We start from the raw sequence: 450,728 nt of genomic DNA on the forward strand, positions 1-450,728 counted from the left end.
ACCCAGCTTCTGGTGGGGTTTCGCACTGGTCTTCGGCGGCCAGCTGCTGGTCGCGCTGGTGTTCGCGATGCTGGTGTCACGCTGGCCGCTGGAGGGATCCATCTACCAGTGGTCGCGGCGGCTGCTCGGCACCACCTACGGCTGGCTGGCCGGTTGGGTGTACATGTGGACGCTGGTGATCGCGATGGCCACGGTCGCGCTCGGCGCGGCCGGCTTCGTGGCCAACATCGCCGGTGTGCAGGCCCCCTCGGGTGGGCTGCGGGCCGTGATCGCACTGGTGATCCTGATCGGCGGGACGGCGATCAACCTGATCGGCCGGGGCGCGCTCAAGGTGTTCATGACCGCCAGCATCGTGGCCGAGGTGATCGGCTCGATCGGGCTGGGCACCTGGCTGCTGCTGTTCCATCGGCAGAACTCGATCTCGGTGCTGTTCGACGGCGGCGGCCAGGACATCGGCACCTGGGCCTATCTGAGCGGACCGTTCCTCATCGCGGTGGCGTTCATCGGGTTCTCCTTCGTCGGCTTCGAGAGCGCGGGCGCCATCGCCGAGGAGGTGCACGAACCGCGGCGCTACCTGCCCAAGGCGGTGCTGTTCTCGCTGACGTTCATCGCGCTGGTGGTGGCCTATTCCAGCCTGGCAATCATTCTGGCCATCCCGGACCTGGATGCCGTGGTGGCCGGGTCGGTGGCCGACCCGGTGTACGAAACCCTCACCACCGCACTGGGACAGGGCATCGCCAAACCGGTCGAGGTGTTGTTCGTCATCGGGTTCATCGCCAGCTTCCTGGCGTTGCAGACCTCGGCGTCACGGGTGATCTGGGCGTACGCCCGCGACGGCGCGCTGCCCGGGGCCACCGCCCTGGCCCGGTTGCGCGGCAGTGCCCGTATCCCGGTGCTGGCCATCGGTGTGACCACCGTCGTCGGCGGCGCGCTGTTCGGTTTGAGCATCGTCGCCGGCGACATCTACGCCCTGATGGTCAACTTCACCACCGGCGGGTTCTATCTGGCATTCCTGTTCCCGCTCATCGGCTTCGTGGTGGTGCTGGCGCGCAGGCGGTGGCGCGATGGCGCGTTCTCGCTGGGCCGGGCCACCGTGCCGGTGGCCGTGCTCGCCGCGGTGTGGGCCGTGCTGCAGATGCTCAACATCTCCTGGCCGCGCCCGGTATACGACCAGCGGTACCTGGACTGGTCGGTGTGGATCGGTGTGGCGGTGGTGCTGGCCGTCGGCATCGCGATCCTGGTCGGGGTACGGGGCCGCATCGTGGGTGCCGAGGTGGTCGAGGAACTCGAGACCGCCGGTGTCTGACCGGCAGGCGTCTGAGCCACCGGTGGCGGTGGTCACCGGCGGCGCCAGCGGGATCGGCGCGGCCGTCGTCTCCGCATTGCGGGGGCGGGGCTACCGGGTCGCGGCGCTGGACTTGCAGCCCCGCGCCGATGCCGATCATGTTGTCGCGGTGGATGTTTCGGACGGTCCCGCGGTCGGCGGCGCCGTCGCCGAGATCCGCCGCACGCTCGGCCCGATCACCGCGCTGGTGACCTCGGCCGGCCATTACGAGATGGCTCCCGTCGCCGAGATCGACACCCGGGCGTGGCGGCGGATGCTGCGGGTGCATCTCGGCGGACTGTTCCACGCCACCCGGGCCTGCCTGCCCGACATGCTGGAGCGCGGATCCGGCGCGGTGGTGGCGGTATCCAGTGAACTCGCCGTCGGCGGCGGCGAACACGACGCGCACTACGCCGCGGCCAAGGGCGCGATCCTCGGCCTGGTGCGCAGCCTGGCCGCGGAGGTGGCCGACCGCGGCGTCCGGGTCAACGCCGTCGCGCCCGGACCCACCGACACCCCCTTGCTGGCGCCCGACTCGCCTTGGCGCGCATCGGAATACCTCGCGACACTGCCACTGCGCCGGCTCACCGCCCCGGCCGAGGTGGCGCGCTGCGTCGAATACCTGGTGTGCGACGCCACCTTCAGCACCGGGGATGTGGTGAACGTGAACTCGGGGGCGGTGATATGAGCGGGTTGACCGGGCGCGTCGCCCTGGTGACCGGCGCCGCGCAGGGCATGGGTGCCGCCCATGCCCGCCGGCTGGCCGCAGCCGGAGCGACGGTGGCCGTCAACGACATCCGGCCCAGCAGCGGGCTGGACGCACTGGCCGCCGAGATCGGTGGGCTGGCCGCACCGGGCGACGTCGCCGACCCCGACACCTGCGGCCAGATCGCCGATACCGTCGCCGCGGCGACCGGGCGCCTGGACATCCTGGTGGCCAACCACGCGTACATGACCATGGCCCCGCTGCTGGAGCACGACGAACGGGACTGGTGGCGCGTCGTGGACACCAACCTCGGCGGCACCTTCCACCTGGTGCAGGCCGTGCTGCCGCACATGCGACAGCTGGGGGCGGGCCGCATCGTGGTGATCAGCAGCGAATGGGGTGTCACCGGCTGGCCGCAGGCCACCGCATACGCCGCGTCGAAGTCCGGGCTGATCGCGCTGGTGAAGACGCTGGGCCGGGAACTGGCCCCGGAGCGGATCATCGTCAACGCGGTGGCCCCGGGGGTGATCGACACCCCGCAGCTGCGTGTCGACGCCGACGCGGCCGGGGTCGACCTGGCGACCGTGCAGGCGCAGTACGCGCGATCGATCCCGTTGGGCCGCATCGGCAGCGCCGCCGAGATCGCCGCTGCGGTGCAATTGTTGACCGATTTCGACATGGAAGCGGTTGTCGGACAGGTGATCTCCTGTAACGGGGGAGCCACGAGGGGCAGGGTATGACACAGCATTACGTGCGGTCGCAGAACGGGAAGGTCGGGCAGGTGGACGCGCAGGCGGTGCCGCGCTATGCGGGGCTGGCCACCTTCGCGCGGTTACCGCAACGCCACGAGGTGCCCGACCACGACATCGCCGTCGTGGGGGTGCCGTTCGACAGCGGCGTCACCTACCGTCCGGGCGCCCGGTTCGGGCCCGCCGCGATCCGGCAGGCCTCCCGGCTGCTCAAGCCCTACCACCCGGCGCTGGACATCAGCCCGTTCGCGCGGGCGCAGGTGGTCGACGCCGGCGACATCTCGGCCAACCCGTTCGACATCACCGAGGCGGTCGACCAGATCCGCGCCGGGGTCACCGACCTGCTGGCGCGTCCCGGGCAACGCGTGGTGCTGCTCGGCGGTGATCACACCATCGCGCTGCCCGCGCTGCAGGCCGTGCACGCCGTGCACGGCCCGGTGGCGCTGGTGCACTTCGATGCGCACCTGGACACCTGGGACACGTATTTCGGTGCGCCGTGCACGCACGGCACGCCGTTCCGGCGGGCCGCCGAACAGGGCCTGCTGGTCAAGGACCGCTCGGCGCACGTCGGCATCCGCGGGTCGCTGTACGACCGGGCCGACCTGCTGGACGACGAATCGCTCGGTTTCACCGTGGTGCACTGCCGCGACGTGGACCGGATCGGCATCGACGGTGTCATCGAGCGCATCCTGACCCGGGTCGGTGAGCACCCGGTCTATGTGTCGATCGATATCGACGTGCTGGACCCGGCTTTCGCGCCGGGCACCGGGACACCCGAGATCGGCGGGATGACCAGCCGCGAACTGGTCGCCGTGCTGCGGGCCATGCGGGGGCTGCAGATCGTCGCCGCCGACGTCGTCGAGGTCGCGCCCGCCTACGACAACGGCGAGGTGACCGCCGTGGCCGGCGCGAATCTGGCCTACGAGTTGGTTAGTTTGATGGCCGATGACTTCTCCTGACGTGTCCTGGGGCGAGCGAAGCGACGGGAAATTTGCCTGGCCCGCGGGCAAATTGGCGGCGGCGTCCTTCACCTTCGACGTGGACGCCGAGTCGGCGGTGTTGTGGGGCAACGACGCCGTCGCCGCGCGGATGAGCGTGATATCGCATCAGGCGTACGGGCCGCTGGTGGGGGTGCCGCGCATCCTCGATCTGCTGGAGCGCCACCAGATCCCGGCTACCTTCTTCGCGCCGGGCCACACCGCACACCGGTATCCGGAGGCGGTACGCAGCATCGTCGCCGCCGGGCACGAGATCGCCCACCACGGTTACCTGCACGAGCAGCCGACGGCGCTGACCCTGGAGGAGGAGATCGAGGCCCTGGACCGCGGGCTGGCGGCGCTGGCCGAGGTGGCCGGGGTGCGCCCGGCGGGGTACCGAGCGCCGATGTGGGATCTGTCCTGGCGCACACCGGGCCTGTTGGCCGAGCGCGGCTTCCTCTATGACTCCAGCCTGATGGACGCCGATCATCCCTACGAGCTCGCGGTGGGGGACGCCTCGCTGGTGGAGATCCCCATCCAGTGGGCGCTCGACGACTGGGAGCAGTACTGCTACCTGCCCGACATCTCGGGCAGCGGGCTGATCGAAAGCCCGCGCAAGGCAAGGGAATTGTGGCAGCTGGAGTTCGACGCGCTGCGCGACGCCGGGGCCTGCTGGGTGCTGACCAATCACCCGTTCCTGTCCGGGCGGCCGTCACGTGCGGTGGAGCTCGGTGACCTGATGCGCTACGTCGTGGAGCACACCGACGTATGGACGACCAACCTGGGCGCCATCGCCGAGCACGTCCGCTCGCTGGGGCTGACGCCGCGCAGCATCACCCGGCCGTGAACATTCCCCGGTCGCTTCGCTCCTACCCGCCGTGAAGGACCTGACTTCAGATGCCCCGTTTCATGATGGCGTCCAGCAGGCTGGGGGCCACACCGTCGAGCAGCTTGGCGGTCACGGCCATCCGGGGTGCGATGCGTACCGGGCGGGTGCGCGCGGCCGTCACCATCCAGTCGGCGGCTTCGTCGGCCGAGAGCCCCGGCATATCGACGAAGGCCTTGGTGGGCTCGATCATCGGCGTCTTCACCAGCGGATAGAACAGCGTGGTGGTGTGCACGCCCTTGGCCGACCACTCCGTCTCGGCGACCCGGCTGATCGCCGTGAGCGCGGCCTTGGACGCCTGGTACGCGCCGAAGAACGGTGACGATTCGTTCATCACGCCCCACGTCGACACGTTGATCACGTGGCCGTCGCCGCGGGCGATCATGCCCGGCACCAGCGCCCGCATCAGCCGCAGTGGCGAGTAGTAGTTCAGCGCCATGGTGCGCTCCAGGTCGTGCCAGCGGTCCAGCGATTCGATCAGCGGCCGCCGGATGGACCGGCCCGCGTTGTTGACCAGAATGTCGATCCCGCCGTGGCTTTCGAGCACCTGGGCGGCGACGGTGTCGACGGCGTCCAGGTCGGACAGGTCGGCGGCCACCGCCTCGGCGATGCCGCCGTCGGCGCGGATACCGTCGGTGAGGGCCTGCAGCAGCTCGGCGCGGCGGGCCACCACGATGACGCTGGCCCCACACGCGGCGAGTTTGCGCGCGGACGCCTCACCGATCCCGGACGACGCCCCGGTGATCAGGATGCGCTTGCCGCGCAGTTCGATCTCCGGGCCGCGATGCAGGTGTTCGGTCAGCGGCGGGCGCATGCTGGTCAGCAGCACGGCCTCGGACAGCCGGCGCAGGGGGTTCTTGGCCACCCAGCCAATCTAGAAGTAGCGCGGGAACCGGCTCCAATCCGGGTCGCGCTTTTCCAGGAAGGCGTCACGGCCCTCCACGGCCTCATCGGTCATGTACGCCAAACGCGTTGCCTCACCGGCGAACACCTGCTGGCCCACCAGGCCGTCGTCGATCAGGTTGAAACCGAACTTCAGCATCCGGATGGCCTGCGGCGACTTGCCGTTGATCTCGGCGGCCCACTGCAGCCCGGTCTTCTCCAGGTCCGCGTGGTCGACCACCTCGTTCACCGCGCCCATCTGATACATGGTCTGCGCGTCGTAGGCACGGCCCAGGAAGAAGATCTCGCGGGCGAACTTCTGGCCGGTCTGGCGCGCCAGGTAGGCGCTGCCGAACCCGCCGTCGAAGCTGCCGACATCGGCGTCGGTCTGCTTGAACCGGGCATGCTCACGGCTGGCCAGCGTCAGATCACAGGTCACGTGCAGGCTGTGCCCGCCGCCGGCCGCCCAGCCGTTGACCAGGCAGATGACCACCTTCGGCATGAACCGGATGAGCCGCTGCACCTCCAGGATGTGCAGTCGGCCGGCCCGCGCCGGGTCCACCGTCTCGGCCGTCTCGCCGGCGGCGTACTGGTATCCCGTGCGCCCCCGGATGCGCTGATCGCCGCCCGAACAGAAGGCCCAGCCACCATCCTTGGCCGACGGGCCGTTGCCGGTCAGCAGGATCACCCCGACGTCGGGGGACATCCGGGCGTGGTCGAGCACCCGGTACAACTCGTCCACGGTGTGCGGACGGAACGCGTTGCGCACCTCGGGCCGGTCGAACGCCACCCGGACCGTCGGCCGCGCGACACCGTCGACGACGTGCCGGTGGTAGGTGATGTCGGTCAATTCGAAGCCGGGCACAGGCTGCCACAGCGCGGGGTCGAACGGGTTGTCGCTCATGCTGCGACTGTATTGCGCAGCACGCTCAGGTTTGGCACAGGGTGCGCTCGGGTATCAACCTGCCGCACAGTGGCGCCGACGCGCGCCCGGTACAGGAGGGTGACGATGAAGTTCTCTGCGGGTTTGGTGACGATGGTCGCGGCGGCCGGACTGCTCGTGGGATGCTCCGCCCCTTCGATCACCGGCGGCGACACCTCGTGCAAGAGCTTCCTGGAAGCCGATGAGAAGACCCAGACCGACGCGGTCGCCAAGATGTTGAAGGACGAAAAGGGCACGGACGCAGCCCAACTGGAGATCACCGGGACCCGGCTGTCGGTCCAGACGTTCTGCCAGACGGCCGGCAAGCAGGACAGCAAGATCAAAGAGGCCCCGCACCTGTAGGGATCAGACCGGGTCGAACCGGAACACCGGGATCCGGCCGGCCAGGGCCTCGAACTCGTCGGGGTTCGGGCCGGTGACCAGTCCGGCGTTGCGGATGAAGCTCACCCCGGTGGGCACCAGCACGGGAAACTGCCGCAGGAGCGGCCGGGCCTGGTCGGCGGGCATCTCCACCATGCGCACCCTGGTCGCGGTGCGGCCCTGGTGCAGGGTGGCCTCGCCCGCGGCGCGGACATTGGCCACCCAGTCCGCGCCGGGCAGGCCGCCGACCACGTAGCGGTGCCCGTCCACGGTCATGGGAGTGACCGGGGTCGAGCGCAGCTTCCCGGATCTGCGCCCGACCACGGTGAGCACCAGCGGGCCCTTCTCGCCGCCGACGCCGAGCTTGTTCAGCCCGATCATCACCTTGTTGACGTACTTGAGCCACCAGGGCGGCCGCACCCGTTCCTGTGCCATGGCGCCAGCTTAGAGTTCGATCCCGTGCTCCCGCAGCGCCCGCACCAGCCCGTCGGGCCGCTCGACCGTGGGCAGCGGGTCGACCAGGGCGAAGGCGCAGCCGATGGCGCGGGCCCCGCCGTCGGCCTCCTCGCTGTCGCCGACCATCAACGCCTGGGCGGGGTCGACGCCCAGGCGCTGCAGCGCGATGCGGAAGATCGCGGGATCCGGTTTGATGGCGCCCACCTCGAAGCTCAGCACGTATTCGTCGGCGGCCGCACCGGCGGTGGCGAAGGCCGGCCGCAGGTCGAAGGCGATGTTGGACACCACCGCCGTCTTGATGCCGGCCGCACGCAATCCGTTCAGCGTGGCCGCGGTGTCGGGATACGGCGTCCACGACGCGGGGTCGACCAGCTTGGGGTACAGCGCCGCGGCATCCTCACCGGTGAGCCCGGATTCACGCAGTACGTGCAGGTAGGCCTCCCGGTGCAGATGCGGTTCCAGGTCCCGGCGAGACCAGTTGTGCTGCTGTTCGGGCGACATCGGCACCGCACTGCCGGTGGGGGCGGTCACCCGGCGCATCAGCTCGGCCTGCACATGGCCGTCCACGGCCTGCTCGTCCACCGTGATGCCGGCGAACCAGCTGTCGTCTTCCTCGAGTCGGAACAGGGTGCCGGAGTAGTCGAAGAGCACCGCGCGCAGATCAGTCACGGGTTCCATCTTGCTAGAACTGGTCGGGAACGCCCGGCGCCACCACCCAACCGAACGCCGTCGCCGTCCGGGCGACCGCTCCCGGGGTGAGCTCACCGACCAGGCCGGCCGAGGTCAGCGCCGCCATGCTGACCCCACCCAGGTACACGGCACCCAACTCTCGTGCGGAGATGGCGATATCCGCTGGGGCGGTGGTCCTTTCGCATTCGGCACCGTCGGGGCCGCCGCGCAGCCGGTACCGTCCGGTGTTCCACGCACAGAACTCGTCGGTGACCTCCAGCACCACGTCCAGCTCCGTCGCGTAGCGGCGCAGGACCAGGGCGGCCGGTACGTCGACCAAGCGGGTGAAAATCCCGTCGATGACCTGGCACCGCAACGCGCGCGGATCGGCGACCAGGTGTCGCAGCGGCTCGTCGACGGTGGCGCCGTCGTATTTCATGGTGCGCACCAGATCCATGTCCAGCAGGAACCGCCAGATCCGGGCGTAGGCGCGCGGGTTGGTGGCCCGGACCTCCTGGATGTGCAGCTCGGCGTCGGGGCCGGTTGCCCCCCACTGCGACTTGGGCCGGTAGACCGCGAAGGCGCTGGGTGTGCCGTCGGGCTCGTGGTGCAGGGCGAACCGGATGCGGCCGGACTCTTTGCGGCGCTCCTCGCCGTCGTGGATCCAGTGTTCCCACCAGGGGCGCGGCCGGTCCATCCGGCCGGGCAGGCCGGCGACCGCGGCGTCGTAGATGGCGGGTGCGGTGGCCAGCAGCGTCTCGGCGTCGGTCTCGGTCACCGCGCCGTCGCCGAGCTCCACCCCGGGGCGGAAGGCCAGCTCCCGCACCTGGCCGGACAGCTCGACGTTGAAGCTGGACAGGCCGTAGCCGAACCGGCCGTAGATCGATGCCTCGGAAGCGAACAGCATGGCTACCGCCTCGGTGCCCCGGGACCGGATCCGCTCCAGCTGGTGACGCATCATCGCGGTGAGCAGGCCGCGGCGCCGATGCCCGGCCGCCACCGACACCAGGGTGACGGCGGCCACCGGCACCGACGCGCCGCCGGGCAGGATGACGTTCTTGGCGAAGTCGCCGGCCGTCGCGACCCAGCGCTTACCGTCGTGAAAGCCGAAGATGCGCTCGTAATCGGTTAATTTGCGTACCGATTCGATCTCGTCCTGCTGGGGTTCCTCCAAGAACGCCGAGTACACCGCGCTCTGGAAGGTCTGGAAGTCGTCATCGTCGGTTACGGTGCGCAGGGTCAGGTCGGACACGTCCACATGCGTACCGCACGGCACCGGTGTCAGTCACGTGAATATCGGGCGGCCTTGTGCAGCAACACATCGCGCTCGCGCTCGTTGCCGGCCAGCGCCGCCGCTGTGCGAAAGGCTTCGGCGGCCTCGGCATCGCGGCCCAGCCGGGCCAGCAGTTCACCGCGCACGCTGGGCAGCAGATACGACTCGGCCAGGCCGGTGATGCCGTCGACGAGGCGCAGGCCGGCGGCGGCCCCGTCGGCCATCGCCACCGCGACCGCGCGGTTCAGCTCGACCACCGGTGACGGTGAAATCTGCAGCAGCGCATCGTAGATCGACACGATGCGGGGCCAGTCGGTGTCGGCGCCGGTCGGGGCGACGGCATGGCATTCGGCCAGCGCGGCCTGTAACCCGTACGGGCCCCAGCCGCGGCCGGCACGCGCGGTCTCGGCGCGCCGCAGTGCCTGGACGCCGCGCTGGATGCCGGCGCGGTCCCAGCGGGTGCGGTCCTGATCCTCCAGCAGGATGGCATTGCCGTCGGCATCGGTGCGGGCGGCGAACCGCGAGGACTGGAACTCCATCAACGCCAGCAGCCCGTGCACCTCTGGCTCGCCGGGCACCAGTGCCGCCAGGACGCGCGCCAGTCGCACTGCCTCGCTGCATAATTCGTCACGGATCCAGCGGCTGCCGAAGGATGCCGAATAGCCCTCGTTGTAGATCAGGTAGATGACGCCGAGCACCGCCGCCAGGCGGGACCCGAATTCGCCGCGCTCTGGCACCTCGAACGCCAGCCCGGCCAGGCTCTTCTTGGCGCGGGTGATGCGCGCTGCCACCGTCGCTTTCGGGATCAGGAAGGCCGCCGCGATCTCCTCGGTGGTCAGCCCGCCGACCACGCGCAGCGTCAGCGCGATCTGCGCTTCCCGGGACAGCACCGGGTGGGCGGCGGCGAAGATGAGCCGCAGCACGTCGTCGTCGATGCGATCGGGATCCCAGTCGTCGTCGACGTGGTCGGCCAGGTCGCGGGCCAGCACCGCGTACTTGGCGTCCAGGTTGTCCTGGCGGCGCCAATGGTCGACGGCCTTGCGTTTGGCCACCGTCGTCAGCCAGGCACCGGCGTTGCGCGGCACCCCGGTCTGGGGCCACTGGGTCAGCGCGTCGACCATCGCGTCGGCCGCCAGGTCCTCGGCCAGCCCGATGTCACCGACCCAGCGGGTCAGCGTCGCGACGACCTTGGCGGCCTCCATCCGCCAGACCGCATCGACGGTCTCGCGGATGTCGGCGGGCATACCGCCTATTCTGCCGAGGTCAGCCCACCGAACGGGCCGCGCCGGCCCAGAACTGCGCCCGCACCGCCTTCTTGTCCGGCTTGCCCAGCGCCGTCACCGGTACCGCGTCGACGACGACGACCTGCTTGGGCGCCTGCACCGAACCCTTGCGGTTCTTGACCGCGGCCTGGATCTCGGCGGTGATGGTCGCGACGGCCGCCTCCGAGCCGTCGGTACCGGGGCGCAGCACGACCACCGCCGTCACCGCCTCGCCCCATTTCTCGTCGGGGGTGCCGATCACGCACACCTGCGCGATGGCGGGGTGCTCGGCGATGACGTCTTCCACCTCGCGGGGGAACACGTTGAAACCGCCGGTGACGATCATGTCCTTGGTGCGGTCGACGATGTAGTAGAAGCCGTCCTCGTCCTCGCGGGCCAGGTCACCGGTGTGCATCCAGCCGTCCTTGAAGGTCTCCGCGGTGGCCTCGGGCAGATTCCAGTAGCCGCCGGACAGCAGCGGCCCGGACACGCAGATCTCGCCGACCTCGCCCTGGGGCACCGGCTTTCCGTCCTCGCCCAGCAGCGCCACCCTGGCGAACAGGGTGGGCCTGCCGCACGATGTCAGCCGCTTGTCGTCGTGGTCGCCCTTGGCCAGATAGGTGATCACCATCGGGGCCTCGGACTGGCCGTAGTACTGCGCGAAGATCGGGCCGAACCGGTTGATGGCCTCCTTGAGCCGCACGGGATTCATCGCCGAGGCGCCGTAGTACACGGTCTCCAGCGAGGACAGGTCCCTGGTGTGCGAATCCGGGTGATCCATCAGCGCGTAGATCATCGACGGCACCAGCATCGTGGCGGTGATCTTCTGCTCCTCGATCACCCGCAGCACCTCGGCCGGGTCGAACTTGGTCAACACCACCAGTTCGCCGCCCTTGATGATGGTCGGCACGAAGAACGCCGCGCCGGCATGCGACAGCGGGGTGCACATCAGGAACTTCGGATGCTCGGGCCACTCCCACTCGGCGAGCTGGATGGTGGTCATCGTGGTGATGGACTGCACGGTGCCGATGACGCCCTTGGGCTTGCCGGTGGTACCGCCGGTGTAGGTGAGCCCGCCGATGTGGTCCGGGGCCAGGTCGGCGGCGACCAGCGGTTGCGGCTGGTACTTGGCGGCCTCGGCGGCCAGGTCCTTCGCGACACCGTTGAGCGCCTCGGGGACGGGGCCGATGGTGAGCACCTGCGTCAGCGTGGGCACCTTCTCCAGCAGGCCCAGGGCCCGCTCCACGAAGGCGGGCGTGGGGTCGATGACCAGCGTGCTGACCTCGGCGTCGGTCAGCACGTAGGCGTGGTCGTCCAGCGAGCCTAGAGGGTGTAGTGCGGTGCGGCGGTACCCCTGCGTCTGCCCGGCACCGATGATCATCAGCACCTCGGGACGGTTGAGTGACAGCAGTCCGACCGCGGCACCGGTGCCCGCCCCCAGGGCCTCGAACGCCTGAATGTACTGGCTGATGCGTTCGGCCAGCTGACCGCCGGTCAGCGTGGTGTCGCCGAGGAACAGCACGGGCTTGTTTCTGTTGCGCTTGAGGGCGCCGACGGTGAGGTGTCCGGAATGGATCGGGTGGCGCAGCAATTCGTCACTCATACCGACACACTAGAACGTGTTCCAGAAATGAAGCCAGGGGATGCCCCGAATTCCCCGGCGGCGCGCGGCACCGCCGGGGAATTCGGGATCAGGACCTCAGCGCCCGGCGGCCGCGCGGGCGGCTGCGGCGGCCTTCTCCGCGAGGTCGGCCCGCCACTGGATCTCCTTCTGGATCCACTCGTTGTCCTGTGGGAACTCGTCGGACTCGCTGACCCGGCGCACCTCCAGCTTCACGCCAGGCCCGAGCGGGCACTTGCGCGCCCATTGCTTGGCCTCTTCCTTCGACGACACGTCCAGGATCCAGAAGCCGTTGAACAGTTCCTTGGTCTCGGCGTACGGGCCGTCGGTCACCACCGGCGGGTCGGCGTCGAAATCGACGACGAAGCCCTCCTCGGGCGGGGTCAGTCCCTCACCGGCCAGCATGACGCCGGCCTTGATCAGTTCCTCGTTGTAGCGGCCCATCGCGGCGATGATCTCGTCGAAGTCGACGTTCTCGGCGACGAACTCCTCGGCCGCCGGGGTGGACCGCATGATCAACATGTAGCGCGACATCGTGTTCTCTCCTCGGGTTCGGGGCTCTTGCCATCTTTTCGGGTGGCCCTCGCTAGTACGTCGAGCGACACCCCCGCCAAATCGACACGCACGCGGAAAAAACTTTGAACAATCGTCTCCATGCCCGCCGACCTGGTCATCAAGGGACACATCCGCACCGTCGACGACGCCCGGCCCACCGCGCGCTCGCTGGCGGTGGCCGACGGCCGAATCGTCGCCATCGGGATGGAGCCGGACGACACCGACGCCTGGGTGGGCCCCGACACCACCGTGCTCGATATCGGCGACGGGTGCGTGCTGCCCGGGTTCGTCGAGGCGCACGGCCACCCGTTGATGGAGGCCGTCGCGCTGTCGGACCGGATGGTCGACATCCGGCCGGTCACGCTGCGCTCGGCGGACGACGTCGTCGCGGCCGTCCACGCGGAGGTCGCCCGCCGCGGCGCCGACGGCGCGTACCTGAACGGCTGGGATCCGCTGCTGCAGCGCGGCCTGCCCGAGCCCACGCTGGCGTGGCTGGACGGCATCGCCGACACGCCGCTGGTGATCATCCACAACTCCGGGCACAAGGCGTTCTTCAACACCGCGGCGGCCCGCGTCGCCGGTCTGGACCGCGACACCCCCGATCCGTCGGGCGCCAGGTACGGCCGCAACGCCGACGGCGAGTTGGACGGCACGGCCGAGGAATCGGCCGCGGTGTTCCCCCTGTTGGGTGGGGCCATCAAGGTCAGCGACTACCCGGCGATGCTGATGGCCGAGTGCGCCCGGCTGAACCGGGCGGGGCTGACCACGTGCTCGGAGATGGCGTTCGACCCGATGTTCCGTCCGATGCTGGCGGCGCTGCACGACCGGTTGACGGTGCGGCTGCGCACGTATGAGATGTCGACCGCCGACCTGCACACCGACGCACAGCCCGGCGACGGCGACGACCTGGTCCGTCAGGTGGGCATCAAGATCTGGGTTGACGGTTCGCCGTGGATCGGCAATGTCGACCTGACCTTCCCGTACCTGGACACCGAGGACACCCGCATCATCGGTGTGGTCCCGGGCTCGTGTGGACACGCCAACTACACCCGCGAGCAACTCACCGAGATCGTCGGCACCTTCTATCCCAAGGGTTGGCAGATGTCCTGCCATGTGCACGGCGACCACGGGGTGGACACCATCCTGGACGTGTACGAGCAAGCGCTGCAGGCCAATCCGCGCGCCGACCATCGGCTGCGACTGGAGCACGTCGGGGCCATCACCCCGGCGCAACTACAGCGGGCGCATCAGCTGGGCGTCACCTGCAGCCTGTTCGTCGACCAGTTGCACTACTGGGGTGACGTGATCGTCGACGGCTTGTTCGGACCGGAACGCGGTGAGCGGTGGATGCCGTGCGGCTCGGCGGTGGCCACCGGCATGCGGATCTCGCTGCACAACGATCCGCCCGTCACGCCAGAGGAACCGCTGCGCAATATCGGCGTGGCCGCCACCCGCACGGCGCCCAGCGGCCGGGTGCTGGCACCCGGGGAGCGGCTGACGGTGCAGCAGGGCCTCCGAGCGCAGACCATCGACGCCGCCTATCAGCTGTTCGCCGACGACGTGATCGGTTCGCTTGAGGTGGGCAAGTACGCCGATCTCGTTGTGCTGGCCGCCGATCCGTTGCAGACCGCACCCGAGGACATCGCCGGAATCGAGGTGCGGGCGACGTTCCTGGCCGGCCGGCAGGTTTACCCGCAACCGCCCACCGGCACCGTGTGACAGAGTTGAGCCGTGAAATACGGGCAGGGCTGGGAGCCGAAGGCGGTGGACTGGTCCTCGACCCGGGGCCGCATCCTGCTCGAGGCCTCGGTGCTGTTCGCCCAGCGCGGCTACTTCGGCACGTCGACGCGGGATATCGCCGATGCCGTCGCCATTCGGCAGCCCTCGCTGTTCCATCATTTCCAGGCCAAGCACGAAATCTTCCGCGCCCTGGTCGAACTCGACCTCGGGCCGACCATCGAGCGCATGCAGCGCCGACTCGACGAGACCACGTCGTGGGCGGAGAAGCTGCACCTCGGGATCGCCTACGACGTGCTGGAAAGTCTGGCCCAGCCGTTCGATGCGCGCGGGCTGTACCACGATGCCGTGCTGGCGCTCGACGCGTTCGAAGCCGAGCGCGAGGGGATCGCGGTGTTCCACGACCAGGTCGAGCGGCTGGTCGACGGTGGCCGGGCCGCCGGCGAGTTCGTGGCCTTCGAGCCGGGTTTCGTGCTGCGCGTGATCAACGGCACGCTGTTCGAGACGCTGCGTGAGCAGGGCGGCCCGTCCGGTTCGATGCACGGTGAGCGCCCCTTGCAGGCAGCCGATTTCGTGCTGCGGGCGCTGCTGGTGGACCAGTCCCGGTTGCCCGCTGTGCGGGAGGTGACGCGCGGTCGGTTGCCCGCGCCGGCGTCCGTCGACGCCCACTGACACCCGTCTCCTTCGGTGACGACTGCGTTAACTGTGTAAAAAACTCTGCCCAACGCTTCCCTATCGACCGATAGCGGCCTATCGTTCGATAGGCACCCAGGTGTGAGCTGAGCCACGCCGGATCGGTACGACCTTTGGAGGAACGTTGAAGAAAGTTCTGCTCACAGGGCTGGCAGGGGCCGCGCTGTTGGTCACGTTGCCGGCCATGGCCGCCTGCTCGTCGTCGGACTCGTCCTCGCCACAGCCCAGCGGCCCGGCCAAGGTGGCCCCGCCGGCCATCCTGCAGGCCGGCACGCTGAAGATCTGCGCCCCGAACGACGGCACCCCGCCCAACGTCTACCACGACGAGACCGGCGCCCTGGCGGGCAGCGAAGTGGACCTGGGTAAGGCGCTCGCGGCCGAGTTGGGGCTCAAGCCGCAATTCGTCGAGTCGGCGTTCTCGGCCGTCATCCCGACCCTGCAGGCCAAGCAGTGCGACGTCATCATGGCGCAGCTCTACATCAAGCCCGAACGTGAGGCGGTGGTCGACTTCGTGCCGTATGTGTACTCCGGCACCGGAATTGCGGTGTCCAAGGACAAGCCGGCGGCGGTCACCGGGATGGACGACAGCCTGTGCGGCAAGAAGGTCATCGTGGCCGTGGCGACCACTGCCGAATCGCTGGCCACCGAGCAGTCCGAGAAGTGCACGGCCGCAGGCAAACCCGCCGTCGACATCAACCGCAACAGTCACGCCGACGTGGCGCTGCAGCAGGTGCAGAACGGGCAGGTCGACGCCTACCTCGACACCGCTGAGACGCTGGGCTACTACGCCACCAAGACCGGCGCCAAGATCCAGATGGCGGGCAAACCGTTCGGCACCATCAAGATCGGCGCGGCAACACTCAAGGGCAACAAGGAACTACACGACGCCATCGCAACGGCGCTGGCCGCTCTGGAAACGGGCGGCACCTACGACAAGATCATGACCCAGTGGGGCCAGACCGACCTGAGCATCCAGAAGTAGCCGGTGATGAATTTCGATTGGCAGTTCTTCTGGAAGGCGCTGTTCACCCCGAGCGGGCCGTTCCTGGACGGGTTGGTGCTGACCATCGTCGTGTCCGTGGTGGCGATGGTGCTGGCCACCCTGCTCGGGCTGGTCCTGGCCTTGATGCGGCGCTCGCAGTTCGCCGCGGTGCGCTGGTGTGCCGGCGTGTACATCTGGGTCATCCGCGGGACGCCGCTGCTGGTGCAGCTGGTCATCATCTACACCGGCCTGGCGGCGGTCGGGCTGTACCAATTCCACGATGTCTCGCTGGCCGGGCTGTCGGTGAAGGCCGCCGTGCAGGCCGCCATCATCGGACTGATGATCAACGAGAGCGCCTACATCGCCGAGATCGTACGGGCCGGACTGGATTCCGTGCCCAAGGGACAGTTCGAGGCGGCGGCGTCGCTGGGCATGACCCCGATGAAACTGATGCGGTGGATCATCGTGCCGCAGTCGCTGCGGGTCATGGTCCCGCCGCTGGGCAACTCGTTCAACGGCATGATGAAGACCACCTCGGTGCTGTCGGTGATCGGCGTCAGCGAGATGTTCCTGGTCACCCAGTCCATCAGCTCGGCGACGTTTCACACCTTCGAGATCTTCATCGTCGCCGCCATCTATTACCTTGCACTGACCACGATCTGGACCTTCGTCCAGGCCGCCATCGAGAACCGACTGGCCCGACAGCTGGGTATCCAGGCGCGGGTCCCGATCACCCAGCGGTTGCTGGGCGCCCGGCGGGCCACGCCGAACCCGGCCCTGCAGCCGCAGGCATGACCGTTCCGTCAGGAGAACCAGTGAACGACAACGAAAGTGCTCCGATCGTCTCGGTCCGGGACGCGCGCTGCACACTGGGCGGCCGCCGGGTGCTCGACGACGTCAACCTCGACATCGACAGGGGCCAGGTGGTGGTGCTCATCGGACCATCCGGGGCAGGAAAGACGACCCTGCTGCGATCGCTGAACCACCTCGAGGAATTGGACAGCGGCGAGATCCGCATCGCCGGGCAGTCCATCGCGCACGGTGCGGGCGGCCGCAAGATCGGCAAGACCGAGCTGGCCCGCAGGCGGCGCGAAATCGGGTTCGTCTTCCAGCATTTCAACCTGTTCCCGCACATGACGGCGCTGGAGAACGTGTGGAACGCGCCGGTCCGGGTGCTCGGCCGGCCGAAGGACAAGGCCTGTGCCGACGCGCGGGCACTGCTGCAGCGAGTCGGCCTGGGGGACAAGGCGGACTCACGCCCCAGCCAGCTCTCGGGTGGGCAGCAGCAGCGCGTGGCGATCGCCCGCGCCCTGGCCATGCGTCCCAAGGTGATGCTGTTCGACGAACCCACCAGCGCACTGGACGTCGAGATGGTGGGTGAGGTGCTCGCGGTGATGCGTGAACTCGCCCGCGACGCGATGACGATGGTGGTGGTGACCCACGAGATGCGGTTCGCGCGGGAGGTCGCCGACCGGATCATCGTCATGGACGCGGGCCGGATCATCGAGGACGCGCCACCGCAGGAGCTGTTCGCCAGCCCGAAAAGCGAACGCACCAAAGCGTTCCTGTCCACCATTCACTGACCGCCGGATACCGGCACATCCTCACGAGGGAGTTGTTCAGCAGTGCCCACGACCAACGGTGCGTCGCCGTTCACCGGCGCCGTCGCCACCCCGCACATCCTGGCGACCGAGGCGGCGACGGCCGCCTACCGCGACGGCGGCAACGCGATCGACGCCGCGATCGCCGCGGCCGCCGTGCTCACCGTCGTCTACCCGCACAATGTCGCGCTCGGCGGAGACCTGATCGCGTTGGTCCGTACCCCGGACGGGGCGGTGCGCTGCGTCAACGCCTCGGGCTGGTCCGGGACCGGTGCCGATGCCGCCCGGATGCGCGCCACCCACGACGGTGCCCTTCCGGTGCGCGGTGCCGAGCCGGTGACCGTGCCCGGGGGCGTCCGCGGCTGGGAGGCCCTGCGGGACTTCGGCGCTCGGCTGTCCTGGGATCGGCTGCTGCAGCCGGCCGAGCGCGCGGCGCAGGCCGGGGTTCCGGTGGCCGAATCACTGGACCGGCACCTGCGCGATCCCGAAAATACCGACCTGTTCGGCATGGCGGATTTCGACAAGGTGTTCCGTCCCGCGGGGCGTCCGCTGCGACGCGGGGAGCTGTTGCGGCAGCCCGCCCTGGCGGCAACCCTGCGGGCGCTGGCCGGTGCCGGGCCCGACGAGTTCTACACCGGCGGTCTGGCCGATCGCACGGTGCGGTATCTGCGCTCGCACGGCTCGGTGCTCGACGCTGCCGACTTCGCCGAATTCCGGCCGGAAATCACCGATCCCATCGCGATGGACTTCCATGGTCTGACCGTGCTGACCAGCCCGCCGAACACGCACGGGTTCGTGATGCTGCGGGCCCTGACGGCCATCCGGAATCTGGGCCTGACCGCGCCGCTCGGCGCCGATCTCGGCGTGTTGATGCGAGTGTTCCACCAGGCCAACCGATTACGGTCGACCCGGTTGGCGGATCCGCGACTCGCGCGGGTCGACGTCGCCGCGCTGGTGGACGGAGACCTCGCGGCCGGGGCGCCGCTGGGATCGGCGCTGGGGGCCGCGCGGGCGGTGCCCGGAGGTGACACCGTCGGCGTCGCCGCGGCCGACGAGGACGGCTTCGCCGTTTCCCTGATCCAGAGCGTCTACCACGCCTTCGGCTCGGGCCTGATCGATCCGCAGACCGGCATCCTGTTCCACAACCGTGGCACCAGCTTCTCCCTCGACCCGGAGTCCCCGAATGTCCTTGCGCCCAGGAAGCGCCCGCTGCACACCTTGATGCCGGTGCTGACCACCCGCGACGGTGCGGTGAGTCATGTGCTGGCGACGATGGGCGGGCAGGGCCAACCGCAGATCCTCACGCAGGTGCTGCTGCGCATGATCGCCGGGGCGAACGCCGCGGACGCGGTCGCCGCGCCCCGCGCGGTGGTCGGGCAGCAGGTGGCCGGCTGCACCGACGACACGGTCGTCGTCGAGACCGGCGTCGACCCCGCCGCGACGGCGGCGCTGGCCGCATCCGGTCTCGACGTGGTGGACGTGCCGCGGCACACCGAAGGGCTGGGGCAGGCCAACGTGGTACAGGTCGGCGAGGACGGGCGGTTGATCGCGGCGGCGGATCCCCGCGCGGACGGTTCGGGTGTCGTGGCCCAGTTCCCGCGCCATCACCGGGCGGCCGGCCCGGTGAGCTGAGCACCGAACGGGTTTGCCGGAAAACCGGCTGGTGCGGGACCCGTCGTGGCACGCTGCTGGCATGTCAGAGTTGCCCGCACCCCGGTTTCTCGATGAACGTGTCGCGCATTGGGCGGCCACCAAACCCGATGCCGAGGCGGTGACCTATCTGCAGCGAAGTTGGACCTGGTCGCAATGGGACGACCGGGTCCGGCGGCTGGCCGGAGCGCTGGCGGCGCGCGGCGTCGGGCGCGGTGACGTCGTCGCGTTCCTGGACAAGAACCACCCCGCCTGCGTGGAGGCGACCCTGGCGGCCGCGTCGCTCGGTGCGGCCAACGCCATCATCAATTTCCGGCTGGCCGCCGAGGAATTGGATTACGTGATCAACGATTCCGGCGCCACCCTGCTGTTCGTGGGTGCCGAACTGATGCCGGCCGTCGAGGGCATCCGCGACAAGCTGCCGGCCGTCACCGAGATCGTCGAGGTCAAACCCGACGGGGAGGACGGGTACGAGGCGATGCTGGCCGCGGCCACCCCGGTCGGCAGGTCACCGGAGGCCACCCCCGACGACGTGTGCATCGTGATGTACTCCTCGGGCACCACCGGCCGGCCCAAGGGGGTCGCCCTGACCCAGGCCAATGTCGTCGCCCACACCGTCAACGCCTTCGACGGCTGGACCGCCGAACCCGGTGACAAGAACCTGGTCGCCATGCCGTTGTTCCATGTGGGCGGCACGTCGTACATGCAGTACGGCCTGCAGAACGGGGTGCCCAGCTATATGACCCGCGACGTCGACGGTGCCGCGCTGGCCGGCGGCATCCTCGCCGGGGCCAACCGGACCTTCCTGGTGCCCGCCGTGCTGGCCAAGGTGCTCGACACCGGCCCGGACGCGGTGAAGTTGTTCGGGGCGCTCAAGACCTACGCCTACGGTGCGTCGCCCATGCCGTTGCCGTTGTTGCGGCGGGCGCTGCAGGCTTGGCCGGACACCGAGTTCATCCAGGTGTACGGGCTGACCGAGGTGTGCGGCGTGGTCACCCGGTTGATGCCCGACGATCACCGTAGCGGCAACGAGGAGCGTCTGGTCAGCGCGGGCACCCTGATCCCCGAGGCCGAACTGCGCGTGGTCGACCCGAACACCGGCGAGGATGTGCCTACTGGTGAACAAGGCGAATTGTGGTTCCGCACACCGCAGTTGATGAAGGGTTATCTGAACAAGCCCGAGGCCACCGCCGAGGCCATCACCCCGGACGGCTGGTTCCGCACCGGCGACATCGGCCGGGTCGACACCGACGGTTACGTCTTCGTCGAGGATCGGCTCAAGGACATGATCATCTCCGGTGGTGAGAACATCTACTCGATCGAGGTGGAACGGGTGCTCGCCGAGCACCCGGCGGTGGCCGAGGTCGCGGTGTTCGGCGTTCCCGACGAGAAGTGGGGTGTGGCCGTCAAGGCCGTCGTCGCCTTGGACAAAGAGGCCGTCGGGGAGGCCGGCGAGGTTTCGGCCGACGATCTGATCACCTGGGCGCGGGAACGCCTGGCCGCCTACAAGTGCCCGAAGACGGTGGACTTCCTCGAGGCGCTGCCGCGCAACCCGACTGGCAAGATCATGAAGAAGGACTTGCGCAAACCACACTGGGAGGGTCGCGATCGCGCCACCGTTTGACGCGCCGCTCGACGACCTGCTGGAGCGGCTGCACATCGTCGCCCTGCCGATGCGGGTGCGGTTCCGCGGGATCACCGTGCGCGAGGTGGCGCTGATCGACGGGCCCGCGGGCTGGGGTGAGTTCGGGGCGTTCCTGGAGTACGAGCCGCCCGAGGCCGCGCACTGGCTGTCGGCGGGAATCGAAGCGGCGTACGGGGATTCACCGGTGCCGCGACGGGACCGGGTGCCGATCAACGCGACCGTGCCCGCGGTGCCCGCCGCGCAGGTGCCCGAGGTGCTGGCCCGGTTCCCCGGGGCGCGGACCGCCAAGGTGAAGGTCGCCGAGCCCGGCCAGAGCCTGGCCGACGACGTCGCCCGGGTGGCGGCGGTGCGGGCCCTGGTGCCCGTCGTGCGGGTGGACGCCAACGGGGGCTGGACGCTGGAGCAGGCGGTGCGGGCGGCCGCCGCGCTCGGGCCGCTGGAGTACCTCGAACAGCCCTGTGCCACCGCAGAAGAGCTCGCGCAACTGCGCCGGCTGGTCGACGTACCGGTGGCCGCCGACGAGTCGATCCGCAAGGCCACCGATCCGTTGCGGGTGGTCAGGATGCGGGCCGCCGACATCGCGGTGGTCAAGGTCGCCCCGCTCGGTGGGGTGGGCCGGCTGCTGGACATCGCCGCGGCGGTCGGCATCCCGCTGGTGGTGTCGAGTGCCCTGGATTCCGCGGTCGGGATGTCCCGCGGTCTGCTGGCCGCGGCGTGCCTACCGGAGTTGCCGCACGCCTGCGGGCTGGGCACCGGCGGCTTGTTCGTCGAGGACGTGGCGGAGGTCGCGTTGCCCACCGACGGCTTCCTTCCGGTCGGCCCGGTCGTTCCCGACCCGGCCCGGTTGGCCGGGTTGGCGGTGCCGGCGGATCGGCGGCAGTGGTGGATCGAGCGGGTGCGGGAGTGCTACCGGCTGCTGTGATGGGCCGGGTATCGGTGCCCCAGTTCCGGGTGACACATGGTTGCCGAAAGCGATATCGCATGCGATATCGCTTTCCGGACTCGAGTGCGGCTCAGAACAGGTCGTCCAGCGACGGCGGACGGCCGCACAGCTTCTGCACCACCCACTGGTTCAGCGAGACCCGCTGCTCGGCCGCCTCCACCATCAGCTTGCCGTGCAGCACGGGCGAGGTGCGCACCACGAACCGGCCGTTGTACTTCCCGGCGTCGGGGGACCACTCGGCGCGATACGTGTAGCGCGGCATGGCCGGATCATCACCCGCGGCACCGACACCGATTGCGTACCCGACTACGCTATGCCGCGCCGGCCGGCCGGCCGACGCTGAATGTCATGACTGGAATGCAGGTCGGCCTACTCGACATCACCGTTGCCGGAAAACCGCGGGTGGACACCTTCACCCGCGCCAATTACCTGGGTGCGGTCGCGGCGCGGGCCGACTCGTTCTGGGTTCCGGACCATCTCAACGCGTTGTTCCCGCGCGCCCTGTGGAAACCCGAATACTGCGGTATGGCGCGGCTGAGCCCGTCGGTCGACGCATTCCTGGAGCCATGGACCATGCTCGGAAATCTGGCCGCGCGCAACAGGTTCCGGCTGGGACTCGGGGTGTGTGTCACCGACACCGGGCGGCGCAACCCCGCGGTGACCGCGCAGGGCGCCGTCACCATGAGCCGGCTGACCAGGGGCCGGTTCATCCTGGGTATCGGCACCGGGGAGCGGGAGGGTAACGAACCCTACGGGGTGGACTGGTCCAAACCGGTGGCGCGGTTCGAGGAGGCGCTGGCGACCATCAGGACGCTGTGGAACTCCCACGGCGAACTGGTGAACCGGGATTCCCCGTACTTCCCGCTGCGCAATGCGCTCTTCGATCTGGCGCCCTACCGAGGCACCTGGCCGCCGATCTGGATCGCCGCGCACGGCCCGCGGATGCTGCGCATCGCGGGGCGCTACGCCGACGGCTACTTCCCGGCGTTCCCGCACACGCCCGAGACCTATGCCCAGCGACTCGACGCGGTGCGGTCGTCGGCCTCCGACGCCGGACGCGACCCGGCGGCGATCACCCCCGCGCTGTGCCTCTCGGTGATCACCGGCCGCACCGACGGCGAGGTGGAGGCCGCGCTCGAAGCGGAGGTGATGCGGGCGGCCTGCCTGACCGCACCCGACGAGATGTTCGCCAAGCACGGCCTGCAGCACCCGCTGGGTGTGGGGTTCAGCGGGGCGCAGGACATACTGCCGCAGGAGTGGGACGAACAGACCGCGCTGTCCTACATCAAGGGCGTCACCCCGGAGCTGACGCGCGATCTCGGGTTGGTCGGCACTCCCGCCGAGGTGCTGGACAAGGCCGCCGCGTGGCGTGACGCCGGGGTGCGGCACATGGTGCTGATCAACGGAGCCACGCTGCAGCGCAGCGCGACGAAGGCGCTGGCGGCGACGATCCCGTTCACCAAGGTGATGCGCGGGCTCAAACGGCTCTGACCTCATGTCCTGATCTGTGGGGACCATGTCCTGGACGCCATCGCCGCCGGCGGTCACGATGGGACGGTGACCCGATCGGTGGTGATCCTCGGTTTCGGCGGGGTGCAGGGCCTCGACGTCGTCGGGCCGTTCGACGTGTTCACCGGCGCCAGCATGCAACTCGCGGCCGAGCGGCGCGCGGATGGTTATGACGTGCGGCTGATCTCGGTGGACGGGCGCCCGATCGCGACCATGACCGGGCTGGAGTTCGTCGCCGCGCCTGCGCCGGATCCCCGCGAGCCCATCGACACCGTCGTCATTCCCGGCGGCTTCGGCGTCGAGGAAGCGCGCAGCAACCCCGCCATCATCGAGTGGATCCGTACCGCGGCCGGCAGTGCCCGCCGCGTCGTCACCGTCTGCTCGGGAGCATTCCTGGCCGCCGAGGCCGGACTGCTCGACGGCTGCACGGCCACCACGCATTGGGCGTTCGCGCCGCGGCTGGCCGACGAATACCCCGATGTCACGGTCGACCCGGAGCCCATCTTCGTGCGCAGTTCCGATCAGGTGTGGACGGCCGCCGGCGTCACCGCTGGCATCGATTTGGCCCTGCACCTCGTCGAGGACGACCACGGCACCGAGACCGCCCAGACGGTCGCCCGGTGGCTGGTGCTCTACCTGCGCCGCCCCGGCGGCCAGACCCAGTTCGCGGCGCCGGTGTGGATGCCGCGGGCCAAACGTGCGCCCATCCGCCACGTGCAGGAGGCCATCGAATCCGAACCCGGCGCCGCACACAGTATTTCGTCCCTGGCACAACGGGCCGCGATGAGCCCGCGGCACTTCACCAGGTTGTTCACCGAGGAGGTCGGCGAGGCGCCCGGCGCGTATGTCGAGCGGATCCGGACCGATGCCGCCCGCCGTCAGCTGGAGGAAACCGACGACACCGTCACCGCGATCGCCGCCCGCTGCGGATTCGGCAGCGCCGAGACGCTGCGCCGCAACTTCGTTCGGCGGGTTGGTGTTTCCCCGGATCAATACCGTAAATCGTTCTCGTAGAGGAGAAGTCATGCAGATCGCCATCGTGTTGTACCCCGGATTCACCGCGCTCGATTTCATCGGCCCGTACGAGTCACTGCGCTGGCTGCCCGATGCCGAGGTGCGCTTCGTCTGGCACGAACCCGGACCCATCACCGCCGACTCCGGGGTGCTGGTGGTCGGCGCGACGCATTCCTTCGGCGAGACCCCCTCGCCCGACGTGATCCTCATCCCGGGGGGATTCAGCACCGTGGAGCAGACCCGCGATCAGGCCCTGCTGGACTGGGTGCGCCGGGCCCACCGCACCGCGACGTGGACGGCATCGGTGTGCTCCGGCTCGATCATCCTGGCCGCCGCGGGTGTGCTGGACGGCAAGCGGGCCACCTCGCACTGGGCCGCCCTGCCCGCGCTGCGCACCTTCGGTGTCGAGCCGGTCGGCGACGAGCGGATCGTGCACCAGGGCGACGTGGTGACCTGCGCCGGTGTGTCGGCGGGTATCGACCTCGGGTTGTGGCTGGCGGCCGAGATCGCGGGGGAGGACCGGGCCAAGGCCATCCAGTTGTCCATGGAGTACGACCCGCAGCCCCCGTTCGACTCCGGGCACTTCTCGAAGGCGTCCACCGCGACCAAGGCGTCGGCCACCGCCCTGATGTCGCGCGAGCTGTTGAAACCCACCGCCCTGAAGGCCACCACGTTGCTGCTGTGGGACCAGGCCATCAAGAAGGTGCGCGCCCGCAAGTAGGGTCGGCCGGGTGAACCTGGCTTACGACGACCGCGGTAGCGGTGATCCCGTCCTGTTCATCGCCGGCCGTGGCGGCGCCGGTCGCACCTGGCACCTGCATCAGGTACCCGCGTTCCGGCGCGCCGGCTACCGCGTCATCACCTTCGACAATCGCGGCATCGGTGCCACCGAGAACGCCAGCGGCTTCACCACCGAACAGGTGGTCGCCGACACCGCCAAACTGATCGACGACGTCGTCGGCGGCCCGGTGCGGGTCGTCGGGGTCTCCATGGGCTCCTTCATCGCGCAGGAACTGATGCTGGCCCGCCCGGACCTCGTCACCCAGGCTGTGGTGATGGCCACCCGCGGCAGGCACGACAAGGCCAGGGAGTTCTTCAGCACCGCCGAACGCGAACTGGCCGCGGCCGGCATCGCGCTGCCACCGGCCTACGACGCCAAGATCCGATTGCTGGAGAGCTTCTCGCCCAAGACCCTCAACGACGACCGCGCGGTGATGGACTGGGCCGAGATGTTCACCATGTGGCCCACCAAGCCCACGCCCGGGCTGCGCAGCCAGCTGGACGTCGCCCCGAAGACCAACCGGCTGCCCGCCTACCAGAGCATCACGGCACCGGTGCTGGTCATCGGGTTCACCGATGACGTCGTCATGCCGCCGCACCTGGGCCGGGAGGTGGCCGACGCGATTCCGCGCGGCCGGTACCTGGAGATCGGTGACGCCGGGCACCTCGGTTTCATCGAGCAGCCCGACACGGTCAACACCGCCATCCTGGAGTTCTTCGGGGAAGGCCGCACGGAGTTGCCCATCGAGGCCGCCCCGGTCGGCCGGGCATAGGCTGACGTGGTGAACCCCTCGACGACCCAGGCGCGCGTCGTCGTCGACGAGCTCATTCGCGGCGGCGTGCGTGACGTGGTCTTGTGCCCCGGTTCACGGAACGCGCCGCTGGCCTTCGCCCTGCACGACGCCGACCGCGCCGGGCGGATCCGGTTGCACGTCCGGATCGACGAACGCACCGCCGGATATCTGGCCATCGGCTTGGCGGTCGGCGGCGGGATGGCCCCGGTGTGCATCGCGATGACCTCCGGCACGGCGGTGGCCAACCTCGGGCCCGCGGTGGTGGAGGCCAACTACGCCCGGGTGCCGCTGATCGTGCTGAGCGCCAACCGGCCCTACGAACTGCTGGGCACCGGCGCCAACCAGACCATGGAGCAGCTCGGCTATTTCGGTAGCCAGGTGCGGGCCAACATCAGCCTGGGGCTGGCCGAGCACCGCTCCGAGACCGACCTGGCCGCCCTGAACGCCCAGTGGCGCTCGGCCACCTGCCGGGTGCTGGTCGCCGCCACCGGCGCGCGCACCGCCAACGCCGGCCCCGTGCAGTTCGACATCCCGCTGCGCGAACCGCTGGTCCCCGATGCCGACGACCACCACGACCAGACGCCGGCCGGACGGCCGGACGGCAAACCGTGGACCTACACCCCGCCGGTCAGCTTCGACCAGCCGCTGGACATCGACCTGACCCCGGACACCGTGGTGATCGCCGGGCACGGCGCCGGCGTGCATCCCAACCTGGCCGCGCTGCCCACCGTGGCCGAGCCCACGGCGCCGGCGCCGGCGAACCCGTTACATCCGCTGGCCCTGCCGCTGCTGCACCCCAAGCAGGTCATCATGTTGGGCCGGCCCACCCTGCACCGCCCGGTGTCGGCGCTGCTGGCCGATCCCGCGGTGCCGGTCTTCGCGCTGACCACCGGACCGCGCTGGCCCGACGTGTCCGGCAATTCGCAGGCCACCGGCACCCGCGCGGTCACCACCGGGGCACCCGAGGCGGGCTGGCTGCGCCGCTGCGCCGAAATCCACCGGCGCACCCTGGCCGCGGTGCACAGCCAGCTGAAACAGCACCCACTGACCACCGGCCTGCACGTCGCCGCCGCGGTGGCCGACGCCCTGGCCGACGGTGACCAGCTGGTGCTCGGCGCGTCCAACCCGGTTCGCGACATGGCGCTGGTCGGACTGGCCGCACCGGGCGTGCGGGTGCGGTCCAACCGCGGCGTCGCCGGTATCGACGGCACGGTCTCCACCGCCATCGGGGCCGCGTTGGCGCATGACCGCGGTGGCGAGCCGCCGCGCAAGACCATCGCGCTGATCGGCGATCTGACCTTCGTGCACGACAGCTCCGGGCTGCTGGTCGGGCCCACCGAGCCGCGCCCGAAGAACCTGACCATCGTGGTGTCCAACGACAACGGCGGCGGCATCTTCGAACTGCTCGAACAGGGTGATCCCCGGTTCTCCGACGTGTCCTCGCGGATCTTCGGCACCCCGCACGATGTGGACGTCGGTGCGCTGTGCCGCGCCTACCACGTCGACAGTGCCCAGATCGAGGTCGACGACCTGGCCGGCGCGCTGGCGCAACCGTACGACGGGATGCGGGTGCTGGAGGTGAAGGCCGACCGGTCGTCGCTGCGGGCGCTGCACGCGTCGATCAGGGCGGCGCTCTAGTGCCGACCTGGGCCCGACGGCTGGAAGCCTTGTGGCGCAGCATGATTCCGCACCTGCTTGGCGACGGTACCGAAACCAGGGCGCAGCGGGTGGTGCGCCGCGTCCGGGTCGGTATCGTGCTCGCGGCCGCGCTGGTGACGTTCCAGTCGGTGCTGTTGGTGATCGGCGCCTGGGTCAACGACCGGCAGATCGAACGCAATATGGGGGTGGCCGCCGCCGAGGTGCTCGACGCCGGCCCGCGCCGCTCGACCATCGAATTCGTCACCCCCGACCGCGTCACCTACCGACCCGAACTCGGGGTGCTCTACCCGTCGGAGCTGGAGAACGGCATGCGCATCTACGTCGAGTACGACAAGACCGATCCCGACCTGGTCCGGGTGCAGCACCGCAACGCCGCGCTGGCGATCGTCCCGGCCGGATCCATCGCGGTGCTGGGCTGGCTGATCGCGGGCGCCGCGCTGGTCGCGGTCGAGGTGGTGGCCCGGCGCGTCACGCCGAGTCCAACAACTTCTTGAGCCAGTCGTCGTCGAAGATGTCGACCTTGCGGTCCTTGTTGAGGTCGTAGACGGTCGGTGTCCCGGTGCCGGTGGGGTCGATCTCGTAGAGGAACTCGAAGTTCATGTCCTCCATCGCCTGTGCGTCGACCGCCGCGTCGCCGGCGGCCATCTGCTGGGCCTGCTCGTCGGGCACGCCCGCCTTACGGGCCATCGCGGCCAGTTCGTCGTCGGTGGGGCCTTTCCCGCCGGGATCCTGATTGGCCCACAGCTCCTCGACGAACCGCTGGAAGGCGACGGCCGGGGTGTGCTTGCCGGCGCCGGCCAGGAACAACGCGTTGGCGACCCGTTCGGAATGGTGATTGCCGTCCTGGTCCAGGAAGGTCATCGGCCGATAGGTGACCTGCAGCGCCCCCACGCCGATGTAGTAGCGGATGGCGTCCCCGAAGTCGTGCTGCAGGTCGGCGCAGTGGGTGCACTGCGGCTCGGTGAAGATCTCGATCCGGGCCGGCGCCTCCGGGAATCCCGCAACCACACCGAATCCGTCCTTGCTCACCTCGGTCATCGGTCGCACCGGATCGGGCCGCGCGGCGCCGCTGACCTGCCTGGCGCACCCGACCCCGGTCAGCAGCGTCAACGAAGCCAGCACCACCAACCATCGACGCACAGGGCAACCGTACCGCTGTCGCGCTGTTCGCACGCCATATGCCGGCACGCAACCGCGTGGTCAACCGCCGCTGCGACAGTGGGCTCGTGCGCGTTGCAATCGTTGCCGAATCCTTCCTCCCGAATGTCAACGGCGTCACCAACTCGGTGCTTCGGGTGATCGAGCACCTCCGCCGCACCGGTCACGAGGTCATCGTCATCGCCCCCGACACCCCCCGCGGCCAGGCGCCGGCCGACCGGGTGCACGACGGCGTCCGCATCCATCGGGTGCCGTCGATGATGTTCCCGAAGGTCACCTCGCTGCCGCTGGGCGTGCCCCGCCCGCGAATCGTCAACGTGCTGCGCGGATTCGATCCCGACGTGGTGCACCTGGCCTCGCCCGCGCTGCTGGGCTGGGGTGGGGTGCACGCCGCCCGACACCTGGGTGTGCCGACGGTGGCGGTGTTCCAGACCGATGTCGCCGGGTTCGCCCAGAGCTACGGGGTCGGCATGCTGTCCCGGGCGTCCTGGACGTGGACCCGGCGGCTGCACAGCAAGGCCGACCGTACCCTGGCGCCATCCACCGCGGCAATGGAAGACCTTGCGGCCCATCGTATTCCGCGGCTGCACAAGTGGGGCCGCGGTGTCGACATCACCGGTTTCGTGCCGTCGGCCCGCGACGAGGCGCTGCGGCGCAGGCTCTCACCCGCCGGCTTGCCGATCGTCGGGTTCGTCGGCCGGCTGGCCCCGGAGAAGCACGTGGAACGGCTGGCCGGATTGGCCGCCCGCGACGATCTGCAGGTGGTGATCGTCGGCGACGGTGTCGACCGGTCCAAGCTGGCGAACCTGATGCCCCGCGCGGTGTTCACCGGGGCGCTCTTCGGCGCCGAGCTGGCCACCGCCTACGCCAGCATGGACGTGTTCGTACACCCCGGTGAACACGAAACCTTCTGCCAGGCCGTGCAAGAGGCGATGGCCTCCGGCCTTCCGGTGATCGCGCCGAACGCCGGCGGGCCCCGCGACCTGGTCACCCCGATGCACACCGGCCTGCTGCTGGGCGTCGATGAATTCGAGACCCGGCTGCCCGGCGCCGTCGACCACCTGATAGCCGAGCGGGCCCGCTATTCGGCGGCTGCCCGGCGCAGCGTGCTCGCCCGCACCTGGCCCGCGGTCTGCGACGAACTGTTGGGCCACTACGAGGCGGTCATCGGTCTGCGCCGGCGCGCGGCCGCCTGAGTTCGACCTAGCCCTGGGCCTCGATGGCCACCGGCTGCCATTCTTCCCACGTCCTGAGCCGGCTTTCGTAGTCGGCCTTGGCCAGGGACAGCGGCAGCTCGCCGAAGAACACCCGCAGCGGCGGCTCTTCCGCGTCGACGATCTTGAGCACCGCCGCGGCCGACGCCTTCGGGTCACCGGACTTCGAGGTGCGCGTGGCGCGGGCCCGCTGGGCGGCCTCCCGCGCCTCGTCGTAATCCGGCAGCGGCGTCGCGTGTTTGGCCGACGAGCCGGCCCAGTCGGTGGAGAAGCCGCCCGGTTCGATGAGCGTCACGTGGATGCCCCACGGCGCCACCTCCTGCGCCAGCGACTGGGAGAAGCCCTCCAGCGCCCATTTGGAGGCGTGGTAGATGCCCACCAGCGGGAAGGCCGTGATGCCGCCGATCGAGGACACCTGGATGATGTGCCCGCTGCGCTGCGCCCGTAGGTAGGGCAGCGCGGCCTGGGTCACCCACAGCGCACCGAACACGTTCGTCTCGATCTGGTCGCGGGCTTCGGCCTCCGACAGCTCCTCGATGAAGCCGAACTGCCCGTACCCGGCGTTGTTGACCACCACGTCGAGCCGGCCGAACCGGTCGTGGGCCTGCCCGACCGCCGCGAAGTCGGCCGCCCGGTCGTTGACGTCCAGGCGCAGCGGCAGCAGCGCGTCACCGTATTTGTCCGCCAGGTCGTCCAGCGTGGCGGTGTCGCGGGCCGTCGCGGCCACCTTGTCACCGCGCTCCAGGGCGGCGATCGCCCATTCCCGGCCGAAGCCCCGCGACGCCCCCGTGATGAACCAGACTTTCTCCGTCATATCGTCCCTCTCTTCTTTCCTGCACCTGATCGTTTTCAAGGCCGCCACCGTCGAGGCCATTCCCGCAAGCACGAGACTCACAGGTAGTTTTGGTGCGGTGAACCGCGCGACGCTGGAGAAAGACCCACACGAGGTGGCGTCGATGTTCGACGCCGTGGCTCGCCGCTACGACCTGACCAACACGGTCATGTCGCTGGGGCAGGACCGGTTCTGGCGGCGGCAGACGCGGGCGGCGCTGGGCATCGGGCCGGGGGACACGGTGCTGGACCTGGCGGCCGGCACCGGGGTGTCGACGGTGGAGCTGGCGGCCTCGGGCGCGTGGTGCGTGGCGGCCGATTTCTCGGTCGGCATGCTGGCCGCGGGCAAGGGGCGGGCGGTGCCGAAGGTGGGTGCGGACGCCACCGCGCTGCCGTTCGCCGACGGGGTGTTCGACGCGGTGACCATCAGCTTCGGCTTGCGCAACGTCGTCGACCACGTGGCCGGCCTGCGGGAGATGGCCCGGGTGACCCGCCCCGGCGGACGGCTGGTGGTGTGCGAATTCTCCACCCCGACCAACCGGGCCTTCGCGACGGTGTACAAGGAGTACCTGATGAAGGCGCTGCCGGCGATGGCGTCTGCGGTGTCCAGCAACCCGGATGCCTATGTGTACCTGGCCGAGTCGATCCGGGCGTGGCCCGACCAGGCCGCGCTGGCCGGCCGGATCGCCGAGGCCGGCTGGGGCTCGGTGCGCTGGCGCAACCTGACCGGCGGCATCGTCGCGCTGCATGCGGCGGTGAAACCGCCCGTCGACTGAGGCGGACAGGCGTGAGTGTTCCCGTGCTGGCCGTCGCCGGCCACCTCGGCGCCGGTAAGACGACCCTGCTCAACCATCTGCTGCGCAACGGCTCCGGTGCGCGAATCGGCGCTCTGGTCAACGACTTCGGCGCCGTCAACATCGACGCGATGCTGGTCGCCGGCCAGGTGGACGCGATGGCTTCGCTGGCCAACGGCTGTATCTGCTGTGTCACCGACGACGGCGAGGTGGCCGAGATGCTCGGCAAGCTGGCGGCGGTGAAACCCCGGCTGGACCTGATCGTGGTGGAGGCCAGCGGTGTCGCCGAGCCACCCGCACTGGCCCGGACCATCATGGCGGTGGACGACAACAGGTTTCACTACGCCGGCCTGGTGCTGGTGGTCGACGCCGTCGCGCCCACCGGCTTGGAGCACGGCGCGCGCGTCGCCGACCTGATCGTGCTGAACAAGGTGTCGGTCGCCGAGGACCTCGAGGCGGTGCGCGGGACGGTGCGGGCGCTCAACCCGGTGGCGCCGGTCGTGGCCACCGATTTCGCCAAGGTCGACCCCCGGCTGTTGATCGACCCGGCACCCCGGCCGCCGCGCGCGCAGATGTCCTTCGACGAGCTGCTGCACGACGAGCATCACGACCATGACCATCCGGCCTATCAGAGCATCGAATTCCGGTGTGACACCGCGCTCAATCCGCGGTTGTTCATGAACCTGTTGCGCGACCGGCCCCAAGGGCTGTACCGCGCAAAGGGTTTCGTGGACTTCGGCCCGGCGCACCGGTACCTGCTGCAGTTGGTCGGCGGCTCGGTGCGCTTCGAGCGCACCCGCCGGGCCGGGACCGAGCTGGTGTTTATCGGCACCGAGATCGACGCCGATGCGCTGCGGTCCGCGCTGGACGAGTGCGTCCGGGTGCCCGCCGACGAGCAGGGGATCCTGGGCGTGCTCAAGTTCGTGGTGTAGGTATCCTGGCCGCTCATCGGAAAACTGAGGAGCGGTGTTGTTCAAGGTCAACGAGTATTTCGACGGTGACGTCGCATCGATCGCCTTCGCGACGGCCGACGGGCCCGCGACCGTCGGCGTGATGGCGGTCGGCGAATACGAGTTCGGCACCTCGTCGGTGGAGATCATGCATGTCGTCTCCGGCGCGTTGACCGTCAAGCTGCCCGGCCGCGACGAGTGGGAAACCTTCGCCGCCGGAACACAGTTCACCGTGCCGGCCGACAGCTCGTTCGGGGTTCGCACCGACGTGCAGACCGCCTACCTCTGCGAGTACCGCTGACCATCACGCGAGCGGCCGTGTCTGCACAGTGACACGCCGCAGAACGTGGCGTTTTGGGGCCGCTCAGCTGAACGGCTTGCGCTGATCCAGCCGGCGTGAGGCCCGGCCGGCGGTCCGCCACAACCGGGCGATCCAGTCCTCGTCCTCGTCGGTGACCAGGTTGCCCATCACCCGCACCGCGACGGTCATCAGGAAGTCCGAACGCATCGCCAGCGGGCCCGTCGCAGGCAGGAACCGCGGATAGGTCAGCAGCAGGGCCAGCCGTCGCGCCACCGAGAACCCGCGCGCGTAATGCTCGGTGAGCACGGCGGGCCACGCGGCGGACAGGTCACCGCAGTCCAGCAGTTCGGCGGCCAGCCGCCCGGTCTCCAGCCCGTAGTCGATGCCTTCCCCGTTGAGCGGGTTGACGCATGCGGCCGCGTCGCCGATCAGCATCCAATTGGGTCCGGCCACACCGGATACCGCACCGCCCATCGGCAGCAGCGCGGACAGGCCGGCGCGCGGCTCGGCGGGGAAACCCCATTCCTCCCGCCGCAATCCGGCGTAGTAGGACATCAGCCGCGGCAGCCGGACATCGGCGGGCCGCTTCGCGGTGGCCAGGGCGCCCACCCCGATGTTCACCTCGCCGTTGCCCAGCGGGAAGATCCAGCCGTAGCCGGGCAGCACATCGCCTTCGGGGGAACGCAATTCGAGGTGTGATGTGAGCCACGGTTCGTCGGCGCGCGGGCTGGAGACATAACCGCGGATGGCCACCGCGTAGACGGTGTCCTGATGCCAGCGCCGTCCCAGCACGCGGCCCAGCGTCGAGCGCGCACCGTCGGCGACGATGACGGTGCCGGCCGCGATCTCGGTGCCGTCGGCGAGCACCAGCGCGGTCACCCGCCCTCGCGAGTCACGCTGGGCGTCAACCACCTTGGTGCCCAACAGCATCTTGGCGCCCTCGTCCGCGGCGGCCATGCGGATGCGGTCGTCCAGTTCGGTGCGCGGCACCGCGCTGCTGGTGGACGGGAACGACGGTCCGGGCCAGCGGATCTCGACGTCGGCCCCGAATCCGGACATCCGCAGACCGTGGTGCCGGATCCGGCCGTCCAGCCAGCCCCCCAGCCCGAGTCGTTCCAGCTCGGCGACCGCGCGCGGCGTCAGCCCGTCGCCGCAGGCCTTGTCGCGCGGGAACTGCGCCGAGTCGATGACCAGCACGTCCCGCCCCGCGCGGGCGGCCCATGCGGCCGCCGAGGAACCGGCCGGCCCGGCCCCGACGACAACCACATCTGCTCGCCTCATAACGCCTCACAGTATGTTGGACGAATGAGGACACCGGCGAGCGTGGTGGCGGGGGTGGACTTCGGGGATCCGGAGTTTGCCGCACGGGTGCGCGAGGGGGTAGCCCGCGTCGAGGATCTGATGTCCACCGAGCTGGGCAAAGCCGATGAGCTGATGGCCGAGGCCGTCCAGCACCTGTTCCAGGCCGGCGGTAAGCGCTTCCGGCCGCTGTTCACGGTGCTCTCGGCGTCGCTGGGACCGCAGCCGGACCACCCCGATGTGGCCATCGCGGGTGCGGTGATCGAGCTGGTGCACCTGGCCACCCTGTACCACGACGACGTCATGGACGAGGCCCAGGTCCGCCGCGGCGCGGACAGCGCCAACGCCCGCTGGGGCAACAACATCGCCATCCTGGCCGGTGACTACCTGTTCGCGACGGCGTCGCGGCTGGTGTCGCGGCTGGGCCCGGACGCGGTGCGGGTGATCGCCGACACGTTCGCCCAGCTGGTCACCGGCCAGATGCGGGAGACCCGCGGCGCGGTGACGGGCGCCGACGAGGTGGAGCACTACCTGAAGGTGGTCTACGAGAAGACGGCGTGCCTGATCGCCGCGTCGGGCCGGTTCGGGGCCACCTTCTCCGGCGCCGGCGAGGAGCAGATCGAGCGGCTGGCCCGCCTCGGCGGCATCGTCGGCACGGCCTTCCAGATCTCCGACGACATCATCGACATCGACAGCGATCCCGACGAATCGGGCAAGCTGCCCGGAACCGACCTGCGGGAAGGGGTGCACACCCTGCCGGTGCTGTACGCCCTGCGGGAACCCGGCGCCGACGGCGACCGGCTGCGGGTGCTGCTGGCCGGGCCCGTCGACGACGATGCGGAGGTGGCCGAGGCGCTGGCGCTGCTGCGCCGGTCGGCGGGCATGACGCGGGCCAAGGAGGCGGTCGCCGAGTACGCCCGCCAGGCCCGTGCCGAGCTGGCCCTGTTGCCGGACGGGCCGGGGAGGGCCGCGTTGGCGACGCTGGTGGACTACACGGTCAACCGGCACGGCTGAGCGGGTGCGCAGGAACCTGCGGGGGCTGAGCGGCGTTACATGTTGCGACGACTCTCGTAGGAAGGGAAACCGATGACCTGGCATCCACATGCCAACCGGATGAAGACGTTCGCGCTGCTGGTCGGTATGTCGGCGCTGATCGTGTTCATCGGGTCGCTGTTCCGTAACCCGTCCATCCTGTGGTTGTCGGTGCTGTTCGCGGTCGGCATGAACGCCTACGTCTACTTCAACAGCGACAAGATGGCGTTGCGGGCCATGCACGCGCAGCCCGTCACCGAGATGCAGGCACCGGCGATGTACCGGATCGTGCGCGAACTGGCGACCACCGCGCGCCAGCCCATGCCCCGGCTGTACATCAGCGACACCGATGCGCCCAACGCGTTCGCCACGGGGCGCAACCCGCGCAATGCCGCGGTCTGCTGCACCACCGGAATCCTGCGCATCCTCGACGAGCGTGAACTGCGCGCCGTGCTGGGCCACGAGCTGTCGCACGTGTACAACCGCGACATCCTGATCTCCTGTGTGGCCGGCGCCCTGGCCTCGGTGATCACCGCACTGGCCAATATCGCCATGTTCGCGGGCATGTTCGGCGGGAACCGCGAGGGCGGCGCCAATCCGTTTGCCCTGCTGCTGGTCTCGCTGCTCGGCCCGATCGCCGCGACGGTGGTGAAGCTGGCGGTGTCCCGGTCGCGGGAGTACCAGGCCGACCAGTCCGGCGCCGAGCTGACCGGTGACCCGCTGGCGCTGGCCAGCGCGCTGCGCAAGATCGCCTACGGCGTGCAGGCCGCGCCGCTGCCGCCCGAGCCGCAGCTGGCCGACCAGGCGCACCTGATGATCGCCAACCCGTTCCGGGCGGGGGAGAAGATCGGCAAGCTGTTCTCCACCCACCCGCCGATCGAGGACCGGATCCGCCGCCTGGAGGGGATGGCGGGCCGCCGCCTCTGACGACAGCGAGTTCGGCGCGCTTACCCGCGCTCACCGCGTGTCAGCGCGCCGAAATCGCCGAACGAATGGTCCCGATGACACGTTCGGGGTAGGCGGTGATGTCCAGCCAGGTGAACCGCAGCACTTGCCAGCGGTTCAAGATCAAGTAGTTCTGTCGGCGCCAGTCATTCCGGAATTTCTCGGGGTCGCTGTGGAAGGCCCAGCCGTCGATCTCGATGGCCACGCCGTGGTCGGGAAACGCGATGTCGATCAGGTACGGACCTGCCGGATGATTGGTCAGCCAGCCGGTGATACAGGCCGCGCGCAGCGCCTTGACCACCAGCCGCTCGGCTTCCGACCGTGCGCCGTCTTGGGCGGCGTAGAGCATCCGTCTGGACGACGGCGAGCCATACCGGCCCTTGTTGCGCAGGTGCGCCTGCCAGAGTTCGCGCAGCTGCGAACCCCGTTGTAGGGCGGTGTCCATGACGGCGGCCCCGCCGCCGGGCCGGGCGGCCGCTTCCACGACGGTCAACGGTAACGCCGTCACACAGAGCCCGCGGCAGTACACCAGGTCGGCTGGGGCGAGATCCCGCCGACGCACCCGGCACCCGGCCCGTCGTCTGCCGTGACTATTCCTCGGCACGGTGACCTCGGTGACCTCGGGAGTGAAGCGGGTCAGGCCGTGCCACCAGGCCGCCGCGAGACCGGACGCGGCGGCATGGTTGCCGTATCCCCAGACGGCAGAACGGATTCGGGCCGCGTCAGTGAAGGGGCGGTCGTCGACGAAATAGACGCCGCGTGCACACCGCCGCCAGTGTCCGGATGCGACGAGGCGTTGGACGCTATCCGCGCTGAGTCCGCAGGCCTTGGCCTGGCCGAGGGTGATGACGCCGTCGTGTCTACGGAGCAGATCGTCGAGCACATCGGTTCTGACGCCGCGGGAGCGGCCACGGTTCCCCCGACAGCGAGTTCGGCGCGCTCACCCGCGGTCACCGCGGGTAAGCGCGCCGAAGTCACCAGGTCAGGCCGCGCCGACCAGGGTCTCGACGTAGGTGGGGGTGACCCGCAGTACGCCGGCGCTGGCAATGTCGTAGAACAACCCGATCACCTCGATGCCGGGCCGGCCGGCGACCAGAGGATGCTGCGACAGGGTCTGCACCTGCACCGCGATGTTCACCATCGACAGCTGGTCCACCCGGCCGAAGCCGGCCGCCGCCGCCGACCGGGCGACCGGATGGCCGCCGTCGCCGAACGTCTCGAGCGTCGGGTTGCCGTGCGCCAGCCAGGATTTCAGGTGTGCGTCGTCCGGTGCGCCGTGCAGCAGTGCCTTCATCGCGCCGCAGCTGGAGTGCCCGCACACCACGATCGAGGACACGCCGAGCTGGTCCACCGCGAAGGCGATGGCCGCCTCCACCGAGGCATCCTTCTGCCCGGCCGGGACGATGTTGCCGACGTTGCGGACGGTGAACAGGTCGCCGGGGCCGCTGCTGGTGATGACGTTGGGCACCACCCGGGAGTCCGCGCAGGTGAGGAACAGCGTTTCCGGCTGCTGCTCATCGGCCAGCTCCTTGAGGTGCGGGAGCAGCACCGGCGCGGTCCTGCGGTGGTAGGTGGCCAGGCCGTCCAGCACCGACGGCGCCTGCTTCTCCTGCCAGGAGCTCCACGGCACCACACCCGAGCGCTTGTCGAACGGGGTGAAGGCGCGCTCCGGCGGTCCGTCGATCGCACTGTTCATCTCGACGGCACCGACATCGTGGATGTGCACGCTGCCGCCGGTCGCCTCGTGCTGGTGACGCCACTGCTCGATGGCCTCGTGTGCGGCGTGGTCGATGAAGTCGACGGACAGCTCGACCCTGACGCTCGTACCTTCCGGGATCGAGCCCAGCACGCTGGTCAGTCGTGGCAGCGACAGGAAGGTGCACGAGCCCTCGATGTCGACGCGCCAGTGGTTCTCCGACACCTCTTCGGCGGCGATCTTGGCGCGGACCACCCGCCACACCGTCAGCGCGACGGCCAGCGCCAGCCCGATCAGCACACCCTCCAGCAGGTTCAGGAACACCACGCACAGGATGGTGACCAGATAGACCGCGAGATCGCCTGTGCGACGGGCGGTTTCGATATGTGCGAGCTTGACCAGTTGCACGCCGATGACGATGAGCAGTCCGGCCAGCGCGGCCGACGGGATCAGCTGCGCCAAGCCGGCGAACGGGATGGCGAACACCAGGATCCACACCCCGTGCAGGATGGCCGAGGCCCGAGTCTTGGCGCCGACGGCGACGTTGGTGGAACTGCGCACGATGACACCGGTGACGGGCAGGCCGCCGACGGCGCCCGAGGCGATGTTGGCCGCGCCCTGCCCGATGAGTTCACGGTCGAAGTTGGTACGCGGGCCGGTGTGCATGCGGTCCACCGACACCGCCGACAGCAGGCTCTCCACACTGGCGATCAGGGCCACCGTCAGCACGCCGGTGGCGAAGGCGCCCCAGTTGCCGTCGGGCAGGCTGGGCAGCGCCAAGGCGTCCAGCAGCGAGCCGTCCAGCTTGATCCGGGCCACGTCGAAGGGCAGCAGCACCGACAGCGCCGTCACGCCCACGATGGCGACCAGCGGGCCCGGCACCTTGCGGATACCTGCGGGCACCCAGCGCCAGCCCACCAGGATCGCGATCACCAGCGCACCGAGGAACAGTCCGGGGCCGTGCGCGGCGAAGAGCTGGCCGGGCAGTTCGGACACGTTGGCCCAGGCCGAGCTGTGCGAGCTCCCGCCGAGCAGCACGTGCACCTGCTGCAGCGCGATGGTGACACCGATACCGGCCAGCATCGCGTGCACGACGACGGGGGAAATGGCCAGCGCCGCGCGGGCGATGCGGCTCAGGCCGAACAGCACCTGCAGCACGCCGGCGCACACGGTGATGGCGCAGGTGACTTTCCAGCCGAACTCGGCCACCAGGCCGGCGACGATCACCGTGAGGCCGGCGGCGGGACCGCTCACCTGCAGGGGCGAACCGCCCAGCGCGCCGGCGACGATGCCGCCGACGGCGGCGGCGATCAGACCGGCCAACACCGGTGCACCGGAGGCGACCGCGATACCCAGGGATAGCGGCAAGGCGACCAGGAACACCACCAGTGAGGCGGGTAGGTCATACCGCAGAATTGTTTGTCGCATGTGAAAACTCCATCGCGGGAATGTGGGCACAAACGACGTCTTTGTCGCCGTTGAAACGAAATAGCTTGCCGTGCAGATCTTTACGATGAACTGCAGGCAATTGCTAAGGGCGAGAGTATTTATCGTGCTGACGGACGGTCAAGGAAGATCCGGACTTGCATATCGAACCCAAATCTTCTGCTGTGTGATGTCTTTCATTGTGCTGTGAAAGGTTTTGTACCGCAGATTGTTTCGTCGCGTGTCACTCGACCTGGGGCAAAGTGATGTGAGTCATATCGTTGTAACATCTAAGAACTCGCTATGAAGTCCGTGACAGTACCCTGCACGATCCGCAGAATGGGTGTATGGCCACGATGTCGCTACCTCCTCGTACCCACCAGCCCCGCCAGGCGATCCTGGGCCAGCTGCCCAAGATCCATCGCGCCGACGGGTCGCCCATCCGGGTGCTGCTGGTGGACGACGAGCCGGCGCTGACCAATCTGGTCAAGATGGCTCTGCACTACGAGGGCTGGGTTGTGGACGTGGCGCACAACGGCAAAGACGGGGTGGCCAAATTCGACGAGACCGAACCCGATGTGGTGGTGCTCGACATCATGCTGCCCGATATCGACGGCATGCAGATCTTGCAGCGGGTGCGGGAAGCGCAGGGTTACACCCCGACCCTGTTCCTCACCGCGAGGGATTCGGTGCTCGACCGGGTGTCCGGCCTGACCGCCGGTGCCGACGACTACATGACCAAGCCGTTCAGCCTGGAGGAGCTGGTGGCCCGGCTGCGCGGACTGCTGCGCCGGTCCAGCCACACCACCCCGCCCGCCGACGAGGTGTTGACGGTCGGCGATCTCAAGCTCGACGGTGCCAGCCGCGACGTCACCAGGGACGGCGTCCCGATCGCGCTGACCGGCACGGAGTTCGAACTGCTGCGGTACCTGATGCGCAATCCGGGCCGGGCTATCAGCCGCGCCGAGATTCTGGACCGGGTGTGGAACTACGGCTTCGGCGGCAAGTCCAGCATCGTCGATCTCTACATCTCGTATCTGCGTAAGAAGGTCGACACCGACCGTGCGCCGATGATCCACACGGTGCGCGGCGTGGGTTACATGTTGCGGCCGTCCAGCGATCCGGCGTGATCTGGTGGCCCCGGTCGCTGCGCCGGCAGTTGGTGCTCGGTGTGACGGCCATCGTCACCGTCGTGCTGCTGGCGGTCGGCGTGCTGTCGGTGTACAGCCTGCGCACCTACGTGGGGACCATGGGCGATACCGAGTTGTCGCGCTCACTGGCGGCGTTCAGTCATTCGTTCCACAAGTTCCAGCTCAAGCAGGATGACGACGGGCATGTGATCGACGGCGATGCCCTGTCGGCGTTCGTCGGGCAGGCCCCGGGCAATCTCATCGCGGTCGTGCACGACGGCGAGGTGGTGCAGTCGGCGGTGTTCTCCGACGGGGAACCGCGGCCCGCGCCGCGCGCGGTGGTGGCCGCACTGGACGACGTGGACTGGTCCCGGTCCGGGCCGCGGACGGTGAAGCTGCCCGAGCTGGGCGCCTACCGGATGGCCGCCGAGCAGTCCAGTGACGGCGACTTCCTGGTGTGCGGGGTGTCGCTGGACAGCGCCAACCAGGTGATCGCCCGCAAGACGATGACGCTGGCGGTGATCATCGTCGTCGCGCTGGTGGTGACGGCCTTGGGCACGGTCATGGTGGTCCGGTACGCCTTGCGGCCGCTGCGCCGGGTCGCGTCGACCGCGGCCAAGGTGGCCACGCTGCGGCTGGACGCCGACGATCACCGCATCACCGCACGGGTGCAGGCGCGCTACACCGATCCCGACAGCGAGGTCGGTGTGGTGGGCGAGGCGTTGAACCGGTTGCTGGCCAACGTCGACAGCGCGCTGGCCGAACTGGCTGCCTCCGACCGGCGGACTCGGCAGTTCCTGATGGACGCCAGCCACGAACTGCGGACCCCGCTGGCGGCGATCCAGGGGTACGCCGAGCTGACCCGGCAGGACAGTGCCGAGCTGCCGCCGACCACCGAGTACGCCCTGGCGCGCATCGAGGCGGAGGCCCGCCGGATGACGGGTCTGGTGGGGGATCTGCTGCTGCTGACCCGGCTCGGGGAGGGACAGGACCTGGAATCCGACGACGTCGACCTGGGTGACCTGGTGGTCGACGCCGTGAACGACATCGCGGTGTCGGCTCCGTCGCACCACTGGGTGACGCAACTGCCCGACACGCCGGTGTGGGTCCGCGGTGATCGGGCCCGGCTGCACCAGGTGCTCGGCAACCTGCTGACCAATGCGCGGATGCACACCCCGCCCGGCGTGACGGTGACGATCGGGCTGGGCACCGATGGCGACCATGCCCGGCTGACGGTCACCGACGACGGTCCCGGAATTGACACGGAATTGTTGCCGAACCTGTTCGGCAGATTTGTCCGCGCCGACAAATCCCGGTCCCGGGAGTTGGGTAGCACCGGCCTCGGGCTGGCCATCGTGGCGTCCATCGTGGAAGCTCACAAAGGTTCGGTGAGCGTCGAATCATCGTCTGAGAAAACGACTTTCACCGTCATTCTGCCGCTGGTGTCATCCCCGGTATTGGTATGAATTCGGCCTGAATTGCCATTGTTTGCATTTGATATGCATTTATAGAAATGCGTGCGATCCGGCCATAACCTGGAGTGGTATTCGAAAAATGCACCGAAAGGTTGATCACATGCTCAAATCGCTCGCGCTGCTCCCCGTGGGTCTGGCCGCCGCGGCTCTGGTGCTGGCCGCCCCGGCCGGTGCTGCCCCGGCCGGCCCGTCCACCGCGCAGGAGACCATCGACCAGTTGCAGGCCGAGGGTTACCGCGTCATCACCACCAAGGTCGGCGCCGGCTCGATCGACCAGTGCAGCGTCAGTGGCGTGCGTCCCGGCCGCGATATCACCGAGCTCAAGGCGATGCCGCGCGGCAGCGCCCAGGAAATCGTGCGGTACACCACCGTCTACGTTGATCTGGCCTGCGCGAGGTGACCGCGTTAGGGTGTGGCCATGCTGAGCAAGATGCTGACCGCGCTGGTGGGCGCCGTGAGCGCCGCAGCGGTCGGGATGCCCGGCATCTCCCTTCCGGTTGCGATGGCCGACCCCGCCCCGGCGCCCGCGCCACCACCGCCCCCGAACATCAGCGGTTACCAGTTGGCCAAGCCCTCGCAGTTCATGCTGAACGACGGCTCGATGTACGCCTTCGTCGTCCCGGGCGGGCTCACCTGCATCATGATGCGCACCACCGGTGACTACGGCTGTGGCGGGCAGACCCCCGCCCCGCCGGTCGAGGCCAACGCCGTGACGGGCGGGCAGGTCGGACCGCCCGCCTTCGCGATGACCAACGCGTCGATCTACGGATCGCTCGTCGGGAAGATCAACCCGCTGCTGCCGAACAACAAGATCAGCTACAAGAACATCACGTGCGGCACCGACGGTGTGATGACCACCTGCCAGAACTCGTTCGACCAGTCCGGCTTCGTGCTGAGCCCGTCCGGCAGCTTCATCGTCAACCAGACCAATCCGCTGGTGGATCGTCCCGAGGGTAGCGTCCGCAACCCGTTCTTCAACTGACCGCGCGCTCAAGGCTTTTCAGAAGCCTGAGCCGTGCACCTCGTGGCCGGGTTTCTCCACCATCAGCCCGCGGTAGGCGTCTTCCACCGTGGCGCCGTGGTTGATGACCCCGTCGACCTCGCGTGCAATCGGCATGGTGATCCCGTACTCCTCGGCGAACTCCATGATCACCGAGGCGGCCTTGACCCCCTCGGCCACCTGGTTCATCGCGGCGATGATCTCTTCGACGGTCTTGCCCCGGCCGAGCTGTTCGCCGACATGGCGATTGCGGCTGCGCTGCGACGTGCACGTGACGATCAGGTCGCCCATCCCGGCCAGGCCGGCGAAGGTGTCCCGATGCCCGCCCATGGCGACACCGAGTTTGGACATCTCGGCGACGGCGCGGGCCATCACCATGGCGCGGGTGTTCTCGCCGATCCCCAGCGAATAGCCCATGCCCACCGCGATCGCGTACACGTTCTTCAGCGCGCCGGCCATCTCGACGCCCACCACGTCGTCGGTGGTGTAGGTGCGAAACCGCCTGGTGCGGAACAAGTTCCCGAGGTTGGCCGCCAGATGCTGGTCCGGCATGGCCAGCACCGCGGCCGCGGCATAGCCTTCGGCGACCTCCCTGGCGATATTCGGGCCGGCCAGGATGCCGGCCGGGTGTCCGGGCAGCACCTCGTCGACGATCTGGCTCATCCGCATGTTGGTGCCCTGCTCCAGGCCCTTCACCAGCGACACCACCGGCACCCACGGCCGCAGCTCGCGAGCCAGCTCCACCAGCACGCCCCGGAAGCCGTGCGACGGCACGCCCATGACGATCACGTCGGCGCAGTTGGCCGCCTCGGAGAAGTCGGTGGTGGCCCGCAGGCCCTCGGGCAGCGCCACCTCGTCGCCGAGATACCGCGAGTTGCGGTGGTTGTCGTTGATGTCCTTGGCGGTGTCCTCCGAGCGCACCCACTGCAGGGTCGGGCCGCGCCGCGCGCAGATCGACGCGACGGTGGTGCCCCACGACCCACCACCCAGGACGACGACGTTCGGTTCGCGTTGCGCAGCTGCCATGCGGCCAGGTTAGGTCGGGCGTCCCGGGTTGGGGGCCGATTCGATTGTTGCGCGGAAACCCCCGCGGGCTGTGCGACGATCAGTTCAGTCGGTGGAGGGGTTCGGTGACTTCAGTCTCACAGGTGGCGGCGTCACAGCCGGAGACGCTGCTGACCGCCGCCGCCCGACTCGGCGCCGCGATCACCCGGCTCGACTCCGCCATCGCCGGCCAGCGGCAGGTCATCGCCGCACTGCGTGGATCGTGGACGGGTTCGGCCGCCGATGCCGCGGTCGCCCGCGCCGAGCGCCAGATCGCCGACATGGAGCAGTTGCGTGGCCGGCTGGTCGCCTGCCAGGCGGCGCTGCAGCGGGGCGGCGCCCAATTGTCTTCGGCCAGGGCGGGGTTGCTGTCCATCGTGTCCGGGTTGCGCGCGCTGGGGTGGCGGGTGGCCGACGACGGAACGTGCACGCCGCCCCCTTTCCTACCGCCGGTGTTCGCCGGCCTGGGCAGGGCGTGGACCGCGGTGGTCCAGAAGCTGCTGGATCTGTACGACGAGATCGACCGCGAGACGGCGGATGCCGTGCGGGCTGCGGCCGGCGGGATGGTCGGCCGGCAGCCACCCGAGGCGCCGGCCCCGCCGCAGATTCCCGCGGCCGGCACCAAGCCCGAGGACGTGAAGAAGTGGTGGGACGGGCTGACGGCCGAGCAGCGGCAGAAGTACCTCGCCGAGCATCCCGCCGAGCTGGGCAACCTCAACGGTATCCCGGCCGAGATCCGCGACAAGGTGAACCAGGCGGTGATGAACGACGACCTGAACCGCGTGCGAGAGGTCGCCGGCCGCAACGGGATATCCGAGGACGACGTGCTCAAGGATCCCGCCAGGTACGGGCTCACTGCCGAGGCCGCGACCCGGTTCTACAACGCCCGGCGCACCAGCGAGGGCCTGGCGCATCAGCGTGGCGCCGACCCGGAGAACCCGCGGCCGGTGTTCCTGTGGGGCTATCAGCCGCTGGCCGACAACGGGCAGGGCCGGGCCGCGATCGCGATCGGCAATCCGGACAAGGCCCGCAACACCGCGGTGATCGTGCCGGGAACCGGCAGCAGTGTGCGTGACGGCTGGCTGGCCGACGGCCATGACGATGCCATCAAGCTCTACGAGCAGTCCCGGCTCGCGGATCCGGACGATCCGACGGCCGTCATCATGTGGATGGGGTACGACGCGCCGGACGGTTTCACCGATCCGCGGGTGGCCAATCCCGATCTGGCCCGCTACGGCGGCTCGCTGTTGGCCGCGGACGTCAACGGCCTGTCCGCCACCCACGAGGGCGCCTCCCACGTGACGGTCATCGGGCATTCCTACGGTTCCACCACGGTCGCCGACGCGTTCGCCGGCAGCGGGATGCGCGCCAACGACGCCGTCCTGATCGGCTCTCCCGGAACGGATTTGGCGAAGAGTGCGGCGGACTTCCATCTCGATGGCGGCAAGGTGTACGTCGGTTCGGCGTCCACCGACCCGGTCAGCTGGATCGGCACACCGGGCGCCATCCCTGCCAACGTGCTCAATCAGCAACTCGGCTACCCAGTGGGCTTACAGGCCGGTCTGGGCACCGATCCCGCCGGCGACGAGTTCGGGTCGGTGCGGTTCCGCGCCGAGGTGGCCGGCCATGGCGGCTGGAGCGTGCACGACCACTCGCACTACTACGACATGGGAAGCGAATCGCTGCGGGCCATGACCGATATCGCGAGCGGGAACGCCGACCGGTTGGCGGGCGATGGGCTGCTGGCCGACGCGCGCCGGCAGCCGCACATCACCACCCCCAGCCACGTCGAGCTGCCGTTCGGGATCGACATCCCGTTGCCGCACCTCGATTCCGACATCCCCGGTTCGCCGGCATTCATCGACCCCGAGGCGCAGCGTGCAGGAAGTTCGGTGACCACAGAGCATGAATACAAGTAGAGCCACGGCGACCATCGCCGCCATGTTGATGTTAGGAGGATGTGGGGTGAATGCCGGGCATCCCGACCCCGAGCGGCCGGCCGACCCGCTGACCGCCGACCAGTCCACCCAACAGGTGGTCGACGTCGGCAGGCAGTTGCGCAAAGTCGCCGGGTTGCAAGGAGTCTCGGGCGGTTTCTCGTTCGAGTCGTGTAACGACCAGGGCGAGCCGCCGTACCGCGGCAAGGTGGAGATGAGCTCGGTGCTGCCGGCCGGGGTGACGCCGGACGCCTACGCGCGCCGGGTCGCTGACGCCATGGTGGCTGCCGGCTGGACCGACGGGCCGCCGCCGGGGAAGAACCCGTACGGCACCGTCATCAACAAGGACGGCGTGATGGTGGTGATGGGACGCGCCCATGTGGACGGCCGGGTCGCCTACACCATCTTCGGGGAGTGCCGCGACACCACCGATCATCGCGATGACGGGGCCACCATCGGCCGCCCGATCACTGAGGAACTTCTCAGCGACGGCTGACCCTCGATAGGGCATCGCGACCGTGCGGCGGTCGCTGTTTCGGCATGCCCGGATCGTCATCCGACCGGTGGACAAGTGATGTCGTCCGACCGGCTCACAAAAACGCTCCCGAGGCGTTAGGCTGACCCCAATTCTCTTGCATACGCAACAACACGTCTATCTCGGGGAGAAAGTAGTGAAGAGCACCCTCATCGTCGCCGGCCTGATCGGCGCCGCCTCTGCCGGCGGTTTCGCGTTCGCCGCGCCCGCCTCGGCGGCATGCGCGCCGTCGTTCACGTCGATCCCGTGCACGATCGTCACCAACGTGGCGTCCGCGCCGGTCGACGTCGCCAACGGGCTGGCCACCACCGCGCCGCAGCTGGTCGGCGTCGGCTGCCCGAAGGACGATGACGGCAACGCCACCGCGTGCGGCCTGCCCGCCGTGCCCGGCCAGCTCTTCACGGGTATCGCGACGCTGCCGGTCCAGGCGGTCGCCGGTGCCGCCCAGATCGCCACCGCGCCACAGACCATCGCGGGCAACCTGGCCGCGGCGCCGGGACAGCTTGCCGGTGGCCTGGCGGCCGCGCCGGGGCAGTTCGTCCGCGCCATCACGCACGGCGGGACCGACCCCGAGTCGTAACAGTTCTTTCGCCCCACCCGAAGAGCCCGGAGACACCCGATGTCTCCGGGCTTTTCGCTTTGTACCGCGAGTCGTCTCCCCGTCGATGTATTTGATTTCGCAAAAGGGCGCCGACGAATTTACTTGAATATGCAAAAAGGGGAGAGGGCGTCATTCCCGCAAACTTGCAGCTCCGTCAGGGTCTCAGACATAACGACATGTCAGTGCGCAGATCGGGTGATCTCGCCGGGGTGCACAGCGATCAAAACAAACTCACAGGAAAAGCCTAGAGGCGCTACGCTGTGCGTATTCGAATTGCGCATTGGCGATCCCGTCAACTTCCTCTAGGAGCAGCAGTGAAGAGCATCTTCGTCATCGCCGCATTGATCGGCGCCGCCATTCTCGGCGGATTCACCGTCGCGGCGCCCGCGCAGGCCTCGTGTGCACCGGGATTCACGTCGATCCCGTGCACCATCGTGGACAACGTTGTGCAGGCGCCGCAGCAGATCGCCGACGGCCTGGCGGTGGCGCCCGGGAACCTGGCCGGGCAGGGCTGCGCGCAGCCGAGCAAGCCCACCGGTGCTCCGCAAGACAGCACGTGCGGCCTGGTGGGTGCCCCGCAGCAGCTGCTGGCGGGAACGGGCTGCCCGCCCGCTGAAGACGGCAGCCGGGTTGAACAGTGTGGCTTGCCGGCGGTGCCCGGGCAACTCTTCACGGGGATCGCGACGCTGCCGGTTCAGGCTGCGCTCGGCGCCCAGCAGATTGCGACGGCGCCGCAGACGATCGCCGGTAGCTTGGCCAAGGCTCCCAAGCAGTTCTTCGACGCGATCACGAACGGCGGGACGGATCCCGACCCGAACGACTAGGTGCCCCAACGCAGAGCCCGGAGACGGTCACCGTCTCCGGGCTCTGTGCGTTCGGCTCAGCGGTAGTTGACGAACTGCAGGGCGACGTCCAGGTCGGCGCCCTTGAGCAGGGAGATGACCGCCTGCAGGTCGTCGCGCTTCTTGGAGCTGACGCGGATCTCGTCGCCTTGGATCTGGGCCTTGACGCCCTTGGGGCCTTCGTCGCGGATGATCTTGGTGATCTTCTTGGCCTGCTCGCTGGTGATGCCCTGCTTGAGCGTGCCCGTCACCTTGTAGGTCTTGCCCGACGGTTGCGGCTCGCCCGCCTCGAACGCCTTCATCGAGATGTCGCGGCGGACCAGCTTCTCGATGAACACGTCGATCGCGGCCTTCACCCGCTCCTCGGTGGAGCTGACGATCTCGACGGCTTCCTCGCCTTTCCACGCGATCGTGGTGTCGGTACCGCGGAAGTCGAATCGGGTCGCCAACTCCTTGGCGGCCTGGTTGAGCGCATTGTCGACCTCCTGGCGATCGAACTTGCTGACGATGTCAAAGCTGGAATCCGCCATTGGATCCTCCCTCTCCGTGTTGTCTCGGCGTGGGCCGTTTTCGTCTTCGGTACATCCTCGTTGTAGTCTTCTCCTCGCACCAAACCGGAGTCCGGTCAGTGCGACACCCGGCAGGTTGCCCGAGCGGCCAATGGGAGCGGACTGTAAATCCGTCGGCTAACGCCTACACAGGTTCGAATCCTGTACCTGCCACACCTGGTCAGGCCCCCTCTGCGGAGGGGGCCTGTCTCGTTTCTGCCCGATGTGGCCTCGACTTCGTTCGCCTGCAGGCCAATTCGTCCGCGCGCCATATGCTGCATGTCGGGCACCTGGCCACGATCCTCGCCCACGTACAGGTCGGACGGGCGCAGGTGTCCGGGTCAGCGGCGGTTGAGGTAGCGCAGGGCGGATCGAGCGGCGTTGTGACCGCACATGCCGTGCGCGCCGACCCCGGGCGGGGTGGCCGCCGAGCAGATGTACATGCCGGGGACGCCGGTGCTGTAGGGGTCGACGGCCAGTCGGGGCCGGATGAGGATCTGCCGGGGGTCGTTGCGGCCGGTGGCGATATCCCCGCCGACGTAGTTGGGGTTGTGCTCGGCCAGCGCGACCGGTCCGCGGCGGTGGATGCCGAGCACCTGGCGGCGGAAGCCGGGGGCGAAGCGTTCGATCTGATCGAGGATCGCTTCGGTGGCGTCGCCGGTGTAACCGTGGGGGACATGGGCGTAGGCCCAAATGGGGTTGACCCCCGCGGCGCTGCGGCTGGGATCGGCGAGGTACTGCTGGCAGAGCAGCACGAACGGCCTGGCGGGCATCCGTCCGGCGGCCACGTCACGTTCGGCGGCCACGATCTCGGCGGAGCTGCCCGCGAGGTGGACGGTGCCGGCACGCCGGCACGCCGGGTTGGTCCACGGGATGTCACCGTCGAGGGCGATGTCGAGTTTGAAGGCCGCCGCCCCGTGGCGGTAGCGGCGGTACGCGCGGCGGACCCGTCCGGGCAGGGCATCGGCGGCGATATCGGCCACTGCGCGCGGAGCGAGGTCGAACATGACCACGTCGGCTGTCGGAAGCTGCTTCAGCGAGGTGACGAGCACGCCGGTCGCGGTCTTGGCGCCGAGATCGGCCAGCCGTGCGGTCATCGCTGCGGCGATCGCGGCCGACCCGCCCTCGGCGACCGGCCAGCCGTATCGGTGGCCGGCGGCGGTGATCATCAAGCCCACCGACGAACTGGCCGGTCGGGTCAGGGGGTAGTAGACGTGCGCGGCGACGCCCAGGAACAGCGCGCGGGCGCGTTCGGTGCGCCAGTCTCGCGCCAAGGCCGTCGCGGGCAGCAACGCGTGCGCGCCGAACGCGGCGAGCTTGATCGGATGACGCGGCAGGTGGGCGATGGGCCGGAACACGTCGTCACGAAGGGCGTCGAAGTTGCGGCTCAGCGGACCGAAAACGCGCCGCCAGGCGCGGCCGTCGCGGGCGTCGAACCCGTCGGCGGTCTCCTCGATCGAGGTGTGCAGCGTCGCGGCGCTGCCGTCGTCGAAGGGGTGAGCCATGTCGATCTCGGGGTAGCGCCACCGCAGCCCGTAGTCGGCCAGGGGCTGGCTCTGGATGAACGGGGATGCCACCGTCATGGTGTGGATGGCCGAGCAGTCGTCGTGCCGCAGGCCGGGCAGGGTCAGTTCGCTGGTTCGGGTGCCGCCACCCAAGGTGTCGGCCGCTTCGAGCACGGTGACCTCCACGCCGCGCTCGGCCAGGGTCAGCGCGGCGGCCAGCCCATTGGGGCCCGATCCGACGACGACGGCGGTGCTCATCGAGACGTCGACGCCGACGCTGCGCTGCTGCGGCGAACCGGAAAGGTGTCACCGGCAGCGGCCCAGGGCTGGCGGGCGAGCATGTCGGCGACATCGACGTATCCGCGTTCCAGCTCACCGGTTTTGGCGTCGACGATGCGGTAGGCCTGCCAATGCCGGTGGATGGGTTGGCCTTCCAGGATGATGACGCGGACGTCGCCCTCGGCGAACCGGCATCGACGCTGCAGCGCCTCGATGAGTTGTTCGTTGTGCAGGTGCCCTTCGCCGAAGTTCCAGCCCAGGATCGGTCCGGCCATGTACTCGCCGTCGCGGATGTCGTAGCCGGTGTCGTCGCCGACGGCGCGGGGGATGAGACCGTTGAGGGCGCGGCCATGGGTGTGCATGGCCCGCCAGGCTGTCATCTTGTCGAGCATGACGTCGGCGATATCGGATCCGTAGAGCGTGGCGAGTTGGCGGTTGGCCAGGGCCGAACACTTGGTGACGTTGGCTTCGATGATGTCCTCCACCCCGTGGCGCAGACACCAGGTGCTGGTTGCCCAGTTCCCGGCGTAGTAACGCATGGCGGGCAGGAAGGACACCTTGTCCGGGAACAGGTTTCCCAGCACCGGCACCACCACCAGGGCGGCGATCAGGATGGCCAGCAGCACCGGTGAGCCGAGGTCGGTGACGCGGATGTCACCGTGGGCGCCGTAGAGGTAGAACAGCGAGACGATGAAGAACGCGTTCCACTCCAGAGGCACGCCCATGGGGATCGTCGAGGTGATGTTGATGTGGAAGATCACCATGAACCCGACGGCGGCCCAGAGCCACGGCCCGCTGGACGGGGCGAAGAACACCAGGTAGAGCGGGACCAGGAATTCGGCGGTGGTGCCGCCGACGTGCGCCAGGAGCTTGGGGAGCCACGACGGGCGCAGATCGTCGACCGGGTCCCGCCACATCAGCCGTCTGACCCGCTTGCTGCCCGCCAGCACGGGGTTGTTGCTCATCATCACCGCCACCACGTACGGGAAGTGGTGGTTCAGTTTGGAGGTGGCCGCCCCCCACCACAACGCCAGCAGGATCAGCTTGTAGGCCGCGATCTGGTCGGTGAACGGGAAGAAGAACACGATCAGCGTCAGCCCGTAGTGCTCTCCGCGCGCGGCCAGGAAGATCGTCTTGTCCCGCAAACCGAGCAGCACCAGCGCCGCGAGCGTCGGCACGATCAGCATCGGGTCCAGCAATCCGACATCACCGCCGGCGGTGACCGGTCCGCCCTTCCCCGGTGCCAGCAGCGCCCACACCCCGGAGGCGAGCACCACCACGTACAGGGCGACGTCGAAGACGGTGCGGGTGTCCCCACGGGTCAATGGCACCCTGTCCGGCCACGCCGGAAGCCGCACCGTGCCGGGACGCAGCCAGTACAGGAACCCGCCCAGTGGCGGGAGGAACCGCAGCGTCAGCGGGCCCGACCCGCAGCCCAGCCCCAGGACTTCGAAGAGCAGCGTGAAGACGACCAGCTTCTGGTAGACGATCGGCTGGGTCCACCACGTCGTGATATCGGTCAGTGCGCCCAGCCCGGGGGTGAGCGAGATGACCGCGGCCGCGCCGGCCAGGTAGGCGGCGATCTTGGCGACGTAGAGCACGTACACCCCTGACGGGGTGCCGAAGCCGTTCTCGGTCCAGTGCCGCGTCATGATCTGGATGCGTTGCTGCCGCGGCAGTGTGCGCCAGCCGGCGGGATCGATGTCCGGCGGGAGATTGGGTTTGGTGAAGCTCATGATCGGTGCTTCTTTCCGGGTTCAGACGGAGGCGGGGTTTGCGGTGAACCGCCGTCGCAGTGCGGGTTTGTCGATCTTGCCGACCGGGTTCTTCGGAATCTCGTCGACCAGAATCACTTCGGGCCGTTTGTATTTGGCGAGTGACTGGGCCAGATGGGCGGCAAGTACATCCGCGCTGAGATCCGCTTCGGAACGGCTGGTGACGAACGCGACCGGCACCTGCCCGTACACCGGATCGGGGCGCCCGACGACGGCGGCCTCCCGCACACCGGGGTGGGTGTAGAGCACCGACTCCAGTTCCTTGGGGTAGATGTTCTCGCCGCCGCGGATGATCATGTCCTTGGCGCGGTCGACGAGGGTCAGGTAACCGTCGGCGTCGAGGAACCCGATGTCGCCGGTGCGCAACCAGCCATCGACGATGGTCTCGGCGGTCTCCTGCGGGCGGTTGAGGTAGCCGCGCATCACCGTGGGGCCGGCGACGGCGACCTCGCCGGGCGTTCCCGTCGGCACCGGGCGTCCTCGGCCGTCGAGGATGGCGATCTGCTGGCCGGGCAGTGCCACCCCCACGGTGCCGGGTTTGCGAATGCCGTTGAGGGGGTTGGTCGTCGACGCACAGGTGCCCTCCGACAGGCCGTAGCCCTCGATGATGGGAACGCCGTAACGCTGCTCGAAGGCCTCGATCAACTGCGGCGGCATGGGCGCGGCGCCGCAGGCGGCGAACCGCAGGGAACTGGTGTCGGGGGCCACCTCGGCGGGCAGGGCCACCAGCATGGAGTAGATGGTGGGGACTGCGGAGAAGAACGTCGGCCGGTGGCGCGCCACGAGGTCGAAGAACCGCTGGGGGTCGAACCGGCCCGCGATGGTGGTCTGACCGCCGGCCAGCAGCGGCGCCAGCACGCTGACCACGATCCCGTTGACGTGAAACAGCGGCAGGATCAACAAGCTGTGGGTGTCGGGCCCGCTGTGCATCGCTTCGTTGATCCCTTGGGCCATCGCCATCAGGTTGGCGTGGGTCAGCTCCACGCCCTTGGGGCGGCCCGTGGTGCCGCTGGTGTAGACCAGCAGGGCCACGTCCTCGGCGCGCCGCGGGTCGTCCGGCACGACCGCCGGCGGCCCGGGCGCCGCCAGATCCGCCAGGGTCAGCACGGCGACCCGATCGTGCTGATCCGCAGCGTCGGTCACCAACACGCGAGCCGCCGAATCGGTTAGCTGAAAGGCGACCTCGGTGGGCGTGAGGGAGGGATTGACCGGCGTGACGGCCGCGCCGAGCTTCCAGGCTGCGAAGACGGTGGTGACCAGTTCGATGCGATTGGGCAGCTTTACGGCGACGACGTCACCACGCTGCACTCCGGCGCCGCTCAACCGTGCCGCGGTCACGTCGACCCGCGCCAACACATCGGCGTTGGACAGGGCACCGTTGTGCTCATCGGCCAATGCCGGACCCGTGGGGTTCGTGTTGGCGCGGACATCGAGCAGATCGGCGAAGTGCACGGAGCCCCCTCGAATAGCAGAAACATGCGATGACCTGCATTACGGTAGGTCCTGCGATGTGACGGATGCCATATGCGGATAAGCCGAAGTCGGCTGCGCTGGTTGTGCGCCGCGCACAGGGCGTGCGGAAGCCGGGTCAGGGCTCGACGGTGAGCACCGAGCGGCCCAACCATCGGCACGCCATCAAGGCGATCTGTATCTGCACCACGAAGTCCGGGTCATCGAGGGTGGCACCGCACTTGTCCAGTGCTTGCGCCACCCGGTACTGGATGGTGTTGCGGTGCAGGAAGAGGGCCTCGGCCGTGGCGGCATAGCTGCGGTTGCGGGCCAAGAACTCCCGCAGCGTATCCCGAAGCCACCCGTTGCGTTCGTCGTCGGTGGCCAATTCGCCGAGCACGGCACCGACGAACCGGCGCAGCTCCGCGGGGTGGCCGGCCATCAGCGCCACCGGAGCGACCGCGGCGTAGGGCACCACTCGCCGAGTCGGGTCGCCGGCTGCGCCGGCCTGCGCGACGACGTGAGCGCGTTCGGCCTCCTGCAACGTCCGCCTGAACCCGTCGACTCCCCACCCGGGGGTGCCGAACGCCAGACGCACCGCCATCCCGGCATCGAGCAGCGCCGCGGTCACGGCGTCACCGCAATCCACGCCGTGATCGGTGACGGGCCACCACAGGCGGGCTTCGCGCTCGTCGGTCGGCACCATCAATGCCGGACCGAGCGCCTGCAACCGGTCTCCGATGACCGCGTGCGCGTCGTCGAGCAGCGCGCCGACGTCCCTGGCGGCGACGTGATCGTCGGCCCACATCACCGCCCCCACATGCCACCGGTCGAAGCGGTAGTTCAACGCATCCTCCGCGCGCCCGATGTCGACCGGTCCGCCTTCCAGAACCTGGGTTACCCAGTGCTGCCGCAGACCGCTGCGGCTGCTGACCCACCGGTCGCGTTCCCGTTCGTAGGCCTGACCGACCTGATCGCAGATGCGATCGATCCACAGTGCCGACTGGTGCACGAATACGGCTGCGGCCGAGAGCGATTCGGCCTGCGACGGGTGGGTCGCCAGGACGGCGATGGCTTGGTCGACGAAGCGGTTGTGCCCGATGCGGTAGGCCCGGATCAATGCGGACAGCGGTACGTCGCGCTGCGCCAACGCCCGCGCATACACCAGCGCCGCACTGGGCGCTTCGACGTCCTCTTCCGCCCTGCCGTGTTCGAGGAAGTGGATCGCGGCGACCACGTTCTCGGTGATGCTCGCGGTCAGCAGGTCCACCATCCGCGCATCGTGATCGAGCGAGCGGATCTCGGCTCGGGTGACCAACACCAACGCGTCGATGAAGGCATCGCGCTGCACGCTCATCTGCTGAGCCACCCACGTCACCAAGGCATCAGGTTGCCCATCCACCATCAACACCCCCAAGGTCGCGGCCCCAGTATCGCCCTCGGCAACCCGAGTGACCACCAACTCACCCCCGCGAGTTCATGCGCTGCGCCCGACCCACCGGCGACGCGCGCCATGGCAACGTCGGCCGCCTCGGTCACCACGTTCGCGCCGTTGTGCGGGCCGCACGACGAGACCCGCCGACAATGAGCCGCGCCGCACATGGTGTGCCCGCGTCCGGCGACTTAGGCTGAGCTTTTGCTGGTGACAGGCTTCCCGCACTGCGTGACGACGAGGCAGGGCGCGCCGCACGCTACGAAGGAGACCGCATGCCGACACCTGCCCGATCGTTTCGCCGATCCGACGAGCACTTCATCTCCGGTGGCGTTCGCTGCGCGGCGTGGGTGTACCGGCCCGTCACCACCACCGCTGTGGCACCGCCCGTCATCGTGATGGCCCACGGCCTGGGAAGCGTGCGTGTGCTGCGCCTACCTGCGTATGCCGAGCGTTTCGCCGCGGCGGGCTACGTGGTCGTCGTGTTCGACTACCGATCCTTCGGGGACAGCGACGGCGATCCGCGGCGGGTCGTGGACGTTGCCGCGCAGCTCGCCGACTGGCGCGCCGCATTGGCGTGGGCGCGCACCCTCGACGACGTCGACCCGCGCCGGGTCATCGCCTGGGGCACGTCCTTCGCGGGCGGCCACGTCATCACCCTCGCCGGCACCGGCGAGGAGTTGGCCGCCATCATCGCCCAGGTGCCCCACGTCAGCGGTCCCGCGGCCGTCCGCGCCACCGGACTGCACGCGCTGCGACTCGCCCCCGCTGCCGTGGACGACACGCTGCGCGCCGCGCTGCACAGGCCACCCCGCTACGTCGACCCCGTCGGTGCCCCCGGCACTGTCGCGGTGATGGCCACCCCCGATGCCGATGCCGCGGTGGACCGGCTCTTCCAAGAGTCCGGCATTCGCCGCGGGGAGTTGCCCGAGACGATCGCCGCGCGGATCCTGGCGCGCATCGGCCTGTACTCACCCATCCGCCACGCCTCGAAAGTGACGTGCCCCGCGCTGGTGCAGGTCGCCGCCGACGACGCCATCGCCCCGGCCGGACCGGCCCGCAAGGCGGCTCACCGCATGCGCCGGGCCACCCTGCAGGACTACTCCGGCGGCCACTTCGACCCCTACGTCGACCCGCTGTTCGAATCGGTGGTCACCGCCCAGCTGGACTTCCTTGCCAGCACCGTCCCCGTCGCCGCCCCCACCACCGGCGCCTGACGGCCACTTGCCAAGCACCCCAACGTCATCGAAGTCAGCGGTCGGCATCCACGCGCCACGAGCGCAGGCGGCGCAGCAACGCGTCTTTCTTGTAATGGTGGCCGCTCATGCGGTGCAGGATGTCATCCAGTAGCGCCAGGGCGTCGTCGATGTGCGGGCCCTTGTTCAGCATCACGCATTCGGCGCGTTCACCCATGGCGGCATCACTGATCTCCGCGCGTGAGGGCAATCCGGTGGCGGCCAGCTGCTCCAGGACTTGGGTGGCCCAGATGACGGGCAGATGTGCGGCCTCACACAGCCACAGGATCTCTTCTTGCAGTTCGGCCAGGCGCTCGTAGCCCACCTCGACCGCGAGGTCGCCCCGGGCGATCATCACGCCGAGACGGGGCCGTCGCATCGCGGTGAGCAGAAGCTGCGGCAGATGTTCGAAGGCCCTGCGCGTTTCGATCTTGAGCACGATGCCGATCCGTTCACCGCCCGGGCGATCCAACAACTCGTGCAGCGTGAGCACGTCGGCGGGATCCTGCACGAACGACATCTCGACGAGATCGGCGATCTGTACGACTGTTTCGAGGTCGGCGATGTCCTTGTCGGTCAGCGCCGGCACCGGCAGGGCAGTGTCGGGGACGTTGATCCCTTTGCCGGCCCGCAGTTTCGAACCCGTCGTGGACGCGTGATCGATTCGTACCGTCAACTCGCCGGCCTGCACGTCGACGATCTGCCCGCTGATCCGGCCGTCGTCGAAGTGGATGGCCGCACCGGCGCGGGCGTTGTCGAACACTTCCGGCAAAGTGCAGCCGATCCGCGGCATGCCGACGGTGGTCACCGGTGCCGGCGAACAATCACGGGTGACCTTGAGCACGTCGCCGCGGCGCACAGTCAGGCTCTGTTCGAGCTCGGGCAGGAGACCCACCTGGACGGGGTCGTCGTCGCCGTGCACGGTCAGCTCGGTGCCGGTCAGCAGATAGGTCGTCTTGTCCGTCGTGGCGATCAGTCCGCCTTCGCGGTCGGCGTCGGCGATCAGGGTGAGACGGCGCTTCGCGCCGCGCGCGTCGTGCAGGGTGAGCACGTCGCCCGCTCTTCTGCGGCTGAGCCAGGGCGCGGGTACCGGGATGGTCGGGCCCGGCGGCGCGGCGGGACCGGCCGGTTGCGCAGCGGCCGACAGGCGCGCCCGCGCCGGGGCGAGCACACGGCCGAGGGCGTCGCGCTGCGGCCGGAGTTTCACGCAGCGCGGTCCCGGCTGAAGCGGACCGGTGCGGAGTTTGGGCCCGGCGAGATCCATCGCGATACGACAGTCCCGGTCGAGGTCGCGAGCCGCCTGCCGGACATGACGGGCCATCGCAGACCAGGCGGCGGCATCGTCGTGGGCACAGTTGATCCGCGCGATGTTCATCCCGCCCGCGATCAGCCGGCGCGTCAGGTCCGGGTCGGTGGCCGCCGATGACGGCAGCGTCACCATGATCCGGACCTCACGTCGTTGCGGGGTGGGGCCGAGCAGCTGTACCGACCGGGAGCGCAACAGTTGTCGGCCCTCACCGGCGCTGATAGCGGCGGGAGCGGGTGGTCGCCACGCCTTGCCCAGCATGGCCGCGACGGCGCATCGCACGAGCCTCAACGTGGCCTGCACGTGGGATTCGCTGCGGCCCAGGGAAGACAGACCGAATGCGGCGAGGCGCCGTTGCAGAGATCGCAGGTCGGCTTGCCGCAGCGCCCAATAGTGGACGGTATTGCGCGCGCTCGACCGATAATCCGCGCTCACCTGCGACAGCAGTGCATGCCACTGCGTCTCGGCTGAATCCAGGTGGTCGAGCAGATCGTCGAGGTGCCCGAGCAGTCGCACGAGCTCGCGATCGGTCGATACGTCGTCATGGTTGCGACGGCTGTCGTCGAACACCGCGGACATGATGGGCTCCTTGCCTGAAGTCCTGTCACCGAAGGGAATTCGTCGCGACCGACGATCCGCGACGGTGACTGCGAATCCGGTCAGCCGGCTGTCCCGGCGTGGCGCTCGCGGTGGATGCGGTCGTTGACGATGTGCTCGACGAGGATCGGTACGAACGTCTGGATCCGAGCATCGTCGAACTGCGCGGCGGCCTCCTGGCACCAGCCCAGAATCTCGGCCTCGTTGCGGCCCTCGTGCTCGGCGAGTTTCCTGGCGACCTCGGCGACCGAGCGGGCCGCTGCCGCGTCGGCTCCGCTGGCGCCCCGCCGCGGCACCGCGTCAAGGGCGAGGAAGGCGGCTTCTTGGGCGGTATCGGGTGGTATCACCCGCAGCGTCAGATGATGCCCGTCCTCGCCGATGACGATCAGGTTCTCGGGGTCGTCACCACTGAGCCCGAGGAGGTGGACGGTGCGCCCGTCGGCCGTGAGCTCGGCCGCGGCGTCGGTCCACCGGGTCCGGCCGTAGCCCACCAGCGCGACCGGGCCGAGCCGGCCCTGCACTGCGGCGAGAAGCTCGGGCAGTTCGTCGGCCAAGCGGTAGGACCGGGGCCACCAGGCACCGTCCACGTGCTCGCCGGAAGCCCGGCTGCCGGACATGCTCAGGCGGCTTTCGTGGGGCGTGTCGTAGTCGAGTTGTGCAGGTGCAGCTACGTACTGGTGTTTCGACAAAGTCTCGGCCTTTCGCTGATGAGTCGAAATGCGGGTTGTGCCATGGCTGGGAACGGCAGATCATGACCGGAATACGACTGTGGTGCAGCATGTTGAGCGCAGCACTTCCCAACACGGCGGCGGCGAGACCGGAGCGGTGTCGGGTCCACCCCGACGACTACGGGCGTGTCACCGGGGGCGTGCACGCCGCGCCATGCGCCGACTGGGCACGCCGCATGCGTTGCCACGTTCAATGAAGTGGATCCCATCAAGTGTGCTGCCGCCGGGCTCACATCGTCGGAGCCGACCATGGCCAGCAAGGCGTCCCGTCTGAGCCGGGCCACGGCCGTATCCGCAGCGTCGGTGGTGATCTTTTCGGTTATCTCGACAGTGGGAAACTCCCTGCGCACAACATCCTTGGTGCTCTGCAAGACGTGGCGGGCCGCGTCATTCTGGCTGCTGGCGGCCGCTGCCTGCATCGCGACGACTGCCGCATCGGCAATGAAGTGACCGACTGTTGTGCGTGAGCGCACCAGATGAAGACGTGTGCCGGTCCTGACGGCCACTGCCACGACGATCGCGCGCTGCGTTGTACTTCTGGCCACGCCCGCAACGCTACGAACGGAAGTGTCCGAGCGACAGGGCCGAAAGTCTCTATTGCGCACGGCTTTCAGATTCGACTGTTCGGTTCCCTGAGGTCACGATGCACAACTGCTCAAAGTGCCCGCGGTCGGACAGGTCCATCGGACCGCGGCGGAATCAGCCTGGCATGTGAAGTGGTGACCACCGCTTCCGTCACTTGTGCGGGCTTCGCGTTATCGAACCGATCCATCGATCGAGAAGGCGTCAAAAGCGGCGACTATTTGCTCTGGTGTTGCCTCTGGGTGGTCACGAGCGACGACATCGATCGCATGCCACGTTCCCGGTCCTATCTCGGACGTGCGAGGAGGCCGGCGCCCGGAGGTGACCGCCTCAGCGAGGAGTTCTCGGAAGATCGACTTCGCGGTCGACGCATGCGTGGACACATCTCCGACGATACAAAGCGTTGGTTACGCGCAAACGACGCGCGTGTTCCCATTTGTCGTTCGACGCATCTGGATGCCCGATTTCGACTCGAGGCGCTACGGAAGCAAGTCCGAAGAGACCCCGCGCAAGATCGAGGCAGCGGAGTGCGCGGTAATTTGCAGTGGCAAAAAAGAGCGGCGCTAACGAATTGATGCGCCGGACTTTCCGATAACCGAAATGCCTGAACATATTCCGCGGGCTCACGGGTGGGAATACCCTTTGTAGTTATCGACCGCGTGGTCGTCGAATCCAAGGAGGTTCGTCGTGCAAGTACAACAGCGCTTCCTTCTGGCCGGATTAGTTCCCTTGGTTTTCAATGGCATCGGCGTTTTGGCAGCACCGCCGGCTTCGGCCGACTGCACCAGTGCTGGTTACGCGACGGTTTGCGCACAGGGTGACGTTCGTGGCGGCGGACCGACTCCGCCGTCGGTGGCCTATCCCTCTTATTGTGCGGACACCTGGTATTGCGATGACGATTGGGGCATGGATGTGATCTGGGATCCAGGAATCGATATAGGTGGGCCCGGCCTACCCGGTCGTCCGGGCGGAATCGGCCCTCGACGCTGACCAAAACGGACCAGTGCTGGACACGTTCAATCGGAAAAGGAGCTCAATCATGCGCATTCGTAACCTCGTTGGTGCGACCCTGATGGCCGTGCCGATGGTCATCGGCAGTTCCGCCGTCGCCGCCGCGGATCCGCCGAACTGCACTGCAGCGGATCTGGCGGGAGTGATGTCCGGTGTATCCGCCGGAACCTCGGCTTATCTGTTCACGCATCCGGACGTAAACGCCTTCTTCACCGGTCTGAAAGGCAAGAATCGGGACGACATGCGGACCGCGATCACGGCCTACTTTGATGCAAACCCCCAAGTGAGTGACGAACTCAGGGCCATCAGGCAACCCGCGGCGGATTTCCGGGATCGCTGCAACGCCCCGGTCCCCGACACGCCGATGGGCTGACGGCTGTGCTCACCTGATCAGTTGCTCAACAAGATCGATGATTGTGCCGGTCAGTCGTTCAACGGCTCCTACGTGACCCTCATCAGGGAGGGCGGTCAGTCCGACGTGCTGTTTTCCTATGTCGTTGTCACACAATCCGTCTGACAAGAGTCGAAGCCCCAGGGCAACCACGGCAGAAACCGGTCCCGGCATCTTTACCGAATCTTGAGCCGACGCTGAGCGCGGCCATACCGGCCCAAGACAGGCTGGGGTGAGCGCGGTGACGCCCGGACCGAGCGCGCCGCGATCGACCCGAAAGGAAGCCTCGTGAAAAGAACTGTGCTGGCCGGCGCGGCCGCGGTGGCGGCGGCGGTCACGCTCGCCTCGTGTAGCAACTCCACGCCCGCGGCCGGGCCGTCACCGGCCGCGACATCCACCTCGGCCACATCCACCTCGGCGGCCCCGTCGGCCGCCGCGCACAACCACGCCGACGTGATGTTCGCGCAGATGATGATCCCGCATCACCAGCAGGCGATCGAGATGAGCGACATGATCCTGGGCAAGCAGGGCATCGACCCGAAGGTGACGGATCTGGCCACCCGGATCAAGGCGGCGCAGGGCCCCGAGATCGACCAGATGAAGGGCTGGCTGTCGCAGTGGGGCACCCCGGCCATGGCTCCCTCCTCGTCCATGCCGGGCATGGGGATGCCCGGCATGGATATGCCCGGTATGGGCATGCATGGCGAGGGCATGATGTCGGAGCAGGATATGGCTGCGCTGCAGAACGCCCAGGGCGTCGCCGCGAGCAAGCTGTTCCTGACGCAGATGATTGCGCATCACCAAGGCGCGATCACGATGGCCGAGACCGAGATCCGGACCGGTCAGTTCCCGGATGCGATCGCGTTGGCCAACAACATCAAGACCAGCCAGCAGAAGGAGATCGAGACGATGAGGTCGATCCTGGCGACGTTGTAGTGGCTAGGCGGTCGGACCGGTGATCGGCACCACCAAGGTGAACGTCGCGCCGTGTCCCGGTCCGGCGCTGGTCGCCGTGAGGTCGCCGTGGTGGGCCTCGGCAAAGGCCTTGGAGATGGCCAGCCCGATGCCCGCACCGCCGTGCTGCCGGTCCCGCGCGGCGTCGACGCGGTAGAACCGCTCGAAGATGTGCGGCAGGTGTTCGGCCGGGATGCCGTCGCCGTTGTCGGACACCGTCACCGTGAGGTTGCGCTGGTCGGCGGTGACCCGCACGTGTACCCGGCCACCGGCCGGCGTGTGCCGCAGGGCGTTGTCCAACAGATTCTGCAGCACCTGACCGATCCGCTGCGGATCCCACCGAACCTGCGGCAGTTCGGCGGGCAGCTCACTGGTCAATGCAACGGACTTGGCGGCATAGCCGCCGGCGGCCGCCGCCACCGCATCGCGCACCACCGGAGCCGCGGCGCCGAGCTGCAGGTCGAGCGACGCGCCGCCCTCCTCGGCGCGCGCCAACGCCGCGAAATCCTGGGAGAAGCGCACCAGGCGGTCCGCCTGGCCGCGCAGCATGGACATCGTCTCGGCGTCCATCACCCGCACACCGTCCTCGACGGCCTGCAGATAGACCTCCAAAACCGATACCGGCGTACGGATCTCGTGGGCCAGATCGCTGAACATCCGTTGCCGGGTGAGCTCCACGCTGCCCAGCCGCTGGGCCATCTGGTTGAAAGCGGCGGCCAGACTGTCGAAGTCGGTTCCCAGGCCGGCCGGCGCGACGCGAATATCGTAGTGGCCCGCGGCCAACGCGCTGGCGGCCGCCGACACCTCGGACACCGAACGCTGTAGCCGGCGACTGAAATAGGCGCTCACCACCAGCGCGGCCAGGGCGGCGACCGCCACCGCCACCGCGGTCGACAGTGCGGTGGCATAGCGGTAGGCCTGCTCGGCGTGGAACTGCTCGTCGGAACCGTGGCCGACACCGGCTCGGCGCAGATGCTCACGGAACAGCGGCGGACCGACCACCGCGGCGACGACCAACGTCGTCAGCCCGCCGGCCAGCAACACCAGGGCCTGCGCGCCCAGAAGCCGCGCGCCCAGACCGAATCTCGGTCGCGGCCAGCCGAAAGCGCTGCGCTGCACCGTCGTTGAGGAGGTCATGCGCCCGTACCCATGCGGTATCCGACGCCCCGCACCGTCTGCACGAAGCGGGAATTGGCCGCGTCGTCGCCGAGCTTGCGGCGCAGTTGCCCGATGTGGACATCGACGAGGTGGTCATTGCCCACCCACGAATCACCCCAGACCGTCTGCAGGATCTGTCCGCGGGAGAACACCACACCCGGTCGTGCGGACAGGGTGGCCAGAATGTCGAACTGGGTGCGGGTCAACGAGATCGACACGTCGTTCAGCGTCACCTCGCGGCGGTCGATATCGATGGACAGCGGCCCGAACACCCGCGGGGGAGCGGATTCCGGCGGCGCGGTGCGGCGCAGATCGGCCAGTGCCGACACGGTGCGGGGCCGCCGCAGCATGGCCCGGATGCGCGCCACCAACTCCCGCGGATTGAAGGGTTTGGTGACGTAGTCGTCGGCGCCGACCGAAAGACCCACGATGGTGTCCGTCTCGGAATCACGGGCGGTGAGCATGACCACGTAGGCGTCGGAGAACACCCGCAGTTGCCGGCACACCTCGACACCGTCGATACCCGGCAGGCCCAGGTCGAGCACCACCACGTCGGGATCGACTTCCCGAGCCAGCACCACCGCGTCGGACCCGGTGTGACACACCGTGACCTCAAACTGTTCGCGCTCAAGGTAACTGCCCACCACGTTGGCCAGGCCCACCTCGTCATCGACCACCAGAGCGCGAAATCCCGAACCGGGTCCGGCGGGTGCTGTCGCGTTGTCCATGCACGTATGGTGCCGCCTACCTGCGGCCGATGGGCACACCGGGCCCACTTTGACCGAATCTTCATCAAAGCAATACCGATTTCGCCGGTGAACCCGCTCATCGTGGCAGATGGTGAAGGGGGTGTCGATGAGCGGGGAAGCTGCCCTGACGCGGCGCGGGTTTCTGGCGGCCACCGCACTCGGGGGACTCGCGCTGGCCGGATGCGGTCACCGCGCCCGCACCGGCGGCGGTGCGTCAGGTCTGGCCGATGCGATCGAGGCGGCCGAAGCGGCCCGCCCGCACACGGGGCGCACGGTGGAGGTGAGGCTGACCGCCGGATCGGCGGCCTTGGACCTCGGCGGCACCCGGGCGCAGGCCTATGCCTACAACCAGATGCTGCCGGGGCCGTTGATCCGGGCCGATGTCGGCGACGAACTGGCGGTCACGCTGGTCAACGGTCTACCGCAGGCGTCGTCGGTGCATTGGCACGGATTGGCGTTGCGCAACGACATGGACGGCGCGGCACCGGCCACGCCGGATGTCGCGCCGGGGGCGGAGTTCACCTACCGCTTCACCGCACCACATCCGGGTACCTACTGGGCGCATCCGCACACCGATCTGGATGCCGACCAGGGTTTGTATCTACCGGTGATCATCGACGATCCGCGCGAACCCGGTGCCTACGACGCGGAATGGATCGTGATACTCGACGACTGGACCGCCGGAATCGGCAGCAGCCCGCGACAACTGTTCGACGGGCTGCAGGCGATGGGCATGGGCGGGCACGCGATGGGTGGCATGCCGGGCATGGGATCGGGTCCGGCGGTGCCCGGCGTCGGTGGTGTCGGCACCAGCGATCTGCTGGGGGGTGATGCGGGTGATATCAGCTACCCGACCTATGTCATCAACGGCCGGGTCCCGGCGGCGCCCGCCACGTTCGCGGCGAAACCCGGTCAGCGACTCCGGATCCGATTCATCAACGCGGGCTCCGACACCGCGTTTCGGGTGGCCCTTGCCGAGCACACGATGACCGTGACCCACACCGACGGATTCCCGGTGGTGCCGACCGACGTGGACGCCCTGCTGCTGGGCATGGGGGAACGCTACGACGTGGTGGTCACCGCGGGCGACGGTGTGTTTCCGTTGGTGGCCTCGGCGGAGGGCAAGAACGCGTACGCCCGAGCGGTGCTGTCCACGGCGGCCGGTACCGCACCCGCAGCGGATTACGTGCCTGCCGAGTTACGCGGCCGGGTCGGCACGGTGGCCACGTTCGCCGCCGCACCTGAGGCGGTGCTGTCGGCCGGACGTGCCGACGGGACGCTGACCGCTCGGCTGGCCGGCGACATGATGAGTTACGACTGGACCATCAACGGCCGCCCCTACGGACAGGCGGAGCCGCTGCGGGTTCAGCAGGGCCGCACCGTCGACCTCGTCTTCGTCAACGACACCACGATGTGGCACCCGATGCACCTGCACGGGCACACATTCGAGGTGCTGACCGCCGACGGACGGCCCGGCCCGCGTAAAGACACCCTGATCGTGTTGCCCCGGCAGAGGATCGGCGTACGGCTGGTCACCGACAATCCCGGTACCTGGATGTTGCACTGCCATAACACTTATCACCAAGCGGCCGGGATGATGACCACCCTCGATTACGTCGCCGGGTGACGGGCGCGTGCTGGTCTTCGGCTGCGACGCTCACGTCGGTCCGCCTGCGAGAGCACCCGGCACGGTAAACTCCGTTCCGACAATCGGAGGGTGTGGCCAGTGGGTGTGCGAGGTTTCGGGGATCTGGAAGCCGTCGTGATGGACAGGATCTGGAATCGCGACCCCGACACCGTCACGGTGCGTGACATCTTCGAAGAGCTCGCCGCGGAACGGCAAATCGCGTACACCACCGTGATGTCGACGATGGACAACCTGCATACCAAGGGCTGGCTGGAACGCGAACGCGACGGCCGTGCCTACCGGTACTGGGCGATCATGACGCGTGAAGAACACACCGCCCGACTGATGCGGGAGGCGCTCGACGACGGTGGCCGGTCCGAATTGGTGTTGAGTTACTTCGTCGAACAGATCGGGCCGACGGCGTCGGACAGCCTGCGCGATGCGTTACGCCGGATGAGTCGCCGAAGCAGTAGGGCCAAGAAGCGGTGACCGCGCTGGCCGGGTTGGCCGTTTACAACGGCGCGCTGCTCGTCCTGGGGCCGGCGGTGCTGACCCGGATGACGCGTAGCGGCCACGCTCCCCGCACCGCGGTGGCACTGTGGCTCACCGCGATCGTCAGCGCGGTGGGCACCACGCTGCTGATCGCGACCTTCCTCGTGGTGGACGTGATCGCCCATTGGGGGGAGCCCGGGGCGTTCGTGGCATCGTGTGTGGAACTGCTGTGCGACTTGGCTTCTGGGGCTGCCGGTCCGATACCCCAGTTCGCCGTGCTGGCCGTCGCGCTGGCCGCCGTGGCGACCACCGTCGTGCTGGGCGTGCGATTGGTCCGCACCATCACCAGGCTGCGCGACCACGCCCACGATCATGGCGAGGCGATCCGGATGGTCGGTCAACCGATGCACGGCGGCGACGTGTACGTCGTGAAGTCCGGGGAAAGGGCCGCCTATTGTGTGGCGGGTCGGCCGTCGACCATCGTCGTCACCAGTTCCGCTGTCGCCGCACTCGGTGAACGGGAACTGGGTGCGGTTCTCGCTCACGAACGTGCGCACCTGGCCGGCCACCACCAGAGCATCGTGACCGTCCTGCGTGGGCTGGCCGCCGTCGCCCCGCGGATCAGGCTGCTCACCCGCGGCGCCGGGGAGGTGGCACGGCTGCTGGAAATGTGCGCCGACGACGCTGCGGTGCGCCGCTACGGCGAACACGCGCTGTTGGACGGCCTGCTGGCGCTCGTCGGTGCCGCACCCGCGCACGCGCTCGGTGCTGCCGACGTCGCGGTGCTTCGCCGCGCACAGCGTCTGGCCGAGCCGGCGACCAAGGGGGCCCGCCTGGCGGCACAGATCATGCTGGCCGGCGTCGGCACCGCCATCGCGGTGGGTCCGCCCGCAGTGCTCGGTCTGGCCCTGTCCGGTTTCTCGCCGTGTCTGGGTTGAGCGGCTGTACCTGGCCCCGGTGGGTGACCGGGACATCAGGCTGCAGAGGCCTTTTCACGTCTCGATGACGCGCGTGACGTAGGGGGTCATTCCGCTCGTCCGAACCGGCGACACCTTCACCGGGACGCCGGTCTGCTGCGCTTCCAGCATCTGTCCGGCGCCGAGGTAGATCGCCTCGTGTTGCCCTCCGCCCGGTCCCCAGAACAGCAGGTCGCCGCGCTTGGCCTGCGACGGCGCCACTTTGCGGCCCGCGTCGTACTGATCGCCGGAGTACCGCGGCAACAGGATGCCGACGCCGGCAAAGGCGTAACGGGCCAGACCCGAGCAATCGAACCCCACCGTCCCGGCACCGGAATCGATCCCGCGGCTGGGGCCGGTCAAGCTGCCGCCGCCCCAGGAATAGGGCACCCCGATCTGCGACCCGGCGCGCCGGATGACGTACTCGACCGCCTGCCGGCCGTAGACGCGGTTGCCACGCAACGCCGGCGCCGCGTTCTCCGCCGGGCCCAAGATGCCCAGACTGCCCAGGAACTTGCGCCCGAGATCCATCGTCGTCTGCGCCGCCATGGCGCTGGCTTGTAGCGAGGCGTTGGCGATGGCCAACGGATCTCCCGGGGCCCCGGCGCTGAGCAGGCTGGGCAGGGTGGGATCCCAGGCACCGTTGGGTTGGCTGCGAGCCGGTCCGGCGGGAGCGAGGAGGACCGAAGCCAGCGCGGCACCACCCAGGGCCAACGCGCGCCGCCGACCCACACCGGACGCAGTGGCACGGCCGGTGTGCACTTGCGCAAAAGTCCTCACGTCACGATCCCCTTTTGGTGGTCGCACAGGGCCGCCACACATCGTTGCGGTGCTTGCGGACAGCGATCCCACTCCATCGCACTACGTTTCGAACAAATACGTAGTCACGCCGTACAACAAGAGCCACGCTACACCACATTGGCAACATTGGTAACATGCCCAGCAAATATCACGTGTGTAATTCGTTGTCGGAGTTCGTGACTCGACGTCGATGCACCGCGGGTGACCGTGGCGGCGATTGGCCGGCGGCCCGCAATCCCGGTGCGGATAAACCGGGCCTCTCTATGAAACAGTTCAGTATTTGCCCGTATGCGTGAATGGCATGTCGCCAGAACGCTTCTCGGTGCTGGCAAGACCTACTGTTTGTCGCAGTACTATTTATGACAGTAGAACGACGTCGGAAAGGAGGCCGGTGCACGGTACCCGAGGTCGCCGGTTGTGGTGGATCGGTGCCGCGGTCGCGTCGACCGCGGTACTCGTCGCCGTACTGGTCGGCGTGCTGACCCGCACCGCGCCGTCGGAAGCGCAGGCGGATGCCAAGGCGGCGCGGGACCGGTGCGTGAGCGATGTCCGCGCGAGGTTGCCGGCGTCGTCGAATCCGTCGATCTCGGTGGACAACGCGGTCACGGACCCGCTGGATCCCGACGTCAAGGACCTCTTCCCGCTCATGCTCGACGAGTCGCTCAAAGGTGTCGAACATTCCCGGATCACGGTATGGGCGGTGACGGGCGTGGTGCAGACCGACACCGAAATCGGCACCCCGATCCGAGGGCCCTTCGAATGCCGTGCCTACAACGTCGACGGCACCACTGTCGACACGCTCGTCCTGCTCGACCACGGGCATTGACACGATCGAACGACCACTGCGCGCCAGACTGGCCGCAACCTCGTTCAGCGGTCGAGGATCACGCGGGTACTGGCTTCCGGACTCAGGTCGATGCGGCGCAACAACTGGGCGTTGAGCGCGACCACGACCGTGGACAACGACATCAGGATGGCCCCGACCGACATGGGCAGCACGAATCCGATCGGAGCCAGGACGCCGGCGGCCAGCGGCACCGAGATCAGGTTGTAACCGGCGCCCCACCACAGGTTCTGCTTCATCTTCCGGTAGCTGGCACGGGAGAGCTCGATCACCGACAGCACCGACCGCGGGTCCGAGCTGGCCAGGATGACCCCGGCCGAGGCGATCGCGACATCCGTTCCGGCGCCGATCGCGATGCCGACGTCGGCTTGGGCCAGTGCCGGTGCGTCGTTGACGCCGTCACCCACCATGGCCACCTTCTTGCCCTCGTGCTGCAGACTGGCGACCTTCGCCGCCTTGTCTTCGGGTCGCACACCGGCGAACACCCGGTCGATCTGCAGTTCCGTTCCGACCGCGTGTGCTACCGCCTCGGCGTCCCCGGTGATCATCACGACCTCGACGCCGAGTGTGTGCAGGGCCTCGACGGTTTGGCGGGACTCGGGCCGCACCTCGTCGGCCAGGCGGAGGCCGCCGATGACACCGCCGTCGCGCACGACGTGCAGGATGATCGCTCCCTCGCCACGCCACGCCGCGGCGGCACCGACTTCGTCGGCTCCGACCTCCGCGAGCAGCCGAGGGCCGCCCACCCGCACCTCGTGGCCGTCCACGGTCGCGGTGACGCCGACCGCCGGTGAGGACGTGAAGCCGCTCGGGTGGGGCATTGTCAGGCCGCGTTCCTGCGCGGCGCGCACGATGGCGCGCGCCAGCGGGTGTTCGCTGTCCGATTCGGCGGCGGCCGCCGCCGCGAGCACCGCATCACCGTCGAGGTCGCCGACGGGCTCGACCGCCGTCACGGTGGGCTCGCCCTTGGTCAGCGTGCCGGTCTTGTCGAACAGCACGGTGTCGACCGTGCGCATGCTCTCCAGCGCCAGTCGATCCTTGATCAGCACACCGCCGCGGGCCGCCCGCTCGGTCGCGATCGAGACCACCAGCGGGATCGCCAGACCCAAGGCATGCGGGCACGCGATCACCAACACGGTGATGGCCCGCACGACCGCGGCATCGGGATGGCCACCGAGCGTCCACACCACGGCCGTGACGGCGGCTGTGGCCAGGGCGAACCAGAACAGCCAGCCCGCCGCGCGGTCGGCCAGACGCTGGGCGCGTGACGAGGAGTTCTGCGCCTCGGTCACCAGCCGCTGAATACCGGCAAGGGTGGTGTCGTCGCCGGTCGCCGTTATCCGGACCCGCAAACCGGAATCGGTCGCGACCGTTCCTGCGGTCACGTCGTCACCGGTTTCCTTGGCCACCGGCCGGGATTCCCCGGTCACCATCGACTCGTCCATGTCCGCACGGCCGTCGACGATCACGCCGTCGGCAGGCACGCTGCCGCCGGGGCGGACGATGACGAGGTCACCCACCCGCAGCTCGGAGACGGCCACGGTGACCGTGCTGTCGCCGTCGATCTTCTCGGCCTCGTCGGGCAGCAGGGCGGCCAGGGAGTCCAGCGCGGACGTCGTCTGGGCCAGCGAGCGCATTTCGATCCAATGCCCCAGCAGCATGATCGCGATGAGCAGCGCCAGTTCCCACCAGAACTCCAGTTCATGGTGCAGCAACCCGAGACTGGCTCCCCACGACGCCACGAAAGCGACCGTGATCGCCAGCCCGATGAGCAGCATCATCCCCGGTGTGCGAGAACGAATTTCGCTGATCGCTCCGGTCAGGAAGGGGCGTCCGCCGACGGCATACATGACCGTGCCCAGCACCGGGGCGACCCAGCGGGCGCCGGGGAAGTCCGGTACCTGATATCCGACGAGCATCGCGAACATCGTGGAGAAGGCCACGACGGGGATGGCGATGGCCAGGTTGACCCAGAACAGCTTTCGGAATTGCGCGACGTGATCGCCGCCGTGTCCGGCATGGCCGCCGTGGCCGGCATGAGCGCCGGATGTGGATTGCGGGTGGTGGTCGGTGTCGACGGCGTGGTGGCCATCGTGCGGATGGGCCATGATCACTCCTCCGTCGGCGTGCTCATGGCACCCGCACGGCCGAATAGCCGGCCTCGTCCACCGCCGCCAGGATCTCCGCGTCGTCGATCTCGGCGCGGGCGGACACGCTCAGCTTGCCCGTCTCGGCGCTGATCTCGACACTCTGCACGCCGGCGATCCGGCCGACCTCGGTGCGGACGGATGCTTCGCAATGACCGCATGACATTCCGGTGATGTGGTATTCGCTCGTGACCATGTGAGGCTCCTTTCTCGATACCCCTCGGGGGTACCCACGATCACCATATACCCGGGCGGGGTATCGGTAAAGGTGCCGCTGCATCCGAACGCGTCACAGTCTACGTATCTAGTACGTAGATGGGGCACCGTCCGGGCGGCGGGCGCGGTGGGCGTCGCGTGTGCGGGTTTGCCGGGCGCGGTGGACGTCCGGCCACCCGACTGGGCCCGTGGTCGTGTCGGGGGCGATCGGCCCACCGCCTGGGGTGCTGAGCATGGGGTAGCCGGTGAGGGCGGGGGCGGCATTCGGCGGATTCCAGCAGTCGTCCGGTTGCGTCACAGCGAGAATGCGAGTGGGCGACACCGGCTCGGGCCGGCAGGTGACCTGAAAGCTGGTGACAAGGACCATCTTTGGAGATCATCCGGACCGCACGGCGCGGGCCCGGGGAATCTGGGCGTGCTGCCGGGGGGAGGTCGAAATCTACTCCAGCGTTATTTGCTGAATTGCTCAGCTAAGACGGATGAGAGCGGATATTCCGGCCGTCGGCCGGGCCCACTCGATTCGCCAGAAATCGGCCCGCCGGGGTGCTGAGCAGGAATCTCTGCGGTAGGGCGGATGACCGGTGCGGGAGGCGGCCGGTGGCCGGTCCCGTGTCGCGTGGGGTTTGCATGAGCCGAACTTCCGTTGGGAGTGCGGCGAGATCCGTTGTGGCGCAAGGCATGTCCGGCGTGATGGTCGGGGCGCCGTACGGGGCCATCGGATTTGCTGCCCGGACCGCTGTTCACCGATATTAGCTGCGGGCCCAGTGGGATTGGCTGTCGCCCGCAGGGGGTTGCCCGGATTCGATGGCGGCGCCGGGTAGCGAGGTGGGTTTGCCGACGGCCTTGCGACCCTCGAATTACCGACAATTGTTGCCGCCGAACAGCTTTCGATCGCAAGCATCACTATGCGGCACCATCGCCGATGTCGTAGGGTCGCCGAAAATGGAGGACGGCGGTCCTGCCGGTCATCCGATTCCGTGAGATCCCCGCACAAGGAGGCGCCGTGACGGCACGTCACCGGGTCAGGAAGAACAACCGCGCGATCGGGATTCTGGTTGTCCCCGCGGCGGCCGCACTGCTCGTGACGGCGGCGGTCGATCAGCCGGTGGTCCAGCAGATGCCGTATGCGGTTCATCAACCGCACCGAGCGGTCTCGGCCGACGCTGTCGACCTGGCCGCACTGGCCCTGTTCGCGGTGCCGGGTGCCGGGGTCAACTTCCCGCCGGGGGCGCTGGCCGAGCAGGACGGCGGCGTCTGGCAACGCATCCAAGACGTCACCCTGCTCACCGATCGGACTCGTTATCCGGGCGACGTCACCGCGGCGTCACTGGACTCCGGTGCCAGCTGGCTCACCGAACTGCTCCTGGCTCGAGACCCTTCGACCACGGTCAGCGGGATCGACACCGGCTCATTCGGCGGGCGGGTGGCCGCCGAGGCGCTGAACCGCGTGGCGGCCACCGGTTACGACATGTCGAGCGTTTTTGCGGTGTTCTACGGTGATTCGAACACCCCGGGCACCGGACTCTTCGACCGGTACCGCTCGCAGGACTCGACATTCGGATCCGACATCCCCGGCGGTGCCGTGCCCCTGCCCGACGGAACGTACCTGCGGGTCAACCGCGAATACGATCCGATCGCGTATTTTCCGAGGTACCTGTGGAACCCGGTGAGCTGGCTGCAGATCGCGGCCGGATTCCTGTTCGAACACTCGCGGCTGGACAGCTTCGACTTCGACGATCCGCGCAACGTCACCACCGTCGAGGGCAACGTCGTCACCGTCCGGGTGAACAGCCCGGTGATGCCGCTGCTCATGCCGCTCAAACTGCTCGGCGTGCCGACCAGGATCATCCAGGCGCTGCAGGACATCATGCAGCCGATCGTCGAGAGCACCGGCATGTACGAGAGCGGAAAGGTGGGCTTCCTGCCCACCCCGCAGAAGACGATCCAGTACCTCAGCGCGATCGCCGCCGGGTTCGCGCGGGCGGGCCAGCGCCTGGCCGGGATCGATCCTCCGGACCCTGGGCCGAGCACACCGCCCTACACGACGGCGCCCACGACGACCTCGGAAATCATCGACGCCATGGAGGCCCGGGACCGGGAACTCAATGGGAGCCCGACCCCGACCGCACGGCTTGCCGCCGCGCAAACGAGCGCCCCGCAGCCCGCGGCCGGCACCGTCACCGCCGATTCCGTCACGGCGGATCAGCCGCAGCCGCCTTCGACCGACGACAAGCCGGACGACAAGCCCGTCGATCCCACGGCCACCTCGCCTGCGGCCGCGGCGTCGACGACCGCCGATACCGACACCGACACCGACACCAAGCCGCCGGTGCACCCGCGGAAGACGGCGACGGCGCGCAAACCAGCCGGCGATGCGCCCAAGGAGGTGTCCACCACCGCGCCGGTGGCGTCACCCACCGCGTCCGACACGGCAACCCCGGCGGCCGGCGACGGCGATAAGGCCGGTGCTGACACCGGCGACAGCGGCGCCGGCGATCAGTCGGCGAAATGACAACGGCCGGAAGCCATCCCGCAGGACTGGCTTCCGGCCGTCGGTTCGAAGGGGTTCAGTTGCCGGGCTGGACCTCGGCGGCGGCCTGCACCACGGTCGCGGCCGGGGCGGCGGGCACACCCAGCCGGCCGACCACGAAATCGGCTGCCTGATCGGCCATCCCGTTGAACTTGTACGAGCTGTGCGCGGAGCGGTCCAAGCCACCGGGGTAGCAGACCGGGTCGCCGGTGGCGCACAGCTGGATGGTCTTGCCGGCGTACAGATCACCGACGGTGATCGGGGGAGCGCTGCGGTCGGCCAGGCTCAGGAACCAGTTGTCCGGAGTACCGAACAGGGCCACCGCCGCGACGTGAGAGGCCACCGAGGCCGGCATCGGTCCGGACAACCCGGCGGGCAGCGCCACCCCGGCGGGCACCGTGCTGCTGGTGGTGTAGCCGGCGACGGCCGCACCCTGCGAGTAGCCGCCCAGCACGATCTTGGTCGACGGGCACTGGGCCGCGATCGTCTGGATCCGGTTGGCGGCATCGGCGACACCGTCGACCGCGCGCCCGAAGTCCAGCGATGCCGGGTAGTCCACCCCGTACACGTCGACCGTCTTCCCCGGCAGCCGGGCGTTCAGGGCGTCGACGAAGGCCTGGCCCGTGGCGCCCACGCCCGGCCCTTCGAACGTGCCACGAGCGAACACCACCTCGACGGCGGCGCAGGAGTCGTCGGCGGCGCTCGCGGTGGCGGCGGGGCCGGCGAACAGGCCCACCACGATGGCGGCCAAGGCCAGGGTGGTGAATGCCGTGGATTTCGCGATGCGGGCTGGAAGAGATGTGCTCATGAGGTGGTCCCCGTCCTTGGGTCAGCTTCGCCATCGCTTCTGCGTAGAGGTGGCAACTGCCTGCTATAAGTCGGGATCCCTGAGCTGCGATTCCGCAGTTGTCAAGTGATGTATCTCACCTGCGGAAAGTTCGGTGGGCCGGGATGGACCGCGCTCCCTGCGACGTTTGCTACGGACTCTCCAACACCGTCGTCACCGGCGCCTGTTCGGAATGTCCACTGCCGCCCGAACCACTGTGCGACGACCCGCCGGAGGGCGATTCGGCCGATGGCGCCTTGGTCACGGGCGGTGCCTCGACCACCGGCGGCTGCTCGACCGGCGCGACGGGAGTCACGGGTTGCACCGGAGTGACCGGTTGCACCGGGGTCACCGGGGTGACCGGTTCGACGGGCGACGTCGGCGGCGCGATCGTCGTGGTGGGCGGCACCGTGGTGGTGGCCGTGGTGGCCGTGGTGGTGGTCGGGGGCGCCGACGTGGTCGTCGTCGGAGTCGACGTGGTGGTGGTCGGGGTGGTCGTGGTCGGAGTGGTGGTGATGGTGACCGTCGGCGGTGTCCACGGTGTCAGCGGCGGCAACACGATGACCGGCGGAATGGGAATCGGGACCGCCGGCGCACCGGCGGGCGGGGGTGGTGCCGCCGGGGGAACCTGCACCGGGGTGGGCGCCTGCGGTGCCGGTGTCACCGCCGGCGGGCTGACGCTGCGGGAGCGCGCCGGGGCGGCGGGTGCCGCCGGTGCCGGGGTGAGCACGGCGACCGGCAACGCCACCGGATCGGGCTCGTGCGGGACGGGCGGCAGATACCGGCCGGGCACGGTGTCGGACTGCACGGGTGCAGGTTGGGCGCTGACCACCGCCGCCGGACGGATGTTCACGGCGACCGTGACGGCCAAGGTCGCGAAGCTGGCCACCAGGAACCCCACCGCGCTGCCCATCAGGATCAACCGCGGCGGCGGGGCCGGAATCGCCTCGGTGAAATCGGCGCCCGCCTCGTCTTCCTGCTCGGGCACGAACTCGGCGATGGCGGCCTCGGACATCTCGTCGTACCCGGACCACGGTTCGTCGTCGGAGGCCTGCGAATACGCCAGCTGCGGCGCCAGTTCGGTGTTCGCCGCGTTGACGGGTGCGGCCTGCGTGGCGTCCACGACCGGGGCGGCCTGCGTCGCGTCGAGCACCGGCGCGGCGGCGGTGGCGGCGACCACCGGGGCGAGCTGGGTGGCCGCGCCGGCCGGTGCGGCGCCCGAACCGTCGGCGGTGTGCGCGGCGCCGCGGGCAATCGCGTAACCGGCGTCGGCCGGTACCTGCACGGGCATCGTCGAACGGAGTTCGGCGGCAATGGAATCCAGGTCCAGGCGCTGGCCCGTCAGCATCACCCGGATCTCCGGCGGTGCCTGCTGCAGCACCGTCGCGCATGCGACGGCCGCTCCCGCGACGCCGATCGGCACCGACGCCAGGGTCGACGCCAGCGCCGGGTTGTCGCCGACGACCGTCAGCGACACCGTGTCGTCGTCGGCCAACAGCAGCGACGCGTCGACGCCCTGGCTGCGGGCCAGCGACGCGGCCGCCTCGGCCTCGGTGACCACGTCGACATTGGGCACCCCGGCGTCGACCACGGTCTGACGCAGCGTCTGCGCCTCGGCGGCGTCCGGCAGACACAGTCGCGTCGCGGCCAGCCGGTTACCCGAGGCGGCGATCTCGCGATGGGTGCCGATGATGGTCTCGGCGAGCTCGCCCAGTGCGTCATCGTCCAGATCGAATGCGTACTGATCGAGCACCTGGGTGCCGGGGGAATCGATCATCGCCAGCCGCGCCACCCGACCGGTGACCGCGACCCCGAGGACTACGTCCACGGCTTTACTCCTTGCCTCACGCGTGCTCTGCCACCCCCGACGCTTCGACCGTTCCAAGCTACCGCACAGCACGGGGTGCCGAGCAGAAGTCGATACCCTGCCCACCGCCCGCGTGGAAGGATCGGGCGGGTGAGCGATCGCACCGGTTACATTCCCCGCCGCACCAACCGGGTGCGCGACGGTGCCGCCGTCGCCCTGCTGATCCTGGCGCTGCTGCTGCCGTGGAATCTGCGGTTCGGGCTCGGCATCCCCGGCAGTGGCGGATCGTTGTTCGTCATCCTGGTCATCGCGACGGCGTTGGCCGTCGGTGCCGCCGCGGTGCCGCATGTCCGCCCGCTCACCGATATCCGGCGCGCCACCCGGGTCCGGGTGCTGTTGTGCGCCCCCTACCTGCTCGTGGTCGTGGTCTTCGTCGGCTATCACCTGGCGCAGACCGTGCAGCACGGCGGCACCGGGGCGGTGCCACCCGGCGTCGGGCCGGGCATGCTGCTCGGAGTGGCCGGGGCGCTGATGGCGGCGCAGCCGCCGATCACCTCGATCACCATCGAGGACAACGGTTTTCGGCGCTGGTATGCGATCGCGCGGGTCATCGGCTTCGTCTCGATCGGGCTGGCGACGCTGTCGGTGGCCTTCAACCTGTATTGGCGGCTGCGGTACCTGTTCGTCACCGAAGGCGCCTTCGGCGGGCATGACATCGCCGTCGTCGTCTCCACCCTGCTGTACGGCGTCGAGGCGTTGATCGCGCTGGTCATCGCCTCACGCTGGTTGACCGAGCGGACCGCGGCCGCGCGCCTGGCGACCACGGCGTTGGGCGCGGCGGGCGCGGTCGCGGCGACGCTGACGTGGATCAGCGGTATCGGTCGCGATATCGATGCGTTCCACGGCATCGCCCAGAACACCTCGACCGCGGCCATCGGCTATGAGGGTTACCTCGCCTGGGCCGCGGTGGCCGGAATCGTCGCGCCGACAACCTTGTACGCCGTCTTCCTGATCAAACCGCCGACCATCGGCGCCTACCGTGGTGCCGCACAGAAATGCCTGATGCTCATCGCGTTCTGGGCGTTCGCATCCGCCGCCCTGCGCGTGGTCGACTACCTGATCGCGCTGTCCTTGGACCTGCCCCGGGCGCTGTACGACAGCGTCGCGATGACGGCGTTCAACCTGATCACGGCGGTCATCGCACCGTGGCTGCACCGCAACGTGAGCAGTGCGGTGGTGGCCGCCGCGTTCGGTGGCGTGCTGTTCGTCTTCAGCATCGCCAATGTGGCGATCGGGGTGGCGCTGGCGCCGCGGTATGCCACGCCGGCGCCCGACGCCGTCTACGGCAACAACCTGGCCCAGCAGATCACCAGCACCTTCGACGTGACCGTCGCCGTGCTGAGCCTGATCGTGCTGGCTGTCCTGCTGTTCACCGGCCCGTTGGCGGGGCTGGTGATCCGGCGGCGTACCCGACCGGCGCCGGATCCCGTCGTCGAGCCGCAGCAGGCCACCGTGCCGAGGATCGTGCGGCGTCAGGATGACCGGACGACGGTGCTGGAAGCGCCGGCCACCACTGCGCTGGAAGCGCCGGCTACCACCGCGCTGGAGGCGCCGACCCAGGCGCTGCGCATCCAGCGCAAGCCCACCCGCGGGCAGTGAGTCAGCGCGTGCGGTTGCGCCACCAGATCGGCGTGGACAGGGCTGTGGCGAACGCGCACCACGCCGGGTAGAGCGCCAGCGGGGCCGCCTTGGTGCCGTTGACCTCGACGGCGCGCCGGGTCAGGTCGGCGCTGCTGACGGTCAGCGCGGCGGCGCCCAGGGCGGCGGCACCGAGTTTGCGCCGGCCGAAGAAGATCCACGACCAGCCGGCGTTGAGCACCAGGTTGACGACCAGGGCGACGATGTAGGACGTGCGTTTGGCCGTCTCCCCGCGCGCCTGCAGTTCGTCGAGCGTCGCCGAGGACACCAGCGCGATATCGGTGTACAGGATGGGCCAGACGATCGGGAACACTTGGCGCGGAGGCTGATACGGCGGCTTGCGCAGATTCTCGTACCACGACGACTGCGCCGGCCGGCTGGCCAGACCGCCGACCACGGCGGTGGCGGTGACGGCGGCTGCGGATGCGAGTTTGGTTGCGAGGGCCATGACGACCAACATACGGACGCCTCGTCAGATCATGTCGTTACGCGTCAGCCACCGCATCACCGGCCAGCCGACGAACACCGGCAGCCAGCACGTCAGGACGCGGTACAGCAGCACCGACGGCACCCCGATCGCGGCGGGCACCCCGAAGGCGGCCAGGCCACCGATCAGGGCGGCCTCGACGGCGCCGACACCGCCCGGGGTGGGAGCCGCCGACGCGAGTGTGCCGCCGACCATGGTGACCACCGTGACGGTGACGAACGACGTGTCACCACCGAACGCTTCGACGCTCGCCCACAGTGCCAGGGCGGCGCCGAGCGTGGTCCCGGCCGCGCCCAGCACGATGAGGCCCAGCCGCTTGGGTTCCCGGGACAGCTCGATCAGGTCGCCGGTGACCTCCTTGAGTTTCGGCCGCAGCGACGACGCCAGCCAGCGGCGCAGCTTGGGCACCGCCAGGAACATCCCGATCAGTCCGAGGGCCACACCGGCGGCCAGGTAAAGCACCGTCGCGCTCGGCACGAAGTGCGACAGGTTCGCCGACGCGCCGGCGATGGTGGTGAACAGGATCAGTAGCAACACGTGCACGATCACCTGCACGGTCTGCTGCAGCGCCACCGCCGCGGTGGCGCGCAGCGGGGTGAGCCCGGCCTTCTGCAGGAAGCGGGCCGCCAGCGCGAGGCCGCCGACACCGGCCGGGGTGGTGGTGGCCGCGAACGTGTTGGCCACCTGCATGATCGACAGGTTGCGGAAACTCACCAGCCCGTCGGCGCAGGCCCACAGCGCCGCGGCGGCTCCGACGTAGGTCAGCGCCGACACCATCAACCCGAGCATCGCCCACCACCAGTTGGCCGACCCCAGCTCGGAGAAGAAGGTCGGCACCGTGCTGATGAAGGGGTAGGCGACGTAGACCAGCGCCACCAGCAGCACCAGTTGGATCACCTGGACGCGGGTGAAGCGGGTGATGGTCTCGGGCCGGATCTGGCCGGCGCCGGTCTGCTCCTGCACCTCCTCGCGGGCCGCCTTGATCACGTCCGAGGCGTCCGGCACGTGCTCGCGGATCCGTTTGGGCACCGCCGATTTGGTGAGCCGGCGCGAGGCGGTCAGCACGGTGTCCTGCCCGAAGGCGTCGATCGCGGCCGCGACGGCGGTCGACGCGCCGTACAACGCCGTGGTGGTCACCAGCAGGTGCGCGATATCGGACTGCAGCTGCTGTTCGGTGGCGCCGTATTCGGCATAGGCGAAGCCGCCGAAGCGCACCGCGCCGTCGTCGACGGTGATCTCCTTGGCCCGCAGATCGCCGTGCGAGATGCCGTGTTCGTGCAGTGCGCGCAGGGCCGACCAGACCTCGCCGGCGGTCGCGACATCGGCGGTCAGGGCGGCGCCGCGCGCGGGTTTGCGGGCGTACAGCGTCCAGCCGCGGTCCAGTGCGGCCATCGCCACCGTGGAGGTGTTCGCCAAGCCCAGGTCGCCGATGGCGATGGCCATCAGCGCCCGGTGCTCGACGGCGCGCCGCATCGAGGTCTGCAGCGGAGCGGTCTCGTCGTCGCGCAGCCGGAACTTGATCCACAGTTGGCGCAGGGCGCCACCGCTGCGCTGATTCGGCCCGTACAGCTCGGCCACCGCGGTGGCATCGGAGCTGGTGGCCGCCAGCACCAGCGGGCCCGGGCCGGGCGGGTGGATGACGGCGAGCGTCGTCGCCACGAACCCGCGCCGGTCCAGCGCCCGGATCGCGCCGTCCAACGGCACTTCCAGGGCCGGTGTCCCGACCACCCAGACCACCAGGGCGCCGACGAACCAGCCGACCGCCAGCCCGAGCAGCGAGCGGGCCGGCACCACCGCGCTGACCACCAGGTGAATCGGCACGAACGCCAGCAGCAGCGTCCACCACCACCGCCGCAGCCGCCGTGACAGCCACGGCCCGGACACCGTGAGCACCGCCGCCAGCAGCGCGATCCAGCGCGGGTCGTCGAGGAACTGGGACAGCTGGGTGTCCAGCCGGTCGGACAGGTCGAAATGCCACTGCGGGGCGGCGATGCCGTTGCCGGAGATGGACAGGGAGAGTATGGCCAACGCTCCCGCCGCGGCGTACGCGCCCAGCAGTTTCACCTGCCGGGACAGCACCAGGCTGACCAGGATGACGAACGGCAGCGCCAGGATCGCCACGCCGTAGGCGAGGTAGACCAGGTTGGACTGGGTCGGGGTGAGCACGCCGATGATCTCCGACACCGACCGCTCCAGGGCCACCCAGTCATTGCGGGTGATCAGCGAGCTGGTGATGACGGTGGCCAGGAACAGGGCGGCCAGCACCAGCCGCAGGATGTCGTTGGTGCGCCTGGTCAACGGTTGCAGCAGGCTCCCGGTGACACTGATGTCCCGGCCGTCGACACGCACGTGGACAACGTAACCGCTCGTCACGCCGAGCATGGGTACCGGCGCAGCGTGAGATGCAGCGGATCCCGGCTGACACGTGACGACAATTTTGCCACTGTGATGTAGCTTCGATCGACACTGCGACTCAGCCAAGAACGCGACACAGGGCCGGCGCCGAGAGGGAACACGGTGGACGCGACACCTTTCGGGCACTATCAGCTTCAGGAGCTGATCGGCCGCGGCGGGATGGGCGAGGTCTACCAGGCCTACGACACCCGGACCAAACGGGTGGTCGCGCTCAAGGTGTTGCCACCCAACCTGGCGCTGGACGCCACCTTCCAGGCCCGGTTCCGGCAGGAATCGCAGGCCGCGGCGGGGGTGAACGATCCGCACGTGGTGCCGATCCACGGGTTCGGTGAGATCGACGGGCGGCTCTACCTGGACATGCGGCTGATCGAGGGACGCACCCTCGGCGCCATCCTGGCCGATGCCGACACACCGCTGGAGCCGGAGTTCGCGGTGAAGGTGGTCGAGCAGGTGGCCTCGGCGTTGGATGCCGCGCACAAACAGGACCTGATCCACCGCGACGTCAAGCCGTCCAACATCCTCATCACCAAGCAGGACTTCGCGTATCTGATCGACTTCGGTCTGGCCCGGGTGGCCGGTGAGGTCGGGATGACGACGGCGGGCAGCACGCTGGGCACGCTGGCCTATATGGCGCCCGAACGGTTCGACGGTGGCCAGGCCGACCCGCGGGCCGACATCTACGCGCTGACGTGCGTTCTCTACGAGTGCCTCACCGGGACGCGGCCGTATCCGGCCGACAGCCTGGAGCAGCAGATCGCCGGGCACATGGTCGCCCCGCCGCCGAAACCGTCGGCGGTCGATCCCCGGCTGCAGCCCTTCGACGAGGTGATCGCCAAAGGCATGGCGAAGAAGCCGGGTAAGCGCTACCAGACCGGCGCCGAGTTGGCGGCGGCTGCCCGCCGGGCGGTGCACACCCCGGTGCGGGTGACCGGTTCGGGGCGCCATTCGGTGCCGCGCGGTGGCGGCGCCGGTCGCCGGGTGCCGCAGCGCGCGTTGCTGGCTGCCGGGGTGCTGGTGTTGGTGGGCGCCAGCGCCGTGGCCGCGTGGAAATGGTGGGACCCGGGCAAGGCGGTGGTTGCCGACGGGCCGCCCGGGTCGGTCGCCGCGATCGCCGCCACCGTGCCCGCCGACATCCGCGACACCGGCAAACTGGTGATCGGCGTGAATGTCCCGTACGCGCCCAACGAGTTCAAGAACTCGGCCGGTGAGATCGTCGGCTTCGACGTCGACCTGATGAATGCGGTGGCGCGCACCCTCGGTCTGACACCCGAATACCGCGAGACCGAATTCGACCAGATCATCCCGTCGGTTCAGAGCGGCGCCTTCGACGTCGGGATGTCCTCGGTCACCGACACGCGGGAGCGCCAGAAGCTGGTCGACTTCGTGACCTATTTCGAGGCGGGCACGCTGTGGGCCCAGCGCGCCGGTGCGACGGTCCGCCCGGATTCGGCGTGCGGGTTGCGAATCGGTGTGGCGGCCAGCGTGATCCAGGAGACCGTCGAGATTCCGGCCAAGAGTGACGAATGCGTCGCGGCGGGTCTGGCGCCGATCGAGAAGGTGGTCTACAACCGGCAGGACGACGTGACGGCGGCGCTGATCGCCGGCGATATCGTTGCGATGTCCGCGGATTCGCCGGTGACGGGTTTCGCCATCAAGCTCAGTGGCGGGGCCCTGGTTCCCGCCGGTGATGTGTTCGACGCGGCGCCCTACGGCTGGCCGGTGGCCAAGGGCTCGCCCTTGGCGCAGTCGCTGCTGCAGGCGTTGGCACACCTGATTTCCACCGGCGAGTACAAGACCATCGCCACCATGTGGGGTGTGGAGAAGGGCATGGTCGCCGAACCGGTCCTGAACGGGGCTTCGCGGTAGGGGGAGCGTCAGGCCCTGAGCCGCACCATTCGGGTGGTGGAGCTCTCATCCAGTTCGACGGTGTCCGACCGTGATCGCAGAAAATCGCTGAAAGAGCGGAAACCCAAAGACTTTTCGCTGAAAGACGGATCCATCCGCTTCATCTGTGCTTTCACCGCGGAGTTGTGCAGCCAATCGACGTCGTCCCTCTCCAGGCCGATCTGCAGGGCCCGGGTGAGTAACGCGGTCGCGGCAGCTTGTGGATCCGGGGCCGCTGGTTCCTCCGGCTCGGATTTCTTGGTACGGCGGACGGAGCTCTTCGGCTCGGCGGCCGGCGTCGGCTCGAACGCCGGCACCCCGGGCAGCGCGTCGTAGACCACGAACTCGTCGCAGGCGGCGGCCAATGCGCGGCTCGAGGACCCGGCCACGCCGATGCCGACGACGTAGCGGCCCAGCCGTTTGCAGCGCTGGGCCAGCGGGATGTAATCCGAGTCGCCTGCGACGATCACCACGTGGGTCAGGTCGGGCAGCCGGAACATGTCCTCGACGGCGTCGACGGCCAGCCGGATGTCGGCACCGTTCTTGCCGTAGGCGGCCGCGGGGAACAGCTGGACCAGGTCGACCGCCCGCCCGACCAGCTGCTGGCGGTACCCGGCGTTGACGTCGGCCGACCAGTCGGCATAGGCGCGGGTGAGCACCAGGGTGCCGAACGACGAGGCGAAGTCCAGTACGGCCCCGACGTCGACGGTGGCTCGGGCCAGCGGATCCGGTTGCAGGCCTTTGGCCTTGTCGCGCTGAAATGAATTGCGCCCGTTGACCTGGTCGTATCTGGAGATGACGATGTTGTCGAAGTCGAGGTAGACCGCGACGCGGGTAGCGGTGGCGTCTGTCATGGGTCCAGTGTTGCCCATGGGCCCGTCCGCACCGGCGCCGAGCCCGGCTCGCGCCCCGGGCGGCGAATCATCGATCGCCGGCGCGACATCTTTGCCAGTTAGTCGGCCGACCGGCAAGGTTGCACTGGCCGACAGGCAAGCTAGTGTGCCCGACTGACCTGGGCAAACGCGCGTAAGCGCAGCTCCATCAAACTGTGTCCGCAAGTTGGTGTGATTCAGCACACCGAGTGCGCTACATTGTGACGACAGTCATAGAAAAGGGTGGACATGGGCGGAGTTTTGTTAGCAGGCCTGCTGGTCGTTCTCGGCCTCGGTTCGATCGCCGCTGTCGTCGCAGCCGCCGTTCTCGGCTACGGCACGCTGGCGCTGGCAATCGGCATTCTGTCCAGCGCCGCCTTCGCGGCGCGGACCGTCTGAGCAGTACCGAGACGCTACCGGCGCAGCCGTAGTCCCAGCCCCGTCGCGCGCACGGCGCGGCGGGCGATGGCCGCACGGACCTCGGCGGCCGACCCGACCACTCGCACGGTCGTCTTCGCCCGTGTCACCGCGGTGTAGAACAGCTCCCGCGTCAACAGCCTCGAGTCCTCCGACGGCAACAGCACGGTCACCTCGTCGGCCTGGCTGCCCTGGGATTTGTGGATCGTCATCGCGTGCATGGTCTCCACGTCGGTCAGCCTGCTCGTCGAGAACGACGCGTCACCGAACACCACCCGCAGACCGTCCGGTGACGCGACCGTGATCCCGGTGTCCCCGTTGTACAGCTTCAGTCCGTAGTCGTTGGCGGTCACCAACACCGGCCGGCCGGCATACCAGTTGGACCACATCGGTTCGCCGGTGGCCTCGGTGAGCCAGCGCTGCACGTGCCGGTTCCACTGCGCCACGCCGAAGGGCCCGTGCCGGTGCGCACACAGCAGCCGGTGCTCGTCCAGGGTCGATGTCGCGACGCGGTGATCGCCCAGAATCGCGGCTTCCCGGAGCCGCAGGGCGTGCGGCAACATCACCTCGCGTAGCGACTCGGCGGTCTGTGCCCAGACGATGTGTGGGCCGCCGGCGGCGAGCACGTCCAGCGCGCGGTCGGCGTCACCGTCTCGGATCGCGGCGGCCAGCGCACCGATCGACTCGCCGAATCGATGTGACGTCCGTAGTGCGGCAACGTGTTCGGAGCCCAACCCGGTGACCAGATCGGCCAGCACTGCGCCGGCCTCCACCGAGGCCAGCTGATCGGGATCACCGACCAGCAGAAGCCGGGTGTGCGGGCGGACCGCCTCCAGCAGTCGGGCCATCATGGTCAGCGACACCATCGACGCCTCGTCGACGACGATGACGTCGTGCGGCAGCCGGTTTCCGCGGTGATGACGGAACCGCGACGACGTGTCCGGCCGCGGACCGAGCAGCCGGTGCAAGGTGGTGGCCGACAGTCCGCCCAGCCGGGTGCGGTCGACCTCGTCGAGGCGGCCGACCTCGGCCCGCACGGCCTCCTGCAGCCGGGCGGCGGCCTTGCCGGTGGGGGCGGCCAGGGCGATGCGCGGTGTCGGCCGTCCGGCCAGCGCCGCCTGCTCGGCGAACAGTGCCAGCAGTCGCGCCACGGTGGTCGTCTTGCCGGTGCCGGGCCCTCCGGTCAGCACCGTGAGGCCTTGTGTCAGCGCACGATCCGCCGCCGCGCGTTGTTCGTCGAACCCGTCCGGGAACAACCTCGCCACCTCGGGCACCGGCCCGGCCGGCCGCGCGGCCAGCAAGGCCAGGGCGTCGTCGCAGACCTGCTGTTCCTCGCGCCAGTACCGGTCCAGGTAGAGCAAGTCACCGAGCAGGTGCAGCACCGGCGGGGTGCCGGTCAGCGGGCTGGCCCGCACCGCGTCCAGCCACGCGTCGGCGTCGGCACCGGCCTCGCCCGCCGCGGCCCGCAGATCCACACACACCGATCCGCCGCGCAGGGCCCGCACGGCCGACGCCACCGCCAGCCGCACGGATTCGTCGGTCTCCCCGGCCAGCGCCGTCAGCCGTTGGGCGACATGGATGTCGGCGGGCTCGAAGTCGGTGATCATGCCCCCTCCAACGATGCGGACAGCGCGGTCACCAGGGCGGCGGGGGGACGCCAGCTGAACACCCCCGCCGGGTGGCCGTCGCGCACCGGCGTTGTCGGACCGCACATTCCGCGCACGAACAGGTAGATCACCCCACCGAGATGGGTTTCGGGCCGGTAGTCGGGCAGCCGCCAGGACAGGTAACGATGCAGCACCACGCTGTACAGCAGCGCCTGCAGCGGGTAGTCCGAATGCAGCATCGCCTCGACCATGCGGTCCCTGCCGTAGTCCGCGACGGTCAGCGGCGCATCCCCGGTGCCAAGCCAGTTCGTCTTGTAATCGACCACCAGGAAGCGGCCGTCGACCCGCAGCACCACGTCGATCGAGCCGGACAGGTAGCCGCGCAGCGACTGCCTGCTCAACGCGCCGGTCGACAACCGCTCGGCATAACAGGCCAGGGGATCGTCGGCGGGCAGGTGCCGCTCGAGCAGGGCGCCGATATCGGCCAGCGTCCGGTGTTCACCGGCCAGCGGGAATTCGAAGTCCAACTCGCACAGCCGGTCCGGCAACCCGATCCGGCGCAACGTGGCGCCCGGCGCGAGCGGACCCAGTGGGGTGTCGTGCATCGGCACCAGCGCGGCGGCCACCTCGGCCGGTGCCACCGCGACCGGCCACCGCGCGGCGTGGGCGGCCACCTGGGTGTGGAGTTCGGCGACCAGGTCCGGCGCGAACGGATCCGCGGTCTCCAGCACGGCGTGCACCAATGAGCCGAAGGTGGCGCCGGTGGGCAGATCTGCCATCGGCGAGGGCACGTCGGCGCCCGACGCCGGGGCCGACAGCGCGATATCGGCGACCTCGTCGTCCAATTCCACGAGCTCGGACTCGCTCGAGACGCCCGCGGGCTCGGCCTCCTGGGCCGCGCGCAACAACCCGGAATAGGACGTGCGGCGCCAGCTGGTGTCGATCGCCCGGTCGAAGAGCCGCACCGACAGGTCGGTGGCGGGCACCGGAGCCGCCGGCGCGGTGAACGGCGCGATCACCGACTCTTCCAGGACCGGCCCGCCCGTCTCCTCCCACGCCCGCAACCTGGCCAGCGCGTCGGCGTCGGAGATCTTGCTCGGCGCGCACACCTCGGGAACTTCCGCGGTGCCCGGTGACCGGCCGCGCAGCAGGCGCGACAACCCGCCATTGGGTTCGTAGTACGACGGCGCCCACCATGCCACCACCTGTGATTGGGCCCGGGTGAGTGCCACATACGTCAACCGGCTGTCGTTGGCCGCCGCCTCGGCCTTTCCCGCCCGGATCACCGCGGGCGCGGCGCCACCCAGATAGAGGCAACGGACCGAATCCTCGTGGTAGAGAACGGGATCCGGATCGGGGGTGTACCGGTTGAAGGCGAACGGCAGATACACGATCGGGTACTGCAGGCCTTTGGACACCCACACCGTCATGATCTGAACGGCGGCGGCGTCGCTGTCCAGGCGCCGGTTGCGCTCGGTCGCCCCGGCACTGTCCGAACTCTGGCTGCGCAGCCAGTCCCGCAGTGCCGGTAGCCCGAAACCCGCACCGTGCGCGGTGTCCTGCAGCAGCTGCGTCATGTGCGACAGGTCGGTCATCAACCGCTCGCCGCCTTGGCGGGACAACACCCGGCGGCCCATCCCGGCCAGTTGCGCGGCCTCGAACACCGCGGCCACGCCACGCTCGCGGGCATGGCCCGCCCACGTCCGCAGCGTGGCCGCGATCCGATCGGTCAGTTGGTCCCCGCCCGGCGCGAGGGTTTCCGCGGTCTCGCCGAAGAACGCGGTGGCGGCGGCGGCGCGCACCAGTCCGGTGCGGTGCGGCTGGTCGAAAGCCTCGAGCAGGCACAGCCAATCGGCCGCTGCCTCCGAACCGAGCACATTGGTATCGCCGGTGTAGACGGCCGGGATGCCGGCGGCGGCCAGGGCGTCGAAACACGCCCGCGCATCGCGGTGGGTCTCGACGATCACCGCGATGTGCCGGGCTTGCACCGGATCGCCGTCGAAGGTCGCGCCACTGGTCAGCAGCGCACCGATATCGGCGGCCAGATCCTTGCCGATGTGCGCGCGTAGCCGGTCGATCGGCAGCGTGCGCGTCCCGCTGTTGCCGCGGGTGACGACGCGCAGCCGGAACGGATCGTTGTGCGGCGCGCCGGCCAACCGGTGCCCTTCGTGGTGGGCCTGCACCGGGTGCACGACGATGCCTGGTCCGCCCAATTGCGCCCCGCCGAGCACCACCTGCAGCCGCTGCACCAGTGCGGCGTCACTGCGCCAGTTGGTGCCCAGGGTCTGCTTGTCGCCCGCCGCCTGTGCCGCGCGCAGGTAGGTGTCGATATCGCCGCCGCGGAAGGCGTAGATGGCCTGCTTGGGATCGCCGATCAGCACCAACCTCGACCGCCCGGTGAAGGCCCGCTCGATCACCCGCCACTGCACCGGGTCGGTGTCCTGGAATTCGTCGACCATGACGATCGGCCAGCGCTGCGGCATCCGGACCCGGGCCGCCGATCCCGGGCTGTCCAGTGCGGTCGCCAGCCGGGTCAACAGATCGTCGTAGCCGAGAATGCCCCTGCGCCGCTTGCGGATCTCCAATTCGGCCAGCACATCTCGTGCGAACGCCAGGCACACCGCCGCGTACGAGTCCGGTTCCGGGTCGACCGGCCGCAACTCGGTGGCGGGATTGTTCGCCACCTCCCGCGCCAGTTTGAGCGCGGCGCGGTAACCCAAGACCGGGTCGTCGCGTTGCATGCCGAAATGCGCCAGGTACACATCGTCGACGATCTCGGTCACCAGCTCGTCGAGGTTCTCCACCAGTGTCACGGCGCTGTCGCTGTCACCGGCCACCCCAAGCGATTTCAGCACGACGTGACAGAACTGGTGCGTGGTGGCGATGGTCGCGGCGTCGAACCCGGCCAGCGCGTCGTGCAGGCGCAATCGCCGCTCCGGCCGGTCGGCGGCGACGAGGTGGCGCTCCAGGTCGTTGCACGCCCGCGCCGGATCGTCGATGGCGACCAGCGCGCTGACGATCTGGGCGCGCACCCGTTCGCGTAGTTCCTGGCTGGCCGATCTGCTGAAGGTGATCAGCAGCATCTCGTCGAGCGTGGCCACTCCTTCGGCGACCATCCGGGTCACCAGACCGGCGAGGGCGAACGTCTTGCCGGTTCCCGCGCTGGCCTCCAACACCGTCGTCGACAATGGCGCGGGCAGCGGGCCGAGCAAATCGAAAGTCTTCACCGCGAACCGCTTTCCGCGCGCAACAGCGGCAACCACAGGCGCTGGGCGTACTCGTCGAGTCCGCTCAGGTCGGCGAGCCGGGCGCCGCGTCCCCACACCCGTTCGACGGCCTTGTCCTCGCATTCGTTCTTCCAGCGGTAGCCGGCGGCCTGCTCGGGATCGTCGCCGGCCTCGCGGGCCATCGCCCACGCATATGACGTCTTGACCGGCAGCGGCAGTGGGGTCCGGCGGCCCTCGTCGTACAGCGCGACCAGGTCGCGTAGCACCGGCAACGGGGCGTCCGGTGCCTGCAGCATCTGCACCCGCGGTGTGGTGCCCCGCCTGGGCCGGCCGACGCAGGTGGCCGACCAGGATCGATTCGGCTCCGCCGCGGCCAAGGCGAGCAACGGAATCCAGGAGGTGAGCAGATGTTTGCCGTCCAGTTTGGAGTAGGTCACCGCCGTCAACCGGTTCCCGAACACCGGGGTCACGGTGCCGGTCAACCGCCGGCCCGGCCCCAGTTCGACATCCACGTCGAAGACCGCGGCTTCGGTGGTGCGGTGCCGAAGCGCCTCGGCGGCCAGCTCGGCCGCCTGATCCCGGATCTCGATGGCGCGCCGCCAGCCGAGCCGGCCCGGCGGTAGCGTGCCGCGTCGCCATTCGGCTTGTTGGGCGTCCTGCGGTGTCAAACCGGCCATGATGTCCGCCAACATCCGGTCGCCCACCGTCCACTCCTCGAGCGCGTCGATGGCCACCGGCATCTCGTCGGACACCCCGTCGACGTCCCACGGCAACGTGTAGTCCAGCGCGCGGAAGAAACCCTTGATCGGGTCGTTGAAGAACCGGATCAGTTCGGGCAGTTCGACATCGGCGACCGGCGGCGCGGGCAGCGGGCCGGAGACGAACACCGGCCGCGGTTCGCGATGCCCGGACATCGCCTTCGCCGCGGTCAGCGCCGTCGGGTCGAAGGTGAAGGGCCGGCCGTTCTCGTCCGGCTCGACGTTGCGGATGTCGAAGGGCTGCAACGGGTGTCGGGTCAGCACCGATACCTCGCCGGAGCAGGTGAGGTCCAAGGTGTCCAGCAGTTCGGCGACCGGCACCGCGGGCGGGCGAATCTGGCCGGTGTATTCGTTGGCGCCGGTGTAGGTGATCACCAGCGTCTCGGTGGCGGCGCCGATCGCATCCAGCAGCAGCTGCCGATCCTCCGAGCGGATGTCGCGCTCGCCGGTCATCGGGTCGCGCGCCAGGATGTCGTCGCCGTCGACCGCGCCCAACCGGGGGAACGTCCCGTCGTCGAGCCCCACCAGGCACACCACCCGGTGCGGAACCGACCGCATCGGGACCATGGTGCACACCGTCAGCGTGCCGGTGCGGAAGTTGGAGCGGGTGGGCCGTCCCGCCAACCGCCGGTCCAGCAGCGCGCGAATATCGCTGAGCCGCAACGGCGTGGCGCCATCTGCGGTGTCGAGAATGTCGGTGAACTCCTGTTGCGCTTGAGCCCGTGGCCAGTCCTCGTCGTCGCGGGCCAGCGCATCGATGCCGTCGAGCAGCGCGTGTAACCAGTCGGCCAGGGGCCGGGTGCCGCCGAGTGCGACGACGGTCCGGTGCAGTTGTTCGACGAATTCGGCGAACCGGCCGGCCAATTCGACGCGGTTGCTGCTGACGTCGTCCAGCGGCAAGGTGGTGTCCAGCCAGGTTCGTGAATCATCGGACAGCGCGACGCCCGCGAGCACCCGATCCAGTCCGAAACGCCAGGTGTTGTGCAGGAATTCGACACCGTAGGGGGCGCGGTGCTGCTGGTCGAAACCCCAGCGGATATTGGCCTCGCGGACCCATGCGGTCACCGCGTCCAGGTCGTCATCGGTGAACCCGAACCGCGCACGCACCGGTGCGGTCGCGGCCAGGTTGAGCACCTCACTGGCGGAGGCGCGCCCACCGGCGAGGCTCAGCAGTTGCGCGGCGACTGCGAGCAGCGGATTGGTCTGCACCAGCGCCCGGTCGGCCAGCCGGACCCGTAACCGGTGGGCGGGGTGGGCGCCGTGCACCACTTCGCCCAGCCCGAAACCCGCCGAGATCAGCGACGCGAAGGTCTCGATATCCGGGCACATCACCAGGATGTCGCGTGGTTCCAGGGTGGGGTCGTCGGCGAGCAGGCCCAGCAGGACCTCGCGGAGCACGTCGACCTGGCGGGCCGGGCCGTGGCAGGCGTGCACCTGCACGGACCGGTCGGTGAGCCGGAATGTCCGACCATCGGGGCGCAGCCGGTCGGCGGCGATATCGGACTGCAGCCAGCCCAGCAACGTGTCCGGATGCGTTGGGGCGGGCAGGTATTCGTCCGATGCCGGGATGGGGAGTGCACGCTGTAGCTCCCGCAGGTCCCGGCCGAGGGTGGCCAGCAGGGGATGTCCGACGCCGCGATGACTGGTGTCCTCGCGGCGGGGGATGCGGCCCTCGTGGTCGGTGAGCGAGCGCCACATGCGATCGCTGGGGTGGGGGAGCCACAGGTGCAGGTCGTGATGGGTGGACAGGGCGCCGAGCAGTTCGATCTCGGTGGCGGGCAGTCGGGTGTGCCCGAACAGCGACAGCCGTTGCGGCAGCTGATCCGATGGTCCTTCCCGTAGTCGCGCAAGGGTTTTCGTGTGCCGGACGTGTGGTGGGTCGGTGTCCATCCGGGCCAGCAGGGCCTGCCACAGCGGGGGCTGCCAGGCCAGGTCGGCATCCACGCCCGCCCAGTCGACGAGCAGTTCGGGCCGCTGGCGTGCGTAGGACGCGAACAGCCCGGCCAGCCTGCGCGCCACCGCGTAGCGGCGGCCCTGCCGCAGTTCGCGCTCCTCACCGGTCTCGAAGTGGCCGAGGTGGGCGGCCAGGGTGGCGCACCACGGCTGGTCCAGGTTCTCGTCGATGGTGGCCAGCAGTGGCCACACCAGCGCGTCGGGCGACCATGGATCGCGCTGCGAGGTGCCGACGAGCTCGCCGATCAACGAGCGAGGACTGCGGAACCGCACACCGGCGCACACACCCAGACGGTCCGACAACCGTTGGCTGAGCCAGCGTTCCACGCCCTTGGCGGGCACCAGGACCAGTTCCTGGGCGAACGGGTCGGGCAGTGGCCGGGACAGCAGCGCACCCAAGCCGTCGGCGAGCAGATCCGTGCGCTCGGCGCGGTGCAGGTGCAGGGCCATCGCGAGTCACGATAGTCACTCCCGGGCGGGGACCGGAGCACGTATCTGATTGCCCGCCTCCGAGCGACTTTTCAGCGACAGCTGCTCCCCGCGTCACCGCCTGCCCCGGCGCGCCAGACCTATGTGCTGATTGCCCGCCTCCGAGCGACTTTTCAGCGACAGGGCGAACTTGTCGGAGGCGCGTATGAACATGGCGGCATGTCCACGTATCTACGGGTCAGAGGTGTCGAGTTGCGATACGTGCTGACCTGGCTGCTCGCCCATGAGGGGCCGGCGACGGTGGCCGAGCTGATCGACCGGCTGGTGCGCTACGGGTTCGACGTCGGGGGCCGGCCGTCGAAGACGGTGTCCGACGCGCTGCGCTGGGAGATGGGCCACGGCAGGGTGTGGCCCCGGGGCCGCGGCCGCTACCGTTTCGGGGAGATGCCGAGAGCCACCGAGTACCGGATCGAGAAGCGCGTGCGCGGTCTGCTCGTCCGCGCGGACGCGCTCGCCCGTGAGGCGCCGCCCTGACGCCCGGGCTTGTCGCTGAAAAGTCGCTCGGAGGCGGGCAATCGGCACATAGGTCTGCGGGACCGCCCCGGCCGTCGGCCCGCCGCGCCCTACTTCAACGTGAGCGCGAACTCCTCGGCCAGGCCGTCGATACCGGCGCGGATGGCCTCGATGGCCGATGCGCGGGCCTTGGCCTTGCTGGCGACGTGCGCCTTGAGGTTCAGGGTCGCGGCGTACTCGGCCGCCACCGCCTGCGCCCGGCCCAACACGTCGTCGCGGTCGACGATCTCGTCGAGCCAGCCGGCCGCGATCGCGGCGTCGCCCGAGAAGGTGGCCGCCACGGATACGGCGCGGGAGAACGCGGCACGGGTCAGGCGCATCCGCATGATCTCGACGGCCGAGATCGGCAGCGTCATCCCGATCGCCACCTCGTTGGCCTGGCAGCGGGATTTCTCCGACCCCACCCGGTGGTCCCCGCTGAGCAACAGGAACGAGCCCATGGCGATGGCGGGCCCGGTGGCCGCCATCACGATCGGTGCCGGAAAGCTCAAGGCCCGCACCGACAGTTCGAATCCGGCGGTCAGCATCGCCAGTCCGGCGGCGGGGTCGCCCGAGGCGAACACGCTCAATTCGAAACCGCCGCTGAACACCCGGGAATTGCCGGCCAGCACCACGGCTTTCACGGTGCCCGCCGAGATGTCGGCCTCCGCCTGATCCAGCGCGCCGTTGACCGTCGCCAGCATGGTGGGCGACAGCGCGTTGACCTTGCCGTCGTCCAACGTGATCGTCGCGACGGATTCGTTGACCGAGTAACTCACCGGGGTCGTCATGGAGCGGATGTTACGGAGCGTGGTTGCGAATTCCGATGGCGGGGCTCGAGTGATGTCTGCCGCCGGGCCGCTTGTCATCGATCCACGGGAAGTCGAGCTCGGTGGTCTGGTCGACCTGGCGGGTCCGCCAACGGTCCTGGGTTTCGCGCACCGCGCGGTTCATCCGGTCGATCTCGGCCCGGAACACCTCGGGCCGGGTTTCCTTGGATGCGTAGTGGAAGTAGGTGAGCAGGCTGCGCAGCAGCTCCAGCTTCTGCTTCTCCCGTTTGGCCAGATCGTGGTTGAGCATCAGGTCGAGGCGTTGGGCCGGCGGCAGGCTCTCCCAGTCGAGCGCCACCGCGGACGTGTATTCCTGCGGCTTGCCCTTGTCACCCGAGGGACGGTCGCGGTAGGTCAGGGTGCCGTCGAATCGCGACCGGATCTCGCCGCCGAGTTCTGCCCGGCTGATCGCCGAATCCCAAACGGTTCGCCACTCCTGGCCGGGCGCCAGCTGTTTGAGTTCGCTGGGGAGGCGGAGTTCGCCGATCTCCGGTGGCCCGTCGTCGTAGGCGTCCTCGTAGCGACCCACGGTCAGCGGGGCGGGGAAGTCGAATTCGACATCGTGTGCCGCGGACTTGCCGAAGTTACGCACCACCAGCTCGATGACGTGCCAGTCGGTGGCGCTGGGCTCCATGTACATCACCACGTGGGGGCGCAATTCGTCACGCTTGAGCTGGCGGTTTCGTTTGATCACCCGTGCCACGAAGATGAGGGCGAGGACCGCGAGAAGGAGCCCCGTCCACGCCGCGATGGTCAACCAGGCTGCAGAGCCCAGGCCGGCCAGATCGGTCCATCGATCGCGAAACCACTCCACAGCGCCCTCATCAGTTCGTCCGATTGCGCTCTGGACAGTAGCGCTTAGCCAAGTGTCGCGTAAACAGCGACCTTCGGCATTGCTAGCTGGCGGCCGCGAGGGCCGTGGCGGCGATGGGCTGCCGGGGCCCGTCCTGGACCAATCGTTCGGTCCGGGCCAGCCACTCGGTGTCGGTCCACACCACTTCGGCGGGCAGTCGGCGCCAGTAGGCCGGGTGCGCCCGCACATGCTGTTCGACGCTGGCGTGCACGCCAGCGGCGTTCGGCACCCGCCGCAGCCCGCGGGTACGCGAATCCCGCCGCGCACCGGTCGAATGCGCGACCGGATCGGCGTCGATCCGCAGCCCGGCGCGGGTGGCGCCGTCGAGCACCCAGTCCAGCGTGAGCGCGTCGGTCAGGATCCCGCGGTGTGTGCCGCGGAACCAGACCTCTTCGACACCCTCCACTCGTTGCAGCAGGGGCCCGCCGTCGATGGCGATCGCGTGCCTGCCCTCGATCACCTGCACGGGTCCGGCGGTGCCGCGCGTTCTGGTGGTGTCCCACAAGCCGAGGAAGCGAACCGGCACCGCGATTTCCGCTTGCGCGGTCAACCCGGCAGCGACGGCCGCGATGGAGCGCCAGTCGTCTCCGCTGCGCGGCGTGCGCGGCACGGCGTAGGTGGCCAGCATGTAGTCGATCAATTCACCGTCGAGCACGCCGATCGTGCCGAGTAGCCGGCTCAAGGACTGGGCGCACGCGGCGCCGCGGCCGGCTCCGAACACGAAGATCTCGTCACCCGGTTGCCAGACCCGCACCAGATGCCGGTAGCCCTCGCTGATCGCGATCCTGGCCTCGTCGGATGCCGCCCGACGGCGACGCGGGACGTCGTGACACCAGATGGATTGGGTGTCGTCGAGCAGTGTGGGCAACGCGGTGACATGGGAGGGCGGCTCTTCGCCGAAACACAGCACGATGTTCGTCACAGCAACCCCCGACGGATCCGCCACAAGCGAAACTGACGATCATTCTGCCAACGCGGCCTGCTGGGCAACAGTCCGCAAATCCGCCGAAAACCTCCTGTTGTTCGACGAAATCCGGCTTGGCAAGGCTACCGTGCTACGGAATCAGTCGTCTGTCCGCTGTTTGGCGGACATCTACCTGCCCGGTTCGCGGCGCGGGTGTCGAGGTTGGGGCTAACTCAGCGGCAGAACGGCGCCGGCGCTGGACAGGTCGCCGTGCACCTGCAGCGACTCCGGCACGGTCCCGGGCGGCACATCGAAGGCGATGGAGACGTTCGCTGGCTCACCCGGGTACACCACCGTCGAGGTGCCACCGAGATAGAACGTGGCCTCGGTGTCGGGGGTGAAGGTCTGGCCACCGGCGGTGAGGACCTGCTGATCGGCCACGAAGGCGGCGGGCGTCTGACCGTTGTTGGTCAGTGTCAGATGCACGACGACGAATTCACCCGTGGCCGTCTTGGTCAGCTGGTCGTTGTCCGGGGCGACCACCGTCGGCCCGATGTCGATGCCGTCGCTGGTGAAGGTGACGTCACCGTCGACCGCCTCACCGGCGACCGGCGCGGCGGTCTCGGTCGGAGTTTCGGTCTCCGACGGGCTCGACGTCGACTCGGTGCTGGACGGCTCACTCGACGCGGTATCCGGCAGGCTCAGCTGGCTGGATTCGGGCTTGTGGATGACGAACGCGTACACCAGCACCGCGATCAGGGCGAGGAGTAGCACGCCCACCGCAGCGAGGTAGCCCTTGAGCAGATTGCCATTGCCGGCGGCTCGTTCGGCCGGTTCGGCCGGCGGCGGGGCGTAGGTCGGTACGCCCGGCGGGGCCGGTGGCGGGGTGTAGGTGGGAACGACGGTCGTGGCCGGTTCGGGCCGCGGCACTTCGACGGTCTCCTGCTCAATGGCAGCGGGCGGCTCGGCCGGTTCGGGTGCCGGGTCGGCGGGTGCCGGCTCGGCCGGTTCGGCCTGCGGAACCTGGACAACGGAGGTCGGCTGCTCGCTGGCGGCCTTGTCCCAGGACGGCATCTCCATATCGGTGGGCCACGGCGGCAGCTCCGACGGCCACGACGACGACGGCTCCTCGGCCGGTGGAGGCGGTTCCGGTGCCGGTGCCGGTGGCTGCTGTGCGTGCGCCTGGTGCTCGGTCCACGCCGTGCCGTCCCAATACCGTTGACCACCCGTTCCGTCGGGGTCGGGGTACCAGCCGGCCGGGGTCGGCGGTGTCGTCATCGCAGGGCTTCCTCCCCATCGCGCGCCGCAGGGGCGCTGTGACCCCGCAGAATAGCCCAGCCCGGATGACACCGCGCGGCTTTGCCCGGCCGCGTCGGCCAGGTCAGCCGCCCATCAGCAGGCGCCACTGGTCCAGGTTGCTCGCCCGGTAGACGTAGTTGGAGCGCTTGACCGCCGACAGCGGAGCGCTCGGATCACTGGAGTACCAGTGGCCGGGAAATACCGTCGGATCCCCGGACAACGCCGCGAGCGCCTGCAGGCTGCGGAACATGTCGTCGACGTCGCCGCCGGGAAAATCGGTGCGGCCGCAGCCCTCCAGGAACAGCGTGTCACCGGCGACCAGCCGCCCGTCGAGCAGGAAGCACTGGCTGCCCGGAGTGTGACCGGGGGTGTGCAGCAATTCGATCTCGATATCGCCGACGGCCACCTTGTCCCCGTGTCGGTGTCCGGTCAGTTCGCTCGGCGCGATACCCGTGACCCGCGAAACCCATTCGCTCTCATGGGCATTGACGTGCACCGGCACGCTGACCCGCTCCAGCAGTTCGGCCAGCCCCTTCAACTCGAAGCCCATCATCGACCCGCCGACGTGATCGGGATGGTGATGCGACACCAGCACGCCGGACAGGCGCATCCCGTCGGCCTCGAGTGCGTCCACCAGATCACCGGCCGCGTACGCCGGATCCACCACCACCGCGTCACCCGTCTCGCGGTCACCGATCAGGTAGGCGAAGTTGCGCATCTGCTCGGCGATCATGTCGCCCGCGGCGAAATCGCGGCCGGACAGCAACTGGCGGAAGTACAGGCGGTCTTCAGGCATGGGCACAGCGTAGGGCGCCGCCCCCGGGCGGAGATATCCGCAGGTCTAAAAACCGCATGTCATGAGGTGTTTGACCGCACACCGAAAAATGTCGCATCCCAAATGCCGAATTACTACCGTCTGTCGTATGCAGCTCACCCGGTTCACCGATCTCGGCTTGCGGACCATGATGCTGCTGGCCGCCGCCGACAGCGACGGCCGGCGCATCACCACCCGCACCATCGCCGCGGGCGCCGACGCCTCGGAGAACCACATCGCCAAGGCCGTCGCCCGGCTGGCCGAACTCGGCATGGTCAACGCCCGGCGCGGCCGTGTCGGCGGACTCGAACTGACCGACGCCGGCCGGCACGCCGCGCTGGGCCGGTTGGTGCGCCAGCTGGAGGGCGACGCCGAAGTCATCGACTGCACCGGCGGTGCCCAGCCCTGCCCGCTGATCCCGGCCTGCCGGCTGCGCCGGGTGCTCGCCGAGGCCAAAGAGGCCTTCTACCGCCAGCTCGACGGCTACACCATCGACGACCTGTCGGGCAGCGCCCTGCTTCCCGTCATCGCTTTACCCCTGGAAAGGAAACCCCGATGACCACCACCACCGAAACCCAAGAACTGGTCCCGGCCCACGCCGAGATCGTCACCGCGACGCTGCCGCTGATCGGCGCGCACATCGACGCCATCACGCAGGCCTTCTATCGCCGGTTGTTCGACAACCATCCCGAACTGCTGCGCAACCTGTTCAACCGCGGCAACCAGGCCCAGGGCGCACAACAACGGGCGCTGGCGGCCTCCATCGCGACGTTCGCCACGCATCTGGTCGACCCGAACCTGCCGCACCCCGCGGAGCTGCTGTCCCGGATCGGACACAAGCACGCCTCGCTGGGCATCGTCGCCGAGCAGTACCCGGTGGTCCACGACAACCTGTTCGCCGCGATCGTCGAGGTGCTGGGTGCCGACACCGTCACCGCCGAGGTGGCGCAGGCGTGGGACCGGGTCTTCTGGATCATGGCCGACACCCTGATCGAGCTGGAACGCTCGCTGTATGCCCAGGCCGGGGTGCGTGACGGTGACGTCTACCGGCGAGCCGAGGTGCTGTCGCGGGTCGACGACCCGTCCGGCGTGGTCCAGGTGACGGTGCGACCGGTCGGCGGTGAGGTGCTGTCCTTCACGGCGGGCCAGTACGTGTCGGTCGGGGTGACGCTGCCCGACGGCGCTCGCCAGCTGCGCCAGTACAGCCTGATCAACACCGGTGGCAGCGGTGACCTGACCTTCGCGGTGAAACCGGCGGGCGAGGTGTCGACGTGGATCCGGGACAACCTGCGCGTCGGCGATCTGCTCGACGTGACGGTGCCGTTCGGTGACCTGCCGGCCCCTGCGCCCGGGCTGCCGCTGGTGCTGATCTCGGCCGGTATCGGCATCACCCCGATGATCGGCATCCTCGAAGCCCTGGACCCGGCCACCCGCGTCGTCGTGCTGCACGCCGACCGCAGCGCCCAGACCCATCCGCTGCGGGAACGCCAGCGTGACCTGGTGGCCGCGCTGCCCGACGCGACGCTGGAGCTCTGGTACGAGGACGGCGCGCCGGGCGCCCATCAGGGCTTCCTGTCCCTCGACGGCGTCGAGTTGCCGGACGGGGCCGAGGTGTACCTGTGCGGGGCCGACGGTTTCGTGCGGGCGGTGCGGGATCAGCTGAGCGCCCGCGGCATCACCAAAGTGCACTGCGAGCTGTTCAGCCCCAACGACTGGCTGCTCTGACGGCGTCGGCCACCGAGACTGAAGCCACGGACGAAAACCCGGCGTGCGGCGTCCCTGGCTTCAGTCTCGGCGGGTCTGGCCGGGCGGAACCGGGTCGCAAGGGGTCTTCACGGGCCGGCGGAAGCCGATTACGCTGCCGTTTTGGCGACTGAATCGGCGAGAATGTACCCTCTTTAAGGCCCACGGGCCGCAAGCAGTGCACGCCCCCTTAGCTCAGTCGGCAGAGCGTTTCCATGGTAAGGAAAAGGTCAACGGTTCGATTCCGTTAGGGGGCTCGGTGGACGCCAGGCGGATCGCCGCCTTCGTCTAATCGGGGCGGTGTAGCTCAGCTGGTTAGAGCGCACGACTCATAATCGTGAGGTCGGGAGATCGAGCCTCCCCACCGCTACAGGCAACAACGAGAGGCAACTGACGTGGCGTCGAGTACCGACGTACGGCCGAAGATCACTTTGGCCTGCGAGGTGTGCAAGCACCGCAACTACATCACCAAGAAGAACCGGCGCAACGACCCGGACCGGCTGGAGATCAAGAAGTTCTGCCCGAACTGCGGTCACCACCAGCCGCACAAAGAGTCCCGCTGATCCTTCGCCGTGGCTCTGTCATCGAATATCGTCGGGATGCATTATCGCTATCCCGATGCGTATGAGGTGGGACGCGAGAAGGTGCGCGAGTACGCCCTGGCGGTCAAGAACGACGCGGCGTACTTCCAGGATGAAGCTGTCGCCGCCGAGCTGGGTCACCAGACCCTGCCGGCGCCGCTGACCTTCATCAGCATTTTCGGCTACACGGCGCAGTACGCGTTTTTCCGGCACGCCAACATCGGGATCCACGACGCGCAGATCGTCCAGGTGGACCAGGCCTTCACCTTCGTCCGGCCCATCCGCGCGGGTGACAGGCTGTACTGCGACGTCTACGTGGATTCGGTGCGGCAGGCACACGGCACCGACATCATCGTCACCAAGAACATCGTCACCAACGACAAGGGTGAGGTTGTGCAGGAGGCCTATACGACCCTGGCGGGCCGTGCGGGCGACGGGGAAGAGGGTTTTTCTGATGGCTCTGCGTGAGTTCAGTTCGGTCAGCGTCGGCGACACCCTGCCGGAGAAGGTCATCCCGCTGACCCGGCAGGACCTGGTCAACTACGCCGGCGTCTCCGGGGACCTCAACCCCATCCACTGGGACGACGACATCGCCAAGCAGGTCGGCCTGGACACCGCCATCGCGCACGGCATGCTGACCATGGGCCTCGGCGGCGGCTACGTCACCGACTGGGTGGGCGACCCGGCGGCCGTCACCGAATACAACGTCCGCTTCACCGCGGTGGTGCCCGTGCCGAACGACGGCGTCGGAGCGGAGATCGTCTTCAACGGCCGGGTGAAGTCGGTGGAGCCGGAGAACAAGTCGGTCACCATCGCGCTGTCGGCCACCACCGGCGGCAAGAAGATCTTCGGCCGGGCCATCGCCGTGGCGAAGTTGGCCTGACCCATGGCATTGCGCCCCGATCTGCTCGGGATGGTCTACAAGTACCCCGAGGTCTTCGTCGTCGGCCGTGAACAGGTCAAGCTGTTCGCCAAGTCGGTCAAATCCGAGCATCCCGCCTCGCTGTACGAGGATGCCGCCGCCGAACTCGGCCACGACACCTTGGTTGCCGGGCCGACCTTCGTGTCGATCCTGGCGAATCTGGTGCAGCAGGATTTCTTCCGCAATATCGACGTCGGCATGGAGACCATGCAGATCATCCAGGTGGATCAGCGGTTCGTGTACCACCGGCCGATCAAGGTGGGCGATCGTCTGCACGCGGAACTGGAGATCATGTCGGTCGACGAGCGCTTCGGCGCCGATATCGTCGTCACCCGCAACATCCTTCGGGACGACGATGCCGACGACGCCTTCGTGGTGATGGAGGCGTTCACCACGCTGATGGGTCACGAGGGTGACAACTCGGTGTCGGTGCAGTACGACCGGGAATCCGGACAGGTGCGGCGTACGGCGGTCGCCCGGGATTAGTAACTAACACTTGGGCCGATGTACACTCGGTCCTCGGGGTTTTCCCACATCAGCGCGCTGTCCGTCGGTTCGGAAATCGGCCGGTCGGGGAGCGCGCGAATTGTGTGAGGGCCGCAACGAAGGGGCGTAGCTCAACTGGCAGAGCAGCGGTCTCCAAAACCGCAGGTTGCAGGTTCAAGTCCTGTCGCCCCTGCTCAACTGAATACTCGACGAGTGTGGACACTGGAAGGTGACCACCCGAACCAGATGAAAGGCATGCGGTGAGCGACGAGCGCGACAGTGCCGGCTCCGAGGGCACCGAGGATGCGGGCATCGAGGACGCGGCCGGTCAGACGGCCGTCGTGACCCGTCCGCTGCGCCCGACCGGAAAACGGTCCCGGCGTCCCGCGGCGGCCCCGGTGGAGGACGCGGAGCCGTCCGATGCCGACGACACCGAAGCCTCTGACGACGACGAGCCTGCCGCCAAAGGCGGTAAGCCCGCGAAGGCCGGCAAGACCGCCAAGGTCAAGAAGAGCGACACCAAGCGGGTGAACCCGTTCGCCTTCGTGTGGAACTACCTCAAGCAGGTCGTCGCGGAGCTGCGCAAGGTCATCTGGCCGAACCGCAAGCAGATGGTCAGCTACACCACGGTGGTCCTGGTGTTCCTGGCGTTCATGGTCGCGCTGATCGGTGGGGTCGACCTCGGGCTGGCCAAGCTCGTGTCGATCGTGTTCGGCTGACCGGAAGAATTGAGAGAGGACTGACAACCGTGACTAGCTTCGACGGCGACGAACAGCTCGACGCCGAGACGCCTTCGGGTGATGCCGTCGACGTGCTCGACGAGACCCTGGAGGCAGGCGAGGCGGAAGCCACCGACGCTTCAGAGGCTCCCGAGGCCGCTGATGCCGACGAGCCCTCGGAAGAGGCCGCCGAGGCCCCCGAAGCCCCCGAGGAAGACGTCGATCCGGCGACCGCGCTCAAGAAGGAGCTGCGTCTCAAGCCCGGTGATTGGTATGTCATCCACAGCTACGCCGGCTACGAGAACAAGGTGAAGGCCAACCTCGAGACCCGCGTGCAGAACCTGGACGTCGGCGACTACATCTTCCAGGTCGAGGTGCCCACCGAAGAGGTCACCGAGATCAAGAACGGCCAGCGCAAGCAGGTCAACCGCAAGGTGCTGCCCGGTTACATCCTGGTGCGCATGGACCTCAACGACGAGTCGTGGGGCGCCGTGCGCAACACCCCCGGCGTGACCGGTTTCGTCGGCGCCACCTCGCGCCCGTCGCCGCTGAGCCTGGACGACGTGGTCAAGTTCCTGCTGCCCCAGGGCGCGGCGAAGAAGGCCGCAGGCAAGGCCGCATCCACGGCCGCCGCGGCGGCGTCGTCCGAGGCGACCCTGGAGCGCCCCGAGATCCTGGTCGATTTCGAGGTCGGCGAGTCGGTCACCGTCATGGACGGGCCGTTCGCCACGCTGCCCGCCTCGATCAGCGAGGTCAACGCCGAGCAGCAGAAGCTCAAGGTGCTGGTGTCCATCTTCGGTCGCGAGACGCCTGTGGAACTGACCTTCAACCAGGTCGCCAAGATCTAAAGCTTCGAAGAAGAAAAGAAAAGGAACGAACAACAATGGCCCCGAAGAAAAAGGTCGCCGGGCTCATCAAGCTCCAGATCCAGGCCGGGCAGGCCAACCCCGCCCCGCCGGTCGGTCCCGCGCTTGGTCAGCACGGCGTCAACATCATGGAGTTCTGCAAGGCGTACAACGCCGCGACCGAGTCGCAGCGCGGCAACGTCATCCCCGTGGAGATCACCGTCTACGAGGACCGCAGCTTCACCTTCGCCCTGAAGACCCCGCCCGCCGCCAAGCTGCTGCTCAAGGCCGCCGGTGTGCAGAAGGGTTCCGGCGAGCCGCACAAGACCAAGGTCGCCAAGGTGAGCTGGGATCAGGTGCGGGAGATCGCCGAGACCAAGAAGGAAGATCTCAACGCCAACGACATCGACGCCGCGGCGAAGATCATCGCAGGCACCGCCCGCTCCATGGGTATCACGGTCGAATAGACCAGAAACGCGTGGGAGAGCCCGCTTCGGCTCGCAACCACAACTCTGAACAGGAGACACAATGAGCAAGAACAGCAAGGCATATCGCGAAGCCGCCGAGAAGGTGGATCGCACCAACCTCTACACCCCGCTGCAGGCCGCCCGGCTGGCCAAGGAGACCTCGTCGAAGAAGCAGGACGCGACTGTCGAGGTGGCCATCCGCCTGGGCGTCGATCCCCGCAAGGCCGACCAGATGGTCCGCGGCACCGTGAACCTGCCGCACGGCACCGGTAAGACGGCCCGTGTCGCGGTGTTCGCCGTGGGTGAGAAGGCCGAGCAGGCGCTGGCCGCCGGCGCGGACGTGGTTGGCAGCGACGATCTGATCGAGAAGATCCAGGGTGGTTTCCTGGATTTCGACGCCGCGATCGCCACGCCCGACCAGATGGCCAAGGTTGGCCGCATCGCCCGCGTGCTGGGCCCGCGCGGTCTGATGCCCAACCCCAAGACCGGCACCGTGACCGCTGACGTCGCCAAGGCCGTGGCCGACATCAAGGGCGGCAAGATCAACTTCCGCGTCGACAAGCAGGCCAACCTGCACTTCGTGATCGGCAAGGCGTCGTTCGACGAGGCCAAGCTGGCCGAGAACTACGGCGCCGCCCTCGACGAGGTGCTGCGTGCCAAGCCGTCGTCCTCGAAGGGCCGGTACCTGAAGAAGGTCACCGTGTCGACGACGACCGGCCCGGGCATCCCGGTGGACCCGACGGTCACCCGGAATTTCACGGAGGAATAGAAAGTCGGTCCGAGTGGCCAGTCGTTGTGCGGGTTGATCGAAATCCCGTGCAGTGACTGGCCATTCGGCATTTTCAGGCTCGCCCCAGCACCACCGTGGCCACCAGCGCCCGGTGATCCGACCCCGGCACTCGCACCGCGCGGATACCGGTGACGGTGGCGTCCCGGGTCAGCACATGGTCCACCGCGACGACCCGCGGGACCGGCAGGTCATCGGGGTGGGTGCGCAGGAACCCGGCGCCGGCCTGGCCGGCGCCGTCGGCGTAACCATCACGCAGCAGGGCGCGGAAGACGCGCACATCGGCCGTGGCGTTGAGGTCACACCCCACCACCACCGGACCCTCGGTGCTCACGCGCTTCAGTGCGGGTCCCAGCCGCGCGATATCGGCGCGCCAACTCCCGAACGCCGACCGCGGCGGAGACAGGTGGGTGCAGACCACCGTCGCCGGGGTCGACAGACCGGGCACGCGGATGCGCGCGGTGATGAACCCGCGCTGGAAACGCTCGTCGCTGCCGGTGCCAAGCACCGGATGGCGGCTCCACAGTCCGACGCCGGACGCGCGCTCGCCCGGTCGCAGCATGGCGAACGGGAAGGCCGCCGCGAGCCGAGCCGACAGCGCGTCGGCCAACTCCGGGGTGAGTTCCTGCACGGCCAGCACGTCCGCGTGCCGCTGGGCCAGCTCGGCGACCGCCACCGGATCCGCTTGGCCGTAGCGCAGATTCGCGGTGACGAAGCGCAGGACCGGGCCTGACGGCGCTCGCCGGCGGACGAAGGACGGCAGTTGGGTCGCCAGCGCCGCGGCGGTCACCACCGCTGCGCCGGTGGCGGGCGCACCGCGCCCGGATGCCGCGAAGGCGACGGCCGCCACCGGGGCGCCCAGCATGAGATACGGCGACAGCGCGGCCGTCAGCAGCACGGTGCGATTGACGGCGGGCAGGAAGCGGGCCGCCAGGGCGGCGGTGGCGATCACGAGCAGCGCCACCCCGAGTGCCCCCATCAGCCCCCGCATTCGGCGAGCCGCCGGCGCAGGAACTCCCGTGCCGGTTCGGAAGCGTTGCGGTCCAGGGCGATTCGATACCAGTGCGCCGCCTCGGGCAGCCGCCCAGCACGGCGCAGCAGGTCGGCCCGGATCGAGGCGACCACGCTGGAGCGGGTCAGTCGGGGATCGTCGGCGACCTCGTCGAGCGCGGCCAGGCCGGTATCGAAGCCGGAGCGGAAACCCAGCGCCAGCGCCCGGTTGGCCCGGGCCATCGGGGAATCGGTGATCGCGATGAGCCGATCGTAAGCCGCGCAGATCACCGCCCAGTCGGTCGACTCCCAATCCGGCGCCGTGGCATGCGCGGCCGCGATCACCGCCTGCGGCAGATACGGTCCCGCGGCGCCGGCGGCCAGCCGCAGCCGGTCCAGCCCGCGCGCGATCCGGCCCCGATCCCAGCGGGTGCGGTCCTGCTCCTCAAGGGGCGTGAGCACACCGTCGGCGTCCACCCGGGTGCTGCGCCGCGAATCGTGCAGCAAGGTCAGCGCGGCCAGGGCGTGCGTTTCGCGGACCCCCGGCATCAGCGCGCACAGCTCACCGGCCAGCCGCACCCCCTCGTCGCAGAGGTCGTCGCGGATGGCCGACGGCCCGCCCGTCGACCAGTACCCCTCGGTGAACACCGAGTACACACAGGCCAGCACGTGCGGGGTGCGCTCGCCGAGCAGTTCGGCCGGCGGCACCCGCAGCGGGATGTTGGCGTGCCGGATCTTGGCCTTGGCGCGGGTGATCCGCTGCCCGACGGCCGCCTCGGACTGCATCAGCGCCCGCGCGATCTCGGGCACCGTCAACCCCGAGATCAACCGCAGGGTGAGGGCCAGCTGCGAGGGCCCGTCGAGGGCGGGGTGCGCGCAGGTGAACATCATCCGCAGCTCGTCATCGCGCACCGGGTGCACGGGCCGGTCGTCGGCCGGAATCGGCATCGCCGCGAGTTCCTTTCCGGGGCGCGATGTTTCGCGTCGCAACCGATCCAGCGCCCGATTGCGCGCGACGGCGATCAGCCAGCCGCCGGGGTTGGCCGGCGGGTGGTCGCCCCAGCTGCGCAGTGCCTCGGTGAAGGCCTCCTGGACGGCGTCCTCGGCGATGCCGAGATCGCCGCACCAGCGGGCGAGCGCGGCCACCGCAGGCCCCCATTCACGACGGAAGACGCCGTCCAGGATGGTCATTCGGTACGGGGCGTTACAGACCGGCGATCCCGGCCAGCTGCCGCACCAGCACCGAACCGGCGGGGATCATCGAGGCGACCTTGACCGCCTCGTCCTGATCGGCGGCCCGGATCAAATAGAAGCCGTTGGCCACCTCGGCACCCTCGGCATACGGGCCGTCGGTCAGCAGCACCTGCCCGTCGCGCACCCGCACCGTCGTCGCCGTGGCGGGCGGATGCAGCGGCGCGCCGCCCAGCACGTGGTCACCGATCGACGTGCGGGCTTCCTGATGCAGGGCCACCCTGGCCTCGAACTCGGGGGAGCCGGGGATGTTGACGTCTTCCGGTGCCTCCAGCAGCAGGCCGAGCCACGCCGCCCCGACGGGCTCGGTGGGGGCGCCCCAGTGCACCATCGGCCACACCTCGACGGCGCCGTACTGCGCGGCCGGGATGTCGCGGGCCAGGGCCAGCGCGTCGTCGAGGTTGTCGGCCTCCAGCACGTAGTAGCCGCCGGCCACCTCAGCGCCTTCGGCGAACGGACCGTCGGTCACCACCGGATTGCCCGGCCAGCCGGTGATCAGCTTGCCGTCCTTGGCGGCGCAGAGCGCGTCCCCGGCGCGGATCGCCGACCCGGCCTTGGCGTGGAACGCCTGATAGGCGGCCATCTCGGCGGCGCCTTCGGCGGGGGTCAGTGCGCGCTCCGGGCCCAACAGCAGTGCGAAGTAGTACATGACGCCTCTTTCGGTAGGGGCGGGACCTGGTATCCCACTCTCTACCTGTCCGACGAACGGCGCCCGCCCAATCCGACAGATGGGCCGAAAATCAGCTCGCGAAGTTCGACTTCAACTCGCCGACGATGTCATCCCACAGGGCTTCGGGCAGGTCGTGGGCCATTCCGTCGAACAGCACCAGCCGGGCACCGGGGATGGCCCTGGCGATCGCCCGGCCTCCGGACGGGCGCATCAGCTTGTCAGCCTTGCCGTGGATCACCACCGTCGGCGCGGTGATCTGCCGGTTGTAACGCCGCAGGCTGCCACTGCCCATGATGGCCGCGAATTGTCTGCCCACCCCGGCCGGGTAGTACGAGCGCTCGTAGCTCTCGATGGCGTCGGCGCGGGCCCGCTCCGGTGGCGTGGGGAACCCCGGGCTGCCGATGATGCTCAGCACCCGCACCGAGTTCTCGACGATGGCCTCCCGGGTGGCCTCCTTGGGTTTCTGCAGGATGGCCAGCAGTTGTTTGGGCCCGGGCGGGGGCAGCAGCGCCTGGTTGTTGCTGGAGAAGATGACGCCCAGGCTGCGGGTGCGGTGCGCGTGCCGGGCGGCGAAAACCTGGGCGATCATGCCGCCCATCGACGCGCCGACGATGTGCGCCCGGTCGATGCTCAGGTGATCCAGCAGCGCGGCCGCGTCATCGGCCATGTCCTCCAGGGTGTAACCGGCCGGGCTGCGCAACCCGAGGAAGGACCGGGCCATCCGGGTCGGCAGCGGCGCGCCGCTGCGGGCGTGGGGCAGCTTGGTGGACAGCCCGATATCGCGGTTGTCGAAGCGGATGACACGCAAACCCTGGTCGACCAGTTTCTCGACGAAACCCTTGCGCCACAACAACAGTTGCGCGCCCAGCCCCATGACCAGCAGGACGGCCGGGTCGTCGGGATTGCCGAAATCCTCGTAGACGATCTCGATGTCACCGTGCTTGGCGGTGCCGGTACGGACGGTCATGCGTTGCCCTCTTCTTCGGCTTGTTTGTGCTCCCGGCTGATCTCCACCATGAAATTGGCGAAGTACCCGGTGAACTGCGGGTCACTCATCATCTGCCATCTCGGTGCCAGCAGTTTCATGTAGCGCTCCACGTAGAGGAACTGCTTGCCGATCAGCACCAGCTCGCGCGGCAGCTTCACGTCGTAGGCGTCGGCCAGCGTCGAGAGCTGCCTGCCGATCTCGGCATAACTCATCTCGCCGAGCGAGGACATGGTCAGCGGCGTGGCGAAACGCTCCAGATCCTTGGCCGCCTGGGCCTCCGGCTTGACGGTGCCGACCGCGCCCATCAACACCACGATCTTGCCCGCGGCCGCATGGTCCTTCTTCACCAGCAGCGCATAGACCAGCTCGCGCAGCAGCCACCGGGTGCGCGGGTCGATGCGGCCCATGATCCCGAAGTCGAAGAAGACGATCTTGCCGTCGTCGTCGACGTAGAGGTTGCCGGCATGCAGGTCACCGTGGAACAGGCCGTGCCGCAGGCCGCCCTCGAACACGCTGAACAGCAGGGCCTTCACCAGCGCCTCACCGTCGAACCCCTTCTTGCGGATGGCGGCGACGTCGTCGATGCGGGTGCCCTGGATGCGCTCCATGGTGAGCACGCGCTCGCTGGTCAGATCCCAGTACACCTGCGCCACCCGGATGTTCTCGCCCAGCGGGGAGGCGTGCATGTGCGCCACCCAGGCGTCCATGGATTGCGCTTCCAGGCGGAAGTCCAGTTCCTCGGCCAGATTGTCGGAGAAGTCGGCGACCACGTCCTGGGCCGACAGTCGCCGGCCCAGCTTGGCCAGCTCGACGATCTGCGCCCCGCGTTTGAGGATCTGCAGGTCGGCGGCCACCCGGCGGCGGATGCCGGGCCGCTGGATCTTGACCACCACCTCTTCGCCGGTGTGCAAGGTGGCGTAGTGCACCTGGGCGATGGACGCCGACGCGAACGGGGTCTCGTCGAAGGATTTGAACAGGTTCTGCGGTTCGTCGCCGAGTTCCTCCTTGAAGAGCTTGTGCACGGCGTCGGGGTCGGCGGGCGGCACCCGGTCGAGCAGTCCGCGGAATTCCCGCGACAGCGGCTCGCCGAAGGCGCCCGGGCTGGAGGCGATGATCTGGCCGAACTTGACGTAGGTGGGGCCGAGGTCGGCGAAGGCTTGGGGCACCTGCTTGATGATCTTCTGCTGCAGGCTGCCTTTGCCCAGGATGTTGCCGACGACGCGGGCGCCGGCCCGGGTGACCTGCCAGCCGGTAGCGCCGATCCGGGCGGCTTCGACGGGCAGCGGCACCCGATCGAGCCTGGCGACCTCGCGGTGCTTGGCTTTCGATGGCTGAGTGCTCATGTGTGCAGTGTCTCAAAACCGCCGGTAGCACCAAAACCTGCGGGGTGTCCGGCGGCTACCGGCGCAGTTCGATGAGCTTGCGGTCGCGCCACCGCACCCGCTGGTCCCAGTCCCGCAGATCGAGCAGGGCGCGCCGCTGCGCGGTGACCTCGGCGACCAGTTCGGGGGTCCACGGATCGTGTTGGCCCCGCTCGGCGCCCATCCGTTCGTACGCCGGGCCCATCTTGGCGGCATGCGAGGCGATACCGCCGCGGGTGTTCAGGTCGGCGGTTTCGAACGGCCCCATGAAGCTCCACCGCAGCCCGAGCCCGCTGCGGACCACCTCGTCGATATCGTCGACCGTCGCGACGCCGTCGCGGACCAGGCAGTAGGCCTCGCGCAGCAGCGCACCCTGCAGCCGGTTGAACACGAACCCCTCGACCTCCCTGCGCACCAGCACCGGACGCAGGCCCGCCGACCGGTACACCGCGACGGTGTCGGCCACGATCGCGTCCGCGGTCGCCGGCGAGGGCACCACCTCGACCACCGGCAGCAGGTACGGCGGGTTGCCGGGGTGGCCGACGAGGACGCGCGCCGCGATCTGCGGCGCCAGCCCCTCGGCCAGGGTGCTCGCCACGATCGCCGAACTCGAGCTGACCAGCGGGACATCCGCATCGGTGAGGGCGGCGGCCCGTTGCAGCAGCGTCCGCTTGAGGTCGGCGCGCTCGGGCGCGCACTCCTGGACGAAGCCGGCACCGGCCAGGGCGGCCGGCAGATCCGTGGTGAAGGTGACGCGATCGGTGTCGGTGCCGAGCTGCTCGAGCCGCAGTGCCAGGTCTTCGGCGGCCCTGGGCAGCGCCTCCTCGACCGGGTCGTAGACGGTGACGTCGAAGCCGTTGGTGGCGAACAGGATCGCGAAGGCAACACCGATCGAGCCGGCGCCCAGGATCGTCACCGGCGGCTGACTCACAGCCGCCACCAGCCGCGATCCCCGTCGTAGCCGCGCCGCAGGATCGCCAGCACCGCGTCGACGGTCAGCTCGCGCGGATTGTTGGCCGTCAGGCGGGTGGCCAGCATGGCCTGCTCGGCGACATGGTGGAAATCGCCGGGCGCCAGGCCCAAGGTGCGCAGATCCAGCGGGGCCCCGAGGGTCGCCAGGATGGCTTCGATCCGTTCGATCGCCGACTGCGCCTGCCGCTCTTCGGGATCCGACTCCACCGCCGCGCCGAGGATGCGGCCGATCTCGGCGAACTCCGGAATCCGGGCCGGCAGGTTGTAGCGCATCACGTACGGCAGCAGTGCGCTGATGCCGAAACCGTGCGGGGTGTGGGTGAGCGCCCCGATCGGGGACTGGATGGCGTGCGCCCCCGCGGTGCCCGCGGTGTTGATGGCCATGCCCGCGCAGTAGGCGCCGAACAGGGTGTCGGAGCGGGCCGACAGGTCGGTCGGGTCGGCGGCCACCGCGGGCAGCGACCGGTTCAGCAGGGCCAGCCCGGTCCGCGCGTAGACGTCGGCCAGCACGTTCTTGCCGGCGTACAACGTGGTCGAGAGTTGGTCGGCGTCGGGGTTCTTCGCACGCCCGGTGAACGACTCGATGAGATGGGACAGCGCGTCGGCACCCGACGCGGCGGTCAGCCCGGGCGGGCAGCTCAGCGTCAGTTCGGGGTCGATGATCGCGGCGTGGGCTTCCAGGTAGGGGCTGGCAACCCCGACCTTCATGCCCTGGTCCTCGTCGAAAACGACGGAGATGCAGGTGACTTCGGCCCCGGTGCCGCCGGTGGTGGGCACGGTGACCACCGGGATGCCCGGGCCCGGCACCAGGAACTGGCCGTAATAGTCGCGTACGTCGCCGCCGTGGGTGAGTACCACCGAGGCCACCTTCGCCAGGTCCATGCACGATCCACCGCCGATACCGACGATCGCGGCCACCTCGCACGCGCCGAACCGCTCGGCGATGTCCACCACGTTGCGCCGGGGCAGGTCGGGTTCGGTCCCGTCGTAGACGAGGGCCGAAACACCCTGCTGGGTGAGGTCTTCGGTGATCCGGCCGAACTCTGCGCTGGCGGCCATCCGCGTGTCGGTGACGATCAGGACGCGGTCCCCGAGAGCGCCGAGGACACGCGGCAGCTGGCGGCGCTGCCCGGCGCCGAACAACACCATCGCCGGCTGCCGCAACAGGCCGATCCCGATCTCGTTGACGGTGCGGACGGGCGGGGTGAGGGTGTTCGTCATGACAGGCCTTCCTCCTCGTCGACCGTGAGGGCCAGATACTTCGGTTCGAGGTAGTCGTAGATGGCGTCATGGCCGCCTTCGCGGCCCAGTCCGGACGCCTTGGTACCGCCGAATGCGGCGGCCGGGTCGGCCATGATGCCGCGGTTGATTCCGACCATGCCGAAGTCGAGGCGTTCGGCGACGGCGACGGCCCGGGACAGATCCTTGGTGAACACGTAGGCGGCCAACCCGTAGCGGGTGTCGTTGGCGAACCCCACGGCCTCGGCGGTCGAGGCGACCTCGTAGATGGTCGCCACCGGGGCGAACAGTTCGCGGCTGCACAGCTGCTCCGGGCGGCCGGGCACCCGGAACACGGTGGGGGAGAAGAAGTATCCGGCGCCGGGCAGTGCGCTACCCCCGGTCAGCAGCTCGGCGCCGGCGGCGTGCAGCACGTCGACCAGCTCGAGCACCGAATCCCGTTGCCGCGCCGAGATGATGGGCCCGACGTCGACGCCCGGGTCGAAGCCGTTGCCGACGGTCAACAGTTCGGTCAGTTCGACGAACCGGGTGGTGAACGCCTCTGCGACGGCGCTGTGCACGATGATCCGGTTGGCCGCCACACACGCCTGGCCGGCATTGCGGAACTTGCACACGACCGCCTGCTGGGCGGCCAGCTCGACGTCGGCGTCGTCGAGCACCACGAACGGCCCGTCACCACCGAGTTCCATGGACGCGTTGATGATCCCCGGCGCGGCCTGGGCCAGCAGCGTGGCGCCGACGCCGGTGGATCCGGTGAAGCTGACCTTGCGCAGCCGCTCGTCGGCCATCAACGCCGCCGATACCCCCGCCGAGTCGGTGGTGTGCACCAGGTTGACCACCCCGTCCGGGAAGCCCGCTTCGCGCAGCGTCTCCACGAACAGCGCACAGGTCAGCGGAGTTTCCTTGGCGCTCTTGACGATCACCGGGCAGCCGGCGGCCAGCGCGGCCCCGGCCTTGCGCGCGATCATCAGCATCGGGAAGTTCCACGGCGTGATCAGCAGCGCCGGGCCGACCGGTTGATGGGTGGTGATCACCCGGTACCCGCCGTGCGACGACGGTGCATAGGTGCCGTGCAGGTGGGCGATCTGCTCGGTGTACCAGAGGAAGAACTCGGCGCTCAAGGCGAACTCGGCGCGCGACTCGGTCAACGGTTTACCGCTCTCGGCGGTCATCACCTCGGCGAACGCATCGGCCCGCTCCGTCAGCAGCCGGTGCGCGCGTGCGAACAGGTCGGCACGGTCCCGCGGGGTGACGTGCTGCCAGCGGGACCGGGCGGCGTGCGCGGCGTCCAGGGCCGCGAGCGCATCGGCCGGGGTGCCGTCGGCGACCTCGGCGATGGTGGTCCCGGTGGCCGGATCCAGCACCGCGAAGGTCTTCTCGGCCGGGCGCCACCCGCCGTCGATGAACGCTCCGGTGGGCACACGTCGGCCGTGCACGGTGGATTCGGCGGGGCCGGCAAGGGTGGTGGTCATGGAAGGCACGCTAGGTCCGGGATCCGACCTCGGATCCGAGTGCGTCTTTTTGAGACAGTGCCCCGTTGCGACGCCCGCGGTGGCGCACCATCGCTGCGGTAGGGTGTGATCCAGATCGCTTCCGGGAGTCGATCCCGGCGGCGAATGCAAGGAGTGGACGTGTCGGAGCGACTCGGCGAACCGCGGTTCGAGGAGATCCGCGCGCAGTTCCTGTCCTCCGCCGATCAGGCGGTGCCCGCCGAGGTGTTGGCCTCCTGGCTGCGGTCCACCGACGCTCTGGGCGCGCCGGGCAACGTCCGCGACGTCCCGCGGGTGGACGAAGACCTGCTGGACAACCATCTGCTGGAGATGTTCCAGGCGCCGATGGCGCGCGCCGCCGAGGATCTGGCCGGTTCGGGCATGGGCCTGCTGCTCGCCGACGCCCAGGGCCGGATCGTGCAGCGCTGGTCGCAGGACTCGGTGGCGATGAACCAGCTGGACCGGCTCGGCACGGTGCGCGGTGCCGTGCTGGCCGAGGACGTGGTCGGCACCAACGGCGTGGGCACCGCACTGGCCGCCGGCAAGAGTGTGCTCATCCAGGGCGCCGAACACTTCGCCGACGTCTACCAGAACGCGCTGTGCACGGGGGCGCCGGTGTGGCATCCGATCACCGGCAAGCTGCTGGCCGCGGTCACCATGTCCACCCGGATCGACGAACGCAGCGGCCTGCTGCTGCCGTTGACCAATTCGCTTGCCGCCCAACTCCAGCAGCACGTCCTCGACGTCGCGCAGCCCGGTGCCAGGGCCATGCTGGCGGCGTTCCTGGACGCCTCGAAACGGCACGACGGCCCCGTGGTGGCGTTCGGTCCGGACGGGCTGACGATGCGTAGCAGACGCGCCGGCGAACTGACCCAGTCCGATGTCGATCTGATCGGCCATTTGTGCGCGGGACTGCGGCACGACACCAGGATGACCGCCGAACTGTCGGTCGGCAGCACGGCCGTCGACGTCCGGGTGCTCGACGGTGCGGCCGGCATGGTCGCCGCGCTACGGCCGGCGCCACGCACGTCGGTGGGCCATCCCGGCCCGGCCGCCGACGCCCTGGTCGGGCAGACGAAATCCTGGCTGCATGCCGCACACCAGGTCAGCAGGCATATCGCCGCGGGTGCCCCGCTGCTCATCGCCGGTGAGTCGGGCACCGGGAAAACCTCACTGGCACTTGGCCGTCCGCACCGTCTGGGCGCCGTCGCCGGCGATGTCGCGGTGGTGCACACCGCGCAACGGCAGATCATCGGCGAGCAGGCCTGGCTGCAGGAGCTCGCCGGCCTGCTGGCCACCGCACCGCGCATCATCATCCGCGCCGTCGAGCACCTCGACGCGCGGGCCCTCGATGCGCTCCGCGCCCTGATCGACGACAGCGCCGCGTCGGTGCTGCTGACCGCCACCGCCGACAGTCAGGCCGCCGCCGAGGCGCGCGCCGGCCGGCTCGGCGTGGCGATGGTGTGGGTCCCGCCGCTGCGCGAGCGCACCGCCGATCTGGGGGCGCTGTGGAATGCGTTCGTCGCGCAACGCTCACCGGGCTTGCGGCTGGCCCTGTCCGAGGACGCCCGCCGCGCGCTGGAGGCCGCCGGGTGGCCGGGCAACCTCGTCGAGCTGCGCACCGTGGTCGCCCAGCTGGTGTCCGACGGTGTGCGGGGCGTGGTGCGGCTGGACCGGCTGCCCGATGCCCTGCGCGCCCGCCGCTCGTGGTCGATGATCGAACGCACCGAGATGGAGACCATCCGGCGCGCATTACAGGAGGCCGGCGGCAACCGCTCGAAAGCGGCTGAGCTGTTGGGTGTTTCCCGCGCGACCATCCACCGCAAGCTCAAGACCTATCACCTGGACGGTTAGCCGTCACTGGGCCAGGTAACCCCCGTCGATCACCAGTTCCGACCCGGTGACGAAGCTGGCCTCATCCGAGGCCAGGAAGACCACACCGTTGGCGATCTCCTCGGGCCGGCCGGCGCGGCCCATCGGGGTCTGGGCGACCACGAAGTCGTTGATCTCGGCCTCCTGGGCGTCGGTCAGCGGGGTCTTGACGAAGCCGGGGTGCACCGAATTCACCCGGACGTTGTCCTTGGCATAACTGATCGCCGCGCTCTTGGACATGTTGCGCACCGCGCCTTTCGTGGCGTGGTAGGCGTGCGCCCCGGCGACGGCGGCGTTTCCCCAGATCGAGGACACGTTGATGACCGAACCGCCGCCCTGGTCGATCATGTGCGGGATGACCGCGCGCATGCCCAACCAGGTGCCGGTCTGATTGGTGGCGATCACCCGTTCCCACTCGGCGACGGTGAGCTCGTGCAGTGACTGGTAGGCGATGATGCCGGCGTTGTTGGCCAACACGTCGATACGCCCGAACCGGTCCACCACATCGGCGATCACCGTCGCCCAGTCGTCCTCGCGGGCGACGTCGAGCTGGCGGTAGTGGATGCCCGGCGAGCGCGGGCCGAAGGATTCGTCGGTCTTGGCGCGGCCGGTGGCCACGGTGACGGCGCCCTCCCTGGCGAACGCCTCGGCGATGGCATGGCCGATACCCCGGCAGGAGCCGGTGACCAGGGCGACCTTGTCGTTGAGACGGTTCATGGGGTTCTCCTGTCGATCGGGATGCGCCCAGCCAACCGCCGGCCGGCCGGGAAACGCGTGCGCTGCGTCACGGTGAGACAGCGGTGTGTCAATCTGCGACACCTGCCCGAGCGGCGCCGGCGTGCTCACACACTGACCCAGTGCGGCGGATCACGGCCGCGGTCAACCGAATTGAGGAGGATCCATGACTACGCCGCAACCGACGGATCCGCTGGGCGCCGTCTACGCCGAGTGGACCGAGGAGTTCGCCGCGCACCCCGATATGTCGCTGCGCCTCATGCGGTGGGTCTTCGAGGACTGGCAGCGGGTGACCACCGAACCCGAGGACGTCACCTACAAGTCGACCGAATTAGGGGGTGTCCCCGGCATTCTGGTGCGCCCGCTGACCGCCGATCCGGCCCAGGTGATGGTGTTCCTGCACGGTGGTGGCTTCGCGCTGGGCTCCTCGGCCAGCCATCGCAAGCTGGCCGGGCACATCGCGGCGGCGTGCGGGGCCACCGGTTTCGTCGCGGACTTCCGCCGCGCGCCGGAGCACCCGTACCCAGCGCAACTCGACGACACCACCGCGGTGTTCGACGCGCTGGTGGAGTCCGGGATCGACCCGGCCGATATCGCCTTCGTCGGCGACAGCGCCGGTGCGAACATCGCGATCGCCACGGTGCTGCGGCAGCGCACGCGCGGCGCGGGGACACCGGGTGTGGTGCTGACCATCTCGCCGTGGCTGGACATGGAGAACGGCGGCGAGACCATCGCCACCAACGACGACACCGACTTCCTGATCACCCGGGAAGGGTTGCAGGGCAATATCGATCGCTACCTGTCCGGGGGTGCCAGTGCCCGTGACCCGCTGGTGAACCCGCTCTACGCCGAGTTCGCCGGCTTCCCGCCGCTCTACATCACCGCCGCCGACGTGGAGTCGCTGTACGCCGACGCCGCCCGCCTGCACGCCCTGGCCGCCGGTGCCGTCGTCGACGTCACCTTCGACGTGGCGCCCGGCCAGCAGCACGTCTTCCCCCTGCAGGCCGGGCAGCTGCCCGCCGCCGACCAGGCCATCGCCACCATGGCGGCCTGGTACCGCGGCCGGCGCAGCGCCGGTGCTCACCGTCGTTTCGCCGCACCGGCGTCCGCCTGACCTCGAAAGGACCACCCCATGAACACCTTCGACGCCATCGTCATCGGGGCCGGTTTCTCCGGCCTGGCCATCCTGGCTCACCTCCGTGAAATCGGCTTGGACACTGTCGTTCTCGACGCCCAGGACGGCGTCGGCGGCACCTGGCTGGCCAATCGCTACCCGGGTGTGCGCACCGACAGCGAATACAGCTACTACTCGTTCTCCTTCTCCAAGGAGGTGCGCGACGAGTGGACCTGGACGCAGCGCTATCCGGCGGGAGACGAGGTGCTGGCCTACCTCAACTTCGTCGCCGACCGCCTCGACCTGCGCCGCGATATCCGGCTGGGCACCCGGGTGACCTCCGCCCGCTACGACGAGGCGGCCAACACCTGGACGGTGCAGATCGAGGGCGGGCAACCGCTGGTGGCCAAATACCTCATCAGCGGGATGGGTGTGCTGTCCCAGGCGATCTACCCCGACATCCCAGGCATCGACAGCTTCGCCGGCCAGAAGTACCACACCGCGCACTGGCCGCGCGACGGCGTCGACCTGGCCGGCAAGCGTGTCGGGCTGATCGGTCTTGGCGCGTCCGGGATCCAGATCGTGCCCGAGATCGCACCGCAGGTCGGCGAATTCGTGGTTTTCCAGCGCACCCCGAATTTCGTCGTCGAGACCACCAACGATCCGGTCACGCCCGAGCAGATGCAGTGGTTGCGCGACAACTACGACGACATCTACGCCAAGGCCGCGGCCCATCCGTTCGGGGTGGCGATGGAACCGGCCCGCTACAGCGCGTTGGAGGTGTCCGCCGAACAACGGCGCAGCATCTTCGAGAGCAAGTGGAACGAGGGCGGCTTCCACTTCGCCAACGAGTGCTTCAACGACCTGGCCACCAATCACGAGGCCAGCGAGCTGGCCTCGGAGTTCATCCGGTCCAAGATCCGCGAGATCGTCACAGACCCGGTGACCGCGGAGCTGCTGTGCCCGAAAACCTACTCCTTCAACGGGAAACGCGTCCCGACGGGGCACGGCTACTACGACGCCTTCAACCTCGACCACGTGCGGTTGGTCGATACCGCATCCACCCCGATCACCGAGATCACCCCGGCCGGGGTGCGCGTCGGTGACACCGAGTACCCGCTGGACGTGCTGATCTTCGCGACCGGCTTCGACGCGATGACGGGCACCCTGACCAACATCGACATCATCGGCCGGGAGGGAATCACGTTGCGGGAGCGCTGGGCCCGCGACGGTCTGCGATCGAATCTGGGTATCGGTGTGCACGGCTTCCCGAACTTCTTCATGTCGCTCGGGCCGCAGACGCCGTATTCGAACCTGGTGGTGCCGATCCAGCTGGGGGCGCAGTGGCTGCAGCGCGCGCTGCGCTGGGCGCGGGACAACGACGTCGCGGCGTTCGAGGCCACCCCGGAGTCCGAACAGTGGTGGGCCGAGGAGACCGAACGCACCGGCCGGGCCACGGTGATGTACACCGAGGGCAAGAAGGCCAAGGCGTGGTTCCTGGGCGAGAACGTGCCCGGTAAGCGGGAGGAGTTCCAGGTCTACATGGGTGGCGGTCAGGTGTACCAGCACCATTGCCGCGCGCTGGAGGAGTCGGGCTACGCGTCGCTGCGGCCCGACCGGGTGCCGGCCCCGCTGTAGGCCGGTGACGCCGAGGGGTTGCCCGCCGGGCGCGGCGGGCAACCCCTCGGTCACGCGGCTACACCGCGGCCGGGCGCCAGCGCTTGAGCCAGTCGGTCTCCGGCCACTCCTCGGCGGCGGCGAGCAACTCGTACATGGTGGCCCCGTCCACGCTCTCGCGGATGATGTCGGCATGCCCGGCGTGCCGGGACAGCTCCTCGACCAGGTGCAGCAGCACCCACCGCACCGACCAGTGGTCGATGTCCTGCGGGAACCACGGCACGTCATGGGGCACCGGCACCGGCGTGTCCAGGTCGGCCTCGGTGAACACCCGCAAGGTCTCGGCGTTCTGCGCCGCCAGGTCCGCGAGCAGCCCGGCCAGCGTCTCGTCCTCGCGCATCACGTACTGGTCCTCGTATTCGGCCATCAGTTCCGCCATCGGCCGGGCATCCGGCGGGGGGCTGGCCGGCGCGTGCTCGGCGCGTTCGGTCCATCCCTTCTGGCAGAAGGTGACGTGCTTGATCAGCCCGCCGATGGACAGCGCGCTGACCGTCGGCGTGGCGCGCGCCTGCTCGTCGGTGAGGCCGTGGGACACGCCGAGGAAGGCGTTCTGCTGGAAGGCCAGGAAGTTGATCAGGGTCTGGCGCTCGCCGGCGGCGGGATCGGGCATTCCGGGCATGTCTAGCTCTCCTTCGTGTTGGTGTGGATGTAAAGATCACGGATACAAGCGATTTCGGCTCCGTGGTGGATCATCTCGCGGTTGATGTGCAGGACCAGGGTGGCCATCGAGTGGTCGGCGTACGGGCCCTCGGCAGGTCCGCACGGTTGGGCCAGATCGGCCGCGGTGAGCGCGCGCACCCCCGCGATCCAGCGCGCATACGCGTCGTCGAGCTGGTCCAGCGCGCCGGCCGCCGAGGTGGCATAGGGCCACGACTCGTAGTCCGCGGGCGGCCCGCCGAAATGGGAGTGATTGCGCATGGCCAGCACCCCGACGATGACGTGCGCGAGTCGCCACGCGATGGTGGTGAACGGTTCGGGTTGCGGCGGCGGATACGCGAAATCGACGACCGTCCCGGTTGCCCGGGGGTGCACCGTCCAGCAGCCCCGGACCGGCTCCCAGAAGTACTCGTCGTCGGTCAGGCCGTCCAGGCGTGGGCGCAGCTGATGCGTCCAGTGGAAATCCAGCTGGTCGGCCAGCAGTTCGGTGTCCATGCGAATACCTTGACAGCCTTATAGGACAGTTTCGGTCCTATGAATGAATCAGAATGGTGACATGAGTACCGCGAGGGTCCTGCAGCTGTTGGGCCTGCTGCAAGCACGCCGGGTGTGGACCTCCGACGAACTGGCCGAACGGCTCGAGGTCACCGCCCGCAGCGTGCGCCGCGATATCGAGCGGTTGCGTGACCTCGGCTACCCGGTGCACGCCAGCAAGGGGCGCGGCGGCGGCTATCAACTGGGCGCCGGCGCCGCCCTGCCGCCGCTGCTGCTCGACCCGGACGAGGCCGTCGCGATGGCCGTCTGCCTGCGCCTGGCGGCCGGCGGCAGCGTCGCCGGTGTCGGGGAGTCGGCCCTGCGCGCGCTGTCCAAACTCGACCAGGTGATGCCCTCCCGGCTGCGGTCGCAGGTCGCGGCCGTGCACGACAGCACCGTCACGCTCACCTCGGCCACCGAGGACGCGGTCGACCCGGACGTCCTGATGACCCTGGCCCGCGCGAGTCGCGACCACGAACACGTCAGCTGCGGCTATGTCGACATCCGCGGCAACGCCACCCAGCGCCGCCTGGAGCCCTACCAGCTGGTGACCACCGGCCGGCGCTGGTACCTGCTGGGCTATGACCGGGACCGGGCGGACTGGCGCAGCCTGCGGCTGGACCGGATGTCCGACGTGCGCGCGCTGGGCAGTACCTTCGTGCCGCGCGAGGCGCCCGATGCCGCCGACTACGTGCGCCGCGCGATCAGCTCGTCGCCGTACCGGTACGTCGCGCGGGTGCGCTACCACGCCGCCCAGGACGTTGTCGCCCAGACCTTTTCGGCCACCTCGGTGCAGATCGAGCCCGACGGCCCGGACGCCTGCATCGTGACCACCGGTGCCGACGATCCGGAGCGGATGGCGCTGTACCTGGCCATGCCGGGATGTGAATTCGAGGTACTCGATCCGCCCGAGGTGATCCGCGCCGTGGGCGCCGCCGCCGAACGCCTCCGCAGGGCCGCCGCCCGAACGTAAGGTTCGGATCATGCGCCGCGGACATGAGGAGCACTGCAGCCCGGTCGCGGCCGAGTCCACCGAACTGTTCGTCGGGCCTGCCGACGCGCCGCTGCAGGTCGTGCGTGTCACCTGTCGGGGCGGCGCCGGTTCGGTGATCCGCATCGAGGGCGACGGACTGCGCGGCGAGGGGCCGGCCGCCGACGGCACCTGCGAGATCCCGGTGCACGTGGCCGATTCGGTGCCGGGGCAGCGCCGGCAGGCCCGCGCCGCCGGCCTGCCGTTCACCTTCGTCGTCGCCGAGCCCGGCTGGACCATGCACATGATCAGCCATTTCCACTACGACCCGGTCTGGTGGAACACCCAGGCGGCCTACACCAGCCTGTGGACCGAGGATCCGCCGGGTGCGTGCCGGCAGACCAACGGTTTCGCGTTGGTGACCGCACACCTGGAGATGGCCCGGCGGAATCCCGAGTACAAGTTCGTGCTCGCCGAGGTCGACTATCTCAAGCCGTTCTGGGACACCCATCCCGAGGAACGCGCCGACCTGCGCCGCCTCATCGCCGAAGGCCGGATCGAGATCATGGGCGGCACCTACAACGAACCCAACACCAATCTCACCAGCCCGGAAACCGCGATCCGGAACTTCGTCGCGGGCATGGGGTTTCAGCGCGACGTCCTCGGTGCCGATCCCGCGACCGCCTGGCAGCTGGACGTGTTCGGTCACGATCCGCAGTTTCCGGGGATGGCCGCCGAGGCGGGGCTGACGTCGAGTTCGTGGGCCCGCGGGCCGCACCACCAGTGGGGGCCGATGGCCGAGCACGGTGACCCGGAACGCATGCAGTTCGCCAGCGAATTCGAGTGGACGGCGCCGTCCGGCCGGGGGCTGCTCACCCACTACATGCCCGCGCACTATGCCGCGGGGTGGTGGATGGACTCGGCGGCCACCCTCGCCGAGGCGCAGCGGCAGACCTTCGAGTTGTTCACCCGGTTGAAGGCGGTGGCGTTGACCCGCAACGTGCTGCTGCCCGTCGGCACCGATTACACGCCGCCGAACAAGTGGGTCACCGAGATCCACCGCGACTGGAACGCCCGCTACACCTGGCCGCGGTTCGTGTGCGCGCTGCCCAAGGAGTTCTTCGCCGCGGTGCGCGCCGAGCTCGAACATGCCTCCCAACGTGCCCAGGTGCAGACCCGGGACATGAACCCGATCTACACCGGCAAGGACGTCTCCTACATCGACACCAAGCAGGCCAACCGGGCCGCCGAGAACGCGGTGCTGGAGGCCGAGCGGTTCGCGGTGTTCGCCGGATTGCTCTGCGGGGCCAGCTATCCGCAGGCGGCGTTGGAGAAGGCGTGGGTGCAACTGGCCTACGGGGCGCACCACGACGCGATCACCGGCTCGGAATCCGACCAGGTGTATCTGGATCTGCTCACCGGCTGGCGCGACGCCTGGGAGTTGGGCCGCGCCGCCCGCGACAACGCGCTGGCCCTGCTCAGCACCGCGGTGGGGGCACCGATGGTGGTGTGGAATCCGCTGGCGCACCACCGATCCGATGTGGTGACCGCCCACCTCGAGCAACCGTTTCGCGGCGTGGTGCGCGACCAGCAGGGCGAGGTGGTGCCGTCGGTGGCCGACGGGCACACCGTGAGCTGGTTGGCCGCCGACGTCGGATCCCTCGGCTGGTGTTCCTACCGGCTGGACGACGAGACCTCGGGATCGGCCTGGGAACCGTTGGGCGGCAACCAGATCGGCAACGAACACTACCGGGTCCGGGTCGACCCGCAGCGGGGCGGCGCCGTGTGTTCGGTGCTCGCCGCCGGCCGTGAGCTGATCGCGGCCGGCCGGGTGGGCAACGAACTGGCCGTCTATGACGAGTACTCGGCGCATCCCACGGCCGGGGAAGGGCCTTGGCATCTGTTGCCGAAGGGCCCGGTGGTCTGCTCGTCGGCCCATCCCGCGGACGTGCAGGCCTGCCGAAGCCGGCTCGGCGAGCGGTTGACCGTTCGCGGCCGCATCGGTGACCTGTTGCGCTACACCCAGACCATCACGCTGTGGCGCGGTATCTCCCGCATCGAATGCCGTACCGAGATACACGAATTCACCGGCGCCGACCGGCTGCTGCGGTTGCGCTGGCCCTGCCCGGTGCCCGGGGCCATGCCGGTCAGCGAGGTCGGTGACGCGGTGATCGGGCGCGGCTTCGGCCTGCTGCATCGGCACGGTGAACGGCACGCGGTGGATGCCGCGCAGCACCCGTCCACCCTGGACAACCCCGCCTACGGCTGGTTCGGGCTGTCCTCGATGCTGCGGGTGCGCGTCGGGGCGGGGGTCCGGGCGGTGTCGGTGGCCGAAGTCGTCACGCCGGACGACCAATTCGACACCCGAGACCTGATGGTCGCCCTGGTGCGCGCCGGGGTCACGGCCACCTGCAGCGCGGCAGGCCGGCCACGCTACGGGGACCTGTCGGTGGACTCCAACCTGCCCGACGCCCGGATCGCCGTCGGCGGCCCGGACGAGAACACCTTCACCGCGGCGGTGCTGGCCACCGCGCCCGAGCACCGCCGGGAACTGGAGCGGCAACTGGCGGCCACCGGCACCGCCCGGGTCTGGGTGCCCGCGACGTCCGAACTCGCCCAGGTGTGGGTGCCCGGCGCCGACCTGCGCGGGGTTCGCAGCCTGCCGGTGCTGATCGTCGCCGGCGGACTCGACGCGCTGGTCGCCGATCTCGCCGACGCGGAGGTCTCGGTGCCCCAGGACGCCCCGGCCGGGCTGACACCGTTCGAATCGGTGACGGTGGCCTTGGCCAATCGCGGGGTGCCGGGATTCGCCGTCGATCCCGACGGCACCCTGCACACCTCGCTGATGCGGTCGTGCACCGGCTGGCCGTCGGGCACGTGGATCGACCCACCCCGGCGCACCGCCCCGGACGGGTCCAACTTCCAACTCCAGCACTGGTCGCACACCTTCGACTACGCCGTCATCGCCGGCGAGGGGGACTGGCGCGACGCCGATATCCCGCAGCGCAGCGCCGAGTTCTCGCATCCGCTCATCGCCGTCGCCAACCGGCGCGCCGGCGCCGACGGCCTACCCGCACACGGTGCGCTCCTCGATGTCGATTCGTCCGGCGGCCGGGTCACCCTCGGCGCGCTCAAAGCCGCGGGCAATCCGTTCGCACGCGGATCCGCCGAGCCGGTGGACCCCGCTTCGATCACCCTGCGGTTGGTCGAAACACACGGTCGCAGAGCAGAATTCGTGGTACGGTCCGGCATCTGCAGCGTCTCGCCGCTGACCGCCGCGGACCTGCTGGAACGTCCGGCCGGTGCGACGACGACGGCGCTGCACGGTTATCAGATCGCCACTCTGCGCGGCCGGCTCGACGGAATCCGGATCGCCAACGCCGACCATCAGCAGCTGGCCCCGGACGCCGAGGACGCGCAGCCGCTCTATGCCCGGTACTGGCTGCACAACCGGGGCCCGGCACCCCTGGGTGGCCTGCCGGTGGTGGCGCACCTGCATCCCAGCCACGTGACGGCGACGGATCCGGTTGTGCGGCTTCGGCTCACGGCGGCCAGCGATTGCACCGACACCGCCCTGCACGGCCGGGTCCGGCTGGTGCTCCCGCCGGGCTGGACGGCCGAGCCGGGTCAGTTGTCCTTCGTGCTGCCGCCGGGGGAGCACCTGGACACCGAGGTCGCGGTGACCCGGCCGCCGGACTGTCTGCCCGGGGTGTACCCGATCCGTGCCGAACTGGCCGCCGCCGGTCGCGGGCTGCCCGCGGCATGGCATCAGGTGGTCGAGGACGTGTGCCTGGTGTCGGTCGGTGCGCCGGCCGATGCCGAGGTGCTGCGGTTGCTCGCCGGGCCGGAAGACGTGCGGGTGCGGGCCGGGGAGCGGGCCCGGTTGTCGGTCACGGTCGGCACCGACGCGCATGCCGACCTGGCCGTCGAAGCGCACCTGATCAGTCCGTGGGGCACCTGGGAGTGGCTGGGGCCGGCGGTTACCGGTGCCGAAGTGCCGGCGCGGGCAACGCTGCGGCTGGATTTCGACGTGACGCCGCCGCCCTGGGTGCAGCCGGGCCGGTGGTGGGCGCTGATCCGGCTGGCCTGCGCGGGCCGGCTGGTGTATTCACCGGCGGTCGCGGTGGAGGTGCTGCCGTGACGACGGTGGCCTGGGTGGCCGGCTACCCGATTGCCGAAACCGAGGTCGACGAACGCGAAAAGCGCCTGCGGGCAGGGCAGTTCGGCTCCGCCCTGCCCCGCCAGGGGACCAGCGAGGGCAGGCAACTGCGGCGCTGGCTGACCCAGTTACTGGTCGCCGAGCGGGTGGTGGCGGCCCAGCCCGGCGGTGCCGATCCGCCCGCCTTGCACGAGGTGTTGCCCGACGCCGCCGCCCGGCTGGAGATCGGCAGCATCGCCGCGGCGGTCCTGGAGGGCCCGCATGCCCGCGCGGTGTTCGCCCGCGTCACCGCCGCCGTCGATGTCACCGACGCGGACGTGGCGGCCTATCACGCCCGCAATCCGGGGCGGTTCGGTCCGCGCCGGGCAGCCATCCCGCTGGCCCGGGCGCGGCCGGCGGTCACCGACCATCTGCGCGGCGCCGCGCGGCGCGCCACCTTCCGGCGCTGGCTGGACGGGCAGGTCGCCGACCTGGTGCGGCTGGCACCCGGATACGAGCACCCCGGCGATCCCCGCCAGCCGGACAACACCCACCGGCACTGACCCCCCGGCACTGACAGATAGGGGCATCCGATGACTCTCACCCTGGCCGTCGACGTCGGCGGCACCAAGATCGCCGTCGGCCTCGTCGACGGCGACGGCATCCTGACCCACCGCGACCAGCGGCCCACCCCGGCCGGCGACGCCGACACGGTGTGGGCCACCGCGGCAGACCTGATCCGGCAGGCGCTAGGCCGGGCCGGTGACACCGTGACGGCCACCGGCATCAGCTCGGCCGGACCCGTCGACCTGGCCGAAGGCACCGTCAGTCCGATCAATATCGCTGCCTGGCAAGGGTTTCCGATCGTCGAGCGGACCCGGCGGCTCACCGGCGGTCCGGTGCGGCTCGGTGGTGACGGGCTGTGCATGGCGCTCGGTGAGCAGTGGCGCGGGGCCGGGGCGGGCGCGGCCTTCCTGCTGGGCATGGTGGTCTCGACCGGTATCGGCGGGGGACTGGTGCTCGACGGTGCGCCGTATGACGGACGCACCGGCAACGCCGGCCATGTCGGTCACGTCGTCGTCGAGGCCGACGGGGTGCCGTGCACCTGCGGTGGCCGGGGTTGCGTCGAGACCGTCGCCGCCGGCCCGCATCTGGTGCGCTGGGCCCGCGCCAACGGCTGGGCGGGTCCGCCCGGTGCCGACGCCAGACAACTGGCCGAGGCCGCGGCCTCCGGTGACCCGGTCGCCATCGAGGCGTACCGCCGCGGTGCGGCGGGTGTGGCGATGATGATCGCCGGGGTGGCGGCGACCTGCGACCTGGACCGCGTCGTGATCGGTGGCGGGGTGGCCAAGTCGGGCGCGCTGCTGTTCGATCCGTTGCGCGCGGCGTTGCGCACCTATGCCGGCCTGTCGTTCATCCGGGACCTGCAGGTGGTGCCCGCCGCCCTCGGTGGCGACGCGGGGCTGGTGGGGGCGGCCGCGCTGTCCCGGGCCTGACGCCGTTTTGGCCGATCACGGGGGCATCGGCTACTCTTGTGCGGTTCCACCGAAGACCGTCGGTCACCGATGAGCGCTTGCGAGAAGAGCAAGTAGCTCGGCAATCGGTTGAAGGTCCGGGTTATCCCGGCGGCCCACGCAGGAGGACGAGGTAACAGTATTTTTCTGCGCGCCCCGACCTGTCCTGCGTCGGGGCGTTCGTGATTTCCGGCCTTCGTGATCACCGGTTGGTGGACATCCCAACCATCACGAGGAGGCAAGCATGGCCAAAGCTGACAAGGCCACCGCGGTCGCCGACATCGCCGAGAAGTTCAAGGAGGCGACGGCCACCGTCGTCACCGAGTACCGCGGCCTGACGGTGTCCAACCTTGCCGAGCTGCGCAGGTCGCTGGGCGCCGGCGCGTCGTACACCGTCGCCAAGAACACCTTGGTGAAGCGTGCGGCGTCGGAGGCCGGCATCGAGGGTCTCGACGATCTGTTCGCCGGCCCGACCGCCATCGCGTTCATCAACGGCGAGCCCGTCGACGCCGCGAAGGCGATCAAGAAGTTCGCCAAGGACAACAAGGCGCTCGTCATCAAGGGCGGCTACATGGACGGCAAGGCGCTGTCCGTGTCCGAGGTCGAGCGGATCGCCGACCTGGAGTCGCGCGAGGTGCTGCTGTCGCGCGTCGCCGGCGCCCTCAAGGCGAAGCAGTCCCAGGCCGCGGCGCTGTTCGTGGCGCCCGCGTCCCAGGTCGCCCGCCTGGCCGCAGCTCTGCAAGAGAAGAAGGCCGGCTCGGAAAACACCGACGCCGCCTGAGACCAACCACCAACAAGAGATAGATAAGGAATCACCATGGCAAAGCTGTCCACCGAAGAACTGATCGACGCCTTCAAGGAACTGACCCTGCTCGAGCTCTCTGAGTTCGTGAAGGTGTTCGAGGAGACCTTCGACGTCACCGCCGCCGCCCCGGTCGCCGTTGCGGCTGCCCCCGCCGCCGGTGGCGCTGCCGCCGAGGCCGCCGAGGAGCAGTCCGAGTTCGACGTCATCCTCGAGGGTGCCGGCGACAAGAAGATCGGCGTCATCAAGGTCGTCCGCGAGATCGTTTCCGGCCTGGGCCTGAAGGAAGCCAAGGACCTGGTCGACGGCGCTCCCAAGCCGCTGCTGGAGAAGGTCACCAAGGAGGCCGCCGACGACGCCAAGGCCAAGCTCGAGGCCGCCGGCGCGACGGTCACCGTCAAGTAGTTTCGGTTCGTCGAGGGGCCGGGTCGGAAACGACCCGGCCCTTTGTCGTTGGTGAACGCCGTCGTCGGCGGTGACTTCCGTGTTGCTGAAATCCCACGTGCGCTACAGTGACTCAAGCCACAGGCGGGGGTAGGCAGGTGGCGCGGTGAGCCGTAAGCGGAAGGAAATCGTATGGGCGTCCAAATCGACGTGACCGGGCTGAGCAAATCGTTCGGGTCGTCGAAGATCTGGGAAGACGTCACGATGTCGATTCCCGCCGGCGAGGTCAGTGTGTTGCTGGGCCCGTCCGGTACCGGTAAGTCGGTGTTCCTGAAGTCGCTGATCGGTCTGCTGCGCCCGGAGAAGGGTTCGATCGTCATCGACGGGACCAACATCTTGGAGTGCTCGGCCAAGGAGCTCTACGAGATTCGCACCCTGTTCGGTGTGCTGTTCCAGGACGGTGCGCTGTTCGGGTCGATGAACATCTATGACAACACCGCGTTCCCGCTGCGCGAGCACACCAAGAAGTCCGAGTCCGAGATCCGCAAGATCGTGATGGAGAAGCTCGAACTGGTGGGTATGCCCAACGACGGGCACAAGTTCCCCGGTGAGATCTCCGGTGGTATGCGCAAGCGTGCCGGCCTGGCCCGGGCGCTGGTGCTGGACCCGCAGATCATCCTGTGCGACGAGCCGGACTCGGGTCTGGACCCGGTGCGTACGGCGTACCTGAGCCAGCTGCTCATCGACATCAACGCCCAGATCGACGCGACCGTGCTGATCGTGACGCACAACATCAACATCGCCCGTACGGTGCCGGACAACATCGGCATGCTGTTCCGCAAGCACCTGGTGATGTTCGGGCCGCGTGAGGTGTTGTTGACCTCGGAGGAGCCGGTGGTCAAGCAGTTCCTCAACGGTCGGCGTATCGGTCCGATCGGCATGTCGGAGGAGAAGGACGAGGCCACCGCGGCGGCCGAGCAGGCGATGCTGGAGGCCGGTCAGCACGACGGTGGTGTGGAGGAGATCGAGGGTGTGCCGCCGCAGCTGACCGCGACCCCGGGGATGCCCGAGCGCCAGGGTGTGGCCCGCCGGCAGGCCCGGGTGCGCGAGATCCTGCACACCCTGCCCCAAGCCGCTCAGGCCGCGATCCTCGACGACCTGGAGGGCACGCACAAGTACAAGGTGCACGAGTTCGCCGAGGAGCACACCCACCACGGCGCGCCGGCGGCCGCCGCGAACGAGGACTTCCCGACGGCCTCCATCCCGCGGGCCACCGAGCAGTAAGCCCCGCGATCCCGGTTTCCCGGCGGCGCGCCCAAGATGTGATCTTCATCACGGCTGTCTTGGGCGCGCTCGTGTCGGTGGGGACCACTACTATCCAAAAGTGCACAGCAAACCGCGTGTGAAGTCTTGACGGAAGCGCCTAAACGGGCCAGTCTGTTGGGCAGCATGTGTACACGGATTGCGGACGCCAGCCAGCGCCCCACCGATATCACACGCGGTGGTTGAGGAATGCCGTACTGGCGCGAACGACGTCCATGCGCTATCGTTGGACGTTGCGCTGGCTGCATCCTGCCCACCCCTCATTTGCACCTGACATCGTGTACCTAGCCTGAGCCCTGCTCAGTGATCTGGTCGCGTGCCGTGCGTCCGAGGTTCGGACTGTGAGAACGCCAGCCGAACCGACGCAGATATCGCGGCACTTCGGAACGGCACCGTCCGCTCCCGGAAACGTCGCATGAGGTGCTGGAAGGGTGCATCTTGGCAGTCTCTCGCCAGAGCAAGTCCGCTATTTCTAACTCCGTACCGGGAGCGCCTAACCGAATTTCATTCGCGAAGCTCCGGGAACCACTTGAGGTCCCGGGGCTGCTTGACGTTCAGATCGATTCTTTCGAGTGGTTGGTCGGCTCCGAGCAGTGGCGTGCCAAGGCCGTCGAGCGTGGTGACGTCAACCCGGTGGGTGGCCTCGAAGAGGTCCTCGCCGAGCTGTCCCCGATCGAGGACTTCTCCGGCTCGATGTCGCTGAGCTTCTCCGATCCGCGCTTCGACGAGGTGAAGGCACCCGTCGACGAGTGCAAAGACAAGGACATGACGTACGCGGCCCCGCTGTTCGTCACGGCCGAGTTCATCAACAACAACACCGGCGAGATCAAGAGCCAGACGGTCTTCATGGGTGACTTCCCGATGATGACCGACAAGGGCACCTTCATCATCAACGGCACCGAGCGCGTCGTGGTCAGCCAGCTGGTCCGCTCGCCCGGCGTGTACTTCGACCAGACCATCGACAAGGCCACCGAGAAGGACCTGCACAGCGTCAAGGTCATCCCGGGCCGCGGCGCCTGGCTGGAGTTCGACGTCGACAAGCGCGACACCGTCGGTGTCCGCATCGACCGCAAGCGTCGGCAGCCGGTCACCGTGCTGCTCAAGGCGCTCGGCTGGACCAACGAGCAGATCGTGGAGCGCTTCGGCTTCTCCGAGATCATGATGGGCACGCTGGAGAAGGACAACACCGCCGGCACCGACGAGGCGCTGCTGGACATCTACCGCAAGCTGCGCCCGGGCGAGCCGCCGACCAAGGAGTCCGCGCAGACCCTGCTGGAGAACCTGTTCTTCAAGGAGAAGCGCTACGACCTGGCCCGCGTCGGCCGGTACAAGGTGAACAAGAAGCTGGGCCTGAACGCCGGACAGCCGATCACCAACTCGACGCTGACCCCCGAGGACATCGCGGCCACCATCGAGTACCTGGTGCGCCTGCACGAGGGCCAGACCACGATGACCGCGCCCGACGGCGTCGAGGTCCCCGTCGAGGTCGACGACATCGACCACTTCGGTAACCGTCGTCTGCGCACTGTCGGCGAGCTGATCCAGAACCAGATCCGGGTCGGCCTGTCCCGCATGGAGCGTGTCGTGCGTGAGCGCATGACCACGCAGGACGTCGAGGCGATCACGCCGCAGACCCTGATCAATATCCGCCCCGTCGTGGCGGCGATCAAGGAGTTCTTCGGGACGTCGCAGCTGTCGCAGTTCATGGACCAGAACAACCCGCTGTCGGGCCTGACCCACAAGCGCCGCCTGTCGGCGCTGGGCCCCGGCGGTCTGTCCCGTGAGCGCGCCGGCCTCGAGGTCCGGGACGTGCACTCGTCGCACTACGGCCGCATGTGCCCGATCGAGACCCCGGAAGGCCCGAACATCGGCCTGATCGGTTCGCTGTCGGTGTACGCGCGGGTGAACCCGTTCGGTTTCATCGAGACCCCGTACCGCAAGGTGGTCGACGGTGTCATCACCGACCAGATCGACTACCTGACGGCCGACGAGGAGGACCGCCACGTCGTGGCGCAGGCCAACTCGCCGATCGACGACAACGGCCGGTTCACCGAGGACAAGATCCTCGTCCGTCGTAAGGGTGGCGAGGTCGAGTTCGTCTCCGCTACCGAGGTGGACTACATGGACGTCTCGCCGCGCCAGATGGTGTCGGTCGCGACGGCGATGATCCCGTTCCTCGAGCACGACGACGCCAACCGCGCCCTGATGGGTGCCAACATGCAGCGCCAAGCCGTTCCGCTGGTGCGCAGCGAGGCCCCGCTGGTCGGTACCGGTATGGAGCTGCGCGCCGCGATCGACGCCGGCGATGTCGTGGTTGCCGAGAAGGCCGGCGTGGTGGAAGAGGTCTCGGCCGACTACATCACCGTGATGGCCGACGACGGCACCCGCCGCAGCTACGTGTTGCGCAAGTTCAACCGCTCCAACCACGGCACGTGCGCCAACCAGCGCCCGATCGTGGATCACGGGCAGCGGGTGGAGGTCGGCCAGGTGCTCGCCGACGGCCCCTGCACCGAGAACGGTGAGATGGCCCTGGGCAAGAACCTGCTCGTGGCGATCATGCCGTGGGAGGGCCACAACTACGAGGACGCGATCATCCTCTCCAACCGCCTGGTGGAAGAGGACGTGCTCACCTCGATTCACATCGAAGAGCACGAGATCGACGCGCGCGACACCAAGCTGGGCGCCGAGGAGATCACCCGGGACATCCCGAACGTCTCCGACGAGGTGCTGGCCGATCTCGACGAGCGCGGCATCATCCGCATCGGTGCCGAGGTCCGCGACGGCGACATCCTGGTCGGCAAGGTCACCCCGAAGGGTGAGACCGAGCTGACCCCGGAGGAGCGCCTGCTGCGTGCCATCTTCGGCGAGAAGGCCCGCGAGGTCCGCGACACCTCGCTGAAGGTGCCGCACGGTGAGTCCGGCAAGGTCATCGGCATCCGGGTGTTCTCCCGCGAGGACGACGACGAGCTGCCCGCCGGCGTCAACGAGCTGGTCCGCGTCTACGTGGCCCAGAAGCGCAAGATCTCCGACGGCGACAAGCTCGCCGGACGCCACGGCAACAAGGGCGTCATCGGCAAGATCCTGCCCGTCGAGGACATGCCGTTCCTGCCGGACGGCACCCCGGTGGACATCATCCTGAACACCCACGGTGTGCCGCGTCGTATGAACATCGGCCAGATCCTGGAAACCCACCTCGGGTGGGTGGCCAAGGCCGGCTGGAACATCGAAGGGTCGCCCGAGTGGGCCGGCAACCTCCCCGAGGAGCTGCTGTCCGCGCCGGCCGACAGCATCGTGTCCACCCCGGTGTTCGACGGTGCCCGCGAGGCGGAGCTGCAGGGCCTGCTCGGCTCGACGCTGCCGAACCGCGACGGTGAGGTCATGGTCGACGCCGACGGCAAGGCGCGGCTGTTCGACGGACGCAGTGGCGAACCGTTCCCGTACCCGGTGACGGTCGGCTACATGTACATCCTCAAGCTGCACCACCTGGTGGACGACAAGATCCACGCGCGCTCCACCGGCCCGTACTCGATGATCACCCAGCAGCCGCTCGGTGGTAAGGCGCAGTTCGGTGGCCAGCGCTTCGGTGAGATGGAGTGCTGGGCCATGCAGGCCTACGGTGCGGCGTACACGCTGCAGGAGCTGCTCACCATCAAGTCCGACGACACGGTGGGCCGCGTGAAGGTGTACGAGGCGATCGTCAAGGGCGAGAACATCCCCGAACCCGGTATCCCGGAGTCGTTCAAGGTGCTTCTCAAGGAGCTGCAGTCGCTCTGCCTGAACGTCGAGGTGCTGTCTTCGGACGGCGCGGCAATCGAGATGCGGGACGGCGATGACGAGGATCTGGAGCGTGCTGCTGCCAACCTCGGAATCAACCTGTCGCGCAACGAATCTGCCTCTGTCGAAGACTTGGCCTAATTGTGGCGGAGCCACGGGCGCTAAATGGTCTATCTATCCCGCAAGGGGAAAGGGAGTTTGCGTGCTAGACGTCAACTTCTTCGATGAACTCCGCATCGGTCTGGCGACCGCGGACGACATCCGCAACTGGTCCTACGGCGAGGTCAAGAAGCCGGAGACCATCAACTACCGCACCTTGAAGCCGGAAAAGGACGGCCTGTTCTGCGAGAAGATCTTCGGACCGACTCGCGACTGGGAGTGCTACTGCGGCAAGTACAAGCGCGTCCGCTTCAAGGGCATCATCTGTGAGCGCTGCGGCGTCGAGGTGACCCGCGCCAAGGTGCGCCGTGAGCGGATGGGCCACATCGAGCTGGCCGCGCCCGTCACGCACATCTGGTACTTCAAGGGTGTGCCGAGCCGGCTGGGCTACCTGCTGGATCTCGCCCCGAAGGATCTCGAGAAGATCATCTACTTCGCGGCCTACGTCATCACCGACGTCGACAACGAGATGCGGCACAACGAGCTGTCCACGCTCGAGGCCGAGATGGTCGTCGAGAAGAAGGCCGTCGAGGACCAGCGCGACGCCGACCTGGAGGCCCGGGCCCAGAAGCTCGAAGCCGACCTGGCCGAACTCGAGGCCGAGGGTGCCAAGTCCGACGTGCGCCGCAAGGTGCGCGACGGCGGCGAGCGCGAGATGCGTCAGCTGCGTGACCGGGCCCAGCGCGAGCTGGACCGGCTCGACGAGATCTGGACCACCTTCACCAAGCTGGCTCCCAAGCAGCTGATCGTCGACGAGGTGCTCTACCGCGAGCTGCAGGACCGCTACGGCGAGTACTTCACCGGTGCCATGGGTGCGGAGTCGATCAAGAAGCTGATCGAGAACTTCGACATCGACGCCGAGGCCGAGTCGCTGCGCGAGACCATCAAGAACGGCAAGGGCCAGAAGAAGCTGCGCGCCCTCAAGCGCCTGAAGGTCGTCGCCGCGTTCCAGCAGTCCGGCAACTCGCCCATGGGCATGGTGCTCGACGCCGTTCCGGTGATCCCGCCGGAGCTGCGCCCGATGGTTCAGCTCGACGGTGGCCGGTTCGCCACCTCCGACCTGAACGACCTGTACCGCCGCGTGATCAACCGCAACAACCGGCTCAAGCGACTGATCGACCTCGGTGCCCCCGAGATCATCGTCAACAACGAGAAGCGCATGCTTCAGGAGTCGGTGGACGCGCTGTTCGACAACGGCCGCCGCGGCCGTCCGGTCACCGGACCGGGCAACCGTCCGCTCAAGTCGCTGTCCGATCTGCTCAAGGGCAAGCAGGGCCGGTTCCGGCAGAACCTGCTCGGTAAGCGCGTCGACTACTCGGGCCGTTCGGTCATCGTGGTCGGCCCGCAGCTGAAGCTGCACCAGTGCGGTCTGCCCAAGCTGATGGCGCTGGAACTGTTCAAGCCGTTCGTGATGAAGCGTCTGGTCGACCTGAACCACGCGCAGAACATCAAGAGCGCCAAGCGGATGGTCGAGCGGCAGCGTCCCCAGGTGTGGGATGTCCTCGAAGAGGTCATCGCCGAGCACCCGGTGCTGCTCAACCGTGCACCCACCCTGCACCGCCTCGGTATCCAGGCCTTCGAGCCGCAGCTGGTGGAAGGCAAGGCCATCCAGCTGCACCCGCTGGTCTGTGAGGCGTTCAACGCCGACTTCGACGGTGACCAGATGGCAGTCCACCTGCCGCTGAGCGCCGAGGCGCAGGCCGAGGCCCGCATCCTGATGCTGTCCTCGAACAACATCCTGTCGCCGGCGTCGGGCCGCCCGCTGGCCATGCCGCGTCTGGACATGGTGACCGGGCTGTTCTTCCTGACCACCGAGGTCGAGGGGGACACCGGCGAGTACACGCCGGCCGCCAAGGATCAGCCGGAGACCGGGGTGTACAGCAGCCCGGCCGAGGCCATCATGGCGCTGGACCGTGGCGCGCTGAGCGTGCGGGCCAAGATCAAGGTGCGGCTGACGCAGCAGCGTCCGCCCGCCGCGCTGGAGGCCGAGCTGTTCCCGGAGGGGTGGAAGCCGGGCGACGCCTGGACCGCCGAGACCACGCTGGGTCGGGTGCTGTTCAACGAGCTGCTGCCGAAGGGCTACCCCTTCGTCAACGCGCAGATGTTCAAGAAGGCGCAGGCCTCGATCATCAACGATCTGGCCGAGCGGTACCCGATGATCGTCGTCGCGCAGACGGTGGACAAGCTCAAGGACGCCGGCTTCTACTGGGCCACCCGCTCGGGTGTCACGGTCTCGATGGCCGACGTGCTCGTGCCGCCGCAGAAGCAGGAGATCCTGGAGCGCTACGAGGCCGAGGCCGACTCGATCGAGAAGCAGTACCAGCGCGGCAAGCTCAACCACGACGAGCGCAACGGCGAACTGGTCAAGATCTGGCAGCAGGCCACCGAAGAGGTCGGTAAGGCTCTCGAGTCGTACTACCCCGAGGACAACCCGATCATCACGATCGTGAAGTCCGGCGCCACGGGCAACCTGACCCAGACCCGCACGCTCGCGGGCATGAAGGGTCTGGTCACCAACCCGAAGGGTGAGTACATCCCGCGTCCGATCAAGTCCTCGTTCCGCGAGGGCCTGACCGTGCTGGAGTACTTCATCAACACCCACGGTGCCCGTAAGGGTCTGGCCGACACCGCGCTGCGTACCGCCGACTCGGGTTACCTGACCCGTCGTCTGGTGGACGTGTCGCAGGACGTCATCGTGCGTGAGACCGACTGTGAGACCGAGCGCGGTATCAACGTCACCCTCGCCGAGAAGCAGGAAGACGGCAGCCTGGTCCGCGATCAGCACATCGAGACCTCGGCGTACGCCCGCACGCTGGCCACCGATGCGGTGGACGCGGACGGCAACGTCGTCGTCGCCCGCGGTCACGACCTGGGCGACCCGGCCATCGACGCGCTGCTGGCGGCCGGCATCACCGAGGTGAAGGTCCGCTCCGTGCTGACCTGCACCACCGGCACCGGTGTCTGCGCCATGTGCTACGGCCGCTCGATGGCCACCGGCAAGCTCGTCGACATCGGCGAGGCCGTCGGTATCGTCGCCGCGCAGTCCATCGGTGAGCCCGGTACGCAGCTGACCATGCGTACCTTCCACCAGGGTGGTGTCACCGGTGGCGCCGACATCGTCGGTGGTCTGCCCCGTGTGCAGGAACTGTTCGAGGCCCGCGTGCCGCGCAACAAGGCGCCCATCGCGGATGTCGCCGGACGTGTCCGTCTCGAAGAGACCGACAAGTTCTACAAGATCACCATCGTTCCCGACGACGGCAGCGAAGAGGTTGTCTACGACAAGCTCACCCGCCGCCAGCGGCTGAAGGTGTTCAAGCACGAGGACGGCTCCGAGCGTCTGCTCTCCGACGGTGACCACGTCACCGTGGGCCAGCAGCTGATGGAGGGTGCTGCCGATCCGCACGAGGTGCTGCGTGTGCAGGGCCCGCGCGAGGTGCAGATCCACCTGGTCAAGGAGGTCCAGGAGGTCTACCGGGCCCAGGGTGTGTCGATCCACGACAAGCACATCGAGGTCATCGTCCGGCAGATGCTGCGTCGCGTCACGATCATCGACTCGGGTGCCACGGAGTTCCTGCCCGGCTCGCTCACCGAGCGCGCCGAGTTCGAGACCGAGAACCGTCGCGTCGTGGCCGAGGGCGGCGAGCCCGCGGCCGGACGTCCGGTGCTGATGGGTATCACCAAGGCATCGCTGGCCACCGATTCGTGGCTGTCGGCGGCGTCGTTCCAGGAGACCACCCGCGTGCTGACCGATGCGGCGATCAACTGCCGCAGCGACAAGCTGCAGGGTCTGAAGGAGAACGTGATCATCGGTAAGTTGATCCCGGCCGGTACGGGCATCGCCCGCTACCGCGACATCCAGGTTCAGCCGACCGAAGAGGCCCGCGCTGCGGCGTACACGATCCCGTCCTACGAGGATCAGTACTACAGCCCGGACTTCGGCCAGAGCACCGGCGCTGCCGTGCCGCTGGACGATTACGGATACTCGGACTACCGGTAACCGCGTAAGAAAGAGGGCCCCCGAGACTCAGTCTCGGGGGCCCTCTTCGCGCCGACACTACGGTTTCTGCGGTGAATCGCGCTATTTCGCGCGATGAACCGTAGTCCCGGCGCGGAGGTGCTGCACTCGTGGGCCACCTAGACTGGTCGACGTGCTCATCGGTTCGCATGTCGACAACGCAGATCCCCTGGCCGCCGCGACCGCCGACGGCGCCGACGTGGTGCAGTTCTTCCTCGGCAACCCGCAGAGCTGGAAGAAACCCGCTCCGCGTGACGACGCCGAGATTCTGCGGGCCTCGACCGTGCCGCTCTATGTGCACGCGCCATACCTGATCAACGTCGCCTCGGCCAACAACAAGGTGCGCATCCCGTCGCGCAAGATCCTGCAGGACACCTGCGACGCCGCCGCGGCCATCGGCGCCACCGCCGTGATCGTGCACGGCGGGCACGCCGACGACAAGGATCTGGACGCCGGCTTCGAGCGCTGGGTCAAGGCGCTCGACGCACTGAACACCGAGGTCCCGGTGTACCTGGAGAACACCGCCGGCGGTGACCACGCGATGGCCCGCCACTTCGACACCATCGCCCGGTTGTGGGACCACATCGGAGACAAGGGAATCGGCTTCTGCCTGGACACCTGCCATGCGTGGGCGGCGGGGGAGGCGCTGGTCGACGCGGTGGAGCGGATCCGGTCCATCACCGGCCGCATCGACCTGGTGCACTGCAACGATTCCCGCGACGCCGCCGGCTCGGGTGCCGACCGGCACGCCAACTTCGGCCTGGGCCAGATCGACCCGCAACTGCTGGCCGCGGTGGTCAAGGCCGCCGACGCCCCGGTGATCTGCGAGACCTCCGAAGAGGGCCGCAAGGACGATATCGCCTTCCTGCGCGAGAACGTCTAACCGGCGAGGTAGACCTTCCGCAGCGTCTCGGTGACCGTCCACACCGTCTCGGTGCCGGCGGCCAGGCGCACCACGTCGCCCGGGCCGAGCGTCAACGGTGCTGTGCCGTCGGCGAATTCGACGGTCGCCGCACCGGAGAGCACGACGAACACCTCGTCGGCCTCGACATCGGGCATCACCCCGGGCGTCATCTCCCAGACGCCGATCTCCAGTCCGCCGAATTCGGTCAGCGTGTGCACCCCGGTGCGCGCGGAGCTGTCAGGGACCGGCTCCAGGGTGAGTTCCAGGTCGGCGGCGCGGATGGCGGAATTCGGCTTCACCGGACACATATTACAGATCTTGTGCGACTGTCGAAAAAGTGTAACAGTGGGACCATGCGAGATACCCATGTCGTGACCAATCAGGTCCCGCCGCTGGAGAACTACAACGCCGCCACCTTCCCCGCGCTCGCCGAGGCGCTCATCCGCGAGGGCGGCGAATGGGGCATCGACGAGGTGCACGAGGTCGGTGCGCTCGGCGGCAGCCGGCAGGCCCAGCGCTGGGGCGACCTGGCCGACCGCAACGTGCCGATCCTGCACACCCACGACCGGTACGGCCACCGCATCGACGAGGTCGAATACGACCCGGCCTACCACGAGCTGATGAACGCGGCGATCACCCACGGCCTGCACGCCGCGCCATGGGCCGACGACCGGCCCGGCGCGCACGTGGTCCGAGCGGCCAAGATGTCGGCCTGGACCCCCGAGCCCGGGCACGTCTGCCCGATCTCGATGACCTACGCCGTCGTGCCCGCGCTGCGCTTCAACCCCGAACTCGCGGCGATCTACGAGCCGCTGCTCACCAGCCGCGTCTACGACCCCGAACTCAAGGTGCCGGCCACCAAGGCCGGGATCACGGCCGGCATGTCGATGACCGAGAAGCAGGGCGGCTCCGACGTGCGCGCCGGCACCACCCAAGCCACCCCGAACGGCGACGGCAGCTACACCCTGGTCGGGCACAAGTGGTTCACCTCGGCGCCGATGGGGGACATCTTCCTGGTGCTGGCCCAGGCGGGCGGCAGGGGCGAGCGCAGCGACGGGGGGAACGGAGGCCTGAGCTGCTTCTTCCTGCCCCGCGTGCTGCCCGACGGCACCCGCAACCGCATGTTCATCCAGCGGCTCAAGGACAAGCTCGGCAACCACGCCAACGCCTCCAGCGAGATCGAGTACGACGGTGCCACCGCCTGGCTGGTGGGCGAGGAGGGCCGCGGGGTCAAGACCATCATCGAGATGGTCAACCTGACCCGGCTGGACTGCACACTGGGCAGCGCCACCAGCATGCGCACCGGGCTGACCCGCGCCGTGCATCACGCCCAGCACCGAAAGGCGTTCGGCGCCTACCTGATCGACCAACCGCTGATGCGCAACGTGCTGGCCGACCTGGCGGTCGAGGCCGAGGCGGCGACCATGCTGGCGATGCGGATGGCCGGGGCCACCGACAAGGCCGTGCACGGTGACGAACGCGAATCCCTGCTGCGCCGTATCGGTTTGGCCGCGGGCAAGTACTGGGTGTGCAAACGCGCGACGCCGCACGCGGCCGAGGCCATGGAGTGCTTCGGCGGCAACGGCTACGCCGAGGAGTCCGGCATGCCGCGGCTGTACCGGGAAGCACCCCTGATGGGCATCTGGGAGGGCTCGGGCAACGTCAGTGCACTGGACACGTTGCGCGCCATGGCAACCCGGCCGGAGTGTGTGGAGGTGCTGTTCGACGAACTGGCCCAGGCGTCCGAGCCCCGCCTGGACGCCCACGTCGCCGCCCTCAAGGCGCAGCTGAGCGACTTCGACAACATCGAATACCGGGCCCGCAAGATCGCCGAGGACATCAGCCTGGCGCTGCAGGGTGCGCTGCTGGTCCGCCACGGTCACCCGGCCGTCGCCGAGGCGTTCCTGGCCACCCGGCTGGACCGGCAGTGGGGCGGGGCGTACGGCACGCTGCCCGCCGGGTTGGACCTGGCCCCGATCCTCGAGCGCGCCCTGGTCAAGGGATGAGCGATCCGAAGACGGCGCCCTTGAAAACGGCGCCCTTGAAAACCATGACCTACGAGGTCACCGACCGGGTCGCGCGGATCACCTTCAACCGGCCGGAGAAGGGCAATTCGATCGTCGCCGACACCCCGCTGGAACTCGCGGCGTGTGTCGAGCGGGCCGACCTGGATCCGGCCGTGCACGTGATCCTGGTATCCGGGCGGGGTGAGGGGTTCTGCGCCGGATTCGACCTGTCCGCCTACGCCGACGGCACCTCGTCGGCCGGCGGTGACGGCCGGTACGAGGGCACGGTGCTGGACGGCCGGACCCAGGCCGTCAACCACCTGCCGGACCGGCCCTGGGATCCGATGATCGACTATCAGATGATGAGCCGCTTCGTCCGCGGCTTCGCCAGCCTGATGCGCGCGGACAAGCCGACGGTGGTCAAGATCCACGGCTACTGTGTCGCCGGCGGTACCGATATCGCGCTGCACGCCGACCAGGTGATCGCCGCGGCCGACGCCAAGATCGGCTACCCGCCGATGCGGGTGTGGGGGGTGCCCGCGGCCGGTCTGTGGGCGCACCGGCTCGGGGACCAACGCGCGAAAAGGCTGCTGTTCACCGGCGATTGCATCACCGGGGCGCAGGCCGCCGAATGGGGCCTGGCCGTGGAGGCGCCCGCGCCGGAAGACCTGGACGAGCGGACCGAACGCCTCGTCGAACGCATCGCCGCGATGCCGGTGAACCAACTCATCATGGCCAAGCTGGCCTGCAACACCGCACTGCTGCAGCAGGGCGTGGCGACCAGCCAGATGGTCAGCACGGTGTTCGACGGTATCGCCAGGCACACCCCCGAGGGCCACGCCTTCGTCGCCGACGCGACCGCCCACGGCTTCCGCGAGGCGGTGCGTCACCGCGACGAACCGCTGGGGGACTACGGTCGCCGCACCTCCGGGGTGTGAGATGCTGCGCCTGACGGCCAGGTCCGTGGTGCTCAGCGTGCTGCTCGGCGCGCACCCGGCGTGGGCGACGACGGCCGAATTGATCCGGCTGACATCGGATTTCGACATCAAGGAGGCCACGCTGCGGGTGGCGCTGACCCGGATGGTCGGCGCCGGGGATCTGGTCCGCTCCGACGACGGATACCGGCTGTCGGAACGCCTGCTGGCCAGGCAGCGCCGGCAGGACGACGCCATCGCGCCTCAGCTGCGGACCTGGAACGGGGACTGGCTCACGTGCGTGATCACCGCCGTCGGTGCCGATGCGCGCAGCCGCGCCGAACTGCGAAACACCTTGGCGCACAGCCGGTTCGGCGAGCTCCGCGAAGGGTTGTGGCTACGGCCCGACAACCTGACCCAGCCGGTGCCCGCCGGCGACCGGGTACGGGTGCTGCGCTCCCGCGACGACGACGCGGCCGGGCTCGCGGCCCTGCTGTGGGATCTGCCGGTGTGGGCACGGACCGGTCGGGCACTGCTGGACGACATGGCGGCCGCCCGCGATGTACCCGGCCGATTCGTGACGGCGGCGGGCATCGTCCGGCACCTGGTAACCGACCCGGTGCTGCCCGCGGAATTGCTGCCCGCCGACTGGCCGGGTGACGCACTGCGCGGTGCCTACCAGGAATTCGCTGCCGAGTTGGCGGCGCTACGCGACAAGGTGGAGGCGACATGACAGGTTCGGCGGGCAGGAGCGAAGCGACCGGGGGAGGGGTCCGCACCGAACGCAACGGACCGGTGACCACGGTGATCATCGACCGGCCGCAGGCCCGTAACGCCGTCGACGGCCCGACCGCGGCGCAGCTGTACGCGGCGTTCGACGAATTCGACAAGGACGACTCGGCGGCCGTCGCCGTGCTCTGGGGCGACAACGGAACCTTCTGTGCCGGAGCCGATCTCAAGGCCTTCGGCACTCCGGAGATGAATCAGACCCACCGCACCGGCCCGGGCCCGATGGGTCCCACGCGGATGGTGCTGTCCAAACCGGTGATCGCCGCCGTCGCCGGTTACGCGGTGGCCGGTGGGCTGGAACTGGCGCTGTGGGCCGACCTGCGGATCGCCGAGCAGGACGCGGTGTTCGGGGTGTTCTGCCGGCGCTGGGGTGTCCCGCTGATCGACGGCGGTACCGTGCGCCTACCCCGGCTGATCGGGCAGAGCCGGGCCATGGATCTGATCCTCACCGGGCGGGCGGTCGACGCCACCGAGGCGCTGGCGATCGGGCTGGCCAACCGGGTGGTCCCCACGGGTGACGCGCGCCGGGCCGCCGAGGAACTGGCCGCCGAACTGGCCGCGTCACCGCAGCTGTGCCTGCGTGCCGACCGCCTCTCCGCCCTGCATCAATGGGGTGAATCCGAGCAGGCGGCAATGGATTTCGAATTCGGTAGCCTCCAGCAGGTGGCCGCCGAATCGCTGGCAGGCGCCAAGCGGTTCGCCGACGGGGCCGGTCGGCACGGCGCCCGGGCCGATTAACCCTTGCTGATCTTGTTACCCGACCCCAGATCCTCGACCTTGGGGCTGCCGTCTGTGTAGACGACGGTATTGTTCAGCCCGACCACGCTGATCTCCTTGTCCACATGCTCGAAGGTCAGCTTGTTGTCCGCCCCGCCGATGTTCACGCTGGAGCAGGTCCCCTTCACGGTCAGCGTGTTGTTGGAACCGCCGATATTGAGCGATTTACCTTGAGCGCAGTCGATTTCGGCCGACGTGCCGAACGACCCGTAGTTGATGGTGTTGCCGATCTCCACCTGCGCGCCCGACGTGCCGGCGGTCGCGGTCGGCGCGGGGCCCTCGGAGTTGTCCGCGCCGCAGCCGGCCAGGCCCAGCGTCAGAAGCGCCGCGGCGGCCGAACCGACGATGTGTACGGATCGCATGTTTCCCTCGATTCTGGTCCCGACCCAGCTGACGACACATCCAGCCTAGGTGACCGGCACGTTGATGATGGGCCGTCGCTCGCCCGCGCCGGGGCCGTCGAAATGCCACCACTCACCGGCGTACGGGGCGAATCCGCCCGCCGTCATCGCCGCCCGCAGCACCGCCCGGTTGCGTTGCGCGGCCGCGCTGACCCCGTCGGTGGCGTAGGCGTTGGCCACCGGGGTGAAATCGTCGAAACCCGTGCCCATATCGGTCAATCCGGTGCGGCCGGCCGTCGTCACATCCACCGAGCGGCCCGATTCGTGGCTCTTCGAGTACGGGCCCGGCTTGGCCACCCAGGCCGGGTTGGACACCACGTCGAACATCCGCACCTGAACGTCATGCGGCCGGTAGCAGTCCCAGAACACCAGCACCAGCCCGTCGGCGCGCAGCCGCGCGGCGGCCGTCGCCAGACCGTCGGCCAGCGATTCGTGCACCAGGCACCGCGCACCGGCCGGATACAGCGGCTCGCCGACGAAATTGTCCGCGGTGGCGTAACGCAGGTCGACGACGGCGTCCGGCACGATCGTGCGCACGTCGACGAAGCCGACCGCCCGGGCCGCGTCCGATACCGGCGGCACGGGGACGTCGGGAACCCCTGGGACTCCTGGAACGCTGGTGGACACCGGTTTCACCGCCACCGGGGCCGGCGCGCACGCGGCCGCACAGCACACCAGGAGCAGACCGAGCAGCCGTCGCACAAGGTCAGGCGCGGTTGATGCGGTTGGTCATCCCGAGCTCACGGCCGCGGTCGATCACCGCCGGGTCTCCGGAGTGATAGATCACCGTCTGGTCATAGCCGTAGACGGTGATGTCGTTGACGACGTTGTCGGCGATCACGATGTTCGACGATCCCTGCAGCGCCACGCCCCAGCAGCTGCCCTTGGCGTTGATGGTGTTCCCGGTGCCGGTGACGAACAGCGTCGCGTTGTTGCAGTCCAGCGTCTGCACCACACCCTGGCCGGTGATGTGGGTGTCGCCGTTCTTGGCGCCCGCGGGTGCCGCCGACGCCATGGCCGCCGGAACCACCAGAGCACATGCCACCGCGGACCGCAGGATCGTCTGCACAGACACCTTCGCCACCTCCCTTGCCTGAGAAGAGTACGTTGCCGGGACCACGGTAGAACGTGTTATCACCGGTTACCGGATCGGCCCGATGGGGTCGCCGCGGGCGTGGTCCCTCGGTAGCGTGTGCTCGATGCGTCGGCGTGGCACTGCAGCGGTGGTGGGCGTGATCGTCGCGGCCCTGACGCCGGGATGCAGCCAGACCGTCGGTGGCACTGCGCGGTTGGCCACGCCGGGCGGGCCGGCCGACGACCGCAGCTACGGGTACGCGGACAACCGCTGCGGCCTGTTGCAGGACAGCACGGTGTCCCAGACCCTCGGTGCCGACAAGGTCGTGCGCCCCTACAGCGGGGCGGTGTGCCAGTACGTCCTGGACCGCAAGGGCACCGTGATCGACGTGGTGTTCGCCTGGTTCGACACCGGCACCCTCGATCGGGAGCGCGCACTGGCAGCCGAGCGCGGCGCGCAGATCACCGACACCGTCATCGAACGGCACAACGGCTTCCTGGCCCGGCGCGACGGGGTGGGTGTCGCATGCGCGGCCACCGCCGCCGGCGGCGGCGGAGTGCTGAGCTGGTGGGTGCAATACCGCCACCAGTCCACCGGCGACCCGTGCCCGGACGCGGAGAAGCTGTTGTCGGCGACCCTGAAATCGGATCTCTGACATGAGGGCGGCGCTGATCGTGATGTGCGCGGCGGCCGTGCTGGCCGGCTGCGGCGCGGCGGGGGAGCCGGGCGGGCCCAACACCCCGGCGGCATCGACCGCCGAGCAGTCGGGCTTCCGCGGCACCGACTGCAACGGCATCACCGATGCGGACATCACCGCGGCGGCGGGCAGGGCGATGTTCGGTGCGGCCGTGGTCAGCGATGCCGGCTGCTTCTGGCAGGAGAACACGCTGATCGGCTCGTTCGGGGCCGGGATGGGCATCTCCACCTGGTGGTACCGGGGCAGCGACATGGACACCGAGCGGGGCTTGGAACAGCAGGCCGGACGCACCGTCGTCGAACTGGCCGTGGACGGCAACCGGGGGTTCAAGGCGTTCGACGCGAACGCCTGCAGCATCTACGTCGCCAAGGGCCGCGACGTCATCACGTGGTCCATCCAGACCATGAATCCGGCGATGCTGCCCGATCTGTGCACGATCACCGAGCAGCTTGCCCAGCTCAGCCAGGACCGCGTGAACTAGAGTCCTTCGTTGACCCGACAGCGGGTGCCCACCGGAACACGGCCGATCAAGCGAGGGATAACGCGAATATGGCAGCGCGAGTGACCAAACTCAGTCGCGATGCCATCGTGAACGCGGCACTGGTGTTCCTGGACCGCGAAGGCTGGGATGCGCTGACCATCAACGCCCTGGCCACCCAGCTGGGCACCAAGGGCCCGTCGCTGTACAACCACGTGCAGAGCCTGGACGACCTGCGCCGCACCGTCCGGATGCGGGTGATCGACGACATCATCGGCATGCTCAACGCGGTCGGTCAGGGCCGCACCCGGGACGACGCCGTCGTCACGATGGCCAGCGCCTACCGCAGTTACGCCCACCACCATCCGGGCCGGTACTCCGCGTTCACCCGGATGCCGCTGGGCGGCGACGATCCCGAATACACCGCCGCCACCAGGGCCGCCGCGGGACCCGTGCTGGAGGCGCTGGCCTCCTACGGCATCGACGGCGACAACGCGTTCTACGCCGCCCTGGAATTCTGGTCGGCGTTGCACGGGTTCGTGCTGTTGGAGATGACCGGGGTGATGGACGACGTCGACACCGACGCGGTGTTCACCGATATGGTGCTGAGGCTGGCGGCGGGTATGCAGAAGCGCTGACGTGCCGTTGCAGTCCCGGTCTGACCTGCGATAAGGCCGTTACGCACGGGTTTGGTTGCGCGCGGGCACCCCTGGTATTGTGGATCCCCGTGCCTGGTCGACAGGGCCGCATGCTGCCGGAAAACGGTCGGTATGCCTGTGCGCCGGGCGGATTCGTATGTCTGCAGGCATCGGAATGCTATCGATCGGATGGGTTTCTGGTGCGTGCGACACGCCCGATCGCGGGGTAAGCGGTAGGGCGGAAAGAGCAGTACAGAGACTTACGCACCATCGAGAACAGCAGCAACGAAGCAACACAGAAAGCCGGTACATGCCAACCATCAACCAGCTGGTCCGCAAGGGTCGCCGCGACAAGGTCGCCAAGGTGAAGACCGCGGCGCTCAAGGGCAGCCCGCAGCGCCGTGGCGTGTGCACCCGCGTGTACACCACCACCCCGAAGAAGCCGAACTCGGCGCTTCGTAAGGTCGCGCGTGTTCGCCTGACCAGCGCGGTCGAGGTCACCGCGTACATCCCGGGTGAGGGTCACAACCTGCAGGAGCACTCGATGGTGCTGGTGCGTGGTGGTCGTGTGAAGGACCTCCCCGGTGTGCGCTACAAGATCATCCGCGGCTCGCTGGACACCCAGGGTGTCAAGAACCGCAAGCAGGCACGTAGCCGTTACGGCGCGAAGAAGGAGAAGAGCTGATGCCGCGCAAGGGTCCCGCGCCGAAGCGCCCGTTGGTCAACGATCCGGTCTACGGGTCGCAGCTGGTCACCCAGCTGGTCAACAAAGTCCTGCTGGACGGGAAGAAATCGCTGGCCGAGCGCATTGTTTATGGTGCGCTGGAGCAGGCCCGGGAGAAGACCGGCACGGATCCGGTGGTCACCCTCAAGCGCGCCATGGACAACGTGAAGCCGTCGCTTGAGGTGCGCAGCCGCCGCGTCGGTGGTGCCACCTACCAGGTGCCGGTCGAGGTGCGGGCCGAGCGCTCGACCACGCTGGCCCTGCGCTGGCTGGTCAGCTTCTCCAAGGCTCGCCGTGAGAAGACCATGATCGAGCGCCTCGCCAACGAGATCCTCGACGCCAGCAATGGCCTGGGTGCCGCCGTCAAGCGGCGCGAGGACACCCACAAGATGGCCGAAGCGAACCGGGCCTTCGCGCACTACCGCTGGTGATCGTCTGCGCCGGCTCGGCGCAGAGCCGGCGGGCACACCAATAGCAACCAAGCAAGCGAAAGAGTGGGAATCTAGCCGTGGCACAGGACGTGCTCACCGACCTCACGAAGGTCCGCAATATCGGCATCATGGCGCACATCGACGCCGGCAAGACGACGACGACCGAGCGCATTCTCTTCTACACCGGTATCTCGTACAAGATCGGTGAGGTGCACGACGGTGCCGCCACGATGGACTGGATGGAGCAGGAGCAGGAGCGGGGTATCACCATCACCTCGGCTGCCACCACCTGCTTCTGGAACGACAACCAGATCAACATCATCGACACCCCCGGCCACGTCGACTTCACCGTCGAGGTGGAGCGCTCGCTGCGCGTGCTCGACGGTGCCGTCGCCGTCTTCGACGGCAAGGAAGGCGTCGAGCCGCAGTCCGAGCAGGTGTGGCGGCAGGCCGACAAGTACGACGTCCCGCGCATCTGCTTCGTCAACAAGATGGACAAGCTGGGCGCCGACTTCTACTTCTCGGTGCAGACCATGAAGGACCGCCTCGGCGCCAACGTGATCCCGATCCAGCTGCCGATCGGCGCCGAGAACGACTTCGAGGGCGTCGTCGACCTGGTCGAGATGAAGGCCAAGGTGTGGCGCGGCGAGACCAAGCTCGGTGAGAAGTACGACGTTGTCGAGATCCCGGCCGACCTTCAGGAGAAGGCCGAGGAGTACCGCACCGCGATGATCGAGGCGGTCGCCGAGACCGACGAGGCGCTGCTGGAGAAGTACCTGGGCGGCGAGGAGCTCACCGTCGAGGAGATCAAGGGTGGTCTGCGCAAGCTGACCATCAGCAGCGAGGCCTACCCGGTGCTGTGCGGTTCGGCGTTCAAGAACAAGGGCGTGCAGCCCATGCTCGACGCCGTCATCGACTACCTGCCCAACCCGCTGGACGTGCCGGCCGCCGAGGGACACGTCCCCGGCAAGGAAGACGAGATCATCTCTCGTAAGCCGTCGGCCGACGAGCCGTTCTCGGGCCTGGCGTTCAAGGTCGCCACGCACCCGTTCTTCGGCAAGCTGACCTACGTGCGGGTGTACTCGGGCAAGGTCGACTCCGGCGCTCAGGTCATCAACTCGACCAAGGGCAAGAAGGAGCGCCTGGGCAAGCTGTTCCAGATGCACTCCAACAAGGAGAACCCGGTCGAATCGGCGTCCGCCGGCCACATCTACGCGGTGATCGGCCTCAAGGACACCACCACCGGTGACACCCTGAGCGATCCGAACAACCAGATCGTGCTGGAGTCGATGACCTTCCCGGATCCGGTCATCGAGGTCGCCATCGAGCCCAAGACCAAGAGTGACCAGGAGAAGCTGGGCACCGCGATCCAGAAGCTCGCCGAAGAGGACCCGACCTTCAAGGTGCACCTGGACCAGGAGACCGGCCAGACCGTCATCGGCGGTATGGGCGAGCTGCACCTGGACATCCTGGTCGACCGCATGAAGCGCGAGTTCAAGGTCGAGGCCAACGTCGGCAAGCCGCAGGTGGCCTACAAGGAGACCATCCGCCGCGCCGTGCAGAACGTCGAATACACCCACAAGAAGCAGACGGGTGGTTCGGGCCAGTTCGCGAAGGTCATCATCAACCTCGAGCCTTTCGAGGGCGAGGACGGCGCGACCTACGAGTTCGAGAACAAGGTCACCGGTGGCCGTATCCCGCGTGAGTACATCCCGTCGGTGGACGCCGGTGCGCAGGATGCCATGCAGTACGGCGTGCTGGCCGGTTACCCGCTGGTGAACGTCAAGGTGACGCTGCTCGACGGCGCCTACCACGACGTCGACTCGTCGGAAATGGCCTTCAAGGTGGCAGGTTCGCAGGCGCTGAAGAAGGCGGCCCAGTCCGCCCAGCCGGTGATCCTCGAACCCATCATGGCCGTCGAGGTCACCACGCCCGAGGACTACATGGGCGACGTGATCGGCGACTTGAACTCCCGCCGTGGTCAGATCCAGGCCATGGAGGAGCGCAGCGGTGCGCGTGTCGTCAAGGCGCAGGTGCCGCTGTCGGAGATGTTCGGCTACGTCGGCGACCTCCGGTCGAAGACCCAGGGCCGGGCCAACTACTCCATGGTGTTCGACTCGTACGCCGAGGTTCCGGCGAACGTGTCGAAGGAGATCATCGCGAAGGCGACTGGTCAGTAGACCGGCTGTCTTGGCAGACAACGCAATACCCATCAACACTGCTTAGTACAAGCACCAACAAGTCCAGGAGGACACCACAGTGGCGAAGGCGAAGTTCGAGCGGACGAAGCCGCACGTCAACATCGGGACCATCGGTCACGTTGACCACGGCAAGACCACGCTGACTGCAGCAATCACCAAGGTTCTGCACGACAAGTACCCCGATTTGAACGAGTCGCGCGCATTCGACCAGATCGACAATGCGCCCGAGGAGCGTCAGCGCGGTATCACCATCAACATCTCGCATGTTGAGTACCAGACCGACAAGCGCCACTACGCCCACGTGGACGCCCCCGGTCACGCCGACTACATCAAGAACATGATCACCGGTGCGGCCCAGATGGACGGCGCCATCCTCGTGGTGGCCGCCACCGACGGCCCGATGCCGCAGACCCGCGAGCACGTGCTGCTGGCCCGCCAGGTCGGTGTGCCCTACATCCTGGTCGCCCTGAACAAGTCCGACATGGTCGACGACGAGGAACTCCTCGAGCTCGTCGAGATGGAGGTCCGGGAGCTGCTGTCGGCTCAGGACTTCGACGAGGACGCCCCCGTCGTCCGCGTCTCGGCGCTGAAGGCGCTCGAGGGTGACCCGACCTGGGTCAAGTCCGTCGAGGACCTGATGGACGCCGTCGACGAGTCGATCCCGGACCCGGTCCGCGAGACCGACAAGCCGTTCCTGATGCCCGTCGAGGACGTCTTCACCATCACCGGTCGTGGCACCGTGGTGACCGGTCGCGTCGAGCGTGGCGTGATCAACGTCAACGAAGAGGTCGAGATCGTCGGCATCCGTCCCGGCACCACCAAGACCACGGTCACCGGTGTCGAGATGTTCCGCAAGCTGCTCGACCAGGGCCAGGCCGGTGACAACGTCGGTCTGCTGGTTCGTGGCGTGAAGCGCGAGGACGTCGAGCGCGGCCAGGTCATCGTGAAGCCGGGCACCACCACCCCGCACACCGAGTTCGAGGGCAGCGTCTACATCCTGTCCAAGGACGAGGGTGGCCGCCACACGCCGTTCTTCAACAACTACCGTCCGCAGTTCTACTTCCGTACCACGGACGTGACCGGCGTGGTGACCCTGCCCGAGGGCACCGAGATGGTGATGCCCGGTGACAACACCGACATCTCCGTCAAGCTGATCCAGCCCGTCGCCATGGACGAGGGCCTGCGGTTCGCCATCCGCGAGGGTGGCCGTACCGTCGGCGCCGGCCGGGTTACCAAGATCATCAAGTAGGCACCGCCTACGTGATCATCAAGTGATCTAGCTCTGCTGCGAAAGCGGCGCTCACCTTCGGGTGGGCGCCGCTTTTCGTTTCCCCCGTGCCGCCCAAACGCACGTTTGGGCGGATTTGTGCGAGTGGAATCGGGCCGAACGTCGATCTCGGCGCGGGGCCTCAGAGGTCGTCGATGCTGAGGATGCCGTCCTGGACGGCCCTGGCGATCAATGCGGCCTTGGTCGGCGCCGGCCGGCCGACGGCCGCGTACTTGGCCCGGGCCCGCTGCAGGTGGGTGCGGACCGTCGACGGTTCGATGAACAGGCGCTTGGCGACGAATTCCTTGTTCTCGGTCTGGAACCAGGCGATCAGTACCTCGCGTTCCCGGGTGCTCAGCCCCGGGCGTCCGACCGTCCGGTCGTTGAACAGGGCCTTCGCCATGCGCGGACCGACATAGGGGGTGTTCGAGTGGGCGGCGTAGATCGCGTCGAACAGGTGCTGCTTGTCTTCACCCTTGGCCAGGAAGGTCATGGCGCCGGCGTCCAGACTGCTCAGGATCACCTCGTCGGTGGACATGTGCGAGTAGACGATGACACGGTGCCCCGCCGCGCAGACCTCCCGGAGGCTTTCGAATTCCGGCCGGTACCGCTCGTACTGCAGGTCGAAGAGCACGACCTCGATGGTGCCGTCGGCCTGCGGGTGTTCGGCGAGAAACGACGAGGGGTCGGGGTAGTCGGCGACGAGCTCGATCGGTGGATCGGTATCGGCAAACCATGCTTTGACGCCGGCGTGAATTACGTCATGGTCATCGATCAGTGCCACCGGGATGGCCACCCCGGAATCGCAGACCCCACCCTCTTCGGCTCTATTCATGCAATTCACCTGAGATAGATGACACCACCGATTCGGCACCCCCGCAATTCATCGGATCAGGACTCTACTCGCCGGCAATGCCCGGATGGCCCGAATTAGCAACCCTGGCTAACCATATTGACGTATGGGTCGATAATAGCCCGGTTCAGGCGATGCTGTGCTCGGGGGCCTCGGCGACCTCCGGTGAGCCCGGCAGGTGGTGGTGCACACTGATCCACACCGTGTCGCCGATGGCCGTGACCTCGACGCGCGGATCGGTGTGCTGCGGATGTGCCGAGGCGCCGGCGGCGGTGTCGCAGATGATGCTGGCAATCAGCTCACCGCCTGCCACCGTCAGACCGATCCTGGCGCGTTCCCTGGCCTGGGCAAGCGCGTTGCGCAGCGGCGCCAGGATCTGGTGCCGAGTGTCCTCGTCGAGTTGCGGGAGGTTGTTGTCGGCGTTCATCGTGACGATCACCCCGCGCCGGTCGGCCGCGTCGACGGCGCTGCGCAACTCCGCGACGAGCGGATGGCTGAAGGTGCGCGACTGAAAGATGTAGAGCCGCAACCGGCGCGATTCCAGCCGGGCCCGCTGCCTGGTCTCGGCGTCGACGGCGCCGGTGCTCAAGGTCTGCAGCAACGGGAACACACCGCGGATGAGTTTCGACGTCCGGCGGACATAGTCGTCATGCAGAGCCTCGGCGATGCGGTGCCGGTCGGCCATGGCCCAGCGCTGGCGGAGCTCCTCGGCCGCCGCGACGGTCGCGTTGCGCAGCAGTTCCGGGAAGGCCAGCGCGAACATCTGCACCAGGGCGATGCCGGCGGTGTAGAGGGCCAGGTTGAACGCCATCTCGATGCCGGGCTGCCGCACGAAGGTGAGGATCGCGGTGCCCAGCCAGAAGGCGACCATCGTCGCGGCGGCATACCGGATCCGCCAGCGCAGCAGGAAGGGCAGCACGCACAGTCCGGAGGCGATCAGTGGCCACTGGGCGGGCGTGCCGAGTAACTCGGCGGGCAGTGACAGCGACTGGACCACGATGACCGCGGCCATCACGGTCAGGGCGGGGAAGCTGAGGTTGGGGCCGCGGTCGAGCACCCTTGGCACACCGGCGATGACGACGAGGGCGGCGATCCCGCCGAGCACGAACTGGATCAGCGGCCGCTCGGTGTGGGCGGCGGCGTACGGCACCGCGACCAGCAATTGGACCAGCGCGAAAACCGCGATGCCGAGCCCGAACTGGATGAGCACCCGCTCGGTGAGTTGGTCGATGTCGTCGAGGGTCGCGGTGGTGGTCGCGGAGCACGGAGCCTGGTCCCACGTCAGCGTCACCCTGGTCCCGGTGCCCGGCAACGAGGTGATCGTCGCGCTGCCGTCGATGCGGCGCATCCTGGCGACGATCGATTCGGCGACGCCATGGCCGAGGGTGGTGGCATCCGGGTCGAAGCCGACGCCGTCGTCGACGACGGTGATCATGCCGGGCGCGACGTCGATCTCGATGCGCGACGCGTGGGCGTGCCGTTCGGCGTTGTTGAGCGCTTCGCGGACCGCGGCGAGCACCGTGCGGGCCGTGCGCCCACTGAGGACGAGGCCGGGCCGGCCGGACAACTCGATCTGCGCCGGAAGGTGCGCGACCTCGTGCCGTATCGCCGCGACGATATCGGTGTCGGGCATGGGCTCGGCCCGCGCGGGACCGCCGGTGAGCAGTTCCAGATCCCGGCGGGCTTGGGCGGCAATACGATCCGGTGAGATGTCGGCGCCCTCGCCGACGAGGTAGAGGGTCGACGCGGCGGTGTCGTGCACCAGCGCCAGGTGTTCGAGTTCGTGGTCGCGCACGGCGGCGGCGATCGCGTCCCGCAGTGCCGCGTCGTGGTTTTCGGCGCGGGCCTGGTCCACCTGTCTGGCGATGGCCAGCCCGGTGGCCAGCAGCGCCGCCACGATGGTCCATTCGATGCCGAGCATGTAGAACAGCATCGGAACCTGCGCGGCGCCGTGCCATCCGACCAGCTGAGCGCATCCGAAGGCATACGCGACGGCGATCAGCGCCGATGCCACGAAGCTGATCCGCGGGGGCTGCGCCATGGTGAAGGCGATGACCGCCGCACCGGCGATCACCTGGGGCACCGAGTTGATGTACAGACTCTCGGGCCGTGGGTCGCACCACGGAATCGCCGCCGCGACGATCAGCACGTAGCAGAAGTCGGCCAGCTGGAACGGCAGTGCGCGCGATCGCGTGCACAGACGGAAGGCAGCCCAACCGCCCACCAGTCCGAGCAGGGTTGCCCCGTGCGCACATTCGGGGGTGCCGGGAAGCAGGAGTGCGCTGGAGACGGCCACCAGGGTGACGGTGTTGAGCAGGATGATGGCAAGGTCCTGGCCGCGCTGGATCACCTGCCGCTCAGACACGTGGACATTCCGGATGTCCGGTCCCCGCTCAAGCACATGCAATTCTAGGCACGAAGCGGACGGCGGGGTCCGTCAAGTGGCGGACATCGTCCGTATTGTTTGCCGACGCAAATACATCCGCTGGTGGGAAGTGCCCAAATGATTTCGGCACGCCGCCAAAATGCGCTGGTTGGCGTTAATCTGACCCCGTCCATTTCGAACGGAGCGTGGCACATGGTGTGGCGATACGTGAAAGCGCAGCTGATGGTGCTGCTGTGCGGTGGCCTGGTCGGGCCGATCTTCCTGGTGGTGTATTTCGCCACCGGTCAGAGCTATTTGCTGAAATGGATGTTCTGGGCCGGCTTACTGGTGACCGCGGCCGATGTGCTGATCGCCTTGGCGCTGGCGAACTTTGGAGCCAGATCCGCCGCCCGCACCCAGGCTCTGGAGGCCACCGGTGTGCTCGCGCTGGCGCAGATCACGGGAATGTCGGAAACCGGCACCCGGATCAACGACCAACCGTTGGTGAAACTCAATCTGCACATCTCCGGGCCCGGCATCGCGCCGTTCACCGCCGAGGACCGCGTCATCGCCAGCGTCACCCGGTTGGGCACCCTCACCTCACGCAAGGTCGTGGTGCTGGTGGACCCGGCGACCAATCAGTTCCAGATCGATTGGGAACGAAGCGCCTTGGTCAATGGCCAGGTGCCGGCGACCTTCACCATCGAGGAAGACCACCGCACCTACGATCTGTCCGGACAAGTCGGCCCGCTGATGGAGATCCTGCAGATTCTCAAGGCCAACAACATCGGCATGAACAGCATGATCGACCTGCGCAGCAACCCGTCCGCCCGGGCCCAGGTGCAAGCGGTGGTACGCCGCGCCGGCGCGCAGCAGCAGGCCGCCCCACCGCCTGCCGCGCCCATGGCGCCGCCGGTTGCCCCGGCGCCGGCCGCCTACGTCCCGCCGGCGCCCCCCGCCCCGTCGGCGGCTCAGCGGCTGCAGGAACTGGAGACTCTGCGCGCCACCGGGGCGATTTCGGAGGACGAATACGCCGGCAAGCGCCAGCAGATCATCGCGGAGCTGTAGCGCCCTGACGTATGCGTAGATAACGCTTCCCTCGAGCACCGCGACTGCTAGATTCCGCTTCAGGCTCTGAGGGGGAACGATGAGCGCCCAAGACCGCGCCGTTGCCGACAAGGTCAGTCTGCCGACCCTGACCGCGATGGTCATCGGCTCGATGATCGGTTCCGGGGTATTCCTGCTGCCGCGCCGGTTCGGCGTCGAGACCGGGGTGCTCGGGGCGCTGATCGCCTGGGGCATCGCGGGCGCCGGAATGTTGATGCTGGCGTTCGTCTTCCAACGGTTGGCCACCCGCAAACCCGAGCTGGACGCCGGCATCTACGCCTACGCCAAGGCGGGATTCGGCGACTACGTCGGTTTCAACTCGGCCTTCGGCTTCTGGGCGTCGGCCTGCGCGGGCAACACCTCGTACTGGGTGCTCATCATGACCACCATCGGCGCGTTGTTCCCCGCACTGGGATCCGGCGACACCGTGCTGGCCGTCGTGCTCTCCTCGCTCGGGGTGTGGCTGTTCTGCTTCCTCATCCTGCGCGGGGTGAAGGAGGCCGCGGTCATCAACCGGATCGCGACCGTCGCCAAGGTCGTCCCGATCCTCACGTTCATCGTCATCGCGCTGATCGCCTTCGATGCCGACGTGTTCACCGGCAACTTCTGGGGCGGCGACGGCCACTACTCGCTGGCCTCGCTCTTCGACCAGGCCAAGGGCACGATGCTGATCACCGTATTCGTCTTCCTCGGCATCGAAGGGGCCAGCGTCTATTCGCGGTTCGCCCGCAAACGCGCCGACGTCGGCCGCGCCACCGTCATCGGATTCCTCTCCGTGCTCAGCGTTTTCATGCTCGTCACCCTGGTGTCCTACGGTGTGCTGAGTCAGCCGGACCTGGCCGCGGTGAATCAGCCGTCGATGGCGTCCGTACTGGAATCCATCGTCGGACCGTGGGGTGCGGTCTTCATCAAGGCGGGCGTCATCCTCTCGGTGCTCGGCGCGTATCTGGCCTGGACGCTGATGGCCGCCGAAATCCTCTACATCCCGGCCAAGGCCGCCGACATGCCGAAGTTCTTGGCCCGCACCAATTCCAAGGGCGCACCCATCAGCGCCCTGGTGATGGCGGCCGGTCTGGTGCAACTGCTGCTCATCCTGCTGCTGTTCACCTCCGAGGCGCTGGACTTCATGCTCGATCTCACCGCGGCGCTGTCCCTGATCCCGTACCTGCTGGCCGCCGCCTACGCGCTGAAGCTGACGATCACCCGTGAAACCTACGGCGACCGAAGGTCATTGGTCCCCGACATGATCGTGGCCGCGCTGGCCACCACCTACACCCTGTTCCTGGTGTATGCCGCCGGGTGGGATCACCTGATGCTGTCCTGCCTTCTCTACGCGCCGGCCGCCCTGCTGTATGTGAAGGCGCGCCGGGAGCGTTCGCTGCCGGTGTTCCGTCCTGCCGAGGTGGGCCTGCTGGTGGTCATCGTGGCCGGGGCGGTCGCCGGGGTTTACGGGCTCGTCTCCGGGTCCATCCAGATCTGAAAGGACCAGTCATGACGCGACCTTCCGAGCCGCCTTCGGCCGCTTACGGGGTGCACTCCGAGGTGGGCACCCTGCGCAAGGTGCTGGTGTGCTCGCCGGGCCTGGCGCATGAGCGCCTGACCCCGACCAACTGCGACGACCTGCTCTTCGACGATGTGCTGTGGGTGCAGAACGCCCGCCGCGACCATTTCGACTTCATGGACAAGATGCGCGACCGCGGCGTGGAAGTCGTTGAGCTGCACAACCTGCTGACCGAAACCATGGAGATCGACGAGGCCAGGACCTGGCTGCTGGACCGCAAGATCGTCGCCAACGAGGTCGGGCTGGGCCTGGTGGACGACACCAGGGACTTCCTGGATTCGCTGCAACCGCGCCGGTTGTCGGAGCTGCTCATCGGTGGCATGTCCATCCGCGATCTGCCGGCCGAGGTGCGGACCGGATACCGCACGTTGGCCAGGGAGGACAGTGGTGTCACCGAATACCTGATGCCGCCGCTGCCCAACACCCTCTACACCCGCGACACCACCTGCTGGATCTACGGCGGACTGACGCTCAACCCGTTGTTCTGGCCGGCGCGGCACGACGAGACGCTGCTGATGAAGGCCATCTATCGGTTCCACCCCGACTATGTCGGTTCGACGGTGTGGTGGGGAGATCCCGAGAAGAGCTGGGGGCTGGCCACTCTCGAAGGGGGTGACGTGCTCATCCCCGGTAACGGCGTCGTGCTGATCGGGATGAGCGAGCGCTCGTCTCGGCAGGCCATCACCCAGGTGGCCGCGGCGTTGTTCGCCGCCGGCGCGGCCGAGAAGGTGATCGTCGCCGGCATGCCCAAGCTTCGCTCGGCCATGCACCTGGACACCGTCTTCACCTTCGCCGACCGTGACGTCGTCACGGTCTATCCCGGCATCGTCGACGGCATCGCCCCGTTCACGCTGTTACCGGCCGACCGCCCGGGCGTCGGTGTGGAGGTGATCGAGGAGACCAAACCGTTCATCGAAGTGGTCGCCGCGGCGCTGGGGCTCGCCGAGCTGCGGGTGGTGGAGACCGGTGGTACCCGGTACGACTCGGAGCGACAACAGTGGGACAGCGGTAACAACCTGGTCGCCGTCGAGCCCGGCGTCGTCTTCGCGTACGACCGCAACACCCACACCAACGCGTTGCTGCGCAAGGCCGGGGTCGAGGTGATCACGATCGTCGGCGCCGAGCTGGGACGGGGCCGCGGTGGTGGTCATTGCATGACATGCCCGATCATCCGCGACCCGATCGATTACTAGAACACGTTTCAGTCTGGCTGCTAGCCTGGGCCCGGGTTGACGAAAGGACCGGCAATGGCAGCGGCGAACGGATCGCTCGAAGGACGTGTGGCGTTCGTGACGGGGGCGGCGCGCGGACAGGGCCGGGCCCATGCGATCCGGTTGGCGCGGGAAGGCGCCGACATCATCGCCGCCGATATCTGCGCGCCGGTATCGGACACCATCACCTATCCGGCGGCCAGCCCCGAGGATCTCGCCGAGACGGTGCGCGGTGTCGAAGCGGCCGGGCGCAAGGTGCTGGCCCGCGCCGTCGACGTGCGCGACCTGGCCGCCCAGCAGGAGTTGGTGGCCGACGGCGTGGAACAGTTCGGCCGGCTCGACGTCGTGGTCGCCAACGCGGGCGTGTTGAGCTGGGGCCGGGTGTGGGAACTCACGCCGGAGCAGTGGGACACCGTGGTCGACGTGAACCTCAACGGCACCTGGCGCACCATCAAGGCGGCGGTGCCGGCCATGATCGAAGCCGGCAACGGCGGCTCCATCATCATCGTCAGCTCCTCGGCCGGCCTCAAGGCCACGCCGGGCAACTCGCACTACGCGGCGTCCAAGCACGGGTTGGTCGCGCTCACCAACTCGCTGGCGCTTGAGGTGGGCGAGTTCGGCATTCGGGTCAACTCCATCCACCCGTACTCGATCGACACCCCCATGATCGAGCCCGAGGCCATGGCCGCGATCTTCGCGAAGTTCCCGAGCTTCCTGCACAGCTTCGCCCCGATGCCCTACCACAAGGTGACCGACGGCAAGAACGAGGGACTCGCCGCGTTCATGGAGCCGGAGGAGGTCGCCAACGTGGTGGCCTGGCTGGCCGGTGACGGTTCGGCGACGCTGTCGGGCAGCCAGATCGCCGTCGACCGGGGTGTGCTGAAGTACTAGCGGGTCACCGTCCGGCCAGGACCGCCGCGAATTGTGCCACCGCCCACTCGATTTCCTCGGCGGTGATGACCAGGGGCGGGGCGAACCGCAGTGTGTGGCCGTGGGTGTCCTTGACCAGCACCCCACGCTCGGCCAGCCGCACACTGATCTGCTTGCCGGTGCCCAGTCGCGGATCGATGTCCACGCCGGCCCACAATCCCTTGCCGCGCACCGCCAGTACCCCCGCGCCGCACAACTCCGCCAGCCGGGTGTGCAGCAGTGCGCCCAATTCCGCTGAGCGCGCCTGATATTCGCCCCGTTCGAGCATCGCGACCACCGTCGAGCCGACGGCCGCGGCCAGCGGGTTGCCGCCGAAGGTCGAGCCGTGCTCGCCGGGATGCAACACACCCAGGATCTCCTCGTCGGCCACCACCGCCGACACCGGCACCACGCCGCCGCCCAGCGCCTTGCCCAGCAGATACATGTCGGGCACCACGTCCCAGTGGTCGCAGGCGAAGGTGCGCCCGGTCCGGGCCAGCCCGGACTGGATCTCGTCCGCGATCATCAGCACGTTGCGTTCGGTGCACAGGGCCCGCACCCCGGGCAGGAAATCGTCGGGCGGCACGATGATCCCGGCCTCGCCCTGGATGGGCTCGAGCAGCACGGCGACGGTGTTCTCGTCGATCGCGGCGGCCACCGCGCCGGCGTCGCCGAACGGCACCGACCGGAAGCCGGGGGTGAACGGGCCGAACCCGCTGCGGGCGGTGTCATCGTCGGAGAAGCTGACGATGGTGGTGGTGCGGCCGTGGAAGTTGTTCTGCGCCACCACGATATTGGCCCGACCGGCCGGCACGCCCTTGGCGTCGGTGCCCCACTTGCGGGCCACCTTGATACCGCTTTCCACCGCCTCGGCGCCGGTGTTCATCGGCAGCACCATCTCCTTGCCGCACATCCGGGCCAGTGCCGCGCAGAACGGGCCCAGCCGGTCGGAATGGAACGCCCGGCTGACCAGGGTGACCGTGTCCAGCTGGGCGTGTGCGACGGCGGTGATCTCCGGGTTGCGGTGGCCGAAGTTGACCGCGGAATACGCGGCCAGGCAGTCCAGATAGCGCCGGCCCGCCACGTCGGTGATCCACACACCGTCGGCCGATGCCGCCACCACCGGCAGCGGGGCGTAGTTGCGCGCGACATGGCGCTCGTCGATCGTCATGTGCTCCAGCACCGTCATGAGAACACCTCCAGTGTGCAGCATTTGACGGACCCGCCGCCCTTGAGCAGTTCGGACAGGTCCACCCCGATCGGTTCGAAACCGGCGGCCGACAACTGGTCGGCGAAGCCGGTGGCCGCGGCCGGGTGCACCACGTGGCGCCCGTCGGAAACGGCGTTGAGGCCCAACACGTAGGCGTCGGAGCTGCCGACCAGGATGGCGTCCGGGAAGAGTCGCTCCAGCGTGGCGCGGGCGGCGTCGCTGAACGCCGGCGGATAGTAGGCGATGAGGTCGTCGGTGAGTGCGGTCAGCGCGGTGTCGAGGTGGTAGAAGCGCGGATCGACCAGTTCCAGGCCGACCACCGGCATCCCGGTGATCGTCGCGATCTCGTCGTGCGCCCGCACGTCGGTGCGAAATCCGTAACCGGCCAGGATCTTCGAGCCGATGACCAGCAGATCGCCCTGGCCCTCGTTGACGTGCCGGGTCTGGACCGGGCGGTGCCCCTGGTCGGCCATCCAGGCGGCGTAGGCCGCGGCCTCACCGGCTCGCTGCGGGTAGGCGAACCGGGCGACGATGGCCTGGCCGCCGACGATCAGCCCGCCGTTGGCCGCGTAGACCATATCGGGCAGACCCTGCTGCGGGTCGACCAGATCGACGGTGTGGCCCAGGTCGAGGTAGACACGGCGCAGGTTTTCCCACTGCTCGACGGCCCGTGCGGCGTCCACCGCCGTCGAGGTGTCCATCCACGGATTGATGGCGTACTCGACGGCGAAATGCGTTGGTGCCGTCATGGCGTAGTGGCGGGTGCGGGCGGAGCGGGTCGGGGGCAGGACGGAGTGGCTGGCGACCTCGGAAATCGTCATGGATCAACGGTATGCGGAGGGTATTGTGCAATCAATCGCTATCCGTTGCGTGATAAACGGTGATCTATTGTTACGAATGGCCGAAATCGGCAATCTGTTGCGTGAGGAGCGGTATGGACCGTCTGGACGAGACCGATGAGCGGATCCTGGCCGAGCTGACCGACAATGCCCGCGCCACCTTCGCCGAGATCGGGGAGCGGGTCAATCTGTCGGCGCCGGCGGTGAAGCGGCGGGTGGACCGGCTGCTCGACCACGGGGTGATCCGCGGGTTCACCACCGTCGTCGACCGCAACGCGCTGGGCTGGGGCACCGAGGCCTATGTGCAGGTTTACTGCCACGGCACCATCGCGCCCGCCGAGCTGCGCCGGGCCTGGATCGACATCCCCGAGGTGGTCAGCGCGGCGACGGTGACGGGCACCTCGGACGCCATCCTGCACGTGCTGGCGCGCGATATGCGGCACCTGGAGGAGGCCCTGGAACGCATCAGGGCCAGTGCGGACATCGAACGCAGCGAGAGCATCGTGGTGCTGTCCAACATCATCGAACGTGCCCGGTCCTGAGCAGTACCGATGGGGTAGGCAGGCCGGGGGAGCCTGTCATCGTGTATGAAGACCCACGTGACAAATAATGGTGGAATCGTCATTGTCGGTGGTGGACTGGCCGCGGCCCGCACCGCCGAGCAATTGCGGCGCGCCGAATACAGCGGACCGATCACCATCGTCAGCGACGAGACGCACCTGCCGTACGACCGGCCGCCGCTGTCAAAGGAGGTGCTGCGCAATCCCGAGCACGACGTCGTGCTCAAGCCGCAGGAGTTCTACGACGAGAACGACATCACCCTGCGGCTGGGCTCGGCGGCGACGTCGGTCGACACCACCGCACAGACGGTGACGCTGGCCGACGGCTTGGTGATCGGCTACGACGAGCTGGTGATCGCCACAGGTCTTGTGCCCAAACGGATTCCGTCATTTCCCGACCTGGAGGGCATCAGGGTTCTGCGCTCCATCGACGAGAGCGCGGCGCTGCGTGCCCACGCGGCCACGGCACGGCGGGCGGTGATCGTCGGCGCCGGGTTCATCGGCTGCGAGGTGGCCGCCAGCCTGCATCAGCTCGGGGTGGACGTGGTGATCGTCGAGCCGCAGCCCACCCCACTGGCATCGGTGCTCGGTGAGCAGATCGGCGCGCTGGTGACCCGGCTGCACGAGGCCGAGGGCGTCCGGGTGCGCTGCGGTGTCGGGGTGGCGTCGGTGGTCGGCACCGACACGGTGGAGAAGGTGGTGCTGTCCGACGGCACCGAGCTCGACGCCGACCTGGTGGTCGTCGGCATCGGGTCGCATCCGGTCACCGGGTGGCTGGACGGTAGCGGTATCGAGGTCGACAACGGCGTGGTGTGCGACGGCTCCGGCCGGGCCAGCGCCCCGCACGTGTGGGCCATCGGTGATGTGGCGTCCTGGCGCACCGAAGTGGGACACCAAGTGCGCGTTGAACATTGGAGCAACGTCGCCGAGCAGGCCCGCGCCCTGGTGCCTGCGCTGCTCGGCCAGGAGGCCGCTTCCACGCTGACCACGGTGCCGTACTTCTGGAGCGACCAGTACGACGTGAAGATCCAGTGTCTCGGTGAACCGGCCGCCGGTGACACCGTGCACATCGTGGAGGACGACGGCCGCAAGTTCCTGGCCTACTACGAGCGTGACGGGGTGCTGACCGCGGTGGTCGGCGGCGGGATGCCCGGCAAGGTGATGAAGGCGCGCGGCAAGATCGCCGCCGCGGCGCCGATCACCGACGTTCTCCCGTGATTTGTGGAGCCGCACCCGTAACCATTACGGGTGCGGCTCCACAAATCGCTGTCAGTGCTCGCCGAGGTAGAACCGCGCGCCCTGGTCGTCGGTGCACAGCGCCGACTTCCCGTAGGCCTGTACCGACGGTTCCTGGATGACGGTGCCGCCGGCTTCGCGCACCCGTGTCACGGCCGCATCGATATCGGCGACGGTCCACATCGGCACGGTCCGCGCGACCCGCGCCCCGCCGGCGGCGCCGGCCATCGGATGGGTGTGCAGCACCCCCCACCCGTCCTCGACCCGGCCCGGTTCGAATGCCCAGTTCAGGACCCGGCCGTAGAACGCCTTGAACACAGCCGAATCCGGCACCTCGTAGGTGAGGTAGGACAGTTCGCCCGGTCCGGTGCCGTTGAGCGCGGGCCGCGGAGTGCCTGCGGTGTCGCGGTACACCGCGAACGGGGTGCCCGCCGGGTCGGTGGCGTCGAGCACCGTGCCGAACTCGCGGTCCTGCGGCTGCCCGACCGTGCCGCCGGCGGCCAGGATCGACTGCCTTGCCGCGTCCAGATCGTCGACGGCGTAGCAGCAGAACAGCGTGCTGGGGCCCGGTGTTTCGTGGATGCCCATCGACAAGCCGGTGCCGGCGACGTGGTGGCCTTCGTAGCTCCAGCCCAGCACGTGGGCGTAGAACGCGGCGGCGCGGGCGGCGTCCGGGGTGTTCACCGAGACGTAGCCGACGTCGCCGTGCCGGATGGTCACCGCGGCGCCGGTGCGCGGGCCGGCCAGCATCCAGCGATGCCCGAACGGGTCGACGATCGCGGCGTTACGCGAGCCGTGCTCCTCGTACGGTTCGCGCTGCACCCGTGCGCCCCGGGCGCGGGCCCGCCCCAGCGTGGCGTCGGTGTCGGCCACCTGCAGCAGCAGGCTCACCGAAACCGACTGTGCCGCAGGGGCTCGCAGACCCAGATCGGGATACTCGTCGGCCAGGTAGACCGTCGCGCCGGCCACCGACAGCTCGGCATGCCCGATCCGGCCGTCGGCCATGACCACCGGTGCGCCCACCAGCTCGGCGCCCAGTGCCCCGGCATACCAGTCCAGCGCCGCCCGGGCGTCGGTGACCGCGAGGTAGGGGATCACCAAGCCGGTGCCGGGTGGGGAGGGCTCGGCCAGTTCGGCAAGCAGGGAATCGGTTCCGCTCATCTCAACTCCTTCGGCGCCCGGGGGTAGGGACAGGGCGGCAACCAGGCGGGCGCGCAGCCGGGCCGCGAAGGCGGGGTCGGGTGTGACGGGCAGGTCGTCGCCGTGGAGCGCGGTCAGCGGATCGCGGCTGTTGTTCATGGCGTGCCTCCCTCCGGGTAGTTCGATCTGAAGGCGCGGCGGGCCCGCACCAGCAGGGCTTCGGTGGCGTGCACGGTGCGCCCGATCAGTTCGGCGCACTCGGGTACGGATCGGTCGTCCAGGTAGCGCAGTGCCAGCACGGTGCGGTGCTGCTCGGGCAGCCGGGCCAGAACGGCCTCGGCGACGATGCGGTCCAGCTCGGCGTCCCAGTCGTCCACCGGGTCAACCGGTTCTGGCACGTCACCGACGGGGACGGCGAAGCGGCGCCGATAATGGTCGGCCAGTTTGTGCCGGGCCACCCCGATCAGCCACGGCACGCTCACCGGCGGCGGTGCCGGTTTTCGGGCGGCATCCATCGCCGCCAGGAACGTCTCCGAGGTCAGATCCTCGGCGGTGCCGCGGTCACCGCAACGCCGGACGAAGTACCCGTATACGACGGGCAGTGCCTCGTCGTACAGCGTCAACAACGCCCGGGCGGCGTCAGTTTGGGCGCTCACACCCTCATCGTCGTCGCGGCGGCCCGAACTCCGACGGGGTTGGCCGAACTTTTTTCGATCAGCCCCGCGGGTCGAGCGTGCGCAGGCCGTGGCCCACCACGTCGAACGCGTCGCCCAGCGCGTCGGCCAGCGACACCGATTCGTCGGCCAGCCACTGTTCGTAGGCCGTCAGCGCCACCCCCAGTGCCGTCCAGGCCACCGTCTGCGGTACCAGGTCGGCCGGCTTGCGGCCCAGCCGGCGTGCCACGAACGCCGCGATCACCTCGCGCCACCCGGCGTACATCGTCATCGAATACGCCTGCAGCGCATCGGTCTCCAGGATGACACGCATGCGCTGCCGATGCTGTGGCATCTCTTCGGCGCCGAAGTCGTTGAAGGTCAACAGCGCCGAGCGCAGTGCGGCGTCCAGCGGCACCTCCTCGGGCACGGCGTTGAGCACGTCGCGCAGGTCCTGCAGGTGCGCGTCGAAGTCCGCCCAGGGAATGGCGTTCTTGGAGGAGAAGTAGCGGAACAGGGTGCGCCGCGAGATGCCGGCGGCGGCGGCGACGTCGTCGACGCTGACGTCGTCGAAACCGCGGGTCGCGAACAGTTCCAGGGCCACACCGCTGATGTGGCCCTGGGTGGTGGAAGGGCGGCGTCCCACGCTCATCGATCAGACCCTTCCATTTCGGCACTCGATGCCATATTGTGTGCGGCGTGGGTCACAGTCGTGGGACCCCGCGATCACTCTCACGGTAACGAAAGGGGCAGTCCATGGAACCCAATCAGCACGTTGCGTCCGACACCGATCTGGTCACCGAGTCTCTCGTCGAAGAGGTCTCGATCGACGGGATGTGCGGGGTCTACTGACCATGTCGGCACCGACAGCCCCGGTGGCCGCCTTCGATCCCGGGCGGCCCTGGGCCCTGCACCACCAGGTGGCGGTGCGGCCAGAACCGTTCGGGGCGTTGCTGTATCACTTCGGCACCCGGAAGCTGTCGTTCCTGAAGAACCGGACCATCGTCGAGGTGGTCAGCTCGCTGGCTGACCACCCCGACGTACGGTCCGCCTGCCGCGCCGCCGGAATCGACGACGCCGCCCACGGCCCCTACCTGCACGCGCTGAGCGTGCTCGCACAGTCCCACATGCTGGTCCCGAGGGAGAATCAATGACGAGTGTGGCCCCCGTGCCCCGGCTGGTCGATCAGTTCGAGCGCGGCCTGGACGCCCCGATCTGCCTGACCTGGGAGCTGACCTATGCGTGCAACCTGTCCTGCGTGCACTGCCTGTCGGCGTCCGGCAAGCGCGATCCGCGTGAGCTGAGCACACAGCAGTGCAAGGACATCATCGATGAGCTGGAACGCATGCAGGTGTTCTACGTGAACATCGGCGGCGGTGAGCCGACGGTGCGCTCGGACTTCTGGGAGCTGGTCGACTACGCCACCGAACACCATGTGGGGGTGAAGTTCTCGACCAACGGGGTGCGCATCACCCCGGAGGTGGCCGCCAAACTGGCCGCCAGTGACTACGTCGACGTGCAGATCTCGCTGGACGGCGCGACCGCCGAGATCAACGACGCGGTGCGCGGTCCCGGCTCGTTCGAGATGGCCGTGCGAGCGCTGGAGAATCTGGCCGCCGCCGGCTTCAAGGATGCCAAGATCTCCGTCGTCGTCACCCGGCACAACGTCGACCAGCTCGACGATTTCAAGGCCCTGGCCGACCGTTACGGCGCCACGCTGCGCATCACCCGGCTGCGCCCGTCCGGTCGCGGCGCCGACGTGTGGGACGAATTGCACCCCACCGCCGCGCAGCAGCGTCAGCTCTACGACTGGCTGGTCGCCAAGGGTGAACGCGTGCTCACCGGTGACTCGTTCTTCCACCTGTCCGGGCTGGGGGAGCCGGGCGCACTGGCCGGGCTGAATCTCTGCGGTGCCGGTCGGGTGGTGTGCCTGATCGATCCCGTCGGCGACGTCTATGCCTGCCCGTTCGCCATCCACGAGAAGTTCTTGGCCGGAAATGTGCTCACCAGCAACGGTTTTGCCGACGTCTGGCAGAACTCCGAGCTGTTCCGCGAACTGCGCGAGCCGCAGTCCGCCGGTGCCTGCACCGGGTGCGGGCATTACGACGCCTGCCGCGGCGGCTGCATGGCCGCCAAGTTCTTCACCGGGCTGCCGATGGACGGCCCGGACCCCGAATGCGTGCAGGGTTACGGGGAACCGGCGCTGGCGCGCGAGCGGGACAAGCCCAAGCCCAGCGTCGACCACTCGCGCAGCGGCGGACGCACGCCCCGGGGCCCCATCCCGCTGAAACTGCTCACCGCGCCTCCGAAGTCCGATGTCGGCGCCGGCGCGCCTCGCACGTCCCATGTCGGCGCCGGCGCGCCTCCGAAGAAGTTCTGCAACGAAAGTCCGATCTGATCATGGCCCGCGATACCTGGTTCGAAACCGTCGCCATCGCCCAGCAGCGCGCGAAGAAGCGGCTGCCCCGCTCCGCCTACTCCTCGCTGATCTCGGCCAGCGAGAAGGGTGTTTCGGTCTCCGACAACGTCGAGGCCTTCGCCGAACTCGGCTTCGCTCCGCACGTGATCGGCGCCACCGAGAAGCGCGACATGGCGACAACCGTGTTGGGGCAAGACATCTCATTGCCGGTCATCATCTCGCCGACGGGTGTGCAGGCCGTGCACCCCGACGGTGAGGTGGCGGTCGCGCGGGCGGCGGCCGCGCGTGGCACGGCGATGGGGTTGTCCTCGTTCGCCAGCAAGCCCATCGAGGAAGTCACCGCGGTCAACGACAAGATCTTCTTCCAGATCTATTGGCTGGGCAGCCGCGAGGAGATCGCCGAGCGGGTTCAGCGCGCCAAGGACGCCGGGGCGGTCGGTCTGATCGCCACCACCGACTGGAGCTTCAGCCACGGACGGGATTGGGGCAGCCCCAAGATCCCGGAGCGGATGGATCTCAAGACGATGATCAAGATGTCACCGGAGGTGCTCTCCAAGCCTCGGTGGCTGTGGAGCTTCGGCAAGCACCTGCGTCCGCCTGACCTGCGCGTTCCCAACCAGGGCCGGCGCGGCGAGCCGGGCCCGACCTTCTTCGAGGCCTACGGCCAGTGGATGGGCACCCCGCCGCCCACCTGGGAGGACATCGCCTGGCTGCGTGAGCAGTGGCCCGATGCCCCGTTCCTGCTCAAGGGGATGGTGCGCGTCGACGACGCCAAACGTGCTGTCGACGCCGGGGTTTCGGCCATCACGGTGTCCAACCACGGGGGCAACAATCTGGACGGCACGCCGGCGGCGATCCGTTGCCTGCCTGCGATCGCCGACGCCGTCGGCGATCAGATCGAGGTGCTGCTCGACGGTGGTATCCGGCGCGGCAGCGACGTGGTCAAGGCGGTGGCGCTCGGAGCCAGGGCGGTCATGATCGGCCGGGCGTATCTGTGGGGTCTGGCCGCCGAGGGGCAAACGGGGGTGGAGAACGTTCTCGACATCCTGCACGGCGGGATCGACTCCGCACTGCGCGGGCTCGGCAAGGCTTCCATCCACGATCTGTCAGCCGAGGACATTTTGGTCCCGGAGGGCTTCACCCGCGCGCTCGGGGTTCCTGCCGGCTGATACGGACGTGGCTGACGTGGCGGACGTGACCCGGCGTCGGTCGGCCGTGGCCCGGTATGGAAATCAATTGCTGCGCATGCGCCAACAATCGGCGCACACCAGGTGAATTCGGCCTACCATCGTCCGGTGGCCTTCCCCACCGACCTCGGCACTGTGACGTCGAATCGGTTGCGTGGTTCATCGCCCGCCGGGCCACCGGCGCTGATGGTCCCGCTGGGTTCCACCGAACAGCACGGACCCCATCTGCCGCTGGACACCGACACTCGGATCGCCGTGGCGGTCGCCCGCGCGGCGGCCGGCCGGATCGGGCCGCAGTGGTTGCTGGCCCCGTCGCTGAGCTACGGCGCCAGCGGTGAGCACGAGGGATTCCCGGGGACGGTGTCGATCGGCACCGAGGCGCTGCGGCTGGTGCTCACCGAGTTCGGCCGGTCGGCGTGCGGATGGGCATCCCGGGTGGTGTTCGTCAACGGGCACGGTGGCAACGTCGAGGCGCTGACCGGCGCCGTGCCGCTGCTGCGGTCGGAAGGGCGCGACGTCGCCTGGACGTCGTGTACGGTGCGGGGCGCCGATGCTCATGCTGGACATACCGAAACATCTGTATTGCTACATATTTCACCAGAGAACGTGCGGATCGAGGAACGCGTGCCGGGTAACAGAGCACCGTTGTCGGAGTTGATGCCGGCGATGCGCCGCGGCGGGGTGGCCGCGGTCAGTGAGATCGGGGTCCTGGGGGATCCGACGACGGCCACCGAACGGGACGGCGCGGCGCTGTTCACCGCCATGGTCGACGGATGTGTGCACCGGGTGTCGGCCTGGTCCCCGGACGCGCACGGGATGCTCAGGTGACCGGCCCACGGCTGCCCGACGGATTCGCCGTCCAGGTCGATCGCCGGGTGAAGGTGCTGGGCCAGGGCGCCGCGCTGCTGGGTGGCTCCCCGACCAGGCTGCTGCGGCTGGCGCCCGCGGCGCAGACCATGCTCGACGGCGGCCGCCTCGAGGTGCACGACGCGCTGTCGGCGCAGCTGGCGCGCACCCTGCTGGATGCCACCGTTGCGCATCCGCGTCCGGCCAGCGGGCCGTCGCACCGCGATGTCACAGTGGTTGTGCCAGTGCGGGACAACACCCTTGGTCTGTGCCGGCTGGTGCGCTCACTGCGCGGGATGCGCGTCATCGTGGTCGACGATGGCTCGGCCGTGCCCGTGCGGGAATCCGATTTCGAGGGTATGTACTGCGACGTGTTGGTGCTGCGGCATGAGCGCAGCCGCGGGCCGGCCGCCGCGCGCAACACCGGGCTGGCGGCGTGCACCACCGACTTCGTGGCGTTCCTGGACTCCGACGTGGTGCCCCGGCGCGGGTGGCTGGAATCGCTGCTGGGCCACTTCTGCGACCCGGCGGTGGCCCTCGTCGCGCCGCGCATCGTGAGCCTGCACGAGCCGGACAATCTGGTGGCCCGGTACGAGTCGGTGCGGTCCTCGCTGGACCTGGGCATGCGTGAGGCACCGGTGGTGCCCTACGGGCCGGTGTCCTATGTGCCCAGCGCCGCCATCATCTGCCGGCGCAGCCTGCTGCTCGAGGTGGGTGGCTTCGACGAGACGCTGCGCTCCGGGGAGGACGTGGACCTGTGCTGGCGGTTCGTCGAGGCCGGGCACCGGCTGCGCTACGAGCCCATCGCCCTGGTGGGCCATGATCACCGCACCCAATTGCGGGAGTGGTTCGGGCGCAAGGCCTTCTACGGCCAGTCCGCCGCCCCGCTGTCGGTCCGCCACCCCGGCAAGACGGCGCCGATGGTGGTGCACCGGTGGATGCTGCTGGTCTGGATCCTGCTGGCCTCCGGGTCCACGATGGGTTACTTCGCGGCCGCCGTCATCACCGTGCTGTTCGGTCGCCGCGTCGCGACGGCACTGGGCGCGGTGGAGACCGAGCCCAAAGAGGTCGCCGTGATGGCCGCGCGCGGGCTGTGGGGCTCGGCGCTGCAGACCGCCTCCGCGATCTGCCGGCACTACTGGCCGGTGACGCTCGTGGCGGCCGTCTTCTTCCGGCGGTGCCGGCAGGTGGTGCTGGTCGCCGCGATCGTCGACGGGCTGGCCGACTGGGCCACCCGCAACCACAACGCCGAACAGGATGCGCAGCGCGTCGGCGTGCTGAGCTACCTGCTGCTCAAGCGCCTCGACGACATCGCCTACGGGCTCGGGCTATGGACCGGGGTGGTGCGCGAACGCCACGTCGGCGCGCTCAAACCGCAGCTCCGGTCGTGACACCCGCAGTTGACTGACGTCCTGATCGTCGGCGCCGGCAGCGCCGGTTCGATTCTGGCCGAACGTCTTTCAGCCGATGATCGCTGCCAGGTCACGGTGCTGGAGGCCGGTCCCGGCGCCGACGATCCCGCGGTGTCGGCGCACCTGCACGACGCCGGCCGGCTTCCCATCGGCCCCGGCAGCCCCGTCGTGCGGCGCTACACCACCACGCTGACCGACCGCCCGAACCGGTCCGCCGACGTGCTGCGCGGTGCCGTGGTGGGCGGCTCCGGCGCCGTCAACGGCGGCTACTTCTGCCGGGGCCGCCCCGCCGATTTCGACGGCTGGGGCCTGCCGGGCTGGCGCTGGGACGACGTGCTGCCACACTTCCGGGCGATCGAGACCGACCTCGATCACGACGGTCCGCTGCACGGGACCCGCGGGCCGATCCGGGTCCGCCGGACGGCGCACTTCAGCCCGGGTACGTCGGCGTTCGTCGAGCGGGTGCTCGGCATGGGCTATCCGTGGATCGACGATCTCAACGGTGCGCCTGGCCCGGACGGGGTGGGGGCGGTTCCGCTCAACATCGATCACGGCATCCGGATCGGGCCCGGGGCGGCGTTCCTGGAACCGGCCTTGGGGCGGCCCAATCTCGTTGTGCGGACCGATGTTCCGGTGCTACGAGTGCTGATCGACGGCACCAGGGCCGTCGGTGTCGAAGTGCTCGGCCCGGCGGGTGCGCGCACTCTCACCGCGGATCGAATCGTGTTGTGCGCCGGGGCGATCGGCTCCGCCCAGCTGTTGCTGGTATCGGGGGTCGGGCCGGCCCCGATGCTGGAGTACGCCGGTATCGACGTGCACGCCGACCTCCCGGTCGGGGCGGCCTTCTGTGATCACCCGGAGTGGGTGCTCCCGGTGGACTGGCCGGCCACCGCCGGCCGGCCACCGGTGGAGGCCGCGCTGTCCGTCGACGATGTCGAAATACGGCTTTACACCTCCGGTTTCAGCGAGATGGCGGGAGCCGGCCGGGCGGACGACCCGCATATCGGCATCGCCTTGATGCGGCCGCGCTCCCGCGGCCGGCTGACGGTGCGCTCGCCGGATATCACCGATGCCCCGGTCCTCGAACATCGTTACGACCGCGAGGACGCCGACGTTGCGGCCCTGCACGCGGGTGCCGAGCTCGCCACTGCGCTATCCGGAATGACCGGGCGTCACCCACATTGGTCCACCACGCAGCATCTCAGTGGCACCGCGCCGATGGGACCGGTGCTCGACGAGCGCTGCCGGGTGCACGGCGTGCAGGGACTGTGGGTGGTGGACGGCTCCATCATGCCGAGCCTGCCCAGCCGTGGCCCGCACGCCACCATCGCGATGATCGGACACCGGGCGGCCGAGTTCATCTCCTGAACAGCAACCGGCCGTCACGGCCCGGCGCGCACATTGCGACGAGCACGGCGACGACGGCTGTCACGACGGCCAGGACCGTCAACGAACTTTGCATCGCATAGAGGAACGACATCTTCGCGGCATACGCCAGGTTGCCGCCGGCCGGCCCCAATCGTGTTGCGACGGTGAGTGCTTCGCCGAGGGATCCGGCTGCCGCGGTGCGCACCGGTTCGGGGTAGCGGTCCAGCGCGGGCGCGATCTCGGCGGTGTAGCGGCCGGCCAGCATCGAGCCGGCCAGGGCAATGCCCAGCGCCGCCCCCATCTCCCGAGTGGTGTCGTTGACCGCCGAGGCCACCCCCTGTTTGTCGTCGGGGGCCGAGGTCATGATCGCCGATGTCGTCGGCGCGGTGAACAATCCGACACCGGCACTGATGACCATCAGCGGCCAGGCGAGCTCCGGATAGGAGGCGTCGATGCCCAGCCCGCGCATGCACAGCAGTCCGATCGCCATCAGCATCAGCCCGGTGAAGACCACGAAGCGCAGACCGACCCGCGGGACGTACCAGGCCGACAGCGGGGACAGGATCAGCACCGGCACCGCCAAGGGGGACAGGGCGAGCGCCGTGCCCAGCGGCGAATAGCCGAGCACCAGCTGGACGAACTGCATCTGCAGGAAGAAGAATCCGAACATCGTCATGAACAGCGCCGTGATAGCCGCTGCGCCGGTGGCGAATTCGGGTACCAGGAACAGGCGCACATCCAACAGCGGTGCCCGCCTGCGCAACTCGACGATCCCGAAGACCGACATCAATGCCACGCCCGCGCCGATACCGCCCAGCACGACGGGGTGCCCCCAGCCGCGCGCCGGGGCCTCCATGATGCCGAACACCAGCACCGCCACGGCGGCGCCGATCAGCACCGCGCCGGCGATGTCCAGCGGGGCGGCGTCCGGATCCCTGGACTCCGTGATGGTGAGCGTTAGGGCAAAGGTCAGCGCCGCGCCGGCGGCGAACGCCCAGAACACCGCGTGCCAGGACCAGATCTGCAGCAGCAGGCCGGAACCCAGCATGCCGACGATGGCGCCGCACCCGGCGACGCCGGCCCAGATGGCGATCGCCTTGGTGCGCTGCTCTTTCGGGTAAGCCGTGGTGAGCAGGGACAGGGTGGCGGGCATGATGAACGCGGCACCGGCGCCGGCCACCCCGCGGGCCGCGATCACCAGGGCGGGGTCGGGGGTGAGCGCCGGGACCACCGAGACCGCCGCGAACACGGCCAGTCCGGCCAGCAGTGCACTGCGCCGGCCGAATCGATCGCCGATCGCACCGGCGGGTAGCAGCAGGCAGGCCAACGTCAGGGTGTAGCTGTCCACGATCCAGGTCAGTTGGGTCTGGCTGGCCGACATCGCGACGGCAATGTCGCCGAGCATGGTGTTGAGCGCCACCATCGACGAGATGACCAGCAGCACGCCCAGGCAGGCGATGCACAGCGTCCAGGCCCGGGCACGCGCCGAGAGGACCGGTTGCACGGGGGTGTCGACCACACTCGACTCCTCCCCGGATGCGACCATAATGAGACCAATGGTCTTGCTGCGAGACTAACAGTCTCGTTTCTCTGCCGGGAGGTGTTTCAGCATGGCGGCCGAATCGGATCCCCGGCCGGCCCGGTCCCGGGCGCGGTTGCTCGACGCCGCGACGGCCCTGCTGCGATCGGGTGGCCCGAGCGCGGTGACCGTCGACGCCGTCCTGCGCGGCGCCAACGTCGCCAGGGCCACGCTGTACCGGCACTTCCCCAGCGGAAACGACTTGCTGGCGGCGGCATTTCACGCGTTGATCCCGCCCGCACCGGAACCACCGGCCGACGGGCCGTTGCGGGACCGGTTGACGGCCCTGGTGCAGGCGCAGGCCACGCTGATCGCGGAGGCACCCGTCACGGTGGCCGCCATGTCCTGGCTGGCGCTGGGTGGCGATATGACCACGCTGCCCTGGCTGGGCACCGCGGGGCACTCGAGCAGCCCCGAGGTGCAGACGCTGCGCCAGCGGGTCGCCGAACAGTACGCCGCCCCATTGGAAGCCGTGCTGAGCAGTCCCGACGCGGTGGCGGTGCTCGGTGACGTGGACCGCACCAGGGCCGCGGCGCTACTGCTCGGCCCCGTCGTGCTCGGCAAGCTGAGCACGCTGCCCGATTTCGACTACGCGGAGATCGCGCGGGCGGCGGTCGACGGTTTCCTGGCCACCCACACGATCAGCGCAGCGCGTACCGGATCGGCAGGTGCTTGAGGCCCCCGACGAACACGGTGCGGGAAAGCTCGGGGGTTCCGGCCAATTCGATGGAGTCCAGGCGGGGAATGAGCTCACCGAACAGGCTGGTCATCTCCATCCGGGCCAGCGCGGCGCCCAGACAGAAATGCACGCCGTAACCGAAGGCCAGATGCTTGTTGGGGTCCCGGCCGACGTCGAACCGGAACGGATCGGTGAACACGTCCTCGTCGCGGTTGCCCGACACATAGGCCAGGTAGACCGATTCCCCCTTGGCGATCGGGACGCCGCGCACCGCGGTGTCGGCGGTGGCGGTGCGCATGAACTCCTTGACCGGTGTGGTCCAGCGGATCATCTCCTCGACCGCGGTGCCCAGCAGATCCGGTTGCGCGCGCAGCCGGTCCAACTCGCCGGGATTCTCGATGAGGGCGTGCAGGCCGCCGGAGATGGCGTCCTTGGTGGTGTCATGCCCGGCGCTGGCCACGATCACGTAGTAGGAGGCGGTATCGACGTCGGAGAGCGGCCGGCCGTCGATGGTGCCGTTGGCGATCGCCGATGCCAGGTCCTCGGTCGGCTGGGCCCGGCGCGACGCGGTCAGCGCGGAGAAGTAGGCGAAGAAGTCCAGCAGCACCTCCAGGCCGTCCTCCAGGGACTTGCCGCGCTGGTACTCCTCGTCGTCGCCGCCGAACATCTCCTGGGTGAGCATGTGCATCCGGCCGAAATCGGATTCGGGCAGGCCCAGCAGCGACATGATCACGTACAGCGGGAAATTCACCGCGATCTCGGTGACGAAATCGCATTCGGGGCCGATCTCGCGCATCCGGTCCACATAGCGCTTGGCCAGTTCGTCGACGCGCACCTTGAGATCGCGCATGGCCTTGGGCCGAAACCAGTCGGCCCCGATGGCACGCACCTTGCGGTGGTGCGGATCGTCCATGTGGATCAGCGTGCGCAGCCCCATGCCGGCCTCCAACTGCGCCTTGGCCATGTCGTCGGCGTCGGCGGTGGCCAGCAGCGGGCGCGGCTCGCTGATGAACAGGTCGTTGTCGCGTTCGATGGCCATGATGTCGGCGTGTTTGGTGATCGCCCAGAACGGGCGGTACGGCCGGGCATCGACCCAGGAAACCGGCTGCTCGGCGCGCAGCCTGCGCAGGGCGGCATGCAGCCGCGGTTCGTCGGCGTAGGCACCGGGATCGGCCAGCACGCGGTTGTCCGGGCTGACCGGTCGATCGGTGGTCGGGGTGCTCATCGGCGGCTCCTTGCGGTCGACTTGACGGGTGTCAGGTTTCCGGTTCGCTCCCAGTGTCGACGATGCGCGCCGTCGCGCGGGCGGCTTTGCGCCGATCGGCTGCCGTAGGCTCGCAGATCATGCTGTCCGGTCCGGTCCGGCGCCGTTGGTCAGGCCCCGTCGCTCGCTTGTCGGCCGTCCTCGCCGTCGCTGTGGTGCTGCTGGGCGGCTGTGCGCGCGGCGCCGGCCAGGTCGCCGACACCAGCCGGGTGCCCACCCCGGATCCGCGCCTGGATCACGGCGTCGTGCACCTCGCCGACGGGCAACTGCAGGGCGCGGTTGCCGCGGGTTACGTTCTGTTCCAAGGGATTCCGTATGCCGCTCCACCGGTGGGGGAGCTGCGCTGGCAGCCGCCGGCGCCGGTCCGCCCGTGGGCCGGGGTCCGCGACGCCACGCTGCCGCAGCCCCGGTGCGTGCAGGACACCTCGCGCGACCCCGGCTGGGGCCGTAAGACCGCCGAGGACTGCCTGACGCTGAACGTGTGGGTGCCCTCGGGCGCGGTGGGGCTACCGGTGATGTTCTGGATCCACGGCGGCGCCTTCCTCAACGGCAGCGGTGACCTGTACGGCTCGCGCTGGCTGGCCACCACGGGCCGGGTCGTCGTGGTCACCGTCAACTACCGGCTCGGTGCGCCCGGGTTCCTGGCCCACCCCGGCGTGGGGGACGGCAACTACGGCCTGGCCGACCAGCAGGCCGCGCTGCGGTGGGTGCACGACAACATCGGCGCGTTCGGCGGCGACCCGGCCAAGGTCACCATCGCCGGCGAATCGGCCGGCGCGATGTCGGTGTGTGACCACCTGGTCGCGCCGGGGTCGGCCGGATTGTTCCGGGCCGCGATCATCCAGAGCGGGCCGTGCCAAGCCCAGGCCGACCTGGCCACCGCGCGCCGGGAGAGCCTGCGCTACGCCGCGCGGGTGGGCTGCGCCGACCCGGCCGACGCCGCGCGCTGCCTGCGCGCGCTGCCGGCGGCCAAGCTGGACCAGCCGCCGTGGTTCTACCGGATCGGCAATGACTGGCTGACCGGACCGACGACGGGAACGGCGGTGCTGCCGGGCGATCCGGTCGCGCTGATCCGGGACGGCAAGGCCGCCAGGGTGCCGGTGCTGATCGGCACCAATCACGACGAGTTCACGCTGTTCGTCGCGTTGCAATATCTGCGCACCCGGCACGTGTCGACGCCCGCCGACTACCCGGGGCTGCTCGCCGACACCTTCGGCGCTGACGGGCCCGCCGTCGGCGCGCGCTATCCGCTGGCCCGGTTCGGCGGCAGCGCGTCGCTGGCGTACGCCGCCGCGGTCACCGACGGCGTGTTCTCCTGCGTCGCGCACCGGATGGCCACCGACCTGGCAAGGGCGGCGCCGGTCTTCGGGTACGAGTTCGACGACCCCGCTCCACCCACGCCAGATCCGTTGCGGCAGTTGCCTTTCCCGGTGCGGGCCAGTCACTCCTTGGAACTGCGCTACCTGTTCGAGATCGGCGGCGCCCCGCCGCTGGATGCGGCACAGCAGCGGCTGTCCGACCAGATGCTGTCGTACTGGACGGAGTTCATCACCACCGGTGTCCCGGCCGCGCCCGGCGGGCCGGTCTGGCCGCAGGTCGACGATGGATCCGACCCGTGGTTGCAACTGCGGCCCGACGGCAGCCGGGTGGTCACCGACTTCGCCGCTGCGCATCAGTGCGCGTTCTGGGCCGGGCTGAAAGGCTGACGACATGAACGACTTCGCGCAGGCCTGGGTGGATGCCTGGAACCGCCACGATGTCGAGGCGGTGCTCGCGCATTTCCACGACGACGTGGTGTTCACCTCGCCGGTGGCCGAGCGGGTGGTGCCCGACAGTGGGGGCGTGGTGCGCGGCAAGGCCGCCCTGCGCGACTATTGGACCCGTGCGCTGGCGCAGTTGCCGGACCTGCGTTTCGAGATCGTCGCCGTGTATCGCGGCGTCTCCAGCATCGTCATCAACTACCGCAACCACCGCGGCGGGCTGGTCAACGAGGTGCTGATCTTCGACGGCGACCTGGTGCGCGAGGGGCACGGCACCTACCTGGACTGACCGTCCTGCGGCGTCACCCAGGTGGTGATCTCCGCGCGCACCACCTCGGTGCCCTCGCGATCGGTGATGCGTACGGGCACCACGATCTCGGTGCCCTCGGTGATCGCGGCGAAATCCGGCACGTCGAAGTGGGCGACCGCGCGCAGTGAGGTCGTCGCCTTGGCCAGGTACTGGACGGTCATCGCCTTGGGGATCCAGCGGTGGGTGGTGGGCACGGTGGCCTCCATGGCCATGCCCATGGCCACTTCGGCCGCGTTGCACGACGCGATCGCGTGCACGGTGTGCAGGTGGTTGTACACGAAGAACCACTTGGGAACGGCCACCTCGGCGCGGCCCGGTTCCATCCGGAGCACATGCGGCAGCACCGACGCGAAATACGGCACCCGCAGCATCGCCGCGGCCGAGAAGATCCGGGTGCCCCCGGGTCGTCCGGACAGCTGTTGCCAGGCGCGATAGGTGGGGCTGAAAGCCGGCATGGCACCACCTTACTGTGCAGTAAGATAGGGATATGGCCCGAGGCTGAGGCCAGGGACGATTTTCGGTTCACGAGGGGTCCTGGCTTCAGCCTCGCCGGCAGCGGCGATCGCGGCAGCGCCCGGTCGGGCCGGGATTTGGAGGACGCCCCGATCTGGGGCATACTGTTCGGGTTGCCTTGAGCCGGGTTCTGCCCGCCAGGGCATCCGACCCGCGCTCGTATGGGCGCACCCGGTCCCCACCTCGATCGTGACCTCATTTCAGGCGCGGGCGAGTGTGCGCGAGGGCGACACACCCGAGCGCGGGGGTCGGTGAACCAGAGACAGGTAAACAGCGGCGGCATAGCCAGCGTCACGCACACGTGCGTGGCGCACGAACACAGAGGTTTTTTCGCGCCCAGGCGCGAAAAGCCCGTAGTAGTGAGGTAGGAGAAGCGTGGCGGGACAGAAGATCCGCATCAGGCTCAAGGCCTACGACCATGAGGCGATTGACGCCTCGGCGCGCAAGATCGTCGAGACGGTCACCCGTACGGGCGCCAGCGTGGTCGGCCCGGTGCCGCTGCCGACCGAGAAGAACGTGTATTGCGTCATCCGGTCCCCCCATAAGTACAAGGACTCGCGGGAGCATTTCGAGATGCGCACCCACAAGCGCCTTATCGACATCCTCGACCCGACGCCGAAGACCGTCGACGCCTTGATGCGCATCGACCTGCCGGCCAGCGTCGACGTGAACATCCAATAGGCATCCCAGTAGGAGAATCCAGAGAAATGGCTAGAAAAGGCATTCTGGGCACCAAGCTGGGCATGACGCAGGTGTTCGACGAGAACAACAAAGTCGTCCCGGTGACGGTCGTCAAGGCCGGCCCCAACGTGGTGACCCGTATCCGCACCACCGAGCGCGACGGTTACAGCGCCGTGCAGCTCGCCTACGGCGAGATCAGCCCGCGCAAGGTCAACAAGCCGGTCACCGGTCAGTTCGCCGCCGCGGGCGTCAACCCGCGCCGGCACCTGGCCGAGTTGCGGCTCGATGACGAGGCTGCTGCCGCCGAGTACGAGGTCGGCCAGGAGCTGACCGCCGAGATCTTCGCCGACGGCGCGTACGTCGACGTGACCGGCACCAGCAAGGGCAAGGGCTTCGCCGGCACCATGAAGCGCCACGGCTTCGCCGGCCAGGGCGCCGCGCACGGTGCCCAGGCCGTGCACCGCCGTCCCGGTTCGATCGGTGGCTGCGCCACCCCGGGCCGCGTCTTCAAGGGCACCCGGATGTCGGGCCGGATGGGTAACGACCGCGTGACCACCCAGAACCTGAAGGTGCACAAGGTCGACGCCGAGAACGGCGTGCTGTTGATCAAGGGTGCCGTCCCCGGACGCACCGGTGGACTGGTCGTGGTCCGCACCGCGATCAAACGAGGTGAGAAGTAATGACTTCTTTGAAGATTGACGTCCATACCCCGGACGGCAAGAAGGACGGCTCCGTCGAGTTGCCCGCCGCGCTGTTCGACGTGGAGGCCAACATCGCGCTGCTGCACCAGGTGGTCAACGCCCAGCTGGCGGCCGCCCGTCAGGGCACGCACTCGGCCAAGACCCGCGGTGAGGTGTCCGGTGGTGGCAAGAAGCCGTACCGCCAGAAGGGCACCGGCCGCGCCCGTCAGGGCTCGACCCGCGCACCGCAGTTCACCGGTGGTGGCGCCGTGCACGCGCCCAAGCCGCGTGACTACAGCCAGCGCACGCCCAAGAAGATGATCGCCGCCGCCCTCCGCGGGGCGCTCTCGGACCGGGCCCGCAACGACCGGATCCACGCCGTCACCGAACTGGTGGCCGGCCAGACGCCGTCGACCAAGAGCGCCAAGGGTTTCCTCGGCTCGCTCACCGATCGCAAGCGTGTCCTGGTGGTCATCGGCCGTGCCGACGAGGTCGGCGCCAAGAGCGTGCGCAACCTTCCCGGTGTGCACGTGCTCTCGCCGGACCAGCTCAACACGTACGACGTGCTTCGTGCCGACGACGTCGTGTTCTCGGTGGAGGCGCTGAACGCCTACATCGCCGCGCACACCAAGGACGCGAAGGACCAGAAAGAGGAGGTGTCGGCCTGATGGCAACCGTGACTGACCCCCGCGACATCATCCTGGCCCCGGTCATCTCGGAGAAGTCCTACGGACTGATCGAGGACAACGTGTACACGTTCGTGGTGCACCCGGATTCGAACAAGACGCAGATCAAGATCGCCATCGAGAAGATCTTCTCCGTCAAGGTCGATTCGGTGAACACCGCCAACCGGCAGGGCAAGCGCAAGCGCACCCGCACCGGCTACGGCCAGCGCAAGAGCACCAAGCGCGCGATCGTGACCCTGGCGCCGGGCAGCAAGCCGATCGACCTGTTCGGAGCCCCGGCGTAGTCCGGGAGAGAGATTTTAAAGACATGGGAATTCGCAAGTACAAGCCGACGACCCCGGGTCGTCGCGGTTCGAGCGTCTCCGACTTCGCCGAGATCACTCGTTCCACTCCGGAGAAGTCGCTCATCCGTCCGCTGCACGGGACCGGTGGACGTAACGCCCACGGCCGCATCACCACGCGGCACAAGGGCGGCGGCCACAAGCGCGCCTACCGCGTCATCGACTTCCGTCGCAACGACAAGGACGGCGTCAACGCCAAGGTCGCGCACATCGAGTACGACCCCAACCGCACCGCGAACATCGCGCTGCTGCACTTCCTGGACGGCGAGAAGCGCTACATCATCGCGCCGCAGGGGTTGAAGCAGGGCGACGTCATCGAGTCGGGCCCCAACGCCGACATCAAGCCGGGTAACAACCTGCCGCTGCGCAACATCCCGGCCGGTACCGTCATCCACGCCGTGGAGCTGCGGCCCGGCGGCGGCGCCAAGCTGGCCCGCTCGGCCGGTGTCAGCATCCAGCTGCTCGGTAAGGAAGGCACCTACGCCTCGCTGCGTATGCCGTCCGGTGAGATCCGTCGCGTCGACGTGCGCTGCCGCGCCACCGTCGGCGAGGTGGGCAACGCCGAGCAGGCGAACATCAACTGGGGCAAGGCCGGCCGGATGCGGTGGAAGGGCAAGCGCCCGACCGTCCGTGGTGTCGTGATGAACCCGGTCGACCACCCGCACGGTGGTGGTGAGGGTAAGACCTCCGGTGGTCGTCACCCGGTGAGCCCGTGGGGCAAGCCCGAGGGCCGCACTCGCAAGCCGAACAAGGCCAGCGACAAGCTCATCGTCCGTCGCCGGCGCACCGGCAAGAAGCGCTAGGAGTAAATAGCGATGCCACGCAGCCTGAAGAAGGGCCCGTTCGTCGACGACCATCTGCTCAAGAAGGTCGACGTCCAGAACGAGAAGAACACCAAGCAGGTCATCAAGACCTGGTCGCGCCGGTCCACCATCATCCCGGACTTCATCGGCCACACCTTCGCCGTCCACGACGGCCGCAAGCACGTGCCGGTGTTCGTCACCGAGGCGATGGTCGGGCACAAGCTCGGCGAATTTGCCCCGACCCGCACGTTCAAGGGTCACATCAAGGACGACCGGAAAGCGAAGCGGCGGTAGGCCATGACTACGACGACTGAATACCCGTCCGCGAAAGCGGTGGCGCGTTTCGTGCCGTTCTCGCCGACCAAGGCGCGCCGGGTCATCGACCTGGTCCGCGGCAAGTCCGTGGCCGAGGCGCTCGACATCCTGCGCTGGGCTCCCCAGGACGCCAGCGTGACCGTCGCCAAGGTGATCGCCAGTGCGGCCGCCAACGCGCAGAACAACGACGGCCTGGACCCGGCGACCCTGGTGGTCGCCACCATCCACGCCGACGGTGGCCCGACCGCCAAGCGCATCCGTCCGCGCGCCCAGGGGCGTGCCTTCCGGATCCGCAAGCGCACCAGCCACATCACCGTGATCGTCGAAAGCAGGCCGAGCCGTTCCAAGCAAGGCGCCTCGAACTCGACCGCGCGTACCCGTCGCGCGCAGGGCAGCAAGGCTGCTGCTGCGAAGGCCACCGATTCGAAGGAGGGCTCGGAGTAGTGGGCCAGAAGATCAATCCCCACGGCTTCCGCCTCGGCATCACCACCGAGTGGAAGTCCCGCTGGTACGCCGACAAGCAGTACGCGGATTACGTGAAGGAAGACGTCGCGATCCGCCGCCTGCTGGCCACCGGCCTGGAGCGCGCCGGCATCGCCGACGTGGAGATCGAGCGCACCCGTGACCGGGTTCGCGTGGACATCCACACCGCGCGTCCGGGCATCGTGATCGGCCGCCGCGGCACCGAGGCCGACCGCATCCGCGCCGACCTGGAGAAGCTGACCGGCAAGCAGGTCCAGCTGAACATCCTCGAGGTGAAGAACCCCGAGAGCCAGGCGCAGCTGGTGGCCCAGGGCGTCGCCGAGCAGCTGAGCAACCGCGTGGCCTTCCGCCGGGCGATGCGCAAGGCGATCCAGTCGGCCATGCGTCAGCCCAACGTCAAGGGCATCCGGGTGCAGTGCTCCGGCCGCCTCGGCGGTGCGGAGATGAGCCGCTCGGAGTTCTACCGCGAAGGTCGCGTCCCGCTGCACACGCTGCGCGCGGACATCGACTACGGCCTCTACGAGGCGAAGACCACCTTCGGCCGGATCGGCGTGAAGGTGTGGATCTACAAGGGCGACATCGTCGGTGGCAAGCGTGAGCTGACCGCCGTCGCGCCGGCCGCCGACCGCCCGCGCCGGGATCGTCCGTCGGGCACCCGCCCGCGCCGCAGCGGTGCGTCGGGTACCACGGCGACCAGCACCGACGCCGGCCGCGCCGCCAACGAGGGTGCAGCGGAAGCCCCCGAGGCAACCGCTGAGAGCACGGAGAACTAATCATGTTGATTCCCCGCAAGGTCAAGCACCGCAAGCAGCACCACCCGGAGCAGCGTGGCATTGCCAGCGGCGGCACCTCGGTCAGCTTCGGTGACTACGGCATCCAGGCACTGGAGCACGCCTACATCACCAACCGGCAGATCGAGTCGGCTCGTATCGCCATCAACCGCCACATCAAGCGTGGTGGCAAGGTCTGGATCAACATCTTCCCGGACCGCCCACTGACCAAGAAGCCCGCCGAAACCCGCATGGGTTCGGGTAAGGGTTCGCCGGAATGGTGGGTCGCCAACGTGAAGCCCGGACGCGTGCTGTTCGAGCTGAGCTACCCGGACGAGAAGATCGCCAGGGACGCGCTGACCCGCGCCATCCACAAGCTGCCGATCAAGGCACGCATCGTGACACGAGAGGAGCAGTTCTGATGGCAGTTGGAGTTTCGCCGGGCGAACTGCGTGAGCTGACCGACGAGGAGCTCGTCACTCGTCTGCGCGAGTCGAAGGAAGAGCTGTTCAACCTGCGCTTCCAGATGGCGACCGGGCAGCTGGCCAACAACCGGCGGCTGCGTGTTGTCCGCCAGGAGATCGCACGGGTCTACACCGTGCTGCGTGAACGTGAACTGGGTCTGGCCGCCGGACCCGTCGGTGAGGATTCGTAAAAATGGCAGACGCAACCAAGAAAGAGGCCGGCGCCAAGCACACGCCGGCCACCGAGAAGCCGCGCGGCCGTCGTAAGACCGCCATCGGCTACGTGGTCAGCGACAAGATGGAAAAGACCATCGTGGTCGAGCTGGAGTCCCGCAAGAGCCACGCGCTCTACGGCAAGATCATCCGGACCACCAGCAAGGTCAAGGCGCACGACGAGAACGGTGTTGCCGGTGTCGGCGACCGCGTCTCGCTGATGGAGACCCGGCCGCTGTCGGCCACCAAGCGGTGGCGGCTGGTCGAGGTGCTCGAGCGCGCCAAGTAATCGCGCTGCGCCAGCAGGCATGGATGTCCCCCGGAACCCGAGCGGTTCTGGGGGACATTTGCATTCGGCGGACGACGAGCTGGTCGCGGTGTACGACGCCGCCGGCACCGTGCTCGGCCAGGCCCCGCGAGCACGGGTGTACGCCGAGGGCCTCTGGCATGCCAGCGCCGGCGTGCTGGTCCGGTCGCTCGACGGGCGCCGGCTGTACGTGCACCGGCGGACCGACACCAAGGCCGTGTTCGCCGGGATGCACGACTGCCTGGCCGGGGGAGTCGTGGGGCCGGGTGAGCGACCGCGGCAGGCCGCCGCCCGCGAGCTCGGCGAGGAACTCGGCATCACCGGAGTGCCGCTGACCGAACTGGCGGCCTGCTCCTGGGACGGACAATGGGCAGGCAGACCGATGCGGTGTCACCTGTTCGCCTACCAGGTGCGCTATGACGGGCCCATTCGCCATCAACCCGAGGAGATCGCCGAGGGCTGGTGGTGGACCGATGCGCAGCTGCGTGCCCGGTTGGCCGACCCGGATTGGCCCTTCGTGCCCGATACCCGGAACCTGTTGCCGCAGTTGTTGATCGGTTGAGTTGAACGTTGCTGCGTCCGCGTGACGATGCCAATGGCGGGTCGGCCATGATCGTGTCGATGTGGAAACACGTTGTGGTGAGCCGTATTCCGGCTTCGCGCCGACGTCTCGTGGGCGTGGGTGCGGCCACTCCGATATTCGCCGATCGGTGACCGGTGGCGGATTTGCGGGATGCTCGCCGCCCGGCGGCCGGTGCGAATTCGACGACTTGCCGGTCAAACATCGCCGCACCGCATATCGTCTTGTCCGATGGTGCGGCGAATGTGCGTGATCCTCGGAATGCTGGCCGTTGTCGCGGCCACGCTGATGATGCCTGCTCCTGCGGTCGTTCGAGCCCTTCCGGACCAGCCCTGGCTGGCGGATTCGCCGACACTGGCGCTCACCGACCTGGGCCTGGACCCAGATCTGTTGTTCTACGGGCAGATCGGCACCTCCACCCTGACCATCCCGGTGCCCGCCGGCATGACACCCACGTCGCTCAACATCACCGCCGAACTGCCGGTGTATGTCCGCAGCGCCGACGTCACCGTCAGCCAGGACAACCGGGTGCTGGCCCGGGTGGAGGTGCCCGCGCAGCGCGGGCCGGTCGTCATACCGCTGGGCGGTGTGCAGGTGGTCGACAATGCGATCACCTTGCTGCTGCGCAGCTATCTGCTACCACTCGACGGATACTGCCTCGATCCGACGAATCCGTTGCGGCTCACCGACGTCACCGTGTCCTACGCCGGCGTGGAACGGCCGCCGGCGGTGGTCGCCGACTTCTTGCCTCCGGTATTGCGTAAGCTGGTCATCTACATCGGTGCGCAACCCTCGCATACCGAGGCCGATGCCGCCGTCCAACTCGCCACCGCGATCGTCGCTCGGTACGGCAAGCAGTACCCGGCCGTCGAGGTGGCGCCGCTGCCCGCGGCGGCCGGGCAAACGCCCGGCACGGGTGGTGCGCTGGAGCGGCACATCGTCGTCTCCGAGGGCCCCGACGCGGGTGTGTCACTCTATGGATCGGGTGGCCTGCCCGCCCTGCTCATCACCGGACCCGCCGCCGATCTGATCAACCAGGTTCGGCTCATCGACAGCGGGCTGGCCCGATACGCACTCACCTCCAAAGCCGTGGTGGGACCGATCAGCTCGACCCCGCAGCTGCCCGGCAACCAGACCACCATCCGTAAACTCGGCCAGCCCGGCGTCAACGCGGTGGCGTTGAATCCGCAAGTCGGTATCGCGCTGGACCAGACGCGGTTGGGCCGCTCGGCGCACAACATCCGGGTGCATCTGCAGGGCTCGTACACGCCGTTGCCCGACAGCATCGGCGGGCAGGTCGTCGCGGCCATCGCCGGCGAGACGATCGCTCGGTGGCCGGCCGATGCCAGCGGTGTGATCGACCGTTGGGTGGACGTCCCCGACCGGCTGGTGCAGCGCTACACCACGCTGAACGTGCAGGTGAACATCTCCGGCAACACCGGGCGATGCGGAGAGTTCCAGCCCGTCACGCTGACCATCGACGGTGAGAGCGCCGTCCTGAGCGAGCCCGCGAAACCGCCTGTGCCGCCGGGCTTTCAGTCGATGCCGCAGGCGCTGATGCCCAAGGTTGCGATCGGTGTCAACGACGATGTCTTCGCCGACACCGTGCGAGCGGTGCAGATCATGACCGGATTGCAGCGACTGAGCAGCCTGCCGATCGACACCTCGGTCGTCCCGTTGGACAAGGCCATCGCCTCGCCCAACCCCGCCGTGCTCATCTCCCCGGACCGGTGGGATCATCCCGAGATCCCGTTGCCGGTGACGGCGCCGGACGCGGTGCCGATGACGCTGGGCGCCTTCGACGACGATGGCAAGGCCACCACGCTGACGTTGGAGCCCGGCTTGAAGTTCGCGTCGCTGCAGACGGCGTTCGTCGGAGGACGATCGGTGCTGGTGGCCACGTCCAACGGGGCATCGGGGCAGCTCGACGAACTGCTGCGTTGGCTGGACTCCGACGAGCGCCGCTGGTCGATCATCGACGGCGTGGCCGTGGTCTCGGTGGCCGACCGAGCGCCGATCACCGTGACCGCGCCGGACGTCACGGCGCACGCGGAGCAGCCCACCGCGCCGTCCTCGGTCACGAAGTGGTGGTGGTTCGGCGGCGTGCTGTTGGCGGCGGTCGCGGCGTTGACGTTCTGGGTGCGGATCCGGGAACGGCGCCGCGGCAAGGACGGCTGAGATGACGGCCGCCGGCGGGACGCCCGTACGGCAGCGGTGGTCGTTGCGCAACCGGTCGGTGGAGAACCTGCACCCGGTGACGCGGATGTTCTGGCGGTGGGGATTCATCGCGATCCTCACCGTGGTTGCCTTCCACCGCTCCCTGGCGAGCGCCTGGGCGACCACCGTGGGCGGCGGTTTCGGGGGCTATGTGTGGTTGGTTCCCATCGCGGCGCTCCTGGCCGCCATCGGGATCGCGCGGCGCAACCGGACCGAACTGCCCATCCACGACCGGCAGACCGACATCATCGTCGCGACAATGGGTTTGGTGATGGCGCTGCTCGTGCACGGGGTGCTTCTGCAGCGCTACAGCCTGTACTTCCACCTGCTGCGACTGGACCTGGTCGCGATGTGGCTGTTCATCGTCAGCGCCAGTGTCGCGATGTTCGGATTGCGCCCGGTGATTCGGTTCGGCTGGGCCTGGCTGGTCCTGTTCATGGTGTTCCCGCTGCCGTACTACGTGACAGTGATCCTGTTGGGCGGCAACCGGTTGGCCGCCGGTGTGGGCACCATGGTGATCGCCGCGGCCGCCACGGCCACCGCGGTCGGGCGCAAGGTCAGTCGCGGGATGGTGGGATCCAACCTGGCCTGGCTGGTCGGCCTGGTGATGCTCGGCTTCATGGCGGTGTTCATGCCGAACGCTCATCTGATCACCTACCAGTATGTGCCCGCCTTGACGTCGATATGCCTGGTTGCCTCCTTGATGTTCCTGGCGGATCGGTGGGGCCTGCCGAAACGCGTGTTGGACCGTAAGCTGGAACCGCTTGCCGCGCGCCAGATCTGGTCGGCGGTCCCACTGGTGCTGGTGATCGCGGCACTGCTGTCGGTGGTGCGGCTACCCGAGGTCGGGCTGGCCCCGGCCGTGCGGGTGGAGGCGATGGATTTCGGGGCTCCGCTGAAGGCTCCGCCCGGCTGGCGGATCCTGGAGACCCAGCGGTACGACTGGGTGACCCGGTTCTACGGGCGCGGAGCGGTGCTCGTCCGCCAGAAGATGGTCGCCGAGACCGGGAATCCGGTCTACGACAAGTTCTCCCGGCCGCGGACGATCATGGTGGACAGTGTCACCACGCTCCGGCCGTTCTCACTGAACGTCTATCCGTCCCGGATGCTCTACCGGATCAACGGCATCCGACTGAGCGGGGTGCGCCCGGCCGACCTCGGTTACGGCGTGCCTGCCGACCTGTTCTCGGTGATCGACGACAGGCTACTGGTCACCTGGGACGGCCTGCAGTGGACGTGGACCAACGGCGAGGTCGGGCGGCGGATACTGGCGATCGCCGTCGACAATCACGAGGACTGGGCGCCGTTTCCGCAACCCACCGGTGGCGTGGCCCCGACGCTGAACTCGTTGTTCACCGTGCTGTTCCGCGGAAACTCGGCCGCCGCCAACGAGGATCCGGATATCAAGGACGACGACCTGCTCACCGAATTCGGGCATGCCTTGGTGCGGGCGCAGATGGAGCCGCTGGGGGTGGCACCGTGACGGTCGAACTGCCGTTGCCGACCGATGCCGGGCTGACCGACGAACAGCGCGCATACGCCCTCGACCGCGCGATCAACGCGTTGCGGGACGACCATCCGATGCAGTCGGCGTCCCGGGCGGTCTGGGGCTGGCAGAAACCCACCCTGCTCACCCTGCTGGGTATCACCCTGACCTTCGCCGTGCTGTTCCCGATGCAGACCGCGGTCACCCTGATCGGGCTGTGCACGCTCGGGTACGTGCTGACGATGACGGACCGGGTGCTGATCTTCCGCGAAGGCCTGGCCTCGCGGCCGATCACCATCTCCGATGAGCAGGCGCGTGCCACACCGGATGCGGATCTGCCCAGGTACACCATCCTCGTACCGGCCTACAACGAACCCGAGGTGGTCGGCGACCTGATCGGGGCGATGGCCGCACTGGAGTACCCGCACGACAAGCTGCAGGTGTTGCTGCTGCTGGAGGCCGACGATGACGTCACCATCGCGGCCGCGCGGGCCTGTGGTGAATCGGAGATCATCAGTATCGTCCTGGTTCCGCCGGCCGAGCCACGGACCAAGCCCAAGGCCTGCAACTACGGCCTGCACTTCGCCACCGGCCAGATCGTCACCATCTATGACGCCGAGGATCTGCCCGAGCCGCTGCAGCTGCGCCGTGTGACCGCCGCCTTCGCTGCCCTGCCGGACGACATCGCTTGTGTGCAAGCGAAATTGGAGTATCACAACGGGCATCAGAACATCCTCACCGGTTGGTTCACCGCCGAGTACGGGTTGTGGTTCGGCTACCTGCTGCCCGGGATGATGCGCAGCACGTCCCCGATTCCGCTGGGCGGCACCTCGAACCATCTGCGCCGCGACATCCTGGACCAGATCGGCGCCTGGGACCCGTTCAACGTCACCGAGGACGCCGACCTCGGGCTGCGCATCGACGCGTCGGGGTATCACACCGCCGTGATCGACTCGGCCACCCAGGAAGAGGCCAACTCGGATCCGATCAACTGGATCAGGCAGCGATCGCGTTGGTACAAGGGCTATCTGCAGACGTGGCTGGTGCACATCCGGCAACCGCTGCGGCTGTACCGGATCCTCGGGCCGCGCAGCTTTCTGCGGTTCAATCTGGTGCTGGCGGGCACACCCGTCATCGCGGTGCTCAACCTGGTGTTCTGGCTCATCACCGTGCTGTGGTTCCTGGGCCAACCGGAGGTGGTCGGGGCCGTGTTCCCGCCGCTGGTGTACTTCCCAGCGCTGATCGCGCTGGTGCTGGGGAACGCGGCGACCATCTACATGAACCTCGTCGCGCTGCGCGAAGACGACCGGTCCGACCTGCTGGTCGCCGCGGTCACGGTCCCGGCGTTCTGGCTGATGATGAGCATCGCCGCCGCCAAGGGCGTCTATCAGATCATCCGCAACCCGTCGTACTGGGAGAAGACGTTCCACGGTCTCGCGGCGAAACCGGACGCCGACGCGGACCCGGTCACGTGAGCCGGCGGCGGTTGTCGGATCGCCAGTGCAAGTGGTTGGCCTACCTGGCGGCGCTGGCGGCGTACCTGGCGGTCGGTTACTGGCTGCAGGTGCGTCACGGGTTCATCCTGGGCGACGCGCTGTCCCGGGTACAGGCGTCGGAAAGTGTGCTCTACAGCCGGGATCCGCATCTGGCGGCCATCGGGTTCATCTTCACCCCACTCACCGCGATGGTGGAGATCCCCGCCATGCTGATGGCGCCGCTGTGGCCGGACCTGACCGCGCGGGCCTACGCCGGAAGCATCATGTCGGCGGTCTTCATGGCGGGCGCGGTGGTGCAGATCTTCTCGACCGGCAGCGACCGCGGGCTGCCGCGCGGCTACGTCGTGACCATCGCGGCGCTGTTCGCGCTGAACCCGATGATCGTCTTCTACGGATCCAACGGGATGAGTGAAGCGCCGTTCATCTTCTTCCTGACGTGGGCCGTCCGCCGCCTCATCCTCTGGATGACCGACGACGACGTGCACCATCTGATCGCGGCGGGCGGTATCGCCATGGGACTGGCGTACCTCACGCGGTACGACGCGGTGGGCACCGTCGCCGCGGCCGGTGTGGTGGTCGGCGTGACGACCTTTCTGCGGGCCCGGCGCCCACCCCGCGTCCGGCGCGCCCTACTGGACCTGATGCTGGTCAGCCTCCCCGGCTTCGTCGCCTTCGTCGGCTGGGCGGTCACCAGCTGGCTCATCACCGGGGACGCATTCGCGCAATTCACGTCCCAGTACGGGAATGCCGCCATCCTCAAGCAGTCCGGCGGCGCCGCAGCCACCAGCTTCACCGGCGGCGTCGCCTTCGCGGCGGGGTGTATCACGCTGCTGGCGCCCACCCTGTTACCGATCGCCGCCTGGGCCGGCCTGTCCCGGCGGCGCGGCGCGCACACGGGCGTGCTCGCGGTGCCCGTGCTGATGTACGGAGCGGTGCTGGCCTTTCAGACCTACACCTTCGCCACCGGCGCCACCTTTCCGTTCCTGCGCTTCTACATCGTCGCGATCCCGTTCGTCGCGACGCTGGCGATGCTGGCGGTTCCCGACGGCAAGCTGGTCGAACCCACGCGACGCGGCAAGAACTCGCCGCCGGTCGTGGTGCACCCCAAGCCCGGGCGCCGATTCGGATACGTCGCCGTCGCGGCCCTGGCCGCCGTCGCGGTGCCGGTGGCCGGGTGGGGGATGATGTCGCCGCACTACGCGCCGCAGGAGTATGCGCTGGGCACGGTGTTGCGTCCCGAACCGGATTCGGTGAGCCCGCAGAAGGCGGTCGAGCGACGCATCGTGGCCACCTTCTCCACGGAGCGCGAGATCGCACGCTATCTCGACGATCTCGCACTCCCGGACAGCTCGGTGATCACGGACACGGTGTACGGCTTCGCGGTGGTCGTGGCGTCGCAGCACCCGCGGATGTTCGTGGTGCCGTCGGATCCCGACTTCGTCCGGCTGCTCAACGACCCGTCGGCACACGGCATCAAATACCTGTTGGCGGTTCCGCCGACCGGACGCGGGGTGGCCGATGCGCTCAACCAGCGCTACCCGACGCTGTACGCGACGGGCTCGGATGTGGCGACGTTGGAATTGGAGATTCCCAACGACGGCGACAGTCAACCGGATTGGCGGTTGTACCGGGTCAAGGAACCGGCCAACCCGATGGCCTGACGAATCCGGGTTGGCGCCGGCGTCAATTTTCTCAGGCGTGTCCTACCCGGCGGGTGTAGTCTCCGGGCGACCGTCGAGTGCACGGCGGGTCCGACGATCGCAATGGGGTTGCCATGGCATCTGAGTTCAACGGCAAGATCGCAGTGGATATCCGGGATTCCGAGCCCGATTGGGCGCCCTATGCCGCGCCCACTGCCCCGCCCGGTGCCCCCAACATCCTGTACCTGGTGTGGGACGACACCGGCATCGCGACATGGGACTGCTTCGGGGGGTTGGTGCAGATGCCGGCGATGCGCCGGATCGCCGAAAAGGGCGTGCGGCTGTCCCAGTTCCACACCACGGCGTTGTGCTCGCCCACCCGGGCGTCGTTGCTCACCGGCCGCAACCCCACGACCGTCGGGATGGCCACCATCGAGGAGTTCACCGACGGCTTCCCCAATTGCAACGGCCGTATCCCGGCGGACACCGCGCTGTTGTCCGAGGTGCTGGCCGAACGCGGCTACAACACCTATGCGATCGGCAAATGGCACCTGACCCCGTTGGAGGAGTCCAACCTGGCCGCCACCAAACGGCATTGGCCGCTGGGTCGCGGGTTCGAGCGCTTCTACGGGTTCATGGGCGGCGAGACCGACCAGTGGTATCCCGATCTGGTCTACGACAACCACCCGGTGGCCCCGCCGGCGACGCCCGAAGAGGGCTATCACCTGTCGAAAGACTTGGCCGACAAGACAATCGAGTTCATCCGCGATTCCAAGGTGATCGCCCCGGACAAGCCGTGGTTCTCCTATCTGTGCCCGGGCGCCGGCCATGCCCCGCACCACGTGTTCGCCGAGTGGGCGGACCGCTATGCCGGCACGTTCGACATGGGCTACGAGCGCTACCGCGAACTGGTCCTGGAGAACCAGAAGAAGCTCGGCATCGTGCCGCCCGACACCGAGCTCTCACCCGTCAACCCGTATCTGGATGTGACCGGGCCGGGCGGCGAACCCTGGCCGCTGCAGGACACCGTGCGGCCCTGGGACACGCTCGACGACGAGGAGAAGCGGCTGTTCGCCCGGATGGCCGAGGTGTTCGCCGGGTTCCTGTCCTACACCGATGCCCAGATCGGGCGGATCCTGGACTATCTCGAGGAATCCGACCAGTTGGACAACACCATCATCGTGGTGATCTCCGACAACGGTGCCAGCGGTGAGGGCGGGCCCAACGGTTCGGTCAACGAGAACAAGTTCTTCAACGGCTATATCGACACCGTCGCAGAGAGCATGCGCTTCTACGACCAGCTGGGCGGTCCGGATACCTACAACCACTATCCGATCGGCTGGGCGATGGCCTTCAACACGCCCTACAAGCTGTTCAAGCGGTACGCCTCCCACGAAGGCGGTATCGCAGACACCGCAATCATCGGCTGGCCCAACGGAATCGACGCCCACGGCGAGGTCAGGGACCACTACGTCAACGTCTGCGATATCACCCCAACCGTGTACGACCTGCTCGGTATCGCCCCGCCGGCCGAGGTGGGCGGCATCCCCCAGAAACCGCTCGACGGGGTGAGTTTCAAAGCGGCCCTTGTCGATCCCGGCGCCGACACGGGTAAGCGCACGCAGTTCTACACCATGCTGGGCACCCGCGGTATCTGGCACGACGGCTGGTTCGCCAATACCGTGCACGCCGCCTCACCGGCCGGGTGGAGTCACTTCGACGCCGACCGGTGGGAACTGTTCCACATCGAGGCCGACCGCAGCCAATGCCGTGACCTGGCCGCGCAGCACCCGGACAAACTGGAGGAGCTCAAGGCGCTGTGGTTCGCCGAGGCCGCCAAATACAACGGGCTGCCGCTGGGCGATCTGAACATCTTCGAGACGCTCGGCCGGTGGCGGCCCTACCTGGCGGTCGACCGGACCAATTTCACCTACTACCCGGACACCGCGGAGGTCGGCACCGGGGCCGCCGCGGAACTGCGCGGTCAATCGTTCTCGGTGCTCGCCGAGGTCACCGTCGACACCCCCGACGCCGAGGGCGTGCTGTTCAAACACGGTGCCGGACACGGCGGGCATGTGTTGTTCATCCAGGACGGCAGGCTGCAGTACGTGTACAACTTCATGGGCGAGGACGAACAGCGGGTGTCGGCCGAGGTGCCGGTGCCGCTGGGGGCCCACGTCTTCGGGGTGCGCTATGACCGCACCGGGACCGTCGAGGGCAGCCACACTCCGGTCGGGGACATCACCCTGCACGTGGACGACACCGTGGTGGCCACCGGCACCGGTGTCCGCACCCACCCGGGCAGTTTCGGTCTGTCCGGCAGTGGGATCGCGGTCGGGCGCAACAGCGGCCAGACGGTGTGCGGTGCGTACCGGGCGCCTTTCGCGTTCACCGGTGGGACAATCGCCAAGGTGGTGGTCGACATCTCCGGTGCGCCGTACCGTGATGTGGAAAGGGAGTTGGCCCAGGCATTCGCGAAGGACTGATGACACGTTTTGACACGTTGGCGCGCGCCGCGGTGGTCGCCGGGGCGGCCGCGGTCCTCGTCGTCGCCGCCGGATGTGTCCGCACCAGCACCGGAGCTCCGGTCGCTGCCGAGGGCGCACCGGCGGTCGCGGGCCGGCCCGGCACGTCCACGTCCGGTGACCCGGACTCGTCCACCTATGGCGTGGTGCCCACCAGCCGGGCCCAGCTGCCCGCGCAGGCGGTGACGTGTGAACCGGAACGCAAACCGCAGATCGGCTTCGTGGCGAAGGTGGCCGACGTGGCGGCGCCGGTGGTCACCGTGCCGGTGCCGGACGGCTGGTCGATGCAGGGCGGCAGCGGCGATATCGCGGGCTACCTCACCGGCCCGGAGGGGATGAACGCCACGATCACCATCGCGGCCACCTCGCTGGAGCCGGCGAAGGCGTTCGACGAGTATGCCGACCACATGATGGGCGAGGCGGCGGTCAGCTCGATCAGCGTGCTGCCCGCCGAGCTGTGCGAATACAGCGGGCAGAAGCTGCTCGGTGCGTGGTCGGACACCCCGCAGAACGCAACCGAATTCGTCGACCGGGTGGTGCACGTCTGGACCAATGCGGGCAACTACCTGGTGTCGGTGCACACCACCGCGCCCACCGGGACACCGGGATTCGACGGCGCCGCCGAACTGCTCGCCGGGGACTTCCAGATCCGCATCCCATGACCGTGACCGATCTCGTCGAGCTGCCGGGTGGGACCTTCCGGATGGGCTGTTCCGATTTCTATCCGGAGGAGGCGCCGGTGCGGACGGCCGAGGTGGCCCCGTTCGCGATCGAGCGGCACCCGGTGACGACCGCCCAGTTCGCCGCGTTCGTCGAGGCCACCGGTTACCGGACGGTGGCCGAACGGCCGATGGACCCGGCGCGCTACCCCGGTGTGCCCGCCGCCGACCTGGCGCCCGGCGCCATGGTGTTCCGGCAGACGCCCGGTCCGGTCGATCTGCGCAACTGGCGGCAGTGGTGGGACTGGGCGCCCGGCGCCAGCTGGCGGCATCCGTTCGGTCCCGAGCGTGGGGAGGGCGCCCCCGACCACCCCGTCGTCCAGGTGGCCTACGCCGACGCGCTGGCCTACGCCGTGTGGGCGGCCCGGCGCCTGCCCACCGAGGCGGAATGGGAGTACGCGGCCCGGGCCGGGGCCGAATCCACCTACGCGTGGGGCGAGGACGTCAAACCCGGTGGCACGCTGATGGCCAACACCTGGCAGGGCGCCTTCCCGTACCGCAACGACGGGGCCGCGGGCTGGGTGGGGACATCGCCGGTGGGCACCTTCCCCCCCAACGGATTCGGCCTGGTGGACATGATCGGCAACGTGTGGGAGTGGACGGCCACGGAGTTCACCGGCCGGCTGGCCAACCCGTGTTGCCTGCCGGACGACGATCCCGGGGTCAGCCAGGCGCTCAAGGGTGGATCGCACCTGTGCGCACCGGAGTACTGCCACCGGTACCGGCCGGCCGCCCGCTCGCCGCAGTCACGGGACACCGCAACGACCCACATCGGGTTCCGCTGCGCGGTGTGACCGCGTGCCGCGGCGCTCTCAGAACACGAGGATGGCGAACACCGTGGACAGCACCAGCCCGGTCACCACCGGCACGAAGCACTTGCGGGCCAGGGTGAGCACGGGGACGCGGGCGAATCCGGCGACCGCGACCAGCGACGACCACGCCACCAGCGTGCCGCCGCCGGACCAGATATTGCCCATCTGACCGATCGCGGCCAGCGTCGCCGGGTCCATTCCGGCGGCGGTGCCGAGCGCCGCCGACAACGAGCCGGTGAGGGGCAGGCCGCTGAACCCGGAGCCCTCCAGACCTGCGATCAGGCCTACCACCAGCACGGTGAACGCGACGACAAAGGGGTTGGGCGCGACATGGGCCAGTGCGGCGTTGATCAGATCGAACAACAGCGCGGGCCCTTTGGCACCCTCGGGCATGCCGAGGATGCGGGCGGAGAAGTCACCGTTGCCGATGAAGAAGAACCCGGCGATGGGCAACACCACGCCCATGGCCTTGAACGCGAACACCAGGCCGTCCACGATATGTGTCGACGAGCTCTCCAGGAACGTGCGCTTGTCGTTGGTCAGGCAGGCGGCGAACAGCAGTATCGCCGCGATGCCACCGACGATGCCCGCGGCATCACCGCCCTTCAACGGGGGAACCACGGTGGTGAACTTGCCCAGCAGCAGGTACACGATGAACGTCAGGTAGGCCAGCGGCACCGTCATCGCGAACACCTTGGCGGCCAACGACTTCGGTGGGGTGGCCGGCTCGGCGGCGGTCTGGTCCAGCACCGCCGTCGCGACCGGTGCGGCCGCCGAAACGGTGCCGCCGGCCGGGGTAGCGCCGCGCAGGTCGACGGCCGGGGCGGCGCCGGATCCGCCGGGGCCGGCCTGGTCACCGCCGCTGAGACCGAACCTGTCCGCCTTGTCCTCCCACGCCGCCAGCAGGTCCGGTGAGGGTTCCCGCCACGTCCGGCGTTGGGTGAGATACGTGATGAGCAACGCGCTGAGCCCGACGATCAGCGACAACACCATCGCCTTGTCGGCCACCCGGTCGGCGTCGACGCCCGCCGCGGTGGCAGAGATGCCCGGTGCGACCTTGATGATGAAGTCCGAGGACAGTGCCATTCCCTGACCGGCAATCGCGATCACCATGCCGACCGACAGTGGGCTCAGACCGGCCCGGATGGCCACCGGAATGAGGACCGCTCCGACCAGTGGGACGGCGGGGGTGGGCCAGAAGAACAGCGAGATCACATAGGTGACCGCGGCGAGAACGATGAAACTGCTTGTGCCGGCCCGCATCACCCGTCGGAACGGCGTCACCATCAGCCGATCGGCGCCCATCTCGCGCAGTGCGCCGAGCATCGCGGTCACGAAGGCGATGATCAAGAAGATGTTGAACAGCTCATTGGCCGCCACCAAGCTGGCATTGAAGATCGACGACAGGCCCGTCACGATGCTGCCCGAGAACACCGAGGCGGTCAGCAGCGTGGCCACGACGGATGGCACCAGGATGTTCTTGCGCAACGCCATCGTGGCGAGAATGACGACGATGCCGGCCAGGTAGATCCAGTGGGCTGCGCTGAGATGTATGTCCATCGCGGATCTTTCATTCACAACTGCTCGTGGGCTGTGCAGTCTGATGGGGGAATGCTCGACGCGTTCCCGGCGCCGGTCAACGCACAGAGTGCACACCGGTTGCCGCGTCTGCCTGTGCAACGTGTTCCGACATTGTCATCTTGATGTCGGCGTGTTGCGCCGAAGTAACGACCTGCGCCGGGGCCCGGTGTTGTTGCGGTTCGCCCGCCGGGGCGGCCGGCGGTGGCTGTGCAGCATGTCCCCGCTGCGGTGGTTTTTGTGTGCGCCCTGACCCGTACGGGCGGCACCATCGCGGCACCGTGAATGAGACAGTGGCGGAGCGGGCACCTCCGCACGAACCGACCCGCGCGACAGACCGGCGATGAAAGACCTTCCATGACCGATACCGACAGCCGGCCCGCCGGGTCCGGTGTCGACCCAGCGGGAGGTGGCACGCCGCTGGCGCTGGCGGCGCTGCTCTCCGGCACCCTCGTCGGCACCGTGAGCAACAACGTGGTCAATGTGCCGATGCCGGCCATCCTCGGCCACTTCGACGCGCCGCTGAGCAGCGGTGTCTTCGTGGTCGTGGGATTTTTGCTCACCTTCACCGCCACCATGCCGGTGGTCGGCTGGTTGGGGGATCGTTTCGGCCGCCGTCGTATCTACTGTGCCTCGATGGTCGGCACGGCGGTGTGTGCCATCGGGGCCGCGACCGCACCGTCGCTGGAACTGCTGATCCTGTGGCGCTGCGTGGGCGGTGCGGCGGCCGCCGCACTGGGCCCCGCGGTGATGGGCTTGCTGACCTGGCTGTTCACCGGGGACCGACGGGGCAGGGCGGTCGGCCTGTGGGCATCGGTGAACGGGATCGGGCAGGCCGTCGGACCGACGATGGGTGGATTCGTCGCCGACGCCTGGGGCTGGCGGTGGGTGTTCGTGCCGCTGGTACCGGTGGCACTGGCCGGCCTTGTCGGCACGCTGCGCCATATCCCGCCTTACCCCGGCACCAGGATGAACTTCGATGCCGTCGGGGCGCTGACCTTGACGGTCGGATCCGGGCTGCTGATACTTGCCGCGGCACTCGTTCCGCGGCTGGGTGTCTCGGCCCTGGTGGTTACCGCCGCCGGTGTCGCGCTGGCGGTTCTGGCGGTCTTCGTCCGGCACTCGTTGCGGACACCGGAACCGTTCGTGGACGTGCGGCTGGTGGTCGAGGCCCGCTTCGCGCGCAGCACGTTGGCCGCGTTCGCGTTCATGTTCAACCTGGGCGCCACGTTGCTCGCCGTGCCGCTGTACCTGGCCGGGGTCGGCCGGACCGGGACGTTGGCCGGCGTCGTGCTGCTGGCCATCCCGGCGTCCATGGTGATCCTAGGCCCGTTGGTGGGCCGGTTTCTGGACCGGATCGGGGCCCGGCGGGTGCTGCGGGCCGGGCTGCTGGTGCTGCTGGCCGGTCACGCCACGCTGTCCGCGGCCACCGCCGGCGGCCTCATTGAAATGCACTGGGGGATGGCTGGTTTCGTGTGCATTCTGGCCATGATCGGCGTCGGTACGGCTCTCGTGCAGACCCCGGCGGCCACCGGTGCCACCCGTTCACCGGCCGGGGCCCAGGGAACCGGGCTGGGCTTGTTCAACCTGGTGCGGTTCGGCGGTTCGGCGCTGGGCGCCGCGTGGGTCGCCATCGCCCTGGGAACTCACTCGTCGGCGGGATTTCCGTTGGCATTCGCAGTGGTCGCGGCGGTGGCGGCACTCGGGCTGGTGGGATCGTTCGTAGGACCCGACCCCGGCCGGTAGCGCCGTCAGCGGAAGCTGGCTTCCCGATCGACGGCGGCCTGCACCTCGGTGAGCAGGTCCAGCCGGATGGCCAGCCAGACGGTGAACTGGTTGTCGGGTAACCGGATGTCCAGGCCGATATCGCGCGATACCCGATCGAGTTTGGCCAGCATGGTGTTGCGGTGCACGTTGAGCGCCCGCGCGGTGGCGTTGACGTTGCCGCCGTTGGCGAGGTAGCCGGTGAGGAAGTCACGCAGGTCGGGTGTCGCGCGCAGGGGCCCGAGAATGTCGTGCACGAGGGCTCGGCTCTGCTCGGTTTCGGCGACCTCGGCCAGCACGGTGAAGCTGCGCAGATCCTGGTAGGCCACCGCACCGGTGAGGCCCAGCCGCCGTGCGATGCCGAGTGCGACGCGGGCCTCGCGATAGCTGGCGGACACCGCCTGGGCGCCCGACACCGGCCTGCTGTGACAGACGGCCACGGCCGCACCGCGGCGGTGGCCCAGTTCGTCGGCCATCGCCTCGGCGTAGCGCGTCATCTCGTGGTTCATCGCGGTGTCGGTGTCGGCGCGCAGTGACCGCACGACGACCAGGACATCACCGAGCACGGTGACATATGAGCGGACGGCGGGGTCCGGCGCCACATTGGCGGCATACCGCGCCAGCCGGACCATGCTCGCGGTGGGATTGTCCACCCCCCGTGGAACGGTGCCGGGGGCGACGAAAACACCGAACCGCGAATCGATGTCGATGTCGTGGTACTCGGCACGCGCCCGCATCTCGTGTGCGCTGGAGAAGTGACCGTGTACCAGGGCCTGGATGAAATCCCCGCGGGCCCGTTCCTCGGCCTCGTCCACGCTGTGCTGTCGCAGCATCTCCGAACCGATGATCGCGGTGGCCTGTTCGGTGACGACGAGGTGCCGCGCCAGGTCGTGTGCGCCCGGCTCGGCGTTGCGCACCAGCACCACGACCCAGCCCTCGAACTCCTTTCCGAGCCGAATCGCCGTGGAGATGGCGGTCCAGATGACGCCGTGCGGGTCGGTGACGTGCTCCACGCGGGTGTCGTGATGGGCGGACAGGCGCGCGGCGGCAGGCAGATCGACGGTCAGCTTGGGGATCAGGGCCTCGGCGAGCGCGGTGACCACATCCGCGGCCAGACCGTTGTGCCCGACGACTTTGCCGCGGGCGTCGAGCGCGATCGCGGGGTTGCGGGCCAGATTCGACACCTCGCGGATCAATATCTGCAGACCGGCGCCGCGGTGGAACAAGCTGGCCAGCGAGGCGTGCACGTGCGTTGCGTAGCGCATGACGTGCACCTCCTGGCTCAGTGCCCGTTCGGCCAGCAGCCGGTTCAGTGCGGCGAATCCGACCGGGAAGGCCATCTCGATCACCACGAGCCCGGCCGGCGGTGCCGGCGGGAAATCGGCCGGCGCCACGCCGTCGATCAACAGCGCCCGTGCACCTCTGGCGGCCAGTGCGCCGAGGGTGGCCGCCCCACCCAACAGCGACTCCGGGCGCGCGTACACCGCCACTGCATCGAGGGGATCGGGACGCGCCATGACCTCTGAAAGCGGTAACAGCCAACGTAACTCGCGACCGAGGTGATCCTCGCCTGCAATCACGCGGGCACCCGACAGGAGTGACTCGTCGAGCAACCCGGCGACGGTCATCCGGTCTGCGGAACGCTGCTCTGATCCCATGTTCAACCTGCTCGTTGCGGTGTGCACGCCGGTGGCGGCGGCTCGACACTCCACGATCACACCGGCTTCGGCTCCCACCCTATGTGCAGTTTGACCCGAATGTCGGCCAGAGTGCGGACATTGTGACCAGGGCGGGCGTCGATGCGTCCGAGTAGACATCTCATCAGGTGCACGGCTCGTGGATCAGCGCGGTCCGGCCGGCGCCGACCACATCGGCACAACCGCAAGGAGTCATGCTCGCCATGCATCAGATCTATCGGATCACTCTCGAGGACGCCCTGCCCTTACTGGCGGCCGGCCGGGCCAAGGCCGAGGAGATCGGGGTCAAGCAGACGCTCTGTATCTGTGATGACGGTGGGAATGTGATTGCACTGCACCGTCTTCCGGGGGCCCGTCTGACCGGTGTCGACATCTCCATCGCCAAGGCGTTCACCGCGGCAGGGCATGAGCGCGCCACCCATCTGTTCAACGAGGCGCCGGATGGGCCGGCGTTGCCCGGAAACGAAGCCTTCGGCATCAGTCACATGCTGCCCGGCAAGTTCGCGGTGTTCGTCGGGGGCTTCCCCCTGGTGTTCCGCGATCAAATCGTCGGTGGCGTCGGTATCAGCGGTGGCAACGGCATGCAGGACAAGGCGGTGGGGGCGGCCATCCTCGCCGAGTTCGAGGCACTGACGGCGGCGATCGGGCGGTGACCAGCTGTGCAGCATGGCCCATCGCGGTGACCATTCGGGTGATGTTGTCCCTGTCGCGGCACCGCCGGGCTGGATAACGTCGTCGGTGCGGCCGCGAATCGCGGCGCTGCTTTCATGGCGATGAACATCGTTGACGCGCAGTCACTTTGGCAAAATACACCGAACGAAAGGACCGAAGATCATGACCGAACTGTTGGACCGTACCGAGTTTCGCGCCGAGCTGGAGAACGCGATCAAGGGCCGCGAGGCCAAGAACGCGTCGTTCTCCAAGGCCTGGGCCGAGGGTCGGCTGCAGCGCCACCATTTCGCACGCTGGGCCGAGAACCACTACCACTACGTCGGTCCCTTTGCCGACTACCTGGCCAACATCTACGCCAACACCCCCGACGAGTACACCGGCGCAAAAGATTTCACCCTGCAGAACATGTACGAGGAGGAGCTGGCCGACATCCGGCACACCGATCTGCTGATCAAGTTCGGCGAGGCATGCGGCACCACCAAGGAACGGATCGAAGATCCGAACAACATGAACGCCATCACCCGTGGCCTGCAGTCATGGTGCTACGCGGTGTCGCAACGCGAGCACTTCGTCGTCGCGACCGCAGCGCTGGTGGTCGGGTTGGAATCCCAGGTGCCGAGCATCTACACCAAGCAGATCGTGCCGCTGCGTGAGGTGTACAAGTTCACCGAGGACGAGATCGAGTTCTTCGACCTGCACATCACCTCCGACGTGGTGCACGGCGAGCGCGGCTACCAGATCGTGCTGGACCACGCCGACACCCCGCGGCTGCAGCAGCGCTGCCTGCAGATGGTGCGTTGGGGCGCCGAGATGCGCTTCTCCTACACCAAGGGGCTGTACGACACCTACGTCGCTCCTGAGCTGGAGCCGGCCGGCGTCTGAGTGAATTCGGCGCGCTCGCGTCCGCCCAGCGAACGTGAGCGCGCCGAATCGCGAGAAAGGGGAGCATATGTGGATCGCGGTGGCCACCACCAAGGATCTGGAGCGGCGGCGCAAGCTCCGCGTGGAGGTCGACGGCCTCGCCATTGCGCTGTTCCAGGCCGGGGGCCGAGTCTACGCACTCGCAGATCTCTGTGTGCACCAAGATCGTTCGCTGTTCAAGGGCACCCTGTTGGACGGCAAGGTGATCTGTCCGGGACATCAGTGGCAGTTCGACCTGGAAACCGGCTATGAGGCCGATCAGGACCGCTGCCAGCCCAGTTATCCGGTGCGGGTGCAGGACGGCACCGTCTATGTCGACACGGCATCGGTCGGGCACGCACCGGTGGGCCGCGAGGAAGGCGCGAAGGCATGACATTGCAGAACATCGTCACCGTCGGTGCGGGCCAGGCCGCGGCCGTCACGGCCAGGAACCTGCGCAGGCAGGGCTACGACGGCAGGATCAGCCTCATCGGGGCTGAGCCGCACCCGCCGTATCAGCGACCACCGCTGTCGAAGGAATTCCTCACCGGCGCCGATACCGAGGATTCGCTGTGGATCCTGCCGCCGACCTGGGTTGCCGACCATGACGTCGACATCGTCACCGGGACCACGGTTGTGCGGGTGGACGCGATGTCACGCAAGGTCGAGCTGGCAGACGGCGCGACGCTGGCGGCCGACGCCGTGCTGTTGGCCACCGGGGGCGCACCGCGCACCGTGGCGGTGCCGGGGCCGCGCCCCGAGCTGGTGCACTATCTGCGCACCCTCGACGACGCCCGGCGGCTGGCGCCGGCACTGCGACCCGGAAGCCGGCTGGCCATCGTCGGTGCGGGTTTCGTCGGCCTGGAGATCGCCGCCACCGCGACGGCCGTCGGCGTCGACGTCACGGTGTTGGAGTCGGTACCTGTCCCGTTGGCCCGGGTGCTGGGTCCGGCGATGGCCGCAGCTGTCTGCCGGCTTCATCGCGAGGGTGGGGTGGACCTACGAACCGGGATGCGGATCAACGGTATTCGCACCACCAGCGGCGGGGTGGTCGTCGACGTCGAGGGGTCCGGAGCGGTCGAGGCCGATGCCGTGGTGATCGGGATCGGGATCACGCCCAACACCGCCGTCGCCGAGGCGTCCGGCTTGCACACCGACGACGGCATCGTGGTCGATGCGGCGGGCCGCACCGCCGTCGGCCATATCTTCGCCGCCGGTGACGTCGCGCGGCGGTATTCGCCCCGCGCGGGCCGCCACATTCGCCCCGAGCACTTCGACAATGCCAGCCGGCAGGCGGTGGCCGTGGCCAACACGATGCTCGGCCGCCACACCATCTCCGACGACGCCCCGTGGTTCTGGTCGGATCAGCACGGTCGGAACCTGCAATTCGTGGGGGTCGCCACCGGTGACCCCGTCATTCGGGGCGATGTGGACGCAGGGGAGTTCACCGGCTTCTATCTCGAGGGCACCACCGTCCGCGGCGCGTTCGCCATGGATCGCGGTGCGGACATCACGGCGGCCCGGGAACTGTTGGACCGCGCCATCGACGTCGATGCCCTGCTCGACGAGGACACCGATCTGTGGGATCTGGTCTATGCCGATATCGACGAAGAAGCACAGGTGACCCGATGATCGACGGCCTGAACCTGATCGGCGGCTCATGGGTGCCGGCCCGGTCCGGCGAGACCTTCGTGCGGGCCAATCCCGCCGACCCGGCCGACCTCGTCGGGAGTTTCCCCGCTTCGCGGCCCGAGGATGTCGCCGACGCAGTCGACGGATTGGAGAAGGCGGCGCCGGAGTGGGCGGCGACGGCACCCGAGCACAGGGCGGCGATCCTGGAAGCCGCTGCCGCGCAATTGGAATCGAGGCGCGCAGAGCTGATCGACGAGCTGGTCCGGGAAGAGGGCAAGACCGTCGCCGAGGCCACCACCGAGGTCAGCCGCACACCGGCCAACCTGCGGTTCTACGCCGCGGAGGCGACCCGTTGCGGCGGGGTGACACTGCCGTCGGCAGGAGACACCTTGGTGTACACGGTCCGTGAGCCGGTCGGCATCATCGCCGCGATCACGCCGTGGAACTTCCCGATGAACATCCCCTCGCGCAAACTCGGACCGGCGTTGGCGGTCGGCAACCCGGTGCTGTTCAAGCCTTCCGAGCTCACCCCGCTGATGGGACAGCGCCTCGTCGAGGCGTTGTTGGACGGCGGGTTGCCCCCGACGGCCATCGCACTGGTGCACGGTGACGGCCGGGCCGGGGCGGCGGTGGTCGCCGACGAACGCGTCGCGGCGGTCACGTTCACCGGTTCCACCGAGGTGGGCCGGGCAATCCACGGCCGGATGGGTCCGCACCGGCGCGTGCAGTTGGAGATGGGTGGCAAGAATGCGGTGTTGGTCGCCGACGACGCCGACCTCGACCGCGCGGCGGCGCTGATCGTCAAGGGCGCCTTCGGATTGTCGGGCCAGGCCTGCACCGGCACCAGCAGGGTGGTCGTCACCGACGCCGTCCACGACGCGCTGGTCGAGCGCGTGATCAAGCGCACCAAGGCATTGCGGGTCGGCGCCGGTGGGACCCCGGGAGTCGACATGGGCGCGCTGGCCAGTGCGCAACAACTGGAGAAGTTCATGCACTACGTCGCCGCCGGGGTCGGCGACGGCGCCACACTGCGGTACGGCGGTACCACGGTCGAGGTGGCCGGTCACCCGGGCGGATACTTCGTGACACCGGCGGTGTTCACCGACGCCGAACCCGGGATGCGCATCGTCACCGACGAGGTGTTCGGCCCACTGATCGCCTTCCAGCGCTCGGGTTCCCTTTCCGAGGCGATCGATCTGGTCAATGCAAGCGCATTCGGGCTGTCCGCTGCCATCGTCACCGGCGATCTGGCGACCGCCCGGTCGTTCGCCCGCCGGGTGCGTACCGGGCTGGTCAAGGTCAACCAGCCCACCACCGGCATGGCGATGAACGCCCCGTTCGGTGGTTACAAGGCATCGTCGTCGGCGACGTTCAAGGAACAGGCCGGCGCCTCGATGATGGAGTTCTACCTCGCCGAGAAGACCGTCTACGTGGACGCCTGATGTACGAGACGACTCACGAGACGACGACAGAAACACGGAGTGCAGCAATGGAATTCGTACGGGTGGCCCGGTCGGGCCAGGTTCCCGAGGGGATCGTGCGCCGGTTCTACGCCGGAGAGTACGAGTTCGCAGTGGCCCGGCTGAACGGGCGGGCGTACGCGACGTCGAACTACTGCAGCCACCTGGATTGCCTGCTGTCGTCGGGCAAGCTGCGCGACGACGGAATCGGCTGCTCCTGTCACGGAAGTGCCTTCGACCTGGAGACCGGCGAGCCCATCAGCCCGCCGGCCACCGTGCCGATCAAGACCTACCCGTGCGAGGAACGTGACGGCGAGATCTTCGTCGGCGTGGAGCCGGGAGAGTTGCCGGCCGGGCCCACCCGGCGAGCCCGCCGGGGCGCCTGATGAGCGCGGTCCACCGGCCGCCGACGCTCTCGGCGGGCGCGATGGTGAGCAGCAGCCATCCCGCCGCCAGTCTGGCCGGAGCCCGGGTGCTGGCCGACGGTGGTAATGCCATCGATGCGACGCTGGCCATGGCTGCGACGACCTGGCTGCTGCTGCCCGGGCAATGTGGTATCGGTGGCGATGCCTTCGCCGTCGTTCGGGAACCCGACGGGCGCGTCTGGACGGTCAACGGTTCCGGCTTCGGGCCGGACGGCGGCACGACGGAGTTCTATGCCGCACAAGGCTTCTCGCGCATCCCGTTGGACGGGCCGTTGGCCGTTGCGGTGCCCGGCGCGCCCGCGGCTCTGGCCGCGCTGCACCGCGGCGGGGCCAGCAGGGCACTGCAGGAGCTGTGGGAGCCGGTTGCCCGCATCGCCGAGAACGGCGTGCCCTGCTCGGCACGCACCGCAGGTGACGTCGCCACGGCCGCGGATGCGGTTGCCGCCGATCCGGGACTGTCGGCGGTCTACGCACCCCACGGCCGGCCGGTGCCCGTCGGTCGTCGAGTGGCGCAGCCCGACCTGGCCGCCTCCATTCGCGCCTTGGCACGCGATCCGGCGAGTTTCTACACCGGTGAATTCGCCCGGCGCGCGGTGCACGCGCTGCGGGACGGCGGTGCGCCCTTCAGCGGTGACGAATGGGCCGCGGGCGTCCAGGTGACGGCCGAACCGGCGGTCACGGGTCGCTACGCCGGGGCGACGCTGCACCAGACACCGCTGCCCACCCCCGGGTGGATGGTGTTGCAGCAGGCGGCTCTGTGCGATGGCGTGGTCGGCTTCTCCGGCTGGCTGGCAGCCGACGCCATCGATCGGTTGGCCAGGGCCGCCCGGCTGTCCTTCGCCGATCGTCTCGCACTGTGCGGCAGCGACAACACCGGCGCCGATCACGTCCTGGCCGCGGAGCGCCTCGACGCCCAGCGCCGCGACCTCGGCGAGCGCGCCGAGCAGCGCGGTGCGTTCACGGTGGCCGCCGGCGACACCACATCGACGGTGGCGGTGGACGCCGACGGGCGGGCGGTCAGCTTCATCCATTCCCTGGCCTTCACCTTCGGCGCCAAGTTCACCGTGCCCGGCACCGGTGTGGTGCTGAACAACCGCCTGGGTCGTGGTGCGTATCTGGAGGCCGGCCACCCGAACATGGTGAAACCGCGGCGAAAGCCCCTGCACACCCTGAATGCCTGGATCGTCACGGACGAGGCGGGCGCCCTGCGGCACGTCGGGAACACACCAGGCGGAGACGGGCAGGTGCAGTGGAACATGCAGCTGCTGTCGCATCTGCTCGACCACGGGCTGAACCCGGCCGAGGCCGTGGCGGCACCCCGATTCACGGTGTTCCCGGGTTCGGATGCCGATGTGCTGGGCGCGCCCGACGAATTGCGGGTGGAGTCCGGGGTGCCCGCCGCGGTCCGCGCCGAACTGGCGGATCTGGGACACAGGGTCGTGGTGCAGCCGGAGTGGGGTGCGGGCGGAAGCGCACAGGTGATCTCGGTCGATGACCGGGGTGTGTTGAGTGGGGCCGCCGATCCGCGTCAGGAAGGAGTGGCGATCGGTGTCGACTGAGCGGACCGCGCCGGCCCCGCAGGGTGACTATGTGGCCGCCGTCGAACACGGCGGGGTGATCTACGCGGCGGGGATGACACCACGGCGGGACGGCGTGCTCGTCACCTCCGGCACCGTCGGTGCCACGCTGTCGGCCGACGCGGCTCGCACCGCGGCCGGGCTCGCCGCGCGCAACGCCCTGGCCGCCGTCCGCTCGGTGCTACCCAGCGGTGCCGGCCTGCGTTGCCTGCGGATGACGGTGTACGTCGCATGTACGCCGGATTTCACCGCGCTGAGCGCGGTGGCCGACGGTGCTTCGGCCGTCCTGGCGGCGGAGTTGGGCCCCGGTGCCCTGCCCGCGCGCAGTGCTGTAGGGGTGTCGTCGCTGCCATCGGGCGCCCCGGTCGAGGTGGAACTCACCGCTGCGCGGTGTGACGCTCGCTGAGAATATTTCTCAGCGCGATTCCATACCTGGGTGAACCCGGCGGGCTGCGGCACCCTGACGCCATGGCAGACGAGCAGGTGAAGCCCGGTTGGCCGGCCCGGGTGGGCTCCGACTGGTGGGCAACGATTCTCGGCTTGGTGATCACCGCGCTCGCGGTGGCCGGTGCGCTGCCGAGGATCCCCTGGTGACGGGCGAGCGAAGCGACGGGGGTAACTCGACGGGCGAGCGAAGCGACGGGGGTAACTCATGAGTACGGTCGCCGAACGCGACGGGCTCGACGACGCCTTCGCAGACGCCGAATTCACCAGCAAGCGCCCACTGGACTATGTGCCCGGCATCCTGCTGCTGATCGCCGTCGGGCTGGCCGGCAAGTATGCCGAGATCGGCTGGCTGGCCTTGGGTAAACGGCTGCACTGGCACGTGCCCGATATCGAATTCGTGTTGTGGGCCATCGTGATCGGCCTGATCATCGCGAATACCGTTGGGCTGCATCGGATTTTCCGTCCAGGCGTGCTCACCTACCAGTTCTGGCTGAAGGTCGGCATCGTCGCGCTCGGTTCGCGGTTCGTCCTCGGTGACGTCCTGAAACTCGGCGGTATCAGCCTGGTGCAGATCCTGGTCGACATGGCGGTTGCCGGCACCATCATCATCCTGGCCGCCCGGTGGTTCGGGTTGTCCGGCAAGCTCGGATCGCTGCTGGCGATCGGCACCTCGATCTGCGGGGTGTCGGCGATCATCGCCTCCAAGGGCGCCATCCGGGCCCGTAATTCCGATGTCAGCTATGCCATCGCGGCCATCCTGGCGCTCGGTGCGGTGGCGCTGTTCGTGTTGCCACCGCTGGGGCATGCGATCGGGCTCAGCGATCACGAATTCGGGCTGTGGGCCGGTCTTGCCGTCGACAACACCGCGGAGACCACGGCGACGGGTTACCTGTTCTCCGACGAGGCGGGCAAGATCGCCGTCCTGGTGAAATCGGTGCGCAATGCGCTCATCGGGTTCGTGGTGCTCGGCTTCGCGTTGTACTGGGCCGCCAGGGGTGAGGCCGACGAGCTGGCCCCCGGATTCGGCGCCAAGGCGGCCTTCGTGTGGGCGAAGTTCCCCAAGTTCGTGCTGGGCTTCCTGGCCGTTTCGGCGGTGGCCACCGCCGGACTGCTCAGCAAGGGGCAGCTCACCAACGTGGCCAACGTGTCGAAATGGGCCTTCCTGTTGACGTTCGCCGGGGTCGGCCTGTCCACCGACATCCGCCAGATCGCCAGGACCGGGTGGCGGCCGCTGCTGGTCGCGGTGGTCGGCCTGGTGGTGGTGGCGGTGGTGTCGCTGGGGCTGGTGCTGCTGACCTCCCGCGTTCTCGGCTGGGGAGTAGGCGGGCATTGACGACGGCCCGCCCCGAAACCGGCAGAATGGTCGCTCTCCACTCCCGGAGCGCGACCATTTCGCTGTTTTCGGCCCGAGTGCGCCGGTAAAACCGCAGCAATTTGGTGCTGCCGAGCTCGTCGCCTAGTATCTAGGGGTTGCCTGGGGCAGACCTCGGTTATCTCCGCGTGAGAAAACCCTGCGTGCCCTCGGGTGACAAAGACCGCGTACGTCCAGGTCGGTATCTGGCGTGCACACAAACCCAGGTCAGGAGATCGAGTGATTCAGCAGGAATCGCGGCTGAAGGTCGCCGACAACACGGGTGCCAAGGAGATCTTGTGCATCCGGGTTCTCGGTGGCTCGTCGCGGCGCTATGCCGGCATCGGCGACATCATCGTGGCGACCGTCAAGGACGCCATCCCGGGCGGCAACGTCAAGCGTGGTGACGTCGTCAAGGCCGTCGTGGTGCGCACCGTCAAGGAGCGCCGCCGCGCCGACGGCAGCTACATCAAGTTCGACGAGAACGCCGCCGTCATCATCAAGAACGACAACGACCCGCGCGGCACCCGCATCTTCGGGCCGGTCGGTCGTGAACTGCGCGAGAAGCGCTTCATGAAGATCGTCTCGCTGGCCCCGGAGGTTTTGTAATGAAGGTGCACAAGGGCGACACCGTGCTCGTCATCTCCGGTAAGGACAAGGGCGCCAAGGGCAAGGTCCTGGAGGCCTACCCGACCCGCGAGAAGGTTCTCGTCGAGGGCGTCAACCGGATCAAGAAGCACACCGCGCAGTCGCAGAACGAGCGGGGCGCCTCCTCGGGCGGCATCGTCACGCAGGAGGCACCGATCCACGTGTCCAACGTGATGGTCGTCGACTCCGACGGCAACCCGACCCGCATCGGCTACCGCGTCGACGAGGAGTCCGGCAAGAAGATCCGCGTCTCCAAGCGCAATGGCAAGGACATCTGACATGACCACCGTAGAAAACAAGGTCCAGCCGCGGCTGAAGCAGCGGTACCGCGAAGAGATCCGCGACGCGCTGAACAACGAGTTCAACTACGCCAACGTGATGCAGATCCCGGGCGTGGTGAAGGTCGTCGTGAACATGGGTGTCGGTGACGCCGCCCGCGACGCCAAGCTGATCAACGGTGCGGTCAACGATCTCGCCCTGATCACCGGCCAGAAGCCCGAGATCCGCAAGGCCCGCAAGTCGATCGCGCAGTTCAAGCTGCGTGAGGGCATGCCCATCGGCGCCCGGGTGACGCTGCGCGGCGACCGGATGTGGGAGTTCCTCGACCGCCTGGTGTCGATCGCGCTGCCGCGTATCCGCGACTTCCGCGGCCTGAGCCCCAAGCAGTTCGACGGCAACGGCAACTACACCTTCGGTCTCAACGAGCAGTCGATGTTCCACGAGATCGATGTGGACTCGATCGACCGCCCGCGGGGCATGGACATCACCGTCGTCACCTCGGCGACGACCGACGATGAAGGACGAGTGCTGCTGCGGGCTCTCGGCTTTCCGTTCAAGGAGAACTGAGCATGGCCAAGAAAGCTCTGATCAACAAGTCTCAGAAGAAGCCGAAGTTCGCGGTGCGCGGTTACACCCGTTGCAACAAGTGCGGCCGGCCGCACGCGGTCTTCCGCAAGTTCGGCCTGTGCCGAATCTGCTTGCGCGAGATGGCGCATGCCGGCGAACTGCCCGGCGTGCAGAAGTCCAGCTGGTAACCAGCATTCATTACTGATTAACACGGTAGGCCCGGACTGGGAACCGCCGCGAGGAAGGTGAACCGGCTGTCATGACGATGACCGATCCCATCGCAGACTTCTTGACACGTCTGCGTAACGCCAATTCGGCGTATCACGACGAGGTGACGCTGCCTCACTCGAAGATCAAGGCGAACATCGCCGAGATTCTCAAGGAGCAGGGCTACATCTCTGATTACCGCACCGAGGACGCCCGCGTCGGCAAGTCCCTGGTGGTGCAGCTCAAGTACGGCCCCAGCCGTGAGCGCAGCATCGCCGGCCTGCGCCGGGTGAGCAAGCCCGGCCTGCGGGTCTACGCAAAATCCACCAATCTGCCCCGGGTGCTCGGCGGCCTCGGCGTGGCGATCATCTCCACGTCCTCTGGCCTGCTCACCGACCGCCAGGCAGCTCGACAGGGCGTGGGCGGCGAAGTCCTCGCTTTCGTCTGGTAGGGGGAAACACAACATGTCGCGTATTGGAAAGCAGCCGGTCCCGGTTCCCGCCGGGGTCGATGTGACCATCGAAGGCCAGAAGGTGTCGGTCAAGGGGCCCAAGGGCGCCCTGGCTCTGGACATCGCCGAGCCCATCGAGGTGAGCCGCAACGACGAGGGCGCCATCGTGGTGACTCGCCCCAACGACGAGCGCCGCAACCGCTCGCTGCACGGGCTGTCGCGCACGCTGGTGGCCAACCTGGTCACCGGGGTGACCCAGGGCTACACCACCAAGATGGAGATCTTCGGCGTCGGTTACCGCGTCGCGCTCAAGGGTTCCAACCTGGAGTTCGCGCTCGGTTACAGCCACCCGGTGCTGATCGAGGCGCCGGAAGGCATCACCTTCGCGGTGGAGACGCCCACCAAGTTCTCGGTGTCCGGCATCGACAAGCAGAAGGTCGGCCAGATCTCGGCGGTCATCCGTCGCCTGCGCCGCCCCGACCCGTACAAGGGCAAGGGCGTGCGGTACGAGGGTGAGCAGATCCGCCGCAAGGTCGGAAAGACAGGTAAGTAACCCATGGCTACCACGAAGAGCGAAGCCACCACCCGGAAGCCGGTGGGGCAGAACATCTCCCAGACCCGGCGCACCGCGCGCCTGCGCCGCCACGCCCGGCTGCGCAAGAAGGTCGAAGGCACCGCCACCACGCCGCGGCTGATGGTGAACCGCTCGGCGCGGCACATCCACGTGCAGCTCATCGACGACCTGACCGGCACCACGCTGGCCGCCGCGTCGTCGATCGAAGCCGATGTGCGTGCCGTCGAAGGCGACAAGAAGGCCGTCAGCACCCGCGTCGGTCAGCTGATCGCCGAGCGCGCCAAGGCTGCGGGTATCGAGGCCGTGGTGTTCGACCGCGGTGGGTACACCTACGCCGGTCGCATCGCGGCGCTGGCCGATGCCGCGCGCGAAGGCGGGCTGAAGTTCTGATGACATTCAACGAGAGGACTGCATGATGGCCGAGCAGGCTGGCGCCGGTTCGGCGCAGGACAATCGCGGCGGCCGCGGAGATCGCGGCGGCCGGGGCCGAGACGATCGCGGCGGCCGTGGCCGCGGTGACGACCGCGGCGAGAAGAGCAACTACATCGAGCGCGTCGTCACCATCAACCGCGTCTCCAAGGTGGTCAAGGGTGGTCGGCGCTTCAGCTTCACCGCGCTGGTCATCGTCGGTGACGGCAACGGCATGGTCGGTGTCGGCTACGGCAAGGCCAAGGAAGTTCCGGCCGCCATCGCCAAGGGTGTCGAGGAAGCGCGCAAGGGCTTCTTCCGGGTGCCGCTGATCGGCAGCACCATCACCCATCCGGTGCAGGGTGAAGCCGCGGCCGGTGTCGTGATGCTGCGCCCGGCCAGCCCGGGTACCGGTGTGATCGCCGGTGGCGCCGCGCGTGCCGTGCTGGAATGTGCCGGGGTGCACGACATCCTGGCAAAGTCGCTCGGTAGCGACAACGCGATCAACGTGGTGCACGCCACCGTTGCCGCGCTGAAGCTGCTGCAGCGTCCGGAAGAGGTGGCGGCCCGTCGTGGCCTGCCCATCGAGGATGTCGCGCCGGCCGGAATGCTCAAGGCCCGTCGCGAGAGCGAAGCGCTGGCTGCTGCGGCCGCGCGTGAAGGATCGGCATAACAATGGCTGAACTGAAGATCACCCAGGTGCGGGGCACCATCGGTGCCCGCTGGAAGCAGCGCGAGAGCCTGCGCACGCTGGGTCTGCGCAAGATCCGCCAGTCGGTGGTCCGTGAGGACAACGCCCAGACTCGCGGCCTCATCAAGACCGTGCATCACCTCGTCGTGGTTGAGGAGGTCTAGGAAGATAATGAGCGTCATCAAACTGCATGACCTGAAGCCGGCACCCGGCGAGAAGACCGCCAAGACGCGCGTCGGTCGTGGTGAGGGTTCCAAGGGTAAGACCGCGGGCCGCGGCACCAAGGGCACCAAGGCCCGTAAGAACGTCCCCGCGACGTTCGAGGGTGGCCAGATGCCGATCCACATGCGGCTGCCCAAGCTGAAGGGTTTCCGTAACCGGTTCCGCACCGAGTACGCCGTCGTCAACGTCGGCGACCTCGGCAAGGCATTCCCCGAGGGCGGCACCGTCGGTATCGACGAGCTGGTGGCCAAGGGCCTGGTCCGTAAGAACGTGCTGGTGAAGGTTCTCGGCGACGGCAAGCTGTCCGCCAAGGTCGACGTCACCGCGCACAAGTTCAGCGGTAGCGCCCGCGAGGCGATCACCGCCGCCGGTGGTTCGGCGACCGAGCTGTAGAAAACGAAGTACACCGTGACGGCCCCCGCTTCGGCGGGGGCCGTTCTCGTGTCAGTCCCCGGGCCGTAATTGGCCGCGGCGCAGCAGATCGTTGACGGCGTCCTCCCAGCGGGACAGCTGCGGCGCCGAGGTGAAATGGTCGGGCAGGTGCCGGTCCAGATGCGAGCGCAGGATGATCGCGCCGAGCACCAGCAGCAGCGGATTCAGCGCCGCCCAGGTGCGATCCAGGTCCGGCCGCAGCAACCCGTGCTCGGCCCGGCGCTCCCAGCGGGTGTCGCCCATGGCGACCAGGGCGTCGAAGGTCGCGTTCCCGAACGGGGTGGCCTCGACCAGCGCCCTGGCCAGATAGTCCATCGCCGTGGTGTGCTCGGCGAGCAGCGCGGTGACCTGCTGGCCGAAGGCCTCGGTGGTGGTGGGGCCCGGCCCGGTGGCCAGGCTGGTTCGGATCACCTCGGCGACATGCCGGTCCACCGCCTCGACCAGGCCGGCCTTGGTGCCGAAATGGTGCTGAACCAGGCCGACGGACACCCCGGCCGCGCACGCGACCTCGCGTAACGAGGTGGCGCCCACGCCACGCGCGGCGAAACTGACGAGTGCCGCATCGCGGATCTTCTCGACGTTCGACGCGGCCGGATCACGCTTCTGATCCGGAGCCCGGCGGTTCACCGACCCACCGTATAGCCCGGGATGGCATGGACGCCGGTATCGTGCGACAATACGTACGTATTGGCCTGCCGGGGGACGAGGGGTCGGGCAGGCCAATACCACCCTCTCGGCGCGCGGGGTCGGGTCATCGTTCAGGACAGTCGCGGGATCACTTCGGCCGCAAGGCGTTCCATCTGTTCGCGGTCCTCGGCGACCGTCGCGCCGACCGGATTGAGCAGGACGGTCTGGGCCCCGGCCGCGATCACCTCGCTCAGGCCCCGCACCACATCGTCGACGGTGCCGGCCACCGCGACGCCTTCCAGCTCCGCCGTGCGGCCGTAGATCCGGTGCAGCCCGGCCAGTACCCGGTCCCACGCCAGCGACTTGTCGTCGTCGACGATCAGGTAGACCCGCTTGCCGATGGTGAAACGCGCCGCGTCCTTTGCCTGTTCGTCCAGTTCGCGACGCAGCGTGCGGACCGCCTGGGCGAATGCGGCGGTGGTGGACGAACCGGCGCCCAGGAACGCGTCCCCGTGCCGCACCGCCCTGGCCAGGGCGGCGGGCGCGCTGCCGCCGAACCAGATCGGCGGGTGGGGGCGCTGCACCGGCTTCGGCACGATCTGCAGGTCGTCCACGTCGCGGAAACGTCCGTGGAAGGTCAGTCGCGGCTCGTCCGACCAGGCCGCCTTCATCAATTCCAGGCCTTCGGTGAAGCTGGCGATGAACGACGAACCGTCGACGCCGAAAGCGGGGAACTGGCGGGATCCGCCCCCCGGCGCCACCCCGAGATCCAGGCGGCCGTGGCTGAGCCGGTCCACCGCGGTGACAGCCGACGCCAGTTGCAGCGGGTCGTGCAGGGAGGTCACCAGGACGGCCACCCCGAGCCGCAGCCGCGTCGTACACGCGGCGGCATAGGCGAGTAATTCCAGAGGTGCGATCAGCGGTGCCGGGCCCACCGTCTGCTCGAGGGTCCAGCCGCCGTCGAACCCGAGTTCCTCGGCACGCACCAGATAGTCCTGCACCCCGGTGGTGTCGAAAGCCTCACCCGCGAACTGTGGCAGAGAGATGGAGAACCGCACCTGCACACGGTACGGCGGATCAGGTCCCGATGGGTGCCGGGCGGTGATCGGTAGGCTCGGGTGATGTTCGGTTTTCTCCCCGATTTCCTCCCTGGTCCTGCGGACCTGCGCGCCATCGTCAGGAAGGTGGACACCGCCCGGCACAACGGGGTGCCCGACGGGTGCGTGCTCGAACTCGATCTGCAGGCCGTGCCCCCGGAGACGGTGGGGTTCGACCCGCTGGCGCTCATCTCGGCCGGCGGCAGGCCCATCACGCTGCGGCAGGCCGTGGCCGCGATCCATCGCGCCGCCAAGGACGACCGGGTGGCCGGGCTGATCGCCCGGGTCCAGATCCCGGCGGCCGCACCGGGTCCCGTGCAGGAACTGCGTGCGGCCATCGCCGAGTTCGGTGACGTGAAGCCGACGCTGGCCTGGGCCGAAACCTACCCCGGGACCATGTCCTACTACCTGGCCTCGGCGTTCCGCGAGGTGTGGATGCAGCCGTCGGGCACCGTCGGGCTGGTCGGTTTCGCCACGAATGCGATTTTCCTGCGGGATGCGCTGGACAAGGCCGGCATCGAAGCGCAGTTCGTGGCCCGCGGCGAATACAAGTCGGCGGCAAACCTTTTCACCCAGGACAGCTACACCGACGCGCATCGGGAGGCCGACAGCGCGCTGATCGAGAGCCTGCACGCCCAGGTGCGCGCGGCGGTCGCCGCCTCGCGGCACGTCGATGCGGACGCGGTCGACGCGCTGGCCGACAAGGCACCGCTGCTGCGCGACGACGCGGTCTCGGGCGGTCTGGTCGACCGCATCGGCTTCCGTGACGAGGCCTACGCCCGCATCGCCGAACTCAGCGGCGCCGCTGCGGTTGCCGACGGGCCGGACGCGCCACCGCGACTGTTCCTGTCCCGGTATGCGCGGGCCACCGCCGCCAAACCGGTGCCGAGCGTGCCGGGCCGCAAGCCCAAACCCACCATCGCGGTGGTCACCCTGCACGGGCCCATCGTGAGCGGGCGCGGGGGACCGCAGGTGCTGCCGATCGGCAATTCCAGCGCCGGCGGGGACACCATCGCGGCCGCGTTGCGCGAGGCGGTGGCCGACGACGACGTGTCGGCGATCGTGCTGCGGGTGGACAGCCCCGGCGGCTCGGTCACCGGATCGGAAACCATTTGGCGCGAAGTGGTTCGGGCCAAGGCGGCGGGTAAGCCGGTGGTGGCGTCGATGGGTGCGGTGGCCGCGTCCGGCGGCTACTACGTGTCGATGGCCGCCGACGCGATCGTCGCCAATGCGGGCACCATCACCGGATCCATCGGCGTCGTCACGGGCAAGTTGGTGGCCCGCGAGCTCAAAGACCGCCTCGGAGTGGGCACGGATTCGGTGCGTACCAATGCCAATGCCGACGCGTGGTCGGTCAACGCGCCGTTCACTGCGGAACAGCATGCGCACGTCGAAGCCGAAGCCGACCTGTTCTACACCGATTTCGTGCAGCGCGTCGCCGACGGTCGTGACCTCAGCGTCGAGGCGGTGGATGCGGTGGCCCGCGGCCGGGTGTGGACCGGTGCCGATGCCCTGGATCGCGGGTTGGTCGACGAGCTCGGCGGTCTGCGGACCGCCGTGACCCGGGCCAAGGTGCTCGCCGGGCTGGCGCCCGACGCCGCCGTGCGACTGGTCGGCTATCCGGGGTCGTCGATGCTGGATATGTTGCGGCCCAAGGCGTCCTCGCAGCCGGTGGCGGCATCGCTGCCGCAGGCGGTCGGCGCGTTGCTGGGCCGGTCGATGGTCGGCGCGCTGGAGCAGGCGCACAGTGCCGTCACCGGTGTGACCGCACTGTGGCTGGGCGACTACCGTTTCTGAGTGCCGCTGATGTAGATGATCTCGGCCATCGGGTTGCCCTCGACGTACGCGGACAGCGGCAGCCCGTAACGGGCGAAGAGATCGGCGCGGGGCGTTCCGGTCATCTCCCAGCCGCGCGATCCCAGATAGTCGACGGCGGAATGCCGTTCACCCGGGTAGACCAGTGACGGCATGTCGAGGTCCAGGCCGTGGGCGCGCAGGGCAGCGGTTTCCTCGCGGGCCCGCTCGGCGTCGAAGTCCCGCAGTCCGGGCACGAACTCGGTGGCCATCGTGCTGCCCGGGGCGCTGAGCTCGTCGATGAGGTCGAACAGCCGGTCCTGGGCGTCGGGCGGCAGGTAGATCAGCAAGCCCTCGGCCAGCCACGCCGACGGGGCGGCCGGGTCGAATCCGGCCGACCGCAACGCGGCCGGCCAGTCCTCACGCAGGTCGATGGACACGGTCCGGCGCTGCGCCGTCGGCTCGGCACCCAGACCGGCCAGCGTGCGGGTCTTGAAATCGATCACCTCCGGCTGGTCGATCTCGTAGACCACCGTCCCCGCGGGCCACGCCAGCCGGTAGGCGCGGGAGTCCAGGCCGGAGGCCAGGATGACCACCTGCCGGATACCGGTGCCGGTGGCGGCGATCAGGTAGTCGTCGAAGAACTTTGTCCGGACGGCCATCTCGTCGATATTGGCGCGGGCCCGCTGCGCCGCGTCCGGCGCGATATCGGCCAGATCGAGGTCCCCGTCGACCATCTTGGTGAAGAAGTCGATGCCGACGGCGCGCACCAGCGGCGCGGCGTACGGATCGTCGATCAACCCGTGCGGGTCGGTGCTGGCGATGGCACGGCCGGCGGCCACCAGCGTGGCGGTGGCACCCACGCTGGAGGCCACATCCCAGGAATCGTCGTCGGTGCGGGCCATGATCATCCTTCCGGTCATCGTCCCAAGGTCGCGGACAGGTAGCCCGAGTCTGCACCGAGCGCCCGCCACTCGTCATCGGGTTGCTCGAACCCGTTGGCGGAGAACGCATCCGCCGTCTTCAGTACCGTGGTCTGCCAGCCGTGCCCGCCCAGGTACGTCGCTGCGGAGGCGCGCTCTCCGTGATAGAACAGCTCCGCGAGATTGATCCCGGTACCGAACCGCTTGGACCGTTCGGCCAGTCTTTCGGCCCAGTCCTCGGGTAGCGCGGAGAGGTCCATCTCCTCGGTGGCCAGCCGGCTGCCCGGCGCCGACAACGCGGTGATGTTGTCGAACAGCCGGTCCTGCGCCTCGGGCGGCAGGTAGACCAGTAGTCCCTCGGCGATCCAGGCGGTGGGCGTGCCCGGGTCGAATCCCGCCGCGCGCAATGCGGTAGGCCAGTCGTCACGCAGGTCGATGCCGACGGCGCGGCGGTCGGCGGTGGGCTCGGCACCGAGGCCGGCCAGCGTCTGGGTCTTGAAGGCGATGACGTCGGGTTGGTCGACCTCGAACACCACGGTGCCGGCAGGCCAGCCCAGCCGATAGGCCCTGGTGTCGAGTCCGGATGCCAGGATGACAGCCTGCCGGATGCCCGCCGCGGCCGAGTCGATGAAGAAATCGTCGAAAAACCGGGTGCGCACCGCGATCTGTTCGCGCATGTGCCGGCGGTCCATGACCGGATCGTCGGTCGGGGGGAGTTCGTCGTCGATCAGCTTGACGAAGGATTCCAGCCCGACGGCGCGGACCAGTGGTTCGGCGAGCGTGTCGGTCAGCAGCGGGTCGGGTCCTTGGGAGGCGATGGCACGGCCGGCGGCCACCGCCGTTGCGGTGGCGCCGACGCTGGAGGCCAGATCCCAGGTGTCGCCGTCGGAGCGTTGAGTTGTGTTGGATGCCATGGCGAGTCCTCGGTGAGTGGTTCAGTCACGGATGGCGGTGATGGACACCGACTGGCGCAGCGGGGAGGCGAGGTCGGGGAATTCCCGCCCGTAGTCGGCGAAGAGGTCGCGGCGGCCGCGGCTGCGCACCTGCCAACCGCGGGCGGACAGATAGTCGCTGACATCGTTGCGCTCGCCCGGATAGAACAGCTGGGTGAGGTCGAGGTCGAAACCCTGTGGGCCCCAGCGGTCGAACATCTCCTTGGCCCGCTCGCCGAGCGATTGCCCGAAATCGCCGCCGTGGTGTTCGGTGGCCAGCCTGCTGCCGGTCGCCGACAGCGCGGTGATGTGGTCGAAGAGCCGGTCCTGGGCCTCGGGCGGCAGGTACATCAGCAGCCCCTCGGCACTCCATGCGGACGGGGCGCCGCTGTCGAACCCGGCCTGGCGCAACGCCGCCGGCCAGTCGTCGCGCAGATCGACAGCCACGGTTCTGCGTTCGGCGGACGGGGCGGCGCCCAGTGCCTCCATCGATTGCGTCTTGAACGCGATGACCTCGGGCTGGTCGATCTCGTAGACGACGGTGCCGGCCGGCCAGGACAGCCGGTACGGCCGGGTGTCCAGCCCGGAGGCCAGGATGACCGCCTGGCGTACCCCGTTTTCGGTGGCCTGCTCGAAGAAGTCGTCGAAGAACCGGGTGCGCACCGCCATGGTGTCGGTGATCAGCCGGATGCCGCCGGCCGCCGTGTCGTCCGGAATCTCGATATCGCCGTCGACCAATCGGGTGAAGAAATCCACGCCGACGGCGCGGACCAGGTCCGCGGCGAACGGATCGTCGATGATGGCGTCGGGTTCCGCGGTGGCCAGGGCGCGGGCGGCCGCCACCATCGTCGCGGTCGCGCCCACGCTGGAGGCCAGGTCCCAGCTGTCGGCTTCCGACCGGGCCATCACTTCGCCGCGGTGATGTAGTAGGCCTGCCCGAACTGAGCCTCCTCGTCGAGCACCGGCAGGCCGTAACGGGCCAGCAGCTCGTTGGAGGTTGCCGTCGAGGTTTCCCAGCCCAAGGTGTCCAGGTGCGTGGCCGCGTCGGTGCGGTCACCCAGGTAGACGAGTTCGCCGAAATCCAGGTCGAATCCGTGCTCGGCCCACTGGTCGGTCACCGACTTCATCCGTTCGCGGACCGCGTCGTGGTCCACGTCGGCGATGCCGGGTACCGCCTCGGCGGCGACCCGGCTGCCCGGGGCGCTGTTCTCGGTGATCAGGTCGAGCAGCCGGTCCTGGGCCTCCGACGGCAGATAGCCGAACAGGCCTTCGGCGATCCATGCGGTCGGTGCCGAGGGGTCGAATCCGGCGGCCCGCAACGCCGACACCCAGTCCTCACGCAGGTCCACTGCCACGGTGCGCCGCTCCGCGGTCGGCTCCGCGCCCAGGTCGGCCAGCGTCCGCGTCTTGAATTCGATGACGTCGGGCTGGTCGATCTCGAACACCACGGTGCCGGCCGGCCAGTCCAGCCGGTAGGCACGGGCATCCAGGCCCGCGGCCAGGATGACGGCCTGCCGAATCCCGGAAGCTGTTGCCTGCTCGAAGAATTCGTCGAAGAACCGGGTGCGCGCGGCCATGCCGTCGGCGAATCGCACGATGTTCATCTGCGGGTCGTCGCCCAGGTCCGATTCGGTGAGCTCACCGTCGACGAGCTTGGTGAAGAAGTCGACGCCGACCGCCCGCACCAGCGGTGCGGCGAACCGGTCATCGATCACCGGCTCCGGTGCCGCCGAGGCGATCGCCCGTGCGGCCGCGACCATGGTCGCGGTGGCCCCGACGCTGGACGCCAGATCCCAGGTGTCACCGTCTACGCGTGGCATCACAAGCCCCCTGTCCCACTTTAGTTAGCTGATGTAATGAACAACCTCGACTGTACGCCTCGAAACTGAATGCCCATCCAGACGACAACCCGGACAGCAACGAGGCCCCCAGCGCAACGCTGAGGGCCTCGTCGATGGCGGGCCGGTGTTATGCGGCCGAGCTGTGTTCGCCGCCCGTCGACGAGGACGAGGAGCCGGTGGAGCCGGTCGAGCTGCCGCCCTCGGGCTTGCGGTGCCGGCCGCCGGTGGAGGACGTGGTCGACGTGCCGGTCGAAGCCGACGCGGTCGAGCCGCTGCCGTCGTCCTGGCGGGCGTGCCGGCCGTAGGCCCCGTTGCCGGCGCTGTGCTTGCCGGTGGTCGAGCTCTTGGTGGTGTCGGTGGCGGCGTCACCGGTCTTGGTGTCACCGGCTTTGGTATCGCCGGCCTTGGCGTCACCGGTCTTGGTGTCACCGGCTTTGGTATCGCCGGCCTTGGCGTCACCGGTCTTGGTGTCACCGGCCTTGGTGTCGCCCGTGGAGCCGGACGTCGACCCGCCCGTCGATCCGCCGGTGGAGCCGGATTCGGTGCCCGAGGGATCGGTGGTGCCACCCGTATCCGTGCCGCCCGTGCCGCCCGGGGTGGCCCCGGTGCCCGCACCGTCGGTGCCGTCCTTGGTGCCGGTGCCGGTGCCGGTGTCGGTGCCCGTGCCGCTGGTGCCCTTCGTGTCGGTGCTCGTCCCGGTCGGACTCTTGGCGCCCTTGCCGGTCACCGCTTCGGCCGTCGCACCTGTGACGGCGGTGGTGGCCGCACCCTCGACCGCGGTGGTGGCGCCGGCCGCCAGCGTGGTCGGCTTGACGGTCGTGGCGGTGGTGGCGGTTCCGGTGACGATCCAGTGCAGGGTCTGCCCGATGGAGCCGGGCAGCCGGCCCAGTGAGGTGGAGAACGTGTTGAGGGTGTTGGTGATGTTGGTGGGGATGGCGCTCCACTGACCCTGCAGCGCCTGGTTGACGACGGTGAAGGGCAGCAGGCCGACGTTGACCAGGTTCGAGACCACCTTGAGGATCGAGGTGTAGGTCTTGGTGTCGAAGCCGGCGGGCAGCGGCGGGACGCTGCTGGAGCCGGTCCACAGGCCGATGTTCCACGCGCCCTGCAGTGCGCGGCTGAGCACATTGTCGGTGGCAGTGGCGGTCGCAGTGGGTGACGCCGTCGCAGTGGGCGACACCGTGGCGTTGGCCGCGGGCGTGGCCAGCGCGGTGCTGGCGGTCGTCGCCGTCGTGACCGGAACCGTGCCGTTGATGATCCAGTTCAGCGTCTCCTGGAAGGAGCCGGGCAGCCGGCCCAGTGAGGTGGAGAACGTGTTGAGGGTGTTGGTGATGTTGGTGGGGATGGCGCTCCACTGACCCTGCAGCGCCTGGTTGGCCACGGTGAAGGGCAGCAGGCCGACGTTGACCAGGTTCGACAGCACCTTGAGGATCGAGGTGTAGGTCTTGGTGTCGAAGCCGGCGGGCAGTGGCGGGACGCTGCTGGAGCCGGTCCACAGGCCGAAGTTCCAAACACCCTGCAGCGCACGGGACAACACGTTGTCGGTTGCGGTCGCGGTCGCGGTCGCGGTCGAGGTGGCACCGGGCGTGGCCGCCAGCGCGCTGGCGGTCGTCGCCGAGGCGGCGGGGACCGTGCCGTTGATGATCCAGTTCAGCGTCTCCTGGAACGAGGCCGGCAGCCGGCCCAGTGAGGTGGTGAACGTGTTGAGGGTGTTGGTGATGTTGGTGGGAATGGCGCTCCACTGGCCCTGCAGCACCTGGTTGGCCACGGTGAAGGGCAGCAGGCCGACGTTGACCAGGTTCGACAGCACCTTGAGGATCGAGGTGTAGGTCTTGGTGTCGAAGCCGGCGGGCAGTGGCGGGACGCTGCTGGAGCCGGTCCACAGGCCGAAGTTCCAAACACCCTGCAGCGCACGGGACAACACGTTGTCGGTCGGGGTGGCGCTCGCGGTCACGGTGGACAACGACGCCTCGTTGGCGGCGGCCAGGATCTTGGTGGCGGCAACCCGGCCCGCCTCGACCACCGCCGAGGAAACCCCGCTCGTACCGTTGGTGGCGACTTCGGCTGCGGCACTTGGCGGCAGCGCGAGGATCTCCACCTGCGGCTTCGCGGACGCACCCGCAACAGCGGTGCCGACGGCCGGCTGTCCGCCGACCCTCGCGAAGACCAGCCTCAGGTCAGAGCGCGCCGCGGCCAGACTGACGTCCGCCGTCGAGACGTGCGTCGCGGCCCCGGGGGCCGCACTGGCGGCGTGCGCCACCGGTGCGCCGGCCGCTGGTACAGAAATGCACACCGCGGTGAGTGCGGCAACGGGTAACTGCAGGACTGTTCGCACCGGAACCCCTTATTTGAGTGCTCGATTGATCGAGATGAATATACGCAAGAAGACTTGCTGCGATGGCTGACTTTAGCAAGAGTTTTCCTCATCGTCAGCGATGGGATCGATACCTCTTGAACTGGTTATTGCCATGTGAACGACGGGAATTCGCCGCCTTTGACGCAGGGTGAACAGAAGTTGTACAACTAGCCAATCGGTGATGTCTGATATTTGCTGAGAGAGGCGCGCATCGGTATTCGGGGCGCCCCGCGATGAGCCGATGATCAGCGGTTCGCGTTGATGACAGAGGCCACGCCCCGTTGTGCCGAAGCCGTTGGGGCGCGGCCTCTCCCATCGTCAACGATCAGCCCGGCGGTGCCGGTGCCGGAACAGGTGGCGCACCGTCCGGCGGCGGGTCGGGCAGGTACTGCACGAGGCCGGGCGGAATGTTGGTGCCCGGGGGCGGCGCGGTACCGGGCAGCGGCTCGCCGAGTTGCTGCTGCGGCATCTGACCGAGCAACCCACCCCGGAGCCGGCCGTCGCGGTACAGGTCGATGTACCGGCCGAACCATTCCCGCTTGCTCACATCCGCATTCTCCTGGCCCGGTTCGACGTCGAACTGCTCGCACTTGCCGGGTGCCGACGGCACCAGGCACTGCGGAAGCCCGTAGGCGTTGTTGAACACGTTCAGGTTCGGCGGGGTTCCCGGATTGGCGCCGGGAGCCGACGGGGCCGGTAGTTGACCGAGCACGGTATCCCGGTCCAGCCCGTTGACCGCGGGCGCCCCGAGCGCGCCGGTCACCGGTGCCGGCGGTAAACCGTTCTGGGCCAACACATTGAAACCTTCGGGACCCAATGGCGCACCGATCACGGGCACCGTCGGACCGGCCGGTGGCGGGGGAGCGGGATCACCCGGTGCGGGCAGCGGATCCGGAGCCGGAGGATCCGCAACGGCGGCCGCCGGGAAGGCGACCGCCGCTGCGATTCCGGCCACGCCGGCTGCCATGGCAACCGCGAATCGGTTGCGGACGTAGCGATCTGGCGTGACGACCATGGTGATGTCAGACAGACTTGGTCACGCCGTAGTAGGCCACGATGTCGTCGGTGTCCTCGGTCGAGCTGGTCAGCGTGGCGTAGGAGCGCAGGAACGACTGACCGACGCAACCGTCGACCTTGATGTGCGTGTCCTTCAAGGTGACGCGCACCGGCGCCGCCTTGTATTCCTTCTTGTCCACGGCGACGTTGGACACCGTGCCGGGCTTGGCGTGGATCTCGATGGTGCCCGAGATCGGGAACGACACACCGGTCGGGACGACACCGGTGACCAGGCCGAAGTTGACCTGCGCACCGACCTGGCCGATCAGGCGGACCTGGCCCAGCTCGATGCCGCAACCGATCTGGTAACCGGCCTCGAGCGTGCCGCCCTTGAGCGTGGTCTTGCCCTTACCGGTGACCGTGCCGGTGAACGTGCCGCCCACCAGGTATTCGCGCGACGAGACGGCGGTGGTCAGCGGCGCCACGGGCAGCTGGGTCTCATCCTTGGCCGCGACCGTCAGCACCCAGCCGTCCGGGGTGGTCACGACGCCGGGCTCGGCCGACGCGACCACACCGTTGTCCGGCGGCGGGCCGGCGTCCTCGACCGGCGGATCGGCCAGCGCGAGCGGCGCGGTCGCGAGCGGGAGCGCCATGCAAGTGGCCGCAATGGCAAAACGCTTCAACATGTTTTCTTCCGTTCCGGTTGGCAGGTGGTCAGACGGCCTTGGTGACACCGAGGTAGGTGATCACGTCATCGGTGTTGTCGGTCGAGCTCGTCAACGTGGCGTACGAGCGGATGAACGACTGACCGGCGCACTGATCGGTCTTGATGCGCACGCCGGTGATGGTGACGCGGGTCGTGGTGCCCTTGAACTTCTTCTTGTCGATGGCGACCGTGGTCACCGTGCCCGGCTTCAGGTAGATCTTGCCCTGCAGCGAAACGCCAATACCGGTGGTGGCGTTGGTGAACGGGAGGTTGATGCCCGGGCTGAGGCTGGCGCCGGGGTTGATCTCGGTCTCGTCGGAGATGATGCCGCAGCCGATCTGTTCACCGGCCTCCAGGCTGCCGCCGGTCAGCTTCGTCTTGCCGCTACCGGTGATCTTGCCGGTGAAGGTGCCGGCGACCAGGTACTCGCGCGACGAGATGGCGGTGGTGAGCGGGGCCACCGGCAGCTGGGTCTCGTTGCTTCCGGATACCTCCAGGTGCCAACCGTCGGGGGTGTTCAGCACGCCGGGGGCCCCGGACGGAACGGCGCCCTCGGGCGGCAGCGGATTGGTGGGATCCACTGGCACGATTGCGGAATCGGGGGCCGGGGGAGGCGGCACCGGGTCCGCCAGCGCGAGAGGTGCAGTCGCAACCGGCACCAGCACGCAGGCAGCCAGAGCGGCAAGTTGGTTCATCATGGTGGTGAAATCGCCCTCTCGTGGTCGAATCCAGAGTTCAACGGATGTGTAACGAATACGTCGCGACGAAGCGTCCAATGACCGGGTTTCCAGACGGTGAACGGCGGGCGAATAATCCACGCCCTGTTCCCGTCGAGTGGGCGTCTTCGAGCTGGGGTTCTTTTCGGAATCACAATCGCTCCCAATGATTCCCACAGACCGGCGCAAACGAATGGACGGTGAATGGAAACCGGTCGTTGGGTGCTCGTTCACCGTTTGGACACGTGACGAATGGACCGTGAGTCGAGTTGCCGTCTCGGCGCCGGTTCGTCAGCCGGGGCCGTGAACCGAACGTATTTGGAGGAAGAGTCGTGAAGTCATCTCGGTTGGTCGCCACGACCGGAAGGGCCGGGGTGGTGTCGATCGTCGCGTTCGGCATCGGACTGGCCGGCGCCGTCACCGCCCACGCCGACGATGTCGATTCCGATACCGCGGCCCCCGGCCCGGCGGCGCAGGTGACCCAGGTGCAGGTCGGCGCCATCACATCGGAGAACGCCGATCCCGCGGCGGTCGCGGCATGCGGGCAGTTCGCCCAGGTGCTGGACGCATCCGCCACGTACTACGGCGATTTCGCCGATTCGTTCGAGGGCTCGGACTACAACGACCCGGCGGTGGCCAGCAGCAATACCACCGGGCGGACCGCGCTGCGCGAGGCGGCCGGTATGGCCATGGACGCCGCGAACACGCCGGGGCTGCCGGGCGACATCTCCGACCCCATGCGGACCTGGTCGCTGGGGGCCACCAAGCTGCTGGTGAAGATGGGACTGCGCATTCCCGGTGACAGCCTCAACAGCACCGCCACCGAGATGAACAACCAGGCCACCAAGGTCCAGGAAGCCTGCGCCGCGGCCGGGACGCACGCCTGACCCGGTGAAGATCATCGTTGTGGGGGCGCTCGCCCTCGCCCTCGGGCTGGCCGGTTGCTCGTCGGGATCGGAGTCGGGTGCCGCCGCGGCACCCAAACCCGTGGCCGACTCGGCGCTGCCGGGGTTGCTGCTGAGCGCCAAGGACGTGGACGCGATCATGGGCACCTCGGGTATGACGCCACACAACCCGGTCGACGTGATGGGTGATCACCGGAACCTGCTGCCCAACCTCAACTGCCTGGGCGTGTGGCAGGTCAACGAGGCCCCGATCTACGACCCCAGCCACTACAAGACGCTGCGCCAGCAAATGTTGCGCACACCCAACAGCGACCAATGGGACAGTCTCGTGGTGCAGTCGGCGGTCACCTACCGCACGGCCGACGCGGCCCGGGCGTTCTTCGACGATTCGGCCGGCCGGTGGTCCAAGTGCACGAACCACACGGTCAACATCCGACTCAACGAGCAGACGCTGCCCAAGTGGGTGAGCGGCAGCCTGGACAAGTCGGACAGCGTGCTGACGATGCCGTACACCCGCACGGCAGGTGACCAGATCCGGTCCTGCCAGCGCGCGCTGGCCGTCGCCGCGAACCTGATCCTGGACATCCAGGCCTGCAAGCCGCAGCAGCCGCAGCCCATCGCGGCGGCCGCCGACATCGCCGCCGCGATCGAGGCGAAGATGCCCCGATGACACGGTGTGCGGGCGGGCGCCGTCCGTTCCACCGGGGACGGGACAGCGGCGGCCAACTGTTACTCTCGTAGACTGTTTGACGCGCGACTGTGCAGGCTGGGAGCAGCTGAACCGGGCACCGCGCACGACTTGACCAAAACGCTGGATCAACCAGCCCCATTGGCACGCCGCGACAAGTGCTCGGCTGCGCAGGAGGAAGAGTGCTTTCGGCTTTCATCTCGTCATTGCGGACGGCCGACCTCAGGCGCAAGATCCTGTTCACGCTGGCAATCGTGATCCTCTACCGGGTCGGCGCATCGATCCCGTCGCCCGGCGTCAACTACCCCAACGTGCAGAAATGCATCGAGCAGGTCAGTGGGGGCAGCTCCGCGCAGATCTACTCGCTGATCAACCTGTTCTCCGGTGGCGCGCTGCTGCAGCTGACGGTGTTCGCCGTCGGCGTGATGCCCTACATCACCGCCAGCATCATCGTGCAGCTGTTGACGGTGGTGATCCCGCGGTTCGAGCAGCTGCGCAAGGAAGGCCAGGCCGGCCAGGCCAAGATGACGCAGTACACGCGTTACCTGGCCGTCGCGCTGGCCATCCTGCAGGGCACCAGCATCGTGGCCCTAGCCGCCAACGGCGGCCTGCTGCAGGGCTGCAACCTGGACATCATCGACGACACCTCGATCTTCGGCCTGATCGTCATCGTGCTGGTGCTCACCGCAGGCGCGTCGCTGGTCATGTGGATGGGCGAGCTGGTCACCGAACGCGGCATCGGCAACGGCATGTCGCTGCTGATCTTCGCGGGCATCGCCGCTCGCATCCCGTCCGAGGGCAAGACCATCCTGGACAGCCGTGGCGGCCTGGTCTTCGCGGCCGTCTGTGTGGCCGCCCTGGCGATCATCGTCGGCGTGGTGTTCGTCGAGCAGGGCCAGCGGCGCATCCCGGTGCAGTACGCCAAGCGCATGGTCGGTCGGCGCATGTACGGCGGCACGTCGACCTACCTGCCGCTGAAGGTCAACCAGGCCGGCGTCATCCCGGTGATCTTCGCGTCGTCGCTGATCTACATCCCGCACCTGATCACCCAGCTGATCCAGAGCGGCCGGTCCGAGCCCAGTAACGGCTGGTGGGACCGGTTCGTGGCGAACTACCTGACCAACCCGGCCGATCCCGTGTACATCGCGATCTACTTCGGCCTGATCATCTTCTTCACCTACTTCTATGTCTCCATCACGTTCAACCCCGACGAGCGGGCGGACGAGATGAAGAAGTTCGGTGGCTTCATCCCGGGTATCCGGCCGGGCAAGCCGACCGCGGACTACCTGCGCTACGTGCTGAGCCGTATTACTCTTCCGGGATCGATCTACCTCGGTGTGATCGCCGTGCTGCCCAACCTGTTCCTGGAGATCGGTAACTCCGGGTCGGTACAGAACCTGCCGTTCGGCGGTACGGCCGTGCTGATCATGATCGGTGTCGGCCTCGACACGGTCAAACAGATCGAGAGCCAGCTCATGCAGCGCAACTACGAAGGGTTCCTGAAGTGAGAATCGTTTTGCTCGGCCCGCCAGGTGCCGGAAAAGGCACACAGGCAGAGAAACTGGCCGAGAAGCTCGGGATCCCGCAGATCTCCACCGGCGACCTGTTCCGGCACAACATCAGCAACGGGACGCCGCTGGGTCTGGAAGCCAAGAAGTACCTGGATGCCGGCGACCTGGTGCCCGCCACGCTGACCAACGCGCTGGTCGACGACCGCATCGACGCCGACGACGCGGCCGCCGGGTTCATCCTCGACGGCTTCCCGCGCTCGGTGGAACAGGCCGAGGCGCTCAAGGAGATGCTGGCCAAGCGCGGCCTGACGCTCGACGCGGTGGTGGAGTTCCGGGTCCCCGAGGACGAACTGGTCGAGCGCCTCAAGGGCCGCGGCCGCGCCGACGACACCGAAGAGGTCATCCGCAACCGGTTCAAGGTGTACCGCGAGGAAACCGCGCCGCTGCTGGACTACTACGCCGGTGAGCTGAAGACCGTCGACGCCGTGGGCTCCCTGGACGAGGTGTTCGCGCGGGCGCTGCACGCGCTCGGCCGCTGAAGTAGGCGACCATGATCTCGGTGCCCGGGCGGCGTAAGACCGTTGCGCAGCGCAGTGCCGGTGAGCTCGATGCCATGGCGGCCGCCGGTGCGCTCGTCGCGGCGGCGTTGCAGGCCGTCCAGCGGGCCGCGGCGCCGGGGGTGTCCACCGGCGAACTGGATCGCGTCGCCGAGGCGGTGATCCGCGATGGCGGCGGGGTGCCGTCCTTCCTCGGCTACCACGGCTATCCGGCCACCGTCTGTGCGTCCGTCAACGACCGCGTCGTGCACGGTATCCCGTCCGATGACGAGGTACTGGCCGACGGCGACCTGGTCTCGATCGACTGCGGGGCGATCCTGGACAAGTGGCATGGCGACTCGGCCGTCACCTTCGGTGTCGGCACGCTGATCGCCGCCGACGAACTGCTCTCCGAGGCCACCCGGCTGTCGATGGAGGCCGGCATCGCGGCGATGGTTCCGGGTAACCGGCTCACCGACGTGTCGCACGCCATCGAGACCGGCACCCGCGCTGCGGAGGCCCGCCACGCCCGCAAGTACGGCATCGTCGCCGGTTACGGGGGCCACGGCATCGGCCGTGAGATGCACATGGACCCGTTCCTGCCCAACGAGGGGTCACCGGGGCGGGGTCCGTACCTGGCGGTCGGCTCGGTGCTGGCCATCGAGCCGATGCTCACCCTGGGCACCACCAAGACCAAGATCCTCGACGACGAGTGGACCGTCGTCACCACCGATGGCTCCCGCGCCGCGCATTGGGAACACACCGTCGCGGTCACCGAGGACGGGCCGCGCATCCTGACCCTGTTGCAGGCTTGACGCGCCGATTCGGGCAAACGCGTACCTTTGAACCGGATCACCACCCACGTCGTGTCAGAGACGGAGGTTGGGAGTGGACGATCCGGAGGCCGCAATGATGCGGGTGCTGTATGACGAGCACGCGGGCGCATTGTGGCGGTATGCCCTGCGGTTGACGGGCGATGCCGCCCGCGCCGAGGACGTGGTGCAGGAAACGCTGCTGCGCGCCTGGCGGCATCCCGAGGTGACCGCCGATCCGGACCGCCCCGCACGTGCGTGGTTGTTCACCGTCGCGCGTAATCTCGTCATCGACGAACGGCGGAGTGCTCGGTATCGCAACGAGACCGGTACCCCCGACGTCGAACAGGCCGCCGACCGGGCCGGCCCCGACGAAGTGGATTCCGCGCTGGACCGGCTACTCATCAGCACCGCGCTGAGCGAACTCTCCGAGGATCATCGCGCGGTGGTCAAGCGCGCCTACTACCAGGGGATGACCACCGCCCAGATCGCCGCCGACCTCCAGATCGCCGAAGGCACCGTGAAGTCCCGCCTGCACTACGCGGTGCGGGCCTTACGTCTCAATCTGCAGGAGATGGGGGTGACGCGATGACCGGGTTCGACACGATCTCCGACGGAGATCGGTACGCCACCTGGGATGCCTCCTATGTGCTGGGTGCGCTCTCTCCGGCCGAGCGGCGTGAATACGAGGCGCACCTGCGTGGCTGTGCCCGGTGCAGTGCCGCGGTGGCCGAACTGACCGGTATGCCGGCCCTGCTGGCGATGGTCGACGTGGCCGATATCGAGGCGATGGATTCCGGCGAACCCGAACCGGTCCCGCGGCCGGAACTGCGCGACCAGGTGATCGACCAGGTGCGGTCGCGCCGCCGCCGGTCCCGGTGGGTGACCACGGGAGCCATCGGTCTGGCGGCCGCGCTGCTGGCGGTCGGTGCCGTGGTGGCCGTCCGTCCCGACGTGTTCGGCCTGCAGCAGGGCACCACCCAGCAGGCGGCGCCGTCGCTGGAGATGACCAAGGTCAACCAGACGCCCATCGCGGCGAGCATCACCATGTCCGGTTTCAGCTGGGGCACCCGCATCGACATGGCGTGCAGCTACGGCGACTGGGGGCAGCGCAACACCAAGCCGCAGAACCTGGGAATGGTGGTGGTCGGCAAGGACGGTAGCCGCGACCAGATCGCCACCTGGCTCGGATTGTCCGGCGCGACGGCGCTACCCAGCGGAAACACCCCGCTGCCGATAAACGAAATCGCTGCCGTGCAACTGGTTTCGGCGGACGACGGAAAGGTGTTGCTGGAAAGAAACCTGTGAATCGGCCCCGGGAGTGAACCCGATCCGGGCCGGGCCCGTGTCACCTGCAGAACGAGAAAGCGGGTGAGCAGTGTCCGAACAGGTGACCAGCACACACCGGGTCGTCGACCACATCGTCGGTCGGCTGGCGCGGCACGGGGTACGGTACATCTTCGGCGTCGACGGCGCCAATATCGAGGATCTCTACGACGCGGCCCACTTCTGTGACGACATCACCGCGGTGTTGGCCAAACACGAGTTCTCGGCCGCGACGATGGCCGACGGCTATCGCCGCGGCGGAGCCGGGCTGGGGGTGGTGGCCGCCACCTCCGGTGGCGGCTCACTGAATCTGGTTGCCGCGCTGGGAGAATCGCTGACCAGTAGGATCCCGGTGCTGGCGCTGGTCGGTCAACCGCCGACGACCATGGACGGCCGCGGGTCCTTCCAGGACACCAGCGGGCTGGGTGGCGCGCTGGACGCCCAGGCGCTGTTCTCGGCGGTGTCGGTGTACTGCCGGCGGGTGGTGGACGCCGCGACCGTCGACGAGGCGTTGACCGAGGCGCTGGCCGCCACGCGCCGCGGCCCCGCGGTGTTGTTGCTGCCAAAAGACGTGCAGCAGAGTCTCTTTGACGCTCAGGCCGGCGCCGAAGCGCCTGCTGCGCTGCCGTTGAGCGTTCCGATCGGCGATCCGGCTCCGATCGCCGCGCACCTGCGCCGGGTGCGCGGTCCCGTGACGATCATCGCCGGTGAACAGGTCGCCCGCGACGACGCCCGCGACGAACTGGAACGGCTGCGCGCGATCCTGCGGGCCCGGGTGGCCACCGTGCCCGACGCCAAGGATGTCAGCGGTGCACCCGGACTCGGTTCCTCCTCCGCGCTGGGTGTGACCGGCGTGATGGGCCATCCCGGGATGGCCGACGCGCTGGCCGACAGTGCGGTGTGTGTCGTGGTCGGCACCCGGCTGCCGGCCACCGCGCGCGCCGGGCTGGACAGCGCGCTGGCCCAGGTCCCGGTGCTGTCGCTGGGGGCCGAACCGCCGTACCCGCCCAGCCTGCACGTGCACACCGACGATCTGCGCGGATCGCTGAGCATGCTCAACGCCGCACTGTCCGGTCCGCTGGGAGTCACCGTGCCCGAACGGATCCCGCACGCCGAACTGAGTCCGCCGGCTCATCACGGTGACGGGATCCGGTACCGCGACGCGATGGCCGCGCTGGACCGGGCACTGCCCGACGGTGCCGACATCGTCGTCGATGCCGGCAACACCGGCGCTGCCGCGATCCATCATCTGCCGGTGCGGCGCGGCGGACGATTCGTGGTGGCACTCGGGATGGGCGGGATGGGCTACAGCTTCGGCGCCGGAATCGGAATGTGTTTCGGACGTCGCCGGCGCACCGTCGTCATCGCCGGTGACGGATCGTTCTTCATGCACGGCCTGGAGTTGCACACCGCCATCCAGTACCGGCTGCCGGTGACCGTGGTGTTGTTCAACAACAACGCCCACGCCATGTGCGTCACCCGCGAACAACTGTTCTACCGAGACCTGTACAGCTACAACCGCTTCGCGCCGAGCAAGCTCGGCGCCGGACTGTCCGCGATGTTCCCCGGCCTGCCCGCCGTCGACATCGCCGAGATCGAGGCACTGCCACAGGCTTTGCACACCGCCCTCGACGCCGAGGGCCCGTCGGTGGTCAGCATCGAATGCTCCGCCGACGAAATTCCGCCGTTTGCACCATTTCTGGAGAACAAGGAGAGCCCCGCCCATGTCCCTGCCCGCACTCGCTGACATCACCGAGCCCATCGAGGGGGTGGTCCGCATCGAGACCTCGCCCCGCGAACAGGCCACCCCGATCATCATGGAGATGATGCGGTCGGTGTATCCGCACGACCAGGTGTTCGGTGAATTCTGTCCCGTGAACGGTTACATCGACTGTCCGCCGGCCGAACTCTTCGACTACCTGGCCGACACCCGCAGCCTGGAGGAGTGGACGTACAGCCTGCGCGGGTTCACGCCGACCGACGAGGAGGGTCTGTGGTTGGCCTATGACCGGCTCGGTTCGGAGACCAAGATCTTCACCCGCACGGTGGCCAACCGCGACGCCATGACCGTCGACTACCACTGCGCCTGGGATCAGGGCCATCACCTGTGGATGATCTACCTGATGCGGGTCGTCGACGCGCAGGTCGTCCTCGACAAGCCGGGTTCGGTGGTGCTGTGGACCAACTGCCACCACCCGTTCTACGACAAGAACCCCTACCCGGAGACCGCGCCGCCGGAACGCCCGGTGTGGGTCGGCGATTTCTGGGACATGTTCGGTGCCGGCCACGAGCTGGAGCTGCGCAACCTGAAGGCCATCGCCGAGTACCGGCACCGCAACGGCCTGCCGATCACCCCCGACTGGATGAAGTGAGGTCCCCGTCCATGAGCGTCAGCCTGATCGATGTCTCCACCTATCTGCCCGGCGAGCCGATCGGTGCGGACTACTACGCGCAGTTCGCCGACTCCGATGACCTGCGGGACAACCTGATGTTCCGGGCACCCAAGTACCGCCATCACGTCGCACCCGACGAGACCGCCACCGACATGATCGAACGGGCCGCCGCCGGCTTGGTCGAGAGGCACGGCGCCGACGTGCTGTCCGAGGTCGACGTGCTGATCACGCACACCCAGTTGCCCGATATGCCCTTCTACGGCGGCGGCGGGGCGATCGCGCATCGCCTCGGTATGAAACCGGGTTGGGTGGTGGATCTGCACAACGGTGGCTGCGCCGCATTCGTGTTGGGACTGAAGATGGCCCGCAATCTGCTGGCCTCCGGCGAGGGACGCACCGCGTTGATCGCCGTCGCGCAGAACGCGGCGGGCCAGATCTTCGACCAGGAAACGGTGCGGCGCAAGGCCCAGGCCTCGGTCCCGGGTGACGGCGCGGCCGTCGGGTTGGTGACGTGTTCGGACACGTCACCGATCCTGGATGTGGAGTGCCGCACCTACGGTGAGTTCGCCGGGGACATGACCATCGCGGTGGATCCGCCGCGCAAGTGGTGGGCCGCCGGCCCCGGCGAGGGTTGCATCGGCTTCACCGAATCCAAGATCACCAAGGTGCTGGCCCGCGGCAACCGCCAGGTGCCCGAGGTGTCCTACGCGGTGTGCGACCGGATCGGGTTGGCACCCAGGGATATCGATCTGCTGGTCACCAACCAGCCGAACCGGGTGTTCCTGCGCAACTGGCGTGAGGCGCTGGAGCTGCCCAAGGAACGGCACGTCGACACGTTCGACGACTGCGGCAACCTGTTCGCGGCGGGGATCCCGGTCAACTTCGACCGCGCGATCACCGAAGGCCGGGTGAAGGCCGGCGACACCGTCCTGATGGCGGCCTTCGCGCATGCCGGCGACTTCGCCGGTGCGGCCGCCATCCGATGGGGCGGGCGATGAGCATCCCGGACGGGGTGCTGGCCGAGGTGTTCGACACCCTGCCCGCGGCGCAGGATCCGTTTGCCCTGTCGCTCAACGAGATCCCGTTCCCGCCGCTGCCGTCGGTGCGGTCGGCGCTGGTGGCCTCGATCGGTGCGGCCAACCGGTACCCGGAGTTCCTGCCCCAGCGGTTGCGTGCCCTGATCGCCGAGCATCTCGGCGTGGCAGAGGGGCAGGTGGTGATCGGTACCGGCGCCACCGGCGTCATCATGCAGGTGCTGCAGGCGGTCACCCGGCCCGGTGACGCGATGGTGATGGCGACGCCGACCTTCGACGGGTACCCGATCTTCGCCCAGATCGCCCGGCTGCGGTCGATCACCGTCGCACTGGACGCCTACGGTCACCACGACCTGGACGCCATGGCCGGGGCCGCCGCCGCCGGCGCCAGGGTGGTGGTGGTGTGCCGGCCGCACAACCCCACCGGCACCGTGGAATCGGCCGCGGCGTTGCGTCGTTTCCTGCATGCCGTGCCGGTCGACACCACCGTCGTGCTCGACGAGGCCTATGTCGAGTTCCTGGCCCCAGAGCACCGGTTGGACACCCGGGAGCTGGTGCTGTGCCATCCGAATTTGGTTGTGGTGCGCACGTTTTCGAAGGCATACGGGCTGGCGGGTTTGCGCATCGGCTACGGGTTCTGCGGTCCCGAACTGGCCCGCCGGCTGTGGACCATGCAACTGCCGTTCGGTGTCGGGCTCACCGGCTTGGTGGCGGTGGCGGCCTGCTACGACGCCGAAGACGAGATGCGCCACCGCATCCGGATCATCGACACCGAGCGCAGGCGGCTGCGCACCCAGTTGTCCAGGCTGGGCATCTACAGCACCGACGCGCAGGCCAACTTCGTCTACCTGCCCGCCCCCGGCGGCGACCGGGCGGTGTGGCGTCAGGTGTTCGACGGTGACGGGCCGCGGGTCCGGCACTACGGGGACGGTGGCGTCCGCATCACCATCGGTGTGCGGCAGTCCACCAGGGCCGTGTTGTCCGCCGTCGCGGGTTTCCGCGCTGGTGGCTGAGTCACCGCATGCGGTAAGAACAGGGGATGCCCTCTGCGCCGGACCACCGTGACCCGATCGCGCTGGCGCGCGCCAACTGGGAACGCGCGGGCTGGGGCGATGTGGCCGACGGCATGGTGGCGGTCACCTCGGTGATGCGGGCGCACCAGATCCTGCTGGCCCGGGTCGAGACCGCGCTGCGTCCCTATGACCTCAGTTTCTCGCGGTTCGAACTGCTGCGGCTGCTGGCGTTCAGCAGCAGCGGCGCGCTGCCGATCACCAAGGCATCGGACCGCCTGCAGGTGCACGTCACCAGCGTCACCCACGCGATCCGGCGGCTGGAGGCCGATGGCCTGGTGGAACGGCTGCCGCATCCGACCGACGGCCGCACCACGCTGGTGCGGTTGACCGACCTGGGCCGCTCCACCGTCGAGGACGCCACCGAGACGCTGAACAAGGAGGTGTTCGCCGACGTGGGTGTCTCGCCGGAGGACTCCCGCGCGCTGGCCAGCGCCATCGAGACACTGCGCAGGCACGCCGGGGACTTCTAGAGCCGATCAGCGCATCCTGTCGAGGAACGTCAGGTCGACGGAGTCGCTGCTGTCCACGTCGACGCAAGCGACGTCTGACCAGCGGACGTCTCGCGCGCTGGCGCGAGCCCAGAATTCGTCCCAGTGCTCCAGCTTCCAGGCGTCCCGGCTCAGACCTCGCCGGACAATCCGGCGGCGAATCGTGTCGGCGTCGGTCACCACCCGGATCACCAAGCGTTGTGTCGGTGGCCATTCGTGTTCCAGGCTTGCGCGGGTCAGGAAGTCGGTGTCGTCGAGGAATGCCCCGAAGGGCGCGTCCAGCACCACCGACGTGCCGGCTCTCAGGCAGTCGCCGGCCACTCGGAGCAGGGCCGCGTACTCGAGCGGCATGACGTTGTCGACGTAGAAGGGATTGTTGTCGCGATCGTGAGGGTCATGGCCGGCCAGCCGCAGGATCTCTTCGGTGAGACCGCCGACAATGGTGTCCTTGTCGAGATGGGCGGCACCGAGCCGACAGGCCACTCGCCGGCTCACGCTGCTCTTGCCTGACCCGGCCGGACCGAGCACCACTGCGACGACCGGGGTGGCAGCTGTCATCAGGCCCGGCTCCTGTCGCGGACGAACAGTCCGTAGGACACCGCTCCGACCAGGAGCAGTACGCCGCCGATCACGAAGACGTAGTGATAGTTGCCACCGGTTCTGTCCAGGATGATTCCGGTGACCACCGGCGCGCAGGCAGCGCCGAGGAATCCGCCGAAGTTCTGGATTGCGCCGAGTGACGAGACCTGATGGTCGGGCGCGATGTCGGAGGCCAGCGTCCAGATCACGCCAATCGGTACCTGGGCGAAGAAATACCCCACGCACAGCAGCAGGATGCTCAGGACGGTCGACTGCACATACGCCACGGGCAGAACGGCGGCGGCCGCGAGAACGGCGCCGACGACGATGGGCAGCTTGCGTGCTCGCAGCACCGGGAGCCCGCGGACCACGAGCGCGCGGGACGCGAAGCCGCCGGCAAGCACGCCTGCGATGCCGCACAGATAGGGGAGCGCGGCCACCCAGCCGACTTCCTTGAGGCTGAAGCCACGAGACTTCTCCAGATAGCCCGGCAGCCAGGTCAGGTACACCCACACTGTGTAGAAGATGCCGAACGCGCCGATGACCATGAACCAGGTGTTGGGCTTGCCCAGCAGGGCTGCCCAGGTCCGCATCGTCGACTCCTGCGTCTCGCCGGCGGCATCGGTCGCTTCCTGTTCCTCTGCGCTGAGCACGCTGTTCTGCTTGATCGACGCCTCCTCCTCTGGCGTGGGGTTGCGGTAGGCAAGCCACCACAGCGCGACCACGGCGACGCCGGTAACGCCCAGCACGACGAACATCCCGCGCCAGCCGAAGGCGATGATGAGGAATGTGAGCAGCGGCGGTGCGATGGCGTTGGCGATCTGTGATCCGGTGTTGACCACGGCGAGCGGGATGGACCGTTCGTCTTTGGCGTACCAGCGCTCCGCGACTTTGAGTCCCGATGTGAAGAACGGTGATTCGGCGATGCCCAACGCCACCCGTGCCGCGTACAGCGGGCCGAAACTCGAGGCCACCGCGGTCAGCATGGTGACCGCGGACCAGGCCCCGGCCGCTGCGGCGTACATCTTCTTGGGGCCGAACTTGTCGACCAGGAAGCCGGCGGGCAGGTTGGCGATCGCGTAGGGCCAGGAGAAGGCCGACAGCAGCAGGCCCATCTGAGTGTTGGACAGGCCGAGGTCACCGGCGATGGTCGTGTTGCCGACGCTCAGCGTGCTGCGGTCGAGGTAGTTCACGATCCCGCCGAGCACCAGCAGCGCGACGAACATCCAGCGGAGTCGGTTGAGGGAGGCCGCTATGGTGCGGCGGGGCGTCTGGCCGGTGTGCCGGTGAGAGGCCGTGGCTGGAGTGGTCATGCGGGCGTTCCTCGGGGTCGGTTGCTGGGTTGGGCGGGAGGGTCAGGCTCGAATGTCCGCGAGGAGGTCGAGGAATTCGGTTGCGGCCGTGCGGATTCGGTGTGCGTCCAGGTCTGGGCCACCGGCGCGGGCGATGTGGCCGGCGACGCCGACCGCTGCAGCGCCCGCAGCGAACCACTCGCCCACGTTGTCCGGGGTGACGCCGCCGGTCGGGCAGATCGGGATGTGCGGCAGGGGGGCGCGGAGGCTCGTCAGATAGGCCGGGCCGTGCAGCTCGGCGGGGAAGAGCTTCACCACATCGGCTCCGGCTCGGTGTGCCTGCACCACCTCGGTGGGAGTGAAGGCGCCACTGATGGCGGCGACATCGCGTGGCTTCGCGGTGGCGATCACGTCCGGGGCGACATGAGGAGTGACCAGGACGGTGGCCCCGGCGTCGAGGGCCTGTTCGGCGAGGTCGGCATCGAGAACCGAACCGGCGCCGACGCTGATCTCGTCGCCGTACTCCTTGCGCAAGCGGGAGATCGCCCCGAGGGCGTCGGGCACGGTCAGCGGGATCTCCAGGACCGTGAAACCGCCGGCGATTGCGGCGTGTGCAATGCGCTCGGCGCTGTCGGCCGTCCCGGTGCGAAGGATCAGGATGGCGCCCGTGCGTTCGAGCAGGGACAAGGTGCGCTGTGCTGTGATCACCGTCTCACCATACGACAAGATTTCACAGATGTGAACAGAAGAAGTGAATTTTTGTGACACTGAGTGAGATGGGTGCGTCGCGCCGCCGAGGTGTGCTCGGCACCGGCACACTCGAAGCATCCGACGAGCGTCAGGTGAGTGATGATCCCCTTCCAGCGGCACAAAGCGCTGATGGAGTTGCTGCGAGTCCACGGTGTGCTGAGCACAAAGGTGCTGACGGACGAGCTCGGTGTGTCCCACATGACGGTTCGCCGCGACATCGCCCGGCTGGAGGCGGACGGACTCGTCGAATCGGTGGCCGGCGGTGTGCGTCTCGCCGATGCCGGTGATGGTCAGACGCCGACGGGACGGCGGCAACGCGCGGAATTGCAGATCGCCGCCAAGCAAGCGATAGCGTCCGAGGCCGCCACCCGGGTCGCCGACGGCGCGACGATCTTCATCGACGCCGGCACCACATGCGAGGCGCTCGTGCCGCATCTGGTCCGCAAGAGAAACCTCACCGTGGTCACCAACGATCTGTACTCGGCGGTGGCGTTACTGGAGCACCCGCAGATCGAAGCCGTCCATCTCGGTGGCGGCATCGACCCCGAAAGCGGCTCCACCACAGGGGCTTTGGCCACCAGGATGTTCGAGGTGCTGACTTTCGACCTGTGTCTTCTCAGCACGGGTGCATGGAGCCTGGACGGAGGGCTGACTGTGCGCCGCACCAGTCAACTGGCGCTCAAACAGGCCGCCATGGCGGTGAGCCGACGCAAAATCCTGCTCGCCGACGCGTCGAAATACGGTGCGACCGCGGCGTATCGCGTCATCGGCTTGGCCGAGCTCGATGAAGTGATCACCGACGCAGGCCTCGACGCCACCAGCGCGAAGCTTCTCGGAGATGCCGATGTCGCGGTCTGTCTCGCAGGCGGGCGGTGAAGCCGGCGGCCTGGCCGGTCATACCGACGGCACCGGGATGGTCGCCGTCACGGCGGTACCGGACCCCGGCCGGGACCTGATGTTGAGCCGCCCGCCCACGATCTCGGCGCGTTCGGCCATCGACAGCAGGCCGTAGCCGCCCATCTCGTCGCTGCCCAACGGGTTCTCGAAGGTGTCGAAACCGACGCCGTCGTCCACGATCTCGAGACGCGCGGTGTCGTCCTGCACCCCGAAACTCAGCCGAGCCGTACTGGCCTGCGCGTGTTTGACGACGTTCTGCAGGCATTCCTGGGCGATCCGGTACAGCGCCACCTCGATGTGGTCGGGCAGCCGCTCGTCGGCCAGATCCAGCTCCAGGCGCAGCTGGGGGACCGAGCGCGCCAGACTGGCCAACCCGCCGGCCAACCCGAGATCGTCGAGCACCGGTGGCCGCAGCCCGCCGATCGCCGCCCGCGCCTCCTGCAGGGTCAGGTCGACCAGTTCGCGGGCCCGGCCCAATTGATCGCCCGCCCTGGACAGTTCGGCGGGACTTTCGGTCACCGTGCGGGTCGCGGCATCCAGCCAGTACGACAGGGTGATCAGCCGTTGCGAGATACCGTCGTGGATATCGCCGGCCAGCCGCCTGCGCTCGATCTCCTGGGCCTGGATCACCTGTTCGACGAAGTTCTCGTGCGCCCGTTCGCGGGCCACCAACTGCCGGTGCAACCGGGCCTGATGCATGGCGCCCGCGATCAGCCTGCCGATGACCAGGAGCAGTTCCACGTCGCGGGCACCGAACTCGCGCCGGGCCACGGTGTGCACATTGAGCACCCCGACCAATCCGCCAGGATCGGTTTCCATCGGCACCGAGACCATCGAGGTGAAATCGGAGCCACGCAGCGTCTCGAACGGCCGGTAGCGTGGATCGGCTTCCTTGTCGGCGATGATCACCACGGGCTCGCGCTGGCTGGCCACCCAGCCGGACACGCCTTCGCCCAGCGGCAGCCGGATCTTGCCGACCTCGCTGTCGAACGGCGGCGTCGCCCCGGCAAGTGTCAGGGACCGTTCGGTGTCGTCGAGCACGTGCACGAAGCACACGTCGGCGCCGGTGGCCGCGGTGATCATCCGGGCCGCCGCGGCGGCCAGTGGTTCCACGCCCGGCCCGCTGGACGCGGCCTGGATGAGTTCGCGCAGCAGGGTCAGCTCGCCATCGGCGGTCAGGACGTTGCGGTCGGCCGGCGCGGGCCGGCCGGGGGCAGCGTCGGCGTCGCTCATCGGTAGATCCCCTCGCGCAGCGCCGTGGCGACGGCGCCGGTGCGGTCGGTGACGCCGAGCTTGCGGTAGATGGAACTGAGGTGACTCTTCACCGTCTCGTCCCCGATCACCAGCTTGGTGGCGATCCCGCGGTTGGACAGCCCGTTGACCACATACGACAGGATCTCGCTCTCCCGCTGGGTGAGGCCCTGGCGGGCGCCCGGCCAGAATTCGTCGCGCTGCAGGCGCGCGGCGGTGTCCGCGGCCCGGGCGGCCATCCCGGGATCCAGCGCGGTCTGCCCCAGATGCACGAATTCCAGCTGCCGGACCAGTTCGTCGCTGCCGATGCTCTTGAGCAGGTAACCCGATGCGCCCACCCGCAGCGCCTGGAACAGGTACTGCTCGTCGTCGTACACCGACAGCATGACGACCTTGCGGTTCGGGTCACGGGCACGCAGTTGCAGGCACAGATCCAGCCCGCTGGAGCCCTGCATCCGGACGTCGCAGAGCACGATGTCGGGGTCGAGGTCGTCGACGACGGCCAGCGCACGGTCGGTGCCGACGGCTTGGCCGACCACCTGCACCCGGTCACCGAAGGCAGCGAGCATCGCCTTGAGCCCCTCGATCACCATCTCGTGGTCGTCGACCAGGACCAGGCGCAAGGGGATGCGCGATCCGCTCTCGGGCGCCGGCTGGCTTGCCATGGCGATCATTGTCCGCAAGTTGGCCTCCCAAATCCCCCCTTTGGGGGAGGCCGAGGAGGTGTGACGTGGGCCACGCTGTCAGGCATGCGGGGCGACACACCTGTGCGATGTTTCTGGTGGGATGCCGGGCGGCCCGCGGGGGCCGTCGTCGAGGAGCTGCGGGCCGTCATCTTCGACGTGGACGGCGCGCTGGGGGATATCGAGCGGGACGGCCAGCGCCGCGCGTTCAACGCGGCCTTTGCCGAGCACGGCTTCGATATCAGCTGGTCGGTGGCCGAGTACGGCAGGCTGGTCCGGATCGGCGACGAGCGCCGTCGCATCGCCTCGGCCCTGCGCCGGCGCGGGTACGGGCGGATCAGCCCGGAGATCGCGAGCTATATCCAGCACACCAAGAACGACATCTTCGTCGAGTGGGTGCTCGACGGCGACGTGACACCGCGTGCGGGGCTGGTCGATCTGGCGAACCGCCTGTATGCCGCCGGCATCTCGATCGCGGCGATCAGCGCCGGATCTCCGGTGTGGGTGGAACCCCTGGTGCGGCAGCTGATCGGGGAGGGGATCGCCGAGGTCATCGTCACCCCGGACGACCTGTCGCCGGCCCGCGAACCGGATCTGCACGGGCACGCGCTGTGGGAATTGGGCATCGGTGCGGAGTGCGCGCTGGCGGTGACCGGATCGGCGCACGGGCTGCGCGCGGCGACCGCCGCCAAGCTCGCCACCGTGGTCGTCCCGACGGCCTACACCGCCGGCCAGGACTTCACCGGCGCCGCTGCCGTCCGTGCCGATTACGCGGGGTGGACGGTCGACGGTTGTGTGCGGCAGCACCGGCACTGGTGGATGTGCCGTTAGCCTTCGCGCAGCAATTCGATGACAGCGCTGAAGTCCTTGTCGGCGTGCTCGGCGGCGAACTTGCTGTAGATCTCGGCGGCGTGCGTGCCCAGCGGCGCCGTGGCGCCGGTGGAGGCGACCGCGGCCATCGCCAATCCGAGGTCCTTGGTCATCAGGGCGGTGGCGAAGCCCGGCTTGAAGTCGTTGTTGGCCGGTGACGTCGGAACCGGTCCCGGAACGGGGCAGTTCACCTGCACGGCCCAGCAGTTGCCGGTGGCGCCGGTGATGACGTCGTAGAGCGACTGCTTGTCCAGGCCGAGTTTCTCGGCCAGTACGAATGCCTCGCCGACGGCGATCTGCTGCACCGCCAGCACCATGTTGTTGCACACCTTGGCGGCCTGCCCGGCACCGGAGTCGCCGCAGTGGATGATCTTGCCCGCCATCGGTTCCAGCACGGGGCGGCCGCGTTCCACCGCTTCGGCGGCACCGCCGACCATGAAGGCCAGCGTCCCGGCCGCCGCACCCTTGACGCCGCCGGACACCGGTGCGTCCAGCTGGGCGTAGCCGTGTTCGGCCGCGAGCTTGTTGACCTCTCGGGCGTCGTCGACGGAGATGGTCGAGCTGTCGATGAACAGCGCGCCCGCGGACGCGGCCGGCAGCACCTCGGCGTAACAGCTCTTCACCAACGCGCCGTTGGGCAGCATGGTGATCACCACGTCGGCCCCGGCCACCGCTTCGGCCCCGGACTGCAAGACGGTGACGCCGTTGGCCTTTGCCGCCTCGATGGCGGCCGGAACCGGATCGAACCCGCGGACGGTGTGCCCCGCGGCCACCAGGTTGGCGGCCATCGGGCCGCCCATATGGCCGAGTCCCAGGAAAGCGATGGTGCTCATTGGCGAATCCTCTCTAGACCTCTAAGCCGAGGCCTGTGCGGCGGCCGCGCGCCCGATGACCACGCGCATGATTTCGTTGGTTCCCTCGAGGATGCGATGCACGCGCAGATCCCGGACGATTTTCTCCAGACCGTATTCGCGCAGATACCCGTATCCGCCGTGCAGTTGCAGTGCCTGATCGGCCACGTCGAAGCAGGAATCGGTGACGTACCGTTTGGCCATGGCGCACAACGTCACCTTGTTCGGGTGGTTGTTGTCCAGTGCGATTGCGGCGCGCCACAACATGTTCCGGGATGTCTCAAGTGCGGTGGCCATATCGGCCAGCGCGAACCGGATGGTGGGTTCGTCGAGCAGGGCGGTGCCGAAGGCCTGCCGGTCGGCGAGATAGCCGACGGTCTTGTCGTGGGCGGCCTGCGCCCCGCCCAACGAGCACGCGGCGATGTTGAGCCGGCCGCCGTTGAGACCGTTCATCGCGATCCCGAAGCCGGTGCCCTCCGAGCCGCCGAGCAAGGCGTCGGCCGGAACCCGCACACCGTCGAAGATGACCTGCGCGGTGGGTTGGGCGTTCCAGCCCATCTTCGTCTCGTTGGCACCGAAGCTGAGCCCCGCGGAGCCTTTTTCGACGACGAACGCCGAGATGCCCTTGGGGCCCGGTGTGGTTTCGGGGTCCCCGGTCCTGGCCATCACCACGTACACATCCGAGGCGCCGGCACCGGAGATGAACTGCTTCACCCCGTCGAGGACGTAATCCGATCCGTCCCGGACGGCCTTGGTGCGCAAGGCCGCCGCATCCGAGCCGGCGCCCGGTTCGGTCAGGCAGTAGCTGGCGATCGAGCTCATCGACGCCAGCCGCGGCACCCAGGTCTTGCGTTGCTCGTCGGTTCCGTAGGTGTCGATCATCCACGCGCACATGTTGTGGATGGACAGGAACGCCGCGATGGTGGGATCGGCCGCGGCCAGTGCCTCGAAGATGCGCACCGCATCGAGGCGCCGCAACCCGCTGCCGCCGGCGTCCTCGTTGCAGTAGATGGCCGCCATCCCGAGTTCGGCGGCCTCGCGCAGCACATCGGTGGGAAAGTGGTGGGTTTCGTCCCACTCCAGCGCATGTGGTGCGATGCGCTTCTCGGCGAACGCGGCCGCCGTCTCGGCGATCACGCGTTCGTCGTCATCGAGGTCGTACAGGTCCACCGTCATCTTCTCCTCGCGCAAGCGCTCATCCGCGCGAGCTACTTCATCGTCGGGATGACGAACTCGGCGCCATCCTTGATCCCCGAGGGCCAGCGCTCGGTGACGGTCTTTACCTTGGTGTAGAACTGGATCGAGGCCGGACCGTGCTGGTTCAGATCGCCGAAGCCGGAGCGCTTCCAGCCGCCGAAGGTGTGGTAGGCCACCGGCACCGGGATCGGCACGTTGACTCCCACCATGCCGACCTGCACCTTGGAGACGAAGTCGCGGGCGGCATCACCGTCGCGGGTGAAGATCGCGACGCCGTTGCCGTACTCGTGCTCGGTCGGAAGACGCAGGGCCTCTTCGTAGTCGGCGGCCCGCACGATGCACAGCACCGGACCGAAGATCTCGTCGGTGTAGATGGACATGTCGGTGGTGACATGGTCGAATAGGGTGGGGCCGATGAAGTACCCCTTGGACAGATCGGCGTCACCGAAGGTGAGGTCGTCGCTGGCACGTTCGCGGCCGTCGACCACCAGCTCGGCACCGGCGTCCACGCCCTGACCGATGTAGTTGCGCACCCGCTCCAGCGCGGCCCCGGTGACCAGCGGTCCGTAATCGGCCTTGGGGTCCAGGCTGTGACCGACGCGCAGCTGGTTGATCCGCTCAACCAGGCGGGCCCGCAACCGATTCGCCGTTTCCTCACCGACGGGCACCGCGACACTGATGGCCATGCAGCGCTCGCCGGCACTGCCGTAGCCCGCACCGATGAGCGCGTCGACGGCCTGGTCCAGGTCGGCGTCGGGCATCACGATCATGTGGTTCTTGGCGCCACCGAAGCACTGGGACCGCTTGCCGTGTGCCGCAGCGCCCGAGTAGATGTACTGCGCGATATCCGAACTGCCGACGAAGCCGACCGCCTGGACGGTGGGGTGCTCCAGGATGGCGTCCACGGCCTCCTTGTCGCCGTGCACCACCTGGAAGACGCCCGGCGGCAGGCCCGCCTCGATGAACAGTTCGGCCAGCCGCACCGGAACCGACGGGTCGCGCTCGGAAGGCTTGAGCACGAAGGCATTTCCGCATGCCAGGGCGGGGCCGGCCTTCCACAGCGGGATCATGGCGGGGAAGTTGAACGGGGTGATACCGGCGACCACACCGAGCGGCTGGCGGATGGAGTACACGTCGATACCGGTGCCGGCGCCCTCGGTGAACTCGCCCTTGAGTAGGTGCGGGATGCCGACCGCGAACTCGATGACCTCGATACCGCGCTGGATGTCGCCCAATGAGTCGGCCACCGTCTTGCCGTGCTCCAGCGAGAGCAGTTCGGCCAGCTCGTTGGCGTTCTGGTTGACCAGGTCGATGAACCGCATGAAGACCCGGGCCCGGCGCTGCGGGTTGAACGCGGCCCACTCCTTCTGGGCCTCGGCGGCGCCGGCGACCGCGGCGTCGACGTCGGCGGCCGATGCGAGCAGCACCTGCGCCTGGACCTCGCCGGTGCTGGGGTTGAGCACGTCGGCGGTGCGGGTCGAGCCGGCGTCGGTGCGCCGGCCGTTGATGAAGTGCTGAATCTGTGTGGTCATGGCGTCCGTCCGAAGGGTGTGCACGAAGAATCTCGATCAGGAGATACTTGCATATCCTAGTAATGGCGGAGTGGAGTTGGCAAGGGGTGGCGCGGTGACTCACCCTTCCCGTTGTCGCCAGCGGTCGAGGATGTCGGGTATCTCGGACATGAGAAAGGCGTAGAAATCGCGCATCTGGACCAGCCGGTGGTACGCCGGGCTGCCGGCGTCAGCGGCCGCGATGCCGGTGTCGGCGGCAATCTGCATGGCCCGAATGGTCTCGTTCTGGCTGGTGAACAGGATGGCCCAGGCATCGTCACGAAGCCGGTAATGGTCGCGCCTGCTGGCCGGTGCGGGTACACGCTCGGCCAGGCCGACGGAGGTGAGCGATTTGAGTGCGGTGGAGACCGACCCGGCGCTGGCGTTCAGCAACTCTGAGAGATCCCCCATCGTGAGGCTGGGGTGCTCGGTGAACAACAGGGTGGCCAACACGCGCGCGGTCATCCGTTGCAGGCCGTGACCGGTGAGCACGAGAGCGAGCTGCTCGGCCGCGTCCTGCAGGGCTGAGGACTGGGGCATGGCGAAACCTCCTCGCGCCGATTGCTCTTCAATAATTTCGGAAATTTTAGTACAGTCGCTGACGGTGCTCCGGGAAGTCTGGTCGGAATCGATACTGGCTTGCACGGAAGGGCACTTATGCGAATTGCGACCGAGGTCATCGACGTTCGAGGGCTCACCTTCAGCTATCCCAAGGCGCACGAACCGGCCATACGCGGCATGGACTTCAGCGTCGGAAATGGGGAGATCTTCGGATTTCTCGGCCCCAGTGGAGCCGGCAAGTCGACGACCCAGAAGCTGCTCATCGGCTTGCTGCGCGGCCATGGTGGCCGGGCCACGGTGTGGGGCCGCGACCCGGTGGACTGGGGCCAGGACTACTACCAGCGAATCGGCGTCTCGTTCGAGTTGCCGAACCACTACCACAAACTCACCGGTTTGGAGAATCTCCGGTTCTTCGCCGCCCTCTACGCCAAACCGACAGCCGATCCGATGCAACTGCTCGACGCGGTGGGTCTGACCGGCGCCGCGAATGACCGAGTTGCCAAGTACTCCAAGGGAATGCAGATGCGGCTGACCTTCGCGCGCTCGTTGATCAACAACCCCGATCTGCTCTTTCTCGACGAGCCGACCTCGGGGCTGGATCCCGTCAACGCCCGCAAGGTCAAGGACATCATCCTGGATCTGAAAGCGCGTGGCCGCACGATTTTCCTGACCACCCATGACATGGCGACGGCCGACGAGCTGTGTGACCGGGTGGCCTTCGTGGTCGACGGCAGTATTGTCGCGCTCGACAGCCCGGCCGAGCTCAAGATCGCCAGGAGTCACCGACGGGTGCGCGTGCAGTACCGGGTGGCCGATCAGGAGCTGCGCGTCGCCGAGTTCGCGATGGACGGGTTGGCCGACGACCCGGAATTCCACGCGGTGCTGCGGGACCACCATGTCGAGACCATCCATAGTCGTGAGGCCAGCCTGGACGACGTGTTCGTCGAGGTCACCGGACGGGAACTGGCATGACCCGCCTGGCCGCCGCCATCAGGCTCGAGCTCACGCTCCAGATGCGGCAGAAGTTCCTGCACGCGGCCCTCTTCTCCGGACTCATCTGGCTCGCGGTGCTATTGCCGCTACCGCGTCATCTTCGTCCGATCGCCGAACCCTACGTTCTCGCCGGCGATATCGCGATCATCGGCTTCTTCTTCATCGGCGGATCGGTTTTCTTCGAGAAGCAGGAACGCACCCTGGGCGCGGTCATCTCCACCCCGCTTCGGTTCTGGGAGTATCTGACCGCCAAACTCATTGTCCTGGTATCCATCTCCCTGGTCGTTGCGATCGTGGTCCCCACCGTTGCCAGTGGATTCGTGTATGACGCACTACCGCTGGTCGTCGGGGTGCTGCTCGGCACGCTGCTGATGCTCGTGGTCGGATTCATCTCGTCGCTGCCGTTTGCATCGGTCACCGACTGGTTTCTGGCCGCCAGCATCCCGCTTGCCGTGATGCTGGTGCCCCCGGTTTTGCACTACTCCGGCGTGTGGCCCAACCCGGTCCTCTATGCGATACCCATCCAGGGTCCGATGCTTCTGCTCGGCGCGGCATTTGGGCAGACGGCCCTGACCGGCTGGCAGATCCTGTATGCGGTGCTGTATCCGATGGCGTGTCTCGCTCTGTTGTGGCGGGTGGCGCAGCTGATGTTCGGCCGGTACGTCATCGAGCAATCGGGTGTGTCGTGACCGGGCTGTGCAGTGTGAAGTCTCGACGGGCGATCGCTGCATTCGGCCGCAAGGACTTTCGCGGCACGTACCGCGATCCCTTGTTGGTGATGCTCGTCGTCGCGCCGGTGATCTGGACCAGCGGAGTGGCCGTCCTGACGCCGATGTTCACTGCCATGCTGGCGCAGCGTTACGCGTTCGACCTGGTGCCCTACTATCCGCTGATTTTGACCGCATTCCTGCTCCTGACCAGCATCATCATCGCGGGCGGCCTCGGCGCGTTCCTGGTGTTGGACGAGGTCGACGCCGGCACCATGATCGCGCTGCGGGTTACACCGGTACCGATGTCGATGTTCTTCGCCTACCGAGCGGCGACGGTCATGGTCGTGACGACCGTGTACGTGGTCGCGACCATGTCGTTGAGTGGCATCCTGAAACCGGGCCTGGTCGGCGTGCTGATCCCGATCGGCATGGTGGCCGGGCTGTCGGCCGTGGTGACGCTGTTGTTGATCGTCGCGTTGGCCGGCAACAAGATCCAGGGCATCGCCGTGCTTCGAGCGCTCGGCATGCTGATCGCCGGCTTGCCGTGTCTGCCGTGGTTCATCGACACGGCGTGGGGCCTGGTCTTCGGGGTGCTCCCGCCTTATTGGGCGGCCAAGGCTTTCTGGGTCGCCGGTGACGGCGGCATATGGTGGCCCTACCTCGTCGGAGGTGTCATCTATAACGCCGCCATCGGCTGGCCCCTCTACCGGCGATTCACCGCCAAACAGACCTGAACGGGACGTCCAGACGCCACTACCCCTTCAGGCCGAGTGGCCCGGCGAGCGCGGTGAGTGTGGGCAGCAACTTGTCCCACCCGCCGAGCACCTGGATGGTCACCTGGTCGGCACCGGCGTCGATGTGCTCGGCCAGTCGTGCGGCGATCGACTCGGCCGTCCCGTGCGCCACCACCGCGTCGATCAACTTGTCGCTGCCCGGCTTGGCGATGTCCTCCTCGGTGAAACCCAGCCTGCGCCAGTTGTTCAGGTAATTGCTCAAATTCAGGTAGAAGTCGACGGTCTCGCGGCCGATCCGGCGAGCCTCGGCGGTCGCCTCCGCCGACCCGTCGGTGAGCACCACCTTGTGTTCCGGCGCCAGGAAAACACCGTCGCCCAAGATCTTTCGCGCTTCGGCGGTGTGCTCCGGAGTGGTCAGGTACGGATGCGCACCGGCGCTGCGGTCACGGGCCAGCCGCAGCACCTTGGGACCCAGCGCGGCCACCACCCGGCGCTGCACCGGCACGTCGGCGGCGTCCAGCGCGTCGAGGTACTCGACCAGCACGTCGTAGGGCTTGCGGTATTCCTCGGTGTGTTCGGGATGCCCGATCCCGATGCCCAGCAGGAACCGCCCGGGATGGGACTTCTCCAGCCGGTGATAGGTCTCGGCGGCCTGGCTGGCCGGCGAGGTCCAGACGTTGATGATCCCGGTGGCCAGTTGCAGCGTCTCGGTGCTGTCCAGAATGGCCTCGGCGAACGGCAGATCCCCGGCGGGCGAACCGCCGATCCACACCGCGCCGTACCCCAACTGCTCGATGGCCACGGCTTGTTCGGGCGATACCTTGCCGAACGTCCACACCCCGTAGCGGCCCACGTCGATCGTCATCACAATCCCTTTCGGTTCATCGCAGGCCCAACGGCCCGGCGAGTTCGGTCAGAGCGTCCAACACCTTGTCCGGCGAGGTCAGAACCTGCACCGGGACGTGGTCGGCGCCCGCGTCGAGGTGCTCGCGCAGCCGGGCCGCGATCGCGTCGACGGTCCCGTAGGCGACCACCGCGTCCACCAGGCGGTCGCTGCCCGGCTTGGCGACGTCGGAGTCGGTGAATCCCAAGCGTTTCCAGCTGTTGAGGTAGTTGTCCAGATTCAGGTAGATCTCCAGGGCCGTACGGCCGGCGGCGCGCGCCTGCTCGGCGTCGGTGGTCAGCACCACTTTGTGTTCGGGCGCGATGAAGGCATCGGCGCCGAGGAGGTCCCTGGCCTGCTTGCTGTGTTCGGGGGTGGTGAGGTACGGGTGCGCGCCCGCGGACCGGTCGGCCGACAGCTGCAGCACCTTCGGGCCCAGCGCGGCGACCACGCGGCGGTGTTTCGGCACCCCGTGCTCGTCGAGCGTGTCCAGGTACGCGTTGAGGGCGTCGAGCGGCTTGCGGTACTCGGTGATCGCCTCAGGGTGGCCGACACCGATGCCGAGCAGGAATCGGCCGGGGTACGCCTTCTCGATGCGGTGGAACGACTCGGCGGTGGCGGCCGCGTCGGCGGTCCAGATGTTCACGATGCCGGTCGCCACCTGCAGGGTGTCGGTGGCGGCCAGGATCGGTTCGACCCAGTCCAGCTCGGCGGGCGGCGAGCCCCCGGCCCAGATGGCGCCGTAGCCCAGCGCCTCGATCTGCTGCAGCTGGGCGGCGGAGAACTGTTGCCACTGGGTGTAGCGGCCGAAGACGCCGAAGGGGCCGAGCTCGGGTTTCGATGTGTTCTGGGTCATGGATCAGATCAACCGGTCGCCGGTGCGGCGGTATTCCGATTCGATCCGCATGAGCAGAACCTATTCGCCGGGGTCGGCCTCGGCGGGACGCGGTGCGACCAACGGCAGGCAGATGATGAACCGGGTGTTGCCGGGTTCGGACACCACCCGCAGATCGCCGCCGTGCTTCTCGACGACGATGCGCCAGGCCAGGTCCAGTCCCAGGCCGGTGCCCTCGCCGAACGGCTTGGTGGTGAAGAACGGGGTGAAGATGCGACCGACGATGTCCTCGGGGATACCCGGCCCGTCGTCACCGATCTCGACGCGGATCATCTGCTCGCTCTCGCGCGCGGTGCGGATGGTCAGGGTGCCGTGCCCGTCCATCGCCTGGATCGCGTTGTCGATGATGTTGGTCCACACCTGATTGAGATCGCCTGGATAGCACTGCAATTCGGGCAGCGACTTGTCCATGTCCTTGACCAGGGTGATCGGCTTGCCCTGATGCCCGATCTTGTCGCCGAACATCATGATCGTGCTGCGCAGCAGTTCGTGGACATCGGCGCTCTGATAGGAGCCGCGGTCCATCTGCGAGTACTGCTTGGCGCCGGCCAGCAGCGCCGAGATGCGGCGGCTGGCCTCGGCGATCTCGTTCATCCGCAGCTCGGTGTCGATGGTGTACTTCAGCCAGCCGATCGCGCTCTGCAGCGAGGCCGTCGCGTCGGCGTCCTCACAGGACGCCGAGATCCGTTCCAGCCAGTCGATATCCAGGCCCGCCTCGACGAACGTCGGCGCGTAATCCCAGGCGCTGGCGATGCCCCGGTCCTCCAGCCACTCGCCGATCTGGTCCTCGCGGTCGGAGGTCTCCAGCGCCGTGAGCTCCAGCCCCTTGCTCTTGGCGACCTGCTCGGCCACCTGGTCCTGGATGGTGATGAGCACCCGGAGGGCCTCCGGCGAGAACTTGCCGTCGGCCAGCATGGCCAGCTTGTGGCGCATCTTGCCGACACCCTCGCGCAGATCGGCCACGGCGCGGGCGGTGGCCGCCGCCGGGTTGTTGAGCTGGTGGGTGAGCCCCGCGGTGATGGTGCCCAGGGCCAGCAGCTTCTCGCGCTGCCCGATGATCTGACTCTGCCGCCGGCCGCCGACCAGGTGGCCCTCCAGCAGGTGCACGGCCATCGGGAACTGCGAGCGCATGAAGGCGGCGAACGCCTCGGCGTCCAGGACGAACACCCGGGACGGCTCCACCAGCCGTACCGAGGCCTGGTAGACGTGCTCCTCGCCGGGGATGTAGGCCGACCACGCGCCGAAGTACACCCCGCGCTGTGAGGTGCGGTTGGTCTGGATGTCGACGCCGCCGGAGCGCTTGGACATGATCAGCTCGCCGTCGATCAGCACGTAGAAGCAGGTGGCCTGATCACCCTCGGTGACGATCGGCCCGGCGGGGAACGTCTCGATGGTGCCGGCCTGACACAGCGTGTCGAGTTGCTCATCGGACAGGTGCTCGAACAGGAACAGGGTCCGAAGTTCGTCGCGCACGCAGGTCTCACCCATCGTTGTCATCTACTCCCGTCAAGCCGGCCGGCCATCATGCTTCTGCCAAATAGCGGTGCACCAGCATCACCGCCATCGACCCCTCGCCGACGGCGGCCGCCACCCGCTTGGCGGATTCGGCGCGCACATCTCCTGCAACAAACACACCGGGCACACTTGTTTCCAAATGGTGCGGCGGACGTTCCAGCGTCCATCCGCACACGTCGCGCAGGTCGGGTCCGGCCAGGATGAACCCGTGGTCGTCGCGGGCCACCACACCGTCGAGCCATTCGGTGCGCGGGGTGGCGCCGATGAAACAGCACAACCGCGTCGAGCGCACGTCCTCGCGCTCGCCGGTCCGCTTGTTCTCCAGTGTCAGTCCCACCAGGTGGTCGTCCTCGGCGGTGGTGCCGACCACCTCGGTGCAGGTGCGCACGTGGATGTTGGGGGTCTGCTCGATCTGCTGGATCAGGTAGTAGGACATCGACGCCTCCAGCGACGGCCCACGCACCAGCAGGGTCACCGAGTTGGCCTCCCTGGCCATGAACATCGCCGCCTGACCGGCCGAGTTGGCGCCCCCGACGATGTAGACGTCCTCCCCGGCGCATTCCGAGGCGTCCGACACCGAGGCGCCGTAGTACACGCCCTTGCCGATGAGGTTGGAGTCGTCGGCCGCCGAACAGCCGGTGACCGACAGTTCCCGGTAGTCGACGCCGGTGGCCAGGATGACGGCGCGGGCACCGATGGTGCTGTGGTCCTCGAACGAGATGGTGCGGGCGGTGCCCACCTCGCCGGCCTGCAATTTGATCGCCTTGCGGGTGGTGATCACCTCGGCGCCGAACCGTTCGGCCTGCCGGCGGGCCGTGGTGGTGAGCTCGATGCCGGAGATCCCGTTCTCGAAGCCGAGGTAGTTCTCGATCCGTGAGCTTCTCCCGGCCTGCCCGCCGGTGGTGGCCCGCTCGATGAGCACGGTGTTGAGCCCCTCGGAGGCGCCGTACACCGCCGCCGCCAGCCCGGCGGGCCCGCCACCGATGACGGCCAGGTCGTACATCTCCAGGGATGGGTTGGTGGACAGCCCCAGCAGGTCGGCCAGCTCGGCGTCGGAGGGCTCGACCAGCGGGGTGCCCTCCTCGGTGATGACGACCGGCAGTTGCCTGCCGTCGAGTCCGGCCGCGTCGAGCAGCTGCTTGCCCTTGGGTTCCTCGGCGGTGAAGGCCTTGAACGGGTAGCCGTTGCGGGCCAGGAACTGGCGCACCTCCCAGGACCGCGGATTCCACTGATGTCCGATGACCTTGGTGTAGGGAATGGCGCGGTCTCCGACGGCGTGCCAGGCCTCCAGCAGTCCGTCGATCACCGGGTAGAGCTTCTCCTCCGGCGGGTCCCACGGTTTGAGCAGGTAGTGGTCCAGGTCGACGACGTTGATGGCGTCGATGGCCGCCGTGGTGTCGGCGTACGCGGTCAGCAGGACGCGCCGGGCCATCGGGTAGAGGTCCATCGCGGCCTCGAGGAATTCGATGCCGCTCATCTGCGGCATCCGGTAGTCGGCCACGAACACCGCCACGGTGTCACCGCGCAGCTTCAATTCGTGCAGGGTTTCCAGCGCGTCGAGGCCGGATTCGGCGCGCACGATGCGGTACCGCTCGCCGTAGTGGCGGCGCAGATCGCGGGCCACGGCACGGGACACGGCAGGGTCGTCGTCGACGGTGAGGATTACGGGTTTGCGGGGCTGGGCCGCGGGTCCAGTCATATCGGCTTCAATTATGCTCCCGCCGTCCACTGATTTGGGGGTTGACCTCCGCTCTTGGCCTCCGGCGGCGAAGGCACCCCGCCGCGGGCGGCCAAGGCACCCCGCCGCAGGCGGCGGCGGCCTGCGGCGATTTGGGTGCAAGCCTGCGCAGAGGGTATTGTGGACCAACGGTGCGGCCTCCGCGCCGACTGTTTGCGTGCCTGTCCAGGACCCTGTGTTTCGCCAGAACCAGCGTTCTACCGATCCAGCCCACGTCTTGTAGTCGGAACGATGGTGTGCACCGACTGCAGAAGCGGGCGCACGATACGAAACGAAAGCAAGGATCGCTAGACAGTATGGCCAAGAAAGACGGTGCCATCGAGGTCGAGGGTCGCGTGGTCGAACCCCTGCCCAATGCGATGTTCCGCATTGAGTTGGAGAACGGACACAAGGTCCTGGCCCACATCAGCGGCAAGATGCGGCAGCACTACATCCGCATCCTGCCCGAGGACCGCGTCGTGGTGGAGCTGTCTCCGTACGACCTGTCCCGGGGCCGCATTGTGTACCGGTACAAGTAACACGCCCCTCAACCGCAACCACCACCAGAGCGGTGACGCGCGCCTGCGCTCGTCACCGCACAACCAAGAAGGATCGCGAAGCCGTGAAGGTGAACCCGAGCGTCAAGCCGATCTGCGATAAGTGCAGGGTGATCCGCCGGCACGGGCGGGTCATGGTGATCTGCTCCGATCCGCGGCACAAGCAGCGGCAGGGCTAGCTGCTAGCCCTGTTCGAGCAGTAGCTCCACCCACACCTGAATGCAGACATCCCAGTTCCAGTGCGGGCATAGGGCCCGCATACACGTCCGGCACGGAGGCCGGACCCCATCAAGACGAGGGAACGGGCTGGGACCAGACCTCCGCATAGAAAAAGGAAACACTGCCTGATGGCACGTCTCATGGGCGTCGATCTGCCGCGCGACAAGCGCATGGAGATCGCGCTGACCTACATCTACGGCATCGGCCGTACCCGCTCCCAGGAGATCCTGGACGCCACCGGTATCGACCGGAGCCAGCGCAGCAAGGACCTCACCGACGACCAGGTGAGCACGCTGCGTGAATACATCGAAGCCAACTTGAAGGTGGAGGGTGACCTGCGCCGCGAGGTTCAGGCTGACATCCGCCGCAAGATCGAGATCGGCTGCTATCAGGGCCTGCGGCACCGCCGCGGCCTGCCGGTGCGTGGCCAGCGGACCAAGACCAATGCGCGTACCCGCAAGGGACCCAAGCGCACCATCGCCGGCAAGAAGAAGGCCAGGTAACCCGAGATGGCACAAGCCAAGAAGGGCGCTCCCAAGAAGGGTGCCGCCAAGACCCGCCGCCGGGAAAAGAAGAACATCCCGCTCGGCGCCGCGCACATCAAGAGCACGTTCAACAACACGATCGTCTCGATCACCGATCCGCAGGGCAACGTCATCGCCTGGGCGTCGTCGGGCCATGTCGGCTTCAAGGGGTCGCGTAAGTCGACGCCGTTCGCCGCGCAGCTGGCCGCCGAGAACGCCGCCCGCAAGGCGCAGGAGCACGGTGTGAAGAAGGTCGACGTGTTCGTGAAGGGCCCGGGTTCGGGCCGCGAAACCGCGATCCGTTCGCTGCAGGCCGCCGGCCTTGAGGTCGGCGCAATTTCCGACGTCACCCCGCAGCCGCACAACGGCTGCCGTCCGCCCAAGCGGCGCCGGGTCTAGGGAGGATCTGAATCATGGCTCGTTATACCGGCCCCGCCACCCGCAAGTCGCGTCGTCTCGGCGTCGACCTCGTCGGCGGCGATCAGTCGTTCGAGAAGCGCCCCTACCCGCCCGGCCAGCACGGCCGCGCGCGGATCAAGGAAAGCGAATACCGCACCCAGCTGCAGGAGAAGCAGAAGGCTCGCTTCACCTACGGCGTGATGGAGAAGCAGTTCCGCAAGTACTACGAAGAGGCCAACCGTCAGTCCGGCAAGACCGGCGAGAACCTGCTGCAGATCCTGGAAAGCCGGCTGGACAACGTCATCTACCGCGCCGGCCTGGCCCGGACCCGCCGGATGGCTCGTCAGCTGGTCAGCCATGGGCACTTCACCGTCAACGGCGTGAAGGTCAACATCCCCAGCTACCGGGTGTCGCAGTACGACATCATCGACATCCGCGACAAGTCGCTGAACACCCTGCCGTTCGAGCTGGCGCGCGCCACCGCCGGTGAGCGTCCCATCCCGGGCTGGCTGCAGGTGGTCGGCGAGCGTCAGCGCATCCTGGTGCACCAGCTGCCCGAGCGGGCGCAGATCCAGGTGCCGCTGACCGAGCAGCTCATCGTCGAGTTCTACTCGAAGTAATGAAGACGTCCGCAGGCCAACCGGTCCTGCGGATCACCCAACCGGCATCAAATAGCGGGTGCCGAGAAGGAGATAGAAAATGCTGATCTCTCAGCGACCCACCCTGTCCGAAGATGTGTTGGCCGACAACCGGTCCCGGTTCACCATCGAGCCGCTGGAGCCCGGCTTCGGTTACACCCTCGGCAACTCGCTGCGGCGCACGCTGCTGTCGTCCATCCCGGGCGCGGCGGTCACCAGCATCCGCATCGACGGGGTGCTGCACGAGTTCACCACCGTTCCGGGCGTGAAGGAAGATGTCACCGACATCATCCTGAACCTCAAGGGTCTGGTCGTGTCCTCGGAGGAGGACGAGCCGGTCACCATGTACCTGCGCAAGCAGGGCCCGGGTGCCGTCACCGCCGGTGACATCGTCCCGCCGGCCGGCGTGACGGTGCACAACCCCGACATGCACATCGCCACCCTCAACGAGAAGGGCAAGCTCGAGGTCGAGCTCGTCGTCGAGCGGGGCCGCGGTTACGTGCCGGCCGTGCAGAACAAGGCCTCCGGTGCCGAGATCGGCCGCATCCCGGTCGACTCGATCTACTCGCCGGTGCTCAAGGTGACCTACAAGGTCGAGGCCACCCGCGTCGAGCAGCGCACCGACTTCGACAAGCTCATCCTGGACGTCGAGACCAAGAACTCGATCAGCCCGCGGGACGCGCTGGCCTCGGCCGGTAAGACCCTGGTCGAGCTGTTCGGGCTGGCTCGCGAACTGAACGTCGAGGCCGAGGGCATCGAGATCGGCCCGTCGCCGGCCGAGGCGGACCACATCGCCAGCTTCGCGCTGCCGATCGACGATCTGGACCTGACCGTCCGCTCGTACAACTGCCTCAAGCGCGAGGGTGTGCACACCGTCGGCGAGCTGGTGTCGCGCACCGAGTCGGATCTGCTCGACATCCGCAACTTCGGCCAGAAGTCCATCGACGAGGTCAAGATCAAGCTGCACCAGCTGGGTCTCTCGCTCAAGGACAGCCCGGCCACCTTCGATCCGTCCGAGGTCGCCGGCTACGACGTAGCCACCGGCACCTGGACCGGTGACGCCGGCTACGACCTGGACGACAACCAGGACTTCGCCGAAACCGAACAGCTCTAAGAGCGCAGATAAAACCCCGGGTCCGCCCGGGATCCGTCCCGGTCCTACCTGATACGGGGGCCGGCCCCATTTAGGAGATAGTCGCAATGCCCAAGCCCACCAAGGGTGCTCGCCTCGGCGGGTCGTCCTCGCACCAGAAGGCCATTCTGGCCAACCTGGCGACCTCGCTCTTCGAGCACGGCCGCATCAAGACGACCGAGCCCAAGGCCCGGGCCTTGCGTCCGTACGCCGAGAAGCTGATCACCCACGCCAAGAAGGGCACGCTGCACAACCGGCGTGAGGTGCTCAAGAAGATCCGCGACAAGGATGTGGTGCACACCCTGTTCGCCGAGATCGGACCCTTCTACGCGGACCGCAACGGCGGCTACACCCGCATCATCAAGGTCGAGAACCGCAAGGGCGACAACGCCCCGATGGCGGTCATCGAGCTGGTGCGGGAGAAGACGGTGACGTCTGAGGCCGACCGGGCACGGCGCGCGGATGCGGCTCAGAAGGCGGCTGCGGCCGCCGAGGCCCCGGCCGAGGAGGCCGTGACCGAGGACGCCGTCACCGAGGAGACCACCGACACCGAGGCCGCCGAGGCCCCGGTCGACGAGGTCACCGAGGCCGAGGAAGCCAAGGGCGACAAGGCTGACTCCGAGGATGACGCCAAGTAACGACGCAACGAACGAACCCGCCATCGATTCCGATGGCGGGTTTGTTCGTTTGCGGCTCGATATCGCTTACGACGGAACCGAATTCGCCGGCTGGGCCACCCAGACCGGGCAGCGCACCGTCGCCGGCGTGCTCGAGGAGGCGCTCGGGACGGTGTTCCGCACCCCAGTGGTGCTGCGTGCCGCCGGGCGGACCGATACCGGGGTGCACGCCAGCGGTCAGGTGGCGCACGTGGACGTGCCGGCCGAGGCGCTGGGCAACGCCTATCCGCGTACCCCGCGGCCACAGGACCCCGAATTCGCCCCCTTGGTGCGCCGGTTGGGCCGATTCCTGCCCGAGGATGTCCGGGTGCTCGACATCGTGCGTGCCCCGGCCGGTTTCGACGCCCGGTTCTCCGCGCTGCGCCGGCATTACGAGTACCGGCTGTCCATCGCGGCGTTCGGCGCGACACCGCAGCAGGCCCGTTTCGTGACCCCGTGGCCGCGCCGGCTGGATGTCGCCGCCATGGCGGCGGCCTCGGCCGGTCTGGTCGGCCTGCACGATTTTGCCGCGTTCTGCCGGCATCGTGAGGGCGCCACCACCATCCGGGACCTGCAGCGCTTCGACTGGGCGGTGACCGGGGATCTGGTCACGGCGTACGTGACCGCGGATGCCTTCTGCTGGTCGATGGTGCGCTCGTTGGTGGGCGCGGTGCTCGCGGTCGGGGAGGGCCGTCGCGACGCGGCGTGGTGTGCGGGGCTGCTGGACGCCACGGCGCGCTCCAGCGCCTTCGCCGCCGCCCCGGCGCGCGGGCTGTCGCTTGTCGGGGTCGACTACCCGCCCGATGACCAGTTGGAGGCGCGCATCCTGCTCACCCGGGACCTGCGGACCAGGCCTACTTGAGCTTGCCGGCCACGAAGTCGGCCGCTTGGGTCACCATGCCGGCCTTGATATAGGCCGGCGCCAGGTGGTCGGGCCAATAGGCCTGCCAGTTCTCCATATCGGTGGGATTGCAGATCGGGTCGTCGCCGTGGCACAACTCGATGGTGCGGCTCTGGAAGGCGGGGTTGAACTGGGTGATCGGCGCGACCCACTGAATACCGTTGCCGAACAAGGCGATTGCGGCGATATGCGAGTCGGCCGCCGCCGGTAGCGGCATCTTGAAGCCCAGCACCGGGAACGGCACCGCCAGCACCACATCCGTGGCGGCCGCACCCAGCGAGTAGCCGCCGAGCACCAGTCGGGTGTTGGGGCAGTTGGCCATGGTGGCCTGGATGCGCCGGCTCATATCGTTGGCGCCGAGGTCGATCTGGGTGTCTGCCGGGTAGTTCACCGAGTACAGGGTGATGTTCTTCTTGGTCTTCTGGCGCAGCGCCGCGACCAGCGCATTGCCGATCTGCCCGGCTCCCGGTGGCTCCATCCGGCCGCGGGCGAAGATCAGTTCGGCGTCGGGGCAGGCCGCCGCCGATGCGGACGGGAGGATGCCCACAGGTGCCGCCGCGCTCAGGACACCGCCGACCACGGCCAGCAATGCGGCATACCAGCGAAATCGACCCCTCGACATCAAGATCACCGGTTCGATTGTAGCGGCAACAATTGACGTGGGCGTTTATCTGTTTTTTGTTGCCGAATCGTAGTGCGGTCGGGGTTACCGTACCCGGCCCGCGGCGAAGTCGGCGGCCTGGTCGACCATTCCCGAACCGATGTACGCGTCCTGCAGGTGGCTGCTCCAGTCACGTTGCAGGTCGGCGATGGTCCGCGGGAAACCGTCCCCGCAGATCGGATCGGCGGGATTGCAGGCCTCGAACGTCCTGTCCCGGTACTGCGGGGCGATGGATGAGTCACCCATCCGCCGGGTCACATTGCCCACCAGCACCACGGCGGCGATATGGGGATCCATCCCCGGCGGAAGCGGATTCTTGAAGCCGAAACCGCCGCCGGTGGCCGACAGCGCGACGGCGGCCGAGGCGGCGCCCAGCGAGTAGCCGCCCACGATCAGCCGGGTATCCGGGCAGGCGCCGGCCATGTACTGGACGTGGTTGCTGATGTCGTTGGCGCCCTGTGCGATCTGGGTGTCGGCGGGGTAGTTCACGCCGTACACGCCGATCTCCTTGTCGGGCACCCGGGCGCGCAACGCGTCGACGAACGCCTGGCCGAGGCGACCGACGCCGGGTTGCTCGTTGCGGCCGCGCGCGAAGATCACTTCGACGGGCGCACAGGGATCGGCGCTCGCAACGGGCAGCGTGGCTGACGGCCCCGTCGTCGACCATGCCGCAAGACAACCGACGGCGCTCGCCGCCACCAGAACGGAGGCGGCGAAGCGCCGTACGGATATCGATATGGTGACCACCCAGCAAATACTAGCCGTGCTGCTGGAGTGGTCGGTCCGGACCGCTCATGCGTCAGCCCGGCAGGCCCTGCTCCTCGATAGGCAGCGGAGCCGGGCCCTTGATGGCCGGCTCGGCCTTCGGGATGGCCGGCGCCTTGAGCGGCGTGCTGCTGGTCTGCGTGGTGCCGAGCTGCATGTCACCACCGTCCGCGACGGACAGCTGCGACTGCTGGAGCACGGCTCCGGTGGCCAGAGCACCGATACAGGCCAGGCCACCCACGGCGGCGGCGACCCGGACGCGGGCGCCACCCAGAGAGATCTTGTGCGCGTTCATGTTCCCAGATTCCCCATCAATCTTGTTTGCACTAGCGGTAACTCGTAACAAGATCAACGAGTGGCCTGCGCGCCGCATTCCCGTCCGCGCGAACGAAAATATGTGACTTTCCTAAAATTTCTACAGAAGTCCGGCGACGAAGCTCGCGGCTTGGTTGGTGGGGCCGCCCGTGTAGGCGCGGTGCGCTTCCACGTTGTCGCCGTCGGTGCAGATCGGGTCGCTGGGATTGCAGAGATCGATGGATTTCGGTCCCCACACCGGGCTGGAGGTGATCGGCAGACCCAGCTTGGCCGACGGGTTCCCGAACACCGCGATGGCCGCCACATGGTCGGGGGCGTTCGGCGGGAGGGGAGCGTTGAAGCCGATCGCCGGGAACGGCACGGCGCTGATGACGTCGATCACCGCGGCGCCCTGTGAGTACCCACCGAGCACCAGCCGGGTGGCGGGGCAGTTGTCCATCATCCACTGGATGTGCCCGCTGGCGTCGTTGGCACCGTTGGCGGCGGCCAGGAAGTCATAGCTGGCCGGGTAATTCACCGCATAGGCGCCCACCGAGCGTCCGCCGACCTTGCCACGCAGGGAGCTGACGAACGCATTGCCGATCCGGCCGAGGCCGGGGTCCTCGTTGGTCCCGCGGGCGAAGACCACCTCGACATCGGGGCAGCCGTCGGCGTGGGCGGTGGCCAGGCTGCCGAGCGATGCCGGACCGGCGATCACCGCGGCTGCGGTCAAAACGGCGGCGGATGCGGCCAGGACGACACGGCGAACAAGATCAAACGTCACGCCGCATTCTAACGCGAAGCCTAGCTAAACAAGTGCTGCCACGAAGCTGGCGGCCTGTGGGATGAACTCCGAGGACTCGTAGTGGGTGTGCGCGAACGGGTTCCGGCCGCGCGAGCAGATCGGGTCGCCGTCGGCGCACAGGTCGATGGCCCGGGCGCCGTACGGCGCAGGCGCGGTGTTGGCCGGGTGGCTGAACTTGGCACCCGGATTGCCGAATACCGCGACGGCTGCGACCTTTCCGGCCAGGTTGCCCGGCAGCGGCGGGGCCGAGCCGAACTCGCCGATCCGATCGCCGACGGGCGGGATCCCGATGAGCATGTCGACAATCGCGGCGCCTTGCGAGTAACCGCCGAGCACGATCTTGGTGGACGGGCACTGCGCGGCCAGGGTCGCGATACGCGCCTGCGCGTCGTAGGCGCCGTCGGCGGCGGTCAGGAAGTCGTAGGTGGCCGGGTAGTTGATCCCGTAGGTGCTCAGCGTGCGGCCGCCCAGCTGCGGGATGAGCGCGTCGGCGAGCGCCTGGCCGACGCGACCGATGCCGGGGTCCTCGCTGGTGCCGCGACCGAAGATCAGCTCGACATCCGAACAGGGCTCGGCGCTCGCCACCGGTGCTGGGCCGGCCAGGAAGGCGAAGGCGGCGACCAGGGCAGAACCGACGGCGGCCATCCGCGCCGACAACTTGGGCAACGTCACGGACAGCATCTTGACACTTGCGGGCTAGTTGCTGCCAATCGCTTGCTCGGCATGCGGCCGGCCCGGAGGAACATCGGGCCAGCCAGCTTCCAATGCGGTCTCGGCGCGGTCACCCAGTCGGGCCAGGCCCAAGCCCAGCAGGACCACCGCGCCGCCGAACGCCTGCATCGCGGTGACGGCTTCACCGAGGAACGCCCACGCGATGAGGATCGCGAACAGCACCTCGGCCAGGCCGACGAGCGATGCGAACCGGGGACGGAGCCGGGCCACGCCGAAGATACCCAGCGTGTAGGCGATGGCGGTCGGGATGAGGGCCATCGCGACGACCGGCAGGTACCACGGCAGCGTATGTCCGGCGACGACGGTGTCGTGGGTGGTGAACACCATCGGCAGCACTCCCGACGCGCCGAGGGCGGCTACCGCGACGGCTCCCACGATGAGCCCGCCGGCGGCCAGCGTGATGGGGTGCAGCCCGTCACCGTCGGCGGTGGCTTCATCGGACATCATGAAGTAGCAGGCGGCGCAGATCGCCGCGGCCAGACCCCAGGTCACCCCGACGGTGTTGATCCGGGCGCCGGCGAAGACGTCGAGCACCAGCATGATGCCGGTGATGGCCAGCGCGACGCCGGCGAGGGTGAGCCGGCCGGGCCGGCGTTTGGTGGTGGCCCACAACCAGCCCACGACCAGGACGGGTGCGGTGTACTCCAGCAGCAGGGCGACGCCGACCGACAGGTGCGCGACGGCGTTGTAGTAACACAGCTGGGCGCCGGCGATCGGGATCAGGCCGTAGGCGACGACGGTCTTGTGGTGAGCGATCGCGTCGCGGATCCAGTCCGGTTTGATGAAACTCGCAAAGACGGCCATGGCCAGCGCGCCACCGGCGAGTCTTGCGGTGACCGCGGCGGTGGGCGTCCAACCGGCCTCCATCAGGGCTTTGCCCAGCGGGCCGGACATCCCGAAGGTGAAGGCGGAGGCCACGGCGAACAGCATGCCGAGCCGGAACTGGCCGGTGTCGGCGCGCGTGTCGATCACGCTCATCGGAAACCCCCGAGCTGTCATGAGTAAAATATCGATTGGTCATGACGTTAGCGGGGACGGGAGTCAGGCGTCAAATGATTTTCACTCATGACACGGAGCTCACGCTGCGGGCCGCGTGTGTCCTGATCAACAGCAACCGCGTCGACGGTGAACAACTCGGCGACACCCGCGCGTTGGACGACTACCTCGACGGCTTCGGCTGGACCGGCCGGCGGGATCGGGACGCCGCCGAGCTGGCGTCGGTGCAACAGCTGCGTGAGCGGCTCGGCCGGATCTGGGCGTCCGCCGGCGACGAGGAACGCGTCGTGGGACAGGTCAATGCGCTGCTGGCGGACACCGATGCCGCACCCTGGCTGACCCGGCATCCGGAGATGCCGGAATGGCATCTGCACCTGGCGTCCATCCACGACCCGCTGTGGCAGCGGATGGGTGCCGAGATGGCGATGGCGCTGGCCGACCTCATCCGCGGTGGCGAACTGCGCCGGCTCAAGATCTGTGCGGCACCCGATTGTGACGCCGCATTGTTCGACCTGTCGCGCAACCGGTCCCGGATGTTCTGCGATACCGGCAACTGCGGGAACCGGCAGCACGTGGCGGCTTATCGAGAACGGCGGTCGAAGGACGGCTGATCCAGTTGATCCCGGGGAACGGCCTGAATCTGCGGCGCGGCCGAACCCTCGTGGATTGGCGCCTGCGGCTCCAGATCCGGCGGGGCCTTGATCTGGCTGCCCTGTGGGTTGGGAGGCGCCTGTGGGATCGAGTGTGGCTTCGGGATGCCGGCCGGTGGGCGGCCGGCGTCCCACCACGTGGTCGTGGCGCCGGGGCCGCCGGCATCGGGCACCGTTGCACTGCTGTACAGCGATCGCGGTGGCGATGGGGCGTAACCGGTTGTCGCCGAAGGGATTTTCGAGGTGTAGGCCGATCCGGTGCGGTGAGCCGGGGCCGATGGCTGTGGTGACGTGGGGTACGTCGGCGCGGTGATTTGCGGCCCCTCGACCGGTGGAGGCACCGTTTCCTGTGCCGCGGGTGGGGGCGCGGTCGGGGCCGGGCCGGCCTGCTCCAGGTAGTGCCGCCACGCCTGCAGGGTGGAAAGCAGTTGCTGCGTGTAATCCATCGGCGGGGCCGGCGAATACGCCGGTGGTGGCGCGAGCGCGGGCGGTGCCGGCGGCATGGGGGGAACCGGTGCCACCGTTGGTGGGGCTGGCAGGGGTGGCACGGCGGCGACGGGCCACTGGGCGGCGGGAGATACTCCGAAGCCCATCGTCGCCGAACTGGCCATCTGTTCCAGGTATTGACGCCAGGCCTGCAGGTAGGCAAGCAGATTCGCGTCGAACCGTGGTGCTGTCATGTGTCGGCCTCCGGTATCTGGAACGGCGATAGGGGACTTGTCGCGGGCGGCGGTGTGGGGGCATCGAGCGGATGCGGCAGCGACTCCGCGGCGAACCGCGAATCGAGTACCCGCAGGGGCCGGGCGTCGGCCGGCTCACGATTCTCGATATCGAAGATGTAGCAATAATCCCCGGCGGGGGTGGGCATCCGGATGGGACTCGACAAACCCTGGTCGAGAAAACCGTAAGGAAACCGCCAGTCCAAGGTGGTGTGTTCCCGGCGGTCGGCGCCATCGGATCCCACCCATACATAGTGATCCAGAATCGCGTTCACGGCATGGCGTCCCGATTCGCAGGCCGCCTCCATGGAGGTCATCCGGGTGAAAGTCTTGGTCCAGGTGCCGGCGAACACCACGGAGTTGTGGTGCACCTGGTAACCGCCGTGCCGAGCCTGCCATACGTAACGCGACCGCAGGTCGTCGCACCACCAAGCCTCCGTCGGGCGGTAGGTCCAGGAGGTACCGTGCGGATTCCACGGGTAACCGCCGGGGCGATTGGGCCAATCGCCGATGATCGGCACCAGATAGGGGGTCTCGTTGCGAACGATGAGCCCGGTATCGGGCGAGGTGATCAGTCCTCGGTCCAGGGTGTACCACGCGGGCCACGGGATGATTTCTTCCGGCGAACCGCCCGCGTCGGTGGTCAGGGCGCCCACGATCTGGCGCCAGACCTCGGCGGCAAGTTCATCGGGCGTGCAGTCGCGGGCAGGCTTACCGTGACCTCGTTCGTCCACGAGTGCCTTTGACGGCGTGTTGAAATCACCGATGTCGACCGAGAGCACCGACACATAACCGTCCCGGGCCAGACTGGGCCGCTTCTGCCACAGGCCATGCTGGTTGATCGATGACAGCGCCCACTCGGTGCCCGAGTAGTACATGTGCCCGCGGAGCAACTGGAACTCGGTGTCGAAGAAGAACTGGATCCCCGACAGCGTCTGGAAACGGTCCCACGGCAACCGGCCCATCTGATCCATCGCGTACGGGTCGCGCCGAGCGCTCGTCCGCGTGGTGCCGGGCTGTAGCGGTCCGTCGGGCGGGGGCACCGACGTGGCGAATCCGTCGAGGCCGGCGACGGTGCCCCCGGTGCCTGCCGCGCGTAGGGCCGCGGTGATCCGCTCCGCGGTCGGGGCGTCGACGGCCACCACGGTGTAATCCGGGGTGACCCGCGTGCCGTCGGCGAACGTCACCCGGACCCGCGGGCGTAGATGCGGCGGCTGGTCCGGGTCGACGACCGGTGGATCCAGGCATTCGGCGGCCGCGCGGACGAACCGCACCCCGAGCTGAACCAGGTGCCGGTACCAGTGATCGAACCAGGATTCGGTGGTCGGCCCGTTGAGCACACCGTCGGCTTTGTTGTCGCGCCGGTCCATCTGCAACTGCAACTGCAGGTACGTCGTGAGATTTGTGCGGGCGTCACCCCACCGGGAATCGAAAGCTGCCAGCACCCTGGGCATCTCGAGTAGCAGCGCATCGAATCGTGGCGTGTAGTAGAACCGGCGGGTTCCGTCGGCCTCCCGGCCGACGAAGTAGTCGTAGGCAGACATATTCTGCAATTCGGTCGCCCGGCGGACCGGGCTGGTGACCAGGTAGCGCAGTAACCGGCCGATGAAGGTCTGCACATCGGCGGCGGTGAAACCCAGACCGGTGAGTTGCCCTGCCACGCTGAGGAACTCGGCCAGGCTGCGCGGCGCCTCACGCGGAAAGACCAGCGAAGGTTTGCCGGCCACCGTCGTGCCCTGGGTGACCACGCGCCGGACGTTGTCCAGAACGGTGCGTGACGTCGGCACCCAATGCTCGGCACCGGCCGAACCGACCCGGTCATAGATCGGGATGCGGTTGAACAGGTCCCAGGTGTGCAGATAGTAGGCAGGGAAGAAACGGAACCCGTGCTCACCCGCCACCGCCAGGCCGGGTGCCGGCGGTTGGCCACGTCGGCCGGGGAAGGGGCGTAGTTCACCGTGAGATCCCTTGTGCGGTCCCACCTTCGCGAACTGTGACGCAGCCAGACCGCCCAGCTTGACCGGTGGGTGGCCGGATTGCAGGTCGGCGCGCTCATCGGCACGCGCCTCGTAGACGGTGACCGCGAAGCCTCGTTCGGCGAGCTCTTGGGCCGCGGTCAGGCCGGCGATACCCGCTCCCAATACCGCCACCGTGGGCGGCCGGCGCTGGGCCGCAGGCGGGATGATCGGCGGGTTCACGGCACGCCTGCCCGTAGGGCCGACAGCAGCGCCGGCTGGGACGGGGCCCGCACCGCCGCATGCACGTACGCCCGCATGGTGTCGTGCGCGCGCAGGACGTCCTCCAGACTGCCGCGGACCGCAACCGCGCCGCCCTCCACGGCCTCGTCGAGGGTGATCGCGGCGTCGAGGACATCGAGGATGCCCGCTCGGGTGGTGACAACCCGGGTCCCCGCGCGGTCGTCACCACCGCACACTTGCAGCCGTCGGCCGCCCCGCAGCGAGAAACGTTCGCCATCCACTGCCAGGTCGACCACCAGCGGCCCCAGGGTGCGCAACACCAGCCGATAACTGTCGGGAACCTCGTCCGCAAGATGGTCGACCGACTGCCGCAGCAAGGACGAAACGGCCTCAGCCATGGAGGAACTCGAATACACCTGTGCCGGCGAAGTCGATACCCTCACCGTTGATCGAACCGGTCATCGTGGCGGTCCCGCTGGATTCGCACAGCACCGTGGTGCCGTCCAGGGTCAGTTCACTAGGCTGTGCCAGCCGGGCATAGGACTCGGGGAAGAAGCGGGCGCACACGATGTCCCCGGAGTGCGCCGCGGTGACCTCCACGGTCGCCGGGACCCCGGGCACGTCACCGTCCAGCAGGAGCCGCATCGGCGCCGGCAGGGTGCAGTCGGGCGGGCGGGCGAGCACCCCGGAGGTCCGGACCTGGACCGACGCGTGCCGGAAGATGGCCGCCGGTTCGTCGTGATGCCAGACGTACAGCGCCTGGGACAGATACCGCAGGCGCCGTTTGTCGGTCATCCGCAGGTACACCAGTGACCACGGATCGCTGGATTCGCGTGGCAGTACGGTGCCCCACTCCCAGCCGAAGTCGTCACCCCACCAGAACCGGCCCCAGTTGTGGTCGTGGTAGGCGACATCGCCATCGAATCGGTGCTCCCGCCCACGCATCCGGATCCAGCCCGTGGCGTGCAAGCGCGGCACGAACAACCAGTTCAACCGTCCGGCCCCGACCGGCTGGTTGTTCACCACGAACGGCCGGCTCACCGACACGAAGTCCAGTTCGCCGTGAACGCCGTGTGCGGGGAGGTCCACGATCACCCGATAGCCCTCCGGCCGCACCAGCATCCGATTGCCGCCGATCGCCAGGTCCCCGAGGGTCGCGGAGATGTCGACGTCCCCTTCGTCGAATCGGGCGATCTCACCGTGCCAACGGTCCTCGTGGCCGATCACGATCATCCTGGGCACCAGCCGGAAACCGCCCTGTGCGGTGGTCTGGTTGTTCAGGCTGAAGTTGATCAACAGCCGGAAACCGTTGGCATGAACCACGAAGTGATGCCATTCCTTGAAACCATCGGGTTCGGCGGTACCCAGCATCGGTGTCCGCATGAAGTCGCTTGCCGCCAATGACGCCGTCATCGCAGCCACCGCCCGGAGTCCGGATACGCGGCGCCCTCGGATGTGGTCACCGTGCCGGCCCGCGATGCGGCCAGCTGTTCGACCCTGGCAGCCATACCGGCGACGCCGAGCAACAGGTGGACGAAGTCGTCGGCATCGCTCGCGGTGGCCCCGGTTTCGGCTGCCAGCGAGTGAACCAATCGGCCGAGTCCGGCCAAGCCCACCAGGTAGTCGATGAAGGTGCTCGCCTCGGCCAGCGCCGGTTGCGGGTCGGTGAGACTCATGCGAATCCTTCCGGCCGGAAACGGGCGAGCAGGGAGTCGTCGAGGCCGTGCCCGACGATCGCGTCGGTCAGCAACTCCGACCACGCCGGCGGAGTGGTGTCGGGATGGCTCGGGCCGTCAAGCACGTTGAGGCTCACCGTTTCCCAGATGCGCCGCAGGTTCTCGACGGCCTCGGATGCGGCCAGTGCGTCCCGCAGCCGGGCACCTTCGGGGGTGCGCGCATACCTGGCGCCTTCGGCGATCAGGATGTCGTGCACCCGTCGTGCGGCGGCTGGGTTCCCCAGCACGGCTCGGCGCGCACCCCTGAGCAGCTCGAACACCGCCCGCTCGGGTCCGCCGGAGGCTGGGTCGGGGGCGGGAAGTAATTGCGGGGCACCATGTTCGACGAGATCGAGGGTCGCCTCCCTGATCCGTTCCAACTCGGTGAGCATGCCCACCAGCACCTCGGGGGTCATCGGGTTCGCCCATGCACGTAGTCGATCAGGCTGGCCAGCATCTCCCGATGCTTGCTGGCGGGCAGCCAGTCCAGCCCGGCCAGCACCGCGGCCGCCGCCCTCGCGTGCCCGGCAGCGACATCTCGGGCGTGCGTGAGCGAGCCGACCCGCTGCATCAGCGCGAACAACCAGCGGACGTCGTCGAGCCGCTTGGGCTCCGAATGCTGTTGCCGGTGAAGGTGACCGATGATCTCAGCCCGTCCGCTGTGTGACAGCTCCCCACGCCGGGTGAGCCGCTCCAGCACGTCGGCGAGGCTGAACCCGTCGTCGATGCCGGGGCGTCGGCGGGCCAGGATCTCCACGGCACGGTCGCGTTCCTCGGCCGTCGCGTTACGCAGGGCATGCAGCAGCATCAGCGTGCGCTTGCCCTCCCACAGGTCGCCACCGATCTCTTTGCCGTAGTCCTGCGGGTCGGCGCGCAGGTTCAGCAGGTCGTCGGTGATCTGGAAGGCCGCCCCGATGTGCCGGCCCAGCGCTTCCAGCGGGGCGAGTCGCTCGGTGTCGGCGCCGGCCGCCAAGGCGCCGGCCTGCAGCGGCGTGATGAACGAGTACCAGCTGGTCTTGAGTTCGACCATGGTGAGATAGTCGGCGTCGTCGAGTTGCCATGCATTGGATTTCACCCACTCCAGCTCGAGGGCCTGGCCGTCGACGGTCTGCCTGGTCATGTGGGCCACCGCACGCAGTATGCGCAGCGCGGGACCGAGCCCGACACGCTCCACATTGTCCAGCAACGGTTGCAGGGTGAGCGAGAGCATCGCGTCACCCACGTTCACGGCGATCGGGACGCCGTGATCGATGTGCAGGGTGGGCTTCCCACGGCGCCACCACGATTCGTCCTCGATGTCGTCGTGGATGAGGAAGGCGTTGTGATAGAGCTCCAGGGTGGCGGCGGTCGGGAGCACCGCGTCGAGGTGGCCGCCCAGGCCGAGACAGATCGCGATGCTCAGGGCCGGTCGCAGGGCCTTGCCGCCGCGTAGTGGGTAGTCGAGGATCAGCTCGTGCAGGCTGCTGGTGCCGTGCCGGCCGGCACCGTAGAGCCGCTCGATCTCACCGTCGCAGGCTTCCTTGCACTGCGCGAGGTAGTGCTCCAGCGGATCGGGGGCCGCTGGGACCGAAGGCGTTTCGGGTGCGGCCGTGGTCATTACGGGCTGGAGATGACGACGAGGCCGCCGGCGTTCTTCGGACGTACGGCGTACCGGATGCGGACCAGAATGTCGATCATGTTGCTGTTTGTCGTGTCGCCGATGACCTCGAAGCTCGGCGGGATGCTGATGGCGAGGTCGACAGGTTCCTCACCGGGGGATGCGTCGGCGGCATAGCCGGGCGCGATGCGCTGTCGGCGACCGAGCACGATGGCGCGGACCGAGTTCGTGTTCGGGTTCACCGGGATGGCTCCGGCCGGGGTTGGGGCACCGAGGATGTCCACACGATGCAGGGCGTTGATGTTTCCGGCATCCAGGATGGGCTCCTTCACCGGGGCGTAACCCGATACCAGTGTGTAGAGCTCCTTGATCGTGTCGGTGTCCGCGAACAGGCTCGCCGGCGCGCGGAATCCGGCGTTCTCGACGGCGACCCGGGCGTCGATGAGGCCGTTGAGGATGTCCGGCGAGGCGGCCAAGGCCCCAAGGTCGATTACTTTCGCTGCGGCATTGCGGAGGATCGGGAACACGTACTTGTCCACTTCCGCCGCGAGCAGAACGACGGCATCGGTGACCTTGCTCAACAGCGCGTCGGGTGTCGGCGCGAGCACGTCGGCGACGGTGATCTGTACGGGCTTCGCCGCCGGTACGACCGGGACGACGGACAGCGCGGGGTCGTCGTTCACCACGGCGGTCTGGCCTGGATCTCCGGTATCCCAGTGCGGAATGGTTTGCCACGCGATGCAGGTCTGCTCGAACGTCTCCTTGATCGTGTGGTTGACGATGGCGACGCGTTCGGCAGTGAGATACATGGCGGCGACCCCCCTCGGATATGGCTCAAATGATCGCAGACCCAGGCGCTTCCCGGGCGGGAGTTGTGTCGGTCAATCGGCGTACTTTTGGTGCAACGCCACGTCTTGACCTGGCGTCAATTCCCCTCGTTGGATGGCGTCGCAGTGCGCGATGTGCAGGGTCGCCACCGCATCGTCGGGTAGCAGGTGGTGGCAGCGTTCGAAGGCGGCGCGGGCCTTGTCCACGTCACCGCCGTCGAACAGGTCGAAAGCCTCGTCGAAGGTGGGCTGGGCAGCCAGTTTGGCGGCCCGGAGGTCCTGGGGATCCTCGTCGTAGACCTCGTAGACGGTCACTGGTTGCCGGCGGTTGACCACCATCACCCGCTCCATCCGGCGTATGCAGAATTGCGTGGGATCGGAGAGTTCGGCGTAGGTGGCGTCGGAGATGAGCAGCGCAGAGTCGTAGCGCTTGGTGGTGCCCTCGATCCGGGCGGCCAGGTTGACGGCGTCGCCGACGGTGCTGAGGACCATTCGGTTGACACCGCCGACCAGGCCGAGTCCGACGACGCCCGAGTTGATTCCGATGCCCACCCGCAACTCCTCGGAGCCGTGCGCCAACCGGTCACCGTTGTGCTCCCGCAACGAGCGCAGCATGCCCAGACCGGCCCGGACCGCATCATCGGGGCTGCCCTCGAACACCGCGAGGATCTCGTCGCCGCGCATGTCCTGGATCATGCCGTTGCACGCGACGATCGGCAGTTCCACCGCGCGCAGGAACCCGGTGGCCAGTGTGTTGGCCTCCAGCACGTCCATGTCCTCGAGCAGCGTGGTGTAGCCCCTGATATCGGAGATCAGCACCGTCATGTGCCGCTCGACTCGGTATCCGCTGTGCACCCTGCGGACGTCGTCGATGTCCAGCATGCGCAACAGCTCGTTGGGCACGAACCTGGATTGGACATCCATCAGGGATTGGCGATGTTCGTCCGCGGCGCGCAGCTGGGCTTCGAGCTGAAAATTCAACAGTGGCGCTGCCGCCTGCGCGCACAGGAAGGTCATCGCCTCCTCGTGCTGGGCGCAGAAGGGTGGGCCCGGTCCGGTCCGCTCGGCGTACAGGACGCCGATGGTCTTGTCCTGCAATCTGATCGGTGCCGCCAGGATCGATGTGTCGGAGGTCAGGCACAGCGGCGCTCCGGTCTCGATGACGCGGTGCACCACCGACGTGTCGTAGGGGACCTCCGTCCAGGGATCGTCGATCGTCGTGGTGATGCCACCCTGATGGACCGCGCGCACGGTCAACTGGTCCGGCTCGCCGGTGAGGCACAGCACCCGATCGGCACCGGTCATGTCGGCGGCGGCACCGAGGGTCAGTTTGGCCAGGCTGTCCGGCGTGCGCGCGGCCGCCAAGGTGCGCACCAGGTGATGCGCCCCGACCGGGTCGATACGAGCGCCGGGTTGCACCAACTCGCGGCTGAGCAACCACGGATGGCGACGGGCGAGCCGATTGACCCGCAACGTGAACCCCAGGGCCAGCCAACGCTGATAGGCCGACCGCAGCATGTGCTCGTGCAGTCGGGCCCGGCCGGTATCGGTGTACAGCTCGGCCGCCTCCTCGTGCGCCAGCGCGCCGATCAACGGCAGCTGATGCTCGTCGGCCAACTCGATGGCGGTGTCCAGGAACCGTTCGGCGTCGCGATACCGTCCGCGCGCCCGGGCCCACGCCCCTTCGACGAGTGCACATGGTGCGGCATAATTCGCGGGTGCCTCGGCCGCCCATTTGCGGTGCAGCGCAAGAGACTCGCGCACCGCGCTTCTGGTCGCACGGTCACCCGGAGCGGAATGGATCCGGCTGAGCGCGTTGACCATGTGCACCAGCTGCTGGGTGCTGGTGCCCACCGTGCCGGCCAGGTGCCGCATCACGTCCTCGGTGACCGCGACGGCGCCGGCGTAGTCCCCGCTCCAGAAATGAAGGCCCTGTTTGACATCGGCCGCGACACTCAAGGTGACCTCGTCGCCTTCATGGCGGGCTGCCGGCACGATCACGCGTTCGTCGTAGCCGCTCTCGCCCGCGACGAGCATGGCGTCCTCGCTGCGGCCGAGCAGGTTCAGGCACAGTTGGTGTAAGGCCTGGCTGAGCGTGCTGGGCACCGGCTGCGACCGGATCTGCGGGATCAGCGATCGGGCCATGGTGTCGATCTCGGTCGTCGGAGTGCCGGCCCAGAACGATTGCGCCAGCAGCACGGTGACCAGGAATCCGGCGTACTCCTGGTCGCCCTGGTTCAGGGCCGCCGTGACGGCGTCGCGGACCTGGCCGAGACCGTCGCGCACGGGATGGCGCCAATGCCGGATGAAGTTCAGGTAGAGGAACAAGGTCTCGGGCCGCGCCTGCCGGAACTCGGCGCGCTCGGTCAGTGCCACGGCCACCTCGCCGAAGCGCTGGGCACCGGAGCGGTCACCGGTGATCGCCAGTAGCACGCCATAGCTCACCAGCACCAGCGGTGTCGACGGGGTGTGGCCGTGCGCCAGGCTGAGGGAAAGTTGTTTACGGACGATGAGCGGGAACAGATTGGGCCGCGCGATATACGACATGCTGCGCAACTCGGCGAGGATGCGTTGCACCTCGATGACGCGGCGGTCCTCACATTCCCGCAACGCCAGCAGCTGCTCGGTACTCCAGCGGCGCGTGGTGAGTTTCATCCGGCCGAGCGCGTTGAGAATGCGGGGCGTGCCGGCATCGGGGGGAAGCGGCTCACCGAGCTCGTCGAGCGCCCGCAGCCCGATCGCCAAGGCCTCTTGGATGCGGTTCTGCGCAATTCGGCCCTTCAGACGCAGATAGGCGAGGCGAGCGCGGTCGGCCGGATCCCGCAGCACCCCTTCGGCCTCGTCGAGCAGGTCGTGCAAGGTCGCCACGTCACCGACCAGCAGCGCCGCCTCGGCCGCCTCGAGCTGCAGCTGCAGGGTCAGATCGAAGTTCGTCGACCAGCGCCGCTCGCCCAGCAGGTTCAGCGCACTGCGGCAATGCTCCAGGCACAGCGGGAACGAGGCTTGAACCCTGGCCTTGCCCGCGGCACGATGCAGCACCTCCACGAAGCGCAGGCGCTCGCCGGCGTCGGTCGCCGCGCCACCTCCCAACCCGACATGGCGGGCCGCCTCGAACAGCCGGTCGTCGCCGAGCTCCAGCAGCCGCCGGCCGATCCGAAGATGGGTGCGGCGGGCGTCCTCCGGAGAGAGCCCTTCGCGGGCCGACTCCTTCACCTTGTCGTGGCTGAACCGGTAGCGCGCGTCCTGGCTGATCGCGTTGCCGATCCGCTTACCGTCCCGGTCGAGGGCTTCGATCAATCGCAGTTCGAGCGCGGTCCACAGGGTCTGTGCCACCGTGTCCGGCGGGGCGGCGGCCGCCGCCGTGGCATCCGCGAGGTCGAACTCGCTGCCGATGACGGTCAACGATCTGAGCACGTCCCGGTCGACCGGCCGGAGCTGGTCGAGGTAGCGGCCGAGGAATTCCGCGGTCGATGCCGACATCTCGATCGAGCTCAGGATACGAAGGTCCCACCGGGGCCGGCCTTCGGGACCGGCCGGAACGAGCGCGCCGACCTGCTGGGCGCGGTACAGCAACTGCCGCACCTGCAACGGATTGCCGTCGGTCCGATGATGGAACTCCCTGGCGACGTCACCCAACTCGACACTGGGCCCGCTCACGCCGGCGAGCAGCTCCTCGATATCGGGGCGAGACAGCGGGGCAAGGTTGATGCGCTTGATCGTCGAGGCCGTCAGACCGGTTTCGGTCGGATCGAATTCGCCGGCCCGGTGCGCGCCGACCACCAGCACGTTGCGCAACGACACCGTCAGCAGTTCGGACAGGAACAGCAGCGAATCGCCGTCGGCCCACTGCAGGTCGTCGATCGTCAGCACCACCGGCCGGAAGGCGGCCGTCTCGGAAAGCAGCGCGATGACGGCGCGGTGCAGCCGACGGCGCATATCGGCCGCCTGCGGTACCGGGCCCGGGGCTGCGGCATCCGTCGTGGAGATGTGACGCAGTTCGGGCACCAGGTCACCGAGCACGTCCGATAATGGCGGCGTCGCACTGATCAGCGCCGAGCGCCAGTGGTTGCGTTCGGCGGCCGGCGTGGACTCCATGGTGCGCACCAGCGCGCCGAGGGCCTCGCCGAGCGCGGTATACGGTGCGGGCGCTCCGTCACGACACCGTCCGTAGGCGAAGACGCAGTTCCGTTCGGCTACCTCGGCACCGAAAGCCTGGACCAGTGTCGATTTGCCGACTCCCGACACCCCACTGATCAGGACACACGACCCCGCGGCCCGCCCCGCCGATTCGACGGCCGCGCGCAGGTCGGTGAGCTCCTGCCGTCGATCGACGACCCGCCCGTCGAAATCGAGTACCGGGGTCGTCACTGCCGCGTCGGTCCCATCCGCGTGACGCTGCCTTCCCAAGCCGTGTGGCCGCTCCCGCCTGTGTGGCCGCGATGCGTCAGCTTAACGTTTCCCACGGTGTGAGAGTGGCTGATGAGCACGGATTCCGCGAGCCGTCGCGCACTGCCGTGTGATCCTCGCAAAGCGCCCTTATGTGCAAACGCAAGCAAATTGGTGCGTCTGGCTGCGCCGCCGCACCGTTAGGGTCGACACCGGGGGAACACATGGACCGGCGATCGTCGACCCGGCTGCTTGCCAGCGGCCACCGCTTTCTCGTGCGGCGCATGGAGTATGCGTTGATCTGTCGCGACACCCGCATGCTCGACGATCCCATCCGGTCCCAGTCGCTGGCACTGGCGGCCGGGGCGGTGCTCACCGCCATCGCACTGGGGATCTGTGTGGCACTGTCGGTGGTCACGCCGCGCGGCACCATCGGCTCCGCGCCGATCGTCATCGCCCGTGAATCCGGCGAGGTGTACGTGCGGGTGGGTGACACCCTGCATTCGGCACTCAACCTGGCCTCGGCCCGGTTGATCGCACGCACCCCCGCGGCGCCGGTTCTGGTCAGCGCCGAGAGCATCGCGGCGGCACAGCGTGGCCCGTCGATGGGAATCCCCGGGGCGCCGGCCACCTTGCCGGCCGGCGCGTCTGGGGTCGGCGCGGCGTGGACCGTGTGTGACGGTGAGGTGACCACCGTGATCGTCGGTGCCGCACTCGACGACGGACCGGCGGCACCGTTACTCGTTCGCGCGGTCGGGGAGAGCGCGGCCGCGGTCTACCTGCTGTTCGACGGCCGGCGCGCCGCGGTCGATCTGCGGGATCGTCCGGTGGTCCGCGCGCTGCGGCTGGAAGGTGTTGAACCGCTGCCGATCTCGCCGGCGCTGCTGAACCTGGTGCCCGAGGTCGACGCCCTCACCGCGCCGATGATCGACGGGGCCGGCCGGCCCGGTCCGCCGCAACTGCCGGCCAGCACGGTGGGTACGGTGCTGCAGGTGCGCCGCACCGATGCCGCCCCGGATCACTACGTGGTGTTGGCCGGCGGTGTGCAACGCATCGGGCAGGTCGCCGCGGATCTGATCCGGTTCGCGGTGCATCAGGGTAACCGCGTGCAGACCGTTCCGGCGGACCGGATCGCCGAGGTTCCGGTCGTCGAATCCCTTCCGCTCGACCATTTCCCGCGTGCCGCCGCCGTACCCGCCGGTGCCGATCTCACGGCACAGGTGTGCGTGCGTTGGGTGCCCGGCTCGGTGGGTGCCGCCCCGGAGGTCACCGTGTCGGTCCGTAGAAACCTTCCACCGCAACTTCAACCGGTCTCCTTGGCGCAAGCCGACGGCAAAGGTCCGCGGATCGATGCCGTCGTGAACACCGATGGTGCCTACGTGCGCGCGACGGGTGCCGCGGGTGCGGGCGCTGCGGCGGGTCCACTGTTTCTGGTGGACCGCGCCGGTGTCGCCTACGCCATCGACGACGAGCAGTCCGCAACGAGCCTGGGGATGCCCGAGAATGCCGGCAGCGGACCGTGGCCGGTGCTCGCATTGCTGCCCCGCGGTCCCGCACTCGGTGTCGCGCGTGCCTCAGTCCAGCGCGACGCCGTCACGGCGCCGGCGTAGCCGACCGGTCGCGATGGCCGCCACCGCGACGGCCAGGCACAAGCCCGCCCCCGCGGTCGCGATCCGGCCGGTGTCGGTCGGATCGGCCGGCACCGCCGGTGCAACCGGGACGGGGCGGGCCGGTGGTGGGGCAGTGGCACCGACCCCATCCAGCGCGTTGCGAATGTCCACGATGCCGTGACCCGTCTGCGGGTTCCAGCCGGCCGCGGCCGGCAGCGCGGTGTCCTCGATCCGTTTCATCACCTGGCGTGCCGTCAGGTGCGGTGCCACCGAACGCAGCAACGCCACGTAACCGGCGACCACCGGCGCGGCATAGCTGGTACCCGAAATGGGTTGGGCTCCTGTGTCGTCCGGAGCGCGATCGATCAGGCCCTCACCGGCCGGATCCAACGACACCACGCCTTCGGCGGGCGCGGCCACGTCCACCCACGGGCCGGCAAGGCTGTACTCGGAAGCCGTGCCGTCGGCGCGCACCGACCCGACGGTCAGCACCTGATCGTCGTACCAACACGGGCTGGCCACGACCTCCACCCGCTGCCAGTCCGGTGCCGGCCCGGTCGCGGCGACCGGGTTTTGTTTCGGACAGCTGCCGTGGCCCCCGACGTTGCCCGCGGCGGCCACCACCACCGCATTCTTGATGTCCACCGCATAGCCCAGTGCGGCGCCCAGCGCCCGGTCGTCCAGTGCATCACCGGCCGCCAGGCAGGCCACCGTGGAGATGTTGATGACGGTCGCCCCCAGATCGGCCGCCAACCGCACGGCCGCCGCCAAGGTGTCGACGTCACCCACGCCCGCACCGCCACCCGCCTCGCGAAACTTGCTGCTGGACTGCCGGATACCGATGATGGTCGCCTCGGGGGCGATCCCGCTGAACCCGGACGCGTCGTCGGGCGCCGCGCCGATCAGCCCGGCGACGATGGTGCCGTGCCCGTCACAGTCCTGCGTCCCGTCCCCGGTGGACACGAAATCACCACCGGCCACCAGATGCGGCAGCAAGCGATGCCGCGCCACCCCGGTGTCGATCACCGCGACGGTCTGCCCGGCGCCGCGGGTCACCGCCCACGCCGACCGCAGATCCGGACGATCCGGCACGCGGCCGGAGACGGTGGGGCCGGAAATGGCGCACGGCGCCGACGGTTCGGTCGGATAGGGCGGGGCGGCCGGGCCGGGGGCCGGCAGGAAACCACTGTCCACCGCCGGAGGGGTGACGGCTCGTGCCGTCGGCGCCGCAACCGCCGGGATGATGGCCAGTAGCCCGGCGACCAGCAGCCGGGTCACCACGGCAGGCTCAGCCCGCGGACCACACCGAAGACGCCCGCGCACCACGCCGCCGTCGGGATCACCGCGGCCAGCAGCGCCACTTCGACGATGTCGACGATGCGAGAGATGGACGGGCTCACCGCCTCCCGCTGTGCATACAGCACCGCGATCACCGCCGCGGCGGCGGCGCTCACCCCGCCCGCGTACCCCGGTATCCAGCGCAGCAGCAACACCGAAGTGGCGGTCGCACTGGCCAATCCACCGATGAGCAGGGCCGCCCTGCACCCGCCGTCCGCATACAACCGGCAGCGCAGCAGCACCGCACCGGTGACCACCACGGCCAGCACGGGCTGGGCCGCCCGGTCGGAGAATGCCACCACCAGCCCGACGCAGCCCACTGCCGCCGCGGCGGCAGCGCCGGCCACGATCCCGGTCAACACCCGCCGCGCCCGCCGGGCGCGCCGGTCGGTGACCCGGGTGTCGTTGCGGCCCGGCAACGCCGGGTTCAGCCCGGTCAGGACGATCACCAACCGGGCCGCGATACCGAGGGCGCCGATGGCGGCGGCGCACAGGATTGCTGCGCTGACACCGAATCCGGTGGCCCACAGCGCCGCCGGGGCGACCGCCACCGCCAGCAGTGTCGCGCAGGTCCCGACCGCGGTCAGCAGTACCGGGCCGGCGGCCGTCAGCCGGGTGAGCAGGACGGCGGACGACGCGGCGGCGGCGACCGCCAGCAGCGCCCCCGGTATGGGCGCCGCCGTCCCGACGGTCAGGTATCCGCAGGCGCCGCTGAACACCACCGCGACCACAGCGGCCGCGGTGGAGGTCGGTGCGGTGGGCGCCCGGCGCGTCACCACGGCGGCAGTCGCGGCGATGCCGGCGGCGGTCACCGACGCCACCACCGGAAGTCCGGATACCAGTACCGAACCCAGGACGGTCGCGGCGACGACCGTGGCGCACCACGCCCACGCCGCGGCCGCCCACGCCGCGGCCGCCCACGGCGCGGGTGGGGGTGCCTCGGCCGCGGCCACGGTGCCGAAATCACCGGCCGCGCGGGCGAACACCGGCACCGGTGCCGCGGTGATGGCCAGCACGTCACCATCGCGAACACCGTTCTGCCGCAGGGTCATGTCCTCGTCCAGCCGATCGCCACACGGTCGGCTCAGGTGCCAGTTGTGCCCACACCGGGAGTCCGGGCCCATCACCACTTCGACGATGTCGGGCAGCGCCGCGCCCACGGCCACGTCCGCCGAGAACACCAGATCGGTCACCGTGCCCGCGTAGGCCACCGCGACCCGGCACCACGAATCCTGCACGTCTCCGACGGTAACCGGCGCGGGCCTGCGCCCGGTGCACCAATATTCGACGGAACCGCTTGGCGCACCGATGCGTCGGACAGGGTATGGAACCTGTCGAGCCGGCCCAGCCGCCATCCGGTGTGGTGGAGTTGCGGCGGCCGCCCGACCTGCCGGCGGTCCAGCCGGTCAACCCGTTGACGCGGCTGCTGCCCGTGGTGATGCTGGTGGCGATCGGCGGGATGGCCGCCGTGTACCTGAACTCCGGCCAGGGCACCTCACGCAATCCGATGTTCCTGCTCTTTCCGGTGATGATGTTGGCCTCGGCGATGGGCACGCTGGCACACACCTTCCGCGGCCGCACCGCCGAGGTCAATGCCGCGCGGTGCGGATACCTGCGCTACCTCGACGACGTCGTCGAAGAAGCCGCGAAGACCGCACGCCGACAACGTGATTGGCTGCACTGGCGGCACCCCGACCCGGCGGCGTTGTGGACCGTGGCCGGCGGGCCGCGCATGTGGGAGCGCCGTCCCGGCGACCCGGATTTCGGGGTGATCAGGTTCGGCCTCGGGCCCGCGCCACTGGCCACACCCTTGATCGCGCCCGAGCCCGGCCCGGCCGACGACATCGACCCGGTGACCGACGGCGCGCTGCGGGACGTGCTCGAACGCTGGGCGCTGCTCGACGACGTCCCGGTCACGCTCGCGGTGGGGGAGCGCGATCGGGTGCCGACCGACTCCGACCCCGTGGTGTCCCGGAACATGGTGCGCGCCATGGTGTGTCAGCTCGCCACCCTGCACAGACCGACCGATGTCCGGATCGCTGCCGTGGTACCGCCCGGTGACACCCACTGGGACTGGCTGAAATGGCTACCGCACCATCGGGACCCGTTGGTGCTCGACGGCGCCGGGCCGCGGCGACTGACCTTCACCGACCTGGCCGCCGCGCAGGACGCCTGCGCGGCCCTGGATGCCGTGCGCGTGGTGATCGTGGTGGACGGTGTGGACGTCTCGGACACCGCGATCGCCGCCGGCGTGACGGTGTTCGACGTCGGCGCGGCGCCCGCCAGTGTCACCGCCGATTGCCGCCCGGACGAACTCGGCCCCGGGCCGGCATTGCGGTGTGCCCGGCGGATCGCCGGGCACGCACCCGACGGTGGGCCGGCCGCCCCGGCGGGCTGGCCCGAACTGATCGGCGTCGCATCGGGAGACTTCGATCCGGCGCAGCGGTGGCGGCCCCGCGCGGACGAGCATCGACTGCGGGTACCGATCGGGTTCACGACGACACCTGGCGAGCGCGGTCAACCCGTCACGCTGGACATCAAGGAGGCCGCGCACGGCGGCATGGGCCCGCACGGGCTGTGCATCGGTGCCACCGGATCGGGGAAATCGGAGTTCCTGCGCACGCTGATCCTCGGACTGATCGCCACCCATCCACCCGACGAACTCAATCTGGCGTTGATCGACTACAAGGGTGGCGCCACCTTCCTCGGCCTGGACCGGGCCGCCCACGTGGCGGCGGTCATCACCAACCTGGCCGACGAGGCGCACCTGGTGGACCGCATGCGGGACGCGCTGACCGGTGAGATGAACCGGCGGCAGGAACTGCTGCGGGCGGCAGGCAACCTGGCCGGCGTGCACGACTACCGCCGGGCGCGGGCCGCCGGCGCGGACCTGCCGGCACTGCCGGTGTTGTTCATCGTCGTCGACGAGTTCTCCGAACTCCTGAGCCAGCAACCAGATTTCGCCGACCTCTTCGTCGCCATCGGCCGGGTCGGCCGCTCGTTGGGCATGCACCTGCTGCTGGCCAGCCAGCGTTTCGACGAGGGCCGGATGCGCGGACTGGACACGCATCTGTCCTACCGGGTGTGCCTGCGGACGTTCTCGACCGGGGAATCCCGTGCCGTGCTCGGCATCCCGGACGCCTATCAGCTCCCGGCCGCGCCGGGGGCGGCGTACCTGCGCACGCCGACGGGTGAGACCGTCCGGTTCCACACCGCGTACGTCTCGGGTCCCGTCGCCGCACCGGTGCGCACACCGGCCGCGGCCGTGCGTCCGTTCACCGCGGCGCCGGTGCCAGACCGGTCGGCGAGCACTCCGGGCCGGCGGTCCACCCTGCTCGACACCGTCCTGGACCGGATGGCCGGCCACGGCGCACCGGCACACCGGGTCTGGCTTCCCCCGCTGAAGGAGTCACCGTCGCTCGGCGACCTGCTCCGCGCACACGGCGCCGGCCCGCTGCGGGTCCCCGTAGGACTGGTGGACAACCCGTTCGCGCAACGGCACGACGCCCTGCTGATCGACCTGACCGGCGCGACCGGCCACGCCGCGGTGGTCGGCGCCACCCGCTCCGGGAAGTCGACCGCGCTGTGCTCGATCGTGCTGGCACTGGCCGCCACCCACCATCCCGGGGAGGTCCAGTGCTATCTGCTCGACTTCGGCGGCGGTGGCTTGGCGTCGCTGGAGGCGTTGCCGCACACCGGCGTCTACGCCGGCCGTGCCGACACCGAACTGGCCCGGCGCGCCGTGCGGCACCTGCACGATCTGCTGCGGCGGCGAGAGGCGAATGGGCCCGACGATCAGGGCGAGGTGTTCCTGGTGGTCGACGGATGGGCGGCCATGCGCCAGGTGTGCGACGGTGGCGACGGTCTGGAGGACGCCATCACCGCCTTGGCCGCCCAGGGCCTGGCGCACGGCATCCACGTCGTCATCGCGGCGTCGCGATGGGCCGAACTGCGGCCGGCGCTCAAGGATCAGCTCGGTACCCGCATCGAACTACGGCTCGGCGAGCCCACCGAATCGGAGATGGATCGCAAACGCGCCCGGCTGCTCGCCGACCGCGGCCCCGGCGCGTGCCTCACCCGCGACGGCCTGTTCTCGTTGATCGCGCGACCCACCCTGTTCGGCCTGGACACCGGGGCGGCTGTCCAGGCGCTGCGCGTGCGGCACGGCGATGTGGCGGCGCCCCGCATCGAAGTGCTGCCTGCCAAGCTGACCTGGCCCGACGGTGCACCGCCGCCCGCCACGGCCGGCGTCGTCCCCATCGGCATCGGGGAGAGTGCAATGCACACGGTGACAATCGATTTCGCGGAACACCAGCATCTGATCGTGCTCGGTGACATCGGGTGTGGGAAGACCGCCGCGCTGCGGACACTGTGCCTGGCCTTGACCAGCTCCGGCGGTCCCGACGACGTGCAACTGCTCATCGTGGACTACCGGCGCGCCCTGCTCGGGGTGGTCCAATCCGCACATCTGGCCGGCTACGCGATCTCGGCCGACGCCGTGCAGTCGCGGCTGGAGCCGGTCCTGCAGCGGTTACGCGACCGCCGGCCCGGGATCGACGTGACACAACGACAGTTGCGGGACCGGTCCTGGTGGTCCGGCCCCGACATCTACGTCGTCGTCGACGATTACGACCTGGTTGCGGCCGCCTCAGGTAACCCGCTCGGGCCGCTGCTCGAATACCTCCCGCACGCCAGGGATCTGGGCCTGCACGTGATCGTGGCCCGCCGGTCCGGTGGGGCCGCGCGGGCACTGTTCGATCCACTGCTGGCCGCGGTGCGTGAACTCGGCGGCGCCGGCCTGATGATGAGCGCGGGACCGGAAGAGGGGGTGTTACTGGGCTCCACCCGGCCGGTTCGGCTGCCGCCCGGCCGGGCGACGCTGAGTGTCCGCGGGGCACCGGATGAACGGGTCCAGATCGCCTGGGCCGACCCACCATGACCACCACCCCAGTCGTTTTCGGTCCGGCGACCGTGCGCGGCCCCTGCCCGGTGCCGGCCGAGCCGGTGCGGGCCGCGCTGGCCGCGCTGGACGACCGGCACACCGTCGTCGACGATCGTGCGGTCGAGGTGGACGCCGTGCTGGGTGAGATCCTCGGCACCACCCTGGGTGACACCCGCCACGACATCGTTCTCATCTGCCCCGGCTGGTGGCCCGCCACCAGATTGGATCGGGTCCGCGCCGCGGCGGCCGGACTCAGCCCGGAAGTGCTTGTGCTGCAACGGCCACAGGTGTACCGGCGGGCGCACCCCGATGTCGAGGTGCTCGTCGAGATCGCCGAGGAATTCGTCGTCGCGGGCCCCTTGACCGACGGACCCCACACACCGGCGTTGGTGGTACCGCGGCAGGGCGATACGGCGGAGGCGGTGGTGTCGGGCCTCGGTGAACCGGCCTCGGTGCTCGTCGACGTGCCCACCGCGGTGACCGGTGGGCGCACCGTCGCAACCGATATCGCCGCCCGGCTGCGTCGCGGCGGCACCGACGCCACCATCACCGGCGACCACCAGCTGTCCCGGGCCGCCACCGGGTGGGCCGATACCACGGCGGCGATCAAGGCGGTCGGCGACGCACGGCGGCGCAGGCTGCCCTGGATCGTGGCCGCCGGGCTGCTGGCGGTAGCGGCGACCACGCTGGCACTGCGTGACGAATCGGACGGTGGCGCAACGGTATCGGTGGTCGAAGGCCGGGTGGCGGCCAGGGTGCCGGCCGGCTGGACCGTCGAACGGATCACCGCGGGAACGGGTTCGCGCCGGGTGCAAGCCGTCGAGCCGGGCGGCAACCGTGCCGTGCTCATCGTGCAGTCCCGGGCCGAAGCCGACCTGGCCGCGACGGCGGCGACGCTGGACACCGCGCTGCAACGGCAGGATCCCACCGTGTTCACCGCGCTGCGGACCACGGCCCAGCGTGGCGGCCGGACCGTCATCGGTTACACCGAGACCAGAGCCGGACGGGAAATCGACTGGGCCGTCTTCCTCGACGGCGCCGTGCGGATTGCCGTGGGATGTCAGAGCCCGCCGGGTCAGACCGCGCAGATCAGGGCCGCCTGCGACGAGGTGATCCGGTCCGCGCACGCGATTTCGTGACGTGGCGGGAACCGAACCGGCGTCGCCGGCGTCCAATCACAGTAACGGCACCCAACGAGAGGACGGCAGATGGCTTCGCTCAACACCGATTTCGATCTCATGCACGCGGTCGCGGGGCAGATCGACAACCGCAACGAGGACATCCGGGCGATGCTCGCAGCGTTCATCGGCCGGATGGGTTCGGTCCCGCCGTCGGTGTGGGGTGGCGCCGCGGCGCTGCGTTTCCGCGAGGTCGTCGACCGGTGGAACGCCGAAGCGCTGGCACTGCACACCGCCCTGGCCCGCATCGCCGACACCATCCGACTCAACGAACGCACCCTGCGCGAGGCCGGTGAGAGTCACTCGCAGCAGATCGGCGCCGTCATCAACCACCTGTGAGGAGCCATCATGGACAGCACGCTTTCCTACAATTTCGACGAGATCGAGTATTCGGTGCGTCAGGACATCCACACCACCTCGGCCCGGCTGAGCGCGGCGCTGGAGGATCTGCGCGCTCAGATCGCCCCGCTGCAGCAGATCTGGACCCGCCAGGCAGCCGAGGCCTACCGGGACGAACAGCTGCGCTGGGATCAGTCGGCGTCGGCACTGCAAGACATCCTGTTCCGGCTGGGCAACGCCGTGCGCGCCGGTGCGGATGAGATCGCCGCGACCGACCGGCAGGCCGCCAACGCGTGGGGGCGCTGAGGTGCAGGGCGGCGACATGACAAACGCATTCAAATGTCCTGTCCGCCATGCCACTCCCGGTGGCCGGATTCCGCGATCCTCTCGGGTTCGTGCCGGTCGGCGCGGATTGGCGCTATGGTGTGGGGTGCGGCCGAGGCAGTGAGGCGACCGGTCGTGATCGGGAGCGTGATCATTTGTGAGGACGACCAAGGGTCCGAGTGCTCGGGAGCTGCGTGCTGTGCACGAACTCTTCCTGGCCGGAGAGGTCGATGTCACTGAGCTGGAACCCACGACGGTGCGGCCCGTCGTTGCCAAGAGCTGGCAGCGCAGCCTCGCCAAGGGGGTTGACCCGGATTTCGACCGGGCCCGGCCCGCGGCGGTGGCGTCCGGCATCGCGAAGTTGCGTGATTCGCATCCGCTGGCGCCCGCGCTCCCCGTCATCCGCCGGCTCCTCGTCGACGACGCGGTGGATGCGGGTGTCGTCGTCGCGGTGACCTCGGCCGACGGCACCCTGCTGTGGGTGGAAGGCGACCCGAAAGCCCGCCGCAAAGCCGAACAGATGAACTTCGTGCCGGGTGCGGACTGGAGCGAGCGCAGTGCGGGGACCAACGCACCGGGCACGGCGCTGGCCCTGGACCGGGAACTGCAGATCCGCGGATCGGAGCATTTCTCCCGCGTCGTGCAGCCGTGGAGTTGCACCGCGACGCCGCTGCACGACCCCGACACCGGTGCGCTGCTCGGCGCCATCGACCTGACCGGCGGTCCCCAGGCGGCGTCGTCGCAGACCTTGGCGCTGGTCAGGGCGACCGCGCTGGCGGTCGAGAGCCACCTCGCGCTGCTGCGGTTGACGGGATGCGCGCCGGAACCGGCCACCCGCAAGCCGCACCTGGTGGTGCTGGGTTCCGACCGGCCGCGCTGGGTGACCACCGATGTGTACGGCCACCTGCGGGCCACCATGCTCACCGGCCGGCACGCCGACATCCTGGTACTGCTCAGCCGGCACCCCGAAGGCCTGTCCGCCGACCACCTGGCCGTCCTGCTCGACGACAAGGACCTGGACGTCGTGACGGTCCGGGCCGAGATGTCCCGGTTGCGCAAGGTCATCGGTGCCGAGTACCTGGCGTCCCGGCCGTACCGGCTGCTGGTGCCCATCACCACCGATATCGGCGAGGTGTTCGACGCGCTCGATCTCGGCGACGTCGAGGCCGCGCTGAACGCCTATCACGGCCCGTTGCTACCGCAGTCGGTGTCGCCGTCGATCGCCCGGCTACGCATGCAGGTGTCCGCGAGCATGCGGGGTGCGGTGCTGGCCGAGTGTTCGCGGGGCGACATGGCACCCCTGCGGCGTTGGCTGGAGATGCCGGAAGGGCGCGATGACCGGGAAGGCTGGGAGGCGCTGCGCAACAGCGCGTCGATCGACCCGGTCGGCCGCGCCCAGGCCGGCGGTCACCTGGCCGGACTCGATTTCGAACTGGGCTGACCGCGCCGGTTGCAACGGTGCTGCAACCCTGCTCTTCGTACATTGAGTGACGACCGACACATTTTCGTCGTCCTGATGCAGGAGAGATACCCATGACGGTGTATGCACGCCCGGGCGCTGAGGGCGCTTTGATGTCTTTCAAGTCTCGTTATGAGAATTTCATCGGGGGGCAGTGGGTGGCGCCTGTTGGGGGCCGGTATTTCGAGAATCGGACGCCGGTGACGGGGCAGGTGTTTTGTGAGATTCCGCGTTCGGATGAGGCCGATGTGGAGGCGGCGTTGGATGCTGCGCATGCGGCGGCGCCGGGGTGGGGTAAGTCCAGCCCGGCGCAGCGGGCGGTGTTGTTGAACAAGATCGCTGATCGGATCGAGGAGAATCTGGAGTCGATCGCGTTGGCGGAGTCCTGGGATAACGGGAAGCCGATCCGGGAGACGCTGAATGCCGATATTCCGTTGGCGATCGATCATTTCCGGTATTTCGCGGGGGCGATCCGCGCGCAGGAGGGCACGCTCTCGGAGATCGATGAGGACACGGTGGCGTATCACTTCCATGAGCCGTTGGGGGTGGTAGGGCAGATCATTCCGTGGAATTTCCCGATTTTGATGGCGGTGTGGAAGTTGGCGCCGGCGTTGGCGGCCGGGAATGCGGTGGTGCTCAAGCCGGCCGAGCAGACCCCGGCTTCGATTCTGTTCTTGTTCGAGTTGATCGGGGATTTGTTGCCGGCGGGGGTGGTCAACATTGTGAACGGGTTCGGGGTGGAGGCCGGTAAGCCGTTGGCGTCCTCGAACCGGATCGCCAAGATCGCGTTCACCGGGGAGACGACCACGGGCCGGTTGATCATGCAGTACGCCAGCCAGAACCTGATCCCGGTCACGTTGGAGTTGGGGGGTAAGTCGCCGAATATTTTCTTCAACGATGTGTTGGCCGAGAATGATGCGTATCAGGACAAGGCGTTGGAGGGGTTCACGATGTTCGCCCTGAATCAGGGTGAGGTGTGCACGTGCCCGTCGCGCAGTCTGATTCAGGCCGACATCTACGACGAATTCCTCGCACTCGCCGCGGTCCGGACGAAGGCGGTGCGGCAGGGGGATCCGTTGGATACCGAGACGATGATCGGGGCGCAGGCCTCCAATGATCAGTTGGAGAAGATTCTGTCCTATATCGAGATCGGTAAGAGTGAGGGTGCGCAGGTGGTGACCGGGGGTGAGCGCGCGCAGCTCGGGGGTGATCTCAATGGTGGTTATTATGTGGCGCCCACGATTTTCACCGGGAACAACAAGATGCGGATTTTCCAGGAGGAGATTTTCGGGCCGGTGGTGGCGGTGACGTCGTTCACTGATTATGAGGATGCGATCTCGTTGGCCAATGACACCCTGTACGGGTTGGGGGCCGGGGTGTGGAGCCGCAACGGTAACACCGCGTATCGGGCCGGGCGTGATATCAAGGCCGGTCGGGTGTGGACGAACTGCTATCACCAGTACCCCGCCCATGCCGCATTCGGTGGGTACAAGCAGTCCGGTATTGGTCGGGAAAACCACCATATGATGCTCGATCACTACCAGCAGACCAAGAACCTGCTGGTCAGCTACAGCGAAACCGCCGCCGGCTTCTTCTGATCCATGACACCTCGGGTCCTGATCACTCGACCGGCCGGGGAGCTGTTGGTTCACCTGCAGAAACGCCACGGCCCGTTGATGTTTCACCAGTCCGGTGCGGGCGGCGACGGTTCGTCGCCGATGTGTTACCTGGTGGGCGAGTTCCCGATCGGCGACAGCGACGTGCTGCTCGGCATGCTCGACGTGGTCTCCGAACGCCAACCGTTCGGGGTCCCGGTGTGGGTGTCCGGCCCGCAGTACCCGGTCTGGGAGCACACCCAGATGGTCATCGACGTCGTCGCGGGCCGGGGAGCCGGGTTTAGCCTCGAAGCCGGAGAAGGCGTGCGATTCTTGTCGCGGGCCCGCATCGTCAGCGGGCTGGAGAACACGACATGCGGTGCGGAAGAACCCGATCAGACTCGGGCTCAACACCTTAACGGTTAGGAGCAGCGTTGCCCGATTTCGTCGCAGCCATAGACCAGGGCACCACGAGCACCCGCGCCATGATCTTCGATCATGCCGGTGCCGAGGTGGGGCGCCATCAGCTCGAACACGAGCAGATCCTGCCCCAGGCCGGCTGGGTGGAACACAACCCGGTGGAAATCTGGGAACGCACGGCGTCGGTGCTGACCTCGGTGCTCAACAACACCAACCTGCAGCCGGACGACATTGCGGCGCTGGGCATCACCAACCAGCGCGAAACGTCGCTGGTGTGGAACAAGCACACCGGCAGGCCGTACTACAACGCCATCGTGTGGCAGGACACCCGCACCGACCGGATCGCCTCGGCGCTGGACCGCGACGGCCGCGGCGACGTCATCCGCCGCAAGGCGGGTCTACCGCCGGCCACCTACTTCTCCGGCGGCAAGATCCAGTGGATCCTGGAAAACGTCGACGGCGTGCGGGAGGCGGCCGAGAAGGGTGACGCCATCTTCGGCACCAGCGACAGCTGGGTGGTGTGGAACCTGACCGGCGGTCCTCGTGGTGGCGTCCACGTCACCGACGTCACCAACGCCAGCCGCACCATGCTGATGAACCTGGAAACCCTGGACTGGGACGACGAACTGTTGTCCTTCTTCGGCATTCCGCGGCAGATGCTGCCGCAGATCCGGCCGTCCTCGTCCCCGGAGCCGTACGGGACCACGCTGGCCACCGGACCGATGGGCGGCGAAGTGCCGGTGACCGGCATCCTCGGCGATCAACAGGCCGCGATGGTCGGCCAGGTGTGCCTGTCGGCCGGTGAAGCCAAGAACACCTACGGCACAGGCAACTTCCTGCTGCTCAACACCGGTGAGAAGATCGTGCGCTCGGACAACGGGCTGCTGACCACCGTGTGCTACCAGTTCGGGGATGCCAAACCGGTGTACGCCCTCGAAGGGTCCATCGCCGTGACGGGTTCGGCGGTGCAGTGGCTGCGCGACCAACTGGGCATCATCAGCGGTGCCGCGCAGAGCGAGGCGCTGGCCAGGCAGGTCGCCGACAACGGCGGCGTGTACTTCGTGCCGGCGTTCTCCGGACTGTTCGCGCCGTACTGGCGGTCGGACGCCCGCGGCGCCATCGTCGGGCTGTCGCGGTTCAACACCAACGCACACGTGGCGCGCGCGACGCTGGAGGCGATCTGCTACCAGAGCCGCGATGTCGTCGACGCGATGGAGGCCGACTCCGGCGTGCACCTGGAGGTGCTCAAGGTGGACGGCGGGATCACCGCCAACGAGTTGTGCATGCAGATCCAGGCCGACGTGCTGGGTGTCGACGTGGTGAAACCCGTTGTGGCCGAGACGACCGCGCTCGGTGCCGCCTATGCCGCGGGGCTGGCCGTCGGTTTCTGGAGCGATCCGTACGACCTGCGGGCCAATTGGCAGGAGGACAAACGCTGGTCGCCGTCGTGGTCGGAAGACCAGCGGGCGCAAGGCTACGCGGGCTGGCAGAAGGCTGTTTCGCGGACCCTGGACTGGGTGGACGTGTCCTGATCCGGCACCGACCCCGGCGCAGCGCGCCGGGGTCGGCCGGTTCTAGAGGGCGGCGACGCCGGCCTCGGCCACGCTGACATCCTGGTCGACACTCCCGGCGCTCACGCCGATCGCGCCGACCACCACACCGTCGACCGTCAGCGGGATGCCACCGCCGAAGATGACCAAGCCGCCACAGGTCTGTTCCAGCCCATAGAGTTCCGCGCCGGGCTGGACGATTGCGGTGAGCGCGCCGGTGGGCGCGTTCATCAGAATCGACGTGCGCGCCTTGCGGATCGAGATGTCGATGCTGGCCTTGATGGCACCATCCATCCTGACGAACGCCACCAGATGACCACCGTCGTCGACGACGGCGATGTTCATCGGCTGCCCGATCTCGCGGGCCTTCTCGATCGCGGCCTCGACCACTCGGGTGGCGTCGGGCAGGCTGATGGATGTCATGAACAGACCTTTCGAATCGGTTTTCCTGCAGGGACTTTGACGTTCGCGGGGTGCAGTGACCCACCGTCGATCATAATGGCCGGGAATACCGCGGTCAGGTGTTTGCGCCCCGGCCGGTGTCCGGCTGCCAGAACCTGACCAAAAGCTCACCCTTCGATCAGTAAGTGGGCAGTAACCCGCGGAATTCACCCTTTCCCGGCACGGCGCACAAAGACTGTGCGACAGAACCTTTGGCGGCCGAGGAAGGGTGTGTCCGTGTCGAATATCGACATCTTCGTCTGGGAGTTCCTGGGCACCGCGGTGCTGTGCCTGCTCGGGAACGGCTCGGTGGCCGCGGTGGTACTGAAGAACTCGTTCTCGCACGGCGGAGGCGGCGACTGGGTGGTCATCGTGGTCGGCTGGGGCTTCGCCGTGTTCGCCGGCGCCAGCATCGCCGGTCCGTCCGGGGCCCACATCAACCCCGCCGTCACCCTCGCGGTCGCCATGTCCGGCGGGGTGCCCTGGTCGTCGGTCCCGGTGTACTGGGCGGCGCAGCTGCTGGGCGGCTTCGTCGGCGCCTGGTTGTGCTGGGCCGCATTCAAACTGCAATTCGACAACATGGACGACAACTCCGGTACCCGCGGGATCTTCTGCACCTCGCCGGCCGTGCGGGGCATCCCGTGGAACATCGTCACCGAGGTGATCGCCACGTTTGTGCTGGTGTTCTGGATCCTGACCAACCCGCAGATCAACACGAGCCTGGGCTACGCGGCGGTGTCGTTCGTGGTCATCACCATCGGCTTCGGGCTCGGCGGCCCCACCGGCTACGCCATCAACCCGGCCCGTGACCTCGGGCCGCGGCTGGCCTACGCGCTGATGCCGATCAAGGGCAAGGCCAACGCCGGTTGGGACTACGCCTGGGTGCCGGTGGTGGCCCCGTTGATCGGTGCCGCCGTGGCTGCCGGGCTGGCCGGGCTGCTTCCCGGATAGCGCCCCCGGCGCGCCCAATTCCGACGTTCTGCACGCACTTTCGGGTGCCGACCCACCAGAACGTCGGATTTCGGGTGTACCAGGGCGGGTCAGCCGCTCAATTGCGCGGCCAGCGGACGGTCGGCACGCCCCGGCACGAAACCCGCCACCGCACCGATGACGGTGGTCGCCGGCGGCCGCACCGCCGCCGAGCGCGCGGCCGCGGCGATCGTCGCCAGATCCGCCCGGATCACCCGCTGGCCGGCCAGCGTGCCGTCGGCGATCACGGCCGCCGGGGTGCCCGCGGCCAACCCGCCGTCCAACAACGCGCGGGTGATCTCGCCGAGGTTGGCCACCGCCATCATCAGCACGATCGTGGTGTTCGCCCGCGCCAGCGCGGCATAGTCCACCGTGCAATCCGGATGCTCGGGCGGCACATGGCCGGACACCACGGTGAAGCCCTGGGTGAGGCCGCGATGGGTGACCGGGATCAACGCCGCCGCGGGCGCGGCGATTGCCGAGCTGACACCGGGAATCACCTCGACGGTGATCCCGGCCCGTGCGCATTCGTCGGCCTCCTCACCGCCGCGGCCGAACACGAACCCGTCGCCGCCCTTGAGTCGCACCACCGTGCGCCCGGCGCGGGCGTGCTCGATCAACATCGCGTTGATATCGCCCTGCTCGGTCCGGCGGCCGCCAGGAATCTTCGACACGTCGACGATCTGTGCCTGCGGCGCAAGCTCGTTGAGCACACCCACCGGCGCCAGCCGGTCGGCGACCACCACGTCGGCACGGCCGAGGGCATCCCGGCCGGCCACGGTGAGCAGCCCCGGATCACCGGGCCCACCGCCGACCACGATCACCCGTCCGGACCGTTCCCGGTCGGGACGCACCTCGGGTTCGTCGGCGACGACGCAGAACAGCCCCTGCAGGCGGGCGAGTTCGGCGATGGTGCGATCGGTCGCGGCGACACCGGTATGCGCGAACAGCAGTTCGGCCATGTCGAGATCGGTTGCCTCGAAATCGCGCTGCCGCAACGTGATCAGGCCGCGATCGGCGAGATCGGACAGGTACGCGGCGGGCCGGGCCGATATCACGGTCACCGCGGCCCCGGCCGACACCAGCGCGCCGACGACGGCCAGTGCGCGGTCGTTCGATCCGGCCACCGTCACCGCGCGTCCGCGCACCGGCAGGCGCAGCGCGATATCGCCGCCCGCGCCGTCAGCCATGGCGCCCCCGCAGCACGGTGGCCACCAGGGCGGCCCGGCTGTGCACCCCGAACTTGTCCATGATGTTGTGCAGATGGAACTTCACCGTCGCCTCCGAGATGAACAGCGTGGCGGCGATCGCCCGGTTGTCCAGACCGTTGGTGAGCAGGCCCAGCACTTCCCCCTCGCGGCGGGTGAGCAGGCGTGCGTAACCCGGTTCGGCCTGGGCCCGCAGTTCGGTGATGAGGGTGTCGGCGCTGCGCGCGTCGAGTGCGCTGCGGCCGTCGATCACCCGGTCGATGGTGTCGAGCAGATCGGCCGACGGGGACCGGCGGTCCACCACGCCGTCGACCCCGGCCCGGATCAGCGGGAGGGCGGGTTCGCGGGGGTCGTCACCGTCGATCACCGCCACCACCTTGGGTGCCGGATCGAGTTCGGTGAGCAGCGCCGGCAGCTCGCCGGCCGCTTCGGCGCCCACCACCAGCAGGTCGGGGGCCAGCGCGCGCAACCGTTCCGCTAGGCCGGGACCGTGCTCGAGGTCGGCGACCAGTGCGATGGCGTCCCCCTGCCCGGCGACGTGCATCAGGCCGTGCCTGAGCAACTCGTCGTTCATCACGAATACCGTGCGCACCGGGTCTGGCTTGGCGAAAGTAGCTGGTGCGCGGTCGATTTCGGGCGACCGATCGATACCCGCGCCGCGCCTGCCCGGCTCCGGTGGTGCGTAGCGCGTCTGTGACCAGCCCATGGTCGACCTCCGTCCTGCCGCTGAGCGGCGAATGCTAATGCCGGCAGCGTTGCACCGGGGTTGCAAAGAGACGAAGTCAGTCGGCGCCGCCCGGCTGTGACGTGACCAGCACACAGTCGCCGCACAGCCCCGACCGCGGCACCTGGTAGTACAGACAGCAGCTGCGCCGGGTGAACCGGTCGCCGGTGAAGCTGCCGCTGCCGGCCAGCGCTGCGGTGTGGAGCAGCGCCCGGACCAGGGCACGGCCCGCAACCAGCAGTTCGGGCCTGCTCATCCCGAGCACCGTCACCGCACCGTTGGCCGCCGAGGCGATATTGCCCAGGGTGACTCGGGTGGACAGCGCGAACAACCGATCCAGACGGGCGCCGAGGTCGATCAGCGCCGGCACCACGGTCGCCGCGATGGCATCCGCCGCGCCGGTGTCGGCCCAGTCCGGGCCCGTGACGGCGAACCGCGGGGTGTGGGTGAGCGACGGTTGCCAGCGCAGCGAGTGCAGGTCGAGCACGGGGACGGCCCCGAGGCACAGCGCCGCCCCGATCACCGGTGACAGCAGCCGTGCCGCCACACCCAGCTGGAACGACGACGCCGCCACCCGGACGGGGATCTGTTGCGGCGGGCAGCCGGACGCCGTCGTCATCGCCGCGTGCGTGCGCCGGACGTGATCGGTCAGCACGGTGTCGGTGAAAAGGTCTGCCAGTGAACACCATTCGGTGTCCGATACGGTTCCCTCCAGGGCGGGCAGCGTGAAGTACTCGCCGAGCCCGGCCAATCCGGCCAGCTCGGCGCCGCCCGGTGTGCCGCCGCCGCTCATGGTGGTTGCACGCTAGCGCCGCCGGCGCGGCGATGACCCGGGGATACCGCAGAACTGGCCGGACGGGGGAGTGGCAGACCTGGCCGAAAGGTGGGGCTGCCGCAACCGAAACGCGCTGACCTGCACATTTGGTGCCGCTGGTCGCTGCAACGTCGGTGCAACGTGACACGAGACACAATGGGCGGGTCGCGGCCAGTCCGTGTCACAAATTTGGATCGAGCAGTGATGGACCGAGATGACCCCTTCGAGCGGTCATCCCTCAACTGGGAGTAGTGCATGACGGAACCCACCCTGGACCCCGCGACCGACTACCCGCTCAGTGTCCACCGGCGCGATCTGCTGTTCACCCCCAACGGCAAATCCATCGAAGCCATCACGATCGACGCTGTGGTCGCCGGCGACATCGAGGCGACCGACCTGCGCATCACCCCCGACACGCTGCGCTTGCAGGCCCAGATCTCGGAGAAGGTGGGCCGGCCGCAGCTGGGGGCGAACCTGCGGCGCGCGGCCGAGATGACCGCCATCCCGGACGCCAGGGTGCTGGAGATCTACAACGCGTTGCGGCCGAACGCCTCGACCAAGGCCGAGCTCGAGGCCATCGCCGACGAACTGACCACCCGATATGACGCCGCGCACCTTGCCGCCCTGGTGCTCGAGGCGGCCGATGTCTACGAGCGCCGCGACATCCTGGCCACCAGCGAATAGGAGAACCGAATGACTGCAGTAGCTCCCCATCCGGCCGCCGTCCGGCAATCGCTGCGCACCCAGGCGCTGGAAGCGCGACCGGTCAATCTCGACGGTTTCGTCGAGGAGTGGCCCGAGGTCGGCATGGTGGCCATGGACAGCCCGTTCGATCCGGAACCCAGCGTCCGGGTGGAGAACGGCCTGATCGTCGAGATGGACGGCACCGTTCGCGCCGACTTCGACTTCATCGACCAGTTCATCGCCGACAAGGCGATCGACGTGGCCACCACCGAACAGTCCATGGCGATTCCGGCCGCCGAGATCGCCGGCATGCTCGTCGACCCGGGCGTCAGCCGGGACGAGGTCATCGCCGTCACCAAGGGCCTCACCCCCGCGAAGCTGTTGGCCGTCGCGAAGAACCTCAACATCGTCGAGATCATGATGGGCATGCAGAAGATGCGCGCCCGCCGCACCCCGGCGAACCAGGCGCACTGCACCAGCGCCCGGGACAACCCGCTGCAGGTGGCGTGTGAGGCCGCCGAGGCCACCCTGCGCGGATTCGCCGAGGTCGAAACCACTTTGGGTGTCGTCCGGTATGCGCCGCTGGTCGCCATGGCGCAGGCCATCGGGAGCCAGGCCGGTGCGGCCGGCGCCCAGACCCAGTGCGCCCTGGAAGAGGCCACCGAACTCGAACTCGGCATGCGCGGGATCACCGGGTACGCCGAGACCATTTCGGTGTACGGCACCGAACCGGTCTTCGTCGACGGCGACGACACCCCGTGGTCGAAGGCGTTCCTGGCGGCGGCCTACGCGTCCCGCGGCATCAAGATGCGCTTCACCTCCGGCACCGGATCCGAGGTGCAGATGGGCAACGCGCAAGGAAAGTCCATGCTGTACCTGGAGATCCGCTGCATCCTGGTGACCAAGGGCGCCGGGGTGCAGGGCCTGCAGAACGGCTCGATCTCCTGTATCGGCGTTCCCGGTGCGGTGCCCGGCGGTATCCGCGCGGTGGCTGCCGAGAACCTGATCGCCTCGGCGGTGGACCTGGAGTGCGCATCCGGCAACGACCAGTCGTTCTCACATTCGCCGATGCGGCGCACCGCGCGGTTGATGCCGCAGATGATGCCGGGAACCGACTTCGTGTGCTCGGGCTATTCGGCGGTGCCCAACTACGACAACATGTTCGCCGGGTCGAACGTCGACAGCGACGACTTCGACGACTTCAACACCATTCAGCGGGACCTGCAGATCGACGGCGGTCTGCGGCACGTGAAGGAGTCCGAGATCCTGGCGGCGCGCACCAAGGCGGCCAAGGCGCTGCAGGCGGTGTTCAAGTACCTCGACCTGCCGCCGATCACCGACGCCGAGATCGAGACGGCGGTGTACGCCAACGGAAGTCAGGATCTGATCCCCCGGGACGTACTGGAGGATCTCAAGGGGGCGCAGCAGGTCATGGACCGCAACATCACCGGATTGGATCTGGTGAAGGCGCTGGAGGCCACCGGCTTCTCCGATATCGCCGAGAACCTGCTGGCCAGCCTGCGCCAGCGGATCTCCGGTGACCTGTTGCAGACCTCGGCGATCCTGACCAAGGGTGCACCGCTCTCGGCGATCAACGACGCCAACGACTACGCCGGCCCCGGCACCGGCTACCGCCCGTCGGGTGAACGGTGGGAAGAGATGAAGCGGCTTCGTCACGTGACGAGCGCGTCGAACCCGGAAGAAGAGGTGCAATGACCGTGTCGGCCAACGATGTTCAACGCGAACTGACCTTCACCGAAATCGGCCGTGCCGCCCGCGGCAGCCGGCCCGACGAGGTCGTCGTCGCCATCTCACCGGGCTTCGGAGAGCTGTTCAGCAAGACCATCGTCGACATCCCGCTGTCGGAGGTGATCCGTCAGGTGCTGGCGGGTATCGAGGAGCAGGAGGTCGGCGCGCGGGTGATCCGGGTGCGCAACTCCTCCGACCTGGCGGCGATGGCGCACACCGCGGCCCGGCTGTCCGGGTCGGGCATCGGGATCGGCATCCTGTCGCGGGGCACCTCGATGATCCACCAGCGCGACCTGCCGCGGCTGTCCAGCCTGGAACTGTTCCCGCAGTGCCCGCTGCTCACCCTGGAGACCTACCGGCGCATCGGCTCCAACGCCGCGCAGTACGCCAAAGGTGAATCCCCGGAACCGGTTCCGACGCTGAATGATCAGATGGCCCGCCCGCGTTGGCAGGCCAAGGCCGCGCTGCTGCATCTGAAGGAGACCGAATTGGTGCGCAAGGACGCCAAGCCGGTCGAGGTCATGCCGGAGTTCTCCGCGGCCGCGGTGGTGTGATTCGGGTTTCGGCTTGGGAAACAGCAGCGGTCGACGCACGGTGGTCGGGGTCGACATCGGTAACTCCACCACCGAAGCCAGCCTCGCGAAGATCGACGCCGACGGCGGGGCGGTGTTCCTCGGCTCCGCCCTGACCCGCACCACCGGTATCAAGGGCACCGTCAAGAACGTCGAAGGCGTCGCCAAGGCCGTGGTGTGGTCCCTGCAGCACGCCGGGATCGGCATCGCCGAGCTGGACGTGGTGCTGCTCAACGAGGCGACCCCGGTGATCAGCGGGCTGGCCATGGAGACCATCACCGAGACCATCATCACCGAGTCGACGATGATCGGGCATGATCCGCGCACTCCGGGCGGCCGGGGGCTGGGGGTCGGCACCATCGTCGATTTCGCGGCACTGGCCGAAGCCACGCCGGGCACGCCGCTGATCGTGGTGGTGCCCGCCGATGTCGACTTCGACGTCGTCGCGGCGACCATCAACGCGGCGGCGCACCGCGGGGTGGAGGTCAGCGGGGCCATCCTGCGCAACGACGACGCCGTCCTGGTGGCCAACCGACTGGACACCAAGATCCCCATCATCGACGAGGTGTCGCTCATCGAGGCGGTGCCGCGCGGGATGACCGCCGCCGTCGAGGTGGCCGCACCGGGGCAGTCCATCCGGACCTTGTCGAACGCCTATGGGCTGGCGACGATTTTCGGGCTCGACCCCGAGCAGACCAGGGTGGTCTCACCCGTGGCGCGGGCGCTCACCGGCAACCGGTCGGCGGTGGTGGTCCGCACCCCGTCCGGCGATGTGGCCGACCGGACCATTCCGGCGGGTGCGCTCACGCTGATCGGTGCACGCAAGACCGCGACCGTCGACGTGTCCCGCGGCGCGGTCGAGGTGATGGCCGAAGTGGAACGCGTCAGCCCGCTGATGGACGTCACGGGCCAGGCCGGGACCAACTCCGGCGGCATGATCGCCAACGTCCGCCAGAGCATGGCCGACCTGTCCAACCACACGCTGGCCGACGTACACATCCAGGATCTGCTGGCCATCGACACGCTGGTGCCCAAGGAGGTGCGCGGCGGGGTGGCCGGCGAGGTCGCCCTGGAGAACGCCGTCGCGCTGGCGGCGATGGTGCGTACCAAGGAAAGTGGCATGCAGGCCGTCGCCGACGAGGTGGCCGCGCAACTTCGCGGTCTCGGCGCCGAGGCGGTCGAGGTCGTGGTGGGCGGCGTCGAAGCCGAGATGGCGGTGCTCGGCGCGTTGACCACCCCGGGCACCGACAAGCCACTGGTGGTGCTCGACCTCGGCGGCGGTTCGTCGGATGCCGCGGTGATCCAGACCGACGGGCGCACCGAGGCAACGCATCTGGCGGGTGCGGGGGACCTGGTCACCAAGCTCATCGACGCCGAGCTGGGCCTGGACAACCTGGAACTGGCCGAACAGATCAAGCGCTGCCCACTGGGCAAGGCGGAGAGTTTCTTCCACGTCCGGCTGGAGAACGGGACCGTGCAGTTCTTCGACACGCCGTTGCCCGCCACGGCGTTCGCGCGGGTCGTGACCCTCGGCGACACCGGGATGAGCCCCATCCCGACCCGGCATTCGCTGGACCGCATCCGCGGCGTGCGGCGCACCGCCAAGGAACGGGTGTTCGTGGTGAACGCGCTGCGCGCGCTGCGGGGTATCGCCCCGGGCGGTGATCTGCGCCAGATCGGTTTCGTGGTGTTGCTCGGCGGGTGCGCACTGGATTTCGAGATCCCGCAGCTGATCGCCGACGCGGTCGCTCCGTACGGAATCGTCTGCGGCACCGGCAATGTGCGCGGTACCGAGGGGCCGCGCAACGCGGTGGCGTCCGGATTGGTGGCGGCATTCGCGGCGTCCTTGGTGGCCGCCCATGCGTGAGGGTGGCCAGCCCGTTCCGCCGGCGATACTGGTGATCAGTTGCGGTGCACCGGGTCTGGAGGATCACGTGCTCGCCGGGATCGAGGAGGAGGGTGTCCCGGCGGTGCTGGCGCGGCGGTCGACCGACGAGGACGCGCACACCCTGGCTCGCTCGGCGGCGCTCGAATCGTCGCTGTCCGTCGGCGTCGGGATCGACGGGCGCGGCGCGGTGAGTGTGCAGCACGAGCAGCTGGCCGGGCCCACCGCAGGCCTGCACGCCGGCCCCGCGGTCAGCTCGGCGGCGGCGCGCACATTGGGGCACAACGCGGCTCGTATCGTCGTCGGCATCCCGCTGCGTGCGGTGGCCCCATGACCGTCACAACCCCGCGAACAGTCGAGAACAATGGAGGTGTGCCCACCATGGGCGATTACCGGGAGCTCTATCAGGCCAGCATCGCCGAGCCTGCCGCCTTCTGGGCGCAGGCCGCCGATGCGGTGACGTGGAGCCGCACACCCGAGCGCGTGCTCGACGACACCAACCCGCCGTTCTACCGCTGGTTTCCCGACGGTGAGCTGAACACCTGCGTCAACGCCCTGGACCGGCACGTGGCCGGTGGCCGCGCCGAGCAGGCGGCGCTGATCTACGACTCCCCGGTCACGGGGACGAAACGCACCTACACCTACCGCGAATTGCTCGACGAGGTGGCGCGTTTCGCGGGTGTGCTGCACGGGCTCGGCGTGCGCAAGGGCGACCGGGTGGTCATCTACATGCCGATGATCCCGGAGGCGGTCATCGCCATGCTGGCCTGCGCCCGGATCGGCGCGGTGCACTCGGTGGTGTTCGGCGGGTTCGCCGCCCACGAGCTGGCCGCGCGGATCGACGACGCCCGACCCACGGTCGTGGTCTCCGCCTCGTGCGGCATCGAACCGTCGCGCACCGTCGCGTACAAGCCGATGCTGGATGCCGCGCTGGAGGCGTCGGCGCATCCGCCCGCGCACTGCGTCATCGTGCAGCGCGATCAGGCGCCGTGCGAGCTGGTGGCCGGGCGCGACGTGGACTGGCACGAGGCGATGTTCACCGCCACGGCGCAGGACGCGGTGCCCGTCGCCGCCACCGACCCGCTGTACGTGCTCTACACCTCGGGCACCACGGGCAAACCCAAGGGTGTGGTGCGCGACAACGGCGGTCACGCGGTGGCCCTGTTGTGGAGCATGCGCCACATCTACGACGTGGCACCCGGTGAGGTGTTCTGGGCGGCCTCCGACGTCGGCTGGGTGGTCGGGCACTCCTACATCGTCTACGGGCCGCTGCTGCTGGGCGCCACCACCGTGCTCTACGAGGGCAAACCGGTCGGCACCCCGGACCCCGGCGCGTTCTGGCGGGTGATCGACGAGTACCGGGTGAAGGTGCTGTTCACCGCGCCGACGGCGATCCGCGCGATCCGCAAGGAAGACCCGGACGGCGCCTACCTGGCGCGTTACGACCTGTCCTCTTTGGCGCACCTGTTCCTGGCCGGTGAACGACTGGACCCCGACACCTATCACTGGGCGGTGCGCAAGCTCGGCATCCCGGTGGTGGACCACTGGTGGCAGACCGAGACCGGCTGGGCCATCGCCGCCAACCCCGTCGGGGTGCAGCGCCTGCCGTTCAAGGCGGGCTCACCGACGGTGCCGATGCCCGGATACGACGTGCAGATCCTGACCGCCGACGGGGTGCCGTGCGGACCGGGGGAGGAGGGCGCGGTCTGCATCCGGATGCCGTTGCCGCCCGGCACGCTGCCCACCCTGTGGGGTGACGACGCCCGCTACCAGGCCTCCTACCTGAGCGAGTACCCCGGCTACTACCTGACCGGCGACGGCGGCTACCTCGACGAGGACGGTTACCTGTTCGTCATGGGCCGCATCGACGACGTGATCAACGTGGCCGGGCACCGGTTCTCCACCGGCGCGATCGAGGCGGTGCTGGCCACGCATCCCTCGGTGGCCGAATGCGCGGTCATCGGGGTGGCCGACGAGATCAAGGGGCAGGTGCCGCGCGGATTGGTGGTGCTCAAGGCCAACGCGGCGGCGCAGGTGTCGGCCGACACCCTGGCCGGGGAGCTGATCGCCTTGGTGCGCAACGAGATCGGCGCCGTCGCCAGCTTCAAATCGGTCGACGTGGTGCCCGCGCTGCCCAAGACCCGGTCGGGCAAGATCCTGCGCAAGGCGATGCGCGGTATCGCCCACGGCAAGGACGAGCCGCTGCCCTCGACCATCGAGGACCCGGCGGTGCTGCACGCGCTGCGCCCGATCCTGGCGCCCTGAGCGCGCCCGCACTCACGGCGGGACGAGCAACTCCTGGTAGATGGTCAGGTCGGTGGCGGAGAAACAGCAGAACGTCACCGACTCGATGGTCGGCGCCTGCGGCAGCGTCACCCGGACGGTGTCGACGGCGATCCGCGCCGCCGCGTCCGCGGGGTAGCCGTAGACCCCGGTGCTGATGCACGGGAAGGCGATGGAGGTGATGCCGTGTTCGGCGCCCAGCTGCAGACAGCGGCGATACGCCGACGCCAGCAGGCCGGGTTCGCCGTGGCCGCCGCCCTGCCACACCGGGCCGACGGTGTGGATGACGAAGCGGGCCGGCAGCCGGTGGCCGCCGGTCAGCTTGGCGTCGCCGGTGGCGCAGCCGCCGAGGGTGCGGCACTCGGCGAGCAGGCCGGGGCCGGCCGCCCGGTGGATGGCGCCGTCGACGCCGCCACCACCGAGCAGGGAAGTGTTCGCGGCGTTGACGATCGCGTCGACGCGCCGGGTGGTGATGTCGGCCTGGACCGCCGTGAGTTGGACCGCCATACCTCACCGTAGCTCGGGCGTTTTGACCTGCGGTGACGGTGCCCGGTAAGCTGCTCCGTTGGTGTGCGCCGCCCCCAGGCGGGGAGGTGGTTCCCAGGTCAACGTCGGTCGCTGGGATTCCGACGGGCGCACACCGGACCGGCAAACCAACCCGAGAAGAGAAGGTAGGGACTGTGCCTACATACACGCCGAAGGCGGGTGACACCACGCGTCAGTGGTACGTCATCGACGCCCAGGACGTGGTGCTCGGCCGGCTCGCCGTGGAAGCAGCCAAGCTGCTCCGTGGCAAGCACAAGCCGACGTTCACGCCCAATGTCGACGGTGGCGACTTCGTCATCGTCATCAACGCCGAGAAGGTCGCCGTCAGCGGCGACAAGCTCAACAACAAGTTCGCCTACCGCCACTCGGGTTACCCGGGCGGTCTGCGTAAGCGCACCATCGGCGAGCTGCTGGAGAAGCACCCGACCCGCGTCGTCGAGAACGCGATCGTCGGCATGCTGCCGCACAACAAGCTGAGCCGTCAGATCCAGAAGAAGCTGAAGGTGTACGCCGGCCCGGAGCATCCGCACGCCGCGCAGCAGCCGGTTCCGTTCGAAATCAAGCAGGTGGCGCAGTGACCGAAGTGACTGGGACCGAGTCCGAAGTGACCGAAGAGGTCTTCGAAGAAACCCCCGAGACCGGTGAGACCACCGAGGTTTACGAGGAGGCGGTCGTCGAGGACGCTGCTCCGCGTGAGCCGGTCTACATCGACCGCCCGATCCAGACCGTCGGCCGCCGCAAGGAGGCCGTCGTCCGCGTTCGCCTGGTGCCCGGCACCGGCCAGTTCCACCTGGACGGCCGCACCTTGGAGAACTACTTCCCCAACAAGGTGCACCAGCAGCTGATCAAGGCTCCGCTGGTCACGGTGGACCGCGTCGACCAGTTCGACATCTACGCCCACCTCGACGGTGGCGGCCCGTCCGGCCAGGCCGGCGCGCTGCGGCTGGCCATCGCCCGGGCGCTGATCCTGGTCCAGCCCGAGGACCGTCCGGCGCTGAAGAAGGCCGGCTTCCTCACTCGGGACCCGCGTGCCATCGAGCGCAAGAAGTACGGCCTCAAGAAGGCCCGCAAGGCGCCTCAGTACAGCAAGCGCTGATCGTTTCTGCTCGTGGGCGGGCGTGTCGCAGTATGGACACGCCCGCCTTCGGCATTTCATGGAAGAGTGCAGCCGCACGCGAGGAGGACCACACGAAGATGCGCCGACTGTTCGGGACCGACGGAGTGCGCGGTGTCGCCAATCGCGAGCTGACCGCCGAGCTGGCGCTGGCGCTGGGTTCGGCGACGGCCCGGCTCGGCAACGTCGACACCGCACGCCGCCGGATCGCCGTGGTCGGCCGGGATCCGCGGGCCAGCGGCGAGATGCTCGAAGCCGCGGTCATCGCGGGCCTGACCGCCGAGGGTGTGGACGCGTTGCGGGTCGGCGTGCTGCCCACCCCCGCGGTGGCCTATCTGACCAACGCCTACGACGCCGACTTCGGGGTGATGATCTCGGCGTCGCACAACGCCATGCCGGACAACGGCATCAAGATCTTCGGCCCCGGCGGGCACAAGCTCGACGACGCCACCGAGGACCGCATCGAGGAACTGGTCAACGCCGGCCCGGGTAGCCGGCCGCTCGGGGCCGGTATCGGGCGGGTGGTGGACGCCGGTGACGCGCTCGAGCGGTACCTGCGGCACGTGCAGAAGGCGGTGAGCACCCCGCTGGACGGGCTGACCGTCGTCGTCGACTGTGCCAACGGTGCTGCGTTCCAGGCCGCGCCGCGGGCCTACCGCGCCGCGGGTGCCACCGTGATCGCGCTGCACGCCGAACCCGACGGCCTCAACATCAACGACCGCTGCGGCTCCACCCACATGGACACCCTGCGCCACGCGGTGCTCGCCCACCACGCCGATCTCGGCCTGGCGCATGACGGCGACGCCGACCGCTGCCTCGCCGTCGACGCCCGCGGCGAGATCGTCGACGGCGACGCCATCATGGTCATGCTCGCGCTGGCCATGCAGGACGCCGGCGAACTGGCGTCCAACACCCTGGTGACCACCGTGATGAGCAATCTGGGGTTGCATCTGGCCATGCGGGCGGCCGGTATCGAGGTGCGGACCACCGCGGTGGGCGACCGCTATGTCCTCGAGGAGCTGCGCAACGGCGAGTTCTCCCTGGGCGGTGAGCAGTCCGGCCACATCGTGCTGCCGGCCTTCGGCACCACCGGCGACGGGATCGTCACCGGGCTGCGGTTGATGTCGCGGATGGCCCAGACCCGGGCCACCCTGGCCGAGCTTTCCCAACCCATGCAGACGTTGCCGCAGGTGCTGATCAACGTCGCGGTGGCCGACAAGACGACGGTGGCGCAGGCGCCGTCGGTGCGGACGGCGGTGGCCGCGGCCGAGGCCGAACTCGGCGACACCGGGCGAATCCTGTTGCGCCCCTCGGGAACCGAGCAGGTGGTCCGGGTGATGGTGGAAGCCGCCGACGAGGACACCGCCCGCCAACTGGCCGTCCGGGTCGCCGAATCGGTGAGCGGCCACAAATAATCCCGCTCGTACAGGGAACCGATCCGGTGCCCGCCGCGTCCTAACCAAGCATGGGACACACGCGTATCGACACCGGCGTGGTGCTCGACGCCGCACAGCGCTACGACACCGCCGCCGAACTGCTCGACACGGCGCTGCACTCGCATCTGGCGCGGCTGAGCTTCGACGGATCCCGTGCCGGGCGGTCCTATGCCGATTCCGGCGACGCCGTCCGCCTCGCGGTCGAACGCAGCTGCGCCCGGCTGGCCGATTGGTCCCGGGCGGCGCGCGAGATCGCCGTCCTGCTGCGCACATCGGTGCGGGACTACACCGACGCCGACGGCCGCGCGGCGGGCCGGCTCGGATGACCGGGCATGACGTCGACGGCGCGCTCGCCCGGGGCGCGCCGGCCGTCGAGGTGCTCACCGACTACGTCGCGGCCTGTCGCGCGCTCGGCCATCCCGCCGCGGAGCCGGGCGCACTGCACGACGCGTACACCGCCGAGGACGGGATGGATCTGGGGGCGCTGGATGCCGACTGCGCGGCGGTCGCGGCGGCATTGGGTGCGGTGGACGAGGCGGCCCGGTTGCAGGACGCCGCGCGGGTGGCGCTGGCCGGGGCGTGGCAGGGCCCGGGTGCCGACGCGGCGGCCGCGGTCATCGGGCAGCATGCGCAGTCGTCGGCAGTGGCGGAGGCCGCGCTGCGTCGGGTCGCCGACACGCTGGGCCAATTGCGGGACACCCTATGGCAATTGGTGAGCGGCAAGGTGGCCGCCGTGCAGGACATCGAGGACCGCGCGCAGCGAGAACAGTGGTGGCCGGCGGCGCGGGCGGTGGCCACCGGCGCAGGCGCCCAGGACACCGCCAGCGAGATCGTCGACGGGAAGGTCAACCCGTTCGTGACGGTCGCGATCGGTTCGGACTGGGCCGATGTCATGCAGTCCACCCAGCGTTCGGTGCGCGACGCGTACCACGCTGCGGCCGCGGGCATCTCGGCCGACCCGCCGGGGTTCGGTGCGCCGGTCGCGGCGACGGCCCCCGCCGCGGCCTCACCCGCGTTCGCCCCTGACCCGGCTCCGGCGTCAGCTCCGACGGCGGCGCCCGCCGCCGACCCGCTGTCCGCCGCGCTGCCGGCCGGCGGTCTGGGATCGGGGCTGTCCGGTTCGGGACTGTCGTCGGCGGGAACCGGTTTGACCGGAATCGGGCAGCAGATCGCCGATCTCATCGGCGGCCTGTTGAACACCGCGTCCGACTCGTCGGCCGGTGACCCGCTGGGCCTCGACGAGCCGGACGGGGATCGAGTCGGCCCCGACGACGAAACCGACGAAACCGACGAGTCCGATGACGAGGAGGCCGACGAGCAGGCCGCAGACGATGCCGCCGCCGCCGACGGAAAGGAGCCGACCGAAGAGGAAGGGGAACCGGCCGCCGACGCGATGGACGGTACCGAACCCGGTGCCGCTCAAGTTGATCCGCCGGCTCCGACGCCGGTACCCGAACCGGTGACCGCGGCTCCGGTTCCGCTGACCGTACCGGTGCCCGAACCCGTCCCGGAGCCGCCGCGCACGCCGTGCGAGATCGCGGCCGACGAACTGCCGCAGGCCGGCGACTGAGCGGCCTGGACCGCCGGGCTAGCGGTGCTGCCCGGCGCCGCCCCGTCGGGAACGGTTGCCGCCCGACGAGCCGTGTCCGCTGCGACCGGCATTGGCGCCGGAGCGGTTCCCCCGCCGGCCGGACCGTTGCCCCGGCTGGCGGCCGGGCTGCTGCGGTGCCCGCGTCGCGGCCGGCTCCGCACCGGCCAGCACGATCGGACCGCTGAAATTCCGCTCGCCGGGGGCGATCTCCTGCAGCACCGGATGCGAGGTGCCGCTGAACTTGGTGATGGTCGGCTTGATGCCCGCCTTGCGGGTCAGGCCCCGCACATCGGACACCTGGTCGTCGAGCATCAGCGTCACGACGGTGCCGTCGTTGCCGGCGCGGGCGGTGCGGCCCGACCGGTGCAGGTAGGCCTTGTGCTCCACCGGCGGGTCGGCGTGCACCACCAGGCTCACATCGTCGACGTGGATACCGCGCGCGGCGATATCGGTGGCGACCAGCACGGTTGCCGAACCGTCGGAGAAGGCGGCCAGGTTGCGGGTCCTGGCGTTCTGGGACAGGTTGCCGTGCAACTCGACCGCCGGGACGCCACGCGAATTCAGCTTGCGGGCAAGGCCTTTGGCGCCGTACTTGGTGCGGGCGAACACGATGGTGCGACCGGGTGCGGCGGCCAGGTCGGTGAGCACGTCGAACCGGGCAGCGCCGTCGACATGCAGCACATGGTGCGACATCGCGGTCACCGGTGACTGCTCGGAGTCGACGCTGTGCACCACCGGGTCGTGCAGGTAGCGGTCCACCAGCACGTCGATGCCGTTGTCGAGGGTGGCCGAGAACAGCAGCCGCTGACCGTCCTTGGGGGTGCGGTCCAGCAGGCGCTTGACCGGCGGCAGGAAGCCCAGGTCGGCCATGTGGTCGGCCTCGTCGAGCACGGTGATCTGCACACCGGACAGGTCGGCGTGGCCGGACTTGACGTGGTCCTCCAGCCGGCCGGGGCAGGCGATGACGATATCGATGCCATTGCGCAGCTTGTCGATCTGCGGGTTGGCGCTGACACCGCCGAAGACGGTGGCCGACCGCAGACCGGTCGCCTGTGCCAGCGGGGCCAGCGAGGCGTCGATCTGGGTGACCAGCTCGCGGGTGGGGGCCAGGATCAGTGCGCGGAAAGTCTTGGGGCGCCGCGGTGCCGGGTTGGCGGCCAGCCGGCTCACCAGGGGCAGCAGGAACGCGTAGGTCTTACCCGAGCCGGTGCGGCCGCGGCCCAGCACGTCGCGGCCGGCCAGCGAATCCGGCAGTGTCGCAGCCTGAATCGGGAAGGGGGTGGTGATGCCGTTGGCGGCAAGGGCGTTGACGACGGCTTCGGGCAGGCCGAGCTCGGCGAACGTGGACACGGATGAACTCCAGAGGTCGTGTGTGGTCGTCCTGCCCGGCGCGGTGGTTTCCGCGGCGCTCGGTGTGACGATCGAAGGAACTCGACCTTCGCCTGCGCGCGATTCCGGCGAAGCGAAGCGGCAAAAGGCAGAACAGACGATGCCGCTGGGGAAAGCCTACCGAAGGAGACGCTGTGCGTCCCAATCGTGAGGCGTGCGTCACGTCGGCGTCAGCCGGTGGCGTGGTCCCGGTTGGCCAGGGCGATTTTGATGAACGCGTCCCGGGTGGGGTTGCTCACCGTCGCGTCCCAGATCAACGTGGCGCGGCTGGGCTCACCGTCGGCGATGGGGACCGCCCGCACGTCGGGGCGCCGGTAGTACCGGGTGGTCGAGCGCGGGAGGATCGCGAAACCCTCTTGGGCGGCAACCAGTTCCAGCTTCTCCTCGACGGTGGACACGGTCTTGGCCGCCGCGGCCCGCCGGTGTTCGGGCGTGGTGAGCGCGTACCACTCGGGTACCGTGCCGGGGTTCTGCAGCAGGCGCAGCGCGGCCAGTTCGGCCATCCGCACCGACGGCCGGTCGGCGAGCGGATTGCCGGTCGACAGCAGTGCGTCGCGGGGCTCCTCCAGCAGCGCCGCGGTGCCCAGACCGTCGCGGTCGAACGGTTCCCTGGCGTAGACGACGTCGACGTCCCCGCGGCGCACCACCTCGACCTGCTCGGCCCACCACACCTGCACCACCTCGGCGCGGTGCAGCGGATCGGCCGCCTCGAACTCGCGCACCGCCGCGGTGGCCAGCAACCCGGGCATCACCCCGACACGCACCGTGACGGGTGCCGCCGTCGCCTGGAAAAGCCTGTCCCGCAGTGCTTTCGATTCGGCGAGCAGGAAGCGGGCGTCGGTCAACAGCTGGTGGCCCGCGGCGGTCAGCTCGGTGCCGCGCGAATCCCGGGACAGCAACCGCACGCCCAGCTCGGCCTCGAGTGCACGGATCTGCCGGGAGAGCACGGGTTGGGCGATGTGCAGGCGCTTGGCGGCGCGGCCGAAGTTCAACTCCTCGGCCACTGCCACGAAGTAGCGCAGTTTGCGCAGGTCCAGATCGGCCATCGCCATACCCCAAGGGTATCGCCGGACGACGGGATAGGTCTTGGACACCGCCGGGCAGGCGGCTCACCGTAAAGACATGAGTCTGACGAACGAACGGGTCCTGATCATCGGCGGCACCTCGGGGATCGGCCTGGGTGTCGCGCACGCGGTCGCGCAACGGGGCGGTATCCCCATCGTGGCGTCGCGCCGGCAGGCCAGCGTGCAGCGCGCGCTGGCCGACCTGCCGGCCGGCGCCCGCGGGCAGGTGCTCGATGTCACCGACGGTGCCGCGCTGGCCGCGGCGGCCGAGGAGATCGGTGCGCTGGAGCACCTGGTGTACACCGCAGGCGACGCCCTGGAGTTGACGCCGCTGGCGGGAGCCACCCGCGACGTGGTCGCCGGCTTCCTCCTGACCCGGTTCATCGGCGCGCTAGACGCCGTGCGGCTGTTCGCCCCGAAGCTCAGCCCGGGTGGCTCCATCACGCTGACGAGCGGCACCGCGGCGCATACACCGAGTTTCGGCGTGCTGCCCGTCAGCCTCTGCGGCGCGATGAACGCCGCCACCACGGCGCTGGCGGTCGAACTGGCGCCCCTGCGGGTCAATGCCGTCGCACCCGGCGTGGTGCGCACCCCGCTGTGGGACACCGTGCCCGACACGGAACGGCAGGCGATGTTCGACGCCGCCGCGCAGCGGCTACCGCTCGGCCGGATCGGCGAAGTGCAGGACGCGGCACAGGCCTACGTCTATTGCATGGAACAGCGGTTCGGCACCGGTGTGGTGCTGACCGTCGACGGCGGCACGGTGCTGGTCTGAGGGCTCCGGTACATCAGCCCTTGAGCAGGGCTCCGGCCCATCAGCCCTTGAGCAGGGCTACCACCTTGTCTTCGAGGGTCGGCGGGACGGCGTCCGGGTCCGGTGCGACGGTCTTGGGCAGCGGCACCGCCGGGTCGGCGAAATCCCGGTAGGTCTTGTCGCCGGCCAGCGCGAACAGCAGATATCCGGTCAGCAGCGCCCGCACCGCCTTCTGGGTGCCCTTGTCGGCGCCGGGCAGGCCGACCACCCTGCCCAGTCGCCTGCCTTCGGCGAGCCCACCGGGTTCGGCCTTGGCGACCGTGCGGGTGGTGGCGGTGGTCCAGGCGGCGGACAGGGCGTCGGCGTTGGACCGGATGCCGGTGCCGTCCGACGGTGCCCGCAGGATCAGCCCGGGCAGCCGCAGACCGGCGGCCGGCTGTTCGGCCGGCGGGCTGGAGACCGCTGGGAACACCGCGGCCGCGGCCGCCAGTTTGTTCGGCATCCCCGCCGCGGCGAAGACCGCCGCAGAACCGCCGAAACCATGGCCGGCGGCGGCCAGCTTGCCGGGATGGACGCTGATCTTGCCGGGGCCCAGCCGCACCCCGGCGATGATGTCCAGCGTGGTGCCCAGGTCGACGGCCGCGTTGAGCACCGACGGGGCCAGTGACTTCTCGGTGTCGGGCGCGGCGGCGACGATGCCCCAGGAGGCGAGGTGCTCCAGGGTGCCCGCGTAACGGGCGGCGCCGGTCAGCCAGTCGTGCCCGAACGCGACGCCGGGCAGCCCCAGCCCGGTCTCCGGGGTGTAGACCACCCCGGGCAGGCCGGCGAAGGCCAGGTCGCCGCGGAGTACGCGATGGGGGCCGCGCCTGGTCAGCGCTGCGAACAGTTTCTTCGTGCCGGCCACGGGGATGACCCTAGCGCGCGGGACCGGCCGCGCGCCCGGGGCGGGGCCGGCGCTGCACTACCCTGGGTAACCATGTGTGGAATCGTCGGCTACGTCGGACGGCGCCCCGCCTGCGAGATCGTGGTCGACGCGCTGCGCCGGATGGAGTACCGGGGGTACGACTCCTCGGGCGTCGCCCTGCTCGACGGGGACGGTGGGCTCGTCGTCCGCCGTCGCGCCGGCCGGCTGGCCAACCTGGAAGAAGCGGTCACCGAGACGGATGCGGCGCTGCTCACCGGCACGACCGGCATGGGCCACACCCGGTGGGCCACCCACGGTCGGCCCACCGACCGCAACGCCCACCCGCACCGCGACGCCAGCGGCAAGTTCGCCGTGGTGCACAACGGGATCATCGAGAACTTCGCGGCGCTGCGCGCCGAGCTGGAGGCCGATGGCGTCGAGTTCGCCAGCGACACCGACTCCGAGGTGGCCGTGCACCTGGTCGCTCAGGCGCACCGCAGCGGTGCGACCGCCGGCGACTTCGTGGCCTCCGTGCTGGCGGTGCTGCGGCGTCTGGAGGGGCATTTCACCCTGGTGTTCGCCAGCGCCGACGATCCGGGCACCATCGTCGCCGCCCGCCGGTCCACTCCGCTGGTGGTCGGCGTCGGCGACGGCGAGATGTTCGTCGGATCCGATGTCGCCGCCTTCATCGAGCACACCCGAGACGCCGTCGAACTGGGCCAGGACCAAGCCGTCGTCATCACCGCCGACGGCTACAAGGTCACCGACTTCGCCGGTGCGGACGCCCCTGCCAGGGAGTTCCATATCGACTGGGACCTGTCCGCCGCCGAGAAGGGTGGCTACGACTACTTCATGCTCAAGGAGATCGCCGAACAGCCCGCGGCGGTGTCCGACACCCTGCTCGGCCACTTCGTCGACGGCCGCATCGTGCTCGACGAGCAGCGGCTGTCCGACCAGGAACTGCGCGACGTCGACAAGGTCTTCATCGTCGCGTGCGGCACCGCGTACCACTCCGGCCTGCTGGCCAAGTACGCCATCGAACACTGGACCCGGCTGCCGGTCGAGGTCGAACTCGCCAGCGAATTCCGGTACCGCGACCCGGTGCTGGACCGCAGCACCCTGGTGATCGCCATCTCGCAGTCCGGCGAGACCGCCGACACGCTGGAAGCCGTGCGGCACGCCAAGGAACAGAAGGCCAAGGTGCTGGCCATCTGCAACACCAACGGCAGCCAGATCCCGCGGGAAGCCGACGCGGTGCTCTACACCCGGGCCGGGCCGGAGATCGGGGTGGCCTCCACCAAGACCTTCCTGGCCCAGGTGGCGGCGAATTACCTTGTCGGACTTGCCCTTGCGCAAGCGCGGGGCACCAAGTACCCCGACGAGGTGGCCCGCGAGTACCACGATCTGGAGGCGATGGCCGACCGGGTGGCCCGGGTGCTCACCTGCATGGAGCCGGTGACCGAACTGGCGCACCGGTTCGCGCAGTCGTCCGCGGTGCTGTTCCTGGGCCGCCACGTCGGTTATCCGGTGGCGCTGGAGGGTGCGCTCAAGCTCAAGGAGCTGGCGTACATGCACGCCGAGGGGTTCGCCGCCGGTGAGCTCAAGCACGGACCGATCGCGCTGATCGAGGACGACCTGCCGGTCATCGTGGTGATGCCGTCGCCGAAGAACTCGGCCACCCTGCACGCCAAGCTGCTCAGCAATATCCGCGAGATCCAGGCGCGCGGCGCCGTCACCGTCGTCATCGCCGAAGAGGGGGACGACATGGTGGCCCCGTACGCCGATCACCTGATCGAGATCCCGGCGGTGTCGACGCTGTACCAGCCGCTGCTGTCGACGATCCCGATGCAGGTGTTCGCCGCCGGGGTGGCCCAGGCGCGTGGCTACGACGTGGACAAGCCGCGCAACCTGGCCAAGTCGGTGACCGTCGAGTAGCTGCGGGCCGGGGTGGGCGCAGTAGGACGCTGGCGCAGCGAGTCCGCCCGCGCCCACTACCTGCGGGCGTACGACGCCGCGATGGCGGCGCTGCCTCGCGCCGGTGAAACTTTCGACGTGTCAACCACGTTCGGGACCGTGCGGGCCTACCGGTTCGGTGGGCCCGGCGGGCGTCCGGTGCTGCTGCTGCCCGGCCGCAATGCGTCCACCCCCATGTGGGCGGACAATCTGCCGGGCCTGCTCGCGCGGCGGACGGTGTACTGCGTGGACCTGCTCGGTGAGCCGGGTCTGTCGGTGCAGCAGCTGCCGCTGACCGGGCCGGGGGATCAGGCGTGGTGGTTCGGTGAGCTGCTCGCCGGTCTCGGGCTGGATTCCGTGCACCTGCTGGGGGTGTCTTTCGGCGGCTGGAGTGCGGTCAATTACGCCGTGCACCAGCCGGCCCGGGTGGCCTCCCTGGCGCTGCTCGATCCGGTACTGACGTTCGCGCCCATACCGTTTCGCACCATGGCGGCCTTCGCCCCGATGGGTCTGGCCGGGACGCCGGAATGGCTGCGCCGCCGGATCCTGCGCTGGATCACCGGCGGCGCCGAGGTCGACGAGGACAACCCGGTGGCCGCGCTCATCGATGCCGGGACCGCCGATTTCGAGCTGCACCAGCCGGCGCCCACCCGGTTCAGCCGGGCTCAGTTGGCCGCGCTGGACGTGCCGGTGCTGGCGCTGATCGCCGGGCGCAGCGTCATCCACGACGCCCGCCGCGCCGCCGACACCGCACGCACGACGTTGCGGCACGGTCAGGTGGAATTGTGGGCGTCGGCATCGCACGCCATCACCGGGGAGTTCCCCGACGAGATCGCCGCGCGTGCGCACCGGTTCTGGGACGGCGTCGACGGGTGATGCGCCGCAATTGTGCGTTGTCATACCGCCGGACCGGTGAGCCGCGGACGAAACCGCACAAACGCGCCGCGGTCAGACCCGAATGACGCTGGGCCCCAACGCCTCATAGCGGTGCGCTTCGGCGGTCGCCAGTTCGGATCCGGTGACGATCGATTCGAAATCCGGCACGTCGGCGAACCGGCAGAAGCTGGTCTCGCCGAATTTCGAATGCGCGGCGACCAGGATCCGGCGGCCGGCGACGGCCACCGCGGTCTGCTTGACCGCCGCCACCGCGGGGTCCGGTGTGGTCAGGCCGTGCTCGACGGTGATCCCGTTGGTGCCCAGGTACGCCACGTCGATCACCAGGGTGCGCAGCCGCTCCACCGCCCAATGATCCACCGTGGCAAGGGTTCTCCCACGCATCCGGCCACCGAGCAGCAGCACGGTCACGGTGTCGCTGTGCGCGAGCGCCTCGGCGGCCAGCAGCGAGGACGTCACCACCGTCAGCTCCCGCCCCGAGAGCTTCTCGGCGATCAGCCGGGGCGTGAATCCCTCGTCCAGATACACCGTTTCGGCGCCGTGCAGCAGGTTGGCGGCCGCGGCGGCGATCCGGTGTTTCTGCGCCAGGTCGACCTGGCTGCGGTATTCGACGGTGGATTCGAAGGCGGCCGTCTCCAGCGGGATGGCGCCGCCGTGCACCCGTTTGAGCAGCCGGCGCCCGGCCAGGACCTTCAGATCGCGGCGGATGGTCTCGGACGCGACCGCGAGCTCCTCGGCCAGCGGCTGCACCTCGACCCGCCCCCTGGTCCTGGCGAACTCGACGATGCGGCTCTGGCGGGTCTCTGAATCCACGGCTGACATTGTGATCGGCGAACGGCAGCCTGGCCAGCACCTATGCGCCCGCGCCCAGGACCGCGCGCACCTCCTCGGCGGTGCCGGCCGCACGCAGCCGGGCCACCTGCTCCTTGTCCAGGAACACATGGGCGATCCGGGTGAGCAGAGCCATGTGGTCGTCACCCGCGCCGGCGATGCCGACCACGAACTCGGCGGGCTTGCCGTTCCAGTCGATCGGATCGGGGTAGCGGACGAACGAGATCCCGGTCTTGCGGATGGCGCCCTTGGCCTCGTTGGTCCCGTGCGGGATGGCCAGGCCGTTGCCCATGTAGGTGGACACCGACTGCTCGCGCTCGTGCATCGCATCGACGTAGGACGGGTCGACCGCGCCGGCCGCCACCAGCAGCTGCCCGGCCTCGGTGATGGCGTCGTGGGCGTTGGCCGCCGAACCGTTGAGCACGATCGACTCGGGCCCGAACACGTCGGCGCCGGTCTTGGCGGGCTCGTCGGGCTTTTCCGACGCGGCGGCGGGCGTGGTGCCCGTGCCGTTGGTCTGCTGCAGCAACTCCACGATCTCGTCGTAGCGCGGCGTGCTCATGAAATCGTCGACCGACACGTGGATGGCCGATGCGGTCCGTTGCCGGGCCCGCTCGGTGAGGTCGCGGTGGGTGACCACCAGCCCGTAGGTGTCGGTCAGGTTGGCGATCGACTGGTTGGTCACCTTGACGTCCCCGAAGCCGGCCGCCTGCACCTTCTTGCGCAGCACCGAGGCACCCATCGCCGAGGATCCCATCCCGGCGTCGCAGGCGAACACGATGCTGCTGATCCGGCCGGGGTCGGCGCCGGTCAGTGCGGCCGCCACGCTGGAGCGTTTGCCCTTGAGGGACTCCATCTCGGCGGTCGCGGCGGCCAGGTCGGGCTCGTCGGTGCTGCGGTCGGTCTTGAGCAGCAGGGCGGCCACGGCGAACGACACCCCGGTGGAGGCCAGCACGGCCAGCGTCACGCCGAGGAAGCTGCTGCCCGGCGTCTGGGCGTAGATCGCGATGATCGACCCGGGCGCGGCCGGGGCCCGCAGCCCCGAACCGAACAGCACGTTGATGAACACGCCGGTCATGCCGCCCAGGATGGTGGCCGCGATCAGCTTCGGCTTCATCAACACGTACGGGAAGTAGATCTCGTGGATGCCGCCGAAGAACTGGATGATCGCCGCGCCGGGCGCCGACGCGCGCGCCGCCCCGCGGCCGAACACCATGAAGGCCAGCAGGACCCCGAGGCCCGGGCCGGGGTTGGTCTCGAGCAGGAACAGGATCGACTTCCCGGTCTCCAACGCCTGGGTGGTGCCCAGCGGAGTCAGCACGCCGTGGTTGATGGCGTTGTTCAGGAACAGCACCTTGGCCGGCTCGATGAGCAGCGACGTCAGGGGCAACAGGTCGTTGTCGACCAGGAAGTTCACCGCGTTGCCCGCGCCCTTGGTGAACGCTTCGACGATCGGCCCGATGCCGAAGAACCCGAAGACGGCCAACAGCAGCCCCAGGATGCCGGCCGAGAAGTTGTCCACCAGCATCTCGAAGCCGGGCCGGATCTTGCCCTCCCACAACGCATCCAGCCGCTTCATGCAGTAGCCGCCGAGCGGGCCCATGATCATCGCGCCCATGAACATCGGCACGTCGGCGCCGGTGACCACGCCCATGGTGGCGATCGCGCCCACCACCGCACCGCGGTTGCCGTGCACCATCCGCCCGCCGGTGTAACCGATCAGGATCGGCAGCAGGTAGGTGATCATCGGGCCGACGATTCCGGCGCCGTCGAAGTCACCCCAGCCGCCGATCTTGGCGACCCAGCCACTGGGATCCTGCAAGTTGTGGAAGATGCCGGTGAGCCAGCCGGCCTTGATGAACAGGGCGGTGATCAAACCCCAGGCGATGAACGCGCCGATATTCGGCATGACCATGTTCGACAGTGCGGTGCCCAGTTTCTGCACCCGCACGCGTGCGCCGCCGCGTGGTGCCCCGCCGGACGGCGCTGCAGGGGTTTCGACCAGGGACATGGTGACCTCCGGATTGTCTCGGTGTCGGCCGGCGCGTGGGTGACGCCGGTCACATGCCTGCAAGTTAACCGCACAACCGGGCATGATTGCAAGCAATCAGGCGCAAATGGGCACAAAAGTGTGTGGAGTTATGACCGTTTCCGGTAGAGTCGGTTCAGCATGTAACCCCCGACACAGGAGGACCGTCATGAAAGCCCTGCGTTACTACGCGCCTGAGGACGTCCGCCTGGAGGACGTGCCGGAGCCGCAATGCGGGCCCGACGAGGTCAAGATCCGGGTGCGCAACTGCTCCACCTGCGGCACCGACGTCAAGATCCTGCACAACGGTCACCAGAACCTGACGCCGCCGCGCACCCTCGGCCATGAGGTGGCCGGTGAGATCGTCGAGGTCGGTGCCAACGTGAACGCGACCTACGGCAGCCAGTGGCAGGTCGGCGACCGGGTACAGGTCATCGCCGCCGTGCCGTGCGGTGAATGCCATGAGTGCCGCAAGGGCTGGATGGCGGTGTGCCAGAACCAGACATCGATCGGCTACCAGTACGACGGTGGGTTCGCCGAATACATGATCGTGCCGCGTCAGGTGCTCAAAGTCGATGGGCTGAACCGGATCCCGGACAACGTCGGCTACGACGAGGCCTCGGCCGCCGAGCCGTTCGCCTGCGCCATCAACGCCCAGGACCTGCTCGGCATCGAAGAGGGCGACACCGTCGTGGTGTTCGGCGCGGGGCCGATCGGCTGCATGCACATCCGCATCGCCCGCGGTGTGCACAAGTGCGGACCCGTGTACCTGGTCGACGTCAACGCCGCCCGACTGCAGATGTCTGCCGACGCGGTGTCCCCGGACGAGGTGATCAACGGTGCCGAGGTCGACGTGGTCGAGCGGGTGATGGAGCTGACCGGCGGGCGCGGCGCCGACGTCGTCATCACCGCCACCGCCGCCAACATCACCCAGGAACAGGCCATCGCGATGGCGGCCCGCAACGGCCGGATCTCGTTCTTCGGCGGCCTGCCGAAGACCAACCCGACCATCACCTGCGATTCCAACGTCGTGCACTACCGCCAGTTGCACATCCACGGCGCCAACGGATCGGCACCGATCCACAACAAGCGCGCGCTGCAGTACATCTCGACCGGCCAGGTTCCGGTCAAGGACCTCATCACCCGGCACATCCCCATCGACAACGTCCTGGATGCCTTCGACATCGTGCAGAAGGGTGAGGCCATCAAGGTGACGGTCGAGCCGAGCACGGTCGCCGTCGGCGCCGCCGGTTAGCCCCGGCTCGGGGTACCGCACCCCCGGTCGGGTGCTCTAGGTTCGTAGGCGTCCGTCGACGTCGACTCCGTGGGGGCTGCGGTTGCTGCTAGATGCCAAGTCCCGTCGTGCCGTTGGCCGTGCGTTGTCGCAGTGGTGGACCACGCCCGTCGACTACGACGGCCAGGTCGAGTACTTCGCCGAGCGGTCGCTGACCGGACTGATCCAGTTGCTGATCGGCGCCGCCGCGGCGGCGGTGGGCGGCGTGGTGGTCATGGGCCAACTGTCGGACACCGCGGCGCAGCCGCTGTACGCGCGCGTCGTCGCACTGGCCTTCGCGGCCTGCACCTTCGCCGGTGCGCTGGCCTGGTGGCTGGCGCCGTGGCCGTCACGGCGCATGTCCCGGGTCTGCATCGTCTGCTTCGACGTGGGGGTGGTGGCGGTGTCCCTGGTCAACATCCGGGCCCTGTCGGGCATCTTCGCGCTGAGCGCGCTGATTTTGGTGTCGTTCTACATCGTCTTCTTCGATGGGCCCAAAATCATTGTGCTGCACGGTCTCTGGTCTGTACTGGCCATGGTGGCGCTCGCCATCACGATCGGTGCGCAAGTGCACGGCGATCTGTTCCTGGTACTGGCCCGGGCGATTGCCGGCACCACGCTCGCCTTCGCACCCGCGGCAGCCCAGTTCGCGATCTGGGTGCTGCGCACCGATGCCAACGAGGCGACCACCGACCCGCTGACCGGGTTGCTCAACCGGCGCGGCCTGTCCATCCACGTCGACGGGCTGGTGCGCCGCGCGGTCAAGGGTGAGCGCACCGTGCTGGTGGCCGTCATCGATCTGGACCGGTTCAAAGGCGTCAACGACGCCTTCGGGCACGCGGCCGGCGACGAGGTTCTGGTCCGCACCGCCCGCCGGTTGGAATCCGTGGTCACCAGCAGCGCCCTGGTGGCCAGGGTCGGCGGTGAAGAGTTCGTCGTCGTCGACATCGTCAGGTCGGGCGATGGTGCGTCGATGGGGGAGAAACTGCGTGCGGCGCTGGCCGATCACACCGATCGCGCGGTGACCGCCAGCATCGGGGTGACCGGCATCTCGGCGGCCACCTTCGCCGGCGGCGACGACCCGGTCGGGTTGCTGGGCCACCTCATCGCTCGTGCCGACAGCGCGATGTTCGCGGCGAAACGGGACGGCGGTGACAAGTCGGTGTATGTGGCTCAAGTCTGATCAGCCGCCCACCGCCGTCATATAACCCGCCAGGGCCAGCGCGCACGCCGCCCCGCACACCACCATCGTGCCCAGCGCCCAGGGCCAACCCCGCGCCCGGCGCACCAGCGCCACGATGGTCACCGCGGTCCCGGCGACGGCGATCAGCACCGCCACGCCGAAGCCGGTCAGTGCCGCCGTCACGCCGGCGTCGATATCGCAGGTGGCCGGCGGACAGTAGTCGGTGAACGCCATCATGAACACGCCCAGCACGGCGGCCGCGCCGCCGCCGGCGTAGGTCAGTACCAGCAGGGTGATGGACACCCCCAGGTCGACTCCCGAACGCGGCGGCCGCACCGGCGGAGGTGCCGGGTTCGGCGGGTAGCCGTACGTCATGAGCGGTGACTCTAGCCCGGTGATGCGACGCGCGCGGCCGGGATTGGACCCGCACTTTCGCCGCGACGCGTAACGTGTTGGCGCGCGGTCAAATCGAGCGGACGGGAGCCGATGCGCCACTATTACACCGCAGATGCGATTCGAGCCGCCGAGGCGCCGTTGCTGGCGGCCCTGCCCGACGGTGTACTCATGCGGCGCGCCGCGCACGGACTGGCGTCGGCGATCGCGGGGGAGTTGCGCGCCCGCTCCGGTGGCGTTTTCGGCCGGCGGGTGTGCGCCGTGGTCGGTTCCGGCGACAACGGGGGTGACGCCCTGTGGGCGGCCACCTTCCTGCGCCGCCGCGGTGTCGCGGCCAGCGCGGTATTGCTCAACCCGGAGCACACCCACGCCGCGGCGCTGGCGGCGTTCCGCCGGGCCGGCGGGCGCACCGTCGACGCGATCCCGCCGGCGACGGATCTGGTGATCGACGGTGTCGTCGGCATCTCCGGTCGGGGCCCACTGCGCCCCGCCGCGGCCGAGGTATTCGGCGCCAGTGCCGCACCGGTGGTCGCCGTCGACATCCCCAGCGGTGTCGACGTACACACCGGCGCCGCCGACGGGCCACATGTCACGGCCGCGCTGACCGTGACGTTCGGCGGCTACAAACCCGTACACGCGCTCGGCGAATGCGGGCGTGTCGAACTCGTCGACATCGGGCTGGACCTGCCGCCCAGCACGGTGCGCGGACTCGAGGCCGCCGACGTCGCCGCGCGGTGGCCGGTGCCGGGGCCGCACGACGACAAGTACACCCAGGGTGTGACCGGCATCCTGGCAGGCTCGGCCACCTACCCCGGTGCGGCCATCCTGTGCACCGGTGCGGCCGTGGCCGCCACCTCGGGGATGGTGCGCTACGCCGGCAGCGCGGCCGCGAACGTGGTGACGCGCTGGCCCGAGGTGGTGGCCGCGCCCCGGGCCGAAGCCGCCGGCCGGGTGCAATCGTGGGTCGTCGGGCCGGGGCTGGGCACCGACGAATCCGCCGCCGAGGCTTTGCATTTCGCGCTGGCCACCGAATTGCCGGTGATCGTCGACGCCGACGCGCTGACTTTGCTGGCCGCCCATCCCGAGTTGGTGGAAAATCGTTCCGCGCCAACCGTTCTCACCCCGCACGCCGGGGAATACCAACGGGTGGCCGGCCACCCGGTCGGGGCGGACCGGGTCGCCGCCGCGCGTGAGCTGGCCCAGCGGCTCGGTGCCACGGTGCTGCTCAAGGGCAACGTCACGGTCATCGCCGGCCCCGGGGCGAGCGAAGCGACGGGAATTGACGCCGGGGCGAGCGAAGCGACGGGGAGTGACGGTGATGTCAGCTACCTCAACCCCGCCGGCCAATCCTGGGCCGCCACAGCGGGATCCGGCGATGTGCTGTCCGGGATCATCGGCGCGTTGCTGGCATCGGGCCTGCCGCCCACCGAGGCCGCCGCGATGGCGGCGTACGTGCATGCCCGCGCCGCCGGATTGTCCGCCGCCGACCCGGGACCGCGTGCCGTACCCACGTCGGCGGAAGGCATTCTGGCCCATCTCCGTTCATCCGTCGCGCAACTCTAGAAGGGATCCCCATGCCAGCACGGCACACGCCAGGACCGTCCATCTCACCGGCCTACACCGGTCGGTTGTCCACCGACCCGGTGCCGTCGCTGCGGCTGCCCGACGACTCGATGGAGGCCGAGGCCGCCTACCGCTTCATCCACGACGAGCTGATGCTCGACGGCAGCTCCCGGCTGAACCTGGCCACGTTCGTCACCACGTGGATGGAACCCGAGGCCGACAAACTGATGGCCGAGACGTTCGACAAGAACATGATCGACAAGGACGAATACCCGGCCACCGCCGCCATCGAGTCACGCTGTGTGGCCATGGTGGCCGACCTGTTCCACGCCGAGGACCTGCGCGACGACGATCCGGCCACCGCGGTCGGGGTGTCCACCATCGGGTCCAGCGAGGCCGTCATGCTGGCCGGGCTGGCGCTGAAATGGCGGTGGCGGGACAAGGTCGGTGAAGGGTGGAAGACCCGCACCCCCAACCTGGTGCTGGGCTCCAACGTGCAGGTGGTCTGGGAGAAGTTCTGCCGGTACTTCGACGTCGAACCGCGCTACCTGCCGATGGCGGAGGACCGCTACGTGATCACGCCCGAGCAGGTGGTCGAGGCCGTCGACGAGGACACCATCGGCGTGGTCGGCATCCTGGGCACCACCTTCACCGGCGAGTTGGAGCCGATCGCCGAGATCTGCGCGGCCCTGGACACGCTGGCCGCCGGCGGTGGGGTCGACGTACCCGTGCACGTGGACGCGGCCAGCGGCGGCTTCGTGGTGCCGTTCCTGCATCCGGACCTGCAATGGGATTTCCGGCTGCCGCGGGTGGTCTCGATCAACGTCAGCGGTCACAAATACGGGCTGACCTATCCGGGTATCGGATTCGTGGTGTGGCGCAACAAGGACCACCTGCCCGAGGACCTGGTGTTCCGGGTCAACTACCTCGGCGGCGACATGCCCACCTTCACCTTGAACTTCTCCCGGCCCGGGAACCAGGTGGTGGGCCAGTACTACAACTTCCTGCGGCTGGGCCGCGCCGGATACACCCAGGTGATGCAGTGCCTGTCGCAGACCGCGCGGTGGCTGGGCGATCAACTGCGGGCCAGCGAGCATTTCGAGGTGATCACCGACGGGTCGGCCATCCCGGTGATCAGTTTCCGGCTCAAGGGCGACCCGGGTTACACCGAGTTCGACCTCTCGCACGCGCTGCGCGCCTATGGCTGGCAGGTGCCGGCGTACACGATGCCCGAGGGCGCCGAGGACGTCACCGTGCTGCGGGTCGTGGTCCGGGAAGGCTTCTCGGCCGACCTGGCCCGCGCGCTCAAGGAGGACACCATCACCGCCCTGCGGCATCTCGACGAGCTCAAGCCCAACGGACACTTCGACGAGGTGCAGCCGTTCGCGCACTGAACTGTGACGGTGCGCCGCCGAACGTGCACATGTGATCGGCATCTCGGCCGATCTTCGCAAACCGGCTCACGTTCGCGGGCATGCGAAAATGGTGGCGATGCAGACATCCGATGTTCTCGGCGCACAGGCCCTCATCGATCTCGATGCGGTCGCCCACAACGTGGGCGTTCTGCGTGAGCACGCCGGGTCCGCCGAGGTGATGGCGGTGGTCAAGGCCGACGGGTACGGGCACGGCGCGACGCCGGTGGCCAGGGCCGCGCTGGCTGCGGGCGCCGCAGAACTCGGGGTGGCCACCGTCGACGAGGCGCTGGCCCTGCGCCACGACGGCCTCAGCGCACCGATCCTGTCCTGGCTGCACACCCCCGGCACCGACTTCGGACCGGCGGTGGCCGCCGACGTCCAGATCGCGGTGTCCTCGCTGACCCAGATCGAGGACGTGCTGGACGCGGTGCGGCGCACCGGGGTGACCGCGGTGGTGACCCTGAAGGTGGACACCGGGATGACCCGCAACGGGGTGGCCGCGGCCGACCTGCCCGCGGTGCTGACCGCGCTGGGCCGCGGCGCCGCCGATGGGGCGCTGCGCTTGCGCGGCATCATGAGCCACCTGGCCAACGGCGACGACCCGGCGCACCCGGAGGCCACCGACCGGCAGGCCGAGCGCTTCGACGCCATGCGCGCCACGGCCCGCGCGGCCGGCGTCGACTTCGAGATCGCCCACCTGTGCAGTTCGCCGGGCGCGATGACCCGCCACGACCTGGCCTACGACATGATCCGGCCCGGTATCGCGCTGTACGGGCAGAGCCCCATCCCCGAACTCGGCGATATGGGGTTGCGGCCCGCGATGACGCTCAAATGCCCTGTCGCACTGATCCGTTCCGTACCGGCCGGGGAGGGCGTGTCCTACGGACACACCTGGGTCGCGCCGCACGACACCACGCTGGCGCTGCTGCCCATCGGCTACGCCGACGGGGTGTACCGGCCGCTCAGCGGGCGGCTCGAGGTGCTGATCAACGGCCGCCGCCGGCCCAACGTGGGCCGGATCTGCATGGACCAGTTCGTCGTCGATCTCGGTCCCGGCGCACCCGACGTCAGCGTCGGTGACGAGGCGATCCTGTTCGGCCCCGGGGACGACGGGGAACCCACGGCCCAGGATTGGGCCGACCTGCTGGGCACCATCAACTACGAGGTGGTCACCAGCCCGCGGGGCCGCGTCACCCGGGTCTACAAGGGCGAAGCGGGCTGAACCCGGTGACCGACGACGACGCTCGGCCGCACCCGGACCGGGGCAAGGTGCCCTGGCTGGCCGGGCTCGCAGGACTGGCGGCGGTCGGCTCGGTGGCCGGGGTGTCGGTCGCGCGGTCGGTGGGCCGGCGGGTCGGTGATGACGACCCCTACGCGCACGAGGATTTCGAGCTGCTGCACGCCGACCGCAGCGCCGTGGTCACCACGCCCGACGGTGTGCCGCTGGCGGTGCGCGAGGTGGGCCCACCCGACGCCCGGCTGACCGTGGTGTTCGCCCACGGGTTCTGTCTGCGCATGGGCGCGTTCCACTTTCAGCGGGCGCGACTGGCACAGCAGTGGGGCGACCAGGTGCGGATGGTGTTCTACGACCAGCGCGGCCACGGGCTGTCCGGGCACGCCCCGCCGGACACCTTCACCGTGCCGCAGCTGGGGCAGGACCTGGAATCGGTGCTGGCGGTGATGGCCCCCCGCGGGCCCGTCGTGCTGGTCGGTCACTCCATGGGCGGCATGACGGTGCTCTCGCACGCCCGCCAGTTCCCGAAGCGGTACGGCAGCCGGATCGTCGGCGTGGCGTTGATAGCCTCTGCCGCCGAAGGGGTTTCGCGCTCACCGTTGGGCGAGATCCTGAAGAATCCGGCCCTGGAGGCGGCCAGGTTCGCCGTCCGGTACGCGCCCGGACTGGTCAACCGCGGGCGCGGCGCCGCGCGTTCGGTGCTGGGGCCGGTGCTGCGCGCCGCGTCGTACGGGGACGAGAAGGTCAGTCGCAGCGTCGTGGCATTCTCCGAGCGCATGATGCACGAAACCGCGATGACCACCATGGTCGGTTTCCTGCACGCGCTGGAGGTGCACGACGAGCGCGCGGCGTTGACGACGCTGGCCAAGGTCCCGACGCTGATCGCGTGCGGGGACCATGATCTGCTTACCCCGATGGAGTACTCGCAGGAGATGGCGGCGGCGCTGCCGAAATCGGAGCTGGTGATCGTCGAGGGCGCCGGTCACCTGGTGCAGCTGGAGCAGCCCGAGGTGATCGACGACGCGCTGGTCCGCCTGGTGGAACGGGCCACCCCGTCGCGGCTGGTCGCCCTGACCCGGCGGCTCAAGGAACGGGCCCGGCATGTCTGAGCGGGAGGACGGCACCGCGGTGCTGGCCACCGAAGCCGACACCATCGCGCTCGGCGTGCGGCTCGGGGCGCAGTTGCGCGCGGGTGACGTGGTGGTGCTGGCCGGGCCGCTGGGCGCCGGAAAGACCGTGCTGGCCAGGGGGATCGCCCGGGCCATGGACGTGGACGGGCCGGTCACCTCGCCCACGTATGTGCTGGCGCGGGTGCATCCGGCCCGTCGCGCCGGGGCGCCCGCGTTGATCCACGTGGACGTCTACCGGTTGCTGGATCAGACCGATGACATCCTGGGGGAGCTGGATTCACTGGACCTGGACACCGAGCTGGAGGATGCGGTGGTGGTGGTCGAATGGGGTGAAGGGCTGGCCGAGCGGCTGTCCGACAACCACCTGGACGTCCGGCTGGAACGCGATGCCGACACCGACACCCGCACTGCGACGTGGCAGTGGAGCAGGTCATGACCCTGGTCCTGGCCATCGACACCGCCACCCCCGCCGTGACGGCCGGCATCGTCCTCGTCGGTGATGAGGTCACGACGCTGGCCGAGCGGATCACCGTCGACGCCCGCGCACACGCCGAATGCCTGACTCCGAATGTGCTTGCCGCCCTTGCCGACAGCGGCAGATCGATGGCAGACCTGGAGGCCGTGGTGGTGGGGTGCGGGCCGGGCCCGTTCACCGGCCTGCGGGTGGGGATGGCGACCGCGGCGGCCTACGGTCACGCGCTGGGCATCCCGGTGTTCGGGGTGTGCAGCCTGGACGCCATCGGCCGGTCGACCAGCGGTGAGGTGCTGGTGGTCACCGACGCCCGGCGCCGCGAGGTGTACTGGGCCCGGTACCGCGACGGCGTGCGCGTGGTGGGCCCCGAGGTCCATGCCGCCGCCGACGTGCCCGCCGACGGGCTGGACGCGGTGGCCGGTTCCCCCGTGCACGCCGCCGTTTTCGGTTTACCGGTGATGGGTCCCGAGTACCCGTCGTCCGCCGAACTGGCTGCGGTGGTTACGGATTGGACCGCCGAACCCGAGCCGTTGATACCGCTGTACCTGCGCCGCCCGGACGCCAAGTCGCTGGCCGAACGGGGCTTGGCGTGACCGTGATCGACGCGCTGACCCCGCTGGATGCGGATCGCTGCGCCGAACTCGAAGCCCAACTGTTCGCCGGTGACGATCCGTGGCCGCCGTCGGCGTTCCTGCAGGCCCTGGAGGCCAAGCACAACCACTACGTGGCCGCGCGCGACGGTGACCGACTGGTGGGGTACGCCGGGATCGCCCGGCTGGGCCGGATTCCGCCGTTCGAGTACGAGGTGCACACCATCGGCGTCGACCCGGACTACCAGGGCAACGGGATCGGCAGGATGCTGCTGGCCGATCTGTTGGACTTCGCCGACCGGGGTGTGGTTTTCCTGGAAGTGCGCACCGACAACGACGCGGCGATCAACCTGTACGAGAGCGTCGGTTTCGTCACCGTGGGACTGCGCAAGCGGTACTACAAGGTCAGCGGCGCCGATGCCTACACCATGAAGCGAGATCCCAGATGATCGTCTTGGCCATCGAAAGTTCCTGTGACGAAACGGGAGTCGGTATCGCGCGGCTGGCGGACGGCACGGTCACGCTGCTGGCCGACGAGGTCGCCTCCAGCGTCGACGAGCATGCCCGCTTCGGTGGCGTGGTGCCCGAGATCGCCTCCCGCGCCCATCTGGAATCGCTCGGCCCGACCATGCGCCGGGCCCTGGACGCGGCTGGGGTGAGCCGGCCCGACGTCGTCGCCGCCACCATCGGACCCGGCCTGGCCGGCGCGCTGCTGGTCGGCGTCGCCGCCGCCAAGGCCTATGCCGCGGCCTGGGATGTGCCGTTCTACGCGGTGAACCACCTGGGCGGCCATTTGGCCGCCGACGTCTACGACCACGGCCCGCTCCCGGAATGCGTCGGGTTGCTGGTGTCCGGCGGGCACACCGAGTTGCTGCACGTACGCTCGCTGGGGGAGCCCATCGTGGAGTTGGGCAGCACCGTCGACGACGCGGCGGGGGAGGCCTACGACAAGGTGGCCCGGCTGCTGGGCCTGGGTTACCCGGGCGGACGGCCGCTGGACGAGTTGGCCCGCACCGGCGATCCGACCGCGATCGTGTTCCCGCGCGGGATGACCGGACCGCGTGATGACCCGTATGCGTTCAGTTTCTCCGGCCTGAAGACCGCGGTGGCACGTTATCTGGAACGCAATGCGGATTTCTCGGCCGCGGATGTGGCGGCGGGATTCCAGGAGTCGGTGGCCGATGTGCTGACCGCGAAGGCGGTGCGGGCCGCCACCGACCTGGGGGTGTCGACGCTGCTGATCGCCGGTGGGGTGGCCGCCAACTCACGGGTACGCGAGCTCGCCGAAGAACGCTGTGCGGCAGCCGGTTTGACACTGCGCGTGCCGCGGCCACGGCTGTGCACCGACAACGGTGCCATGATCGCGTCGTTCGCCGCGCATCTGATCGATGCCGGGGCGCCGCCGTCCTCGCTGGCCGTGGCCAGCGATCCGGGCCTGCCGGTGGTCAAGGGACAGGTGGCCTAATTCACCGACGGCGGTGGCTGCGGTTGGAACGGGTTGTACCACCACCATTGGGCGCGTTCGCCGGTCGGACCTTTGTAGGCGCCGACGGTCGGTGGCGCCGTGGTGGGAGGGTGGGCGAGTGACCCGCCGTGCAGTGGGTCGCCGTCGGCGTCGGTGACGACGAGGCGGTGCGCGGGGCCGGTGATGGTGATCTCGCCGCGGTGATGCATGCGGTGGTGGTGGGGGCAGAGCAGGACCAGGTTGTCCAGCTCGGTGGGGCCGCCGTCCTCCCAGTGCACGAGGTGATGCGCGTGCAATCCTCGACTGTTGGCGCAGCCGGGCACGACACAGTGCCGGTCACGGTGTTCCAGGGCGCGGCGGAGCCGGCGGCTGATGGTGCGGGTGGAGCGCCCGGCCCCGATCGGTCGGCCCTCACGCTCGAACCACACCTCACACGTGGCGTCACACAACAGTTCCCGGCGCTGATCGTCGGTGAGGATCGGCCCGAGATGCAGGGCGGCGGGCTGATCGACGTCGACGTGCACGATGACGGTGGTGTGTTGGCCGTGGGGGCGGGCCGCGACGTCGGTGTCCCAGCCGGCGTGCACCAGGCTCATGAACGCATCGGTCTGGGTGGGGAACGGTGTCTGGTCGCCGGGGTGGTCGGCGATCAGGGCGTCGTGGCGGGACTTCAGGGCGGCGTCGAGTGTGGCGGCTTCCAGCCGGGGCAGGGTGATGCGGTAGGTGGTGTGCTCGCCGTGCTCGGTTCTGGTGATCTGTGGTGTCGGTTCGGGCTTGCCTTTGGGCTGCGGGCGGGGCACGAAGTTGATCGCGGTGCGCAGCTGGCTGACGGTGGCCGATAAGGCCAGCTCGGCATAGTGGGCATCGGAGCCGTCGGCGGCGCGCTCGGCGATCACCCCGACCTGATCCAGCGAGAGCTTGCCTTCCCGCATGTTTTCGGCGCAGCGGGGGAAGTCGTCGAGGCGTTGTGCGACGGCGACCATGACCTCGGCGTTGCGTTCGGACATGCCCGTCTTCCACGCCACCAGTGCGTTGATGGAGCGCGCGCCGGTCATGCCGGCCAGTTCGGCACGGTCGATCTCGGCGACGATCTCGACCAACCGGCTGTCGATGGCGTTGCGCTGGCCCATCAGTTCGGCGACCTCACCGAATAGCCCCTCCAACCGCTCTTTGGGTGCCAAAGATGCTGCGGTGGTGGACATATCCCCATTGTTGCACCGGGGTCCGACAAGTACCGACCATCGCGCCGGCCCGTGGGTTAGGGTGGCCCGATGGCGGACCCGCAGGACAAAACGGCCATTGCCGAGTTGCTCTACACCTACGCCGAACTGATCGACGCGGGCGACTTCGACGGTGTCGGGAGACTGCTCGGACGCGCCTCGTTCGGCGGACCGGCCTCCGGTTCGGTATCGGGCGCCGAGAACATCGCCGGACTGTTCGCAGCGACCACCCGGCGCTACCCCGAACACGGCAACCGCCCGCGCACTCGCCATCTGGTGCTGAACCCGATCATCGATGTCGACGGTGATGCGGCGACGGCGCGGTCCACCTTCGTGGTGGTCCAGCACACCGAGACGGTGCCGCTGCAGCCGATCGTGGTGGGCCGCTACGCCGACGCCTTCGCCCGGGATGCGGGCGGGTGGTACTTCACGCAGCGACTGGTGGACGTCGAGATGGTGGGCGACGTGTCCGCCCATCTCAATGTCGACCCTGCGGTGTACGGACGGTAAATCACTGTCGCTCAGTCTGATTCGCCGTCTGCGGTGTCGGAGAATTCGGGTTGTTCGCGCAGGTGCCACCCGGCGGGCACCGTATGGGTGTCGTAGTAGTGCTGGAAGAGTTCGATGGCCTCGGTGGCGGTGAGGACTTCGGCGGGGCCGACGCGGTATTCGTGGTCGCCGTTGTGGATGGTCTCGGTTTCGGCGGTCTCCGTGGCGGCTTCGGGGTGGCCGATGGTGTAGAGGCGGTGCACGCCGGCATTGTCGCGTTGTTTGATCTCGACAGTCAGTCGGTCGGGGGCATTTCCTGTTGCCTGGATCCATTCGGTGGGGTGGATGTCGTCGTCATAGGCCGCGTCCGGGGGAGCGGGTAGATCGAGTACGAGGTGTATTTGCCGTCGCCAAGACGATTTATCCCAGCTGCCAGTTGACCCGCGATCTGCTCCGTGAAATTGCTCATCCATCCTGACGAGCGATTCGACTTCCGGATATGTGTCGGTCTTTCGAGTCTCACTCGCTCGTTCGCGGTTTCTGCTGAGCTTTCGGCGCCTTGGCGCCCTTGTCAGCGACCGGAGCCCGGCCCCGCGCCGTCGTTTCATCACCTTTCGCCGCTTGGCTTTTCAGGTGTTCTTCGACTGCGGTGTCGGAGAATTCGGGTTGTTCGCGCAGGTGCCACCCGGCGGGCACCGTATGGGTGTCGTAGTAGTGCTGGAAGAGTTCGATGGCCTCGGTGGCGGTGAGGACTTCGGCGGGGCGGACGCGGTATTCGTTGTCGCCGTTGTGGATCGTCTCGGTTTCGGCGGTCTCCGTGGCGGCTTCGGGGCGGCCGATGGTGTAGAGCCGGTGCACGCCCGCAGCATCGCGTTGTTTGATCTCGACGGTCAGCCGGTCCGGGGCGATGCCGGTGGTCTGGATCCACTCGGTGGGGTGGACGTCGTCGTCATACGCAGCGTCTGGCGGGAGCGGGTAGATCGACGTAGACGTGTACCTGCCATCGCCCAGACGCTTGATAATTGCCGCGATTTGCCCGGGGATTTCCTCGGTGAATTCACTCATCCATCCAGAACCCCGATTGGTCTTCTGAATGTGGGTGGGTCGTTCAAGTCTCATTCGCCCGGCACCGTTTCGACACGGACCCTGGTGATCTTCACGGTTTCCACTACCCCTTGCTCGTTGGTGATGGTGACGTATGCCGGATTGGTTGGGGACACCTGACTGTCGAAGGCGCGCTGCCCCGGTGAGAGCGATGCGCCACCTGACTTGACCTCGATGCCTTCGTAGGTGCCGTCGGGTAGGCGTCCCAAGCCATCGTAGAACCGACCACCACTCGCACCGCCGTTCACCGTCGCTTTGCGTTGCTCGGTGGTCACCCAGCGACCCGGATTGCGGTCCTCGTAGTTCTCGATACCCTCGGCTTCCCGTTGCCGCGCATATCCGCCCCCTTGCCGCCCGGTGATGTGCCCGTACGGGTCTCGGCCGTCGCCGCGATCGACACCCTCGCCAGGGCGCCCGATGTGAGCGTGCATCACGATCACGCCGTTCTCGGCGACATGCTGAGACAGGTCCAGCGCACCACCACCGGCGATGGTGGCGCCGCCGGCCATCAGCCCGGCGCCGGCGAGGTTGAGGGGAACACCACCGATGGCGCCCACGCCGGTGGCGTCGAGCAGCACACCGGGCACCTCGAGCCCGGCGCCCAGTCCCATCATGGCGGCGCCGCCGACCATCGCGGCCGCATCGAGCGGATTGTGCAGGGCCGCATTGCCAAAGCTCGCCGCGCCGTTCACCACATCGGCGAGCACGTTGTACGCGGCGTCGCCGAACTGTTCCAACTCCAGCTTCAGGTACTGGCCCATCGCCGAGATCACCGCCTCGGCGGCGGCGACGATGGGAGCCAGCAGTTGAGCCAGGGCCGCGACCTCGGCCTTGAAGTTGTCGATCACGACGCGGATATCGTCGGCGATCTTCTTGATCTCGTCGTTGTCGTCGCCGGTGACGATGTCCCACACTTCGCGAATGCCCGTGAGCGGATTGACGATCCGTGAGAGCAGATCGAGTATCGCGGCGTGGACGGCATCGATCTGGCCGGCGTAGTCGACCAAGTTCGACGACACGGTGACGCACTGGTTGAACAGGGTCGTCGAGTTCACGCTGGACGCGTTCACGGCTTGGCCGATCTTCGCGCCTTCCGGGATGTGCTGGCCGGCAACGACGCCGAACGCGCCGATCATCTCGGCCTCGGTGGCCAGGAATGCCGAGCCGGCAGCGGACCAGGCTTCGGCGGCGGCGCGCAGCCGGCCGGAGTCACCGTTGGGCCAGATCATGCCGAGGAACGGCTCGACCAGCGCCCAACCCAGGGGAGCGCTGTCGAAGTTACCCTGCGCCGACGGCGGCAGCGGTGCGCTGGCCGCTGGGGTCGGAGCCACCGCCGGCAGTGGCGGTCCACCGCTGCCGTGCGTGTTGGACGCGACCTCGGCGAGCGAATAGTTGACCGCGCTGGTGCGTACCGCATCACCGGTGCGCGCCATGCCGTTGGTCAGATCGATCATCGCTTCCAGCAGCGACTTGGCCGACGTGTCGTAGGCGCGGCCATGAACGATGCCGGCAGGGTCGTTCCCGCACATCCCGGCGGAGCCGGCCAGTGCGCCGCCGAGGACAGTTACTGCCTTGGCCAGGTCACCGGCCTGCGCGGTCATGGTTTGACCGGCCGCGTCCAGTGCTTTCGGGTCGACGACGATCGGCGGTGCCATCGCCGGTCACGACCACATGCTCAGATTGGCCCGGGCGGCCCCGGTGTAGTTCCGGTGCGCCTTACTGCCGGCCTCGTGCAGGTCCTTCAACGCGTCACGCATCTGCTGGGCGCCCGCGGTCCAGCGCCGGTGCGCGTCGGCCTGTGCCGATGCCGCCGTGCCCTGCCAGGTCGCGTGCAGACCCTCGACCTGCCGATCGACGTCGGCGATCATGGCCTCGATCCGCTTCTCGAAAGCGGCGATCCGATCCACGATCGCCATCAACTCGTCCGTGTTGACCCCGAACTCATCGGACATCTCACATACGGCCCGCGTCGCCGGACAAGGCTGCGGCCGCGGACTCGTCCTGTCGCCGGTAAGCGGTGGCCGCGGTGTTCAGCAGGTTGGCCATCTCGGCCAGGCCCGCGTGAACCTGCACCGCACCCTCGTGCCAGCGCCAGAACGACCGCGCGAAGGAACCGCTGGACAACCCTGTCCATCCGCTGCCCACGAACCCGGACACCTCGGCGTCCAGTGCCTGCAGTCCGCTGATCAGCTCGTCCGCGCTTGCCGAGACGGCCGCGGATACCCGTTGCACGACCTCCGGTGAAACCCCCAGTACTCCATCCCCCGTCATATTTTCACCGTAGGGTCGGTTTCCTGGGAGACCGCTGGGAGTTCGGGTTCGCAGGGCGGCGATGTCGAATCGGCTGGTGGCACCCGCGCTCGCACAATCAGAGCCCATCCTTGAGTGCTAGCACTCGCGTGTATAGAGTGCTAGGTGGCAGCGGCCAGCCCCAGCGCCGGCACCCGCGACGACGGAGCGAGGGCACGGACGTATGCCGAACACCTGGAAAACCGAGGACCCGGGAAAACCGGACTCATACCCAACAAGTGGAGGGCTCCATCGTGGCGAGCGTGAACATCAAGCCACTCGAGGACAAGATCCTCGTTCAGGCCAACGAGGCCGAGACCACGACCGCGTCCGGTCTGGTCATCCCCGACACCGCCAAGGAGAAGCCGCAGGAAGGCACCGTCGTCGCAGTTGGCCCCGGCCGCTGGGATGAGGATGGCGAGAAGCGGATCCCCCTGGACGTTGCCGAGGGCGACACCGTCATCTACAGCAAGTACGGCGGCACCGAGATCAAGTACGGCGGCGAGGAGTACCTGATCCTCTCGGCCCGCGACGTGCTGGCTGTCGTCTCCAAGTAACAAGCACTCGTGTCCCGCCCCGGAGATCCCCGTATGTGTACGGGCGATATCCGGGGCGGTATGCGTTCTTTCCCCTAAAGGACATTTATGAGCAAGCAGATCGAATTCAACGAGACTGCGCGCAGGGCCATGGAGGCCGGTGTCGACAAGCTTGCCGACGCCGTCCGGGTGACCCTGGGACCGCGCGGCCGGCACGTGGTGCTGGCCAAGGCCTTCGGTGGGCCGGTCGTGACCAACGACGGCGTCACCATCGCCCGTGAGATCGACCTCGAGGACCCGTTCGAGAACCTCGGTGCCCAGCTGGTCAAGTCGGTGGCCACCAAGACCAACGACGTCGCCGGTGACGGCACCACCACCGCCACCGTGCTGGCGCAGGCGATCGTCAAAGCCGGGCTGCGCAACGTCGCGGCCGGTGCCAACCCGATCGCGCTGGGCTCGGGCATCTCGAAGGCCGCCGATGCGGTGTCCGAGGCGCTGCTGGCCGCCGCCACCCCCGTCTCGGACAAGAAGGCCATCGTCCAGGTCGCCACCGTCTCGTCGCGTGACGAAGAGGTGGGCGAGCTGGTCGGTGAGGCCATCACCAAGGTCGGCCACGACGGTGTCGTCACCGTCGAGGAGTCCTCGACCCTGAACACCGAGCTGGAGGTGACCGAGGGCGTCGGCTTCGACAAGGGCTTCATCTCGGCCTACTTCGTCACCGACTTCGACTCGCAGGAAGCGGTGCTCGAAGACGCGCTGGTGCTGCTGCACCGCGACAAGATCAGCTCACTGCCCGACCTGCTGCCGCTGCTGGAAAAGGTGGCCCAGGCCGGCAAGCCGCTGCTGATCGTCGCCGAGGACGTCGAGGGCGAGGCGCTGTCCACCCTGGTGGTCAACTCCATCCGCAAGACGCTCAAGGCCGTCGCGGTCAAGGCGCCGTTCTTCGGGGACCGCCGCAAGGCGTTCCTCGACGACCTCGCCATCGTGACCGGCGGCCAGGTCGTCAACCCCGATGTGGGTCTGCTGCTGCGCGAAGCCGGCCTCGAGGTGCTGGGCTCGGCCCGGCGCGTGGTGGTCAACAAGGACAGCACCGTGATCGTCGACGGTGCCGGCACCAAGGCCGACATCGACGGGCGCATCGCCCAGTTGCGCAGCGAGATCGAGAACACCGATTCCGACTGGGACCGCGAGAAGCTGCAGGAACGGCTGGCCAAGCTGGCCGGCGGTGTCGCGGTGATCAAGGTCGGCGCGGCCACCGAGACCGATCTGAAGAAGCGCAAGGAAGCCGTGGAGGACGCGGTCGCGGCCGCCAAGGCGGCCGTCGAAGAGGGCATCGTCACCGGTGGCGGTGCCGCGCTGGTGCAGGCGCGCGCCGCTCTCGACGGCCTGCGGTCGTCGCTGTCCGGCGACGAGCTGATCGGCCTGGAGGCGTTCGCCAACGCGCTGTCGGCCCCGCTGTACTGGATCGCCACCAACGCCGGGCTGGACGGCTCGGTCGTGGTGAACAAGGTCGGCGAGCTGCCCAACGGCCAGGGCTTCAACGCCGCCACGCTGACCTACGGCGACCTGTTCGCCGAGGGCATCGTGGACCCGGCCAAGGTGACCCGCTCGGCGGTGCTCAACGCCGCGTCGGTCGGCCGGATGGTGCTCACCACCGAGACGGCTGTCGTCGACAAGCCGGCCGAGGAGGAAGAGCACGGCCACGGCCACCACGGTCACGCGCACTAGTTCGTAGCGTCGCGAAGCGCCCCCGGTCCGCTTGGGCCGGGGGCGTTTTCGTCAGCAGACCGACCGGCGCGCACCGACGTGCCGCATTCGGACCGCAAATCCGTACAACGGTGGGCGCTGGGCCTCTAGTGTCCGGGCATGGACCGCATCTGGCAGTGGGCGTGGGACCGGTTCGGAGCGCGACATCGCTGGGCAGGTCTGGCCGTCGTATTGCCGGCAGGACTGCCGGTCTACCTGTTCTGGTCGTTCCTCATCGTCGCTCTCGAAGGTTCCCGTCACTACGTCGAGGCAGCCGTCGTCACCCTCGTCGCCCTGCTGGCGGTCAATGTGTACGCGGCATTCGCCGACCGCAAGCGCTACCGCCCGGTCGAGCAATGGGTGGCCGGCCACGACGTCGATCGGGCCACCGCGCTCAAGGCCACATACAGCTTCTCCCGCAACGCGTTTGCCCGGGCGCTCTGGATGAACGCGGTCAGCTTCGCACTGATGTCGGTGATCGTCGGTGCGATCGCCGGAGCGGGCGGACCGCGACTCGCCCAGTACGGGCTGCTGGCCGCCGCGATCGGCACCATGACGTATCTCATCGGTCTGCACAGCATGTTGGAGGCGGCCGCTCGGCCGGCACGGCTCGCGATCGCCGGCGACACGAGCATCGGCGACTCGCTACCGCGCGCCCGCCCGACCATCGCCGCGTGGTCGAGCATGACGGTGCTGGCGACCGCGTTCGTCTTCTCCGTCGAAGGCGCGATGCTGGTGGCCGCGATCGTCGGGGCCAGCCCGCAGCCGCTGCTGTACCTCGGGGTCGGCGCTGCGATGACGGTCGGGTTCGGAATCCCGTTGGCCGTCGGTGTCGGCTTCTCACCGTCGATGCGGCCGATTCGGGATCTCGCGGAGGGCACCGAACGTGTCGCTGCCGGTGACTACAGCAGGCGCGTACCGGTGGTTCAGGACGACGATCTCGGGGTGCTGGCGGCGTCGTTCAACCGCATGCAGGCGGGTTTGGCTGAGCGGCAACGACTTCAGGCGGCCTTCGGCGCCTACGTCAACCCCGCTCTCGCCGCGCGGCTGCTCGAGCAGGGCGACGACGTGTTCACCGGCGAGCGCCGCGAGGTGACGGTGATGTTCGTGGACATCCGCGACTTCACCCCGTTCGCCGAGGCGAACACCGCCGAGGACACCGTCGCGCGGCTCAACGCCGTGTTCGAGATCGTGGTGCCGGCCGTCGTCGACGCCGGCGGTCACGTCAACAAGTTCCTCGGTGACGGCGCGATGGCCGTCTTCGGCGCTCCCAACGATCTCGCGGACCACGCTGACGCCGCAGTGAGCGCCGCCGTGCAGATTCACCGCCTCGTCGCCCAGCGATTCGGCGGTGAGCTGCGGATCGGCATCGGGATCAACACCGGTTCGGTGATCGCCGGCACCATCGGCGGCGGCCCTCATCTTGAGTTCACCCTGATCGGCGACACGACGAATGTGGCTGCCCGCGTCGAGCAACTCACCAAGACCACCGGCGACGCCATCCTGCTCACCCGCGAGACCGTCGAAGCGCTGGCCTCTCGACCGCCCGGACTCATCGACCGCGGATCGCACGCGTTGAAGGGCAAGTCGGCCCCGACCGCGGTCTTCGGTCTCGACCCGGTGCCGAGTCCTTAGCGGCTCATCTGCTCGGCCACGCCACCTACCGACGTCACAGCGTGTCCGGACACAGATTGTGTTGTGCGGCGCGCACCAGCATGCGACCGATGGTGGCGTCGGCAGGATTCACCTGTGCGATCAAATCGTCGGCCGATTGCCCCAGATGCATCCGATTGCAGGCCATATAACCCTGCGCCACCACGGCGGCGTCGGGCATTTGTTGGCCTGCGAAGAACAGACCCGGGAAGTTGTTGGCCCGGAGTTCGTTCAGGAATGACTGATCGTCCGCGTGGGCCCGCGGTGTGCCGACGAAGCCCCCGGCAAGCACTGCAGCGACCCCGATTCCCACGACGAGCTGTTTTCGCATGTTCCCCCCAAATCTCCCCGCCGCGGTGCTGCCCCCGGCACCTGGTGATGTGTGTTCAACACTAGGGGTCTGCGAGCAGTGCGCGGAGCGGAATTCCACCGGCGTGATGTGTACTGGCGACATGGATCTTGCCCCCGACGCGCAGCCGTTGGTGCTCGACGAGAACGAGCGTCAGATCACGAGCTGGAACGATCACCGCGGTCGCCTCACGTTTCGCACCCTCTTCTCGGCCGACTCAACGCCGACCGCGCGCATGGTCACCGGGGTTGCCGACATTCCCGTGGACGGATACCTGGCCCTTCATCGCCACGAGCAGGCGGAGACCTATTACGTGTTGTCGGGCGAAGGCGTCGTCACGCTCGACGGCACCGACCACCGGGTGAGCCCGGGCTGCAATGTCTTCATCCCCGGCTTCGGTGAACACGGCATCAGAAACACCGGCACCGACACGTTGCGGTTCTTCTATGTCCTGGCCGCCGACGCCTTCACCGACATCGAGTACGTCTTCTCCTGACTTGTTCCCCGAAGGCGATATCACCGGCGATATCGCCTTTTGGAAACGACTGTGCGGACTCCCTGGGCTTCAGAACGCCCGGTCGACGAAACCGTTGGTGGCGGTATCCGATCACCCGATGGTCAGCGGCGTCGTTCCCAGCGCGGCGACACCGTCACGGGCGAAGGCGCTCCACAGCGCCCGCATCCGGCGGCCCACCGTGGCGTTGATCGGGTGCGGGTCGGGGCCGAGCATCGGCGCGTCCGCCCAGGCCTCCGGTGACCCCAGCAGCAGGGGGAGTTCGATGCAATGGCAGGCGCCCAGCGGCGCCCGCGGGGGAGCCCAGTCGACACGGAAGGTCGCCGAACGTCCGCCCGCACGAGCCCAGGTGTCGGCGAATTCGATTGCGGGCCCGCCGAACAGGCGCTTGGTCAGATTGCGCCCGATCGCCGCCGCGAGCAGGGTGCCCGGCGGGCCGAGCCGTTGCAGGCGGTGGCCCCGCGGGTCCATCGCGACGAAGGGCCGCCCGTCGGCACGGGTGTAACCCACCAGGACGTCGACCCGGGACGCCGCGTCGGCGATCCGCGCCGGGATCTCCTCGGCCGACGGCAGCGGTGCCATCCCGACAAGAGGTGCGAACGGCATCAACCCCAGCCGGCCGAACCGCTGGGCGGCTCGCGCCGCGGCGATCTGCGCGTCGAGTAGCTGCGCGACGTCGGCTTCGCGTGCCGGCACCCCGCCCAGCGACGTCATCGCGGCGTCGCGCATGGCAGCCGTCAGCTCCGACCGGTCGCCCCGCAGGCCCAGCGGGGCGCTGTGCAGGATGGCCCGGGTGAACAGGCCCGCGGACTCCTCACACAACATCAACGCCATCACCGAATCGCCGCCCGCGGACTGCCCGAAGATCGTCACCCGGGCCGGATCCCCGCCGAAGGCGGCGATGTTGTCCCGCACCCAGCGCAGCGCACACAGCTGATCACGCAGGCCCATGTTCTCGGTCCGCGGATCGTGCAGGTTCAGATACCCGAAGACGCCCAGCCGGTAGGTGGCCGTGACCACCACGACCTGTCCCTCGGCGGCCAGGGCATGCGGATCGTATTTCGCCGACTCGCCGCCGCCGGACACGTAGGCCCCGCCGTGGAACCACACCATCACCGGCAGCCGGTCTGCACCGGTCGGTGCGGTGACACTGAGCACCTGGCATTGCTCACTCATCCGCAGGCCGTCGATCACCGCGCCGGTGGCGAACTCCAGCCGGGACGGCAACTGGGGGCAGGCCGGCCCGCGTACGGTCGCGTCGATCAGCCCCGCGCCGGTCGGCACCGGCTCCGGGGCGCCGAACCGTTCGGCGCTCGCGTACCGGATGCCGCGGGCCACGGTCACGTCGTCGCCCTCGGCGACCAGCACCGAGGCGCCGCCGTTGTCGATGCGTCGGGTCCGCACGCGATCACCCTACGAAAAACACCCCCGGCGTGGCGGGCCGGGGGTGTGTCTCGATGCGGCGGTCAGAAGGCCTGGTCGACGAAGCCGTTGGTGGTGTTCACCTCGTCCTGGTTGTCGACGCTGTAGTGCGGACCGGTGGGGGTGGCGGCTTCCGCCGGGCCGGCCAGGCCCAGGACGGCGGCGGTCATGCCGGTGGCGATCAGGGTGGCGAATCCGAACTTCTTCATGGTGATCATCTTCCTCTGTCGGCGTTACTCCGTTGATGGTTGAAACCTGGTGCGGTGCAATATCATTCCGGCTGGCAGGATGTTTCCCGTGGTTGGCAGGAACGGGGTCAGGGCTGCTGCCAGAACAGGAACCCGTAGGGATCCGGCTGCGAGACCGGTTCGCTGAAGTTGGCGCTGTAGTCACCGGTGCCGGCGCAGGTGGTGCCGGGGCGATCGCACACCGGCGAGGGCGCCGCGGCGGCGACGGGAGCCAGTCCGATACCCACCGCGGCGGCGGCCACGGCGATGCCAGATGCTCGAAAAACATTGACTTTCATGACGTTTCCTTCGTGGTGGTCGATGATGTGACCATCGTCGACCCGACCGGGTGCCGGGGGCATCCTGGCTGGCCGCCGTCTGCACTACCGGGTAGCAGGTATTCACAGCTTGTTGCCAGCTGCGATGCGTACCCCACCCCGGGCACGGGACGCTTGGCCCACATTGCCGCAGCGCCACCACTGAGAGGTCTCACCATGAAACTCACCACCGGATCCACGCTCGTCGCGGCCGGCCTGTCCGTCACGGCCCTACTGGGGCCGCAGGCAACCGCGGCCGCCGCACCCGCGTGCCCGGACGTGCAGGTGGTCTTCGCCCGCGGCACATTCGAGGCGCCGGGCGTCGGCGCCACCGGCCAGGCCTTCGTCGACGCGCTCACCGCCCGGTTGCCCGGCGAATCGGTGAGCCCCTACGCCGTCAACTACCCGGCATCACTGGATTTCGCCGAGGCCGCGCAGGGCGTCGCCGACGCCGCCAACACCATCGAGTCCACGGCCGCCGGCTGCCCGAATACCAAGATCGTGCTCGGCGGCTACTCCCAGGGCGCCGCGGTCGCCGCCTACACCACAGCCGACAGCGTGCCGGCCGGATTCGTGCTGCCGGCCGGCCTTTCCGGTCCCATGCCGGCGTCGGTGGCCCCGCACGTCGCCGCTGTCGTGTTGTTCGGCACTCCCTCGCCCCTGTTCCTCGGCCTGGCGGACCGCCAGGCACCGCCCATCGAGATCGGCGGTCGGTACCAGGCCAAGACGCTCGAGCTGTGCGCGCCCGGTGACCCGGTGTGCTCACCGGGCATCAGCCTGGACCGGGCCGCGCACAGCGCCTACAAGGACAACGGAATGGCGGACCAGGCAGCGGATTTCGTGGTCCGGCAGCTCGGGGCGCCGGCACCGGCTGCTCAGCAGGCCGTATGACGAAAACGGCCGCCGCAATGAGGGGGAGGGGGCATTGCGGCGGCCGTCGGTCGGTGGGTCAGCTGGTGCTCACGCCTTTCCGAGCGTCACCTGGGCGGTCTGGGACGCGCCCGAGGGATCCAGGTAGGTCAGCGCGACGCTGTCCCCGGGCGCCTTCGAACGCACCGCCGCGACCAGCGCCTCGGGTCCGTCGATGACCTGATCGTTGACCTTGGTGATCACCGCCCCGTCCGGGATGCCTGCCGCCGCGGCCGGGCCACCGTCGGCCACCCCGGCGATGGCGGCCCCGCTGGCGGCCGTCGGGTTGGCGCTGAGCTGCACGCCGAGCGAGCCGTGGCCGGCCGTGCCGGTGGACACCAATTCGTCGGCGATGCGCTTGGCCTGATCCGACGGGATGGCGAAGCCCAGCCCGATCGAACCGCTCTCGCCGCCACCGCCGCCCGGACTGCCCTGTCCGGCACCCAGCGTGGCGATCGCCGAGTTGATCCCGATCAGTTCACCTTTCATGTTCACCAGTGCGCCGCCGGAGTTGCCCGGGTTGATCGCCGCATCGGTCTGGATGGCGTCGAGCACCGAGGCCTGGCCGCCGGCGGCGTCACCGGCGGCCACCGGCCGGTTCAGCGCGCTGACGATGCCGGTGGTGACCGTGCCCTGCAGGCCCAGCGGTGACCCGATGGCCACCACCTGCTCGCCGACCTTGACGTCCTTGGACGAGCCGATGGCGATCGGGGTCAGACCGGAGACACCTTCGGCCTTCACGACCGCGAGGTCACCGGTGGGGTCGGTGCCGACCACACTGAACGGCACCGACCGGCCGTCGGAGAACGTCACGGTCCTGGTCACGCCGGCGCCGTTGCCCATCGCTGCCGGTTGGGCACCGTCGGACCCCTCCGAACCGGCCGACGCAACGTGATTGTTGGTCAGGATCAGGCCGTCGGGGCTCAGCACCACACCGGAACCCTCGGCCTCACCCTGGCCCATCTCGATCCGCAGTTTCACCACACTGGGCATCACCTTGGCCGCCACCTGCTCGACCGAACCGGTGGGCGCGTTGGCGGCCGGCTTCGACGCCGGCGCCTGGGCTCCGGCGGTCGGCGCGGCGACCGCGTGCGGGACGGTGGCGCTCTGCGGATGGGCCATCCACGCCGCGGTGGCACCGATCCCACCGCCGGCCACCGCCACGGCGAGGGCGCCGGCCGCGAGCAGCGCCACCCGCGGGCGCTTTGCGCCCGCCGGTGCCGGATTGGCATGGGGGACAGGCTGGTAGAACGGCGGCACCGGTTGCTGGGTGGCGTACCGCCAGTCCTGGACGCGCGGAATCGGCTGGGTCAGGGGAGCATTCGGGTCGTGAGGCTGAAAGGGTTGTTGCTCAGGGTTTGTCATCGTGGTGTGTGCATCACTTTCTTCGATCATCAAAGAGCACAGTTGCTTAACCACCATCTTCCGGCGGTGACTGAGACGGAACTGAGAGTTTGCCCAGGCCATTCCGAGATTTCGGACCCAGTCCGGTAACACGGGGGGCCGCGGCGTCGTCGACGTCACAGCATCGACATCACCGCGGGGCGGACTTGACCTCAAGCCTCGTTGAGGTCGGACACTGGCGGGCATGACCATCGAGGTTGCCCAGATCCGCGTCGCCCGGCCCACCGATCGGCTGGCGGAGGTGCAGCGCTTCTACGCCGAACACCTCGGTTTGCCCGTCATCTACCGGTTCGAGGACCACGACGGCTACACGGGCGTGATGCTGGGTCTACCCGGTACCGAGTATCACCTGGAATTCACCACGCATGTCGACGGAAGTCCTTGTCCGGCACCCACGCTGGACAACCTGCTGGTGCTGTACTTCCACGGCGAGGCCGCGATGTACGACGTGGTCGAGCGCCTCGCGGCCGCCGGGCATGAGCCGGTCGAACCGGAGAACCCGTATTGGACCAAGGTGGGCGCGTTGACCTTCGAGGATCCCGACCGGTGGCGCGTGGTGCTGGTGCCGCGCCGGGTGTTCTGATCGGCGCGGCAACCCGCTAGCGCAGCGCGGTGGTGATCCGGACCTCGCCGGTCAGCGTCTGATGGACCGGGCACCGCTCGGCGATGTCCATCAGCTTCTGGCGCTGATCGTCGTCGAGGTCACCGATCAGTTCCAGCTCCCGATCGATGTGGCTGATCCACCCCTTGGTGGTTTCGCATTCGGCGCAGTCCTTGGCGTGGATGCGGGAGTGCCGCAGCGTCACCCGGACTCGATCCAGCGGCCAGCCCTTCCGACCGGCGTACATCCGCACCGTCATCGAGGTGCACGACCCCAGCGCCGCGAGCAGCAGGTCGTAGGGGGTCGGACCCTCGTCGTCGCCGACCGGTTGTGGCTCGTCGGCGGTCAGCCGGTGCGACCCGGCGATGATCTCCTGGGTATAGGTCCCCGCGCCGGTCTCCGTGACGATCACGGTGCCTTCGGTCGATGGATCGGTGGGCATGGGACCTCCTGGCTACCGGGCGCGTGCGGACGGTCAAGGATTACCACCGCGCCGACGGCTGCGGGCGCAGAAAGGCCCCGCCCGGCGCGCGGGCGAGGCCTTTCGTCAGTTCGGTTTCAGGCGGTGCGGCGGATCCCGCGCTTGAGCAGCATCTCGCGCTCGGATTCGCTCAAGCCGCCCCAGATGCCGTAGGGCTCACCGACGGCGAGGGCGTGCGTACGGCATTGGGTGATCACCGGGCAGCTGCGGCACATTTCCTTGGCGCGCATCTCACGCTGCGCGCGGGCCCGGCCGCGCTCGCCGTCGGGATGGAAAAAGACCGAAGAATCGACACCTCGGCAAAGACCTTGCATTTGCCAATCCCAAATATCGGCATTTGGTCCGGGAAGTTGCTGCGGCTGTGGCATGTGGAAAACCCCTCTCTTCACACCCAATTCGCGAACGCGTACGAGCGTGATTCGCGGAACCGATCCGAGCACTTGTCGCCGATGACCACTCGTGCACACAACGTAGAAGGGCTACCGAAAAAAGGTCAATAGGCAGGTCGTGTGCGTAACCACATAGCCGCAGCGTGAGAATTTACATCACGTTCATCATTGCGACCCGCATGCAACGCGAAGAGTGCTCCAGAAACGGCGCCGGGCCGACACTCATGCGCATTTCCGCAGTTCGCCCAGTTTACTTTTATCCGGTACCGACGGTGCCGTTGATCTATCGGAAACATGGTGACCACCAAGTGTTAACCAAGGTTGCTTTCGTCACGCCGTCTCGGCGCGTGGCCGGGGCGTTGATACCGTCGCAGTCCGATGACGTCTGCGACAACGTGCCTGGCCGAGGCCGCTTTCGGCCCCCGTCCGGACCTCTGGCCCCTGCCTGCGGCGACCTCACAGCGCGAATCGTGGCTGCGCGCCGTCGCAGAGGGTGGCCAGGGGCGCTACGCCAGCGCCCTGGCCGACCTCGCCGCCGTCGCGCGGGCCCCGGAGCGCGGGCCGCTGCTGTCTTTGGCCTACAGCACCCGTGCGTCGTTCCTGCGCCAGCTCGGCGGGCACGACCTCGCCCGCGGCTGGGACGGCCGGGCCTGGGCGGCGGCCGGCCCCGACCGTGAGGCCGGCGCCGATGCGCTCGTCGGCCTGGCCGCCGATGCCCTGGGGGTGGGACGGTTCGCGCTTTCGGCGGCCTTGCTGCAACGGGCCGATCGGCTGATCGACGGCTCCGGACCGGCCCGGCTGCCCGTGCGCCTGCAGTGGGTGTCGGCCGAACTGGACATGGCCTGCGGTGCCGGCGCGGCCGCCGTCGGCCATGCCGAACGGGCGATCGAGCTGGCCGAATCGACCGCATCGGCGCGGCACGCGATCAAATCGGCCGTGGTGCTGGCCGCCGCGTTGTGCAGCGCCGGGCGCCTCCCGGACGCCCGCCGCGTCGCCGACGAGGCGTTCGGCGAGACCGAACGGCTCGGCCTGATCCCGCTGCGGTGGGCGCTGGCCTGCCTGCTCGCCGATATCGGCAGTACGGTGCATCCGCCCGCGCACGTCGCGGCCGTTCGGGACGCCGCCGCCGATACAGTGCGACGCAGAGGCGGCGTGTGGACGCGTCGCTGAAGCGGATCGGCACCGCCGGATCGTTAGTGTTTATCTGACGCACACCCTGCCTGGATGTGTCCCTTACGTAACGCTGGAGATATCGCCCACGATGACAATTTCGGGAGAACGTCTCGATGCTGTCGTCGCTGATGCGGTGGCCGGTGACCGGGACGCGCTTCGGGTGGTGCTGGAGACCATCCGCCCGATCATCGTCCGGTATTGCCGGGCGCGGATCGGGTCAGCAGAACGAAGTGGTCTATCGGCAGATGACATTGCGCAGGAGGTGTGCTTGGCCGCCATCACGGCGCTGCCGCGCTACCAGGATCAGGGACGTCCGTTCCTGGCCTTCGTGTACGGCATCGCTGCGCACAAGATCGCCGACGCCCACCGGGCGTCGGCGCGTAACCGGTCCGAACCCACCGATGTGGTGCCGGAGCGGTTCTCGGGGGAAGCCGGGCCCGAACAGCGGGCGCTGGACTCCGAGGCCTCGGCGCGGATGGACCGCCTGCTCGCCACGCTGCCCGAGAAGCAGCGCGAGATCATCATCCTGCGCGTCGTCGTCGGGATGAGTGCCGAAGAGGTGGCCGAGGCGGTGGGCAGCACGCCGGGCGCGGTCCGCGTCGCGCAGCACCGGGCGCTGGCCAAGCTGAAGTCCGAGATCACCGCGGTCGGAGGCGACTATGCCTGATTTCGGCCGCTGGACCGCCAATGGCGGCGATCCCTCGCTCAACGACATCAACCGCGCCGACAAGTTCCTCGACGCGCTGGCCGCCGAGCAGCCGGTCTACTCGACCGACCGCGCCGACGCCGAACTGGCCTTCCTGCTGGCCGGCTGGCGCGACGAGGTCCGGCAGGTACCCATCGACCATGTGGTGCCGCCGCTGGAGGCCGAGTCCGCGCTGCGCAACGCACTGGATTTCTCCTCGCGGCGACGTAACCGGCGATCGCTGGCGGTCATCGGTTCCGCCGCGGCGGCGGTGCTGTGCCTCGGCGGCTTCGCGTCGGTGGTGTACAGCGCCGATCCCGGCGACGGGCTCTACGGCCTGCACACCCTGCTGTTCGGTGACCAGAGGCAGACCCGCGATGACGCGGTGGTGCTGGCCGCGCAGACCGAGATGCAGCAGGTGCAGCAGCTCATCGACAACGGCCAGTGGGATCAGGCCCAGGAACGGTTGGCCGCGCTGTCGACCAAGGTGCAGAGCGTCGAGACCGTCGAGCGCAAATCCGAACTCATCCAGCAGTGGAATGCCTTGACCTACAAGGTCGTCGAGCAGGACCCGGCCGCCACACTGCCGCCGCCGGGGCAGCCGCTGCCGGAGTTGCCGTCCTCGCCGCTGACGCTGCTGCCGCTGCCGGTCATCGAGAGCAGCACCGACACCACCACGGTGTCGACGCCGCCCGAGGTGACCAGCGTGCCGACGACGCCCGGATCCGAGGTCACCGTCACGACCACGCCGCCGTCGGAAACATCGACATCGGCCTCGTCCTCGACATCGACCTCGCCGAGCGTCGACGCCTCCACCACGACGTCGGAGCCGGCGCCGTCGACCACCACGACCTCGGCTGTCCCGAGCACCTCGACCGCCACCAGCACGGTCACGCCGAGCGCCACGACCACCACCACGACGGTGGCACCCAGCACGACCACCACCACGACGACCGTCGCGCCGAGCACCACCGCGACCACCGCGACCACGACGACCCAGGCGACCGTGGCCCGCACGACCACCACGACGACGATCGCCCCGGCGGTGGAGGCACCGCCGTCGGCGGCACCGCCGGTGCAACAGCAGGAGCCCAGCACGCCGCCGGCCCGCAACCAGCCGCCGCAGGCGCATGCCGAGGAAACGGTGCAGGCGACCAAGGAGGCTTCGGCGCCGCAGCAACGGGCGCCCGAAGTGGTGGTCACCACGACGACGGTGCCGGGCGGGCAACCGGGCGGGCACTGATGTTGCGCGCCGCCGGGTAAATCAGGAGATCAGCGGTACCCGTCGGGTTCCGAGGTGGCCTCGTTGAGGGACGCATCGGCATAGCCGCGGCAGTAGTCCCACGTCACGTAGGCATCGGGTTCCGGGTCGTAGGCCGGCTCGTGCGGGCGCACCGTGCCGTCCACCAGCAGCTGCAGCAGGTTCGCCCGCAGCATGTCCCAGTCGTGATAGTGGTCTTGCTGGCACTCGTCGCAGCACACGACCAGCCCGCGGATTCCCTTGTGGGCGAGCAGGGCCTCGTACACGGCCAGATCGGCGAGATCGGCTTCGACGGCGCTTCGTTCCTGCGGATCGAGCGGCAGGCCGGGTTCGATCGCGTCGAGCGCGGCCGACGGATCGCACGGGTCATCGGCGAACGGGTCAGGCGGCAGCCCCGGCGGGAAGTCATCGCGCACGCATCTAGCCTACGCAGGCCCGCCACATCCGCGCCAGCCGTTCACCCTGGGCGAGACCCGGCGGGTGTAGTCACGAGCATCGAGGTCAGTGCCGATAAGATGGACCTTTAGATCCACGCCTGTTGGTTCCTGGAGGCTCCACCCATGTCGATTGCTGAAAGCAGCAGCATCCCGCTCGCCGTACCGGTTTCCACCGGCGGTGATGATCCGACGAAGATCGCGATGCTCGGGCTGACATTCGATGATGTCCTGCTGCTGCCGGCCGCCTCGGATGTGGTGCCGGCCAATGTGGACACGTCCAGTCAGCTGACCAAGCGCATCCGGTTGAAGGTCCCGCTGGTGAGTTCGGCGATGGACACCGTCACCGAATCCCGGATGGCCATCGCCATGGCCCGCGCCGGCGGCATGGGGGTGCTGCACCGCAACCTGTCGGTGGCCGAACAGGCCGGCCAGGTCGAGACGGTCAAGCGTTCCGAGGCGGGCATGGTGACCGACCCGGTGACCTGCTCGCCGGACAACACGCTGGCCGAGGTGGACGCGATGTGCGCCCGGTTCCGGATCTCCGGTCTTCCGGTGGTCGACGACAAGGGCTCCCTGGTCGGCATCATCACCAACCGGGACATGCGGTTCGAGGTCGACCTGGACAAGCCGGTCGCCGAGGTGATGACCAAGGCGCCGCTGATCACCGCCCAGGAGGGCGTCTCGGCCGAGGCCGCGCTGGGCCTGTTGCGACGCAACAAGATCGAGAAGCTGCCCATCGTCGACGGACACGGCAAGCTGACCGGCCTGATCACCGTCAAGGACTTCGTCAAGACCGAGCAGTTCCCGCTGGCCACCAAGGACAGCGACGGCCGGCTGCTGGTCGGCGCGGCCGTCGGCATCGGCGACGACGCGTGGACCCGGGCCATGACGCTGGTCGACGCGGGGGTGGACGTCCTGATCGTCGACACCGCGCACGCGCACAACCGGCTGGTGCTGGACATGGTGAGCCGGCTCAAGTCCGTCGTCGGCGAACGGGTCGACGTGGTCGGCGGCAACGTGGCCACCCGGGCCGCGGCCGCCGCCCTGGTCGAGGCCGGCGCCGACGCCGTGAAGGTCGGGGTCGGGCCGGGCTCCATCTGCACCACCCGGGTGGTCGCCGGTGTCGGGGCCCCGCAGATCACCGCGATCCTGGAAGCCGTCGCCGCCTGCTCGCCCAAGGGCGTGCCGGTGATCGCCGACGGTGGTCTGCAGTACTCCGGCGATATCGCCAAGGCGCTGGCCGCCGGCGCGTCCACCGCGATGCTGGGCTCGCTGCTGGCGGGCACCGCCGAGTCGCCCGGTGACCTGATCTTCGTCAACGGCAAGCAGTTCAAGAGCTACCGCGGCATGGGTTCGCTGGGCGCCATGCAGGGCCGCGGTACGCAGAAGAGCTTCTCCAAGGACCGCTACTTCCAGGACGACGTGCTGTCCGAGGACAAGCTGGTGCCCGAGGGCATCGAGGGCCGGGTGCCGTTCCGGGGCCCGCTGTCGACGGTCATCCACCAGCTCACCGGCGGGTTGCGCGCCGCCATGGGCTACACCGGGTCGGACACGATCGAGCACCTGCAGCAGGCGCAGTTCGTCCAGATCACCGCGGCGGGGCTCAAGGAGAGCCATCCGCACGACATCACCATGACGGTCGAAGCGCCGAACTACTACGCCCGCTAGCGGTCAGGAACTCACGAGCAAATGCGCGACATGGTTGAAATCGGCATGGGCAGAACCGCCCGCCGCACCTACGAACTCGACGACATCAACATCGTCCCGTCCCGCCGCACCCGGTCCAGCAAGGACGTGTCGACCGCCTGGCAGCTGGACGCCTACCGGTTCGAGATCCCGGTGGTGGCGCACCCGACCGACGCCCTGGTGTCGGTGGAGTTCGCCATCGAGATGGGCCGGCTCGGCGGCCTCGGCGTGCTCAACGGCGAGGGGCTGATCGGGCGGCACGCCAATGTCGAGGAGAAGATCGCCCAGGTCACTGACGTTGCTGCCACGGCATCCGACGAAACCGCCGCCATCCGATTGCTGCAGCAGCTGCACGCGGCGCCGCTGGATCCCGACCTGCTGGGTGCCGCCGTCGCGCGGATCCGCGAAGCCGGGGTGACCACCGCGGTGCGGGTCAGCCCGCAGAACGCGCAGGCGCTGACGCCGGCCCTGGTGGCCGCCGGGATCGACCTGCTGGTCATCCAGGGCACCATCATCTCCGCCGAGCGGGTCGCCCAAGATGGCGAGCCGCTGAACCTCAAGACATTCATCTCCGAACTCGACGTCCCGGTGGTCGCCGGCGGCGTGCTGGACCACCGCACCGCGCTGCATCTGATGCGCACCGGTGCCGCCGGCGTCATCGTCGGTTACGGCTCCACCCACGGCGTGACGACCAGCGACGAGGTGCTCGGCATCAGCGTGCCGATGGCCACCGCCATCGCCGACGCCGCCGCGGCCCGCCGCGAATACCTCGACGAGACCGGTGGGCGGTACGTGCACGTGCTGGCCGACGGCGATATCCACACCTCCGGCGACCTGGCCAAGGCCATCGCCTGCGGCGCCGACGCCGTGGTGCTGGGCACCCCGCTAGCCACCGCTGCCGAAGCGCTCGGCGGCGGCTGGTTCTGGCCGTCGGCGGCCGCCCACCCGTCGTTGCCGCGCGGTGCGCTGCTGCAGGTGGCGCTCGGGGAACGGCCCTCGCTCAAGCAGGTGCTCGACGGCCCGTCCGACGACCCGTTCGGTTCGCTGAATCTGGTCGGCGGGCTGGCCAGGTCGATGGCCAAGGCCGGCTATTGCGATCTCAAGGAGTTCCAGAAGGTCGGGCTGACCGTCGGAGGCTGAAGCCGACGACTTCTTTACAAGTTAGGCCTTCCTGTCTAGAAGTTACCTATCGGTAGCGTCATACTGATCACATGCAGCCTGACTATGACGTCGTGATCATCGGCTCGGGTTTCGGGGGCAGCGTCAGCGCGCTGCGGCTCACCGAGAAGGGCTACCGGGTGGGAGTCCTGGAAGCCGGCCCGCGCTACGCCGACGCGGATTTCGCCAAGACCTCCTGGGATCTGCGCCGTTTTCTGTGGGCGCCGCAGCTGGGCATGTACGGCATCCAGCGCATCCACCTGCTGCGCAACTGCATGATCCTGGCCGGTGCCGGGGTGGGCGGCGGATCGCTCAACTACGCCAACACCCTGTACGTGCCACCGGAGCCGTTCTTCGCCGACAAGCAGTGGTCGGGCATCACCGACTGGCGGTCGGAGTTGATGCCGCACTACGAGCAGGCGCAGCGGATGCTGGGCGTGGTGACCAACCCGACCTTCACCGATGCCGACCGGTTGATGAAAGAGGTTGCCGACGACATGGGGGTGGGCGACACCTTCGTCGCCACCCCGGTCGGGGTGTTCTTCGGCCCGGACGGGCAGAAGGCGCCGGGCAAGACCGTCCCGGACCCGTATTTCGGCGGTGCCGGGCCGGCCAGGACCGGCTGCATCGAATGCGGCGAATGCATGACCGGGTGCCGGCACGGCGCCAAGAACACCCTGGTGAAGAACTACCTGGGGCTGGCCGAATCGGCCGGCGCGCAGGTGCATCCGATGACGACGGTGACCAGCTTCAGCCAACGGCCCGACGGGGTGTGGGAGATCCACACCGCCCGCACCGGCAGCAAGGTGCGGCGCAAGCGCAAGACGTTCACCGCCACCCACCTGATCGTGGCGGCGGGCACCTACAACACCCAAAAGTTGCTGTTCAAGATGCGCGACACGGGCAAGCTGCCCAAGTTGTCGCAGCGCCTCGGCGTGCTGACCCGGACCAACTCCGAATCGATCGTCGGTGCGCAGACCCTCACGGTGTCCCCGGAGCGCGACCTGACGCACGGGGTGGCCATCACCTCCTCGATCCACCCGACGGCGGACACCCACGTCGAACCGGTGCGCTACGGCAAGGGCTCCAACGCGATGGGTCTGCTGCAGACCCTGATGACCGACGGCGCCGGGCCCGGCGGCACGGACGTGCCGCGGTGGCGGCAGTTCTTGAACCAGGCCGGCGAGGATCCCCGTGGCCTGATCCGGTTGCTCAACCCGCAGCGCTGGAGCGAACGCACCGTCATCGCACTGGTGATGCAGCACCTGGACAACTCCATCACCACCTTCACCAAGCGCGGACCGCTGGGCAAGCGCATCCTGTCCTCCGAGCAGGGACACGGTGAGCCCAACCCGACCTGGATCCCGGCCGGCAACGAGGTGACCCGCCGGCTCGCCGAGAAGATCGACGGCGTGGCCGGCGGCACCTGGGGCGAGCTGTTCAACATCCCGCTCACCGCGCACTTCCTCGGCGGTGCGGCCATCGGTGACAGCCCCGAGACCGGTGTCATCGACCCGTATCACCGGGTGTACAACTACCCGACGCTGTATGTCACCGACGGCGCCGCGATCTCGGCGAATCTCGGTGTGAATCCGTCGCTTTCGATCACCGCGCAGGCCGAACGGGCGGCGTCGTTGTGGCCCAACAAGGGCGAACAGGACCAACGGCCCGCCCAAGGGCTGCCCTACCAGCGGCTGTCGCCCATCCCGCCGGTGCATCCGGTGGTGCCGGCCGACGCGCCGGGTGCGTTGCGGCGTCTGCCGATCACCCCGGTCAGCTCGGCGGGCTGACCGGGGTAGCCGGCGCGGCGCTCACTCGGAGACGAGGTGGCGCCGCATCGGTTCCCGGCCGACGGGCTGCGGCGGCACCGGCAGCAGCGGCTTGCGCGGGTGGACGTCGACGGTCGTCGGTTCCTGCGTGGTGAGTTCGAGGTCGGCTCCGGCGTGCCGGATGGTCAGCCTGGCATCCGGGCCGTCGCGCAGGCCGTAGGTCACCTGGTGGTGGGTGGCGTCGACGGTCAGCCGGAAATCCTTCCAGCGCAACCGGAACCGCAGCCGGGTGATCCCGTCGGGCAGGTGCGGATCCAGCGCCAGCATGCCCTCGTCGTCGCGCAGTCCGCCGAACCCGGCGACCAGCGCCGTCCACGCGCCGGCCAGCGAGGCCATGTGCAGGCCGTCGCGGGTGTTGTGATGCAGGTCGCGCAGGTCGATCAGCGCGGCTTCGTAGGCGTAATCGTGGGCCAGCTCCAGGTGCCCCACCTCGGCGCACATGACGGCCTGGGTGCATGCCGACAACGACGAGTCCCTGGTGGTGCGGCGTTCGTAATAGTCGACATTGCGGGCCTTCTCGGTGGGGGAGAAGGCGTGGCTGTGCCAGTGCATCGCCAGCACCAGATCGGCCTGCTTGAGCACCTGGGTCGGGTAGAGCCGTACGTAGTGTTCGTGCAGCAACAGCGGGTACTGGGTGTCGGCCGTGAAGTCCCACTCCGCGAGGTTGGTGAAACCCTCGCACTGCGCGTGCACCCCGAGCTCCTTGTCGAACGGGATGTGCACCGCGGCAGCCGCATCCCGCCAGGCGGCGGTCTCCTCGGTGGTGACGCCGATGGTGTGGGCCGCCTCGGGGTGACGCAGGCAGGCGGCGGCGGCCACCCGAAGATTGTGTGCCGCCATCAGATTCGTGAACACATTGTCGGTCACCAGCGCGGTGTACTCGTCGGGGCCGGTGACCCCGTCCAGGTGCCACACCCCGTGCCGGTCGTGATGCCCCAGCGACAGCCACAGCCGCGCGGTCTCGACGAGCACCGCCAGCCCGCATTCGCGTTCCAGGCTGTCGTCGCCGGTGACCACGCGGTAGCGCTCGAACGCCATGGCGATATCCGCGTTGATGTGCCAGGCCGCCGTGCCGGCCGGCCAGTAGGCCGAGCACTCCTCGCCGCGGATGGTGCGCCACGGGAAGCTGGCGCCCGCCAGGCCCAGTTGGCGCGCCCGGTCCTTGGCCAGGTCCAGGGTGGCCGCCCGCCAGCGCAGCGCGTCGGCCGCGGCGTGCGGCTTGGTGTAGGTGAGCACCGGGAGCACGAAACCCTCGGTATCCCAGAACGCATGGCCGTCATAGCCGGTACCGGTGAGCCCCTTGCCGGGGATCGCCCTGCGTTCGGCACGCGCGCTGGCCTGCAGCACGTGGAACAACCCGAACCGCACCGCTTGCTGGCAGTCGGGGTCACCGAACACCTCGACATCGGCGCTGTCCCAGAACTCGTCGAGATACGCTCGCTGGCCGTCGAGCAGGCCCTGCCAGCCGCTGTACTTCGCGCCGGCCAGCGCCCCGGCGGCCTGGTCGCGCAGCGCCGGGCGCGAGCGCAGACTGGACCAGCCATAGGCCAGATACTTGACGATGCGCAGTTTCTGACCGGGCCGCAGACCGCAGATCACCGTCGTGCGGGCCAGATCGGGACGGGAATCGGTAGTGATCTCGACCCGGCCGGGAACCTCGACGTCGTGATCCATAGCGGCAGCCATCATCAGTCCGCTGGCCGTCGTCTGGTGCACCAGCAGGCCCCCGGTCTCGGTGTGCTCGTGATGCACCGCCTGCAGCGGGTGCTCCAGCCGGGTGGCCACTCGGGGATCGTCCGATCGTTCGGGTTGGTCCTCGTTGGCGACCAGCTCGGATTGCACTGTCAGACGGACGAATTCGTCGAGAGCCTCGACGACATACTCGATGGCGGCCACGCTGCGCTGGGTCAGTGACACCAGCCGGGTCGAGGTGACCTTGACTTGTTTGCCTGCCGGCGAACGCCATTGGGCCACCCGTGACAACGTGCCGGCCCGCAGATCGAGCACCCGTTCGTGGTCGACGAGTTCGCCGTACCGGACGTCGAAGGGTTCGTCGTCGACGAGCAAGCGCAGGATCTTGCCGTTGGTGATGTCGACGATGGTCTGGCCGGCTTCCGGGTAGCCGAATCCGCTCTCCGCGTAGGGCAGGGCCTGGGTTTCGTAGAACGAGTTGAGATACGTACCCGGCAATCCGTGCGGTTCGCCCTCGTCGAGGTTGCCGCGCAGTCCGATATGCCCGTTCGACAGCGCGAAGATCGATTCCGCCTGGGCCAGCATGTCCAGGTCCAGCCGCGTCTCGCGGATCTGCCAGGGTTCGACCGGAAATGCGTCGTGGGTGATCATCGGCCGTCCCGCAACAGGTCGGCGAGGTCAGTGACGACGATATCGGCGCCGTGCGAACGCAATTCGTCGGCTTGACCGACCCGATCCACGCCCACCACACAGCCGAACTTCCCGGCGCGGCCGGCGGCCACACCGGCCAGCGCGTCCTCGAAGACGGCGGCGGCGGCCGGCTCGGTGTCCAGCAGTTGCGCGGCCCGCAGGAACGAATCCGGCGCCGGTTTACCGGGCAGGTGCTCCTCGCGCAGCGTGACGCCGTCGACGCGCTGCTGCACATAGCGGGCCAGCCCGGTCACCTCCAGCACCTCGCGGGTGTTGGCACTGGAGGACACCACCGCCACGCCGAGTCCCGCGCCGGCGGCCTCGGCCAGGTAGCGCCGGGAGCCGTCGAACACGGTCACCCCGTCGGTGTGCAGCACCCGCTGGAACATGGCGTTCTTGCGGTTGCCCAGGCCGGCTACCGTCTCGGCCTCCGGGGGATCGTCGGGTCCGCCCTCGGGCAGGTCGATACCGCGGCTGTTCAGGAAGGCGCGGACCCCGTCCTCGCGGCGCTTGCCGTCGACATAGGTGAGGTAGTCGTGGTCGATGTCGAACGGCATGAACGGCTCACCGGTGCGGATTGCGCGGGCCCGGAGGTAGTCATCGAACATCGCCTTCCACGCCGTCTTGTGCACGCTGGCGGTGTCGGTGAGCACGCCGTCCAGGTCGAACAGGCAGGCGCGCACGCCGTCGGGCAGGCCCAGCATCGCGGCCTCGCTTTCGCATAGTGGACAGGTCTACTCCACCATGCCCGTTTCGGGCTCGTCTCATACTTGGCCAGACTGTGAGTTCAGCCGGCCCGGCGCTCCAGCACATCGCCGACGGCGCGGCTGGTCCGGCCGTACACGTCGACCGGGACATCGCCGGCCAGCGTGACCCGGTGCATCACCCGGCGCTGGTCGTCGTAGTCGTCGACGGCGCGGTGCTGCGTGGCCCGGTTGTCCCACATGGCCACGTCACCGGGCGCCCAGGTCCACCGAATGGTGTTCTCCGGCACGGTGATCCGGCGTTGCAACAGGTCCAGCAGGGCATGGGATTCGTGGCTGTCCATGCCGAGCAGGCCGCGCACGAAATCGCCGGCGAGCAGGGTGCGTTCGCCCGTCTCGGGGTGCACCCGCACCACCGGGTGCTCGGTGCGGAAATCCGGCTTGCCGAACATCTCGCGTAGCGCGCGCTGGGTGTCGGTGGCCTCGTCGGCCGGTGCGGCGGCGTAGTCGTAACGGTTGCTGTGCAGGGCCCACAGGTTCTCGGCGAGGCGCTTGAGCGGATCGGGCAGCGCGTCGTAGCCGGCCGCGGTCGAGGCCCACAGCGTCGAGCCGCCGTAACTGGGCAGGGTCACCGCCCGCAGCACCGAGATGGCCGGGTAGTCGGGCAGGAAGGTGACGTCGGTGTGCCAGCGGGTGGCCTTCGCGTACTCGGAGTCGATCGGTGCGATGACGCCGGCGCCCTTGAAGGCGTGGTGGCCGATGGGGGTTCCGAGCAGTCCGGCGAAGGCCTGCTGGCCGTCGTCGTCGAGATGGTGCTGGTCACCGAAGAACACCACCTTGTGACGCAACAGGGCGGTGCGGATGACGGTGACGGTGGCGGCGTCGAGGTCGCCACCGAGGGTGACGCCGTCGATGCGGGCGCCGATACGGCTGCCGAGCTGGGTGACGGTGATGGTCATATCGGTCCTTCGGATGGAGCGCGGAGCGGTGTAGTCGGCTGACTACACCGGCTACTGTAGTCACGTGACTACAAGCTCGCCACCGTCCGGCCGGGAGGAAGTGGTGGCGGCCGTGCTGGATGCCGCGGCGGACCTGTTCGCGCAGCGAGGACCCGCCGCCACCTCGATCCGGGACATCGCCACCGCCTCCCGGGTCAACCACGGCCTGGTCTACCGCCACTTCGGCACCAAGGAACGGCTGGTCGGCGCGGTGCTGGAACATCTGGGCGGCAATCTGATCGCGCTGACGTCGCAGGGGGCGCCGGCCGCCGATATCGAGCACGCCACCGACCGGCACATCCGCGTGCTGGCCAGGGCCCTGCTGGACGGATATCCGGTGGGCCAGCTGCAGACCAGATTCCCGAACATCGCCCTGCTGCTGGAGGCGGTGCGGCCCGGCTACGGCGACGACGACCGCGGCGCCCGGCTGGCGGTCGCCAATGCCGTTGCCCTGCAACTCGGTTGGCGCCTGTTCGAGCCGTTCCTGCGCTCGTCGACCGGACTCGACGACGTCACCGACACGCAGTTGCGCGACGTCGTCGGCGCCCAGATGGACCGGATCCTGAGCCCGGACGGAGGCCGACCCGGCGCGCGGCGGCACAACTCTTAGACTGTTCAGGTGGAAAACGCCTCGGCAGACGCTTCTCGCGCCAGCGGCTCATCGCAGTCCCGCCCCGTCCTCGTCGTCGACTTCGGCGCGCAGTACGCCCAGCTGATCGCCCGGCGCGTGCGTGAGGCGCGGGTGTTCTCCGAGGTGATCCCGCACACCGCGACGGTCGAGGAGATCAAGGCCCGCGACCCGCAGGCCATCGTGCTCTCCGGCGGACCGGCCAGTGTGTACGCCGACGGGGCGCCCAAGCTGGACCCGGCCCTGTTCGACATCGACGTGCCGGTGTTCGGCATCTGCTACGGCTTCCAGGCCATGGCCCAGGCGCTCGGCGGCACGGTGGCGCACACCGGCACCAGTGAGTACGGCCGCACCGAACTGAAAGTGTCCGGCGGACAACTCCATTCGGAACTGCCGGAGTCACAGCCGGTCTGGATGAGCCACGGTGACGCCGTCACCGCGGCGCCGGCCGGGTTCGACGTCGTGGCCACCAGTGCCGGCGCGCCCGTCGCCGCCTTCGAGGACCGGTCCCGCCGGCTGGCCGGTGTGCAATATCACCCCGAGGTGCTGCACTCGCCGCACGGCCAGCAGGTGCTGAGCCGGTTCCTGCACGACTTCGCCGGCATCGGGGCGTCGTGGACCCCGGCCAACATCGCCGACCAGCTCATCGAGGCGGTGCGCGAACAGATCGGGGACGGCCGCGCCATCTGCGGACTGTCCGGCGGGGTGGACTCGGCGGTGGCCGCGGCCCTGGTGCAGCGTGCCATCGGCGACCGGCTCACCTGTGTCTTCGTCGACCACGGCCTGTTGCGGGCGGGGGAGCGGGCGCAGGTGCAGCGCGACTTCGTCGCCGCGACGGGGGCCAAGCTGGTGACCGTCGACGTGGCCGACCGCTTCCTGGACGCGCTGACCGGCGTCACCAACCCCGAGGGCAAGCGCAAGATCATCGGCCGCGAGTTCATCCGGGCCTTCGAGGGCGCGGTGCGCGACACCCTCAGTGAATTCGATATCGACTTCCTGGTGCAGGGCACGCTGTACCCGGACGTCGTCGAGTCCGGCGGTGGCAGCGGCACCGCCAACATCAAGAGCCACCACAACGTCGGCGGCCTGCCCGAGGACCTGAAGTTCAAACTCGTCGAGCCGCTGCGGCTGCTGTTCAAGGACGAGGTTCGCGCCGTCGGCCGGGAACTGGGTCTGCCGGAGGAAATCGTTGCGCGCCAACCCTTCCCGGGCCCCGGTCTGGGTATCCGCATCGTCGGGGAGGTGACCGCGTCGCGGCTGGACACCCTGCGCCGCGCCGATGCGATCGCCCGCGAGGAGCTCACCACCGCCGGCCTGGACCACCAGATCTGGCAGTGCCCGGTGGTGCTGCTCGCCGATGTCCGCTCGGTCGGCGTGCAGGGCGACGGCCGCACCTACGGCCATCCCATCGTGCTGCGCCCGGTCTCCAGCGAGGACGCCATGACCGCGGACTGGACCCGGGTGCCCTACGACGTGCTGGAGCGGATCTCGACCCGCATCACCAACGAGGTGCCCGAGGTGAACCGGGTGGTGCTCGACATCACCAGCAAGCCGCCGGGCACCATCGAATGGGAGTGACCGCAGGCGAATTCAGCGCGGCGGGTCGCCCCGCCAGCTGAAGCTGTTGACGTACTTGCCCATGTCCAGGGCGATCTCCAGGCCGACCGCCGACGGTTTACCCGAGCCGAAGTCCGGGCCGAACGCGTGGTACGGCCCGACCGCGCCGGCCACCAGGGCGACGCCGTTCTTGACCGCCGCGATCACCACCACCCGCATCCTGGTGTAGCTGCTCATGGCGCCCTGCGGCCAGCAGTCGGCGACCAGGCCGTAGCCGGGCTGGTAACCGACCATCGCATTGGGGATCTCGTAGGCGATCTTGGTGTCGGGGAAGGTCTTCTTCACCAACGCGTTGGCGATGTCGCGGGGCGACCGGCCGTCGGCCGGCTCGCTGAACAACCGCAGCGTGCCGCCGTCGCTCGCCTCGAAGACCGCCGTCACGCTGTTGTCGGTGGTGCTCACCTTGTAGGCAGAATCGGGGGACGGATAGGAGACCGAGAAGGAGCCGTCGGCCGCGATGAAGCGTGGGTTGACGTTGACCGGCTGCCCCATCGGCGGCCGGCCGCAGTCCGGCGGGCAGACGTAACGTGCCGACGGTTTCTCCAGCAGGCCGGACAGGCCGACCAGACCGCCGGCCACCACCAGGATCGAGATGCTCAGCACGAGGGCCAGCCAACGGAAGGACGTCTTGCGGGGCGGCGGCGCGGTGAAGGTCCCGGCGTGCAACGAATAGCCCGGTGCCAGACCGACGATGATCGGGCCCGCCGTCTGCTCCTCGGCGAGCCGGATCGGACGTTCCACCCGTCGCGAGTTGCGGGACTTGCGTGACGACGCGTGCATCGCGGCGCCGCAGTTCGCGCAGAACGGGGCGTCGGGCACGACGTGGTTGCACTCGGTGCACAGCAGGGGTTCGTCGGCGTGCATGTCGTCCTGGGCCTCGTGCAACAGCGCCAGGTGCAGGCCGATGCGCAGGGCCAGCAGCGCGAGCATGGAGAGCGTCAGGTGGACGGCCAGTTGCAGCCACTGCGGGACGCGGGCGACGTCGACCAGCCCCAGCGCGGCGTAGACCGCGACGACGACCACCGCGATCGAGACCAGGGTGAGGCGCACGAACCCGCGGTTGTTGCCGGCCTTGGACGGCGGCCGGGTGAACCACAGTGCGGCGCCGATCAATCCGCCGACGGCGGCCGCGGTGAGCGGGACGGCGATCCCGCGGATACCCGCCTCCACCAGCAGGCCGTCCAGCGGCCGGGCGCGGGCCACCATGCCGGTGGTGAACTGCGGAGCCAGCCGGGTCAGGGTGGCCGCGCCGGTGAAGGTCAGTGCCCCCAGCGCGCCGATGGCGTAGCCGTCCAGGGCTTCTCGCACGCCGGGGCGGGTCAGCCGGACCACGACGGCGGGGATCAGCATGATGATCATCGCGCCGACCGGGATGCCGATACCGTCGCGCACGATCCGGGAACCGGCGATGCCGGCGCCCAGCGGCACACCGTAGGCGCGGGCCACCGCGGCGCCGGTCAGCAATACCCACACCACACCGAGGCCGATGCCGAGTGCCGCGGTGAGAGCCAGGGTGCGGCGCGGAATGTCTTCGGCCAGATCGGATTCCCGCAGATACATCAGGAACAACAGCGGCAGGCCCAGGGAGGCCACGGTGATGAGCGCGGCGGGCAGCCGGAACACCGTCGCCACCGTCAGGGCCACCACCAGCAGGGCCAGGCCCAGCAGGAATGCCTTGCGGGACCGCGGGGACAGGTGCGGGAACAGGGAACTGGTGACCGACGGTGTCAGCAGATGCTGGCCGGGGGCGGCGCTGAACGTCCTGGCCCGCAGCCAGTGCGGGCCGTCGCCGGCCTGGTGCTCGGCGAGCGGCACGCCGCACAGCCCGCAGTACTTGCCTGCGGGGACGTCGACCCGGCAGACCGGACATTCGACCATGCCCGGTGCGGGGGAGGAGGTTCCGGTGTCGTCGGTGGTGGTCATCAGGCCTGGATTCGTTGTGCGATGAGCAGATTGCGGGCGAGGTTGTCGATGTCGGGGGTGCCCAATCCGGTCACCAGGTCATAACCCGGACCCGCCAGGTCGACGGCGTTGGCGCCCAGGGTGATGTCCCGGAACGCCGGGCGCGGTGCGCCGGAGGCGATGCGGTACAGCAACGGGTTGATCTCACCGATCAGGGTGCCGCCGTTGGCGAGCAGGTACTGGTCCATGACCGCGGTCAGCCCGGCCCAGATCGGCGCGGACTGTGATGTGCCGCCGCCGATCACCACGTCACCGTTGAGCACGATCTTCACCCCGGTGAACGGGTCGGCCACCGCCGAGATGTCCGGGGTCATCCGCTTGCCGGTCCGGCGTTCCGGTGCCACCTGCGCGGCCGCGGCCTGCTGCCAGGGCGGCAGGTCGAACAGGGCGGACAGCCCGCCGCCGGTGCCCTGGGACAGCGGCACGTCGAACCAGGTCTGTTCGGCCAGCCAGGTGCCGCGGTCGTCGGTGGACAGCGTGGTGCCGCCGACACTGGTCATCTCGGGGATCGACGACACCGAATCCAGCCCGATGTCGTCGGGTCCGGGCACCGAGTCCCAGTCGGTGCCGCCCTTGCATTCCAGGCCGGCCAGGTCACCGCTGGCGTTGTAGGCCGTGGTGCCGTGCGACTGGGCGGCCCGCAGCGCCGAGCGCACCGGGGCCAGATCGGCCGCGGTGAGCAGCTTGTCGCAGCCCCAGCCGATCGACAGGCTCCAGACGGCGCCGGGGTAGGCGCGGTCGGTGTCCTCGAACAGCTTGCCGATCTTCTGGTAGGCACCGTCGCCCTGCACGGTCGGCCGGGCATTGACCACGACCTTGCGGGCATCGGGCGCAACGGCATGCGCCACCTGCAGATCCATCGTCGTCTCGCCGTGCGCCACCGGGAGTGGGTCGCCGAGGGTCTCCGGGGTGAACTGGGGCAGGCCGAACATGGCGGAGAACGTGTCCAGATCCTTCTGGTCGTAACCGCTGAACGCGAAGATGACGATCGTGGTGCCCTTGCCGGTGAAGCCGTCGGCGGCGAGCTTGTCGGCGTTGTAGGTGGTCAGCAGGGCGTCGGGGGACAGGCCGCGGTCGGGGACGTCCAGCGCGATATCGGGCCGGGACACGTGGTGCGGGGTGTATCCCAGGATCCGCCCGAGTTCGGTGACCTCGCCGCGCAGCGCCTCGGGTACCTGGGGCTGCTGGGGCGAAGCGTAGAACTGCTGGCCCTGCTTGCCCCGGTAGTCGTGCACGGTGACGTCGAAGGCGCGCGCGATGGCGTCCGGATTGCCCTCGACGATGGCCCAGTCGTCACTGGGGCGCCATGAGACCGTGAGTCCCCGGTCATGCGTCCAGTCGATGAGATCGTCGGGACGCTGGTGACCGGCGAGCGCGGCCGTCAGCTGGATCTGCTGCGGCCGGGCCGGACCGAGGTCGGTGGAGGCAGCCAACAGCGACGCGTAGGGACCTTGGATGAGGTTGGTCCCCAAGAGATGTCGGCTGATCGGCAGATCAGAGGCAAAGACCAGCACACCGGCCAGCAGGAGCGCCGGAAGCCAGTGGGCGATGCCCGTGTGGTGTCGGTTCACGTTCCGAGGTGCCGGGTCCGCACGTCGGCAGACCCGGCTCACTCGTACCGGCGTGTCAGTTGTCCCCGGGGATCGCCGTCGGCGCCGGCGGGGCCTTCACCGTGGGGGTGAACTTGTTACCACCGGAGGGGCTGATCGACTTCTCGGTGGGCTCGACCGACGGGGCCGTGGTGGTGGTCGTCGTCGTGGTGGTCGACGTCTCGGGAGACTTCTTCTCCTCGGTGCCGCAGGCGGCGGTGAAGCCGATCATCGCGAGGATGGCAGCGCCCCCGATGGCCGCCGAGACACGGCGGGTCAGACGTGAATTCATGATGCGGTCCTTACCTCTCCCCCGAGTGGTGTATGAGCCGGCCTTCGGGGAATCGTTGTCGATTCCGCACGGTTCGCAGTCATCCTACCTGGTGATTCGCTGTGCTCCCGTACATCAGTCCCATTCCGAAGCGGGTTCTGGTGCCCAGACTTTAGCGCAGCGCCCAGCGCGCCGCACAGGCATTTCACAGGGGCTCGCGTTGCTGGTCGGAGGGGCTGCGTCGCCGTTTGGGCAGGCCGTCGGGCTGCGCTTGACGGTGATTCGACAGAAGTGTTTACTCGAGCAATCGAACACGCGTTCGAATGCAGCTGAAACCGATGGTGCGGGAGGTGCTGTTGTGACAGTGGCTTCCGGCCTGGATGTGCATCGCATAAATCGCGATGACCAGGTCGAACACCTGAGAAGAAGAATAGCCGAAGTCTCGGCGAGGGTGGGCTCCCGAAGTCGGGGCGGGGTGCGCGCAGACACCGCGGAACCCGAGTCGGAAAGTTTGCTGAAACTACCCGAAACCCTTGCCGGGAGGCTCCCGGTGGCGTTGCCGCGCGGGACCGTGGCCGTGCTCACCGGGGCTCGGTCGCTCCCGTTGAGCATGGTGGCCGCGGTGACGGCGGCCGGCGGGCATGCCGCGATCGTCGGGCAGCCCCGGGCCTGCCTGCTGGCCGCGGCCGAGATGGGAGCGGACCTGAGCCGGATCGCGGTGATCCCGGACCCCGGTGCCGATCCGGTCGAGGTGGCCGCGGTCCTGCTGGACGGTCTGGATCTGGTGGTTCTCGACCTGGCCGGCCGGGTGGTTCCGGGCGCCCGGGCCCGTGCGGTGACGGCGCGGGCCCGGCAGAAGGGGTGCACGCTGTTGGTCACCGGCGGGGACTGGCCTGGGGCGCAGGCCCGGCTGGATGCCACCGTCAGTGGATATGAGGTGATCGGCGCGGGTGCTGCCGGACCGGTGCCCGGGTGTGGGCGGCTCGGCCGGGTGCGGCTGGTGACCCGCAGTCGCGGCCGGATCCCCGGTCTGGCGCGCGCCGTGGGTGGCTAGCGTGTCCCGGGTTCTCGCGCTCTGGTGCATGGATTGGCCCGCGGTGGCCGCGGCCTCGGCCGCCGGTCTGGCGGCCACCGATCCGGTCGCGGTGACGTTGGCCAACCGGGTCATCGCGTGTTCGGCATCGGCGCGGGCCGTCGGGGTACGGCGCGGTCTGCGCCGGCGCGAGGCCCAGGCCCGGTGCCCGCAGTTGCACGTCAGTACCGCCGACCCGGCACGCGACGCCCGGCATTTCGAGGGGGTGACGGCGGCGGTCGACGAGGTGGTGCCCCGCGCGGAGGTGCTGCGGCCCGGCCTGCTGGTCATGCCGGTGCGGGGAGCGGCCCGCTATTTCGGATCCGAGCATGCCGCGGCGGAACGGTTGGTCGACGCGGTCGCCGCGGCCGGGGCCGAATGCCAGACCGGGATCGCCGACCGATTGGCCACGGCGGTGTTCGCGGCGCGGGCCGGCCGGATCGTCGAACCGGGAGAGGATGCCCGATTCCTGGCCGATCTGTCCATCCGGGAATTGGCCACCGAACCGAGCCTGGCGTCACCCGGCCGGGACGAGCTCGCGGACCTGTTGTGGCGCATGGGGATCCGGAGCATCGGTCAGTTCGCCGAACTGTCCCGCACCGATGTGGCGTCCCGGTTCGGCGCGGATGCGATCGCCGCGCACCGATTCGCCTGCGGTGAGCCGTCCCGCGGGCCGTCGGGGCGCGAACCGGAACGTGACCTCGATGCCGTGATGCACTGTGATCCGCCGATCGACCGGGTGGACGCGGCGGCTTTCGCCGGCCGGTCGCTGGCCGGTGAGCTGCACCGCAGCCTGGAGTCGGCCGGTGTGGGTTGCACCCGGCTGGCCATTCAAGCGGTCACCGCCAACGGTGAGGAGCTGCAACGGGTTTGGCGGTGCGCCGAACCGCTGACCGAGGATGCCACCGCCGATCGGGTGCGCTGGCAGCTCGACGGCTGGCTCACTCGCCGTGGTCTCGGCCACGCTGGTCCAACGGCTCCCATCACCATGCTGCGGCTGCATCCGGTCGAGGTGGTGTCGGCGGGTGCACTGCAGTTGCCGCTGTGGGGATCCTCGGGTGACGACGACCGCCTGCGGGCCCGGCGCGCGCTGGTGCGGGTGCAGGGCCTGCTGGGGCCGGAAGCGGTGCAGGTGCCGGTGCTCAGCGGTGGGCGCGGGCCGGCCGAGCGCATCACGTTCACGGCGCTGGGTGACGAACCGGTGCCCGCGGCCGACCCGGACCAGCCGTGGCCGGGACAATTGCCCGAGCCCGCGCCTGCGGTCCTGCTCGACGATCCGGTGGAACTTCTTGACGCCGAGGGTAATCCGGTACGGGTGACGGCTCGCGGACTGTTCTCCACCGACCCGGCCCAGCTGAGATCACCGGAACATTCCGCGGCGTTGCAGTGGTGGGCCGGGCCGTGGCCGGTCGACGAACGGTGGTGGGATCCGGGATCGGCGCGGGCCGGCCGCACCGCGCGGGCGCAGGTGCTGCTCGGCGGCCGAGCCGACCCGGGGCCGGCCATGCTGCTGTGTTACCGGCAGCGCCGCTGGTATGTGGAGGGGATCTACGAATAGTGCTGCCGCGCAGCGGCTTCAGGCGAGTCGCTGCGCAAACGGGCCCACCCGCGCGATGAACCGGTCGAAGAAGGCGGCCGGATCGACCTCCACCCCGACGTGCGCATTGAGGTCGCGCCCCCACCGGCCGTTCCAGTCGGCCACCGTCATGGCACGGGTCAGGGTGCCGGTCAGCTCGACGTCGACGGTGGCCTGCCGGCAGCGCACCAGGTCCGGGTCCAGGGCCACTGCCGCGGCCAGCGGGTCGTGCAGATGCGCGAGATAACCCTCGCCCTGGTCGAAATGGAACTCGAAGTAGAACCGCATCGCGTCCTCGAGCACCCGGATCAACGGATTCGCCGCCGTGGACCGGGTACCGCGATCGTCGAGCACGCTCATCTGCGCCGACGGCGCCCCCGCCGCGGCCGCGAGCCGGGCCAGGATGGACGGTGTCATCACCGCGTTCTCGGTCAGGTTGAGGCCCAGGATGATCGGCAGGTGGGTCGGTTTGTGCAGACCCCACGCCGCACCCCAGACCGCGAACACCTCGGCCGCCGCCTCCGGATCGACACTGATGTTCCACTCCGCGACGGCCGTGGTGTTGCCGCGATAGTCGAACGCCCCGCCCATGATCACCAGCCGGCGCAACAGCCGCGGCAACGCCGGTTCCTTGCGCAGCGCCAGCGCCAGATTGGTCAGTGGTCCGGTGACCAACCCGATCAGCTCACCGGGATACGCATGGGCGGCGCCCACCCAGGCTTCGGCGGCGTCGTAGGGCGCCGGCGCCTGATCGCCGGCCGGTAACCGGGCATAGCCCAAACCCTCTGGGCCATGGGTGTCCTCGGCCGTGCGCAACGGGATGCTCAGGGGGTTCTCGGCACCCTTGGACACCTCGACACCGGTGATGCCGCACAACGTCAGCAGGCCCAGATTGTTGACGCACACCCGATCCACCGGCACATTGCCCGCCGTCGACGCGATGCCCACCACCTCGGCGTCGGCACTGGCGAACAGGTACGCCAGGGCCATCGCATCATCGACACCGGTGTCCACGTCGGCGAACACCGGCTGCCTCGTTGTGCCCGTCACGTCGCCCACCCTAGGACCCGGCCGTTACCAGTGCACCCCCGGTATCAGCCGGACGGCCCGCTTGACCGGCCGCGGCACCCGCGCGGTGCGGGTGGCGCGGACGGCACGCTTGGGATGACGCGTCGCTTGCGGCGCTGCGTCGACGCGCGGTGCCATGGGTTCGGCCGGCGCCTCGCCTCTGGCGGCCGCGGAGTCGGGATAACCGAGATAGATCTGATGCAGCACCCGCCGGGACAGCCGCGGCGTGAAGTAGGTCCCGAGATCGGCCAGCGTGCCGACCGGGGTGTCGATCCGGGCCGGCTTCTCGATCAGGCCGCGCACCACCATGGCGGCGGCATGCTCGGCGGTAATCGGCGGCATCGGGTTCAGCCGCTTGGACGGCGCGATCATCGGTGTGCTCACCAGCGGCATGTGGATGTTGGTGAAGGTGATGTGATCCGAGAGCGTCTCGGTGCCGACCACCTCGGCGAAGGCGTCCAAGGCGGCCTTGCTCGGCAGGTAGGCGCTGTACTTCGGGCTGTTGGCCTGTACACCCGCGCTCGACACGTTGACCACATGCCCGAAACGCCTTTCCCGCCAATGCGGTAGCAGCGCCAGCACCATGCGGACCGCACCGAAGTAGTTGACGGCCATCACCCGCTCGTAATCGTGCAGACGGTCCGTGGAGGCCGCCACCGACCGGCGGATGGACCGGCCGGCGTTGTTCACCAAATAGTCCACGTGCCCGAACCGGCCGAGGATGTCCTTGACGGTGTGCTCCACCGACGCCGAATCGGTGACGTCACAGGTGAAGGCGTGGGCCTGGCCGCCGGCAGCGCGGATCTCGTCGATCAGCTCGTCGAGCGCATCGGCGTTGCGCGCCAGGGCGAAAACCGTCGCCCCGCGTTGCGCGACGGCGATCGCGGAAGCCCGGCCGATACCACTGGAGGCCCCGGTGATGATGACGTGCCGCCCGACCAGCGGCCCGTCCGGGTCGTCCCGGCGGGCCCGGTCCGGGTCCAGGTGTTGCGCCCAGTAACGCCACAGCTTCGGTGCGTACGACGCGAACTCGGGCACCTCGATTCCGGTGCCGCGCAGCGCTTCTGCCGTGCGCTCGGCGGTGAAGGTGGGGGCCAGGTCTACGACGTCGAGGATCTCGGCCGGGATCCCGAGCTGGACGGCCGCCATGTTGCGCAGGATCTTGGCCCGGCCGGTCGCTTTGAGCACCGGCGTCACCGTCGCGGTGGGCAGTGCACCGCGCAGCGGCGGCAGACCCGCCTCCCTCGCCACCCCGCGGTAGATGCCGCGCAGGCCGATGGGTTTGGGTGCGGTCAGGTGGAACGTCTGGCCGTCGCGGTCGGGGCTGTGCATCAGGTGGACGACGGCCTCGACGACGAAGTCCACCGGCACGATGTTGGTGCGACCGGTGTCCGGCAGCAGCATCGGGGTGAAACTGGGCAGCGCTGCCAACTTCGCGAGCAGTCCGAAGAAGTAGTACGGACCGTCGACCTTGTCCATCTCACCGGTCCGGGAGTCGCCGACGACCACCGCGGGCCGATAGACCCGGTAGCGCACCCCGCCGGCCCGGACCAGTTGTTCGGCCTCGAACTTGGTCTGGTGATACGGCGTCGGCAGGTCCTGGGCGACGTCGAAATCGTCCTCGGTGTAGACGCCCGGATAGCTGCCGGCGACCGCGATCGAGGACACGTGTTCCAAGGTGGCGTCCAAGCGCCGGGTCAGCTCGATGACGGCGGCGGTGCCCTCCACATTGGCGGCCCGCTGCTGCGCGGCGGGCGCGGTGATGTCATAGATCGCCGCGCAGTGCACCACGTGGTCGACGGTCCCCAGTTCGGCGAGCGCGTCGTCGGCGAGCCCCAAGCCGGGCGCGGCCAGGTCTCCCACCAGTGGTTTGACCCGCGGACCCCAGGACTGGGCGAGTTGCTCGAAGCGGCCGAGCGACCCCCGCCGCACCAGCACCCAGACCTGCGCCGCGTCGTCGCGCTGCAGCAGTCGGGACACGATACGGCGGCCGATAAACCCGGTACCGCCGGTAACGACATAATTCATGCGGTCATGGTCGTCCTCGAGGCGCCGCGCGTCAACCGTGGGTTCTCGGGACCCGTGTCATCGCCTCGCGATGAACGGCGCATCGATGTCATGGATGCGCCTGCGTCAACGGAACAAACCCGGGCGTCGACGCCGGCGACGGCGTCAGTGATCGGGGCCGACGACTGTGGCGCCGTTGGCCAACTGATGCACGAACCGCGGGCAATACGACTGCGCGGCAAGGACCGTGATGACGACTCCGGTCTGTTGGTCGATGCCTGAGTTGGCGGCGGCCAGGTGCCGGCTGATGTCGCTGGGCTCCATCCCGCCGGCCAGGGCGTCGCAGACATGATGCGCGACCGCGGTCGCCGACTGCGAATTTCCGAAGCCGATGCCCTGCTGGGCGAGAGCGGCGAGGAACTGATCGTCTGCCGGCGCCGCAGTGGCCGCTCCTGCCGCGAGGACTGCGGCCACGCCGAGCGTCCCTGCGGTGAGGGCAGCGCGAGCGGCGGTCTTGCTGATTCGCGTGGTGGTCATCTGCGGTGAGCTCTTTTCCGTGAGTGGGGATCGGGAATGCGCTCAGCATTCGGGGCCGTGCTTGGCGAATTCTCAACGGATCCTCGGCATCGACCCCCGGTGGCGGTGTCCAAGGATCCGCCAAGGCGATCACCGCAATCTGGGCGCCGACATGTTCGACCAACGAGGGACAACCATGGACGTTTCGGTTCCGGAGCCGACGGTGGACGGCGCAGATCGCCGCGATGGCGGCAAGCTGATGAGGAGCGTCATGGCAACGCTTGTGGTGTTCGCGGCCGGCCTCACCGGATGCGGTCACGCCTCCGCCCCCGCAGCGGAGCCACCGCCGGCGGCGCCCATCCAGTCGGTGCTGCCCTTCACCGGTCTGAACGGACCCTACGACGTCGCCGTCGACGCCGCGGGCAACGTGTTCGTCACCGATATCGAAGAGGGCAGAAACGGATCCAATCGGGTGATCGAGTTGCCCGCCGGCTCCGACACCCAACGGGTGCTGCCGTTCACCCGCGCCACCGTGATGACTGATGCCGGCGGGCAGGTGTGGGTCATCGACGGCGGACACCGTGACAGCCGTCTGGTGAAACTCGCGCACGACGGTGAGCAGCAGACCGTGCTGCCGGTGCCCGAGCTGGGTCGCGCTTACCGCGGTGTGATTCAGGCCGTGGACGGCGCAGGCACGCTTTACGGCCTCATCGGCGGGGGACAGGACTCAGGCGGCGGATGCTGTCTGCCCGTTCAGGTGGCCGAGCAAGCGCCGGGATCACGCAGCCCCGAGGCCTTGCCGTTTCAGCACATGAACATCGTCGCGGGGATGACCGTCGACGGCGCGGGCAACCTGTACGTCGGAGACGGCAATGGCAAGCGCGTCCTGAGATTGGCGCCGGGGGCCGGCAGTCCGACGGAGCTGTCCTTCCACGCGCTGCACAGCCTGATCAACATCGCTGTCGACGCGAAGGGCGCGGTGTATGTGGTTGACGGACAACAGAATCAAATCCTGAAACTCAATCCCGGATCGGGCACGCCCACGGTGTTGCCGTTCACCGGGCTCAACCGCCCCGTCGGCGTGGCCGTGGACGCAACGGGCGCGGTGTACGTCGCCGACGACGGTAACCGCCGCATCGTCAAACTCCAGGGCCTCCGATGACCAAACGAAAACTGTTGACCGTGCTCATCTGTGCCGCCGGCGTCACCGGGTTCACTGCGTGTCATTCACCGACGGCTCCGGCAACCGCGGCACCGACACGGCAGCCGTGTGACCTGCTGACCCCGGCCATTGCCGAGAAATACGTGGGTGCAGACGCCCGACGTCAGCTCGCCTACGACGCCCGCCCGCCGGTGCCCGTCGCCGACAACGCGTGCTACTACACGGGCGCGACCCGAGAGATCGAAGTGGTGATCTACCCGCGACCGACCGACCCCACCGCCCCCGTCAACCATTTCAACGTGATCAACCCCGACAACCGCGTCGAGGCCCTCGCCTTCGAGGCCTATTGGTTCGGGCCGGCCGAGAGCATCGTGGCGGTAAAAGACGGACTGCTGATCGCGGTGAAGGTGGCCGGCATCAAGGGCGGCTGGACCGATCAGGACCGCGCGGACGACATCGACCTGGCCAATCTGGTCTTCCCGCGCGTCGGCTGACGCTCGTGCAGGTCCGTCACCGACGGTCTACCGAGCTGGGCAGCCGGGCTTGCCGGCGTGAGTGTTCCCCCGCGCCGACCACATCAACTAGCGTCTCGACCGGAGGTCGTCACACCAGCAAGGGAGCCCCGTATGCCGATCGATCCGGGCGCCGTCGGCGCCAAGACCGAACCCCAGGACTTCACCTGGACCGACCGCGAGACGCTGCTGTACGCGCTCGGCGTGGGTGCCGGCGTCGACGATCTGGCGTTCACCACCGAGAACAGCCACGACATCGACCAGCAGGTGCTGCCCACGTTCGCCGTGATCGCCTGCTCGCCGTTCGCGGCCGCCCTGCTGATCGGCACCTTCAACTTCGGCATGCTGTTGCACGGCTCGCAGGAGATCCGGTTGCACCAGCCGCTGGCACCGGCCGGCCGGTTGCGGGTGCACTCCGAGGTCGCCGACATCCAGGACAAGGGTGAAGGCAAGAACGCCGTGGTGATGCTCAAGGGCTACGGCGCCGACCCGGACAGCGGCGCGGTCGTGGTGGAAACACTGACCACCGTGGTGATCCGCGGCGAGGGCGGCTTCGGTGGGCAGCCCGGCCAGCGCCCACCCGCCCCCGAGTTTCCCGACCGCGCCCCCGACGCCACGGTGGCGCTGCCGACCCGCGAGGACCAAGCGCTGCTGTACCGGCTGTCCGGCGATCGCAACCCGTTGCACAGCGACCCGTGGTTCGCGCAGACGCTGGCCGGGTTCCCCAAGCCGATCCTGCACGGGTTGTGCTCCTATGGGGTCGCGGGCCGCGCGCTGGTGGCCGAACTCGGCGGCGGTGACGCGACCAAGGTTCATGCCGTCGCCGCGCGGTTCAGCTCCCCGGTGTTTCCCGGCGAGACGTTGACGACCGCCATCTGGCGTACCGGTCAGGGGCGCGCGGTGTTTCGCACCGAGGCGGCCGCACCGGACGGTTCGGGCGCACGGGTGGTCCTCGACGACGGGGCCGCGGAATTCTCCGCCTGAACCGGAGAAATCGTGAAGCGCCGGTGTCCGTCCCGCCGCATTGACAAGATGGCGCAATGAGACTCGTTGTCGGATATCTGGCCACTCCCGGTGGAGCGGATGCTCTGGCGCTCGGCGTCCGGCTGGCCAGGACACTGGGCGCCGAGATCGAACTGTGCATCGTGCTGCCGCCGGATCGTCCGTTGCCCACCCTGGTGAACACCGGTGGTTACCAACAGATGCTGGCCGGCCAGGCCAGGGAATGGCTGGACGACGCCCGGGCCACCGTGCCGGCCGGCGTGGTGGTCACCCCGCACGTGAGTTTCAGCGATTCGTTCGCCGGCGGGCTGATCGGTGCGGCGGTCCGGCTGGATGCGGCGGGCATCGTGGTGGGCGGCGCCGGCGGCGGGTTGGCCGGCAGTTTCTCCCTGGGCTCGGTGGTCAACGAGTTGCTGCATTCGGCACCGGTTCCTGTGGCCGTGGCGCCCAGGGGGATTCGGCTCTCCGAGGTGGACCGGGTGCGGGAGGTGACCTGTGCGATAGGGGAGCGCACCGGGGCCGACCTGTTGCTGGAAACCGCGGTGGCGGCCAGCCGGGCCGCGGGCACCCCGCTGCGGTTGGTGTCGCTGGTGGCGCTGGACCCGGTGTTCGGTGTGCTGCGCAGCGATCCGGACGCCGTGCGCGAACATGCGCTCACCCATGCCCGGCGGATGCTGGAGGCGGCGAAAGAGTCGTTGCCGCAGGGCTTCCCGGTGACGGCGGCGGTGACCGACGGCGCGACGGTAGAGGACGCGGTGAACAAGCTGGCATGGCGTGACGGTGACCTCATCATGGTCGGGTCCAGCCGGCTGGCCGCCCCGCGCAGGTTGTTCCTCGGATCGACGGCGGCCAAGATCCTGCGCGTCGTCGAGGTGCCGATCGTCGTCGTCCCGCGAAGCCAGGATCGCGAGGAGAAGCCGCGGTGACCGATCCCGGACCGGGTTCAGTGCAGCGGATCGCCGTCGACGATATCGGTGATGGTGACGTCGATCGATGCCGTCGCTGGCCGCCCGGTGTCGTCGAGGATGTCCAGCACGCGGTGGACGGTGTCGACGACGGCTCGGCGGACATCGTCGCCGAGGTCGGGTAGCCGGGTCCCGTAGCTGCCGGTGATATCGATGTCGACGGCTCGCAGAAGCGCACCCTCCACGGTGAAGGCGATCCGGGTGGGCTGGCAGACGAACCTGCGTCGAAGTTCGTGAGCCAGCAGGCCGCGCAGTGCGCCATCGCTGATGTAGAGCAGACCGCGGGCGGCGTCACCGGATGCGCGGATGGGCCATCCGGTGCGCGCCGCGGCATGCACGGCCGCGCGGACTTGTGCGCTGATCGCCTCCCACCCGGGTTCGGGTGCGGTGCGCAGATACGAGGCCGCGCGCTGCAAGAGCGAATCTGACTGCATCACTGCCACCTCGTCAACAGCACCCGTAATGTCTTGGTGGCGCGTAGATGATGTCCCCGCGCCGCATCGGGGCTCAGCGAGAGCACCTCACCGATCTCCGGGAACGTCAGTAGTTCGATTTCCCGCATCATCCACACGGCGCGCTGACGGATCGGTAACTCGGCGAGCGCGGACTCCAGGGCCGCGAGGAACTCCGTATTCGAGGCTGCGGTGAAGGGGTCGGCCGCCGTGTCCGAACTCGCCAATGGTTCGAGCACCCAATCCTCGACCGGCCTGGCATGTTTGAGTCGATGCGTGTCCGCGATTTTGCGATAGCAGATGGCGAATAGCCAGGTCCGCAGGGTGGAGGTGCGGCGGAAGCCACCGATCTGGCGCCACGCCGCGACGAAGGTGTCCTGGACGACGTCGGCGATATCGGCTTCGGACGCCAGCAGCCGTCGCGAGTACCGGTACAAGATGGGCCCATAGCGGTTGACGATGGCGTCGAATGCCTCTCGATCACCGATCATGGCCGCAGTGCAGAGGGTGTCGTCGTCAGCATCGCGTAAGTCGGTGCCCGTCAGGGACATCACCCTCCTCCGCTTTGATCAGCGCGGCTTTCGTGGCCGGTGTACCGGCCACCGGGTTCGGGGCTGTAATTGATCGTCGTATCAGTGAGTTCGCTTATGGCGCAGCAGTATCCGCTGCCGCCAACCGATGGTGGTGTTGCCGATCGCCCTGGTGAAGCCCGAATCGTCGGGCAGCAGCACCGTGACGTCGCTGGGGCCGGAGACGGGGTACTCCCCAGGGGGATCGGTGAAGCGCACGACCTCGACCTTGTCGGTGACGAAGATGCGGACGTGGATGCGACCGGGCCGGCCGAACAGCAGCTTGCGGTCCGGATCACGCGCGTCCCCGATGGCGATGACACCGCTGGCGACGGTCAGGTACCCGTCGAATACGAGGTCGCCGGCACCGCTCGCGCGGGATCCGGCCAGCACCTGCACGCGGACTCGGCGGCCGACGGTGTCGCATTCGTGCGCACCCATGGTGTGCACCCACAGCGCATGCACCGGTGTCCCGGGTGTGAGCGCGCCATCCTGGCGGACATAGGCCGCGGGCGTCCCGTTACAGCCGACATCTTCGATGGTGACGATGCATCCGTCAGGGGTGATGGCGGTGTCGCACAGCAGCTGGTTACCGACGATCCTCACGAGATTTCCCGTCGCTGTGCCCGCTCCGGGCGGCAAATCTCGATATAGCCGTTCAATGTGCATGATGATCGGCGAGAACGGGGCAGGGGATCGGCCGAGGCCCGTACGCGGGGGTGGGGTTCGTGACTCATCGGACGCTCAATTCTCCTGCTCGGGGTACTGCTGTGGCGTGCCACCGCGTGATGTCCGGTCGACGCGGCCGAGATGGCTAATTACGTGACTGATGTGTCATACTAATAATATGTCGCACGTGCGGCAAACTTTCATCGGTAATCCGTGGTCAGGGGAAGTGTTGAGGCAGCGGTCGAGCGGGGTGAAGCGATGATCGACATGAGGGCGCGGGGGAAGCTGCGCGATGACGGGCGGGGGGTGGCCGCGGACAGCTTCGCGGCCCGGCTGAACAGGCTGTTCGACACGATCTACCCGCCCGGTCGCGGCCCGTATGCCAGCAGCGAGTTGGTGCGCGCCGTCGAATGCCGCGGCATGGAGTTGTCGGCGCCGTATCTCTCCCAGTTGCGCTCGGGGCGGCGGGAGAACCCGTCCCGGGAGACGATGGAGCTGATCGCCGAATTCTTCGGTATCCGAAGCGATTACTTCACCGGGCGGGACGAGGCTTACCGCCGGCGACTCGAAGAAGAGCTGGATTGGATCGAGCTGTCCCGCAACCCCGATGTTCGCCGGCTGACATCCGCGTTGATCGAGCTGCCTCCCGGTCGGCGGGAACAGCTGCTGGCCGGCCTCTGATCGTCCGGGTGGGATATGCCTCGCGCTCGAAACATCGTCGGAATGGGCACCATTCGGGCCGAAATGCGGCACCCGGACGCTCCGGGCCTGCGGTTGGCTGAGGGCACGACCGTGAACGCCACGAGGAGACCCGATGCTGATGCGCGCCGCCCGGATGTACGGATACCACGAGCCGTTGCGGATCGAAGAGATCCCCGTGCCCGACATCGGCGCAACCGATGTCCTGGTGAAGGTCGCGGCCACGGGTATGTGCCGCAGCGACTGTCAGCTCATCGAAGGTTATTTCACGCAGGGCGCTCCGCTGGCCGCCCCGATCACGCCGGGCCATGAGGTCGCCGGCCGGATCGCGGCGATAGGGGGCGAAGTCCCGGGCACCGCCGGACTGTCGGAGGGCGATCTCGTGGTGGTGAACCCGAACTGGGGCGACGGGACCTGCCGGCAATGTCGGGAGGGCAACGAGCAGATCTGCGGAAACGGCCAGATGGCCGGGTTCGGCCCGCCGGGCGGATTCGCCGAGTACATGCCCGTCCCGTATCGGCACGTCATCAAGGTGCCCGACACGCTGGACCCGCGGCCCGAGACGCTGGCACCCCTGACCGACGCGGGGCTCACGCCGTACCGCGGCATGAAGAAGTTGCGCGCCGCGGGCAAGCTCGGCGCCGGCCGCACGGTGGTGGTGAACGGCATCGGCGGCCTGGGCAGTTACGGGGTGCAGTACGCCCGGTTGCTCGGCGGCGGTGCCACCGTGGTGGCTTTTGCGAGAAGCGCCGAAAAGCTGGCTCTGGCAACGGAGAACGGCGCGCATCACGCCGTCAACACCCGAGGCAAGACGGCCGAGCAGGTCGGCGACGAGCTGGAACAACTGACCGGTCGGCGGGAAGCCGACGCGGTACTCGACTGCGCCGCCGCCGAAGAATCGCTGGCACTGGGCGCCCAGATCCTGGCCAGGGAGGGCGCCCTGACGTCCGTCGGCCTGATGGGGCAGAAGGTGGTGCTGCCACTGCTGCCGTTCACCAACGGCGAGAAATCGTACTTCGGCTCGTTCTGGGGCAACTACGACGATCTGTCCGAGGTGCTGGCCCTGGCGGCCGCGGGCCTGATCAAACACACCGTCACCCCGGTCACCCTCGACGACGTGAACGACAATCTGGCGGCGCTGGCACGCGGCGACATCGTGGGTCGTGCCGTGATCGTCTTCGACTAGCGTTCGAACGCGTGTTCGATTAGCCTGAACGGGGTGGGCTGGCATAACGGACCGCCGACCTGGTCGGAGATGGAGCGGGTACTGACCGGCCGGGACCGCCGTATCGAGCCGCCGCCCGCGGACGGCGGGGACAGTCCGGCCTGGTCGCGCAAGCGTGCCCCGTACCGGCCTGCGGGCATCGAACGCAACGGTTCCCGCGTCCCGTACGCCGAGTTGCACGCGCACTCCGCGTACAGCTTCCTCGACGGGGCCAGCACGCCGGAGGAACTCGTCGAGGAGGCGGCCCGGCTGGATCTGCGCGCCATCGCGCTGACCGACCACGACGGGCTCTACGGCGTGGTGCGGTTCGCCGAGGCGGCCCGCGAACTGGACGTGGCCACCGTGTTCGGGGCCGAACTGTCGCTGGGTAACGTGCCCCGCACCGAGGACCCCGACCCGCCCGGCCCGCATCTGCTGGTATTGGCCCGGGGCACCGAGGGTTACCGGCGGCTGTCCCGGACGCTGGCCGCGGCGCATCTGGCCGGCGGGGAGAAGGGCAAACCGCGCTACGACTTCGACGCGCTCACCGAGGCCGCGGGCGGCCATTGGCACATCCTCACCGGGTGTCGCAAAGGCCATGTCCGCCAAGCGCTCTCGGAAGGTGGTCCGGATGCCGCGGCCCGGGCGCTGGCCGATCTGGTGGACCGGTTCGGCAGCGACCGGGTCAGCATCGAACTGACCCAGCACGGCCAACCGTGCGATCACGAACGCAATGCCGCACTGGCCGAGCTGGCACCCCGGTTCGGGGTGGGCGTGGTGGCCACCACCGGCGCGCATTTCGCCGAACCGTCCCGGGGCCGGCTGGCCATGGCGATGGCGGCCATCCGGGCCCGCAACTCGCTGGATACCGCGGAAGGCTGGCTGGCCCCGCTGGGTGGCGCACATCTGCGTTCGGGGGAGGAGATGGCCAGGCTGTTCGGCGACGACGCCGTCACCGCCGCAGCCGATCTCGGCGAGCAGTGCGCCTTCGGGTTGAGTCTCATCGCGCCCCAGTTGCCGCCCTTCGACGTCCCGCCCGGGCACACCGAGAACAGTTGGCTGCGCCACCTCGTCGAGGCCGGCGCCGCCGAACGGTACGGGCCACCGGCACACGCCCCCAAGGCATACGCGCAGATCGAACACGAGCTGCGGATCATCGAGCAGCTGAACTTCCCGGGCTACTTCCTGGTGGTGCACGACATCACCCGGTTCTGCCGGGAGAACAACATCCTGTGTCAGGGCCGGGGGTCGGCGGCCAACTCGGCGGTCTGTTACGCGCTCAAGGTCACCAACGTCGACCCGGTCCGCAACGAGTTGTTGTTCGAACGGTTCCTGTCCCCGGTGCGCGACGGCCCACCCGATATCGACATCGACATCGAATCGGACCTGCGCGAGAAGGCCATCCAGTATGTCTACGACCGCTACGGGCGGGACTATGCCGCCCAGGTCGCCAACGTCATCACCTACCGCGGCCGCAGCGCGGTCCGGGACATGGCGCGTGCGCTGGGCTTCTCGCAGGGCCAGCAGGACGCATGGAGCAAGCAGATCAGCCGGTGGAACGGATTGGCCGATTCGCCCGACGTGGAGGACATCCCCGAGCAGGTGGTCGACCTGGCCACCCAGATCACCAACCTGCCCCGGCACATGGGCATCCATTCCGGCGGCATGGTGATCTGCGACCGGCCGATCGCCGACGTCTGCCCGGTGGAATGGGCCAGGATGGAGAACCGCAGTGTGCTGCAGTGGGATAAAGATGACTGCGCGGCAATAGGTCTGGTGAAGTTCGACATGCTGGGTCTCGGCATGCTCTCGGCGCTGCACTATGCCATCGACCTGCTGGCCGAACACAAGGGCATCGCCGTCGACCTGGCGCAACTGGACCTGTCCGAGCCCGCGGTGTACGAGATGTTGCAGCGCGCCGATTCGGTCGGGGTGTTCCAGGTGGAGTCCCGCGCCCAGATGGCCACCCTGCCGCGGCTGAAACCGCGTGAGTTCTACGACCTGGTGGTCGAGGTGGCGCTGATCCGTCCGGGCCCCATCCAGGGCGGGTCGGTGCATCCCTACATCCGGCGCCGCAACGGCCAGGAGGAGGTCACCTATGACCACCCGTCGATGGAACCGGCGCTGCGCAAGACGCTGGGGGTGCCGCTGTTCCAGGAGCAGTTGATGCAGCTGGCGGTCGACTGTGCCGGCTTCAGCGCCGCCGAGGCCGACCAATTGCGCCGCGCCATGGGGTCCAAACGGTCCACCGAGCGGATGCGGTTGCTGCGCAACCGGTTCTACGACGGCATGCGCGAAAAGCACGGTATCACCGGTGCGATCGCCGACCGCATCTACGACAAGATGGAGGCCTTCGCGAATTTCGGTTTCCCGGAGAGTCATTCGCTGAGTTTCGCCTCGCTGGTGTTCTACTCGTCCTGGTTCAAACTGCACCATCCCGCGGTGTTCTGCGCGGCGCTGCTGCGCGCCCAGCCGATGGGCTTCTATTCGCCGCAATCACTGGTCGCCGACGCCCGCAGGCACGGGGTGCAGGTGCACGGGCCCGATATCAACGCCAGCCTGGTACACGCCACCTGTGCGAACCGGGGGCTGGATGTGCGGCTGGGGCTCGGTGCGGTCCGGCACATCGGTGACACGCTGGCCCAGCGGATCGTCGACGAACGGACGGCGCACGGGCCGTTTGCCTCCCTGCTGGACCTGACCGCGCGGGTGCAGCTGTCGGTGCCGCAGACCGAGGCGCTGGCGACGGCCGGTGCGCTGGGCTGTTTCGGGATCACCCGCCGCGAAGCGCTGTGGGCGGCGGGTGCGGCCGCGACCCAGCGGCCGGACCGGCTCCCCGGGGTGGGGGCCTCCTCGCATGTGCCGGCGCTGCCCGGGATGACCGAACTCGAGCTCACCGCGGCCGATGTGTGGGCCACCGGGGTTTCGCCGGAGCGCTATCCCACCGAGTTCCTGCGGGAGAATTTCGACGAGCTGGGGGTGATTCCCGCGGGCCGGCTGCTCGAGGTGCCCGACGGGAGCCGAATCCTGGTGGCGGGGGCGGTGACTCATCGGCAGCGTCCGGCGACGGCGCAGGGCGTGACGTTCATGAACCTGGAGGACGAAACCGGCATGGTCAATGTGCTGTGCTCACCGGGGGTGTGGTCACGGCACCGCAAGCTCGCGCAGACGGCCTCGGCGTTGGTGGTGCGCGGCATCGTGCAGAACGCCAGTGGGGCGGTCACGGTGGTGGCCGACCGGATGGCCCCGGTGCAATTGCGGGTGGCGTCGCGGTCCCGCGATTTCCGGTGAGCGTTGACTCGTCCTACAGGGCGTTGATTACTCGCACTTCTGCGCCATGGTCGCCGAGTCAACGGCTGTCCCTTCCCCCGATCGGGGGACAGGCGGTTCATCCCCGTCATCCACCGGTCACCGGACAGACCCCGCGGGTGAATCCGGGCATTCTTTTCTCAACGGCGAAACAAGCCGACAACAGAAACCGAAAGCCCACTCACACAAAGGATTACAGAAATGATCGCGATCTTCCGCACCCTGGCCCTGCCCGTCGTCGCCGCCGGCGTCATCGGCGCCGGAGCGCTCGGCCTGGCCGGCACCGCCAGCGCAGCCACCCAGGTGGCCCCCGGCGACCATGGCAGCCACTCCTTCAGCCCCGAGGTCAAGGCCCACCCGGCTCCGACCATGGCGCCCGGCTGGCACGCCCACCACGGGCCGGCCCGGGTCGCGATCCTGCAGAACCGCTGATCCACCCACGGCGAGCCCCACCCGCGAGCGGGTGGGGCTCGGCGCGTATCAGGCCTCGGTCGGGGTGGTCCACACCTTGTCGATGGAGATCTTGATGCGGGTGCTGTAGCCGGCCATCGCCTCGGTGAGCCCGAACTGAGCGGCGGCCTTCTCGTACTTGGCCCAGTACGGTGCGTCCTCGCGACCGTCCACGCCCTCGGCATCGATGCGGGCGGTGCCGCCGATCGCGATGATGCCACTGCCGTTGCCGTCGGAGTCCAGGTTCAGGCTCACCTGCGGATGGTTGCGGATATGGCGCACCTTGGCCGTCGACGGGGTGGTGTAGACGACGATGTCGGTGCCGTCGAAGTAGAACCACACCAGTTTGGGTACGGGTTGCCCGGATTTGGCGACGGTGGTCAGCCAGCCGTAGTCGTCGGAGGTGAGGCGGTCGGTGACATCCTGCGTCAGGTTCGTGGTCATGGCCGAAAATGTAGTCTCGCGATATGACACTGAACCTGTCCGCGGATGAAGTTCTGACCACCACCCGCTCGGTGCGCAAGCGGCTCGATTTCGACAAACCCGTGTCGCGTGAGGTGCTGCTGGAATGTCTCGATCTGGCATTGCAAGCGCCGACAGGTTCAAATTCGCAAGGTTGGCAATGGGTTTTCGTGGAGGACCCGGCCAAGAAGAAGGCCATCGCCGATATCTACCGCACCAATGCCACCCCGTACCTGGCGTCGGCGAAGGATTCCTTCGGTGATGTCCGCGACGAGCAGATCGACGCCGTGCGGTCGTCGGCGAGCTATCTCAACGACAACATGGAGAAGGCGCCGGTGCTGCTGATCCCGGTGCTGGAAGGTCGCCCCGACGGCGCGCCGGCCGGGGTGAGCGCATCCTTCTGGGGCTCCTTGCTGCCCGCGGTGTGGAGCTTCATGCTGGCGCTGCGGTCCCGTGGGCTGGGCTCGGCCTGGACCACCCTGCATCTGCTCGGCGACGGCGAGAAGCAGGCCGCCGAGATCCTGGGCATCCCGTTCGACAAGTATTCCCAGGCCGGCCTGTTCCCGATCGCCTACACCAAGGGCACCGATTTCAAGAAGGCCAAGCGGCTGCCCGCCGAGCAGTTCGCGCACTGGGACACCTGGTGACCGTCAGCCCAAGGCGGCCACGATGCGATCGGTGAGGCTTTCGCAGTAATCGTCGTCGACGGGTAGCTGCATCACGGCCAGCCGCCAGTACAGCGGCCCGGCCAACAGGTCCAACGCCATGTCGGGATCGGTGCCGGGCGGCAGCTGCCCGCGTTCGATGGCCCGGGTGAACAGTTCGGCGGCCTTGACGCGGCGTGGTTCGCGGACGTGCTCGGCCAGCACCGCCGCCAGTTCGGGATTGCGGATGGCCTCGGCCAGCAGGTCCGGCCCGATGCGGCGGACCATCGGATGCGACAGGGTGTCGCGCGCGGTGCGCAGGTACTGCAGCACGTCCCCGCGCAGGGTGCCGGTGTCGGGTACGTCGATGGCGGCGACGGCCGTCTTCGGAACGAGTGCCATCGTCATGTCCAGTTTGGACCGCCAGCGCCGGTACACCGCCGCCTTGCCGACGCCGGCGCGTTTGGCCACCGCGTCGATGGACAGCCTGCCGTAGCCGGTCTCGGCGAGTTCGGCGAAGTAGGCCTCCTCGATCGCGGTGGTCACCTCGTCCTGGAGCACCGGCCCACCCGAGGTGCGGCGGCGTGGGGGAGTGGTCACGAACACACCGTAACTCAAACGGAACGGTTGCGTTCCGTCAACGTCGGTGCGATTATCGAGACGTAACTGTTCCGTTTCGTTTAGGAGGCGTGATGAAATTCCTGTTCGACGACGAGTCGTTCTCGTTCGAAACCCTGCGTGCCGCCGGTTTCGCCAACTACGGCGGCGCCGACCTCGGCGAAATCCTGGTCACGGCCCGAGCCATCCCCGAAGGCGACGAGGTGGCCTGGCACCGCGCGTGGAAGGCCACCGCCCGACGCGTCGAGGCCCTGGGGCGGGAGTCGCTCGGCAACGGCCATGTGGTCAGTGCGCGGGAGGCCCTGCTGCGGGCCTCGAACTATTACCGGACCGCCGAGTTCTACCGCCGGGAAGACCCGGTGCACGATCCCGAGGTGGCCGAGCTGTCGCGGGCCGCGCAAGACAGCTTCCTGGCCGCGATCGACCTGTTCGACTTCACCTTCGAGCGGGTCAGCATCCCGTACCTGGACACCGCGCTGCCCGGTTACCTCTATCTGGTCGACGGTTCGGGGCAACCGCGGCCGACCGTCATCTACAACAGCGGCTACGACTCGACGTTGGAGGAGTCCTACTTCGCGATCGCCGCCGCGGCCCTGGCCCGCGGCTACAACGTGCTGGCCTTCGACGGTCCCGGTCAGGGCGGCGCGATCCGCGAACAGCGCCTGGTGTTCCGGCACGACTGGGAGGCCGTCATCACGCCGGTCGTCGATTTCGCGCTCACCCGTCCCGAGATCGCCGCCGACCGGATCGCGTTGTCCGGCTACAGCCTGGGCGGCTATCTGGTGGCCCGCGCGGCGGCCTTCGAGAACCGGCTCGCGGCGGTGATCCTGGACGACGGCGTCTTCGATTTCGGCTCTGCCGTGGCGCGGTTGCTGCCGCCCTTCCTCGGCCGGTGGATCGCCGACGGCAACACCGGGGCCGCCGATCAGGTGCTCACCCTGCTGATGGCGGCCAACACCCAACTCCGGTGGGCGCTGCACAACGGCGTGTGGGTGATGGGTGTCGACAGCCCGGCCGAGCTACCGGCGGTGTTCGCCCGCTACACGCTGGCGGGCATCGCCGACCGGATCACCGCGCCGACCCTCGTGCTCGACGCCGAGAACGATCAGTTCTTCAAGGGCGAACCGCAACGCGTCGCCGACGCCTTGGTGAACGCCAAGGCCACCCTGGTCACCCTGCGTGAATCGGAAGGCGCGGGCGAACACTGCCACATGGGTGCCATGGGCCGGGCTCATCAGGTCATCTTCGATTGGCTCGATGGTGTTCTGTGACAACCGAACCGAGTCACACCGCGCCGGCGAACCCGTGCTGGCGCCACGCCTCGTAGGCCGCCACCGCCGCGGCGTTGGACAGATTCAACGAGCGCCGGCCGGCCAGCATCGGGATGCGCACCCGGCCGGTGATGTGCCGGTCGCCCAGCGTCTCGGCGTCCAGGCCGGTCGGCTCGGGACCGAACATCAACACATCGCCGGGCTGATACGTCACCTCGGCGAACGACCGGTCGGCGTGCGCGGTGAACGCGTACACCGCCGCCGGCAGCAGCGCCGCCCACGCCGAAGCCAGATCGGCGTGCACCGTCACCGACGCCAGGTCGTGGTAGTCCAGCCCGGCCCGGCGCAACTTGGGCTCGGACAGATCGAATCCCAGCGGCTCGACCAGGTGCAGTTCGCACCCCGTCGCCGCCACCATCCGGATGGCGTTGCCGGTGTTGGGTGCGATCCGGGGCGAGAAGAACAGCACGCGAAACATCCGACGATGATGTCATCCGCCCCAGCACACGGCGGGGCAACATCTCGGTCACGAACTGTGCGCGTTACCTCCTGAACTGTGGAAAGCGCTGCATGCGGCTGTCATACTCGACAAATCGCGACAGGCGTGCCACGCCGGCCCCCGTGTGGGCAAACGCAGCAGGAAACCGATGAGCAACGAATTCGCGCACGCCACAACGCAAGACGCCGCCGATGCGGTCAAGCGGCCGTCGCGCTGGGCGCTGAGCAACTGGCCCGTCGGATGGAAAGTGCTTGCCATCGCCCTGGTTCCGCTCGTGCTCGCCGGCGTGCTCGGCGGGCTGCGGATCTCCTCCGGGCTGCACGCTGCGGCCGATCTACGCCGCGCTGCCGACCGTGCCGACCTGGTCCCGGCCATCGTCGACTACATGGCCGCGCTGGACACCGCGCTGCTGGCCACCTCCACCGACACCGATGTCCAGCCCGCCCTCAGCGCCTTCGACACCAGCCGGAAGACCCTGGCCGACAAGCTGGCCGGCACCGACGCGGTGCCCGACGTCGACAAGGGCGTCACCACGATCCTGCAGGGCGGCCGGCAGCTGCTCGACGGTGTCACCTCGAACGCCATCGGCCTGCGGGACCGGATCACCACCTACGCGCCGATCCTGCTGACCGCCGAGGACGCGATCAACGGTTCGGTGCGGGTGGAGGACGAGCGGATCCGCGCGCAGACCGTGGGCCTGTCCCGCGCCGTCGGCGCGCGCGGCCAGATGACGATGCAGCAGCTGCTGGTCAACCGCGGTGCCGACCTGCCCGAACCGGAACTGCGCACCTCGATGATCACCCTGGCCGGTACCGAACCCTCGACGCTGTTCGGGATGAGCCAGGCGCTCGGGGTCGGCTCGGCCGACGCGCAGAAGCTGCAGGAGCAGATGGTCCGCCGGATGGGCATGATGTCCGATCCGGCCGTACCGCTGCCCAACAATCCGGACCTGGCCCAGTCCATCCAGGCCACCAACGAGATCGCCGGCACGATCATCGCCGACACCTCCGCGTCGATCACCGCGGCGGTGCACGGTCAAGCCGATCACCAGCGCAGCACCGCGATCCGGGACGCGATCCTGGTCGTGGGCGCCATCCTGGTCGCCCTGATGGCGGTGGCCCTGGTTGCCCGGTCCCTGGTCCGGCCCTTGCGGCGGCTGCGCGACGGCGCGCTCAAGGTCGCCCATCAGGACCTGGCCCGCGAACTGGAGCAGGTCCGTGCCGGCGGCGACCCGGGCCCGATCCGCCCGCTGCCGGTGCCCACCACCGAGGAGGTCGGCCAGGTCGCGCACGCCGTCGACGAGCTGCACGAGCAGGCGGTCCTGTTGGCCGCCGAGCAGGCCCGGCTGCAGCTGCAGGTCACCGACATGTTCGAGACGCTGTCCCGGCGCAGCCGGTCCCTGGTGGACCAGCAGCTGGTCCTCATCGACCAGCTCGAACGCGACGAGGCCGACCCGAAACGGCTGCAGAGCCTGTTCCAACTGGACCACCTGGCCGCCCGGATGCGCCGCAACGGGGCGAACCTGCTGGTGCTGTCGGGCACCCGGTTGTCCCGCGAACAGTCCGGACCGGTCGCGCTGGCGGCCGTCGTCAACGCCGCCGCCTCCGAGGTCGAGGACTACACCCGGGTGGCCACCGCGGCGCTGCCCGACACGGACATCGACGGCGCCGTCGCCGCCGACCTGGTGCACGTGCTGGCCGAACTGCTGGACAACGCGCTGCGCTACTCGCCGCCCGCCACCCATGTGCGGGTGTCGGCGGTGCACACCGGGGACGGTGCGCTGGTCATCGAGGTCGGGGACGAGGGTCTGGGCATGACCGAGGCCGACCTGCGGGTGGCCAACACCCGGCTGCAGTCCGGTGGTGAGGTCAACCCGTACACCGCGCGGCACATGGGTCTGTTCGTGATCGGCCGGCTGGCCGACACCCACGGTCTGGTGGTGCGGCTGCGCAGCACCGTGGCCGGTGACCCGTCGTCGGGGATCACCGCAGGCATCTACGTCCCCCAGAACCTGCTGGCCGGGGACGGCGGCAACGCCCCCTTCACCGATTTCGTCCCGGCGCCACCGACGTCCGTCACGCCCCCGGTCGTCGAGCGCCCGGTCGAACCCGTGGCGAACCCGACGCGACCCGTGCAGTCGACGATGGAGTCCGATTCGCTTCTGCCGCAACGCAATCCGGGGGCGAGTGGGATCGCGGGCGGCCCGGTGGTCGAGCCGGCCGAGAGGGCGCCAGAGAAGCACACAGACACCTCGGCCTTCTTCGCGGCCCGTGCGCAGGTGCGCGACGAACCGCCGCCGCGTAGCGAACCCGTGACCGGGTCGGACGACGCGATCTACCAGAAGATGCTCTCGGAATGGCTCGTCGACCCGACCGATCTGGGCTCCAGCACCGACCTGGACTGGAAGTCGGTCTGGGACAACGGCTGGTCGGCGGCCGCCGCGGCCGAGGACGCCCCGGTGGCCGAACACACTCCCGAGGGGCTGCCGGTCCGCCAGCCGGGCGCCCGGCTGGTGCCGGGAGCCGGCGGCGACCCACTAGCATCTGAACCCGCCGGCGACGACTTCGACACCGGTCCGCTGCCGGATCCGGCCGCGGTCCGGGCGAGCATCAGCAGCCACTTCGGGGGTGTGCACGCGGGCCGCACGCACGCGAGCGAGACCGGAGGATTCGAATGAGCACCACCCGCGAGTCGCTGGACTGGCTGGTGTCCCGGTTCGCCCGCGAGGTCGCCGGGGTGTCGCACGCCGTCCTGGTCTCCGCCGACGGCCTGCTGATGGCCGCCAGCGAGCACATGCCCATCGAACGGGCCGACCAGTTGGCGGCGGTCGCCTCCGGGCTGGCCAGCCTGTCGACCGGGGCCGCGCAGCTGTTCGAGGGCGGCCACGTCATGCAATCGGTGGTCGAGATGGAGAACGGCTACCTACTGCTGATGCGGGTGGGCGACGGCTCCAATCTCGCCACCCTGGCCACCCGGTCCTGCGATATCGGCCAGATCGGCTACGAGATGGCGATCCTGGTGGAGAGGGTCGGCACCGTCGTCCAGTCGGCCCGGCGAGCGCGCCAGCACTTGTGAGGCGCCCATGGCCACAGGGGACGGCTGGGAACGCGACGACGCCGGTGAACCGAGTCTGGTACGGCCGTACACGCTGACCGCCGGGCGGACCGAACCCGCCGTCGCGCTGCCGTGGGAGGCGCCGATCCGGACACGCGATTTCGCCCCCGCACCACGCTGGCCGGCGAACGACGTCCGGGCGCGGATACTGGAACTCGGCAGGGATGGTCCGTCGGTCGCGGAGATCGCGGCTCGTCTATCGTTGCCGCTCGGCGTGGCGCGGGTGCTGATCGGGGATCTGGTCACCGAGGGGTACCTCACGGTGCACCAGACACTCGGTGACGCCGCCACGACCGATGAACGACGCGAACTGATCGGAAGGACGTTGCGTGGCCTACGGGCTCTCTAGTCACCGAACGAGCTCCACCAAGATCGTCATCTCCGGTGGTTTCGGTGCGGGCAAGACCACCTTCGTCGGCGCGGTGTCGGAGATCATGCCGCTGCGCACCGAGGCCCTGGTGACCACCGCGTCGGCCGGCGTCGACGGGCTGGAGGCCACACCCGACAAGAGCACCACGACGGTGGCCATGGACTTCGGCCGGATCACCCTGGCCGAGGATCTGGTGCTGTACCTGTTCGGCACGCCCGGACAGCGCCGGTTCTGGTTCATGTGGGACGACCTGGTGCGCGGGGCGATCGGCGCGGTGATCCTGGTCGACGTGCGCAGGCTGCAGGACAGCTTCGCCGCGGTCGACTTCTTCGAGGCGCGCAAGCTGCCGTTCATCATCGCCGTCAACGAATTCGACGGTGCCACGCGGTATCCGGCCGCGGCGATCCGGCAGGCGCTGGCGCTGCCCGACGGGATCCCGATCGTCTCGGTCGACGCCAGGGACCGCAACTCGGCGCGCGACGCCCTGATCGCCGTCACCGAATACGCGCTGGCCGCGCTGCCGTCGTGACCGAGCCGGTCTGGGTGGATCGCGAGTTCACCGGTCACGATTTCCGCGGCGAGGACCTGAGCCGGGTCCGCACCGAGCGCGCGGTGTTCGACGAATGCGATTTCAGCGGCGTGGACCTCACCGAATCCGTGCACGCCGGCTCGGCGTTCCGTAACTGCAACTTCCGCCGGGCCACGCTGTGGCACAGCACCTTCACCAATTGCAGCCTGCTGGGCTCGGTGTTCACCGAGGCCAGGCTGCGGCCGGTGGTGATGACGGAGGTGGACCTGACGCTGGCCGTCCTGGGTGGTTGCGATCTGCGCGGCATCGACCTGTCCGGGTCCCGGCTGCGGGAGGCCGGCCTCGTCGGGACCGATCTACGTAAGGCGGTGCTGCGCCAGGCCGACCTGTCCGGGGTGCGGGCGCAGGACGCGAAATTCGAGCAGGCCGACCTGCGCGGCGCGCGGGTCGACCCGACGTTCTGGACGACGGCGAAGGTGCGTGGCGCCCGGATCGACATCCCGCAGGGCCTGGCCTACGCCGCCGCCCACGGCCTCGACATCCACGGCGAATGAGGGATTTGTGGAGCCGCACCCGTAATGATTCCGGCTGCGGCTCCACAAATCGCTAACCGGCCTTGAGCCGGATCTTCCAGCGCACGAAGCCGACGTAGAACACCGACAACGCCACCAGCATGCCCATGTCGAACAGCCATGTCCCGGTGGTGTGCTTCCAGTGCGAGTCGTCCGGTGACAGGGGCGCCGGTACCAGTCCGGTCAGGTCGATGGTCGACGCGGTGGCGGCGAATCCCCAGCGGGCCGGGGTGATCCAGGACATCTGGTCCAGCACGATGCGCCCGGTCACCGGGATCATGCCGCCGGAGAACACCAGCTGCGACATGATCGCGATGACCAGCAGCGGCATGATCTGCTCGTTGGACTTGGCCAGCGCCGAGAGTGCCAGGCCGACCATCGCCGCGCAGATCGTGGTCGCGGCCACGTCGACGTAGAGCTCCAGGCTGCGCGGCAGCAGCACGCCGGTGGCGACCGCCCCTTCGTGCCAGCCCTTGCCGAGGATGGCGATGGTGACCGCGATGGCCGACTGCACCAACGCGAAGATGGTGAAGATGAACACCTTCGCCAACAGATAGGCCGACGTCGACAACCCGACGGCCTGCTCACGCAGGAAGATGGCGCGTTCACCGATCAGGGCGCGGATGGTCAGCGCGGTGCCCATGAAGATGGCGCCGACGTTGAGCAGCACCAGGATCTGGCCCGGCTCGTTGGGTGCCTCGCCGCCCTTGATCGCCGGCACCGGCAGGCCGAAGCCGACGTCGCCGGGCACCGTCAGTGCCAGCGTGCCCATGATGAACGGCAGCAGCGCCAGGAAGATGAAGTAGCCGCGGTCGGAGATGGTCAGCCGGAACTGCCGGCGCGCGATCGTCGAGAACTGGCGCACCAGACTGGTTTTCGCGGGCTTGCCCAGATCGCCGGGCTTCTCCGACGGCGGCGCCGGGGGAGTCGGGGCGCTGCGCTCCAGGTAGCGGCGGTGTGCCGCGGCCGGGTCACCGGCCACGCTGCTGAAGATGTCGGCCCAGTTGGTGGTGCCCAGCTGCGGACCGATCTGACTCGGCGGCCCGGCGAACGCGGTCTTGCCGCCGGGCGCCAGCAGCAGCACCTGGTCGCAGACGTCCAGGTAGGTCAGCGAGTGCGTCACCACCAGCACGACGCGGCCGGCGTCGGCCAGCTGGCGCAGCATCGTCATCACCTGGCGGTCCAGCGCCGGGTCCAGACCCGAGGTCGGTTCGTCGAGGATGAGCAGCGACGGACCGGTCAGCAGTTCCAGTGCCACCGAGGCGCGTTTGCGCTGACCCCCGGACAGCTTGTCGACCCGGGTCTCCAGGTGCTTGGTCATCTCGAGCTCTTCGAGCACCTGCATGACGACCTGCTCGCGGTCGTCCTTGGTGGTGTCCGGCGGCAGCCGCAGCTCGGCGGCGTACATCAGCGCCTGCTTGACGGTCAGCTGCCCGTGCACCACGTCGTCCTGGGGGACCATGCCGATCCGGGAACGCAGCGAGGCGTACTCGGCGTGGATGTCGTGGCCCTCGAAGGTGATCGTGCCGCTGGTCGGGTGGGTGTACCCGGCGACCTGCTTGGCGAAGGTGGACTTGCCGGCACCGGACGGCCCGATCACCGCGGTGAGGGTGCCGGGCCGGGCGTCCAGCGAGATGTTGTCCAGCAGGGTCTTGTTGCCCTCGATGGTCCACGTCAGCCCGCGGACCTCCAGGCCACCGGTGCGGGTGTCGGCCTCGGTCTCGGTGCGCCGGGCCAGGGTGCCGCCGGCGAAGACCAGGTCGACGTTACCGATGGTGACGACGTCGCCGTCGCGCAGCGTCGCCTCGTCGACGCGCTGACCATTGACGAAGGTGCCGTTGATGCTGCGGTTGTCGCGGATCTCGGTGGCGCCGCCGACCGGCACCAAGGTGGCGTGGTGCCGCGAGGCCAGCACATCGGGAATGACGATGTCGTTGTCGGTGGCGCGACCGATCTTGATCCCGCCCGCCGGCACCTCGGGGGCGCGACCCGGCCGCAGGATCTTGAGCATCGTCGTGCCGATGTTGCCGTCGCTGGTCCGCGGAACCGCGGTGGGACCGAAGGTGGTCGGCGGCGCGGCGGGCGCCGGCGGCTGGTAGGTCGGGTACGGCGCGCTCTGCTGAACGCCGGAGGGGTACTGCGGCATCGGTGCGCTCGGCTGCGGGGCCGACGGATAGTGCGGGCCGGTCGGATAGCTGGGTTGCGGTCCCGACGGGTACTGCGGGTGCGGCCGCGACACCGGCGGCGCTCCCGCGGTCGGCCACGGACTGGACGACGGAGGTTGGGTCGGCCATGCCGTGCTCTGCCGCTGCGTGACCGGCATCGAGGTGGTCTGCGGTGGGGTGCCTGCCGAACCCTGGTGGCGGCCCACCTCGAAGGTGAGCTGCGGGCCGTCCGGGTTGCCGATGTTGATCCGCTGCCCGTCGGCGATGTCCACCGTGGGCACCCGCTGACCGTTGACGTACATCCCGTTGAGCGAGCCGTTGTCGATGGCGATCCATCGACCCTGGTCGAAGCGCAGCACCAGGTGCGCGCGGGAGATCAACGGGTGGGCGATCCGGACGTCGGCGCGCAGATCGCGACCGACGACGACATCGTTGCCAGCGGAGAAGGTCCGTGCGGACCCGTCGTAGCGAACGGACAGGGCGGGCGCTGCGGGTCGGCTCATCGCTCCCAACTCTATCGGTAGCGGGGGGCACGCACGGGTCGGTACACCATTGCGTTACCCGCCGAGTGTGGGCCGCAGGCCCGGTTCACGCGCGAAACGGGTACAGGGGCCCCACAGTGGTCGGAGGTCAGTGCACCAGCGCGTCCGGGGCGCCGGTGAGCACGCAGTGCGTGTGGGTGTAGATCGTCGGCATGCACAGGTTGCAGTGCGTGCACCCCGACCGGGTGTCGCGATCGGCCTTGATCCGGTTGACCAGGCCGGGCTCGGCCAGCAGGGCGCGGCCCATCGCAACGAAGTCGAAGCCCTCGGCCATCGCCAGGTCCATGGTCTCGCGGTTGGTGATGCCGCCGAGCAGGATCAGCGGCATCGTCAGCTCGGCGCGGAACAGCCGGGCCTCGCGCAGCAGGTACGCCTCCCGGTACGGGTACTGCCGCAGGAAGTTCTTGCCCGTCATCCGCACACCCCAGCGGATGGGCGGTTTGAACGCGCCGGCGAACTCCTTGATCGGTGCGTCGCCGCGGAACAGGTACATCGGGTTCACCAGGGAGCTGCCCGCGGTCAGCTCGATGGCGTCCAGGCCACCGTCTTCTTCGAGCCATTTCGCGGTCTGCAGGGCTTCGGAGTTGCTGATCCCGCCGCGCACCCCGTCGCTCATGTTCAGCTTCGCGGTGACGGCGATCTGCTTGGCGCCGTGCTTGTCGACGGCATCGCGGACCGCACGCACCACCCCGCGCGCCACCTTGGCCCGGTTCTCCAGCGAACCCCCGAACTCGTCGGAGCGGCGGTTGAGCAGCGGGGACAGGAACGCACTGGCCAGATAGTTGTGGCCCAGGTGCACCTCGACGGCGTCGAAGCCGGCGTCGATGGCCAGGCGCGCGGCATCGGCGTGCGCGGCCAGCACGTCACGGATGTCGTCCTTCGTCGCCTTCTTGGCGAAGCGCATCGACAGCGGGTTGAAGAACCGGCCGGGTGCCAGGGCCTGCGCCTTGTTGGTCCGGGCGTTGGCCACCGGCCCCGCATGGCCGATCTGCGCGCTGATCGCCGCGCCCTCGGCGTGGATGGCGTCGGTGAGCCGGCGCAGTCCGGGCACCGCCTCGGGGCGCATCCACAGCTGCCAGCCGTCGGTGCGCCCACCGGGGGACACCGCGCAGTAGGCGACCGTGGTCATCCCGACGCCGCCGGCCGCGGGCAGCCGGTGATAGGTGATCAGGTCGTCGGTGACCAGCGCATTCGGTGTGGACGCCTCGAAGGTGGCGGCCTTGATGATGCGGTTGCGCAGGGTCACCGGACCGAGCTTGGCGGCGCCGAACACGTCGGTGGACACATTCTGCGAACTGTTCATAGTCGGAGCCTGCCACGGCTCCTGACACAATGGCACCCGTGGGTGCGATTACGTTGGACGGCAAGGCCACGCGCGACGAGATTTTCGTCGATCTCAAGCAGCGCGTCGCGAAACTGACCGAGGCGGGCCGGACGCCCGGGCTCGGCACGATCCTGGTCGGCGACGATCCGGGTTCGCAGGCCTATGTGCGCGGCAAGCACGCCGACTGCGCCAAGGTCGGCATCAACTCGATCCGCCGGGACCTGCCCGCCGACATCAGTCAGGCCACCCTCGACGAGACCATCGACGAGCTCAACGCCAACCCCGAGTGCACCGGCTACATCGTCCAGCTCCCGCTGCCCAAGCACCTGGACGAGAACGCCGCGCTGGAGCGCGTCGACCCGGACAAGGATGCCGACGGCCTGCACCCGACCAACCTGGGCCGGCTGGTGCTCGGCAAAGAGGCGCCGTTGCCGTGCACCCCGCGCGGCATCGTGCACCTGCTGCGCCGCTTCGACGTGCCGATCGCCGGCGCGCACGTGGTGGTGATCGGCCGCGGGGTGACGGTGGGCCGCCCGCTCGGCCTGTTGCTGACCCGCCGGTCGGAGAACGCGACGGTGACGTTGTGCCACACCGGGACTCGTGATCTGCCGGAGCTGACCCGGCAGGCCGACATCATCGTCGCCGCCGTCGGTGTGCCCTACATGGTCACCGCGGACATGGTGAAACCCGGTGCCGCGGTGGTCGATGTCGGGGTGAGCCGGGTGGAGGGCAAGCTGACCGGCGATGTCGCCCCGGACGTGTGGGACGTGGCGGGTCACGTGTCGCCCAACCCGGGCGGGGTCGGTCCGCTCACCCGGGCGTTCCTGCTGACCAATGTGGTCGAGCGCGCCGAAATGGGCCTGAGTCAAACGCCATGACACCCAAGGAGTTCGCCCGCAAGGTGTTCGGTGGTCAGTGGCCCATCCTGACCGTCGGGGCGATCTTCGTGCTGGCGTTCGTGTTGGTGGTGGCCGGGTATTGGCGCCGCGGAGCGCTGGTCATCGCGATCGGTGTCGGGGTGGCCGCCGCGCTGCGGCTGGCGCTGACCGACGACCGCGCCGGCCTGTTGGTGGTGCGGTCCAAGGTGATCGACGTCGCCACCACCGCCACGGTCAGCGCGATCGTGCTTTACATCGCCTGGACCATCGACCCGCTGGGCACCAGCTAGCAGGTCAGTGCTGGTTCAGCGCTGGTTCAGTGCTCGCCCGCGTCGACGACGTGTACCTGCACCCCGGCCGCGGTGATACGCGCCAGTTGATCGGGGTCGGCGGTGGAGTCGGTCACCAGATGATGAATCTGGCTCAGCGGCACCATCTTTGCCAAGGTGACCTTGCCGATCTTGGAGCCGTCGACGGCGACCACCACGCGTTGGGCGTTGGCGGCCATCGCAATTGCGGTCCGGGCCTCGGCCTCGTCGAAGGTGGTGGCGCCCACCTCGGCCGACATGCCATCCGCGCCGAGAACCGCGGTGCCGACCGTGATCACCTGAAAGGCGTGCTCGGACATCGGGCCAACGGCCTCAAGCGAATTGCCGCGCACCACGCCGCCGGTCATGATCACCTTCATGTGCGCGTCGACGGCGCATTCGCCGGCGATGGTCAACGAGTTCGTGACGATGGTGATCTGGGGCCGGCCCCGTAACGCCTGGGCCACCTCGCCGGTCGTGATGCCCCCGGTGAGGGCGACCGCCTGCTGACCGGCGGGCACCAGCGCGGCGGCGTGCCGGGCGATCCGCCGTTTGATGGCGACCATCCGGTGATCGCGCAGTCGCACCGGGATCTCGGTGCTGCCCGGGTCGAGCGCCCGCGCGCCTCCGTGGGTGCGCACCAGCAGCCCCTGGTCCTCGAGCTCGGACAGGTCGCGGCGCAGCGTCGCCGCCGAGACGCGCAATTCGGCGCACAGCACGTGCGAGGCGACCTCGCCGCGATCGTGCAACAGCGCCAGCACGGTGCGCATCCGGTCGGTCCGCTTCAGCGACATCGGTGGGGACTCCTGGTTCGATGCGATCAGTTTTGTTGATCGTTTTGTGGATTCGTATTGCGCGTGTTGAGCGAGCTTCTCATGATCGACGGATGTTCGACACGACTTCTCCCCGCTCGAGGATGACCCGGTGACCCTGGCCTCCACCGCGGCGCTCGTCGCCGCCGCCGGCAACAGGCAGGCGGCGGTCTTCGCGTTCAACGTCATCACCATCGAGCACGCCGAGGGCATCGCCGAGGGCGCCGAGCGGACCGGTGTGGCGGTGCTGCTCCAGGTCAGCGAGAACACCGTCGGATTCCACGGCGGCCGGATCGCACCGCTGGTGTCGGCCTGCGCCCGGGTCGCGGAAGCCTCCGCCGTGCCGATCGCGGTGCACCTGGACCACTTTCAGGATCCCGGCCTGCTCGGCGAGGCCATCGACACCGCCACGACGCTCGGCGTCAGCTCGATCATGATCGATGCCGCCCACCTGCCGTACCGCGACAACGTCGAACGCACCAGGTCGTTCGCCGACGCCGCGCGCCGGGCCGGACTGTGGGTGGAAGCCGAACTCGGCGAGATCGGCGGCAAGGGGCAGGCCGGCAAGGGTCAGGCCGGCAAGAGTCAGGCCATGGTCAGCGCGCACACCGCGGGCGTGCGTACCGACCCGGCCGAAGCACTGGCCTTCGCCGAGCAGACCGGCGTCGACGGCCTCGCGGTGGCCGTGGGCAACACCCACGCGATGACCACCCGGGACGCCCACCTCGATATCGACCTCATCCGGCGGCTGGCCGCCCGCGTGCCGATTCCCCTTGTGCTGCATGGATCTTCGGGCGTGTCCGACGATCAGCTGCGCGCCGCCGTCGCGGCCGGGATGCGCAAGATCAACGTCGGCACCGCACTCAACGTCGGCTACACCGCCGCGCTGCGCCAAGCGCTGTCCGCCGACACCACCGGCACCGACCCGCGCCGCTACCTGAGCGCCGGACGGCAGGCCGTCGCCGACACCGTGGCCGCGCTGTGTGCCGACGCGGCACCGCAGCCCGTCGGGGTCGGGGAGCGTGATGCGCGATGAGCGGGGGCACAGCGGCATCGCTCGGCACGGTGACCGGGGACATCAGCGACACCGCGCACTGGCTCACCGAGACGATCCGGGCACACAAGGCCGGCGCGCCGGTCGGCGCCTACTCGGTGTGCTCGGCACACCCGACGGTGGTGGCCGCCGCCATCGCGCAGGCCGCGGCCGACGGCAGTTATGTGCTCATCGAGGCGACGTCGAATCAGGTCGACCAGTTCGGCGGCTACACCGGACTGCGCCCCGCCGAGTTCCGGGACCTCGTCCACACCATCGCGGACCGGCAGGGTTTCGCACGGGATCGGGTGGTCCTCGGCGGTGATCACCTCGGACCCAACCGGTGGCAGCGTGAAACCGCCGGTGCCGCAATGGCCAACGCCGAAGTTCTGGTGGCCTCCTACGTCGCGGCGGGCTACCGCAAGATCCACCTGGACTGCAGCATGTCCTGTGCCGACGACCCCGCCGTGCTCTCCGATGACGTGGTGGCCGGACGCACCGCGCGGCTGCTGCGGGTGGCCGAGGACACCGTGCGCGATCTGGGGGCCGACGCGCCGGTGTACGTCATCGGCACCGAGGTGCCGGTGCCCGGCGGCGCCCACGAAACCCTGGACCACCTCACCCCGACGCCGGCCGACCGGGCCCGGCGCACCATCGCGGCGCACCGCGCCGCCTTCGCCGCGGCGGACCTGGCCGACGTCTGGCCCCGCATCATCGCCCTCGTGGTGCAGCCCGGGGTGGAATTCGACCATCTCAACGTCATCGACTACCGGCGGGACGCGACCGCGGCGCTGCGTCATGTCCTCGACACCGAGGACCATCTGGTGTTCGAGGCGCATTCCACCGACTACCAGCGACCCGCCCAACTGCGCGAACTGGTCGAAGATCACTGGGCCATCCTCAAAGTCGGGCCCGCGCTGACCTTCGCCATGCGTGAGGCGCTGTTCGCGCTCAGCCTGATCGAAGCCGAACTCGTTGCGCCGCAAGACCGATCCGGTCTGGTCGACGTCGTCGAGCGCCGGATGCTGGCCGAACCGGGCTACTGGCAGAGCTACTACGAGGGTGACCCGGTGGCCCAGCGCACCGCGCGCCGGTACAGCTACAGCGACCGGTTGCGCTACTACTGGGCCGATGACGACGTCGAGACGGCCCGGCGCACGCTGCTGGCCAACCTCGACCGCACCGGCATCCCGCTGCCGCTGGTCAGCCAGTTCCTGCCGGCCCAATACGAGCGGATCCGTTCCGGTGGCCTCACACCCGACGCCGAAGCACTCGTGATCGACCGGATACGGGATGCGTTACGGCCCTATGCCGCCGCATGCCGTGCCGCCCAAGACCATTCCCGCATCCTGACCCCCGGAGGTGCCGATGACTAGCGCCCAGACCCAACCCACCGCCATCCCCGCACAGGAGGACGGCGGCGCCACCATCGTGGAGATCGGTCAGCAGCCAGACGCGTGGCGGGAGGTCGCCGGTACCGCCGCCGACGACGTCGCCACGTTCGTGCGCGGGATCGTCGAGCGCCCGGACGTGCGGATCGTGTTGACCGGTGCCGGAAGCTCGGCGTTCATCGGTGACATCGCGGCCCCGGCGCTGCGCCGGCACCTGCACCGCCGGGTCGAGGCCATCGCCACCACCGATATCGTCGCCGCACCCCTGGATCACCTCGAGCCGGACACCCCGACGCTGATGGTGTCGTTCGGCCGGTCCGGCAACAGCCCGGAGAGCCTGGCCACCACCGCTCTCGCCGACGACCTGGTCGCCGACGTCTGGCATCTGATCTACACGTGCGACCCGTCGGGTGCGTTGGCCCGCGCTCATCGCGGACGGCCGAACACGCGGACCGTTCTCATGCCGGAACGCACCAACGACACCGGGTTCGCGATGACCTCCAGCCTGACCTCGATGCTGCTGTCCTGCCTGCTCGATCTGGGACCGGCCCGGCGCGCCGAGGTCGAATCACTGGCGCGGGCAGCCGAATACGTCGCCGGCCGGCAAGCGGAGATCCGCAGCCTGGCCCAGGCGAAGAAGCAGCGCTTCGTCTACCTGGGCAGCGGGCCGCTGGCCGGGCTTGCCCGGGAGTCGGCGCTCAAGCTGCTCGAACTCACCGCGGGTGAGGTCACCACGTACTTCGACTCCCCGTTGGGTTTCCGGCACGGGCCCAAGTCGGTGCTCGACGGTGACACCGTGGTGCTGGTGTACGTGTCCACCGATCCCTACACGCGCCGGTACGACTTCGACATCATCGCCGAGCTGCGCGCCCAACTCGGCCGCGACGCCGTGACGGTGATCAGCGCCGCACCCATCCCGCCGGAACTCGGCACGGCGGTCGTGCTGCCCGGGCTGGACGGCCTCGACGATTCGCACGTTGCCGTGCCGTATCTGGTGTTCGCGCAATACCTGGCGCTGTTCACCGCTCTGGAACACGGCAAGACACCGGACAATCCGTTCCCCTCCGGTGAGGTCAGCCGGGTGGTCAAGGGCGTCACGATCCATCCCTGGGCCCGGTGACCGGCGATGGCGTGTTTTCTCGGGGTTGACGGTGGCGGTTCCAAGACCGCGTTCGCGCTCATCGACGGAACCGGCGTGGTTCTCGCCAGGGCCACCGCACCGACGTCCTACTACTTCAACAGTTCCTCGGCCGACGCGGGCTTCCGGGCCGTCGAAGATGTGCTGACGCAAGGCGTCACCGACGTGTGCCGGCAGGCCGGGGTGGACGCCGCCGACATCGACGCCGCCTTTTTCGGTATCCCGGGTTACGGTGAGGCCAGCGCCGACATCGCGCGGCTCGATGCGCTCCCGGCCCGCGTGCTGGGGCATGACCGCTACCGGTGTGACAACGACATGGTCTGCGGCTGGGCCGGCTCACTGGCCTGCCAGGACGGCATCAACGTCATCAGCGGTACGGGCTCGATGACCTATGGCGAGCGCCGCGGGGTCGGCCACCGCGTCGGCGGCTGGGGTGAGCTGTTCGGCGACGAGGGCTCGGCGTATTGGGTTGCCATCCAAGGGCTCAACGCGTTCAGCAGGATGAGTGACGGCCGGCTCGCACCCGGACCGCTGCATGGGCTGCTGCGCGAACGGCTGGCCCTGGGTGCCGATCTGGACGCCGTCAGCCTGGTGATCGACCAATGGTCGGGCAACCGCGGTTCGATCGCGGCACTGGCCACCACGGTGTGCGCCGCGGCCCGCGCCGGCGATGCCACGGCGGCACGCATCCTGTCCGCCGCGGTCACCGAGCTGGTCGCCCTCGTCGACACGACCCGCACCCGGATCGGATTCGCCGACGGTGAGACGGTGCCGGTGTCCTACTCCGGCGGCATGTTCTCCGACCCGGATTTTCTCGCGATGTTCGTCACCGCGCTGCGCGACCGGCCGGTGGCCTATGACCTGCGGCGCCCGCTGCTGGACCCCGCGGTGGGCGCCGCGCTCTACGCGGCCAGATCCAGCGGGCACGCGGTGAGTCCGCACCTGGTCGGCCAACTCCGCACGGCCACAGCATGATCGAAGAAGGAAGACAGATGACCGAGGTATCGTCCGGGCGGCGCGGCTGGATCGGCTACGCCACCCTCCTGGTGCTCTTCTGGGGCGTGTGGGGCGCGTTCTCCGCGCTGCCGGCCACCCGGTACGGCTATCCCGACGAGATGATCTACTGCATCTGGGCGTTGACCATGATCATCCCCGCCGTGTTCGCGCTGCGGGGCGCCCGCTTCGACCGCAGCCCGCGCGCCGCGGTCTACGGATTGCTCATCGGCTTGACGGGAGCCGGTGGGCAGCTGCTGCTGTTCCAGGCGCTCACCATGGGCCCGGCCTACCTGATCTTCCCGATCGTGTCGATCTCACCCGCGGTGACGGTGCTGATGGCGATGGTGCTGCTGCGCGAACGGATCACCGCGCTCGCGGCGGTCGGCCTGGTCGCCGCGCTGGTCGCCATCGTGCTGTTCAGCATCACCAGCGCCGAGCCGACCGGCTCGTCGGGTCCCTGGCTGGTGCTGGCCATCCTGATCTGCGTGGCCTGGGGCGTGCAGGCCTACTTCATGCGCAAGGCCGCGACGATCGGCGTGAACGACGCCACCACCTTCGGCTGGATGGCGATCAGCGCGATCGCCCTGATCCCGGTGGCGGTGCTCTCCATGGGCGGCATCCCGACCGGATTTCCTTGGCAGGCACCGGCATTGACGGCGATAACCCAGCTGCTCAACGCGGTCGGAGCGCTGTTCCTGGTGATGGCGCTGAGCCGGGGCAAGGCCACCATCGTCGCGCCCACCACCAACGCGCTGGCGCCCGCCCTGACCATCGTGGTGTCACTGGCCGCCTATCACACCCTGCCCACCCCGTACGGGGCGGCCGGCATCGTGCTTGCCCTCCTGGGTTCCACGCTGATGGTCTACAGCGACGAGAAGCGCGGTGACCCGTCCAGCGTGACACCCGCGACCGCGGACCTGAGGAGCCGGACGTGAAACCCACCATCGTCATCATCGGAGCGGGCAGCGTCGAGTTCACCCGCGAGCTGCTCGGGGACATCCTGTCCTTCCCGGAGCTGCAAACCGTGCGGATCGTGTTGCACGACATCGACGCCGAACGACTGGAGACCGCGGAGGCGATCGCGCGGGCGACCGCGGACGCGGCCGGCGCCACCCCCGACGTGGTGGCCACCGTCGACCGGCGCCGTGCCCTCGACGGCGCCGATTACGTCATCAACGTCATCCAGGTGGGCATGCACCAGGCCACCGTGCGTGATTTCGAGATCCCGGCACGGTACGGGGTCAACCAGACCATCGGCGACACCATCGGCATCGGCGGCATCTTCCGCGGCCTGCGGACCTTCCCGGTACTGGCGGCCATCGCCAGGGACATGGAGCAGGTATGCCCGGACGCCTGGCTGCTCAACTACACCAACCCGATGGCCATGAATGTCACCTACCTGCACCACATCGCGCCGAGGTTGAAGGTGCTCGGGCTGTGTCACTCGGTGTACTGGACGATGGTCGGCCTGTGCGAGCTGATCGATGTGCCCTATGACCAGGTGTCGTACTGGTCGGCCGGCGTCAACCACCAGGCCTGGGTGCTGCGCTGGGAGCGCGACGGCCAGAATCTGTATCCCCAGTTGGATCAGCGCATCGCCGCCGACCCGGAACTGCAGCGCCGCGTGCGGGTGGACATGTACCGGCGACTGGGCTATTACCCGACCGAGACGAGTGAGCACTCCAGTGAGTACGTCCCGTGGTACGTCCGGCACCCGGCCGAGGTCGATCGGCTCCGCATCAACATCGGTCAGTACGTGTCCATCAGTGCGGCCAATCTCGCCGAATACCAACGCGTGCGTGCGGAATTGGCCGAGAGCCGGCCGCTGCCCATCGACACCGGGTCCACCGAGTACGCACCCCAGGTGATCCACTCGCTGGAAACCGGTCACACCCGGGTCATCTCGGCCAACGTCGTGAACCAGGGACTCATCACCAACCTGCCGGACGGCGTGGCCGTCGAGGTCCCCACCACGCTCGACGCGTTGGGTGCCCATCCGATGCGGGTCGGCGACCTGCCGCCGCAATGCGCCGCGCTGAACCGGAACTTCCTCGGACCCGTCGATCTGGCGGTCCGCGCCGCCGTCGACGGTGATCCACGCCTGGTGCGGGCGGCCGCGATGGTCGACCCGAACACCGCGGCGACGCTGACCGTCGACCAGATCGGGGAACTGTGCAACGAGCTGACGGCCGCCCATGCGGCCTTGCTGCCCGAGCCGCTGCGGTCGCCGGTATGGCCATGAGAGCGGATGCCCACCCAGCAGATCCACCCACTCGTCCAGATGTCGCCAACAAAGGAGTGTCCACCGTGATCCGACACCGGCTGTGCATCGCAATGGTTGTCGTCCTCAGCTGTCTGCTGGCCGCGTGCGGGGGTGGGAGTTCGTCGTCGTCCGGCCCGATCGAGATCGCGGTGTGGCACGGTTATCAGGACACCGAAGGCGAGGTCTTCAAGAGCCTGATCGACCGGTACAACAAGGAGCATCCCGAGGTGAAGGTCAGTGAGCTGTACTCCAGCAACGACCTGGTGTTGCAGAAGGTGCTCACCGCGGTGCGGGGTGGCAGTGCCCCCGACGTGGCCTACATGTTCGGCTCGTGGTCGCCCAACATCGCCAAGATCCCGCAGGTCGTCGACATGTCCTCGGTGGTGTCACAGCCGGAGTGGAACTGGCAGGACTTCTATCCGGCCGAACGCGAGGCGGCGACCGTGGGCGACAAGATCGTCGGTGTCCCCGCGCTGGTGGACAATCTCGCGATCGTCTACAACAAGAAGCTCTTCGCCGACGCCGGCGTCGCACCCCCGAGCCCGACCTGGACCTGGGACGATTTCCGTTCGGCCGCAGCCAAACTGACCGACCCCGCCAAGGGCCAGTACGGCTGGCTCATCCCCGCCGACGGCAGCGAGGACACCGTCTGGCACTACGTCCCGATGCTGTGGGAAGCCGGTGGCGACATTCTGTCCGCCGACCGTCAACACGCCGCGTTCAATTCCGAATCCGGTTCGCGCGCACTGACGGTGCTGCAGCAGATGGCGGTCACCGACAAGTCGCTCTACCTCGACACCACCAACGAGAACGGCCCTAAACTGATGAACAGCGGAAAGGTCGCGATGCTCGTCACCGGTCCGTGGGACCTGAGTCAGCTCTCCGATATCGAGTACGGCGTGCAGGTGATGCCCACCTTCGCCGGCTCGGCCGGTGCGCACCAGACCATCTCCGGCCCGGACAACTGGGTGGTGTTCGACAACGGCGACCGGCGCAAGCAGGCGGCGACCGACTTCGTCCGATGGTTGACCGCCCCCGAGCAGGTCAAGACGTTCTCGTTGGGCACCGGTGACCTGCCCACCCGGCAGTCCGTCGGCCAGGACCCGGCGTTCCGTCAGCAACTCAACGAAAAGCTCGACGGCAGTGCCACCTTCGTGGAGAACCTGGCCAACGTGCGCAAGGTCAGGCCGGCGGTGGAGCAGTATCCGGCGATCTCCGAGGCGCTGGGGCAGGCCATCGTGTCGGTCATGCTCGGCAAGGAGCAATCCGCGGCCGCCCTGGACGCCGCGGCCCAAGCCGCCGACGCGGCCCTGGCCGGGAAGTAGCGGCTGCGGTGATGGCCCTGCTCCGGCTGCGGCACTCGGACAGCGTGGCGGGCTGGACGCTGGTCAGCCCGGCGGCGGCACTCATCGGCGTCTTCGGTCTGCTGCCCGTGTTGATGTCGTTGGTGCTGTCGTTTCAGCACTCGGATCTGCTCACGCCGGAGACGCCGTGGGTCGGGCTGGACAACTATCGCAAGCTGGCGCAGGACCCGGTATTCGTCGAGGCGATCAAGCACACCATCGTCTACACCACGCTGTTCGTGCCCGGCACGATGCTGGTCGGGTTGCTGGTCGCGGCGGCACTCAACCGCCCGTTGCGGTTCATGGCGGTGTACCGCACGGCCGCCTACATCACGATGGCGGTCTCGACCATCTCGCAGGGCATCATCTTCCTGTGGCTCACCGACCGGGACTACGGCCTGGTGAACGCGGCGCTGAACGCCGTCGGCGCCCCGTCCCAGCCGTTCCTGGCCTCCCCGTCGCAGGCGATGTACGTGATCGTGGCGATGACGATCTGGGGCTGGACCGGATTCTCGGTCATCGTGTACCTGGCTGCGCTGCAAGGAGTTCCGGCCGAACTGCACGAGGCGGCCGCGATCGACGGAGCGAGTGCCTTCACCCGGTTCCGCACCATCACGGTGCCGTTGCTCGGCCCGGCGAACCTGTTCCTCGTCGTCTGGCTGACCATCAACGCGCTGCAGTTGTTCGACGAGGTCTACGCCACCACGCGGGGCGGGCCGCTGCGGGCGACCACCGTCATCGTGTACTACCTGTGGGACCGCGCCTTCGTGCAGTTCGACGCCGGCTACGCCGCGGCGATGGCCTACGCGCTGTTCGTGGTCATCCTGGTGATCACCGCGATCCAATTCCGGCTCGCGCGTATGCACGTGTACGCCTCATGACCGCCGTCCAGTCCCGCCCCGCGGCCGCACCGGCGCGGCAACCGGATCCGGCGCCGCCGCGCCGGCGGTGGCGGTGGCGGCTGCCGTTCAGCCCGTGGCACCTGGTGCTCATTCCGCTGACCTTCCTGCTGCTGGTTCCGCTGCTGTGGATGCTCGTCACGTCGCTGGAGACCGAGGGGGAGGCCAACCGCTTCCCGCCGGTGCTGGTGCCCGAGCGGCCACGCTTCGAGAATTACGCCGAGGCCTGGTCCGCCGCGCCGTTCGGCCACTTCTTCGCCAACAGCGTCATGGTCACCGCGGTGGTGCTGGTCAGCAACCTCGTCGTCTGCAGCCTGGCCGGGTACGCCTTCGCCCGGATCCGATTCCTGGGCCGGGGTGCCCTTTTCGTGACGCTGATGGCCACGCTCATGGTGCCGTTCCAGGTCACCATGATCCCCGTCTTCCTCATCGTCAAATGGTTCGGCGACAACGTGTGGGCCGGCCTGGGCATCGATCACATCGGGGCGTTGATGCTGCCCAATCTGGCCACCGCCTTCGGGATCTTCTTCCTGCGCCAGTTCTTCCAGACGGTGCCGGTGGAGCTCGAGGAGGCGGCGCGGGTGGACGGGACGTCGCGTCTGGGGGTGCTGTTCAAGATCGTCCTCCCGCTGTCGTTACCGGCACTGTCGACCCTGGCGGCGCTGACGGTGCTCACCTCCTGGAACGACTTCCTGTGGCCGTTGATCGTGATCACTTCCCAGGATCAGATGACGATCCCGTTGGGGCTCAGCTACTTCCAGGGGGCGCATCGGGTGAAGTGGCCGTTGCTGATGGCGGCCAACGTGATGAGCCTGTTGCCGATGCTGCTGGTCTTCGTCGGTGCGCAACGGTATTTCGTGCAATCGGTGGCCAGCACCGGACTGAAGGGATGAGCGGTGGCAGAAGTAGAGTTCCGTGACGTCAGCCGCCGATTCCCCGGCGGTGTACACGCCCTCAAAGGGCTGAATCTCACGGTGGCCGACGGGGAGTTCCTGATCCTGGTCGGACCGTCGGGTTGCGGTAAGAGCACCGCGCTGCGCATGTTGGCCGGACTCGACAAACCCACCTCAGGGGAGATCCGGATCGGAGGCACCGTCGTCAACGACCTCACTCCCGGCCAGCGGGACATTGCGATGGTGTTCCAGAACTACGCGCTCTACCCGCACATGTCGGTGTACCGCAACCTGGCGTACGGTCTGCGGCAGCGTCGCACGCCGCGCGCCGAAATCGACCGCAGGGTGCGGGAAACGGCCGAGCTGCTGCAGATCACCGCGCTGCTGGACCGCAAGCCGGGGCAGTTGTCGGGCGGTCAGCGGCAGCGGGTGGCGATGGGCCGGGCGCTGGTGCGCGAACCGCAGGCGTTCCTGCTCGACGAGCCGCTGTCGAATCTGGATGCCAAGCTGCGCAACCAGGTTCGCGGTGACCTCAAGCGGTTGCACCGAGAGGTTCCGGTGACCTCCATCTACGTCACCCACGACCAGGTGGAGGCGATGACGCTGGGGGACCGGCTGTGCGTGATGTCCGAGGGCGAGGTGCAGCAGATCGGCACCACCGACGATATCTACAACCGGCCGGCCAACACGTTCGTCGCGGCGTTCATGGGCAGCCCGCCGATGAACCTGATGCCGGGGGTGATCCGGTCCGGCCTGCTGCACATCGGTGGTGCCGAGGTGACGCCGGCGGCATCGGAGGACGGCCCGGTCACCGTCGGCGTGCGGCCCGAGCATCTGCAGCTGCACCGCCAGCGCGCGCCCGGCATGATGGCGGCGCGCGTCGACTTCGTCGAGCCCCTGGGCAGTCACGTACTGGTGACCGCCGTCGTCGGCACCGGTGACGAACAGACCCGGGTGATCGCGCAGGCCCCGGCCGATACCGTGCTGGCACCGGGCACCGACATCGGTTTCGTGCTGCCGCCGGAGCGGACGTACTTCTTCGATGCGCAGACCGGCGTCGCCCGACGGGACCGGGAACGCGTCGCGCTGTAGCCCTTCCGGGAAATCTTGCCCGGCGGGCAAAAATATGTACGCTGGGTGGCATGGCAGCCGGACTGCGTGAACGCAAAAAGCTCGATACCCGCCGCGCTCTCAGCGACGCCGCGCTGGAACTGACCTTCAGGCACGGCCTGGAGAACGTCACCCGGGAGGACATCGCCCGGCTTGCCGGGGTGTCGCTGCGCACCTTCAACAACTACTTCACCGGTAAGTACGAGGCGCTCGCCTACCGGCAGACCGAGCGGTTACGCCGCAGCATCACCGAACTACGCGCGCGTCCGGCCACCGAACCCCTGTGGACGGCAATCACCGAATCCGTGCTACTCCCGCTGGAGCAGGATTTCGCCGACGCCGGGCCTGAATCCGGTGTGCCCACCCGCGAGGAACTCCTCGAGGTCCGAAAACTGTTGATGAGCCCAGAGGTTCGTGGGGCCGTGGGCAAGGCGTTGCTCGAGGAGTGGATCGCGGTGATCGCCGAACGCACCGGCACCGACCCGCATACCGACATGTACCCGCGGCTGGTCGCCGGTGTGGTGCACGCCGTCGGCGACGCGGCCGCCGACGCCTACGCGAAGGCAGACCCACCGGTCGCCTTTCCGCAGCTACTGCGGCAGGGATTCGCGGCCGTCGCCGCCGGTCTGGCCGACCCGGAGAGCAGTCGTGGCTGAGCCGGTGGTGATTGCCGGCGCAGGCCCGAACGGCCTGATGCTGGCCTGCGAACTGGCGCTGGCGGGTGTGCGGGCGGTGGTGCTGGACCAGCTCCCCGGGCCCAGCTCCGAGCCGAAGGCCAACGGGCTTGTCGGCCAGGTCATCCGCCAACTCGACATGCGCGGCCTCTATCACACGTTCGGTGGCGAGGGCGGCCCCCCGAAGCCTTCCGCGGGTTGGATGTTCGCCGGAATGGCGCTGAGCTTCCTTGGGCTGCAGGACAACCCGATGTACGCCTTGCTGGTGCCGCAACCACGGCTGGTGCGCCTGCTGGAACGGCGGGCCCACGAGCTCGGGGTGGACATCCGGTGGGGCCATGCACTCACCGATTTCCGACACACCGACGACGAGGTCACCGTGACCGTGCGCGCGCACGGCCGTTCTTACGAACTGACCGCCCGATACCTGGTCGGCGCCGACGGTGGCCGCAGTACGGTGCGCAAGAACCTCGGCGTCGGCTTCACCGGCCACACCTCCGACATCGTCAGCAGGATCGCCCACGTGCACCTGCCCGAGCACCTGCTGGTGCCTGGTCGCGGCTATGAAGTGCCGGGTTTCGGGCTGCTGCCGTTCGGCTACAGCAGGTTCGAGCGCGGCTCGATCGTCGTGTTCCCGCTGGAACCCCACCGTCCCATGGTGGGCACCGTCGAATACGGCTGGACCGTCGGCAGCTCGGCAAGCCCCATCTCACTGGATGAGCTCCGGGACAGCCTGCGGCGCATCCTCGGTGTCGACGTTCCGCTGGAAGCGCCGAGGAAGCCCGGGGAGCATGCCCTGCGCCGGCTCGACGGCATCAACACCCGCCAGGCCGAGCGCTACCGGGTGGGCCGGGTGCTGTTGCTCGGCGACGCGGCGCACGTGCATTCGCCGATGGGTGGTCCCGGCTTGAACCTCGGTATGCAGGACGCCGTCAACCTGGGGTGGAAACTGGCCGCGGCGGTCAACGGCTGGGCGGGTGACGCCCTGCTGGACAGCTACCACAGCGAGCGGTATCCGGTGGGGGAGCGAGTGATGATGCACTCGATGGCGCAGCTGGCACTCGCCGCGCCTGGACCTGAAGTCGCCGCGCTGCGAACACTTTTCGCCGAGCTGGTCGGCAAGCCCGCGGTGGCTGCCCACCTCGCCGGGCTGCTGGCCGGCTCCGACGTCCGATATGACGTCGGTGACGACCATCCGCTGGCCGGCCGGATGGTGCCCGACGTGACCCTCGACGATGGCCGGCGGGTCGCCGACCTGCTGCACGAGGCGCGGCCGGTGCTGCTCGACCTGTCCGGTGGCGTACTCGACGTGACGGGGTTGCCGGACCGCGTCAACGTGGTGACCGGTGCATGCGCAGCAGCGCCCGCGGCGCTCCTGCTGCGGCCCGACGCTTACGTCGCTTGGGCAGCCGACACTGTCGACGCGGCAGCGGCCGGCGCTCTGGCGGCGGCGACGGCCCGCTGGTGCGGTCAGCCCAGCGTCGCGCGGATACCCACCGTCACATAGGGCAGTGCCAGCCCGGTCGTATTCGCCAGCGCCGGATGGGTTCTCAACAACTCGCGGACCTCGTCGAGCGTGCGGGTGCGGACCTCGGCCGGTGAGGTGATGCAGTAGCTGCGCGAGGCCACCAGGTCGACCAGTGCCTGCGGGGTCAGGTAACTCGTCCATTCGAAGTGCGCCCGCTCGACCGCGGCGAACGGTTCGGGCAGGGTCACCTTCTGCTCGAGGGCGTGATCCTCGTGGCCGATGATCCGGCCCAGGTCTTTCACCCAGCCCATCCGTTCGTCGCGGGTGTTCCACACCAGCCCGAGCCGGCCGCCGGGGCGCAGCACCCTGGCGATCTCGGCCACCGCGCGGTCGGCGTCGAACCAGTGCCAGGCCTGGGCCACCAACACCGAATCCACGCTGTCGTCGGGCAGCGGGATCTCCTCGGCCGTCCCCAGCAGGGCCGGGATGTCGGGCAGCGAGGTGGAGAGGACTTCCAGCATCTCGGGGATCGGGTCGACGGCGATCACGTCGAGTCCGCGTTCGGCCAGCCGGATGGTCAGCTTGCCGGTACCGGCACCCAGGTCGAGCACGGTGTGCGCGCCCGGCGGGAGCAGCCAGTCGATCGCCTCCGGCGGGTAGGACGGCCGGCCGCGCTCGTAGGCGGCGGCCTCCTCCCCGAAGGACAGCGACCGGGGCCGGGTCGACTCGCTCACTGCGATGCGAGCTTCAGCGTCTGCCGGATCAGGGCACCCACCGAGTCGGTCTCGACCAGGAAGCCGTCGTGGCCGTAGATCGAATCGACGACGTTGAGCCCCGCGCACCCGGGGAGCAGGTCGGCCAATTCCTGTTGCAGGCGAATGGGATACAGCCGATCGGAGGTGATGCCCCCGACGATCACCGGCACCTGGCAGGACTCCAGCGCCGCGGCCACCCCGCCCCGGCCGCGGCCGACGTCGTGGCTGGACAGCGCGTCCGTCAGCGCCACATAGGTGCCCGCGTCGAACCGGGACACCAGCTTCGCGCCCTGATACTCCAGATAGCTCTCGATGGCGAAGCGGGCGTCATCATCACCCTGGACATCGTTGCCGAACCGCGAATCCAATTCGGCCTCACCGCGATACGTCAGGTGCGCGAACCGCCGCGCGATCTCCATCCCGGCGCTGGGCAGGCGCCCAGTGCCGTGGTAGTCACCGCCCTGCCAGTTCGGGTCGGCCTTGATGGCGGCCACCTGACTGCTCTGCGTACCGATCTGGTCGGCGGTCGCGCGCGCGCCGACGGCCAGGACCAGTGCCGTGCGCACGGTGTCCGGGTGCCCGATGATCCACTCCAGGGCCCGGGCCCCGCCCATGGAACCGCCGATCACCGCCGCCACCCGGGTGATGCCCAGCGCGGCCAGCGTCGCCAGGTCGGCGTTCACCTGGTCGCGGATCGTGATGGTCGGGAACCGGGAACCCCACGGACGGCCGTCCCTGGCCAGCGAGCTGGGACCGGTGGAGCCGCGGCAGCCACCCAGCACGTTGGTCGAGATGGCGCACCAGCGGTCGGTGTCGATCGGGGCGCCCGGCCCGGCCACACCGTCCCACCAGCCGGGGGTGGGATGGCCGGGGCCGGCCGGACCGGTCACGTGTGAATCACCGGTCAGGGCGTGCAGCACCATCACGACGTTGTCGCGCTCGGGGGACAGCTCACCCCAGCGCTGCACGGCGATGGTGACGTCGTCGAGCACCGCGCCGCTCTCCAGCGGCAGCGAGCCGATGTCGACGAGGGCGGTTTCGCCTTCGGCCGGCAGGGACACGGCGGGGCGGGTATCTGACACGGTCACACTGCCGCCGCCGTGTCGGACAACACCTGCCGGGCCGCCGCGAAGCCCTGTTCCAGATCGGCCAGGATGTCGTCGATGCCCTCGATGCCGACGGCCAACCGCACCAGGCCCGGCGTGACACCGGTGGTCAGCTGCTCCTGCGGGGTCAGCTGCTGGTGGGTGGTGGACGCGGGATGGATGACCAGCGAGCGCACATCACCGATGTTGGCGACGTGGCTGTGCAGGGTCAACGCGTCGACGAACGCCTTTCCGGCCGCGATACCGCCGGCCAGTTCGAAGGCCAGCACCGCGCCGGTGCCCTTCGGGGCGATCCGGCGGCCCACCTCGTACCACGGCGAGGTGGGCAGACCCGCGTAGTTCACCGAGAGGACGTCGGGATGCCCGGCCAGGTACTCGGCCACTCGCTGCGCATTGGACACGTGACGTTCAACACGCAGGCTCAGCGTTTCCAATCCCTGCGCGATGAGAAAGGCGTTGAACGGCGACAGCGCGCTGCCCAGGTCGCGCAGCAACTGCACGCGTGCCTTGAGCGCGTACGCGGGTGCGCCCAGGTCGGCGAACACCACACCGTGATAGCTGGGGTCCGGCTCGGTGAAGCCGGGGAACCGCCCGTTCGTCCAGTCGAAGGTGCCGCCGTCGACGATCACGCCGGCGATCGCCGACCCGTGGCCGCCCAGGTACTTGGTGGCCGAGTGCACGACGATGTCGGCACCGTGCGCGATCGGCTGGATCAGGTACGGGGTCGCGATGGTGTTGTCGACGATCAGCGGCACGCCGTTGTCGTGCGCCACCCCGGCCACCGCGGGAATGTCGAGCACGTCGATCTGAGGGTTGGAGATGGTCTCGGCGAAGAAGGCCTTGGTGTTGGGCCGCACGGCCGCGCGCCAGGACTCCGGGTCGTCGGGGTTGTCGACGAAGCTGACCTCGATGCCGAGCTTGGGCAGCGAGTAGTGGAACAGGTTGTAGGTGCCGCCGTAGAGCCGCGGGCTGGACACGATGTGATCGCCGGCCGAGGCCAGGTTCAGGATGGCGAACGTCTCGGCCGCCTGCCCGGAGGACAGGAACAGCGCGGCCACACCGCCTTCCAGCGCGGCGACCCGCTGCTCGATGACGTCGGTGGTGGGGTTGCCGATGCGGGTGTAGATGTTGCCCGGCTCGGCGAGCCCGAACAGCGCGGCGGCGTGGTCGGTGCTGTCGAACGTGTACGACGTGGTCTGGTAGATCGGCAGGGCCCGCGCGTTCGTGGCGGCGTCGGGGGTCTGGCCGGCGTGCACCTGCTTGGTCTCGAAGGACCAGCTTGCGAGCTTTTCTTCTGGCGTGCTCATGGGAAACGAACCTCCATCTGTGTCTGGGGGTCCGTCCGTCAGTACGGACCCGCGCTTGCCGGTAGCCGCTTTCGGCTACACAACCTGGTCCTCACCCGGAGCACCCCACCGCGGTTGGAGGGTTGCCGGCCAGCAAGCCGGGGCTTGGTGCTGGCACTCATGACCGATGCAAAGCCTAGCTCACCGCCTCGACCGAAGGCCACTGGGTTCACCGGGATGTCGGCCGCCGCGGGACGAAAGCTACTGGTCAGTAGTCAAGGTTGGCCCGTCACGCGGTACGCGGCCCTTGTAGTGTTGCGCTCGAGCGCTGCCGGAACCCGGACAGCCTCAGCAGACAGTGACACGCCAAGGGAAAAGGCACCCACCACCAATGGGCACGTCGCTTTTGGGCCCGTGTCGCACGCCGCATATCTGACACCGACAGTGAGGCCGTAAGAACAACCATGAGCGCCCAGCAGCCGACCATCATCTACACGCTGACCGACGAAGCCCCGCTGCTTGCCACCTACGCCTTCCTCCCGGTGATCCGAACTTTCGCCGGCGCCGCCGGTATCGACGTGCAGACCAGTGATATCTCCGTGGCCGCGCGCATCCTGGCCGAGTTCGGCGACTACCTGACCGATGAGCAGAAGGTCCCCGACAACCTGGCCGCGCTTGGCGAGCTGACCCAGGACCCCAGCGCCAACATCATCAAGCTGCCCAACATCAGCGCCTCGGTGCCCCAGCTGCTGGCCGCCATCAAGGAGCTCAAGGGCAAGGGCTACAACCTGCCCGAATACCCCGGCGATCCGAAGACCGACGAAGAAAAAGAGATCAAGGCCCGCTACGGCAAGATCCTGGGCAGCGCCGTGAACCCGGTGCTGCGGGAGGGTAACTCCGATCGCCGTGCCCCGAAGGCCGTCAAGGAGTACGCCCGCAAGCATCCGCACAGCATGGGCGAGTGGTCGCAGGCCTCCCGGACGCATGTCGCGACCATGAAGACCGGCGACTTCTACCACGGCGAGAAGTCGATGACGCTGGACAGGGACCGCAACGTCCGCATGGAGCTCAAGACCGCGGGTGGTCAGACCATCGTGCTCAAGCCCGAGGTCAAGCTCGACAACGGTGACGTGATCGACAGCATGTACATGAGCAAGAAGGCGCTGATCGACTTCTACGAAGAGCAGATCGAAGACGCTTACAAGACGGGCGTGATGTTCTCGCTGCACGTCAAGGCGACCATGATGAAGGTCAGCCACCCGATCGTGTTCGGTCACGCGGTGAAGGTCTTCTACAAGGACGCGTTCGCCAAGCACGGCAAGCTGTTCGACGAGCTCGGCGTCAACGTCAACAACGGCCTGTCCGACCTCTACGACAAGATCGAGTCCCTGCCCGCCTCGCAGCGCGAGGAGATCATCGAGGACCTGCACCGATGCCACGAGCACCGGCCCGAACTGGCGATGGTGGACTCGGCCAAGGGCATTTCCAACTTCCACTCCCCGTCCGACGTCATCGTGGATGCGTCGATGCCGGCGATGATCCGCCTCGGCGGCAAGATGTACGGCGCCGACGGCCGCACCAAGGACACCAAGGCGGTGAACCCGGAGTCGACCTTCTCCCGCATGTACCAGGAGATGATCAACTTCTGTAAGACGAACGGTCAGTTCGATCCGACCACCATGGGCACCGTTCCCAACGTCGGGCTGATGGCGCAGAAGGCCGAGGAGTACGGCAGCCACGACAAGACCTTCGAGATCCCGGAGGACGGCGTCGCCGACATCGTGGACAACGACACCGGTGAGGTGCTGCTGAGCCAGAACGTCGAAGCCGGCGACATCTGGCGCATGCCCATCGTCAAGGACGCCCCGATCCGGGACTGGGTCAAGCTGGCCGTCAACCGGGCCCGGCTGTCCGGGATGACGACGGTGTTCTGGCTCGACGACGAGCGCCCGCACGAGAACGAGCTGCGCAAGAAGGTGAAGGCCTACCTCAAGGAGGAGGACACCGAGGGTCTGGACATCACGATCCTGCCGCAGGTGTGGGCCATGAGGTACACGCTGGAGCGGGTCATCCGGGGCAAGGACACCATCGCGGCGACCGGCAACATCCTGCGCGACTACCTCACCGACCTGTTCCCGATCCTGGAGTTGGGTACCAGCGCGAAGATGCTCTCGATCGTGCCGTTGATGGCCGGCGGCGGGCTGTACGAGACCGGTGCCGGCGGTTCGGCGCCCAAGCACGTCAGCCAACTGGTCGAGGAGAACCACCTGCGCTGGGACTCGCTCGGCGAGTTCCTGGCCATCGGTGCCAGCCTCGAGGACCTGGGCAACAAGACGGACAACGCGAAGGCCAAGGTGCTGGCCGACACACTGGACGCCGCTGTCGGAAAGTTGTTGGACGAGAACAAGTCTCCGTCGCGTAAGGCCGGTGAACTGGACAACCGGGGTAGCCAGTTCTACCTGTCCCTGTACTGGGCGCAGGCACTGGCCGAGCAGACCGAGGACCAGGAGCTGGCCGAGCATTTCGCGCCGCTGGCCAAGACGCTGGCCGACAGCGAGGCCGCGATCGTCGACGAGCTCAACGCGGTGCAGGGTGGGCATGCCGACATCGGCGGCTACTACTACCCGGATCCGGAGAAGACGGCGGCGGTGATGCGTCCGAGCAAGACGTTTAACGCCGCGCTGGAGGCCGCCAACAGCTGAGCGGCGCCGACACTACGGTTTGTGGCGCGATTTCCGTGAATTCGCGCGATGAACCGTAGTTTCGGCGTCACCCGGCCGGCGGTGCCGCGCGCCGGGGTTCGGTGTGGGCGTCGACGAACTCGGTGATCAGCTGGGTGACCCGGCCGGGCGCCTCGAGCATGGGGACGTGCCCCAAGCCGGGCAGCCGGGTGACCCGGGTGTCGGGTGGCAGGTGGTCGACGAAGTAGCGAGTGCCGCGCGGGGTGGGGAATACCCGGTCCTTCTCGCACAGCACCAGGTGGGTGGGCACGCCGACGTCGGCGAGTTCCAGCAGACCGGGCAGCCGCAGCGTTTTGACCAGCAACTGCAGGTAGGCGGTGCAGTGGGTGGCGTCCTGCACCAGCAGGTCCAGGTCGGTGCGGCTGGGACCGTCGGCGGGTCCGCTGACGGGAAGCGTGGCGATGCGGGTGCCGAACGGCACGTCCAGGATCCGCGGGCCGATCAGCCGGGCGGCGAGCAACGCCGGGCCGCCGAGCACGAACTTGAGCACGGTCTCGTACTTGGTGAGCGAATGCCGACCCCAGCCGCCCGCGGGGGCGATACCGGTCAGGGTGCGTGCCCGGCCCCGACGTTCCAGTTCGAAGGCCACCCAGCCGCCCAGTGAGTTCCCGACGATATGGGCTGTGTCCCAGCCGATTTCGTCCATCCGGCGCTCGACATCGTCGACCAGGGTGGCGGTGTCGAGCAGCCAGCCCGGCGCACGCGGTCCGCCGTGGTGGCCGATCATGGTCGGGGCCAGCACCTCGAACCGGCCGGTCTCGGCCAGTTGGGGTGCCACCGTCCGCCAGACGTTCTGCGAGCACAGGAACGGATGCAACAGCAGGATCGGTTCACCCGACCCGAGGTGGAACGGCGCGCGTTCGGTCATACGGCCCGACACTAAAACGGTACCGCCGGTACCGCAAGATCCGGCGGGCTGCTTGTCGGTGGGCTGCACTAGGGTGCTGGCGTGATCGTCACCACCGTCAACGTCAACGGCATCCGCGCCGCGGTCAAGCAGCGTTCCAGCGAGAACCTGGGGTTGCTGCCCTGGCTGAAGGAGTCCCGCGCCGACATCGTTTGCCTGCAGGAGACCCGGGCCGATGACGAGCAGCTGCGCGACGCCCTGGCCCCCGCCTTGGCCGACGATTGGCACCTGGCGTCGGCGGAACCACATGTCAAGGGCCGCAACGGCGTTGCCGTGCTCTCGCGCACCCCGTTCAGCGCGGTGCGGATCCTGGAGTCCGAGGAGTTCGCCACCCACGGCCGCTATATCGAGGTCGAGACCGGCGGCGCCACCGTCGCCAGTGTCTACCTGCCCACCGGTGAGGCCGAGACGGAACGGCAGCTGGAGAAGGAACGGTTCATGGCCGCCATCGAGGCCAGGATGGCCCAGCTACTGGCCGGCAACCGGGACACCGTGCTGTGCGGTGACTGGAACATCGCGCACACCGAGAACGACATCAAGGCCTGGAAGAACAACGTCAAGAAGGCCGGGTTCCTGCCCAGTGAACGGCAGTGGCTGACCGATCTGATGGCCACCGGCTGGGTGGATGTGGTGCGCCGGCTGCACCCCGACGTCGCCGGCCCGTACAGCTGGTGGTCCTGGCGCGGCAAGGCCTTCGACAACGACGCCGGCTGGCGCATCGACTATCACCTGGCCAACGCGGGCCTGGCCGAGCGCGCGGTGTCGGCCCGGGTGGAGCGGGCCGAGCTCTACGCGTTGCGCTGGTCCGATCACGCCCCGGTGACCGTCGAATTCTCCTAGCAGACCCGTTCAGCATCCCTGCCGGTTGGGAACCGGGGCCGGGTCCTCGGTCAGCGCGGCGCGGACCGCCTCGAACACCCGCGGATCCCAGGTGAGCGCGGTGTCCCAGGGCAAACCGGCGGCGTCGGAGACGTAGATGCTGTGCGTGTCATCGAATACCGCGCAGCGGCGGCGGGGCAGGATGCGTTCGTCGACGTCGGTGGCGAGCGCGCTGCGCCGACTGACCAACCCGTCGTTCGGCCATACCGTCGGGTTCGCCGATCCCGGTACGTCGAACCGGTCGCCCGCGATGAGGGTCACCGGGACGGTGTCGAGCACGCCCGCCTGGAATTCGTTCCAGCCGCCGGGGCCCATCAGGTAACCCTGGTTGACTTCGCGACCCGATCCGCTCATCAACCGGGTCACCTCGTCACCGAAGGCGCGCATGTTCTGCTCACAGAACGTGTCGCCGAGGCAGTCCGACAGCGGGGTGATGCCGTTGGCATAGTCGGACAGGAAGGAACCCTGCCATGGGGTGCCGAGTGTCGTCAGCGAACGGATCCGGATCGGCGAGTGCAGGGTTTGCAACACACGGATCGCCGCGCGGGAGTACAACCCGCCCATCGAGTGCCCGATGATGTCGACGGTGCCGACCGCTCGAGTGTCGTGCAGGTATGTCAGGAAGCGGGCAAGGTGCTCGCCGGCGAGGTCGATCGAGGCGGTGGAGTCGACGGTCATGTTGTCGGGCAACGTCGTTGGGCAGTCGCCGAAGGCGCCGAAGCCGCCCTGGTCGACGACGACGCCGCGCCCCGCCATCGCGGGCGAGGTGTACACGACATGGCCCGCGTCCAACAACATCTGCCGCAGCGCCGTGTCGGTGTTGCCTGCGGCCAGGCCGGATCGGCATGCGCTTGCGGGCTCGGTGAACGGCGTGACCGCGGCCCCGCCGGAAACGATGACCACCACCCGTTCCGGCTGCGGCGCGGCCGCCGCTGGAACGGGCGCGAGCAGGCTCAGCACCAGAAAGACGCAGTACATCAGGCTGATTCGCACGGCTGGGATGGTATCCCGGGTATCGGATTACTGCGCCCTATCGAGAAAGGGCGATGGTGCGCAAGGGAATTCAGTGTGTCGCGGGTGGACGTGATGGCTGCCAATGCGGGTCCCGGCCCAGATGGGCGACGATTCGGTCGAGAACGTCGGCGGCCGGGCCCTGGTGGGCCGGCCCGAACGGCGCGTCGGGGATGCTGCGGTAGTCGCCGTCGGGCACCATCAGCGCCAGTGGCAGGGCCGCCTCGAGCACGTCGGTGGGCAGGTGGTAATCCTGGCCGAGAGTGGCTGCCACATCCCACCCGTGCACGACGTAGTCGATGAGGTGGAAGCCGATCGCGACGGCCCCGGGAAACACCGCTCCCGGCCCGAATTCCGGTAGCGCGAACGGTATTTGCGCCGCTTCGGGAGCGGCGAACGCCTCCAGTACGTCATGGGCGGCCGCGGCGTAGGTGTCGCCGGGTGCGCGGGTCAGCGCGTCGCGAACCGCGGTGGCGTCCCAGACCCCCGCGTCGGCGCCGTTGCCGCGGGCCGCCGCCGCGAAACCGCGATGCTGCACGGTCATGTGGGCGAGTAGATCGGTCAGGTCCCAACCGGCGCACGGGGTGGGCCGGCGCAGGTCCTCGGCGCTGACCGCCGCGACGACGGGGACGGTGGCCAGGACGGCGGTGCGATGGGCGGGGCGAAGATCATCAATAGTATGCATCCGCATACGATATGCGTCTGCATACGGTATGGCAATGCCTACCATGTTCGGATGGCTGCCCGGCGCCCCGACCTCGCGGCGATGCTGGCCCCGCTGCTGCGCGACACCGTCGCCGCCGAGGAACCCGTGCTGCGCAAGCACGGCCTGACCATGTGGGGCTATGTCGTGCTGACCGCGCTGGACGGCGCACCGATGCGCACCCAGGCCGCGCTGGCCGAGGCGATCGGCGCGGACAAGTCACGGATCATCCCCACCCTCGATCAGCTCCAGCGGGCCGGGTACATCGAGCGCCACCCCGACCCCGACGACCGCCGGGTTCGGCTGCTGGCCATCACCGCCGACGGCAGGCGGGTCAAGGACGCCGTCCAGGCCGAGATCCAGCGGGGGGAGGAGCGGTGGCTCGGCGAACTGGACCCGGCCGACCGGCGCACCTTCCTGCGGGTGCTGCGTCAGCTGACCCGCGGGGAATTCGGATGACGTCAGTGCGAAAATCGAGGGATCATGAGCACTCCAGCCAAGCCCGTCGTGTTCTCCGGCGCGCAGCCCACTTCCGACTCCCTGCACCTCGGTAACGCGCTCGGGGCGGTCAACCAGTGGGTGAGCCTGCAGCACGACTACGACGCCTACTTCTGCGTCGTCGACCTGCACGCCATCACCGTCGCGCAGGAACCCGAGGTGCTGCGCAAGCGCACGCTGGTCACCGCGGCTCAGTACCTGGCGCTCGGGGTGGATCCCGTCAAGGCCACGGTGTTCGTGCAGAGCCAGGTGCCCGCGCACGCGGAGCTGGCCTGGGTGCTGGGCTGCTTCACCGGGTTCGGTCAGGCCTCGCGGATGACGCAGTTCAAGGACAAGTCGCAGAAACAGGGCACCGACGCGACCACCGTGGGGCTGTTCACCTACCCGGTGCTGATGGCCGCCGACATCCTGCTGTACGACACCGGCCTGGTGCCCGTCGGCGAAGACCAGCGCCAGCATCTCGAACTCGCCCGTGACCTGGCCGAGCGCATCAACGCGCGCTTCCCCGGCACCTTCGTCGTGCCCGAGGCGATGATCCCCAAGGCCACCGCCAAGATCTACGACCTGCAGGACCCGACGGCCAAGATGAGCAAGTCGGCGGCCACCGACAAGGGCTTGATCAGCCTGCTCGACGATCCGAAGAAGACGGCCAAGAAGATCCGCTCGGCGGTCACCGACAACGACGCCGAGGTCCGGTTCGATCCGGAGAACAAGCCCGGCGTGTCGAATCTGTTGACCATCCAGTCGGCGGTCACCGGCACCGATATCGACAAGCTGGTCGAGGGCTACGCCGGCCGCGGCTACGGCGACCTGAAGACCGAGACCGCGGAAGCCGTGGTCGAATTCGTCACCCCGATCAAGAACCGCGTCGACGAACTGCTGGCCGATCCGGCCGAGCTCACGGCGGTGTTGGCGAAGGGGGCCGAGCGGGCCGGGGACGTGGCTACAAAGACGCTGCAGCGGGTATATGACAGGGTGGGATTCCTGCCGCCGACGCGCTGACACCCGGGAGAGACCGCATGGCCGAGCCGGACGACAAACCGGGTGTGCTGGATCGACTGCGCAGCCGCTACCCCTGGTTCGACCGGGTGATGCGGGCGCAGGAACGCTACAACGACTGCAAGGGCGACTTCTACGCCGCGGGCATCACCTACTTCACGGTGTTCGCGTTGTTCCCCTTGCTGATGGTCGGTTTCGCCGCCGGCGGCTTCATCCTGGCCAGCCGGCCGGATCTGATGGATCAGATCGAGCAGCGGATCCGGCAGACCGTGTCGGGGGACTTCGGCAGCCAGTTGGTGCAACTGATGGATTCGGCCATCGCCTCGCGCGGCACCGTCGGCGTCATCGGGCTGGCCACCGCGGCATGGGCGGGCCTGGGCTGGATGTCCAACCTGCGCGAGGCGCTCAGCCAGATGTGGGAACAGCGCGGCGAGAAAGACGGCTTCCTGCGCACCAAGCTGTCCGACCTGATCGCCCTGCTGTCGGTGTTCGTGGCCATGGTGCTCACCATCGGCCTGACCGCGCTGGCCAACAAATCGGTGATGACCCGGGTGCTGGATTGGCTGGGCCTGCACGACATCACGACGCTCGGAGGGCTGCTCGGCGTCGTGTCGTGGTTGATGTCGGCGCTGGTGTCGTGGCTGCTGTTCACCTGGATGATCGCCCGCTTGCCCCGTGAGCCGGTTGCGTTCGGCAGTTCGGTGCAGGGCGGGCTGCTGGCCGCGGTCGGCTTCGAGATCTTCAAACTGGTTGCCTCGCTGTACTTGTCCTCGGTACTGCACGGCCCGGCCGGCGCCACCTTCGGCCCGGTGCTCGGTCTGATGGTGTTCGCCTATGTCACCGCCCGGCTGGTGCTGTTCGCGACGGCGTGGGCGGCCACCTCGAAGGAGAGCATGCTGTTGGTTTCCGTGGAACCGCCGGGGCCGGTGGCCATCACGCCCCGAGTCCAGGTGCGCGAGGGCATCGGCGTCCCTGGCGCGGTGGCCGCGTTCGCGGCGGGAGCGCTTGGCGCGCTGGGTCTCTCACGGCTACGCCGACGCTAGTGGCCCACCGCTGTCAGCCCGGCGATGCAGGGTGCCGGCGCCTCGGCATCGAGGTGCCGATCGTGAACGCGCCGATGGGCGGGGTGGCGGGCGGCCGGCTGGCCGCCGCGGTGTCGCGGGCCGGCGGGTTGGGGATGATCGGCATGGGCAGTGCGGCGACACCGGATGTGCTGCGCCGCGAGCTGGCCGAGCTGGAGCGCTGTGGTGGCTCGGCGCGCCCGTTCGGGGTCGGGCTGGTGCATTGGGTGATGACCGATCGGCCCGAACTGTTCGAGATCGCGCTGGCCGCCCGGCCGGCCCTGCTGTCGGTGAGTTTCGGCGCGGACTGGTCCTGGGTGGCCGATGCCCACGCCGCCGGCGTCCGGGTGTGCACGCAGGTGGCGCGCCCGGCGGACGCGCGGCGCGCGGCGGCTGCCGGGGTGGACGTGCTGGTGGCCCGCGGCGCCGAGGGGGGCGGGCACGGCGAACCGGTGATGGCGACGCTGCCGCTGCTCGCCGAAGTCCTTGAGGCGGTCGACGTTCCGGTGCTCGCGGCGGGTGGGATCAGCTCGGCCCGGGCGGTCACCGCGGTACTGGCCGCCGGCGCGGTCGCCGCCTGGGTGGGCACCGCGTTCACGGTGAGCCACGAGGCGCTGACGCCGGCGGCGGCCCGCGCGGAGTTGCTGGCCGGCACCGAGACCGAACTCACCCGCGAATTCGACATCGCCGCCGGATACCGATGGCCCGCGACGATGCCCGAGCGGGTGCTGCGCGGCTCGGCGGTCAATGCGGGTCAGGGCGTGGCCGAGGTGCGCGAGGAGCTGTCCGCGGCCGAGGTGCTGGCCCGGTTGGTTCAGGCCTGAGGCCGGCGGTTCATCGACCGGGCGGCCATGATCAGTGCGAACACGATGATCGCGCCGACCACGCCCACGCCCACCCGCACCGGCACCGCGTCGGCGGGCGGCAGCGCGGTGGCCGCGACCGCGGTGGGATCCGGCGTGTCCGGCTTCTGCTTGGGCAGCAGCGACGGGTCGGGCTCGATCAGCTTGCCCACCTTGGTGCCCGGCGCGGTGGCGAAGCCGTAGTCGAGCAGGTGGGCGGCCTGCTCCCACGGCGCGATGGGCTCGCGGGTGCCGCGCAGCAGCACCGCCACCAGGCGCCGACCGTCGCGTTCGGCGGCGCCGACGAAGGTCTGGCCGGCGTCGTCGGTGTACCCGGTCTTGCCGCCCAACGCGCCCGGATAGTTGTAGAGCAGCTTGACGTCGTTCTCCAGGTCGTAGCCGGGATGGTCGTTGTCCTCACCGGGCCGGGCCGGATATCCGGGGAACGGGTACTTCTCGGTCCCGACGATGCGGGTGAAGGTGTCGTTGCCGAACGCGTACCGGTAGAACAGCGCGATGTCGTAGGCCGAGGTGCTCATGCCGGGGCCGTCCAGACCCGACGGTGTCGCCGCGCGGGTGTCGCGGCCGCCGAGTTTGTTGGCCAGCGCGTTGATCTTCTGCAGCGCGGTGTCCATGCCGCCGACCTGCACGGCCAGGGCATGCGCCGCATCGTTGCCGGAATGCATCAGCAGGCCGTGCAGCAGATCGTTGACGGTGTAGCGACCGCCCTGGTCGACGCCGACCCGGGTGCCCTCCGCGGCCGCATCGTCGGACGTGCCGATCACCTGCCGGTTCAGCGGGAGTTCGTTGATCGCCTGCATGGCGATCAGCACCTTGATGACGCTGGCCGGGCGGTGCCTGCCGTGCGGGTCCTTGGCGGCGATGACGTCACCGCTGTCCAGATCGGCCACCACCCAGGCCTCGGCGGAGACGTCGTTGGGCAGCGGCGGGGTGCCCGGTGCCGTCACCACGCCACAGTTGCCCATGGCGTCGCCGCCCAGCGGCGTGGCCGGCACCGGCAGCGGCGCCGGCGGATCACCGGCCTTGGGCACCTCGGAGGAGTCCACCGCGGGCGGGGTGGTCACCCGGAAGGGACACGGATCCGGTGGGCCCGGTTCGGCGTGCGCCAAGGCCGGTCCCGCGGCCAGGAAAAGCGCCGCGGCCAGGGCCGTAGCGCGGCGGAGCGGGGTTTTCGTGGTCGCCATCGTGTCAGCAGATTAGGTGACGACGATGCCGATCGGCGGGAGCCGCGCTGTGACAGGTGGGGTTTGTGTTACGAAGGTGACCATTCCGGCAGTGCGCAATGCGCCAGCGCGTCCGAGCCGATGGTGCTCAACCACAGCCGGCCGTCCCGCTCCACCACCCCGGTCACCTGACCGAAGCGCGGGTCTTTACCGCGGATGCCCCCGACCGCCCGCCCGGAGTCCGGGTCGAACGCCACGGCCCACACCTCCGAGGGCATGTCGGGTTGCAGGGCGGCGGGGAGTTTCCACACCAACTTGCGCAGCGCGGGCGAACGCGGGGCCAGCCAGTCGGCCGGTTTGTTGACCGGGCACACGAACGCGACCCAGATCCGGCCGTCACCGCCGGTGGAGATGTTGTCCGGCATGCCGGGCAGATGCCGCGCCAGCGGGGTGACGGTGCCGGCCTGCGGGCCGGTCAGCCAGTACTTGGACAGCCGCCGGCCCTGGGTCTCGGCGAACACCAGCGCCGACCCGTCGTCGGTCACGGTCAGCCCGTTGGCGAAGTACAGCCCGCTGACCAATGTCTCGACGCCGCCGTCGGCGTTCAGCCGGTACAAGCCGCCGGTGCCGCGCGCCTCGAAGATGGCCGCCTTGAACCACTCGTAGTGGAAGTCGCTGGTCGACTCGGTGAAATAGATTGTGCCGTCCGCTGTTTCGGTGACATTGGAACAGAACCGCAGGGGGCGCCCGCGCGGCGCGCAGCCTTGCGAGCCGACGCCGTCGACGGGGACGGTCCGGGTCAGCGTGGTCAACTCGCCGCTGCCCGGGTCCAGGGCCAGCAGGCCGCGATAACTGTCGCAGATCAGCACCCGGCCGTCGCGGGCCACGTGCAACCCGAGCGGGCGCCCACCGGTGTCGGCGACCACGGTCGACTCGCCGTCGGGGGTCAGGCGCACGATCCGGCCGTCCACCAAGCCGGTCCACAACGAGCCTCCGGCATCGGTGACCACGTCCTCGGGTCCATGGCCCGGCATCGGCACCAGGGTCAGTTCGGGGAGCGTGAACTCGGGCAGCGGCTGCACCGGTGGCGGCTGCCAGCGGACGGGGTTGATGGCGGGTTTGGCGCGCGCGGCAGACACGCACCCGACGGTAGCCCGCAGACGACGACGGCCGGGCGGTTTCCCGCCCGGCCGTCGCGTGCATCCGTGATCTAGAGGCGGCGTCCGGCCTCGCTGAGCACCCCGTGCAGGATGTCGTAGATCGCGTCGAACTCCTTCTGCCCGCTGATCAGCGGGGGAGCCAGCTGCACCACTGGGTCGCCACGGTCGTCGGCGCGGCAGTACAGACCGGCCTCCCACAGGGCGGGGGTGAGGAACCCGCGCAGCAGCCGCTCGGACTCCTCGTCGTTGAAGGTCTCCTTGGTGGTCTTGTCCTTGACCAGTTCGATGCCGTAGAAGAAGCCCTCGCCGCGGACGTCACCGACGATCGGCAGGTCGTACAGCTTCTCCAGGGTGGCCTTGAACACCGGTGCCTGCTCCTTGACGTGGGCGTTGATGCCCTCGCGCTCGAAGATGTCCAAGTTGGCCAGCGCGACCGCCGACGACACCGGGTGCCCGCCGAAGGTGTAGCCGTGCCCGAACACCGTCTTGCCGTCGTTGAACGGCTCGAACAGCCGGTCGCTGGCGATCATCGCGCCGATCGGGGAGTAGCCCGAGGTCAAACCCTTTGCGCTGGTGATGATGTCGGGAACGTAACCGAAATCGTCGCAGGCGAACATGGACCCGATGCGGCCGTAGGCGCAGATCACCTCGTCGGACACCAGCAGCACGTCGTACTCGTCGCAGATCTCGCGGACCCGCTCGAAGTATCCCGGCGGCGGCGGGAAGCAACCACCGGCGTTCTGCACCGGCTCCAGGAACACCGCGGCGACCGTGTCCGGTCCCTCGAACTCGATGGCCTCGGCGATGCGGTCGGCGCAGTACTGCCCGAAAGCCTTCTCGTCGTGCGCGTAGGCCTCCGGCGCCCGGTAGAAGTTGGTGTTCGGTGCCCGGAACCCACCCGGGGTGAGCGGCTCGAACGGCGCCTTGAAGGCCGGGATGCCGGTGATGGCCAGCGCGCCCTGCGGGGTGCCGTGGTAGGCGATCGAACGCGAAACCACCTTGTGCTTACCGGGTTTCCCGGTCAGCTTGAAGTACTGCTTGGCCAGTTTCCAGGCGCTCTCCACCGCTTCGCCGCCACCGGTGGTGAAGAAGACGCGGTTCAGGTCGCCCGGTGCGTAGTTGGCGATCCGCTCGGCCAGCTCGACGGCCGTCGGCGTGGCGTAGGACCACAGCGGGAAGAAGGCCAGCTGCTCGGCCTGGCGGGCTGCCGCGGCGGCCAGCTCCTCGCGGCCGTGCCCGACCTGCACCACGAACAGGCCCGAGAGCCCGTCGATATAGCTGCGGCCCTGGTCGTCGAAGATGGTGACACCCTCACCACGGGTGATGATCGGCGGGTTGATATCGGCACCGTGCCGGGCGAAGTGGCCCCACAGGTGGCGTTTGGCCTTGGCGGCCAGATCTGTCGAAATGGATTGTGCTACATCAGTAGTTGTCATCGCGTGCCCCAATTGTATTGCTGTTTGACAAGTTTGAGATAGACGAGAGTCTCGGTTGATATCACCCCTGGTACGGCACGGATCTTGGTGTTGAGCAGGTCGAGTAGGTCGTCGTCGTCCTCGCAGACGACTTCCGCGATGGCGTCGAAGGTGCCCGCGGTGAGCACGACGTAGTCCACCGATTCGATGGCGGCGATCTTGTCGGCGACCTTGGTGGTGTCGCCGGTGCAGCGGATGCCGATCATGGCTTGGCGCGCGAAGCCCAGCTGCATCGGGTCGGTGACCGCGACGATCTGCATGACGCCCGCGTCGACCATGCGCTGGACGCGTTGGCGCACCGCGGCTTCGGACAGGCCGACGGCCTTGCCGATCCCGGCGTAGGACCGCCTGCCGTCCTGCTGCAGCTTCTCGATGATCGACTTGGACAACTCGTCGAGCTGAAAGGCCGCCCCGGGACGGGACTGATTGATTCGCAGGGAGACGGCGGATGCGCCGGGCTGTGAATCTGGGTTCGACATGCTGACGATTGTGCACGGAATCCGTAGTTTGGGGCAACCATTTCCATTAAATCGCGCGTTTTCGATGTCTCAGACCGGTGGAATGCGCAGCGGTCCTCGGGTAGCGTGTGACCTCGTGACCACCACCCAAACCCCTGTTGTCGCTGGTAGCTGGATCAACGGCGCGGCGGTGCAGACGGGCGGGCAGCCCTTCACGGTGATCAGCCCGGCCACCGGCGAGGTGGTGGCGAGCTACGCGCTGGCCACCCCCGCCGACGTGGATGCCGCCGTCGCCGCCGCCCGCGCCGCCCAGCCCGGCTGGGCCAAGGCCGCGCCGGTGGAGCGGGCCGGTGTGCTGGCCAAGCTCGCCGAACTGATGGAGGCCAACGCGGCCACCTTCATCGCCGAGGAGGTGGCCCAGTGCGGTAAGCCGGTGCGGCTGGCCACCGAGTTCGATGTCCCGGGCAGCATCGACAACGTGGCCTTCTTCGCCGGTGCGGCACGGCATTTGGAGGGCAAGGCGACCGCCGAGTATTCGGCCGACCACACCTCCGGTATCCGGCGTGAGGCCGTCGGCGTGGTGGCCACCATCACGCCGTGGAACTACCCGCTGCAGATGGCGGTGTGGAAGGTCATCCCCGCGCTGGCCGCCGGCTGCGCCGTCGTCATCAAACCCGCCGAGATCACCCCGCTGACCACGCTCACGCTGGCGCGGATCGCCGCCGAGGCGGGGCTGCCGGCCGGCGTGCTCAACGTGGTCACCGGGTCCGGGGCCGATGTCGGCACCGCGCTGGCCGGGCACCGCGACGTCGACGTCGTGACCTTCACCGGGTCGACGGCGGTGGGCCGCAAGGTGATGGCGGCCGCGGCCGTGCACGGCCACCGCACCCAACTGGAACTCGGTGGCAAGGCGCCGTTCGTGGTGTTCGACGACGCGGACCTGGACGCGGCCATCCAGGGCGCGGTCGCCGGCGCGCTGATCAATTCCGGTCAGGACTGCACGGCGGCCACCCGCGCGATCGTGGCCCGCGACCTCTACGACGACTTCGTCGCCGGGGTGGGCGAGGTGATGAGCAAGATCGTGGTCGGCGACCCGCACGATCCCGACACCGATCTGGGCCCGCTGATCACCACCGCGCACCGCGACAAGGTGGCCGGCATGGTCTCCCGCGCCCCCGCCCAGGGCGGGCGCATCGTCACCGGCGGAGTCATCCCGGATCTGCCGGGGTCGTTCTACCGGCCGACGCTGATCGCCGATGTCGCAGAGGATTCCGAGATCTACCGCGACGAGGTGTTCGGCCCGGTGCTGGTGGTGCGCGCCTTCACCGACGACGACGACGCGCTACGGCAGGCCAACGACACCGACTACGGGTTGGCCGCGTCGGCCTGGACCCGCGACGTCTACCGCGCGCAGCGCGCGTCCCGCGAGATCAACGCCGGCTGTGTGTGGATCAACGACCACATCCCGATCATCTCGGAGATGCCGCACGGTGGTGTCGGGGCGTCCGGGTTCGGCAAGGACATGAGCGACTACTCGTTCGAGGAATACCTGACGATCAAGCACGTGATGAGCGATATCACCGGGGTGGCCGACAAGCCCTGGCACCGGACGATTTTCACGAAGCGCTGAGCGCCGGCGCGGCGGTGACCGTGATCGCGATGGCCGCCACCCTGGTGTGGTTGCCGGTGTAGTCGAAGATCGTGGTGCCCTGGTGGTAGTGGTTGCCGCTGTCGGTGGCGCCGATGTACACCGTGTCCGTGCCGCTGTACCCGGGAGTGGCCAGATAGGTGAACGTCCCGTCGAGGTTCTTGGTGAACGCCGCGCCGGTGATGGTGCTGGTGGAGATCGGATCCCCGTCGTAGTCGCTGACGTCGACGGCGAGATCCACGGCGACGTACCCGTCGTCGGTCCAGCGGGTGCCCAGGACCCGGACCGCGTCGATATCCGGCGCGATGTTGTCGAAGATCGCCTCCAGCTTGCGGTAACCGTTCCAGATCGCTTGTAACACCGGGTTGTTGGTGTGCCCCGGCTCGGGGTTGAACCCGAACGCCCCCAGCGCGTTGAGCACGAACGTGCGCAGCGGGGACGACGGCCGGCTCGGCGCCGGGTTGACCGCGGTGATGGTCGCGGTCACCGACGGCAGGTCGATCGCCGATGCCGTCAGCGAGGCGGGGGCCTGCCCACCGGTGTCGACGACGACCGGCTCACCGGAGATACCCGGTGTCGTGGCGGTGGGCAGGTGGGTGTGCACCGCCGCGGTGACGGCCGAGCCGTTGTCGCCCGTCCGGTCGAAGAGCGACTCGATGCGCCGGTATCCGGCCCACATCGCTTCCAGGAGCGGGTTGTTGGTGTGACCGGGCACCGGATTGGGGCTGAACCCGAACACCCCGAGCACACCGAGGACCAGCGCTCGGATGCCAGGAGCCGGCGCGCTCTGCGCGGGCGCCACCGCGGCGGGGACGACCGTTGCCGCGCTCGCCACGCTGACCTGACCCGCCGTGTTGCCCGGCGCCGCGACCGGCCGGTCGGGCGGGGTGTCGGATGTCGGCGGCTCTTTCACCGGCTCTTTCACCGCCGCCGGCGCCGGTGCGTCGCGCACCGCGGCGGTCTTGGCGGTGCTCAGCCGGGCGGTGGCGCGCCTGCTGTCGCGGCGGGTGTGGCGCACGGTGCGATGGTCGGCCGGGTCCTCGGACTCCGTGCCGCTCTTGGGTTCTGCGTCGGCGATCGGGCTCTGTGGCGTGGCGGTGCCGGTCGGCCCGGCCGCTCCGGTGCCCGTCGTGGTGGCGCCGGTGGTCGCGCCGGTGGTCGCGCCCGAGGTTCCGGACGGCGTCGAATCCGTCCCGCCACCGGGGTCACCGGCGGACGACGAGCCGCCGGTTGTGCCGTCGTCGGCCCAGGCGACGTGCGGAACGGTGAGCGCGCTGCCGATACCCACGGCCACGGCCAGCGCCCCCACGCGACCCATGTGTTTCGAATAGTCCACCAGCCATGACGATTTCGTCGGTTGGGACATGCGCCACCTGTTCAGTCGCTACGAACGGACCGGGATTCGGCATGACGATAACGTCAATAATCGTCCGCTGTCTGTCCGTCGAAGGTGTGACGCGGCGTGTGGACAGATCGGTCAGGTCTTGCTGAACTCCTCGCCCGTCTCGGGGTTGATGGCCCGCTCGCCGGGCGGCAGATTCGACAGGTCGGGCGCGATCAGGGTGGGCATGTCGCCGGAGTCCGGCAGGCCGAACCGGGCTTCCACCGCGGCCTGGTCGCCGACGGTCTCCAGCACCAGGTCGTGGCTGCGGCGGGGCAGGGTGATGCCCTTGAAGAAGCCGGGCGCCATGACGCGCCAGACCAGCATCAGCACCAGCCCCAGCACCAGCGCACCGATGCCGACCACGGCCACGGCGCCGAACCCGAAGATGGTCACGTTGTTGCCGTCGTCGTCGGTCAGCCAGTCCGGCTTGGCGTACTGGATCAGGCCGTAGACGAACACCACCAGCAGGATGGTGCCGCCGAGCAGCGGGACGACACCGCGCATCATCAGGTCACGGACGTTGCGGGTCAACGTCTTGCGGTAGAACCAGACACAGGCGAAGCCGGTCAGGCCGTAGTAGAACGCGATCATCAGGCCCACCGAACCGATGAGCGCCGTCAGCAGGTTGGTGCTGATCACCGTGAACAGCACGTAGAACACGGCGCTGACGATGCCCATCGCGATCGTCGACGTGGTGGGCGTCAGGTAGGTGCGGTGGATCTTCGCGAACGAACCCGGCAGCGCCTTGTACACGCCCATCGACAGGGTGGTGCGGGCGGTGGGCAGGATGGTGGTCTGGGTGGACGCCGATGCCGAGGTCAGGATCGACGCCGAGAGCAGCAGCATGCCGATGTGGCCGAGGACGCTGTCCCCGAACAGATCCGGGCCGATCGCGGCGAACACGTCGGCGGAGTTCTCCGGGTTGCCCAGGCCGATGCCGTCCGTGCCGACCCCGGCGAAGGCCACCGCCGCCACGCTCACCAGGGCGTAGGTGGCCAGCAGCAGGAAGGTGGAGATGACGGCGGCCCGGCCCGGGGTGCGGCCTGGGTCGTCGGATTCCTCGTTGCACGCCACCGCGGTGTCCCAGCCCCAGTAGATGAAGATGGTGGTCAGCACCGCGGGGGCGATGACGGTGCCGAAATCCAGCCCGCCGGGCCAGAACCAGGACAGCGACGGGATCAGCGAGTAATCCTCGGCGTTGTGGGTGTACACCTTGACCAGGGCCACCACCGAGAGCGCGATCAGCACCACCACCTCGATGCCCAGCAGGGCGTACTGCAGCCGGGCCGACACCTCGATGCCGCGGTAACAGATGTAGGTCATCACCGCGATCCAGATGACGCCCGCGACCGTCGACCACAACGTGCTGCCGGCCAGCGTGGCGGCCGACTCCCAGCCGAGGTCACCGGCGAAGGTGAACGAGTACGCGCCGGCGATCTGGGCCAGGTTGGCCATTACGATGACGTCGGCGGCGATGATGCCCCAACCGCCCAGCCACCCGACCACCGGCCCGAATGCCCGCGAGGCCCAGGTGAAGGTGGTGCCGCAGTCCGGTTCGGCCTTGTTCAGTTCCTGGTAGGCCACCGCGATGAGGTACATCGGGATGAACGAGATCAGCACGATGGCTGGGGCTTTCACACCGGACAGCAGCGCACCGCCGCTGGCGATGATGAGGCCGAGGGTGGCCGCCAGGCTGTAGGCCGGGGCGGTCGAGGCCATCCCGACGACGATGCTGGACAGCAGGCCGAGGGCGCCACCCTTGAGGCCCTTGCTCTCGACGGCGGCGCCGCCCGGTTCCAGGGTGAGTTCGCCCTTGCTCATCGCTTCTCCCTGCTGATTGCCTACGAAATTCAAACGTAGAATACGGTTTCAGTCGTTTGGATGCTTGTCAACAACGAAATTAGTTTTCCCAGGTGCCGGCGGTGCCCGGTCCGGGACTAGTGTTGTCCGGGTGACCACCGCGGCGCGCACCGACGAATTCGAGGCGCTGCGTCCGCACCTGCTGGCCGTCGCCTACCGGCTCACCGGCACCTATGCGGACGCCGAGGACATCGTCCAGGACTCCTGGCTGCGCTGGCACCGGGCGGGCACCGAGATCGCCGATCTGCGGGCGTGGCTGACCACCGTGGTGAGCCGGCTCGCCCTGGACCGGCTGCGCTCGGCCGCGCACCGGCGGGAGGCCTACGTCGGTGAATGGTTGCCCGAACCGGTGGTGACCGGTTTCGGGGCCGGTGCCGACGATCCCGCCGACCCGCTCGCCGCCGTGGTGGCCGCCGACGACGCGCGGTTCGCGGCGATGGTCGTGCTGGAGCGGTTGACCCCCGATCAGCGGGTCGCGTTCGTCTTGCACGACGGCTTCGCCGTGCCGTTCGACGAGATCGCCGGCATCCTGGGCATCAGCACCGCCGGTGCCAGGCAGCTGGCGTCCCGGGCGCGCCGTGCCGCCGCCTCGGCGCCGCCGCCGGACCCGGCGCACCCCGAGATCGTCGGCAAGCTGATGGCCGCCATGGCCGACGGCGACATGGCCGCCGTCGTCGCGCTGCTGCACCCGGAGGTCACCTTCACCGGTGACGCCAACCGGCGCGCCCCCACCGCCGCCCGGGTCATCGTCGGCCCCGACAAGGTGGCACGCTTCCTCTTCGGTCTGGCCAAACGCTATGGGCCGAACTGGCTTTCGGCCACCCAGCTGGCCCTGGTCAACGGTGAGGTGGGCAGCTACACACCCGGCCTGGCTGCGACCGACGGGTACCCCGAGCTGGCGCCCCGGGTCACGGTGATGACCGTGCGCGACGGATTGGTCTGTGCGGTATGGGATATCGCCAATCCGGACAAGTTCACCGCGTCGCCGCTGCGGGCCGGCGTCACTCGGTCGGCGTCTGGGAGTTGAGCCATGGCACCCGGCAGGCGTCGCCGGAGCCGAAACCCTGCTCGGTGATGCCGAGAGCCGAGTACATCCGTGCCCGCATGTTCTCCACCCCGATCTGGTAGGTCAGCTCGATCACGCCGGCATCGCCGAAGCGTGCCCGCAGATCGGCCACCTGCTCGTCGGTGACGGTGTGCGGGTCGGTGGTCATGGCGTCGGCATAGGCGATGGCGGCGCGTTCGTCGTCGTCGAACGCCGGCGACGTGGCGTAGTCGTCGATGGCGGTGAGCCGGTCCACGTCCAGGTTCTCCAGCCGCATCAGCATGGAGCCGAAGTCCACACACCACGAGCAGCCGACGGTCCGCGCGGTCCAGAACACCGCGAGTTCGCGGACACTGGCGGGCAGTGTCGTGGACCCGCGCTGCAGCAGCGTTTCGTGCACGGCATTGGCGACCAGCAGGCGCGGGTGATGGGCGGCGACCGTGAACGGTTCGGGCACCTCGCCGAACCGCCGCTTGGCGTAGCGGTACATCATCCGGGTCAGCGGGCCGGCCTTCTTCGGGGGCAGTGGGGCAATTCTCGTCGTCATATCTGTCAGACGACGCAGCCCGCCTCGATGTGACAGGCGGGTGTGCCAGGCCCTACCCGCGCGCGGGTGATCCGGTCGGGATCGGCGGGGCGATCGACCAGATCACCTCGCTCTCGCCGGGATCGGCGTTCTCCCAGGCGTGCGGCGACCGGGCCGAGAAGGTGTAGCAGTCGCCGGCGGCGAGCACCAGGTCCTGGCCGTCGACCGCCAGCCGGAGCCGGCCGCGGACCACGACGGCGACGATGGTCTCGGACTCCAGGGTGTAGGCGCCGCCGGAGCCGCCGCCCGGTTGCAGCACGGTCCGCATCACCTGGACGTGCCGCTCGGTGGCCGGGGTCAGCAGGTACTCGCGGATGCCACTGCCGCCCATCTCCAGCGGCGCGCCGTGACCGCTGCGCACCATGGCCGAATCGGGGAAGTCGAACAGGGCACCCACCGAGACCCCGAGGATGTCGCAGATCCGCAGCAGATTCGGCACGGACACCGCCGTCTGGCCGCGTTCGACCAGGCTCAGGAACCCCTTGGTCAGGTCGGCTCGGGAGGCGACCGCATCCAGCGTCAGGCCGCGCTCCTGCCGTACCGCCCGCAGCTTCGGCCCGAGCCGGGTCATCTTCGAGTCGACGTCGGAGGTGCGCGCCGCGCCCGCGGTGTGGCTTCGTGGCATGGGGCCCTCCCGGCGGCCGCCGGACCCGAGAGCGACGGCCGTCTCAATTGCGGCGGTGGTGTGACAAGCCTTGCAGCCGGAAGTTTAGCGGGATATAACTTCGACCAGAGTTTTGTGCCATTAAACAGGTGAGGGCGGGCGATGAGTCAGACCGGCGATCGAGACGCGGGCACCGTGCGCGCATCGGTGTTCACCGAACCGGGCACCCCGGTGCGCACCGTCGAGGTGCAACTGGCCCCGCCCGGACCCGGCGAGGTGGAGGTGGCCATCGCCGGTGCCGGCGTGTGCCATTCCGACCTGCACGTCGTCAAAGGGGAGTGGGACGTGCCCGCCCCGGTTGTGTTGGGCCACGAGGGATCCGGGGTGGTGACCGCGCTCGGTGCGGGCGTGACGGGCCTGGAGGTCGGCGACCATGTGGTGCTGTCCTGGGTGCCGGGTTGCGGCGGCTGCCGGCAGTGCGAACTCGGCCGGCCCTGGCAGTGCGAGGTGGCCGCGAACGTCGTCGCCGCCGGCGGCGTGTTGTTCGACGGCACCAGCCGCTGGAGCCGCGACGGCGCCCCGCTGCACCACTACCTCGGCGTGTCGTCGTTCGCCGAGCGGGTGGTGGTCCCGGCCTCCGGGGCGGTGCGGATCCGCCGGGACGCGCCGCTGGACGTGGTCGCCCTGGTCGGCTGTGCGGTGGCCACCGGGGTCGGCGCGGTGCGCAACACCGCCGGCGTCGAGGAAGGTGCCACGGTGGCCGTCATCGGCTGCGGCGGCGTCGGGCTGTCCTGTATCCAGGGCGCGCGGCTGGCCAAGGCCGGGCGCATCGTCGCCGTCGACATCGACGCGGCCAAGCTGGAACACGCCCGCCGGCTGGGCGCCACCGACACCGTCGACTCGTCGGCCACCGACGCCGTCGAGGCGCTGAAAGCCCTTGTGCCCGAAGGCCTCGACTACATCTTCGACGCCATCGGCAAGATCGTCACCACCGAACAGGCCATCGCCGCGCTCGGCCTCGGCGGTGCCGCCGTCATCGTCGGCCTGCCGCCGACCGGGTCCACGGCCCGGTTCGACCCGTTGGTGCTCGCCGAGGCCAACCAGCGCATCCTCGGGTCCAACTACGGCTCGGTCGACCCGCAGCGCGACATCCCGGCCCTGGTCGACCTGTACATGGACGGTGAACTCGACCTCGATTCGCTGGTGTCCGGCCGCCGCCCGCTGGAGGCGGCGCAGGACGCGCTGGACGATCTGGCCGCCGGCGGCGCGCTGCGCACCCTGCTGGTGCCCTCGCTGGTGGCCCCGCAATGACCCAACCGCTGTCCACCGCGTCGCCGAAATTCCGCGATCCGGTGGCGGCGGAGCGCGCGGGCACGTATGCAGAAGACATCTCATCCGACGAACAGAACCAGGAGTGATTTTTCATGGCGCAGTACGCAGTGGTCGATCCCGCATCCGGTGAGGTGCTCCGTGAGTACCCCACGGCGACCGACGCTCAGATCGAGCAGGCGCTGTCCGCGGCGGCCGGCGCCTACCGGGACTGGTCCAAGAACTCCACGCTGGAAGACCGCGTCGCGCTGATCCGCAAGGTGGCCGCGCTGCACAACGAGCGCCGCGACGAACTCGCCGCCATCATCGTGCGCGAGATGGGCAAACCCCTGGACCAGGCCACCGGCGAGGTCGAATTCAGTGCCGCCATCTACGAGTTCTACGCCGACAACGCCGCCAAGTTCCTGGCCGACGAACCGATCGAGCTGCTCGACGGCGAGGGCTCGGCGCTGATCCGGCGCGGCCCGGTGGGTGTGCTGCTGGGCATCATGCCGTGGAACTACCCGTACTACCAGGTGGCGCGGTTCGCCGGCCCCAACCTGACACTCGGCAACACCATCGTGCTCAAGCACGCCCCGCAGTGCCCGGAGTCGGCGGCGGCCATCCAGCAGATCTTCGACGACGCCGGCTACCCCGAGGGCGCCTACGTCAACATCTACGCGACCAACGAGCAGGTCGCCACCATCATCGCCGACCCACGCGTCCAAGGGGTTTCGCTCACCGGTTCGGAGCGCGCCGGGGCGGCGGTCGCCGAGATCGCCGGCCGCAACCTGAAGAAGGTGGTGCTCGAGCTCGGCGGGTCCGATCCCTTCATCGTGCTGTCCTCCGACGATATGGACGCCACCGTCGAGGCGGCGGTGGCGGGCCGGTTCGAGAACACCGGGCAGGCCTGTAACGCGGCCAAGCGGTTCATCGTCGCCGAGCAGGTGTACGACGAGTTCCTGGACAAGTTCACCGCCAAGGTGCTGGAGCAGCGCGACGGGCTGGCCCCGCTGTCGTCGGAGGCCGCCGCGCAGCGGCTCGCCGAGCAGGTCGACCGCGCGGTGGCCGGCGGGGCACGGTTGACCACCGAGGGGGAGCGCAAGGGCGCGCACTTCCCGCCCGGCGTGTTGACCGATGTGCCAACGGATTTCCGCGAGGAGCTGTTCGGGCCGGTCGCCATCGTCTACAAGGCCGCCTCCGAGGACGAGGCCGTGGAGCTGGCCAACGACACCCCGTTCGGGCTGGGCTCCTACGTGTTCACCACCGACGACGAGCAGGCGGCCAGGGTGGCCGACAAGATCGACGCCGGCATGGTGTTCGTCAACGTCGTCGGCGCCGACGGTGTCGAGCTGCCCTTCGGCGGGGTCAAGCGATCCGGCTTCGGGCGCGAACTCGGCCGCTACGGCATCGACGAATTCGTCAACAAGAAGCTGATCCGCAAGGGCTAGTCCCCGAACCGAACGTGAGCTTGGGTGCGAGGTCCGGACCGGATCTCGCACCCAAGCTCACATTGGGCTGCAGAGAAAAAGAAACTACCGCGCGAACATCAAGGCGCGCTTCACCTCTTGGATCGCCTGGGTCACCTGGATGCCACGCGGGCAGGCGTCGGTGCAGTTGAAGGTGGTGCGGCAGCGCCACACCCCGTCGACGTCGTTGAGGATGTCCAGGCGCTCGGCGGCACCCTCGTCCCGGCTGTCGAAGATGAACCGGTGCGCGTTGACGATCGCGGCCGGGCCGAAGTAGCTGCCCTCGTTCCAGAACACCGGGCAGCTGGTGGTGCAGCACGCGCACAGGATGCACTTGGTGGTGTCGTCGTAGCGGGCGCGGTCGGTCTGGCTCTGGATCCGTTCCCGGGTGGGCGGGTTGCCGCTGGTGATCAGGAACGGCTTGACGGCCCGGAACGCGTCGAAGAACGGCTCCATGTCGACGACGAGGTCCTTCTCCACCGGCAGACCGCGGATCGGCTCGATGGTGATGGTCAGCTGCTTGCCCGGCTTCTTGGGCAGCAGGTCACGCATCAGCACCTTGCACGCCAGCCGGTTCACACCGTTGATCCGCATGGCGTCCGAACCGCACACGCCGTGCGCGCAGGACCGGCGGAAGGTCAGCGTCCCGTCCAGGTACCACTTGACGTAGTGCAGCAGGTTGAGCAGCCGGTCCGACGGCAGGCAGGGCACGCGGAAGCTCTGGAAACCGGCGGCGTCCGGGTTCTCCGGGTTGAACCGGGCGATCTTCAGCGTCACCATCACCGCGCCCTCGGGCACGGGCGGCAGCTCGGGGCCGCCGGCTTGCGGCTTGTCGATTACGGGTGCACTCATGATCAGTACTTCCGTTCCATCGGCTCGTACCGGGTCTGGACCACGGGCTTGTAGTCCAGCCGGATATCGGACAGCAGCTCGGTGCCCTCTTTGTAGGCCATGGTGTGCCGCATGTAGTTGGTGTCGTCGCGGTTCGGGTAGTCCTCGCGCGCGTGGCCGCCGCGGGATTCCTTGCGGTTGAGCGCGCCGACCACGGTGACCTCGGCCAGCTCCAGCAGGAAGCCCAGCTCGATGGCCTCCAGCAAATCGCTGTTGTAGCGCTTGCCCTTGTCCTGCACCGTGATTCGCGCGTAGCGCTCCTTCAGGGCGTGGATGTCGGTGAGCGCCTGCTTCAGCGTCTCCTCGGTGCGGAACACCGCGGCGTTGTTGTCCATCGACTGCTGCAGCGCGGTGCGGATGTCGGCGACGCGCTCGTTGCCGTGCTCGGAGAGGATGTCGCCCACCCAGCCGACCACCATGTCGGCCGGGTTCTCCGGCAGGTCGACGTGGTTGTGGTTGTTGGCGTACTCCGCGGCGGCGATCCCGGCGCGGCGGCCGAAGACGTTGATGTCCAACAGCGAGTTGGTGCCCAGCCGGTTGGAGCCGTGCACCGACACACACGCGCATTCGCCCGCGGCGTACAGACCCGGCACGATCGTTTTGTTGTCGCGCAGCACCTGGCCGTGCACGTTGGTCGGGATACCGCCCATGACGTAATGGCAGGTCGGGTACACCGGCACCAGCTCGGTCACCGGGTCCACGCCGAGGTAGGTGCGGGCGAACTCGGTGATGTCGGGGAGCTTGGCCTCCAGCACGTCCTCGCCGAGGTGGCGCACATCGATGTAGACGTAGTCCTTGTTCGGTCCGGCGCCACGGCCCTCGAGCACCTCGAGCACCATCGACCGGGCGACGATATCGCGCGGCGCGAGGTCGACGATGGTCGGGGCGTAGCGCTCCATGAAGCGTTCGCCCTCGCCGTTGAGCAGTCGCCCGCCCTCGCCGCGCACGGCCTCCGAGATCAGGATGCCCAGGCCGGCCAGGCCTGTCGGGTGGAACTGGTGGAACTCCATGTCCTCCAAGGGAAGTCCCTTGCGGAAGATGATGCCCAGGCCGTCGCCGGTCAGCGTGTGCGCGTTGGAGGTGGTCTTGTACATCCGGCCCGAACCGCCGGTGGCGAAGACGATCGCCTTGGCGTGGAAGACGTGGATGTCGCCGGTCGCCAGCTCGTAGGCGATGACACCGGTGGCGACCGGGCCGCCGGGGGTCTCGGTGAGCGCGATGTCCAGTGCGTAGAACTCGTTGAAGAACTCGACGTCGTGCTTGACGCAGTTTTGGTAGAGCGTCTGCAGGATCATGTGCCCGGTGCGGTCGGCGGCGTAGCAGGCGCGGCGCACCGGTGCCTTGCCGTGGTCGCGGGTGTGCCCACCGAACCGGCGCTGGTCGATGCGGCCTTCGGGGGTGCGGTTGAACGGCATCCCCATCTTCTCGAGGTCATAGACGGCGTCGATGGCCTCCTTGCACATGATCTCGACGGCGTCCTGGTCGGCGAGGTAGTCCCCACCCTTGACGGTGTCGAAGGTGTGCCACTCCCAGTTGTCCTCTTCGACATTGGCCAGCGCGGCGCACATGCCGCCCTGCGCGGCGCCGGTGTGGCTGCGGGTCGGGTACAGCTTGGTCAGCACGGCGGTGCGGGCCCGGGGGCCGGCTTCCACCGCGGCGCGCATTCCGGCGCCGCCGGCACCGACGATCACGACGTCGTAGCGGTGTTCAACAATCATTTCCTACAACTCCAGCTCAAGAGATGTTCGCGTCGAACGTCAGCAGCACGTAGGTACCCAGTACCAGCGTGAACAACATCGACAGGGCCAGCAGGGTGTTCAGCCAGAACTTGGTCGAATCCTTGCGGGCGTAATCGGCGATGATGGTGCGCATCCCGTTGCCGCCGTGCAATTGGGCCAGCCACAGCAGCAGCAGATCCCAGGTCTGCCAGAACGGCGAGGCCCAGCGCTGTGCGACGTAGTTGAAGTCGATGCGGTACACGCCGTTCTGCCACATCAGCATGATGAACAGGTGGCCCAGCGCCAGGAACACCAGGACGATGCCGGAGAAGCGCATGAACAGCCAGGCGTACTTCTCGAAGTTGGGCATGCCGCCCGGCCGCCGCGGGGACCGCGGGTTGTCCAGCCCGGCGGGCCGGTCGTAGCTGCGCTGCATGACCGGGGCCGGTCCGCCGCGCTCGCTCAGGTGGTCGTAGGGATTTTCGCCACTCATAGGAAACGCTCCGCCATGTGCATGCCGAGGACACCCAGCGAGGGGATCATCACGGCCAACCAGATTCCGGCAATCACCCACAGCATCAGGCGCTGATAGCGCGGGCCGTGCTGCCAGAAGTCGATGAGGATCACGCGGATGCCGTTGAGCGCGTGGTACAGCACCGCCGCGACCAGACCGACCTCCATGAGACCGACGATCGGCGTCTTGTACGTCTCGATGACTTCGTTGTAGGCCTGCGGGCTCACCCGCACCAGCGCGGTGTCGAGCACGTGGACGAACAGGAAGAAGAAAATGGTGGCACCCGTGATGCGGTGCAGTACCCAGGACCACATGCCTGGGTCGCCGCGGTACAGGGTGCGGCGACGGCCCGGTTTTGATCGCGGTGCCGGTGTATCGGAATCCGCAGCCGTAGCTGTGCTCATAGAGTGTCCTCCAACGCCATCGGTGGACGTCCGGGGACAAGGCTGTAATTCGTCCCCAAACCTCGGGGCGACTCTAATCCCAAATGGAACCGACTTAGAACTAGCGTGGAGCCCAAAGAGGCCGTTCTACCACAAAGTTAGGGTGCCCTACATTGGTTGTAGCCTTCGGATGTCGCTCCTTCGGAATGCATTCAGATCATCCTTCGCGCAGGGTGTCATGAGCCTGGAAATCGACTGGAAGTTGTTGCGAGACAACGCAATCGAAGCGTCGCGTGGCGCCTATGCGCCGTATTCGGGTTTTCCGGTGGGAGCGGCCGCGTTGGTCGACGACGACAGAATCATCCGCGGATGCAATGTGGAAAATGTCTCATATGGCCTGGGTCTCTGTGCCGAGTGCGCTGTGGTCTGCGTCCTGTTTTCCGGCGGTGGCGGACGGCTCGTCGCGCTCAGTTGCGTGGCGGCCGACGGTGCCCCGTTGATGCCGTGCGGACGATGCCGTCAGGTGCTCTTCGAGCACGGCGGACCCGATCTGCTGATCGACCATCCCGACGGCCCGCGCCGGCTCGCCGAGCTGCTGCCCGACGCGTTCGGCCCCGACGATCTGGAGCGTTCTCGTGGGATTTGATGCGCCTCATCACGGGTCGCATCTCGATGCGCCTCATCATGGGTCGCATCTCGATGCTCAACATCATGGGTCGCATCTCGATGCTCCGTCCGTCATCCGGACCAAACGCGACGGTGGTGTGCTCTCCGACGAGGCCATCGACTGGGTGATCGACGGCTACACGCACGGCCGGGTCGCCGACGAACAGATGTCGGCCTTGCTGATGGCGATCTTCCTGCGTGGCATGACACCCGGCGAGATCACCCGCTGGACCGCGGCCATGATCGCCTCCGGTGAGCGGTTCGACTTCACCGATCTGGGCCTGCCGCTGGTGGACAAGCACTCCACCGGCGGGGTGGGCGACAAGATCACCATCCCACTGGTACCGGTGGTACTGGCTTGTGGCGCAGCGGTTCCGCAGGCTGCGGGCCGCGGCCTCGGGCACACCGGCGGCACCCTCGACAAACTGGAGGCCATCGCCGGCTTCACCCCGGAGCTGTCCAAAGAGCGCATCCGGCAACAGCTTTCCGACGTCGGAGCGGCCATCTTCGCCGCCGGCGATCTCGCCCCGGCCGACCGCTTGATCTACGCGCTGCGTGACGTCACGGCCACCACCGAGTCGCTGCCGCTGATCGCCAGTTCGGTGATGAGCAAGAAGCTGGCCGAAGGAGCGCAATCCCTGGTCCTGGACGTCAAGGCCGGCCGCGGCGCGTTCCTCAAGACCGAAGCCGAGTCCCGCGAGCTGGCGGCCACCATGGTGGCGCTGGGCAACTCCTACGGCGTCCCGACCCGGGCGCTGCTCACCGATATGAACCGCCCGCTGGGCCGCACCGTCGGCAACTCGCTGGAGGTCGCGGAGTCGCTGGAGGTGCTGGCCGGCGGCGGGCCGCCCGACGTGATCGAGCTGACCCTGGCGCTGGCGACCGCGATGCTCGATTCCGCCGGGGTCGATCGGGTGGACCCGGCCCAGACACTGCGCGACGGGACGGCGATGGACCGGTTCCGTCGGCTGATCGCCGCCCAGGGCGGTGATCTGAGCCAACCGCTGCCGCTCGGTACGCACACCGAAACCGTCACCGCGTCCCGCGGCGGCGTGATGGGGGATATCGATGCCATGGCGGTGGCGATGGCCGCGTGGCGCCTCGGGGCCGGGCGTGCCGCCCCCGGGCAGCCGGTGCAGCTCGGCGCCGGGGTCCGCATCCATCGCCGGCCCGGTGAACCCGTCGCCGCCGGCGAGACGCTGTTCACGCTCTACACCGAAACGCCCGAGCGGCTGCCCGCGGCGCTGGCCGAACTCGACGGCGGGTGGACCGTCGGTGCCACCGCGCCGGAGCTCGGCCCCGTGGTGATCGACCGTATCGGGTAGGCGAACACCTGATGTCGGCGCGGGCGATCTGCGCGCCTGTACCGCCGCGGGCGAGCAAGATGGACAGATGAGTACGCCGCTGACCCTCGACCTGATCAAACAAGCCCCCAAAGCGCTGCTGCACGACCACCTCGACGGCGGGTTACGCCCGGCCACGGTGCTCGAGCTGGCCGATCAATTCGGGTACGACGAGCTACCGGCCACCGAGGTCGACGAGCTCGCGACGTTCTTCCGCACCGCCGCGCACAGCGGGTCGCTGGTGCGTTATCTGGAACCGTTCGCGCACACCGTCGGCGTGATGCAGACCCCCGAGGCCCTGCACCGGGTGGCCTACGAGGCCGTCGAGGACCTCGCCGAGGACAACGTGGTGTACGCCGAGGTCCGGTTCGCCCCCGAACTGCACATCGATCGCGGGCTGTCGCTGGACGCCGTCGTCGACGCGGTGCTCGGCGGCTTCGCCGACGGTGAGAAGGCCGCCGCCGCGGCCGGCCGCACCATCGTGGTGCGCTGCCTGGTCACCGCCATGCGCCATGCCGCACGGTCCCGGGAGATCGCCGAGCTGGCCATCCGGTTCCGCGACCAGGGCGTCGTCGGCTTCGACATCGCCGGTGCCGAGGCCGGCTATCCGCCCAGCCGGCACCTGGACGCGTTCGAGTACATGCGAAGCAACAACGCGCGCTTCACCATTCACGCCGGTGAGGCCTTCGGCCTGCCGTCCATCCACGAGGCCATCGCATTCTGCGGTGCCGACCGGCTCGGCCACGGGGTGCGCATCGTCGACGACATCACGGTCGGCCCCGACGGGACGGTGCGGCTGGGCCGGCTCGCGGCGATCCTGCGGGACAAGCGCATTCCGCTGGAACTGTGCCCGAGCTCCAACGTGCAGACCGGCGCGGTGGCCAGCATCGCCGAGCATCCGTTCGACCTACTGGCCCGCACCCGGTTCCGGGTCACCGTCAACACCGACAACCGGCTGATGAGCGACACCACCATGAGCCAGGAGATGCTGCGGCTGGTCGAGGCGTTCGGCTACGGCTGGAGCGACCTGGAACGCTTCACCATCAACGCGATGAAGTCGTCGTTCCTGCCGTTCGACGAGCGGCTGGCTCTCATCGACGGAGTGATCAAACCGCGGTACGCGGTGCTGATCGGCTGACCGGCGGCGGCCGGTCCGCGGCCGCCGTGTGGTGCAGCAGCGCCGGGACGAAGACGTCCCACAGTGGCTCGGGCAGGTCGTGCCCGGCGCCTTCCAGAATCAGCAGCGCCGCACCGGCAATGGCGTCGCGCACGGCCAGCCCGTGGGCCGGCGGGCACACCGGGTCGTGGTCGCCGTGCACCACCAGTGTCGGTGCGGTGATGCGGGCGAAATCCCGCGTCGCCCCGGCGAAGCTCATCGCGTGGTGATTACCGAGGGTGGCCGCGATATCGCGGGTGCGGGCGACGTCCCGTTCGACCAGGGCGCGGGTGGCGGGCTCGTCGAACAACGGCGACCCGCCCGCACACGCCTTCGCCGACGCGACGACGTGGTCCACCACCGCGGCGCGATCGGTGGGGTCGGGCTCGGCGGGGAACTCCGCCGACGACGGCGGCAGCCCGTCCGCGCCGGTGGAGGTGGAGACGAACGTCAGCGACGCGACCCGGTCGGGGTGGTCCACCCCGAGGATGACCCCGATCCCGCCGGCCATCGACCGGCAGACCACGTGCGCGCGCTCGATGCCCAGGGCGTCGAGCAGACCGAGCGCGTCGGCGGCCAGGTCGGTGAACGCGTAACCCGGCCGGCCCGGCGGGTAACTGATGGACCGGCCGGTGTCCCGGTTGTCGTACCGGATCACGAACCGGCCGGCGTGTGCCAGCCGCTCGCACAACCGCGCGTCCCACCACAGCATCGAGGCGCTCGCGCCGTCGATGAGCAGGATCACCGGGTGCGCGGGGTCGCCGAAGGTCTCGATACACAGTTCGGCATCGCCGATCGGGACGAGCCGCTCGCCGTGGGACAGCCGGCCGGTCACACCGGCCCACTCAGCACGGCGCGCAACGTGTCCGCGAATTCACCTGGTGCGCCGATGAATCCACCGTGATCGCCGGGGAACACGACCGGCTCCCGGTGCAGTAGCGCGGCCAGCGCCCGGGTGGTGGGGTCGGTGAGCAGGTGACCGGACCGCGCCCCCAGCCCGACGACGATCCGAGCGGGCGCCGAGCGCAGCGCCGCGACGTCGGGCACATACCGGGTGGTGTAGCGCAGTTCGTGATCGAAGAACCGGGCGGAGTCGGCGAGCCGCTTGGCCAGTTCCTCGGGCGTCGGCTCCGGGCCGGGGGGCGGGCCGGCATGCGGGTCGTCGAGATCGAAGCCGGCGTTGGCCATGAACGCCATCCACGCCGCTCCCATACCGTCCCGATGGAAGGTCGCGATGATCTCCTCGGTGGCCGCGCGGTGCCGGTCGGCGTCGGGCAGCAGCTCCAGCAGCGGGGGCTCGTGAGCGACCAGGGTGCGCACCCGGCCGGGATGCCTGGTCACCAGCGCCAGCCCGGTCACCGCCCCGCCGCTGGACCCGAACACGTCGGCGGAGTCGGCCCCCAGCGCGTCCAGGACGGCGGCCACGTCGTCGGCGCGCAGGTCCGGTGTCGCGTCCTGGTCGGGGTCACGGATCGTGCTGTGGCCCAGGCCCCGCGGGTCGTAGGTGACGACGGTGTGGTCGGCGGCCATGGCGTGCGCCAGCGGCAGGAACTCCGCGGCGGTCATCGGTGAACCGATCACCAGCAGCAGCGGGCCGGTCCCGCGCACCTCGTAGTGTAGCCGGGCGCCGGGGACCTCGAGGGAGCGGCAGATGAGTCCGTCGGTGGTGGTCATGCCGGTATGGACCGGGCAGCACCGCGAAACTCATCAGCGATCACTCGTGGCGCAGCCGCGATTCGACGAAGCTCTCCAGCTCTTCCCACTGCTCGACGGCCTTGGCGTACGGTCCGGCCGGTTTGGCCACACTGCCCGGCTCGATCAGGTAGGCGACCAGCGCGCCGAGCGGCTGGCTGCGCTCCAGCGTCTTGGCGACGATGGTGTCCTCCGCGTAATCGCCGACATCCCTGAGGAATTCGACGGCCAGCTCCAGCTGGTCACGGTCCACCGCGTCGGGGCCGTCGGCGATGTCGTCGGCCAGCCCGGACAGCACGTAGATGTTGTCGTCGGTGACGTCGACCCGCAGCGACCCGTCGGTGGCCGCGGTCCGGATGATCTCGTAGGCGCTGTAGCCGGACAGGTCGCTCTCGTGCTCGTCGGCCAGGTAGCGGGCCAGCGCGCGTTCGGAGCCGAACACGCTGATGCGGCCGTTGCGGCCGAGGAACTTCGGGTCGTCGCCGACGTAGCAGCGCAGCGTGTACAGGGTGCCGCCGCTGGTCATGATGCGCACCGGGTCGATGCCGACCTGCGTCCAGAAGTCCTCGTCGCCGCCGAGCACCTGGCGCGCCGCCTCGGCCTCCAGCGCCTCGCTCTCCTCGTCGGTGTCCACCTCGCCCTCGATGACCACCTCGTCGTCGTCGGCGACGGCGAGGTCGTCCTCGTCGGGCTCGGGGGCCGGCTCGTCGAGCTCCTGCTGCGCCTTGGCGGATTCGGCTTCGTCGACGTCCGGGGTACTCACCAGCCCGTCGATCACGTCGATGACGGAGTCCCACGAGCGTCCGATGACGGTCTCGATCTCGGCCCAGCGCTTGCGGCCGGCGCGGCCGGCGAAGGCGTCCAGTCCGCCGCCGATGGTGCCCAGCACCGGGTTGCCGTTGAACAGCTTGGTGATGACGGGCAGGTCGCACACCGATCCGATGGCCGAGACGATCACCAGGGCCCGGCGCACCGCCTCGACGGACTCCTCGGAGGGTTTGTCCGCGACCAGGGCCGGCACCTCGACGAGGTCGTACAGGTGGGCGTCGTCGGGGTTCAGCCGGTGCGCGTTGGCCTCGGTGAGCCTCGCCCAGGCCGGGTGGTCGGTGAGGTCGTTGTCGGAATTGGTCCGCACGAACGCGGCCAGATCGGCCACCGATTCGAAGGCGAACAGGTCCTCGTCCTTGCCGAGGAAGGCCTCCCATTCGTCGCCGGCGTCGCGCCAGCGCGGTGCCCACAGGGTGTACAGGTCGCCATTGGTCAGTCCGAGCCGGACCGGCACGATGTCAGCCGCCATGGCGCACAGCGTAACGATGCAGGCTGAACGGCTCGGGGCCCCACCCGTAGTTCACGCCGTTGGGCGCCAGAAGCCCTGAAAGCCCTGCCCGGCGTTGGTGGTGCGGATGGCCGACAGCTGCACCGGATCGCCCGCCTCGATCATCGTGCCGTTGCCGACGATCATGGCGACGTGGCCGTCCCACACCGCCAGGTCGCCGGGGCGCAGCGATCCGGCGTCGACGGCGGCACCGATGTCCTGCTCCTGGGCCAGCCGCGGGATGTCCAGGCCCGCCTCGCGGTAGGCCCACTGTGTCAGCCCGCTGCAGTCCAGGCCGACGCCGGGGGTGGTGCCACCCCAGTCGTACGGCACCCCCAACTGGGTGAGTGCGTGCCGCACGGCGCTGGCCGCGACGGCATTCGGTGCGGTGGCGGTGCTGCCGTCGGGCAATCGGACGGCCACCCCGGACCCGAAGTCGGCCGGGTCGCCGACGACGGCGCCGCGCTGCCGGTCGGTCGGCGTGGCCCGTTCGAGCGCCCCGGCCAGGCCGCCGGCCAGCGCCGGTGCCAGCCCGGCCCCGGCCGGCGCGAGCGCCCCGGCTCCCGGTGCCGGCCCCGGGAAGCCGGCCGGGGCCGCGGCGGGCAGACCGGCCGGTGCGGCGGGGACCGTGGCGTGGGGCGCGGCACCGATGGTGGCGGCGTGGCCGTCCAGCTCGTCGCGCAGACCGTCGACCACATCGGTGGCTCGCCGCTGGGCCTGCCGAGCCTGCTCGGCCAGCTCCTCGGCCACGCCGGGGTCGTCCAGCTGCGGTTCCAGCTCGGCGGCGCGGGCTTCGAAGTCGGCGATGATGTCCTGCAGCCGGGCGCGGGCCCGGGCAACCGCGTCCGCGGCCGCGCCGACCCGCTCGGAGAGCAACCCGACCCGCTCGGCCAGCACGCGCACGGCTGCGGCGACCTCGTCGGTGGACCGTGCCGCCGCGGCGCCGGCGTCCCCGGACCACTCGGCGTCGTCCCAGGCGCGGGAGGTGCCGGCGGCCAGCGCGTCGAGCCGGTCCCTGGCGTCGGCGAGCAGCGCCGACGGATGCCCTCCGGCCGACCAGCCCGGCCCGACCAGTGCGGCCAGCCGGTGCAGGGGTGCGGCCAGCGTGGTGACGAGCGCGCTGGGCACGGTCAGCCGCCGAGGGCCGAGATCGCCTGTCCGACACGGTTTTCGCTGTCCCGGTAGGACGTCGCGATCCGCCCGGCGGTCTGTTCGGCGAGCCCCAGATGGGCGCCGAGTTCGGTGGCCGCGCGGGTGGTGTCGGCGATCGCCTCGCGCAGTGCGGTGAGCAGGGCGTCGGCGACCGGGCCGAACAGCGCGGGAGCCGTGTCGGCGATGGCGGGCAGTGTGGCGGCCAGCGCTTCGAGCTCGGCGGCGGTGCGGCCCAGGGCGAGGCCGCTGCGGTCGATGGCGGCGGTGTCGGCGTGCATGTGGGTTATGACGCACGCCGGCGGGCGGCGGTTCCACCCGAATCCGGCAGGTGGCCGAGTACCGCGCCGCTCGATCGGTGTCCGGCTAGTCTTTCGCCCCATGGATGTCCGGGTCGTCGATCACCCCCTTGCCGCTGCGCGGCTCACCACGCTGCGCGACGAACGCACCGACAACGCGGGGTTCCGGTCGGCCTTACGCGACCTCACCCTGATGCTGGTGTACGAGGCGACCAGGGACGCCCCCTCCGAAGAGATCCGGGTGCGCACCCCGATGGCCGAGACGGCCGGCTCCCGGTTGGCCAACCCGCCGCTGCTGGTGCCCGTGCTGCGGGCCGGCCTGGGCATGGTGGACCAGGCCCACGCCTTGATCCCGGAGGCGCAGGTGGGGTTCGTCGGCGTCGCCCGCGACGAGCGCACGCATCAGCCGACGCCCTATCTGGCGTCGCTGCCCGAGGACCTGAGCACCCGGGCGGTGTTCGTGCTGGACCCGATGCTGGCCACCGGTGGCTCCATGGCGCACACCCTGACCTTGCTGCAGCAGCGCGGCGCCACCGACATCACCGCCATCTGTGTGGTGTGTGCCCCGGAAGGGATTGCCGCCCTGGAGCGCACGGCCCCCGAGATCCGGCTGGTGACCGCCACGGTGGACGAGGGGCTGAACGAGATCGCCTATATCGTGCCGGGTCTCGGCGACGCCGGTGACCGGCAGTTCGGTCCGCGCTGACGGTTCACCAGGCCTGCGCGGCGGCCACCAGGTCGGTGCGCAGCACGGCGGCCGCGGCGCGTGCCCCGGCCAGGTCGTCGGTGGGGGGCCGCCGCACCTCGATATAGGACTTCAACTTCGGTTCGGTTCCCGACGGGCGGATCACCACCCGGATGCCGGCGCCGGTGAACACCAGCGCGTCGGTGCGATGTTGGCCGCGCCGCTGCCCGAGATCGTCGACGGTCACCGGGATACCGGCAAGCGCGGCAGGGGGATTGGCGCGCAGGGCGGCCATCGCCGCGGCCGCGTCGTCGACCCGGCGGGTCACCGCGGCCGTCTCGTGCACCCCGTGGCGACGGGCCAGGTCGTCGAGCGCGTCGAGCAGGGTGCGGCCCCGGGTGGCCAGGGTGGCCACCATGTCGCACACCAGGACCGCGGCGCTGATGCCGTCCTTGTCGCGCACCGCCTCCGGGTCGACACAGTGCCCGATCGCCTCCTCGTAGGCGTAGACCAGCGTGGCGCCGGGGGCGCTGGCCCGTGCCAGCCACTTGAAACCGGTCAGGGTTTCGGCGTGCCGGGCGCCGTGGCCTGCGGCGATCGAGGCCAGCATGCGTGAGGACACCACCGTGCTGGCCACCAGCGCGCTCGCCGGGTCGGCGAGCCCGGACAACAGGTATTCGCCCAGCAGCCAACCGGTTTCGTCACCGGTGAGCATGCGCCAGCCGTCGGGTCCCGGCACGCCGACGGCGCACCGGTCGGCGTCGGGGTCCAGCGCGATGGCGACGTCCGCACCGACCTCGGCGGCCAGTGTCAGCAGCAGGTCCGCGGCACCGGGTTCCTCCGGGTTGGGGAACGCGACGGTGGGGAAGTCCGGGTCGGGGGCGAACTGGGCTTCGACCACCCGCACATCGTCGAAGCCGGCCAATGCCAGGGCGTCCAGGGCGAATTCGCCGCCCACGCCGTGCATGGGGGTCAGCGCCACCCGGGCGGTGCCGGATCCGCGCCGCACCGTGGCCGCCCGCTCCAGGTAGGCGGTGAACACATCGGTGCCGTGCGGCTCGACGGATCCGCGGTCGATGTGCTGCGGAGCGCGGGCCATCGCGGCCTCGATCTCCCGGTCGGTCGGGGAGATGATCTGCAGCCCGCCGTCGAGATACACCTTGTAGCCGTTGTCGTTCGGGGGGTTGTGCGATGCGGTGATCTGTACGCCGGCGGCGGCGCCCAGCTGTCGCACCGCGAACGCCGTCACCGGGGTCGGCGCGGGCTGCGGCAGCAGGACGACGCGGAAGCCTTGGGCAGCAAGCACTTCGGCGGTCGCGACGGCGAATTCGTCGGAGTGGTGCCGGGCGTCACGGCCGACCACCACCGTCGACCCGCCCAAACAACGGTCGGTGAGAACCCGCGCCAACGCCCAGGTTGCCCGGGTCACCGTGCCGACGTTCATGGCATCGGCACCCTCGCGCATCGGGCCGCGCAGGCCGGCGGTGCCGAAGGTCAGGGCCGGTGCTGCCGGGCGCTCGCCAGTCATGCGCTGATTGTGCCCGCTGCCGCGGCGTCCGCGTCGGCCAGCTTGCGCAGCACCGGGGCCACCAGCATGAGCAGGTCGAATTCCAGGTCGGTCAGGGTGTCACGCATGGTGGCGTGCAGCCAGGCGTCGCGCTCGGCGCGGTCGGCCTCCAGCAGCGCCAGGCCGGCGGGGGTCAGCTCGATCAGCTGGCGGCGGCGGTCCTGCTGATCGGGCCGGCGCGCGGCGAGCCCGCGACCGACCAGGTCGTTGATGCCGTCGGTCAGCGACTGCACCCGTACATGCAGCCGGGCGCCCAACTCGGCCGGGGTGGTGGACCCGGCGCGGCTCACCTCGCCGAGCAGTTCCAGTTGGCTCAGGGTGAGGCCGTGGTCGGGGCGGTGCCGGCGCATCTGGCGGGTGACCGCCATCATCGATTCCCGCAGCTCGGTGGCGGCCGAGGTGTCATTGTGAACCATATGACAAGGATAACCTTGGTATTTGATATCCGTCACTCAGGTTGAATGTCGATAAAGACAAGTTCATACTTGATATAGATATGAAGCGGTTCGCGAAGTGGGTGTTGTTGCTGGCGGTCAGTGTGGCCGTCACGGTCCCGCTCACCCTGGCCGGTGTGCCGTCGGCCGCGCTGTTCGCCGCGCTGGTGGTCGGTATCGCGCTGGCACTGGCCGGCCTGGCGCCGGCGGGCGTGCCGCGCCGCGCCGGCGTGGCCGCCCAGGGCGTGCTCGGGGTGTACATCGGCACCATGGTGTCGCAGAACGCCGTCGGCGCCCTCGGCCCGAACTGGCTGCCGGTGCTCGGGGTCGCGGTGGGCACCCTGTTGTTGTCGGTGCTCGCCGGTGCGCTGCTCGGGCTGCACCGTGACGTCAGCCCGCTCACCGGATCGCTGGCCCTGGTGGCCGGCGGGGCGTCGGGCCTGGTGGCCATCGCGCGCGAACTCGGTGGCGACGACCGGGTGGTCTCGGTGGTGCAGTATCTGCGGGTCGCGCTGGTCACGGCGTCCATGCCGTTGGTGGTCACCCTCGTCTACCACGCCGACAAGACCCATGGCAGTGCCGGTGTCCTGCACGAAAGTGCCACGGCGCCTTGGTATCTGAGCCTCGTCATGTTGGTCGGGCTGGTGCTCGTCGGGTCCACCGCGGGCAGGTTGATCCGCTTGCCGGGCGCCGGCCTGCTCGGGCCGTTGGCGCTGACGGTGGTGCTGCAACTGACCGGCTTGTCGTTCGGGCTGAGCGTCCCCGCCGTGCTGGTTCAAGCCGGCTACCTGGTGATCGGCTGGCAGGCCGGTCTGGCCTTCACGCCGGAATCGCTGCGCGCGGTCGCCCGGATCCTGCCCACGGCGCTGGCACTGATCGTGGTGCTCGGCGTCGCCACCGCCGGTCTCGGCGTCGCGCTGGCCCACCTCGCCGGCCTCACCCCGCTGGAGGGGTACCTGGCCACCAGCCCGGGCGGGGTGTACGCAGTCCTGGCCACCGCCGTCGAGACCGGCTCCAACGTCACCTTCGTCATCGCCGCCCAAGTGGTCCGCATCCTGCTGATGCTGTTCGTCGCACCCCTGCTGGCCCGGGGGATGGCCCGGCTCGGCGGGCGGCGACGGACCGCCGAGCCCGCCGTGGTGACCGCCGGGAGCTAGCGGCGGTCCAGGCCCGACAGGCGCAGCGCCAGGGTGTGCCGCACCGGCGGCAGCGTGCCGGCCAGCCGCATGACCAGATTGCGGACCGGCCGCAGGCGCGGCGCCGCCGTCGCCAGTTCGGTCAGCCGGCCGGCCAGTGCGACGACACGTGTGGCGGTGCGGCGACGCTCCGCGGCGTAGCCGTCCAACACCTGCTCCGGTGCGCCGTCGAGCACCCGGGACAGCGACTCGCCGAGCACGACGGCGTCCTCGATCCCCAGATTCATGCCCTGCCCGCCGGCCGGGGAGTGCACGTGGGCGGCGTCGCCGGCCAGCAGCAGGCGGCGGTCGCGGAAGGTGTCGGCGATGCGGTGGTGCACCCGGAAGCGGGAGCCCCAGATCACCTCGTCGACGACGGCGGGGCGACCCAGCGGACCGCGTTCGTCGAGCAGTCGTTGCACGAACGCCGCGTCCGGGTGCTGCGGCGCCGCGCCGCGCTGTTCGTCGACCGTCGCGACGATGCGGTAGGTGCCGTCGGGGGCGAGCGGCGCGACCACGACCAGTCCGGCGGGGGAGAAGTACAGGATCACCTCGCCGTGCGGAACGCCGCCGGACAGCCGGACGTCGGCCAGCACGAACGATTCGGCGTAGGTGCTGCCGGTGAACCCGATGCCCGCCCGCTCGCGCACCGTGCTGTGCATGCCGTCGGCTCCGATGACATACCGCGCGGTCATCCGCTGTCCGTCGTCGAACGTGACCTCGACGCCGTCGGCACGCTGCGTCGTCGCGGTGACCGTTGCGGGCCGGATCACCTTGCCGCCCAGTTCTTCCAGGCGCTCCAGCAGGTATGCCTCGGTGTCGGCCTGCGAGATCATCAACGTGTACGGATACGGGGTCGCCAGCCGGTCGAACGGCACCGCGATCAACACGCGGTCGCGATCCCGGATGGTGAACGTCGGGGTGTGCACCCCGCGCCCGACCAGTCGCTCGGTGACGCCGTAGGGCTGCAGCAGTTCCAGGGTGCGCGGGTGGACCACCGCGGCCCGCGAGGTATTGGCTCCTTCGGCCTGGCGATCGACGACGGTCACGTGGTGACCGCGCTGGGTCAGCACGATCGCCGCGGTCAGGCCCACGGGCCCGGCCCCGACGACGAGGACGTCCGCGTTCTGCATGAGCACTCCTTTGTCAACACTTGTTGGCCAACGCTTGTTGACAACACGGTAGGCCGGCCCTGCGGCGATGTCAACGCTTGTTGGCCTACGCTTGTTGGCATGAGGCGACCGGCGGCCGAGACGAAGGCGTTGATCCTGGCGGCGGCCCGTGAACGGTTCGCCGCCGACGGCTACGAGAAGGCGACCATCCGGGCCATCGCCGCGGATGTGGGCATCGACCCCGCGATGGTGATGCGGTACTTCGGCACCAAGGAGGCGTTGTTCGGCGCGGCCGCCGAGTTCGACCTGGAACTGCCCGATCTCACCGCCGTGCCGGCGGACCGGCTGGGCGTCGCGCTGGCCACCCACTTCGTGGAGCGCTGGGAGCGGGACGAGGCGCTGCTCATCCTGCTGCGCGTCGGCGTCACCAACGAGACTGTGGCGCAACGCATGCGGACCATCTTTGCCGCCCAGCTGGAACCGGTGGTGCGCACCGCGGCCGGCCGGGCGTCCGATACCGCGGTGCGCGCCGGGTTGATCTCCTCGCAGGTGCTGGGCATGGCGCTGTGCCGGTATGTGCTGGCGTTCCCGCCGCTGGCAGCCATGTCACGCCAGGACGTCGTCGACTCGATCGGCCCGACGTTGCAGCGGTACCTGACGGGTTAGAGCCGCCCGATGACCGCCGCCAGCAGGGCACCCATCCGCGTCGCGGATTGACGGCCGGCCTCCAGCACCTCGGCATGCGACAGCGGCTGGCCCGTCATGCCCGCGGCCAGATTCGTCACCAGCGACACGCCCAGCACCTGCGCGCCGGCCGCCCGCGCCGCGATGGTCTCGTGCACCGTCGACATCCCCACCAGGTCCGCGCCCAGCGTGCGCAACATCCGGATCTCGGCCGGGGTCTCGTAATGCGGGCCGGGCAGTCCGGCGTAGACCCCTTCGGTCAGCGTCGGATCGATCTCCCGGGCCAGGGCGCGCAACCGCGGCGCGTACGCGTCCACCAGGTCGACGAACTGCGCCCCGACCAGCGGGGAGCGCGCGGTCAGGTTGAGGTGATCGCTGATCAATACCGGTTCGCCGACCCGGTATTCGGCGCGCAGCCCGCCCGCGGCATTGGTGAGCACCACGGTGCCCGCGCCCGCCGCGCACGCCGTGCGCACCGGATGCACCACATGGCGCAGATCGTGGCCCTCGTAGGCGTGGATGCGTCCCACCAGGACCAGCGCATGACGGGCACCGACCGGGATGGACAGCACCCGGCCGCCGTGTCCGGCCGCGGTGGGCGGGGTGAAACCGGGCAGCTCGGCCATCGGGATGGTGGCGCTCGGGGCCCCGAGCGCTTCGACGGCGGGCGCCCAGCCGGAGCCCAGCACCACGGCCACATCGTGGGCCTCGACACCGGTGCGGTCCCGGATCGCCTGCGCTGCGGTATCGGCCGTCAGCTGTGGATCAGTCACGAATGAGATACTGCCAGGATGCCCACGATCACCGCGTTGTCGAACGTCGAGGATGCCGTCAATCGGCATCGCGGGGATCTGATCGAACTGTCCCATGCGATCCACGCCGAGCCCGAGCTGGCGTTCGAGGAGCACCGCAGCTGCGCCAAGGCGCAGGCGCTGGCGGCCGAACGCGGGTTCGCGATGACCGCCGCGGCCGGCGGATTGCCGACGGCGTTCCGGGCCGAGTACGGCAGCGGCCCACTGGTGGTCGGGATCTGCGCCGAGTACGACGCGCTGCCCGGCATCGGGCATGCCTGCGGGCACAACATCATCGCCGCCTCCGCCGTGGGCACCGCGCTGGCGCTGGCCGAGGTGGCCGACGAGCTGGGGTTGACCGTCGTGCTGCTTGGCACCCCCGCCGAGGAGACCGGCGGCGGAAAAGCCTTGTTGCTCAAGGCCGGAACCTTCGACGACATCGCCGCGACGGTGATGCTGCATCCCGGCCCGGTCGATATCGCCGCGGCACGCTCGCTGGCCCTGTCCGAGGTGGCCGTCGGGTACACCGGGCGCGAGTCGCACGCCGCCGTCGCACCGCACCTGGGCATCAACGCCGCCGACGCACTGACCGTCACGCAGGTGGCCATCGGACTGCTGCGCCAGCAGCTGGCGCCCGGCCAGATGGTGCACGGCCTGGTCACCGAGGGTGGCCAAGCCAGCAACATCATTCCGGCGCACACCGAGCTGCGCTACACGATGCGCGCCACCACCATGGAGTCCCTGCACGAACTCGAGCAACGGATGGCGGGCTGTTTCACGGCCGGGGCGGTGGCCACCGGCTGCACCCACACCGTTGCCGAGACCGCCCCGAGCTACGCCGCGCTGGCGCCCGACGGGTTTCTGTCCGAGGTGTTCCGCGCCGAGATGCTGCGGTTCGGGCGGACGCCGGTGGCCAAGGAGCTGGAGACGGCTCTCCCGCTGGGCAGCACCGATATGGGCAACGTCACGCAGGTGATGCCCGGCATCCATCCGGTGGTCGGGGTGGACGCCGGGGGCGCGTCGATCCACCAGCCGGAGTTCACCACCGCCGCGGCGGGCCCGTCCGCCGACAAGGCCGTCGTCGAAGGAGCAATCATGTTGGCCCGCACGGTGGTTGCGCTGGCGCAGAACGCGGCCGAGAGCGACCGGGTGCTGGCGGCGCACGACCGGCGACGGGGAGAGCTTTCTCCGGGGCGAGCGCAGCGACGGGAGAAGAGATGAGCCTGCGCGCGCACACCGAGGCCTGGGTGGCCGCCCACCACGACGACCTGGTGGCCTGGCGCCGGCACATCCACACCCACCCCGAACTGGGCAGGCAGGAGTTCGCCACCACCGAGTTCGTCGCCAACCTGTTGGCCGATGCCGGGCTGAATCCGAAGGTGCTGCCCGGCGGCACCGGACTGACGTGTGATTTCGGTCCCGACGACGGGCCGCGGGTGGCGCTGCGGGCCGATATGGACGCCCTGCCGATGGCCGAGCGCACCGGGTTGCCGTTCGCGTCGACGGTGCCGGGGGTGGCGCACGCCTGCGGCCACGACGCACACACCGCGGTGCTGCTCGGCGCGGCGCTGGCGCTGGCGTCCGCCCCGGAATTGCCGGTCGGAGTCCGGCTGATCTTCCAGCCCGCCGAGGAATTGATGCCCGGCGGGGCGATCGACGCGGTGGCGGCCGGGGCGGTGACCGGGGTGTCGCGGATCTTCGCGCTGCACTGCGACCCGCGCCTGGAGGTCGGCAAGGTGGCCACCCGGCCCGGGCCCATCACCTCGGCGGCCGACTCCATCGAGATCACCCTGCACTCGCCGGGCGGGCACACCTCGCGGCCGCATCTGACCGGGGATCTGGTGTACGCGCTGGGCACGTTGATCACCGGGGTGCCCGGGGTGCTGTCGCGGCGCATCGATCCCCGGCTGAGCACGGTGATGGTGTGGGGCGCCGTCAACGCCGGGGTGGCGGCCAACGCGATTCCGCAGACCGGCACGTTGGCCGGCACCATCCGCACGGCCAGCAGGGAAACCTGGCTGACCCTGGAATCCCTTGTCCGGGAAACGGTTTCGTCGTTGCTGGCGCCGCTGACGGTGGAGCATGCGGTGAACTACCGCCGCGGTGTCCCGCCGGTGGTGAACGAGGAGACCTCGACCCGCATCCTCACCCACGCCATCGAGGCGCTGGGGCCCGACGCGCTGGCCGACACTCATCAGTCCGGCGGCGGTGAGGACTTCTCCTGGTACCTGGAGGAGGTGCCCGGCGCCATGGCCCGGCTCGGCGTGTGGTCCGGTCGCGGCCCCCAGCTGGATCTGCACCAGCCCACCTTCGACCTGGACGAGCGCGCCCTGGCCGTCGGCGTCCAAGTCATGTCCAACCTCGTCGAACACTCCGCTCCCTGACCTTTCTTCGGCGAGCGGCCGTGTCTGCACACCGACACGCCGCAATGGTTGGCATTTTGGGGACACTCGCCGGCCGAGTTATCCACAGATCTTCGCGCGGGGCTGTTGTGCCCGGTTGTCGTCGCCGACCATCGGTGCCATGGTCGATGAGCTCATCGAACTCTTCCGGGCTCAGGGCGGCCTCGCCACGAGTGCGCAGATCCTGACCTACATGCCACGGCGGGCGTTCGAGGCATCGGTCAACTCCGGTGCGCTGGAACGCATTTGGCAGGGCATCTACTGCCTGGGTGAACCGGACGACGCACTGCGCCTGCGCGGGCTCGACTTGCTCTGCGGCAGAAGGGTTCCGGTGTGCCTGGCCACCGCGGCGGCGGTCTA

General features: G+C 68.8%; 437 protein-coding genes, 4 tRNA genes, 3 pseudogenes and 1 riboswitch (2 of these 445 running past the window's edge). Of the genes and pseudogenes, 268 read left to right on the forward strand and 176 right to left on the reverse strand.

Features of this window, described 5'->3' with window-relative positions; all coding sequences use genetic code 11:
• The 5 genes in view from BN977_RS21575 to BN977_RS21595 are tightly spaced (each overlapping or abutting the next) and all read left to right on the forward strand, a layout consistent with a single transcriptional unit that may run on beyond the window.
• Positions 1-1,306, forward strand: partial view of an APC family permease gene (locus BN977_RS21575; RefSeq protein WP_036401389.1) — the 3' portion only. It extends 152 nt beyond the left edge of the window; only the last 1,306 of its 1,458 coding nucleotides appear in the window; its start codon lies beyond the left edge, outside the window; its stop codon occupies positions 1,304-1,306.
• Complete coding sequence (locus BN977_RS21580) at positions 1,299-2,012, forward strand: SDR family NAD(P)-dependent oxidoreductase (protein WP_036401392.1); 714 nt, start codon at positions 1,299-1,301, stop codon at positions 2,010-2,012. Before BN977_RS21575 ends, BN977_RS21580 begins: the two co-directional genes overlap by 8 nt.
• Positions 2,009-2,770 carry an SDR family NAD(P)-dependent oxidoreductase gene (locus tag BN977_RS21585; protein ID WP_036401394.1) on the forward strand — a complete coding sequence of 254 codons (762 nt, stop codon included), beginning with the start codon at positions 2,009-2,011 and terminating at the stop codon, positions 2,768-2,770. Before BN977_RS21580 ends, BN977_RS21585 begins: the two co-directional genes overlap by 4 nt.
• Positions 2,767-3,738 carry an agmatinase gene (speB, locus tag BN977_RS21590; RefSeq protein ID WP_036401396.1) on the forward strand — a complete coding sequence of 324 codons (972 nt, stop codon included), beginning with the start codon at positions 2,767-2,769 and terminating at the stop codon, positions 3,736-3,738. Before BN977_RS21585 ends, speB begins: the two co-directional genes overlap by 4 nt.
• Complete coding sequence (locus BN977_RS21595; RefSeq protein ID WP_051561791.1) at positions 3,725-4,603, forward strand: polysaccharide deacetylase family protein; 879 nt, start codon at positions 3,725-3,727, stop codon at positions 4,601-4,603. Before speB ends, BN977_RS21595 begins: the two co-directional genes overlap by 14 nt.
• A 46-nt stretch (positions 4,604-4,649) precedes the next feature.
• Here BN977_RS21595 and BN977_RS21600 read toward each other — a convergent pair whose 3' ends face one another.
• The gene (locus tag BN977_RS21600; RefSeq protein WP_036401399.1) at positions 4,650-5,507 is read right to left on the reverse strand and encodes an SDR family oxidoreductase; all 858 of its coding nucleotides are present in this window, start codon (positions 5,505-5,507) and stop codon (positions 4,650-4,652) included.
• Positions 5,508-5,516: 9 nt separating this feature from the next.
• Entirely contained in the window at positions 5,517-6,428 is a 912-nt protein-coding gene (locus BN977_RS21605; protein WP_036401402.1) for a 1,4-dihydroxy-2-naphthoyl-CoA synthase, read from the reverse strand.
• 105 nt (positions 6,429-6,533) lie between these two features.
• On the opposite strand from BN977_RS21605, the gene BN977_RS21610 reads away from it, so the two are divergent.
• Positions 6,534-6,809, forward strand: a complete 276-nt coding sequence (locus BN977_RS21610; RefSeq protein ID WP_024450767.1) for a hypothetical protein — start codon at positions 6,534-6,536, stop codon at positions 6,807-6,809.
• Between the two features lie 3 nt (positions 6,810-6,812).
• Here BN977_RS21610 and BN977_RS21615 read toward each other — a convergent pair whose 3' ends face one another.
• From BN977_RS21615 to BN977_RS21640, 6 genes are all read right to left on the reverse strand, one after another.
• Entirely contained in the window at positions 6,813-7,262 is a 450-nt protein-coding gene (locus tag BN977_RS21615) for a nitroreductase family deazaflavin-dependent oxidoreductase (protein ID WP_036401406.1), read from the reverse strand.
• Positions 7,263-7,271: 9 nt separating this feature from the next.
• Positions 7,272-7,952: an HAD family hydrolase gene (locus BN977_RS21620; RefSeq protein WP_024450765.1), complete on the reverse strand. Its 681-nt coding sequence runs from the start codon at positions 7,950-7,952 to the stop codon at positions 7,272-7,274.
• A gap of 13 nt (positions 7,953-7,965) precedes the next feature.
• A complete protein-coding gene (locus tag BN977_RS21625) occupies positions 7,966-9,204 on the reverse strand; it encodes a GNAT family N-acetyltransferase (RefSeq protein ID WP_036404128.1) in 1,239 nt (412 codons plus the stop codon).
• A 29-nt stretch (positions 9,205-9,233) separates the two neighbouring features.
• Positions 9,234-10,469, reverse strand: a complete 1,236-nt coding sequence (locus BN977_RS21630; RefSeq protein ID WP_036401412.1) for an RNA polymerase sigma factor — start codon at positions 10,467-10,469, stop codon at positions 9,234-9,236.
• Between the two features lie 19 nt (positions 10,470-10,488).
• The gene (fadD8, locus tag BN977_RS21635) at positions 10,489-12,090 is read right to left on the reverse strand and encodes a fatty-acid--CoA ligase FadD8 (protein WP_036401415.1); all 1,602 of its coding nucleotides are present in this window, start codon (positions 12,088-12,090) and stop codon (positions 10,489-10,491) included.
• A gap of 96 nt (positions 12,091-12,186) precedes the next feature.
• On the reverse strand, positions 12,187-12,642 hold the full coding sequence (locus BN977_RS21640; protein ID WP_036401418.1) for a YciI family protein: 456 nt from the start codon (positions 12,640-12,642) through the stop codon (positions 12,187-12,189).
• A gap of 120 nt (positions 12,643-12,762) precedes the next feature.
• Here BN977_RS21640 and BN977_RS21645 point away from each other — a divergent pair, with 120 nt between their 5' ends.
• The 8 genes from BN977_RS21645 (at position 12,763) to BN977_RS21680 (ending at position 21,893) form a co-directional block, all read left to right on the forward strand.
• On the forward strand, positions 12,763-14,382 hold the full coding sequence (locus BN977_RS21645; RefSeq protein WP_036401421.1) for an amidohydrolase: 1,620 nt from the start codon (positions 12,763-12,765) through the stop codon (positions 14,380-14,382).
• Between the two features lie 12 nt (positions 14,383-14,394).
• The gene (locus tag BN977_RS21650; RefSeq protein ID WP_024450759.1) at positions 14,395-15,072 is read left to right on the forward strand and encodes a TetR/AcrR family transcriptional regulator; all 678 of its coding nucleotides are present in this window, start codon (positions 14,395-14,397) and stop codon (positions 15,070-15,072) included.
• A 145-nt stretch (positions 15,073-15,217) separates the two neighbouring features.
• Positions 15,218-16,075: an ABC transporter substrate-binding protein gene (locus BN977_RS21655; RefSeq protein WP_024450758.1), complete on the forward strand. Its 858-nt coding sequence runs from the start codon at positions 15,218-15,220 to the stop codon at positions 16,073-16,075.
• Between the two features lie 6 nt (positions 16,076-16,081).
• Positions 16,082-16,870, forward strand: a complete 789-nt coding sequence (locus tag BN977_RS21660; RefSeq protein ID WP_036401424.1) for an amino acid ABC transporter permease — start codon at positions 16,082-16,084, stop codon at positions 16,868-16,870.
• Entirely contained in the window at positions 16,867-17,658 is a 792-nt protein-coding gene (locus BN977_RS21665; RefSeq protein WP_051561793.1) for an amino acid ABC transporter ATP-binding protein, read from the forward strand. Before BN977_RS21660 ends, BN977_RS21665 begins: the two co-directional genes overlap by 4 nt.
• 42 nt (positions 17,659-17,700) lie before the next feature.
• Positions 17,701-19,308: a gamma-glutamyltransferase family protein gene (locus BN977_RS21670; protein WP_036401431.1), complete on the forward strand. Its 1,608-nt coding sequence runs from the start codon at positions 17,701-17,703 to the stop codon at positions 19,306-19,308.
• A 61-nt stretch (positions 19,309-19,369) separates the two neighbouring features.
• Positions 19,370-20,950 carry a long-chain-fatty-acid--CoA ligase gene (locus BN977_RS21675; RefSeq protein WP_036401433.1) on the forward strand — a complete coding sequence of 527 codons (1,581 nt, stop codon included), beginning with the start codon at positions 19,370-19,372 and terminating at the stop codon, positions 20,948-20,950.
• On the forward strand, positions 20,934-21,893 hold the full coding sequence (locus tag BN977_RS21680) for an o-succinylbenzoate synthase (protein ID WP_036401437.1): 960 nt from the start codon (positions 20,934-20,936) through the stop codon (positions 21,891-21,893). Before BN977_RS21675 ends, BN977_RS21680 begins: the two co-directional genes overlap by 17 nt.
• Before the next feature lie 91 nt (positions 21,894-21,984).
• Here BN977_RS21680 and BN977_RS21685 read toward each other — a convergent pair.
• Positions 21,985-22,128 (reverse strand): annotated as a pseudogene (locus BN977_RS21685) (toxin-antitoxin system HicB family antitoxin); the annotation flags it as partial.
• Between the two features lie 134 nt (positions 22,129-22,262).
• Between BN977_RS21685 and BN977_RS21690 the strand changes: the two are divergent.
• From BN977_RS21690 to BN977_RS21715, 6 genes are all read left to right on the forward strand, one after another.
• Entirely contained in the window at positions 22,263-23,405 is a 1,143-nt protein-coding gene (locus BN977_RS21690) for an LLM class flavin-dependent oxidoreductase (RefSeq protein ID WP_024450752.1), read from the forward strand.
• A gap of 66 nt (positions 23,406-23,471) precedes the next feature.
• Positions 23,472-24,437, forward strand: a complete 966-nt coding sequence (locus BN977_RS21695; protein ID WP_109790262.1) for a GlxA family transcriptional regulator — start codon at positions 23,472-23,474, stop codon at positions 24,435-24,437.
• A gap of 10 nt (positions 24,438-24,447) precedes the next feature.
• Complete coding sequence (locus tag BN977_RS21700) at positions 24,448-25,158, forward strand: DJ-1/PfpI family protein (RefSeq protein ID WP_036401443.1); 711 nt, start codon at positions 24,448-24,450, stop codon at positions 25,156-25,158.
• A 10-nt stretch (positions 25,159-25,168) separates the two neighbouring features.
• Positions 25,169-25,990: an alpha/beta fold hydrolase gene (locus BN977_RS21705; protein ID WP_024450749.1), complete on the forward strand. Its 822-nt coding sequence runs from the start codon at positions 25,169-25,171 to the stop codon at positions 25,988-25,990.
• A gap of 9 nt (positions 25,991-25,999) precedes the next feature.
• Positions 26,000-27,649 carry a 2-succinyl-5-enolpyruvyl-6-hydroxy-3-cyclohexene-1-carboxylic-acid synthase gene (menD, locus tag BN977_RS21710; protein ID WP_036404134.1) on the forward strand — a complete coding sequence of 550 codons (1,650 nt, stop codon included), beginning with the start codon at positions 26,000-26,002 and terminating at the stop codon, positions 27,647-27,649.
• A 41-nt stretch (positions 27,650-27,690) separates the two neighbouring features.
• Positions 27,691-28,164, forward strand: a complete 474-nt coding sequence (locus tag BN977_RS21715; protein ID WP_046872883.1) for a DUF3592 domain-containing protein — start codon at positions 27,691-27,693, stop codon at positions 28,162-28,164.
• On the opposite strand, the gene BN977_RS21720 is transcribed toward BN977_RS21715, so the two are convergent.
• Entirely contained in the window at positions 28,139-28,810 is a 672-nt protein-coding gene (locus tag BN977_RS21720) for a DsbA family protein (protein WP_036401445.1), read from the reverse strand. The two genes, BN977_RS21715 and BN977_RS21720, sit on opposite strands and share 26 nt — an antisense overlap.
• An 86-nt stretch (positions 28,811-28,896) precedes the next feature.
• Here BN977_RS21720 and BN977_RS21725 point away from each other — a divergent pair, with 86 nt between their 5' ends.
• Positions 28,897-30,024, forward strand: coding sequence for a glycosyltransferase family 4 protein (locus tag BN977_RS21725; protein ID WP_036404136.1), 1,128 nt, complete (start codon positions 28,897-28,899; stop codon positions 30,022-30,024).
• Positions 30,025-30,031: 7 nt separating this feature from the next.
• Here the strand turns inward: BN977_RS21725 and BN977_RS21730 are convergent, their stop codons facing one another.
• A complete protein-coding gene (locus BN977_RS21730; RefSeq protein ID WP_036401448.1) occupies positions 30,032-30,856 on the reverse strand; it encodes an SDR family oxidoreductase in 825 nt (274 codons plus the stop codon).
• A gap of 97 nt (positions 30,857-30,953) precedes the next feature.
• On the opposite strand from BN977_RS21730, the gene BN977_RS21735 reads away from it, so the two are divergent.
• The 3 genes from BN977_RS21735 to ppnP are packed head-to-tail and all read left to right on the forward strand — an operon-like array spanning position 30,954 to position 32,918.
• Positions 30,954-31,649 (forward strand): demethylmenaquinone methyltransferase, encoded by a 696-nt coding sequence (locus BN977_RS21735; RefSeq protein ID WP_024450743.1) that lies wholly within the window; start codon positions 30,954-30,956, stop codon positions 31,647-31,649.
• An 11-nt stretch (positions 31,650-31,660) separates the two neighbouring features.
• Entirely contained in the window at positions 31,661-32,599 is a 939-nt protein-coding gene (locus tag BN977_RS21740; protein WP_234709652.1) for a CobW family GTP-binding protein, read from the forward strand.
• A 34-nt stretch (positions 32,600-32,633) separates the two neighbouring features.
• A complete protein-coding gene (gene ppnP / locus BN977_RS21745; RefSeq protein ID WP_234709653.1) occupies positions 32,634-32,918 on the forward strand; it encodes a pyrimidine/purine nucleoside phosphorylase in 285 nt (94 codons plus the stop codon).
• 63 nt (positions 32,919-32,981) lie between these two features.
• On the opposite strand, the gene menJ is transcribed toward ppnP, so the two are convergent.
• On the reverse strand, positions 32,982-34,199 hold the full coding sequence (gene menJ / locus BN977_RS21750; RefSeq protein ID WP_036401450.1) for a menaquinone reductase MenJ: 1,218 nt from the start codon (positions 34,197-34,199) through the stop codon (positions 32,982-32,984).
• A 24-nt stretch (positions 34,200-34,223) separates the two neighbouring features.
• On the opposite strand from menJ, the gene grcC1 reads away from it, so the two are divergent.
• Complete coding sequence (gene grcC1, locus BN977_RS21755; RefSeq protein ID WP_036401452.1) at positions 34,224-35,231, forward strand: nonaprenyl/(2E,6E)-farnesyl/geranylgeranyl diphosphat synthase; 1,008 nt, start codon at positions 34,224-34,226, stop codon at positions 35,229-35,231.
• A 72-nt stretch (positions 35,232-35,303) separates the two neighbouring features.
• Positions 35,304-36,176, forward strand: coding sequence for a zinc metalloprotease HtpX (gene htpX, locus BN977_RS21760; protein ID WP_024450738.1), 873 nt, complete (start codon positions 35,304-35,306; stop codon positions 36,174-36,176).
• A gap of 40 nt (positions 36,177-36,216) precedes the next feature.
• Here the strand turns inward: htpX and BN977_RS21765 are convergent, their stop codons facing one another.
• The gene (locus tag BN977_RS21765) at positions 36,217-37,077 is read right to left on the reverse strand and encodes a type IV toxin-antitoxin system AbiEi family antitoxin domain-containing protein (RefSeq protein ID WP_036401455.1); all 861 of its coding nucleotides are present in this window, start codon (positions 37,075-37,077) and stop codon (positions 36,217-36,219) included.
• Between the two features lie 99 nt (positions 37,078-37,176).
• On the reverse strand, positions 37,177-39,318 hold the full coding sequence (locus BN977_RS21770) for a SulP family inorganic anion transporter (protein ID WP_036401457.1): 2,142 nt from the start codon (positions 39,316-39,318) through the stop codon (positions 37,177-37,179).
• A 344-nt stretch (positions 39,319-39,662) separates the two neighbouring features.
• Between BN977_RS21770 and BN977_RS21775 the strand changes: the two genes are divergently transcribed.
• The 4 genes from BN977_RS21775 (at position 39,663) to BN977_RS21790 (ending at position 42,902) form a co-directional block, all read left to right on the forward strand.
• Positions 39,663-40,445, forward strand: coding sequence for a response regulator transcription factor (locus BN977_RS21775; protein WP_024450735.1), 783 nt, complete (start codon positions 39,663-39,665; stop codon positions 40,443-40,445).
• Positions 40,442-41,911, forward strand: a complete 1,470-nt coding sequence (locus BN977_RS21780; protein ID WP_051561794.1) for a sensor histidine kinase — start codon at positions 40,442-40,444, stop codon at positions 41,909-41,911. The genes BN977_RS21775 and BN977_RS21780 overlap by 4 nt, the downstream gene beginning before the upstream one ends.
• A 109-nt stretch (positions 41,912-42,020) precedes the next feature.
• Complete coding sequence (locus BN977_RS21785; protein ID WP_024450733.1) at positions 42,021-42,320, forward strand: hypothetical protein; 300 nt, start codon at positions 42,021-42,023, stop codon at positions 42,318-42,320.
• 18 nt (positions 42,321-42,338) lie between these two features.
• Complete coding sequence (locus BN977_RS21790) at positions 42,339-42,902, forward strand: hypothetical protein (protein WP_234709654.1); 564 nt, start codon at positions 42,339-42,341, stop codon at positions 42,900-42,902.
• A gap of 18 nt (positions 42,903-42,920) precedes the next feature.
• Here BN977_RS21790 and BN977_RS21795 read toward each other — a convergent pair whose 3' ends face one another.
• On the reverse strand, positions 42,921-43,946 hold the full coding sequence (locus BN977_RS21795) for an NAD(P)H-dependent glycerol-3-phosphate dehydrogenase (protein ID WP_036401461.1): 1,026 nt from the start codon (positions 43,944-43,946) through the stop codon (positions 42,921-42,923).
• A 104-nt stretch (positions 43,947-44,050) separates the two neighbouring features.
• Between BN977_RS21795 and BN977_RS21800 the strand changes: the two genes are divergently transcribed.
• From BN977_RS21800 to BN977_RS21820, 4 genes are all read left to right on the forward strand, one after another.
• Positions 44,051-45,883: an alpha/beta hydrolase gene (locus tag BN977_RS21800; RefSeq protein WP_036401464.1), complete on the forward strand. Its 1,833-nt coding sequence runs from the start codon at positions 44,051-44,053 to the stop codon at positions 45,881-45,883.
• Between the two features lie 22 nt (positions 45,884-45,905).
• Entirely contained in the window at positions 45,906-46,397 is a 492-nt protein-coding gene (locus BN977_RS21805) for a lipoprotein LppJ family protein (RefSeq protein WP_051561796.1), read from the forward strand.
• Positions 46,398-46,572: 175 nt separating this feature from the next.
• Positions 46,573-47,016: a hypothetical protein gene (locus tag BN977_RS31540; RefSeq protein ID WP_024450728.1), complete on the forward strand. Its 444-nt coding sequence runs from the start codon at positions 46,573-46,575 to the stop codon at positions 47,014-47,016.
• A gap of 335 nt (positions 47,017-47,351) precedes the next feature.
• On the forward strand, positions 47,352-47,861 hold the full coding sequence (locus tag BN977_RS21820; RefSeq protein ID WP_036401472.1) for a hypothetical protein: 510 nt from the start codon (positions 47,352-47,354) through the stop codon (positions 47,859-47,861).
• A 56-nt stretch (positions 47,862-47,917) separates the two neighbouring features.
• On the opposite strand, the gene BN977_RS21825 is transcribed toward BN977_RS21820, so the two are convergent.
• A complete protein-coding gene (locus BN977_RS21825) occupies positions 47,918-48,409 on the reverse strand; it encodes a YajQ family cyclic di-GMP-binding protein (protein WP_024450726.1) in 492 nt (163 codons plus the stop codon).
• Between the two features lie 109 nt (positions 48,410-48,518).
• On the opposite strand from BN977_RS21825, the gene BN977_RS21830 reads away from it, so the two are divergent.
• Positions 48,519-48,601: transfer RNA gene (locus tag BN977_RS21830), tRNA-Tyr, on the forward strand.
• Positions 48,602-48,768: 167 nt separating this feature from the next.
• Here BN977_RS21830 and BN977_RS21835 read toward each other — a convergent pair.
• From BN977_RS21835 to BN977_RS21850, 4 genes are all read right to left on the reverse strand, one after another.
• The gene (locus BN977_RS21835; RefSeq protein WP_036401474.1) at positions 48,769-50,190 is read right to left on the reverse strand and encodes a phytoene desaturase family protein; all 1,422 of its coding nucleotides are present in this window, start codon (positions 50,188-50,190) and stop codon (positions 48,769-48,771) included.
• Entirely contained in the window at positions 50,187-51,947 is a 1,761-nt protein-coding gene (locus tag BN977_RS21840) for a DUF3556 domain-containing protein (protein ID WP_036401476.1), read from the reverse strand. Before BN977_RS21840 ends, BN977_RS21835 begins: the two co-directional genes overlap by 4 nt.
• Positions 51,948-51,968: 21 nt before the next feature.
• Positions 51,969-53,438 (reverse strand): class I adenylate-forming enzyme family protein, encoded by a 1,470-nt coding sequence (locus tag BN977_RS21845; RefSeq protein ID WP_036401478.1) that lies wholly within the window; start codon positions 53,436-53,438, stop codon positions 51,969-51,971.
• Between the two features lie 136 nt (positions 53,439-53,574).
• Positions 53,575-54,840, reverse strand: coding sequence for a PucR family transcriptional regulator (locus tag BN977_RS21850; protein ID WP_036404146.1), 1,266 nt, complete (start codon positions 54,838-54,840; stop codon positions 53,575-53,577).
• 302 nt (positions 54,841-55,142) lie between these two features.
• Here BN977_RS21850 and BN977_RS21855 point away from each other — a divergent pair, with 302 nt between their 5' ends.
• Positions 55,143-56,084, forward strand: coding sequence for an alpha/beta hydrolase (locus tag BN977_RS21855; RefSeq protein ID WP_036401480.1), 942 nt, complete (start codon positions 55,143-55,145; stop codon positions 56,082-56,084).
• A gap of 34 nt (positions 56,085-56,118) precedes the next feature.
• Here the strand turns inward: BN977_RS21855 and BN977_RS21860 are convergent, their stop codons facing one another.
• Together BN977_RS21860 and BN977_RS21865 are read right to left on the reverse strand one after the other, a co-directional pair.
• Positions 56,119-57,987, reverse strand: a complete 1,869-nt coding sequence (locus BN977_RS21860; protein ID WP_084172645.1) for a pyruvate kinase — start codon at positions 57,985-57,987, stop codon at positions 56,119-56,121.
• Positions 57,988-58,067: 80 nt separating this feature from the next.
• On the reverse strand, positions 58,068-58,622 hold the full coding sequence (locus tag BN977_RS21865; protein WP_036401483.1) for a DUF5994 family protein: 555 nt from the start codon (positions 58,620-58,622) through the stop codon (positions 58,068-58,070).
• Positions 58,623-58,931: 309 nt separating this feature from the next.
• Between BN977_RS21865 and BN977_RS32945 the strand changes: the two genes are divergently transcribed.
• The 4 genes from BN977_RS32945 (at position 58,932) to BN977_RS21875 (ending at position 61,653) form a co-directional block, all read left to right on the forward strand.
• A complete protein-coding gene (locus BN977_RS32945) occupies positions 58,932-59,183 on the forward strand; it encodes a hypothetical protein (RefSeq protein WP_165576363.1) in 252 nt (83 codons plus the stop codon).
• 819 nt (positions 59,184-60,002) lie between these two features.
• Entirely contained in the window at positions 60,003-60,305 is a 303-nt protein-coding gene (locus BN977_RS33680; protein WP_084172646.1) for a hypothetical protein, read from the forward strand.
• A gap of 49 nt (positions 60,306-60,354) precedes the next feature.
• A complete protein-coding gene (locus BN977_RS21870) occupies positions 60,355-60,699 on the forward strand; it encodes a heme-binding protein (protein WP_036404150.1) in 345 nt (114 codons plus the stop codon).
• Between the two features lie 306 nt (positions 60,700-61,005).
• The gene (locus BN977_RS21875) at positions 61,006-61,653 is read left to right on the forward strand and encodes a DUF305 domain-containing protein (protein ID WP_036401485.1); all 648 of its coding nucleotides are present in this window, start codon (positions 61,006-61,008) and stop codon (positions 61,651-61,653) included.
• A gap of 3 nt (positions 61,654-61,656) precedes the next feature.
• Here the strand turns inward: BN977_RS21875 and BN977_RS21880 are convergent, their stop codons facing one another.
• Both BN977_RS21880 and BN977_RS21885 read right to left on the reverse strand, forming a co-directional pair.
• Positions 61,657-62,808, reverse strand: coding sequence for a sensor histidine kinase (locus tag BN977_RS21880; protein ID WP_036401488.1), 1,152 nt, complete (start codon positions 62,806-62,808; stop codon positions 61,657-61,659).
• Positions 62,805-63,557: a response regulator gene (locus BN977_RS21885; protein WP_024454095.1), complete on the reverse strand. Its 753-nt coding sequence runs from the start codon at positions 63,555-63,557 to the stop codon at positions 62,805-62,807. The genes BN977_RS21880 and BN977_RS21885 overlap by 4 nt, the downstream gene beginning before the upstream one ends.
• 127 nt (positions 63,558-63,684) lie before the next feature.
• Between BN977_RS21885 and BN977_RS21890 the strand changes: the two genes are divergently transcribed.
• From BN977_RS21890 to BN977_RS21900, 3 genes are all read left to right on the forward strand, one after another.
• On the forward strand, positions 63,685-65,205 hold the full coding sequence (locus BN977_RS21890; protein WP_036404152.1) for a multicopper oxidase family protein: 1,521 nt from the start codon (positions 63,685-63,687) through the stop codon (positions 65,203-65,205).
• Between the two features lie 99 nt (positions 65,206-65,304).
• Positions 65,305-65,694 (forward strand): BlaI/MecI/CopY family transcriptional regulator, encoded by a 390-nt coding sequence (locus BN977_RS21895; RefSeq protein ID WP_024454097.1) that lies wholly within the window; start codon positions 65,305-65,307, stop codon positions 65,692-65,694.
• Positions 65,691-66,635 (forward strand): M56 family metallopeptidase, encoded by a 945-nt coding sequence (locus BN977_RS21900; protein ID WP_036401491.1) that lies wholly within the window; start codon positions 65,691-65,693, stop codon positions 66,633-66,635. The genes BN977_RS21895 and BN977_RS21900 overlap by 4 nt, the downstream gene beginning before the upstream one ends.
• Positions 66,636-66,689: 54 nt before the next feature.
• Here BN977_RS21900 and ripB read toward each other — a convergent pair whose 3' ends face one another.
• Complete coding sequence (ripB, locus tag BN977_RS21905; protein ID WP_407661203.1) at positions 66,690-67,433, reverse strand: NlpC/P60 family peptidoglycan endopeptidase RipB; 744 nt, start codon at positions 67,431-67,433, stop codon at positions 66,690-66,692.
• Between the two features lie 412 nt (positions 67,434-67,845).
• On the opposite strand from ripB, the gene BN977_RS21910 reads away from it, so the two are divergent.
• Positions 67,846-68,280, forward strand: coding sequence for a hypothetical protein (locus BN977_RS21910; RefSeq protein WP_036401494.1), 435 nt, complete (start codon positions 67,846-67,848; stop codon positions 68,278-68,280).
• Positions 68,281-68,324: 44 nt separating this feature from the next.
• On the opposite strand, the gene BN977_RS21915 is transcribed toward BN977_RS21910, so the two are convergent.
• Entirely contained in the window at positions 68,325-70,406 is a 2,082-nt protein-coding gene (locus BN977_RS21915; protein ID WP_036404154.1) for a heavy metal translocating P-type ATPase, read from the reverse strand.
• A gap of 22 nt (positions 70,407-70,428) precedes the next feature.
• Complete coding sequence (locus BN977_RS21920) at positions 70,429-70,641, reverse strand: heavy-metal-associated domain-containing protein (protein ID WP_024454102.1); 213 nt, start codon at positions 70,639-70,641, stop codon at positions 70,429-70,431.
• Between the two features lie 1,023 nt (positions 70,642-71,664).
• Between BN977_RS21920 and BN977_RS21925 the strand changes: the two genes are divergently transcribed.
• A complete protein-coding gene (locus tag BN977_RS21925) occupies positions 71,665-73,173 on the forward strand; it encodes a PE-PPE domain-containing protein (RefSeq protein ID WP_036401497.1) in 1,509 nt (502 codons plus the stop codon).
• Between the two features lie 55 nt (positions 73,174-73,228).
• Here BN977_RS21925 and BN977_RS21930 read toward each other — a convergent pair whose 3' ends face one another.
• Positions 73,229-73,999: a cutinase family protein gene (locus BN977_RS21930; protein WP_024454104.1), complete on the reverse strand. Its 771-nt coding sequence runs from the start codon at positions 73,997-73,999 to the stop codon at positions 73,229-73,231.
• Positions 74,000-74,168: 169 nt separating this feature from the next.
• Complete coding sequence (locus tag BN977_RS21935; protein WP_036401499.1) at positions 74,169-75,845, reverse strand: DUF7159 family protein; 1,677 nt, start codon at positions 75,843-75,845, stop codon at positions 74,169-74,171.
• Positions 75,846-75,974: 129 nt separating this feature from the next.
• Between BN977_RS21935 and BN977_RS21940 the strand changes: the two genes are divergently transcribed.
• Complete coding sequence (locus BN977_RS21940; RefSeq protein WP_234709655.1) at positions 75,975-77,483, forward strand: DUF7937 domain-containing protein; 1,509 nt, start codon at positions 75,975-75,977, stop codon at positions 77,481-77,483.
• A 1-nt stretch (position 77,484) separates the two neighbouring features.
• Here the strand turns inward: BN977_RS21940 and BN977_RS21945 are convergent, their stop codons facing one another.
• Together BN977_RS21945 and BN977_RS21950 are read right to left on the reverse strand one after the other, a co-directional pair.
• Entirely contained in the window at positions 77,485-77,970 is a 486-nt protein-coding gene (locus BN977_RS21945) for a TspO/MBR family protein (protein ID WP_036404158.1), read from the reverse strand.
• A gap of 24 nt (positions 77,971-77,994) precedes the next feature.
• Positions 77,995-80,358 (reverse strand): lysylphosphatidylglycerol synthase transmembrane domain-containing protein, encoded by a 2,364-nt coding sequence (locus BN977_RS21950; RefSeq protein WP_036404160.1) that lies wholly within the window; start codon positions 80,356-80,358, stop codon positions 77,995-77,997.
• 168 nt (positions 80,359-80,526) lie between these two features.
• Between BN977_RS21950 and stpK7 the strand changes: the two genes are divergently transcribed.
• Positions 80,527-82,290, forward strand: a complete 1,764-nt coding sequence (gene stpK7 / locus BN977_RS21955; protein ID WP_036401501.1) for a serine/threonine protein kinase StpK7 — start codon at positions 80,527-80,529, stop codon at positions 82,288-82,290.
• 8 nt (positions 82,291-82,298) lie between these two features.
• On the opposite strand, the gene BN977_RS21960 is transcribed toward stpK7, so the two are convergent.
• Positions 82,299-83,162 carry an NYN domain-containing protein gene (locus BN977_RS21960; RefSeq protein ID WP_036401502.1) on the reverse strand — a complete coding sequence of 288 codons (864 nt, stop codon included), beginning with the start codon at positions 83,160-83,162 and terminating at the stop codon, positions 82,299-82,301.
• 267 nt (positions 83,163-83,429) lie between these two features.
• Between BN977_RS21960 and BN977_RS32950 the strand changes: the two genes are divergently transcribed.
• Positions 83,430-83,579 carry a hypothetical protein gene (locus tag BN977_RS32950; RefSeq protein ID WP_165576364.1) on the forward strand — a complete coding sequence of 50 codons (150 nt, stop codon included), beginning with the start codon at positions 83,430-83,432 and terminating at the stop codon, positions 83,577-83,579.
• Between the two features lie 14 nt (positions 83,580-83,593).
• Here BN977_RS32950 and recD read toward each other — a convergent pair whose 3' ends face one another.
• The 3 genes from recD to recC are packed head-to-tail and all read right to left on the reverse strand — an operon-like array spanning position 83,594 to position 91,592.
• Positions 83,594-85,204 carry an exodeoxyribonuclease V subunit alpha gene (gene recD / locus BN977_RS21965; protein WP_036401504.1) on the reverse strand — a complete coding sequence of 537 codons (1,611 nt, stop codon included), beginning with the start codon at positions 85,202-85,204 and terminating at the stop codon, positions 83,594-83,596.
• Positions 85,201-88,431, reverse strand: coding sequence for an exodeoxyribonuclease V subunit beta (gene recB / locus BN977_RS21970; protein ID WP_036404162.1), 3,231 nt, complete (start codon positions 88,429-88,431; stop codon positions 85,201-85,203). The genes recD and recB overlap by 4 nt, the downstream gene beginning before the upstream one ends.
• Positions 88,428-91,592, reverse strand: a complete 3,165-nt coding sequence (gene recC / locus BN977_RS21975; RefSeq protein WP_036401507.1) for an exodeoxyribonuclease V subunit gamma — start codon at positions 91,590-91,592, stop codon at positions 88,428-88,430. Before recC ends, recB begins: the two co-directional genes overlap by 4 nt.
• A gap of 198 nt (positions 91,593-91,790) precedes the next feature.
• On the opposite strand from recC, the gene BN977_RS21980 reads away from it, so the two are divergent.
• Positions 91,791-92,105, forward strand: coding sequence for a hypothetical protein (locus tag BN977_RS21980; protein ID WP_036401509.1), 315 nt, complete (start codon positions 91,791-91,793; stop codon positions 92,103-92,105).
• An 89-nt stretch (positions 92,106-92,194) separates the two neighbouring features.
• On the opposite strand, the gene BN977_RS21985 is transcribed toward BN977_RS21980, so the two are convergent.
• From BN977_RS21985 to BN977_RS22005, 5 genes are all read right to left on the reverse strand, one after another.
• Positions 92,195-92,914 (reverse strand): crotonase/enoyl-CoA hydratase family protein, encoded by a 720-nt coding sequence (locus BN977_RS21985; RefSeq protein ID WP_036401511.1) that lies wholly within the window; start codon positions 92,912-92,914, stop codon positions 92,195-92,197.
• A gap of 10 nt (positions 92,915-92,924) precedes the next feature.
• Positions 92,925-93,767: a DUF8453 domain-containing protein gene (locus BN977_RS21990; protein ID WP_036401514.1), complete on the reverse strand. Its 843-nt coding sequence runs from the start codon at positions 93,765-93,767 to the stop codon at positions 92,925-92,927.
• Between the two features lie 82 nt (positions 93,768-93,849).
• Positions 93,850-94,728: a phospholipase effector Tle1 domain-containing protein gene (locus tag BN977_RS21995; protein WP_051561799.1), complete on the reverse strand. Its 879-nt coding sequence runs from the start codon at positions 94,726-94,728 to the stop codon at positions 93,850-93,852.
• A gap of 210 nt (positions 94,729-94,938) precedes the next feature.
• Positions 94,939-95,988, reverse strand: a complete 1,050-nt coding sequence (locus tag BN977_RS33375; RefSeq protein ID WP_051561801.1) for a DUF4352 domain-containing protein — start codon at positions 95,986-95,988, stop codon at positions 94,939-94,941.
• 103 nt (positions 95,989-96,091) lie between these two features.
• On the reverse strand, positions 96,092-96,805 hold the full coding sequence (locus BN977_RS22005; protein ID WP_036401517.1) for an MBL fold metallo-hydrolase: 714 nt from the start codon (positions 96,803-96,805) through the stop codon (positions 96,092-96,094).
• Between the two features lie 127 nt (positions 96,806-96,932).
• Here BN977_RS22005 and BN977_RS22010 point away from each other — a divergent pair, with 127 nt between their 5' ends.
• From BN977_RS22010 to rplA, 13 genes are all read left to right on the forward strand, one after another.
• Complete coding sequence (locus BN977_RS22010) at positions 96,933-97,382, forward strand: RrF2 family transcriptional regulator (RefSeq protein ID WP_024454126.1); 450 nt, start codon at positions 96,933-96,935, stop codon at positions 97,380-97,382.
• Complete coding sequence (locus tag BN977_RS22015; RefSeq protein WP_036401519.1) at positions 97,379-98,548, forward strand: globin domain-containing protein; 1,170 nt, start codon at positions 97,379-97,381, stop codon at positions 98,546-98,548. The genes BN977_RS22010 and BN977_RS22015 overlap by 4 nt, the downstream gene beginning before the upstream one ends.
• Before the next feature lie 202 nt (positions 98,549-98,750).
• A tRNA-Thr gene (locus BN977_RS22020) sits at positions 98,751-98,823 on the forward strand.
• Positions 98,824-98,862: 39 nt separating this feature from the next.
• Positions 98,863-98,936: transfer RNA gene (locus BN977_RS22025), tRNA-Met, on the forward strand.
• A 25-nt stretch (positions 98,937-98,961) separates the two neighbouring features.
• On the forward strand, positions 98,962-99,129 hold the full coding sequence (gene rpmG / locus BN977_RS22030) for a 50S ribosomal protein L33 (protein WP_023985310.1): 168 nt from the start codon (positions 98,962-98,964) through the stop codon (positions 99,127-99,129).
• Between the two features lie 9 nt (positions 99,130-99,138).
• Positions 99,139-99,615, forward strand: coding sequence for a (3R)-hydroxyacyl-ACP dehydratase subunit HadA (gene hadA, locus BN977_RS22035; protein WP_024454128.1), 477 nt, complete (start codon positions 99,139-99,141; stop codon positions 99,613-99,615).
• Positions 99,602-100,030, forward strand: coding sequence for a (3R)-hydroxyacyl-ACP dehydratase subunit HadB (gene hadB / locus BN977_RS22040; protein WP_024454129.1), 429 nt, complete (start codon positions 99,602-99,604; stop codon positions 100,028-100,030). Before hadA ends, hadB begins: the two co-directional genes overlap by 14 nt.
• Positions 100,031-100,033: 3 nt before the next feature.
• A complete protein-coding gene (gene hadC, locus BN977_RS22045) occupies positions 100,034-100,555 on the forward strand; it encodes a (3R)-hydroxyacyl-ACP dehydratase subunit HadC (protein WP_036401524.1) in 522 nt (173 codons plus the stop codon).
• Positions 100,556-100,675: 120 nt separating this feature from the next.
• Positions 100,676-100,748 (forward strand) — tRNA-Trp (locus BN977_RS22050).
• Between the two features lie 67 nt (positions 100,749-100,815).
• Entirely contained in the window at positions 100,816-101,274 is a 459-nt protein-coding gene (secE, locus tag BN977_RS22055) for a preprotein translocase subunit SecE (RefSeq protein ID WP_036401526.1), read from the forward strand.
• Positions 101,275-101,303: 29 nt separating this feature from the next.
• Positions 101,304-102,122 carry a transcription termination/antitermination protein NusG gene (gene nusG / locus BN977_RS22060; protein WP_036401528.1) on the forward strand — a complete coding sequence of 273 codons (819 nt, stop codon included), beginning with the start codon at positions 101,304-101,306 and terminating at the stop codon, positions 102,120-102,122.
• A gap of 35 nt (positions 102,123-102,157) precedes the next feature.
• Complete coding sequence (gene rplK, locus BN977_RS22065; protein ID WP_024454133.1) at positions 102,158-102,586, forward strand: 50S ribosomal protein L11; 429 nt, start codon at positions 102,158-102,160, stop codon at positions 102,584-102,586.
• 61 nt (positions 102,587-102,647) lie between these two features.
• A complete protein-coding gene (gene rplA, locus BN977_RS22070; RefSeq protein ID WP_024454134.1) occupies positions 102,648-103,355 on the forward strand; it encodes a 50S ribosomal protein L1 in 708 nt (235 codons plus the stop codon).
• A gap of 73 nt (positions 103,356-103,428) precedes the next feature.
• Here rplA and BN977_RS22075 read toward each other — a convergent pair whose 3' ends face one another.
• The 8 genes from BN977_RS22075 to BN977_RS22110 all read right to left on the reverse strand — a co-directional run bounded on the left by BN977_RS22075 (position 103,429) and on the right by BN977_RS22110 (position 112,316).
• Positions 103,429-104,352 carry an endonuclease/exonuclease/phosphatase family protein gene (locus BN977_RS22075; RefSeq protein ID WP_234709656.1) on the reverse strand — a complete coding sequence of 308 codons (924 nt, stop codon included), beginning with the start codon at positions 104,350-104,352 and terminating at the stop codon, positions 103,429-103,431.
• Positions 104,352-105,554: an RNA polymerase sigma factor gene (locus BN977_RS22080; RefSeq protein WP_036401530.1), complete on the reverse strand. Its 1,203-nt coding sequence runs from the start codon at positions 105,552-105,554 to the stop codon at positions 104,352-104,354. The genes BN977_RS22075 and BN977_RS22080 overlap by 1 nt, the downstream gene beginning before the upstream one ends.
• Before the next feature lie 13 nt (positions 105,555-105,567).
• Positions 105,568-106,263 (reverse strand): YciI family protein, encoded by a 696-nt coding sequence (locus BN977_RS22085; protein ID WP_024454137.1) that lies wholly within the window; start codon positions 106,261-106,263, stop codon positions 105,568-105,570.
• Positions 106,264-106,354: 91 nt separating this feature from the next.
• The gene (locus BN977_RS22090; RefSeq protein WP_036401532.1) at positions 106,355-107,251 is read right to left on the reverse strand and encodes an alpha/beta fold hydrolase; all 897 of its coding nucleotides are present in this window, start codon (positions 107,249-107,251) and stop codon (positions 106,355-106,357) included.
• Positions 107,248-108,615 (reverse strand): ABC1 kinase family protein, encoded by a 1,368-nt coding sequence (locus BN977_RS22095; protein ID WP_036401534.1) that lies wholly within the window; start codon positions 108,613-108,615, stop codon positions 107,248-107,250. The genes BN977_RS22090 and BN977_RS22095 overlap by 4 nt, the downstream gene beginning before the upstream one ends.
• Before the next feature lie 55 nt (positions 108,616-108,670).
• Entirely contained in the window at positions 108,671-109,573 is a 903-nt protein-coding gene (locus BN977_RS33380) for a 3-hydroxyacyl-CoA dehydrogenase (RefSeq protein WP_024454140.1), read from the reverse strand.
• A complete protein-coding gene (locus BN977_RS33385; RefSeq protein WP_024454141.1) occupies positions 109,561-110,826 on the reverse strand; it encodes an iron-containing alcohol dehydrogenase in 1,266 nt (421 codons plus the stop codon). The genes BN977_RS33380 and BN977_RS33385 overlap by 13 nt, the downstream gene beginning before the upstream one ends.
• Positions 110,823-112,316: an NAD-dependent succinate-semialdehyde dehydrogenase gene (locus tag BN977_RS22110; protein ID WP_024454142.1), complete on the reverse strand. Its 1,494-nt coding sequence runs from the start codon at positions 112,314-112,316 to the stop codon at positions 110,823-110,825. Before BN977_RS22110 ends, BN977_RS33385 begins: the two co-directional genes overlap by 4 nt.
• Before the next feature lie 159 nt (positions 112,317-112,475).
• On the opposite strand from BN977_RS22110, the gene BN977_RS22115 reads away from it, so the two are divergent.
• Positions 112,476-114,188 carry a sigma-54-dependent Fis family transcriptional regulator gene (locus BN977_RS22115; protein ID WP_036404168.1) on the forward strand — a complete coding sequence of 571 codons (1,713 nt, stop codon included), beginning with the start codon at positions 112,476-112,478 and terminating at the stop codon, positions 114,186-114,188.
• A gap of 3 nt (positions 114,189-114,191) precedes the next feature.
• Here the strand turns inward: BN977_RS22115 and BN977_RS22120 are convergent, their stop codons facing one another.
• The gene (locus BN977_RS22120; RefSeq protein ID WP_024454144.1) at positions 114,192-114,923 is read right to left on the reverse strand and encodes an SDR family NAD(P)-dependent oxidoreductase; all 732 of its coding nucleotides are present in this window, start codon (positions 114,921-114,923) and stop codon (positions 114,192-114,194) included.
• A 184-nt stretch (positions 114,924-115,107) separates the two neighbouring features.
• Here BN977_RS22120 and BN977_RS22125 point away from each other — a divergent pair, with 184 nt between their 5' ends.
• Positions 115,108-116,055: an alpha/beta hydrolase gene (locus tag BN977_RS22125; RefSeq protein ID WP_036401536.1), complete on the forward strand. Its 948-nt coding sequence runs from the start codon at positions 115,108-115,110 to the stop codon at positions 116,053-116,055.
• Between the two features lie 18 nt (positions 116,056-116,073).
• The gene (locus BN977_RS22130) at positions 116,074-117,693 is read left to right on the forward strand and encodes a flavin-containing monooxygenase (RefSeq protein ID WP_036401537.1); all 1,620 of its coding nucleotides are present in this window, start codon (positions 116,074-116,076) and stop codon (positions 117,691-117,693) included.
• 58 nt (positions 117,694-117,751) lie between these two features.
• Here the strand turns inward: BN977_RS22130 and BN977_RS22135 are convergent, their stop codons facing one another.
• The gene (locus BN977_RS22135) at positions 117,752-118,351 is read right to left on the reverse strand and encodes a DinB family protein (protein WP_036401538.1); all 600 of its coding nucleotides are present in this window, start codon (positions 118,349-118,351) and stop codon (positions 117,752-117,754) included.
• 2 nt (positions 118,352-118,353) lie between these two features.
• Entirely contained in the window at positions 118,354-118,884 is a 531-nt protein-coding gene (locus tag BN977_RS22140; protein WP_036401539.1) for a DinB family protein, read from the reverse strand.
• A gap of 61 nt (positions 118,885-118,945) precedes the next feature.
• On the opposite strand from BN977_RS22140, the gene BN977_RS22145 reads away from it, so the two are divergent.
• The 10 genes from BN977_RS22145 (at position 118,946) to BN977_RS22190 (ending at position 136,885) form a co-directional block, all read left to right on the forward strand.
• On the forward strand, positions 118,946-119,896 hold the full coding sequence (locus BN977_RS22145; protein WP_036401540.1) for a helix-turn-helix transcriptional regulator: 951 nt from the start codon (positions 118,946-118,948) through the stop codon (positions 119,894-119,896).
• Between the two features lie 10 nt (positions 119,897-119,906).
• Positions 119,907-124,034, forward strand: a complete 4,128-nt coding sequence (locus BN977_RS22150; RefSeq protein ID WP_051561803.1) for a glycoside hydrolase family 38 N-terminal domain-containing protein — start codon at positions 119,907-119,909, stop codon at positions 124,032-124,034.
• Positions 124,031-124,594: a DUF7158 domain-containing protein gene (locus tag BN977_RS22155; RefSeq protein ID WP_036401541.1), complete on the forward strand. Its 564-nt coding sequence runs from the start codon at positions 124,031-124,033 to the stop codon at positions 124,592-124,594. Before BN977_RS22150 ends, BN977_RS22155 begins: the two co-directional genes overlap by 4 nt.
• 30 nt (positions 124,595-124,624) lie before the next feature.
• Entirely contained in the window at positions 124,625-125,527 is a 903-nt protein-coding gene (locus BN977_RS22160) for an ROK family protein (protein WP_036401542.1), read from the forward strand.
• Positions 125,528-125,789: 262 nt separating this feature from the next.
• Complete coding sequence (gene rplJ / locus BN977_RS22165) at positions 125,790-126,326, forward strand: 50S ribosomal protein L10 (RefSeq protein WP_024454153.1); 537 nt, start codon at positions 125,790-125,792, stop codon at positions 126,324-126,326.
• A gap of 36 nt (positions 126,327-126,362) precedes the next feature.
• A complete protein-coding gene (gene rplL, locus BN977_RS22170; RefSeq protein ID WP_024454154.1) occupies positions 126,363-126,752 on the forward strand; it encodes a 50S ribosomal protein L7/L12 in 390 nt (129 codons plus the stop codon).
• Between the two features lie 171 nt (positions 126,753-126,923).
• Positions 126,924-128,015 (forward strand): ABC transporter ATP-binding protein, encoded by a 1,092-nt coding sequence (locus tag BN977_RS22175; RefSeq protein WP_024454155.1) that lies wholly within the window; start codon positions 126,924-126,926, stop codon positions 128,013-128,015.
• Between the two features lie 459 nt (positions 128,016-128,474).
• Positions 128,475-131,969: a DNA-directed RNA polymerase subunit beta gene (gene rpoB / locus BN977_RS22180; protein WP_024454156.1), complete on the forward strand. Its 3,495-nt coding sequence runs from the start codon at positions 128,475-128,477 to the stop codon at positions 131,967-131,969.
• Between the two features lie 61 nt (positions 131,970-132,030).
• Complete coding sequence (locus BN977_RS22185) at positions 132,031-135,984, forward strand: DNA-directed RNA polymerase subunit beta' (RefSeq protein WP_024454157.1); 3,954 nt, start codon at positions 132,031-132,033, stop codon at positions 135,982-135,984.
• A gap of 151 nt (positions 135,985-136,135) precedes the next feature.
• Positions 136,136-136,885, forward strand: coding sequence for a deoxyribonuclease IV (locus tag BN977_RS22190; RefSeq protein ID WP_024454158.1), 750 nt, complete (start codon positions 136,136-136,138; stop codon positions 136,883-136,885).
• On the opposite strand, the gene BN977_RS22195 is transcribed toward BN977_RS22190, so the two are convergent.
• Positions 136,882-137,214 (reverse strand): cupin domain-containing protein, encoded by a 333-nt coding sequence (locus BN977_RS22195; RefSeq protein WP_036401543.1) that lies wholly within the window; start codon positions 137,212-137,214, stop codon positions 136,882-136,884. The two genes, BN977_RS22190 and BN977_RS22195, sit on opposite strands and share 4 nt — an antisense overlap.
• Positions 137,215-137,259: 45 nt before the next feature.
• Between BN977_RS22195 and BN977_RS22200 the strand changes: the two genes are divergently transcribed.
• From BN977_RS22200 to BN977_RS22215, 4 genes are read left to right on the forward strand one after another with little or no spacing between them, the layout of a single operon-like run.
• Entirely contained in the window at positions 137,260-138,912 is a 1,653-nt protein-coding gene (locus BN977_RS22200) for an acyl-CoA dehydrogenase family protein (protein ID WP_036401544.1), read from the forward strand.
• Positions 138,909-139,850: a crotonase/enoyl-CoA hydratase family protein gene (locus BN977_RS22205; RefSeq protein ID WP_051561805.1), complete on the forward strand. Its 942-nt coding sequence runs from the start codon at positions 138,909-138,911 to the stop codon at positions 139,848-139,850. The genes BN977_RS22200 and BN977_RS22205 overlap by 4 nt, the downstream gene beginning before the upstream one ends.
• Before the next feature lies 1 nt (position 139,851).
• The gene (locus BN977_RS22210) at positions 139,852-140,559 is read left to right on the forward strand and encodes a PaaX family transcriptional regulator C-terminal domain-containing protein (RefSeq protein WP_191262547.1); all 708 of its coding nucleotides are present in this window, start codon (positions 139,852-139,854) and stop codon (positions 140,557-140,559) included.
• Complete coding sequence (locus BN977_RS22215; RefSeq protein ID WP_051561807.1) at positions 140,556-141,353, forward strand: crotonase/enoyl-CoA hydratase family protein; 798 nt, start codon at positions 140,556-140,558, stop codon at positions 141,351-141,353. The genes BN977_RS22210 and BN977_RS22215 overlap by 4 nt, the downstream gene beginning before the upstream one ends.
• Here BN977_RS22215 and BN977_RS22220 read toward each other — a convergent pair.
• From BN977_RS22220 to BN977_RS22230, 3 genes are read right to left on the reverse strand one after another with little or no spacing between them, the layout of a single operon-like run.
• A complete protein-coding gene (locus BN977_RS22220) occupies positions 141,350-141,754 on the reverse strand; it encodes a DUF3060 domain-containing protein (protein WP_036401549.1) in 405 nt (134 codons plus the stop codon). The two genes, BN977_RS22215 and BN977_RS22220, sit on opposite strands and share 4 nt — an antisense overlap.
• A gap of 45 nt (positions 141,755-141,799) precedes the next feature.
• Positions 141,800-142,495: a M15 family metallopeptidase gene (locus tag BN977_RS22225; protein ID WP_407661204.1), complete on the reverse strand. Its 696-nt coding sequence runs from the start codon at positions 142,493-142,495 to the stop codon at positions 141,800-141,802.
• Positions 142,496-142,499: 4 nt separating this feature from the next.
• Positions 142,500-142,868: a DUF3060 domain-containing protein gene (locus BN977_RS22230; protein ID WP_024454166.1), complete on the reverse strand. Its 369-nt coding sequence runs from the start codon at positions 142,866-142,868 to the stop codon at positions 142,500-142,502.
• 124 nt (positions 142,869-142,992) lie between these two features.
• Here BN977_RS22230 and BN977_RS22235 point away from each other — a divergent pair, with 124 nt between their 5' ends.
• The 7 genes from BN977_RS22235 to tuf all read left to right on the forward strand — a co-directional run bounded on the left by BN977_RS22235 (position 142,993) and on the right by tuf (position 149,286).
• Positions 142,993-143,523, forward strand: coding sequence for a DUF3558 domain-containing protein (locus tag BN977_RS22235; protein WP_051561809.1), 531 nt, complete (start codon positions 142,993-142,995; stop codon positions 143,521-143,523).
• Position 143,524: 1 nt separating this feature from the next.
• A complete protein-coding gene (locus tag BN977_RS22240) occupies positions 143,525-144,046 on the forward strand; it encodes a DUF3558 domain-containing protein (RefSeq protein WP_036401552.1) in 522 nt (173 codons plus the stop codon).
• Between the two features lie 68 nt (positions 144,047-144,114).
• The gene (locus BN977_RS22245) at positions 144,115-144,681 is read left to right on the forward strand and encodes a TetR/AcrR family transcriptional regulator (RefSeq protein ID WP_024454169.1); all 567 of its coding nucleotides are present in this window, start codon (positions 144,115-144,117) and stop codon (positions 144,679-144,681) included.
• A 310-nt stretch (positions 144,682-144,991) separates the two neighbouring features.
• On the forward strand, positions 144,992-145,366 hold the full coding sequence (gene rpsL / locus BN977_RS22250; RefSeq protein ID WP_019514018.1) for a 30S ribosomal protein S12: 375 nt from the start codon (positions 144,992-144,994) through the stop codon (positions 145,364-145,366).
• Positions 145,366-145,836, forward strand: coding sequence for a 30S ribosomal protein S7 (rpsG, locus tag BN977_RS22255; protein WP_024454170.1), 471 nt, complete (start codon positions 145,366-145,368; stop codon positions 145,834-145,836). Before rpsL ends, rpsG begins: the two co-directional genes overlap by 1 nt.
• Positions 145,837-145,964: 128 nt before the next feature.
• Entirely contained in the window at positions 145,965-148,016 is a 2,052-nt protein-coding gene (gene fusA / locus BN977_RS22260) for an elongation factor G (RefSeq protein WP_234709715.1), read from the forward strand.
• Positions 148,017-148,095: 79 nt separating this feature from the next.
• Positions 148,096-149,286, forward strand: a complete 1,191-nt coding sequence (tuf, locus tag BN977_RS22265; RefSeq protein ID WP_024454172.1) for an elongation factor Tu — start codon at positions 148,096-148,098, stop codon at positions 149,284-149,286.
• Positions 149,287-149,446: 160 nt separating this feature from the next.
• Here tuf and BN977_RS22270 read toward each other — a convergent pair whose 3' ends face one another.
• Positions 149,447-150,139 (reverse strand): response regulator transcription factor, encoded by a 693-nt coding sequence (locus BN977_RS22270; RefSeq protein WP_036401556.1) that lies wholly within the window; start codon positions 150,137-150,139, stop codon positions 149,447-149,449.
• Positions 150,140-150,284: 145 nt separating this feature from the next.
• On the reverse strand, positions 150,285-152,522 hold the full coding sequence (locus BN977_RS22275; RefSeq protein WP_131590189.1) for a sensor histidine kinase: 2,238 nt from the start codon (positions 152,520-152,522) through the stop codon (positions 150,285-150,287).
• Between the two features lie 213 nt (positions 152,523-152,735).
• Here BN977_RS22275 and BN977_RS22280 point away from each other — a divergent pair, with 213 nt between their 5' ends.
• The 4 genes from BN977_RS22280 (at position 152,736) to BN977_RS22295 (ending at position 157,292) form a co-directional block, all read left to right on the forward strand.
• Complete coding sequence (locus BN977_RS22280) at positions 152,736-153,590, forward strand: SHOCT domain-containing protein (protein ID WP_036401560.1); 855 nt, start codon at positions 152,736-152,738, stop codon at positions 153,588-153,590.
• A gap of 79 nt (positions 153,591-153,669) precedes the next feature.
• On the forward strand, positions 153,670-155,109 hold the full coding sequence (locus BN977_RS22285) for a basic amino acid/polyamine antiporter (protein WP_036401562.1): 1,440 nt from the start codon (positions 153,670-153,672) through the stop codon (positions 155,107-155,109).
• 11 nt (positions 155,110-155,120) lie between these two features.
• Entirely contained in the window at positions 155,121-156,383 is a 1,263-nt protein-coding gene (locus BN977_RS22290; RefSeq protein WP_036401565.1) for an arginine deiminase, read from the forward strand.
• A gap of 54 nt (positions 156,384-156,437) precedes the next feature.
• Positions 156,438-157,292, forward strand: a complete 855-nt coding sequence (locus tag BN977_RS22295) for a mycofactocin-coupled SDR family oxidoreductase (RefSeq protein ID WP_036401568.1) — start codon at positions 156,438-156,440, stop codon at positions 157,290-157,292.
• A gap of 4 nt (positions 157,293-157,296) precedes the next feature.
• Here the strand turns inward: BN977_RS22295 and rocD are convergent, their stop codons facing one another.
• Entirely contained in the window at positions 157,297-158,499 is a 1,203-nt protein-coding gene (rocD, locus tag BN977_RS22300) for an ornithine--oxo-acid transaminase (RefSeq protein ID WP_084172649.1), read from the reverse strand.
• Entirely contained in the window at positions 158,496-159,341 is an 846-nt protein-coding gene (ddaH, locus tag BN977_RS22305) for a dimethylargininase (protein WP_024453849.1), read from the reverse strand. The genes rocD and ddaH overlap by 4 nt, the downstream gene beginning before the upstream one ends.
• A 113-nt stretch (positions 159,342-159,454) precedes the next feature.
• Here ddaH and BN977_RS22310 point away from each other — a divergent pair, with 113 nt between their 5' ends.
• Together BN977_RS22310 and BN977_RS22315 are read left to right on the forward strand one after the other, a co-directional pair.
• Positions 159,455-159,901: an Rv2324 family transcriptional regulator gene (locus tag BN977_RS22310; RefSeq protein ID WP_024453850.1), complete on the forward strand. Its 447-nt coding sequence runs from the start codon at positions 159,455-159,457 to the stop codon at positions 159,899-159,901.
• A 45-nt stretch (positions 159,902-159,946) separates the two neighbouring features.
• Entirely contained in the window at positions 159,947-161,137 is a 1,191-nt protein-coding gene (locus BN977_RS22315; RefSeq protein WP_036401573.1) for an NAD(P)/FAD-dependent oxidoreductase, read from the forward strand.
• A gap of 51 nt (positions 161,138-161,188) precedes the next feature.
• Here BN977_RS22315 and BN977_RS22320 read toward each other — a convergent pair whose 3' ends face one another.
• The 3 genes from BN977_RS22320 to mftR are packed head-to-tail and all read right to left on the reverse strand — an operon-like array spanning position 161,189 to position 163,600.
• Complete coding sequence (locus BN977_RS22320; protein WP_036401575.1) at positions 161,189-162,454, reverse strand: VOC family protein; 1,266 nt, start codon at positions 162,452-162,454, stop codon at positions 161,189-161,191.
• Positions 162,451-162,951, reverse strand: coding sequence for an RNA polymerase sigma factor (locus tag BN977_RS22325; RefSeq protein WP_036401577.1), 501 nt, complete (start codon positions 162,949-162,951; stop codon positions 162,451-162,453). Before BN977_RS22325 ends, BN977_RS22320 begins: the two co-directional genes overlap by 4 nt.
• Before the next feature lie 58 nt (positions 162,952-163,009).
• On the reverse strand, positions 163,010-163,600 hold the full coding sequence (gene mftR / locus BN977_RS22330; protein ID WP_024453854.1) for a mycofactocin system transcriptional regulator MftR: 591 nt from the start codon (positions 163,598-163,600) through the stop codon (positions 163,010-163,012).
• Between the two features lie 104 nt (positions 163,601-163,704).
• On the opposite strand from mftR, the gene mftA reads away from it, so the two are divergent.
• The 7 genes from mftA to mftG all read left to right on the forward strand — a co-directional run bounded on the left by mftA (position 163,705) and on the right by mftG (position 170,180).
• Positions 163,705-163,800, forward strand: coding sequence for a mycofactocin precursor MftA (gene mftA / locus BN977_RS32045; protein ID WP_081664464.1), 96 nt, complete (start codon positions 163,705-163,707; stop codon positions 163,798-163,800).
• Positions 163,801-163,802: 2 nt separating this feature from the next.
• Positions 163,803-164,102 (forward strand): mycofactocin biosynthesis chaperone MftB, encoded by a 300-nt coding sequence (gene mftB / locus BN977_RS22335; RefSeq protein ID WP_024453855.1) that lies wholly within the window; start codon positions 163,803-163,805, stop codon positions 164,100-164,102.
• Positions 164,099-165,346, forward strand: a complete 1,248-nt coding sequence (gene mftC, locus BN977_RS22340) for a mycofactocin radical SAM maturase (protein WP_036401579.1) — start codon at positions 164,099-164,101, stop codon at positions 165,344-165,346. The genes mftB and mftC overlap by 4 nt, the downstream gene beginning before the upstream one ends.
• 2 nt (positions 165,347-165,348) lie before the next feature.
• Positions 165,349-166,536, forward strand: coding sequence for a pre-mycofactocin synthase MftD (mftD, locus tag BN977_RS22345; protein ID WP_036401582.1), 1,188 nt, complete (start codon positions 165,349-165,351; stop codon positions 166,534-166,536).
• Positions 166,537-166,638: 102 nt separating this feature from the next.
• Positions 166,639-167,382: a mycofactocin biosynthesis peptidyl-dipeptidase MftE gene (gene mftE / locus BN977_RS22350; RefSeq protein WP_036401585.1), complete on the forward strand. Its 744-nt coding sequence runs from the start codon at positions 166,639-166,641 to the stop codon at positions 167,380-167,382.
• On the forward strand, positions 167,379-168,791 hold the full coding sequence (mftF, locus tag BN977_RS22355; RefSeq protein ID WP_024453859.1) for a mycofactocin biosynthesis glycosyltransferase MftF: 1,413 nt from the start codon (positions 167,379-167,381) through the stop codon (positions 168,789-168,791). The genes mftE and mftF overlap by 4 nt, the downstream gene beginning before the upstream one ends.
• A gap of 9 nt (positions 168,792-168,800) precedes the next feature.
• The gene (gene mftG, locus BN977_RS22360; protein WP_036401587.1) at positions 168,801-170,180 is read left to right on the forward strand and encodes a mycofactocin dehydrogenase MftG; all 1,380 of its coding nucleotides are present in this window, start codon (positions 168,801-168,803) and stop codon (positions 170,178-170,180) included.
• Here mftG and BN977_RS22365 read toward each other — a convergent pair.
• Positions 170,170-171,699: an MFS transporter gene (locus tag BN977_RS22365; protein ID WP_036404183.1), complete on the reverse strand. Its 1,530-nt coding sequence runs from the start codon at positions 171,697-171,699 to the stop codon at positions 170,170-170,172. The two genes, mftG and BN977_RS22365, sit on opposite strands and share 11 nt — an antisense overlap.
• Before the next feature lie 91 nt (positions 171,700-171,790).
• Here BN977_RS22365 and BN977_RS22370 point away from each other — a divergent pair, with 91 nt between their 5' ends.
• Complete coding sequence (locus tag BN977_RS22370; RefSeq protein ID WP_024453862.1) at positions 171,791-172,435, forward strand: TetR/AcrR family transcriptional regulator; 645 nt, start codon at positions 171,791-171,793, stop codon at positions 172,433-172,435.
• Here BN977_RS22370 and BN977_RS22375 read toward each other — a convergent pair.
• Positions 172,401-173,663, reverse strand: coding sequence for a cytochrome P450 (locus BN977_RS22375; RefSeq protein WP_036401589.1), 1,263 nt, complete (start codon positions 173,661-173,663; stop codon positions 172,401-172,403). The two genes, BN977_RS22370 and BN977_RS22375, sit on opposite strands and share 35 nt — an antisense overlap.
• 119 nt (positions 173,664-173,782) lie before the next feature.
• Here BN977_RS22375 and BN977_RS22380 point away from each other — a divergent pair, with 119 nt between their 5' ends.
• Positions 173,783-175,408, forward strand: a complete 1,626-nt coding sequence (locus BN977_RS22380; RefSeq protein WP_036401592.1) for a carboxylesterase/lipase family protein — start codon at positions 173,783-173,785, stop codon at positions 175,406-175,408.
• Between the two features lie 4 nt (positions 175,409-175,412).
• Positions 175,413-175,751 carry a nuclear transport factor 2 family protein gene (locus BN977_RS22385; RefSeq protein ID WP_036401594.1) on the forward strand — a complete coding sequence of 113 codons (339 nt, stop codon included), beginning with the start codon at positions 175,413-175,415 and terminating at the stop codon, positions 175,749-175,751.
• Here BN977_RS22385 and BN977_RS22390 read toward each other — a convergent pair.
• On the reverse strand, positions 175,739-176,227 hold the full coding sequence (locus tag BN977_RS22390; RefSeq protein ID WP_036401596.1) for a hotdog fold domain-containing protein: 489 nt from the start codon (positions 176,225-176,227) through the stop codon (positions 175,739-175,741). The genes BN977_RS22385 and BN977_RS22390 overlap by 13 nt on opposite strands.
• A 433-nt stretch (positions 176,228-176,660) precedes the next feature.
• Here BN977_RS22390 and rpsJ point away from each other — a divergent pair, with 433 nt between their 5' ends.
• The 19 genes from rpsJ (at position 176,661) to BN977_RS22485 (ending at position 193,485) form a co-directional block, all read left to right on the forward strand.
• A complete protein-coding gene (gene rpsJ / locus BN977_RS22395) occupies positions 176,661-176,966 on the forward strand; it encodes a 30S ribosomal protein S10 (RefSeq protein WP_003883485.1) in 306 nt (101 codons plus the stop codon).
• 26 nt (positions 176,967-176,992) lie between these two features.
• Positions 176,993-177,646 carry a 50S ribosomal protein L3 gene (gene rplC, locus BN977_RS22400; RefSeq protein ID WP_024453867.1) on the forward strand — a complete coding sequence of 218 codons (654 nt, stop codon included), beginning with the start codon at positions 176,993-176,995 and terminating at the stop codon, positions 177,644-177,646.
• Positions 177,646-178,314 (forward strand): 50S ribosomal protein L4, encoded by a 669-nt coding sequence (rplD, locus tag BN977_RS22405; protein WP_036401600.1) that lies wholly within the window; start codon positions 177,646-177,648, stop codon positions 178,312-178,314. Before rplC ends, rplD begins: the two co-directional genes overlap by 1 nt.
• The gene (rplW, locus tag BN977_RS22410; protein WP_024453869.1) at positions 178,314-178,616 is read left to right on the forward strand and encodes a 50S ribosomal protein L23; all 303 of its coding nucleotides are present in this window, start codon (positions 178,314-178,316) and stop codon (positions 178,614-178,616) included. Before rplD ends, rplW begins: the two co-directional genes overlap by 1 nt.
• Before the next feature lie 23 nt (positions 178,617-178,639).
• Entirely contained in the window at positions 178,640-179,476 is an 837-nt protein-coding gene (gene rplB, locus BN977_RS22415; RefSeq protein ID WP_024453870.1) for a 50S ribosomal protein L2, read from the forward strand.
• Between the two features lie 12 nt (positions 179,477-179,488).
• Positions 179,489-179,770 (forward strand): 30S ribosomal protein S19, encoded by a 282-nt coding sequence (rpsS, locus tag BN977_RS22420; RefSeq protein ID WP_010908582.1) that lies wholly within the window; start codon positions 179,489-179,491, stop codon positions 179,768-179,770.
• Positions 179,771-179,773: 3 nt separating this feature from the next.
• A complete protein-coding gene (gene rplV, locus BN977_RS22425; protein WP_024453871.1) occupies positions 179,774-180,235 on the forward strand; it encodes a 50S ribosomal protein L22 in 462 nt (153 codons plus the stop codon).
• Entirely contained in the window at positions 180,235-181,047 is an 813-nt protein-coding gene (gene rpsC / locus BN977_RS22430; RefSeq protein ID WP_024453872.1) for a 30S ribosomal protein S3, read from the forward strand. Before rplV ends, rpsC begins: the two co-directional genes overlap by 1 nt.
• Positions 181,048-181,049: 2 nt before the next feature.
• The gene (rplP, locus tag BN977_RS22435; protein WP_024453873.1) at positions 181,050-181,466 is read left to right on the forward strand and encodes a 50S ribosomal protein L16; all 417 of its coding nucleotides are present in this window, start codon (positions 181,050-181,052) and stop codon (positions 181,464-181,466) included.
• Positions 181,466-181,699, forward strand: a complete 234-nt coding sequence (rpmC, locus tag BN977_RS22440) for a 50S ribosomal protein L29 (protein ID WP_024453874.1) — start codon at positions 181,466-181,468, stop codon at positions 181,697-181,699. The genes rplP and rpmC overlap by 1 nt, the downstream gene beginning before the upstream one ends.
• A 2-nt stretch (positions 181,700-181,701) precedes the next feature.
• Positions 181,702-182,010, forward strand: coding sequence for a 30S ribosomal protein S17 (gene rpsQ, locus BN977_RS22445; protein ID WP_024453875.1), 309 nt, complete (start codon positions 181,702-181,704; stop codon positions 182,008-182,010).
• A 19-nt stretch (positions 182,011-182,029) separates the two neighbouring features.
• A complete protein-coding gene (locus BN977_RS22450) occupies positions 182,030-182,590 on the forward strand; it encodes an NUDIX hydrolase (RefSeq protein ID WP_051561814.1) in 561 nt (186 codons plus the stop codon).
• A 249-nt stretch (positions 182,591-182,839) separates the two neighbouring features.
• Positions 182,840-184,786, forward strand: a complete 1,947-nt coding sequence (locus tag BN977_RS22455) for a hypothetical protein (RefSeq protein WP_036401613.1) — start codon at positions 182,840-182,842, stop codon at positions 184,784-184,786.
• 1 nt (position 184,787) lies between these two features.
• Positions 184,788-186,308 (forward strand): hypothetical protein, encoded by a 1,521-nt coding sequence (locus tag BN977_RS22460; RefSeq protein WP_051561819.1) that lies wholly within the window; start codon positions 184,788-184,790, stop codon positions 186,306-186,308.
• Entirely contained in the window at positions 186,305-187,786 is a 1,482-nt protein-coding gene (locus BN977_RS22465) for a glycosyltransferase (RefSeq protein WP_234709657.1), read from the forward strand. Before BN977_RS22460 ends, BN977_RS22465 begins: the two co-directional genes overlap by 4 nt.
• Positions 187,783-189,468, forward strand: coding sequence for a glycosyltransferase family protein (locus BN977_RS22470; RefSeq protein WP_036401617.1), 1,686 nt, complete (start codon positions 187,783-187,785; stop codon positions 189,466-189,468). Before BN977_RS22465 ends, BN977_RS22470 begins: the two co-directional genes overlap by 4 nt.
• Before the next feature lie 113 nt (positions 189,469-189,581).
• The gene (locus BN977_RS22475; RefSeq protein WP_036401619.1) at positions 189,582-191,933 is read left to right on the forward strand and encodes an arylsulfatase; all 2,352 of its coding nucleotides are present in this window, start codon (positions 189,582-189,584) and stop codon (positions 191,931-191,933) included.
• Positions 191,933-192,634, forward strand: a complete 702-nt coding sequence (locus BN977_RS22480) for a hypothetical protein (protein ID WP_051561821.1) — start codon at positions 191,933-191,935, stop codon at positions 192,632-192,634. Before BN977_RS22475 ends, BN977_RS22480 begins: the two co-directional genes overlap by 1 nt.
• Entirely contained in the window at positions 192,631-193,485 is an 855-nt protein-coding gene (locus tag BN977_RS22485; RefSeq protein WP_036401620.1) for a formylglycine-generating enzyme family protein, read from the forward strand. The genes BN977_RS22480 and BN977_RS22485 overlap by 4 nt, the downstream gene beginning before the upstream one ends.
• Positions 193,486-193,503: 18 nt before the next feature.
• Here BN977_RS22485 and BN977_RS22490 read toward each other — a convergent pair whose 3' ends face one another.
• Positions 193,504-195,063, reverse strand: a complete 1,560-nt coding sequence (locus tag BN977_RS22490; RefSeq protein ID WP_036401622.1) for a hypothetical protein — start codon at positions 195,061-195,063, stop codon at positions 193,504-193,506.
• Between the two features lie 375 nt (positions 195,064-195,438).
• Here BN977_RS22490 and BN977_RS22495 point away from each other — a divergent pair, with 375 nt between their 5' ends.
• Positions 195,439-196,827 (forward strand): MFS transporter, encoded by a 1,389-nt coding sequence (locus BN977_RS22495; RefSeq protein ID WP_036401624.1) that lies wholly within the window; start codon positions 195,439-195,441, stop codon positions 196,825-196,827.
• Between the two features lie 5 nt (positions 196,828-196,832).
• On the opposite strand, the gene BN977_RS22500 is transcribed toward BN977_RS22495, so the two are convergent.
• On the reverse strand, positions 196,833-198,503 hold the full coding sequence (locus tag BN977_RS22500) for a PucR family transcriptional regulator (RefSeq protein WP_036404190.1): 1,671 nt from the start codon (positions 198,501-198,503) through the stop codon (positions 196,833-196,835).
• 242 nt (positions 198,504-198,745) lie between these two features.
• Here BN977_RS22500 and BN977_RS22505 point away from each other — a divergent pair, with 242 nt between their 5' ends.
• The 20 genes from BN977_RS22505 (at position 198,746) to rplO (ending at position 211,446) form a co-directional block, all read left to right on the forward strand.
• Entirely contained in the window at positions 198,746-199,195 is a 450-nt protein-coding gene (locus tag BN977_RS22505) for a GlcG/HbpS family heme-binding protein (RefSeq protein ID WP_036404192.1), read from the forward strand.
• A gap of 181 nt (positions 199,196-199,376) precedes the next feature.
• Positions 199,377-200,096, forward strand: a complete 720-nt coding sequence (locus BN977_RS22510) for an iron-containing redox enzyme family protein (protein WP_036401629.1) — start codon at positions 199,377-199,379, stop codon at positions 200,094-200,096.
• 67 nt (positions 200,097-200,163) lie between these two features.
• Positions 200,164-200,508: a Rieske (2Fe-2S) protein gene (locus BN977_RS22515; protein ID WP_036401632.1), complete on the forward strand. Its 345-nt coding sequence runs from the start codon at positions 200,164-200,166 to the stop codon at positions 200,506-200,508.
• On the forward strand, positions 200,505-201,746 hold the full coding sequence (locus BN977_RS22520; protein ID WP_036401635.1) for an NAD(P)/FAD-dependent oxidoreductase: 1,242 nt from the start codon (positions 200,505-200,507) through the stop codon (positions 201,744-201,746). Before BN977_RS22515 ends, BN977_RS22520 begins: the two co-directional genes overlap by 4 nt.
• Positions 201,743-203,188: an aldehyde dehydrogenase family protein gene (locus BN977_RS22525; RefSeq protein WP_036401637.1), complete on the forward strand. Its 1,446-nt coding sequence runs from the start codon at positions 201,743-201,745 to the stop codon at positions 203,186-203,188. Before BN977_RS22520 ends, BN977_RS22525 begins: the two co-directional genes overlap by 4 nt.
• Positions 203,189-203,235: 47 nt before the next feature.
• A complete protein-coding gene (locus BN977_RS22530) occupies positions 203,236-203,592 on the forward strand; it encodes a Rieske (2Fe-2S) protein (protein WP_036401640.1) in 357 nt (118 codons plus the stop codon).
• The gene (locus tag BN977_RS22535) at positions 203,592-205,190 is read left to right on the forward strand and encodes a gamma-glutamyltransferase family protein (protein WP_036401641.1); all 1,599 of its coding nucleotides are present in this window, start codon (positions 203,592-203,594) and stop codon (positions 205,188-205,190) included. Before BN977_RS22530 ends, BN977_RS22535 begins: the two co-directional genes overlap by 1 nt.
• The gene (locus BN977_RS22540; RefSeq protein ID WP_036401645.1) at positions 205,180-205,614 is read left to right on the forward strand and encodes a RidA family protein; all 435 of its coding nucleotides are present in this window, start codon (positions 205,180-205,182) and stop codon (positions 205,612-205,614) included. Before BN977_RS22535 ends, BN977_RS22540 begins: the two co-directional genes overlap by 11 nt.
• Positions 205,615-205,676: 62 nt before the next feature.
• Complete coding sequence (locus BN977_RS33530; protein WP_268817601.1) at positions 205,677-205,802, forward strand: hypothetical protein; 126 nt, start codon at positions 205,677-205,679, stop codon at positions 205,800-205,802.
• 58 nt (positions 205,803-205,860) lie between these two features.
• Positions 205,861-206,988 carry a YeiH family protein gene (locus BN977_RS22545; protein ID WP_024453884.1) on the forward strand — a complete coding sequence of 376 codons (1,128 nt, stop codon included), beginning with the start codon at positions 205,861-205,863 and terminating at the stop codon, positions 206,986-206,988.
• 258 nt (positions 206,989-207,246) lie between these two features.
• On the forward strand, positions 207,247-207,615 hold the full coding sequence (rplN, locus tag BN977_RS22550) for a 50S ribosomal protein L14 (RefSeq protein WP_024453885.1): 369 nt from the start codon (positions 207,247-207,249) through the stop codon (positions 207,613-207,615).
• Positions 207,615-207,932: a 50S ribosomal protein L24 gene (gene rplX / locus BN977_RS22555; RefSeq protein WP_024453886.1), complete on the forward strand. Its 318-nt coding sequence runs from the start codon at positions 207,615-207,617 to the stop codon at positions 207,930-207,932. Before rplN ends, rplX begins: the two co-directional genes overlap by 1 nt.
• A gap of 1 nt (position 207,933) precedes the next feature.
• The gene (gene rplE, locus BN977_RS22560; RefSeq protein ID WP_024453887.1) at positions 207,934-208,500 is read left to right on the forward strand and encodes a 50S ribosomal protein L5; all 567 of its coding nucleotides are present in this window, start codon (positions 207,934-207,936) and stop codon (positions 208,498-208,500) included.
• A 2-nt stretch (positions 208,501-208,502) separates the two neighbouring features.
• Positions 208,503-208,688 (forward strand): type Z 30S ribosomal protein S14, encoded by a 186-nt coding sequence (locus tag BN977_RS22565; protein ID WP_024453888.1) that lies wholly within the window; start codon positions 208,503-208,505, stop codon positions 208,686-208,688.
• 71 nt (positions 208,689-208,759) lie between these two features.
• A complete protein-coding gene (gene rpsH, locus BN977_RS22570; RefSeq protein ID WP_024453889.1) occupies positions 208,760-209,158 on the forward strand; it encodes a 30S ribosomal protein S8 in 399 nt (132 codons plus the stop codon).
• A 13-nt stretch (positions 209,159-209,171) separates the two neighbouring features.
• Positions 209,172-209,711: a 50S ribosomal protein L6 gene (gene rplF / locus BN977_RS22575; RefSeq protein ID WP_024453890.1), complete on the forward strand. Its 540-nt coding sequence runs from the start codon at positions 209,172-209,174 to the stop codon at positions 209,709-209,711.
• Between the two features lie 3 nt (positions 209,712-209,714).
• Entirely contained in the window at positions 209,715-210,122 is a 408-nt protein-coding gene (rplR, locus tag BN977_RS22580) for a 50S ribosomal protein L18 (protein ID WP_024453891.1), read from the forward strand.
• A 25-nt stretch (positions 210,123-210,147) separates the two neighbouring features.
• A complete protein-coding gene (rpsE, locus tag BN977_RS22585) occupies positions 210,148-210,813 on the forward strand; it encodes a 30S ribosomal protein S5 (protein WP_081664467.1) in 666 nt (221 codons plus the stop codon).
• A 2-nt stretch (positions 210,814-210,815) separates the two neighbouring features.
• A complete protein-coding gene (rpmD, locus tag BN977_RS22590; RefSeq protein ID WP_024453893.1) occupies positions 210,816-210,995 on the forward strand; it encodes a 50S ribosomal protein L30 in 180 nt (59 codons plus the stop codon).
• 7 nt (positions 210,996-211,002) lie between these two features.
• Positions 211,003-211,446 carry a 50S ribosomal protein L15 gene (rplO, locus tag BN977_RS22595; RefSeq protein ID WP_024453894.1) on the forward strand — a complete coding sequence of 148 codons (444 nt, stop codon included), beginning with the start codon at positions 211,003-211,005 and terminating at the stop codon, positions 211,444-211,446.
• A 51-nt stretch (positions 211,447-211,497) separates the two neighbouring features.
• Here rplO and BN977_RS22600 read toward each other — a convergent pair whose 3' ends face one another.
• Positions 211,498-212,112 (reverse strand): TetR/AcrR family transcriptional regulator, encoded by a 615-nt coding sequence (locus BN977_RS22600; protein ID WP_036401649.1) that lies wholly within the window; start codon positions 212,110-212,112, stop codon positions 211,498-211,500.
• A 131-nt stretch (positions 212,113-212,243) separates the two neighbouring features.
• The gene (locus BN977_RS22605) at positions 212,244-213,170 is read right to left on the reverse strand and encodes an LLM class flavin-dependent oxidoreductase (protein ID WP_036404193.1); all 927 of its coding nucleotides are present in this window, start codon (positions 213,168-213,170) and stop codon (positions 212,244-212,246) included.
• 63 nt (positions 213,171-213,233) lie between these two features.
• Here BN977_RS22605 and sppA point away from each other — a divergent pair, with 63 nt between their 5' ends.
• Positions 213,234-215,006: a signal peptide peptidase SppA gene (gene sppA / locus BN977_RS22610; protein WP_036401652.1), complete on the forward strand. Its 1,773-nt coding sequence runs from the start codon at positions 213,234-213,236 to the stop codon at positions 215,004-215,006.
• Here sppA and BN977_RS22615 read toward each other — a convergent pair.
• The 8 genes from BN977_RS22615 to BN977_RS22650 form a co-directional block, all read right to left on the reverse strand.
• Complete coding sequence (locus BN977_RS22615; protein WP_024453898.1) at positions 214,994-215,908, reverse strand: class I SAM-dependent methyltransferase; 915 nt, start codon at positions 215,906-215,908, stop codon at positions 214,994-214,996. The genes sppA and BN977_RS22615 overlap by 13 nt on opposite strands.
• Before the next feature lie 14 nt (positions 215,909-215,922).
• The gene (locus tag BN977_RS22620; protein WP_024453899.1) at positions 215,923-216,840 is read right to left on the reverse strand and encodes a class I SAM-dependent methyltransferase; all 918 of its coding nucleotides are present in this window, start codon (positions 216,838-216,840) and stop codon (positions 215,923-215,925) included.
• Between the two features lie 21 nt (positions 216,841-216,861).
• On the reverse strand, positions 216,862-217,764 hold the full coding sequence (locus BN977_RS22625) for an SAM-dependent methyltransferase (protein ID WP_036401654.1): 903 nt from the start codon (positions 217,762-217,764) through the stop codon (positions 216,862-216,864).
• Positions 217,764-218,678: a class I SAM-dependent methyltransferase gene (locus BN977_RS22630; protein WP_036401656.1), complete on the reverse strand. Its 915-nt coding sequence runs from the start codon at positions 218,676-218,678 to the stop codon at positions 217,764-217,766. Before BN977_RS22630 ends, BN977_RS22625 begins: the two co-directional genes overlap by 1 nt.
• A gap of 148 nt (positions 218,679-218,826) precedes the next feature.
• Positions 218,827-221,034: a hypothetical protein gene (locus BN977_RS22635; RefSeq protein ID WP_131590191.1), complete on the reverse strand. Its 2,208-nt coding sequence runs from the start codon at positions 221,032-221,034 to the stop codon at positions 218,827-218,829.
• Between the two features lie 346 nt (positions 221,035-221,380).
• Positions 221,381-222,010, reverse strand: a complete 630-nt coding sequence (locus BN977_RS22640) for a hypothetical protein (protein WP_234709658.1) — start codon at positions 222,008-222,010, stop codon at positions 221,381-221,383.
• A gap of 67 nt (positions 222,011-222,077) precedes the next feature.
• Positions 222,078-222,737, reverse strand: a complete 660-nt coding sequence (locus BN977_RS22645; protein WP_024449893.1) for an MspA family porin — start codon at positions 222,735-222,737, stop codon at positions 222,078-222,080.
• 28 nt (positions 222,738-222,765) lie between these two features.
• Entirely contained in the window at positions 222,766-223,455 is a 690-nt protein-coding gene (locus tag BN977_RS22650; RefSeq protein ID WP_024449894.1) for an MspA family porin, read from the reverse strand.
• Between the two features lie 350 nt (positions 223,456-223,805).
• Here BN977_RS22650 and BN977_RS22655 point away from each other — a divergent pair, with 350 nt between their 5' ends.
• The 12 genes from BN977_RS22655 to BN977_RS22710 all read left to right on the forward strand — a co-directional run bounded on the left by BN977_RS22655 (position 223,806) and on the right by BN977_RS22710 (position 234,221).
• Complete coding sequence (locus BN977_RS22655) at positions 223,806-224,360, forward strand: Rv2240c family protein (RefSeq protein ID WP_081664182.1); 555 nt, start codon at positions 223,806-223,808, stop codon at positions 224,358-224,360.
• Positions 224,361-224,364: 4 nt separating this feature from the next.
• Positions 224,365-225,048 carry a sensor domain-containing protein gene (locus tag BN977_RS22660; protein ID WP_084172651.1) on the forward strand — a complete coding sequence of 228 codons (684 nt, stop codon included), beginning with the start codon at positions 224,365-224,367 and terminating at the stop codon, positions 225,046-225,048.
• 200 nt (positions 225,049-225,248) lie between these two features.
• A complete protein-coding gene (gene secY / locus BN977_RS22665) occupies positions 225,249-226,574 on the forward strand; it encodes a preprotein translocase subunit SecY (protein ID WP_024449897.1) in 1,326 nt (441 codons plus the stop codon).
• On the forward strand, positions 226,571-227,116 hold the full coding sequence (locus tag BN977_RS22670) for an adenylate kinase (protein ID WP_024449898.1): 546 nt from the start codon (positions 226,571-226,573) through the stop codon (positions 227,114-227,116). Before secY ends, BN977_RS22670 begins: the two co-directional genes overlap by 4 nt.
• Before the next feature lie 11 nt (positions 227,117-227,127).
• Entirely contained in the window at positions 227,128-227,928 is an 801-nt protein-coding gene (map, locus tag BN977_RS22675; RefSeq protein ID WP_024449899.1) for a type I methionyl aminopeptidase, read from the forward strand.
• 73 nt (positions 227,929-228,001) lie between these two features.
• Positions 228,002-228,517 carry a sigma-70 family RNA polymerase sigma factor gene (locus BN977_RS22680; protein ID WP_024449900.1) on the forward strand — a complete coding sequence of 172 codons (516 nt, stop codon included), beginning with the start codon at positions 228,002-228,004 and terminating at the stop codon, positions 228,515-228,517.
• A complete protein-coding gene (locus tag BN977_RS22685) occupies positions 228,514-229,233 on the forward strand; it encodes an anti-sigma factor family protein (RefSeq protein WP_036401665.1) in 720 nt (239 codons plus the stop codon). Before BN977_RS22680 ends, BN977_RS22685 begins: the two co-directional genes overlap by 4 nt.
• Positions 229,234-229,315: 82 nt before the next feature.
• Entirely contained in the window at positions 229,316-230,998 is a 1,683-nt protein-coding gene (locus BN977_RS22690; RefSeq protein ID WP_051562131.1) for a thiamine pyrophosphate-binding protein, read from the forward strand.
• A complete protein-coding gene (locus tag BN977_RS22695) occupies positions 230,976-231,623 on the forward strand; it encodes a hypothetical protein (RefSeq protein ID WP_036401670.1) in 648 nt (215 codons plus the stop codon). Before BN977_RS22690 ends, BN977_RS22695 begins: the two co-directional genes overlap by 23 nt.
• Before the next feature lie 11 nt (positions 231,624-231,634).
• On the forward strand, positions 231,635-232,642 hold the full coding sequence (locus BN977_RS22700; protein WP_036401673.1) for a 3-oxoacyl-ACP synthase III family protein: 1,008 nt from the start codon (positions 231,635-231,637) through the stop codon (positions 232,640-232,642).
• A complete protein-coding gene (locus BN977_RS22705) occupies positions 232,639-233,691 on the forward strand; it encodes a pyridoxal phosphate-dependent aminotransferase (RefSeq protein ID WP_036401675.1) in 1,053 nt (350 codons plus the stop codon). Before BN977_RS22700 ends, BN977_RS22705 begins: the two co-directional genes overlap by 4 nt.
• 26 nt (positions 233,692-233,717) lie before the next feature.
• A complete protein-coding gene (locus BN977_RS22710; protein WP_024449906.1) occupies positions 233,718-234,221 on the forward strand; it encodes a MarR family transcriptional regulator in 504 nt (167 codons plus the stop codon).
• A 6-nt stretch (positions 234,222-234,227) separates the two neighbouring features.
• Here BN977_RS22710 and BN977_RS22715 read toward each other — a convergent pair whose 3' ends face one another.
• The 3 genes from BN977_RS22715 to BN977_RS22725 are packed head-to-tail and all read right to left on the reverse strand — an operon-like array spanning position 234,228 to position 236,818.
• Positions 234,228-234,797: a P-loop nucleotide/nucleoside kinase family protein gene (locus tag BN977_RS22715; protein ID WP_036401679.1), complete on the reverse strand. Its 570-nt coding sequence runs from the start codon at positions 234,795-234,797 to the stop codon at positions 234,228-234,230.
• Entirely contained in the window at positions 234,797-236,131 is a 1,335-nt protein-coding gene (locus tag BN977_RS22720) for an MFS transporter (RefSeq protein ID WP_036401682.1), read from the reverse strand. Before BN977_RS22720 ends, BN977_RS22715 begins: the two co-directional genes overlap by 1 nt.
• Positions 236,132-236,173: 42 nt before the next feature.
• Positions 236,174-236,818: a bifunctional 4-hydroxy-2-oxoglutarate aldolase/2-dehydro-3-deoxy-phosphogluconate aldolase gene (locus BN977_RS22725; protein ID WP_036401685.1), complete on the reverse strand. Its 645-nt coding sequence runs from the start codon at positions 236,816-236,818 to the stop codon at positions 236,174-236,176.
• Between the two features lie 141 nt (positions 236,819-236,959).
• Between BN977_RS22725 and BN977_RS22730 the strand changes: the two genes are divergently transcribed.
• Positions 236,960-237,736: a DeoR/GlpR family DNA-binding transcription regulator gene (locus BN977_RS22730; RefSeq protein ID WP_036401688.1), complete on the forward strand. Its 777-nt coding sequence runs from the start codon at positions 236,960-236,962 to the stop codon at positions 237,734-237,736.
• Between the two features lie 18 nt (positions 237,737-237,754).
• Here BN977_RS22730 and BN977_RS22735 read toward each other — a convergent pair whose 3' ends face one another.
• Together BN977_RS22735 and BN977_RS22740 are read right to left on the reverse strand one after the other, a co-directional pair.
• Positions 237,755-238,990 carry a GAF domain-containing sensor histidine kinase gene (locus BN977_RS22735; RefSeq protein WP_051561823.1) on the reverse strand — a complete coding sequence of 412 codons (1,236 nt, stop codon included), beginning with the start codon at positions 238,988-238,990 and terminating at the stop codon, positions 237,755-237,757.
• Complete coding sequence (locus BN977_RS22740) at positions 238,987-239,673, reverse strand: response regulator (protein WP_036404202.1); 687 nt, start codon at positions 239,671-239,673, stop codon at positions 238,987-238,989. The genes BN977_RS22735 and BN977_RS22740 overlap by 4 nt, the downstream gene beginning before the upstream one ends.
• 84 nt (positions 239,674-239,757) lie before the next feature.
• Between BN977_RS22740 and BN977_RS22745 the strand changes: the two genes are divergently transcribed.
• Positions 239,758-240,522 carry an HAD family hydrolase gene (locus BN977_RS22745; RefSeq protein ID WP_051561825.1) on the forward strand — a complete coding sequence of 255 codons (765 nt, stop codon included), beginning with the start codon at positions 239,758-239,760 and terminating at the stop codon, positions 240,520-240,522.
• Here BN977_RS22745 and mmsB read toward each other — a convergent pair.
• From mmsB to BN977_RS22765, 4 genes are all read right to left on the reverse strand, one after another.
• Positions 240,519-241,394, reverse strand: a complete 876-nt coding sequence (mmsB, locus tag BN977_RS22750) for a 3-hydroxyisobutyrate dehydrogenase (protein WP_036401691.1) — start codon at positions 241,392-241,394, stop codon at positions 240,519-240,521. The two genes, BN977_RS22745 and mmsB, sit on opposite strands and share 4 nt — an antisense overlap.
• Before the next feature lie 21 nt (positions 241,395-241,415).
• Positions 241,416-242,582: an acyl-CoA dehydrogenase family protein gene (locus BN977_RS22755; protein ID WP_036404206.1), complete on the reverse strand. Its 1,167-nt coding sequence runs from the start codon at positions 242,580-242,582 to the stop codon at positions 241,416-241,418.
• A 38-nt stretch (positions 242,583-242,620) separates the two neighbouring features.
• A complete protein-coding gene (locus BN977_RS22760) occupies positions 242,621-244,141 on the reverse strand; it encodes a CoA-acylating methylmalonate-semialdehyde dehydrogenase (protein ID WP_036401693.1) in 1,521 nt (506 codons plus the stop codon).
• Positions 244,142-244,240: 99 nt separating this feature from the next.
• Positions 244,241-244,681: a GbsR/MarR family transcriptional regulator gene (locus tag BN977_RS22765; protein WP_191262552.1), complete on the reverse strand. Its 441-nt coding sequence runs from the start codon at positions 244,679-244,681 to the stop codon at positions 244,241-244,243.
• A gap of 135 nt (positions 244,682-244,816) precedes the next feature.
• Here BN977_RS22765 and BN977_RS22770 point away from each other — a divergent pair, with 135 nt between their 5' ends.
• From BN977_RS22770 to BN977_RS22780, 3 genes are read left to right on the forward strand one after another with little or no spacing between them, the layout of a single operon-like run.
• Positions 244,817-245,692: an ABC transporter ATP-binding protein gene (locus BN977_RS22770; RefSeq protein WP_036401697.1), complete on the forward strand. Its 876-nt coding sequence runs from the start codon at positions 244,817-244,819 to the stop codon at positions 245,690-245,692.
• Positions 245,689-246,402, forward strand: a complete 714-nt coding sequence (locus BN977_RS22775) for a fluoroquinolone export ABC transporter permease subunit (protein WP_024449919.1) — start codon at positions 245,689-245,691, stop codon at positions 246,400-246,402. The genes BN977_RS22770 and BN977_RS22775 overlap by 4 nt, the downstream gene beginning before the upstream one ends.
• A gap of 14 nt (positions 246,403-246,416) precedes the next feature.
• Positions 246,417-247,157, forward strand: a complete 741-nt coding sequence (locus tag BN977_RS22780) for an Rv2686c family ABC transporter permease subunit (RefSeq protein ID WP_407661205.1) — start codon at positions 246,417-246,419, stop codon at positions 247,155-247,157.
• 19 nt (positions 247,158-247,176) lie between these two features.
• On the opposite strand, the gene BN977_RS22785 is transcribed toward BN977_RS22780, so the two are convergent.
• From BN977_RS22785 to BN977_RS22800, 4 genes are read right to left on the reverse strand one after another with little or no spacing between them, the layout of a single operon-like run.
• On the reverse strand, positions 247,177-248,022 hold the full coding sequence (locus tag BN977_RS22785; RefSeq protein WP_024449921.1) for an LLM class F420-dependent oxidoreductase: 846 nt from the start codon (positions 248,020-248,022) through the stop codon (positions 247,177-247,179).
• Positions 248,023-248,038: 16 nt separating this feature from the next.
• A complete protein-coding gene (locus tag BN977_RS22790) occupies positions 248,039-248,896 on the reverse strand; it encodes an LLM class F420-dependent oxidoreductase (RefSeq protein ID WP_024449922.1) in 858 nt (285 codons plus the stop codon).
• Positions 248,897-248,956: 60 nt separating this feature from the next.
• Positions 248,957-250,423, reverse strand: coding sequence for an ATP-binding protein (locus tag BN977_RS22795; RefSeq protein WP_024449923.1), 1,467 nt, complete (start codon positions 250,421-250,423; stop codon positions 248,957-248,959).
• 34 nt (positions 250,424-250,457) lie between these two features.
• Positions 250,458-252,149, reverse strand: a complete 1,692-nt coding sequence (locus BN977_RS22800) for an NAD(P)/FAD-dependent oxidoreductase (RefSeq protein ID WP_024449924.1) — start codon at positions 252,147-252,149, stop codon at positions 250,458-250,460.
• Positions 252,150-252,484: 335 nt separating this feature from the next.
• On the opposite strand from BN977_RS22800, the gene infA reads away from it, so the two are divergent.
• From infA to truA, 8 genes are all read left to right on the forward strand, one after another.
• Positions 252,485-252,706, forward strand: a complete 222-nt coding sequence (gene infA / locus BN977_RS22805; RefSeq protein ID WP_003418601.1) for a translation initiation factor IF-1 — start codon at positions 252,485-252,487, stop codon at positions 252,704-252,706.
• 83 nt (positions 252,707-252,789) lie between these two features.
• Positions 252,790-252,903, forward strand: coding sequence for a 50S ribosomal protein L36 (gene rpmJ, locus BN977_RS22810; protein WP_003879483.1), 114 nt, complete (start codon positions 252,790-252,792; stop codon positions 252,901-252,903).
• Between the two features lie 168 nt (positions 252,904-253,071).
• The gene (gene rpsM, locus BN977_RS22815) at positions 253,072-253,446 is read left to right on the forward strand and encodes a 30S ribosomal protein S13 (protein ID WP_024449925.1); all 375 of its coding nucleotides are present in this window, start codon (positions 253,072-253,074) and stop codon (positions 253,444-253,446) included.
• 6 nt (positions 253,447-253,452) lie between these two features.
• Positions 253,453-253,866 (forward strand): 30S ribosomal protein S11, encoded by a 414-nt coding sequence (gene rpsK, locus BN977_RS22820; protein ID WP_024449926.1) that lies wholly within the window; start codon positions 253,453-253,455, stop codon positions 253,864-253,866.
• A gap of 14 nt (positions 253,867-253,880) precedes the next feature.
• Positions 253,881-254,486, forward strand: coding sequence for a 30S ribosomal protein S4 (rpsD, locus tag BN977_RS22825; RefSeq protein WP_024449927.1), 606 nt, complete (start codon positions 253,881-253,883; stop codon positions 254,484-254,486).
• Between the two features lie 79 nt (positions 254,487-254,565).
• Positions 254,566-255,618: a DNA-directed RNA polymerase subunit alpha gene (locus tag BN977_RS22830; protein ID WP_024449928.1), complete on the forward strand. Its 1,053-nt coding sequence runs from the start codon at positions 254,566-254,568 to the stop codon at positions 255,616-255,618.
• 86 nt (positions 255,619-255,704) lie between these two features.
• Positions 255,705-256,274 carry a 50S ribosomal protein L17 gene (gene rplQ / locus BN977_RS22835; RefSeq protein WP_024449929.1) on the forward strand — a complete coding sequence of 190 codons (570 nt, stop codon included), beginning with the start codon at positions 255,705-255,707 and terminating at the stop codon, positions 256,272-256,274.
• The gene (gene truA, locus BN977_RS22840) at positions 256,261-257,154 is read left to right on the forward strand and encodes a tRNA pseudouridine(38-40) synthase TruA (RefSeq protein WP_036401702.1); all 894 of its coding nucleotides are present in this window, start codon (positions 256,261-256,263) and stop codon (positions 257,152-257,154) included. Before rplQ ends, truA begins: the two co-directional genes overlap by 14 nt.
• Here truA and BN977_RS22845 read toward each other — a convergent pair.
• From BN977_RS22845 to BN977_RS22870, 6 genes are all read right to left on the reverse strand, one after another.
• A complete protein-coding gene (locus BN977_RS22845) occupies positions 257,147-257,815 on the reverse strand; it encodes a cutinase family protein (RefSeq protein WP_046872920.1) in 669 nt (222 codons plus the stop codon). The two genes, truA and BN977_RS22845, sit on opposite strands and share 8 nt — an antisense overlap.
• An 84-nt stretch (positions 257,816-257,899) precedes the next feature.
• Positions 257,900-258,601, reverse strand: coding sequence for a cutinase family protein (locus BN977_RS22850; protein WP_109790269.1), 702 nt, complete (start codon positions 258,599-258,601; stop codon positions 257,900-257,902).
• A 52-nt stretch (positions 258,602-258,653) separates the two neighbouring features.
• Positions 258,654-258,914, reverse strand: a complete 261-nt coding sequence (locus tag BN977_RS22855) for a hypothetical protein (protein WP_024449933.1) — start codon at positions 258,912-258,914, stop codon at positions 258,654-258,656.
• A 120-nt stretch (positions 258,915-259,034) separates the two neighbouring features.
• Entirely contained in the window at positions 259,035-259,697 is a 663-nt protein-coding gene (locus BN977_RS22860) for a cutinase family protein (RefSeq protein ID WP_036401708.1), read from the reverse strand.
• A 24-nt stretch (positions 259,698-259,721) separates the two neighbouring features.
• Positions 259,722-260,399 (reverse strand): cutinase family protein, encoded by a 678-nt coding sequence (locus tag BN977_RS22865; RefSeq protein WP_024449935.1) that lies wholly within the window; start codon positions 260,397-260,399, stop codon positions 259,722-259,724.
• Positions 260,400-260,414: 15 nt separating this feature from the next.
• Positions 260,415-261,428 carry an EamA family transporter gene (locus tag BN977_RS22870; RefSeq protein WP_036401711.1) on the reverse strand — a complete coding sequence of 338 codons (1,014 nt, stop codon included), beginning with the start codon at positions 261,426-261,428 and terminating at the stop codon, positions 260,415-260,417.
• 74 nt (positions 261,429-261,502) lie between these two features.
• On the opposite strand from BN977_RS22870, the gene BN977_RS22875 reads away from it, so the two are divergent.
• Positions 261,503-262,057, forward strand: a complete 555-nt coding sequence (locus BN977_RS22875; protein ID WP_036401713.1) for a CGNR zinc finger domain-containing protein — start codon at positions 261,503-261,505, stop codon at positions 262,055-262,057.
• Here BN977_RS22875 and BN977_RS22880 read toward each other — a convergent pair.
• The 8 genes and pseudogenes from BN977_RS22880 to BN977_RS22915 form a co-directional block, all read right to left on the reverse strand.
• A pseudogene (locus tag BN977_RS22880) lies at positions 262,027-265,013 on the reverse strand (FAD-dependent oxidoreductase). The gene BN977_RS22875 and the pseudogene BN977_RS22880 overlap by 31 nt on opposite strands.
• Positions 265,010-265,411, reverse strand: a complete 402-nt coding sequence (locus BN977_RS22885; protein WP_036401715.1) for a hypothetical protein — start codon at positions 265,409-265,411, stop codon at positions 265,010-265,012. The pseudogene BN977_RS22880 and the gene BN977_RS22885 overlap by 4 nt, the downstream one beginning before the upstream one ends.
• Positions 265,404-266,426 carry a hypothetical protein gene (locus BN977_RS22890; RefSeq protein WP_036401718.1) on the reverse strand — a complete coding sequence of 341 codons (1,023 nt, stop codon included), beginning with the start codon at positions 266,424-266,426 and terminating at the stop codon, positions 265,404-265,406. Before BN977_RS22890 ends, BN977_RS22885 begins: the two co-directional genes overlap by 8 nt.
• Positions 266,423-266,689: a hypothetical protein gene (locus tag BN977_RS22895; RefSeq protein ID WP_051561831.1), complete on the reverse strand. Its 267-nt coding sequence runs from the start codon at positions 266,687-266,689 to the stop codon at positions 266,423-266,425. Before BN977_RS22895 ends, BN977_RS22890 begins: the two co-directional genes overlap by 4 nt.
• Complete coding sequence (locus tag BN977_RS22900; protein WP_036401721.1) at positions 266,686-267,144, reverse strand: hypothetical protein; 459 nt, start codon at positions 267,142-267,144, stop codon at positions 266,686-266,688. The genes BN977_RS22895 and BN977_RS22900 overlap by 4 nt, the downstream gene beginning before the upstream one ends.
• A complete protein-coding gene (locus BN977_RS22905) occupies positions 267,141-268,325 on the reverse strand; it encodes a polyprenyl synthetase family protein (protein WP_036401723.1) in 1,185 nt (394 codons plus the stop codon). The genes BN977_RS22900 and BN977_RS22905 overlap by 4 nt, the downstream gene beginning before the upstream one ends.
• Complete coding sequence (locus tag BN977_RS22910) at positions 268,325-269,134, reverse strand: hypothetical protein (protein ID WP_036401725.1); 810 nt, start codon at positions 269,132-269,134, stop codon at positions 268,325-268,327. The genes BN977_RS22905 and BN977_RS22910 overlap by 1 nt, the downstream gene beginning before the upstream one ends.
• Positions 269,135-269,206: 72 nt before the next feature.
• The gene (locus BN977_RS22915) at positions 269,207-273,520 is read right to left on the reverse strand and encodes an AAA family ATPase (protein ID WP_036401728.1); all 4,314 of its coding nucleotides are present in this window, start codon (positions 273,518-273,520) and stop codon (positions 269,207-269,209) included.
• A 242-nt stretch (positions 273,521-273,762) separates the two neighbouring features.
• Here BN977_RS22915 and eccB point away from each other — a divergent pair, with 242 nt between their 5' ends.
• The gene (gene eccB / locus BN977_RS22920; RefSeq protein WP_036401730.1) at positions 273,763-275,148 is read left to right on the forward strand and encodes a type VII secretion protein EccB; all 1,386 of its coding nucleotides are present in this window, start codon (positions 273,763-273,765) and stop codon (positions 275,146-275,148) included.
• On the opposite strand, the gene mycP is transcribed toward eccB, so the two are convergent.
• Both mycP and eccD read right to left on the reverse strand, forming a co-directional pair.
• On the reverse strand, positions 275,113-276,426 hold the full coding sequence (mycP, locus tag BN977_RS22925) for a type VII secretion-associated serine protease mycosin (protein WP_407661206.1): 1,314 nt from the start codon (positions 276,424-276,426) through the stop codon (positions 275,113-275,115). The two genes, eccB and mycP, sit on opposite strands and share 36 nt — an antisense overlap.
• Complete coding sequence (gene eccD / locus BN977_RS22930; RefSeq protein ID WP_036401736.1) at positions 276,423-277,724, reverse strand: type VII secretion integral membrane protein EccD; 1,302 nt, start codon at positions 277,722-277,724, stop codon at positions 276,423-276,425. Before eccD ends, mycP begins: the two co-directional genes overlap by 4 nt.
• 86 nt (positions 277,725-277,810) lie before the next feature.
• Between eccD and eccCb the strand changes: the two genes are divergently transcribed.
• The 8 genes from eccCb (at position 277,811) to glpK (ending at position 288,275) form a co-directional block, all read left to right on the forward strand.
• Positions 277,811-281,425 (forward strand): type VII secretion protein EccCb, encoded by a 3,615-nt coding sequence (gene eccCb, locus BN977_RS22935; protein WP_036401740.1) that lies wholly within the window; start codon positions 277,811-277,813, stop codon positions 281,423-281,425.
• Complete coding sequence (locus BN977_RS22940; RefSeq protein ID WP_036401743.1) at positions 281,422-282,567, forward strand: type VII secretion-associated protein; 1,146 nt, start codon at positions 281,422-281,424, stop codon at positions 282,565-282,567. Before eccCb ends, BN977_RS22940 begins: the two co-directional genes overlap by 4 nt.
• A 69-nt stretch (positions 282,568-282,636) precedes the next feature.
• Positions 282,637-282,945, forward strand: a complete 309-nt coding sequence (locus BN977_RS22945; protein ID WP_036401745.1) for a WXG100 family type VII secretion target — start codon at positions 282,637-282,639, stop codon at positions 282,943-282,945.
• 9 nt (positions 282,946-282,954) lie between these two features.
• Entirely contained in the window at positions 282,955-283,251 is a 297-nt protein-coding gene (locus tag BN977_RS22950) for a WXG100 family type VII secretion target (RefSeq protein ID WP_036401747.1), read from the forward strand.
• 217 nt (positions 283,252-283,468) lie between these two features.
• Positions 283,469-284,710: a helix-turn-helix domain-containing protein gene (locus tag BN977_RS22955; protein WP_024449952.1), complete on the forward strand. Its 1,242-nt coding sequence runs from the start codon at positions 283,469-283,471 to the stop codon at positions 284,708-284,710.
• Positions 284,711-284,802: 92 nt separating this feature from the next.
• Positions 284,803-286,326, forward strand: coding sequence for an aldehyde dehydrogenase (gene adh, locus BN977_RS22960; RefSeq protein WP_036401753.1), 1,524 nt, complete (start codon positions 284,803-284,805; stop codon positions 286,324-286,326).
• Between the two features lie 3 nt (positions 286,327-286,329).
• Positions 286,330-286,749: a DUF779 domain-containing protein gene (locus BN977_RS22965; protein ID WP_024455538.1), complete on the forward strand. Its 420-nt coding sequence runs from the start codon at positions 286,330-286,332 to the stop codon at positions 286,747-286,749.
• Between the two features lie 59 nt (positions 286,750-286,808).
• Complete coding sequence (gene glpK / locus BN977_RS22970; protein WP_234709718.1) at positions 286,809-288,275, forward strand: glycerol kinase GlpK; 1,467 nt, start codon at positions 286,809-286,811, stop codon at positions 288,273-288,275.
• A gap of 42 nt (positions 288,276-288,317) precedes the next feature.
• Here glpK and BN977_RS22975 read toward each other — a convergent pair whose 3' ends face one another.
• Positions 288,318-288,716: a GlcG/HbpS family heme-binding protein gene (locus BN977_RS22975; RefSeq protein WP_024455536.1), complete on the reverse strand. Its 399-nt coding sequence runs from the start codon at positions 288,714-288,716 to the stop codon at positions 288,318-288,320.
• A gap of 255 nt (positions 288,717-288,971) precedes the next feature.
• On the opposite strand from BN977_RS22975, the gene BN977_RS22980 reads away from it, so the two are divergent.
• Positions 288,972-289,685 (forward strand): MIP/aquaporin family protein, encoded by a 714-nt coding sequence (locus BN977_RS22980; RefSeq protein WP_036404217.1) that lies wholly within the window; start codon positions 288,972-288,974, stop codon positions 289,683-289,685.
• Positions 289,686-289,774: 89 nt separating this feature from the next.
• On the opposite strand, the gene cobA is transcribed toward BN977_RS22980, so the two are convergent.
• The 3 genes from cobA to BN977_RS22995 all read right to left on the reverse strand — a co-directional run bounded on the left by cobA (position 289,775) and on the right by BN977_RS22995 (position 292,428).
• On the reverse strand, positions 289,775-290,893 hold the full coding sequence (cobA, locus tag BN977_RS22985; RefSeq protein ID WP_084172653.1) for a uroporphyrinogen-III C-methyltransferase: 1,119 nt from the start codon (positions 290,891-290,893) through the stop codon (positions 289,775-289,777).
• A complete protein-coding gene (locus tag BN977_RS31555) occupies positions 290,886-291,485 on the reverse strand; it encodes a response regulator transcription factor (protein ID WP_109790333.1) in 600 nt (199 codons plus the stop codon). The genes cobA and BN977_RS31555 overlap by 8 nt, the downstream gene beginning before the upstream one ends.
• Before the next feature lie 208 nt (positions 291,486-291,693).
• On the reverse strand, positions 291,694-292,428 hold the full coding sequence (locus BN977_RS22995; protein WP_051561832.1) for a (2Fe-2S)-binding protein: 735 nt from the start codon (positions 292,426-292,428) through the stop codon (positions 291,694-291,696).
• A 276-nt stretch (positions 292,429-292,704) separates the two neighbouring features.
• On the opposite strand from BN977_RS22995, the gene BN977_RS23000 reads away from it, so the two are divergent.
• The 6 genes from BN977_RS23000 to BN977_RS23025 are packed head-to-tail and all read left to right on the forward strand — an operon-like array spanning position 292,705 to position 299,604.
• Positions 292,705-293,133, forward strand: a complete 429-nt coding sequence (locus tag BN977_RS23000; protein ID WP_036401755.1) for a diol dehydratase small subunit — start codon at positions 292,705-292,707, stop codon at positions 293,131-293,133.
• Between the two features lie 9 nt (positions 293,134-293,142).
• The gene (locus BN977_RS23005; protein ID WP_036401757.1) at positions 293,143-294,849 is read left to right on the forward strand and encodes a propanediol/glycerol family dehydratase large subunit; all 1,707 of its coding nucleotides are present in this window, start codon (positions 293,143-293,145) and stop codon (positions 294,847-294,849) included.
• Positions 294,846-295,436, forward strand: coding sequence for a propanediol/glycerol family dehydratase medium subunit (locus BN977_RS23010; protein WP_036401759.1), 591 nt, complete (start codon positions 294,846-294,848; stop codon positions 295,434-295,436). Before BN977_RS23005 ends, BN977_RS23010 begins: the two co-directional genes overlap by 4 nt.
• 13 nt (positions 295,437-295,449) lie before the next feature.
• Positions 295,450-297,321: a diol dehydratase reactivase subunit alpha gene (locus BN977_RS23015; RefSeq protein WP_036401762.1), complete on the forward strand. Its 1,872-nt coding sequence runs from the start codon at positions 295,450-295,452 to the stop codon at positions 297,319-297,321.
• Entirely contained in the window at positions 297,314-297,673 is a 360-nt protein-coding gene (locus tag BN977_RS23020) for a glycerol dehydratase reactivase beta/small subunit family protein (RefSeq protein WP_024455527.1), read from the forward strand. The genes BN977_RS23015 and BN977_RS23020 overlap by 8 nt, the downstream gene beginning before the upstream one ends.
• Entirely contained in the window at positions 297,670-299,604 is a 1,935-nt protein-coding gene (locus tag BN977_RS23025; RefSeq protein ID WP_084172655.1) for a propionyl-CoA synthetase, read from the forward strand. Before BN977_RS23020 ends, BN977_RS23025 begins: the two co-directional genes overlap by 4 nt.
• A 12-nt stretch (positions 299,605-299,616) precedes the next feature.
• Here BN977_RS23025 and BN977_RS23030 read toward each other — a convergent pair whose 3' ends face one another.
• Positions 299,617-300,129, reverse strand: a complete 513-nt coding sequence (locus BN977_RS23030; RefSeq protein ID WP_036401764.1) for an O-acetyl-ADP-ribose deacetylase — start codon at positions 300,127-300,129, stop codon at positions 299,617-299,619.
• A 173-nt stretch (positions 300,130-300,302) separates the two neighbouring features.
• On the opposite strand from BN977_RS23030, the gene rplM reads away from it, so the two are divergent.
• The 5 genes from rplM (at position 300,303) to BN977_RS23055 (ending at position 304,288) form a co-directional block, all read left to right on the forward strand.
• On the forward strand, positions 300,303-300,746 hold the full coding sequence (rplM, locus tag BN977_RS23035; RefSeq protein WP_024455524.1) for a 50S ribosomal protein L13: 444 nt from the start codon (positions 300,303-300,305) through the stop codon (positions 300,744-300,746).
• Between the two features lie 26 nt (positions 300,747-300,772).
• Positions 300,773-301,264, forward strand: coding sequence for a 30S ribosomal protein S9 (gene rpsI, locus BN977_RS23040; protein ID WP_046873376.1), 492 nt, complete (start codon positions 300,773-300,775; stop codon positions 301,262-301,264).
• Between the two features lie 98 nt (positions 301,265-301,362).
• On the forward strand, positions 301,363-302,697 hold the full coding sequence (gene glmM / locus BN977_RS23045) for a phosphoglucosamine mutase (protein ID WP_036404229.1): 1,335 nt from the start codon (positions 301,363-301,365) through the stop codon (positions 302,695-302,697).
• Positions 302,698-302,747: 50 nt separating this feature from the next.
• Positions 302,748-303,044, forward strand: a complete 297-nt coding sequence (locus BN977_RS23050) for a type VII secretion target (protein ID WP_036401767.1) — start codon at positions 302,748-302,750, stop codon at positions 303,042-303,044.
• Complete coding sequence (locus tag BN977_RS23055; RefSeq protein WP_036401770.1) at positions 303,041-304,288, forward strand: hypothetical protein; 1,248 nt, start codon at positions 303,041-303,043, stop codon at positions 304,286-304,288. The genes BN977_RS23050 and BN977_RS23055 overlap by 4 nt, the downstream gene beginning before the upstream one ends.
• An 18-nt stretch (positions 304,289-304,306) precedes the next feature.
• Here BN977_RS23055 and BN977_RS23060 read toward each other — a convergent pair whose 3' ends face one another.
• Both BN977_RS23060 and BN977_RS23065 read right to left on the reverse strand, forming a co-directional pair.
• Positions 304,307-305,659: a DEAD/DEAH box helicase gene (locus BN977_RS23060; RefSeq protein ID WP_036401772.1), complete on the reverse strand. Its 1,353-nt coding sequence runs from the start codon at positions 305,657-305,659 to the stop codon at positions 304,307-304,309.
• A gap of 209 nt (positions 305,660-305,868) precedes the next feature.
• Positions 305,869-306,750 carry a LysR family transcriptional regulator gene (locus BN977_RS23065; RefSeq protein WP_036401775.1) on the reverse strand — a complete coding sequence of 294 codons (882 nt, stop codon included), beginning with the start codon at positions 306,748-306,750 and terminating at the stop codon, positions 305,869-305,871.
• 70 nt (positions 306,751-306,820) lie between these two features.
• Between BN977_RS23065 and BN977_RS23070 the strand changes: the two genes are divergently transcribed.
• Positions 306,821-307,537, forward strand: a complete 717-nt coding sequence (locus BN977_RS23070) for an SDR family oxidoreductase (protein WP_036401778.1) — start codon at positions 306,821-306,823, stop codon at positions 307,535-307,537.
• A 40-nt stretch (positions 307,538-307,577) separates the two neighbouring features.
• On the opposite strand, the gene BN977_RS23075 is transcribed toward BN977_RS23070, so the two are convergent.
• Entirely contained in the window at positions 307,578-308,420 is an 843-nt protein-coding gene (locus tag BN977_RS23075; protein ID WP_036401780.1) for a dienelactone hydrolase family protein, read from the reverse strand.
• 72 nt (positions 308,421-308,492) lie between these two features.
• On the opposite strand from BN977_RS23075, the gene glmS reads away from it, so the two are divergent.
• Complete coding sequence (glmS, locus tag BN977_RS23080; protein ID WP_036401782.1) at positions 308,493-310,355, forward strand: glutamine--fructose-6-phosphate transaminase (isomerizing); 1,863 nt, start codon at positions 308,493-308,495, stop codon at positions 310,353-310,355.
• Positions 310,356-310,367: 12 nt separating this feature from the next.
• Positions 310,368-311,249 carry an alpha/beta fold hydrolase gene (locus BN977_RS23085; protein ID WP_051561834.1) on the forward strand — a complete coding sequence of 294 codons (882 nt, stop codon included), beginning with the start codon at positions 310,368-310,370 and terminating at the stop codon, positions 311,247-311,249.
• A gap of 72 nt (positions 311,250-311,321) precedes the next feature.
• Here BN977_RS23085 and BN977_RS23090 read toward each other — a convergent pair whose 3' ends face one another.
• Both BN977_RS23090 and BN977_RS23095 read right to left on the reverse strand, forming a co-directional pair.
• Positions 311,322-312,080 carry a DeoR/GlpR family DNA-binding transcription regulator gene (locus BN977_RS23090; protein ID WP_036401786.1) on the reverse strand — a complete coding sequence of 253 codons (759 nt, stop codon included), beginning with the start codon at positions 312,078-312,080 and terminating at the stop codon, positions 311,322-311,324.
• 40 nt (positions 312,081-312,120) lie between these two features.
• Positions 312,121-314,109 (reverse strand): PTS mannitol transporter subunit IICBA, encoded by a 1,989-nt coding sequence (locus BN977_RS23095; RefSeq protein ID WP_036401788.1) that lies wholly within the window; start codon positions 314,107-314,109, stop codon positions 312,121-312,123.
• A 187-nt stretch (positions 314,110-314,296) separates the two neighbouring features.
• Here BN977_RS23095 and BN977_RS23100 point away from each other — a divergent pair, with 187 nt between their 5' ends.
• Together BN977_RS23100 and BN977_RS23105 are read left to right on the forward strand one after the other, a co-directional pair.
• A complete protein-coding gene (locus BN977_RS23100; RefSeq protein WP_024455191.1) occupies positions 314,297-315,382 on the forward strand; it encodes a zinc-dependent dehydrogenase in 1,086 nt (361 codons plus the stop codon).
• An 82-nt stretch (positions 315,383-315,464) separates the two neighbouring features.
• The gene (locus BN977_RS23105; RefSeq protein WP_046872948.1) at positions 315,465-316,583 is read left to right on the forward strand and encodes a GGDEF domain-containing protein; all 1,119 of its coding nucleotides are present in this window, start codon (positions 315,465-315,467) and stop codon (positions 316,581-316,583) included.
• Here BN977_RS23105 and BN977_RS23110 read toward each other — a convergent pair whose 3' ends face one another.
• Positions 316,584-316,958 carry a hypothetical protein gene (locus BN977_RS23110; RefSeq protein ID WP_024455189.1) on the reverse strand — a complete coding sequence of 125 codons (375 nt, stop codon included), beginning with the start codon at positions 316,956-316,958 and terminating at the stop codon, positions 316,584-316,586.
• Between the two features lie 111 nt (positions 316,959-317,069).
• Here BN977_RS23110 and BN977_RS23115 point away from each other — a divergent pair, with 111 nt between their 5' ends.
• The 8 genes from BN977_RS23115 (at position 317,070) to tsaD (ending at position 324,845) form a co-directional block, all read left to right on the forward strand.
• Entirely contained in the window at positions 317,070-318,539 is a 1,470-nt protein-coding gene (locus BN977_RS23115) for a bifunctional ADP-dependent NAD(P)H-hydrate dehydratase/NAD(P)H-hydrate epimerase (RefSeq protein WP_036401790.1), read from the forward strand.
• Positions 318,540-318,550: 11 nt separating this feature from the next.
• Positions 318,551-319,933, forward strand: coding sequence for a glutamate decarboxylase (locus BN977_RS23120; protein ID WP_024455187.1), 1,383 nt, complete (start codon positions 318,551-318,553; stop codon positions 319,931-319,933).
• 97 nt (positions 319,934-320,030) lie between these two features.
• Positions 320,031-321,176: an alanine racemase gene (gene alr, locus BN977_RS23125; protein ID WP_036404233.1), complete on the forward strand. Its 1,146-nt coding sequence runs from the start codon at positions 320,031-320,033 to the stop codon at positions 321,174-321,176.
• Between the two features lie 5 nt (positions 321,177-321,181).
• Positions 321,182-322,297: an alpha/beta fold hydrolase gene (locus BN977_RS23130; protein ID WP_036401794.1), complete on the forward strand. Its 1,116-nt coding sequence runs from the start codon at positions 321,182-321,184 to the stop codon at positions 322,295-322,297.
• The gene (tsaE, locus tag BN977_RS23135; RefSeq protein WP_036401797.1) at positions 322,290-322,754 is read left to right on the forward strand and encodes a tRNA (adenosine(37)-N6)-threonylcarbamoyltransferase complex ATPase subunit type 1 TsaE; all 465 of its coding nucleotides are present in this window, start codon (positions 322,290-322,292) and stop codon (positions 322,752-322,754) included. Before BN977_RS23130 ends, tsaE begins: the two co-directional genes overlap by 8 nt.
• Complete coding sequence (gene tsaB / locus BN977_RS23140; RefSeq protein WP_036404235.1) at positions 322,751-323,383, forward strand: tRNA (adenosine(37)-N6)-threonylcarbamoyltransferase complex dimerization subunit type 1 TsaB; 633 nt, start codon at positions 322,751-322,753, stop codon at positions 323,381-323,383. Before tsaE ends, tsaB begins: the two co-directional genes overlap by 4 nt.
• Entirely contained in the window at positions 323,380-323,829 is a 450-nt protein-coding gene (gene rimI, locus BN977_RS23145; protein WP_036401800.1) for a ribosomal protein S18-alanine N-acetyltransferase, read from the forward strand. Before tsaB ends, rimI begins: the two co-directional genes overlap by 4 nt.
• Positions 323,826-324,845 (forward strand): tRNA (adenosine(37)-N6)-threonylcarbamoyltransferase complex transferase subunit TsaD, encoded by a 1,020-nt coding sequence (gene tsaD / locus BN977_RS23150; protein ID WP_036401803.1) that lies wholly within the window; start codon positions 323,826-323,828, stop codon positions 324,843-324,845. The genes rimI and tsaD overlap by 4 nt, the downstream gene beginning before the upstream one ends.
• Here tsaD and BN977_RS23155 read toward each other — a convergent pair.
• Positions 324,842-326,047, reverse strand: coding sequence for an HNH endonuclease signature motif containing protein (locus tag BN977_RS23155; protein ID WP_036401806.1), 1,206 nt, complete (start codon positions 326,045-326,047; stop codon positions 324,842-324,844). The genes tsaD and BN977_RS23155 overlap by 4 nt on opposite strands.
• A gap of 69 nt (positions 326,048-326,116) precedes the next feature.
• On the opposite strand from BN977_RS23155, the gene BN977_RS23160 reads away from it, so the two are divergent.
• Positions 326,117-326,575 carry a nuclear transport factor 2 family protein gene (locus BN977_RS23160; protein ID WP_036401808.1) on the forward strand — a complete coding sequence of 153 codons (459 nt, stop codon included), beginning with the start codon at positions 326,117-326,119 and terminating at the stop codon, positions 326,573-326,575.
• Positions 326,576-326,586: 11 nt separating this feature from the next.
• Here the strand turns inward: BN977_RS23160 and BN977_RS32515 are convergent, their stop codons facing one another.
• The 5 genes from BN977_RS32515 to BN977_RS23185 all read right to left on the reverse strand — a co-directional run bounded on the left by BN977_RS32515 (position 326,587) and on the right by BN977_RS23185 (position 329,929).
• Entirely contained in the window at positions 326,587-326,817 is a 231-nt protein-coding gene (locus BN977_RS32515; RefSeq protein WP_109790271.1) for a hypothetical protein, read from the reverse strand.
• 256 nt (positions 326,818-327,073) lie between these two features.
• Entirely contained in the window at positions 327,074-327,619 is a 546-nt protein-coding gene (locus BN977_RS23170) for a hypothetical protein (protein WP_165576353.1), read from the reverse strand.
• A gap of 50 nt (positions 327,620-327,669) precedes the next feature.
• Positions 327,670-329,313 carry a hypothetical protein gene (locus BN977_RS23175; RefSeq protein WP_036401810.1) on the reverse strand — a complete coding sequence of 548 codons (1,644 nt, stop codon included), beginning with the start codon at positions 329,311-329,313 and terminating at the stop codon, positions 327,670-327,672.
• A 6-nt stretch (positions 329,314-329,319) separates the two neighbouring features.
• Entirely contained in the window at positions 329,320-329,610 is a 291-nt protein-coding gene (locus tag BN977_RS23180) for a WXG100 family type VII secretion target (protein WP_036401812.1), read from the reverse strand.
• A gap of 1 nt (position 329,611) precedes the next feature.
• Positions 329,612-329,929 carry a WXG100 family type VII secretion target gene (locus tag BN977_RS23185; protein ID WP_036401813.1) on the reverse strand — a complete coding sequence of 106 codons (318 nt, stop codon included), beginning with the start codon at positions 329,927-329,929 and terminating at the stop codon, positions 329,612-329,614.
• 272 nt (positions 329,930-330,201) lie between these two features.
• Here BN977_RS23185 and groES point away from each other — a divergent pair, with 272 nt between their 5' ends.
• From groES to BN977_RS23200, 3 genes are all read left to right on the forward strand, one after another.
• On the forward strand, positions 330,202-330,504 hold the full coding sequence (gene groES / locus BN977_RS23190; RefSeq protein ID WP_024455177.1) for a co-chaperone GroES: 303 nt from the start codon (positions 330,202-330,204) through the stop codon (positions 330,502-330,504).
• Positions 330,505-330,591: 87 nt separating this feature from the next.
• Complete coding sequence (gene groL / locus BN977_RS23195; RefSeq protein WP_024455176.1) at positions 330,592-332,211, forward strand: chaperonin GroEL; 1,620 nt, start codon at positions 330,592-330,594, stop codon at positions 332,209-332,211.
• Positions 332,212-332,349: 138 nt separating this feature from the next.
• Positions 332,350-333,864, forward strand: coding sequence for an adenylate/guanylate cyclase domain-containing protein (locus tag BN977_RS23200; protein WP_036401817.1), 1,515 nt, complete (start codon positions 332,350-332,352; stop codon positions 333,862-333,864).
• 34 nt (positions 333,865-333,898) lie between these two features.
• Here BN977_RS23200 and BN977_RS23205 read toward each other — a convergent pair whose 3' ends face one another.
• Positions 333,899-334,195 (reverse strand): DUF732 domain-containing protein, encoded by a 297-nt coding sequence (locus BN977_RS23205; RefSeq protein ID WP_227456874.1) that lies wholly within the window; start codon positions 334,193-334,195, stop codon positions 333,899-333,901.
• A 16-nt stretch (positions 334,196-334,211) separates the two neighbouring features.
• On the opposite strand from BN977_RS23205, the gene BN977_RS23210 reads away from it, so the two are divergent.
• Entirely contained in the window at positions 334,212-334,727 is a 516-nt protein-coding gene (locus BN977_RS23210; RefSeq protein WP_206666842.1) for a cupin domain-containing protein, read from the forward strand.
• 111 nt (positions 334,728-334,838) lie between these two features.
• On the opposite strand, the gene BN977_RS23215 is transcribed toward BN977_RS23210, so the two are convergent.
• The 3 genes from BN977_RS23215 to BN977_RS23220 all read right to left on the reverse strand — a co-directional run bounded on the left by BN977_RS23215 (position 334,839) and on the right by BN977_RS23220 (position 336,693).
• Complete coding sequence (locus BN977_RS23215; protein ID WP_036401821.1) at positions 334,839-336,149, reverse strand: carboxylesterase family protein; 1,311 nt, start codon at positions 336,147-336,149, stop codon at positions 334,839-334,841.
• A gap of 62 nt (positions 336,150-336,211) precedes the next feature.
• The gene (locus BN977_RS32955) at positions 336,212-336,376 is read right to left on the reverse strand and encodes a hypothetical protein (protein WP_165576366.1); all 165 of its coding nucleotides are present in this window, start codon (positions 336,374-336,376) and stop codon (positions 336,212-336,214) included.
• A gap of 107 nt (positions 336,377-336,483) precedes the next feature.
• On the reverse strand, positions 336,484-336,693 hold the full coding sequence (locus BN977_RS23220; protein ID WP_131590193.1) for a hypothetical protein: 210 nt from the start codon (positions 336,691-336,693) through the stop codon (positions 336,484-336,486).
• A gap of 195 nt (positions 336,694-336,888) precedes the next feature.
• Here BN977_RS23220 and BN977_RS23225 point away from each other — a divergent pair, with 195 nt between their 5' ends.
• Positions 336,889-337,602: a cutinase family protein gene (locus BN977_RS23225; protein WP_024455170.1), complete on the forward strand. Its 714-nt coding sequence runs from the start codon at positions 336,889-336,891 to the stop codon at positions 337,600-337,602.
• Positions 337,603-337,671: 69 nt separating this feature from the next.
• Here BN977_RS23225 and BN977_RS23230 read toward each other — a convergent pair whose 3' ends face one another.
• A complete protein-coding gene (locus BN977_RS23230; protein ID WP_109790272.1) occupies positions 337,672-338,985 on the reverse strand; it encodes a S1C family serine protease in 1,314 nt (437 codons plus the stop codon).
• Positions 338,986-339,208: 223 nt separating this feature from the next.
• Here BN977_RS23230 and BN977_RS23235 point away from each other — a divergent pair, with 223 nt between their 5' ends.
• Positions 339,209-339,607: a VOC family protein gene (locus BN977_RS23235; protein WP_036401823.1), complete on the forward strand. Its 399-nt coding sequence runs from the start codon at positions 339,209-339,211 to the stop codon at positions 339,605-339,607.
• Between the two features lie 16 nt (positions 339,608-339,623).
• Here BN977_RS23235 and BN977_RS23240 read toward each other — a convergent pair whose 3' ends face one another.
• Together BN977_RS23240 and BN977_RS23245 are read right to left on the reverse strand one after the other, a co-directional pair.
• Positions 339,624-340,067: an OsmC family protein gene (locus tag BN977_RS23240; protein WP_036401825.1), complete on the reverse strand. Its 444-nt coding sequence runs from the start codon at positions 340,065-340,067 to the stop codon at positions 339,624-339,626.
• 116 nt (positions 340,068-340,183) lie between these two features.
• Positions 340,184-340,474 (reverse strand): WhiB family transcriptional regulator, encoded by a 291-nt coding sequence (locus BN977_RS23245; RefSeq protein WP_036404241.1) that lies wholly within the window; start codon positions 340,472-340,474, stop codon positions 340,184-340,186.
• A 399-nt stretch (positions 340,475-340,873) separates the two neighbouring features.
• On the opposite strand from BN977_RS23245, the gene BN977_RS23250 reads away from it, so the two are divergent.
• From BN977_RS23250 to BN977_RS23260, 3 genes are all read left to right on the forward strand, one after another.
• Positions 340,874-341,665, forward strand: a complete 792-nt coding sequence (locus BN977_RS23250; protein WP_036401826.1) for a hypothetical protein — start codon at positions 340,874-340,876, stop codon at positions 341,663-341,665.
• 91 nt (positions 341,666-341,756) lie between these two features.
• The gene (locus tag BN977_RS23255; protein WP_024455164.1) at positions 341,757-342,335 is read left to right on the forward strand and encodes a sigma-70 family RNA polymerase sigma factor; all 579 of its coding nucleotides are present in this window, start codon (positions 341,757-341,759) and stop codon (positions 342,333-342,335) included.
• Entirely contained in the window at positions 342,328-343,596 is a 1,269-nt protein-coding gene (locus tag BN977_RS23260) for an anti-sigma-D factor RsdA (RefSeq protein WP_036401829.1), read from the forward strand. Before BN977_RS23255 ends, BN977_RS23260 begins: the two co-directional genes overlap by 8 nt.
• Before the next feature lie 29 nt (positions 343,597-343,625).
• Here the strand turns inward: BN977_RS23260 and BN977_RS23265 are convergent, their stop codons facing one another.
• Complete coding sequence (locus BN977_RS23265; RefSeq protein ID WP_024455162.1) at positions 343,626-344,030, reverse strand: DUF5319 domain-containing protein; 405 nt, start codon at positions 344,028-344,030, stop codon at positions 343,626-343,628.
• A gap of 144 nt (positions 344,031-344,174) precedes the next feature.
• Here BN977_RS23265 and guaB point away from each other — a divergent pair, with 144 nt between their 5' ends.
• The 3 genes from guaB to BN977_RS23280 all read left to right on the forward strand — a co-directional run bounded on the left by guaB (position 344,175) and on the right by BN977_RS23280 (position 348,685).
• Positions 344,175-345,719 (forward strand): IMP dehydrogenase, encoded by a 1,545-nt coding sequence (guaB, locus tag BN977_RS23270; protein WP_024455161.1) that lies wholly within the window; start codon positions 344,175-344,177, stop codon positions 345,717-345,719.
• Between the two features lie 21 nt (positions 345,720-345,740).
• Positions 345,741-346,877 carry a GuaB3 family IMP dehydrogenase-related protein gene (locus BN977_RS23275; RefSeq protein ID WP_036401832.1) on the forward strand — a complete coding sequence of 379 codons (1,137 nt, stop codon included), beginning with the start codon at positions 345,741-345,743 and terminating at the stop codon, positions 346,875-346,877.
• Between the two features lie 71 nt (positions 346,878-346,948).
• Entirely contained in the window at positions 346,949-348,685 is a 1,737-nt protein-coding gene (locus BN977_RS23280; protein WP_036401834.1) for a GMC family oxidoreductase, read from the forward strand.
• Between the two features lie 21 nt (positions 348,686-348,706).
• Here BN977_RS23280 and BN977_RS23285 read toward each other — a convergent pair whose 3' ends face one another.
• The 3 genes from BN977_RS23285 to BN977_RS23295 form a co-directional block, all read right to left on the reverse strand.
• Positions 348,707-351,067: a glycoside hydrolase family 65 protein gene (locus BN977_RS23285; RefSeq protein ID WP_024455158.1), complete on the reverse strand. Its 2,361-nt coding sequence runs from the start codon at positions 351,065-351,067 to the stop codon at positions 348,707-348,709.
• On the reverse strand, positions 351,064-351,810 hold the full coding sequence (locus tag BN977_RS23290; RefSeq protein WP_036401837.1) for a beta-phosphoglucomutase family hydrolase: 747 nt from the start codon (positions 351,808-351,810) through the stop codon (positions 351,064-351,066). The genes BN977_RS23285 and BN977_RS23290 overlap by 4 nt, the downstream gene beginning before the upstream one ends.
• An 83-nt stretch (positions 351,811-351,893) precedes the next feature.
• Positions 351,894-352,769, reverse strand: coding sequence for a TauD/TfdA dioxygenase family protein (locus BN977_RS23295; RefSeq protein WP_036401839.1), 876 nt, complete (start codon positions 352,767-352,769; stop codon positions 351,894-351,896).
• 64 nt (positions 352,770-352,833) lie between these two features.
• Between BN977_RS23295 and BN977_RS23300 the strand changes: the two genes are divergently transcribed.
• Positions 352,834-353,418, forward strand: coding sequence for a TetR/AcrR family transcriptional regulator (locus BN977_RS23300; protein WP_084172657.1), 585 nt, complete (start codon positions 352,834-352,836; stop codon positions 353,416-353,418).
• A gap of 9 nt (positions 353,419-353,427) precedes the next feature.
• A complete protein-coding gene (gene guaA, locus BN977_RS23305) occupies positions 353,428-355,014 on the forward strand; it encodes a glutamine-hydrolyzing GMP synthase (protein ID WP_024455154.1) in 1,587 nt (528 codons plus the stop codon).
• Positions 355,015-355,026: 12 nt separating this feature from the next.
• Here the strand turns inward: guaA and BN977_RS31560 are convergent, their stop codons facing one another.
• The 3 genes from BN977_RS31560 to BN977_RS23320 are packed head-to-tail and all read right to left on the reverse strand — an operon-like array spanning position 355,027 to position 358,896.
• Positions 355,027-356,976: a hypothetical protein gene (locus tag BN977_RS31560; RefSeq protein WP_051561836.1), complete on the reverse strand. Its 1,950-nt coding sequence runs from the start codon at positions 356,974-356,976 to the stop codon at positions 355,027-355,029.
• Positions 356,976-358,586 (reverse strand): S53 family peptidase, encoded by a 1,611-nt coding sequence (locus BN977_RS23315; protein WP_024455152.1) that lies wholly within the window; start codon positions 358,584-358,586, stop codon positions 356,976-356,978. The genes BN977_RS31560 and BN977_RS23315 overlap by 1 nt, the downstream gene beginning before the upstream one ends.
• A gap of 55 nt (positions 358,587-358,641) precedes the next feature.
• Positions 358,642-358,896, reverse strand: coding sequence for a hypothetical protein (locus BN977_RS23320; RefSeq protein ID WP_036401845.1), 255 nt, complete (start codon positions 358,894-358,896; stop codon positions 358,642-358,644).
• A gap of 337 nt (positions 358,897-359,233) precedes the next feature.
• Between BN977_RS23320 and BN977_RS23325 the strand changes: the two genes are divergently transcribed.
• Entirely contained in the window at positions 359,234-359,929 is a 696-nt protein-coding gene (locus BN977_RS23325; protein ID WP_024455150.1) for a DnaE2-dependent mutagenesis accessory factor ImuA', read from the forward strand.
• A 28-nt stretch (positions 359,930-359,957) separates the two neighbouring features.
• Complete coding sequence (locus BN977_RS23330; protein ID WP_051561838.1) at positions 359,958-361,505, forward strand: DNA polymerase Y family protein; 1,548 nt, start codon at positions 359,958-359,960, stop codon at positions 361,503-361,505.
• Between the two features lie 18 nt (positions 361,506-361,523).
• Here the strand turns inward: BN977_RS23330 and BN977_RS23335 are convergent, their stop codons facing one another.
• The 3 genes from BN977_RS23335 to BN977_RS23345 form a co-directional block, all read right to left on the reverse strand.
• On the reverse strand, positions 361,524-362,573 hold the full coding sequence (locus tag BN977_RS23335) for a nucleoside hydrolase (RefSeq protein ID WP_036404249.1): 1,050 nt from the start codon (positions 362,571-362,573) through the stop codon (positions 361,524-361,526).
• Positions 362,574-362,597: 24 nt separating this feature from the next.
• Positions 362,598-364,619: an SDR family oxidoreductase gene (locus BN977_RS23340; RefSeq protein ID WP_036401849.1), complete on the reverse strand. Its 2,022-nt coding sequence runs from the start codon at positions 364,617-364,619 to the stop codon at positions 362,598-362,600.
• Between the two features lie 144 nt (positions 364,620-364,763).
• Entirely contained in the window at positions 364,764-365,135 is a 372-nt protein-coding gene (locus BN977_RS23345; protein ID WP_036401852.1) for a DUF732 domain-containing protein, read from the reverse strand.
• 250 nt (positions 365,136-365,385) lie between these two features.
• Between BN977_RS23345 and BN977_RS23350 the strand changes: the two genes are divergently transcribed.
• From BN977_RS23350 to BN977_RS23365, 4 genes are all read left to right on the forward strand, one after another.
• Positions 365,386-366,276, forward strand: a complete 891-nt coding sequence (locus BN977_RS23350; RefSeq protein ID WP_165576367.1) for an NHL repeat-containing protein — start codon at positions 365,386-365,388, stop codon at positions 366,274-366,276.
• The gene (locus BN977_RS23355; RefSeq protein WP_036401855.1) at positions 366,273-366,770 is read left to right on the forward strand and encodes a hypothetical protein; all 498 of its coding nucleotides are present in this window, start codon (positions 366,273-366,275) and stop codon (positions 366,768-366,770) included. Before BN977_RS23350 ends, BN977_RS23355 begins: the two co-directional genes overlap by 4 nt.
• A 132-nt stretch (positions 366,771-366,902) precedes the next feature.
• Positions 366,903-367,772 (forward strand): MaoC family dehydratase, encoded by an 870-nt coding sequence (locus tag BN977_RS23360; RefSeq protein WP_036401857.1) that lies wholly within the window; start codon positions 366,903-366,905, stop codon positions 367,770-367,772.
• A 56-nt stretch (positions 367,773-367,828) separates the two neighbouring features.
• Positions 367,829-368,716 (forward strand): universal stress protein, encoded by an 888-nt coding sequence (locus tag BN977_RS23365; protein WP_036401859.1) that lies wholly within the window; start codon positions 367,829-367,831, stop codon positions 368,714-368,716.
• A gap of 17 nt (positions 368,717-368,733) precedes the next feature.
• Here BN977_RS23365 and BN977_RS23370 read toward each other — a convergent pair whose 3' ends face one another.
• From BN977_RS23370 to BN977_RS23380, 3 genes are all read right to left on the reverse strand, one after another.
• The gene (locus BN977_RS23370; RefSeq protein WP_084172658.1) at positions 368,734-369,189 is read right to left on the reverse strand and encodes an Asp23/Gls24 family envelope stress response protein; all 456 of its coding nucleotides are present in this window, start codon (positions 369,187-369,189) and stop codon (positions 368,734-368,736) included.
• A complete protein-coding gene (locus BN977_RS23375) occupies positions 369,189-369,698 on the reverse strand; it encodes an RNA polymerase sigma factor (protein ID WP_227456260.1) in 510 nt (169 codons plus the stop codon). The genes BN977_RS23370 and BN977_RS23375 overlap by 1 nt, the downstream gene beginning before the upstream one ends.
• A 141-nt stretch (positions 369,699-369,839) precedes the next feature.
• Positions 369,840-370,382 carry a hypothetical protein gene (locus BN977_RS23380; RefSeq protein ID WP_036401868.1) on the reverse strand — a complete coding sequence of 181 codons (543 nt, stop codon included), beginning with the start codon at positions 370,380-370,382 and terminating at the stop codon, positions 369,840-369,842.
• A 321-nt stretch (positions 370,383-370,703) separates the two neighbouring features.
• Here BN977_RS23380 and BN977_RS23385 point away from each other — a divergent pair, with 321 nt between their 5' ends.
• The 4 genes from BN977_RS23385 (at position 370,704) to BN977_RS23400 (ending at position 376,089) form a co-directional block, all read left to right on the forward strand.
• A complete protein-coding gene (locus BN977_RS23385) occupies positions 370,704-371,126 on the forward strand; it encodes a hypothetical protein (RefSeq protein WP_109790274.1) in 423 nt (140 codons plus the stop codon).
• A 133-nt stretch (positions 371,127-371,259) separates the two neighbouring features.
• Positions 371,260-372,330 (forward strand): NAD(P)-dependent alcohol dehydrogenase, encoded by a 1,071-nt coding sequence (locus BN977_RS23390; protein WP_084172659.1) that lies wholly within the window; start codon positions 371,260-371,262, stop codon positions 372,328-372,330.
• 33 nt (positions 372,331-372,363) lie between these two features.
• Positions 372,364-375,639, forward strand: coding sequence for an error-prone DNA polymerase (locus tag BN977_RS23395; RefSeq protein WP_036401870.1), 3,276 nt, complete (start codon positions 372,364-372,366; stop codon positions 375,637-375,639).
• A gap of 219 nt (positions 375,640-375,858) precedes the next feature.
• On the forward strand, positions 375,859-376,089 hold the full coding sequence (locus tag BN977_RS23400; protein WP_036401873.1) for a hypothetical protein: 231 nt from the start codon (positions 375,859-375,861) through the stop codon (positions 376,087-376,089).
• 48 nt (positions 376,090-376,137) lie between these two features.
• On the opposite strand, the gene BN977_RS23405 is transcribed toward BN977_RS23400, so the two are convergent.
• Complete coding sequence (locus tag BN977_RS23405) at positions 376,138-376,551, reverse strand: TIGR03667 family PPOX class F420-dependent oxidoreductase (protein ID WP_036401876.1); 414 nt, start codon at positions 376,549-376,551, stop codon at positions 376,138-376,140.
• Positions 376,552-376,574: 23 nt separating this feature from the next.
• Here BN977_RS23405 and BN977_RS23410 point away from each other — a divergent pair, with 23 nt between their 5' ends.
• A complete protein-coding gene (locus BN977_RS23410) occupies positions 376,575-377,216 on the forward strand; it encodes a nitroreductase family protein (protein WP_024452775.1) in 642 nt (213 codons plus the stop codon).
• 3 nt (positions 377,217-377,219) lie between these two features.
• Here BN977_RS23410 and BN977_RS23415 read toward each other — a convergent pair whose 3' ends face one another.
• A complete protein-coding gene (locus tag BN977_RS23415; RefSeq protein ID WP_036404258.1) occupies positions 377,220-377,813 on the reverse strand; it encodes a TetR/AcrR family transcriptional regulator in 594 nt (197 codons plus the stop codon).
• Between the two features lie 92 nt (positions 377,814-377,905).
• Here BN977_RS23415 and BN977_RS23420 point away from each other — a divergent pair, with 92 nt between their 5' ends.
• Positions 377,906-379,102 carry an alpha/beta hydrolase family protein gene (locus tag BN977_RS23420; RefSeq protein WP_036401880.1) on the forward strand — a complete coding sequence of 399 codons (1,197 nt, stop codon included), beginning with the start codon at positions 377,906-377,908 and terminating at the stop codon, positions 379,100-379,102.
• Positions 379,103-379,115: 13 nt separating this feature from the next.
• On the opposite strand, the gene BN977_RS23425 is transcribed toward BN977_RS23420, so the two are convergent.
• A complete protein-coding gene (locus BN977_RS23425) occupies positions 379,116-379,580 on the reverse strand; it encodes a tRNA (cytidine(34)-2'-O)-methyltransferase (RefSeq protein ID WP_036401883.1) in 465 nt (154 codons plus the stop codon).
• Positions 379,581-379,749: 169 nt separating this feature from the next.
• Between BN977_RS23425 and BN977_RS23430 the strand changes: the two genes are divergently transcribed.
• Genes BN977_RS23430 through BN977_RS23450 form a run of 5 tightly spaced genes read left to right on the forward strand, consistent with a single transcriptional unit; the run spans position 379,750 to position 384,168 of the window.
• Entirely contained in the window at positions 379,750-382,278 is a 2,529-nt protein-coding gene (locus tag BN977_RS23430) for an ATP-binding protein (RefSeq protein WP_051562139.1), read from the forward strand.
• A complete protein-coding gene (locus tag BN977_RS23435; RefSeq protein ID WP_024452770.1) occupies positions 382,275-382,676 on the forward strand; it encodes a serine protease inhibitor in 402 nt (133 codons plus the stop codon). Before BN977_RS23430 ends, BN977_RS23435 begins: the two co-directional genes overlap by 4 nt.
• A gap of 7 nt (positions 382,677-382,683) precedes the next feature.
• Positions 382,684-383,064 carry a DUF742 domain-containing protein gene (locus BN977_RS23440; RefSeq protein WP_024452769.1) on the forward strand — a complete coding sequence of 127 codons (381 nt, stop codon included), beginning with the start codon at positions 382,684-382,686 and terminating at the stop codon, positions 383,062-383,064.
• Positions 383,045-383,614, forward strand: coding sequence for a GTP-binding protein (locus BN977_RS23445; RefSeq protein ID WP_024452768.1), 570 nt, complete (start codon positions 383,045-383,047; stop codon positions 383,612-383,614). The genes BN977_RS23440 and BN977_RS23445 overlap by 20 nt, the downstream gene beginning before the upstream one ends.
• Entirely contained in the window at positions 383,611-384,168 is a 558-nt protein-coding gene (locus BN977_RS23450) for a pentapeptide repeat-containing protein (RefSeq protein ID WP_036401886.1), read from the forward strand. Before BN977_RS23445 ends, BN977_RS23450 begins: the two co-directional genes overlap by 4 nt.
• A 52-nt stretch (positions 384,169-384,220) precedes the next feature.
• Here BN977_RS23450 and BN977_RS23455 read toward each other — a convergent pair whose 3' ends face one another.
• Positions 384,221-386,854, reverse strand: a complete 2,634-nt coding sequence (locus tag BN977_RS23455) for an FHA domain-containing protein (RefSeq protein ID WP_024452766.1) — start codon at positions 386,852-386,854, stop codon at positions 384,221-384,223.
• Positions 386,855-386,981: 127 nt separating this feature from the next.
• Positions 386,982-388,196: an NADH:flavin oxidoreductase gene (locus tag BN977_RS23460; RefSeq protein ID WP_036401890.1), complete on the reverse strand. Its 1,215-nt coding sequence runs from the start codon at positions 388,194-388,196 to the stop codon at positions 386,982-386,984.
• Positions 388,197-388,234: 38 nt separating this feature from the next.
• Here BN977_RS23460 and BN977_RS23465 point away from each other — a divergent pair, with 38 nt between their 5' ends.
• Together BN977_RS23465 and BN977_RS23470 are read left to right on the forward strand one after the other, a co-directional pair.
• Positions 388,235-389,095, forward strand: a complete 861-nt coding sequence (locus BN977_RS23465) for a bifunctional methylenetetrahydrofolate dehydrogenase/methenyltetrahydrofolate cyclohydrolase (protein ID WP_024452764.1) — start codon at positions 388,235-388,237, stop codon at positions 389,093-389,095.
• Complete coding sequence (locus tag BN977_RS23470; RefSeq protein ID WP_024452763.1) at positions 389,092-389,385, forward strand: DUF3017 domain-containing protein; 294 nt, start codon at positions 389,092-389,094, stop codon at positions 389,383-389,385. The genes BN977_RS23465 and BN977_RS23470 overlap by 4 nt, the downstream gene beginning before the upstream one ends.
• A gap of 26 nt (positions 389,386-389,411) precedes the next feature.
• Here the strand turns inward: BN977_RS23470 and BN977_RS23475 are convergent, their stop codons facing one another.
• Positions 389,412-390,197, reverse strand: a complete 786-nt coding sequence (locus BN977_RS23475) for a DeoR/GlpR family DNA-binding transcription regulator (protein WP_024452762.1) — start codon at positions 390,195-390,197, stop codon at positions 389,412-389,414.
• A 130-nt stretch (positions 390,198-390,327) separates the two neighbouring features.
• Between BN977_RS23475 and BN977_RS23480 the strand changes: the two genes are divergently transcribed.
• The 12 genes from BN977_RS23480 to BN977_RS23535 all read left to right on the forward strand — a co-directional run bounded on the left by BN977_RS23480 (position 390,328) and on the right by BN977_RS23535 (position 403,462).
• Positions 390,328-391,251 carry a class II fructose-bisphosphate aldolase gene (locus tag BN977_RS23480; protein ID WP_051561842.1) on the forward strand — a complete coding sequence of 308 codons (924 nt, stop codon included), beginning with the start codon at positions 390,328-390,330 and terminating at the stop codon, positions 391,249-391,251.
• Complete coding sequence (locus BN977_RS23485) at positions 391,248-392,624, forward strand: D-tagatose-bisphosphate aldolase, class II, non-catalytic subunit (protein WP_051561844.1); 1,377 nt, start codon at positions 391,248-391,250, stop codon at positions 392,622-392,624. Before BN977_RS23480 ends, BN977_RS23485 begins: the two co-directional genes overlap by 4 nt.
• Positions 392,617-393,759: an SIS domain-containing protein gene (locus BN977_RS23490; RefSeq protein WP_036401893.1), complete on the forward strand. Its 1,143-nt coding sequence runs from the start codon at positions 392,617-392,619 to the stop codon at positions 393,757-393,759. The genes BN977_RS23485 and BN977_RS23490 overlap by 8 nt, the downstream gene beginning before the upstream one ends.
• A gap of 6 nt (positions 393,760-393,765) precedes the next feature.
• Complete coding sequence (locus BN977_RS23495; RefSeq protein ID WP_036401895.1) at positions 393,766-394,752, forward strand: N-acetylglucosamine kinase; 987 nt, start codon at positions 393,766-393,768, stop codon at positions 394,750-394,752.
• A 17-nt stretch (positions 394,753-394,769) separates the two neighbouring features.
• On the forward strand, positions 394,770-395,708 hold the full coding sequence (locus tag BN977_RS23500; protein WP_036401897.1) for a DMT family transporter: 939 nt from the start codon (positions 394,770-394,772) through the stop codon (positions 395,706-395,708).
• Positions 395,705-397,015, forward strand: coding sequence for an alpha-galactosidase (melA, locus tag BN977_RS23505; protein WP_036401899.1), 1,311 nt, complete (start codon positions 395,705-395,707; stop codon positions 397,013-397,015). The genes BN977_RS23500 and melA overlap by 4 nt, the downstream gene beginning before the upstream one ends.
• Positions 397,016-397,080: 65 nt before the next feature.
• Positions 397,081-398,361 carry an ABC transporter substrate-binding protein gene (locus tag BN977_RS23510; protein ID WP_036404265.1) on the forward strand — a complete coding sequence of 427 codons (1,281 nt, stop codon included), beginning with the start codon at positions 397,081-397,083 and terminating at the stop codon, positions 398,359-398,361.
• Between the two features lie 11 nt (positions 398,362-398,372).
• A complete protein-coding gene (locus tag BN977_RS23515; protein ID WP_036401901.1) occupies positions 398,373-399,260 on the forward strand; it encodes a carbohydrate ABC transporter permease in 888 nt (295 codons plus the stop codon).
• Positions 399,257-400,171, forward strand: a complete 915-nt coding sequence (locus BN977_RS23520; protein ID WP_036401904.1) for a carbohydrate ABC transporter permease — start codon at positions 399,257-399,259, stop codon at positions 400,169-400,171. The genes BN977_RS23515 and BN977_RS23520 overlap by 4 nt, the downstream gene beginning before the upstream one ends.
• Before the next feature lie 3 nt (positions 400,172-400,174).
• Positions 400,175-401,263, forward strand: a complete 1,089-nt coding sequence (locus tag BN977_RS23525; RefSeq protein WP_036401906.1) for an ABC transporter ATP-binding protein — start codon at positions 400,175-400,177, stop codon at positions 401,261-401,263.
• A 50-nt stretch (positions 401,264-401,313) separates the two neighbouring features.
• Positions 401,314-401,937: a TetR/AcrR family transcriptional regulator gene (locus BN977_RS23530; RefSeq protein ID WP_036401909.1), complete on the forward strand. Its 624-nt coding sequence runs from the start codon at positions 401,314-401,316 to the stop codon at positions 401,935-401,937.
• Positions 401,938-401,974: 37 nt separating this feature from the next.
• Positions 401,975-403,462, forward strand: coding sequence for an FAD-dependent monooxygenase (locus BN977_RS23535; RefSeq protein WP_051562142.1), 1,488 nt, complete (start codon positions 401,975-401,977; stop codon positions 403,460-403,462).
• On the opposite strand, the gene BN977_RS23540 is transcribed toward BN977_RS23535, so the two are convergent.
• The 3 genes from BN977_RS23540 to BN977_RS23550 are packed head-to-tail and all read right to left on the reverse strand — an operon-like array spanning position 403,426 to position 406,591.
• Positions 403,426-404,157 (reverse strand): class I SAM-dependent methyltransferase, encoded by a 732-nt coding sequence (locus BN977_RS23540; protein ID WP_036401914.1) that lies wholly within the window; start codon positions 404,155-404,157, stop codon positions 403,426-403,428. The two genes, BN977_RS23535 and BN977_RS23540, sit on opposite strands and share 37 nt — an antisense overlap.
• Positions 404,154-405,266 (reverse strand): homoserine O-acetyltransferase MetX, encoded by a 1,113-nt coding sequence (metX, locus tag BN977_RS23545; RefSeq protein WP_036401916.1) that lies wholly within the window; start codon positions 405,264-405,266, stop codon positions 404,154-404,156. Before metX ends, BN977_RS23540 begins: the two co-directional genes overlap by 4 nt.
• A complete protein-coding gene (locus BN977_RS23550) occupies positions 405,263-406,591 on the reverse strand; it encodes a bifunctional o-acetylhomoserine/o-acetylserine sulfhydrylase (RefSeq protein ID WP_036401919.1) in 1,329 nt (442 codons plus the stop codon). The genes metX and BN977_RS23550 overlap by 4 nt, the downstream gene beginning before the upstream one ends.
• A gap of 46 nt (positions 406,592-406,637) precedes the next feature.
• A riboswitch (SAM riboswitch) is annotated at positions 406,638-406,756 on the reverse strand.
• A 278-nt stretch (positions 406,757-407,034) separates the two neighbouring features.
• On the opposite strand from BN977_RS23550, the gene BN977_RS23555 reads away from it, so the two are divergent.
• Positions 407,035-409,272: an NADP-dependent isocitrate dehydrogenase gene (locus BN977_RS23555; RefSeq protein WP_036401922.1), complete on the forward strand. Its 2,238-nt coding sequence runs from the start codon at positions 407,035-407,037 to the stop codon at positions 409,270-409,272.
• A gap of 67 nt (positions 409,273-409,339) precedes the next feature.
• Here BN977_RS23555 and BN977_RS23560 read toward each other — a convergent pair whose 3' ends face one another.
• Positions 409,340-410,179, reverse strand: a complete 840-nt coding sequence (locus BN977_RS23560) for an epoxide hydrolase EphH (protein WP_036401925.1) — start codon at positions 410,177-410,179, stop codon at positions 409,340-409,342.
• 81 nt (positions 410,180-410,260) lie between these two features.
• Here BN977_RS23560 and BN977_RS23565 point away from each other — a divergent pair, with 81 nt between their 5' ends.
• The gene (locus tag BN977_RS23565) at positions 410,261-411,058 is read left to right on the forward strand and encodes an exodeoxyribonuclease III (protein WP_036401928.1); all 798 of its coding nucleotides are present in this window, start codon (positions 410,261-410,263) and stop codon (positions 411,056-411,058) included.
• 9 nt (positions 411,059-411,067) lie between these two features.
• Here BN977_RS23565 and BN977_RS23570 read toward each other — a convergent pair whose 3' ends face one another.
• Both BN977_RS23570 and BN977_RS23575 read right to left on the reverse strand, forming a co-directional pair.
• Positions 411,068-412,090, reverse strand: coding sequence for a PGAP1-like alpha/beta domain-containing protein (locus tag BN977_RS23570; RefSeq protein ID WP_051561846.1), 1,023 nt, complete (start codon positions 412,088-412,090; stop codon positions 411,068-411,070).
• A gap of 70 nt (positions 412,091-412,160) precedes the next feature.
• Positions 412,161-412,793, reverse strand: coding sequence for a TIGR03086 family metal-binding protein (locus tag BN977_RS23575; RefSeq protein WP_191262656.1), 633 nt, complete (start codon positions 412,791-412,793; stop codon positions 412,161-412,163).
• 51 nt (positions 412,794-412,844) lie between these two features.
• On the opposite strand from BN977_RS23575, the gene BN977_RS23580 reads away from it, so the two are divergent.
• The 4 genes from BN977_RS23580 to BN977_RS23595 are packed head-to-tail and all read left to right on the forward strand — an operon-like array spanning position 412,845 to position 416,193.
• The gene (locus BN977_RS23580) at positions 412,845-413,270 is read left to right on the forward strand and encodes a MarR family winged helix-turn-helix transcriptional regulator (protein WP_036401934.1); all 426 of its coding nucleotides are present in this window, start codon (positions 412,845-412,847) and stop codon (positions 413,268-413,270) included.
• 24 nt (positions 413,271-413,294) lie between these two features.
• The gene (gene trpS / locus BN977_RS23585; protein WP_036401936.1) at positions 413,295-414,311 is read left to right on the forward strand and encodes a tryptophan--tRNA ligase; all 1,017 of its coding nucleotides are present in this window, start codon (positions 413,295-413,297) and stop codon (positions 414,309-414,311) included.
• Between the two features lie 17 nt (positions 414,312-414,328).
• Complete coding sequence (yhjD, locus tag BN977_RS23590) at positions 414,329-415,351, forward strand: inner membrane protein YhjD (RefSeq protein ID WP_036401938.1); 1,023 nt, start codon at positions 414,329-414,331, stop codon at positions 415,349-415,351.
• Positions 415,351-416,193, forward strand: coding sequence for a nitronate monooxygenase (locus BN977_RS23595; protein WP_051561848.1), 843 nt, complete (start codon positions 415,351-415,353; stop codon positions 416,191-416,193). Before yhjD ends, BN977_RS23595 begins: the two co-directional genes overlap by 1 nt.
• Here BN977_RS23595 and BN977_RS23600 read toward each other — a convergent pair.
• From BN977_RS23600 to BN977_RS23615, 4 genes are all read right to left on the reverse strand, one after another.
• On the reverse strand, positions 416,184-417,416 hold the full coding sequence (locus tag BN977_RS23600; RefSeq protein ID WP_036401940.1) for a D-alanyl-D-alanine carboxypeptidase family protein: 1,233 nt from the start codon (positions 417,414-417,416) through the stop codon (positions 416,184-416,186). The two genes, BN977_RS23595 and BN977_RS23600, sit on opposite strands and share 10 nt — an antisense overlap.
• A gap of 68 nt (positions 417,417-417,484) precedes the next feature.
• Positions 417,485-418,534: an SMP-30/gluconolactonase/LRE family protein gene (locus BN977_RS23605; RefSeq protein ID WP_036401942.1), complete on the reverse strand. Its 1,050-nt coding sequence runs from the start codon at positions 418,532-418,534 to the stop codon at positions 417,485-417,487.
• Between the two features lie 71 nt (positions 418,535-418,605).
• Complete coding sequence (locus BN977_RS23610) at positions 418,606-419,991, reverse strand: aspartate aminotransferase family protein (protein ID WP_036401945.1); 1,386 nt, start codon at positions 419,989-419,991, stop codon at positions 418,606-418,608.
• Positions 419,988-420,509 carry an Lrp/AsnC family transcriptional regulator gene (locus BN977_RS23615; RefSeq protein ID WP_036401947.1) on the reverse strand — a complete coding sequence of 174 codons (522 nt, stop codon included), beginning with the start codon at positions 420,507-420,509 and terminating at the stop codon, positions 419,988-419,990. Before BN977_RS23615 ends, BN977_RS23610 begins: the two co-directional genes overlap by 4 nt.
• Before the next feature lie 115 nt (positions 420,510-420,624).
• Here BN977_RS23615 and BN977_RS23620 point away from each other — a divergent pair, with 115 nt between their 5' ends.
• On the forward strand, positions 420,625-422,118 hold the full coding sequence (locus BN977_RS23620) for a gamma-aminobutyraldehyde dehydrogenase (protein ID WP_036401949.1): 1,494 nt from the start codon (positions 420,625-420,627) through the stop codon (positions 422,116-422,118).
• On the opposite strand, the gene BN977_RS23625 is transcribed toward BN977_RS23620, so the two are convergent.
• Positions 422,105-423,502 (reverse strand): Ig-like domain-containing protein, encoded by a 1,398-nt coding sequence (locus BN977_RS23625; protein WP_036401951.1) that lies wholly within the window; start codon positions 423,500-423,502, stop codon positions 422,105-422,107. The two genes, BN977_RS23620 and BN977_RS23625, sit on opposite strands and share 14 nt — an antisense overlap.
• Before the next feature lie 111 nt (positions 423,503-423,613).
• On the reverse strand, positions 423,614-425,341 hold the full coding sequence (locus BN977_RS23630) for an APC family permease (protein WP_036401953.1): 1,728 nt from the start codon (positions 425,339-425,341) through the stop codon (positions 423,614-423,616).
• 130 nt (positions 425,342-425,471) lie between these two features.
• Between BN977_RS23630 and sigJ the strand changes: the two genes are divergently transcribed.
• On the forward strand, positions 425,472-426,407 hold the full coding sequence (gene sigJ / locus BN977_RS23635; RefSeq protein ID WP_036401955.1) for an RNA polymerase sigma factor SigJ: 936 nt from the start codon (positions 425,472-425,474) through the stop codon (positions 426,405-426,407).
• Here the strand turns inward: sigJ and BN977_RS23640 are convergent.
• Positions 426,382-427,005 (reverse strand): annotated as a pseudogene (locus BN977_RS23640) (carboxymuconolactone decarboxylase family protein); the annotation flags it as partial. The gene sigJ and the pseudogene BN977_RS23640 sit on opposite strands and share 26 nt — an antisense overlap.
• A gap of 19 nt (positions 427,006-427,024) precedes the next feature.
• Positions 427,025-427,636, reverse strand: coding sequence for a helix-turn-helix domain-containing protein (locus tag BN977_RS23645; RefSeq protein WP_234709659.1), 612 nt, complete (start codon positions 427,634-427,636; stop codon positions 427,025-427,027).
• A gap of 141 nt (positions 427,637-427,777) precedes the next feature.
• Here BN977_RS23645 and BN977_RS23650 point away from each other — a divergent pair, with 141 nt between their 5' ends.
• Together BN977_RS23650 and BN977_RS23655 are read left to right on the forward strand one after the other, a co-directional pair.
• Positions 427,778-428,926, forward strand: coding sequence for a Zn-dependent alcohol dehydrogenase (locus BN977_RS23650; RefSeq protein ID WP_109790275.1), 1,149 nt, complete (start codon positions 427,778-427,780; stop codon positions 428,924-428,926).
• Positions 428,927-429,039: 113 nt separating this feature from the next.
• Positions 429,040-430,374 carry an NAD-dependent succinate-semialdehyde dehydrogenase gene (locus BN977_RS23655; RefSeq protein WP_036401959.1) on the forward strand — a complete coding sequence of 445 codons (1,335 nt, stop codon included), beginning with the start codon at positions 429,040-429,042 and terminating at the stop codon, positions 430,372-430,374.
• Positions 430,375-430,458: 84 nt separating this feature from the next.
• Here the strand turns inward: BN977_RS23655 and BN977_RS23660 are convergent, their stop codons facing one another.
• From BN977_RS23660 to sdhC, 4 genes are read right to left on the reverse strand one after another with little or no spacing between them, the layout of a single operon-like run.
• Positions 430,459-431,244 (reverse strand): succinate dehydrogenase iron-sulfur subunit, encoded by a 786-nt coding sequence (locus BN977_RS23660; protein WP_036401962.1) that lies wholly within the window; start codon positions 431,242-431,244, stop codon positions 430,459-430,461.
• A gap of 2 nt (positions 431,245-431,246) precedes the next feature.
• Complete coding sequence (sdhA, locus tag BN977_RS23665) at positions 431,247-433,001, reverse strand: succinate dehydrogenase flavoprotein subunit (RefSeq protein ID WP_036401964.1); 1,755 nt, start codon at positions 432,999-433,001, stop codon at positions 431,247-431,249.
• A 16-nt stretch (positions 433,002-433,017) separates the two neighbouring features.
• Positions 433,018-433,494: a succinate dehydrogenase hydrophobic membrane anchor subunit gene (locus tag BN977_RS23670; RefSeq protein ID WP_036401966.1), complete on the reverse strand. Its 477-nt coding sequence runs from the start codon at positions 433,492-433,494 to the stop codon at positions 433,018-433,020.
• Positions 433,491-433,919, reverse strand: a complete 429-nt coding sequence (gene sdhC, locus BN977_RS23675) for a succinate dehydrogenase, cytochrome b556 subunit (protein WP_082132523.1) — start codon at positions 433,917-433,919, stop codon at positions 433,491-433,493. The genes BN977_RS23670 and sdhC overlap by 4 nt, the downstream gene beginning before the upstream one ends.
• Positions 433,920-434,136: 217 nt before the next feature.
• Here sdhC and BN977_RS23680 point away from each other — a divergent pair, with 217 nt between their 5' ends.
• From BN977_RS23680 to BN977_RS23690, 3 genes are all read left to right on the forward strand, one after another.
• Complete coding sequence (locus BN977_RS23680) at positions 434,137-434,544, forward strand: cytidine deaminase (protein ID WP_036401972.1); 408 nt, start codon at positions 434,137-434,139, stop codon at positions 434,542-434,544.
• Positions 434,534-435,889, forward strand: coding sequence for a thymidine phosphorylase (locus tag BN977_RS23685; protein ID WP_084172661.1), 1,356 nt, complete (start codon positions 434,534-434,536; stop codon positions 435,887-435,889). The genes BN977_RS23680 and BN977_RS23685 overlap by 11 nt, the downstream gene beginning before the upstream one ends.
• Positions 435,890-435,956: 67 nt before the next feature.
• Positions 435,957-437,045, forward strand: a complete 1,089-nt coding sequence (locus BN977_RS23690) for an adenosine deaminase (RefSeq protein WP_036401977.1) — start codon at positions 435,957-435,959, stop codon at positions 437,043-437,045.
• Here the strand turns inward: BN977_RS23690 and BN977_RS23695 are convergent.
• Genes BN977_RS23695 through BN977_RS23715 form a run of 5 tightly spaced genes read right to left on the reverse strand, consistent with a single transcriptional unit; the run spans position 437,014 to position 441,500 of the window.
• Positions 437,014-437,898, reverse strand: a complete 885-nt coding sequence (locus BN977_RS23695) for an alpha/beta fold hydrolase (RefSeq protein ID WP_051561851.1) — start codon at positions 437,896-437,898, stop codon at positions 437,014-437,016. The two genes, BN977_RS23690 and BN977_RS23695, sit on opposite strands and share 32 nt — an antisense overlap.
• Complete coding sequence (locus BN977_RS23700; RefSeq protein WP_036401979.1) at positions 437,895-438,737, reverse strand: alpha/beta fold hydrolase; 843 nt, start codon at positions 438,735-438,737, stop codon at positions 437,895-437,897. Before BN977_RS23700 ends, BN977_RS23695 begins: the two co-directional genes overlap by 4 nt.
• A gap of 40 nt (positions 438,738-438,777) precedes the next feature.
• Positions 438,778-440,052, reverse strand: coding sequence for a protein export chaperone SatS (gene satS / locus BN977_RS23705; RefSeq protein WP_036401981.1), 1,275 nt, complete (start codon positions 440,050-440,052; stop codon positions 438,778-438,780).
• 51 nt (positions 440,053-440,103) lie between these two features.
• On the reverse strand, positions 440,104-441,198 hold the full coding sequence (locus tag BN977_RS23710) for a C40 family peptidase (RefSeq protein ID WP_036401984.1): 1,095 nt from the start codon (positions 441,196-441,198) through the stop codon (positions 440,104-440,106).
• 2 nt (positions 441,199-441,200) lie between these two features.
• Positions 441,201-441,500 carry a hypothetical protein gene (locus tag BN977_RS23715; protein WP_036401987.1) on the reverse strand — a complete coding sequence of 100 codons (300 nt, stop codon included), beginning with the start codon at positions 441,498-441,500 and terminating at the stop codon, positions 441,201-441,203.
• Positions 441,501-441,600: 100 nt separating this feature from the next.
• Between BN977_RS23715 and upp the strand changes: the two genes are divergently transcribed.
• Positions 441,601-442,224, forward strand: a complete 624-nt coding sequence (gene upp, locus BN977_RS23720; protein WP_024453807.1) for a uracil phosphoribosyltransferase — start codon at positions 441,601-441,603, stop codon at positions 442,222-442,224.
• Between the two features lie 4 nt (positions 442,225-442,228).
• Here upp and BN977_RS23725 read toward each other — a convergent pair whose 3' ends face one another.
• Positions 442,229-443,731, reverse strand: a complete 1,503-nt coding sequence (locus BN977_RS23725) for a phospho-sugar mutase (protein WP_084172662.1) — start codon at positions 443,729-443,731, stop codon at positions 442,229-442,231.
• The gene (locus tag BN977_RS23730) at positions 443,728-444,186 is read right to left on the reverse strand and encodes a MarR family winged helix-turn-helix transcriptional regulator (RefSeq protein WP_036401989.1); all 459 of its coding nucleotides are present in this window, start codon (positions 444,184-444,186) and stop codon (positions 443,728-443,730) included. Before BN977_RS23730 ends, BN977_RS23725 begins: the two co-directional genes overlap by 4 nt.
• An 80-nt stretch (positions 444,187-444,266) precedes the next feature.
• Between BN977_RS23730 and BN977_RS23735 the strand changes: the two genes are divergently transcribed.
• A complete protein-coding gene (locus BN977_RS23735) occupies positions 444,267-445,361 on the forward strand; it encodes an AbrB family protein (protein WP_036401991.1) in 1,095 nt (364 codons plus the stop codon).
• Here BN977_RS23735 and BN977_RS23740 read toward each other — a convergent pair.
• A complete protein-coding gene (locus BN977_RS23740) occupies positions 445,358-446,512 on the reverse strand; it encodes an FAD-dependent oxidoreductase (protein ID WP_036401994.1) in 1,155 nt (384 codons plus the stop codon). The two genes, BN977_RS23735 and BN977_RS23740, sit on opposite strands and share 4 nt — an antisense overlap.
• 99 nt (positions 446,513-446,611) lie before the next feature.
• Here BN977_RS23740 and BN977_RS23745 point away from each other — a divergent pair, with 99 nt between their 5' ends.
• On the forward strand, positions 446,612-447,157 hold the full coding sequence (locus BN977_RS23745; protein WP_036401996.1) for a TetR/AcrR family transcriptional regulator: 546 nt from the start codon (positions 446,612-446,614) through the stop codon (positions 447,155-447,157).
• Here BN977_RS23745 and BN977_RS23750 read toward each other — a convergent pair.
• Positions 447,154-447,948 carry a purine-nucleoside phosphorylase gene (locus BN977_RS23750; protein WP_024453803.1) on the reverse strand — a complete coding sequence of 265 codons (795 nt, stop codon included), beginning with the start codon at positions 447,946-447,948 and terminating at the stop codon, positions 447,154-447,156. The two genes, BN977_RS23745 and BN977_RS23750, sit on opposite strands and share 4 nt — an antisense overlap.
• An 18-nt stretch (positions 447,949-447,966) precedes the next feature.
• On the opposite strand from BN977_RS23750, the gene BN977_RS23755 reads away from it, so the two are divergent.
• The 3 genes from BN977_RS23755 to BN977_RS23765 all read left to right on the forward strand — a co-directional run.
• Positions 447,967-449,187, forward strand: coding sequence for a M20 family metallopeptidase (locus BN977_RS23755; protein ID WP_051561854.1), 1,221 nt, complete (start codon positions 447,967-447,969; stop codon positions 449,185-449,187).
• Positions 449,184-450,350 (forward strand): amidohydrolase, encoded by a 1,167-nt coding sequence (locus BN977_RS23760; protein ID WP_024453801.1) that lies wholly within the window; start codon positions 449,184-449,186, stop codon positions 450,348-450,350. Before BN977_RS23755 ends, BN977_RS23760 begins: the two co-directional genes overlap by 4 nt.
• Positions 450,351-450,489: 139 nt before the next feature.
• On the forward strand, positions 450,490-450,728 hold the 5' end (the start) of the coding sequence (locus tag BN977_RS23765) for a type IV toxin-antitoxin system AbiEi family antitoxin (protein WP_036401998.1). 646 nt of this gene lie beyond the right edge of the window; the window shows 239 of its 885 coding nt (coding positions 1-239); the start codon lies at positions 450,490-450,492; its stop codon lies beyond the right edge, outside the window.

It is taken from the genome of Mycolicibacterium cosmeticum (genome assembly GCF_000613185.1).
Taxonomy (GTDB): domain Bacteria; phylum Actinomycetota; class Actinomycetes; order Mycobacteriales; family Mycobacteriaceae; genus Mycobacterium; species Mycobacterium cosmeticum.

What these genes read in the sequence shown, in the direction of transcription:
- rplP (WP_024453873.1), top strand. Translation starts at nt 181,050, where the DNA reads ATGTTGATTCCCCGCAAGGTCAAGCACCGCAAGCAGCACCACCCGGAG.
- BN977_RS21770 (WP_036401457.1), bottom strand. Translation starts at nt 39,318, where the DNA reads ATGCGACAAACAATTCTGCGGTATGACCTACCCGCCTCACTGGTGGTG.
- BN977_RS22095 (WP_036401534.1), bottom strand. Translation starts at nt 108,615, where the DNA reads ATGAGCACTCAGCCATCGAAAGCCAAGCACCGCGAGGTCGCCAGGCTC.
- BN977_RS21945 (WP_036404158.1), bottom strand. Translation starts at nt 77,970, where the DNA reads ATGGCCCTCGCAACCAAACTCGCATCCGCAGCCGCCGTCACCGCCACC.
- BN977_RS21930 (WP_024454104.1), bottom strand. Translation starts at nt 73,999, where the DNA reads ATGAGCACATCTCTTCCAGCCCGCATCGCGAAATCCACGGCATTCACC.
- BN977_RS23170 (WP_165576353.1), bottom strand. Translation starts at nt 327,619, where the DNA reads ATGAGTGAATTCACCGAGGAAATCCCCGGGCAAATCGCGGCAATTATC.
- BN977_RS22460 (WP_051561819.1), top strand. Translation starts at nt 184,788, where the DNA reads ATGACGGCCGCCGGCGGGACGCCCGTACGGCAGCGGTGGTCGTTGCGC.
- BN977_RS23030 (WP_036401764.1), bottom strand. Translation starts at nt 300,129, where the DNA reads ATGGCGGTCCAACTCACGGCGGTCCAGGCCGACATCACCACCCGGCGC.
- BN977_RS21665 (WP_051561793.1), top strand. Translation starts at nt 16,867, where the DNA reads ATGACCGTTCCGTCAGGAGAACCAGTGAACGACAACGAAAGTGCTCCG.
- BN977_RS22865 (WP_024449935.1), bottom strand. Translation starts at nt 260,399, where the DNA reads ATGCTGTCCGTGACGTTGCCCAAGTTGTCGGCGCGGATGGCCGCCGTC.
- BN977_RS23255 (WP_024455164.1), top strand. Translation starts at nt 341,757, where the DNA reads ATGACAATTTCGGGAGAACGTCTCGATGCTGTCGTCGCTGATGCGGTG.
- BN977_RS22475 (WP_036401619.1), top strand. Translation starts at nt 189,582, where the DNA reads ATGGCATCTGAGTTCAACGGCAAGATCGCAGTGGATATCCGGGATTCC.
- BN977_RS23285 (WP_024455158.1), bottom strand. Translation starts at nt 351,067, where the DNA reads ATGATCACCCACGACGCATTTCCGGTCGAACCCTGGCAGATCCGCGAG.
- sppA (WP_036401652.1), top strand. Translation starts at nt 213,234, where the DNA reads ATGTTCGGTTTTCTCCCCGATTTCCTCCCTGGTCCTGCGGACCTGCGC.
- BN977_RS23440 (WP_024452769.1), top strand. Translation starts at nt 382,684, where the DNA reads ATGGCCACAGGGGACGGCTGGGAACGCGACGACGCCGGTGAACCGAGT.
- BN977_RS22205 (WP_051561805.1), top strand. Translation starts at nt 138,909, where the DNA reads ATGAGCGATCCGAAGACGGCGCCCTTGAAAACGGCGCCCTTGAAAACC.
- BN977_RS33385 (WP_024454141.1), bottom strand. Translation starts at nt 110,826, where the DNA reads ATGACGAACACCCTCACCCCGCCCGTCCGCACCGTCAACGAGATCGGG.
- BN977_RS23350 (WP_165576367.1), top strand. Translation starts at nt 365,386, where the DNA reads ATGGCAACGCTTGTGGTGTTCGCGGCCGGCCTCACCGGATGCGGTCAC.
- satS (WP_036401981.1), bottom strand. Translation starts at nt 440,052, where the DNA reads ATGGCGGCTGACATCGTGCCGGTCCGGCTCGGACTGACCAATGGCGAC.
- BN977_RS21640 (WP_036401418.1), bottom strand. Translation starts at nt 12,642, where the DNA reads ATGTCGCGCTACATGTTGATCATGCGGTCCACCCCGGCGGCCGAGGAG.
- BN977_RS23160 (WP_036401808.1), top strand. Translation starts at nt 326,117, where the DNA reads ATGGCGGACCCGCAGGACAAAACGGCCATTGCCGAGTTGCTCTACACC.
- BN977_RS22565 (WP_024453888.1), top strand. Translation starts at nt 208,503, where the DNA reads ATGGCCAAGAAAGCTCTGATCAACAAGTCTCAGAAGAAGCCGAAGTTC.
- BN977_RS22975 (WP_024455536.1), bottom strand. Translation starts at nt 288,716, where the DNA reads ATGACATCCATCAGCCTGCCCGACGCCACCCGAGTGGTCGAGGCCGCG.
- BN977_RS22685 (WP_036401665.1), top strand. Translation starts at nt 228,514, where the DNA reads ATGACCGGGTTCGACACGATCTCCGACGGAGATCGGTACGCCACCTGG.
- BN977_RS33530 (WP_268817601.1), top strand. Translation starts at nt 205,677, where the DNA reads ATGGCAGACGAGCAGGTGAAGCCCGGTTGGCCGGCCCGGGTGGGCTCC.
- BN977_RS23210 (WP_206666842.1), top strand. Translation starts at nt 334,212, where the DNA reads ATGTTCCCCCCAAATCTCCCCGCCGCGGTGCTGCCCCCGGCACCTGGT.
- BN977_RS22310 (WP_024453850.1), top strand. Translation starts at nt 159,455, where the DNA reads ATGGACCGTCTGGACGAGACCGATGAGCGGATCCTGGCCGAGCTGACC.
- BN977_RS23575 (WP_191262656.1), bottom strand. Translation starts at nt 412,793, where the DNA reads ATGCATACTATTGATGATCTTCGCCCCGCCCATCGCACCGCCGTCCTG.
- BN977_RS22700 (WP_036401673.1), top strand. Translation starts at nt 231,635, where the DNA reads ATGAGCGTCAGCCTGATCGATGTCTCCACCTATCTGCCCGGCGAGCCG.
- BN977_RS23230 (WP_109790272.1), bottom strand. Translation starts at nt 338,985, where the DNA reads ATGACAAACCCTGAGCAACAACCCTTTCAGCCTCACGACCCGAATGCT.
- BN977_RS23730 (WP_036401989.1), bottom strand. Translation starts at nt 444,186, where the DNA reads ATGGTTCACAATGACACCTCGGCCGCCACCGAGCTGCGGGAATCGATG.
- BN977_RS22945 (WP_036401745.1), top strand. Translation starts at nt 282,637, where the DNA reads ATGGCTTCGCTCAACACCGATTTCGATCTCATGCACGCGGTCGCGGGG.
- BN977_RS23580 (WP_036401934.1), top strand. Translation starts at nt 412,845, where the DNA reads ATGGCTGCCCGGCGCCCCGACCTCGCGGCGATGCTGGCCCCGCTGCTG.
- eccCb (WP_036401740.1), top strand. Translation starts at nt 277,811, where the DNA reads ATGGAACCTGTCGAGCCGGCCCAGCCGCCATCCGGTGTGGTGGAGTTG.
- BN977_RS22505 (WP_036404192.1), top strand. Translation starts at nt 198,746, where the DNA reads ATGCATCAGATCTATCGGATCACTCTCGAGGACGCCCTGCCCTTACTG.
- BN977_RS22800 (WP_024449924.1), bottom strand. Translation starts at nt 252,149, where the DNA reads ATGACTGGACCCGCGGCCCAGCCCCGCAAACCCGTAATCCTCACCGTC.
- BN977_RS23055 (WP_036401770.1), top strand. Translation starts at nt 303,041, where the DNA reads ATGACCGGGCATGACGTCGACGGCGCGCTCGCCCGGGGCGCGCCGGCC.
- BN977_RS23385 (WP_109790274.1), top strand. Translation starts at nt 370,704, where the DNA reads ATGATCGACATGAGGGCGCGGGGGAAGCTGCGCGATGACGGGCGGGGG.
- BN977_RS23475 (WP_024452762.1), bottom strand. Translation starts at nt 390,197, where the DNA reads ATGTCGCTGAAGCGGACCGACCGGATGCGCACCGTGCTGGCGCTGTTG.
- BN977_RS23010 (WP_036401759.1), top strand. Translation starts at nt 294,846, where the DNA reads ATGACCGTGTCGGCCAACGATGTTCAACGCGAACTGACCTTCACCGAA.
- BN977_RS21855 (WP_036401480.1), top strand. Translation starts at nt 55,143, where the DNA reads ATGCCGACACCTGCCCGATCGTTTCGCCGATCCGACGAGCACTTCATC.
- BN977_RS22375 (WP_036401589.1), bottom strand. Translation starts at nt 173,663, where the DNA reads ATGAGCACCCCGACCACCGATCGACCGGTCAGCCCGGACAACCGCGTG.
- rpsM (WP_024449925.1), top strand. Translation starts at nt 253,072, where the DNA reads ATGGCACGTCTCATGGGCGTCGATCTGCCGCGCGACAAGCGCATGGAG.
- adh (WP_036401753.1), top strand. Translation starts at nt 284,803, where the DNA reads ATGACGGTGTATGCACGCCCGGGCGCTGAGGGCGCTTTGATGTCTTTC.
- BN977_RS21885 (WP_024454095.1), bottom strand. Translation starts at nt 63,557, where the DNA reads ATGGACAACGCGACAGCACCCGCCGGACCCGGTTCGGGATTTCGCGCT.
- BN977_RS22220 (WP_036401549.1), bottom strand. Translation starts at nt 141,754, where the DNA reads ATGCGATCCGTACACATCGTCGGTTCGGCCGCCGCGGCGCTTCTGACG.
- BN977_RS22630 (WP_036401656.1), bottom strand. Translation starts at nt 218,678, where the DNA reads ATGCCACGCGTAGACGGTGACACCTGGGATCTGGCGTCCAGCGTCGGG.
- BN977_RS23495 (WP_036401895.1), top strand. Translation starts at nt 393,766, where the DNA reads ATGGCGTGTTTTCTCGGGGTTGACGGTGGCGGTTCCAAGACCGCGTTC.
- BN977_RS22285 (WP_036401562.1), top strand. Translation starts at nt 153,670, where the DNA reads ATGAGCGCCCAAGACCGCGCCGTTGCCGACAAGGTCAGTCTGCCGACC.
- BN977_RS23020 (WP_024455527.1), top strand. Translation starts at nt 297,314, where the DNA reads ATGCGTGAGGGTGGCCAGCCCGTTCCGCCGGCGATACTGGTGATCAGT.
- BN977_RS23625 (WP_036401951.1), bottom strand. Translation starts at nt 423,502, where the DNA reads ATGTCCCAACCGACGAAATCGTCATGGCTGGTGGACTATTCGAAACAC.
- mftA (WP_081664464.1), top strand. Translation starts at nt 163,705, where the DNA reads ATGGAACCCAATCAGCACGTTGCGTCCGACACCGATCTGGTCACCGAG.
- BN977_RS21825 (WP_024450726.1), bottom strand. Translation starts at nt 48,409, where the DNA reads ATGGCGGATTCCAGCTTTGACATCGTCAGCAAGTTCGATCGCCAGGAG.
- BN977_RS23120 (WP_024455187.1), top strand. Translation starts at nt 318,551, where the DNA reads ATGCCAGCACGGCACACGCCAGGACCGTCCATCTCACCGGCCTACACC.
- rplV (WP_024453871.1), top strand. Translation starts at nt 179,774, where the DNA reads ATGACTACGACGACTGAATACCCGTCCGCGAAAGCGGTGGCGCGTTTC.
- BN977_RS22125 (WP_036401536.1), top strand. Translation starts at nt 115,108, where the DNA reads ATGACTACGCCGCAACCGACGGATCCGCTGGGCGCCGTCTACGCCGAG.
- BN977_RS23500 (WP_036401897.1), top strand. Translation starts at nt 394,770, where the DNA reads ATGACCGAGGTATCGTCCGGGCGGCGCGGCTGGATCGGCTACGCCACC.
- BN977_RS31560 (WP_051561836.1), bottom strand. Translation starts at nt 356,976, where the DNA reads ATGACCACCACCGACGACACCGGAACCTCCTCCCCCGCACCGGGCATG.
- BN977_RS23115 (WP_036401790.1), top strand. Translation starts at nt 317,070, where the DNA reads ATGCGCCACTATTACACCGCAGATGCGATTCGAGCCGCCGAGGCGCCG.
- BN977_RS21585 (WP_036401394.1), top strand. Translation starts at nt 2,009, where the DNA reads ATGAGCGGGTTGACCGGGCGCGTCGCCCTGGTGACCGGCGCCGCGCAG.
- BN977_RS23320 (WP_036401845.1), bottom strand. Translation starts at nt 358,896, where the DNA reads ATGAATTCACGTCTGACCCGCCGTGTCTCGGCGGCCATCGGGGGCGCT.
- BN977_RS22760 (WP_036401693.1), bottom strand. Translation starts at nt 244,141, where the DNA reads ATGACCACACAGATTCAGCACTTCATCAACGGCCGGCGCACCGACGCC.
- BN977_RS23630 (WP_036401953.1), bottom strand. Translation starts at nt 425,341, where the DNA reads ATGAGCAAGGGCGAACTCACCCTGGAACCGGGCGGCGCCGCCGTCGAG.
- rplA (WP_024454134.1), top strand. Translation starts at nt 102,648, where the DNA reads ATGAGCAAGAACAGCAAGGCATATCGCGAAGCCGCCGAGAAGGTGGAT.
- rplL (WP_024454154.1), top strand. Translation starts at nt 126,363, where the DNA reads ATGGCAAAGCTGTCCACCGAAGAACTGATCGACGCCTTCAAGGAACTG.
- mftC (WP_036401579.1), top strand. Translation starts at nt 164,099, where the DNA reads ATGACGAGTGTGGCCCCCGTGCCCCGGCTGGTCGATCAGTTCGAGCGC.
- BN977_RS23430 (WP_051562139.1), top strand. Translation starts at nt 379,750, where the DNA reads ATGAGCAACGAATTCGCGCACGCCACAACGCAAGACGCCGCCGATGCG.
- BN977_RS22485 (WP_036401620.1), top strand. Translation starts at nt 192,631, where the DNA reads ATGACCGTGACCGATCTCGTCGAGCTGCCGGGTGGGACCTTCCGGATG.
- BN977_RS23260 (WP_036401829.1), top strand. Translation starts at nt 342,328, where the DNA reads ATGCCTGATTTCGGCCGCTGGACCGCCAATGGCGGCGATCCCTCGCTC.
- BN977_RS22450 (WP_051561814.1), top strand. Translation starts at nt 182,030, where the DNA reads ATGGATGTCCCCCGGAACCCGAGCGGTTCTGGGGGACATTTGCATTCG.
- BN977_RS22745 (WP_051561825.1), top strand. Translation starts at nt 239,758, where the DNA reads ATGCGGGGCGACACACCTGTGCGATGTTTCTGGTGGGATGCCGGGCGG.
- BN977_RS23760 (WP_024453801.1), top strand. Translation starts at nt 449,184, where the DNA reads ATGAGCCTGCGCGCGCACACCGAGGCCTGGGTGGCCGCCCACCACGAC.
- BN977_RS21690 (WP_024450752.1), top strand. Translation starts at nt 22,263, where the DNA reads ATGACTGGAATGCAGGTCGGCCTACTCGACATCACCGTTGCCGGAAAA.
- BN977_RS22135 (WP_036401538.1), bottom strand. Translation starts at nt 118,351, where the DNA reads ATGCCCGGAATGCCCGATCCCGCCGCCGGCGAGCGCCAGACCCTGATC.
- rplK (WP_024454133.1), top strand. Translation starts at nt 102,158, where the DNA reads ATGGCCCCGAAGAAAAAGGTCGCCGGGCTCATCAAGCTCCAGATCCAG.
- BN977_RS23735 (WP_036401991.1), top strand. Translation starts at nt 444,267, where the DNA reads ATGAAGCGGTTCGCGAAGTGGGTGTTGTTGCTGGCGGTCAGTGTGGCC.
- BN977_RS33375 (WP_051561801.1), bottom strand. Translation starts at nt 95,988, where the DNA reads ATGACGACACCGCCGACCCCGGCCGGCTGGTACCCCGACCCCGACGGA.
- BN977_RS32955 (WP_165576366.1), bottom strand. Translation starts at nt 336,376, where the DNA reads ATGAAGAAGTTCGGATTCGCCACCCTGATCGCCACCGGCATGACCGCC.
- BN977_RS22620 (WP_024453899.1), bottom strand. Translation starts at nt 216,840, where the DNA reads ATGGCATCCAACACAACTCAACGCTCCGACGGCGACACCTGGGATCTG.
- BN977_RS21795 (WP_036401461.1), bottom strand. Translation starts at nt 43,946, where the DNA reads ATGGCAGCTGCGCAACGCGAACCGAACGTCGTCGTCCTGGGTGGTGGG.
- BN977_RS23355 (WP_036401855.1), top strand. Translation starts at nt 366,273, where the DNA reads ATGACCAAACGAAAACTGTTGACCGTGCTCATCTGTGCCGCCGGCGTC.
- BN977_RS22890 (WP_036401718.1), bottom strand. Translation starts at nt 266,426, where the DNA reads ATGACGGCGTCATTGGCGGCAAGCGACTTCATGCGGACACCGATGCTG.
- BN977_RS22650 (WP_024449894.1), bottom strand. Translation starts at nt 223,455, where the DNA reads ATGATGAACCAACTTGCCGCTCTGGCTGCCTGCGTGCTGGTGCCGGTT.
- BN977_RS22615 (WP_024453898.1), bottom strand. Translation starts at nt 215,908, where the DNA reads ATGGCCCGCACCGACGACGATTCCTGGGATGTGGCCTCCAGCGTGGGT.
- rpsG (WP_024454170.1), top strand. Translation starts at nt 145,366, where the DNA reads ATGCCGCGCAAGGGTCCCGCGCCGAAGCGCCCGTTGGTCAACGATCCG.
- BN977_RS22320 (WP_036401575.1), bottom strand. Translation starts at nt 162,454, where the DNA reads ATGAACAACAGCCGCGATCCGCTGACCGCGCTCCACGGCGACGACCTG.
- alr (WP_036404233.1), top strand. Translation starts at nt 320,031, where the DNA reads ATGCAGACATCCGATGTTCTCGGCGCACAGGCCCTCATCGATCTCGAT.
- rpmC (WP_024453874.1), top strand. Translation starts at nt 181,466, where the DNA reads ATGGCAGTTGGAGTTTCGCCGGGCGAACTGCGTGAGCTGACCGACGAG.
- BN977_RS23295 (WP_036401839.1), bottom strand. Translation starts at nt 352,769, where the DNA reads ATGACCATCACCGTCACCCAGCTCGGCAGCCGTATCGGCGCCCGCATC.
- BN977_RS21675 (WP_036401433.1), top strand. Translation starts at nt 19,370, where the DNA reads ATGTCAGAGTTGCCCGCACCCCGGTTTCTCGATGAACGTGTCGCGCAT.
- trpS (WP_036401936.1), top strand. Translation starts at nt 413,295, where the DNA reads ATGAGCACTCCAGCCAAGCCCGTCGTGTTCTCCGGCGCGCAGCCCACT.
- BN977_RS23470 (WP_024452763.1), top strand. Translation starts at nt 389,092, where the DNA reads ATGACACCCAAGGAGTTCGCCCGCAAGGTGTTCGGTGGTCAGTGGCCC.
- BN977_RS21960 (WP_036401502.1), bottom strand. Translation starts at nt 83,162, where the DNA reads ATGACAGACGCCACCGCTACCCGCGTCGCGGTCTACCTCGACTTCGAC.
- BN977_RS22910 (WP_036401725.1), bottom strand. Translation starts at nt 269,134, where the DNA reads ATGTATCTCACTGCCGAACGCGTCGCCATCGTCAACCACACGATCAAG.
- upp (WP_024453807.1), top strand. Translation starts at nt 441,601, where the DNA reads ATGGATGTCCGGGTCGTCGATCACCCCCTTGCCGCTGCGCGGCTCACC.
- BN977_RS23645 (WP_234709659.1), bottom strand. Translation starts at nt 427,636, where the DNA reads ATGCCACGAAGCCACACCGCGGGCGCGGCGCGCACCTCCGACGTCGAC.
- BN977_RS23250 (WP_036401826.1), top strand. Translation starts at nt 340,874, where the DNA reads ATGACGTCTGCGACAACGTGCCTGGCCGAGGCCGCTTTCGGCCCCCGT.
- BN977_RS22885 (WP_036401715.1), bottom strand. Translation starts at nt 265,411, where the DNA reads ATGGCTGAGGCCGTTTCGTCCTTGCTGCGGCAGTCGGTCGACCATCTT.
- BN977_RS23065 (WP_036401775.1), bottom strand. Translation starts at nt 306,750, where the DNA reads ATGGCGATGGCCGATCTGGACCTGCGCAAACTGCGCTACTTCGTGGCA.
- rplR (WP_024453891.1), top strand. Translation starts at nt 209,715, where the DNA reads ATGGCTACCACGAAGAGCGAAGCCACCACCCGGAAGCCGGTGGGGCAG.
- BN977_RS23615 (WP_036401947.1), bottom strand. Translation starts at nt 420,509, where the DNA reads ATGTCGAACCCAGATTCACAGCCCGGCGCATCCGCCGTCTCCCTGCGA.
- BN977_RS22735 (WP_051561823.1), bottom strand. Translation starts at nt 238,990, where the DNA reads ATGAGCGACGCCGACGCTGCCCCCGGCCGGCCCGCGCCGGCCGACCGC.
- BN977_RS22240 (WP_036401552.1), top strand. Translation starts at nt 143,525, where the DNA reads ATGAGGGCGGCGCTGATCGTGATGTGCGCGGCGGCCGTGCTGGCCGGC.
- BN977_RS23420 (WP_036401880.1), top strand. Translation starts at nt 377,906, where the DNA reads ATGAAATTCCTGTTCGACGACGAGTCGTTCTCGTTCGAAACCCTGCGT.
- BN977_RS21595 (WP_051561791.1), top strand. Translation starts at nt 3,725, where the DNA reads ATGACTTCTCCTGACGTGTCCTGGGGCGAGCGAAGCGACGGGAAATTT.
- BN977_RS22120 (WP_024454144.1), bottom strand. Translation starts at nt 114,923, where the DNA reads ATGAACCGTCTCAACGACAAGGTCGCCCTGGTCACCGGCTCCTGCCGG.
- hadC (WP_036401524.1), top strand. Translation starts at nt 100,034, where the DNA reads ATGGCATTGCGCCCCGATCTGCTCGGGATGGTCTACAAGTACCCCGAG.
- BN977_RS22740 (WP_036404202.1), bottom strand. Translation starts at nt 239,673, where the DNA reads ATGGCAAGCCAGCCGGCGCCCGAGAGCGGATCGCGCATCCCCTTGCGC.
- BN977_RS22645 (WP_024449893.1), bottom strand. Translation starts at nt 222,737, where the DNA reads ATGTTGAAGCGTTTTGCCATTGCGGCCACTTGCATGGCGCTCCCGCTC.
- BN977_RS23155 (WP_036401806.1), bottom strand. Translation starts at nt 326,047, where the DNA reads ATGTCCACCACCGCAGCATCTTTGGCACCCAAAGAGCGGTTGGAGGGG.
- BN977_RS23485 (WP_051561844.1), top strand. Translation starts at nt 391,248, where the DNA reads ATGAGCGGGGGCACAGCGGCATCGCTCGGCACGGTGACCGGGGACATC.
- rplE (WP_024453887.1), top strand. Translation starts at nt 207,934, where the DNA reads ATGACCACCGTAGAAAACAAGGTCCAGCCGCGGCTGAAGCAGCGGTAC.
- BN977_RS23490 (WP_036401893.1), top strand. Translation starts at nt 392,617, where the DNA reads ATGACTAGCGCCCAGACCCAACCCACCGCCATCCCCGCACAGGAGGAC.
- BN977_RS22510 (WP_036401629.1), top strand. Translation starts at nt 199,377, where the DNA reads ATGACCGAACTGTTGGACCGTACCGAGTTTCGCGCCGAGCTGGAGAAC.
- BN977_RS23280 (WP_036401834.1), top strand. Translation starts at nt 346,949, where the DNA reads ATGCAGCCTGACTATGACGTCGTGATCATCGGCTCGGGTTTCGGGGGC.
- BN977_RS22870 (WP_036401711.1), bottom strand. Translation starts at nt 261,428, where the DNA reads ATGAGCGTGATCGACACGCGCGCCGACACCGGCCAGTTCCGGCTCGGC.
- BN977_RS22830 (WP_024449928.1), top strand. Translation starts at nt 254,566, where the DNA reads ATGCTGATCTCTCAGCGACCCACCCTGTCCGAAGATGTGTTGGCCGAC.
- BN977_RS22010 (WP_024454126.1), top strand. Translation starts at nt 96,933, where the DNA reads ATGCAGCTCACCCGGTTCACCGATCTCGGCTTGCGGACCATGATGCTG.
- BN977_RS23330 (WP_051561838.1), top strand. Translation starts at nt 359,958, where the DNA reads ATGGATTGGCCCGCGGTGGCCGCGGCCTCGGCCGCCGGTCTGGCGGCC.
- BN977_RS21860 (WP_084172645.1), bottom strand. Translation starts at nt 57,987, where the DNA reads ATGTCCGCGGTGTTCGACGACAGCCGTCGCAACCATGACGACGTATCG.
- BN977_RS23375 (WP_227456260.1), bottom strand. Translation starts at nt 369,698, where the DNA reads ATGATCGGTGATCGAGAGGCATTCGACGCCATCGTCAACCGCTATGGG.
- BN977_RS22895 (WP_051561831.1), bottom strand. Translation starts at nt 266,689, where the DNA reads ATGAGTCTCACCGACCCGCAACCGGCGCTGGCCGAGGCGAGCACCTTC.
- fadD8 (WP_036401415.1), bottom strand. Translation starts at nt 12,090, where the DNA reads ATGAGTGACGAATTGCTGCGCCACCCGATCCATTCCGGACACCTCACC.
- truA (WP_036401702.1), top strand. Translation starts at nt 256,261, where the DNA reads ATGACGCCAAGTAACGACGCAACGAACGAACCCGCCATCGATTCCGAT.
- BN977_RS22080 (WP_036401530.1), bottom strand. Translation starts at nt 105,554, where the DNA reads ATGACCATCCTGGACGGCGTCTTCCGTCGTGAATGGGGGCCTGCGGTG.
- BN977_RS21850 (WP_036404146.1), bottom strand. Translation starts at nt 54,840, where the DNA reads ATGGTGGATGGGCAACCTGATGCCTTGGTGACGTGGGTGGCTCAGCAG.
- BN977_RS23610 (WP_036401945.1), bottom strand. Translation starts at nt 419,991, where the DNA reads ATGACAACTACTGATGTAGCACAATCCATTTCGACAGATCTGGCCGCC.
- BN977_RS23390 (WP_084172659.1), top strand. Translation starts at nt 371,260, where the DNA reads ATGCTGATGCGCGCCGCCCGGATGTACGGATACCACGAGCCGTTGCGG.
- htpX (WP_024450738.1), top strand. Translation starts at nt 35,304, where the DNA reads ATGACCTGGCATCCACATGCCAACCGGATGAAGACGTTCGCGCTGCTG.
- ddaH (WP_024453849.1), bottom strand. Translation starts at nt 159,341, where the DNA reads ATGACGATTTCCGAGGTCGCCAGCCACTCCGTCCTGCCCCCGACCCGC.
- BN977_RS22715 (WP_036401679.1), bottom strand. Translation starts at nt 234,797, where the DNA reads ATGACAGCTGCCACCCCGGTCGTCGCAGTGGTGCTCGGTCCGGCCGGG.
- BN977_RS21715 (WP_046872883.1), top strand. Translation starts at nt 27,691, where the DNA reads ATGATTCCGCACCTGCTTGGCGACGGTACCGAAACCAGGGCGCAGCGG.
- BN977_RS22075 (WP_234709656.1), bottom strand. Translation starts at nt 104,352, where the DNA reads ATGGGGGCACTCGGGGTGGCGCTGCTCGTGATCGCCACCGCCGCCCTG.
- BN977_RS22965 (WP_024455538.1), top strand. Translation starts at nt 286,330, where the DNA reads ATGACACCTCGGGTCCTGATCACTCGACCGGCCGGGGAGCTGTTGGTT.
- mftR (WP_024453854.1), bottom strand. Translation starts at nt 163,600, where the DNA reads ATGAGCGTGGGACGCCGCCCTTCCACCACCCAGGGCCACATCAGCGGT.
- BN977_RS23550 (WP_036401919.1), bottom strand. Translation starts at nt 406,591, where the DNA reads ATGAGCACGCCAGAAGAAAAGCTCGCAAGCTGGTCCTTCGAGACCAAG.
- BN977_RS22515 (WP_036401632.1), top strand. Translation starts at nt 200,164, where the DNA reads ATGTGGATCGCGGTGGCCACCACCAAGGATCTGGAGCGGCGGCGCAAG.
- BN977_RS23555 (WP_036401922.1), top strand. Translation starts at nt 407,035, where the DNA reads ATGAGCGCCCAGCAGCCGACCATCATCTACACGCTGACCGACGAAGCC.
- map (WP_024449899.1), top strand. Translation starts at nt 227,128, where the DNA reads ATGATCTCGGTGCCCGGGCGGCGTAAGACCGTTGCGCAGCGCAGTGCC.
- grcC1 (WP_036401452.1), top strand. Translation starts at nt 34,224, where the DNA reads ATGAGGACACCGGCGAGCGTGGTGGCGGGGGTGGACTTCGGGGATCCG.
- tsaD (WP_036401803.1), top strand. Translation starts at nt 323,826, where the DNA reads ATGATCGTCTTGGCCATCGAAAGTTCCTGTGACGAAACGGGAGTCGGT.
- BN977_RS23410 (WP_024452775.1), top strand. Translation starts at nt 376,575, where the DNA reads ATGACACTGAACCTGTCCGCGGATGAAGTTCTGACCACCACCCGCTCG.
- BN977_RS23600 (WP_036401940.1), bottom strand. Translation starts at nt 417,416, where the DNA reads ATGGCGACCACGAAAACCCCGCTCCGCCGCGCTACGGCCCTGGCCGCG.
- BN977_RS22940 (WP_036401743.1), top strand. Translation starts at nt 281,422, where the DNA reads ATGACCACCACCCCAGTCGTTTTCGGTCCGGCGACCGTGCGCGGCCCC.
- BN977_RS23560 (WP_036401925.1), bottom strand. Translation starts at nt 410,179, where the DNA reads ATGACCGAACGCGCGCCGTTCCACCTCGGGTCGGGTGAACCGATCCTG.
- BN977_RS21865 (WP_036401483.1), bottom strand. Translation starts at nt 58,622, where the DNA reads ATGTCCGGCAGCCGGGCTTCCGGCGAGCACGTGGACGGTGCCTGGTGG.
- BN977_RS22705 (WP_036401675.1), top strand. Translation starts at nt 232,639, where the DNA reads ATGAGCATCCCGGACGGGGTGCTGGCCGAGGTGTTCGACACCCTGCCC.
- BN977_RS22160 (WP_036401542.1), top strand. Translation starts at nt 124,625, where the DNA reads ATGACTCTCACCCTGGCCGTCGACGTCGGCGGCACCAAGATCGCCGTC.
- rplF (WP_024453890.1), top strand. Translation starts at nt 209,172, where the DNA reads ATGTCGCGTATTGGAAAGCAGCCGGTCCCGGTTCCCGCCGGGGTCGAT.
- rplD (WP_036401600.1), top strand. Translation starts at nt 177,646, where the DNA reads ATGACTTCTTTGAAGATTGACGTCCATACCCCGGACGGCAAGAAGGAC.
- BN977_RS23110 (WP_024455189.1), bottom strand. Translation starts at nt 316,958, where the DNA reads ATGACGTACGGCTACCCGCCGAACCCGGCACCTCCGCCGGTGCGGCCG.
- BN977_RS22695 (WP_036401670.1), top strand. Translation starts at nt 230,976, where the DNA reads ATGTCCCTGCCCGCACTCGCTGACATCACCGAGCCCATCGAGGGGGTG.
- BN977_RS22455 (WP_036401613.1), top strand. Translation starts at nt 182,840, where the DNA reads ATGGTGCGGCGAATGTGCGTGATCCTCGGAATGCTGGCCGTTGTCGCG.
- BN977_RS22730 (WP_036401688.1), top strand. Translation starts at nt 236,960, where the DNA reads ATGATCCCCTTCCAGCGGCACAAAGCGCTGATGGAGTTGCTGCGAGTC.
- BN977_RS21615 (WP_036401406.1), bottom strand. Translation starts at nt 7,262, where the DNA reads ATGGCACAGGAACGGGTGCGGCCGCCCTGGTGGCTCAAGTACGTCAAC.
- BN977_RS23220 (WP_131590193.1), bottom strand. Translation starts at nt 336,693, where the DNA reads ATGAAAGTCAATGTTTTTCGAGCATCTGGCATCGCCGTGGCCGCCGCC.
- BN977_RS22790 (WP_024449922.1), bottom strand. Translation starts at nt 248,896, where the DNA reads ATGACCCAGAACACATCGAAACCCGAGCTCGGCCCCTTCGGCGTCTTC.
- BN977_RS21730 (WP_036401448.1), bottom strand. Translation starts at nt 30,856, where the DNA reads ATGACGGAGAAAGTCTGGTTCATCACGGGGGCGTCGCGGGGCTTCGGC.
- sdhC (WP_082132523.1), bottom strand. Translation starts at nt 433,919, where the DNA reads ATGAGCACAGCTACGGCTGCGGATTCCGATACACCGGCACCGCGATCA.
- rplW (WP_024453869.1), top strand. Translation starts at nt 178,314, where the DNA reads ATGGCAACCGTGACTGACCCCCGCGACATCATCCTGGCCCCGGTCATC.
- rpsL (WP_019514018.1), top strand. Translation starts at nt 144,992, where the DNA reads ATGCCAACCATCAACCAGCTGGTCCGCAAGGGTCGCCGCGACAAGGTC.
- BN977_RS23245 (WP_036404241.1), bottom strand. Translation starts at nt 340,474, where the DNA reads ATGCCACAGCCGCAGCAACTTCCCGGACCAAATGCCGATATTTGGGAT.
- speB (WP_036401396.1), top strand. Translation starts at nt 2,767, where the DNA reads ATGACACAGCATTACGTGCGGTCGCAGAACGGGAAGGTCGGGCAGGTG.
- BN977_RS21785 (WP_024450733.1), top strand. Translation starts at nt 42,021, where the DNA reads ATGCTCAAATCGCTCGCGCTGCTCCCCGTGGGTCTGGCCGCCGCGGCT.
- BN977_RS21840 (WP_036401476.1), bottom strand. Translation starts at nt 51,947, where the DNA reads ATGAGCTTCACCAAACCCAATCTCCCGCCGGACATCGATCCCGCCGGC.
- rplJ (WP_024454153.1), top strand. Translation starts at nt 125,790, where the DNA reads ATGGCCAAAGCTGACAAGGCCACCGCGGTCGCCGACATCGCCGAGAAG.
- rpsD (WP_024449927.1), top strand. Translation starts at nt 253,881, where the DNA reads ATGGCTCGTTATACCGGCCCCGCCACCCGCAAGTCGCGTCGTCTCGGC.
- BN977_RS22295 (WP_036401568.1), top strand. Translation starts at nt 156,438, where the DNA reads ATGGCAGCGGCGAACGGATCGCTCGAAGGACGTGTGGCGTTCGTGACG.
- tsaE (WP_036401797.1), top strand. Translation starts at nt 322,290, where the DNA reads ATGTCTGAGCGGGAGGACGGCACCGCGGTGCTGGCCACCGAAGCCGAC.
- BN977_RS22770 (WP_036401697.1), top strand. Translation starts at nt 244,817, where the DNA reads ATGCGAATTGCGACCGAGGTCATCGACGTTCGAGGGCTCACCTTCAGC.
- rplX (WP_024453886.1), top strand. Translation starts at nt 207,615, where the DNA reads ATGAAGGTGCACAAGGGCGACACCGTGCTCGTCATCTCCGGTAAGGAC.
- BN977_RS23025 (WP_084172655.1), top strand. Translation starts at nt 297,670, where the DNA reads ATGACCGTCACAACCCCGCGAACAGTCGAGAACAATGGAGGTGTGCCC.
- BN977_RS22900 (WP_036401721.1), bottom strand. Translation starts at nt 267,144, where the DNA reads ATGACCCCCGAGGTGCTGGTGGGCATGCTCACCGAGTTGGAACGGATC.
- sdhA (WP_036401964.1), bottom strand. Translation starts at nt 433,001, where the DNA reads ATGATTGTTGAACACCGCTACGACGTCGTGATCGTCGGTGCCGGCGGC.
- glpK (WP_234709718.1), top strand. Translation starts at nt 286,809, where the DNA reads ATGATCTTCGATCATGCCGGTGCCGAGGTGGGGCGCCATCAGCTCGAA.
- BN977_RS22905 (WP_036401723.1), bottom strand. Translation starts at nt 268,325, where the DNA reads ATGACCACGGCCGCACCCGAAACGCCTTCGGTCCCAGCGGCCCCCGAT.
- BN977_RS31555 (WP_109790333.1), bottom strand. Translation starts at nt 291,485, where the DNA reads ATGAACGACGAGTTGCTCAGGCACGGCCTGATGCACGTCGCCGGGCAG.
- BN977_RS22150 (WP_051561803.1), top strand. Translation starts at nt 119,907, where the DNA reads ATGCGCCGCGGACATGAGGAGCACTGCAGCCCGGTCGCGGCCGAGTCC.
- BN977_RS22280 (WP_036401560.1), top strand. Translation starts at nt 152,736, where the DNA reads ATGGTGTGGCGATACGTGAAAGCGCAGCTGATGGTGCTGCTGTGCGGT.
- menJ (WP_036401450.1), bottom strand. Translation starts at nt 34,199, where the DNA reads ATGAGGCGAGCAGATGTGGTTGTCGTCGGGGCCGGGCCGGCCGGTTCC.
- BN977_RS21835 (WP_036401474.1), bottom strand. Translation starts at nt 50,190, where the DNA reads ATGAGCACCGCCGTCGTCGTCGGATCGGGCCCCAATGGGCTGGCCGCC.
- BN977_RS22545 (WP_024453884.1), top strand. Translation starts at nt 205,861, where the DNA reads ATGAGTACGGTCGCCGAACGCGACGGGCTCGACGACGCCTTCGCAGAC.
- BN977_RS23100 (WP_024455191.1), top strand. Translation starts at nt 314,297, where the DNA reads ATGAAAGCCCTGCGTTACTACGCGCCTGAGGACGTCCGCCTGGAGGAC.
- BN977_RS21610 (WP_024450767.1), top strand. Translation starts at nt 6,534, where the DNA reads ATGAAGTTCTCTGCGGGTTTGGTGACGATGGTCGCGGCGGCCGGACTG.
- BN977_RS23345 (WP_036401852.1), bottom strand. Translation starts at nt 365,135, where the DNA reads ATGACCACCACGCGAATCAGCAAGACCGCCGCTCGCGCTGCCCTCACC.
- BN977_RS22175 (WP_024454155.1), top strand. Translation starts at nt 126,924, where the DNA reads ATGGGCGTCCAAATCGACGTGACCGGGCTGAGCAAATCGTTCGGGTCG.
- BN977_RS22480 (WP_051561821.1), top strand. Translation starts at nt 191,933, where the DNA reads ATGACACGTTTTGACACGTTGGCGCGCGCCGCGGTGGTCGCCGGGGCG.
- BN977_RS22385 (WP_036401594.1), top strand. Translation starts at nt 175,413, where the DNA reads ATGAACGACTTCGCGCAGGCCTGGGTGGATGCCTGGAACCGCCACGAT.
- BN977_RS23535 (WP_051562142.1), top strand. Translation starts at nt 401,975, where the DNA reads ATGCTGGCCTGCGAACTGGCGCTGGCGGGTGTGCGGGCGGTGGTGCTG.
- BN977_RS22500 (WP_036404190.1), bottom strand. Translation starts at nt 198,503, where the DNA reads ATGGGATCAGAGCAGCGTTCCGCAGACCGGATGACCGTCGCCGGGTTG.
- BN977_RS23515 (WP_036401901.1), top strand. Translation starts at nt 398,373, where the DNA reads ATGGCCCTGCTCCGGCTGCGGCACTCGGACAGCGTGGCGGGCTGGACG.
- BN977_RS22215 (WP_051561807.1), top strand. Translation starts at nt 140,556, where the DNA reads ATGACAGGTTCGGCGGGCAGGAGCGAAGCGACCGGGGGAGGGGTCCGC.
- BN977_RS22110 (WP_024454142.1), bottom strand. Translation starts at nt 112,316, where the DNA reads ATGACCACCACCCTTGCCGGCCCCGCCGAATCCACCGTGCACGGCCGA.
- BN977_RS22535 (WP_036401641.1), top strand. Translation starts at nt 203,592, where the DNA reads ATGAGCGCGGTCCACCGGCCGCCGACGCTCTCGGCGGGCGCGATGGTG.
- mmsB (WP_036401691.1), bottom strand. Translation starts at nt 241,394, where the DNA reads ATGAGCACCATCGCTTTCCTGGGACTCGGCCATATGGGCGGCCCGATG.
- BN977_RS22775 (WP_024449919.1), top strand. Translation starts at nt 245,689, where the DNA reads ATGACCCGCCTGGCCGCCGCCATCAGGCTCGAGCTCACGCTCCAGATG.
- BN977_RS22370 (WP_024453862.1), top strand. Translation starts at nt 171,791, where the DNA reads ATGGCGGCCGAATCGGATCCCCGGCCGGCCCGGTCCCGGGCGCGGTTG.
- BN977_RS22380 (WP_036401592.1), top strand. Translation starts at nt 173,783, where the DNA reads ATGCTGTCCGGTCCGGTCCGGCGCCGTTGGTCAGGCCCCGTCGCTCGC.
- BN977_RS23740 (WP_036401994.1), bottom strand. Translation starts at nt 446,512, where the DNA reads ATGCAGAACGCGGACGTCCTCGTCGTCGGGGCCGGGCCCGTGGGCCTG.
- BN977_RS23290 (WP_036401837.1), bottom strand. Translation starts at nt 351,810, where the DNA reads ATGCTGGGCCTGCCCGACGGCGTGCGCGCCTGCCTGTTCGACCTGGAC.
- BN977_RS23400 (WP_036401873.1), top strand. Translation starts at nt 375,859, where the DNA reads ATGATCGCGATCTTCCGCACCCTGGCCCTGCCCGTCGTCGCCGCCGGC.
- cobA (WP_084172653.1), bottom strand. Translation starts at nt 290,893, where the DNA reads ATGGCTGACGGCGCGGGCGGCGATATCGCGCTGCGCCTGCCGGTGCGC.
- guaB (WP_024455161.1), top strand. Translation starts at nt 344,175, where the DNA reads ATGTCGATTGCTGAAAGCAGCAGCATCCCGCTCGCCGTACCGGTTTCC.
- BN977_RS23050 (WP_036401767.1), top strand. Translation starts at nt 302,748, where the DNA reads ATGGGACACACGCGTATCGACACCGGCGTGGTGCTCGACGCCGCACAG.
- BN977_RS32950 (WP_165576364.1), top strand. Translation starts at nt 83,430, where the DNA reads ATGGGCGGAGTTTTGTTAGCAGGCCTGCTGGTCGTTCTCGGCCTCGGT.
- BN977_RS23725 (WP_084172662.1), bottom strand. Translation starts at nt 443,731, where the DNA reads ATGACTGGCGAGCGCCCGGCAGCACCGGCCCTGACCTTCGGCACCGCC.
- yhjD (WP_036401938.1), top strand. Translation starts at nt 414,329, where the DNA reads ATGGCCGAGCCGGACGACAAACCGGGTGTGCTGGATCGACTGCGCAGC.
- eccB (WP_036401730.1), top strand. Translation starts at nt 273,763, where the DNA reads ATGGACCGGCGATCGTCGACCCGGCTGCTTGCCAGCGGCCACCGCTTT.
- BN977_RS23745 (WP_036401996.1), top strand. Translation starts at nt 446,612, where the DNA reads ATGAGGCGACCGGCGGCCGAGACGAAGGCGTTGATCCTGGCGGCGGCC.
- BN977_RS22145 (WP_036401540.1), top strand. Translation starts at nt 118,946, where the DNA reads ATGAGTACCGCGAGGGTCCTGCAGCTGTTGGGCCTGCTGCAAGCACGC.
- BN977_RS23070 (WP_036401778.1), top strand. Translation starts at nt 306,821, where the DNA reads ATGAGTCTGACGAACGAACGGGTCCTGATCATCGGCGGCACCTCGGGG.
- BN977_RS21880 (WP_036401488.1), bottom strand. Translation starts at nt 62,808, where the DNA reads ATGACCTCCTCAACGACGGTGCAGCGCAGCGCTTTCGGCTGGCCGCGA.
- BN977_RS23755 (WP_051561854.1), top strand. Translation starts at nt 447,967, where the DNA reads ATGCCCACGATCACCGCGTTGTCGAACGTCGAGGATGCCGTCAATCGG.
- BN977_RS22005 (WP_036401517.1), bottom strand. Translation starts at nt 96,805, where the DNA reads ATGCCTGAAGACCGCCTGTACTTCCGCCAGTTGCTGTCCGGCCGCGAT.
- rplO (WP_024453894.1), top strand. Translation starts at nt 211,003, where the DNA reads ATGAGCGTCATCAAACTGCATGACCTGAAGCCGGCACCCGGCGAGAAG.
- BN977_RS22390 (WP_036401596.1), bottom strand. Translation starts at nt 176,227, where the DNA reads ATGCCGGCTTTCAGCCCCACCTATCGCGCCTGGCAACAGCTGTCCGGA.
- BN977_RS22085 (WP_024454137.1), bottom strand. Translation starts at nt 106,263, where the DNA reads ATGTACTACTTCGCACTGCTGTTGGGCCCGGAGCGCGCACTGACCCCC.
- BN977_RS21985 (WP_036401511.1), bottom strand. Translation starts at nt 92,914, where the DNA reads ATGACGACCCCGGTGAGTTACTCGGTCAACGAATCCGTCGCGACGATC.
- BN977_RS22270 (WP_036401556.1), bottom strand. Translation starts at nt 150,139, where the DNA reads ATGAATAGAGCCGAAGAGGGTGGGGTCTGCGATTCCGGGGTGGCCATC.
- BN977_RS23680 (WP_036401972.1), top strand. Translation starts at nt 434,137, where the DNA reads ATGAGCCTGGAAATCGACTGGAAGTTGTTGCGAGACAACGCAATCGAA.
- BN977_RS23530 (WP_036401909.1), top strand. Translation starts at nt 401,314, where the DNA reads ATGGCAGCCGGACTGCGTGAACGCAAAAAGCTCGATACCCGCCGCGCT.
- BN977_RS23370 (WP_084172658.1), bottom strand. Translation starts at nt 369,189, where the DNA reads ATGCAGTCAGATTCGCTCTTGCAGCGCGCGGCCTCGTATCTGCGCACC.
- BN977_RS23690 (WP_036401977.1), top strand. Translation starts at nt 435,957, where the DNA reads ATGAGTACGCCGCTGACCCTCGACCTGATCAAACAAGCCCCCAAAGCG.
- recC (WP_036401507.1), bottom strand. Translation starts at nt 91,592, where the DNA reads ATGGCCCTGCACCTGCACCGCGCCGAGCGCACGGATCTGCTCGCCGAC.
- BN977_RS23670 (WP_036401966.1), bottom strand. Translation starts at nt 433,494, where the DNA reads ATGAGTGGCGAAAATCCCTACGACCACCTGAGCGAGCGCGGCGGACCG.
- rpsH (WP_024453889.1), top strand. Translation starts at nt 208,760, where the DNA reads ATGACGATGACCGATCCCATCGCAGACTTCTTGACACGTCTGCGTAAC.
- BN977_RS22995 (WP_051561832.1), bottom strand. Translation starts at nt 292,428, where the DNA reads ATGAGCGGCGGCGGCACACCGGGCGGCGCCGAGCTGGCCGGATTGGCC.
- BN977_RS21915 (WP_036404154.1), bottom strand. Translation starts at nt 70,406, where the DNA reads ATGGCCCATCCGCACGATGGCCACCACGCCGTCGACACCGACCACCAC.
- BN977_RS21775 (WP_024450735.1), top strand. Translation starts at nt 39,663, where the DNA reads ATGGCCACGATGTCGCTACCTCCTCGTACCCACCAGCCCCGCCAGGCG.
- BN977_RS22950 (WP_036401747.1), top strand. Translation starts at nt 282,955, where the DNA reads ATGGACAGCACGCTTTCCTACAATTTCGACGAGATCGAGTATTCGGTG.
- BN977_RS22710 (WP_024449906.1), top strand. Translation starts at nt 233,718, where the DNA reads ATGCCCTCTGCGCCGGACCACCGTGACCCGATCGCGCTGGCGCGCGCC.
- BN977_RS23225 (WP_024455170.1), top strand. Translation starts at nt 336,889, where the DNA reads ATGAAACTCACCACCGGATCCACGCTCGTCGCGGCCGGCCTGTCCGTC.
- BN977_RS22195 (WP_036401543.1), bottom strand. Translation starts at nt 137,214, where the DNA reads ATGTGTCCGGTGAAGCCGAATTCCGCCATCCGCGCCGCCGACCTGGAA.
- BN977_RS23005 (WP_036401757.1), top strand. Translation starts at nt 293,143, where the DNA reads ATGACTGCAGTAGCTCCCCATCCGGCCGCCGTCCGGCAATCGCTGCGC.
- groL (WP_024455176.1), top strand. Translation starts at nt 330,592, where the DNA reads ATGAGCAAGCAGATCGAATTCAACGAGACTGCGCGCAGGGCCATGGAG.
- BN977_RS23405 (WP_036401876.1), bottom strand. Translation starts at nt 376,551, where the DNA reads ATGACCACGAACCTGACGCAGGATGTCACCGACCGCCTCACCTCCGAC.
- BN977_RS23275 (WP_036401832.1), top strand. Translation starts at nt 345,741, where the DNA reads ATGCGCGACATGGTTGAAATCGGCATGGGCAGAACCGCCCGCCGCACC.
- rocD (WP_084172649.1), bottom strand. Translation starts at nt 158,499, where the DNA reads ATGACGGTGCTGGAGCACATGACGATCGACGAGCGCCATGTCGCGCGC.
- BN977_RS22090 (WP_036401532.1), bottom strand. Translation starts at nt 107,251, where the DNA reads ATGACCGTCCGTACCGGCACCGCCAAGCACGGTGACATCGAGATCGTC.
- BN977_RS23425 (WP_036401883.1), bottom strand. Translation starts at nt 379,580, where the DNA reads ATGTTTCGCGTGCTGTTCTTCTCGCCCCGGATCGCACCCAACACCGGC.
- BN977_RS21920 (WP_024454102.1), bottom strand. Translation starts at nt 70,641, where the DNA reads ATGGTCACGAGCGAATACCACATCACCGGAATGTCATGCGGTCATTGC.
- hadB (WP_024454129.1), top strand. Translation starts at nt 99,602, where the DNA reads ATGGCTCTGCGTGAGTTCAGTTCGGTCAGCGTCGGCGACACCCTGCCG.
- BN977_RS23175 (WP_036401810.1), bottom strand. Translation starts at nt 329,313, where the DNA reads ATGGCACCGCCGATCGTCGTCGACCCGAAAGCACTGGACGCGGCCGGT.
- rpmD (WP_024453893.1), top strand. Translation starts at nt 210,816, where the DNA reads ATGGCTGAACTGAAGATCACCCAGGTGCGGGGCACCATCGGTGCCCGC.
- BN977_RS23700 (WP_036401979.1), bottom strand. Translation starts at nt 438,737, where the DNA reads ATGACCACCACCGACGGACTCATCTGCCGCTCCCTCGAGGTCCCCGGC.
- BN977_RS21700 (WP_036401443.1), top strand. Translation starts at nt 24,448, where the DNA reads ATGCAGATCGCCATCGTGTTGTACCCCGGATTCACCGCGCTCGATTTC.
- recD (WP_036401504.1), bottom strand. Translation starts at nt 85,204, where the DNA reads ATGATCACCGACTTCGAGCCCGCCGACATCCATGTCGCCCAACGGCTG.
- BN977_RS23235 (WP_036401823.1), top strand. Translation starts at nt 339,209, where the DNA reads ATGACCATCGAGGTTGCCCAGATCCGCGTCGCCCGGCCCACCGATCGG.
- BN977_RS23435 (WP_024452770.1), top strand. Translation starts at nt 382,275, where the DNA reads ATGAGCACCACCCGCGAGTCGCTGGACTGGCTGGTGTCCCGGTTCGCC.
- BN977_RS22720 (WP_036401682.1), bottom strand. Translation starts at nt 236,131, where the DNA reads ATGACCACTCCAGCCACGGCCTCTCACCGGCACACCGGCCAGACGCCC.
- BN977_RS22235 (WP_051561809.1), top strand. Translation starts at nt 142,993, where the DNA reads ATGCGTCGGCGTGGCACTGCAGCGGTGGTGGGCGTGATCGTCGCGGCC.
- BN977_RS23715 (WP_036401987.1), bottom strand. Translation starts at nt 441,500, where the DNA reads ATGCACGCCGACACCGCCGCCATCGACCGCAGCGGCCTCGCCCTGGGC.
- BN977_RS23180 (WP_036401812.1), bottom strand. Translation starts at nt 329,610, where the DNA reads ATGTCCGATGAGTTCGGGGTCAACACGGACGAGTTGATGGCGATCGTG.
- BN977_RS22015 (WP_036401519.1), top strand. Translation starts at nt 97,379, where the DNA reads ATGACCACCACCACCGAAACCCAAGAACTGGTCCCGGCCCACGCCGAG.
- BN977_RS23185 (WP_036401813.1), bottom strand. Translation starts at nt 329,929, where the DNA reads ATGACGGGGGATGGAGTACTGGGGGTTTCACCGGAGGTCGTGCAACGG.
- BN977_RS23650 (WP_109790275.1), top strand. Translation starts at nt 427,778, where the DNA reads ATGAGTCAGACCGGCGATCGAGACGCGGGCACCGTGCGCGCATCGGTG.
- BN977_RS23520 (WP_036401904.1), top strand. Translation starts at nt 399,257, where the DNA reads ATGACCGCCGTCCAGTCCCGCCCCGCGGCCGCACCGGCGCGGCAACCG.
- BN977_RS23340 (WP_036401849.1), bottom strand. Translation starts at nt 364,619, where the DNA reads ATGAATTATGTCGTTACCGGCGGTACCGGGTTTATCGGCCGCCGTATC.
- BN977_RS23360 (WP_036401857.1), top strand. Translation starts at nt 366,903, where the DNA reads ATGCCGATCGATCCGGGCGCCGTCGGCGCCAAGACCGAACCCCAGGAC.
- rpsQ (WP_024453875.1), top strand. Translation starts at nt 181,702, where the DNA reads ATGGCAGACGCAACCAAGAAAGAGGCCGGCGCCAAGCACACGCCGGCC.
- BN977_RS23240 (WP_036401825.1), bottom strand. Translation starts at nt 340,067, where the DNA reads ATGCCCACCGATCCATCGACCGAAGGCACCGTGATCGTCACGGAGACC.
- fusA (WP_234709715.1), top strand. Translation starts at nt 145,965, where the DNA reads ATGGCGCACATCGACGCCGGCAAGACGACGACGACCGAGCGCATTCTC.
- mftD (WP_036401582.1), top strand. Translation starts at nt 165,349, where the DNA reads ATGGCCCGCGATACCTGGTTCGAAACCGTCGCCATCGCCCAGCAGCGC.
- rplC (WP_024453867.1), top strand. Translation starts at nt 176,993, where the DNA reads ATGGCTAGAAAAGGCATTCTGGGCACCAAGCTGGGCATGACGCAGGTG.
- BN977_RS21870 (WP_036404150.1), top strand. Translation starts at nt 60,355, where the DNA reads ATGCGCATTCGTAACCTCGTTGGTGCGACCCTGATGGCCGTGCCGATG.
- BN977_RS22495 (WP_036401624.1), top strand. Translation starts at nt 195,439, where the DNA reads ATGACCGATACCGACAGCCGGCCCGCCGGGTCCGGTGTCGACCCAGCG.
- BN977_RS22490 (WP_036401622.1), bottom strand. Translation starts at nt 195,063, where the DNA reads ATGGACATACATCTCAGCGCAGCCCACTGGATCTACCTGGCCGGCATC.
- BN977_RS22625 (WP_036401654.1), bottom strand. Translation starts at nt 217,764, where the DNA reads ATGGCCCGGTCGGAAGCCGACAGCTGGGACCTGGCCTCCAGCGTGGGC.
- glmS (WP_036401782.1), top strand. Translation starts at nt 308,493, where the DNA reads ATGTGTGGAATCGTCGGCTACGTCGGACGGCGCCCCGCCTGCGAGATC.
- BN977_RS23655 (WP_036401959.1), top strand. Translation starts at nt 429,040, where the DNA reads ATGGCGCAGTACGCAGTGGTCGATCCCGCATCCGGTGAGGTGCTCCGT.
- BN977_RS22130 (WP_036401537.1), top strand. Translation starts at nt 116,074, where the DNA reads ATGAACACCTTCGACGCCATCGTCATCGGGGCCGGTTTCTCCGGCCTG.
- BN977_RS22530 (WP_036401640.1), top strand. Translation starts at nt 203,236, where the DNA reads ATGGAATTCGTACGGGTGGCCCGGTCGGGCCAGGTTCCCGAGGGGATC.
- BN977_RS22140 (WP_036401539.1), bottom strand. Translation starts at nt 118,884, where the DNA reads ATGGACACCGAACTGCTGGCCGACCAGCTGGATTTCCACTGGACGCAT.
- BN977_RS21890 (WP_036404152.1), top strand. Translation starts at nt 63,685, where the DNA reads ATGAGCGGGGAAGCTGCCCTGACGCGGCGCGGGTTTCTGGCGGCCACC.
- BN977_RS21630 (WP_036401412.1), bottom strand. Translation starts at nt 10,469, where the DNA reads ATGCCCGCCGACATCCGCGAGACCGTCGATGCGGTCTGGCGGATGGAG.
- BN977_RS23660 (WP_036401962.1), bottom strand. Translation starts at nt 431,244, where the DNA reads ATGAGTGCACCCGTAATCGACAAGCCGCAAGCCGGCGGCCCCGAGCTG.
- infA (WP_003418601.1), top strand. Translation starts at nt 252,485, where the DNA reads ATGGCCAAGAAAGACGGTGCCATCGAGGTCGAGGGTCGCGTGGTCGAA.
- BN977_RS21980 (WP_036401509.1), top strand. Translation starts at nt 91,791, where the DNA reads ATGTCCACGTATCTACGGGTCAGAGGTGTCGAGTTGCGATACGTGCTG.
- BN977_RS21605 (WP_036401402.1), bottom strand. Translation starts at nt 6,428, where the DNA reads ATGAGCGACAACCCGTTCGACCCCGCGCTGTGGCAGCCTGTGCCCGGC.
- BN977_RS21660 (WP_036401424.1), top strand. Translation starts at nt 16,082, where the DNA reads ATGAATTTCGATTGGCAGTTCTTCTGGAAGGCGCTGTTCACCCCGAGC.
- BN977_RS23365 (WP_036401859.1), top strand. Translation starts at nt 367,829, where the DNA reads ATGAGACTCGTTGTCGGATATCTGGCCACTCCCGGTGGAGCGGATGCT.
- BN977_RS22520 (WP_036401635.1), top strand. Translation starts at nt 200,505, where the DNA reads ATGACATTGCAGAACATCGTCACCGTCGGTGCGGGCCAGGCCGCGGCC.
- BN977_RS23460 (WP_036401890.1), bottom strand. Translation starts at nt 388,196, where the DNA reads ATGAACAGTTCGCAGAATGTGTCCACCGACGTGTTCGGCGCCGCCAAG.
- BN977_RS22875 (WP_036401713.1), top strand. Translation starts at nt 261,503, where the DNA reads ATGATTTTCACTCATGACACGGAGCTCACGCTGCGGGCCGCGTGTGTC.
- BN977_RS23200 (WP_036401817.1), top strand. Translation starts at nt 332,350, where the DNA reads ATGGACCGCATCTGGCAGTGGGCGTGGGACCGGTTCGGAGCGCGACAT.
- BN977_RS22845 (WP_046872920.1), bottom strand. Translation starts at nt 257,815, where the DNA reads ATGTCGAGGGGTCGATTTCGCTGGTATGCCGCATTGCTGGCCGTGGTC.
- BN977_RS21790 (WP_234709654.1), top strand. Translation starts at nt 42,339, where the DNA reads ATGCTGAGCAAGATGCTGACCGCGCTGGTGGGCGCCGTGAGCGCCGCA.
- BN977_RS22290 (WP_036401565.1), top strand. Translation starts at nt 155,121, where the DNA reads ATGACGCGACCTTCCGAGCCGCCTTCGGCCGCTTACGGGGTGCACTCC.
- BN977_RS22855 (WP_024449933.1), bottom strand. Translation starts at nt 258,914, where the DNA reads ATGAACGCGCACAAGATCTCTCTGGGTGGCGCCCGCGTCCGGGTCGCC.
- BN977_RS21805 (WP_051561796.1), top strand. Translation starts at nt 45,906, where the DNA reads ATGTTGATGTTAGGAGGATGTGGGGTGAATGCCGGGCATCCCGACCCC.
- BN977_RS22525 (WP_036401637.1), top strand. Translation starts at nt 201,743, where the DNA reads ATGATCGACGGCCTGAACCTGATCGGCGGCTCATGGGTGCCGGCCCGG.
- BN977_RS21645 (WP_036401421.1), top strand. Translation starts at nt 12,763, where the DNA reads ATGCCCGCCGACCTGGTCATCAAGGGACACATCCGCACCGTCGACGAC.
- rplB (WP_024453870.1), top strand. Translation starts at nt 178,640, where the DNA reads ATGGGAATTCGCAAGTACAAGCCGACGACCCCGGGTCGTCGCGGTTCG.
- BN977_RS23095 (WP_036401788.1), bottom strand. Translation starts at nt 314,109, where the DNA reads ATGTCCCTGGTCGAAACCCCTGCAGCGCCGTCCGGCGGGGCACCACGC.
- rpsE (WP_081664467.1), top strand. Translation starts at nt 210,148, where the DNA reads ATGGCCGAGCAGGCTGGCGCCGGTTCGGCGCAGGACAATCGCGGCGGC.
- BN977_RS23000 (WP_036401755.1), top strand. Translation starts at nt 292,705, where the DNA reads ATGACGGAACCCACCCTGGACCCCGCGACCGACTACCCGCTCAGTGTC.
- glmM (WP_036404229.1), top strand. Translation starts at nt 301,363, where the DNA reads ATGCGCCGACTGTTCGGGACCGACGGAGTGCGCGGTGTCGCCAATCGC.
- rpsS (WP_010908582.1), top strand. Translation starts at nt 179,489, where the DNA reads ATGCCACGCAGCCTGAAGAAGGGCCCGTTCGTCGACGACCATCTGCTC.
- tsaB (WP_036404235.1), top strand. Translation starts at nt 322,751, where the DNA reads ATGACCCTGGTCCTGGCCATCGACACCGCCACCCCCGCCGTGACGGCC.
- rpsK (WP_024449926.1), top strand. Translation starts at nt 253,453, where the DNA reads ATGGCACAAGCCAAGAAGGGCGCTCCCAAGAAGGGTGCCGCCAAGACC.
- BN977_RS23455 (WP_024452766.1), bottom strand. Translation starts at nt 386,854, where the DNA reads ATGAGCCGACCCGCAGCGCCCGCCCTGTCCGTTCGCTACGACGGGTCC.
- BN977_RS22795 (WP_024449923.1), bottom strand. Translation starts at nt 250,423, where the DNA reads ATGGGTGAGACCTGCGTGCGCGACGAACTTCGGACCCTGTTCCTGTTC.
- BN977_RS22315 (WP_036401573.1), top strand. Translation starts at nt 159,947, where the DNA reads ATGAAGACCCACGTGACAAATAATGGTGGAATCGTCATTGTCGGTGGT.
- mftB (WP_024453855.1), top strand. Translation starts at nt 163,803, where the DNA reads ATGTCGGCACCGACAGCCCCGGTGGCCGCCTTCGATCCCGGGCGGCCC.
- BN977_RS22785 (WP_024449921.1), bottom strand. Translation starts at nt 248,022, where the DNA reads ATGACGATCGACGTGGGCCGCTACGGGGTGTGGACGTTCGGCAAGGTA.
- rplQ (WP_024449929.1), top strand. Translation starts at nt 255,705, where the DNA reads ATGCCCAAGCCCACCAAGGGTGCTCGCCTCGGCGGGTCGTCCTCGCAC.
- BN977_RS22200 (WP_036401544.1), top strand. Translation starts at nt 137,260, where the DNA reads ATGCGAGATACCCATGTCGTGACCAATCAGGTCCCGCCGCTGGAGAAC.
- BN977_RS22210 (WP_191262547.1), top strand. Translation starts at nt 139,852, where the DNA reads ATGCTGCGCCTGACGGCCAGGTCCGTGGTGCTCAGCGTGCTGCTCGGC.
- BN977_RS22245 (WP_024454169.1), top strand. Translation starts at nt 144,115, where the DNA reads ATGGCAGCGCGAGTGACCAAACTCAGTCGCGATGCCATCGTGAACGCG.